Source organism: Chitinophagales bacterium, assembly GCA_041392475.1.
Lineage (GTDB): Bacteria > Bacteroidota > Bacteroidia > Chitinophagales > UBA2359 > JAUHXA01.
Genome location: JAWKLZ010000001.1, coordinates 2,998,918 through 3,460,290, shown reverse-complemented (window position 1 = coordinate 3,460,290; position 461,373 = coordinate 2,998,918). Strand labels below are relative to the sequence as shown.

Annotated in this window: 362 protein-coding genes and 2 CRISPR repeat arrays (1 of these 364 only partly in view); of the genes, 194 read left to right on the top strand and 168 right to left on the bottom strand. The window is 39.4% G+C overall.

All coding sequences use genetic code 11. The annotated features are described in order from the left end of the window. Positions 1-127 precede the first annotated feature (127 nt). From R3E32_12940 to R3E32_12915, 6 genes are all read left to right on the top strand, one after another. On the top strand, positions 128-2,533 hold the full coding sequence (locus R3E32_12940; protein ID MEZ4885632.1) for a TonB family protein: 2,406 nt from the start codon (positions 128-130) through the stop codon (positions 2,531-2,533). Between the two features lie 217 nt (positions 2,534-2,750). Beyond that, a complete protein-coding gene (locus R3E32_12935; protein ID MEZ4885631.1) occupies positions 2,751-4,754 on the top strand; it encodes a YCF48-related protein in 2,004 nt (667 codons plus the stop codon). 65 nt (positions 4,755-4,819) lie between these two features. Beyond that, entirely contained in the window at positions 4,820-5,926 is a 1,107-nt protein-coding gene (locus R3E32_12930; GenBank protein MEZ4885630.1) for a PDDEXK nuclease domain-containing protein, read from the top strand. A 135-nt stretch (positions 5,927-6,061) separates the two neighbouring features. Next, positions 6,062-8,878: a DNA polymerase I gene (gene polA, locus R3E32_12925; GenBank protein MEZ4885629.1), complete on the top strand. Its 2,817-nt coding sequence runs from the start codon at positions 6,062-6,064 to the stop codon at positions 8,876-8,878. 32 nt (positions 8,879-8,910) lie between these two features. Next, on the top strand, positions 8,911-9,759 hold the full coding sequence (locus R3E32_12920; protein MEZ4885628.1) for a 3-hydroxyacyl-CoA dehydrogenase NAD-binding domain-containing protein: 849 nt from the start codon (positions 8,911-8,913) through the stop codon (positions 9,757-9,759). Continuing rightward, entirely contained in the window at positions 9,653-11,353 is a 1,701-nt protein-coding gene (locus R3E32_12915; GenBank protein MEZ4885627.1) for an ATP-binding protein, read from the top strand. Before R3E32_12920 ends, R3E32_12915 begins: the two co-directional genes overlap by 107 nt. 102 nt (positions 11,354-11,455) lie before the next feature. Here the strand turns inward: R3E32_12915 and R3E32_12910 are convergent, their stop codons facing one another. Next, positions 11,456-12,505 (bottom strand): glutamine synthetase beta-grasp domain-containing protein, encoded by a 1,050-nt coding sequence (locus R3E32_12910; protein MEZ4885626.1) that lies wholly within the window; start codon positions 12,503-12,505, stop codon positions 11,456-11,458. 277 nt (positions 12,506-12,782) lie between these two features. Here R3E32_12910 and R3E32_12905 point away from each other — a divergent pair, with 277 nt between their 5' ends. After that, positions 12,783-14,972 (top strand): glutamine synthetase III, encoded by a 2,190-nt coding sequence (locus tag R3E32_12905; protein ID MEZ4885625.1) that lies wholly within the window; start codon positions 12,783-12,785, stop codon positions 14,970-14,972. 266 nt (positions 14,973-15,238) lie between these two features. Here the strand turns inward: R3E32_12905 and R3E32_12900 are convergent, their stop codons facing one another. Beyond that, the gene (locus tag R3E32_12900; protein MEZ4885624.1) at positions 15,239-16,480 is read right to left on the bottom strand and encodes a hypothetical protein; all 1,242 of its coding nucleotides are present in this window, start codon (positions 16,478-16,480) and stop codon (positions 15,239-15,241) included. Positions 16,481-16,618: 138 nt separating this feature from the next. Between R3E32_12900 and R3E32_12895 the strand changes: the two genes are divergently transcribed. The 14 genes from R3E32_12895 (at position 16,619) to R3E32_12830 (ending at position 35,353) form a co-directional block, all read left to right on the top strand. Beyond that, on the top strand, positions 16,619-17,521 hold the full coding sequence (locus tag R3E32_12895; GenBank protein MEZ4885623.1) for an ion transporter: 903 nt from the start codon (positions 16,619-16,621) through the stop codon (positions 17,519-17,521). Between the two features lie 128 nt (positions 17,522-17,649). Next, positions 17,650-18,390: a hypothetical protein gene (locus R3E32_12890; protein ID MEZ4885622.1), complete on the top strand. Its 741-nt coding sequence runs from the start codon at positions 17,650-17,652 to the stop codon at positions 18,388-18,390. A gap of 43 nt (positions 18,391-18,433) precedes the next feature. Next, positions 18,434-20,500 carry a CorA family divalent cation transporter gene (locus R3E32_12885; protein ID MEZ4885621.1) on the top strand — a complete coding sequence of 689 codons (2,067 nt, stop codon included), beginning with the start codon at positions 18,434-18,436 and terminating at the stop codon, positions 20,498-20,500. 18 nt (positions 20,501-20,518) lie between these two features. After that, positions 20,519-21,808, top strand: coding sequence for a hypothetical protein (locus R3E32_12880; protein ID MEZ4885620.1), 1,290 nt, complete (start codon positions 20,519-20,521; stop codon positions 21,806-21,808). Between the two features lie 2 nt (positions 21,809-21,810). Then, complete coding sequence (locus tag R3E32_12875; protein MEZ4885619.1) at positions 21,811-23,733, top strand: type III-B CRISPR-associated protein Cas10/Cmr2; 1,923 nt, start codon at positions 21,811-21,813, stop codon at positions 23,731-23,733. Then, complete coding sequence (locus tag R3E32_12870) at positions 23,726-24,904, top strand: type III-B CRISPR module-associated Cmr3 family protein (GenBank protein MEZ4885618.1); 1,179 nt, start codon at positions 23,726-23,728, stop codon at positions 24,902-24,904. Before R3E32_12875 ends, R3E32_12870 begins: the two co-directional genes overlap by 8 nt. 189 nt (positions 24,905-25,093) lie before the next feature. Then, on the top strand, positions 25,094-25,942 hold the full coding sequence (cmr4, locus tag R3E32_12865) for a type III-B CRISPR module RAMP protein Cmr4 (protein MEZ4885617.1): 849 nt from the start codon (positions 25,094-25,096) through the stop codon (positions 25,940-25,942). A gap of 207 nt (positions 25,943-26,149) precedes the next feature. Next, the gene (locus R3E32_12860; protein MEZ4885616.1) at positions 26,150-26,545 is read left to right on the top strand and encodes a type III-B CRISPR module-associated protein Cmr5; all 396 of its coding nucleotides are present in this window, start codon (positions 26,150-26,152) and stop codon (positions 26,543-26,545) included. A gap of 307 nt (positions 26,546-26,852) precedes the next feature. Next, positions 26,853-27,776 carry a type III-B CRISPR module RAMP protein Cmr6 gene (gene cmr6, locus R3E32_12855; protein MEZ4885615.1) on the top strand — a complete coding sequence of 308 codons (924 nt, stop codon included), beginning with the start codon at positions 26,853-26,855 and terminating at the stop codon, positions 27,774-27,776. Then, positions 27,760-28,461, top strand: coding sequence for a CRISPR-associated endonuclease Cas6 (locus tag R3E32_12850; GenBank protein ID MEZ4885614.1), 702 nt, complete (start codon positions 27,760-27,762; stop codon positions 28,459-28,461). Before cmr6 ends, R3E32_12850 begins: the two co-directional genes overlap by 17 nt. A gap of 664 nt (positions 28,462-29,125) precedes the next feature. Further along, positions 29,126-30,169, top strand: a complete 1,044-nt coding sequence (locus R3E32_12845) for a reverse transcriptase family protein (protein MEZ4885613.1) — start codon at positions 29,126-29,128, stop codon at positions 30,167-30,169. Between the two features lie 20 nt (positions 30,170-30,189). Continuing rightward, complete coding sequence (gene cas1 / locus R3E32_12840) at positions 30,190-31,227, top strand: CRISPR-associated endonuclease Cas1 (GenBank protein MEZ4885612.1); 1,038 nt, start codon at positions 30,190-30,192, stop codon at positions 31,225-31,227. 12 nt (positions 31,228-31,239) lie between these two features. Next, positions 31,240-31,542, top strand: coding sequence for a CRISPR-associated endonuclease Cas2 (gene cas2, locus R3E32_12835; GenBank protein ID MEZ4885611.1), 303 nt, complete (start codon positions 31,240-31,242; stop codon positions 31,540-31,542). Between the two features lie 104 nt (positions 31,543-31,646). Then, a CRISPR array of direct repeats spans positions 31,647-32,768; the repeat unit is 36 nt; unit sequence GTTCGGACTATTATCCATTTTGGTGAGGATTAAAAC. A gap of 287 nt (positions 32,769-33,055) precedes the next feature. Then, positions 33,056-33,889: direct repeats of the CRISPR family, unit length 36 nt; unit sequence GTTCGGACTATTATCCATTTTGGTGAGGATTAAAAC. 690 nt (positions 33,890-34,579) lie between these two features. Further along, positions 34,580-35,353: a transposase gene (locus R3E32_12830; GenBank protein MEZ4885610.1), complete on the top strand. Its 774-nt coding sequence runs from the start codon at positions 34,580-34,582 to the stop codon at positions 35,351-35,353. A 328-nt stretch (positions 35,354-35,681) separates the two neighbouring features. On the opposite strand, the gene R3E32_12825 is transcribed toward R3E32_12830, so the two are convergent. Next, on the bottom strand, positions 35,682-36,479 hold the full coding sequence (locus tag R3E32_12825; protein MEZ4885609.1) for an inositol monophosphatase family protein: 798 nt from the start codon (positions 36,477-36,479) through the stop codon (positions 35,682-35,684). 195 nt (positions 36,480-36,674) lie between these two features. Between R3E32_12825 and R3E32_12820 the strand changes: the two genes are divergently transcribed. Then, positions 36,675-37,298, top strand: coding sequence for a hypothetical protein (locus R3E32_12820; GenBank protein MEZ4885608.1), 624 nt, complete (start codon positions 36,675-36,677; stop codon positions 37,296-37,298). 93 nt (positions 37,299-37,391) lie between these two features. Here R3E32_12820 and R3E32_12815 read toward each other — a convergent pair whose 3' ends face one another. From R3E32_12815 to R3E32_12770, 10 genes are all read right to left on the bottom strand, one after another. Beyond that, on the bottom strand, positions 37,392-38,378 hold the full coding sequence (locus tag R3E32_12815) for an aldo/keto reductase (protein ID MEZ4885607.1): 987 nt from the start codon (positions 38,376-38,378) through the stop codon (positions 37,392-37,394). Between the two features lie 146 nt (positions 38,379-38,524). Next, on the bottom strand, positions 38,525-39,238 hold the full coding sequence (locus R3E32_12810; GenBank protein MEZ4885606.1) for an ABC transporter ATP-binding protein: 714 nt from the start codon (positions 39,236-39,238) through the stop codon (positions 38,525-38,527). 60 nt (positions 39,239-39,298) lie between these two features. Beyond that, the gene (locus R3E32_12805) at positions 39,299-39,991 is read right to left on the bottom strand and encodes a DUF502 domain-containing protein (GenBank protein ID MEZ4885605.1); all 693 of its coding nucleotides are present in this window, start codon (positions 39,989-39,991) and stop codon (positions 39,299-39,301) included. A gap of 123 nt (positions 39,992-40,114) precedes the next feature. Beyond that, the gene (locus tag R3E32_12800) at positions 40,115-41,086 is read right to left on the bottom strand and encodes an NAD(P)-dependent alcohol dehydrogenase (protein MEZ4885604.1); all 972 of its coding nucleotides are present in this window, start codon (positions 41,084-41,086) and stop codon (positions 40,115-40,117) included. Positions 41,087-41,224: 138 nt separating this feature from the next. Then, positions 41,225-43,558 (bottom strand): helix-turn-helix domain-containing protein, encoded by a 2,334-nt coding sequence (locus R3E32_12795; protein ID MEZ4885603.1) that lies wholly within the window; start codon positions 43,556-43,558, stop codon positions 41,225-41,227. A 47-nt stretch (positions 43,559-43,605) separates the two neighbouring features. Then, complete coding sequence (locus R3E32_12790; GenBank protein MEZ4885602.1) at positions 43,606-44,238, bottom strand: DUF2306 domain-containing protein; 633 nt, start codon at positions 44,236-44,238, stop codon at positions 43,606-43,608. A 153-nt stretch (positions 44,239-44,391) separates the two neighbouring features. Next, positions 44,392-46,248 (bottom strand): SusF/SusE family outer membrane protein, encoded by a 1,857-nt coding sequence (locus R3E32_12785; GenBank protein MEZ4885601.1) that lies wholly within the window; start codon positions 46,246-46,248, stop codon positions 44,392-44,394. Between the two features lie 69 nt (positions 46,249-46,317). After that, complete coding sequence (locus R3E32_12780; GenBank protein ID MEZ4885600.1) at positions 46,318-47,898, bottom strand: RagB/SusD family nutrient uptake outer membrane protein; 1,581 nt, start codon at positions 47,896-47,898, stop codon at positions 46,318-46,320. Positions 47,899-48,072: 174 nt separating this feature from the next. Next, positions 48,073-49,794, bottom strand: coding sequence for a SusC/RagA family TonB-linked outer membrane protein (locus tag R3E32_12775; protein ID MEZ4885599.1), 1,722 nt, complete (start codon positions 49,792-49,794; stop codon positions 48,073-48,075). Positions 49,795-49,965: 171 nt separating this feature from the next. Next, the gene (locus tag R3E32_12770) at positions 49,966-51,315 is read right to left on the bottom strand and encodes a SusC/RagA family TonB-linked outer membrane protein (protein ID MEZ4885598.1); all 1,350 of its coding nucleotides are present in this window, start codon (positions 51,313-51,315) and stop codon (positions 49,966-49,968) included. 532 nt (positions 51,316-51,847) lie between these two features. Here R3E32_12770 and R3E32_12765 point away from each other — a divergent pair. The 5 genes from R3E32_12765 to R3E32_12745 all read left to right on the top strand — a co-directional run bounded on the left by R3E32_12765 (position 51,848) and on the right by R3E32_12745 (position 59,866). Continuing rightward, positions 51,848-53,608 (top strand): DUF6377 domain-containing protein, encoded by a 1,761-nt coding sequence (locus R3E32_12765; GenBank protein ID MEZ4885597.1) that lies wholly within the window; start codon positions 51,848-51,850, stop codon positions 53,606-53,608. Between the two features lie 262 nt (positions 53,609-53,870). Next, complete coding sequence (locus R3E32_12760; GenBank protein ID MEZ4885596.1) at positions 53,871-54,254, top strand: PadR family transcriptional regulator; 384 nt, start codon at positions 53,871-53,873, stop codon at positions 54,252-54,254. Then, positions 54,238-56,700: a DUF2807 domain-containing protein gene (locus R3E32_12755; protein MEZ4885595.1), complete on the top strand. Its 2,463-nt coding sequence runs from the start codon at positions 54,238-54,240 to the stop codon at positions 56,698-56,700. The genes R3E32_12760 and R3E32_12755 overlap by 17 nt, the downstream gene beginning before the upstream one ends. Positions 56,701-57,111: 411 nt before the next feature. Beyond that, on the top strand, positions 57,112-58,638 hold the full coding sequence (locus R3E32_12750) for a serine protease (protein MEZ4885594.1): 1,527 nt from the start codon (positions 57,112-57,114) through the stop codon (positions 58,636-58,638). 298 nt (positions 58,639-58,936) lie between these two features. Further along, entirely contained in the window at positions 58,937-59,866 is a 930-nt protein-coding gene (locus tag R3E32_12745) for a hypothetical protein (GenBank protein MEZ4885593.1), read from the top strand. Positions 59,867-59,931: 65 nt separating this feature from the next. Here the strand turns inward: R3E32_12745 and R3E32_12740 are convergent, their stop codons facing one another. After that, positions 59,932-60,735 (bottom strand): hypothetical protein, encoded by an 804-nt coding sequence (locus R3E32_12740; protein MEZ4885592.1) that lies wholly within the window; start codon positions 60,733-60,735, stop codon positions 59,932-59,934. Positions 60,736-60,770: 35 nt separating this feature from the next. Next, entirely contained in the window at positions 60,771-61,376 is a 606-nt protein-coding gene (locus R3E32_12735; GenBank protein MEZ4885591.1) for a sigma-70 family RNA polymerase sigma factor, read from the bottom strand. Positions 61,377-62,098: 722 nt separating this feature from the next. Here R3E32_12735 and R3E32_12730 point away from each other — a divergent pair. From R3E32_12730 to R3E32_12715, 4 genes are all read left to right on the top strand, one after another. Further along, complete coding sequence (locus tag R3E32_12730) at positions 62,099-62,950, top strand: hypothetical protein (GenBank protein ID MEZ4885590.1); 852 nt, start codon at positions 62,099-62,101, stop codon at positions 62,948-62,950. 61 nt (positions 62,951-63,011) lie between these two features. Beyond that, positions 63,012-64,253, top strand: coding sequence for a hypothetical protein (locus R3E32_12725; GenBank protein ID MEZ4885589.1), 1,242 nt, complete (start codon positions 63,012-63,014; stop codon positions 64,251-64,253). A gap of 44 nt (positions 64,254-64,297) precedes the next feature. Beyond that, entirely contained in the window at positions 64,298-64,864 is a 567-nt protein-coding gene (locus R3E32_12720; GenBank protein MEZ4885588.1) for a hypothetical protein, read from the top strand. 76 nt (positions 64,865-64,940) lie between these two features. Then, entirely contained in the window at positions 64,941-67,832 is a 2,892-nt protein-coding gene (locus tag R3E32_12715; GenBank protein MEZ4885587.1) for a CHAT domain-containing protein, read from the top strand. Positions 67,833-67,865: 33 nt separating this feature from the next. On the opposite strand, the gene R3E32_12710 is transcribed toward R3E32_12715, so the two are convergent. From R3E32_12710 to R3E32_12660, 11 genes are all read right to left on the bottom strand, one after another. Then, positions 67,866-68,450, bottom strand: a complete 585-nt coding sequence (locus R3E32_12710) for a GrpB family protein (GenBank protein ID MEZ4885586.1) — start codon at positions 68,448-68,450, stop codon at positions 67,866-67,868. Continuing rightward, complete coding sequence (locus tag R3E32_12705; GenBank protein MEZ4885585.1) at positions 68,447-68,797, bottom strand: TfoX/Sxy family protein; 351 nt, start codon at positions 68,795-68,797, stop codon at positions 68,447-68,449. Before R3E32_12705 ends, R3E32_12710 begins: the two co-directional genes overlap by 4 nt. Before the next feature lie 44 nt (positions 68,798-68,841). Then, entirely contained in the window at positions 68,842-69,027 is a 186-nt protein-coding gene (locus R3E32_12700) for a hypothetical protein (GenBank protein MEZ4885584.1), read from the bottom strand. Between the two features lie 18 nt (positions 69,028-69,045). Beyond that, positions 69,046-69,462 carry an MgtC/SapB family protein gene (locus R3E32_12695; GenBank protein ID MEZ4885583.1) on the bottom strand — a complete coding sequence of 139 codons (417 nt, stop codon included), beginning with the start codon at positions 69,460-69,462 and terminating at the stop codon, positions 69,046-69,048. Next, complete coding sequence (locus R3E32_12690; protein MEZ4885582.1) at positions 69,459-70,160, bottom strand: DUF1003 domain-containing protein; 702 nt, start codon at positions 70,158-70,160, stop codon at positions 69,459-69,461. Before R3E32_12690 ends, R3E32_12695 begins: the two co-directional genes overlap by 4 nt. Before the next feature lie 27 nt (positions 70,161-70,187). After that, positions 70,188-71,069 (bottom strand): mechanosensitive ion channel family protein, encoded by an 882-nt coding sequence (locus R3E32_12685; protein MEZ4885581.1) that lies wholly within the window; start codon positions 71,067-71,069, stop codon positions 70,188-70,190. Between the two features lie 31 nt (positions 71,070-71,100). Then, the gene (locus R3E32_12680; protein ID MEZ4885580.1) at positions 71,101-71,865 is read right to left on the bottom strand and encodes a hypothetical protein; all 765 of its coding nucleotides are present in this window, start codon (positions 71,863-71,865) and stop codon (positions 71,101-71,103) included. A 162-nt stretch (positions 71,866-72,027) separates the two neighbouring features. After that, positions 72,028-73,353 carry a sodium:proton antiporter NhaD gene (gene nhaD / locus R3E32_12675; protein MEZ4885579.1) on the bottom strand — a complete coding sequence of 442 codons (1,326 nt, stop codon included), beginning with the start codon at positions 73,351-73,353 and terminating at the stop codon, positions 72,028-72,030. Between the two features lie 174 nt (positions 73,354-73,527). Beyond that, positions 73,528-74,166: a VTT domain-containing protein gene (locus R3E32_12670; GenBank protein ID MEZ4885578.1), complete on the bottom strand. Its 639-nt coding sequence runs from the start codon at positions 74,164-74,166 to the stop codon at positions 73,528-73,530. A gap of 33 nt (positions 74,167-74,199) precedes the next feature. Next, complete coding sequence (locus R3E32_12665; GenBank protein MEZ4885577.1) at positions 74,200-75,801, bottom strand: serine protease; 1,602 nt, start codon at positions 75,799-75,801, stop codon at positions 74,200-74,202. Positions 75,802-76,095: 294 nt separating this feature from the next. Beyond that, entirely contained in the window at positions 76,096-77,361 is a 1,266-nt protein-coding gene (locus tag R3E32_12660; GenBank protein MEZ4885576.1) for a hypothetical protein, read from the bottom strand. 215 nt (positions 77,362-77,576) lie between these two features. Here R3E32_12660 and R3E32_12655 point away from each other — a divergent pair, with 215 nt between their 5' ends. Further along, positions 77,577-78,755: an acetyl-CoA C-acyltransferase gene (locus R3E32_12655; GenBank protein MEZ4885575.1), complete on the top strand. Its 1,179-nt coding sequence runs from the start codon at positions 77,577-77,579 to the stop codon at positions 78,753-78,755. Between the two features lie 174 nt (positions 78,756-78,929). Here the strand turns inward: R3E32_12655 and R3E32_12650 are convergent, their stop codons facing one another. After that, entirely contained in the window at positions 78,930-79,400 is a 471-nt protein-coding gene (locus R3E32_12650; protein ID MEZ4885574.1) for a hypothetical protein, read from the bottom strand. A gap of 144 nt (positions 79,401-79,544) precedes the next feature. Then, positions 79,545-81,749, bottom strand: a complete 2,205-nt coding sequence (locus tag R3E32_12645) for a gliding motility-associated C-terminal domain-containing protein (GenBank protein MEZ4885573.1) — start codon at positions 81,747-81,749, stop codon at positions 79,545-79,547. Between the two features lie 130 nt (positions 81,750-81,879). On the opposite strand from R3E32_12645, the gene R3E32_12640 reads away from it, so the two are divergent. The 5 genes from R3E32_12640 (at position 81,880) to meaB (ending at position 88,413) form a co-directional block, all read left to right on the top strand. After that, positions 81,880-85,188: a caspase family protein gene (locus tag R3E32_12640; protein MEZ4885572.1), complete on the top strand. Its 3,309-nt coding sequence runs from the start codon at positions 81,880-81,882 to the stop codon at positions 85,186-85,188. Positions 85,189-85,317: 129 nt separating this feature from the next. Beyond that, entirely contained in the window at positions 85,318-86,223 is a 906-nt protein-coding gene (locus tag R3E32_12635) for an OmpA family protein (protein ID MEZ4885571.1), read from the top strand. 69 nt (positions 86,224-86,292) lie between these two features. Next, positions 86,293-86,913: a sigma-70 family RNA polymerase sigma factor gene (locus R3E32_12630; protein ID MEZ4885570.1), complete on the top strand. Its 621-nt coding sequence runs from the start codon at positions 86,293-86,295 to the stop codon at positions 86,911-86,913. 320 nt (positions 86,914-87,233) lie between these two features. Further along, positions 87,234-87,473 (top strand): hypothetical protein, encoded by a 240-nt coding sequence (locus R3E32_12625; GenBank protein ID MEZ4885569.1) that lies wholly within the window; start codon positions 87,234-87,236, stop codon positions 87,471-87,473. 28 nt (positions 87,474-87,501) lie between these two features. Next, positions 87,502-88,413: a methylmalonyl Co-A mutase-associated GTPase MeaB gene (gene meaB / locus R3E32_12620; GenBank protein MEZ4885568.1), complete on the top strand. Its 912-nt coding sequence runs from the start codon at positions 87,502-87,504 to the stop codon at positions 88,411-88,413. Between the two features lie 12 nt (positions 88,414-88,425). On the opposite strand, the gene R3E32_12615 is transcribed toward meaB, so the two are convergent. From R3E32_12615 to R3E32_12600, 4 genes are all read right to left on the bottom strand, one after another. Continuing rightward, entirely contained in the window at positions 88,426-89,055 is a 630-nt protein-coding gene (locus tag R3E32_12615) for a hypothetical protein (protein ID MEZ4885567.1), read from the bottom strand. 81 nt (positions 89,056-89,136) lie between these two features. Continuing rightward, positions 89,137-89,994 carry a sigma-70 family RNA polymerase sigma factor gene (locus R3E32_12610; protein ID MEZ4885566.1) on the bottom strand — a complete coding sequence of 286 codons (858 nt, stop codon included), beginning with the start codon at positions 89,992-89,994 and terminating at the stop codon, positions 89,137-89,139. 89 nt (positions 89,995-90,083) lie between these two features. Further along, positions 90,084-90,770, bottom strand: a complete 687-nt coding sequence (locus R3E32_12605) for a DUF6565 domain-containing protein (protein MEZ4885565.1) — start codon at positions 90,768-90,770, stop codon at positions 90,084-90,086. Between the two features lie 150 nt (positions 90,771-90,920). Next, positions 90,921-93,122 carry a Na+/H+ antiporter NhaC family protein gene (locus tag R3E32_12600; protein MEZ4885564.1) on the bottom strand — a complete coding sequence of 734 codons (2,202 nt, stop codon included), beginning with the start codon at positions 93,120-93,122 and terminating at the stop codon, positions 90,921-90,923. Positions 93,123-93,180: 58 nt separating this feature from the next. Here R3E32_12600 and R3E32_12595 point away from each other — a divergent pair, with 58 nt between their 5' ends. After that, positions 93,181-95,478 (top strand): FG-GAP-like repeat-containing protein, encoded by a 2,298-nt coding sequence (locus R3E32_12595; GenBank protein ID MEZ4885563.1) that lies wholly within the window; start codon positions 93,181-93,183, stop codon positions 95,476-95,478. 6 nt (positions 95,479-95,484) lie between these two features. Here the strand turns inward: R3E32_12595 and R3E32_12590 are convergent, their stop codons facing one another. From R3E32_12590 to R3E32_12575, 4 genes are all read right to left on the bottom strand, one after another. Beyond that, the gene (locus R3E32_12590) at positions 95,485-96,192 is read right to left on the bottom strand and encodes a hypothetical protein (GenBank protein ID MEZ4885562.1); all 708 of its coding nucleotides are present in this window, start codon (positions 96,190-96,192) and stop codon (positions 95,485-95,487) included. 98 nt (positions 96,193-96,290) lie between these two features. Beyond that, positions 96,291-97,346: an FAD-dependent oxidoreductase gene (locus R3E32_12585; protein ID MEZ4885561.1), complete on the bottom strand. Its 1,056-nt coding sequence runs from the start codon at positions 97,344-97,346 to the stop codon at positions 96,291-96,293. Between the two features lie 5 nt (positions 97,347-97,351). Continuing rightward, on the bottom strand, positions 97,352-98,344 hold the full coding sequence (locus R3E32_12580; protein ID MEZ4885560.1) for a Gfo/Idh/MocA family oxidoreductase: 993 nt from the start codon (positions 98,342-98,344) through the stop codon (positions 97,352-97,354). Between the two features lie 4 nt (positions 98,345-98,348). Beyond that, positions 98,349-99,689, bottom strand: coding sequence for a lysophospholipid acyltransferase family protein (locus R3E32_12575; protein ID MEZ4885559.1), 1,341 nt, complete (start codon positions 99,687-99,689; stop codon positions 98,349-98,351). A 51-nt stretch (positions 99,690-99,740) separates the two neighbouring features. Between R3E32_12575 and R3E32_12570 the strand changes: the two genes are divergently transcribed. Continuing rightward, positions 99,741-100,769 carry an aldo/keto reductase gene (locus R3E32_12570; GenBank protein ID MEZ4885558.1) on the top strand — a complete coding sequence of 343 codons (1,029 nt, stop codon included), beginning with the start codon at positions 99,741-99,743 and terminating at the stop codon, positions 100,767-100,769. 1 nt (position 100,770) lies between these two features. Here R3E32_12570 and R3E32_12565 read toward each other — a convergent pair whose 3' ends face one another. The 6 genes from R3E32_12565 to R3E32_12540 all read right to left on the bottom strand — a co-directional run bounded on the left by R3E32_12565 (position 100,771) and on the right by R3E32_12540 (position 106,622). Then, entirely contained in the window at positions 100,771-102,156 is a 1,386-nt protein-coding gene (locus R3E32_12565; GenBank protein ID MEZ4885557.1) for a leucine-rich repeat domain-containing protein, read from the bottom strand. Positions 102,157-102,201: 45 nt separating this feature from the next. Then, positions 102,202-103,285, bottom strand: a protein-coding gene (gene prfB / locus R3E32_12560; GenBank protein ID MEZ4885556.1) for a peptide chain release factor 2 whose coding sequence is annotated in 2 segments (ribosomal slippage) — positions 102,202-103,224 and positions 103,226-103,285 — 1,083 coding nt in all. Because the reading frame shifts where the segments join, the coding sequence is not laid out codon by codon here. A 191-nt stretch (positions 103,286-103,476) separates the two neighbouring features. Continuing rightward, positions 103,477-103,812, bottom strand: a complete 336-nt coding sequence (locus tag R3E32_12555) for a hypothetical protein (GenBank protein MEZ4885555.1) — start codon at positions 103,810-103,812, stop codon at positions 103,477-103,479. Between the two features lie 543 nt (positions 103,813-104,355). After that, positions 104,356-106,005 (bottom strand): ribonuclease Y, encoded by a 1,650-nt coding sequence (gene rny, locus R3E32_12550; GenBank protein ID MEZ4885554.1) that lies wholly within the window; start codon positions 106,003-106,005, stop codon positions 104,356-104,358. A 36-nt stretch (positions 106,006-106,041) separates the two neighbouring features. Next, positions 106,042-106,344 carry a cell division protein ZapA gene (locus R3E32_12545; protein MEZ4885553.1) on the bottom strand — a complete coding sequence of 101 codons (303 nt, stop codon included), beginning with the start codon at positions 106,342-106,344 and terminating at the stop codon, positions 106,042-106,044. Next, positions 106,341-106,622: a hypothetical protein gene (locus tag R3E32_12540; GenBank protein ID MEZ4885552.1), complete on the bottom strand. Its 282-nt coding sequence runs from the start codon at positions 106,620-106,622 to the stop codon at positions 106,341-106,343. The genes R3E32_12545 and R3E32_12540 overlap by 4 nt, the downstream gene beginning before the upstream one ends. Positions 106,623-107,328: 706 nt before the next feature. Between R3E32_12540 and R3E32_12535 the strand changes: the two genes are divergently transcribed. From R3E32_12535 to R3E32_12480, 12 genes are all read left to right on the top strand, one after another. After that, complete coding sequence (locus tag R3E32_12535; protein MEZ4885551.1) at positions 107,329-108,255, top strand: hypothetical protein; 927 nt, start codon at positions 107,329-107,331, stop codon at positions 108,253-108,255. Positions 108,256-108,269: 14 nt separating this feature from the next. Beyond that, entirely contained in the window at positions 108,270-108,461 is a 192-nt protein-coding gene (locus R3E32_12530) for a T9SS type A sorting domain-containing protein (GenBank protein ID MEZ4885550.1), read from the top strand. A 180-nt stretch (positions 108,462-108,641) separates the two neighbouring features. Then, the gene (locus R3E32_12525; protein ID MEZ4885549.1) at positions 108,642-108,869 is read left to right on the top strand and encodes a hypothetical protein; all 228 of its coding nucleotides are present in this window, start codon (positions 108,642-108,644) and stop codon (positions 108,867-108,869) included. A gap of 26 nt (positions 108,870-108,895) precedes the next feature. After that, positions 108,896-109,681 carry a M43 family zinc metalloprotease gene (locus R3E32_12520; protein ID MEZ4885548.1) on the top strand — a complete coding sequence of 262 codons (786 nt, stop codon included), beginning with the start codon at positions 108,896-108,898 and terminating at the stop codon, positions 109,679-109,681. A 67-nt stretch (positions 109,682-109,748) separates the two neighbouring features. Beyond that, positions 109,749-111,215 carry a hypothetical protein gene (locus R3E32_12515; protein MEZ4885547.1) on the top strand — a complete coding sequence of 489 codons (1,467 nt, stop codon included), beginning with the start codon at positions 109,749-109,751 and terminating at the stop codon, positions 111,213-111,215. 287 nt (positions 111,216-111,502) lie between these two features. Further along, complete coding sequence (locus tag R3E32_12510) at positions 111,503-112,063, top strand: T9SS type A sorting domain-containing protein (protein ID MEZ4885546.1); 561 nt, start codon at positions 111,503-111,505, stop codon at positions 112,061-112,063. 99 nt (positions 112,064-112,162) lie between these two features. Then, complete coding sequence (locus R3E32_12505) at positions 112,163-112,414, top strand: hypothetical protein (GenBank protein ID MEZ4885545.1); 252 nt, start codon at positions 112,163-112,165, stop codon at positions 112,412-112,414. Next, entirely contained in the window at positions 112,390-112,692 is a 303-nt protein-coding gene (locus R3E32_12500; protein MEZ4885544.1) for a hypothetical protein, read from the top strand. Before R3E32_12505 ends, R3E32_12500 begins: the two co-directional genes overlap by 25 nt. Further along, a complete protein-coding gene (locus R3E32_12495; protein ID MEZ4885543.1) occupies positions 112,670-113,257 on the top strand; it encodes a hypothetical protein in 588 nt (195 codons plus the stop codon). The genes R3E32_12500 and R3E32_12495 overlap by 23 nt, the downstream gene beginning before the upstream one ends. Further along, a complete protein-coding gene (locus R3E32_12490; protein MEZ4885542.1) occupies positions 113,257-113,502 on the top strand; it encodes a hypothetical protein in 246 nt (81 codons plus the stop codon). The genes R3E32_12495 and R3E32_12490 overlap by 1 nt, the downstream gene beginning before the upstream one ends. Beyond that, positions 113,468-113,641 carry a T9SS type A sorting domain-containing protein gene (locus R3E32_12485; GenBank protein MEZ4885541.1) on the top strand — a complete coding sequence of 58 codons (174 nt, stop codon included), beginning with the start codon at positions 113,468-113,470 and terminating at the stop codon, positions 113,639-113,641. The genes R3E32_12490 and R3E32_12485 overlap by 35 nt, the downstream gene beginning before the upstream one ends. A 658-nt stretch (positions 113,642-114,299) precedes the next feature. Continuing rightward, positions 114,300-115,391, top strand: a complete 1,092-nt coding sequence (locus R3E32_12480; protein MEZ4885540.1) for a T9SS type A sorting domain-containing protein — start codon at positions 114,300-114,302, stop codon at positions 115,389-115,391. Positions 115,392-115,452: 61 nt separating this feature from the next. Here R3E32_12480 and pheT read toward each other — a convergent pair whose 3' ends face one another. Further along, positions 115,453-117,888: a phenylalanine--tRNA ligase subunit beta gene (gene pheT / locus R3E32_12475; protein MEZ4885539.1), complete on the bottom strand. Its 2,436-nt coding sequence runs from the start codon at positions 117,886-117,888 to the stop codon at positions 115,453-115,455. A gap of 757 nt (positions 117,889-118,645) precedes the next feature. Here pheT and R3E32_12470 point away from each other — a divergent pair. The 13 genes from R3E32_12470 to R3E32_12410 all read left to right on the top strand — a co-directional run bounded on the left by R3E32_12470 (position 118,646) and on the right by R3E32_12410 (position 132,023). Continuing rightward, positions 118,646-121,561, top strand: coding sequence for a T9SS type A sorting domain-containing protein (locus R3E32_12470; GenBank protein ID MEZ4885538.1), 2,916 nt, complete (start codon positions 118,646-118,648; stop codon positions 121,559-121,561). A 99-nt stretch (positions 121,562-121,660) separates the two neighbouring features. After that, positions 121,661-123,001, top strand: coding sequence for a hypothetical protein (locus R3E32_12465; GenBank protein ID MEZ4885537.1), 1,341 nt, complete (start codon positions 121,661-121,663; stop codon positions 122,999-123,001). A gap of 13 nt (positions 123,002-123,014) precedes the next feature. Then, positions 123,015-123,140, top strand: a complete 126-nt coding sequence (locus R3E32_12460; protein MEZ4885536.1) for a hypothetical protein — start codon at positions 123,015-123,017, stop codon at positions 123,138-123,140. A 266-nt stretch (positions 123,141-123,406) separates the two neighbouring features. Next, positions 123,407-123,676 carry a hypothetical protein gene (locus R3E32_12455; protein ID MEZ4885535.1) on the top strand — a complete coding sequence of 90 codons (270 nt, stop codon included), beginning with the start codon at positions 123,407-123,409 and terminating at the stop codon, positions 123,674-123,676. Between the two features lie 154 nt (positions 123,677-123,830). Further along, positions 123,831-124,319: a hypothetical protein gene (locus R3E32_12450; protein ID MEZ4885534.1), complete on the top strand. Its 489-nt coding sequence runs from the start codon at positions 123,831-123,833 to the stop codon at positions 124,317-124,319. After that, positions 124,258-124,890, top strand: a complete 633-nt coding sequence (locus tag R3E32_12445) for a T9SS type A sorting domain-containing protein (GenBank protein MEZ4885533.1) — start codon at positions 124,258-124,260, stop codon at positions 124,888-124,890. Before R3E32_12450 ends, R3E32_12445 begins: the two co-directional genes overlap by 62 nt. A gap of 173 nt (positions 124,891-125,063) precedes the next feature. Continuing rightward, entirely contained in the window at positions 125,064-125,228 is a 165-nt protein-coding gene (locus R3E32_12440) for a hypothetical protein (GenBank protein ID MEZ4885532.1), read from the top strand. A 92-nt stretch (positions 125,229-125,320) separates the two neighbouring features. Continuing rightward, on the top strand, positions 125,321-126,841 hold the full coding sequence (locus R3E32_12435; GenBank protein MEZ4885531.1) for a T9SS type A sorting domain-containing protein: 1,521 nt from the start codon (positions 125,321-125,323) through the stop codon (positions 126,839-126,841). Positions 126,842-126,870: 29 nt separating this feature from the next. Further along, positions 126,871-127,083 carry a hypothetical protein gene (locus R3E32_12430; protein ID MEZ4885530.1) on the top strand — a complete coding sequence of 71 codons (213 nt, stop codon included), beginning with the start codon at positions 126,871-126,873 and terminating at the stop codon, positions 127,081-127,083. A gap of 203 nt (positions 127,084-127,286) precedes the next feature. Continuing rightward, positions 127,287-129,458 (top strand): T9SS type A sorting domain-containing protein, encoded by a 2,172-nt coding sequence (locus R3E32_12425; GenBank protein ID MEZ4885529.1) that lies wholly within the window; start codon positions 127,287-127,289, stop codon positions 129,456-129,458. A 265-nt stretch (positions 129,459-129,723) separates the two neighbouring features. Continuing rightward, complete coding sequence (locus R3E32_12420) at positions 129,724-130,632, top strand: hypothetical protein (GenBank protein MEZ4885528.1); 909 nt, start codon at positions 129,724-129,726, stop codon at positions 130,630-130,632. A gap of 21 nt (positions 130,633-130,653) precedes the next feature. Then, on the top strand, positions 130,654-131,205 hold the full coding sequence (locus R3E32_12415; GenBank protein ID MEZ4885527.1) for a T9SS type A sorting domain-containing protein: 552 nt from the start codon (positions 130,654-130,656) through the stop codon (positions 131,203-131,205). A gap of 272 nt (positions 131,206-131,477) precedes the next feature. Continuing rightward, positions 131,478-132,023 carry a hypothetical protein gene (locus R3E32_12410; protein ID MEZ4885526.1) on the top strand — a complete coding sequence of 182 codons (546 nt, stop codon included), beginning with the start codon at positions 131,478-131,480 and terminating at the stop codon, positions 132,021-132,023. A gap of 194 nt (positions 132,024-132,217) precedes the next feature. On the opposite strand, the gene R3E32_12405 is transcribed toward R3E32_12410, so the two are convergent. From R3E32_12405 to R3E32_12385, 5 genes are all read right to left on the bottom strand, one after another. Beyond that, positions 132,218-132,400, bottom strand: a complete 183-nt coding sequence (locus tag R3E32_12405; GenBank protein ID MEZ4885525.1) for a hypothetical protein — start codon at positions 132,398-132,400, stop codon at positions 132,218-132,220. Between the two features lie 17 nt (positions 132,401-132,417). Next, complete coding sequence (locus R3E32_12400; protein ID MEZ4885524.1) at positions 132,418-133,242, bottom strand: hypothetical protein; 825 nt, start codon at positions 133,240-133,242, stop codon at positions 132,418-132,420. Between the two features lie 2 nt (positions 133,243-133,244). After that, positions 133,245-133,523, bottom strand: coding sequence for a hypothetical protein (locus R3E32_12395; GenBank protein MEZ4885523.1), 279 nt, complete (start codon positions 133,521-133,523; stop codon positions 133,245-133,247). Next, positions 133,514-133,720, bottom strand: coding sequence for a hypothetical protein (locus R3E32_12390; GenBank protein MEZ4885522.1), 207 nt, complete (start codon positions 133,718-133,720; stop codon positions 133,514-133,516). The genes R3E32_12395 and R3E32_12390 overlap by 10 nt, the downstream gene beginning before the upstream one ends. Before the next feature lie 1,216 nt (positions 133,721-134,936). Next, on the bottom strand, positions 134,937-136,487 hold the full coding sequence (locus tag R3E32_12385; GenBank protein MEZ4885521.1) for a hypothetical protein: 1,551 nt from the start codon (positions 136,485-136,487) through the stop codon (positions 134,937-134,939). A 488-nt stretch (positions 136,488-136,975) separates the two neighbouring features. Between R3E32_12385 and R3E32_12380 the strand changes: the two genes are divergently transcribed. After that, positions 136,976-137,821: a tail fiber domain-containing protein gene (locus R3E32_12380; GenBank protein MEZ4885520.1), complete on the top strand. Its 846-nt coding sequence runs from the start codon at positions 136,976-136,978 to the stop codon at positions 137,819-137,821. Between the two features lie 179 nt (positions 137,822-138,000). Continuing rightward, entirely contained in the window at positions 138,001-138,558 is a 558-nt protein-coding gene (idi, locus tag R3E32_12375; GenBank protein MEZ4885519.1) for an isopentenyl-diphosphate Delta-isomerase, read from the top strand. Positions 138,559-138,566: 8 nt separating this feature from the next. Here idi and R3E32_12370 read toward each other — a convergent pair whose 3' ends face one another. Further along, entirely contained in the window at positions 138,567-139,346 is a 780-nt protein-coding gene (locus R3E32_12370) for a biotin--[acetyl-CoA-carboxylase] ligase (protein ID MEZ4885518.1), read from the bottom strand. Between the two features lie 93 nt (positions 139,347-139,439). Here R3E32_12370 and rsfS point away from each other — a divergent pair, with 93 nt between their 5' ends. Together rsfS and ftsH are read left to right on the top strand one after the other, a co-directional pair. Beyond that, positions 139,440-139,856, top strand: coding sequence for a ribosome silencing factor (rsfS, locus tag R3E32_12365; GenBank protein ID MEZ4885517.1), 417 nt, complete (start codon positions 139,440-139,442; stop codon positions 139,854-139,856). 15 nt (positions 139,857-139,871) lie between these two features. Continuing rightward, a complete protein-coding gene (gene ftsH / locus R3E32_12360) occupies positions 139,872-141,866 on the top strand; it encodes an ATP-dependent zinc metalloprotease FtsH (protein MEZ4885516.1) in 1,995 nt (664 codons plus the stop codon). Positions 141,867-142,102: 236 nt separating this feature from the next. On the opposite strand, the gene R3E32_12355 is transcribed toward ftsH, so the two are convergent. The 3 genes from R3E32_12355 to R3E32_12345 all read right to left on the bottom strand — a co-directional run bounded on the left by R3E32_12355 (position 142,103) and on the right by R3E32_12345 (position 145,544). Next, the gene (locus R3E32_12355) at positions 142,103-143,131 is read right to left on the bottom strand and encodes a TlpA disulfide reductase family protein (protein ID MEZ4885515.1); all 1,029 of its coding nucleotides are present in this window, start codon (positions 143,129-143,131) and stop codon (positions 142,103-142,105) included. Positions 143,132-143,206: 75 nt separating this feature from the next. Continuing rightward, positions 143,207-144,664: an Asp-tRNA(Asn)/Glu-tRNA(Gln) amidotransferase subunit GatB gene (gatB, locus tag R3E32_12350; GenBank protein ID MEZ4885514.1), complete on the bottom strand. Its 1,458-nt coding sequence runs from the start codon at positions 144,662-144,664 to the stop codon at positions 143,207-143,209. 106 nt (positions 144,665-144,770) lie between these two features. Then, positions 144,771-145,544: a glucose 1-dehydrogenase gene (locus R3E32_12345; GenBank protein ID MEZ4885513.1), complete on the bottom strand. Its 774-nt coding sequence runs from the start codon at positions 145,542-145,544 to the stop codon at positions 144,771-144,773. A gap of 154 nt (positions 145,545-145,698) precedes the next feature. Here R3E32_12345 and R3E32_12340 point away from each other — a divergent pair, with 154 nt between their 5' ends. From R3E32_12340 to R3E32_12320, 5 genes are all read left to right on the top strand, one after another. Next, complete coding sequence (locus tag R3E32_12340) at positions 145,699-146,595, top strand: ATP-binding cassette domain-containing protein (GenBank protein ID MEZ4885512.1); 897 nt, start codon at positions 145,699-145,701, stop codon at positions 146,593-146,595. A 44-nt stretch (positions 146,596-146,639) separates the two neighbouring features. Then, positions 146,640-148,019 carry a sigma-54 dependent transcriptional regulator gene (locus R3E32_12335; GenBank protein MEZ4885511.1) on the top strand — a complete coding sequence of 460 codons (1,380 nt, stop codon included), beginning with the start codon at positions 146,640-146,642 and terminating at the stop codon, positions 148,017-148,019. After that, positions 148,009-149,361, top strand: coding sequence for an ATP-binding protein (locus R3E32_12330; protein MEZ4885510.1), 1,353 nt, complete (start codon positions 148,009-148,011; stop codon positions 149,359-149,361). The genes R3E32_12335 and R3E32_12330 overlap by 11 nt, the downstream gene beginning before the upstream one ends. Before the next feature lie 270 nt (positions 149,362-149,631). Beyond that, entirely contained in the window at positions 149,632-150,321 is a 690-nt protein-coding gene (locus tag R3E32_12325) for a hypothetical protein (protein ID MEZ4885509.1), read from the top strand. A 20-nt stretch (positions 150,322-150,341) separates the two neighbouring features. Further along, complete coding sequence (locus R3E32_12320; GenBank protein MEZ4885508.1) at positions 150,342-151,529, top strand: aspartate aminotransferase family protein; 1,188 nt, start codon at positions 150,342-150,344, stop codon at positions 151,527-151,529. Between the two features lie 43 nt (positions 151,530-151,572). Here the strand turns inward: R3E32_12320 and R3E32_12315 are convergent, their stop codons facing one another. Genes R3E32_12315 through R3E32_12300 form a run of 4 tightly spaced genes read right to left on the bottom strand, consistent with a single transcriptional unit; the run spans position 151,573 to position 153,810 of the window. Continuing rightward, on the bottom strand, positions 151,573-151,965 hold the full coding sequence (locus R3E32_12315) for a hypothetical protein (GenBank protein ID MEZ4885507.1): 393 nt from the start codon (positions 151,963-151,965) through the stop codon (positions 151,573-151,575). 4 nt (positions 151,966-151,969) lie between these two features. Further along, positions 151,970-152,458 (bottom strand): Rab family GTPase, encoded by a 489-nt coding sequence (locus tag R3E32_12310; GenBank protein MEZ4885506.1) that lies wholly within the window; start codon positions 152,456-152,458, stop codon positions 151,970-151,972. Between the two features lie 57 nt (positions 152,459-152,515). Continuing rightward, the gene (locus R3E32_12305) at positions 152,516-153,451 is read right to left on the bottom strand and encodes a hypothetical protein (GenBank protein MEZ4885505.1); all 936 of its coding nucleotides are present in this window, start codon (positions 153,449-153,451) and stop codon (positions 152,516-152,518) included. 26 nt (positions 153,452-153,477) lie between these two features. Further along, positions 153,478-153,810, bottom strand: coding sequence for a hypothetical protein (locus R3E32_12300; protein MEZ4885504.1), 333 nt, complete (start codon positions 153,808-153,810; stop codon positions 153,478-153,480). Positions 153,811-153,994: 184 nt separating this feature from the next. Between R3E32_12300 and pdxH the strand changes: the two genes are divergently transcribed. After that, the gene (gene pdxH, locus R3E32_12295; protein MEZ4885503.1) at positions 153,995-154,651 is read left to right on the top strand and encodes a pyridoxamine 5'-phosphate oxidase; all 657 of its coding nucleotides are present in this window, start codon (positions 153,995-153,997) and stop codon (positions 154,649-154,651) included. A gap of 323 nt (positions 154,652-154,974) precedes the next feature. Then, on the top strand, positions 154,975-156,198 hold the full coding sequence (locus R3E32_12290) for a hypothetical protein (GenBank protein MEZ4885502.1): 1,224 nt from the start codon (positions 154,975-154,977) through the stop codon (positions 156,196-156,198). A gap of 28 nt (positions 156,199-156,226) precedes the next feature. Here R3E32_12290 and R3E32_12285 read toward each other — a convergent pair whose 3' ends face one another. The 3 genes from R3E32_12285 to aroB all read right to left on the bottom strand — a co-directional run bounded on the left by R3E32_12285 (position 156,227) and on the right by aroB (position 161,201). Then, positions 156,227-156,721, bottom strand: coding sequence for a transcriptional repressor (locus tag R3E32_12285; GenBank protein MEZ4885501.1), 495 nt, complete (start codon positions 156,719-156,721; stop codon positions 156,227-156,229). 747 nt (positions 156,722-157,468) lie between these two features. Continuing rightward, positions 157,469-159,994, bottom strand: a complete 2,526-nt coding sequence (locus tag R3E32_12280; protein MEZ4885500.1) for an ATP-dependent Clp protease ATP-binding subunit — start codon at positions 159,992-159,994, stop codon at positions 157,469-157,471. Between the two features lie 148 nt (positions 159,995-160,142). Continuing rightward, entirely contained in the window at positions 160,143-161,201 is a 1,059-nt protein-coding gene (gene aroB / locus R3E32_12275) for a 3-dehydroquinate synthase (GenBank protein MEZ4885499.1), read from the bottom strand. Positions 161,202-162,109: 908 nt separating this feature from the next. Between aroB and R3E32_12270 the strand changes: the two genes are divergently transcribed. From R3E32_12270 to R3E32_12255, 4 genes are all read left to right on the top strand, one after another. Further along, positions 162,110-167,596: a T9SS type A sorting domain-containing protein gene (locus R3E32_12270; GenBank protein MEZ4885498.1), complete on the top strand. Its 5,487-nt coding sequence runs from the start codon at positions 162,110-162,112 to the stop codon at positions 167,594-167,596. A gap of 75 nt (positions 167,597-167,671) precedes the next feature. Further along, positions 167,672-169,213, top strand: a complete 1,542-nt coding sequence (locus tag R3E32_12265; GenBank protein ID MEZ4885497.1) for a T9SS type A sorting domain-containing protein — start codon at positions 167,672-167,674, stop codon at positions 169,211-169,213. A 116-nt stretch (positions 169,214-169,329) separates the two neighbouring features. Beyond that, a complete protein-coding gene (locus R3E32_12260; GenBank protein MEZ4885496.1) occupies positions 169,330-169,869 on the top strand; it encodes a T9SS type A sorting domain-containing protein in 540 nt (179 codons plus the stop codon). A 61-nt stretch (positions 169,870-169,930) separates the two neighbouring features. Continuing rightward, positions 169,931-171,469 (top strand): T9SS type A sorting domain-containing protein, encoded by a 1,539-nt coding sequence (locus tag R3E32_12255; protein ID MEZ4885495.1) that lies wholly within the window; start codon positions 169,931-169,933, stop codon positions 171,467-171,469. Between the two features lie 3 nt (positions 171,470-171,472). On the opposite strand, the gene R3E32_12250 is transcribed toward R3E32_12255, so the two are convergent. Next, the gene (locus R3E32_12250) at positions 171,473-171,760 is read right to left on the bottom strand and encodes an antibiotic biosynthesis monooxygenase family protein (protein ID MEZ4885494.1); all 288 of its coding nucleotides are present in this window, start codon (positions 171,758-171,760) and stop codon (positions 171,473-171,475) included. A 335-nt stretch (positions 171,761-172,095) separates the two neighbouring features. Next, positions 172,096-173,085, bottom strand: coding sequence for a hypothetical protein (locus R3E32_12245; GenBank protein ID MEZ4885493.1), 990 nt, complete (start codon positions 173,083-173,085; stop codon positions 172,096-172,098). A gap of 279 nt (positions 173,086-173,364) precedes the next feature. Here R3E32_12245 and R3E32_12240 point away from each other — a divergent pair, with 279 nt between their 5' ends. Beyond that, the gene (locus R3E32_12240; protein ID MEZ4885492.1) at positions 173,365-173,832 is read left to right on the top strand and encodes a GNAT family N-acetyltransferase; all 468 of its coding nucleotides are present in this window, start codon (positions 173,365-173,367) and stop codon (positions 173,830-173,832) included. A 17-nt stretch (positions 173,833-173,849) separates the two neighbouring features. On the opposite strand, the gene R3E32_12235 is transcribed toward R3E32_12240, so the two are convergent. The 5 genes from R3E32_12235 to R3E32_12215 all read right to left on the bottom strand — a co-directional run bounded on the left by R3E32_12235 (position 173,850) and on the right by R3E32_12215 (position 180,078). Further along, positions 173,850-174,911, bottom strand: a complete 1,062-nt coding sequence (locus R3E32_12235; protein ID MEZ4885491.1) for an ABC transporter permease subunit — start codon at positions 174,909-174,911, stop codon at positions 173,850-173,852. A gap of 252 nt (positions 174,912-175,163) precedes the next feature. Further along, positions 175,164-176,747 carry a phosphate ABC transporter substrate-binding/OmpA family protein gene (locus R3E32_12230; GenBank protein ID MEZ4885490.1) on the bottom strand — a complete coding sequence of 528 codons (1,584 nt, stop codon included), beginning with the start codon at positions 176,745-176,747 and terminating at the stop codon, positions 175,164-175,166. A gap of 194 nt (positions 176,748-176,941) precedes the next feature. After that, entirely contained in the window at positions 176,942-178,057 is a 1,116-nt protein-coding gene (locus R3E32_12225) for an ABC transporter substrate-binding protein (GenBank protein ID MEZ4885489.1), read from the bottom strand. Between the two features lie 88 nt (positions 178,058-178,145). Then, complete coding sequence (locus R3E32_12220; GenBank protein MEZ4885488.1) at positions 178,146-179,171, bottom strand: hypothetical protein; 1,026 nt, start codon at positions 179,169-179,171, stop codon at positions 178,146-178,148. A 178-nt stretch (positions 179,172-179,349) separates the two neighbouring features. Further along, the gene (locus tag R3E32_12215; protein MEZ4885487.1) at positions 179,350-180,078 is read right to left on the bottom strand and encodes a hypothetical protein; all 729 of its coding nucleotides are present in this window, start codon (positions 180,076-180,078) and stop codon (positions 179,350-179,352) included. 158 nt (positions 180,079-180,236) lie between these two features. On the opposite strand from R3E32_12215, the gene R3E32_12210 reads away from it, so the two are divergent. The 6 genes from R3E32_12210 to R3E32_12185 all read left to right on the top strand — a co-directional run bounded on the left by R3E32_12210 (position 180,237) and on the right by R3E32_12185 (position 185,387). Beyond that, entirely contained in the window at positions 180,237-181,367 is a 1,131-nt protein-coding gene (locus R3E32_12210) for a hypothetical protein (protein ID MEZ4885486.1), read from the top strand. Further along, on the top strand, positions 181,345-181,470 hold the full coding sequence (locus tag R3E32_12205) for a hypothetical protein (GenBank protein ID MEZ4885485.1): 126 nt from the start codon (positions 181,345-181,347) through the stop codon (positions 181,468-181,470). The genes R3E32_12210 and R3E32_12205 overlap by 23 nt, the downstream gene beginning before the upstream one ends. Before the next feature lie 21 nt (positions 181,471-181,491). After that, positions 181,492-182,874, top strand: coding sequence for a hypothetical protein (locus R3E32_12200; protein MEZ4885484.1), 1,383 nt, complete (start codon positions 181,492-181,494; stop codon positions 182,872-182,874). 49 nt (positions 182,875-182,923) lie between these two features. Beyond that, positions 182,924-183,304: a 30S ribosome-binding factor RbfA gene (gene rbfA / locus R3E32_12195; GenBank protein ID MEZ4885483.1), complete on the top strand. Its 381-nt coding sequence runs from the start codon at positions 182,924-182,926 to the stop codon at positions 183,302-183,304. 51 nt (positions 183,305-183,355) lie between these two features. Next, positions 183,356-184,588, top strand: a complete 1,233-nt coding sequence (locus R3E32_12190) for an FtsX-like permease family protein (GenBank protein ID MEZ4885482.1) — start codon at positions 183,356-183,358, stop codon at positions 184,586-184,588. Positions 184,589-184,670: 82 nt separating this feature from the next. Continuing rightward, a complete protein-coding gene (locus tag R3E32_12185; protein MEZ4885481.1) occupies positions 184,671-185,387 on the top strand; it encodes a formylglycine-generating enzyme family protein in 717 nt (238 codons plus the stop codon). A gap of 224 nt (positions 185,388-185,611) precedes the next feature. Here the strand turns inward: R3E32_12185 and R3E32_12180 are convergent, their stop codons facing one another. From R3E32_12180 to R3E32_12170, 3 genes are all read right to left on the bottom strand, one after another. Further along, entirely contained in the window at positions 185,612-185,824 is a 213-nt protein-coding gene (locus R3E32_12180; protein MEZ4885480.1) for a hypothetical protein, read from the bottom strand. A 117-nt stretch (positions 185,825-185,941) separates the two neighbouring features. Next, positions 185,942-186,904 (bottom strand): hypothetical protein, encoded by a 963-nt coding sequence (locus R3E32_12175; GenBank protein ID MEZ4885479.1) that lies wholly within the window; start codon positions 186,902-186,904, stop codon positions 185,942-185,944. Positions 186,905-187,052: 148 nt separating this feature from the next. Next, on the bottom strand, positions 187,053-188,330 hold the full coding sequence (locus R3E32_12170; GenBank protein ID MEZ4885478.1) for a WGR domain-containing protein: 1,278 nt from the start codon (positions 188,328-188,330) through the stop codon (positions 187,053-187,055). 261 nt (positions 188,331-188,591) lie between these two features. Here R3E32_12170 and R3E32_12165 point away from each other — a divergent pair, with 261 nt between their 5' ends. Further along, on the top strand, positions 188,592-188,831 hold the full coding sequence (locus R3E32_12165; GenBank protein ID MEZ4885477.1) for a hypothetical protein: 240 nt from the start codon (positions 188,592-188,594) through the stop codon (positions 188,829-188,831). 172 nt (positions 188,832-189,003) lie between these two features. Here the strand turns inward: R3E32_12165 and R3E32_12160 are convergent, their stop codons facing one another. The 3 genes from R3E32_12160 to R3E32_12150 form a co-directional block, all read right to left on the bottom strand. Next, the gene (locus tag R3E32_12160) at positions 189,004-190,653 is read right to left on the bottom strand and encodes an SWIM zinc finger family protein (GenBank protein MEZ4885476.1); all 1,650 of its coding nucleotides are present in this window, start codon (positions 190,651-190,653) and stop codon (positions 189,004-189,006) included. Between the two features lie 258 nt (positions 190,654-190,911). After that, a complete protein-coding gene (locus tag R3E32_12155; GenBank protein MEZ4885475.1) occupies positions 190,912-193,764 on the bottom strand; it encodes a hypothetical protein in 2,853 nt (950 codons plus the stop codon). Positions 193,765-195,459: 1,695 nt separating this feature from the next. Further along, positions 195,460-196,914, bottom strand: a complete 1,455-nt coding sequence (locus R3E32_12150; protein MEZ4885474.1) for a patatin-like phospholipase family protein — start codon at positions 196,912-196,914, stop codon at positions 195,460-195,462. Positions 196,915-197,019: 105 nt separating this feature from the next. Between R3E32_12150 and R3E32_12145 the strand changes: the two genes are divergently transcribed. Further along, entirely contained in the window at positions 197,020-197,871 is an 852-nt protein-coding gene (locus R3E32_12145) for a glycerophosphodiester phosphodiesterase family protein (GenBank protein MEZ4885473.1), read from the top strand. A 2-nt stretch (positions 197,872-197,873) separates the two neighbouring features. On the opposite strand, the gene mutS is transcribed toward R3E32_12145, so the two are convergent. Both mutS and ggt read right to left on the bottom strand, forming a co-directional pair. Further along, positions 197,874-200,522 carry a DNA mismatch repair protein MutS gene (gene mutS, locus R3E32_12140; GenBank protein MEZ4885472.1) on the bottom strand — a complete coding sequence of 883 codons (2,649 nt, stop codon included), beginning with the start codon at positions 200,520-200,522 and terminating at the stop codon, positions 197,874-197,876. Between the two features lie 492 nt (positions 200,523-201,014). Beyond that, on the bottom strand, positions 201,015-202,628 hold the full coding sequence (gene ggt, locus R3E32_12135; GenBank protein ID MEZ4885471.1) for a gamma-glutamyltransferase: 1,614 nt from the start codon (positions 202,626-202,628) through the stop codon (positions 201,015-201,017). A 328-nt stretch (positions 202,629-202,956) separates the two neighbouring features. Here ggt and R3E32_12130 point away from each other — a divergent pair, with 328 nt between their 5' ends. Further along, a complete protein-coding gene (locus tag R3E32_12130) occupies positions 202,957-204,519 on the top strand; it encodes a DUF3696 domain-containing protein (GenBank protein ID MEZ4885470.1) in 1,563 nt (520 codons plus the stop codon). Positions 204,520-204,528: 9 nt separating this feature from the next. Beyond that, positions 204,529-205,614 (top strand): hypothetical protein, encoded by a 1,086-nt coding sequence (locus R3E32_12125; GenBank protein MEZ4885469.1) that lies wholly within the window; start codon positions 204,529-204,531, stop codon positions 205,612-205,614. A gap of 27 nt (positions 205,615-205,641) precedes the next feature. Here R3E32_12125 and R3E32_12120 read toward each other — a convergent pair whose 3' ends face one another. Beyond that, positions 205,642-206,511, bottom strand: a complete 870-nt coding sequence (locus R3E32_12120; GenBank protein MEZ4885468.1) for an EamA family transporter — start codon at positions 206,509-206,511, stop codon at positions 205,642-205,644. A gap of 74 nt (positions 206,512-206,585) precedes the next feature. On the opposite strand from R3E32_12120, the gene yihA reads away from it, so the two are divergent. After that, positions 206,586-207,197: a ribosome biogenesis GTP-binding protein YihA/YsxC gene (gene yihA, locus R3E32_12115; protein ID MEZ4885467.1), complete on the top strand. Its 612-nt coding sequence runs from the start codon at positions 206,586-206,588 to the stop codon at positions 207,195-207,197. Here the strand turns inward: yihA and R3E32_12110 are convergent. Further along, on the bottom strand, positions 207,186-207,815 hold the full coding sequence (locus R3E32_12110) for a TonB family protein (protein ID MEZ4885466.1): 630 nt from the start codon (positions 207,813-207,815) through the stop codon (positions 207,186-207,188). The two genes, yihA and R3E32_12110, sit on opposite strands and share 12 nt — an antisense overlap. A gap of 166 nt (positions 207,816-207,981) precedes the next feature. Continuing rightward, the gene (locus R3E32_12105) at positions 207,982-208,854 is read right to left on the bottom strand and encodes an endonuclease/exonuclease/phosphatase family protein (protein MEZ4885465.1); all 873 of its coding nucleotides are present in this window, start codon (positions 208,852-208,854) and stop codon (positions 207,982-207,984) included. Positions 208,855-209,203: 349 nt separating this feature from the next. Here R3E32_12105 and R3E32_12100 point away from each other — a divergent pair, with 349 nt between their 5' ends. Beyond that, positions 209,204-209,671: a hypothetical protein gene (locus R3E32_12100; protein MEZ4885464.1), complete on the top strand. Its 468-nt coding sequence runs from the start codon at positions 209,204-209,206 to the stop codon at positions 209,669-209,671. Here the strand turns inward: R3E32_12100 and R3E32_12095 are convergent. The 3 genes from R3E32_12095 to R3E32_12085 are packed head-to-tail and all read right to left on the bottom strand — an operon-like array spanning position 209,668 to position 213,142. Continuing rightward, positions 209,668-210,066, bottom strand: a complete 399-nt coding sequence (locus R3E32_12095) for a VOC family protein (GenBank protein ID MEZ4885463.1) — start codon at positions 210,064-210,066, stop codon at positions 209,668-209,670. The genes R3E32_12100 and R3E32_12095 overlap by 4 nt on opposite strands. A 43-nt stretch (positions 210,067-210,109) precedes the next feature. Then, positions 210,110-211,420, bottom strand: coding sequence for a M43 family zinc metalloprotease (locus tag R3E32_12090; GenBank protein MEZ4885462.1), 1,311 nt, complete (start codon positions 211,418-211,420; stop codon positions 210,110-210,112). Between the two features lie 15 nt (positions 211,421-211,435). Next, positions 211,436-213,142, bottom strand: a complete 1,707-nt coding sequence (locus tag R3E32_12085; protein ID MEZ4885461.1) for a hypothetical protein — start codon at positions 213,140-213,142, stop codon at positions 211,436-211,438. 170 nt (positions 213,143-213,312) lie between these two features. On the opposite strand from R3E32_12085, the gene R3E32_12080 reads away from it, so the two are divergent. Next, positions 213,313-214,914, top strand: a complete 1,602-nt coding sequence (locus R3E32_12080; protein MEZ4885460.1) for a peptide chain release factor 3 — start codon at positions 213,313-213,315, stop codon at positions 214,912-214,914. A gap of 112 nt (positions 214,915-215,026) precedes the next feature. On the opposite strand, the gene R3E32_12075 is transcribed toward R3E32_12080, so the two are convergent. The 3 genes from R3E32_12075 to R3E32_12065 all read right to left on the bottom strand — a co-directional run bounded on the left by R3E32_12075 (position 215,027) and on the right by R3E32_12065 (position 217,056). Continuing rightward, a complete protein-coding gene (locus tag R3E32_12075; GenBank protein ID MEZ4885459.1) occupies positions 215,027-215,374 on the bottom strand; it encodes a hypothetical protein in 348 nt (115 codons plus the stop codon). A gap of 256 nt (positions 215,375-215,630) precedes the next feature. Continuing rightward, positions 215,631-216,095 carry a nuclear transport factor 2 family protein gene (locus R3E32_12070; GenBank protein ID MEZ4885458.1) on the bottom strand — a complete coding sequence of 155 codons (465 nt, stop codon included), beginning with the start codon at positions 216,093-216,095 and terminating at the stop codon, positions 215,631-215,633. A gap of 100 nt (positions 216,096-216,195) precedes the next feature. Beyond that, positions 216,196-217,056 (bottom strand): helix-turn-helix domain-containing protein, encoded by an 861-nt coding sequence (locus tag R3E32_12065; protein ID MEZ4885457.1) that lies wholly within the window; start codon positions 217,054-217,056, stop codon positions 216,196-216,198. 323 nt (positions 217,057-217,379) lie between these two features. Between R3E32_12065 and R3E32_12060 the strand changes: the two genes are divergently transcribed. Next, a complete protein-coding gene (locus tag R3E32_12060) occupies positions 217,380-218,597 on the top strand; it encodes a transposase (protein MEZ4885456.1) in 1,218 nt (405 codons plus the stop codon). 98 nt (positions 218,598-218,695) lie between these two features. On the opposite strand, the gene rsmG is transcribed toward R3E32_12060, so the two are convergent. Next, complete coding sequence (rsmG, locus tag R3E32_12055) at positions 218,696-219,325, bottom strand: 16S rRNA (guanine(527)-N(7))-methyltransferase RsmG (protein MEZ4885455.1); 630 nt, start codon at positions 219,323-219,325, stop codon at positions 218,696-218,698. 291 nt (positions 219,326-219,616) lie between these two features. On the opposite strand from rsmG, the gene mraZ reads away from it, so the two are divergent. The 15 genes from mraZ to R3E32_11980 all read left to right on the top strand — a co-directional run bounded on the left by mraZ (position 219,617) and on the right by R3E32_11980 (position 239,028). Beyond that, positions 219,617-220,099: a division/cell wall cluster transcriptional repressor MraZ gene (gene mraZ / locus R3E32_12050; protein MEZ4885454.1), complete on the top strand. Its 483-nt coding sequence runs from the start codon at positions 219,617-219,619 to the stop codon at positions 220,097-220,099. 67 nt (positions 220,100-220,166) lie between these two features. Then, positions 220,167-221,078: a 16S rRNA (cytosine(1402)-N(4))-methyltransferase RsmH gene (gene rsmH, locus R3E32_12045; protein MEZ4885453.1), complete on the top strand. Its 912-nt coding sequence runs from the start codon at positions 220,167-220,169 to the stop codon at positions 221,076-221,078. Between the two features lie 27 nt (positions 221,079-221,105). Then, positions 221,106-221,453: an FtsL-like putative cell division protein gene (locus R3E32_12040; GenBank protein MEZ4885452.1), complete on the top strand. Its 348-nt coding sequence runs from the start codon at positions 221,106-221,108 to the stop codon at positions 221,451-221,453. 131 nt (positions 221,454-221,584) lie between these two features. Next, on the top strand, positions 221,585-223,588 hold the full coding sequence (locus R3E32_12035) for a penicillin-binding protein (protein ID MEZ4885451.1): 2,004 nt from the start codon (positions 221,585-221,587) through the stop codon (positions 223,586-223,588). A 731-nt stretch (positions 223,589-224,319) separates the two neighbouring features. Next, positions 224,320-224,856: a GNAT family N-acetyltransferase gene (locus R3E32_12030; protein ID MEZ4885450.1), complete on the top strand. Its 537-nt coding sequence runs from the start codon at positions 224,320-224,322 to the stop codon at positions 224,854-224,856. A 123-nt stretch (positions 224,857-224,979) separates the two neighbouring features. Continuing rightward, positions 224,980-226,446, top strand: coding sequence for a UDP-N-acetylmuramoyl-L-alanyl-D-glutamate--2,6-diaminopimelate ligase (locus tag R3E32_12025; protein MEZ4885449.1), 1,467 nt, complete (start codon positions 224,980-224,982; stop codon positions 226,444-226,446). Positions 226,447-226,553: 107 nt separating this feature from the next. Then, on the top strand, positions 226,554-227,807 hold the full coding sequence (gene mraY / locus R3E32_12020; GenBank protein ID MEZ4885448.1) for a phospho-N-acetylmuramoyl-pentapeptide-transferase: 1,254 nt from the start codon (positions 226,554-226,556) through the stop codon (positions 227,805-227,807). Between the two features lie 59 nt (positions 227,808-227,866). Then, positions 227,867-229,237, top strand: coding sequence for a UDP-N-acetylmuramoyl-L-alanine--D-glutamate ligase (gene murD / locus R3E32_12015; GenBank protein ID MEZ4885447.1), 1,371 nt, complete (start codon positions 227,867-227,869; stop codon positions 229,235-229,237). A 160-nt stretch (positions 229,238-229,397) separates the two neighbouring features. Beyond that, entirely contained in the window at positions 229,398-230,549 is a 1,152-nt protein-coding gene (locus tag R3E32_12010) for an FtsW/RodA/SpoVE family cell cycle protein (GenBank protein MEZ4885446.1), read from the top strand. 24 nt (positions 230,550-230,573) lie between these two features. Beyond that, complete coding sequence (gene murG, locus R3E32_12005) at positions 230,574-231,698, top strand: undecaprenyldiphospho-muramoylpentapeptide beta-N-acetylglucosaminyltransferase (protein ID MEZ4885445.1); 1,125 nt, start codon at positions 230,574-230,576, stop codon at positions 231,696-231,698. Between the two features lie 137 nt (positions 231,699-231,835). Then, a complete protein-coding gene (gene murC, locus R3E32_12000; GenBank protein MEZ4885444.1) occupies positions 231,836-233,260 on the top strand; it encodes a UDP-N-acetylmuramate--L-alanine ligase in 1,425 nt (474 codons plus the stop codon). A 62-nt stretch (positions 233,261-233,322) separates the two neighbouring features. Beyond that, on the top strand, positions 233,323-234,114 hold the full coding sequence (locus tag R3E32_11995; GenBank protein MEZ4885443.1) for a hypothetical protein: 792 nt from the start codon (positions 233,323-233,325) through the stop codon (positions 234,112-234,114). Positions 234,115-234,126: 12 nt separating this feature from the next. Then, positions 234,127-235,503, top strand: coding sequence for a cell division protein FtsA (gene ftsA / locus R3E32_11990; protein ID MEZ4885442.1), 1,377 nt, complete (start codon positions 234,127-234,129; stop codon positions 235,501-235,503). A 305-nt stretch (positions 235,504-235,808) separates the two neighbouring features. After that, positions 235,809-237,284: a cell division protein FtsZ gene (ftsZ, locus tag R3E32_11985; GenBank protein MEZ4885441.1), complete on the top strand. Its 1,476-nt coding sequence runs from the start codon at positions 235,809-235,811 to the stop codon at positions 237,282-237,284. Positions 237,285-238,434: 1,150 nt separating this feature from the next. Further along, positions 238,435-239,028, top strand: a complete 594-nt coding sequence (locus R3E32_11980; GenBank protein MEZ4885440.1) for a 2OG-Fe(II) oxygenase — start codon at positions 238,435-238,437, stop codon at positions 239,026-239,028. Between the two features lie 150 nt (positions 239,029-239,178). Here R3E32_11980 and R3E32_11975 read toward each other — a convergent pair whose 3' ends face one another. After that, positions 239,179-240,252, bottom strand: a complete 1,074-nt coding sequence (locus tag R3E32_11975) for a site-specific DNA-methyltransferase (GenBank protein MEZ4885439.1) — start codon at positions 240,250-240,252, stop codon at positions 239,179-239,181. A 139-nt stretch (positions 240,253-240,391) separates the two neighbouring features. Here R3E32_11975 and R3E32_11970 point away from each other — a divergent pair, with 139 nt between their 5' ends. Both R3E32_11970 and R3E32_11965 read left to right on the top strand, forming a co-directional pair. Beyond that, positions 240,392-241,387, top strand: coding sequence for an aspartate-semialdehyde dehydrogenase (locus R3E32_11970; protein MEZ4885438.1), 996 nt, complete (start codon positions 240,392-240,394; stop codon positions 241,385-241,387). 170 nt (positions 241,388-241,557) lie between these two features. Beyond that, the gene (locus R3E32_11965) at positions 241,558-242,763 is read left to right on the top strand and encodes an aminotransferase class V-fold PLP-dependent enzyme (GenBank protein ID MEZ4885437.1); all 1,206 of its coding nucleotides are present in this window, start codon (positions 241,558-241,560) and stop codon (positions 242,761-242,763) included. Positions 242,764-242,793: 30 nt separating this feature from the next. Here the strand turns inward: R3E32_11965 and R3E32_11960 are convergent, their stop codons facing one another. Both R3E32_11960 and R3E32_11955 read right to left on the bottom strand, forming a co-directional pair. Continuing rightward, positions 242,794-243,243, bottom strand: a complete 450-nt coding sequence (locus R3E32_11960) for a Uma2 family endonuclease (protein MEZ4885436.1) — start codon at positions 243,241-243,243, stop codon at positions 242,794-242,796. Positions 243,244-243,322: 79 nt separating this feature from the next. Then, positions 243,323-243,502 carry a Uma2 family endonuclease gene (locus R3E32_11955; protein ID MEZ4885435.1) on the bottom strand — a complete coding sequence of 60 codons (180 nt, stop codon included), beginning with the start codon at positions 243,500-243,502 and terminating at the stop codon, positions 243,323-243,325. 688 nt (positions 243,503-244,190) lie between these two features. On the opposite strand from R3E32_11955, the gene R3E32_11950 reads away from it, so the two are divergent. Then, entirely contained in the window at positions 244,191-249,167 is a 4,977-nt protein-coding gene (locus tag R3E32_11950) for a T9SS type A sorting domain-containing protein (GenBank protein ID MEZ4885434.1), read from the top strand. Positions 249,168-249,378: 211 nt separating this feature from the next. On the opposite strand, the gene R3E32_11945 is transcribed toward R3E32_11950, so the two are convergent. From R3E32_11945 to R3E32_11935, 3 genes are all read right to left on the bottom strand, one after another. Further along, positions 249,379-250,323: a PorP/SprF family type IX secretion system membrane protein gene (locus R3E32_11945; GenBank protein ID MEZ4885433.1), complete on the bottom strand. Its 945-nt coding sequence runs from the start codon at positions 250,321-250,323 to the stop codon at positions 249,379-249,381. Next, on the bottom strand, positions 250,320-250,919 hold the full coding sequence (locus R3E32_11940; protein ID MEZ4885432.1) for a TIGR04282 family arsenosugar biosynthesis glycosyltransferase: 600 nt from the start codon (positions 250,917-250,919) through the stop codon (positions 250,320-250,322). The genes R3E32_11945 and R3E32_11940 overlap by 4 nt, the downstream gene beginning before the upstream one ends. Positions 250,920-250,981: 62 nt before the next feature. Next, positions 250,982-251,308, bottom strand: a complete 327-nt coding sequence (locus R3E32_11935; GenBank protein MEZ4885431.1) for an MGMT family protein — start codon at positions 251,306-251,308, stop codon at positions 250,982-250,984. A gap of 149 nt (positions 251,309-251,457) precedes the next feature. On the opposite strand from R3E32_11935, the gene R3E32_11930 reads away from it, so the two are divergent. Continuing rightward, entirely contained in the window at positions 251,458-252,102 is a 645-nt protein-coding gene (locus R3E32_11930) for a hypothetical protein (protein ID MEZ4885430.1), read from the top strand. An 84-nt stretch (positions 252,103-252,186) separates the two neighbouring features. Further along, positions 252,187-253,050, top strand: a complete 864-nt coding sequence (locus R3E32_11925) for a M28 family peptidase (protein ID MEZ4885429.1) — start codon at positions 252,187-252,189, stop codon at positions 253,048-253,050. A gap of 13 nt (positions 253,051-253,063) precedes the next feature. Here the strand turns inward: R3E32_11925 and R3E32_11920 are convergent, their stop codons facing one another. Then, complete coding sequence (locus R3E32_11920) at positions 253,064-254,188, bottom strand: cyclic nucleotide-binding domain-containing protein (GenBank protein MEZ4885428.1); 1,125 nt, start codon at positions 254,186-254,188, stop codon at positions 253,064-253,066. A gap of 156 nt (positions 254,189-254,344) precedes the next feature. Between R3E32_11920 and R3E32_11915 the strand changes: the two genes are divergently transcribed. Together R3E32_11915 and R3E32_11910 are read left to right on the top strand one after the other, a co-directional pair. Then, the gene (locus R3E32_11915; GenBank protein ID MEZ4885427.1) at positions 254,345-254,746 is read left to right on the top strand and encodes a response regulator; all 402 of its coding nucleotides are present in this window, start codon (positions 254,345-254,347) and stop codon (positions 254,744-254,746) included. A gap of 131 nt (positions 254,747-254,877) precedes the next feature. After that, a complete protein-coding gene (locus R3E32_11910) occupies positions 254,878-258,156 on the top strand; it encodes an ATP-binding protein (protein MEZ4885426.1) in 3,279 nt (1,092 codons plus the stop codon). Between the two features lie 50 nt (positions 258,157-258,206). On the opposite strand, the gene R3E32_11905 is transcribed toward R3E32_11910, so the two are convergent. The 3 genes from R3E32_11905 to R3E32_11895 form a co-directional block, all read right to left on the bottom strand. Beyond that, complete coding sequence (locus R3E32_11905; GenBank protein ID MEZ4885425.1) at positions 258,207-259,235, bottom strand: Ig-like domain-containing protein; 1,029 nt, start codon at positions 259,233-259,235, stop codon at positions 258,207-258,209. Between the two features lie 90 nt (positions 259,236-259,325). Then, positions 259,326-261,914, bottom strand: coding sequence for a two-component regulator propeller domain-containing protein (locus R3E32_11900; GenBank protein ID MEZ4885424.1), 2,589 nt, complete (start codon positions 261,912-261,914; stop codon positions 259,326-259,328). A 231-nt stretch (positions 261,915-262,145) separates the two neighbouring features. Then, positions 262,146-262,277: a hypothetical protein gene (locus R3E32_11895; protein ID MEZ4885423.1), complete on the bottom strand. Its 132-nt coding sequence runs from the start codon at positions 262,275-262,277 to the stop codon at positions 262,146-262,148. Between the two features lie 456 nt (positions 262,278-262,733). On the opposite strand from R3E32_11895, the gene R3E32_11890 reads away from it, so the two are divergent. Beyond that, positions 262,734-264,875, top strand: a complete 2,142-nt coding sequence (locus tag R3E32_11890) for a T9SS type A sorting domain-containing protein (protein MEZ4885422.1) — start codon at positions 262,734-262,736, stop codon at positions 264,873-264,875. 9 nt (positions 264,876-264,884) lie between these two features. On the opposite strand, the gene R3E32_11885 is transcribed toward R3E32_11890, so the two are convergent. Continuing rightward, positions 264,885-265,955, bottom strand: coding sequence for a DUF6340 family protein (locus R3E32_11885; GenBank protein ID MEZ4885421.1), 1,071 nt, complete (start codon positions 265,953-265,955; stop codon positions 264,885-264,887). A gap of 494 nt (positions 265,956-266,449) precedes the next feature. On the opposite strand from R3E32_11885, the gene R3E32_11880 reads away from it, so the two are divergent. Beyond that, positions 266,450-267,181, top strand: a complete 732-nt coding sequence (locus R3E32_11880) for a hypothetical protein (GenBank protein MEZ4885420.1) — start codon at positions 266,450-266,452, stop codon at positions 267,179-267,181. Positions 267,182-267,364: 183 nt separating this feature from the next. Here R3E32_11880 and R3E32_11875 read toward each other — a convergent pair whose 3' ends face one another. Beyond that, positions 267,365-268,120, bottom strand: coding sequence for a lysophospholipid acyltransferase family protein (locus tag R3E32_11875; GenBank protein MEZ4885419.1), 756 nt, complete (start codon positions 268,118-268,120; stop codon positions 267,365-267,367). Between the two features lie 225 nt (positions 268,121-268,345). Here R3E32_11875 and R3E32_11870 point away from each other — a divergent pair, with 225 nt between their 5' ends. The 4 genes from R3E32_11870 to R3E32_11855 all read left to right on the top strand — a co-directional run bounded on the left by R3E32_11870 (position 268,346) and on the right by R3E32_11855 (position 274,169). Beyond that, positions 268,346-271,873 carry a leucine-rich repeat domain-containing protein gene (locus R3E32_11870; GenBank protein ID MEZ4885418.1) on the top strand — a complete coding sequence of 1,176 codons (3,528 nt, stop codon included), beginning with the start codon at positions 268,346-268,348 and terminating at the stop codon, positions 271,871-271,873. A 112-nt stretch (positions 271,874-271,985) separates the two neighbouring features. Further along, the gene (locus R3E32_11865) at positions 271,986-272,771 is read left to right on the top strand and encodes a BtpA/SgcQ family protein (protein ID MEZ4885417.1); all 786 of its coding nucleotides are present in this window, start codon (positions 271,986-271,988) and stop codon (positions 272,769-272,771) included. A gap of 19 nt (positions 272,772-272,790) precedes the next feature. After that, positions 272,791-273,738 carry a pyridoxal-phosphate dependent enzyme gene (locus R3E32_11860; GenBank protein MEZ4885416.1) on the top strand — a complete coding sequence of 316 codons (948 nt, stop codon included), beginning with the start codon at positions 272,791-272,793 and terminating at the stop codon, positions 273,736-273,738. Between the two features lie 236 nt (positions 273,739-273,974). Continuing rightward, positions 273,975-274,169 carry a hypothetical protein gene (locus R3E32_11855; protein ID MEZ4885415.1) on the top strand — a complete coding sequence of 65 codons (195 nt, stop codon included), beginning with the start codon at positions 273,975-273,977 and terminating at the stop codon, positions 274,167-274,169. Positions 274,170-274,259: 90 nt separating this feature from the next. On the opposite strand, the gene R3E32_11850 is transcribed toward R3E32_11855, so the two are convergent. Next, positions 274,260-275,657 carry a hypothetical protein gene (locus R3E32_11850; GenBank protein MEZ4885414.1) on the bottom strand — a complete coding sequence of 466 codons (1,398 nt, stop codon included), beginning with the start codon at positions 275,655-275,657 and terminating at the stop codon, positions 274,260-274,262. 411 nt (positions 275,658-276,068) lie between these two features. Between R3E32_11850 and R3E32_11845 the strand changes: the two genes are divergently transcribed. Further along, on the top strand, positions 276,069-277,385 hold the full coding sequence (locus R3E32_11845) for an aminotransferase class I/II-fold pyridoxal phosphate-dependent enzyme (GenBank protein ID MEZ4885413.1): 1,317 nt from the start codon (positions 276,069-276,071) through the stop codon (positions 277,383-277,385). A 255-nt stretch (positions 277,386-277,640) separates the two neighbouring features. Then, a complete protein-coding gene (locus tag R3E32_11840) occupies positions 277,641-278,168 on the top strand; it encodes a hypothetical protein (protein MEZ4885412.1) in 528 nt (175 codons plus the stop codon). A gap of 102 nt (positions 278,169-278,270) precedes the next feature. On the opposite strand, the gene R3E32_11835 is transcribed toward R3E32_11840, so the two are convergent. From R3E32_11835 to panC, 5 genes are all read right to left on the bottom strand, one after another. Then, entirely contained in the window at positions 278,271-279,464 is a 1,194-nt protein-coding gene (locus tag R3E32_11835; GenBank protein ID MEZ4885411.1) for a phosphoglycerate kinase, read from the bottom strand. A gap of 54 nt (positions 279,465-279,518) precedes the next feature. Next, positions 279,519-279,998, bottom strand: a complete 480-nt coding sequence (rfaE2, locus tag R3E32_11830; GenBank protein ID MEZ4885410.1) for a D-glycero-beta-D-manno-heptose 1-phosphate adenylyltransferase — start codon at positions 279,996-279,998, stop codon at positions 279,519-279,521. A 35-nt stretch (positions 279,999-280,033) separates the two neighbouring features. Further along, on the bottom strand, positions 280,034-281,125 hold the full coding sequence (locus tag R3E32_11825; GenBank protein MEZ4885409.1) for a lysylphosphatidylglycerol synthase transmembrane domain-containing protein: 1,092 nt from the start codon (positions 281,123-281,125) through the stop codon (positions 280,034-280,036). After that, positions 281,082-281,462, bottom strand: coding sequence for an aspartate 1-decarboxylase (locus R3E32_11820; GenBank protein ID MEZ4885408.1), 381 nt, complete (start codon positions 281,460-281,462; stop codon positions 281,082-281,084). Before R3E32_11820 ends, R3E32_11825 begins: the two co-directional genes overlap by 44 nt. Positions 281,463-281,693: 231 nt before the next feature. Continuing rightward, on the bottom strand, positions 281,694-282,539 hold the full coding sequence (gene panC / locus R3E32_11815) for a pantoate--beta-alanine ligase (GenBank protein MEZ4885407.1): 846 nt from the start codon (positions 282,537-282,539) through the stop codon (positions 281,694-281,696). A gap of 180 nt (positions 282,540-282,719) precedes the next feature. On the opposite strand from panC, the gene R3E32_11810 reads away from it, so the two are divergent. The 3 genes from R3E32_11810 (at position 282,720) to glmS (ending at position 287,093) form a co-directional block, all read left to right on the top strand. Beyond that, positions 282,720-283,547: a glycogen/starch synthase gene (locus R3E32_11810; GenBank protein ID MEZ4885406.1), complete on the top strand. Its 828-nt coding sequence runs from the start codon at positions 282,720-282,722 to the stop codon at positions 283,545-283,547. A gap of 16 nt (positions 283,548-283,563) precedes the next feature. Then, a complete protein-coding gene (locus R3E32_11805; protein ID MEZ4885405.1) occupies positions 283,564-284,904 on the top strand; it encodes a DUF4270 domain-containing protein in 1,341 nt (446 codons plus the stop codon). Between the two features lie 350 nt (positions 284,905-285,254). After that, positions 285,255-287,093: a glutamine--fructose-6-phosphate transaminase (isomerizing) gene (gene glmS / locus R3E32_11800; GenBank protein ID MEZ4885404.1), complete on the top strand. Its 1,839-nt coding sequence runs from the start codon at positions 285,255-285,257 to the stop codon at positions 287,091-287,093. A 95-nt stretch (positions 287,094-287,188) separates the two neighbouring features. Here glmS and R3E32_11795 read toward each other — a convergent pair whose 3' ends face one another. Further along, entirely contained in the window at positions 287,189-287,581 is a 393-nt protein-coding gene (locus tag R3E32_11795; GenBank protein ID MEZ4885403.1) for a T9SS type A sorting domain-containing protein, read from the bottom strand. Between the two features lie 192 nt (positions 287,582-287,773). On the opposite strand from R3E32_11795, the gene R3E32_11790 reads away from it, so the two are divergent. After that, positions 287,774-288,244, top strand: a complete 471-nt coding sequence (locus tag R3E32_11790) for a hypothetical protein (GenBank protein MEZ4885402.1) — start codon at positions 287,774-287,776, stop codon at positions 288,242-288,244. A gap of 238 nt (positions 288,245-288,482) precedes the next feature. Here R3E32_11790 and R3E32_11785 read toward each other — a convergent pair whose 3' ends face one another. Then, the gene (locus tag R3E32_11785; protein ID MEZ4885401.1) at positions 288,483-289,469 is read right to left on the bottom strand and encodes a lipid A deacylase LpxR family protein; all 987 of its coding nucleotides are present in this window, start codon (positions 289,467-289,469) and stop codon (positions 288,483-288,485) included. Positions 289,470-289,740: 271 nt separating this feature from the next. Between R3E32_11785 and R3E32_11780 the strand changes: the two genes are divergently transcribed. The 3 genes from R3E32_11780 to R3E32_11770 all read left to right on the top strand — a co-directional run bounded on the left by R3E32_11780 (position 289,741) and on the right by R3E32_11770 (position 297,637). Then, positions 289,741-293,133 (top strand): VCBS repeat-containing protein, encoded by a 3,393-nt coding sequence (locus R3E32_11780; GenBank protein ID MEZ4885400.1) that lies wholly within the window; start codon positions 289,741-289,743, stop codon positions 293,131-293,133. A 5-nt stretch (positions 293,134-293,138) separates the two neighbouring features. Next, entirely contained in the window at positions 293,139-296,522 is a 3,384-nt protein-coding gene (locus tag R3E32_11775) for a VCBS repeat-containing protein (GenBank protein ID MEZ4885399.1), read from the top strand. A gap of 899 nt (positions 296,523-297,421) precedes the next feature. Next, on the top strand, positions 297,422-297,637 hold the full coding sequence (locus tag R3E32_11770) for a hypothetical protein (GenBank protein MEZ4885398.1): 216 nt from the start codon (positions 297,422-297,424) through the stop codon (positions 297,635-297,637). A gap of 179 nt (positions 297,638-297,816) precedes the next feature. On the opposite strand, the gene sucC is transcribed toward R3E32_11770, so the two are convergent. Then, positions 297,817-299,019, bottom strand: a complete 1,203-nt coding sequence (gene sucC, locus R3E32_11765; protein MEZ4885397.1) for an ADP-forming succinate--CoA ligase subunit beta — start codon at positions 299,017-299,019, stop codon at positions 297,817-297,819. A 178-nt stretch (positions 299,020-299,197) separates the two neighbouring features. Here sucC and R3E32_11760 point away from each other — a divergent pair, with 178 nt between their 5' ends. Beyond that, positions 299,198-300,976, top strand: coding sequence for a glycosyltransferase family 39 protein (locus R3E32_11760; protein ID MEZ4885396.1), 1,779 nt, complete (start codon positions 299,198-299,200; stop codon positions 300,974-300,976). A 7-nt stretch (positions 300,977-300,983) separates the two neighbouring features. Here R3E32_11760 and R3E32_11755 read toward each other — a convergent pair whose 3' ends face one another. Further along, the gene (locus tag R3E32_11755; GenBank protein ID MEZ4885395.1) at positions 300,984-301,862 is read right to left on the bottom strand and encodes a glycosyltransferase family 2 protein; all 879 of its coding nucleotides are present in this window, start codon (positions 301,860-301,862) and stop codon (positions 300,984-300,986) included. 129 nt (positions 301,863-301,991) lie between these two features. Between R3E32_11755 and R3E32_11750 the strand changes: the two genes are divergently transcribed. The 3 genes from R3E32_11750 (at position 301,992) to R3E32_11740 (ending at position 304,730) form a co-directional block, all read left to right on the top strand. Further along, a complete protein-coding gene (locus tag R3E32_11750) occupies positions 301,992-302,213 on the top strand; it encodes a hypothetical protein (protein MEZ4885394.1) in 222 nt (73 codons plus the stop codon). Between the two features lie 103 nt (positions 302,214-302,316). Continuing rightward, on the top strand, positions 302,317-303,246 hold the full coding sequence (locus R3E32_11745; protein MEZ4885393.1) for a M48 family metallopeptidase: 930 nt from the start codon (positions 302,317-302,319) through the stop codon (positions 303,244-303,246). 182 nt (positions 303,247-303,428) lie between these two features. Then, entirely contained in the window at positions 303,429-304,730 is a 1,302-nt protein-coding gene (locus R3E32_11740) for a transglutaminase domain-containing protein (protein ID MEZ4885392.1), read from the top strand. A gap of 9 nt (positions 304,731-304,739) precedes the next feature. Here the strand turns inward: R3E32_11740 and R3E32_11735 are convergent, their stop codons facing one another. Genes R3E32_11735 through R3E32_11725 form a run of 3 tightly spaced genes read right to left on the bottom strand, consistent with a single transcriptional unit; the run spans position 304,740 to position 306,749 of the window. After that, positions 304,740-305,690: a magnesium transporter CorA family protein gene (locus R3E32_11735; protein ID MEZ4885391.1), complete on the bottom strand. Its 951-nt coding sequence runs from the start codon at positions 305,688-305,690 to the stop codon at positions 304,740-304,742. 22 nt (positions 305,691-305,712) lie between these two features. Continuing rightward, positions 305,713-306,516, bottom strand: coding sequence for a diaminopimelate epimerase (gene dapF / locus R3E32_11730; protein ID MEZ4885390.1), 804 nt, complete (start codon positions 306,514-306,516; stop codon positions 305,713-305,715). Continuing rightward, positions 306,513-306,749 (bottom strand): hypothetical protein, encoded by a 237-nt coding sequence (locus R3E32_11725; GenBank protein MEZ4885389.1) that lies wholly within the window; start codon positions 306,747-306,749, stop codon positions 306,513-306,515. Before R3E32_11725 ends, dapF begins: the two co-directional genes overlap by 4 nt. Positions 306,750-306,970: 221 nt before the next feature. On the opposite strand from R3E32_11725, the gene R3E32_11720 reads away from it, so the two are divergent. The 4 genes from R3E32_11720 to R3E32_11705 all read left to right on the top strand — a co-directional run bounded on the left by R3E32_11720 (position 306,971) and on the right by R3E32_11705 (position 311,430). Next, entirely contained in the window at positions 306,971-308,467 is a 1,497-nt protein-coding gene (locus tag R3E32_11720; GenBank protein ID MEZ4885388.1) for a trypsin-like peptidase domain-containing protein, read from the top strand. Between the two features lie 70 nt (positions 308,468-308,537). Beyond that, positions 308,538-309,416: a hypothetical protein gene (locus R3E32_11715; GenBank protein ID MEZ4885387.1), complete on the top strand. Its 879-nt coding sequence runs from the start codon at positions 308,538-308,540 to the stop codon at positions 309,414-309,416. 79 nt (positions 309,417-309,495) lie between these two features. Next, positions 309,496-310,659 (top strand): aminotransferase class I/II-fold pyridoxal phosphate-dependent enzyme, encoded by a 1,164-nt coding sequence (locus R3E32_11710; protein ID MEZ4885386.1) that lies wholly within the window; start codon positions 309,496-309,498, stop codon positions 310,657-310,659. Positions 310,660-310,719: 60 nt separating this feature from the next. After that, the gene (locus R3E32_11705) at positions 310,720-311,430 is read left to right on the top strand and encodes an OmpA family protein (protein ID MEZ4885385.1); all 711 of its coding nucleotides are present in this window, start codon (positions 310,720-310,722) and stop codon (positions 311,428-311,430) included. Here R3E32_11705 and R3E32_11700 read toward each other — a convergent pair. Then, the gene (locus R3E32_11700; GenBank protein ID MEZ4885384.1) at positions 311,423-311,959 is read right to left on the bottom strand and encodes an N-acetyltransferase; all 537 of its coding nucleotides are present in this window, start codon (positions 311,957-311,959) and stop codon (positions 311,423-311,425) included. The genes R3E32_11705 and R3E32_11700 overlap by 8 nt on opposite strands. 7 nt (positions 311,960-311,966) lie before the next feature. Next, complete coding sequence (locus R3E32_11695; GenBank protein MEZ4885383.1) at positions 311,967-312,434, bottom strand: Lrp/AsnC family transcriptional regulator; 468 nt, start codon at positions 312,432-312,434, stop codon at positions 311,967-311,969. A gap of 171 nt (positions 312,435-312,605) precedes the next feature. Between R3E32_11695 and R3E32_11690 the strand changes: the two genes are divergently transcribed. The 7 genes from R3E32_11690 (at position 312,606) to R3E32_11660 (ending at position 321,307) form a co-directional block, all read left to right on the top strand. Then, positions 312,606-313,898, top strand: coding sequence for a cystathionine gamma-synthase family protein (locus R3E32_11690; GenBank protein MEZ4885382.1), 1,293 nt, complete (start codon positions 312,606-312,608; stop codon positions 313,896-313,898). Positions 313,899-314,044: 146 nt separating this feature from the next. Next, positions 314,045-314,779: a bacillithiol biosynthesis deacetylase BshB1 gene (gene bshB1, locus R3E32_11685; protein MEZ4885381.1), complete on the top strand. Its 735-nt coding sequence runs from the start codon at positions 314,045-314,047 to the stop codon at positions 314,777-314,779. Between the two features lie 225 nt (positions 314,780-315,004). Continuing rightward, entirely contained in the window at positions 315,005-315,961 is a 957-nt protein-coding gene (locus R3E32_11680; protein MEZ4885380.1) for a peptidoglycan-binding domain-containing protein, read from the top strand. 903 nt (positions 315,962-316,864) lie between these two features. Next, the gene (locus R3E32_11675; GenBank protein MEZ4885379.1) at positions 316,865-318,190 is read left to right on the top strand and encodes a glycosyltransferase family 4 protein; all 1,326 of its coding nucleotides are present in this window, start codon (positions 316,865-316,867) and stop codon (positions 318,188-318,190) included. Positions 318,191-318,373: 183 nt separating this feature from the next. Then, entirely contained in the window at positions 318,374-319,513 is a 1,140-nt protein-coding gene (locus R3E32_11670; GenBank protein MEZ4885378.1) for an MraY family glycosyltransferase, read from the top strand. Next, the gene (gene crcB, locus R3E32_11665; GenBank protein MEZ4885377.1) at positions 319,510-319,884 is read left to right on the top strand and encodes a fluoride efflux transporter CrcB; all 375 of its coding nucleotides are present in this window, start codon (positions 319,510-319,512) and stop codon (positions 319,882-319,884) included. The genes R3E32_11670 and crcB overlap by 4 nt, the downstream gene beginning before the upstream one ends. Position 319,885: 1 nt before the next feature. After that, complete coding sequence (locus R3E32_11660) at positions 319,886-321,307, top strand: tetratricopeptide repeat protein (protein ID MEZ4885376.1); 1,422 nt, start codon at positions 319,886-319,888, stop codon at positions 321,305-321,307. 56 nt (positions 321,308-321,363) lie between these two features. On the opposite strand, the gene R3E32_11655 is transcribed toward R3E32_11660, so the two are convergent. Both R3E32_11655 and R3E32_11650 read right to left on the bottom strand, forming a co-directional pair. Then, the gene (locus R3E32_11655; protein ID MEZ4885375.1) at positions 321,364-328,305 is read right to left on the bottom strand and encodes a gliding motility-associated C-terminal domain-containing protein; all 6,942 of its coding nucleotides are present in this window, start codon (positions 328,303-328,305) and stop codon (positions 321,364-321,366) included. A 187-nt stretch (positions 328,306-328,492) separates the two neighbouring features. Beyond that, on the bottom strand, positions 328,493-332,161 hold the full coding sequence (locus R3E32_11650) for a T9SS type A sorting domain-containing protein (GenBank protein ID MEZ4885374.1): 3,669 nt from the start codon (positions 332,159-332,161) through the stop codon (positions 328,493-328,495). Positions 332,162-332,639: 478 nt separating this feature from the next. Here R3E32_11650 and ychF point away from each other — a divergent pair, with 478 nt between their 5' ends. Further along, complete coding sequence (ychF, locus tag R3E32_11645) at positions 332,640-333,737, top strand: redox-regulated ATPase YchF (protein MEZ4885373.1); 1,098 nt, start codon at positions 332,640-332,642, stop codon at positions 333,735-333,737. Positions 333,738-333,859: 122 nt separating this feature from the next. Here the strand turns inward: ychF and R3E32_11640 are convergent, their stop codons facing one another. Beyond that, entirely contained in the window at positions 333,860-334,687 is an 828-nt protein-coding gene (locus R3E32_11640; GenBank protein MEZ4885372.1) for an aspartyl protease family protein, read from the bottom strand. Positions 334,688-334,784: 97 nt separating this feature from the next. Here R3E32_11640 and R3E32_11635 point away from each other — a divergent pair, with 97 nt between their 5' ends. From R3E32_11635 to R3E32_11625, 3 genes are all read left to right on the top strand, one after another. Next, positions 334,785-335,165 carry a hypothetical protein gene (locus R3E32_11635; GenBank protein MEZ4885371.1) on the top strand — a complete coding sequence of 127 codons (381 nt, stop codon included), beginning with the start codon at positions 334,785-334,787 and terminating at the stop codon, positions 335,163-335,165. Positions 335,166-335,279: 114 nt separating this feature from the next. Further along, positions 335,280-335,960 carry a response regulator transcription factor gene (locus R3E32_11630; protein MEZ4885370.1) on the top strand — a complete coding sequence of 227 codons (681 nt, stop codon included), beginning with the start codon at positions 335,280-335,282 and terminating at the stop codon, positions 335,958-335,960. Positions 335,961-335,969: 9 nt separating this feature from the next. Then, positions 335,970-336,779: a UDP-2,3-diacylglucosamine diphosphatase gene (locus R3E32_11625; protein MEZ4885369.1), complete on the top strand. Its 810-nt coding sequence runs from the start codon at positions 335,970-335,972 to the stop codon at positions 336,777-336,779. A 36-nt stretch (positions 336,780-336,815) separates the two neighbouring features. Here the strand turns inward: R3E32_11625 and R3E32_11620 are convergent, their stop codons facing one another. Then, on the bottom strand, positions 336,816-338,240 hold the full coding sequence (locus tag R3E32_11620; GenBank protein MEZ4885368.1) for an RtcB family protein: 1,425 nt from the start codon (positions 338,238-338,240) through the stop codon (positions 336,816-336,818). A gap of 218 nt (positions 338,241-338,458) precedes the next feature. Here R3E32_11620 and R3E32_11615 point away from each other — a divergent pair, with 218 nt between their 5' ends. Both R3E32_11615 and R3E32_11610 read left to right on the top strand, forming a co-directional pair. Beyond that, a complete protein-coding gene (locus R3E32_11615) occupies positions 338,459-339,397 on the top strand; it encodes a hypothetical protein (GenBank protein ID MEZ4885367.1) in 939 nt (312 codons plus the stop codon). A gap of 42 nt (positions 339,398-339,439) precedes the next feature. Further along, complete coding sequence (locus R3E32_11610) at positions 339,440-340,309, top strand: universal stress protein (GenBank protein MEZ4885366.1); 870 nt, start codon at positions 339,440-339,442, stop codon at positions 340,307-340,309. Positions 340,310-340,597: 288 nt separating this feature from the next. On the opposite strand, the gene R3E32_11605 is transcribed toward R3E32_11610, so the two are convergent. The 7 genes from R3E32_11605 to R3E32_11575 form a co-directional block, all read right to left on the bottom strand. Further along, complete coding sequence (locus R3E32_11605) at positions 340,598-341,677, bottom strand: hypothetical protein (protein ID MEZ4885365.1); 1,080 nt, start codon at positions 341,675-341,677, stop codon at positions 340,598-340,600. A 58-nt stretch (positions 341,678-341,735) separates the two neighbouring features. Further along, positions 341,736-342,650 (bottom strand): phytanoyl-CoA dioxygenase family protein, encoded by a 915-nt coding sequence (locus R3E32_11600; protein MEZ4885364.1) that lies wholly within the window; start codon positions 342,648-342,650, stop codon positions 341,736-341,738. 196 nt (positions 342,651-342,846) lie between these two features. Further along, positions 342,847-345,759, bottom strand: a complete 2,913-nt coding sequence (locus R3E32_11595; GenBank protein ID MEZ4885363.1) for a CHAT domain-containing tetratricopeptide repeat protein — start codon at positions 345,757-345,759, stop codon at positions 342,847-342,849. Between the two features lie 570 nt (positions 345,760-346,329). After that, positions 346,330-346,662 (bottom strand): STAS domain-containing protein, encoded by a 333-nt coding sequence (locus tag R3E32_11590; GenBank protein ID MEZ4885362.1) that lies wholly within the window; start codon positions 346,660-346,662, stop codon positions 346,330-346,332. Between the two features lie 157 nt (positions 346,663-346,819). Then, positions 346,820-346,954, bottom strand: a complete 135-nt coding sequence (locus R3E32_11585) for a hypothetical protein (protein MEZ4885361.1) — start codon at positions 346,952-346,954, stop codon at positions 346,820-346,822. Positions 346,955-346,958: 4 nt separating this feature from the next. Beyond that, entirely contained in the window at positions 346,959-347,444 is a 486-nt protein-coding gene (locus R3E32_11580) for an SET domain-containing protein-lysine N-methyltransferase (protein ID MEZ4885360.1), read from the bottom strand. 99 nt (positions 347,445-347,543) lie between these two features. After that, complete coding sequence (locus R3E32_11575) at positions 347,544-350,468, bottom strand: CHAT domain-containing tetratricopeptide repeat protein (GenBank protein ID MEZ4885359.1); 2,925 nt, start codon at positions 350,466-350,468, stop codon at positions 347,544-347,546. Positions 350,469-350,633: 165 nt separating this feature from the next. Here R3E32_11575 and R3E32_11570 point away from each other — a divergent pair, with 165 nt between their 5' ends. Then, positions 350,634-351,251 (top strand): sigma-70 family RNA polymerase sigma factor, encoded by a 618-nt coding sequence (locus R3E32_11570; GenBank protein ID MEZ4885358.1) that lies wholly within the window; start codon positions 350,634-350,636, stop codon positions 351,249-351,251. 182 nt (positions 351,252-351,433) lie between these two features. Beyond that, positions 351,434-352,000, top strand: a complete 567-nt coding sequence (locus R3E32_11565; GenBank protein MEZ4885357.1) for a hypothetical protein — start codon at positions 351,434-351,436, stop codon at positions 351,998-352,000. 20 nt (positions 352,001-352,020) lie between these two features. On the opposite strand, the gene R3E32_11560 is transcribed toward R3E32_11565, so the two are convergent. The 5 genes from R3E32_11560 to R3E32_11540 form a co-directional block, all read right to left on the bottom strand. Continuing rightward, positions 352,021-353,364 carry a glycoside hydrolase family 2 TIM barrel-domain containing protein gene (locus R3E32_11560; protein MEZ4885356.1) on the bottom strand — a complete coding sequence of 448 codons (1,344 nt, stop codon included), beginning with the start codon at positions 353,362-353,364 and terminating at the stop codon, positions 352,021-352,023. An 86-nt stretch (positions 353,365-353,450) separates the two neighbouring features. Next, complete coding sequence (locus tag R3E32_11555; protein MEZ4885355.1) at positions 353,451-354,935, bottom strand: glycosyltransferase family 2 protein; 1,485 nt, start codon at positions 354,933-354,935, stop codon at positions 353,451-353,453. A 42-nt stretch (positions 354,936-354,977) separates the two neighbouring features. Then, positions 354,978-355,667 (bottom strand): glycosyltransferase family 2 protein, encoded by a 690-nt coding sequence (locus R3E32_11550; protein MEZ4885354.1) that lies wholly within the window; start codon positions 355,665-355,667, stop codon positions 354,978-354,980. After that, positions 355,664-357,073 carry a hypothetical protein gene (locus R3E32_11545; GenBank protein ID MEZ4885353.1) on the bottom strand — a complete coding sequence of 470 codons (1,410 nt, stop codon included), beginning with the start codon at positions 357,071-357,073 and terminating at the stop codon, positions 355,664-355,666. Before R3E32_11545 ends, R3E32_11550 begins: the two co-directional genes overlap by 4 nt. 71 nt (positions 357,074-357,144) lie before the next feature. Continuing rightward, positions 357,145-359,106: a tetratricopeptide repeat protein gene (locus R3E32_11540; protein MEZ4885352.1), complete on the bottom strand. Its 1,962-nt coding sequence runs from the start codon at positions 359,104-359,106 to the stop codon at positions 357,145-357,147. Positions 359,107-359,148: 42 nt separating this feature from the next. Here R3E32_11540 and R3E32_11535 point away from each other — a divergent pair, with 42 nt between their 5' ends. From R3E32_11535 to R3E32_11505, 7 genes are all read left to right on the top strand, one after another. After that, positions 359,149-359,802, top strand: coding sequence for an ABC transporter ATP-binding protein (locus tag R3E32_11535; protein ID MEZ4885351.1), 654 nt, complete (start codon positions 359,149-359,151; stop codon positions 359,800-359,802). A 156-nt stretch (positions 359,803-359,958) separates the two neighbouring features. Continuing rightward, positions 359,959-360,576: a hypothetical protein gene (locus tag R3E32_11530; protein ID MEZ4885350.1), complete on the top strand. Its 618-nt coding sequence runs from the start codon at positions 359,959-359,961 to the stop codon at positions 360,574-360,576. Then, positions 360,573-361,439, top strand: a complete 867-nt coding sequence (locus R3E32_11525; protein MEZ4885349.1) for a hypothetical protein — start codon at positions 360,573-360,575, stop codon at positions 361,437-361,439. Before R3E32_11530 ends, R3E32_11525 begins: the two co-directional genes overlap by 4 nt. 192 nt (positions 361,440-361,631) lie before the next feature. After that, positions 361,632-361,901, top strand: a complete 270-nt coding sequence (locus R3E32_11520) for a hypothetical protein (GenBank protein ID MEZ4885348.1) — start codon at positions 361,632-361,634, stop codon at positions 361,899-361,901. An 18-nt stretch (positions 361,902-361,919) separates the two neighbouring features. Beyond that, a complete protein-coding gene (locus R3E32_11515; GenBank protein MEZ4885347.1) occupies positions 361,920-363,116 on the top strand; it encodes an ImmA/IrrE family metallo-endopeptidase in 1,197 nt (398 codons plus the stop codon). A 30-nt stretch (positions 363,117-363,146) separates the two neighbouring features. Next, positions 363,147-363,692: a hypothetical protein gene (locus R3E32_11510; protein ID MEZ4885346.1), complete on the top strand. Its 546-nt coding sequence runs from the start codon at positions 363,147-363,149 to the stop codon at positions 363,690-363,692. A 61-nt stretch (positions 363,693-363,753) separates the two neighbouring features. Continuing rightward, entirely contained in the window at positions 363,754-364,515 is a 762-nt protein-coding gene (locus tag R3E32_11505; protein ID MEZ4885345.1) for a cyclase family protein, read from the top strand. Positions 364,516-364,925: 410 nt separating this feature from the next. Here R3E32_11505 and R3E32_11500 read toward each other — a convergent pair whose 3' ends face one another. After that, a complete protein-coding gene (locus R3E32_11500) occupies positions 364,926-366,518 on the bottom strand; it encodes a T9SS type A sorting domain-containing protein (GenBank protein MEZ4885344.1) in 1,593 nt (530 codons plus the stop codon). A 367-nt stretch (positions 366,519-366,885) separates the two neighbouring features. Further along, positions 366,886-367,224 carry a hypothetical protein gene (locus R3E32_11495; GenBank protein MEZ4885343.1) on the bottom strand — a complete coding sequence of 113 codons (339 nt, stop codon included), beginning with the start codon at positions 367,222-367,224 and terminating at the stop codon, positions 366,886-366,888. 377 nt (positions 367,225-367,601) lie between these two features. On the opposite strand from R3E32_11495, the gene R3E32_11490 reads away from it, so the two are divergent. Continuing rightward, positions 367,602-368,168 carry a sigma-70 family RNA polymerase sigma factor gene (locus tag R3E32_11490; GenBank protein ID MEZ4885342.1) on the top strand — a complete coding sequence of 189 codons (567 nt, stop codon included), beginning with the start codon at positions 367,602-367,604 and terminating at the stop codon, positions 368,166-368,168. 64 nt (positions 368,169-368,232) lie between these two features. Beyond that, a complete protein-coding gene (locus tag R3E32_11485; protein ID MEZ4885341.1) occupies positions 368,233-368,853 on the top strand; it encodes a hypothetical protein in 621 nt (206 codons plus the stop codon). 4 nt (positions 368,854-368,857) lie between these two features. On the opposite strand, the gene R3E32_11480 is transcribed toward R3E32_11485, so the two are convergent. Further along, the gene (locus tag R3E32_11480; protein ID MEZ4885340.1) at positions 368,858-372,100 is read right to left on the bottom strand and encodes a CHAT domain-containing tetratricopeptide repeat protein; all 3,243 of its coding nucleotides are present in this window, start codon (positions 372,098-372,100) and stop codon (positions 368,858-368,860) included. A gap of 289 nt (positions 372,101-372,389) precedes the next feature. On the opposite strand from R3E32_11480, the gene pgsA reads away from it, so the two are divergent. Continuing rightward, positions 372,390-372,983, top strand: a complete 594-nt coding sequence (gene pgsA / locus R3E32_11475) for a CDP-diacylglycerol--glycerol-3-phosphate 3-phosphatidyltransferase (GenBank protein MEZ4885339.1) — start codon at positions 372,390-372,392, stop codon at positions 372,981-372,983. A gap of 285 nt (positions 372,984-373,268) precedes the next feature. Here pgsA and R3E32_11470 read toward each other — a convergent pair whose 3' ends face one another. The 9 genes from R3E32_11470 to R3E32_11430 all read right to left on the bottom strand — a co-directional run bounded on the left by R3E32_11470 (position 373,269) and on the right by R3E32_11430 (position 384,777). Then, on the bottom strand, positions 373,269-373,682 hold the full coding sequence (locus tag R3E32_11470) for a helix-turn-helix transcriptional regulator (protein MEZ4885338.1): 414 nt from the start codon (positions 373,680-373,682) through the stop codon (positions 373,269-373,271). A gap of 113 nt (positions 373,683-373,795) precedes the next feature. Continuing rightward, a complete protein-coding gene (locus R3E32_11465) occupies positions 373,796-376,639 on the bottom strand; it encodes an ATP-binding protein (protein ID MEZ4885337.1) in 2,844 nt (947 codons plus the stop codon). A 110-nt stretch (positions 376,640-376,749) separates the two neighbouring features. Further along, positions 376,750-378,003, bottom strand: a complete 1,254-nt coding sequence (locus R3E32_11460; GenBank protein ID MEZ4885336.1) for a T9SS type A sorting domain-containing protein — start codon at positions 378,001-378,003, stop codon at positions 376,750-376,752. 1,226 nt (positions 378,004-379,229) lie between these two features. Then, entirely contained in the window at positions 379,230-379,529 is a 300-nt protein-coding gene (locus tag R3E32_11455; protein ID MEZ4885335.1) for a hypothetical protein, read from the bottom strand. Beyond that, a complete protein-coding gene (locus R3E32_11450) occupies positions 379,504-379,806 on the bottom strand; it encodes a hypothetical protein (GenBank protein ID MEZ4885334.1) in 303 nt (100 codons plus the stop codon). The genes R3E32_11455 and R3E32_11450 overlap by 26 nt, the downstream gene beginning before the upstream one ends. A 44-nt stretch (positions 379,807-379,850) precedes the next feature. Then, positions 379,851-380,471: a hypothetical protein gene (locus R3E32_11445; protein MEZ4885333.1), complete on the bottom strand. Its 621-nt coding sequence runs from the start codon at positions 380,469-380,471 to the stop codon at positions 379,851-379,853. A gap of 64 nt (positions 380,472-380,535) precedes the next feature. Next, a complete protein-coding gene (locus R3E32_11440; GenBank protein MEZ4885332.1) occupies positions 380,536-380,886 on the bottom strand; it encodes a hypothetical protein in 351 nt (116 codons plus the stop codon). Beyond that, complete coding sequence (locus R3E32_11435; protein MEZ4885331.1) at positions 380,883-381,092, bottom strand: hypothetical protein; 210 nt, start codon at positions 381,090-381,092, stop codon at positions 380,883-380,885. The genes R3E32_11440 and R3E32_11435 overlap by 4 nt, the downstream gene beginning before the upstream one ends. A gap of 64 nt (positions 381,093-381,156) precedes the next feature. After that, positions 381,157-384,777, bottom strand: a complete 3,621-nt coding sequence (locus tag R3E32_11430) for a choice-of-anchor Q domain-containing protein (protein MEZ4885330.1) — start codon at positions 384,775-384,777, stop codon at positions 381,157-381,159. 225 nt (positions 384,778-385,002) lie between these two features. Between R3E32_11430 and R3E32_11425 the strand changes: the two genes are divergently transcribed. From R3E32_11425 to R3E32_11405, 5 genes are all read left to right on the top strand, one after another. Then, a complete protein-coding gene (locus R3E32_11425) occupies positions 385,003-387,966 on the top strand; it encodes a CHAT domain-containing tetratricopeptide repeat protein (GenBank protein ID MEZ4885329.1) in 2,964 nt (987 codons plus the stop codon). A 46-nt stretch (positions 387,967-388,012) separates the two neighbouring features. Continuing rightward, a complete protein-coding gene (locus tag R3E32_11420; protein MEZ4885328.1) occupies positions 388,013-388,606 on the top strand; it encodes a sigma-70 family RNA polymerase sigma factor in 594 nt (197 codons plus the stop codon). 197 nt (positions 388,607-388,803) lie between these two features. Further along, positions 388,804-389,442, top strand: a complete 639-nt coding sequence (locus R3E32_11415) for a hypothetical protein (GenBank protein ID MEZ4885327.1) — start codon at positions 388,804-388,806, stop codon at positions 389,440-389,442. 28 nt (positions 389,443-389,470) lie between these two features. After that, entirely contained in the window at positions 389,471-390,007 is a 537-nt protein-coding gene (locus R3E32_11410; GenBank protein ID MEZ4885326.1) for a Crp/Fnr family transcriptional regulator, read from the top strand. 70 nt (positions 390,008-390,077) lie between these two features. After that, a complete protein-coding gene (locus R3E32_11405) occupies positions 390,078-390,653 on the top strand; it encodes a DinB family protein (protein ID MEZ4885325.1) in 576 nt (191 codons plus the stop codon). A gap of 2 nt (positions 390,654-390,655) precedes the next feature. Here the strand turns inward: R3E32_11405 and R3E32_11400 are convergent, their stop codons facing one another. Continuing rightward, the gene (locus R3E32_11400; protein ID MEZ4885324.1) at positions 390,656-392,236 is read right to left on the bottom strand and encodes a hypothetical protein; all 1,581 of its coding nucleotides are present in this window, start codon (positions 392,234-392,236) and stop codon (positions 390,656-390,658) included. A 105-nt stretch (positions 392,237-392,341) separates the two neighbouring features. Beyond that, positions 392,342-395,164, bottom strand: a complete 2,823-nt coding sequence (locus R3E32_11395; protein MEZ4885323.1) for a CHAT domain-containing tetratricopeptide repeat protein — start codon at positions 395,162-395,164, stop codon at positions 392,342-392,344. A gap of 930 nt (positions 395,165-396,094) precedes the next feature. On the opposite strand from R3E32_11395, the gene R3E32_11390 reads away from it, so the two are divergent. The 3 genes from R3E32_11390 to R3E32_11380 all read left to right on the top strand — a co-directional run bounded on the left by R3E32_11390 (position 396,095) and on the right by R3E32_11380 (position 397,271). Next, positions 396,095-396,574 (top strand): transposase, encoded by a 480-nt coding sequence (locus R3E32_11390; GenBank protein MEZ4885322.1) that lies wholly within the window; start codon positions 396,095-396,097, stop codon positions 396,572-396,574. Beyond that, positions 396,541-397,077: a transposase gene (locus R3E32_11385; GenBank protein ID MEZ4885321.1), complete on the top strand. Its 537-nt coding sequence runs from the start codon at positions 396,541-396,543 to the stop codon at positions 397,075-397,077. The genes R3E32_11390 and R3E32_11385 overlap by 34 nt, the downstream gene beginning before the upstream one ends. 71 nt (positions 397,078-397,148) lie before the next feature. Continuing rightward, positions 397,149-397,271 carry a hypothetical protein gene (locus R3E32_11380; GenBank protein ID MEZ4885320.1) on the top strand — a complete coding sequence of 41 codons (123 nt, stop codon included), beginning with the start codon at positions 397,149-397,151 and terminating at the stop codon, positions 397,269-397,271. Positions 397,272-397,382: 111 nt separating this feature from the next. On the opposite strand, the gene R3E32_11375 is transcribed toward R3E32_11380, so the two are convergent. From R3E32_11375 to R3E32_11345, 7 genes are all read right to left on the bottom strand, one after another. After that, positions 397,383-398,042 carry an IPTL-CTERM sorting domain-containing protein gene (locus tag R3E32_11375; protein ID MEZ4885319.1) on the bottom strand — a complete coding sequence of 220 codons (660 nt, stop codon included), beginning with the start codon at positions 398,040-398,042 and terminating at the stop codon, positions 397,383-397,385. Between the two features lie 191 nt (positions 398,043-398,233). After that, positions 398,234-398,572, bottom strand: coding sequence for a helix-turn-helix transcriptional regulator (locus tag R3E32_11370; protein MEZ4885318.1), 339 nt, complete (start codon positions 398,570-398,572; stop codon positions 398,234-398,236). A 169-nt stretch (positions 398,573-398,741) separates the two neighbouring features. Continuing rightward, positions 398,742-398,885, bottom strand: coding sequence for a hypothetical protein (locus R3E32_11365; protein ID MEZ4885317.1), 144 nt, complete (start codon positions 398,883-398,885; stop codon positions 398,742-398,744). Positions 398,886-399,050: 165 nt separating this feature from the next. Then, complete coding sequence (locus tag R3E32_11360; GenBank protein MEZ4885316.1) at positions 399,051-399,182, bottom strand: hypothetical protein; 132 nt, start codon at positions 399,180-399,182, stop codon at positions 399,051-399,053. A gap of 150 nt (positions 399,183-399,332) precedes the next feature. Beyond that, complete coding sequence (locus R3E32_11355; protein MEZ4885315.1) at positions 399,333-399,494, bottom strand: hypothetical protein; 162 nt, start codon at positions 399,492-399,494, stop codon at positions 399,333-399,335. 148 nt (positions 399,495-399,642) lie between these two features. Continuing rightward, positions 399,643-400,551, bottom strand: a complete 909-nt coding sequence (locus R3E32_11350; protein MEZ4885314.1) for an IPTL-CTERM sorting domain-containing protein — start codon at positions 400,549-400,551, stop codon at positions 399,643-399,645. Positions 400,552-400,693: 142 nt separating this feature from the next. Next, on the bottom strand, positions 400,694-401,053 hold the full coding sequence (locus tag R3E32_11345; GenBank protein ID MEZ4885313.1) for a helix-turn-helix transcriptional regulator: 360 nt from the start codon (positions 401,051-401,053) through the stop codon (positions 400,694-400,696). Between the two features lie 748 nt (positions 401,054-401,801). Between R3E32_11345 and R3E32_11340 the strand changes: the two genes are divergently transcribed. Then, positions 401,802-401,924, top strand: a complete 123-nt coding sequence (locus tag R3E32_11340) for a hypothetical protein (GenBank protein MEZ4885312.1) — start codon at positions 401,802-401,804, stop codon at positions 401,922-401,924. Positions 401,925-402,034: 110 nt separating this feature from the next. Here the strand turns inward: R3E32_11340 and R3E32_11335 are convergent, their stop codons facing one another. Further along, positions 402,035-402,922, bottom strand: a complete 888-nt coding sequence (locus R3E32_11335; GenBank protein MEZ4885311.1) for an IPTL-CTERM sorting domain-containing protein — start codon at positions 402,920-402,922, stop codon at positions 402,035-402,037. A gap of 323 nt (positions 402,923-403,245) precedes the next feature. On the opposite strand from R3E32_11335, the gene R3E32_11330 reads away from it, so the two are divergent. Continuing rightward, positions 403,246-403,581: an STAS domain-containing protein gene (locus R3E32_11330; GenBank protein MEZ4885310.1), complete on the top strand. Its 336-nt coding sequence runs from the start codon at positions 403,246-403,248 to the stop codon at positions 403,579-403,581. 125 nt (positions 403,582-403,706) lie between these two features. Continuing rightward, a complete protein-coding gene (locus R3E32_11325) occupies positions 403,707-404,186 on the top strand; it encodes a tail fiber protein (protein ID MEZ4885309.1) in 480 nt (159 codons plus the stop codon). A 1,024-nt stretch (positions 404,187-405,210) separates the two neighbouring features. On the opposite strand, the gene R3E32_11320 is transcribed toward R3E32_11325, so the two are convergent. The 10 genes from R3E32_11320 to R3E32_11275 all read right to left on the bottom strand — a co-directional run bounded on the left by R3E32_11320 (position 405,211) and on the right by R3E32_11275 (position 415,915). Next, positions 405,211-405,585, bottom strand: a complete 375-nt coding sequence (locus tag R3E32_11320) for an AraC family transcriptional regulator (protein MEZ4885308.1) — start codon at positions 405,583-405,585, stop codon at positions 405,211-405,213. A 138-nt stretch (positions 405,586-405,723) separates the two neighbouring features. Then, positions 405,724-406,638, bottom strand: a complete 915-nt coding sequence (locus tag R3E32_11315; GenBank protein MEZ4885307.1) for a hypothetical protein — start codon at positions 406,636-406,638, stop codon at positions 405,724-405,726. 198 nt (positions 406,639-406,836) lie between these two features. Further along, on the bottom strand, positions 406,837-408,378 hold the full coding sequence (locus R3E32_11310) for a hypothetical protein (GenBank protein MEZ4885306.1): 1,542 nt from the start codon (positions 408,376-408,378) through the stop codon (positions 406,837-406,839). Positions 408,379-408,565: 187 nt separating this feature from the next. After that, positions 408,566-409,501 carry a hypothetical protein gene (locus R3E32_11305; protein ID MEZ4885305.1) on the bottom strand — a complete coding sequence of 312 codons (936 nt, stop codon included), beginning with the start codon at positions 409,499-409,501 and terminating at the stop codon, positions 408,566-408,568. Positions 409,502-409,681: 180 nt separating this feature from the next. Next, positions 409,682-410,110, bottom strand: a complete 429-nt coding sequence (locus R3E32_11300) for a hypothetical protein (protein MEZ4885304.1) — start codon at positions 410,108-410,110, stop codon at positions 409,682-409,684. A 72-nt stretch (positions 410,111-410,182) separates the two neighbouring features. Continuing rightward, the gene (locus tag R3E32_11295; protein ID MEZ4885303.1) at positions 410,183-411,769 is read right to left on the bottom strand and encodes a tryptophan halogenase family protein; all 1,587 of its coding nucleotides are present in this window, start codon (positions 411,767-411,769) and stop codon (positions 410,183-410,185) included. A 41-nt stretch (positions 411,770-411,810) separates the two neighbouring features. Then, a complete protein-coding gene (locus tag R3E32_11290) occupies positions 411,811-414,372 on the bottom strand; it encodes an alkaline phosphatase family protein (protein ID MEZ4885302.1) in 2,562 nt (853 codons plus the stop codon). A gap of 94 nt (positions 414,373-414,466) precedes the next feature. After that, entirely contained in the window at positions 414,467-414,661 is a 195-nt protein-coding gene (locus R3E32_11285; protein ID MEZ4885301.1) for a hypothetical protein, read from the bottom strand. 63 nt (positions 414,662-414,724) lie between these two features. After that, a complete protein-coding gene (locus R3E32_11280) occupies positions 414,725-415,147 on the bottom strand; it encodes an IPTL-CTERM sorting domain-containing protein (protein ID MEZ4885300.1) in 423 nt (140 codons plus the stop codon). A gap of 408 nt (positions 415,148-415,555) precedes the next feature. Then, positions 415,556-415,915, bottom strand: a complete 360-nt coding sequence (locus tag R3E32_11275) for a helix-turn-helix transcriptional regulator (GenBank protein MEZ4885299.1) — start codon at positions 415,913-415,915, stop codon at positions 415,556-415,558. 737 nt (positions 415,916-416,652) lie between these two features. Between R3E32_11275 and R3E32_11270 the strand changes: the two genes are divergently transcribed. The 10 genes from R3E32_11270 (at position 416,653) to R3E32_11225 (ending at position 428,977) form a co-directional block, all read left to right on the top strand. Continuing rightward, positions 416,653-417,321 (top strand): hypothetical protein, encoded by a 669-nt coding sequence (locus R3E32_11270; GenBank protein ID MEZ4885298.1) that lies wholly within the window; start codon positions 416,653-416,655, stop codon positions 417,319-417,321. A 103-nt stretch (positions 417,322-417,424) separates the two neighbouring features. Then, complete coding sequence (locus tag R3E32_11265) at positions 417,425-418,516, top strand: hypothetical protein (protein MEZ4885297.1); 1,092 nt, start codon at positions 417,425-417,427, stop codon at positions 418,514-418,516. Between the two features lie 206 nt (positions 418,517-418,722). Then, positions 418,723-419,463 (top strand): hypothetical protein, encoded by a 741-nt coding sequence (locus R3E32_11260; protein MEZ4885296.1) that lies wholly within the window; start codon positions 418,723-418,725, stop codon positions 419,461-419,463. Between the two features lie 226 nt (positions 419,464-419,689). After that, positions 419,690-420,463, top strand: coding sequence for an ABC transporter ATP-binding protein (locus tag R3E32_11255; GenBank protein ID MEZ4885295.1), 774 nt, complete (start codon positions 419,690-419,692; stop codon positions 420,461-420,463). 93 nt (positions 420,464-420,556) lie between these two features. Then, positions 420,557-420,760 carry a hypothetical protein gene (locus R3E32_11250; protein ID MEZ4885294.1) on the top strand — a complete coding sequence of 68 codons (204 nt, stop codon included), beginning with the start codon at positions 420,557-420,559 and terminating at the stop codon, positions 420,758-420,760. A gap of 39 nt (positions 420,761-420,799) precedes the next feature. Then, positions 420,800-422,053 (top strand): efflux RND transporter periplasmic adaptor subunit, encoded by a 1,254-nt coding sequence (locus R3E32_11245; GenBank protein ID MEZ4885293.1) that lies wholly within the window; start codon positions 420,800-420,802, stop codon positions 422,051-422,053. Positions 422,054-422,406: 353 nt separating this feature from the next. Then, complete coding sequence (locus R3E32_11240) at positions 422,407-424,812, top strand: ABC transporter permease (protein ID MEZ4885292.1); 2,406 nt, start codon at positions 422,407-422,409, stop codon at positions 424,810-424,812. Between the two features lie 122 nt (positions 424,813-424,934). After that, on the top strand, positions 424,935-425,570 hold the full coding sequence (locus R3E32_11235) for an alpha/beta hydrolase (protein MEZ4885291.1): 636 nt from the start codon (positions 424,935-424,937) through the stop codon (positions 425,568-425,570). Between the two features lie 216 nt (positions 425,571-425,786). Next, the gene (locus tag R3E32_11230) at positions 425,787-426,476 is read left to right on the top strand and encodes an ABC transporter ATP-binding protein (GenBank protein ID MEZ4885290.1); all 690 of its coding nucleotides are present in this window, start codon (positions 425,787-425,789) and stop codon (positions 426,474-426,476) included. Positions 426,477-426,553: 77 nt separating this feature from the next. Further along, positions 426,554-428,977: an ABC transporter permease gene (locus R3E32_11225; protein ID MEZ4885289.1), complete on the top strand. Its 2,424-nt coding sequence runs from the start codon at positions 426,554-426,556 to the stop codon at positions 428,975-428,977. A gap of 153 nt (positions 428,978-429,130) precedes the next feature. Here the strand turns inward: R3E32_11225 and R3E32_11220 are convergent, their stop codons facing one another. Further along, complete coding sequence (locus tag R3E32_11220; GenBank protein ID MEZ4885288.1) at positions 429,131-430,657, bottom strand: BCCT family transporter; 1,527 nt, start codon at positions 430,655-430,657, stop codon at positions 429,131-429,133. A 142-nt stretch (positions 430,658-430,799) separates the two neighbouring features. Between R3E32_11220 and R3E32_11215 the strand changes: the two genes are divergently transcribed. Continuing rightward, complete coding sequence (locus R3E32_11215) at positions 430,800-431,702, top strand: rhomboid family intramembrane serine protease (protein ID MEZ4885287.1); 903 nt, start codon at positions 430,800-430,802, stop codon at positions 431,700-431,702. 103 nt (positions 431,703-431,805) lie between these two features. Here R3E32_11215 and R3E32_11210 read toward each other — a convergent pair whose 3' ends face one another. Beyond that, a complete protein-coding gene (locus tag R3E32_11210; GenBank protein ID MEZ4885286.1) occupies positions 431,806-431,958 on the bottom strand; it encodes a hypothetical protein in 153 nt (50 codons plus the stop codon). 12 nt (positions 431,959-431,970) lie between these two features. Between R3E32_11210 and R3E32_11205 the strand changes: the two genes are divergently transcribed. Beyond that, on the top strand, positions 431,971-433,215 hold the full coding sequence (locus R3E32_11205; GenBank protein ID MEZ4885285.1) for an MBOAT family O-acyltransferase: 1,245 nt from the start codon (positions 431,971-431,973) through the stop codon (positions 433,213-433,215). Between the two features lie 180 nt (positions 433,216-433,395). Next, positions 433,396-434,421, top strand: a complete 1,026-nt coding sequence (locus R3E32_11200; GenBank protein MEZ4885284.1) for a hypothetical protein — start codon at positions 433,396-433,398, stop codon at positions 434,419-434,421. Here R3E32_11200 and R3E32_11195 read toward each other — a convergent pair. The 4 genes from R3E32_11195 to R3E32_11180 form a co-directional block, all read right to left on the bottom strand. Beyond that, a complete protein-coding gene (locus tag R3E32_11195) occupies positions 434,366-437,521 on the bottom strand; it encodes an RDD family protein (GenBank protein ID MEZ4885283.1) in 3,156 nt (1,051 codons plus the stop codon). The genes R3E32_11200 and R3E32_11195 overlap by 56 nt on opposite strands. Before the next feature lie 407 nt (positions 437,522-437,928). Further along, positions 437,929-444,516, bottom strand: coding sequence for a PKD domain-containing protein (locus tag R3E32_11190; GenBank protein ID MEZ4885282.1), 6,588 nt, complete (start codon positions 444,514-444,516; stop codon positions 437,929-437,931). A 133-nt stretch (positions 444,517-444,649) separates the two neighbouring features. Then, positions 444,650-446,038 carry a PKD domain-containing protein gene (locus R3E32_11185; GenBank protein ID MEZ4885281.1) on the bottom strand — a complete coding sequence of 463 codons (1,389 nt, stop codon included), beginning with the start codon at positions 446,036-446,038 and terminating at the stop codon, positions 444,650-444,652. A gap of 10 nt (positions 446,039-446,048) precedes the next feature. Then, positions 446,049-447,878: an ABC transporter ATP-binding protein gene (locus tag R3E32_11180; GenBank protein ID MEZ4885280.1), complete on the bottom strand. Its 1,830-nt coding sequence runs from the start codon at positions 447,876-447,878 to the stop codon at positions 446,049-446,051. 143 nt (positions 447,879-448,021) lie between these two features. Between R3E32_11180 and R3E32_11175 the strand changes: the two genes are divergently transcribed. The 3 genes from R3E32_11175 (at position 448,022) to R3E32_11165 (ending at position 453,251) form a co-directional block, all read left to right on the top strand. Further along, on the top strand, positions 448,022-448,804 hold the full coding sequence (locus R3E32_11175) for an alpha/beta fold hydrolase (GenBank protein ID MEZ4885279.1): 783 nt from the start codon (positions 448,022-448,024) through the stop codon (positions 448,802-448,804). An 89-nt stretch (positions 448,805-448,893) separates the two neighbouring features. Continuing rightward, on the top strand, positions 448,894-449,049 hold the full coding sequence (locus R3E32_11170; protein MEZ4885278.1) for a hypothetical protein: 156 nt from the start codon (positions 448,894-448,896) through the stop codon (positions 449,047-449,049). A gap of 356 nt (positions 449,050-449,405) precedes the next feature. Continuing rightward, complete coding sequence (locus R3E32_11165; protein ID MEZ4885277.1) at positions 449,406-453,251, top strand: T9SS type A sorting domain-containing protein; 3,846 nt, start codon at positions 449,406-449,408, stop codon at positions 453,249-453,251. A gap of 139 nt (positions 453,252-453,390) precedes the next feature. On the opposite strand, the gene R3E32_11160 is transcribed toward R3E32_11165, so the two are convergent. Further along, a complete protein-coding gene (locus R3E32_11160; GenBank protein ID MEZ4885276.1) occupies positions 453,391-454,458 on the bottom strand; it encodes a CoA transferase in 1,068 nt (355 codons plus the stop codon). 98 nt (positions 454,459-454,556) lie between these two features. Between R3E32_11160 and R3E32_11155 the strand changes: the two genes are divergently transcribed. Continuing rightward, positions 454,557-456,185, top strand: coding sequence for a TrkA C-terminal domain-containing protein (locus R3E32_11155; GenBank protein ID MEZ4885275.1), 1,629 nt, complete (start codon positions 454,557-454,559; stop codon positions 456,183-456,185). Positions 456,186-456,354: 169 nt separating this feature from the next. Here R3E32_11155 and R3E32_11150 read toward each other — a convergent pair whose 3' ends face one another. Continuing rightward, positions 456,355-456,978, bottom strand: a complete 624-nt coding sequence (locus R3E32_11150; protein MEZ4885274.1) for a hypothetical protein — start codon at positions 456,976-456,978, stop codon at positions 456,355-456,357. 135 nt (positions 456,979-457,113) lie between these two features. Beyond that, positions 457,114-458,208 (bottom strand): hypothetical protein, encoded by a 1,095-nt coding sequence (locus tag R3E32_11145; GenBank protein ID MEZ4885273.1) that lies wholly within the window; start codon positions 458,206-458,208, stop codon positions 457,114-457,116. A gap of 224 nt (positions 458,209-458,432) precedes the next feature. Between R3E32_11145 and R3E32_11140 the strand changes: the two genes are divergently transcribed. Then, positions 458,433-459,377 carry a calcium/sodium antiporter gene (locus R3E32_11140; GenBank protein ID MEZ4885272.1) on the top strand — a complete coding sequence of 315 codons (945 nt, stop codon included), beginning with the start codon at positions 458,433-458,435 and terminating at the stop codon, positions 459,375-459,377. Positions 459,378-459,418: 41 nt separating this feature from the next. After that, positions 459,419-461,373 carry the 5' portion of a DUF4832 domain-containing protein gene (locus R3E32_11135; protein ID MEZ4885271.1) on the top strand. It continues 217 nt past the right edge of the window, so the window shows 1,955 of its 2,172 coding nt (coding positions 1-1,955); the start codon lies at positions 459,419-459,421; its stop codon lies beyond the right edge, outside the window.

Here is a 461,373-nt window from a genome sequence, read left to right as displayed (position 1 = left end):
AATTTTTAGCGAAATAGTTTTTTGATTTTGTAAACGGCAAACTTCCGAAGTCTCAAATCACAGATTTTGTCAAAGAACCAACTTTTGTTTTCTGTGGCATTTCATCACCTCCAAAACATTCCATGCTATGACCTCCAAAAACACCTTATTCCAAACCATCATTACCCTGATTTTTTACTGCAATGCCTTTGCAGTCACCCAACCAAACAACACAGACCAAAGCCTTTCGCCCTATTTCCACATCGAAGGCGAGCGACCCAACACCGAAACTTTCCCGCTTCAATCCACACACGTAGAAGCCAACATTGCAGGAGTCATCGCAGATGTATGTGTGCGACAAACCTATAAAAATGAAGGAGAAACACCCATTGAAGCCATTTACGTTTTTCCCGCATCCACAAGAGCAGCTGTTCATGCGCTGACCATGAAAATAGGCGAGCGCACCATCACCGCCGAGATTCAAGAACGCAACAAAGCCCGCCAAAACTACGAAAAAGCCAAACGAGCAGGCAAACGAGCCACACTTTTGCAGCAAGAACGCCCCAATGTTTTTCAAATGCGAGTAGCCAATATTTTGCCCAACGATGTCATTGAAGTCGAGTTGTCTTATACCGAATTATTAATTCCCGAAGACGGAACGTATGAGTTTATCTATCCTACCGTAGTAGGGCCTCGATACAGTTCAGAACAAGCGGATTTATTGGCAAGTAGTAATCAGAATTGGGTGAGCAATCCACATTTGAAGGAAGGAGCAAAATCCGCTTCAGAGTTGTTCCTTCAAGTAAATCTTTCGACAGGCATCCCCCTTCAAAAAATACAATCAGATACCCACCAAGTCAGCATTGATTTTGAAGCCAAAGACAAAGCGAGTGTGGTGTTGAACGAGAGCGAAAAATTTGGAGGCAATCGGGATTTTGTTCTTCAATACCAACTGAAAGGCAAGCAGATAGAAACAGGTTTGATGCTGTATGAAGGGACAGAAGAAAACTATTTTTTGATGATGATGCAGCCGCCCAAACGCATCGAAGGGCAGCAAATTGCACCGAGAGAATATGTTTTTATTGTGGACGTTTCGGGTTCGATGTATGGTTTTCCATTGGATATTTCCAAAACCTTGATGCGGGATTTGTTGGGAAATTTGCAGCCTCAAGACCGTTTCAATGTTTTGTTATTTGCAGGGCGTTCAGCATTGTTTTCCAAGGAATCGGTTGCTGCCAATGCCAAAAATCTGGATACTGCCATTAAATGGATTGATGGACAACATGGCGGCGGCGGAACAGAGGTTTTGCAGGCTTTGCAGACGGCTTTCGACATTCCCAAAACGCAGGGCTATTCCCGTTCTTTTGTGATAGCTACGGATGGATATGTGAGCGTTGAACCAGAAGCATTTGACCTGATTCGCAGCCGTTTGTCGGATGCCAATGTTTTTCCTTTTGGAATCGGCAGCAGCGTCAATCGGCATTTGATTGAAGGAATGGCATATAGCGGACAGGGCGAACCTTTTGTGATTCAAGAAGCGGACAAAGCGGCTTCGCAAGCATCTAAATTTCGTCAATACATCAGTGAACCGCTTTTGACCAATATCCAATTGAAATTCAATGGTTTTGAAGCCTACGATGTATCCCAAAAAAGTTTTCCCGATTTGATGGCATCCCGTCCGATTGTCGTATTTGGCAAGTACAAAGGGGCGGCAAAAGGCACGATTGAAGTCACTGCAAATCGTGGCAACAAACAGTTTACTTACCAAATTGAAGCAAGTTCCAAAAATGTTCAATCCGAACACAAGGCCTTGCCTTACCTTTGGGCAAGAGACAAAATTCGCTTATTGGAAGACTTCAAAGTGTTCGGGTACAGCGATAAAATCGTGGAAGATGTCACCCAATTAGGTTTGAAATATCACCTTTTGACTCCCTATACTTCCTTTGTAGCGATTGACCAAGAAGTGGTGAACCCTTCAAAGGGTTTGCAGTCCATCCAACAGCCGCAGCCTTTGCCACAAGGCGTTTCGGAAAAGGCAATCGGTAGAAGAAATGACCACAAAAATTTCCCTTCTGCAAAATTAACTGTCCCGCCGCCACCGCCACCTTCTTCAATGCCCGAAGGTTTGGAAATCGTAGAGGATGAAGAAGTGTTGGAAGATGAAACAGAAATATTGGAGGTCGAAATGGAAATATTGAATTATGAAGAAATAGTAACGGAGGAAGAACCTGAAATTTATTCCATTGTGGAAGTGATGCCTGAGTTTGTGGGAGGGCAAAATGCGATGTTTGCTTTTATTGCCAAGCATCTCCAATATCCCAAAACAGCCAAAGGTAAGGGCATTGAAGGAACGGTTTACGTGGGTTTTGACATTGAAGCAGATGGTAGCATCACGAATATTCACATCAAACGTGGGATAGAAAACGGTGAAGATTTGGAGGTAGAAGCCATGAGAGTCATTGGATTGATGCCCAATTGGAAACCTGGGATGCAGCGAGGAAAGGCGGTGAAAGTGGCGTTTACCTTGCCGATTCGGTTTAGCTGCTTGCATTAGTTGCTTGCATTTTGGGATAAGTTTTCAATTTCGTTAATAGACTTCTGAAATTTAGCCTTTAAGAGTAGTTGATTGTATTGACTATCAATTTCTTTTCAAAACAAAAATTTCAGAAGTATTAGCTTATTTCGTAAAACTCTTATTTTATTTGTGGTGTTAAAGATAAAAATATAATTTAGCAAAATAGCTGTTATTCAACACCACAAATTCTTGAAATATGAGAACATTCCTACAATTCCTCGCTTCAACCTGTTTTTTCTTGACTTCAATGTGTGTATCTGCACAAGAGGAGTACGAATTGTTGGATTTTCCGCAGCCTGGGATGGTGCAAGTCGTCATGCGATATAACATAAATGAAGCAAAACCAACCAATCATACTTTTTTTTATGAAAAAGATACGCTATTGTGTGGTAAGACTTATCAGTGTTTTCGAGTAACAAATACTACTTCTTTTTACACAAGATATGAAGCGGGGAAAGTGTATCAAGTTTACACTTTTAATTGCAACCATGAATATTTGCAGTACGATTTTAGCGTAGAAAAAGGAGATAGTATTCCTGAACTCGGAATGTCGGTTGATAGTACAGCTATTATTACAATGTTGTATGGACAAAAAAGAAAATGGATAGAACTAACGAATTACGATTACTTTTTCCCTTATACTGTCTATTGGATTGACGGGATTGGAAATGCCGAACGGGGTTTTTTTGATGTCCATGATGACCAAGAATCCGATAGACTAATTTGCCACAAAGACAGTTCTGGCTTGGTGCATCAGGGTGACTTTCAACTAGATTATGATTGTGACTCATTGACTTGTCCTTACCCTTGGTCTGCCTTTTCTTATGAGGTAGAAGGTAGTGTTGTTAGTTTCACCAACAACTCACGAAACAGCAATCAGTACGAATGGAATTTTTCGGACGGTTCTGAATTACAAACAACCAAACATCCGATTCACGATTTTGAAGAAGGAGATTGTTATGAAGTTTGTTTGACAGTATTTAATGACTGCCCTCGATCAGAAACACATTGCAAATTGATAAGCGTAGATATGCCTGAGATTTGGCAAGCCATAGAGCATGATATAGAAATAGAGGAGCTTAGTTTTGTGGAGGGTCAATTTGTGACGGAAGATATAGGCTGGGTGATTACGTCACATGAGATATACAAAACAATGGATGGGGGGGAAACTTGGATTCAACAGACCTATCCTGAGCATGTTAGTGTATCCATTTTTCTTTCGATAGATTTTTTGAATGAACAGCAAGGAATAATCGGTGCTTTAACCTATCACAATTCGGGAGGTAAGAGTCTTTTGATTACCAAAAACGGGGGCGAAACTTGGGAGGATGCAGATATTACACAAGCACGTTTTCACGCTCTTTGGGTAAATGAACAAGTTGCTTACTCAACAGGAACTTATGGCAATTTATTGAAGTCAGAAAATGGGGGAAATAGTTGGAAAAATCAAAAGGTAGAAGCAAGCGCATTTTCTGGTCATCAAATATTTGCACTCAATGAAGATACTGTTTTCATGGCAGGGCTTCACAATCTTTACCTTACAGGTGAAGTAGTTGCTACCTACAATGGTGGAGAGTTGTGGGAGGTTAAATTGGAATCCCCTGAAATTTTTCGAGCCGTCTTTGCCCGCAAAAATCATATTTGGGCAGCGACAGAATTGGGTTCTATATTTAAAAGCTCAGACATGGCTGCAACATGGGATTCGATTGGCAATGTGGGGGAAGTAGTAATTGAGTTGTATTTTTTAGACGATTTCAATGGTTGGGCAGTAGGCAGTAAAGGGATTATCTATCAAACCAATGATGGAGGTGAAACTTGGCAGGCGGAACGGTGTGTGGGGGAAACCGTAGCAAGCATTAGTTTTCCTTCTAAATCAATAGCCTATGCAGTTACCTCTGACGGACTTATACTCACCAACTCTACCATCACTTCAATAAAAAATCAAACCTTCAACCAACAGTCTATCCATGCTTTTCCCAATCCCTTCACCGACCATACTTCCCTTCAATGGAATACCAGACACTCCAAAATCACTTGCCAAGTGTTTGATGCCTATGGGCGATTGGTCAAAACAATTGAAGGCGAAAATGTGGAATCCTTGAAGGTGGATAGAGCAGGCTTGGCAGATGGACTGTATTTTTACAAAGTATTCGGAGGTAAGGAATTATTGGGGAGTGGGAAGTTGGTGCTTGCTCAGTAATACTCGAAGTAAAAGAAAGCGTTTTAAAATTTGCTGGATATTCCGTATTTTCGTATTTTACAAAGATGCTTCAAACAAATGATATAGAAAGACTCTCCAACCAAATTCGCAAGGCTCTTACGAATACTACTTTTAATACCTTCACTATGTCTGATTTACCCTCTTTAGATAACCTCTATCAAAATATTTATCAAATCATCGAACAAGCCCAAGAAGATGCCTATCAAAGCATCAATGTGGTGATGCTGCAAACGTATTGGAGTATTGGTAAATTGATTGCCGAAGCAGAACAAAAAAACGATAAAGACAAAGAAAACTTCACAAATACATTGATACCGAGCCTATCTATAAAATTGTCTGAAAAATTGGGAAAAGGATTTAGCGAGACTAATTTGAGAGATATGCGACAATTTTATATTGTTTTTCCAAAGTTGGAAGACTTGCACCATCAGCTAACTTGGACACATTATAGGCTACTAATGCGAATTGAAGACGAATCGGCAAGAATATTTTACATCAAAGAAGCAGTAAAAGGGCATTGGAATGTCAAACAACTGAACCGACAAGTTAACTCCATGTATTTTGAGCGTTTGTTGATTAGCAAAGACAGAAAAATGCTCTTAGAATCAGCCCAAATAGAGGACAGTGAATTGACTTTCAAAGACTTTTTCAAAGACCCACACGTAATGGAATTTTTGGAAATAGACCGCAATGCAAACTACAGCGAAAAAGATTTGGAAACTGCTATTACAGATAAAATTCAGGACTTCTTGTTGGAGTTGGGCAGAGGATTTTCTTTTGTCAGTCGACAACAACACATCAAAACCGAAACAAAAGATTTTTTCATTGACTTGGTTTTTTACAACTATATCCTCAAGTGTTTTGTATTGATTGATTTGAAAATAGGAGAATTGAGCCACCAAGATATTGGACAAATGGACATGTATGTGCGCCTATATGAAGACAAAATGCGTCAAGAAAGTGACAACCCCACTATTGGTATTATTCTCTGCAACCGCAAAGACGACACAGTTGTTAAGTATTCCATGCTCAAAGACAGCGAGCATCTTTTTGCTTCTAAGTACCAACTATATATCCCTTCAAAAGAAGAATTGGCACAAGAAATGGAAAGAGAAATTGAGCAGTACGATATACGAAAGCGATTGAAATAATCCTTATCTTTACCTTCCCAAAAATAAACGCATTTCACTAAAAAATGTGTTTTCCTATTCACATACTTTTCAGTATTATTGACTGTAAACTAAAATGAGTTTTTCATTTTAATTTGCATTATAATTTTAATTCCTATGCAAGACAAACGCTTATTCCTACTCGATGCTTTCGCCCTCATTTACAGAGCCTATTTCTCTTTCATTCGCAATCCCTTGACGAATTCCAAAGGACAAGACGTATCCGCCATCACAGGCTATGTCAATATTCTCTACGATTTATTGTCCAATCAAGGAGCAACACACTTAGCAGTCGTATTCGACCCACCAGGCGGTACGTTTCGGGACAAGGAATTTCCGTTTTACAAAGCCAATCGAGAAGAAATGCCCGAGGGAATCCGCAGCGCATTGCCCTACATCAAAGACATCACCAAAGCCTTCAATGTGCCGATGCTCGAAGTGATGGGATTTGAAGCAGATGATGTAATCGGTACGATTGCCAAAAAAGCTGCAAAAGATGGATTCACAGTCTATATGGTCACACCCGACAAAGACTATGGGCAGTTGGTCGAAGAAAACATCAAAATGTACAAACCCGCACACTTAGGGCGACCTACTGCAATCTTAGGCGTTAAAGAAATTTGTGATTTGTGGGGAATTGAACGCACCGAGCAAGTAATTGACATCTTGGGATTAATGGGAGATTCTTCGGATAATATTCCTGGAGTAAAAGGCATTGGAGCAAAAACGGCTGCAAAACTGCTACAAGAATACGATACAATAGAAAACCTAATAGCCAATGTGGACAAATTGAAGGGAGCAAACAAGAAAAAGATTGAAACAGACAAAGAAAATGCACTGATTTCTAAGCGATTGGCAACCATTGTATTGGATGTGCCAATAGATTATCACCCCGACAGCTACAACATTGATCCGCCCAACAAAGAAGCCTTGACGGATTTGTTTGTAGAATTGGAGTTCCGCAATTTGGGAAAGCGCATTTTAGGTGATGATTACCAAGTCAATCAAGCATTATCTTCTTCGAGTAGCCCTGCAAAAGCGACTCCAAAAACAGGACAATTGGATTTGTTCGCCAACGAAATACACCAAGATTTGCTGCCTGATGAAACAGTCGAGGTAGGACAAAATGTAGAAAGCATCAAAAAACACTACCACAGCTGCGAAACACCCAAAAAGCGGGCAGATTTGATGGTAGATTTATTGAAGCAAAAAAAGGTGGCTTTTGATACCGAAACGACAGGCCTGGATGCCAATCAAGCCGAATTGGTAGGGATGTCTTTTTCTTGGAAAGCAGATGAAGGCTACTATGTACCTGTTCCTGCCGACCAAAAAGAGGCACAAGCCATTGTCGAAGAGTTTAGACCCTTCTTTGAAAGCGAAAAAATTGAGAAGATTGGACAAAACATCAAATACGATATGTTGCTATTGAAGTGGTACGATATTGACGTGAAAGGAAAACTGCACGACACCATGTTGGCGCACTACCTCATCGAACCCGATATGCGCCACAACATGACCATTCTCACCGAAACCTACCTCAATTATTCACCTGTTCCGATTGAAGATTTGATTGGCAAAAAAGGCAAAGGGCAGGGAAATATGCGGGATGTAGAATTGGAAAAAATCACACAATACGCTGCCGAAGATGCCGATTTGACTTGGCAATTGAACGAAAAATTTGAACCAACCATAGCTGAAGCGACTTTCAGCAAATTGTATGAAGAAGTAGAAATGCCGCTTGTACCTGTATTGACAGAATTGGAGTACAATGGGGTAAATTTGGATTCAAAGTTCTTGGAGCAGTACTCCAAAGAATTGGGCATTGAAGTGGACGAAATGCAAAAAGACATTTTCAAAGCAGCGGGTGTAGAGTTCAACATTGACTCGCCTACACAATTGGGAAAAATCCTGTTCGACCGCATGAAAATTCCCTACAAAGGCAAAAAAACCAAAACGGGCAAATATTCGACCAACGAACAAACACTCACAGACTTAGAAGGCGATCACCCAATAATCGCAAATATATTGAACTACAGAGAATTGGTAAAGCTGAAAAGCACCTATATTGATGCGCTGCCGCAATTGGTGAACCCCAAAACAGGGCGCATCCACAGCAGCTTCAATCAAGCGGTTGCTGCAACAGGTCGTCTAAGTTCCGCCAATCCCAACCTGCAAAACATCCCGATTCGCACCGAAAGAGGGCGACAAATCAGAAAAGCATTTATTCCTCGAACCGATGATTTTTTGCTGTTAGCAGCCGATTATTCTCAAATCGAACTGCGCTTGATGGCTGCAATGAGTCAAGACAAAGTTATGTTGGAGGCTTTTAAAGAAGGATTGGATATTCACTCAGCAACGGCTGCAAGGGTGTTTGGCGTGAGTTTGGAAGAAGTGGATCAAGAAATGCGACGCAAGGCGAAGATGGTGAATTTTGGTTTGATATACGGCATCAGTATCTTTGGTTTGGGCCAGCGTTTGGGGATTCCTCGAAGCGAAGCCAAGGAGATTTTTGATGAATATTGGAAGCAGTTTGAGGGTATCAAACAGTACATGGAAGATGCGGTGAAAAAAGCACAAGATGCAGGCTATGCCGAAACGATTTTGGGCCGTCGCCGCTACCTCAAAGACATTCACTCCAAAAACCACACCGTCCGCAAATTTGCAGAACGAAACGCCATCAACAGTCCCATTCAAGGTTCGGCTGCCGACCTTATCAAAGTGGCAATGATTGACGTTCATGCCGAAATGAAAAAACGAGAATTGAAGTCCAAGATGATTTTGCAGGTACATGACGAATTGGTCTTTGATGTCTATCATTCGGAAGTCGAGGAATTGACCGCTTTGGTGAAAGACAAAATGATCCATGCCATCAAATTGGATGTGCCTTTGTCGGTAGATGTTGGAATTGGTAAGGATTGGTTGGAGGCGCATTGATGATTGATTTTCTGTAAAAAAAATACAAATCTGTGATAGATACGATTCAAAAAATAGCCATCATTGGCGCAGGCACGATGGGAGCAGGTATTGCACAATTGGCTGCAATGGCAGGATATAAGACTATTTTGTTTGACATCAACGAAGATGCCTTGGTGAAAGGAATACAAACGATTGCCAAAAACATGGACGGTGCCATCAAAAGGGGGAAAATGAGCATTGAAGCAAAGGAAGCAACGCTGCAAAACCTCCACACAAGCACCAATTTTCAAGACTTGAAAGCCGATTTTATCCTTGAAGCCATAGTCGAAAAATTGGAGGTCAAGGTCAAGGTTTTCCAAGATTTGGCAGCCATCAATTCACCCCAAACCATTTTTGCAAGCAATACTTCTTCGATTCCTATTACCCGCATTGCCGCTCAAATTCCACATCCTGAGCGAGTTGTTGGAATGCACTTTTTCAATCCTCCCCACATCATGAAGCTCGTTGAAGTGATTTTAGGTGCAGCAACCCAGCCCGACATTGCAGAAACGGTCAAGGCTTTGGCGGAGAAAATGGGTAAAAAGGCGGTAATCGCCAAAGATGCGCCAGGATTTATTGTCAATCGAGTTGCCCGTTCTTTTTACCTCGAAAGTCTCAAAATTTTGGAGGAACAAGTGGCTGACATCGAAACGATTGACGCACTGTTAGAGTCGTCTGGTTTTCGGATGGGACCTTTTAAGTTGATGGATTTGATTGGAATAGACGTGAATCATGCCGTTTCAGAATCCATGTATGCGTCTTTTTACAACGAACCCCGTTTTCGTCCGAGTCGAATCCAACGGCAGAAAGTGGAGGCGGGGCATCATGGCAAGAAGTCGGGAAAGGGGTTCTACGATTGATGGTGGACGATTGACGAGTGGGCAGAATTATGAGATTTTTCCACGGATAAGGTTGGTATCTTTGGAAAAATCGCACCTTTTAACCCTACATTTTTCCACAGATATTGTATTTATCTTTGGAAAAATCGTATCTTCATTTCCATTAAAAATCCCCAATATGGAAAACTTGTTTATTGGAAGAAAAGAGGAAACAGCTATTTTAGTTGAAGCACTTCAATCTTATGAATCTGAATTGGTAGCAGTTATTGGGCGAAGGCGTGTTGGTAAAACCTATTTGATTGACTCTGTTTACAAAAAAAATATTGCTTTTGAAGTAACAGGCATACAAAATGCCTCGAAAAAAGACCAATTGGAGAATTTTATGCTTCAATTGGCAGCAGCCTATGGAAATGTCCCACCTTTGAAAACTCCTACAAGTTGGCTGCAAGCATTTGCGTTGTTGATTGCCTATTTGAAACAAGTGAAGACAACGGAGAAAAAAGTGGTTTTCTTAGATGAACTTCCGTGGTTGGCGACACATAAATCGGGCTTTCTAAATGGCTTGAGTTATTTCTGGAACAGCTGGGCAGTCAAACAGTCTATTGTAGTAGTTATTTGTGGTTCGGCTGCTTCATGGATGATACAAAAAGTGGTAAATGATAAAGGAGGTTTACACAACCGAATTACCAAACAAATTCACTTGTATCCCTTTACCTTATTGGAAACAGAAGAGTATTTGAAGGCAAGAAAAATTCAACTTGATAGGTATCAAATTGCTCAAATATATATGGCATTGGGTGGGATTCCCCACTATCTAAAAGAAGTCAAGAATGGAAAGAGTGCAGCTCAAAACATCAATCAAATTTGTTTTGTCAAGAATGCTCGGTTGAAGCATGAATTTTTGAGGCTTTACCCCGCTTTGTTTGCCAATGCGGAAAAGCATATCGCTGTGATACGGGCTTTGGCAACCAAATGGCAGGGTTTGAACCGCAAGGAAATCAGTCAATTATCAGGTATTGCAGAAGGAGGAAATTTGTCAAGAGTGTTAGATGAACTAAATCATTCGGGTTTTATTTCGTCTTACCGTCCTTTTGGTAAAAAGAAAAAACAGAAGTCCTACCGATTGACAGATGAATATTCTTTGTTTTATTTGAAATTTATTGAAGGTCAAGAATATGAAGGGCAGCATATTTGGCATCACCTGAGCCAGACGCAGTTGTATAAAATTTGGAGTGGGTATGCTTTTGAAAATGTGTGTCTTAAACATATTCCACAAATCAAAAAATCCTTAGATATTGCAGGCATATACTCCCTTTCTTCATCTTTTCATTACAAAGGAACGGCGGAAGAGAAAGGCACTCAAATAGATTTACTGATTGATAGAAAAGACGAGGTAATCAATCTCATCGAAATCAAATTCTACAATGAGCCTTATGCTATCAGCAAAACGTATGCGGAAAATCTAAGAAACAAACGCCGTATTTTTAAATCTGTTACTAAAACCCACAAGCAACTGTCTATCGTAATGCTCACAACTTTTGGCTTGACTATCAATGAATACAGCATGGAATTGATTGGTCAAGAGTTGAGGTTGGACGATTTGTTTAGGATTTAGAAACCTACCAATACGAATAAAAAAAGGCTGCAAAACATCAAAAGTTAATTACCTTCAATATCTTGCAGCCCATACTATTTTTTAATTAATGCCTAACCAAACTCAAGCAGTTGCTTCTTCCAATACGCCATTTGTTGCGAAAGCACTGTAATCTACGGACTTCAATGTTTCGATGATACGACCGCTTACTTTATAAGGATCAGCGTTTGATGCAGGGCGGCGATCTTCCAAATAACCTTTCCAGTCATTGGCTGGCAATCCCATAGGAATACGGATAGATGCCCCCCTATCACTCACACCGTAGCTAAATTGGTGAATGCTTTGTGTTTCGTGTTTACCGGTTAACCGTTGTTCGTTGCTCGATCCATATACTGCAATGTGTTCTTTGATGACAGGACGGAACGCTTCACAAACTGCTTCAATCATTGCCTTTCCACCTACTGAACGAATGGCTTCATTAGAGAAATTGCAGTGCATACCTGAACCATTCCAATCACCTTTCACAGGTTTTGGATGCAATTCTACGGTCAAACCGTATTCTTCCGAAATTCTATACAGCAAGTACCGAGCGCAAATCACATCATCAGATGCTTTCTTGGCTCCTTTGCCAAAACATTGAAATTCCCATTGCCCCAACAATACCTCAGCATTGATACCTGTGATGCCCAAGCCTGCTTCCAAACAAGCATCCAAATGTTCTTCAACCATCTGACGAGCAGCCACATTGCCATTACCTACGGCACAATAGTAGGGACCTTGTGGGCCAGGATAACCATCTTCTGGAAATCCAACAGGTTTGTTGCCATCCAACAAGACATATTCTTGCTCAAAACCAAACCAGTACTCATCCTCGTCACTCAATGCTGCACGAGCGTTAGAAGGGTGAACAGTGCCATCTGGATTATAAACTTCTGCAATCACCAAATAGGCATTTTTGCGCTGTGGATCTGGATAAACTGCCACAGGTTTTAACAAACAGTCAGAAAAATGTCCTTCTGCTTGTAGTGTAGAACTACCATCAAAACCCCATTCGGGTAGTACATCTACTGAACCATCGTATGAATCAAGGTTCAAAATTTTTGTTTTACTTCTAAGATTTGCTTCTGGCTCGTAACCATCTTGCCAAATGTACTCAAACTTGAAAGCTGTCATGAATTTATTATTATGTTGAAATAAAATTTTTCATTTTTTTTGCCAATAAATCAATAAAAACGTGTTTTGTTGATTTAATTTATCGCAAAATTAAGATAATTTTTGTTTTTCATCAAAAAAATACGCAAATTTTTCTGAAAAATATTTTCTAAAGACTTTTCCTATAGATGGCGAACGACTACAAAGCGATTTTTTATTTTTCATCGTCTTTTTAATTTTCATTCCTATGGATGGTTTACCTTTGTACTTATATTCTACAAACAAACAATATTCTGAAATGCGATTTGAAGCCGTAAAACAAGCATTTAACCGACCTGCAATGAAGGTCGCTTTGCCTTCCGAAAAAATTTCTGATTATTTTGCTAGCAATGTATTCACCATTGAAGTAATGCGAAAGTACTTATCCGCAGCTACTTTTGACCATATTTTAGAATCAGTCGAAGAAGGAGGAAAAATAAGCAGAGAAATTGCAGACCAAGTAGCATTGGCGATGAAAACATGGGCAATCGAGAAGGGATCTACTTCTTATTGTCATTGGTTTCAGCCACTTACAGGCAATACTGCTGAAAAACACGATGCTTTTTTCTCTCCAATTGAAGCCCACCGAGGTATTGAAACCTTTAGCGGCAAGGAATTGGTACAGCAAGGACCTGATGGGGCAAATTTCCCTTCTGGTGGTTTGCGGGCTACTTTTGAAGCAAGAGGATACACCGCTTGGGATCCTTCCTCTCCTGCTTTTATTATGACCGTTGGGAGTGGTAAAACCTTGTGTATTCCAACGATTTTTGTGTCATATACAGGTGAATCATTGGACTACAAAGCTCCTTTATTGAAATCTTTAGCATTTTTGGAGCAAGCAGCGATAGATGTCTGTCATTTATTCAATAAAAGTGTGAAAAAGGTCAGTACTTTTTTGGGTTGGGAGCAGGAGTATTTTTTAGTCGACTCAGATCTTTACAATGCTCGTCCCGATTTGATGGCTACTGGTCGAACACTTTTGGGGCGACGTTCACCGAGAGACAAGGAGCGAAGCAATCATTATTTTGGCGCAATTGCAGATAGAGTATATGCTTACATGATTGATTTTGAAGCTGAGGCGTATAAGGTAGGGATTCCGATTAATACCCGACACAATGAAGCTGCTCCTTCACAGTTTGAGTGTGCCACTAGTTTCACCCACGCCAATGTGGCAGTAGATCACAATCAGCTTTTGATGGATATCATGGCAAGGGTTGCTCGGCGGCATCATTTGCAGGTTTTATTTCATGAAAAACCTTATGAAGATATGAATGGATCGGGTAAACACCTCAACTGGTCTTTGCATACAGATACGGGTTTGAATCTTTTTTCTCCTGCAAAAACGCCCAAAACCAATCTGCAATTTTTAACATTTTTCATCAATGTCATCAAAGTGGTCAATGACTATCCCGACTTGTTGCGGGCTGCAATTGCTACTGCGGGTAATGAAGATCGATTGGGTTTACACGAAGCTCCTCCTGCCATTATCTCTTTGTTTATTGGTGAAACGCTTCAAAAAATATTGGATGATTTTGAAAAGAAAGTGAAAATCGGGGGCTTGGATGAATATGCCAAAGAAGATTTGAAGGTTGAGATTCACAAACAAATTCCCGACTTGTTGATTGACAATACGGATCAAAACCGTACTGCTCCTTTTGCTTATACGGGCAATAAGTTTGAACTGAGGGTGGTGGGTTCTTCTGCCAATTGCGCCCGTCCTACTACGATACTGAATACTTTGCTGGGGTATCAACTCCGAACTTTTTTGAAGGATGTGAATGGCTTGGTGCAAAAAGACAAGGAGAAAAGAGATGGGGCTATTTTACGGGTATTGCGGCGGTATGTGAGTCAATCGAAAAGAATTTTATTTGAAGGGGATACGTATAGTAAAGAATGGGAAATAGAAGCAGCTAAAAGAGGATTGTCTAATGTGAAAAAAACGCCTTATGCTTTTGATTTTTTTAAGACGGAGGATGCACAGAAAGTTCTGGTAGCCAATGGTATTTATACCCAGCGTGAATTGCAAGCACGCTATGAGGTATGGCAGGGGATTTACAAAAACAAACTGTATGTAGAATCTCGTACGATTAGTGAAATGATTCAAAATCAGGTGATTCCTGTGGCAGTGAAATACCAAAATGTATTGCTGCAAAATGTGAAGTTGGGTATGGATGTGGGTCTGCCAAAGGCACATTTTGAAGAGAGCTTGCGGGTTATTGAAGAGATTTCGAAGCACATTGCAGCATTGGCTGCTGCTCAGCAATCACTCGTCAAAAGTTATCAAGAGGCGGATGCCAAAGAGGATATTGCAGAGAGCGCAAAGGTTTATTGTGATGAGGTGAAACCTCATTTTGATACCATGCGAAAGTCTGCTGCAAAATTAGAACTCTTGGTAGCAGATGAATACTGGACGCTTCCTAAGTATCGTGAATTGCTGTTTATGAGGTAGATTTAGACGGTGGACGACTGACGATGGACGGGAGTTTGCTTCTTTCGTGCATAGTTCAATATATTTCAATTGGATTTTGGGAAAAAAAATAATTGTTTGTTTATGAATTAATTTAATTTTAAATATATTTGCAATTAAATTTGGAGATGTCAATCATTTAAAGTCCTTCGTCTTATGTCTTTCATCTTTCATCTAAAATCTAATATTTCAAATACCCTGATTATGAGGATGGTTTTTAATTTTAATTGCTATTTTAATTTTCCTGATTATAACGGATTGCTGTGATTTCGATATCCTCCTAACGAAGCCGCGATTAACAAATTCTGTAACCAGTCATGATGATAGACAAATCCGTTGAGTCTTGCCGCAGGACTGATTAAGACAGCTGATTCATCCCAAGCCTGTAAACAAGAGGGTGAAAAATTATGAAGAAGGGCAAAAGCTCTGAAATTATGAGTAGTGCTAAGTATATCTCCATGAAACATTTGGGAGTTGTTGGCATGTCTATTCATTGCCCTCATGGATCTATCTATCATGTTGGAGGTTTTGTGTGCTTTGGGAAAGTCAAAATGTGCTAACCACTTGTTTTTCTTTTTACAGAGTTTAAGAATATTATCTTTCATGGGGCAGGAAGGCACATTCTTAGCTGTCCATTCCCGAAGCCTTCTTATATGTTGTGCGAATTGTCTTTTTGAAGTAGTTCGATAAGCCTTCCACACCTTATCTGCTGCTGTATTGAAATAGTCTTGAATCTTTTTTGTAGCTCTGTCTCTAATTTTTAGAAAGGCGTGTAAGAAACATTCAATGACTTGAATATTTGGATAGAGTTTTTGCCATGCGTTCTGTGTAGCTGTCCACCCATCTGTATTTACTGTATTAGGTTGGTAGTCAGATGACACATCCTCTGCTTCTTGTTTGAATACACCATAAGCTTCTTCCAAAGAATCCGCATCTGCGCCAGAAGAAACTTCCATACCTAAAAAACAGTTTTGTCCCACAGTTGTAGCCACATAAGCTTTTTTACCTTGTATTTTTACATGGTGTTCATCTGCTAAAATATCGGAAGGTAATTTTTCTGGGTCATGGATGGTTGTGCCTACAATGCTATAATCACTAAAACAATTATAGAGGCGGTACCACCACATCGCATTGTATCCAAAAGCAAATGCCAATGCCCAGAAAGGAACACCGAACCGCTTTAAGAACAAGCCTTTAGAAGCTATATACGTCTTCGCTCTGCAATAAGGCAGAATGAAACTTGGGCGTATTTGATAATTTTGTCCCGCTACTTTTATTTTTCGCATTTGGATATTCATTTTTTTCGACGGCCGAGTTTTGCCGTTAAGCACATAACCTTTAGTCATTTGTGCAGGAAATAACTCGGGGCTTGTTGCCCATATTTCGCTAATTATTTGGCGAGCTATTTTTGGGTCGTTTAAAAATGAATCGTATTTATTTTCCAAAATCGGTAATACAATCGTACAATTTTTGTTAATTTGAGATGCCATTGAATTTGCACTTGTTTGGTTCGTACTTTAAACATAAGCTTTTTCAGTGGCTTTTTTATTATCACAGCAAAACGTTACAATCAGATTTTCATTCCTTAGCTTTACTTCTATTTCTTATTCAAACACCGTCGCACAAACATGTCCAAGATATTTCGATCAAACCATAAAAAACGAGAAGAACTGTACCACATCATCTTTGGGACAGATACTCCTGCGGGTAAGGCCTTTGATGTTGTTTTGTTGGTATTGATTGTGTTGAGTATTATTTTGGTAATGTTAGAAAGTGTGGAGGATCTGAACCAAAAGTATCATCATATTTTTGTGGTGATAGAGTGGTTTTTGACCATTATTTTTACTGTTGAATACTTGGTACGATTGTATGTTGTTCGCCGCCCGCTTCAATACATGACTAGTTTTTTTGGAATTGTGGATTTTATGGCGATTCTGCCGAGTTATTTGAGTTTGATTTTAGTAGGAGCGCATTATTTTTTGGTGGTTCGAGCGTTGCGATTGTTGCGAATATTCAGGGTGTTTAAGTTGGGGCGGTATTTGGGTGAGTCGCAAATATTGATTCGTGCCTTGCAGGCCAGTCGGGTGAAGATTACTGTTTTTTTGATTGCCGTATTGACAGCGGTAACAGTTATTGGGGCCATTATGTACTTGGTAGAAAGTAGGGCAAATAGTGGTTTTGACAGTATTCCGAGAAGCGTTTATTGGGCAATTGTGACGATTACAACAGTGGGATACGGTGATATTGCACCTGCAACTACTTTGGGACAGTTTTTGGCAGCTGTTTTGATGATTTTGGGTTATGCCATCATTGCTGTTCCAACGGGAATTGTATCGGTTGAATTGGCTCAAGCACAAGAAGATGTGAGAACGGAGTTAAAAGATGAAATTCACGAAATTACCCATACACTTGAGGAGCTAACGATTACAAAATCTACCAACCCTAAAAGCGAATTGCGGTGCGGAAATTGTGAACGTTCGGGGCATGATGTAGATGCCGAGTATTGTAAGTATTGTGGAGAGGTGCTTTGATGTTGTGAGTGTGAATATTTTATATGCTTAATAAGATTTTTTAATTTTTTTTGTTTTTCCCCAAAAAATCATTTACTTTAGCCTAAGTAATAAGCATTTTAATGTTTTATATTAAGCTACAAATTTAAGTGAAATCTCCACGAGATTGTTTGTTTTTGATAGGAGGACATGATTTAGAAATGTTGGAAATTATCCAAATTCTGGAAAGAAATGAACTTCCTTACATTGATAAAAAGCTGACGTGGGGGGCTAAATTAAGCGCATACAAAGAGCTTTTTGATTCTTCTAAAATATTGGTGGGCATAGAATTACAGGAAGATATACCCTGTCCAAATAACTACATTTCTATTGATCACCACAATGAGCGAGCCAATGAGTTGGCTTCTATTGAACAGATAGCCGAACTACTCGGCATTCAACTTTCCTATTACCAGCAGTTAGTAGCAGCCAATGACAAGGGCTATATCCCTGCAATGCGGGCATTGGGCGCAAGTGAATCAGATATTATATTTATTCGCCAGAAAGACAGGGCAGCACAAGGTGTCACCGAACAGGATGAACTTTGGGGAAAAGAAGCTGTGTCTAACCTTCAATGGCAGAAAGGTATAGCAATTGCTTATACCCAAAGTGAGCGTTTTTCACCTGTGACAGACCGTTTGGAAGTGGTGAAATTGATTGTTTACAATGACTATAGTTTGACTTATTATGGAGTGAATGTTGATAAATTGATTGCCCACTATTCCCATTTAATCAAAACGGGTAAGGCGTACAATGGTGGTGGAGATGCAGGCTTTTTTGGATTTGCCAACGGAATGTTCGACAAATCAGAATTGAAGAAGAAAATACAGGAAATAAGCGAGTTGGTATAATTCACCTTTTTTTATTGAAAATCTTAAAAACCAAATACTTAGCATGAAAAACATATCTGATAATGACGAAATTATAAATACTGAAAAACAAGAAAATACAGGTGCGAAGAAGAACAACAAACAGTCCGTTCCTCATTCTGATTGGGTAAGCTACCATATTTTTTTGTTTCCCTTCAAATGGGAACTGCTCAAATCTTCCGAAAAAGGAGATTATTTTTCGGTAAAGACGGATGTAGCTGAATTTGATGCTTTATTGAATCAAAATTGGGAACGAAAACCTTATGAGAAGTTTGCAGAAGTTGAAGACTTCAATGAGTTTCATTATTTCTATCCCTTTGTGCAAGATGTATTGTACGACTATGAGGGCAATGAGAATGTTATTCGGCATTTTCAATTCAAAAACTTAGACTTCAAAAATGATACCTTCAATATTAAGGTTCAACTAGATTGGGAAGCAAACAATCAAAAGGAAAATGAGCCAAAAACCTATACCCTTCACATCAAAGAACTCCTACTAAATGTCTATACAACGGGTATTGGCATTTTGTCTTTTCATTTGGTCAATACCGATAAGAATTCTACCAAAGAGGACATTTTGTGTATCAATCAATTTGGGAGAAGACTTTATCCGCCATTTTTGGATGCAAAGAATATTTTGGAAGGTGTTCAAAGAAGTGAATTGGCAGCAGCGATTGAAGTAAACATCAATGGGGAGACTTATTCCGATGAATTTTCAAAACACTATAGAAGTTTAGAAGCTATCAATGAGGCAAATAAGCCTCCTAAAAGCATACAACTACCTGCGTATATTTCCAATATTTTGGCACTTGACCCAGCAAAGATTCACTATAAACCTATCTTGGACGATAGGATGTTTGTGGTCGGATGGTATGGGAATGATACCATGTCAAAAGCATTAAGCGCCTATCCCAAAGATTTCTTCAACCGTACAGAACAAACCTTGCTGAGTAAATTTGGAAAGATTTATCCTATTCCTACAAAAGCATTTGGCTACATCAGTGATAAAGATGCAAGTGATTTTTGGTACAAATATGTTTTTGTGGATGGAAAAGGTAAGGGATTGAGCAATAGGTTGATGCAAGAAGATTTTTTATTGAATCAAACGTATGACAGATGGATTGAAAATTATACTTTATATGGTTTTTCTAGGTACTCTTTGATGTCCTTAACGGGAACTTTGGAGACTCTAAATCATGAACAAAATCAAGCTGCTTTTCTGGTCACACATCTGCGGACGATTTACTACAAAATTGCAGAGTTGTGTTTGGTGCAACGGGTTTCTATTTTGAATTTTTCGGATGAAGCATCACACATCTCCACACTTCCGATTGAAGACAATACAGTAGGGGCAAAAATCAAAGACCTGTACAAAAACTACCTTCAGTTTATCAATAAAATATATTTTCGAGAGATAACTGCTCAAGAACAAGGCATAGAAATGTATGCACATCTGCAAAACATTATGAATGTAGGGCGAGATGCCCAAAATTTAGATCGTGAAATAGCGGAGCTTCACAATTATGCTGATTTGATTGAAAGCCAAAAAAGGCAATCAGAACAAGAAAAACAAAACAAAGCCATCAACCGACTGACCATTTTAGGAGCAGCTTTGTTGTTGCCTACTTTTATTGCAGGCTACTATGGAATGAATATTTTTGATGGGCAAGTCATGGAATTTGACAAATTCCGTTTGTGGGTTGCGACCGCAGCTTTTATCGCAACTCCTATTTTGCTTCTCATTATTTTTGTCATGAATGGAAAAACTCCTTTTAGAGAACGGCTATCCAAAGCCAAAAACTGGTTTGAGGATGTAGAAGGGAATTTTCTATGGGCAAGAATTATCGCTTCTTTATTACTGTTTGTGATTACAATGGCATTTTTGATATACCCTCTTTTGAAGCCAATAACAGCAGACGAGAGAAATCCCGAATCAGATACGGCTAAAGTAGAAGTGGTCAAAGATGTAAATTCGGAAGAAATAAAGCTATTGAAGAACAAACTGCAATCTACTGAATCAGAAGTTGATTCTTTGAAGTCAGCTACAAAAGTATTGAAGTTCCGAGTAGATTCCCTCCAAAACAACAAATAACCAAAAAATCAACATACTATGTCAAATTTCACCAAAACGTTTAAACTCAAACAACACACGCCCCTCATTCACTTTCAACACGAACAAGTCGGGGCGGGAATTCGAGCGACAGAATTGAAACCCAAACTCGACCGCTTTTTAATAAAAGAGGTTTTCAACAATCAGTTTGACCGCTACAAACACCTATTGGTCGGCTTCAATGGTACACAATCCCAAAAGGATTTTGATGGAAAGGAGGCGTTTGATTATAAGGTGAAAATCAATTGCCAATCAAAAAAAGTAGAAGAAATCGAGAAACAATCGACAGATAAATGGGGAAATACTAAGTGGAATCAACATCCTCTATTTTTTGGCAATATGGGTGTAGAAGGAACAGAAGAACGGAAGTGTTTTGTGTGGTGTGAAGGCGTAGAAATTGAGTTTTTTAGTTTGAAAAAAGAATTATTAGAAACGTTGTCCGAACGCTTTGCTTATTTTATTGCAACGCACAATTTTGGAACTCGGCAAACGAAGGGTTTTGGAAGTTTTTATATAGACCCAAAAGACAAAGAAAATCACAAGCCTTTTTTGAATGTGCTTAGAGAAGATACGAATGCTTTTGTATTTTTTCAGAGAGATATGGAAAAACAGCAATCGGTTTATAGTGATATTGATATGATATATAAATTGATGAAAGGCGGAATTAATTTTGATTTTAAAAACTCCTCTAATTTCATCTACCACAAAGGGTTCATATTCAAATATTTTTTGAATAAAAAGATTGGTAACGAAAAACGATTGATTAAAGAAAAGCTTTTCCCTAGAGCACTCAAAGTACCTCAAAATGATAGATTAGAAAAAAAATATGTTCGAGCAGTTTTAGGAATTAACGAATCTGTTGAATTCAAGGATAAAGAAAATAACAGAAACGGTATCGTAAAATACACTCATAAAGAGGTAGAAAGATTCGCTTCTCCCATTTTTTTTAAAATAGTGGGCAAGTACGTAGTGATTATTCCCAAATCGGCAAATGCAATACTAAATATTGATTCAGATTTTAAGTTAAGTGTAGGCAATCTTTCAGAAGATATAAAAACACCTGATGCTACGGATTTTAATACAGAAGATTTCCTTTTTGAATTTGCTACCTATTTTAATGAATTAGCTTCCAAATATTTTGGAGAAGACTCCAATTATAAAGAATATACCATTGAAGATATTGATGAAAATTTGATGGATGATTACGATAGCAATAAACTTAGAGTTACTGTTATGAAACAATTTGTACATTCCCTAGAATGTAGTCTGACAAAATTCAAAAAACAATAAATATGACCAACACAAAAAAATACATAGGCATCACCATTGGGCCCATCATCCGAACCATCAGTATGGCACGCAGTACCAAAGAGTTGTGGGCAGCGAGTTATTTGTTTTCCTATATCATGCGGAGTTTGATAGAAGAAATTGGGGTAGGCGACCACGAAAGATTCATTACCCCCTATATTGGAGCGCAAGAAGCGGCTGATATTCAATCGGGTGCCTTCAATGTTCATTATGGGGCGGGGGTATTTCCCGATAGAATGGTGGTGGATGTTACAGGCACACAATATGAAAAATTTGGAGAAGTGGAGGCGATGATTGAGCGGGTAAAAGAGAAGATTATCCAAGAAATTGTTGCCCATTTCATCCTCATTGTGACTAAAAAATTATTGACGGAGAAGCGGATAAAATTGTATTTGGAGGGTTTTTCGGGTTACGAAGATTTTCTGAAGCGGCACTTCCAAATATATGCGGTTCAGGTGGAGATGGACATTGAACAAGACAGTGCGGTGGCTGCAAAGGTATTCCCGCTATTGGAGGCAATCGAAAACCAAACTTCTATTATCAGCCATGAAAAAACGGTTCGCTTTGATGAAGGTAAAAAAACGCTTCCCAATTTCTTGGAGTATTATCTAAGCAATATCCATATTGGAGCGGATAAGAAGGCAGACGAAAAAAATCCGAAGCACCAGACATTGTACCAAAAGGTTTTTGAAGAAGGAAAAGGAGCGTATGCCCACCTGCAAATTGACCCAAGTTCGACTTGGGATGAATCGAAAGAAGGTTTTCCGAGTATTCGAGACATTGCTACGATAGGACTACGAGAGCAATCTAAAAAGGAATATGAGGCTGCTTTGACGGCTGCAACGGAGGCGGAAAAGAAAGAGGAAAAGGAGGCAAAAAAGAAAAACAAAGGTCGAAAAACCAGTACAAGCGATCACCTCTATTCAGCCCTTCAAAAAACCTTCAATCAAGGCAAAACGGCTAAGGAAAAACAATTGAAACAGCACCACAAATACATTTGCATTGTTCATGCGGATGGCGATAGTGTGGGGGCAGCTATTAGAAAAATTGGAGGAGATTTGGCGAAATACCGCCTGTTTTCCAGTGCCTTGTCTGATTTTTCCAAAAGAGCGGCAGCTATTATCAATGATTTTTCGGGCAAACCGATTTATGTGGGAGGAGATGATTTGTTGTTTTTTGCACCGATTCGAGCCGAAAGAGGGAATATTTTTGAATTGGTGGAGGTTTTGGATGAATGTTTTGATGGGTTTATTCGGGATTTTATGCAGCAAAACCAAATGACCTTTGATGTCACTCCAACGCTTTCTTTTGGAGTGTCGATGACCTACCACAAGTTTCCCCTATTTGAAGCAGAGAAATTGGCGAGGGAAGTTTTGTTGAAGAAATTGGCAAAGGGTTTTGAAGGGAGAAAGGGAAAGAAAAATGCGCTGGCTTTTCGGGTGTCGAAACACAGTACGAGCTATTTTGAAGCGGTACTGTACAAGGACAAAACGAAGGAACGGCAAGATGAAGACAAGCCCAAAACGTCTTATGAGTTTTTCATGCAAATGGTAACGCAAAAACAAATTGAGATTGACCAACTGAGTTCACTCTCTTACAAATTGAGGGACAACAAAGCCTTGCTCTACGAGATTGCAGACAAACCAGAGCGTGTGGATTCTTTTTTCACGAACTTCTTCAATGAGGCGGTACACAAGGCATCGGGTGGGCAATCGTATATCGGGTGGGTGAAGGGTTTGTTGAAGGTTTTGTTTGCCGAAAATCTACCCGTCAAACCCGCTTATGTAAACGAATTGCAGTACGAAAAAGAGTGGACAGACCTTGTAGACTCTTGTATCAAAACCCTTTACGGCATTCTGCGAATGATTCATTTCTTAAACCAAAACGCAAGCAACGAAGATGAATAAACAAAGCTATTTTATACGATTGACTCCGCTGGACAAGTATTTTTTTGGTGGAGAAGTTACTTTTGGAGCAGATGGAGCGGGTAGCAATTATTTGGTACACTCCAATCGCTACCCTCAACAGACAAGCATTTTGGGGGTGTTGCGGAAGGAATTGTTAATTCAAAATGGATTGTTGGAAGACCGATTCAAAAGCCAATTATTAGAAGACCAATTCAAAGATCAGTTATTGACCGATAAACCGACTAAAGCTGACATCACCGCATTGATTGGAGAGAAGGGTTTTCGATTGGAGTCTAAATCCAGAGCGAATTTTGGGGTCATTGAAGCTATTTCTCCTGTTTTTTTACACTCCAAAGAGGGCATTTACCTGCAAATTCCTGCAGACCAAGGTTGGCATTTTTCTTTATTGAAGGGTCATTCTTTGATGAAGGAAAGCAAGGGACAGATTCCTTGTTTGAAGCAAAAAGAAGGAGATAAATGGTTGAATTTTTCGGAAAAGAAGGGATTGAAGGATTTTCTGCAATGTGTGGACAAGGAAATACAGCAAGAACCCAATAAGAAAATGTTTGTCGAAAAATCCCAAATCGGCATCAAAAAGAACCTGTCGGGCAATACGGAAAAAAATGCTTTTTACAAACAGACTTTCTACACTTTGAAGGATTCCTTTGCTTTTGGCTGCTATGTGACCTTGAGCGATGGGGAAAAACTTAAAGATGGTTTGGATACGATTGTGGAAATGGGGGCGGAACGTTCGGGTTTTCGGATGGAGGTAAAGAAGGTGACAGATACAACATTGGCGTTTGACCCAAAAGTTTTGACGGGTGAACTGAGCAATAGCAGTGCGCCTACTACTCAAAGGATTGTGCTGTTGAGTGATGCCTATATTGGTGAGAAGGATATTTTTAAACACTGTCATTTTGCGCTGACCGACACTACGCCTTTTCGGTATATCCAAACTTCGGTCGACAAGACGAGTAAATACTACAATTTACGAGATTGGGATATTGATGAGGAGGAAATTCCACAGTTGAGTGAAAAGTACAATTTGTTGAAGCGAGGGAGTGTGTTGTATGTCGACAAAAGTGAACTGCATGAGGTGGAGAAGGTATTGAAGGGTTTTGAGCAGTTTCGGCAGATTGGGTACAATCAGTATCAGGTGTTGGATGCTTGATTGAACACAGAGGAACGGAGGCACAGAGGTTGAGAGATTTTAGAGTGACATGTGTTTTTGGCAACATCTAACCCTTGCCCAATTTCGGTATGTATAGCCACAAAATTCTTCCAAAATGACAAGAGAGGAGAGTTGAGGTAGATTTTGATTTGATTAAAAAACAATTTAAAACATAAAAAACAAAACGATATGCAATTATCATCAGATTACAAAACAGATACGTATTTGATTACTGCCATTAGCAATTTGCACGCAGGCAGTGGGGACGCTGAATATGGTATCATTGACAAACGGGTGCAAAAGGATGTGGTCAGTAAATTGCCGACCATTAATTCGTCGAGTTTGAAAGGGGCTTTGCGGGAGTTGTTTGGGCATGTTTTGGGCGACAAAAACCACAAGCACATCAACGATATTTTTGGGAGTGACAAAGTAGAGGATGCGGAAGGGAATGAATCGAACAGTGCGGGGCAGTACAATTTCTTTAGTGCTTCTTTATTGGTCTTACCTGTTCGGAGTGATGTAGCACCGTTTTTTAGGGCGACTTCTCCTACTATTTTGAAGCAGTTCTTGGAAGATTTGCAGCGCTATCGGGCGACTGATTTGTATGACAAATACAAGGCGGCGGTGAAGTATCTTGCGGATTATAAGGTGGAGAAGGGCAAACCTGTTTTTTTTGAAGCACATAACGGCAAGGCGGTATTGGAGGATTTGGAGGCGAAAGAGGTACAATACACAGGGGAAGGGTATGATTTAATTCAGGAGTTGTTGGGGGATAATTTGGCTTTGTTTCACTACGATGATTTCAAGGACTTGTGTGAGGATTTACCTGTCATTGCTCGAAACAATTTGGAGAATGGAGTGAGTACCAATTTGTGGTATGAGGAGATTGTGCCGCGTGAGAGCCGCTTTTATTTCTTTTTGTACAAACCTGCTGCACATACGGCTTTTGAGGAAACTTTGGAGAAGAAGGAGGGCTATGCTCAGATTGGGGGAAATGCGAGTGTGGGCTATGGGTATTGTCAGTTGAAGAAGCTTTGAAGGGAATGAAAATTTTCAAAAGGGCGTTAGCCTTGTTCCTATTTGTAGAACAATACAGAAAATTAACCTAACAGGAGCGTAGCTTTGGCACAACTAAATGATTGGAGCCGAGGTTACGCCCCTTGAAAAAGAAGTTGAATTGTATTTCTACAAATAGAGCCGCAGCGATGCTGCTAAATTTATAAAGAAACAAAAAATCATCATACAATGAAAAAAAAATTAGAAAAACTCATTCCGCAGGCGGTGAAAGCGGTGGACGATGTTTTGGAGAAAGACGGCAGTGTGCCTAAGGCTTACAATGGCTACATTTCTTCGATGGGGGCAAGTATTATTCAAATGGGTTTGTTGCCGACTTTGGCTTTTTACAGCTATGGTTCGGACGATAACAAACGCACGAAGGAGAGCCGCCCTAAATTGTTGAAGGCGATTTTGCAGGTGATTGCGCCTACGGTGGCGGCAGAGGGCAAGGTGAAATTGTTGGATTATGCGATAGCGTGGGATGCGGATGTGAATAAGGATTTGAGGCAATTGCAGAAGCAAATCACTCTTGCGGCGATTGCGATTAAATTGGCGATTCGGACTTTTGATTTGAAGGATTTGTAGATTGATTTTCCTCAGATGGTGTAGAGTGTTTTTGCCTGTTCTTTTTTCTTGATAAAAAAGAACCAAAAAATCAAGCCTGAATTTCTTGCTTAACGCTCCAAAAGTGTCAAAATCCTAAACAAAATAAACTCGCTTCGCTCAAACAAAATTTTGTTCTTAACGGATTTTGGCACTTTTTCCACTACAAGAAATAAGGGCAGTTGAAAAGACAAAACCCTCCTACTCTAATAGAATGGAATCGCTTACCGAACCAATATTGCCAAAGATTGATAAATTTCAGTGTTTACTGACTTAAAAAAATAATAGTATGAACAAATACAATTCAAATATAGGTTGGCTGTTTTACAAGGCTTATTACAAGGGCGTTGATTTCAAGGCGGGTGATAAGGACGAAGGGAATGAACGGCACTTTCAGAAAATGAACGAAAAACTGTTTCGGCAGCAATTGCCGACGCAGTCTTTGTATCGGTATGGGAAGGATTTGCAGGTGGTGGAACTGAAAACGACTTACCCCGGTCTGTTGATTGGCAGTGGCTACAATCACGGAACGAACAAATTGGGAGAGGTGAAGATTGGTTTTTACTTTGACCATACGACGGGACTGCCTTTGATTCCTGGGTCGTCGGTGAAGGGGCTGTTGCGGTCGGCTTTTCCTGCTACTTTTTATGCGAAGGTGGAGGAACTGAGAGGGAAGCCGAACCCGAAGGCGGAGGATTTGTTGAAGGCGGCACAGTTTGAGAAGATTGGGGGTGAAAAACTGGCATATATTCAGGAATTGCTGGGTGAAAGGGGGCTGACTTTTGATAAAGAACAGGTGGTACAGTTGGAGTATGCGATTTTTGAAGGGAAGGAGGCAAGGGACAGTGAGGAGGGAAAAGCAGGCTATGCAGAGATTTCGATGGGGAATCGGGATGTGTTTCACGATGCGATTGTGGTGAAAAGTGAACATCCTGCTCGTCCTGACAAAAGGGTTCCTGCGGGCTGTTTGATGGGGGAGGATTTTGTGACTCCGCACAAAAATAGGTCGGGTGATGGGCTGCCTGATGCGCTAAAAAATCCGATTCCGATTTCGTTTATCAAGGTTTTGCCTGAGGTGCATTTTCGGTTTCAGTTTGACCTCAAAGATAGTGGGGGCTTGGACAAAGCAAGTAAATTGGCTTTGTTTGAAAACATCTTGCGGCATTTTGGCGCAGGGTCTAAAACGAATGTGGGTTATGGACAATTCGCTTAAATACATGTCGTTGGGTTTTGATGTGCCTCTGATGCACAAGGAGATAGGGCAGTTTCGGGGGGCGGTGGTGTCGCTGATTGGGAGGGAGTATGAGGAATTTCACAATCACAACAATCAGGAGGACGGCAAGGGGGGATTTTATTACCGCTACCCTGTGATTCAATATCGGGTAAGGCAGGGCAAGGCGAGCATCTATGCGGTGGGTGAAGGGCTGCACTTTCTTCAACCGCTGCTGCTGAATATGGGCAAGGAGGTGCAAATCGGGGATCGAAGGGTGAAGTTGGCGATTGATGACCTGTATGCGAATGAATGGGACTTGAGGCTGACAAAAGAACGGGAAACGTATCGGCTGAATAGGTGGTTGGCACTGAATCAAGAGAATTATCTGCGCTACAAGCGGATGGGTGGCATGGTGGAACGTGCCGAAACGCTGGAACGGGTGCTGGTGAACCACATTGTGAGTTTTGCGAAGTCGGTGGCTTGGCAGTGGGAGGATAGGCTGGAGGTGCGGCTGCGGAAGATTCATGGGGTGCGGAAGGTGGATTACCACCGTTCTCACTTGATGGCTTTTGATGTGGAGTGGGATGGGAATGTGTCGCTGCCGAGTGGTTTGGGGCTGGGCAAATCGGTTAGTCATGGGTTTGGGGTGCTGCATCGGGTGAGGGAGCAGAGAGGGAAAAAATAAGTTTGGGGTATGCCTCCCCCACCTCCTCCACACGGAGGGGAGGTATTATTTGAATTTTTGTTGATTTATTTATTTTGGTGATGGAGTGATTTTTTGTGAATTTACTCTTCCCATGCGTAGCCAACGAATTAATTCGAGGTGTGCCTTTAAAAATAAATACTATTTCTTGTATTGGTGTAGGTACTTTTGCCTGTTCTTTTTCTTGATAAAAAGAACCAAAAATCAAGACCTGACTTGATTGCTTCACGCAAAAAAAGAAAAAAGAGGCTAAACAGATTGAAACTTGATTCCGCTTCGCTCCATCTTCAAACAGCAATCTGTTCTTAACTCCTCTTTCCCCTTTTTTTTACTATAGGTCTTCACATTAAAAAGGAATAAATCGCAACCCACCCCTGCCCCTCCAAGGAGGGGAATACTTGTACCAAGTGGGAAATTCCCCTCTTGGGAGGGGTAAGGGGTGGGTTTAAGTAATATAAACAATCAATGCGGAAACCAATACAATCAAGAAGGGTCAAATCCCTGTTTCATGCTCCAAGAACTTGTCAAAAACTTAAAGGCACAGATAGAATTAATTCGAGGGCTATGTATGGGGTTTATAATCAAGTAATTTATCCATTTCGGTGAGGATGTTTTTTTTCTCGTTAACGCAAAAATTGGATAGACTATGCTGAAATTTTGGAGTAAAAAACAGCTCGCCAAAAGGAGCGAAATTATTCAGGGGCTTCGCACGATGTCGCAGTTGGAAGTATTGTTGGGTGTTGAGGCGCATCAATTGCAGTTGATGGCGGGGCAGCCTGAATACCGTGTATTTACCATCCCCAAAAAAGATGGTTCTGAGCGTTGGATTGAAGACCCTGCACCGCCTCTCAAAGCAGTGCAGCGCACCCTCAATGTTTTTCTACAAGCGGTCTATTACTATGCCAAAACGCCTGCTGCTTATGGTTTTATGGTGAACCAAAAACACGACCCTGCCCCCCGAAACATCATCACAAATGCCGAGCGACACTTGGGACACGACTGTTTGCTGAATGTGGATATGAAGGACTTTTTCCATCATGTCAAGATTGCAGATGTGTATAGGGTGTTTGATCAGCCTCCTTTTCGGTGTGAGGATGCGGTGGTTGAATTGATGGCGCAGTTGTGTACGCATCAGGGGAGATTGCCGATGGGTGCACCGACTTCACCTGTGTTGTCCAATTTTGCGACGGTGGCTTTGGATGGTGAGTTGTGGCAGTTTGCGCTTCGACATAGACTGACCTATACCCGCTATGCGGATGATATGAGTTTTTCGGGCAATGTGCCGATTGTAGAGCAACACCGAAGGGAGATTGACGACATTGTTCGTAGTCATGGGTTTATGCTCAATGAGAACAAGCTGAAACAGTTTGGGCCGAAGGATGTGAAGGAGGTGACGGGATTGAAGTTGGGGCAGAAAGTGGAGGTGCCTGATGAGATGTTGGACAACATAGAGAAGGATTTGGAACGGCTGCAAATCGTGATGGAAAGCCAAAACCGCTTTGCAGAAAGTGGCTCGAAATGGGTGGTTCGTTTTCAACAACAGGTTCAGGGGAAGATTGCTTTTGTGGGTTATGTGTTGGGCGACCGTTCTGAGCGGTTTTTGAAGCTGCGGAACCGCTATGAAAATGCAATCGACCCGCCTGATGTGTATGACAGTTTTAGTTGGAAGGAGTTTCCTTATTTTGCTTGACAAAAAAAAAATGAGAACCTATGCAGTTGGTTTTAGACACTTATGGACTTTTTTTGAAGAAGTCGAGGGGGAGTTTTCAAGTGGTGAGCAAGGACAAAAAAGTGCGGTTTAGTCCGCATCGGGTAAGCAGTATTTTGATTACCCGACCTTGCTCTATTAGTTCGGATGCGCTGTTGCTTTCGGCTGAGTTTCAGATTCCTGTGTTTATTGCAGGGAGTGATGGCAAAATTATGCTGCGAACCCAAAGCCGCTACTTTGAGCAGTCGGCAAGGATTAGGCGACAACAGGTAGTGATGGCTTCTGAAACAATGGGTACACAATGGATTATTGAGCTATTTGGTGCCAAAGCGAAGCACCAAATAGCCAACTTGAAGTATCTATTGGACAGTACACTTTTGGAAGCAGATTTATTGGAGGAGGTGATTGCCTATATTGAAGAAAAAACCGATAAGCTATCGGAATGGAACGGGCATGTTCTTGCTGAATGTCGCTTTCAATTGATGGGGCAGGAAGGGGCTATGGCGCATCAATATTGGCGAATCGTTTCTGCTTGTCTGCCTGAAGAATATCAATTTGCGAAACGAAGCAGAAGACCTGCTTTGGACTACTTCAATTCGGTACTGAACTACCTGTATGGGATGCTCTATACGGTGGTCGAGGGTGCCATTTTTGCAGCGGGTTTGGATGCTCATTTTGGAGTGCTGCACGCTGATGCGATTGGGAAACCGACTTTTGTGTATGACATGATTGAGCCTTTTCGTCCGTGGATTGATGCCTTGTTGATCGAATACTGTCTAAAGAATCCATTGATGAAAACACATTTTGAAGAAAAGGATGGAGGGATTTTTCTGGCTAAGGCTGGAAAGGCGGTATGGATTCCCTTGTTCAACAAAGCGATGAAGAAGAACTTGAAGGACTTCAATGGCAAAGAATTGAGCATCAAAAATCACATTCACCGATTTGCAGGGGAGTTTGCAAAGAGATTATTGGATAAAAGTCAAGAAGGTGGAGAAAATCAAGTGGAGGAGGAAGATTTTTTTGAGGATGAATCAATCTAAAAACATACGGTAATGGCGCATTTGATATGCTATGATATAGAAGAGGATGGTCTGCGAAAAAAAATAGCTGACAAATTAATTGAAAATGGTTTGCTTCGTGTGCAATATTCTGTATTTTTGGGTACGATGCACGAGTATCAAGTACAAACGCTCTTGGAGTGGCTCAATCATAAGGTGAGTACTTCTCAAAATCCCAAAAACCAGATTTTGGTTTTGGAGGTGGGCAAAAAGCAGCTTCAAAAAATGTTGGTTATGGGCGGAAAACCCAATGACAAAGATGCTCTTTTGGGAGAGTTGGATACAGTTATCATTTAATGCGTAAAAGGGGGTAAATTTTGAAGATTGTCAATTTGGGCATTTTTGCGGGAAAAACAAATGACGCAATTAATTGATATTTAATGAGAAACATATAATTGAGGGTTCGGACTATTATCCATTTTGGTGAGGATTAAAACCTTTCTGTAAGAGTGCCCCCCCCGTCATGCTTCAAGTTCGGACTATTATCCATTTTGGTGAGGATTAAAACCCCATCATTAAAGTACAGAGTGACGGTTTCTAGAAGGCGTTCGGACTATTATCCATTTTGGTGAGGATTAAAACTTCTGGGCCGAAACGCCAGCACAGCAGAGAAGCAAAGTTCGGACTATTATCCATTTTGGTGAGGATTAAAACAGTTTTGCCAAACAAGCCCTGTGACTTGTATTTGGCGTTCGGACTATTATCCATTTTGGTGAGGATTAAAACACTGCCTCAAGGCAGCTTATTATTGCCACCATTTCCAGTTCGGACTATTATCCATTTTGGTGAGGATTAAAACAATCCTCCTTAGAAGGAGGCGTATCGGATGTTAGCAGTTCGGACTATTATCCATTTTGGTGAGGATTAAAACATCACAACCCACATTCCAATGCATCCTCCGATGCAGTTCGGACTATTATCCATTTTGGTGAGGATTAAAACCAATACTCATTCCGTAGATCATCGATATTGATGACTGTTCGGACTATTATCCATTTTGGTGAGGATTAAAACTCTGCATAAAAAGGGGAGTTGTCTATTTCCTCTTGAAGTTCGGACTATTATCCATTTTGGTGAGGATTAAAACTGCAAAGTCTTTCACTTTGATAAGTGATTTACTACCTGTTCGGACTATTATCCATTTTGGTGAGGATTAAAACTACCCACTCGTTTCCGGCCCATAAATTGGCGCGGTGTTCGGACTATTATCCATTTTGGTGAGGATTAAAACTAGCGTTTTTTCACTGTAACCATACCTTTTTCGGACAGTTCGGACTATTATCCATTTTGGTGAGGATTAAAACCCTGTAGTAGGCTACGTTGTAGAGTCCGACCGAAGCGGTTCGGACTATTATCCATTTTGGTGAGGATTAAAACCACGTCTCCAGTTGTACCTACTTGTTTAATTAAGCAGTTCGGACTATTATCCATTTTGGTGAGGATATACCTCCCCCACCCTCCAAACGGAGGGGAGATATTATTTGAATTATTGTTGATTTATCCATTTTGGTGAGGATGATTTTTTATGAATTTACTCCTCCCATACGTAGCCCACGAATTAATTCGTGGGCTACGTATGGGGTTTCGGAGGAATTTTCTTACGGAGTTGGTGGGAGTTTGGTGAAGGTGAATGAGGTTTGGAAAATTGGCTTGAATGGGTTATTTTTGAAGCAAGAATATGTGACTTGGATACAATTATCATTTAATGCGTAAAAGAGGGTAAATTTTGAAGATTGTCAATTTGGGCATTTTTGCGGAGAAAACAAATGACGCAATTAATTGATATTTAATGAGAAACATATAATTGAGGGTTCGGACTATTATCCATTTTGGTGAGGATTAAAACTACTCATCGTACACAGCGTATGGGAGTACCAGTACAGTTCGGACTATTATCCATTTTGGTGAGGATTAAAACTGTCACTATTGAATAGCGCAGTTTGAGCGGTGAGGGTGTTCGGACTATTATCCATTTTGGTGAGGATTAAAACCATGGTCGTTTTCTGATCACGGAACCATTGGGTGGTTCGGACTATTATCCATTTTGGTGAGGATTAAAACTACTTCCGCCTCTTCCCCTAGTTCAAGAGAAAAGGCGTTCGGACTATTATCCATTTTGGTGAGGATTAAAACGATAATGGCAGGAGCTGCGGGCTCCGTGTAGGACGGAGTTCGGACTATTATCCATTTTGGTGAGGATTAAAACTGCATGTTGCGCAGAGAGTCCGATAATTGACGATCCGTTCGGACTATTATCCATTTTGGTGAGGATTAAAACGAATTTTTGTGCGCTATAGTAGAAATCACTGTCGCTGTTCGGACTATTATCCATTTTGGTGAGGATTAAAACGATGGATCCTTGTGTCGAAAACTGACGAGCTTGCAAGGTTCGGACTATTATCCATTTTGGTGAGGATTAAAACTTCTTTTTCGCACTACGTTGAGAAAATATTGTGCCTGTTCGGACTATTATCCATTTTGGTGAGGATTAAAACCTCAATCTCCATCGTTAAGACAGAATTTTCGAGAGAAGTTCGGACTATTATCCATTTTGGTGAGGATATACCTCCCCCACCGCCTCCAAACGGAGGGGAGATATTATTTGAATTATTGTTGATTTATCCATTTTGGTGAGGATGATTTTTTATGAATTTACTCCTCCCATACGTAGCCCACGAATTAATTCGTGGGCTACGTATGGGGTTTATAATCAAGTAATTTACCCATTTTGGTGAGGATGCGGCTATGGAAGACGTTTTGGTAAAACGTCTCTACGCTGTTTGTTTGTTGTTAAGATGAGGAGAAAATGTAGGAGAAATTCGCCTATGGAACATTCCAATTTGTCGGAACACCTTTAGGGTTCGGCGACATTTATCCGATGACGCTTCACTTGTTGGGGAATCTGTTAGATGTTGCCGAAATTCTCGCTATTGTTGGCTTGTTTGTTTTGGGGGAATATAAACCAAACCCATCTTCCAACAATATTACAAAGTATTGTTGGAATTTTTAATTTGCCTTAGACTTTTGTAGTTTCATTTAAAAATGTATCAAAAGGAAGAAAATCAACTTTCTATCAACAGAAAACTACAAAAGTCGTACATCGCTCCAAGAGGAAAAAGTACAAAAGTTGTAATAAAAATAATATATTGATTAAAATTAAGAACGAGGGTAAACTGATTCAAAAGTAGTCCTTAGAGACCGTATTAGACGTTAGCCCTCGTTCTTTATATCCCATAAAAATCGGACAGTTCAGTAGGCATAAAGCCTGAGTCACGACGCAGATTTCATAGGATATATTTCATCATTATTAGTTTAACATTCAATTTATTACTTTATGAATTCTCTAATTATCGGTATAGATGTAAGTAACAAGACTTTAGACATTGCTTATCAAGAAGATAACCACTGGGTTGATTATCAAATCGAAAATACAATGAAATCCATAGAGGTATTCTTACAAGGTTTTGATGAACAACATATTACTTTTGTTTTAGAACCTACTGGCACTTACAGTGATAAGTTGCTTCATTCTTTAGACAAATCCAACTGCTCTATTAAATTGATTAATCCACAAAAAAGCAGTGCTTTTATGAAAGTCTTAGGCATTACTGCAAAAGATGATAAGCAAGCAGCAAGAGCTTTAGCAATAGCTGGAAAGACACTTGATTTGCCTGATTTTCAAATGCCTAATGAGGATATTCAAAAGAGAAAAAAAATGCAAATGGCTCTTAATGCCTTTGAAAAGCAGGAACGACAGACTAAAAATCAAATTCATAGCCTTATGCAGTGTCTTTACACACCAGATGTTGTCTTAGAAGCTTTTCAAGACGTATTGAATACGATACAAGACAATATTCGAAAAATCAAACAAGAATTGGATGCCTTGACTGACATTGGTTTCGATAAATTCAAAGAACTTGCCTGTTCTGTTAAGGGTATTGGCGAAAAATCAGCCCAATTACTATACACATATACTAATGGCTTTGAATTATTTACAAATTCTAAACAATTGGTTAAGTTTGTAGGCCTTAGTGCCTTTGACTCATCAATCGGGTTCTTCTGTGTATCGAAAAGGACGCATTTCAAAAGCTGGTCCAGCTCAAATTAGGACAGTTCTTTTCAATGCTACAAGAGCAGCTATACGATTCAATAAAGAATGTAAAGAACTTTTCAATAGACTCCGATCAAAAGGAAAGCCATACAAGGTAGCTAAAGTTGCTGTTATCAACAAGCTGCTTAGGCAAACTTTTGCCGTCGTTAAATCAGGTGTCAAATTTCAAGATGATTATCACAATAAATTCAAAGAACATATTGAATAAAATAACCAATTTAAAAAATAATCCGATTTTTGCTTGCTTTTTAATACAGTTCGTCTTCGTATCGATTTAATATGCGCTCACCCCAACTATTGCCAAAGTTTGCGTTGTGGGTTATCTTTACCCAAGATGTTCCGAAACCGCTGCAAAAAACTCCGCTTCAATTGCCCGACTACTTGCCACGATTTCACGCCCAAACAAGTAGTCTTTTCCGCCTTTGAAGTCCGTCACTACACCACCCGCTTCCTGCACAATCAAACTCCCCGCAGCCACATCCCACGGACTCAAACTGTGTTCCCAAAAACCATCAAATCGCCCACACGCCACATAACACAAATCAACGGCTGCTGCTCCCAAACGTCTGATACCCCGTGTTTCACGGATAAAATATTGCAGCACCTTGAGGTAACTTTCTACAATGCTAAAATCGTAGTAGGGAAAACCTGTGGCGAAAAGTCCGTTTTTCAAAAGAGGATTTTGAGATACCTGAATCGGCTGACCATTGAGGTATGCTCCTCCATTTTTCCAAGCCGAAAAACATTCCATTCGGTTGATTTCCAAGACCACACCCAATACGATTTCTTCCTTGTGCATCAATCCAATGCTGATGGCAAAAGATGGAATGTGGTGCAAAAAATTGGTCGTACCGTCCAAAGGGTCAATGATCCATTGCCATTCTTTGTTGCGGTTTTGGGCCACTGTGTTTTCTTCTGCAATAAAGCCTGATTCGGGGAGAATTTTCTGCAAAGCTGCAATGAGGCGTTTTTCGGAAGTTGTGTCGACATAACTCACCAACTGATTGAGATCTTTTACTTCAATTTGGTCGGTTTGAACCTTGTCGAGTTCTGCCGCAATGAACTGAGCGACTTCTTGGGCGATGTTGCAGGTTTCTTTGCAGAGAATAGAAAGAGGTTTCATAGCTTAAAATTTTATTTTTTTAGAATGACAATGTAGTCAATATTTCATATCGAACTTCCAAAATTTTAGTATTTTAGCAAATAGGATTTGCGTTTTTACCTGCCCAAACTTAATAAAATGTTTACAATAAAAACTTTTTCAAATTTACCTACACCACACAACATATTAATTTTCAACAAATTATTTCTGTTGTTAATGATAGGGATTTTCTTTATTTCTCCCCTGTATTTACAGGCTCAGTGTGTCGTACAACCTACGACTCTCTTAGGTTCTACCTCTTTTGATGGAGATGATTTTATTGGTCAAACTTTTACGAGTTGTGCAAATGGAGAAATTGTGAGGGTTCGTCTTACAGGAGGAGGATTTTCATGTTGTTTGTCACAAGCAGGAACTTACGAACTTTATATTGCCGAAGAACCTGGAGAAGGGAATTCTATTCCGACCAATGCGGTTGCTACTCTCGTTTTTCCTGTTGAACTAACTTCTGGACAACAAATAGAATTTGACTTAAGTATTCCATTTCCTGTAAAAAATGATGGAACGATTTACCGTTTTGTAGTCGACAACTTAGATGGAGATACCAATGCAATGGGAGCTACCTCAAGTTCCCTCTCCAATTATCCAGGAGGCAACTTTGTTTCATCAACACATAGTTACAATTCCAATGGAGATTTAGATTTTACTGTTACAGTCCAACCTTATCCTCCAACAGTACCGACTCTTTCACAATGGGGATTGATTGTTTTGTGTCTGTTTTTTATGATTTGTGGTGTTTTGGCATTGATTCAAAAAGAATCAGTTTTGAAGAAGGAAAACTGATTACATCCAAATTTACTTCTGTTTTTTGATGCAAAAAAAAAACCCCTTTACATTATTTTTGTAAAGAGGGTTGAATATCATTTTAGAGTAGTTTTACCACATTGGCTTTGCAGGTTTATTACCCAAAATATCGTCAATTTTAATCATTACCTCATCGGTCAATTGATTCACATAATCCAGTGTTTTCAGGTTTTCTTCTAGGTGACTTACCTTTGACGCACCCAAAATAACCGTGCTGACATTAGGATTTTTGACGCACCAAGCCAAAGCCAAGTTCGGCATAGAAATTCCCAAAGTGTCGGCATAAGCAGACAAATTTCTAACCTTTTGGAGGTTTTTTTCGACCAATGTACCGTCTTTGAGCCATTCCATGCCTTCCATCGTTAGGCGGGTTTTTTCGTCGGGAATACCCTCATTATATTTTCCAGTCAAAATACCAGAAGCCAATGGAGACCAAATCGTTGTACCCATTCCGAAGTTTTTGTAGAGCTGTCCATATTCTATTTCAAAACGCTCACGGTGCAACATATTGTATTGTGGCTGCTCCATCGTAGGGCCAATCAAACTGTATCGAGCGGCGGCTGCATGGGCTTCGGTGATTTCCTGTGCGCTCCACTCAGATGTTCCCCAATACAAGATTTTACCTTGTTGAATCAGGTGATTCATCGCCCAAACGGTTTCTTCAATCGGCGTATTTTTATCGGGACGGTGGCAGAAAAATAGGTCGAGGTAATCCACCTGCAATCTTTTCAAGGCTGCCTCACAAGCTTCCATGATGTGTTTGCGGCTCAACCCCGTTTGGTTGGGTTTTCGACCGCCATCTCCAAAATAGACTTTGCTCGACACCAAGAAACTGGAACGATCCCATTGCATTTTGTTGAAGATACGCCCCATTACCCGCTCTGCTTCTCCTGCGGCATAGGCCTCTGCATTGTCAAAAAAGTTGATGCCGCCATCATAAGCGGTTTTCATCAAATCTGTGGCTACATCTTCAGCAATTTGTTTGCCAAAGGTGATCCATGCACCAAATGATAATGTACTGACTTGTAAGCCAGATTTTCCGAGTCGTCTGTATTGCATATTTTTTTGTTTTTTATGTGTTAGTGTTTTGATGTGTTAAAGTCTTAATTTTTTGGTGTGTTAATGTTTTGATGTTGTTTTTTTGTAAATTTAGTAATTCAACCATTCAACCATTCAACCATTCAACCATTCAACCATTCAACCATTTATACCATTTCCACTGCTGTTGCCCTATCTTCAATCACCCTTCCTCCCTTCAATTGAATAATCCGTTGCGTTTTGCCAGCCAATTCGAGGTCGTGTGTGACAATAATCAAAGTTGTACCAGCCTCTTTGTTGAGGTCAAAAAGCAATTCTTCGACTTTCTCACTCGTTTCTTCATCGAGATTGCCTGTAGGTTCATCTGCAAAAAGAATTTCTGGTCGGTTGGAGAAGGCACGGGCCAAGGCGACTCTTTGCTGTTCACCACCCGAAAGTTGAGAAGGATAATGGTGGTGTCGATCTGCGAGTCCCACACGTTCCAAGAGTTCCATTGACTGTTTATAGATATTTTTTTCGCCTCTCAACTCTAAAGGAACCATCACATTTTCGAGAGCAGTAAGGGTTGGGAGTAGCTGAAAATTTTGGAAGATAAAGCCAATATGTTTGTTGCGGATAGCCGCTCTTTCGTCCTCCGAAAGTTGGTCAATGCGTTGACCTTTGATTTCGACACTGCCAGAAGTTGCTCGGTCTAAACCTGCACACAAGCCGAGTAGGGTTGTTTTTCCACTTCCCGAAGGGCCTACAATCGCTACGGCATCGCCTTTGTAAATACTAAAACTGACATCTTCTAATACGGTCAAAACTTTGCCACCACTGCGAAAGGATTTGGTGAGTTGGTGGACTTTGAGCATTTCATTCATACGGTTGTTTCGATTCATTTATCGCTTCAATAACCGAAAAGCCTTGTAATTGGTTTAGAAAAAAAACGTTAAATGTCGTTATTCTACTTTTGCATCCGAAACCTCTCCTTCAATCGTCAATTCAATCTTATCACTTTCATCGACATTCACTTCAATCTGAACTGATTCATCTACATTGATTTGCGCCACACCACCCGAAATAATCAGCTTCATGGCTTGGGAAGATGTGAGATTTTTGATAGGAATGATGTTTTCACGAGGAACGATGAATAGATTGCCCGAAAAATTATAAGAGTGTGGAAAATAGACTGCTACCTCTCCATTCAAGCCCAAACTACTCATATCGTCATTGGTCACAAAACCCAATCGTTTGATATTGGATTCTCGGTTGACAATCACAAAAACAGGACTTTCCAGCTTTCGTTCTTCACTCAAAAAAGCAACAAACAAGTCCTTGACCGATGAAAAAATGATTTTGACCAAAGGCATTTTTGCCATAAAATTCTCCAATTCTCTCAATACAGGTTTGACCAAATAATTTCTGCTCAGGTATCCTACAAAGGTGATGATGCTGATGAGAAGGAACAAACCCAAGCCTGGGATACTAACGGGGATGATGTCATCTAAAAAAGATAAGAGCCAGTAAATCAAATAGATGGTGATGGCGATTGGTGCGACAATCAGCAATCCTTGGAAGAAATTACTGGCAAACATTTTCCATAGAATTTTTTCGGGATCAGGTGAAGAATTTTGTGAAAGTTTATTTGGCATTTTATGGGTTGTGTTTAAGTTTATGTAGGAAAGAATGTAGCAGATTGAAGACAAGTTTCTACCCATTATTGAACAATTTGTTTCAACTAAAGTTGACCTGTTCATTTGTTGCCTCAGTGAATGTCAACAAATCGCTACTACATTTCCCTTCTTCCGCCCTGTATCAATGTATTTATGTGCTTCAGCAACTTGCTCCAAATTGTACTTTTTATCTATCAGCATTGATAATTTATTTGCTTCAAGTAGCTCTTTTAGTTTTCGAAGCATGATGCTGAGTTCAGGGATAGGTAACAAACCCGTAGCCGAAAATAGAGCTTTTTTGCGGCTCATCTTTGAAGTCCACAACATTTGAAAGAGAAGCGATATACTTAAAACAGGTGAAATGTATAACCCATTTTCGCTCAATGATTTTTTGCAGTAGGAGAATGAACTTTTACCTATGGTATCGAAAACCACATCGTAGGTTTTTCCATTTTTTGTAAAATCTGTTTTTGTATGATCAATTACCTCATCTGCTCCCAATGCTTTCACCATCTCCACATTAGAACTACTACACACTCCTGTTACTATTACCCCAAATTGTTTGGCGAGTTGTACTGCGGATGTTCCCAAACTTCCAGATGCGCCATTGATTAATATAGATTGTCCACGCTGAATTTTGGCAATATTTTGAAGAAAATTTAAAGAAGTCAAAGCACCGTCACAAACAGTAGCTGCTTCTTCAAAGGTAATGTTTGAAGGCTTTTTAGTAAGCAATCCATCTTCTGCAATGCAGACATACTCAGCATTTGTGCCAAACCCCAAAGTTGTTTCTCCAAAAACTTCATCTCCTTCTTTGAACAATGTGACTGCTTTTCCCACGGATTCTATTACACCCGCAAAACCTGTTCCTGTAATCGGGTGTTTGGGTTTGGTTAATCCAATAAATAACCTGCCATACAAAGGTGTTCCTCTTCGCATCATGGTATCTGCTGTTGTAATAGAGGAAGCAGATATTTTTATCAAAATTTCATTTTCTTTTGGAGTTGGTTTATCTACTTCTTGTACTTGTAAAACATCTGTTGAGCCGTATTGCGTACATACTATGGCTTTCATTTTATTGGAATTCATTTACTAAGAGTTAAGTTAAAAAAAATACATGAAATAGTATCTTCTACTTTTCATACTGCAAAGGTAAATGAAGCCTCTGTGTAAATAGTTCTGATTTAGAAACCCGAACCAATTTACCATCATTTATCTCACAACTTCCTTCCAATAGGCACTTGGTGTTTTACCTATCATTTTTTTGAAGAAAGTATTGAAGACTGTCTTTGAATTGAAGCCACTTTCAAAAGCCAGACCAAGGATAGTTAAGTGTTGATAAGAAGGGTCTGCAGCTTTGAGTTTGAAGTCCTCCACTCGGTAGGTATTGATATATTCTGAGAAATTCTTGTTCATTTCTTCGTTCATTAATTGAGATAGTTGATTGGGAGGCATATTCATCATTTGAGCAAGGCTACGAAGGCTTAGATGAGGGTCGAGAAAAGGTTTTTCTTCCTTCATTAGTTTGTCCAATCTTTGTTTGTACTCCGCCATTAATTCTTGGTCTATCAATGACTTTTTATATTTACTTGTGGACACATCAAAACTGCTTCCTTCACCCAACACCTGATACATCAAAGATTGAAAATGAGGAAGTGAGCGAAGTGGTTTGAGCGTTGGCTCAACGTTCATATACACCACCATTGGTAAACGGTACTCTATTCCTTGACTGACCAATTGAAGTGCCTCAGTAAGATTTCCCAAAAAAGTATGACAAGTGATAAGAAAATTGATGGCCCTTTCCATAAACTCTGATTGAAGAGCCATCTCCAATTTTGCAATTCCTTTTTTTGCCTTTGTTTTATCTCCCAATGCAGCATAGGCAAGTGTCGTACCTCCAAGCTTCATCACATCTCTGGATTCATCTGAAGGAAGACTCTGAAAGAACGACAATCCTTCTTCCAGACGATTCATCAACAAAAGCGATTGACCCCAATATAAATTTGAAATGACAAAGTTGGTTTTCAATTCTACACTCTTTTGAAACCATTCAATGGCTTGGTCATATTTTTCTTGGGTATAGAAAATAAACCCCTTCAAGTGGTAATTGATGGCGGAAAAAGGATCGAGTTGTAAAGCGGTGTCTATATAATGAAAAGCGGCCGCAGTTTTTCCCTCGGCAACCAATAAGGAAGCCATACTTTGGTAATACTCAACCGTTGGACGAATTGTAAACGCTTTCTGCAAATGTTTATAAGCGGATGTCAAATCCCATTTTTGAAGGAAATAAATGTAGGAAAGTTGAAGTTGACATTCATGTAAATTCTCATCTATCTCAATGGCTTTGTCTAAATAAATTTGCCCTTCTCCAAAAGCATCTTTAGCAGGCATCAAACCAATTGTACCCAATAGGGTATATCCTAAATGTATTCCCAAATAAGCAAGTGCAAATTTGGGTTGTTCTTTGATGATGGCTTCTAAAATTTGCATGCCTTTTTCAAGGTCAGGCTTGGTCATTTTCAATAAATAATACCTGCTTTTCAAGTAGCGCTTGTAAACGTCAACATTTACCTCCGGCGCATCTACCAAGTGATCTTCAATGTCGAAATGTCCTAAATGTTCTCTGAGTTTATCTGCAATCAATAGACTGATTTCATCCTGTACTTCAAAAATATCTTCCAGCGAACGGTCAAAAGTTTCAGACCAAAAATGAAAATCATCAGTCACATCAATCAACTGTGCAGTGATTCGCACCTTATTTTTTGCCAAACGAATACTTCCTTCTAAAATGATTGCCACATTCAGTTCCTCCCCGATTTGTCGAATAGGTATCTTTTTGTTTTTAAAGAAAAAAGACGAAGTACGAGAGGTTACTTTTAAGCTATTTATTTTTGATAAGGCATTGATGATTTCTTCTGTCACCCCATCACTGAAATATTCGTTTTCTTTATCAGAACTCATATTCACAAAAGGAAGAACAGCAATGGTTTTAAGTATCTTTTTTTGTTTCCCTTTTAATTCAAATCTTGCAGGAACGTTAATACCTTCATTGGTCACAGAAAAAACCTCAACCGGCTTTTTTATATTCTTCAATTCAAAATAGCCCAAAGACGAAGTTGAAATTTGGGGATGATTTTTGAGATCATCGTTTAGTTTTCCAGATAGCAATATTCCACCTCCAATCCCCATGCCCTCTATTCGAGAAGCCAAATTGACCCCATCACCATATACTTCTGTTCCATCAAAAACAATATCTCCCACATGCAAGCCAATACGAAGTGGAATTGCAATTTCTTGATTCAAAGATTTTTGTAATGAAATAGCGCATTCTACTGCTTCAACGCAACTCTGAAAAACACTCAATGTGCCATCACCAAAGTACTGCAATATTTCACCATTGTAGAGTTGGTGACAACGTTCAAACTCTTTTCTATGGATCATTCTTACCTTTGCAGCAGTACCTTCGTCCTGTTGCATCAACGCAGTGTAACCCACAATGTCGGTAAACATGATGGCAGCAAGTCGGCGAGTTTTATTTTGTTTCATGGAATCAAAAAATCATTGAAAAACTAAAAATAAAAATTTTTGACCATTTAATCAAACTTTTTGCCATATTCCAGAAGCTCGTCCTTCCTCACTAACCACTCCGCAAACAACAAGTTGGGAATCCAAGCCAACCAAGCAACGATTAAATAAGCATTGATAAAGGTCATTCCCAAAACCCCTTGCAGGAAAGGTAGCCAAATTCTAAGTGTGACTGCTCCGAATGTCAAGGCATAACTCCGAATCATCCATTGTTGGTGAGCAGTTATTTGTTTTTGTTGTATAGCAGTATATGCTTTGAAGGTTGTGAAAAGCCACAATACGGCAAGGGTAGCAAAGCCGAGAATTGTAATGATTCCACCTGTTGCATACAAAGCGATGTAAAGTCCTGCAATGCCACTCAACAAAACTGAAATGACATAGATTTTGCCCAGATTACGGTGTAAATTCAATCTTTTCTTCCGCAATTTTTCACTGAATTGAGACCAACCTGTGAGCAAGGCAATTCCTCCCAAAGCGATGTGGGTATAGAATAAAAAATGCCAGAGGTGATTTTGAAAAAGTTGGGGTGGTTTTCCACCAAGTAAACCTTCATTTGACATGTCGACTACAAAATAGAGTAGGGGATAAATGCCTATCATTGAAGCGAGAAGGGCGAGGAGGAAGAAGTGTAGTTTTTTCAAGGGTTTGGGATTTCAATTGGAAGAATCAGGGTTTGGAAACCATTTTTAAAGCTAAAGGTAAATAAAAAAAGGCTGTCTTACTCCAAAAGTAAAACAGCCTTTTTCATTTATTGCAGCCAAACGACCTTGTTTTGTAAAAAACGTCAGTCGTATTTACTCAAAAGAATATTCTCCCGTATTCACATTGAAAGTAACATTGTAAGTACCAGCCGAAACAGGAATATTTGAACCATCAAGCGTACCTACACCAGAAGGGAAATCACCTGCACCCCAGTTGATGGGCCAGTCATTGTTGGCTCTAAATTTGGCTTCACCATCCACCAAGTCAAACGTACCTCTCAAGATAGCAGGATTGTCTGCATCAACCGTCATATCGGTATCTTCGCCCCATCCACCAGGAGTTGCGTCACCAATAATACCCACTGTTGCAGGGCCAAAGCTGTAATCACCCGTTAAGGCGTTGATACTGATCATGTAAAGCCCTTTGCTGACAGGAATATTTGAACCGTCTTGTGTACCCAAACCAACAGGAAAATCGCCAGAACCCCAGTTGATAGGCCAGTCATTGTTCCCTCTAAATTTGGCTTCGCCATCATTCAGACCAAGCACCATTCGATAGATCCCGCCGCCAACGTGCTTCATCCTGGTTTCTGCATCCCATCCACCAGGGGTTGCTGAGCCAATCACACCTAAAGTAGCCACTTCAAAACTGTACTCTAACGTATTGGAATTGAAGGTGATGTTGTAAAAACCAGGTTCCACAACGATGTTGCCACCTCCTTGAACACCTACACCACTTGGAAAGTCGGCACCTCCCCAATCAAGACCAGCCCATTCGTTATTGGCTCTAAACTTAATTTCCCCCTCCATCAGAGCAGCCGTAAGTGTATAGATACCATCCCCATCCTCATCGCTCATATCAGTATCGGGGTCATTCCAACCATTTGGAGTAGCCGAGCCGATGATTGCCAGTGTTTCGATTTTTGGCACATCTCGCACATATTCAAAACTGTATGCCAAAGTTTTGTCATTGAAAGTCACTTTGTAGTAGGCTTCATCCATGCCAAAAACGATGTTTGGACCAAATTCTGCTGCAATACCATCCTCTTCAGAAGCTCCATAGAGTTTACCCATAGAAAAAGGCTGTTCCGAAAAACGGAAACGGTCGCCAGGAACCAATGCGATTTCGTTCAAAACCCAAGTATTGTCTTCAGTTTGGTTGAAAGTATATTGATTGCCTTCAAAATCATTGAAATTGCCATGTAGATACAAACTTTGAAGGTTTCCTTCAAGGCTGACAGTAGGAGTGAGTGTATAAGCCAAAGTTGCATCATTGAAGCGGAAATTGACTTCGCCTGTATATCCACAATTTGTGTCAGGACCGCCACCAGTTGTCAATTCAACAACTCCGTTGCAGTCGCTATCTCCCCAATCGTCCATACACCAACTGACACAGTTTTTCAATTTCCATGCACCTCCTTCTAAGTTCACTCCTTTCAGCTCCCATGTATTGTCAGCTACCAATTCAAAAGCATCTGCTCCCCATCCATTGTAGCCACCTGCCAAGTATAGTTCGTCTAATACGGCTGCATATAAAGAAGCAGTAATTTCAAAATTGATAGTACGATCCAATGATTGACCTTTTGAATCGGTCACATTGACGGTGATTTGATAGGAACCTACCTCCAAAGAATCTGCATTGAAGCTATCACCTGCAATGACCAATGAATCAGCAGTACCAGATAGAGATTTTGTGGCGGAAGTCAACTCCGTACCCGCAGCATCCGAAAGTTTAACAGTTGCACTCGCCAAAGGAGAAACAGAGCCATCTACAAAATGGACTACTATATCGAAGCCTCCCAAAACCACTTTCGATGCATCCGCTGGACTAACGCTCAATATGCCAGGGGGGAAATCAGTGAGTGCTGCTCGGTCAATTTCGTCTTTTTCACAACCGAAAAAGACCAACACTCCGATGAAAAGTGTTAAAATTAATTTGATATTTTTCATTTTATAATTTGATTGTTTGAATTAAAAATTGAAGTATCGGATACCTTCAAGGTATCCGATACTTATAAATTAATATCCCGTATTTTGACTCAATTTTTTATTTGCCAACAATTCAGCAAAAGGAATCGGTAAAACATTTCGGAAGCTTTCAGTAGTTCTTCCTTCTGCAACACCGCCTTTCCAAGGCCATACGCCGTTCTCTGTAAACAAATTGAAGCGAATCAAGTCTGTTCGGCGGTGCGCTTCCCAGTACATTTCTCTACCTCTTTCGTCCAAGATGAAATCCAAAGTCATATCACCTGCTGCAATATTGCCACTGTTGTCATTATAGGCACGTTCTCTCAATTGGTTGATGTAGCCAACAGCAGTTGCCATATCTCCACCAGAACCATTTCTCAAAACCGCTTCTGCATACATCAAGTAAACATCTGCTAAGCGGAACATAGGATAATCTATATCAATGTGGGTCAAATCAGAACCCAATTCTCCTTCCGAAGTCACATTCACATATTTAGGGATTGCATAGCCATCGTTGAAGCTACCAATATCATTGATTTCTTTGTTCTGCCCATCTGTATAGAAAATAGCTCTTTCGTCTATATCACCTGTTTCATCTGGGAACAAATTAACCAATGCACTGGTCGTTCTAAGACCACCCCATCCACCATTCACACCAAATTGCTCAGGATTGTCGTCCATGCTACCACCAATAGGTGCATGGGTGAGGTAGGTCATACCGCCCCAAGTTTGGGTTTTAAGACCATCAAAAGGAATGGCAAAAATGATTTCATTTGATTTGTTGTTGTCTGCCATGAAAAGCTCATGATAGGTTTCATCAAGACTATATACACCACTATCAATGATTTTCTTACAGGCTGTTATACAGTCGGTATTGCGGTCAGTTCCTGTATAGACACCTGCATTCAAGTACAATTTAGCCTGCAAAGCCCACAATGCAGCACGGTCTGCTCTGCCATATTCTTGTGCGCCAGCTGGTACCATATCGGCTTCAATGGCACTCAATTCACTATCGATAAAGTTGAAAACTGTTGTGCGGTCTGCTTGTGCAGGAGCATCCGAACCAATACTTGATTCTTCGGTATAGAAAGGAATCGCACCAAATAGGTCAATTCCATGCCAAAGACTCAATGCACGTAGGAATCGAGCTTCTGCACGGTATTCTTTTACATCTGCTTGTACGGCAGCACTTACGTCTCTGCTGCTTAGTTTGGCATCTGTACTTTCTCTCAAAAACTCGTTTGCCATAGACACTTGAAAAAAGATACGGTAATACATCGCTCTTACAAATTGATTCGCAGAAGTCCAAGTGTGATTGTGCAAATCGGGCAGACCTTCGTCTCCCCATCCAATGACAGCTTCTTCAGTAGTCAATTCTTGTAACTGCCAGTATTGGCGAAGGTAATTGGAGAAACCTTCATCTAAACTTGAAATGTCTGCTTCACCAGCAGGCCCATCTTGCCCTGTTACTGCAAGTCCTGCATATACTTTGGCAATGAAAGCACGGTAAGCACTTTCGTCTTCAAAAAAGACATCGGGAGTTGTACTATCAGTTGGTACTAAATCCAGATCAGTACAAGATGCCAACATAATAAATAGGGACATCAAGGAGTAAATAAATATTTTTTTCATCTTTTTATATATTGTTTATTTTCTTTAGGAAATACTATCTACAAAATAACAAAATTGACGGTGATTTGTAAATAGTTGTTGTGTCATAGCCCTTACGAAAAGTTAATTTTGAAGGGATAAGACCTATATATACCTCATAGGTTTTTAAAACCTATGAGGTATATTAAAATAGACTTACAATCCTAAGTTCAAACCAAAAATAAAGGTTCTGGCTCTTGGATAAGGATTGTTGTCAATACCTGGATCTGAAATACCTCCTGAACTAACTTCTGGGTCTGTACCTGTGTATTCGGTTAGCGTAAACAAGTTTTGACCAGTCGCATAGAGTCTCAAGTTGATGCCATTTGGCAAGTTAGGAATAGTGTATCCCAATGTCAAGTTTTCCATGCGAAGGAAAGAAGCGTCTTGAATATAGTAGTCTGAGAAATATTGTGGTCTATTGAAGTTGGTAACTAAGACCGATTCATGGACATTGTTTACGATATCATTGCCTAGTTCATTAATTCTGTCAAGATATCCTCTATTTGACGCATTGTTGTTGTAAACAAAGTTTCCAACATTGGCACGTAGCGTAAAACCTAAGTCTATGCCTTTGTAATTAACGCTGGAAGTTAAACCAAAAATCCAATCAGGAGCAGGTTTTTCATAAATGCGTTTGTCCAAATCGTTTACCATACCGTCGTTGTTCAAATCTTCGTAGATGTCAGCATTGTTGGCAATTCCGTCTTCGTTGTGGTCCACACCGTCTCTAAGAGGGTTACCACTTGCGTCCAGTTTGTGTTGGAATACATAGAACGAACGAACAGGTGAGCCTACTTGGTTGATTTGGATATTGTTACCCACACCACCAGAAATATTACCTGTCAAAAGACCTTGACCATCCACACGGTCAATCGCCAATACTTCATTGGAATTTCTTGCAGCATTCACGCCTACGTTCCAAGACAAATCAGCTGTATTGATGACATAAGCATCCAAAGCCACTTCAATTCCTCTGTTTTCGACTTTACCGATGTTGGTCAATACTCGGTCAGTAAGGTTGGTACCTGCGGGTACAGTTACAGTGAATAGTAAGTCGTCTGTTGTTTTTTTGTAGTATTCAATTGAACCACTGATTCGACCATTCGCAACTCCAAAATCTACACCTACATTGAGGGTTGTAGTTTCTTCCCATTTCAAACCAGGATCGTAACCGTCAGGTCGAGCAGTAGAGATAAAATCATCTCCAAATTGATAGGTCGCATCTGACTGACTCAAGCGGTATTTGGCCAAGTATGCAAAGTTTGGAATTTCTTGATTACCAATTGTTCCATATCCTACTCTCAATTTCAAATCAGAAAAAGTATTGGCCAATCCTGATGCAAAATCTTCCTGCATAATGCGCCAAGCGAAGGCATAAGAAGGGAAATTACCCCATCTGTTGTCTGGTCCAAATCGGGTAGAACCGTCTCGGCGGAAGTTTACGGTGAACAAGTAACGATCCATAACCGTGTAGTTCAAGCGTCCGAAGAAAGAAATCAATTTGTTCTCTAAGTTGGTGTCACCCACATCCAAAAATCGGGTAGCTGCTCTCGCATTCTTGATGCCAAAGACATCAGTGGTCAAATCTACACCTCTAAAGAAAGCATACTCCTCAGCCCATTCTTGGTAAGAGTATCCTCCTGTCAAATCAATGGTGTGATTATCTCCCAAATTGGTTTTGTAGTTGAGGTAAGTTTCCAATAAACCACTGGTTCGAGTGGCATTTTCAGAACGGAACTCTCCATCTATATCTGAAACACTTTGGTTTACATAAGTCGTAGGTTGGAATTTTTTTCTTTCAATATTTGCGATGTCGTAAGCCAAATTTAATTTGGCACTCAGGCCGTTGATTAAATCGTCAAATTTATAGTTCAATAGACTTGTTCGGCTCGATAATCAGTGAATAATAAATTATTGAAAATATTTAATGATTTATTATTTTATGCTTAAAACACTCATAAACAAATGTTTTGAAAAAGAGTCCTATATTTTGATTATAACAAATGTTTTTCAAGAGGAAAATAATTGCACACAACAAATCACTTTTCACATAACTCTATCATAATCAAATCCGTACAAGTCTAATGCCAAACTACCAATATTTCTGAAAGTTTTACCAGAAGTTTTCACCTGCTCGATTCCAGATATAGGATTTCTTGGCGCATTGATGTTGCCATACTCAAAATATCCACCAAATTCAGTATTTGTTGGATCTAAAACAGGTTGAGTGGGATCAAAACTCAAAGCACTTCCCACTACTCCAACATCGTATAGATCTTTGGTAAAAGAACCCTTCAAACTGGTATTTACATCCAATTTATTGTTGAACAATGATTGGTTAATGTTGGCAGAATAACTGGTTCTTTGTGTTTCAGAACCTCTCACGATTCCTTCAATATTTTGATAACTTCCTGATAAGCGGTAACCCAGATTTTCTGCTCCTCCTGTGAAACTCAAAGAATGATTTTGTCCTTTGCCATCTTGAAGCGTTTGACTATACCAATCAGTATTGCTGCTTCCAAGAGCTTCAAGTGCTTGTGGTTTGGCAAATGTTACTACATTGCGAAATTCATCAGCAGTGAGCATACCTGTTTTGTCATTCGATAATTTAGAAGTGCTAACATAAGCGTGGTAATCTACTTTACCTTTCTGACCTGCTTTGCCTTTTTTGGTCGTAATCATGATGACACCATTTGCCCCTCTCGAACCATAAATGGCAGCAGCAGAAGCGTCTTTCAACACGGTGAAGGTTTCGATATCGTCTGGATTCAAGAAGTTCAAGGGGTTTCTACCTTTAGCAAAACCTCCTGGATCGTGTGCTTTGTTGTCTATCGGAATACCATCAATCACAATCAAAGGTTCATTGCCTGCATTGATAGAAGTACCTCCTCTAATTCGAATTGCTGTCTGTCCACCAGGTTCTCCATTGTTGCCAATAATCTGAACACCAGCAATCTTACCTGTCAATAATTGTTCGGGCGAAACAATGGCTCCCGAATTGAAGTCTTCGCTCGAAACCGTGCTAACGACACCTGTTACGTCTTCTTTCTTAACAGAACCATAACCCACGACCACGACTTCTGCCAGATCTTTACCAGGCCTTAAGGTAATGTCAATAGAATTTTTTCCTTCAATGTCAATGATTTGAGATTGGTAGCCAATGAAAGAAAACTGTAATTGGCTTGTACCTTCTGGTACAGTGAGTGAATACTGTCCGTCAAGATCTGTAATCGTACCTGTGGTGGTAGTAGGTATCACAATGTTGGCACCAATTAAGGGTTCATTGGTATCGCCGTCCGTTACCGTGCCACTGATGGTACTTTGTGCATAGGCAAACTGGCCAAAAACCAGCAATATCAGCACTAGTAATAAGTTTGTAAGTAATTTAAGCTTCATAATTTCTACTCTGTATTTAGTAAAGTTTATAAAAATGTTTATTTTATTTGTTTGCTATGCATTGCGTATGCTACTGCAACCGAGGTTGGGCATAGGCACTCATTTTTTTGACAACTAGAATTTATATGGTCGTTTTAGGTAGGAGTTTAGAGCAACCAAAAAATGGAAAATAGACGCTTTATTCCAAGAATGAAAAAAATGGATAAGGGTTGTATCGCTACCTAACAAAGTTATCAATAAAAAATTAACTTTTCAGATGCAAGTTGCTAGTCTGCAAATTTAACAAGCATTGAAGCGAAATGAAACTTTATTAAAAGTAGGGTAGAAAAAAGTGGATGTTTATTTGTTAGAAAAATAGTTATGCTACTGATTTATAGCTCACTAAAGGATTAGTGGGATAAATATAAAAGTGGATGCGCAAAAAGTGAAAAGGAGAGATTTTAGTAGCGTTATTTCATAAAATTCACTATTTTGGCTTAAAACTGAAATAAATGCCGTTTGATAAATACGGTAAGATACAAATGAGTCGATTATGCTAAAAAAGCTTACCATATTGTGTGTATTTCTTTACTTCAATAACCTCTATCTTTGGAGTCAAACCAACATTGATTCACTACTGATTAAACTCGACCAAACCATTCAACAACGAGATACTTATATTGCAGCCAAACAACTACGAATCAATGGGCTGAAAAAACAACTGGAAAACCCGCAGAATTCATCTATCGAAATCTACCAATTGAATGACGAGTTGTATGAAGAATACAAAAAATACAACTTCGATTCTGCCTTGCATTATATCTATGCCAATCTGAATTTAGCCCCTTCCTTCAATGGTGTAGAACGGATGATTGAAGCAAAGTTAGATTTGTCCGCTATCCTTACCACAACAGGGATGCCACATGAATCTATTGAAACTATGCAAACGATTCAGAAAAATCAATTAAAAGAGGATTGGTTATACTATTATTATTACACATATAAACAAGCCTATCAAAAACTGTATGAATATACACTGAATGAAAAATATGCTCCTGATTATCATACCAAAACAAAACTTTACCAAGATTCGCTGCTGCAATCCGTTCCATTCGATTCGGATTCTTACTTATTGGAGGCAGGTTTCTTGGCATTTGAAGAGGGCAGGCTTCAAGAAGCAGAGCGGATATACGTGGATTTGTGTGAACACCGATTGACCTTTGGAACAGCTTTTTATGCGAGGGCTGCGGGTACGTTGGCAAGTATTTATGAGCGCAAAGGTGAATCCTCTTTTCAAAAGAAATACTTAATTTTATCTGCCATCTCGGATATACAAGCAGTTGTGAAAGAAAACGCCTCCTTGACCAGTCTCGCCATTTTGTTGTACCAAGAAGGGCAAATCAATCGTGCCAACAAATACATAGAATATGCCTTAGAGGATGCCAATTTTTACAATGCTCGACTGCGTAAAATTGAAATATCGAAGGTCTATCCCATTATCAAAAATGCATATGAACTGCAAATTAAAAAGCAAAAGAATGAATTGAGTTTTGCGCTTGCTGTCATTACTGCCATTTCTATCTTACTCATTATTGCTTTGGCATACATTTATCTGCAAATGAGAAAACTGGCCTATGCACGTAAAAACCTGTATTCACTCAACCAAGAACTCGAACAAGCAAATGGGCAATTGAGTGAGCTGAATCATGCGCTGCAATTGACCAATCACCAATTGAATGAATCCAATCAACAACTCAACGAATCGAATAGGCGATCCAATGAACTGAACCAAGAATTGCAGCAATCGAATGTTCGCCTAAATGAAGTCAATAATCAGCTCCAAGAAGCCAATTATATCAAGGAAGAATACATTGGGCATTTTTTGAATCAATGTGCTGCCTATATTGACAAGTTGGAAAATTACCGCAAAATAGTTCGCAACAAGATGCTGACCAAACAATACAGCGATTTGGTGAAACTGACTGAACCAAATGCATTTATAAAGTCAGAATTGAGGGATTTTTACACCAATTTTGACAATGCTTTTCTGCGTTTGTATCCAGATTTTGTGGAAAAGTTCAATGCGCTTTTGGAAGAAGATAAAAAGATTCCACTTAAAAAAGGAGAACTACTCAACACAGAATTGCGGATATTTGCACTAATTCGCTTGGGAATCAGTGACAGCAATAAGATTGCAAACTTTCTGCGTTATTCAGTCAATACGATTTACAACTACCGAGCAAAAATCAAAAACAAATCGGCTGTGGAACGAGAACGCTTTGAAGAGTATGTGATGGAGATTGGGGCTTTGTGATTTTGTTTTGGGGTTTTGTAGAGTTGAATAAATAATTTTGCTTGCCATTCAAAAATTGAAGATTGAAGGGGAACTTTTGGAGTGGCAATAGATGTTAGTAGGCTAAAGCAGCTACTATAATGCCACATAGTACCTTAAAAAAAGTTAATTTTTTGAAAAAAGATGCTTTTCCGTGGAACTTTTTGAATGAACTATTGGTTCTACAAAATAAATACAGTACCTTGTATTGCATAGTACCTTGAAATCATTATAAACAAATGACATGAATCAAAAAATCATAGAAAAACTGGATCATGCAAAGGCACAAATGCGAAGGGGAATCCTGGAGTTTTGTATTTTATCCTTATTGAGCGAGAAAGAAATGTACGCAAAAACGATCATTGACGCATTGGAAGAAAATGATATGATTGTTGTACATGGTACACTGTATCCGCTTCTTACTCGTTTAAAAAAGATAGGTTTGATTACTTATCGTTGGGTAGAATCTGGCGAAGGTCCTCCGCGCAAATATTATAGCCTAACCCAAGATGGCACAGCCTTTAAAAATGAACTAAAGATTACTTGGAATCAGCTGGTTAGCACCGTTCATTCAACAACAACAATCATAACTACTCAAAATATTCCAAATCATGAACAAAACAGTTAGCATCAATTTAGGCGGTATATTTTTCCACATAGAAGAAGATGCTTTCACCAGATTGGAAGGCTATCTTAACTCTATTAACCGACATTTCTCCAATGAGGAAGGAGCAGACGAAATTCTCGAAGACATTGAAGCCCGTGTTGCGGAGATGTTTCAAGAGGCACTCTCGACAAGTAGGCGGCAGGTAATATTGCCTTCTGATGTAGCACACGTTATCAACATTATGGGCTTACCAGATCAGTTTGATGAGCCAGAGGCGGGTCATGCACAGGCACATGTCTATGAAACTGCGGGTGTCGATGGCGATGGTAGCAATTCGACAACAGATGTGCCAAAGGGCGAACGGGCAAATAACCGCAAAAAAAGTCGCCGCTTGTACCGAAATCCTGATGAAGCCTTTATGGGGGGTGTGTGTGCAGGTTTGAGCGATTATTTTGGCATTGAAGATCCGATATGGATTCGCATTGCATTTGCTGTTTCTTTCTTTACAGGTGGTTGGGGTGTTTTACCTTACATTCTGTTGTGGGCGATAGTGCCAGAAGCCAAAACGCCTGCTCAAAAACTTGCTATGCGTGGCGAACCCATCAATGTTTCTAATATCGAAAAGACGGTGAAAGAGGGATTGGACAATCTCAAAAACACGCTCGAAGATTTTAGCAAAAGCGAGAACGGACAAAAAACGAAGTTTTTTTTTAAACAGGCGACAAAAGAAGTAAAAACAGCCGCCCCAAAGGTGTTTAAAGCGGGCGGCTCTGTATTGAAGGCATTTCTGATTTTTCTCGGTGTCATCATGCTCATTTCTTTGGGTACTGCGCTGATAGCTATTATTGGTAGCCTATTCGCCTTTTCTAAGTTTTTTGTCACATTTGTATTTTCTTCTTCTCTACCGCTAACCCTCGTATCTATTAGTACGGCCTTTTTAATCGGTATTCCCATACTTTTTATCAGCTATGCAGTTTTGCGTCGTTCCTTCAATGTGCGTTTGCAGTCAGCAAGTTGGGCAAGAGGATTGGGGTTTTTGTGGGTGTTGAGTTTGGTGAGTCTAATTGCAGTTGGCGGTACTACTTACGACAACAATTTTTCTTCTCGAAGTCAAATAGTTATTCCTGCTGAACCTTTGGATGTTCATGCTCAAGTTTTACATTTGAATGTATTGGAAGATGGCTATTATACCAACTTGAAAAATGAGGAAAATGCTCATGGACATCAACACGGGGGAACACCTTTGGAGCTTGATTTGCCGGATATGCGTTTTGGAGATGTGATTTTCGACAGTGGTTCAGGAGCTATTTATGTAGAAAAAGTCCAACTCGATGTTGAAAAGAGTGAAACAGATAATTTTGAAATTGTCAAAAAAGTTTCTGCAAGAGGAGGAAGCACTTCAACAGCACAAAAAATTGCAGAGAACATTGTCCATCAAACAGAGTTGGATGGCGAAACACTGTATGTCAGTCCTTACTACAAAATTGATAAATCCGATAAATGGCGTTTTCAAAGGTATCACATCACCCTAAAAGTACCTGTTGGCAAAGCGGTTTACTTCGATGAATCCATGTATGGAGATAGGTATGAGGTGATTTACGATGTGAAAAATGTAACTGATACCTATGATGGTGATATGGTCGGCAAAACATGGCTAATGACCGAAGAAGGGTTGAAGGAGTGGAAAGCGGACAGCATAGACGATTACGAATTTGAAGCAGATGAAACACAAGAAAATACTGCAATGAATTATCCAAGTGTATCGGCTAAATCGTTAGGTGATGATGCTTTTTTGATTCCAAATATTTCAGCAAGTGACCATACCAAAACCTATGATTTTGCTGATTTTACTGAATTGGACATTTCTGGTAGCTTCAATGTGTATGTACAGCAAGGCGAAAATTTTGAGGTTACTTTGGTGAGCCATGAAAGCGACGAAAATTTGGAAAAAGTAAACATAGATAAAGGTGGAAAAACCCTAGAGGTGTCTATGAATAGCAAATGGTCGTTTTTCTCCAAGTCGCATAATAACGGCAAATTAGACCTACACTTGACAATGCCTAACCTGTCTGAATTAGAATTGACTGGCACAAGTCACGCCATAGTTAAAGATTTCAGTGCAGAAACGCTTTCCTTCGATATTTCGGGCGCAAGTGACTGCAATGCTTCGGTAAATTCGGAGAAATTGGTGGTCGATATGTCTGGCGCAAGTAGTTTGAATTTGGTGGGTAGTAGCCAAAAAATGTTTTTGGAGCTTTCTGGTGCATCTACCATGAATGCCTACGATTTTGAAGCAACGGATGTGGAGGCAGAATTGTCGGGCGCAAGCAATGCACATCTAAGAGTAGAGAATAGTTTGGATGCAGACTTATCGGGTGCAAGCCAAATGCTGTATGTAGGTTCACCTAGCGAAGTTCGCAGCGAAACCAATGGTGCAGCACACCTTACAAAGGTAAATATTGAATAGTTGAGTAATTATTTTTGTTCATGTTTGGAACAACAAAGCCTTGGCCGATAGGATGCTATCAGTCAAGGCTTTGTTGGTTTTATGAGGCATCCTATTGTCTTAAAAATGAGTCTGTTCATATCTTATGTTTTTTTGTAACCCAATTTTAGTTTTGATTATCAATCATTTATGTAACGAAATGTCAATCAAGAATAAGAAAGGAATGAGCAAGTTTTTGTAATACTAATGTAATTTTTTGTGTAAGATTTTTTTGGAGTAAAGTATTGACTTTCAGTGTAAAACGTCTAATATTGGCATTTCTCATATGGCTTTGGGTGAATATTCCAAAGAATTTTGGTAAGTTTTTTGTCTTTAATATTACCAACAGAATTAACCCCACCTTTTATTTTTGGACTCTAAAAGCCCCAGCTCATGAAAAATGTTTACTTTTTACTTTTCTGTTTAATCCACACTTTATTCATCAATGCCCAAGAAATTAAGGTAGAGAATTCTAATCCTAATTTAGCTATCCATGATTTTTTGAGTGGCGTAAATGTTGCCATCTTAGAACTTTCGGATGAGCTTCAGCAAAAAGTAGATGAAGGTAATAATGCCATTGTAGCCCAGTTGGTGTATTATATTCAACAATTGGGTATCAAGAGTGTGGCAATTACTTCTTCTCAAAGAGAGCAGGTATTCAACTCCGTAGCCTCTTTCTGCGATATTGTACGGGTAAAAGTTGAAATGCAACCTACCGAACAATCCTTTACCAATCATTCTCTTCGTTTCACTTCTTGCTTGGGAGATACTTTCACATTCCATGCGCCTGCTGCAATAGTTTCTAAAGGAAGTACAAGCCTACAAGAATTTTATAGTCTATGGACTAAAATGTACAGTCAACCTGTCACGTATCAAGAATACCAGAGCTTGAGATTGCCAAAAGCAAGCATGACTCCTTACAATGAGGCTGGTTTGGGACACCGATTTGAAAACACAACCGACCCAGTAGAAGGGAAATACGAAAAAAAGTTGGGCAAACATGCCAATAAAAGTGCATATAGGATTGGTGTAGTCAAAAATAAGATGGGTAGTTATGATGTAGTCTATCTAAGTGGTGCTACGAACTACAAAGATTGGGAAGAGGGTGAACTAATGGGACAAATAAATCCTAAGGGCGAGAATGCTTATCATACGGCAAGCTGGAGATTACCCCATAAAGTAATCAATACCAATGCGTTTGTGAGTATAGACAAAAACAAGATGTTGATTTTGAGCTTTAAGGACAATAACAATACTTACGAATATTTTAGAGTACGAAGCAATGAAGTCCGCACAAGTGATTTGATATCTGCTTCTGGTACTGCCTTTGCCGTATCACGTTCGGGATACTTGCTTACTAGCCATCACCTCATCAAAGAATCAACAAGAGTAGAGGCGGAGCTAAATGGCAATGTTTACAATGCTGTTGTGGTCAAGGAGGATGCTGCAAATGATTTAGCGATTATTAAAATTGAAGATCCGTATTTTCACGGATTGGAAGAAATTCCTTATTTTTTGAAAACAGAAACATCAGAAGTAGGAGAATTTGTCTTTACATTGGGATATCCCCTAAGCAGTACGATGGGGAAGGAAGTTAAATTAGCGGATGGCATTATCAGCTCGTTGAGTGGCTATAAAGGCAATTTGGCAACCTATCAAATAGGAATGTCTATCTACGGTGGCAACAGTGGTGGACCTTTATTTGACAAAGATGGCGCATTGATTGGTATTATCAAAGCACGTCACAACGATACTGAAAGTGCTTCTTATGCTATCAAGGTACGCAATGCCATGAATTTGATCGACATATTGGGAACACAATCCAACTTATCCAAGACAAATCGGTTGGCGAGCTTGCCGCTTACTGAACAAGCCAAAATTATTAAAAAGTTTGTTTTTCAAGTAAATGTGTATAAATAAGAAAAGGTATCTTTCTGTTTTTCTTTTCTTTGTGTGAAAGGCCTTGGTTAGCAGTCTGCTAATCAAGGCTTTTTTGTTTTGCAAATGGGATGAACTTTTCAAAATTGGAGAAAACGGAATAGTAGCTGTTCCGTTAACAAGGAAAGGTAGTATAGGAAATTCACCCGATTTTCGTTGGGCAAAGATTTAGATTTATTGAAGACCTTAGTGGAATGAGACTTTTGGAGTTTATTCTTGAAGACGTGAATTATTTGAAAATCAGTATACTACCAACAACTAACCCAACAAAAAAGGTAAGATGAAAAAATATGTTTCAATCATTCTGACACTACTAATTGTAACATTTTCTTGTAAAGAGAAAATGGAAAGCAAGAAAAACAATGTGGTCTCAGCAGAAGATTTGAAGGGAACTGTACAAAAATTGAATCAATCATTGATTGAAGCTGCGAAAGACAAAGATTTTAGTAAAATTATTGATTTATATATGGATGAAGCCATTGTATTGGCCGAATACAATCCTCTAATTGATGGGAAAAAACAGATAGAAAATTACTATACAGAGGTTTTTAAAAAACAGAATATAGAAGCATATCAAAAAGAGACGGAAGAATTATTTGATTTTGGTGAAACGGTACTTGAAATTGGGAATTTTAAGAAAAAGTTTAGCGATAAAAAATACTATGAAGGCAAATATTTTAATGTTTGGAAGTACAAAAATGATGGAAATCTACTTCTGAAAGCAGAGGCTTTTGGCTATTATCACCCAATAGATACGCCTGCAAACTTAAGGGTACTTTCGATTGAAGAAGAATCACTTGGATTAATGCCAAGAAAGGGAAAGAAAATTCCTTTGGAATTGGATGCCTATGATGCCTTGAATGAAAATTGTGTAAGAGACAGAGATACCAAAAAGCTGATTGAAACATATACTGAGGATGCTACTTATTATCCTTTTGCAAATACAAAAAAAGATGGAATTGAAAACTTAAAGAAGCATTTTATAGATTATCATAAAAATCCTGTCAAAATAGATTCGATTCAAGTTTGGACTTACGATTATGAAAAGGTGAGCGATGGAATTATTCAATATTCGAAGTTCTATGTTCAGTGGACGGTTCCTGGTTTTACGGGTAACACTCAAGGAACGGGGCTAATTTTTTATAAAAGACGAGAGGACAATTCTTTAAAAATTCACAGACAGATTGGGTTGCATATATATAATGAATGAAAAACATGGCAACTGGTTAGTGATCAATTAATTTTGTCTTTCAAATAAATAAGCAAAATCTAAATTTATGGAGTCATGTCGTTTAGTTTTTGCAGCAATTCACCTGCCTTTTTAGCATAATCTCCTTCTGGTTCATTGGATATTTCCTTCAATATTTTTTTGCTTTCTAGCGTATTTCCATTTTTGTAGTAGGCCAATGCCAAAAACCAACTAGCTTTTTGGTGAAAATCGTTGTCCGTTTCTAAGACTTGTTGCAGGTGGGCAATGGCGGGTGAAAAATCAGTTTGATTGGGTAGATATAGATGAGACAATCCTAAGTAGAGGTGGTCGAGAAAAGTTGGGTTGGGGGTGTTGACAAGTTGGGTAAACAGGTGGATACTTTCTGCAAATTCTTTTGAATTGTAGTGTTTTTGTGCAACTGTCCTGAGGGAGTCAGTGGAGGATGTAGCTGTTCTGGAATCGGACGATATGGTGGCGGGTTCTGAAAGATACTGTGCAACCAGTGTTTCGGTGGAAGGAGTATGGGTATTGGTGACAAAGTACAAATATCCGATTGACAGTGAGATGAGTATCATCGCTGCTGCTAGATAAAGGTATTTTTTGGAGGCCAAAGGAACAATCTTGTTAGAAGCGTTTGTTTCTTGTGCTATTGAAATGGGTTCACCTATTTGCGCCCACCAAGTATTTATTTCCTGCTTCAATTTCACTTTTTCCGAGGCACGTAAGGCTGCAATGGCATCCAATTGTAAATTTAATTCTGTCGTAAATGTTTCATCTGTTTGTAATTGTTCTTCAAACAATTGTCTGTCTTCTGGGGTAAGTAGATTGTCTATATATTCTTCTACCCATTCTCTAGGTGTTCTTTCCATTTTTCCATTTTATTGAAGGTTAGTCAGGTGAATCGTCAGCTCGTTTGTTGTTGGTCTATGGCATTGAGCCATTTTAAATAACACCGTCGTTTGGCGGTTTTGGCAACATTGGCATTGCTTAGTCCTACCAATTCAGCAATTTTGGTCATACTAAGGTGCTGGACATAAAATAGTTTTATAATTTTCTGGCATTTTTGGTCGATTGATTTCAGTGCGGTCAGTATTTGCTTCAATCGTTGTTGTTTTTTTTCTTGCAGTTCTTCCTTCATTTCTTGGTCAATCAAATGGTCGAATGTTTCCTTATTAGCATTGCGTTCTTCATAAAAATACACCTGTAAGTCCGATTGGTTTTCCTTTTCTCTTTTTCGGTTGTGGTAATTTTTTCTCCACTGATTGACAGAGGTAGAGGCCAAGTAGCCCTTTACATTGGTCAGTTCAGTGATTTTGCCTTTCAATAGATTGTCTCTCAATATCAATAAGGCTTCCATAAAAACGTCTTTGGCATCAGTGGTATCACAATTTGTTTTTGACCTTACTTGCTTGACACAGTACATAGCGTGTGCTTCAAAAAACTGTTTAAGTGGTGAGTTATCACCATCTTGTAGTGCTTGAATGATTTTTTGGAGTTCGTCGTTGCTCATGCTTTCGTAGAGTTATACTTTTGAAGTCATAAAGGTAAACAATTGAAGGGAAATGAAATATAGGATATTGAAGCCAGTGAAAAAAAAATAATTTTATTTTATAAATTTGATTATCAGTGAATTGGAAAATAATTTTAAGCACTAATTCTTTTTTTATGTTTACCTTTTTAAAATAAAAAGTATAGAAGGTTGAAAGGCAATTATTCAACTATTTATTCACACATCATATGCGAACCAACCGACTCAAATTTAATAATAACCAAGATACAGTGTTTTTAAGTGACAATAGATTCGCCCAGAATCCACCATAATTGCTCTTCAAACCTAAAGCCACCTTAATACGGGGACATGTTCATACTTCTTCCCCAAAGTGCGAACTTAGTTCCCGTATTACATTTCACTTTAATCTAATTAACATACACACACATTTATTTTTCACACTAATCAATTGACCACCCAAATCACAGGTTTTTATTCTACGGGATTGTTTATCAATGCTTAATGATTGGTAAACAAATTCCGTAGAAAAGCCTGCTTGGGCAGTTATTTATAGTTTATTCATGTATTTGTTTTGTTTTTTATAAAGAACCTTGACTATTTAAAAAGAAAATGCTATATTTAATTGTTTTATAGCACATTCTAATAAAACTTTTTGAGAGAACCCTATTGCATAATTTTTTAGCCTAACCACTTATTTATTTAACCATAATATGCAATCTGTTATGAATTTAGTCCAGAAGATGTTTTTTGTTGGTGTTTTGTTGTGTGTTTTCTTAGTTGAAGGGTTTGGACAAGAAGATCCTACAAGAGGAGAATTATTATTTTATCCCATACCACCAGTAGGGAACTCCTCTAACTCTTTTGGAGTCCAGTTTCAACCTAAAGTGAAATATTTCTATGAAAGTAGTCCCCCACAAATAAAAGATTTTAGCGATGAAGTTGAGTTACTTTGGTTATTTAGCGATGGTAATTACATTACTGAAATGAGTAATAATAATCAATTTATGCGTAGTATTAATGATATTTATATATCTTTACATTCTAATGCTCGCTATAAACCTACTGACCCTATCAGATATAACATTTTACCTATTCATGATTCGGGTAGCGCACTTAGAGTTTTGGACAGTGGACATGACATCAATATTATTAAAAGCTGGGATCCCGTTAGTGATGACACAGATACGGAAGATTATGTTTACTATATAATTACAATAGAGAATGGAAATTTCCAATGCGAGGGTAGTCCAATAAATGGCATAGTAAGGATTGATTATCCACCAGAAGCAGTTACAATTACTAACGAAAATGTTATTATTCATGAAAGTGAATTTGAATTTCTTGAAATAGGAGAAAGATATATATCGTATATGTTTTATAATCTTAATTCTGAAAGACAAGAGCAACGAAATTTAGTAATTAAAGCATTAGTTAAAGATAATCTTCCACAGAATAATATGCCTTTCTTAGTAGAAGCAACTATGACGGCAGGTATTGGTATGAAACCCAATGAATTTAAACCAGAAGGTGAAAATAGTACTATTAATTGTTCTGATTGTAACGTTTTGCTGTGATAATAAAAAAGCCACTGAAAAAGCTTATGTTTAAAGTACGAACCAAACAAGTGCAAATTCAATGGCATCTCAAATTAACAAAAATTGTACGATTGTATTACCGATTTTGGAAAATAAATACGATTCATTTTTAAACGACCCAAAAATAGCTCGCCAAATAATTAGCGAAATATGGGCAACAAGCCCCGAGTTATTTCCTGCACAAATGACTAAAGGTTATGTGCTTAACGGCAAAACTCGGCCGTCGAAAAAAATGAATATCCAAATGCGAAAAATAAAAGTAGCGGGACAAAATTATCAAATACGCCCAAGTTTCATTCTGCCTTATTGCAGAGCGAAGACGTATATAGCTTCTAAAGGCTTGTTCTTAAAGCGGTTCGGTGTTCCTTTCTGGGCATTGGCATTTGCTTTTGGATACAATGCGATGTGGTGGTACCGCCTCTATAATTGTTTTAGTGATTATAGCATTGTAGGCACAACCATCCATGACCCAGAAAAATTACCTTCCGATATTTTAGCAGATGAACACCATGTAAAAATACAAGGTAAAAAAGCTTATGTGGCTACAACTGTGGGACAAAACTGTTTTTTAGGTATGGAAGTTTCTTCTGGCGCAGATGCGGATTCTTTGGAAGAAGCTTATGGTGTATTCAAACAAGAAGCAGAGGATGTGTCATCTGACTACCAACCTAATACAGTAAATACAGATGGGTGGACAGCTACACAGAACGCATGGCAAAAACTCTATCCAAATATTCAAGTCATTGAATGTTTCTTACACGCCTTTCTAAAAATTAGAGACAGAGCTACAAAAAAGATTCAAGACTATTTCAATACAGCAGCAGATAAGGTGTGGAAGGCTTATCGAACTACTTCAAAAAGACAATTCGCACAACATATAAGAAGGCTTCGGGAATGGACAGCTAAGAATGTGCCTTCCTGCCCCATGAAAGATAATATTCTTAAACTCTGTAAAAAGAAAAACAAGTGGTTAGCACATTTTGACTTTCCCAAAGCACACAAAACCTCCAACATGATAGATAGATCCATGAGGGCAATGAATAGACATGCCAACAACTCCCAAATGTTTCATGGAGATATACTTAGCACTACTCATAATTTCAGAGCTTTTGCCCTTCTTCATAATTTTTCACCCTCTTGTTTACAGGCTTGGGATGAATCAGCTGTCTTAATCAGTCCTGCGGCAAGACTCAACGGATTTGTCTATCATCATGACTGGTTACAGAATTTGTTAATCGCGGCTTCGTTAGGAGGATATCGAAATCACAGCAATCCGTTATAATCAGTAATTGTTTATATACAGACACTGATTATATTCGTAATGAAGTGAAAAAGCCCCCTAAAGATCCTAATTATAAAACAGTTTCACATGATATAGTTTATATTGACGAAGAAAGGCATGATTTAATTTATTATATTGATTTTCAGAATATTGAAGGGGATGATGTAAGTAATATTATTATTGAAGATTTTTTTGATTTTGAGTACTTAGAAAAAAATAATGTTAAAATTATTTCATCTTCACATCCGTGTGAAAAAAAATGGGTAGAAGATAAATTATTATTCATATTTGATGACATTAAACTCCCCTCTGCAAAAACTTTAGAAGGTAATTCTAATGTTGACGAGAGCAAAGGTTTTGTAACGTATAGTGCCTCTATAAAGGAACCATATATAGCTGAGACTATTATAAGTAACAAGGCAAATATTAAATTTTATCATCACCTTAAAGGAGATATACCAATTGAAGTTATTCCTACTAATAAAGTGACAACAAAGATAAAATATTATAAATGTATATATAGTGAAAAAATAATTAATAAAATTACTTTAATTTTATCCGTCATAATATTGTTATTAATTATTTGTATAATTAAATTAAGAATGACCTAATATTTTATTTTTTAATGTTTCGAAATTGATTTTCTCCAAATCCAAATTTTATAGGAATTTACTACTTGTATTGTTGATGTTCATTATTGACAATACGATAATTTATGCTGTTAATTTATCTGATAGCACTGCAAAAAAATATATAGCTAAGGCAGATTTTTTTTATGGACTACAAGACCCTCAATACGACTCTTGTTATTATCATGCTAAAAAAGCAAAACCATTTTTCCTTCAATCTTGTAATTGGGAAAAATGGTATGAATCCAATTGGCTTATTGTGCTTTCTCTTGCCAAACAACAAAAACTACTTCAAGCATTTGAAGAACTAAGGGAGGCACTGGATACATCCTTATCAGCCAATATGGACTCTCGTACCATTGGTAAACTCTATAACCTCTTTGGATACTTGTATTTCACAGACGGTCAGTTCGATAAAGCTTTTCATGCCTACTTACTTAGCCTCCAATGGATAGAAAAGAGTAGAGATTTAAAAGGAGTAGAATCTATATACAACAATATCGGTTGGATTTCAATAGTACGTGGTGAAAATGAACAGGCACTGAACTATCTAAAACAAGCACTTTCAATTTACCTAAAAAAGGAATCTCACTATATGTCAGGAGGGGTTTCATACAATATCGGAGCAGCTTTTACTGCAACGGGTAATCTCGATAGTGCATTGGTTTATTACAATAAGGCTTTGGACTTCTATGGTTATCAAGATGTCTTAAGTTATCTCCGTATTTCTGAAACCCAGTTAGCGAAACAAAATATTGATGAAGCGAAAAAATGGGCGTATAAAGCGATTGAAGTTGCCGAAGTAGAAGAAGACTCTTCTTCAATAGTTTTTGGATATTATCAAATAGGACAAACTTTTTCGGAGGAAGGCAGACTTCAACTTGCTATGAAAAATTATGAAGTTGCGAAAAAATACAGTTTGGAGGTATATGGCTTTCATCACCGAGAAACTGCCAAAATTTTAGTAAGTATAGGTGATTTATATCAAAAACAAGAAAAATCTCATTTGGCATATGAGCAGTATGAACAAGCCTTAGAAGCATTATTGCCGCCTAATTTTTGTTTAGTAGAAAACCAGCCATTCATTCACTTCTTCCAAACCAATGCGATACAGCCAGATACTTGGGTGACAATAGCATTAGAACGAATGGGGGACGCACTCACCGCACAAAAAAACTCTCAATCTGACCTAACTCAACTAAAAAAAATCCTCCATCACTACGAAGATGCCTTAGATATTCTCAGCAATATTAGAACCGCTTACATAGACCAATCCGATAAATTATTCTGGGGTAGTGATCTAAAAACTATATACGAAAAAGCCATCTACACCGCCCACCAACTAAGCCAAAACTCCCCCTCCCACACCTCCCAAGCATTCTCTCTCATCGAACGCAGCAAAGCCGCCGTTCTACTCGAATCCATACAAGAACAAGAAGCCCTGCAATTTACAGAGATTCCTGATTCCCTTTCACAGCACCTTGCAACTCTAAAAAATACAATTGCAAGTTTGGCGTACCAAAAAAGCCACAGCACTGGAAAAACCTATCAAAACCTTCAAGATTCTATTTTCAATACCAAACGAGCACTCGAACGCACACTGAAAAAAACGGCTGAGACATATCCCAACTACAAAGACTACCAACAAGACCTCGAACCCATTTTGTTAGCTGAAGTACAGCAAGATTTGGTTGCGCCCAATGCTTTATTGTTGGAGTTTTTTATGGGGGAAGAGAAAGGTTATGTGGCGAGTGTGAGGAAGGGGAGGAGTCGGATAATTGAAATAGCGGATATGGGCTTGGTGCAATTACATATTGAAGCTTTGCATCGTTCGCTGTCTGACAAAAAAGCGGTGGTGGAAACGCCTCAACAGGCATATCGACAGTTTGCAGAAAGTGCTTCTTGGCTGTATGAAAATTTATTGGCGGAGTCGCTGCAAGGGTTTGAAGGAGAAGAGTTGGTGGTGATTCCCGATGGGCTTTTGGGGTATGTGCCTTTTGAAGTTTTGCTGACCGCCATGCCCGATACGACCAAGCGACAGTACAAACAATTGCCTTATTTGCTGAAAAAATACCGAGTGAGTTATGCCTATTCTGCCACGCTTTTGAAGAAAAGCCAAGAGAAAAAACTGGCTTCAAAGGAGTTTTCAATCACCGCTTTTGCGCCTTTTGCAGTGGGAGAAAATGCTTTGGCGGAGCGAGGCATTGCAGATAGTATTTTGCAAAACCTACCTGCCTTGATCCACTCCAAATTTGAACTCGATGTGCTTTCCCAAATGTTTGAAGGGCATTTTTATTATGGATCTGATGCCAACGAAAGTGCTGTAAAACAGGCGTGTAGCAAGGCTTCCATTTTGCACTTTTCAACCCATACGCTGATTGACGATGCAGACCCGATGTACTCGGTCATGTTGTTTGCGAATACGGAGGAACAGGATAATGAAGGACGTTTGTATGCCTATGAGTTGTACAATAGGAAGATTGATGCAGAAATGGCTGTGTTGAGTGCTTGCGAAACGGGCTATGGGAAGCTGAGTCGGGGAGAGGGAATTTTGAGTTTGAGTCGGGCATTTGTCCATTCGGGTTGTCCAAGTACGGTCATGTCGCTTTGGCAAATAGACGATGCGGCAAGTGCAAAGGTGATGCTGCATTTTTACCAACACCTCCAAAATGGCTCGACCAAAGACGAGGCACTTCGACAAGCCAAAATTGATTATCTACAAGAAACAGAATCGGCGTATGCACATCCTTATTATTGGGCGGCATTAGTGAGCCAGGGCAATCAACGACCCTTGGATTTTGGGTGGACTTATACGGGGCTATTGGGTTGGAGTGTTTTAGGAGGATTGGTCTTAGTATGCTTCTCAGGGGGATTGTTTTTGAAGGTAAGCCAGTACAACAAAAATCAAATAAGTGGCGACTTAATTTTTACACAAAAAATTGATAATTAATAGTTTTGAAAACTAATAACCAGTCACTATTTTCTAATCACTTTTATTCCGATTCTGCTCTTCAATATCTTTGGCAACCCTCTCGCTAAATCCCTGTTTTTGAAGAATATCTACAATAAACGCCGTTTTCCCTTCAATGTAAGAATCAATGCCGTAGGGATACTTTGTAGCCAATTGTTTTTTCAGTTCACCATATTCGATGACCGATTCGGGATGTGTTCGCAGATAATCTCGGAGGAGGAGGTGATTTTGAAGACTTGGAATTCCTTTTTTGCAGACATACAGATGGTGGTCTTGCCACGTTTGGTTGAAATTGCAGAACGGAACGCTGTCGGATTGCCGCTTAAAAGCGTGTCTTCCTTCAATGCCCAAATCCCCTCGATGTATATAACCCATTTCTGCCAACTTACCAATCATCTGCTGTAATACTTCGCCTTCTTCTGCAATGATGATGTCCATGTCAATAATGGGCTTTGCCGCCAAACCTTCAACGGAAGTGCTGCCAACGTGTTCAATAGCAAGGAACAAACCTTTCATCGGTCTTGCGATGCAGGCTTTTAGAGCTTCAAATTGCAGCTTCCAATCGGGGTTGTATTCTTCAATGGTTATTTTTTTCATTTTTTAGTTTTTCGTTTGGAAGATTGCGCCAATGGATTGAAGTCCAAGCACAATTGTATCCAATATTCCAAATCTTCATCCATATCTGTTGCCTCATCTTCGAGAAATACGTAACCTTTCATACTTCTACCTGTGAAGGTCATCTCTTTGCAGCCTTCTTTGGCGAGGGCTTCTTCGTAGGCATCAGAGCCAATTCTTGCCATGAGTTCGTTTCTGACGATGCCGCACAACATTTTGTCGTCCACCATAAAACACAAGCCTCCCATCATTTTTTTGGTGATGTAGGTAATATCTTTGTCGTCTAAAATTTGTTTGATTCGGTCTGCAAAAAGTTCGCTGTATGCCATAGGTTTGTCTGGTTTGTTATGTTGATTTGATGCTTGTTGGCAAGTCATTTAAAATATAATTTTGTGAAAATTCCAGATACTATTCCTGCGACCAACCACATGTTTAAAAAAGAAATCATCTCAAGGTTTCCTGATAGGTAGGTTTTTAGAACTTCATATCCCCACATAAAAAAGCAGAATATTGCAAAATTCAGTGCATACTTCTGTTTGAAAGGTTCTGTTTCGTTCATCTGTCTGATATTTTTAATTTACTTCCGATTCCTCAACCACTTATCCAAAGGTTCAAAAATGGAATTGACCAAAACCACAATTACCGTAGTGACAAGTGTTTCTACATAAAATCCTGCTCCTGCCAAGCAGCCAATAGCAGAACTGCACCAAATCGTGGCTGCAGAGGTCAACCCATGCACGCTGATTCCTTCTCGAAAGATGATACCTGCTCCCAAAAAACCAACGCCTGTCACGACTTGCCCAATAATTCGGGTCACATCCCCACTTTTTTCGGTCAAAGCAAAGGACAACAACACATAAATGCACGCACCAATCGAAACCAAAGTATTGGTTCTCAGTCCCGTTTCTTTGTGATGCCATTGCCGTTCAAAGCCAATCAAAATACCTGCAATGGCGGCAATGAGTACTCGTATGCCAAATTCTGCTAAAGTCATTTTTTCTCGGTCAATTCGTTCATCATTTCGACTTGCATTTGTTGTATTTCCAACATTCGTTCCCATTGCTGCAATAGGAGGTGATCGAGTTTTTCATGCAAAGCCCTGATTTCCAATTCTGCTTTTAGGTTGATGCGGTAATCTTGCTCGGCTCTTAGGCGGTCTTTGGTTTCTTGTCGGTTTTGACTCATCATAATGACGGGGGCCTGAATCGCCGCCAAACAAGATAACACCAAATTGAGCAAAATAAAAGGAAATGGGTCAAAAGGTTTGGTTAGCAAATAGGCATTGACCAGAATCCAACAAAACAACACCGCTCCAAAAGACAAAATGAATCGCCAACTCCCTCCAAATTTGGCTATGTTGTCGGCTATTCGATTGCCGAAAGTGATGTGTTCGTCGAAGTGTTCGTTGAGGTTTGTGGCGGCGAGTTCTTGGTTTTTGATGCTTTGAACTACTTGTTGGTCAAGGACTGAGAGTTCTCCTTTTTCTTCTTGCAGTACTTGTTCGATCAGCAAAGCTCGGTAATGATTGAGGTCTGTTTGACAGATATAACCCTGTTCTTTCCAGTTAGGAAAGTCTTTTTGAATCAATTCAGCAACGGATAGACGCACCAAATTTGCAGGAACGAAAGCAGTAGCTGGCTTTTGTTTTTGACAAATGGGGCAGGTTTTGGAGGAATGATGGTGTTGGGTCATGTTTTAGTATTCAAAATTTTATATAATTCAGTTCTTGGTCATCTGACTTGCTTTCAATTCTAAGTTGTTGTAATTCTTCAATTCCACTACTTCTCCTGGCAGATAGAAACCTGCCTTGTCGAGAGCAGTCAAGCACTGTTTGATAGAGTTGGTGCGGATGTCAAGGGCAGAAAATTGAGAATCAAATGTATCTCGCCAATACTGAACCGTGATGTCGAGTGTGCTGGTGTTGAGGTCTTTGATGAAAACACTTGGTGCTCTGCTTTCAGTCAAAACACCTTCTATTCTCACGATTGTATTTCTAAGAATGTCAATAGCTTTGTCGAAGTCCGAACCATAATCTAAACCGATGGTAAACTCGTCTCGAATGAATCCATCAATAGTGTAATTGACCACAGGGTTTTTGATGACATTCGCATTGGGAATATAAATATCCTTGCCATCAAAGGATTTGATTTGGGTATTTCGCATATTGAGGGAGACCACTTTACCTTTCATGTTGTTCAACTCAACGATGTCGCCTACTCTAAAAGGACGATTGAAAGCCAATATGATTCCAGCCAGAAAATTTTCGCCTATGTCTTTGAAGGCAAAACCTATGATAATGGCACTCACACTTGCACCCGTAAAAAATCCCGCTGCAATGCCGCCCAAGCCAATGATATTGAGCACCACCATAACAGCGAACAAGATGAGTGAAATTTTTACGACACGAGCCAAAAATTGCGCCAATAGTGGGTCGTCCATTCGGCGGGTGAGATTGCTTCTAACCAATCCAGAACTGCGATTGGCAAGAAAAAAGAGTATCGAAAAGGCGAAAGTAGCCATGATTAATTTGGGAAATACAGCCACAAAACCATCATAATATTCTTGAAGTTGTATCCATAAGTCGCTGATAAACTGATTCATTTTTTAAGTTTTTGCTAAATGTATTTTAAATTTAAAGTTTCGCATGGTGTTTGTTTTCTTCCATAACCGCATAAATCACCAATGTCAACAATATTATAAACAGCACTGCCGAAGAACCAATCGTCCCCAAGTTCAGGCCACCTTTTTCGAGAGGCTTGGTCAGCAAATCTCCAAAGGTAGCTCCAAAAGGTCGGGTCAATACAAAGGCTATCCAAAACAAGGCAATGTTGGAGATTTTGGTGAAATACCTTGCCAAAACGACCAAGAAAATCAAGCTACCTATCAACAATGCTCCTCCTCCAAAACCAAGCCCCGAATCGTCTGCCAAATAATCGCCCAATGCTGTGCCAAGTGTATTGGAAATCAGAATGGTTATCCAATAAAATAGCTCAGGTCGGAACGATTTGATGTCTGAAACAGACAGTGATTTTTCGCTTTTCCACCAAATCAGCAACATCGAAACCAACAAAAATACCAAAATCATGGAACCTTTTGCATAACCCAAACCGAGTGTTCTGTCCATATAGTCGGACATCGTAGTACCTGCTGTACTTGTGGAAAGAATGACCGACCAATACAAAATAGGATGGTAGCGTTTTGCCATCAACTGAGCTATCAGCGAAACCACAAAAAAGCCAATCAATATGACCGAACTCAGGCCGTAGCCAATATTGAAGGTCATCGAAAGCATATCGCCCGCCGTTTCACCAAGCGTAGTAGCACATATTTTCATAATCCAGAAAACAAGCGTTATTTCGGCAACTTTTCTTAAATGTCCATTGACTTCTTCTTTCATTCAATTGAAATTTGTGGTTGGTATGGAGTGAAAGGCTTTTGAAGTTTAGTGCTAAAAAACTGAAAAAGAGTGAAATAAGTTCTTGTTTTTAGAAAAAAACTTCAAAAGTCTACAGCCAGCCTTTTTAAAGATAACCAAATTTGTATGGTGAAAATATGTGTATTATCCTCTTGCCAGATACAAAAATGCAATGCCCGAAAAATATCCAATTAGTGCCAACCAACTGATGTTCTTCAAATACCACATAAAATCAATTCTCAGCAAGCCCATAATCGCTACTCCTGCTGCCGAACCAATAATTAAGGCACTTCCACCTGTTCCAGCACAATAGGCTAATAGTTCCCAAAAAGTATTGTCAGGAGCATAGGTTTCCAACGAATACATTCCCATTGCCCCTGCTACCAAAGGCACATTGTCTACTACGGCAGATAGCAATCCTATGAAGGTATTGATGATATAAATACTTGAAAATTGGTTGCTTAATATAGTTGCTAAATCCCGCAAATGACCTGCTGTTTGAAGGCTCGCTACTGCCAATAAGATGCCCAAAAAGAACAAAATACTGGGAGTATCAATGCGCCGAATAACACCTGAAACGGACAAACCTTTTTTGGACTCGTTTGCTTTGTGGCGGTGAATAAGTTCAGTCAATACCCACAAGGCACCCAAACTCAACAACATGCCCATAAAAGGGGGAAGGTGGGTTACACTTTTGAAAACAGGTACAAACAACAATCCGCCTACGCCAAACCAAAACACAAATTTCTGTTCAAAATTTGATACATCTTGTTCCACATGACCAGATGAATGTTTTGACAATTTAGGACGTTCTATATTTCCTTTCACTCTTGCTGTCACTACCAATAAAGGCAATAACAAACACAATACACTGGGTATGAAAAGAGTAATAATAATGTTCATTGCTGTAATTTGTCCTCCAATCCACAGCATGATTGTAGTCACATCTCCAATCGGCGACCATGCACCTCCTGCATTGGCTGCAATGACCACCATTCCTCCAAAAAACCACAAGTCTTCTTTTTTGTGAATCAGTTTTTTGAGTAGTGCTGCCATTACAATTGCAGTCGTCAAGTTGTCAAGCACAGCAGAGAAGAAAAAGGTAAGCGTGCAAATAATCCAAAGTAGTTTAATGCGACTTGTTGTAGTGATTTTGTCAGTTACTACTTGAAAACCTTTGTGGGCATCAATCATCTCAACTATGGTCATAGCAGCCAACAGAAAAAACAAGATTTCGGCAATCTCACCTACGTGTTCGAGCAGTGCTTCGTCTATAAAATGAGTAGTTTCCTCTAAATGGCCGGCTAATTCGGGATGCGCTCCCAATAAACTGCCGCTACCAAAAACTAAAATTGTCCAACACAATACGCCTGTCAAAATAGCAGACGCTGCTTTGTCTACGTGAATGGAATGTTCGAGGGCAATAAACAAATAACCCAATACGAAAACCAATATTAGGAACCAGTACATAAAACATGTTTTAGGATATAATTAAATTTTTCTTCCTTGGTCGATTGCAGTAAAAACATTGCTGCAATGGCTAATTGAAGGGTAATTTAATTCTTTTTATAGGAAAAGAAAGAAAATGATTTCATGTGAACACAAAAAAATGATGAGAGGTTGTTCTTTAATTGATAGAGGGAACTACAATTGTTTATTTTTGAAGTGAGAACGAAAAACAGCTAGCAATAAGGTGATAAAACCCACAACTGCTATTCCAATAACAATTGTTATAAATTTTTGCTGAATAAAAGGGATATGCCCCAAATAGTAGGTTACCAAAGTAAGACTTAGTACCCAAAAAATCATGCTCAGCACATTACCCTTCATAAAATCGCTGTAATTCATCTGAGCAATTCCTGCTACAAAAGGCATCAAAACCCGCACCATTGGCACAAATCTGGAAAGCACAAAAGCTATACTGCCATGTTGTTCGTAAAATTGATGGGCTTCATCGTAGTGTTTTTGATTGAGCCAAGAAATGCGCCCAAAAATAGACGGCCCGAAATATTGTCCCAATCTGTACGCCATCATATTGCCGAGTATGCCACCCAATATCAATGCAGGGATAGCCAATTGAAGGTTGACGATTCCTCTGGCAGCCAATGCTCCAACTACTATCAACAATCCATGCCCTGGGAGGATAGGAGTGAGAGGAATGAAAGCCGTTTCGAAGAAGACGATTGCGAAAAATAAAAAGTAAGATAAGAAAGGATAGAGATTCACTATCTGATATAGAAAGCTGTCCAGATGGAAGAGAAAATCATGGATGGTTGTTATCATTTGATTTTAAATCACTGATTTATTGGTTAATCCTCAATAACTGTAAATATAATAAACAAATGGCTGCAATCTTTTAATTTGTTCAGTAAGTGGCTGATTCTCTATAATATTTGAAGTATTTGTTAAATTGGTGATGTCGAATAAGTTGGTTTCCTTCAAAAATTGAAGGATAGAAGATGATTTGAGGGAATAAGAAACTTTGACCGCATCGACATGTTTGGTTTTTATTATTCCTATGAGCCTGCCATGATAGTCAAACAAAGGGCTGCCACTATTTCCTGCATACACTTGTACGGTGGTTTGGTAAGTAGATATAGTATTTTGAGAACTATTCACTGAACTGATCGATCCAGTTGCCAACTTAGGGTGCATACCCATAGAAGCGACCAAAGGATACCCCAAGGCAAACACTTTTTCACCTATATCACATTCTTGATGATGAAGCGAATAAGGGATTGGAGGACAAAATGGAATATTTTCGTCACTGATTTTCAACAAGGCTAAATCAAGATAAGGATTTGAAGCTATCAGTTTTGCCGACCATATGTCTTGCGTTTCTTCATCTGTTTTGGGAAGAACAACGTTGATTGTTTTGGCATTTTCTACCACATTGTAACTGGTGATTATATAACCTTCTTTATCTACCAAAATACCGCTTCCTGATACACCTTTACCCTCAAGGGTCACGGTATTGGTAATGGAAGTAGTATTTCCCAATCTTTGGTAGGTATAGGTATCATAGTGGTTTTTGAATTGCAGTGAAAAGGTATTTTTGTCTTGTAAAGAAATAAAGCTATTGATTTGGAGTATTTTATCAGGAGTTGTCCACTTCACTTCTTCAAATTTGCCTTCCTTTGAAGTAGGTGTGATTTCTCCCATCCATTCGCCTTCTTGCCAATCCAAATAATTGCTGGCACCTTGTAAGTAAATAATATCGTAATTGCCTTTTGTATTTTTGATAATTGCAACGGTATGTTTTTTCTTGTAAAAATCATAGTAAGGAATTTTCTCAAATATACCTTCAACGTTATCTATTGAAAGAGCATTTTCTTTGAGGTAAGTTAAGGCGGCTTCTTTGGTGGTGACAATAGGATTTGAAGATAACTTCAAACGGTTTTGAGGATTATATGGAATTTGTTTGTTATAAAAAAGTAAAAAAATGGCATACAGGTTTTGCAAGAAATTTTCATTCTGATAAAATTTTTCTTTGTAAGTGAATGTAACATAATCATTTCGACATGTTTGAAGCCTTAATTGAATGTTTTCATAATAATCTTCCTTTGGGGTCATATTGAAACGCACCCGAATCAAATCACAGAAAGTGGGTACGCTCAACAACAGCCTTGTTTTATCATTCGTTTTGTAGGCTATTTCTTTGAATCCCATTTCTTGAAAATACGCAGCTAATTGGTCAATAATTGGATACTCATCCATATCTGCTTTTTGCTGTTCCTGAGTAGTCAAGTCTATTATTACGTATTTGATACCTGACAATAGATGGATGATGGAATCTTTGTTGGTATCTGTAACCACATGGTTAGGAAAGGTATAAGTAGAAGGTTGTTCCACTTGATTATTCAATAATATCGGTGATAGGTGATTTTGAAGTGCATCTACTTGCGTCCATAAAAGCATATTGCTTATCATTAAGCCAAATACTAAATAGCATACTGGTTTAAATAAGTACATAAAGCGATTTATATATTTTTTTCACAAAACACAATATGGGCGGGTGGTAAAAGGATTAATGTATTGTGTTATAATAGAAAAGGATTATGAAATTATGAAAAAAACTATTGCATAGGTTGTTGTATTTATTGAGATAAAATAGTTTGTAACATCAATTTGTTGAAATTATTCAATCTTCAAAATCTCTCGGTTTTGTTCCATCACTCCTTTTAAACAGGAAAGGAGCTCATTATCAATAAATTACTCTTTGGAATTATTTTTTTTAGGAACATCTTTTTCCTTTCCTTTTTTCATTTTATCCAAATCTACATCATTTTCAAAAGTAGGAAGTTGGTCTTGAGTTAAGATTTGCTTTTCTTCGTCTATCATTTTCTTTGGCTCAGTTAATTCATTTTGCATGGATTTATCGTTATTCATACTATTTTGATGTTCAACTCCTTTTGTTTCTTCTTTGACCATTGGTTTACCTGCTGGCATTTGTTCTTCTACATTTTCCTGCTGCGCCTCCATTTCTTCATTCAGTATTGACTCCTCTTTGACCATTGGCTTATCTGCTGGCATTTGTTCTTCTATATTTTCCTGCTTTTCTTCCATTTCTTCATCCAACATTAGCTCATCAATAGGCTTTTGCCCCCCTTCCTTTACTTGCTCTAAGTCCATTTCTTCATCTAAGATTATAGCATTATCTTTAATCATTGGCCTATCAATAGATTTTTCCTTATCGTCCATCTTTTCTTCCTCCTTCATCATTGATTGTTCAATCAATGATGTATCAATCACACCTTCAATAATTTTGCTATGGTCTATTATTTCTCCAGTTTTTTCAACCAAAGTTTTCTCCGTTTTGACATGCGCTTTCAGTTTTTTATGTATACTTTCTTTTTCTTCAACGATTGATAAGTCTAATTCAGTGCTATCTATTTCTACATCTTCTGGTGTATTAAAGTTATTGACCTTTAATACATTTCCTTCATCTTCTATTATCTGTTTATCTTTGACAACAACCTGACCACAAGGTGGACACTCCATATAAATAGCCATATCTTCTTCAAAGTCATGTATGGTCATTGCTGCAGTACAATTTTGCATAGGAAAAACAACGATTTCCTCCGATTTGCGAAAACGGGTGATGAAATAACCCATTTCCTGCAATTCTGCTATACACTCTTTGAAGGGAAATTCCTCTATATTTTCTCTTCTTTCCACAAAAACTTTCACGGTTTTATCAATGTGCTTAGATTGACAAGCAAGTACCTCATTTTTTCCCAAGAAGTAATCCACAATCAACTGTGCGTCCTGACTGGTAAAATCAAGAATACGCCAATTCTTCATTTTTCTGAACATAAAATCTCCCTTAGTAATGTACTTTACTACACCCAATTTACTGTTATCAACTGCAGAAGTTTTAATTTTTACATCACAGTGAACTTCATTTTGGGCTTGACAAAGAACACTAAAGAATAAACTGAATAATACCAAAATTGGACTTATGAGACGTATGGTCATTTGTATTGTATTTGAAATAGGAAAAGAGGTGGAGTATAGCAGCATAAAAATACATCATTTGATTCAAAAAAGAGAATGTTTTTCATTTTTTAAATAAATACATACTATTTTTTTATCAATCAATCTATTTCAAAGTAACAAATTCTTTCCCAAGCCATAAATCCATTTTACCTATTTTTGTGTTTAAGTAAAAAAATTAACAACCATTATTTAATATGAAAGAAGTTTTTATTGTCTCAATGGCGAGAACGCCTCTTGGGAGTTTCGGAGGTGCATTGAGTTCCTTATCTGTTGTAGAAATTGGCGCACACGTAATCAAGTCCGCAATTGAACGAGCTGGTATTGAAGCAAATACAGTGGGAGAAGTATATATGGGAAATGTCTTGCAGGCCAATGTTGGGCAAGCTCCTGCACGTCAAGCTGCATTGAAAGCAGGACTCCCCAATTCTGTTCCTTGCACTACTGTCAATAAGGTTTGTGCTTCGGGTATGAAAGCGGTTATGTTTGCTACCCAAGCCATTAGACTGGGCGATCAAGACATTGTAGTAGCGGGCGGTATGGAAAGTATGTCGAATACGCCTTACTATACCACCAATGGCAGATGGGGTTCTAAATACGGAAACCAAACGCTTGTAGATGGTATCGTAAGAGATGGATTGCAAGACCCTTATGACGGCTCGATGATGGGGACTTGTGGAGATGTTTGTGCAGACGGCTACAACTTTAGTCGTGAAGACCAAGATAACTACGCCATTGCTTCTTACAAACGAGCTGCCGAAGCTACTGAAAAGGGTTATTTTGTAGACGAAATCGCCCCTGTTCACATCCCTCAACGAAGAGGCGAACCTGTCGTGGTTTCGGAAGACGAGGATTTCAGAAAAGTGGACTACGCCAAAATTCCCACCCTTCGTCCTGCCTTCAATAAGGATGGTACTGTCACCGCTGCCAATGCTTCCAACCTCAATGACGGTGCAGCAGCTTTGGTGCTGATGAGTGGCGAAAAAATGAAGGAATTGGGATTGAAGCCCTTGGCAAAAGTGTTGAGTTATGCCGATGCTGCCCAAGAGCCTGTTTGGTTTACTACAAGTCCTTCAAAGGCACTTCCAAAAGCAATCAAAAAGGCAAATTTGGAGTTAACGGATGTCGACTATTTTGAAATCAACGAAGCATTTTCAGTTGTAGCACTTGCCAATATGAAGGAGATGAATCTGTCGCATGACCAAGTAAATGTTTTTGGAGGAGGAGTTTCTATTGGTCATCCCATTGGTTGTTCGGGAGCCAGAATTTTGTGTACCTTGATTTCGGTATTGACCCACAAAGAAGGCAAAATCGGCGCAGCAGGTATTTGCAATGGTGGTGGAGGTGCTTCGGCGATGGTGATTGAAAAAATATAAGAACCATAATCGGTTGGTTAATAAATGCTGGCGGTGTTGCTCTTGGGTGGCACCGCTTTTTTTTATTTCCTTCAATAATTGAAGTATTTTGAGAGTTCTTAAGAAAAAAAGCACCTATTTAGCTTGCTGTAAGCTGAATAGGTGCTGTAAAATAATTTATGAGATTGGATTTATTTAGTTCAAATCAACCAATATTCCTGCTCCAAACAGCAACTGAGAAGCATCCCCTATCGAAAACTTCAACTCTGCAATACCTGATATCTTATCAGAAATACCTACCTGGCCACCTGCCCCAACGTTCAGCCCAGGTTCAGTATTGGATATGGTTTCTCCTAAAAAAGTAAACGAAGCTCCAAAAAGATTAAGTCCAGCCAACGCATACAATTTCGCTTGATCAGTAGAGGTTAGAAAGTAGTGTGCATTGACATTGAATTCCCATATAGAAAAATCCTTAACGCCATCTAAATAATACACAAAATCTGCCCCTCCTCCCCAAGTATCATTAAACTGATGCACACCTCGAAGTTGAATACCCAATTCTGAAACGTCAAAACCATATGCAATACCTCCGCCTAATTTGGTTTGAGCTTGAAGTGAAAAAGAAGTTGCTACAACAAAAAGTAAGGTTAATAAGATTTTTTTCATAATAAAAAATTTGAATTTAAGATTGAAAATAATATAAATACACTATTTATTGGAGTGTATAAAGAATGTCTCTATAACGACATTCCGAAATAAATAGTTCCACAAAAACGCTTATTATTTCTTCAATTTACCTCACTTTTATCTTTATCGAATCAAAGTAACAAATCCTTGATTGACAATCACCTCATCTCTACACATCGCTTCAATATAATACGGATAGATTCCATTGGGTTGTGGCTCAAAATCCACCATACCGTCCCATTTTTGGGTAGAATCGGAGGTTCTAAATACAGGCTTTCCCCAGCGGTTATAAATCGTAAAATCTACTAAATCTTCAACAGGAATCGCAATCCCAAATTCATCATTGATTGAATCTCCATTGGGGGAAAAAGCAGAAGGCATGTGGATGTCACCACAGTTGAAAATCAGCAAAATAGATTGAGTTGTGCTACACCCATTTGCACTATATGCCGTTGCTTCAATCGTAGCCAAAGCCTCCACCAGCACTTCAATAGATGTACTCGTTTCACCCGTTTCCCATTCCACAGAATCAAAATCTCCTATTGCAGTAACCGTCACCAAACTGCCATTAGGCGTTAAAGTTGGACTGTTGGTCATCAGCGTCAAAGTAGGTTCATTTTCAACGGTTATCATTATTTCATCCCCCGTTTCACAGCCATTTTCACACGTAGCCATTGCAGTATAAATCGTTGTTTCAGTAGGCGATACAGTAGGACATTCTTCGCAGGTTTCGGTTGAAGTAGAAGAGGCTCGTTGCTTCAAAAACACCACTTCACAATCCACACTTGCATCCGAAAAAAACAAATCCAACTCCGCTGTTTCGCCTTCGCATATCACCAAATCGTTGCTCACAAAATGTACTTTAAAATCGGTGATATATTCAATCTGCAACTGTTCGCTGTCTCCCTCTGCATTGCTGATGGTATAAGTGTCAAAATCAAGATTTGGAACAATCCCTGTAATTTTCCCGTCTTCTTCAATGATTTCGGTGGGCATAGGTTCAAAACTAAACGGTCCACAGCCCTCCAAATCAATCGCTAAAACTCCCAAAGGGTCAGTCGCACAGTAGCTGTAGATCGTAGTATTCAGTGAAATATTCTGCGTCACATGTATTTGATACGTTTGGGTAAGTTGTGAATAAGTAGGGCAAGCATCGTCTTCAATGTAGAAAAGAATATTGTGGAATCCCAAATCTGCTACCGTTGGAGTCCATTCAAAAGTAGCCGTTAGTGGGCTACTTCCCGTAGTATTCGTCAGCGTTGCACCTGAAAATTGGTTGAGCATTGTAGTACTGATTTCCAGCAAATCATCGGCATCTTCATCCAAAATCACAATATCAAAACGTGCTGTTTCATTCGGACACACTTCAATACTTTTATCCGCACCTTCCTCCACTTTCACCTGACGATTGGAGCAGTCAATTACTATAAATTGCAGTTCACGCATCACCGACCCGATGCTCAAACCCGTTATCAAATCTCGTTCTTCAATGACCACACTAATGACCGCATTTTGAGGCTCATCTGCAGTAAAAATGATTTGCCCTGTTCCCAACGCAAAATCAAAATCGGTATTAGCCATCGGATTGCCTTGACTCAAGCCAGTCACATAAGGAATGGGAACACCACCAGTACCCATAGGTTGCACCAACCGAAATGCTAAACCGTTGCCATCGGGTTCGAGAATACCTTGGTCAAAAACCGCCTCCAAACCAATACAGTAATAAGGTACAGATAAGGGCGAAGTTACGGGAATCATGTAAGGAACAGATTGTGGCCCAAAAGCGGGAGAATTATTACAACGTCCGCCCTGATTGTTGACGGTAGCTTCAATATAAAGCGAATGGTCTTCGGGGTTTTGGAGGTTGGTAATTGTTTCGTTTCGAGCTACATTTGTTAAACTAATTGTCCAATCACTTGCTTCACAGGGCAGAGTCAAAAAGCCAACAGAACTTTCGATATTGGTATATTGAAACTGCACGACTCCAGGAAAACGGTTATTGTGGCAAGTGCTACTGTCCGTCCATGCTTCACAAAGTGGTGTTACTTCAATGCCACCCAAGTTCTTGAGAGGCAATGGAAATGTAAAACTTTCGCCGCACATATTGGATTCCACCGACAATTGCAGTTCTACCCCAGGGGTGGGAGGATCTTCTGGTTTGCAGATATAGTACAGATTGACAATAAATTCATATTGGCTATTGTTGTTCACATCCTTTCCCACACAGTTATAGCTTATATCTGCACCCATCGTTGACACATTGGCGTGAATAGACAAGGTGAATAATAAGCACAGAATGAAGAAAAAAGAGTTTGTATGTTGTTTCATATTGCGTATAATTGAAGGTGTAAAGAAACAGCAAAAAATAAATTATTTTCGTATAATCGCAAAACAATTGAAGTAATACATCAATTTAACAATAAAGCAACCAAACCATTTAAAAATAACCTATTCAATCATGACAAAACAACTCTACGCTCTCTTAGTTGGTATCAATGACTACAATCACCCCAAAGTTTCCAACCTCAAAGGATGTGTCAATGATGTCGAGAATGTAAAAAATTATTTAGAAAATCGTTTTGACCATGCAAATATCGAAATGCTGCTAAACGATAAGGCGACTTACCAAAATATTATCCAAACCTTTAGAAGTCACCTCACTGCAAATGCTTCAAAAGACGATGTAGTACTATTTCACTACAGCGGACATGGTGCAAGAGAAGTTGCAGCAAGCGAATTTAAACCCTTTTTTCCAGAAGGCAAGGAAGAAACCTTGGTTTGTTGGGACAGCCGCCGAGAAGGAGGGCATGATTTGGCAGACAAAGAGTTAGCGGTATTGATTGAAGAAGTGGCAAAAACAGGAGCGCATGTTGTTGTTTTGTTGGATTGTTGTCATTCTGGTTCAGGAACCCGCCAATCAGATGATTTTCATTTGGGAGCAACTCGAAAAACGTACGACCGCCGAGACAAGCGACCTTTGGAGACCTATTTGGAAGGCTATTACCAACAACAACTGGACAAAACAGGTGGGGTAAGCATTCCCAAATCCAAACACATCTTGCTCGCTGCTTGCGACCGCACCCAATATGCAAGAGAAACCAAAATGCACACAGGCGTATTCACCACGACCTTGTTGAATACTCTTGCCAAAGAAGGCAACGACATCAGCTATGCCGATTTGTATTTGAAGTGTAGAATCGAAATACTCAGAGATTCAGACACACAAATGCCTCAATTTGAAACTTCCAATCGCTTCAATGCCTACGGTAAGTTTTTGGACGGGCGAGATATGGCAGATTTGGATAGGAGGGAGGTTTATCGAGAAGATGGCGAATGGGTCATCAACTATGGCGCAATTAACGGTTTGGAAACAGGTGGAGATTGCACCCCTCAATTTGAGCTATACTCCAAACAAGACGAAACACAGTTTTTGGGCTTTGCAGAAGTAGGCGCAGTTTTTCCCGAACGAGCCTATTTGAATTTGGAGTTTACCACCCGTAATATGTCGGGGTATTATGCCAAACCCATCAGCCTGCCAGCCCCCAAAACGCTGGTGTATGTGCATGGAGATGCAGAAAGCGTTCAACGCTTCAAAGACAAAGAAAAAGACTTCCTCAATGTGGCGTTTACCGATTCCCTCAGAGGCACGAAATACAACATTGAAGTCAAAGAAACGGGCATTTACACCTACTTCAACCACACCAATCAACTGATTCAAGGCTACGAAAACGACAACTTCGACCAAAATGTGAAATTCACGATAGAACTGCTCTCGAAAATTGCCCGATGGGAAAATGGCATCGAACTGCAAAATCGAAACAGCAAATTATCAGAAGACGATATAAGTTTTGTATTGACGGATGGTAAAGGTAATACGTTAGAAACCGATGCGGAAGCTGCAAAGGAGTATAAAAACGAATTGAAGGCAGAAGGAAAGGAAGTACCTCATTCGCAAGACGAGGTAATCAATCCTGCAAATGAAGACTTTATCACACTGTATTCGGATAAGAATGTCAATGGAGGAAGGGTCAAAATCGTATTGAAAGCGCAAAACAATGCACGACAAAAACTACATTTTGCCTTGCTTTATTTTTCGGAAGAATTTGGAATTGAGGTATATCGCAATGAACCCATTGACAAAGGAGGAAATGAAATCACGCTTTGGGGAGATGGCGCAGACTATTTTTTGTTTTTGGAAGACGAAGAAGAATATCACGATGTATTCAAATTGATTGTAAGCACCGAACCCATCAAAGATTTTTTGCTACAACAAATGCCTGTGGATTTGGGAAGGATTCAAAAAAATCCTCGAAAATCAAGCAGTACGCACAGTTACAGACTGATTACCAACGATTGGCTCACCAAAACGATTCACGTTCGACTATTGCAACGCAAACACGAAGTGACTGAAAAACCCGTTGAAGTAGGCAATAAAAACCAACTCGTAATTGGAGGACATTCTAGCTTCAAAGCCAAAGTAGGTTTGTCCGCAGCCCAAACAAACAGCCGAAGCGTAGATGATTTTGAAACCCTTGCAGCTGTGTTTTCCCGTCAAGAAGGAGAATTGTTGTCTTTTGGTGCGGAGCATGGAAATGCTGGAAATGTGCTGACTTTGAACGAGATTGAAGGCGATGCGGCACTCAAAGAAAATCCTTTGAAGATTGAAGTGAAAGTGCCGACCTCAGAGGAGGAAGTCATCTTGTCTTTCACCTACGACAACGGTATGATTGTGCCTGTGGGTGAAGCGATTGCAGCAGCAGACGGAAGCAGTACGGAGATTGTGATTGATGAAATTCCAAATGTCAGCTATCCCGACCAACAAAAAAGGAGCTTTGGCAAGGCATTGAAGTTGTTGTTTTTTAAGTTCATGAAACGAGAGGACAAAACTCAGCAATTGCGAAGGGTAGAATATCCTGCTGGTGAAACGGCGAAGCGTATGAGGGAAGGAGTGAAAGAGGCGGTGCAAAAAGCCAATTCTATTATGCTGTTGGTACATGGAATCATTGGTGATACGGAGCAGATGGCGGAAGCGTTTAGGGTGGCAGTAGATACAAAAAAATACGATTTGGTGCTGACCTTTGATTACGAAAATCTAAATACACCGATTATAGAAACGGCTGATTTACTATACAATAAGCTGACGAAAGAGGTTGATTTGCTGCAATATCCCGACAAAAAACTGGACATCGTGGCGCATTCAATGGGCGGTTTGGTGTCACGCTATATGATTGAAAAATTGGGAGGCGACAAGATGGTGCGGCACTTGTATATGTGTGGAACGCCCAACAATGGCTCGGCGATTTCGGAAGTACCTGCTTACCGCAACATCTTGATTACCATGCTCACATTTGCCATAAATGTTGGTGTGACGGTTCCTGTGGTGGCGAGCATTGTGGGCGCATTGGACCGAACCAAAAAGCTGACGGTGACATTGGAGGAGATGCGAACAGAAGGAACTTTTATTCCAAAATTGGCGGCAACTCAACAACCTTCAACGACTTACAGCATCATTGCAGGGAATTTGGAGGAGTACCGTGAAAAATCGGATGATTATACAAAGGGTATTGCGAACAAGTTATTGAAGTCAGTGAGTAAGGTTTTTTATGGCGATGATCCTAATGATATTGCAGTGAGTGTAAAAAGCATACAGGGCATCACTCATTTTGATCAACCCGAACCCCATAAATTGTCGGCAGCTTGTCACCACATGAATTATTTCACAGAAGAAGGTGGTTTTGAAGTGGTTAGGAAAGAGATAGGTTGTTGAAACCTGACACTCATTTGACATGAAGATTTTAAATATACTAAAAAAAAGGACAAAAATTTCGGAAATAAGGAAAGACTTACGAAGTTTAAGTGTTCATTCACTTTTAATTATTACAAAACCTAAATCATAATGAGGCATTATATTTTACTGTTTGGTATTTTATTGTTGACATTGAGTTCCTGTTCTAAAAAGAAAATGGCGGCACTGCAATCAGAACTCAATACCTATAAAGCAGATTGTATCAACAAGGTGAACAAACTGGAGGAAGAAAAAAAGGCATTGCGTGACAATATTCAAATCGTTCAGAGGGACTTAGACCTGTGTAGAGAAGGACTGAAAAACGAACAGAGCAAAAACAAGGGTTTGGGAGAGCAGTTGGAATACATGAAAACCACCAATGCGAATCTCTTAGATAGGATGTCGGATTTGTCCATTATCAGCAAAACAGGTGCAGAGAGCATCAAGAAATCACTGGAAGCGATTGACCAGCAAAGTGAATATATCAAAGATCTCAACAAAAACATTAACCGTAAGGATTCAACCAATTTGGCTTTGGTGATGAACCTCAAACGTTCGCTTGGTGGCATCAATGATGAGGATGTGACCATTGAAGTGAAAAAAGGAGTGGTGTATGTCTCTTTGTCTGACAAAATGCTCTTCAATTCAGGGAGTTCCAATGTGTTGCCTAGAGCACACGAGGTATTGTCAAAAATTGCAAAAGTGGTGAACGATCACCGTCAATTGGACATTTTGGTGGAAGGTCACACCGACAATGTGCCTATTTCCAATAGCTGTGTGACGGATAACTGGGATTTGAGTGTGAAACGTGCTACGGCAGTGGTGCGAATCCTTCAAAACCAATACAATGTTGCTCCAAGTAGAATGACGGCAGGCGGTCGCTCCGAATATTCTCCCAAAACCAGCAATGATTCGGCTTCGAGTCGTTCAATCAATCGCCGAACCGAAATCATTATCTTGCCAAAGTTGGATGAATTTTTTGAGTTGAATACTTTACCAGAAGGAGGAGGTAGGTAAGTCAAGAATGAAAAATCAAGAAATACACTTTTTTTTTATCTTTGTACGTTCAACACTACAAATTTATTCATGGAGCAAACAGAAGACAAACAATTGGCAGAAACACCCCCAAAACGCAGCTTAGCAGAGCGTAATCGTATCTTTCAACAAGAGTTTATGCTTCATGCAGAAGCACTCTACAACTTTGGTTATCACCTCACTTATAATGAAGATGATGCAAAAGATTTGGTTCAGGAAACTTTTTTGAAAGCATATCGGTTTATAGATTCGTACATTGAAGGCACAAATGCGAAAGCATGGCTTTTCAAAATCATGAAAAACGCCTTTATCAATGATTACCGCAAAAAATCGAAGCAACCAACAAAGGTGGATTATGAAGAAGTAGTCACCTATCAAAATTCTGATAGCGGTAGTTATGTGCAGTACATTGACTTACGACACGAAATTTTTCAAGGCATGTTGGGAGATGAAGTAGCTCATGCACTCAATACATTGCCCGTTGATTTCAAAACAGTCGTTTTGCTTTGTGATATTGAAGGGTTTACCTACGAAGAAATGTCTAAAATTATTGACATTCCGATAGGAACTGTCCGTTCTCGTTTGCACAGAGCCAGAAACATGCTCAAAGATGCACTGAAAGAATATGCCAAGCAAATGGGCTACAAAGAGGAATTAGATGATGAAAATTAAAAAATAACTTTCTTTGACAAGTATTGTGAAATTTTGAAAAGATTAGATAGGCATTTTATTGAAGATTAATTTTTTAAGAAACTACCGAAGTCTTTATAGAATCCACAAAAGTTGTCAAAGACCCAAAAATAACTTTTTACCTCTTTCTTTTGTTGTATTTAATAGTAAAAGCAATGGAATTGAAATATTCCATATAAAATGTTACCTTCCATTGCTTTTATAGTCAAAAGAGAAAAGCTGAAAAATAGAAGTTACAACTGCTTCAAACAGTTTTAACTTCAAAATCAAAATTTGTTAATTACCAAAAAAAACAGTGTAACATGAACAATCGAACACATAAAAACAGCCTCGGCAAAGCAGACAACAATAACTTCCCAAATAGCAAAATGCCCCATCAACAAAACGGCAACCGCTTTTTCAAAGAGGTCAGGGATGAAAGCGATAACTCCAAAAATCAGATAACCTTGAGTTCTTTCTTACACAACAAACTCCCCCGTAAACCTATTTCAGCAGACCTCCTAAGTTCTATCCAAAACATCATCAAGACTGCCGAAGAATAAGCAAAATTCATAAAACTTTCTCATTGTAATGAATAAGGCTGCAACCCAATTATTGTCCAAGCTCTCCTCCAACAATTACCGAGCTTTGGCAAGAGCCATTTCTATTGTCGAAAATGAAGCCGAGGGCTATCAAGATATACTCACTGCCTTGCGGTTCGACAAACAAGTGCCGGTTGTAGGTATCACAGGCCCTCCAGGTGCAGGAAAAAGCACTTTGGTCAATGCCTTAATCCATCATTACCTTCAAAAAAACTTCAAAATTGCCATTATTGCGGTAGATCCCACTTCGCCCTTCAATTATGGTGCATTGTTAGGGGATCGAATAAGGCTAAATACGCACTACAATAATTCAGATGTGTACATTCGCTCATTGGCTTCAAGAGGCTCATTGGGTGGACTTTCGCACAAAATCATAGAAATTGTGGATGTGGTGAAAGCGGCCAATTTTGACATCATTTTTGTAGAAACAGTAGGAGTAGGACAGTCTGAAGTAGAGATTGCAGGTTTGGCAGATACAACCGTAGTGACACTCGTACCAGAAGCGGGCGACGAAATTCAGACCATGAAAGCAGGTCTAATGGAAATTGCCGATATTTTTGTGGTCAACAAAGCAGACCGACCCCAAGCAAATCAGTTCTCCAAAAACCTTCAAAAACTTGTCCATAACAAACCTCAAAGTGAGTGGCAAACTCCCATCATCAAAACCATTGCCACCAAAGAGGAAGGTATTGAAGAACTGGCTGAACAAATCAATGCCCACCACCAAATCAACTACACCAACACTAAAAAGGCTTTCCTTCTTACCCAAAAAGCCCTTCAAATCATACAGCATAGACGTATGAAAGATATTGACCAAAGGGTACTTCATCAACAGATTGTGGCTGCAATAGCTGAAAACCCGAACTTCAATTTGTATGCTTTTTTGCAGGATGTGATGTAGCAAAGTACATTTTTAAGGATATAACTCCATATAAGCTGACGGCAATTCAAATTCATGCAATACTCCACTGAAAGCCAATAAAATAACAATCGAACAAATTGTGCCTACTATAATTGCAGCATAAACAAATCGATACGCCATCTTCAATCCCTTGTTTTTTACCAGGTACTTGCTCAATCCACAAGCGATGTGTGTAAAAAAAGAGGTGATAGCCAGAAAATAATAAGGCAAAAAGAAAAAGACATAAGGTACACGCTTCAATGTTACAGCTCCAAAGTAAAAATTGGTGTCAATCTGAAAGAACCAATTGCCGCCAATCGTTGCAGTCGTATGTGCTAACAGGAAAAAAGCCAGATACAAACCTGAATAAGCCTGCAATTTGCTGATGCGAGAATGGAGATATTTGTAGTTTTTACGAAAAAGAAAAATGCCTGTAAAAGCCTGAACAATAACGGATATTATCAACAATACTTCAATGAAGGGTTGGTAATAGACCAAGCGCAAAGCGTTCATTACTTCAATGTGTAAGGCAATACTTTTTGTGGCTAACAGGTGATTGAAAATGTGTGCGGTGATGAAAATACCTAAGCCAATTGCACTGACTCGGTGAATTTTTTGAAGAGTTGTTTTGTTGTTTTGCATTTTGTGTCGGTTTTGGGCATAAGACAAATGCCGATGGGATTTTGTGACAAAATGCTGGAAAAAATGTATTTTTTTATTGAATTATTTGACTATCAAAAGTTTATCGGGATTGCGAAGTACATACATATTTTGGATGAAAGCATCTTCCCACTCAAAAACAAACACCGAAATCACCTCATCTGTAACAGCATCTCGAATGATTCCGCCCACTGACTGGTTAATGAGGACAGGTTCGATAGAATAATCCTCTCCAAATTTTTGGATGATACCCACCAAAAATTTGGCGACAATATTTTTCCCAAATAAAGGCTTGGTTGCAGCAGGTACTTTACCTCCACCATCACTGTAAAATCCAATATCATCTTTCAAAAATTGAAGTAAACCGTCGAAATCACCTTCTTGAGCAGCTTTGGCAAACAATTGTAGCAAATGCTGTTGTTGCTGAGGATTCACTGCAAAGCGTTTTTTGTCTGATTGAAGTTTTTGTTGTGCTCGGTGATACAGTTGGCGGCAATGGTCTGGGCGTTTGTCAAACATTTCGGATAGTTCTGAATAGTCAAAATCAAAACTTTCTTTGCAGAGGTAAATAGCCCGTTCCAATGGATTCAGGGTTTCTAAAAGCCGCATAATTCCATAAGAAATATCTATGTTTTGGTCGAGATGTTGTAGGCTGGGATGTGCTATCAGAGGCTCAGGTAGCCAAGTTCCTTTGTAGCTTTCTCTGTGTCTTTTTTGTTGGTTGAGGTAATTGATACAGCGATTGCTGACCGATTTGCAAAGATAGGCCTTGGGGTTTGTGATTTGAGGTGAATCAAGTTGGAGCCATTTCTCAAAAACATCTTGAAGTATGTCTTCACTATCCGCTACATTTCCTGTCATTCGGTAAGCGATAGAGAAAAGTAGAGGGCGAAATTCATTGAAGGCAATGGCAAAGGACATAAGTAGCAATGAAAACAAAAATGGTAATTAAAAGGGAAATGTATTGATAAACAAATGATTGAAAAAATCGTTGAATTTGATTTTTTTCACTAAAACCCCTCTTTGGAAGGTGTTCCCAATCCAGCAGGTTGATTGTCTGCATCAGAGGGAAGATAATCGCCATGTGCTTTGAAATCGTCTAAAATATTTCGGATGCGTTGGTCATAACTGCCATCATAAATCTCAGCAGTATTGCTAATAATATCTTGCAGGTGATTTCTCAACTCCCTAGTATTCTCAACAACCGAACCCGCTACTTCTCGCTCGATGGTACTTTTGTACTTGAAAATATGGTACATGATAGGTAGTTTTCCTACTTCCATTTTTTCAGAGAGTGACATTTCAGGGTAGTATTCTTTGTAGAGTTTTGCCGAGAATTTTTGAAAATCTTTATCTGCCTCTGTCCATGCGTCTACACTATAGGTCAAATAGTTTTTAGAAACATTGTTTACAAAAGCCTCATAAGCATGAATATAGTCTTTTTTGGTGCTGGTATCGGAAGTTAAAAACTGGTAGCCTCCAAAGTAGAGCATGGAAGCTAGTAGCACGACTACGACTGTCAAGCCTACTACCAAAACGATAGGAGATTTTCCTTTAGAAGATTTTCCTTCTGGATCTACTCCTCCAAACATGGCGTTGTTGCCTTTGTTTCCTCCTCCTCCAAAGCGACTTGCGCCGCTATTACCGCTACTTTTACCTCCGAGCTTACTACCGCCCAGTTTATCAAAAAGACCCATTGTTTTCTAAAATTGATGAATCAAAAGTTAGTGAATAACTTATAAAAGAAAAAACAAAATTAGCAAAAAAGCTAACCTATTTTACATAGGTAAACGCAATTTTAATAGTTTAAGTTTTGTATTTAACATCTCTTATCATAGCCTCTTTTTTTACATTTCTGTTTTCTCCTGATTATCTGCTGCTTGCTGCAAAGTTGCCCATTCGGGTACAGACTTTCCAAACAACAAAACAATGAGCAATAAAATTCCTGAACCTGCGCCGAAACCGACTAGGGTAGGTAGCTGCATATACATACTCAAAGTAATCATTAGTGCGCTGACCGTTCCTACAACAAAGGCGTAAGGCATCTGCGTACGAACGTGGTCAATGTGGTTGCACTGAGAAGCCAATGAACTCAATATAGTTGTGTCAGATATAGGCGAGCAGTGATCGCCCAATACAGAACCTGCTAAAACGCTGGATGTAACAGCATAAAATATTTGCATTGTTAAATCCGTCGGATTACCTGCTGCTTGACTCACCGCCCAAGTTAGGGGCAAAGCAATCGGATATAAAATAGCCATAGTACTCCAACTCGAACCTGTTGAAAAAGCAATCAGTCCTGCTAACAAGAATATCAACACAGGTAAAAATATTGGATTCAAATTTCCTACCAACATATCACTAAGAAAGTCTGCAGTATGCAGATCTTTGGTTACTTGTGCCAAAGACCAAGCCAAAATCAAAACAATAATGGCTCCCATCATGGCTTTGATGCCTACCATCATGGTTTCCATTGTGGCCCGAAGACTCATAATTCCTTGAAATAGGGTCAATAATACGGCAGTTGTGACTGCTAAAGTGGAACTCCAAATCAGGGCAGCATAAGAATTGGAGTTACCGATAATGATGGGGAGTTTTGCCAGTAAAGTAAGGTCTTCTGGCCCTTTTGCATTCAATTGAAGTTTGGCTATTTCCGAAGCCCAATTGGTTGCTGCCAAGCCTGTGTACCAAAGTCCTACCAAAGTTCCGACAATAATCACCAATACAGGAAGAATAGCGTTCATGGCTCGATATGGTGCATTTTTTATGGGATTCAAATCTTCTATTTCGATGTCTTCTCCGTCACCTAAACCCATGTCAAATACTTTTCCTGTGGTTCTTGCCCGCATTTCGGCGGTGTACATCGGGCCAAAATCACGGTTGGTGAGGGCAATGAACAGAACAAAAATCAAGGTGAAAAGTGGGTAAAAAGAATATTGCAGTGAATTGACGAAAATGCTGTACGGACTTTCTGCAATTCCCAAAGTGCCAGTCACATCTCCAATATAACTCAATTCTGCGCCTATCCAAGTGGTAATCAATGCAATTGCAGCAACAGGTGCAGCAGTACTGTCCACAATGTAGGCCAGTTTTTCCCTCGACACACGATATTTGTCTGTCAGCGAACGCATGGTATTTCCAACGACCAAAGTATTGGCATAATCATCAAAAAAGATGGCAATACCCATCAACCATGTCACCAACTGCGAACTGCGTGCAGAACTTGACAACTTGGACAAACCATTGACCACGCCTGCCATCCCTCCGTTTCGTGAAATAATTGCGACCATGCCGCCAATCAAGAGTGAAAATACGATAATTGCAATGTGGTCACTATCCCTGAAGGTTGCAAGAATGTATTCATCAACAGTATGTAAAAAACTCCAAAAGAAGGCACTGACATCAAAACCATACAACATCCACACACCAATCCAAATTCCGATGAACAGCGAGGTAATGACCTCTTTGAAGACCAAAGCCAATAAAATCGCAATTAAAGGCGGCAAAACGGATACCCATGTAGGAATTTCCCATTTACTGACTGTCCCATTTTTTTCTTTCTTGAATTGAAGAAAACGCACCAAATCATGGTCGCTACCTTCGGGTCTGTGTTTTAGATAGATGCTATTGGGCATTTCATCTAAAGTAGTGCTGGCTTTTCCAGCAGTGAAGTTGAGGCTTTTGTCTTCTCCGTCAATGGTGAAATTGTAAATACCTGTCACCGATTCATTTACCAGTTGGTATTTGGTGTCCAAGGCACTTACTTCCAACAAGTAGGCATCTCCTTGTGCTTCAATATTTGCATCAAAAAGCGCAATTTGGTGTTTAACAGGAATCACTACATCTGTCGTTAATCCCAAACTATCTCCCGAAATTGTCATTACGCTGTCCAACTCGGCAGCACTCAGTTTTGTTGGGTTTGTTGTATCTTGGGCGGTAAGTTGTAGGCAACAGAATAAGCACAATAGGCTGATTGTGAAAAGCTCAAAAGCACTATTCAAACGATTTCTGATGGGCGAATACGTATTTTTAGGTTTATATTGGTTCATGGAAGTTTTGTTTTTACTATCTCAAAATAATCCAAAATAAAATAGAATGTTAAAAGGTATGAAAAAAAATGGAATCTACTTTACTTCAAAGATAAATTATGTTTTTCACTTGTTTATTTTTTTGTTAGCCTCTATGATTTTGCTGCAAAATGTAGCGGCACAAACGCTTGATTTTTTTCGCCAGAATGACGTGTCTGTTGAAGTAGCAGGCAAAACATTGCAGTATCCGTGGATTGGAGGACTCAACAATCCACAATTTTCGGAGGTAGATTTGAACAATGACGGTATTTTGGATTTGTTCGTTTTTGATAGAGCAGCAGACATACCAATGACTTTTATTCATACAGGTTTGGGCGGCAAAGATGGTTATGAATACGCACCTGAATTGGAGGAAAACTTCCCTACAATGAAAAACTGGGCTTTGATGGTGGACTACAATTGTGACAATATTGCGGATATTTTTACCTCCAATCAAAACGGCATCCGCATTTACAAAGGCTATTACAATGACGACTCCAAAATTGGGTTTCAATTTGTGGTGGACAAACTCACATACAATGTGGTAAATGAAATATTTGTATCAGAGTTCGATATTCCCGCCATTACAGATGTAAACAACGATGGCGACATAGACATTTTGACCTTCAATGTGTCGGGTGGATTCATCGAATACTTTGAAAATCTATCGGTTGAAAACAACTTTGCCTGTGGCGACCTCAGCGACTACCGAATATTGTCCGATTGTTGGGGGAGTTTTTATGAGGATTTTTTTGACCCCATTTTGATTTTAGATACTTGCGGGATAGGTAAAATTTCAGCAGACAAATCAGGCGGAAAGCATCCAGGTTCTACACTCTTGGCAGTTGATTTGGATGGAGATACGGACAAAGAAATTATTTTAGGCGATATTTCCTTCAATAGCATGATTATGGCAACGAATGGAGGAACACCCAATTTTGCGAACATGACAAGCCAAGATACCCATTTCCCTTCCAATTCTACCCCCATTGATATGACCACTTTCCCCGCTGCCTTTTCAATCGACGTAAATAGAGATGGCATAAAAGACTTATTGGTTTCTCCCAATGCCGATGCACAATCCAATCATTTTGAGTGTGTATGGTATTATCGAAATACTGGAACGAATGTCACCCCCAATTTTACTCTTCAAACAGATACTCTGATGGTCGAAAATACCATAGATGTAAGTGCCTTTTCTCGTCCCACTTTTTTTGATCACAATGGCGATGGTTTGCTGGATTTGGTTGTTGGCAATGAGGGCTATGAAATTCGAGTCAATGAATTTTCGAGCTATCTAAAACCCGCTTTGGCTCTTTACGAAAACATTGGAACTGCCCATCAGCCTGCCTTCCAATTGGTGAGCCGAGACTATATGCAGATTGGTAAACAATTGTTTACCACCCAATTCGACCCAGCTGTAGAGAGTGCCGTGTTGTACCATCCGACCTTTGGCGATTTGGACAATGATGGAGATGAAGACATGTTGATTGGTGATGGAATGGGCTATGTTCATTATTTTGAGAACAAACCAACCATGGAAGGCATAGCCAAATTTGTGAAAAAAGCAGAACGCATGAACGATGATACAGGGGCGGCTCTGGATGTCAAAAAACGTGCTGCTCCTCAATTGGTGGATGTGAATGGTGACGATTTGCTGGATTTGATTGTGGGAAACAATGACGGGAAGGTTTACTACTACCAAAACATCGGTTCTTTAGAAAGTCCCCTTTTCAAGCTGCAAAATACGCAATGGGGAGCCGTTTCGGTGCGGGAAACGACCATTGCAGCAGGTAATGCGATTCCATATATGTTCAAACTAAACGATGGTAGTTTTCGTTTGGTGGTCGGTAATGATATTGGACACATTTACCTGTTCACCGACATTGAATCACATATCAATGGAGGACCTTTCACCCTTGTCACCCAGCAAATCGTTTCCCCCGCAGGTCTTACAGAAGCGAGTCCGACAACAGCAGATGTGGACAATGATGGACGGTTGGACATGTTGGTGGGTAATCTTAGAGGTGGAATCGTCTGGTATGAAACGGAATCTATCGTTGATATTGAAGAGAATATACTTCAAAATAATCCTTTCACCTTCTATCCCAATCCTGCAAAAAACACGCTTTATTTTGATTGGAAAAATAGTGCAACTTCCTTCAATGCACCCATTGAAGTACAGATTTACAATACTTTAGGGCAGTTGGTCTTGACTTCAATGGTGGAACACAAACAACCTGAATTGTCCATTGAAGGTTTGGCAAGTGGCTTGTATTTGGTGGAAATGCGTGTAGATGGAGTAAGGATTGGAGGAGAGAAGTTGGTGATGGAATGATGAAAATTACCCCAGTTCCCCACTGACTTTTCTATCCACCAACCCCAAAAACTTCTCTACTTCTTGCTCTATATACAACGCTTGCTGAGGCGTGTCCAAGCCCTTTAGGACTTTTACTTCCTGACTATCTTTGGTAATGAGGTAAACAGCATAGGCATAAACAGGTACATTGTTTTGAGTAGCAGCCACATATTCTTTACAGTAAAGTTGGTCTATTTCAGAAACTTCTACATCTTTTGCCCCATAAAACGGAACAGGGAAAGGTCGGTGTTCGGTAGTAAGATAACGGCGGGTCACTCGAAAGGTGGTTTTGTTGAAGTATTTGCAGAGGAGGTAATAAGCAAGTCCTACTCCAATAGAAAGGTGAATACTGATAGCTGCAAGCATGACCCATTGACCTGTCAATAAGCCAACTATCACGAAAATCCCAACAATCGAATTCCAAAATAGCGTAAAAAAGATGAGAAAATAAGGTTTTTTGCTATTGCTCCACCAATCGAAGGTAATGTCTAATTCGTTTTGAAGACGCAGCATTTCCACATTGTCGGGCATGGTGACTTCTCTGCGATTTTTAGGAGCATTGTCCATCTGTTTTTTGAAGTCAAAAACAGTGTGGCAGTTGTGACATTTGGCAATGTAGTGATCCAGATTGATATCTTCTGCATGGATAGCAGTATTGCACTCTATACAGTTGATTTGCAAAGATTTTGACATAATACTATGTTTTTGAGTTTGAAGCGATAAGGCTAAAATACAAAAAAGCATCAAAATTTAGATGAATGATGACATAATATAGTTAAATACGCCATTCATTAAGATTGGTAGTACCTGCGAATATCAACAACCATTTCTAAGTCTGCTCCTTCTTCAAGATGGGCTGCAAAATGATGTGCAAAATAAGGACTCAATGAAACACCTTTTGTGCCTAATCCATTGAATATGCCTATATTGGGATATTCAGGATGCAAGCCAATAAAAGGTCGGCGGTCTTTGGCAGAAGGACGGATACCTGCTTGATGTGCAGTAATTTTGTAAGAGGATTTAAGAGTGTTTCCTAATTGGTCAATGAGGCTTTCTCGGTGTTTTTGCGTGGGAATTTCGTCTATTACATCCCAAGAATAAGTCGAACCTACCCAATATCGATTATCCCCCAAAGGAACGATGGTAATGTTGTTTTTGGCGATTTGATTTTTGGCTTCTAAGTCCAAGCCATCGGCTTCAATCAGTAGAAACTCCCCCTTTGCAGGAACAAATGGCAGCCAATTGAAGTAGGGGTTGAAGCGGGTTTGATGCCCTTCACAGAAAATAATTTTTTGTGCTTCAATGTCTTTCCATTTTACACTTTTTTCGCTGACAATTAAATCATTGTAATCAAATTTCGCTTCAATTAGGAAATCGTTTATTTGAAGAAATTGGCGATAAGCGTCAATAAAATGGGCCGTGTTCACAAACAAAACACCACTGATTTCGCCAAAACCATTCTCGTTTTTGAAGGCAGGGTGAAAGGCTTGATTTTGAATATTTTTGAAGTATTTTTCATACCCCACTTCACCACTTTTCGCCCAAAAATTGTTGAGTTCTTGTGGATTTGACAGTAACCATACCATTGTTCGGTCATAGCAAAAACGGCTTTGCAGCAGTTCCTCCAATTGGCAGTAATGTGTTCGAGCAAAAGGAAATAGTGTTTCTGCCATCCAACTTTTGACCAATTTTCTACCTGTGATGGGGTTCATCAAACCCGAAGAAACCCGTGAAGCTGCCCAGGGGTGGGCATCGTCTATGAACATCATCGTTTTGTTTTTTTGCAGCAGAAAATGACTGAGCCAAGTACCTGCCAATCCTTGCCCTATTATGAGGTAATCTATCATGGTTCTTATGTTTTATCTATCGGATAGACCACCCCACATTGCGATCTGATGGCATCCATTGTTTGAATCAAACGTTTACTAAATTCAAGAGGCAACAAATCGCTTTCTGTTTTGTCAGCCTCCAAATAGTTCATCACCGCTTTGGCTTCAAAAGTGTAGCCATTGCCGGGCGTATGCTGAAAATGAAAATCTTGGGGTTCTTCATTGTGAAGTTGCAAGCTAAAATGTGTGGCTTGATGGAAATGAGGACTGATGCGAATAATCCCTTTTGTACCGTGAATTTCGGCAATGTTTTGGGTATTTGCTTGAATCGACGAAAACAAACTGGCAATCTGTCCTTTTTCATACTTCAATTGCATGGCACAATGTTGGTCAATCTGTGTTTCACTCATTTGTGCTATGGCTTGAATCGTGGTCGGAAAACCCAAAAGTAGGCTTGCTAAAAAAAGTGGGTAAATACCTATATCTAAGAGTGATCCGCCTGCTAATTCGGGATTAAAAAGGCGAGAGTCAGGATCGAAGGGGCGGTAAAATCCAAAATCAGCACGTACGAGGTGAATGTCACCAATGACATCCGCTTCAATGAGTTCCATCATTTTTTGACAAAAAGGTAAGTAACGTGTCCAAATAGCTTCCATCAAAAAAGTTTGTTGTTCGTGTGCTTTTTGTATCATTTGAGCTGCCTCTACAGCATTGATCGCCAATGGTTTTTCGCACAATACTGCCTTTTTCGCATCCAAACACAGCAATGTATTGGTGCAATGCAGGTTGTGAGGAGTAGCGATATATACTACATCTACATCCGGGTCGCTTGCCAATGCTTCGTAGGTATTGTAAGCCTTTGTTGCTCCGTATTGTTGGGCAAATTCATCAGCCTTGTCTTGACTGCGAGAGGCAACGGCATAGAGTTTTGCATTGGAAAGTACAGACAAGCCTTGTGCGAATTGATGGGCGATTCTTCCCAAACCAATGATGCCCCAATTGTAGGTTTTTGACATGGTTTTATTGTTTTATAAGTGATTCAATTTGATTGCGTAGAGTTTCTAACTGCTTCCATTCTAATGGTTTGTTTTTCTGGACAGCATTTGTCTTCCATTGAAGTCTCCATTTTTCCAAAGGTTCTTGTATCCACAATGCTATGTTTCCACTGATAATCAAACTAATCAAATACAATCCTGCACTTGCAGCACTTTGGGTGAAAATACCGATTAAAAGTATTTGCAGAAAATAGAAAATTAGGATGAAAAGCAATCCAAATCCCAATTTCATCGAAGCATAAAAGCTGGGATCTTTGAACATTTTGTAGGTCAAATATTGGGTGATTTTGCAGGGAAGAAAATGGTTGATATAGCCATAGATGCCAATTGGAGCAAGTAGGGTTGTTTTTACTTTTTCTGCAAAAGTTGGTTCGGTATTTTCGGCAAAGGTTTCGGGTTTTAATTGGAGTTGTTGCAAAAGTTGGCGGTAGGAAGTCACTTTTTCTGCCAATATCTGCATTTCATTGGTTCGCTGTTCGGCAAAGTTTGTGAGTTGTTGAAGTGCATTTTTTTGAAGTAGGAAAAGTTTTGCGAGTGAGGTATTTTCGTTTGTGATAGAGTCTTGTTTCTCAAGAGTATTTGTAGCGAAAGAATCGGCAAAATGGGTGCTGATAAATTCGAAGGTATCGTAAAAAGTAATGTTGTTGATGTGAACAACCTCTTGTTCCAGATGTTCTTGTAGTTGTTTACGGAGTTGGGTCATGGCTTGTTGTGGCTGTTCTCTATAGATTTCTTTCAAATCTTTGATTGTCAATGGTGTACCATATCGGAGGTACAAATCGCCTCGAAATTGGGTGACTTGACTGTAATTGATGCCCACGGGAATGATTTGCAGCCCTAAGTCAAAGTCTTTGCTTTCTTCGGCTCTGAAAACAATGCGGCTGAATCCTTTGCTCAAAGGGCGGACTCTTTTGACAACGTTCTGACTACCTTCTGGAAAAATCAGTACGGTTTGTTGGTGCTGCAAGAGTTCAACACAATGGTCGAAAGTCGCTTCATTTTTAGCGAGATTCTGAATACCGTTGCGGATGCGATAAATGGGCATCATGTTGAGTTTTTGGAGTAGCCATGCCACAGAAGGTGACTGAAATACACCCGCTCTGGTCACAGAATGAACAGGTTGCGAGATGGTGCAGGCTACTACAATGGCATCCATAAAAGCACTTTGGTGGTTGGGAGTGAAGAGTATAGGCGTATTTTGAGGGACGTTTTCCAAGCCATCTACTTCTATGCGGCGAAAGAAAATCCTTAAGCACAAATGGATGAAGGGCTTCAAAATACGGTAAAGTGAGGAGGAATATTTCATTATCTTTGATTGAAACTTTATCTTAAACAAATATACAAATCCTATCGAACTATGAAATACAATCTTTTGGGGAAAACAGGTTTATTGGTTTCCGAACTTTGCTTCGGTACTATGAGTTTTGGTGGACAGGGTTTTTGGGAAGTGGTTGGTAAACAGTCACAAACAGAAGCCAATGAACTAATAAAAACCTCTTTTGATGCGGGAATCAATTTTTTTGACACTGCTAATGTGTACTCTTTTGGGATGTCGGAACAAATGCTGGGTGAAGCCATTCGCAATTTGGGCTTGAATCGTCAGGAATTGGTCGTGGCTACCAAAGTACGGGGCAGAATGGCACAGGGAGTGAATCAAGTGGGACTGTCTCGCTACCATATTATGAATGCTGCGGAAGATAGTTTGCGCCGACTCGGAACGGATTACATTGATTTGTACTACATTCATGGGGTGGACAAACATACACCGATGGACGAAACTCTTAGGGCTTTGGAGGACTTGGTGCGAAGTGGGAAAGTGCGTTATTTGGGGGTGAGTAACCATGCTGCTTGGCAGATTATGAAGGCTTTGGCGATTTCAGACAAAAATGGTTGGTCACGTTTTGAAGCAAGCCAAAGTTATTATTCGATTGGCGGTAGGTATATTGAGCGCGAAATTATTCCAGTATTGCAGGATCAACAGATGGCTCTGATTCCTTGGAGTCCTTTGGCGGGCGGTTTTTTATCGGGCAAATACACACGGGAAAAGGACAAGGTGGAAGGTAGCCGTCGAGATAGTTTTGATTTTCCTCCTATCAACAAAGAAAAGGCTTTTGACATCATTGATGTGATGTTGGAAGTGGGTGAAAATCACGGTGTTTCGGCTGCAAGAGTTGCTTTGGCTTGGATGTTGAGCAAAAAAGCAGTGACGAGTATTATCATTGGTGCCAAACGTATTTCTCAATTGAAGGACAACCTTGCAGCGACTGAACTGCAATTGAGTGTGGAAGATTTGGAACGTTTGGATGAGGTAAGTGCGCTTTCACCAGAATATCCCGCTTGGATGATAGAGATGCAAAATCAAGGAAGATTGCCAGAGTTGAAGTAAATTACTTTGCTGCTCCTGGAGTTGCTTCGTCTATATTGGGGCGAGCTTGGTCAGATTGCGGCACAAGGTGTTTATAAATTTTATGGAGATGTTGAAAAAAATCCTTCTCTTCAATTTTTGCATAGAGGAGGTTTTTTCTCAAAAATCGGAACTGATTGCGAATCAAAAGAATGATGTCTCTTTTTTCCTTCTCCGTTTGATTGTCCGAAAAGAGGATTTCGTCGTGTGCATTGTTTTTCTGAATCAAATCCAAGTATTTACTTAGACTTTGTTGTGTTTCGTCCAGTTCCATGCCGCCATTGTGAATGAGTTCCAAACACAAGCCTTCAGGAGAGTTATAGACTTCAAACTGAGGCGATTGCTTTTTGACCAAACGCATGTACTCACCAAAATAAACCAGATATTGCTTCAATGGCAAACGGTAATGTTCGGGCAGCGATAAGGATATATTGAAGATACGCTGTTCAGGTACTACGATTCCCTTCAAAAAATACAACATAATGGCATAAATCCCTTTTTGAGTGAGTTCCAACAATGGTTCTTCTAAGGGATTTTCGTCTAATTCCAAATCCTTCAAATGATACAGCAATACGATTTCAGAAGGAAGTGTTTTTAACTGATTATTAGCAATGTCAATGTTTGTGATGGCAGTAAGTTGTCCAATTTCTTTGGGCAGTTTTTCGATTTTGTTTTCCCGCAAGTAAAAAGAAGTCAGGTTGGTCAATAAACCAATTTGCTCGGGTAGGTGGGTGATTTCATTGTTGGATAAATCAAATTGAAGGAGTTGTTCTAAGCGACACAAGGCAAGCGGAAATTTTTGCAGACTATTGTAACTCACATTGATGTGCCGCAACATAGAAAGGTTGGCAATGGAAGAGGGTAAGGTTTCCAGATCATTGTCGTACAAATTGAGATCGGTCAGTTTTTTCAGATTTCCGATATTCGGGCTTAGTTGGGTAAGCTTGTTTTCGGATAAATCTAAATAGTGAAGGTGTTGAAGTTGGCGTATTTCATCTGCAATGACATTGATTTCGTTTGCTCTAAGGATTAATTTTCTAAGATTTTTCAGTTCTCCAATTGAAGCAGGAATGTATGTCAATTTATTCTTACTGAGGTCTAAATCCTTCAATTCTACCAACTCTTCGATATGGAGTGGAAACTCAGTAAAAGCATTGTAATCTAAATGTAAGATTTTTAGGTTTTTCAGTTGTGCTATTTCAGGAGGAAGAACAGACAATTTGTTTTCAGATAAATCAAGTTCCTCTAAGTCGGTCAATAGTCCTATTTCGGACGGAACTTCCTCAATGCCTCTATTGTATAGGGATAGATGGGTAAGTTTTTTATCCTTTGTTTCCTGAATTAACTCTACTAATTCCTGCTGTGTCATAACTTACAATTTAGAATTTGAGATACAATATTCTAATTGGAGGAACTATTCTTCATTGTGCAATAACATGGCTTTAATGAATGCATCTAAATCACCATCCATTACTGCCTGAACGTTGCCCGTTTCTAAATTTGTGCGAAGATCCTTCACCAGTTTATAGGGGTGCATCACATAGTTTCTGACTTGCGAACCCCATTCAATTTTTTGTTTACCACCTTCAATTTTTGCCCTTTCTTCATTCTGTTTTTCAAGTTCGGCTTGGTAGAGGCGGGATTTGAGCATTTGCATTGCCTTCTCACGATTTTTTTGCTGAGATCGTTGTTCTTGACACTCAACTACAATACCCGAAGGAAGGTGTCGCAAACGAACTGCTGATTCAACCTTGTTTACATGCTGCCCGCCTGCTCCACTCGACCGAAAGGTATCCCACTCAATGTCAGCAGGATTCACTTCAATTTCGATGGTATCATCCACCATTGGATACACAAAAACGGAGGCGAAAGAAGTGTGTCGGCGACCGCTCGAATCGAAGGGGGAGATACGCACCAGACGATGCACACCATTTTCACCTTTCATCAATCCATAGGCAAATTCTCCATTAAATTCTATTTCAACAGATTTCACTCCAGCCACATCTCCGTCTTTAATGTCCAGTATGTGTGGATTGAAGCCCTTTTTGTCACCCCACATCTGATACATTCTCATCAACATTGATACCCAATCACAGCTTTCGGTTCCACCTGCTCCCGCATTGATGGTCATGACTGCTCCGAGTTGGTCTTCGGGGGAATTGAGCGTAGATTTGAATTCTACATCATCAATCATTTCCAATGTTTTGTCAAACTGTTTCTCAACATCAGCATCGGTTCCTTCACCCATTTCTGCAAACTCTTGAAGCACTTCAAAATCCTCAAAAGCATTGACAGAGTTTTGGTAAAGATTTACCCAATATTTGTTGGAATTTATTTTTTTGAGAAGTTTAGCGGCACTTTGTGGGTCGTTCCAAAAATCAGGTGCAAGTGTTTGCCCTTGATCCTCTTCAATTTCGGAGATTCGTCTATCTACGTCAAAGATACCTCCTTAAGGCGTGGAGGCGACGCTTGGTTTGTTCTATTTGTTCATTTGTTATCATGAACACAAAGGTAAGAAATCCGATGAAATGTGGGGTAAAAAAATCGTGTAAAGGCAAGTCTTGGTAATGTCAATAAAATGATATTCTGACCTTCTATCACCCTTTTGGAAGGGAGTGGAGAAGGTCAGCAGACAAATCGAGAAGTTATTTTATTGGCAATCCTTATTGCTGTTCAGTCAATGTGTTTTTCAATAATCCAAAACCAAGTGCATAATTCCTGATTCCTCTTTGCCAAAAGTAGATATTTTTTTGGTATTCACGATATTGTTCGCATGGTCTATAAGTTGCACCAAATATTCCTTGTCTATTTCTAAGGGGAATTGAAAAAAACCATCGGTTAGCGTTGTAACACAAATATGTTCGGATGAAGCAATTACTTCAATACAAACATCCATATTTTCAAGTGGGTGGAAGTTTTCTTTTTGCACTACAATTCCCATAAGCATCCATTTTATATCTGCTTTTATATTGGAAGTATTAATAAGTAGGAACAGACTCATTAGTAAACGAAGAGTTAATCGCATGGTAGATTTTATTTCATTTAGAGGTTGAATATTGGCTTAAGGTTGGGTTTATGGTTTAGAATGAAGTGAATCAAAGAAAAAAGAGGTATCAAGAAAATAATTAGTGGTTGTAGTGACTAAGGAACATTACTAAATTAACTTCTTCAAATTCATCCAATGAAAAGGAAAAAATCAACTTGTAGACTCATTTTTGAGGTGTTCCGAAAGATCAAACTTAATTACTTTTACTACAATTGTTCCGATTTGTTTCGCTAGTCTTATTATTTTTAATAACTACAATCAAATATTTGACATTGGTTTATACAATGGTTTTTTGCGTATGTTTTTTTATGTAGTTATGGGGAGTAGACTTTGTATAGTTCAATTCTAAGGAATAAAAAATAGCTAATTAATATCATTGAAAAAAAATACTCATTGTAGTAAGCCCTTTACATCGATATTAGAACTAGGTGACAATTAAAATAAAAAAAAAGGAACTTCAATAGACAAATATTCTATAATTTGTCTATTGAAGTTCCTTTTATCAAAGTAATTGAAGGCTTTCTAACGAGCAAAAGTCACTGCCCTTGTTTCTCGAATAACGGTCACTTTTATTTGACCAGGATATTGCATCTCATCTTGAATCTTTTTAGAAATTTTGAAGGAAATCTCCTCCGCTACTTCATCAGGCACTTTTTCACTTTCTACAATAACTCGAAGTTCACGACCCGCTTGAATTGCATAGGCTTTTTCAACACCATCAAAGTCCATCGCCAAGTTTTCGAGGTCTTTGATGCGTTTGAGGTAAGACTCCAAAATCTCTCGTCTTGCGCCAGGTCTTGCGCCCGAAATCGCATCACACGCCTGTACAATCGGCGAAATGATGTATTGCATTTCAATTTCATCGTGGTGAGCACCTACCGCATTGCAGACTGCGGCGTGTTCTTTGTACTTATGCGTCCATTCCATCCCAAGCAGCGCATGAGAAAGTTCACTTTCCTCTTGTGGCACTTTTCCAATGTCGTGAAGCAGTCCCGCACGTTTGGCAAGTTTGATAGTATTAGACCCCAAACCCAACTCCGCAGCCATAACCGCACACAAACGAGCCGTTTCAATCGAGTGTTCAAGCAGGTTTTGACCGTAAGAAGAACGAAAGCGCATACGCCCCACAATTTTAATCAATTGAGGGTGCATACCATGAATATTGAGGTCAATAATTGTTCGCTCTCCAATCTCATTGATTTGTTGTTCGAGCTGTTTGCGGGTTTTCGCCACTACTTCTTCAATCCTTGCGGGGTGAATCCGTCCGTCCGTTACCAAACGTTGCAGCGAAAGGCGGGCAATTTCTCGGCGAACAGGGTCGTAGCCCGAAATCACAATCGCCTCAGGCGTATCGTCCACAATGATTTCGATACCCGTTGCAGCCTCCAATGCCCGAATATTGCGACCTTCACGACCAATGATTTGCCCTTTGATGTCGTCGCTTTCGAGGTTGAACACCGAAACCGTATTTTCGATAGTGTGTTCAGCAGCAGTACGTTGGATCGTTTGGATGATAATTTTTTTGGCTTCTCGATTCGCCTTCAATTTGGCTTCATCCATGATGTCCTTCACATACGCCATTGCCTCAGATTTTGCTTCCTCAATTGTACTTTGAATCAATTGTTGTTTGGCCTCTTCAACCGTCAGATTTGCCACTTTTTCTAATTCTCTCTGATACTCATGATTCAATTTCTCCTTCTGCTTTTCGACCTCTCTAATCCGTTTTTTCAAATTTTGGCGGGTTTCTGTAAGCTCCTCCTTTTTTTGGCGTGTAGCTTCCAACTCTTCCTCCAAAGCTGTCCGATTGGCCTTCAAATCTCGCTCCCTCTGTTCCAAATTGTCTGACTTCTGCTTGAGTACATTGGTTTCCTGCTTCAACTGATTCTCCTTCTTCCAATGTTCTCGCTTGTCGGTATCCAATTTTTTGTACTGCTGCTTCACCTTCACATCAGCAGCCGCAATCGTCTTCTGTGCAGCTTTTTCAGCCTGCAGCTCTTTATCTTTAATTGCTACCTCACCCTTCTGTTCGGCTTCAGCAATCAATCTTTTAGCCTCATTATCAGCATTCTCTATTTTAGTTGCAGCCAATTTATCTGTAATAAACTTACCTACAAAAAATCCTAACACAATGCCGATAAATAAGCCCATTATGGTAAAAAGTCCTATATCCATACCGGGAATTTATACTTTTGTGATGAAAAATATGGCTTATTCTTTTTCTTTTAAAAAATCGGACAAAATAGTGTCCAATTGAAGTAGTTTTTCTTCCAACTGTTTATTTTCCAGAGTTTGCTGTTTTTCCTGCTTCAACAAATCTACACAAATCAACAGGCAAACCATTGCCAAATAATCTTGCTTTTCACTTGATAAGTATTCTCCTTTTAGTTCCTTCATCTTCTGCTTGATGGAGTGAGCGGCTTTGCGTACAAATGCCTCATCTTCAGGAGTTACTTGAAGTCGATAAAGCTTATCTGCAATTTCTACTTTTATATTTAATGATTGTTTACTCATTCATTATTCAACATGGATAAACATTTGTCTATCTGACCAATAAAATCATTCAATAAAACTTTGACCTCCTCACTATCTCCTTTGGTCAAATTCGTCCCTTTCACCAACTTCAATAGTTGTGACTGTTCCCTTAGCAATTCTATATCAGCTTTTTGCTCTATTAGTTGCCGCTTCAATATATTCCTTTCTTCTACAACTTGCAAGTATTGTTGTTCTAATTCGATATAATCACCCAAAATAGTATTCATCTTGGTGATAATGCTGTCCAACTGTTTCATTTTTCCTTAAAAATTAGCATAAGACACAAAAGTACGTAAAAATGTGGATTGTGGGGATGTGTATGTAAGGGTTTATTGAAGGGAGGAATAATTCCAGTTCAATCGAAATATTTCCATTGTACCTAAAAAAGTATTATCTTATCTTTGCTATATACAACTTATTATTTTTTTAATTGTATTGATAATTTTTAATATTTTGTTTTATGTTGATAAGAAAATATTTTTTACTTTTTTGGTTTTTTGTTTGTTTTTATTCTTTTGAAAACATCTCTGCTCAAAAAAACTATGTTGAAGTTCTTCTGACAACTTCTAATGGGACATTGTTGGAAGGATGGGTAGATTATCGAAACTGGCAAGAGAATCCGCAAGAAATTCAATTCAGAGAAACCCCAAATAGCAAAACAACTACTTTTACTCCCAAAGATATAATAGAAATTAGGCTTTCAGAAGCACGGTATAGAAGTGCGACAGTTGAAATTGAACAAAGTTCTCGAAATCTTGATTATAGGTCTTCACATTAAAAAGGAATAAATCGCAACCCACCCCTGCCCCTCCAAGGAGGGGAATACTTGTACCAAGTGGGAAATTCCCCTCTTGGGAGGGGTAAGGGGTGGGTTTAAGTAATATAAACAATCAATGCGGAAACCAATATATAGACAGTAAAAAAGAGTTAAACACAGTACGCAGAAATGTTTTTCTGGAAATCTTGATTGACGGGGAAGCTAAATTGTATATGTATGATGACAATAAAGTTGCTCCAAATTTTTATATCAACCAAAATGGAGAATATGTATTACTTCAATACAAAAAATATGTAGGAGCAAAGGATACAGGAGTAAAAGAATTCAACGGTTATGTCTATCAATTACTTAACTACTTAGGGGCTTGTCCTGAAATTCAAACCAAACTAAAAGATATTCATTATCAAAAAGGAAGCTTGAAAAAACTATTTAAAAAATACTACCAATGTGTTGATAGTGAAATAGTTTTTGAAAAGGAGAATACTAAAATACCTATTTCTATTGGAATTTTAGGTGGAAGCAGTAGAACTGATATGGATTTGCAGACTCCAAAAGTAAAGTACAAAGCCTTAGATACTCTTGAATTTTCCCCGTCTTATAACATAACTTTTGGACTTTTCTTCGAAGCTTTTTTACCTATGAATCGTGGAAAATGGTCTTTTTACACTGACTTGGTTTTGTCAAATTATTCATTTGGAGGCACTTATGAAGACAAGACTAAAAATGAATACCAACCTCTTTTCCATAGAGTAGGAGAAGTAAGTGTCGCACAGAGTCAATTACGAATTAACAATTTATTAAAATACAGAATTGGAAATACTCCAGTTTTTATTGGTGTAGGAATGGTTAATGCACTGACAATTAAAACATCTGAGGATAAATATTTGGTACAAGACATAGTATATAACCCTCCTGCAATACTGCGTGATACAGATTTTTTACGCAATGCGAACAAGCGTGAGACAGGTTATATTTTTTCGTTGGGCATATCAGGTTTGAAGCGTTTTGGCTTGGAGGTAAGATATGAAAGAAGTGATGGTGTTTCTAACTTTCTTGGTGCAAGGACTCCCACCAAACGTTTTTACTTTCTTGGCAAGTTTGTCTTCAATTAAATGATTTAGTACTCATTTTTATCTTTTACACCTCCAAACCCCTTCAAATCCAACTCACCAACATCGAAGGGCGAGTAGTTTTGAAGGAATGGATAGAAGATGGAACACGCTTGGACATTGCAGACTTGGCAGCAGGGATTTACATCGCTACTTGGCTGCAAAATGGACAGGCGTTGAAGCGGGAGAAGGTGGTGGTTTTGGAGTAGAGTTTTTGAACAGGAACTGATAGATGGAAAGGAACATTCATTATTGTTAAATATTGAGATTATCTACCAATTTTATTTGTTTTTTTGAAGTAAATAGCTTAAACTTGTAGTAGATATAATTTTTGTTTTTACACCTTAATTGACTTTTCTGCTATTTTATTCATTTTTATATAAAAATATTTGAATGAATATTTTTACTTATTTTATTTTTTAACCACTAAATTTTTATTCAAAATGAGAAATTTTAAACAAATTCCCGCATCCCGCATCCCGCATCCCGCATCCCGCATCCCGCATCCCGCATCCCGCATCCCGCATCCCGCATCCCGCATCCCGCATCCCGCATCCCGCATCCGCATCCCGCATCCCGCATCCCGCATCCCGCATCCCGCATCCCGCATCACCTAAATAAGGTAATAATTATTTTACTTTTATTGGCTTCATCGCTTACAGTATATCCTCAATATGATTTTTGTCTCACTAAAAATGAACCTGATTATATTCAATATTTGGAAAATAGTGGAGTAGCTGTTACTAAATCTCAATCAATTGATTATATTAGAATATACTTTCACGTAATTAGAAAAAGTGATGGTACAGGAGGACGTACAATTGAAGATGTATACCAAATGTTAGAAATTCTTCGCCAAGATTTTGCGCCTCATAATATAGCATTTCAACTAGAATGTATGGATTATATAGATAATGATATTTTTTATTCTTTTGAAAATGTTAATAAATTTGGCGCACAAGTTTTTAGCATTATTGGCACAAATTACCATCAAGATGGGATTGATATATATGTTTATTCTGGTGAAGATAGTGTAAACGATGAAACTTATGAAGGAGGGCTTGCAGATACACCAAGTGAATACAATGATGGCAATCCTAGGGAAGCCCCTTTCTTTTCATTTATTGCAATAGGAGGCATTAGTGATAATTGTGATTTTGACACCAATTGTAAACCGTATTGGCCTCCAGGTATTGATATAGCATTGAGTGGTGCATTAACGCATGAGATGGGTCACTGTTTAGGCTTACACCATACTTTCAGAGGAGCATGTGGATATGACCCTTATTCCTGTCAGAATTGGTTGATGGAAGTAATGCTGCATATTGTGGAGACTTTGTATCAGATACTCCTGCCGATCCAGGTATATCTTTTTATACTGATTTCCAAACCTGTGTTTGGGATGGAGGAACAAGCCTTAATACACTGATTCTGGATGAGAATGGACAACCTGCTACCCAAATTGCGGAAATCCACAAGATTTATGTACATTCTCGATGAGTTTAAAAAAGAAGAAACCTTGTTTTGAGAACTATGCTGACCCAGTAAATGAACTATTTCCATTGGATGCAAATGGAAATCAGTTTACTCCTCCAACAAACAACTATATGGGCTATACTATTCCCAGTTGTATGTCTGAATTTACCAATGGGCAGGCAGATAAGATGAAAAAGACGATAAAAATGCACGGTGGATTAGCACTTATGAAAGTACAAAATCCAGTTGCCCCAGTAAACTGGTTTGACGATATACAAATTCCAATAGGCACTACTACATGGAATGAAAACCGTCATGTATTTGGAACTGTAACAGTTCCCGCTAATGCTACTCTCTCGAAATTACAGGAACTTCTACAAGATGTTATTATTTCATTTGTAGGTCATGATGCAGGAATCATAGTGGAAGAAGGAGGTCGATTGATTATCAACAATGCTCTTTTGAACAACAGTTGTTTGGAAGATGATTACTGGTGGGGCATAAAAGTTGAAGGAGATGCCACCAAAGACCATCCATCTGATTTTACTAACAACGGAAGTTCGTATCATGGTGTGGTTACAATAGCCAATAGCCAAATAGAAAGTTCACACAACGGTATTCATGCTATTGGAGGAATAATAGCGACACTCGGAGATAACCGTTTTATCAACAATAGAATAAGCATTAGTTTAACATATCAATTTGGCACTCAATTAAGTTATATTCAAGATAGTCATTTTGTTATTAATAGACCTGTACCCCACCCTCTTTATAATGATTATCGGCAAGTCGTAGGGTATCAATGTGGAAATCTAACCGTATCTAATAATAACTTCATTGTAGATGATAGTAGTGGAGAAGATTTAGGAATCACAAAGGCTATTTTAGTAATGAATACGCCCGCTTACATTGGCTTTACAGGCGTACCCAATACTTTTACCAATTTTTCTTCTGGTATCGAAATCTTCAATTTCTTGGTCACACTCCCAACTTTTATACAAAGCAATACCTTCACGGATGTCCAACACGGAATCGTATTAAATACGACTGCTATGCCAAGTGTTATTGATAATGTTTTTAATATACCCAATGGAACGGCAACAAGTGATGCCTATGGTCTTTTGACCTATTTTTCAGATGGTATTAATGTTAGAGACAATACATTTAATACCTCTTTTAGCAATGAAACAAAGGGAGCAGTATTTGTACAAAATGAATTTTTAGAAGGAACAACAGATGCAAGCGGCTGGGTATCTGATAATGATTTTGATGGTCCTTTTGCAGCAGCAACTGAGTTTGAAAGAAATAATTGGGGGTTGATTTTGCAATGCAATGATTATGTAGGAGCTTCCATTGACTGGTATTTAGCCAATACTCCATCTATTGATAGATTGAGGCAGCAAGGCACTTGTATTTCTGACATAGTTATTGAATTCCCAATGAAAAATATGGTTTTTGGGGAACATGGAGTACTGGAGCAAATGTAGTTGACAACATTATTAATGATTCTGATGAGGCGTTTTTTTACATAGAGTACGATCCTATTGGCTATACTCTTGCTCAAGCAGACGCTGCAACTGTTAAGCAGTTTTCATGTGATGAAAATGATTCTAATAGCGAATCGGGATGTAACAAAACTGGAGGTAAAAGCTCTGGAAGTGTAAAACCCATTGACCCAATTATTACAGATATACAATCTTCCTTAGCAAACAATGATTTACATGGAGCGAATACAAAATTAGAGGCAGTCAATGAGGTTTGGGCAGACAAATTATTGGTAGGCAATTATTGGTATTTGCAAGATTTGACGAATGCGACTCAAAAACTTCAACAAATTCCAATTACAACTGTTGCCAATCTCGCTTTTGTGGATGTTTATACCATTGTCCTGAATACTCCTATTGGACAACAACCTACAACTACAGAAGAACAAACAATTCGCAATTACGCTGCACACAGTGATGTCGCTATAGCTACAATGGCAGAAAGCGTACTCGCATATTATTATGATGACGAGTATATTCGTTATTCTACGCCAATTCCTTCCAGTCATACCTCCAAACGAGCAATAGAAGAATTGTCAGCCATCTTCCAGATAATCCCCAATCCAAGTGACAATTACGTAAAGATTGTATTGCAAACAGATTTCTTTATTACTAAAGCGAGTAAACAAGTGGTGCTAATGGATATTACAGGCCAAGTAATCATTGAAAAAAACATACAAGAAGCGTCTATCCAATTGGATGTCCGCAATTTAGAAGAAGGCATGTATTTGGTCGCAGTAAAAGAAAATAATGCGATAACGTACATTGATAAATTGATGATTACGAAGTAAATCTATTTTATAGTTTTTTCAAGAATCATAGATGAAAGGCATTTACTCTTCATCTATGATTTTTTGTCTTTTTATAAGCAAACACAAAAGTATCTTTCCATGAAAAAAATATATTTATTCTTTGTTTATTTATTTTTCATTTCCCATTTCTCCATCGCCCAAGAAGTACATTATTTCAACAAAGCCATAACAGACCCCAACAGCTTTAATTTTTCCTTGACGAGTTTTGAGGTAGATGATGGTTTTGTGGTTTTGAACTATGAGGACTTACTTTTTGGAGGTATAAATTTGAATTTATTAAAACTAGATGAATTGGGTAATCAAGAATGGCAAAAGAAATTAGGGAGGTAGCCTTTTTACCACCTGTCAATACGATGATTCAAGATAAGCAAAATCCTAATCACTTTTTGGCTACTTACATGGAAAAAACAGATACAAGTGAAAACTCTGTGATTTCTCTACTAAAATTTACAAAGGAGGGAAATATCTTGTGGAAAAAAGGTTATGCAAGTACATCAGTGAAGATTTTTTCTTCTCGTTTAATTCAAACCAGTAACGATGGTTATTTGATAGCTGGTCGAGACGGCTATGTAAATACAGGTCTTAATGTTGGCAATCAAGGTAGATAATCGAGGTAATCAAGAATGGTTTCATACTTATCCCATGCACAACGTCTCGCAAGCTTATTTTGTCAGTCAAACTTTGGATGGAGGCTATATATTATCAGGACGAGCGAGTACCTCTACCAATGCGGACATCTATTTGGTGAAAATTCATGAAGATGGTGCGATACAATGGCAAAAAACAATAGATATTTATGATGGAGACTCAAGTCCACAAGCAGTACAACTGTCCAATGGGAATTATTTAGTATTTGCTGTTACTAATCATGGTTTAGAAGCCATTAATTATACTGCTATTCTGGATGCAGAAGGGGCAATACTTCAAGAAAATAGTCAAATCATTCCTTGTTTGCATACGATTCAAACTCCTTTATTGCCTTTGGGAAATGATGAGTTTTTAGGAGGAGCTATGCTTTGCAATCCCGAAATACACAACTTTTTCACTCCTTATTTGATGCACTTTAACAGCGAGGGAGATACACTTTGGACCAAACAGTTTACACCAAGCAATATCATTGCCGACAATGTCTATCCTCGGGGCTCAAAAAAACAAGTGATGGAGGCTATTTGATGACAGGGCATGCTGATTTTCGCATAGGAGAGAATGCAATTCCCTACGGTTGGATTGTCAAAATGGACTCTTTGGGGAATACTTGTTGGGAGTTGGGTTGTGATTCAACGGTGATTATATCCAATATTGAGGAAATAAAAGTTGTTGAAGGTTTGCAGTTGAGTCCGAATCCTGCTAAAGATTTTTTGAAATTCCAGATTCCTTCAACTCTTGCTTCTCCTCCAATTCCAACTCACCAACATTGAAGGTCGAGTCGTTTTGAAAGAGTGGGTTGAAGATGGAACTCAGGTTGATATTGCAGACTTGGCAGCAGGGATTTACATCGCTACATGGCTTCAAGAGGGACAGGCATTGAAGCGAGAGAAGGTGGTGGTTTTGGAGTAGCAGTTTTTTTGAACAGGAACTGGTAGATAGGAAAGGAACTTTTATTACTGGACTTTTCTCATGCACGAAAAAAAGTATCGACTCATTTAGATGTTCGCAATTTAAGTATAGGCATTTATTTAGTCGCTATCAAGGAAAATGATGCGGTGAAGCACACTCAGAAGCTGATAATCACCAAATAATTGTTTACTTTTTTTATGACAAAATCTTAGATGGAAAGAAATTATCTTTTCGTCTAAGATTTTTTAGTACCTAAAAATATATGCATATGAAAAATGTCATCTTAATAATATTTTTATTTTTTCTATCATCCTTCTCTTTTGCTCAAGAAATTCACTACTTCAATAAACCTATTATTAATACAAATAGCTTTAATTATTCTCTTTCGGGTTTTGAAGTCGATGATGGATTTATTGTATTAAACTATAATCATATTCCAAATGGGGAGGTATTTATTTGAATTTATTGAAGTTAGATGAAGTGGGGATATTCAATGGGAGAAGAAACTGGGAGATGTTGCTTTTCTGCCGCCTGTAAATACAATGATTCAAAGTAAACAAAATACCAAACATTATTTAGTTTCTTATTTAGAAGAAATCGATACAAGTGAACATTATGCCATTTCTCTACTGAAGTTTACGGAAGATGGAGAAGTATTATGGAAAAAAGTTACATTAGTACAGAGATAATAGTGTTCTCTTCTCGTTTAATTCAAACCAATGATGGCGGTTATTTGATAGTTGGTCGTGATGGCTATCCTAGTACAGGTTCTATGTTGGCAATTAAGGTCGATAGTATAGGTGATCAAGAATGGTTTCATACTTATCCCATGCACAGTGTATCCCATGCCTATTTTACAAGTCAAACCTTAGATGGAGGATATATTCTCTCTGGACGGGCGAGTACTTCTACGAATGCGGATATTTATGTAGTAAAAATAACTAAAGATGGTGATATACAATGGCAAAAAACAATTGATGTATATAATGGAGATTCAAGTCCACAAGCAATACAGTTATCCAATGGCAATTTCTTAGTATTTGCTGTCACTAATCATGGTTTAGAAGCTATCAACTATACTGCTATTTTGAACACAGAGGGAGAAATTATTGAAGATAATGAACTTATTATCCCTTGCTTGCATAGCATTCAAACTCCTTTATTGCCTTTGGGAAATGATGAATTTTTGGCAGGGGCAATGCGATGTGACTCTAATATAGACAACTATTTTAGCCCCTATTTGATGCGTTTCAATAGCATGGGAGATACACTTTGGACCAAACAATTGACCCCAAGCAATATCATTGCCGACAATGTATATCCACGAGACATCAAAAAAACAAGTGATGGAGGTTATTTGATGACAGGACATGCAGACCATAATATCGGTCCTAATGCTATTCCTTATGGCTGGATTGTGAAAATGGACTCTTTGGGGAATACCTGTTGGGAATTGGGTTGTGATTCAACGGTGATTATATCCAATATTGAGGAAATAAAAGTTGTTGAAGGTTTGCAGTTGAGTCCCAACCCCACCAAATCCCACCTTCAAATCCAAATCCCCACTCACTTCACCTCCAAACCTCTTCAACTCCAACTGACCAACATCGAAGGTCGAGTCGTTTTGAAAGAGTGGGTTGAAGATGGAACTCAGGTTGATATTGCAGACTTGGCAGCAGGGATTTACATCGCTACTTGGCTGCAAGATGGACAGGCATTGAAGCGGGAGAAGGTAGTGGTTTTGGAGTGAGCAATGGAAGAAAACCGAAATTTCTAAAATTTCGGTTTTCTATATTACCCATTTCCAACCCCTACCTCAAACTTGCCCCCAATTGACGCTCATACTGTTGAATCAACTTTTGCATGATTTTTTCAACATCCTTGTCCGTTAACGTCTTTTGTTCATCTTGAAACACAAAGCTCACCGCATACGATTTTTTGCCTACACCCAATTTGGCTTCATCCGCATAGATGTCGAACAAACCGACAGAACTCAATAGGTTCTTACCTGTTTTCAAGGCAATCTGCTCAATTTGACCAAATTGCACCTCTTTGTCAATCAACAAAGCCAAATCACGGCGACTGCTCGGATATTTTGGTAGGTTTTTGATGTAGAGTTTATTTCCTTTCAGGGCTTCAAAAACGTTGTTCCAATTGAAGTCCGCATAAAACACTTCTCCTTTCACCCCTAGTTTCTTAGCAGTCTTAGGATGCACCATTCCAAAATCCACCAAGTCCCGTTTGCCCTGTTTGTATTGAAGTCCATACCCCATAGAGTCCGACTCAATGTATTGTGTTTGGAAACGGGTAATGCCCAATCGAGCCAAAAGATTGTTGACCAATCCTTTTAAATCGAAAAAAGAGCTTTTTGTTTTGGCCGTTCGCCAATTTTCTTCAATCGTTTCACCCGTGATGAAAATCGTCAAATGGTCTCCTTCAAGGTAGTGATTCTGGTCGTCTCTTGAATAGGTACAATAGGTTTTTCCGAACTCAAACAATCGGAGGTGTTCGTTTTGATAGTTTTGGTTGTTGCGAATGGCTTCTAAGCCCGAAAACAACATATTTTTTCGCATCACATCCATGCTCGCATTGAGGCTGTTCATCAAGCGCACCATGCCCTTCTCTTCCGAATCGTAATAGTTGGAATCGGTAATCGAAGTCCCCATCATTTCATTGAAGCCCGCACTCGCCAAATAATCCGACACTAAATTGCGGATTTCATCAGGTCTAATCCCTTCACTGAATATCAAACTGTAATTCAAAGTCGCAGGAATCGGCACATTGTTGAAGCCATAAATGCGTAATACTTCTTCAATAACATCCGCTTCCCGCAAAACATCTGCTCGATTTGTTCCCACTTTCACAGTCAAGGCTTCGTCCGTTTCTGCAACCACTTCAATCTCCAATGCCGCCAATATCTGCTTCACCGTAGGTCGGGGAATTTCCATGCCCACCAATCGGTTCAAATTGCGGTAGGTCAACACAATTTCCGCAAGTTTCACTTTTGTAGGGTAAATATCCACAATTTCAGAAGCAATTTCGCCCCCTGCCAATTCCTTGATTAACAATGCCGCTCGCTTTAAAGCATAGACCGTATTGTTGGGATCCACGCCTTTCTCAAAACGCTGTGCGGCATCTGTCCGCAAATTGTGACGAGTTGCTGTTCGGCGGGTGCGAATCGGATGAAAGCAAGCACTTTCCAAGAAAATATTGGTCGTTTTGTCGCTTACGCCTGAGTGAATTCCTCCAAAAACCCCTGCAATACACATTCCCTCAGAATTAGCGTTACAAATCATCAAATCCTCTTCATGCAGCTTGCGTTCCTGCTCATCCAAGCTCACAAAAAGGCTGTCTTGCGGCAAGGTTTTGACCACCACTTTTCCGCCTTTGATTTCATCCGCATCAAAAGCGTGTAGAGGTTGCCCCAATTCGTGCAAGACAAAATTGGTAATGTCGACAATATTGCTAATCGGACGCAATCCAATGGCTTTCAGTCGGTTTTGCAGCCATTCGGGAGACTCTTTGATGGTCACACCTTTGATACTCACACCCGAATAGCGAGGACAAGCTTCTGTGTCTTCAACCGTCACTGGAATTTGCAAATCGTGGTTATCAACCGAAAAAGCACTCACATCTGGAACGCTTACTTCTCCTTCAAAACCGTGATGCACCTTCAATGCTGCCGCTAAATCTTTGGCTACTCCAACATGACTAATCGCATCTGAACGGTTGGGAGTCAAGCCGATTTCAATCATATAATCGTCCTCCATGTCATAGACTTCCTTGACCGCTTTGCCGATAGGTGTATCTTCCGCTAAAACCACAATGCCATCATGGTCTGTTCCAATACCGATTTCGTCTTCCGCACAAATCATCCCCATAGACACCTCCCCCCGAATCTTACCTTTTTTGATGGTAAAAGGTTCGCCATTGGTTGGGTACAAGGTAGTTCCAACAGTCGCCACAATCACTTTTTGTCCTGCTGCTACGTTCGGCGCACCACAAACGATATGCAATTCTTCGCCATTGCCTATATCTACCCTTGTAACTTTGAGCTTGTCCGCATCGGGATGCTTTTCAGCAGTTTTGACCAAACCTACGACCAATCCTTCCAATCCACCTTCAATGGATTGTATTTTTTCGATTCCTTCGACCTCTAAGCCTGTGTCTGTCAATATTTCGCCCACTTTTTCAACGGGCATATCTATATCTAAATAATCCTTTATCCAGTTGTAAGAGACTTTCATTTCTGTTCTTCTACTTTGTTGATTCTATACAGAAAATGCCATAGTGAATGGCATAAGACGCAAAATTAAACAAAAATGTGGATTATGGGAATGTATGTGAAAAGGCTGTTGTTGGTAGGGGTGAATTATTCCTTGGTGAATAAGAAAGGAAGGATTCGTATTAAAATGGGCTTCAAGGGTATAATAAAAATAATGTCATGAAATAGTAATCAATGTTTTCTTATTGTTAAATATAATGATGAATTTTCAATCTTATTTGTTTTTTTGAAGTAAATAGCTTAAACTTGTAGTAGGTATAAATATATTTCGTGTTTTTTAATTAAAAACTGAACTAACAAATATTTTTTTAGCACAAAATATTCTTGATAATAGTGCTATTTATTTTATTTTCTAACCACTAATTTTTTACTGTAATAAGAAATTTTAAACAAGTTCACGCATCACGCATCACGCATCACGCATCACGCATCACCTAAATAAGGTAATAATTATTTTACTTTTATTGGCTTCATCGCTTACAGTATATCCTCAATATGATTTTTGTCTCACTAAAAATGAACCTGATTATATTCAATATTTGGAAAATAGTGGAGTAGCTGTTACTAAATCTCAATCAATTGATTATATTAGAATATACTTTCACGTAATTAGAAAAAGTGATGGTACAGGAGGACGTACAATTGAAGATGTATACCAAATGTTAGAAATTCTTCGCCAAGATTTTGCGCCTCATAATATAGCATTTCAACTAGAATGTATGGATTATATAGATAATGATATTTTTTATTCTTTTGAAAATGTTAATAAATTTGGCGCACAAGTTTTTAGCATTATTGGCACAAATTACCATCAAGATGGGATTGATATATATGTTTATTCTGGTGAAGATAGTGTAAACGATGAAACTTATGAAGGAGGGCTTGCAGATACACCAAGTGAATACAATGATGGCAATCCTGGGGAAGCCCCTTTCTTTTCATTTATTGCAATAGGAGGCATTAGTGATAATTGTGATTTTGACACCAATTGTAAACCGTATTGGCCTCCAGGTATTGATATAGCATTGAGTGGTGCATTAACGCATGAGATGGGTCACTGTTTAGGCTTACACCATACTTTCAGAGGAGCATGTGGATATGACCCTTATTCCTGTCCAGAATTGGTTGATGGAAGTAATGCTGCATATTGTGGAGACTTTGTATCAGATACTCCTGCCGATCCAGGTATATCTTTTTATACTGATTTCCAAACCTGTGTTTGGGATGGAGGAACAAGCCTTAATACACTGATTCTGGATGAGAATGGACAACCTAGCTACCCAAATTGCGGAAATCCACAAGATTTATGTACATTCTCGATGAGTTTAAAAAAGAAGAAACCTTGTTTTGAGAACTATGCTGACCCAGTAAATGAACTATTTCCATTGGATGCAAATGGAAATCAGTTTACTCCTCCAACAAACAACTATATGGGCTATACTATTCCCAGTTGTATGTCTGAATTTACCAATGGGCAGGCAGATAAGATGAAAAAGACGATAAAAATGCACGGTGGATTAGCACTTATGAAAGTACAAAATCCAGTTGCCCCAGTAAACTGGTTTGACGATATACAAATTCCAATAGGCACTACTACATGGAATGAAAACCGTCATGTATTTGGAACTGTAACAGTTCCCGCTAATGCTACTCTCGAAATTACAGGAACTTCTACAGAAGATGTTATTATTTCATTTGTAGGTCATGATGCAGGAATCATAGTGGAAGAAGGAGGTCGATTGATTATCAACAATGCTCTTTTGAACAACAGTTGTTTGGAAGATGATTACTGGTGGGGCATAAAAGTTGAAGGAGATGCCACCAAAGACCATCCATCTGATTTTACTAACAACGGAAGTTCGTATCATGGTGTGGTTACAATAGCCAATAGCCAAATAGAAAGTTCACACAACGGTATTCATGCTATTGGAGGAATAATAGCGACACTCGGAGATAACCGTTTTATCAACAATAGAATAAGCATTAGTTTAACATATCAATTTGGCACTCAATTAAGTTATATTCAAGATAGTCATTTTGTTATTAATAGACCTGTACCCCACCCTCTTTATAATGATTATCGGCAAGTCGTAGGGTATCAATGTGGAAATCTAACCGTATCTAATAATAACTTCATTGTAGATGATAGTAGTGGAGAAGATTTAGGAATCACAAAGGCTATTTTAGTAATGAATACGCCCGCTTACATTGGCTTTACAGGCGTACCCAATACTTTTACCAATTTTTCTTCTGGTATCGAAATCTTCAATTTCTTGGTCACACTCCCAACTTTTATACAAAGCAATACCTTCACGGATGTCCAACACGGAATCGTATTAAATACGACTGCTATGCCAAGTGTTATTGATAATGTTTTTAATATACCCAATGGAACGGCAACAAGTGATGCCTATGGTCTTTTGACCTATTTTTCAGATGGTATTAATGTTAGAGACAATACATTTAATACCTCTTTTAGCAATGAAACAAAGGGAGCAGTATTTGTACAAAATGAATTTTTAGAAGGAACAACAGATGCAAGCGGCTGGGTATCTGATAATGATTTTGATGGTCCTTTTGCAGCAGCAACTGAGTTTGAAAGAAATAATTGGGGGTTGATTTTGCAATGCAATGATTATGTAGGAGCTTCCATTGACTGGTATTTAGCCAATACTCCATCTATTGATAGATTGAGGCAGCAAGGCACTTGTATTTCTGACATAGTTATTGGAATTCCCAATGAAAAATATGGTTTTTGGGGAACATGGAGTACTGGAGCAAATGTAGTTGACAACATTATTAATGATTCTGATGAGGCGTTTTTTTACATAGAGTACGATCCTATTGGCTATACTCTTGCTCAAGCAGACGCTGCAGCTGTTAAGCAGTTTTCATGTGATGAAAATGATTCTAATAGCGAATCGGGATGTAACAAAACTGGAGGTAAAAGCTCTGGAAGTGTAAAACCCATTGACCCAATTATTACAGATATACAATCTTCCTTAGCAAACAATGATTTACATGGAGCGAATACAAAATTAGAGGCAGTCAATGAGGTTTGGGCAGACAAATTATTGGTAGGCAATTATTGGTATTTGCAAGATTTGACGAATGCGACTCAAAAACTTCAACAAATTCCAATTACAACTGTTGCCAATCTCGCTTTTGTGGATGTTTATACCATTGTCCTGAATACTCCTATTGGACAACAACCTACAACTACAGAAGAACAAACAATTCGCAATTACGCTGCACACAGTGATGTCGCTATAGCTACAATGGCAGAAAGCGTACTCGCATATTATTATGATGACGAGTATATTCGTTATTCTACGCCAATTCCTTCCAGTCATACCTCCAAACGAGCAATAGAAGAATTGTCAGCCATCTTCCAGATAATCCCCAATCCAAGTGACAATTACGTAAAGATTGTATTGCAAACAGATTTCTTTATTACTAAAGCGAGTAAACAAGTGGTGCTAATGGATATTACAGGCCAAGTAATCATTGAAAAAAACATACAAGAAGCGTCTATCCAATTGGATGTCCGCAATTTAGAAGAAGGCATGTATTTGGTCGCAGTAAAAGAAAATAATGCGATAACGTACATTGATAAATTGATGATTACGAAGTAAATCTATTTTATAGTTTTTTCAAGAATCATAGATGAAAGGCATTTACTCTTCATCTATGATTTTTTGTCTTTTTATAAGCAAACACAAAAGTATCTTTCCATGAAAAAAATATATTTATTCTTTGTTTATTTATTTTTCATTTCCCATTTCTCCATCGCCCAAGAAGTACATTATTTCAACAAAGCCATAACAGACCCCAACAGCTTTAATTTTTCCTTGACGAGTTTTGAGGTAGATGATGGTTTTGTGGTTTTGAACTATGAGGACTTACTTTTTGGAGGTATAAATTTGAATTTATTAAAACTAGATGAATTGGGTAATCAAGAATGGCAAAAGAAATTAGGGGAGGTAGCCTTTTTACCACCTGTCAATACGATGATTCAAGATAAGCAAAATCCTAATCACTTTTTGGCTACTTACATGGAAAAAACAGATACAAGTGAAAACTCTGTGATTTCTCTACTAAAATTTACAAAGGAGGGAAATATCTTGTGGAAAAAAGGTTATGCAAGTACATCAGTGAAGATTTTTTCTTCTCGTTTAATTCAAACCAGTAACGATGGTTATTTGATAGCTGGTCGAGACGGCTATGTAAATACAGGTGCCATGTTGGCAATCAAGGTAGATAATCGAGGTAATCAAGAATGGTTTCATACTTATCCCATGCACAACGTCTCGCAAGCTTATTTTGTCAGTCAAACTTTGGATGGAGGCTATATATTATCAGGACGAGCGAGTACCTCTACCAATGCGGACATCTATTTGGTGAAAATTCATGAAGATGGTGCGATACAATGGCAAAAAACAATAGATATTTATGATGGAGACTCAAGTCCACAAGCAGTACAACTGTCCAATGGGAATTATTTAGTATTTGCTGTTACTAATCATGGTTTAGAAGCCATTAATTATACTGCTATTCTGGATGCAGAAGGGGCAATACTTCAAGAAAATAGTCAAATCATTCCTTGTTTGCATACGATTCAAACTCCTTTATTGCCTTTGGGAAATGATGAGTTTTTAGGAGGAGCTATGCTTTGCAATCCCGAAATACACAACTTTTTCACTCCTTATTTGATGCACTTTAACAGCGAGGGAGATACACTTTGGACCAAACAGTTTACACCAAGCAATATCATTGCCGACAATGTCTATCCTCGGGACCTCAAAAAAACAAGTGATGGAGGCTATTTGATGACAGGGCATGCTGATTTTCGCATAGGAGAGAATGCAATTCCCTACGGTTGGATTGTCAAAATGGACTCTTTGGGGAATACTTGTTGGGAGTTGGGTTGTGATTCAACGGTGATTATATCCAATATTGAGGAAATAAAAGTTGTTGAAGGTTTGCAGTTGAGTCCGAATCCTGCTAAAATTTTTTCAAATTCCAATTCCTTCAACTCTTGCTTCTCCTCTTCAATTCCAACTCACCAACATTGAAGGTCGAGTCGTTTTGAAAGAGTGGGTTGAAGATGGAACTCAGGTTGATATTGCAGACTTGGCAGCAGGGATTTACATCGCTACATGGCTTCAAAATGGGCAGGCATTGAAGCGAGAGAAGGTGGTGGTTTTGGAGTAGCAGTTTTTTTGAACAGGAACTGGTAGATAGGAAAGGAACTTTTATTACTGGACTTTTCTCATGCACGAAAAAAGTATCGACTCATTTAGATGTTCGCAATTTAAGTATAGGCATTTATTTAGTCGCTATCAAGGAAAATGATGCGGTGAAGCACACTCAGAAGCTGATAATCACCAAATAATTGTTTACTTTTTTTATGACAAAATCTTAGATGGAAAGAAATTATCTTTTCGTCTAAGATTTTTTATTTTCTAAAAAATATCTATATGAAAACTACTACCTTAGCAATATTTTTATTTTTTCTATCATCCTTCTCTTTTGCTCAAGAAATTCACTACTTCAATAAACCTATTATTAATACAAATAGCTTTAATTATTCTCTTTCGGGTTTTGAAGTCGATGATGGATTTATTGTATTAAACTATAATCATATTCCAAATGGGGGAGGTATTTATTTGAATTTATTGAAGTTAGATGAAGTGGGGATATTCAATGGGAGAAGAAACTGGGAGATGTTGCTTTTCTGCCGCCTGTAAATACAATGATTCAAAGTAAACAAAATACCAAACATTATTTAGTTTCTTATTTAGAAGAAATCGATACAAGTGAACATTATGCCATTTCTCTACTGAAGTTTACGGAAGATGGAGAAGTATTATGGAAAAAAGTTACATTAGTACAGAGATAATAGTGTTCTCTTCTCGTTTAATTCAAACCAATGATGGCGGTTATTTGATAGTTGGTCGGGATGGCTATCCTAGTACAGGTTCTATGTTGGCAATTAAGGTCGATAGTATAGGTGATCAAGAATGGTTTCATACTTATCCCATGCACAGTGTATCCCATGCCTATTTTACAAGTCAAACCTTAGATGGAGGATATATTCTCTCTGGACGGGCGAGTACTTCTACGAATGCGGATATTTATGTAGTAAAAATAACTAAAGATGGTGATATACAATGGCAAAAAACAATTGATGTATATAATGGAGATTCAAGTCCACAAGCAATACAGTTATCCAATGGCAATTTCTTAGTATTTGCTGTCACTAATCATGGTTTAGAAGCTATCAACTATACTGCTATTTTGAACACAGAGGGAGAAATTATTGAAGATAATGAACTTATTATCCCTTGCTTGCATAGCATTCAAACTCCATTTATTGCCTTTGGGAAATGATGAATTTTTGGCAGGGGCAATGCGATGTGACTCTAATATAGACAACTATTTTAGCCCCTATTTGATGCGTTTCAATAGCATGGGAGATACACTTTGGAGCAAACAATTGACCCCAAGCAATATCATTGCCGACAATGTATATCCACGAGACATCAAAAAAACAAGTGATGGAGGATATTTGATGACAGGACATGCAGACCATAATATCGGTCCTAATGCTATTCCTTATGGCTGGATTGTGAAAATGGACTCTTTGGGGAATACCTGTTGGGAATTGGGTTGTGATTCAACGGTGATTATATCCAATATTGAGGAAATAAAAGTTGTTGAAGGTTTGCAGTTGAGTCCCAACCCCACCAAATCCCACCTTCAAATCCAAATCCCCACTCACTTCACCTCCAAACCTCTTCAACTCCAACTGACCAACATCGAAGGTCGAGTCGTTTTGAAAGAGTGGGTTGAAGATGGAACTCAGGTTGATATTGCAGACTTGGCAGCAGGGATTTACATCGCTACTTGGCTGCAAGATGGACAGGCATTGAAGCGGGAGAAGGTAGTGGTTTTGGAGTGACGGAATAAGAGGGGATAATGTGAGTTGAAAAAATAGATTTATTTCTTCAATATTAACAGTTTTGTTAAATATTTGATTCAAGTTTCAATTTTATTTGTTTTTTTGAAGTAAATAGCTTAAACTTGTAGTAGGTATAAATATAGTTCATATCTATTGAAGATGGTACGTTATTGATGACCGATATTTATGGAACTGTTGTCCGAGAAATATCTTTACAGAAAACGAGTGATTACCTTGTGATTGCTACCCATGACCTACTCAATGGCACTTATGTCATTACCTTATATGACCAAAATAAGCGAGTAATAGATACAAAAAAGACCATTATACTAAAATAATTTTTTACCAAAGAATGGCAATAAAATAGCATCTACTAAATGTACTTATATTTAGTAGATGTTCTATTGGTTCATTTTAACAAAAAATATAAATGAAGTATTTTACAGTATTTCTATTCTTATCAATACAAATTTTTGCACAAGAAACTTTCAATAAAGCGATTCATTTTCAATCCATTGATACTTGTGAAACCCCAACTGTTAGTAGCGAAATTGGCAAGTCTGTATTGGCAGTAGAAGACGGCTATATCATTTCTGGTGGAGGGTGGGCAGATGAGTTTTGCGGATGGTCATCAATCAAATTGTGGAAAACGGATTTATTGGGGAATGTAGTGTGGCAAAAGGTCTATGGGAAAGAATATTATTTACATGTAGATGGCTTGTATGGACACTTAATTGAAACTCATGATGGAAATTATGCTATATGTGGAGGGATTGCAGATTCAACGAATTTAGCAAATCCTTTCTTAATAAAATTTGATGACAATGGAGATACACTTTGGTTGAAAGAATATGGAGGCGAACATTGGGACACCTTTTACAGAGGTATTGCTACACCCGACAATGGATTTATTTTGGTGGGCATAACAGAAAGCTTTGGGAATGGAAATCCTGCTACGAATAGTCATGATGTGTATGTGGTGCGTACTGACTCTATGGGCAATGAGTTGTGGCATGAAACGTATTTGAATGGTTTTGACGATTTCGGAGCTTCTATTGCTTTGCGAAAAGAAGGTGGTTACGCTATAGGAGGAAGTAGGATTTCTAGTGGTGTTTACAGAACTTTTTTTTTGAGTATTGACAGTGTGGGCAATACTGAAAAACTCAAAATGTATGGAAGCCCAATAAGAGACAATTGTTGGGCAAATATCACTGCTGCTAAGGACGGAGGTTTTATTATGAACTCCTGTACAGGACGTGACCACAATATTCCCAACTACGATGAATTTGCACCACCTTATGTTGCCAAACTGGATGCCGAAGGAAATTTGGAGTGGAGATATTATGTGTCTTTGGATTATCAATTGAATATAGTCGGTTCCAGAGAATTAGAAGACGGAAGTATTTTGGCAGTTGGTTGGTGGGCAGAGCAGCCCTTCGCTTTTCCCTATGGCTTGATTCTTAAATTGTCAGCAGATGGAAAATTGATATGGAAAAAATACATTCAGTATGAGCCTAATGGGGTCAATTATTTTTATGATTTTCAAGAAACTTCTGACAAGGGTTTTATCCTAACAGGGGCAACTACAAATTGGGATAATGGAACTGCTGATGTATGGTTGGTCAAACTGAATGAATATGGATGTTTTTCAGAAGGAGTATGTGACAGTTTAACAACTAATATTGAAGTTCTTGATGCTTCCGAAATGCCTTTGATTCACCTTTTTCCCAATCCTGTAAAAGATTATCTACAATTTCGATGGAGTCCTTCAATTGCTTCAAAACCCATCCAACTACAGATGACAAATATAGAAGGGCGATTAGTGAAAGAAGAATGGCTTAGAGGTGGAGACGGTTTGAATGTATCAGACTTAGAGGTAGGTATTTATTTTGTGACTTGCCTACAAGAAGGACAGGTTTTGAAAAGAGAAAAAGTAATAATTGGATATTGATTTATTTTTTAACGCAAAAAAGTAAGATAATGAAAAGATTTTTTAAAATTTTTATGGTAGTATTGGTGTTTTTATATGTTGTGCCAATAAAAGGACAGCAGGCAAATGAGGTAAAATGCGGAACTGTTTTTACATCACAAGAGATTCAAGAGATGAATCAAACTATTTCAACTTATGCTAAATCAACCACATCTATAAAAATTCCTATAGCCGTCCATGTCTTTTGTAAATATATATTATGATAATCATTTGTACGAACCAAACCCATTGACAGAACTTGTAGGGGAATTTAAAAATAGTAGGAGTATAATTTTTATTGATGGAAACTCATTGATTACTCCTAATACATCTTTGGCTCATGAAATAGGGCATTACTTAGGATTAAGGGGCGTAACAGCTCTTTTTATGCCCCTTATTGTTGTATAAACTTCAAAAAAGAAATAAAATGAAACCATTATATACAATGTTGTTATTTTTTATCTGCCACCAAGCTATAGCACAATATGGAGGTTGTTGGGAAAGCCTTCAATATATAAATGTAAAAAATATAGAAGAAGATGGAAATGTTTTGTGGATGGGAACAAACTATGGTTTGGGTAAACTGGATAAAACGACCCATGAAATTACCTATTACAATAGCTTTAATTCGCCTTTACCCATCAATGAAATTAAATCTTTGGGAATTGATAGCAAAGGTAATAAATGGGGTGGTTTAAAAAAAGGCGGATTAATACAATTTAATGAAGAAGAATGGGTGTGGTTTAACCAAACTAATTCTCCATTAGTCTATACAGGAACGAGTATATTAATGAGTCTTGATAATATAGTAGTTGATAAAGAAGATAATATTTGGATGAGTGTATTTGGAGAAGGGATATATGTTTTTGATGGGAGGGATTGGATTCACTACAATCGTTTTGATGGCACTTTAATCTCCAATGAAATCAGTTATATGTCAATGGACAAAGAGGGCAGAGTTTGGGCTTCTACAGGCACCACATCTGAAGGAACAGGAGGTAGCATCATTCGATTTGACAACATAAATAATTGGGAGGCACTTCACCATAAAAACACTCCTATGCCTGACAGCAGATATCTGCGGTTTTTATTTGATAGTGAAGGGAATTCATGGTTTGCTACTCATGGAAAGGGTTTGGTCAAGTATGATGGCACGAATTGGCAAGTATTCAATACCGACAATAGCAATATTCTGAGTAATTCTATTCAAAATATCATTCAAACCGATGATGGAGTAATACATATTACTTATGGTAATACCCCCACTGTATCTTATATGCAGGATGGTAGTTTTTATTACGATTCGGAATTGAGTAATTTAGCTCTTCGAGCTATAGATATAGTTAAAGATACCCAAGGAATTAATTGGTATGCAGAAGGGCATAGAATATTGAAGGAAACTAATGGAATCTATGAATCCATTCCTGTCAATCACTTAGAGGTTTCCCTGGTAGGTATAAATATTACCCACGATTCTTTTAGAGATAGCAAATGGATTGGAGGAATCTATGGGCGATTATATGAGTACAAAGATGGCGAGTGGCTTGTTGATTCCTTTTTTGAAAACCCCAATTTTGCAAACTTTCAAGTGCAGAGTGTTTTGCCATTGGCAGCCAATCGAATGATGGTAGGAGTCAACAAACACGATGGGTTTGAGATTGGAGAACGTTTGGACGGAGAATGGACGATTTTGAAGGAAGGAGTAACCCATACTTTTTATCCCCATCACATCACACAAATGTTAACGGATGCAGAACAAAATATATGGATTTTGACCAATCAAGGTTTGATTCAATATACCAATGAAATCTTCACTGATTTCGATACAGAGAATACTGCTTTGCCAAGCAACTATCTAAAAAGTGGGGCTTTTGACAGTCAAGGAATTTTGTGGATAAGCAGTGAAGAAGGTTTGATTAGGTGGGAAAATTCGGAAACTGTGACTACTTATACAACAGAGAATAGCGACATTCCCACCAACTTCTTGCGTAACTTGGTGGTTGACCAAAATGATTTTGTTTGGATGGTGACAGGCAACAACGAATTGGTGCGTTTTGACAGAAACCAACAGTGGGATGTTTATACACACGAGGAGTTTATTGTCTATGGAGATTACCAAATTGAAGTCGACCAAAACAACGGTATTTGGACAGGCAACCTGACAGGGGCGGCACATTTTGACGGAGAAAATTGGACTTTTTTCGACCGCTATAATTCTCCTCTAACAATTGAGGGAGACATGGACATTCACATATCACCTAATGGAGAGATTTGGTTTGGAGGAAATAACATTATTTTAATGCTTGAAGAAACGTGTTTGCCTACGGATATTGAATACAACTATTTGAATAAAATGGATGTACTTTACCTTTTCCCCAACCCCACCAAATCCCACCTCCAAATCCAAATCCCCGCTCACTTCACCTCCAAACCTCTTCAACTCCAACTCACCAACATCGAAGGTCGAGTAGTTTTGAAGGAATGGATAGAAGATGGAACTCAGGTTGATATTGCAGACTTGGCAGCAGGGATTTACATCGCTACATGGCTGCAAGACGGGCAGGCATTGAAGCGGGAGAAGGTGGTGGTTTTGGAGTAGAGTTTTTGAACAGGAACTGGTAGATAGGAAAGGAACTTTTATTACTGGACTTTTCTCATGCACGAAAAAAAGTATCGACTCATTTAGATGTTCGCAATTTAAGTGTGGGTATTTATTTAGTCACTATCAAGGAAAATGATACGGTGAAGCACACTCAGAAGTTGATAATCACCAAATAATTGTTTTCTTTTTTTATGACAAAATCTTAGATGGAAAGAAATTATCTTTTCGTCTAAGATTTTTTAGAACCTAAAAATATATGCATATGAAAAATGTCATCTTAATAATATTTTTATTTTTTCTATCATCCTTCTCTTTTGCTCAAGAAATTCACTACTTCAATAAACCTATTATCAATACAAATAGCTTTAATTATTGCCTTTCGGGTTTTGAAGTCGATGATGGATTTATTGTATTAAACTATAATCATATTCCAAATGGGGGAGGTATTTATTTGAATTTGTTGAGGTTAGATGAAGTGGGGGATATTCAATGGGAGAAGAAACTGGGAGATGTTGCTTTTCTGCCGCCTGTAAATACAATGATTCAAAGTAAACAAAATACCAAACATTATTTAGTTTCTTATTTAGAAGAAATTGATACAAGTGAACATTATGCCATTTCTCTACTGAAGTTTAAGGAAGATGGAGAAGTATTATGGAAAAAAAGTTACATTAGTACAGAGATAATAGTGTTATCTTCTCGTTTAATTCAAACCAATGATGGCGGTTATTTGATAGTTGGTCGGGATGGCTATCCTAGTACAGGTTCTATGTTGGCAATTAAGGTCGATAGTATAGGTAATCAAGAATGGTTTCATACTTATCCTATGCACAGTGTATCCCATGCCTATTTTACAAGTCAAACCTTAGATGGAGGATATATTCTCTCTGGGCGGGCGAGTACTTCTACGAATGCGGATATTTATGTAGTAAAAATAACTAAAGATGGTGATATACAATGGCAAAAAACAATTGATGTATATAATGGAGATTCAAGTCCACAAGCAGTTCCGCTTTCTAATGGGAATTTCCTAGTAACTGCTACAACAAATATCGGTTGGGAAACAGAACATTATACCGCTATTTTGGATGCAGACGGAGAGTTCATTCGAGAAAGAGCAAATCATTCCTTGTTTGCATACGATTCAAACGCCTTTGCTGCCTATGGGTAATGATGAATTTTTAGCAGGAGCATGCGATGTGACTCTAATATAGACAACTATTTTAGCCCCTATTTGATGCGTTTCAATAGCATGGGAGATACACTTTGGAGCAAACAATTGACCCCAAGCAATATCATTGCCGACAATGTCTATCCCCGAGATCTCAAAAAAACAAGCGATGGAGGATATTTGATGACAGGACATGCAGACCACACCATAGGCCCTGGTGCAATTCCCTACGGTTGGATTGTCAAAATGGACTCTTTGGGGAATACCTGTTGGGAATTGGGTTGTGATTCAACGGTGATTATATCCAATATTGAGGAAATAAAAGTTGTTGAAGGTTTGCAGTTGAGTCCCAACCCCACCAAATCCCACCTTCAAATCCAAATCCCCACTCACTTCACCTCCAAACCTCTTCAACTCCAACTGACCAACATCGAAGGTCGAGTCGTTTTGAAAGAGTGGGTTGAAGATGGAACTCAGGTTGATATTGCAGACTTGGCAGCAGGGATTTACATCGCTACTTGGCTGCAAAATGGACAGGCGTTGAAGCGGGAGAAGGTGGTGGTTTTGGAGTAGAGTTTTTGAACAGGAACTGGTAGATAGGAAAGGAACTTTTATTACTGGACTTTTCTCATGCACGAAAAAAGTATCGACTCATTTAGATGTTCGCAATTTAAGTATAGGCATTTATTTAGTCGCTATCAAGGAAAATGATGCGGTGAAGCACACTCAGAAGCTGATAATCACCAAATAATTGTTTCCTTTTTTATGACAAAATCTTAGGTGAAAAGACATTTTTTTTCATCTAAGATTTTCTTTTTGTTTAATTGATAAAAACCCCATAGTCTATGAAATTCTTTACAATAATCTTCTGCCTAATATTTCTATCAAATTTTTCATTCGCCCAAGAAGTACATTACTTCAACAAAGCAGTTATCAATCAAGAGAGTTTTAATTTTTGTCTTTCAAGTTTTGAAGTTACTGATGGTTTTCTTGTGTTGAATTATGAACAAATGCTACAAGGAGGCGCAATTTATCTAAATTTGTTAAAACTAGATGAATTCGGAAATATTCAATGGAAGAAAAGATTGGGTGAGGTAGCTTTTTTCCCACCAGTTAATACCATGATTCGAGATAAAAAAAATCCTAATCATTTTTTGGTATCATACGTAGAGGCTAATGGTATAAATAATTTCCCCTATATAGTTTTGTTAAAATGTACAGAGGAAGGGAATGTTTTGTGGAAGAAGCAGTATCCAAATCCTGACCATATCACACGACCACACAGGCTAATTCATACAAACGATAACGGGTACTTAATTATTGGACGAGAAGGATATATAGATACAGGCTCTATGTTGGCAATTAAAGTTGATAGTATAGGTAGTGCCTGAACGAAAACAGGCTTTTTTATTAAAAACAGATTAAAAAAAAACATCTATGAGAATGTTTTTTTGAGTTTTGAGCAATTTCTTTCTAAATTACTGATATACATTGCATTGCGCTCATTTCGGAGCAGACAATCCCCTATGAAATACGTTAAAATCTTATTTATCAACAATTTATAAAGAAAAGCCTATTTTGAAACTCAAGAGGCTTTTTTGAGCTTTCGTTTTTTCGCTTTTTGCAGTTTCTTGGCTTTCGCTTTTTGCTGCTCCATGCACAATCTGCCCAATCGCTTTAAATTGTAAGCCAATACTCCCCATGCCACATATTTCTTGAAGCCATCCAAGCCCTTATCCGCTACTTTATCCAAACCACCCTGTTCCAATTCATTAATATTTGATTCTACTGCACTATGTTTACGCTTATAAGTTTTGTAGTTATCTGCTTATGGTACGCCTCTTTCTCAGCAATAGTTGGTTTTCCTTTTTTAGGCATCACAACTATATCGAATATTTTTTCCATCGCTTCCTTATTTGATTTCAGCCAGAAACCTTTATCAAAACTAATACTATACAATTTGCACTTTTCTTTGAAGCGTTCCTGTAATTCCTTCCCTAATGGAATCACTAAATCCTTATCTTGTTCTTTTACAGCTACTTTGTGATAAACAATAAAGTGAAATTGGTCAGTTACAATCAACACATTATGCCCCAATTCTACATTTGGGTCGCCCTTGCCCTTCTTCAACCACTCCGTTTCAGGTTCAAAAATGGAAAATACCTTTTCCGAATGAGGAATTTGTTCGCCTTGTAGAATACGTCTATCCACCAAATCGATATGTTTTTTTAACATATCTCGATAATATTTCAAGCTTTCTAACTTTGTTGCTAAGTGAGGTTTTGAATCAATTATTTCACTCAAAGCTTCTACTAAATCATTCACTTTCTTTAATAAAGGATAGGTTGCTGCCAAATACTCCTCTGTCGAATCTTGAAGGCGTTTTATATAATTATTACCTTTTCGTTTATGTATTCTTGCTGTAAGCGTATATAATCTTTTTATTTTTTTACGTATTGATTTATAATTACGTAATCCTGATATGTCTACTACGCTTTTTAATAGCTTTATAAAACCAATACATTTATGTACACAATCCCACAATAAACGGATATCGGTTGGAAAATGAATATGACGTTCTACTACAAACGAATCTGCTTTGAGATTCAACTCTAAAATTTTACCTTCCTTTTTTTTTTTAATTGATGACCTTCATTAACTATTATTTTATTGATTTCATTAAGGTTATCTTCAGTAAGTAAACCAACATTATCTTTAATTGTTTGCAAACAATAATGTTTTACATTCGGTAGATAACCTCTCGTTGCTACACCTAATATCCCTCGAAGTGAATGGTGATTATTCGATAAATCATGTAGATTATCATAATCTATATTTAAATTTAGACGGCAACAACCCAAAACAAATAATTCCCATAAACTCATTCCCAAACGACCCGTCGCTTTTTTTCTGACAAAATAGCCTCAGATAAAACTTTCAGAACGGCTGTTCGAAGTGCTTCATTCGTGAAAATATGCTGTAATCCTGCTAATAGTTGAGGTAGCTCATGACGGCTTCGCATATCTATTTCTACCTCTCCAATAGGAATCGAATCCAATTGTAATTGTGCTTCAAATTCTTTACGCATCAGATAGTAATACTTTTTTACACGAATCTCATAGACAGACAAATCATCATTTGATTCGTAATTAACATTATACAAATATTGCAATTGCTAAGATAATAATTTCTACTATAAAATTCAAGCAAAAAAGCTCTTTATTTTAATCAATATCAAATATTTGTGCCTTATCGTTCAAGCACTATTTAGGAAAGGAAAACAGTTAACAAGAATTAGCGACCAAGACGGGCATATAACAGAAGCAGATGCATATGACAAACTTGATGATGAAGATGAATTATTAAGTAAGTTTAAAGTATAAAAAAAGAAGCCGAACCGCTAATCGAGGTTCTGTATTAAAATCCAAATAAAAAAATTTCGCATTTCTGTTATTATTATAGTTTTCAAATAATTGAGTGTAGCAATGTCATCACCTTTAACCGTTTGAGATTCATAGTCCCACCATTAAATCTTAGAGAATAAGACCCCTCCATTCCTTACCGACTCCAAGCATAAACTATTTCTTATCCAGTTGACACGCCTGCCTGTAAGCCCGTCCCGATTTACCGTGGAGACCTTCATCCTCTTGACATTTTGCTTTCTCACAAAATAAAGCGACTCTTTAGGTAATAATCCAACTTTTTGCTATATTTACCATTCGAGATACACATAAAAGCGTTTTTATGTTCAGCCTAAATGCTGTATAGAAAAGCGTACTTCTGGTTGGTTCGAGCATTGCAGGAGATTGGGTAAGGATTATGAGTTGAATCCAGAGACTAGTACAGCATAAACCAAATAAGTAGCAACTTGTTTTTCACACAAAAAACTGATAGATAATAGTTTTGAAAACTAATCACCAGTCACTAATTTACTAATCACTGTAATAGCAGAACAATAATCCAAATGACAATGATTAGAAAGAGTTGCTTAGGCTTTGAAATATAAGAAAATACAATGTAACAAATCAAAACAACCTCTAAATGTTGCAAATATCTATTGAAAAAAATGTCTTATATTTTGCTTTTAAGGTATATTTACTCAAAAAAAGCTACCTCATGCCCAATGGCTCTTCGTTCTACATTCTTTTCTACCCTCAATCCTTTATCTCACTACTATTTATTAAGTGAAGAATGTAAGTGAATTTACCACCAATTCTATTAATGAGAGTAAAGGAATTTCATCATTAGATATTGAATTATTTTATAAAATGAGTCTCTGAAACCAACTACTTCAGGGGCTTTTTTTATTGGGTGATTCCAGTAGCCTTTCTAAAAACCTCTCCCATCGTTGTCTCTTGCAGCTTACTCACTACCCAAATAATCGTTTCCTGCGCACCCAATATATGTATATAATCGGGTTTTGCTTGCATCGTACTGATGGCTTCCCCAAATTCATTGTAACATTCATTCAGCACTTTTTTCTCAAAAGGATTGATAACCAAAAGCTTTCGAATATAGTTCAGCACCAATTGCTCAAATTCATGCAGTTGTTCCTCTTTCTTTAGACTTCGATAGACCGACCGATAGAGATTCTCCAATATCTCTTCATTGTCCAACTCATAATGTATGATGAATTGCAGTATTTTGGCAAACTGCTGAATATCTTTTCGGACATCAGTTCGAGGATGCGACAATATCTCATTGAGCCACAATAAAGTATTGGTAAAATCTTCAGAAAAAAAGTAAATAATAGAAATATTGTAGTAAATAGATAAAAGCTCAGAAGTTGGAAGTTGCTGCTCCAAAGTCCTCAATTCCGCTTCAATTTTTTTGACCACCTTCGTACCTTCTTCAAATTTACCTGTATTCAAATAATACAACAATTCGTGGTGAACCGTCAATTGAAACGTTTTAATCTGCGTTTCTAAATTGCCTTTCGGAAGCGATTTTATTTTTTTCAAGATAAAAGGGAACATACCCATTTTATCCTGTCCCATCGCATGACACACATTCAGGTAGTTACCCAAACTCTGACGGTAGAGCATATTGTCTTGAGCAGCAGATTTCGCATCACTTTCCCAAAGGTCGACCAATTGCTCATAGTGTGTATAAGCCTTTTGAAGATCTCCCATTTTCCAATGATACAAACCCAAAGTATCATGATAGTAGGTTTTAGACATGAAAGTAGTAGCCTGTGCTTCAGACTGCAAAAGCGGATGCTGCACCAATGCCTTCAATTCTTGCAGTTCCTTCTTTTTTTTGTCGCTTACCTTTGTCCTCAAAGAAGTCAAAATTTGCTTACTCAAATTGTAATAGATCATTTGATTTCTCAGCAATTGCATCACCTCCTCTTCTTCTTCAATCACTGCCTTCAATTTTTGCTCGGTTTTTTTAGTAGATTGTTCAATCACATATTTTTTTTCCCAAGCCAACAATCGAAGCAATATCAAAAACTCCTCCACACGGTAAGCTATCTTTTTGCTTCTTTTCAACTCCTTCTTGAACTGATCCAACAATTCTTTTTGATACAAAATATCCAAGTCATGCAATAAATCCCTGAGTTCAGATTCCTCCGACCTATTTTTACTCCCTTCCTGAAAAGACCGCAAAGCCTTCATAATCTTATGCGTCAGCGTATTTTTTGTAAAGGTGAGCTGTCGAATAAATTTTTCCCTCCTGAATTTTCGCTTAATCGCCGCTTCATCGTATTCGGTCTGTTTCGCAATCATATCAAACAACTGCATATAGTTGTTCTTTTTACCAATAATGTGCTGCTCAGCATAAATCTTGAAGTAGCGTTTTTCAGAAGCACTTAGCGATTGTATGAGTTTGAAAAGGTTATCCGATGGACGCATGGGATTAGAAGATAAAAAGTGATAAAATAAAAAAATGAGCAGCAGATTCCTATGAATCACACCACCAATTCTGCTTTAAATACCTAACAATAAACGTTTTCTTCTATAAATAGTTTCCTTCAAAGCAAATCTGATTCCTATTTTTAGAAAAAAAATGGTTTTCCATAATTCCTTAAAATATCGTATTTTTGTATGGCAACAACTACTTCAAGGTAAATATTCATCTCCTCTCACTCTCTGATAATTAGATTTATTTTTTGGGACTATCCCAAACCATCATTTTTCCTAACATTACACCATTATTAGACTTTGAACGAAATATTAAAGATATAAGACAAAAAGTTTTAAATCATTGACAGTAAAGGAATTAAGAAAAATTGAATTAAAAATGCAATTAACTCATAACCAAACATTTACTTCTTTTGTCTTTCTACTTAGGTCTTTCGTCTAAAGTCCAACACCATTATAAACCTATTAAATTAAATCAGATGAAAAAGAGTAATTTCTTAATCCAAATTTTTGCTACACTTTGCCTAATGATAGCCAGTGCAGGCTTATCTGCACAAACGATCTACCGCCCCCCTACTAAGCAATTAGAAATCAAGGCTTCCGAAACCTGCAACTGCTCACTTGGATACAGCCAGATGAGTGATTACTGCAAAGAAAAATGCAATGCTACCTTTACCGAAATTGTCATACATGGAAACATCACCGTAGGTACAGGCAATCCTCACGGGCATGAAAACCCTTGGTTGATGAGAATCGGAAATGGCAAATTGCCTTTCTTTGAAGTAGGTCAACAAGGAGGAATCGGAGTAGGTACGACCTTATTCCCAATAGAAGGAGGTGAATTTGATTTGGGTACGAACAAAAAACCTTTCCGCCAAATTTCCGCCCTTAAATTTGCAGAAATTTCTGACCGACGTGAAAAAGAAAACATTGTCGACCTTCCTTATGGATTGAAGGATGTACTTCAATTGAAGCCCGTCAGTTTTACATGGAAAAACAAAGCCATTGAAGGTACACAAGTGGGTTTGATTGCCCAAGAAGTTCAGGAAGTCATTCCCGAAATAGTTATCCGTCAAGACTATATCATTCCCGAAACAGGTGAAGCAAGTGACCGCTTGAGTGTGGCCTATTCTGAATTGATCCCAGTATTGATCCATGCTATTCAAGAACAACAGACCATCATTGAATCCCAAAAACAACAACTCAACCAACAGACTTCAACCATTAGCAACATGGAAACTACTGTTTCACAACTGATTGAAGCACTTCAAGCGCAGGGAATACAAACCCAAAAAGCAAAGACAGACGGTAAAGATGCTAAGTAAAAAACCATGAATAAGCTCTAAATCAAATAAATGAACAAAAAAGAGTCAATCGATTGTACTAAAAGTTGGCTCTTTTTCATTTTAGGGAAAGGAAACTTTTTTAAAGCCGATTTGTTTGAAGTTGGCTTTCCTCATTATAATACATCACCGCAGACCTTCAAACTGCAAACCTCAAACTTATGACAACAGAAGAATACGTAGTATTGGTAGATAAGAAAGGAAACGTATTGGGAACAGAAGAAAAAATGGCTGCCCATCAGAAAGGATTGTTACACACTGCTTTCAGTATTTTTATCTTCAATCAAAAAGGTCAAATGTTGCTACAACAACGTGCTTTCACCAAATACCATTTTGGCGGAATGTGGAGCAACAGTTGCTGCAGTCACCCAAGATTGAATGAACCTACCATCGATGCTGCTCATAGAAGATTACAAGAAGAACTGGGCTTTGACACCGAACTGAAAGAAGTATTCTCATTTATATATCGAGCCGAGGACGAAAAAACCCAACTTATCGAACACGAACTTGACACTGTGTTTATAGGTATTTACAACGAGCCTATTCACAACCTCAACTTCGATGAAGTCCATGCTATCAAATGGATAGAAATCTACCAACTCTTTTTAGACCTCGACACGTATCCCGATCAATTTACTTATTGGTTCAAAACAGCCCTTTTAGAACTACGTGACAAAAATTTGCTCTCAGCCACCGCTATCCGCAAATTATTTAGCTAAAAAGCAATTCAAATAAACCGTACTTCCTTCAAATCAAACACCCGCCGTTTGTTCTCAGCGTTGGCAACCTTCTGTTTTACCTCTACCACCAATTTCCCATCCTTTTGCACCGCCACTATTTTACCGACAAAAAGCTGATTTGTAAGTACATCTTCAAAAGAATGCCATTCTTCAAAACGGTACAATTTGGTCAAATAATCATGGCGAATCTCATCAAAACGCATTGCCCTCAATTGCAGGTAACGGGCTTCAATGTGCTGCGCCAATTGTTGAATCAGTTGGAGGAGGTCGTAGTGTCTGCCTGTGATTTGGTGAAATGACGTTGCAGATTGAAGGGAAGAAGGGAAATGAATTTGATTGACGTTGATGCCAATCCCTACAATCGAAGAAGCGATATTTTTTCCTGACAAGGAATTTTCAATTAAAATGCCTGTTATTTTACGGTCACGGTAATAAATATCATTGGGCCATTTGACACAAACACCTTCCCCCAAAATTTCGGTAGCGAAAGACTGAACGCCGAGCGCAACACTTTGACTGAGTAAAAACTGCTGGTATGCCATCAAAAAATTCGGGTACAAAACAATGCTAAGTGTAATGTTTTGTCCCTCGTCACTAAGCCATGTATTTCCACGCTGTCCTTTGCCTTCGAGTTGGTAGGCTGTTGAGATAATTGTACCCTCTCTAACCTGCTCATTTTTCAGCAGTTGAGTCGCATATTTGTTGGTAGAATCTATCTTATCCAAATGGATAAGAACCTTTCCAATGAAAAGAGTGTTATAAACCAAAATATAATTTGTACCTTTGAAATTTAAGGGTTTAACCTAAATAATTTTTTTTTATTGAAGGCGAAAATAGCAAAAAAAAGAAAAACATTGGCTGTGACAGAGCAACTCGTTGATATTGTTGCCGACAGCATTTTGGACAAAAAAGGTGAGAAAGTCATCAGTATGAATCTTTCCAATTTGGAAGATGCGATGACTGATTCTTTCGTGATATGTGAAGCGAATTCAACCCGACAAGTAGGAGCGATTGCAGACAACATTATTGAACAAACGAAAGAACTATTGAATGAATCGCCTGTTTACGTAGAAGGAAAGAATACTTCCGAATGGGTTTTATTGGATTACATCAATGTGGTAGTACATGTTTTCCTTCGACCCAAGCGATATATTTATCAACTGGAAGAACTTTGGGGCGATGCCGCAATTACCACCGAACACTTTCCTGATGGTACGCAAAGACAAATTGATTATCGTACTACCTCTCTCTCATCATCAAACACCGAAATAGAATAAGTAGTAAATAAAAGTATGGCTAACACAGGAGATAACAACGAACAGAATAACAATGCCAAGAAGCCAAAATTTAATCTGTATTGGATTTATGGTGTAGTGTTGTTGGGCATTATTGCGCTGAATATTATTCCGATGAGCAATAATGTGAAGGAGATTTCAGAAGCCGTTTTTTTTCAGCAATACCTTCCCACGCATGATGTAGATAAATTGCTGGTATTCAACGATAGGCAAGTGGAGGTCTTTATCAAAAAAGACCGCTTAGACAACGAGAAATACAAAGATGTAAGGGATGCCCAGTTTGGAGGCGAAAATCCAGGTCCACACTATTCATTCACCGTTTCTTCTGCCGAGACCTTTGCAGGAAAATTGGAACAAGTGCAGAATGAGTGGAAAGCCCAAAATCCCAAAGACTATGATGTGATTCCTGTTCAATACAGAGAAAGAACAGATTGGAGAACGAGCTTCGGTTGGTTGCTTCCTTTACTGATTATCGTAGTGGTTTGGATCATCATCATGCGCCGAGTCAGTGGCGGAATGGGAGGCGCAGGCGGACAAATCTTCAATATTGGTAAGTCGAAAGCGACTCTTTTTGATGGAGATGCTACTGTACATGTGACCTTCAATGATGTAGCAGGATTAGACGAAGCAAAACAAGAAGTTTTGGAAGTCGTTGATTTCTTGAAACATCCTGATAAATACACTTCTTTGGGAGGTAAAATACCTAAAGGTGTATTATTGATAGGCCCTCCTGGTACTGGTAAAACACTCTTGGCAAAAGCAGTAGCAGGGGAAGCAAAAGTTCCTTTCTTTACCCTCTCTGGCTCCGACTTTGTAGAATTGTTTGTGGGAGTAGGTGCTTCAAGGGTAAGAGACCTGTTCAAACAGGCCCGTGAAAAAGCTCCTTGTATTATCTTTATTGATGAGATTGATGCAATCGGACGAGCAAGAGGTCGAAACATGATGCAAGGCAACGACGAAAGAGAAAATACGCTGAATGCCCTCTTGGTAGAAATGGACGGATTTAGCAGTGATAAAGGGGTGATTATCATGGCGGCAACCAATCGTCCTGATGTATTAGACGATGCTTTGTTGCGACCCGGTCGTTTTGATAGGCAGATTTCTATTGACCGCCCAGACATCAAAGGAAGAGAACAAATCTTCAAAGTACACCTTCATCCCATCAAAGTAGATCCTACTATTGATGTGCAAAAATTGGCTTCTCAAACGCCTGGTTTTGCAGGTGCTGAGATTGCGAATGTCTGCAATGAGGCTGCTTTGATTGCTGCTCGAAAAGGCAAACATCAAGTGGAAATGGATGATTTTCAAGATGCAGTGGATCGTATGATTGGTGGTTTGGAAAAGAAGAACAAGATTATTGCTCCACACGAAAAGAAAATCATTGCCTACCACGAAGCAGGTCACGCCATTGCAGGTTGGTTTTTAGAACATGCACATCCTTTGTTGAAAGTAACCATCGTTCCTCGTGGTATTGCAGCTTTGGGTTATGCACAATATATTCCTAAAGAACAATATCTCTATACCACCGAGCAGCTTTTTGACGAGATGTGTATGACATTGGGCGGACGAGTAGCAGAAGATATTATCTTTGGTAAGATTTCCACAGGTGCACAAAACGATCTTCAACGCATCACCAAAATGGCCTATGCCATGGTGCAGATTTATGGTATGAGTTCCAAAGTAGGAAATGTATCTTTCCATGATCCTCAAAATGACTATGGTTTTCAAAAACCTTATTCTGATGAAACTGCCAATTTGATTGATGGAGAAGTACGTGATTTGATTGACAAAGCTTATCAACATACCAAAAATTTGTTGGTTTCAAAGCGTGAACAATTAGAAACCATTGCTCAAAACCTGTTGAAGAAAGAGATTCTCTTCAAAGACGATTTGGAGCGACTGATTGGCAAACGACCTTTTGTTGAAGAACCTGTTATTGCAGATATTGATACTTTAGACGCACAAAGCAATGGACATCTGAAAGTGGATTAAACGACTGTATTTCACTTCAATTCCTATCATAAAAATGCCCCTTCAAAATCTAATTTGAAGGGGCATTTTCTGTTTTGTCACTTGAATATAGTGCAGACAGCTCCATTCAAAAAAAAGTGCCAGAGATTCAAAAATCCCTGACACTTCTGCAATTGTGTATAATAATGGTAAAATATTAGGAAACGAAATAGATTATCAGTCTAATTACCAGTCACTAATCAACCAATCACTGCTAACTATGCTCCAAAAAGCTCCTCCAATTTTTTCTCCAATCGATCGCCACGAAGATTTTTGGCAATGATTTTACCCTCTGCATCCAAGAGGAAAGTTTGAGGGATAGACTTGACGCTGTAAAGCGCAGCAGCCGAAGATTTCCAACCACCCAAATCGCTCACATGACCAGGCCAAATCAAGTTATCTTGTTTGATAGCTTCCACCCATTTGTCTTTCGCACGATCCAAAGAAACGCTATACACTTCAAAGCCTTTGTCTTTGTATTTTTCATAAATTCGTACAACATTTGGATTTTCACGACGACAAGGACGACACCAACTTGCCCAGAAATCTACCAATACCACTTTTCCCTTCAAGGAAGATAAGTTGATATTCGCACCATCAGGAGAAGGTAGTTCGATATCGGGAGCAGCTTGACCAACGGCTGTATTCAAAACCGACTCCAAAGATTGAAGGTAGGTAGTGAATTCTTTGTAAGCCCTTGAATTAGGCATTTCTTTCCCCAAGCGTTCTTTCACTTTATCAAAAGACGGTTTGTGTGTTTCGATGTTGAGCGATCCCACTGCAATACGTGCCAAAATTGGACTTTTTACTGTATCAATAAAATTTGCCAAATATTGTTCATTGACCTTTCGGCTACGAATGTCTCTGATAAGTTGTTGCAACTGAGAATTTTCTGGAGAACCTTTAAACGTTGCTTCACCTAAGTTTTTGTAGTCTGCATTGACCTCTATGGTTTGGTTGTCCAATACCATCATTAACTGATTTTGACCAGGTCCAAATCGAAGCATACCCATACCTTTTTCGGATACCTTTCCTTTCATCTCGAAAGAGCCATCTTCAGCAACGACCGCTGTGTCAATCACAGAAAATTGATTGTTAGCAACTTCACCTAAAAACACTTTGGCTTTAGGCATAAAATTAGCTACGTTACCTTTGATAAGGTAGCCATCATGACTGGAACCCGAGTCTTTTGTGCAGCCTACAAAAGCTGTAGTCAGTACAAATAATGTGACCAATATCTTCTTCATTTTTTACGCTATTTTTTTGATTTTGGAATTTTATAAATTGTTATGGATTGCCGAGTAATTACAGTTATTTTTCACTCAAACGGTTAAGCTCTTCAACCTATCCTCCAGTAATTTGGTGGCTAATTTGGGATCTGCCTTACCCTTCGACAGCTGCATGATTTGCCCCATAAAAAAGCCAGTCATACCTTTGCGTCCATTTTGGTACGCCTTCACTTTATCAGGAAACCGTTCCAGTACTTTCTCAATCACTTCTTCAATAAAGCGGTCATCTGACTGCATCAATAAGTTCATTCTTTTTGCCAATTGCAGAGGATCTGCATTAGGTTGTTCGACCCATTCAGGTAATAACTTTTGAGCCGCAATAGAAAAACTCAACTTATCTTCCTTTATCAAATGAATTAGTACAACCAATTGTTTTGCAGACAAAGCAAAGTTACCAATATCTACATTATTTTTATTGAGGTATTCTTTGACAGGTCCAATCAACCAATTTGCAACTGCCTTGTAATCCTCTGTATGTTTGATAGCTTCGCAAAAATATGCCGCCATTTCTTTTTCATCTGTCAAAACACCTGCATCATAGGCAGAAAGTTCCAGTTTTTCGGTAAAATAGTGCTGCAATTCGTGGGGCATTTCGGGCATTTCGGCCTTGATAGCCGCAATAAATTCCTCGCTGACCACCATGGGCTGCAAATCGGGTTCGGGAAAATAGCGGTAATCGTGTGCCAACTCCTTGTCACGAAGCGAAAAAGTTGTGCCATTTGACGCATCAAAACTCCGAGTCTGACGCTCCACCTGTTTGCCTTTCTCCAACAATTTCACTTGTCGTTTGGCTTCAAACTCAATCGCCCGTTTTACATTTCGTAGCGAGTTGATGTTTTTCACTTCCACCCTTTCGCCATACTCTTCCGCTCCCCTCAGCCGCATCGAAATGTTCACATCACAGCGTAAATTCCCTTTTTCCATATCTGCATCGCTGATACCCAAATACCGCACAATTCTACGCATATCAGACACGTATTGATAGGCTTCATCGGCAGAACGAATATCGGGTTCCGACACAATTTCGACCAAAGGCGTACCTGCTCGGTTGAGATCAATCAGTGAATAATCAGGGTCTTGATCGTGTGTACTTTTTCCCGCATCTTCCTCCAAATGAATTCGGGTAATGCCAATTTTCCGCACTTCTCCATTTACTTCAATCGGCAAAAAACCATCGTAGCAAATAGGGGTGAGGTTTTGGGTAATTTGATAGCCTTTGGGTAAGTCAGCATAAAAGTAGTTCTTGCGTGCAAAACGGTTGTAGCGTTCAATTTTGCAGTGGGTCGCCAAACCAATTTTCACCGCATACTCCATAATTCGCTCATTCGCAAAAGGAAGTGTGCCAGGATGCCCCAAGGTAATATAGCTGATATTGGTGTTGGGTTCTGCTCCAAAACCATTGGTGTCTGGCGCAAAAATTTTGCTTTCAGTCTGCAATTGAACATGGATTTCCAATCCAATGACCGTTTCGTATTTAGTAGAAATGTCCAAAATTCGCTTTTTGAAGGTTTAAATACAGGTTTTTTACAAAGATACAATTGTTTTTGAAGTGTGGAGAAATGGCCATTATTGATTTTGCAATCAGATAATTCTGCCATCACTCAGGAGTCACATAAGCCGCCCGAATTCCGCCATCCACCAAAAATTCCGTTCCAGTGGTGTAAGAAGATTCATCCGAAGCCAAATACAAGACCGCCTTAGCCATTTCCTCCGCTTCTCCAAATCTTCCCATTGGTACATGTACCAAACGGCGTTGTTTCTTTTCTTCGGTGTTCAAAAAATCCATCAACAACTTGGTTCTCAAAGGGCCAGGGCAAAGTGCATTCACCCGAATATTTTCCCGTGCATGAATAATCGCCAATTCTCGTGTCATAGACAAAACCGCTCCTTTGCTTGCCGTATAAGCAATTTGAGGCGTTGCAGCACCGAGCAAAGCCACAAAAGAAGCCGTATTGATGACCGACCCTCCGCCCGCTCTTTGCAGGGCAGGAATACCGTATTTGCAGCCAAAGAAAACGCCTTTCACATTGATGTTCATGGTCAAATCCCACACTTTTTCATCCGTCGACATCGCATTTCCATCATCGGAGTGCATGATTCCCGCATTGTTGAAAAGCACATTCAGTTTGCCATAGGTTTTTTCGGCAAAGGCAATCATCTGCTCACAGTCGCTTGCTTTGGACACATCTGCGTGAATGTAAACCGCTTCATTGCCTTGTGTTGCAATGTCTTGGCGTGTTTTTTCGCCTTCTTCGTCATTGACATCCACCAACACTACTTTTGCGCCTTCTTGAGCAAATAAGATAGCAGTAGCTCGTCCAATGCCACTACTTGCTCCAGTGATGAGAGCTACTTTATTTTTTAATCGCATGATTGTTGTTAATTAGTAAAGAGAGTTATGCAAGATAGGGAATAAATAAAAATGAATGAGAGGAATAGTAAAAAAACGATTTTTGAGGGAACTTTCATTTGCTTTTTTTACTTACTTTTAAGGAGTATTTAACGATTTACAACAAACTTACTCAATGAATAATATTCTTTCTATTCGAGATATTACCAAAATTTACGAAAAAACAACCGCAGTCAATCATGTCAGTTTGGACATACCAGAAAACACCATTTTTGGACTACTCGGCCCCAATGGTGCAGGGAAAACTACCTTGATTCGGATGATTACCCAAATCCTTGTGCAAGATTCGGGAACGATTGTCCTTAAAGACATTCCTAATAAAGAGCGAAATATGTATATTGGTTATATGCCCGAAGAGCGTGGACTCTATAAAAAAATGAAGGTGGGAGAACAATTAATGTATTTGGCACAATTGAAAAACCTGAGTAAACAACAAGCAAAAACCGAAATTGATTATTGGCTACAAAAGTTTGGCATTGAAGATTGGTGGAACAAAGTAGTGGACGAACTCTCAAAAGGGATGCAGCAAAAAATTCAATTCATTGCTACCATTGTCCACAATCCAACGTTGATTATTTTGGACGAGCCTTTTTCGGGTCTTGACCCCATCAATACCAACCTTATCAAGGACGAAATTTTTGAATTGAAGCAAAAGGGCAAAAGTGTGATTTTTTCGACGCATAGAATGGAGCAAGTCGAAGAAATTTGTGAAAACATTGCGCTGATCAACAAAGGCCAAATCATCTTAGAAGGCGAGGTGAAAAACCTCAAACACCGCTTCAAAAAAAATAAATTCAGTTTGCATTATGTGGGAGAACCGCCAGAATTGCAAACACCTATCTTCAATGTGCTTCAACAATTCGACCACCAACTGGAAATCAGCCTCAATGAGGGTTTTCACTCCAATGATGTGCTGCGCTATTTCATCGAAAACGAAACCAAAATTGATGCTTTCAATGAAATTTTGCCTTCGCTGAATGAGATATTTATTGCAGAGGTGAACAAGAATTGAAAAAATTAAACTCAAAAAATCAACACATCAAAATACCAAAACTCTTGAACACACCAAAAAAAGGCAACATCCTCATCATTGACGACGACCCAGATATTTTATTGACCGCCAGAATGTTGTTGAAGCGGCATTTCGAAAATGTACAGACGACAACGAGTCCGCATCGGATTCAAGCACTGTTTGAAAAAGACCATTATGATGTCGTTTTGTTGGACATGAACTTTGCGAGGGGTCGAGAGACGGGTTCAGAAGGGATTCGGTGGCTGAAGTACATCCGTCAGCAGTTGCCGCAAACAAATGTGGTAATGATTACCGCACATGGCGAAGTTGAATTGGCGGTCAAGGCAATGAAAGAAGGTGCGAGCGATTTTGTGGTGAAACCCTGGGACAATCAAAAACTGCTGGAAGCGGTGCAAAATGCCTACGATAACAAAAATGAAAATGAGCATGAAAATGTAAGTATTAGGGAAACGAACGTAAAACCTTCAAAAGCTGATTTCAGTGCAATTATTGGCGAATCTTTGGCGATGAAAAAAGTGTTTGCGCTGATAGACAAGGTAGCAAGGACGGATGTGAATGTGTTGATTTTGGGTGAAAATGGAACGGGTAAAGATTTGGTGGCGAGTGCTTTGCACCATCATTCTGGACGTAGAGAAAAAGAGTTTGTGAAAGTAGATTTGGGAGCGATTCCCGAAAGTTTGTTTGAATCAGAATTGTTTGGCCACAAAAAAGGAGCGTTTACCGATGCCAAAACCGATAGAGCAGGGCGTTTTGAAGTGGCTTCAAATGGCACTCTTTTTTTAGATGAAATTGGCAATGTTTCTTTGCCACTTCAAGCAAAATTATTGACTACGCTTCAAAGCAAACACATCATTCGAGTCGGTACGAACCGTCCGATTGACATTGACGTGCGTTTGGTGTGTGCAACCAATATGCCGCTTTACGAAATGGTGCGCCAAAAAGAATTTCGCCAAGACCTCTTGTATCGCATCAATACCGTTGAAATTCAACTGCCTCCGCTGCGAGAACGCTCAGAAGACATTCCGCTGCTGGCACATCATTTTTTGAAGTTGTATAGCCAAAAATACCAAAAGCAAGGCATGGACATCGCCCCTGCTACGCTTCAAAAATTGCAGGAATATCCCTGGCATGGAAATGTGCGGGAACTACAACACGCACTGGAACGGGCAATCATCATGGCGGATAGAAGTGTATTGCAGCCCGATGATTTTTTATTGCACAGTCATTCGCCTTCAAATCTTAACACAAACACCGTAGATGATATTTTGAATTTGGAAGAGATAGAGAAATTAGCGATTAAAAATGCTATCTTAAAGCATGACGGCAATCTAAGCAAAGCGGCAAAAGAACTGGGCTTGGGGCGCACTACTTTGTATCGCAAAATGACAAAATATGGTTTATAGACGGTTTAGTATCAATGTGATTGTTCGAGTCAGCATCATCAGTTTGTTGGTTTTTGGGGTGGTCTATGGCTTGACACAAACCGAATGGCTGATTACCAATGTGGTGATGGTTATGGTCATTGTAGGACTGATTGCTGAAATGATTTATTACGTAGAACGCACCAACCGTGATCTCAAGAATTTTTTGCTTGCCATCAAATACCGTGATTTTGCCAATACGTTTACCCTCACCAATTTGAGTCCTTCGCACAACGAATTGAAGGAAGCCTTCAACATCATTACGACTGAATTTCAGAACCTTAGAGCCGAAAAAGAGTCGAATCACCAATACCTTCAAAATGTGATTGAACATGTGGGAATTGCGCTGATTTGCTTCGATGAAAACGGCAACATTCAATTGATGAACAATGCTGCTCAACGGATGTTGCACAAACCTTATTTGAAAAACATTGAAGCTTTGCAGCATGTTGATTCGGACTTGCTTTATACGCTGCAAAAATTGAAGTCGGGCGAAAGGGAATTGGTGAAATTGGTGATTCAGGAGGAATTGTTGAATTTAGCCGTTGAAGCCACAGAGTTTAAGCTGCAAAACGAATACTACAAACTGATTTCGCTGCAAAACATTCGCCCTGAATTGGACGAGAAGGAATTGGAGGCTTGGCAAAAGTTGATTCGGGTGACAACGCACGAAATAATGAACTCGGTTACACCCATTATTTCATTGACGGAACTCATCAATACCTTGATTGAAGACGAAGCGGGCAATCAAAAACCTTTAGAAGAGATTCATCCTGAAGACATTGAAGATATTCGGCAAGGACTTCACACCATCGAAAACCGCAGCAAGGGTTTGTTGAGATTTGTGAATGCCTACCGAAGCATTTACAAACAGCCCAAACCAAACTTTCAAAAAGTGGTGGTACAAGACTTGCTGCAACGTTTGGCGGTGCTTTTCAAAAGCGAGTGGCAGCAGCGAAACATACAGTTTGAAATGACTTTGCCTCCCTATGAATTGGTGATGATGGCCGACCCCGAATTGTTGGAGCAAGTGTTGATTAACCTTCTCAAAAATGCGATGCAAGCAGTTGAAGGTCAATCGGACGCACACATATTGTTGACAGCTTTTCGAACTGCCGAAAACCGTACGATTGTTCAAGTGCAAGACAATGGAATCGGTATTCCAGAAGATTTTAAAGAACAAGTGTTTATTCCATTTTTTACAACCAAAGAAAAAGGATCAGGTGTGGGTTTGAGTCTTTCACGTCAAATCATGCGTTTGCACAAAGGGCGGATTTGGTTCAACGAATTGCAGAGAGGGGTGGTCTTTAATGTGGAGATTTAGTCAGTAACCACTGAGGTCTTGCGTTATGTTTCATTGACAAAACTCTAAAATAATGCAAGAAATCAAACATCGTCTATCGTAATTCATCAATCTAACAGTTGTGAGCAAGTAAAGTGAGGTGCGGCAAGCACACTTTAGGTGGATTTAAGATGCAGGATTACATGATTTGTGATGTAAGATTGAGGTAGTTGCTTTTTCTGCAATTTTTACGGTTTCTCCAAAAAACACTTATTTTGCGGTAGCGTTCTATTCAATAAACAACCAAAAAAAATGGACAATAGATTTGACAATGAGGTAGAACTTCCTCAAGGCATAGATATGTTTGAATTGCGGACGTATTTGGAAATCAATTATGATGGACAAAAACGGAAAAGAGCGCAAAATAGGAGCTTTGGAGACATATTCGGACGCTTTTTTATTGCGATTTGGAGTATGCTTTGGGTTGGAATGCCCTTGATAAACATGGGATTTGTAAGCTTGATGTTTACTTTTATTCCATTGATGTTTGTGTTGTCTTCGTTTTTTAAGGATAAAAAGATACGGGATAGAACCCGCATCAAATCGGCTACTATTCGGGTGAATCCTTACCGCATCAATATCGAAAAAAAGTATGTGAGAGGTATTTCGAGATTGAAGAAAGAGGAAATTGATGTGTTGGATATTGAAGAATTTTTTGTAGAGCGAAAAAAGGGGCAATTAATCAGACGGGCTTCTTTCACCCCTTCATTTAGTCTGAAAGCCAAACTATGCAATGGAAATGTGATAGATATTTTAGATGATATTGATACTTTGGCGCAAGCCAACTTTATCAAAGATCGCATCATTGCTTTTATGAAAAAGGATGTTGACTTATGGTTGGATGACCTCGATAACGAGACACCCAATTCACCTTCAATTGATTTGGATTTGGATAAAGACATTGACAAAAAAGGAGAATGGAAAGGGGGAATGGAGGACTAAGCAATGAACAAAAAAATTAAATGACACAAAGACAACTTTTTTTACAACACGTAGCGCAGACAAGTGATGCGCCGCTGATGTTGGAAATGAATCGAGCAGAGGGTATCTATATCTATGATGTAGAAGGTAGGGCGTATATAGATTTGATTTCGGGAATCAATGTCAGTATTTTAGGGCATTGTCATCCAAATGTAGTCAAAGCTATTCAAGAACAAGCTGCAAAGTATATGCACTTGATGGTATATGGTGAGTTTGTTTACACACCACAAGTACAACTGGCAAAATTGCTAATAAATCAGTTACCTGAATCACTTGATAGTGTGTATTTTGTCAATTCTGGAACAGAGGCAATCGAAGGAGCATTGAAGCTTGCCAAACGATATACAGGGCGTACGGAAATGATTGGCTTCAAAAATGCGTATCACGGAAGTACACATGGCGCAATGAGTGTGATGGGAGGTGAGTTTTTTCTGCGAAATTATCGGCCATTGCTACCTGATGTTCGGCATTTGACCTTCAATTGTTGGGAAGGTTTGGAGCAAATAAGCGAAAGGACGGCTTGTGTATTGGTCGAACCTATTCAGGGTGAAGCGGGTATATTGTTGCCCAAAGATGGGTTCCTTCAATACTTGCGTAATAGATGTACGGAAGTAGGAGCCATGTTGATTTTTGATGAGATACAGACAGGGTATGGTCGTACAGGAACTATGTTTGCTTTTGAGCAGTACCAAATTGTCCCTGATATTTTGGTGTTGGCAAAAGGCATGGGAGGCGGCATTCCGATTGGTGCGTTTGTGGCATCCAAAGAAATGATGGATTGTTTTACAAATCGCCCTGTATTGGGGCATATCACTACCTTTGGCGGCAATCCTGTTTGCTGCGCTGCTGGTTTGGCGGTTTTGCAGACTTTACTAAACACAAATTTGATTCAACAAGTACCTGAAAAAGAACGACTTTTTAGGGAATTACTGGTGCATCCTGCTATCAAAGAAGTTAGGGGCAAAGGCTTGATGCTGACCTTGGATTTTGGAGATACCGAAACGGGGCAAGCGGTAATTAGTGCTTGTATCAAGCAGGGCATCATTACTGACTGGTTTTTGTTTGCCGATGAATGTTTGCGAATTACTCCTCCATTGATTATTGAAGAAGCAGAAATCAGGGAAGCTTGTTCTTTGGTTTTGGAGGCAATAGAGAGTGTAATGATATAATTGAGGATTTTACAAGACTGCAATATTCGCCATTCTCTGGTCTTCAAATTGTCCTTTCTTCTTTTGCAATTGCTTCATTGCGTTCTTGCTGAACGATGCGAAGGTATTCGTAGTGTTTGGTAAAATCTTGAAGTATCCATACAAGCATATTGCTTTTTTTTGGATGTCGATAAAAAATAAAGTCAAAAAGCCAATTTTTGTCATTAAAAAGAAGTTCTACTCTCGGAAAGTACATTTCCCCATCTTCGATTCTTAATATACTCAACACGCTTTCAATGCTTTCGAGCATTGGAAAAGTATCCCAAAGACTTTTATTCTTTAGTGAGAGGATGTTTAAAAGGGTATTGCAAGTATCTATTAAAATTCCTTCATTGGAAAACAATACAACTTGTACCTTATCAGATAAATAGGCGGTTTTTTGAATAAGTAATGACATTTATCTAAATAATTTGTTGAGCGAGTTCTAAAAACATATTTTCGACATTTTCACCATGCAATGCACTGGTGAAAAAATCGGCTTGAATGGGTAAAATATTTTTGATTTGTTGGAGGGTATGTTGATCGAGTAGGTCGGCTTTGTTTCCTACAATGATGATAGGTACACTAGGGAGTTTTCGTCGAATGTACTCAATGTTTTCTGCCATGTTTAGAAAACTTGCAGGACGTGAAAGGTCGAAGACATAGATTGCCCCGCTGCTGCCCAGATAATAAGAATCAGGAATGCGAATTTGGGATTGTTCGCCACCGATGTCCCAAATAATCATATTGATTTTGACATCTTCCAGTTCTACTACTTTCTTATCAATTCTTACCCCGAGTGTAGTTTTGTAGCTTTCAGGAAACTTTCGATAGACAAATTGGCTGACTAAAGAGGTTTTTCCTACTGCAAAACTGCCTGTTAATATGACTTTTTTACTGACTGATCTCATTCTGGAAATTTGTAATTGAGTTCCGTTTAAAATGCGGAACAAGTTTTGAGTCTTTATTTACTTTGCAGGCAACTCATTCATTTTGGATAAAGAATAAGGCTTGTTCTTTTCAAATCCTTCAAAAGATTTTTTCAATTTTTTAGAGACTTGTTTAAACAATACATCATCTACTTCTACAATTAGTTTTGGCATTTGGTTTTCATCAAAGCTGTTTAGCGTGGTTTCTAATTTTTGTAGAAATGAAGGAGTAGAAGTACCATCTATGACCGTTGCTGAATAATATTTGTAATAATCGTAAATAATAACTTTGAAATTTTCGTACTCAATTGTACGCAATTCCTCAGTCTGTTTGGTAAAAATAAACTCTGCCGAAGATCTAATGGCAGAAAACATACCCGCTACCATATCCATATCCGTGATGTTGTTGGCAGAAAAACTGCCAAGGAGTAAGCCCGAATCTTTTTGAATCAGATATACTTCTTCAACAGTTGGGGACAATAATTCCTCGATGATATCTGCTTCATCTCCCTTTCCAAACCATCTTTTGAAGCGATATCTCCAGCGTTTCCATGAAAAAGCGTTTTTACGCTGTTCTTCCATCGCTTCAATGAACAGTTCAAACTGATAATTGACATACCGCCTCACCAACTTACCAATTATGGGATATACGGCTTCGATAAATTCATCTTGTGAATTTCGGATTTCAGTATTCACTGTCACCTTTACTTCTTCTCCAAATAGAGTATAAAAATTGGTTTTGAGTTCTTTGATTTTATCATTGATGATAGGATTGACTTTTTCCTGTATTCTCTTTGGATTGTGCATTTCTTCTTCAACCAGCGTCATTTGCTGCTCCTGATTTTGCAGTGCTGCCTCCAATTGATCCAATTCATTGCGAAGAATCTTTAGCTCTTTTCTTAACTGTTGGGTAGCTTCTTGTTCTTCCTTGAATAGGAGGTATTTTAACTGATTTATTTGAGTCGTGCTGTCCATTGTCAATCACTTGGCGTGGTTATTTTTTAGGCAGATATTTTGTTGCCAATTTCTACTAATAGCGTACCTAATTCTCTGCGATTGAGTTTTTTGTCTTCTAATTTTTCTGATTCATGTATCAATTTGTCATGTAGCTGCTGCAATTGAGAGCTCAAACGATTTTCCATTTGGCGCATTTCTTCGAGTAGGTAATTTTTTGTTTGCTCTATGTATTCCTCTATTTCTTGCCTATTTTGTTTTAAAAGATCATTGGATTCTCTAAACCGCTGCTCATAATCCTGCATATTCTGCCCAAAAATGATGTTCCTAATGGCATCAATCTGTGGCTGGGTATTGAGGTTATTATTTGTTTCGCTCATGGTAGTGTTATTTTGTGAAACTATATTAAAATTAAGCATTTAGCTACGAAAGTGATAAAAATAATTTGGAAAACGAAAAAAAAAATTCATTAAAATCATTTTTCAATTATAAAGGTAACAATCAATTTTCAAAGAAACTCCATAATTTTTTAAACTTTTGAAGGCTGAATGAATTATTAAGGGTATGGACAAAAACCAACTTTCAATAAACGAAATGCGGCAAAATTACCGCTTCGATACGCTTTCAGAATCAGAAGCCAAAACCAATCCTTTTGAACAGTTCAACCTATGGTTTGATGAAGTATTAAATAGTGATATCCGAGAACCCAATGCCATGACTATTGCCACTGTTTCCTCTGAGGGACGACCTTCAGCAAGAACGGTTCTTTTGAAAGGATACAATGAGGAAGGCTTCATATTTTATACCAATTATGAAAGTCGAAAGGGAAAAGAATTGGCAAAAAATCCATCTATTGCCATATTGTTTTTTTGGGATGTACTCGAACGTCAAATTCGCATTGAAGGAAAAGTAGAACTTCTTTCGGCAGAAGACTCTGACAACTACTTCAATAGCCGTCCCAAAGGCAGTAAAATTGGAGCAATCGCTTCCCCTCAAAGTCAGGTTATTCCCGATAGAAATATCATTGAGAAGAATGTAGAATATTTGACAGAAAAATATCAAGATACCGAATTTATTCCAAGACCTGAACATTGGGGAGGATATAAGGTCGTTCCTTCTATCTTTGAATTTTGGCAGGGACGGCAAAGCCGACTTCACGATAGACTACAGTACCTCCTCTTAGCAGATGGAAAATGGAAAATGGAAAGGCTGGCTCCATAAGAAAGGTTACGAAAGCATTGACGTTAAAATTGAAGTACAAAAAATTGATAGTGATAGTATTGAAAAATTGCTGTCAACTAAAACTGGAGTAGTCTTGTTCTTTTCAGCGAAATATATTAATTTTAGGAATATTTTTAGTCCACCCATGATAAGTTTACGTCACTTCTTTAAACTATCAACCGACAAAATCATCACAAGAATATACTTACTTCGCCCACAGATTTTTTATAAGAATATCTAAGGATTTTTCTGTCTTGGTTCACAGTGTGTTGCGTAAGCATCTTTTATTTTGACAACTAATTTTTATAAATATTCCTTTAGCAATGTTGAAATATTGTTATGTATTATTTGTGATGGGTTTGATTACACTTTCAACCTCCACAAAAGCAAAAGGCTGGACTTCCTGCTATGAATTTACTCCAATTGATACCCTAATCACACAGGATACAACTGCAATTTCTGAACACATCTTAGTGGTGAGACAGATCATTCATTTCAATGAAGTAATTTTAGAAGATACAGTAAAAGTGGGGAATACACTTCAAATCAAAAAAATCATTGTAGAACATACAGCGATTTCCCCCATTGATACCCTATATTTGGGAAACAAGCAGCGGATTGAAAATGAATTGGTTGAATCTCAGATTGTCGCTGCTTTAGAAACTGCACCCTTGTCCGTGGAAAAAACTACAAAACAACTACAACCCGATAACAAAAAGGAATCTATTGTCGAACCTGCAATAGCTACAAGCCCTTATTCGTCTAACTCTTACTTTGACAGTTTGCGTGCCTTAGAAGCAGCAGAAGCAGAAGCGAAGCGTAAACCGACGAAACCAACAAAGGAAACGGACAATAAAAAATTTGAAGCTACACCTATCAGTCGGGCAGGGCTGCCAGGGGCTAAGGTATTGGAAAGAAGGTCTATCACCCCTAAGGAAGCTTATAATTTAACGTTGGCGGAAATCGAAAAAAAACGGCAATATTATGCCCGTGAACTTCAAAAGGCGACAAACGAATCACAAAGACAGATAGTTATAAAAAGAGCCTCTGAGTATTTGGAGGAAATGATTGCAGTCGACGTAGTGCATTATTGGTACGGAACGACCTTTGATAAGGAAGGAATGGCTAAAAATCCGAATGAAGGCAAAATTGCTTGTAGCTATTTCATTACCACTATTTTAGAAGATGCAGGATTGAAGGTAAATCGGGTGAAGTTGGCCCAACAAAGCGCAGAAAACATTACCAAAACGCTCTGTAGTAGCGACAAAATGCAACGGTTTACAGCACCGATTGAAGTAAAAAACTACGTTGAAGAAAAAGGGAAAGGATTGTATATCATTGGTTTCTCTTTTCACGTTGGATTTTTATACAATGATGGACTTGAAACCTATCTCATTCATGCATCCCCTTTACCGCCTGGTACTGTGGCTCGCTTGCCGATAGTAGGCGCACGGTCTTTTGATTATTCCAATTTTTATGATATTGGCAAATTGTCTGACAATACCGATTTGATGCTGAAATGGATGAAAGGAGAAAAAATTTATTAAAATGAAAATACGGAGCTTTACTTTTGCTTCAATCTTCAATATCTTCTTCTACATCTGGGCGGTGTTCACAAGCTTCATTGGTACAGACACCATACAAGTTGAGTGAATGATGCGTTACTTCAAACTGAAGCAAATCGCCGACCATGCTTTTGATTTGTTGGATGCGAGGGTCACAAAACTCCATCACTTTTTTGCAGTCCACACAGATTAAGTGATCGTGCTGTTTGTAGCCATAAGCCTTTTCATATTGTGTTACATTCTTGCCAAATTGATGTTTTGTTACCAAATCACAAGCTACCAAAAGCTCCAACGTATTGTAAACCGTGGCACGACTAATATTGTGGTGGTTGTTTTTCATTTGGATGTATAAGGTTTCTGCATCAAAATGATCATCACGGGCATAGATTTCTTCCAATACAGCATACCTTTCAGGCGTTTTGCGCTGACCATTTTTTTCTAAAAAACCAATAAATATGTTTCGGACCTCTTGAAGTTGTCTTTTGTTTTTTGATATCGTAGGCATTGGTTAATAAAAGTTAATGAGAGTTAAAATAATATATAGATTTTCAAACTTGCACAGTATTGTTTACTTTCGCTGCTGTAAGACCGTTACACTTACCATCATCACCTTGTTACTAAATGCCGTTTGTTTGTGCATTTAATCTTACCATCAATTTAAGAACACTTCCATCAAAAAAAGTTCACTCACAAACTGACTATGTGATGTGATATATTTTGCAATGTAAATGACATTTTATGTATGCACATTAGATGAAGTGTGTCGATTCACAAGCTAGCTATACAAAGATGAAAGTAGTTTGAAACAAAAAACATTGCGTGTAAAAATAGTAGGGCAATGAAGGAAGAAGACTGCTCAAATATTTGAGGTCTAAAATTCATTCTAACAACCATAAAGAAAACCCGAAAGCGATGCCTCTGACAAAGAAAATTCATACTTCCTTTTTTGCCATTGGCTATGGCGATGATTGTCTTTGGCATTTCGCCTTCGGGAAAAAAAGAAACAAATGTAAACATCTAATGGCAGAAAGTCAACTTAAATCACTGCCTGCACTAAGATATTGATGGAACGTTTATTGATGGTAAACGTGTAACTGAGGGACTGTCGAGAGATAGTCCCTTTTTTTATTCAACAAAAAAAGCTGTACTACTTTCGCAATACAGCTTCTTGATAAATCAATTTTTTCGCACTAGCTAAAATCAAATTTACAAATATAAAATGACATTTCGCTATTTTAGGCACATTTTAATGTCAGACACTCTCTGTTGCTTTTTGAGGGGCAATCACGATTTTTTGGTCATCATCCAAGTCAATCAACAAAATATCTCCTTTCTCCAATTTTGCACCCAGAATTTCTTCTGCCAATGGATCTTCAATGTAGCGTTGAATCGCTCGGTGAAGAGGACGTGCGCCAAACTGAGGGTCGTAGCCTTTCTCTGCTAAGAAATCTTTGGCTTTGTCGCTCAATTTCATGGTATAGCCCAACAACTCAATGCGGCGATACAAATCTTGAAGGGCAATGTCAATGATTTGGAAAATTTCTTCTTTTCCAAGTGAATTGAAAATTACCACATCATCAATACGGTTCAAAAACTCTGGTGAGAAAGTGCGCTTCAATGCCTTGCCAATGGTGTTTTTGGTGAGGCTGTCCGACTGATCTTGTTTGGCAGAAGTGTTGAAACCTACACCCGAACCAAAATCCTTCAATTGACGCACTCCAATATTGGAGGTCATGATAATCAAGGAGTTTTTGAAGTCAATCTTTCTACCCAATCCATCCGTCAACTGTCCATCGTCCAATACTTGTAGCAAGATATTGTACACATCAGGATGTGCCTTTTCGATTTCATCGAGCAGAATCACCGAATAAGGTTTGCGTCTGACTTTCTCGGTCAATTGTCCACCTTCCTCATAACCTACGTAGCCTGGAGGCGCACCAATCAAGCGAGAGATAGAGAATTTTTCCATGTACTCACTCATGTCAATGCGAATCAGAGCATCTTCTGTGTCAAACAAGTAGCGAGCCAAAGCCTTTGCCAATTCCGTTTTTCCGACACCCGTAGGGCCCAAGAAAATGAAAGAACCAATTGGTTTTTTGGGGTCTTTGAGTCCCACACGGTTTCTTTGGATGGCTTTGGTGACTTTCATCACCGCTTCGTCTTGACCGATGATTTGCTTCTTGAGGTCTTCCTTCATGTGCAGCAAACGATTGCTTTCGCTCTGTGCCACACGTTTCACAGGAATACCTGTCATCATCGCTACTACTTCTGCAATGTCTTCTTCACCAACAGGATAACGCATGGTTTTTGCATCATCTTCCCAGCGTTGTTTGGCACGTTTCAGTTCGTCCAACATCTTTTTCTCGCTGTCCCTCAATCGAGCAGCCTCCTCATATCGCTGGCTTTTCACCACACGATTTTTCTCCAATTTGATATTTTCGATTTCTTCCTCCAACTTCACGATGTCCTCTGGAACATGGATATTTTTGAGGTGAACCCTTGCGCCTACTTCGTCCAACACGTCAATCGCCTTGTCTGGAAGAAAACGGTCGGTAATGTATCGGGTACTCAATGTCACACAGGCTTTGATGGCCTCATCATCGTAGTTCACATTGTGGTAATCTTCGTATTTTTCTTTGATGTTTTCCAAGATGTGAATCGAATCTTCAATGGAAGGAGGATCCACAATTACCTTTTGAAAACGTCGGTCCAATGCACCGTCTTTTTCGATGTACTGACGGTACTCATCCAAAGTAGATGCGCCAATACATTGCAGTTCGCCACGAGCCAAGGCAGGTTTGAAAATGTTGGAAGCATCCAACGAACCTGTTGCCCCACCTGCACCTACAATCGTGTGGATTTCATCAATGAACAAAATCACATCTCTGTTCTTTTCGAGTTCATTCATGATGGCTTTCATGCGTTCTTCAAACTGACCACGGTACTTCGTTCCAGCCACCAAAGCAGCCAAATCGAGCATCACAATGCGTTTGTCAAACAATACACGCGAAACCTTTCGCTGAATGATTCGCAGTGCCAAACCTTCAACGATGGCAGTCTTACCCACGCCAGGTTCCCCAATCAATATTGGGTTGTTTTTCTTACGGCGGCTGAGAATTTGCGAAACACGCTCGATTTCGACTTCTCGCCCAACAATAGGGTCGAGCTTGTCTTCTTCGGCAAGTTTGGTAATATCTCGCCCGAAATTGTCCAATACTGGTGTACGAGATTTTGCACTGGATTTTCCACGATTAGAAAAAGTGCCTCCACCACCACCGCCTCTTTGACGTTCTTCGTCAAATTCGTCGTCGGATTCATTGGAGTATTCTCCTTTCGTTTCGTGTTTCACATAATCCAGTTCGGTTTTGAACGCCTCGTAATCAGCGTCAAACTGGTGTAATATTCTCGTAGCTATGTTTTCTTTGTTCTTCAAAATTGATAGCATTAAGTGTTCTGTGTCAATTACTTCGCTCTTGAGCATTTTTGCTTCAAGCACGGTTACCTTTAGTACTTTTTCCACCTGTTTGGTCAGGGGAATGTCATTGGCGTTTACTACACGCCCCGAATTGTTGCCTTTTACAGCATCTTCGATAGCTCTTCTGAGTATGGTCAAATCAATCTCTAGCGATCTCAACACCTTGACAGCCATGCTGCCTCCTTCTCTCAAAATGCCCAATAGCAAATGTTCTATCCCCAAATAATCGTGACTCAATCTCAAGGCTTCCTCTCTGCTGAGAGAAATCACCTCTTTAACCTTTTGTGAAAATTTTGCTTCCATATTATGCTATAAATGTCAAAAACTATTCCTAGTCGTCAAAAATGGATGTTCTGGCATGAATACCTGTAATTTAGTCATGTTTTGCCGAAAAACCAATAAAACATTCGGCAAATTAGTCACTTTGCATAGTTTACAACAACCAATTGCTTCAAAAAGATTTTACAATATCTTCTTTTTTTAGGTATTGATTGATAATTGGTTTTCCGATTGCCTCCAATAGGGTAAAGTTAAGCTGTTTTGCGTCGTGTTTTTTGTCGTTTTGAAGGTATGCCATCACCGAGTCAAAATTGGCTGCTGCAAGCTCATAGGGGTCGTACAATTGCTGCATAAAATGTCGTATTTGCTCATATTCATTTGCAGGAAAATCAGTTTTTTGTATGGACAACTTCAATTCTGCCATCATGCCCAAGTGAATCGCTTCGCCATGTAGCAAAGGGTCAGCATCATGCTCCAAAGAAAAACTTTCTACGGCGTGTCCGACCGTATGCCCAAAGTTCAATATTTTTCGCCAACCTTTTTCAAAAGGATCGGCTTCAACCACCGATTTTTTGATCTGCAATGAACGCATGATGATGTCGGACCAATTGACTGTTTCAATATTGTCCCGATTGATGGTCAACAAATCCTGAAAGTAACCCGCATCTGCAATGAGGGCGTGTTTGATGATTTCGGCAAAACCATTGCGTATCTGACGAGCGGGGAGGGTCTGCAAAAAAATGGGGTCAATCAATACCGCTTGTGGGTTTTGGAAAAAACCAATCACATTCTTCAAATTGTCAAAGTCTATCCCCAATTTTCCTCCAATTGAAGCGTCGACTTGAGCGAGTAAGGTAGTCGGTATTTGAATGAAACGAATGCCCCGCTTGTAGGCTGCGGCTGCAAAACCACCCATGTCACCTATCACCCCACCTCCCAAATTGAGCAAGAGGGCGTTTCTATCTGCTTGTGCTGCTAACAATTGTGACCAAATAGACTGACAGGTTTGGATGTTTTTGTGGATTTCTCCGCTTTGTATCTGAATCACCATCGCCTCCTGTAATACGGGAAGTTTTTCCAACAAAATGGGCAAACAATGGGCTTTGGTGTTTTCATCTACCAACACAAATACTTGCGAATAGTTGCCTTCTGCCAACAATGCTGCAAGTGTGTTTTGGAAGTCGCCTAGGGTGATGGTGTAATCTGAGAGAGATACCGTTTTTGTGTTCATGGTTTTAAACTTTTAAGACGAAAGACGAAAGATATAAGATGTTAATGTAGGAATGATGGTAAATAGATTTCTATGAGGGGCATGGCCTCGACACCACACGTAGTCAATTATTTAGTCGTGCCGAAGCTACGCTCCTAATCGCTTGAATTCTATCTGTTTTTCTACAAATAGGGTCAGGGCTACGCCCTTGTAAATGTCTTGTCAAATGACTTTCTTGACAGTGTAATGACAGTCAATATGTGCCTCTTTTGTCTTTGTACTTGTGTCTTGTGTAGTTGGTTGAGGCAAATATAGGAGGAATTTATGGTTTGAGGGTTTTGTTTGCCTATAAGTTGGAGAATTGAAGCTGAAAATGTTTTTTGGTTCATCGAAAATTTTAGTGGAAGGAGACTTTTGTAGTTTATCCTTGAAGATATGGAGTGTTTGGAAATCAGTATGCTCTGAAAAGTAAACTACAAAAGTCTTTAACTCCTCCACTAAAAATACCCATGAGTCTGTTTTTTTTCTACAAGAATCAACGCTATGTAAGTCTTGTCTGCAAAGGCTTCCGCTTTGTTTTGGTGTTCATAGCATAACAAAAACTTTTCCTCCTTACTCTAATTTATTTGAAAATTTGTTTTTTATGTCTTAACTTAGTAACTCATGAACAAATGCTTGTTTTGAAAAAGTCTATACAACGTGTTTGGATAGATGCTTAAAATAAGTCATTCAAAACTTTCCCACTAAGCCCATTGGAAAAAAATGCTTTTTTCAATCCTTTAAATTTTGTTTTTTATGAAGCGTTTTTGTGTATTTTCTTTTTTGAGAGAGGTTTATGTATTGCCCCCCCCATGATATGTTTGAAGTTTGGTAATTTAGAGCGAAGTAAATTTCTTCAAATTATTCCCTTATTATTTGTTTTAATGGGAATGAATTTTTCTATTTTGGCTCAAAGTTCTGCTATGATGGATGCCAATCTTGAAGTGATTGCAGAAAGCGAACCTACCCCTGGATGGCTGGTATTCAAAGAGAATCTGAATACAACTGATACCACAATTTTTGAAGACTACAAAAGTAACTTTAGTTTGGGAAGTAAGGACGAAATGGTGCTGCTAAGTAGTGTTGCAGATAAATATGGCTTTACCCACAATTACTACCAACAAACCTATCAAGAAATTCCTGTGGAAAGCGGACATTTTAGAATACAATCCAATCTGCAAAACAATACTGTATGGAAGGGCAATGGTAGAATTGTAAAAGGTATAAACGCAAATCCAATTCCAAATCTAAACAATGCTAAAGCGGTGGTAACTGCTATTGAATACATAGATGCAGAAGTGTATGCTTGGGAAGTGGATGAGTCTTATACTTATCCAACAGCGGAACTTCTTATTATTCAATCAGGAGAAGATAATATTTTGGCTTATAAAGTAGATGTTTATACAAGTGTTCCTTTTGGGGGGCAAGCGATTTATGTAAATGCACAAAATGGAAATATTGAAAAGACTGTTTCCTTGTACAATGGTCTTTGTGTAGAGACTGAAGAACTTTCTAACTGTACAGCAAGCGTTAATCAAGATGTCAATAATTGGTTTTTTGACTTTGATGTTTGTATAAAAACGACAGAAGAAGATGGAGTTTTCAAACTGAAAGATCTGTGTAGAGAGTTATATCAAAGTGAGACCAAACAGTCACAAATAGAGACAAGGCTAAGTAATTCCTTTGACCCCACAGGATTACCCGTTGATGATTCTTTTGTATTCTATATTGATGAAAATAACCCTCCCTCAAATAATGATATTGTAAAAGATGCTTTTAGTATGCATTTTGCAGTTGAGAGAGCCTATGACTACTTTAAGAATTTGGGAGCTATGTTTTTAGACCATGACGATAGAAATTTGATTGCGAGAGTAAGAGGAAGTAATATTGCTTCACAGACAAGCATAGGTGTGAATGAAAGTGGAGTTCAAAATATAGATCCTATAGTTCATGAATTTACTCATTTTATCGCAAGGAATAAAATGAATCCTTTATCTCATGGAGTTCCAAGTGTAAGTTTAGGCATAGAAGAGTCTTTTTGCGATATTTTAGGGGTAATGACAGATTATACTGTGAGAACTTCTTTTGGAGAAACTACACTGCCTGATTATCATGTGGCCACAGCAGGTAGAGACTTTAGCAAGTATCAATCATTGGTTTATAATAACGATGGTTCTGTAAACACACAGTTATCAAATTACAATTATTATACTATTAACTATTATGCTATAGGAGGAGTACATTCTCATTGGTTTTATTTACTCTCAGAAGGAGGCAAAGGATTGAGAATTGACAATTCGACACCAATATCTGGAGGGATGCCTATTGGTGGAAGTTATAACATTTGTCCTATTGGTTTTGAATTAGCCACGGATATAGTTTTTAATAACTACTATTTTGAACAAGGGCAAATGGAACTCAATTTTGATAATGTGAGACAAGGTTCTTTATCAGTATTAGAGAATATGGAGGACGCTGGATATTTTACTACAGAAGAAGAATACCTAAATGCCGTTAGACAAGTAACCAATGCATGGTATGCTGTGAATGTGGGAGAACCTTACAATGGTGAAACTGAAAATAATGTTGAAATCACAGGCGACTTAGGGATTTGTCATGGTGAAAGCACAACTTTAACTGCAAGTGCGGGTTATGCTTCTTATAGTTGGTCAACAGGAGAAACTACCCAAGTAATTACTGTAAATGAAGAAGGAACTTATATAGTAGAGTTGGGAAGTGAAGACAATGAAGGCAATGCTTATTGTGATGCAATGGTTTCCGTTGATGTGTTTTTTACTCCTTTTGTAGATTTAAGAGGAGACGAAAATGGAGAGGCAACATTTTGTTTGGGTAAAGAATTGAATGCTGGTGAAGGAAATGGTTTGTCTTATCAGTGGTCAACGGGAGAAACAACCCAAAAAATAGCTCCTCAATCTATAGGTGTTTATACTGTTACAGTCACTGAGGGAAACTGTAGCAATACGGATGAAATTAACATAACTCATTTGTGGCAAGCAACTATAGATGCGAGTAATGCTGCTACTTTTATACAAGGCTCGGAATATTTTTATTGTGACTTTGATAGCAGTCCTTTGGTTCTTAGCTTAAATGGTGATTTTGAGGAGTTGAGAGACTTAACTTGGTATGATGTTATCGAAGATAAAGAAATAGGAAAAGATATACTTAGTATAAGTATCACAGAACCTGGAAGATATCGAGTGGATTTTTCTGAGTTAAATAGTAGCAGCGATGGACTTTGTACTGTATCGGATGAAATCACTATATTGGGAGAAATTATTGAACATAATACTACAGTTCCTAACTCCTTGAATATCTGCTCGGAAGACAATTTTGGCATTGATATTAATGATTACTTCACAGGAGCACAAGAATATACCATTTATCCTCCTAATCAAGGTACACCAGTCCATGTAGATGAAGAAGGCTTAAAAGATTATTCTGTTACAAAACCTGGAGAATACAAAATTACAGGAAAAGAAAGTTATTGTGGTTCGGAATTCAGCCACACTTTTAATGTAAACCTAACTGATTTAACTGTAACGATTGATATAGAGGGGGATGAGCCTTACTGCGGTAGGGCAACCTTAACCGCTAACAGTAGTTCTGAAGATGTGACCTATCAGTGGTTTCCATCAAGCATAAACACAGGTGAGAAAAGTATCACCGTAGAAAATACAGCAAACTATAGGGTTCGTGTAACCAGTCAAGGAAATCAGAACTGTACTGTCATGTCTGATCCTCTCCCAGTTACCATTCGTCCTGTTCCTGCTCAGCCCTCTTTTACTTCGGAAGATTTGATTGGTGAATGTGGAAAAAAACTTGAGCTTGTCTCGATTTCTATTTTTGACAGAGGAACTTGGTTTTTAGATGGAGAAGTTGTTGGACAGGGACAAAGTTTAACCGTGAAAACGCCAGGAACTTATACTGCACAAGTCACTACTTCCCACGGTTGCGTAAGCCCTTTAAGCACTCCTACCACAATAACAATGAATGACTTAATGCCAGAAGTTGATTTTGTACAAGCAGAAACAGATACCGACACTTGGAACGATACCTTTGAAGGGGCTTCAACTACTACTACCATGACCTCTTTTACATGGAATGTCAATACTGGTCCTGACCAGATTTTAGGTACTTTGGTTGTTCCAGAAGGAGTAGAACTCAATATCTCCAACAAAACCATCACCTTTTTAGATGAATATTCGGGTATATCGGTCAAGGAAGGAGGAAGACTTCGCTTAAACAAAGCTACTCTACAAGCTCATGAGTGTTCGGGAATGAATTGGAAGGGGATTCAGGTAAAAGGAAAGCGAAGTGAACCACATGAAACTTGGTATAGCAATCCCAATTCGAGTCAATTACACCCTGACCATGGCATTGTTATCGTAAATAATCAGAGCATTATTCGAGATGCCATGATTGGCATTCATGCTTATGCGGTGACAGATGTGGTGGTAGATCCAATATCTGGAGCTATTTCGGACATAGGGGGGGGCTTCGTTCATATAGAGAAGGGAAACTCTCCACTTGCAAAACGCAACCAATTTGTTAACAACAAAGTAGGAATTCAAATCGAACAACACGATGCAGTTCAGAGGAGCTTAATAACAGATACTGATTTCATAAATGATGCCCCTTTTCCCAATGCTTCGGTTAATGCTTGGGCAGGGGAATACAAGCACATTATCCTGAATAGGGCGAGTAGAAATATAGACGGACAGGTAGATGGAGGTTTGCATATTTATGGGAATGACTTTAGTACAGATGACGACAGTGATTTGAACGGAGTAGCAAGGGGAATTGGGATTGTGGCAATTCAAACCAATATTACGATTGGTAGTGAAGAAAACAACTCATTTGAACCGAATGAGTTTACCAATCTTGATAAGGGCATAGATATTTACAGCACGGCTTCTTTGATGAATGTCACAAATGTAATAAACAATCAATTCTACAACAATCACCATGCGATTACCCTTAATACCACTCCTACTGCTATAGTCAGTGCAAATTACATCGAACTGCCCACAGTAGCTACTGAAAACTATCCCGCACATGGCATTTTCATCAAACAGTCTTTTGCCCTTAAAATGGAAGGCAACCGTTTGGTTTCCAAAGATGATATGCTCAGTTCCAATCCTTCTATCAATCAAGTCAAAGGGATTGTTTTTCAAGATTGTTTTAAAGATGGAGAATTAGATAGTCATATAGAAGAAAACCGTTTTGAGGGAGCGATTGGGGCAGGCACACAATTTGAAGGAAATAGCCAAGGTATTCAACTTTTTTGCAATAAATATTTAGAGGACGGTGATACAGGGGAAGTGCCTTTGAATGATTGGTATTTGCCTAAAGAATCGGAGAGTGGAACGGCAATGGGAGCAAATACCATTATAAATGCTCAAGGAGATTGTAATGGACTTAATGGGGTGTTTGATATGTTTTGGCAAGATTGGCATACTACCAACAACTTTCAAAACAGAAGGCATATCTATAATTTGGCAGCCCATACAGTTGAATTGAATTATGGTGGAATAGAATCTAAACCCACCGAAATAGATGGTGCTGATGACGGTGTAGATGATGCGGATTTGGATGAATGTACTGGCGGAAGTCCTCTAAATAAAACTATATGTGATGAAGTATTTATTGCTCCTCCTAATGACGATGGAATTGTTTATACGACTCCTATCTATCCTCCTAATCCTCCACATCCGCCTCGCCCTACGGGTCAATGTGAATTGACAACCAAGGATATTCAATATTTATTGGCGATCCATCAAGTCAATGAGGTTTTGATGGATTTGGCTTGTCTCAATGAAATATGGAGCAATAAACTACTGGTCAACACCTATGCTGCAAACGACGATGAACAAACTGCTCGTTTCTATCTGAATCGTATTCCACAAAGTACGGCTGAAAATGTGGAATTTCATCAACTATACGAAGCTGTTTGGGGTGGACAGATACATCAAGTAGAGAGTATTTCAAATAACATAGTTTCCTCCAATGCGGCTTTGGCACAAGCACATTTGGTAGTATTGAGGGGAGATATTTATTCAAGGAAATCCACTCCTTTGGAGGAAAATCATAATAGTAGTAAACGAAACTCAAACATACTTGAAAGCCAACAAGGTTTTACTATTTATCCAAATCCTGGAAACACTCTTATTCATGTAAATTGGAAAGGAACAGGAAATGCTTTATTCCACATTTATGATATGAATGGTCAGTTAATCTTTTCTAAACCTATCACTCAAAATGAGAACAGTGTGGATATAGAAGACCTTCAAGCAGGCATTTATTACTGCCGAATGCAGGATATAGAGGAAGTAGAAAAATTGGTAATTATACGATGATGTTATTTTCTGCCACTATGGTTCTCAATAGAATTGTAGTGGCAGATTTTTTTGGAATATTAAAATATGGAGGATATGCGATTTATTTTATTTCTATGGCTACTTGCTTTTCAAATAGGATATAGCCAAAACCAAGATTTTAGCTACTTCAATAAAGTCTATGGTGCTGACACGATGAATATTTTATCTATGGTTTGTAAGCCTTTGCCTAATGGAGATTATTTTGTATTGGGAGGCTATACAAGTATTAATCAGTCTCATATCCTATATTTAAGAAAAATAGATTCATTAGGTAAGTCTATTTGGCTAAAGTCTATAGACAGTGGAGAGAATGCAGCAGTAATAGAAAATGGACAAGAGGCATTGATTAGCAAAGACAATCATCTTGTACTAACTTTTTATAAACAAAATTCCTTGAATACAGATGATTTCTCTATTCATTTATTGAAGCTGGATACAGAAGGAAATATAGTATGGAAACAAGTTTACCACAATGGTATAATCAATACCGTTAACCACCTCATAGAAACACATGACAATGGTTTTGTTATTATTGGAACAGAAGGCACTTCATCGTCAGAAGATGGATTCTGTTATGTTTTGAGAACCGATAATTTGGGAAATACAATATGGAAACAAACCTATCAATTGGATGGACATACGCTTGGATTGAGTATAGAGCAAACCCACGATAATGGTTTTATTTTTAGCGGTACAGGCGAGACGACAGGAATGGATTATGATATGTTTGTCATTAAAACGGACTCATTGGGCAATGAAGAATGGCGGAATACCTATGGAGGAGAAGAACAGGAGGGGTATTCTTATGTCAAACTATTGACTTCCAAAAGCGAATATGAGCAGGCAGGTAAAATGGAATATTTATTGATTGGAGAAGATAAACCTATACAGTCAGATGATGATTTGTATATTGCAAAGTTGGATGATAGAGGAACGGTTATTTGGGAAAAAAGATACGATGATTTTGATGATATAAAACATCCTTATCCTTATTTTCAGACCATGCCTGTTTTAGAATCTGATAAGGGTTTTAAAATTATGGCTAATTATCGCGGTGTAAATGAACAGGGTGTGATTGTTAGAATACCCGTATTGATGGATTTTGATAGCAATGGAAATGTCAATTGGCAGAAAGTAATGAGTATGGATATTGAATCAAAAGTTCATGTTAGAGATTTACAAGCTACTCCCGATGGTGGCTACATCATGGCAGGTTTTAAATCTTCTCCTGCTCCTCAACAGAGTTGGATTGTCAAGGTGGACGCAGATGGGAATACTTGTTGGGTTGCCGATTGTGACAGTACCGTTTTGATTACCAACATAGAAGAACCTTCTATTTCTCCAAGCTCTTTTTCTCTTTCCTTATTTCCCAACCCCGCTTCCGAACAGGTGGAGGTGGTATATCAATTGCCGAATAATCAAAGTGGCATCTTGAAGGTGTATGATTACCAAGGGAGATTGATAGATAATAGGGTATTGGATAATGGATATTCGAGTTTGATATTGGATTTGGAGGGTTTTACAGCAGGGGTATATTTGTATAGTTTGGAGGTGGAAGGAGAGAGATTGGAGAGTGGGAAATTGGTAGTAGAATAACCACTTCAACTGTTGGCAAAATTGGAAATTGTTGCCAAAGTTTCCGTTCTTGTAGCAAGACCTTGCCAACAGTTGTAAACTTTGGCAACGGTTGAAGTGGATGTAAAATAAGCGATATGATTTGGACAGATAAATTATTGGTAGGCACTTATACGGCACAAGGTAATACAGCTATGGCACAGCAAATATTGGCGAGAATTCCCCAAAATACAGCTGAAAACTTGGAATTTCATCAATTGTATGAAGCGGTTTGGAATGGACAGGTACATCAAGTAGAGAACATTGCAACTAATTTCGTTTCTTCCAATGCGGCTTTGGCACAGGCACACTTAGCAGTATTGAGAGGTGATATTTATCAGCGTAAATCCATGCCTCTATTAGAGGTGCATAACGGTAGCAAAAGAAATTTGGATGAATTTGCTGAACAACAGAGCTTTGGTATTTATCCAAATCCAAGCAATACAAGTATTTCTGTAAATTGGGAGGGAATAGACAAGGTACTTTTCCATATTTATACTTTAAATGGGGAAAAAGTAATTTCTAAACAATTGTCTAAAAATGAAAATATAGTAAATATTCAAAATCTCTCTGTTGGTATTTATTATTGCCGAATTGAGAATAACAATATCGTTCAAAAACTAGTGATTATTCAATAACTTCTAATCTAATGCCGGAAATGGTTAAAGCCATTTTCGGCATTTTAAATATAAACCCATCATGTATTTTTACAAAAAACAATACATATTTTGCATTATTTTTTTCATTAGTAGTTTATCATTAGTAGCACAAGAATTTATTTATTTTAATAAAACTTATTGGGGAGATACTCTGAATATTCATTCACGAGCATTGGAACAAGTAGATGATGGCTATTTGATATTTGGAAGTTATGCGAGTATCAACGAAAATGTACTTTTATATGTTAGAAAAATAGATAGAGAGGGAAATCATCTGTTTCTCAAAAAGCTCATTCTTGAAAACAATGGTATAGGAGGGCTATTTTCAGGTTCGTACAGTATTGTAACAAATGATAGAAATATTTTATTATGTATTGCTTTTCCCGAGCATGCCGATAGCCTTTCAGACATTCATTTTATGAAAATTAATTCAGAAGGAAATATTCTTTGGCATAAGATACATAAAAATAATTTTATCAATGGTGTATATGAAATTATTCAAACAGAGGATAAAGGATTTGCTGTTGTTGGTATTCAACGAACTTCTATGCAGGAACCCGGAGTGGGCTATTTTTTAAAAACAGATAGTTTGGCAAATATCGAATGGGAAAAAACATATTATCTTGACGGACATACGGGAATTACTAGTATTGAACAAGTACATGATAGTGGTTTTATAATTAGTGGGGCAGGTTATCAATTAGGTACAGAATTCGATATGTTTGTGCTTAAAACAGACTCATTGGGCAATGAAGAATGGCGTAGAACTTATGGCGGTGAGGAAGATGAGGGATATTCTTACATTAAACTATTGACATCCAAAAACCAATATGAACAAACAGGCAAAATGGAATATTTATTGATTGGAGAAGATGAACCTATACAGTCAGATGATGATTTATATATTGCGAAATTAGATGATAGAGGAATTGTATTATGGGAAAATAGATACGATGATTTTGCTGGGTTGAACTATCCTTATCCATTTTTTGAAACCATGCCTATTATCAAAAATGGTGGTTTTAAAATTGTTGCAAACTATCGCAGTATCAAAGATACACGAGTGCCTGTATTAATGGACTTCAATCGCTATGGACAAGTAAACTGGCAGAAAACAATGAGTATAGATACTTCTGCCAATGTTTATATCAAAGATTTGCAAGCTACTCCCGATGGTGGCTATATCATGGCAGGTTTTAAGTTTTCTCCTGCTCCTCAACAGAGTTGGATTGTCAAGGTAGATGCAGATGGGAATACTTGTTGGATTGCCGATTGTGACAGTACTGTTGTTTTTACTGATATTGAAGAACCCTCTGTTTCTTCCAATTCCATTTCTCTTTCCTTGTTTCCCAATCCTGCTTCGGAACAGGTGGAGGTGGTGTATCAATTGCCAAAGAACCAAGAGGGTATATTGAAGGTGTATGATTATCAAGGGAAATTAGTGGTTAATTATCAATTGTTAATGGTCAATGGTGGATTAACATTGGAGGTGGGGGACTGGGTGAGTGGGGTGTATTTGTATAGTTTGGAAATTGAAGGGGAGAGATTGGAGAGTGGGAAATTGATTGTGGAAAAGTAGTTTCTACCCAATCCTATCCACCGACCATGCCTTTGGCTTTCCACCAAACAGTTTTTTGGTCTTGGACCAAGTATCCGCAAAAAAATCCGACTGACGGTAGTTTTCCAAGTTTTCGGGCGTTTGCCAATGACTGTGGGTGAAGACAATTGCAGGATTGTTTTGGTCTTGCCATAGTTCCAAATGTATGCAGCCTTCAAATTGCCGAATTTTGGGACTGACTTCTTCAAACAAGGTTTTGAAGTCGGGAATCAAGGCTTCTTGAAATTCCATTTTGACGATACGAATGAGCATGGTATTTTATTTTTTAGAAAAAGTAGTTTCACATTTTAGCAGCATCGCTGCGGCTCTTTTTGTAGAACTACCATTAAGATTTTTTCAAGGGGCATAGCCTCGACACCACATATAAACAGTCATTTAGTCGTGCCAAAGCTACGCTCCTAATATCTTTAATTCTATCTGTTTCCCTACAAATAGGGTCAGGGCTACGCCCTTGTAGTTGTCTTGTCAGATAATTTTCGTGAAAGTGTATTAAGAACGAGACTTTGGAAGTTTGTTCTCAAAGATATGGAATACTTGAAAATCAGCATTCTCTGAAAAGGAAACTTCCAAAACCTAATTGCAAGTTTTTACTCTTGCTCCGCAAACAAAGAGCCAATTCCCGCCGAAGTATTCACAAAATTGGATTTGGAAGTGAAGCGAAAGTCTTTTTCCTCGTCATTCGTGGTCAGACATTCACATTCGCCGCCCATAGTAAAGCTACCCGCATCTCCACAATTGGTTCGACAGACCTCCAAAGTAGAAGAAGGAGTGATGTAGAGTTCACCTTTGCCGTTGAGAGACAGTTCGATGCGGGCATAGTCAATGTAAGAACCATCCTTCCCTTTTGCCAACAAAAAATATTTGCCTGCATTGCCCGACACAATGAAACTCTCCGTAATTTTTGTAGGAGTCACCAACTCTTCTTCAATGGCTTTGTGGAGGCGATTTTGGTCGAAGGTCAAGACCTTGCCATCTATACTGCCGATAATGGTTTGAATGGGAACCAGACTACCAGGAGTCACTGTTTTGGAGCTGGATTCGCTGAGGCGTTTGGCGGTAATCAATCCACCGATGCCTTTTTTGGTCAAGAAAAAACCATCTTGGGCTTGGTAGCTCGACATCCCAAATTCGGTGGGTTCATTGCAGATACAGGTTCGACCTGCAAAGTCTTGGTCTTCACACCTGACGGCATAACAAGATTCCAGTTTGGATTTGGTGGTCAAATACAATTGGGTTTGGGTTTCGGCATCTTTCTCTAAACTCAAACGCACAATTTTTGCATTGCCGTTGGAAACCAATCCTTCTGCAAAAATGTAAAAATTGCCATCTTTTTCTAAAAGTTCCACTCCATTGAGTTTTGTGCCATCGTAGTATTCCTCTTCAATGGCTTTTAGGAGTGTGGCATCACTTTCAACGAGCGACCATGCGCCATTTTCATTTTGAGCAATCAATACTTTGGTGTCAAAAGGATTGGAGGTGATGGTGTAGGTATGGTCTTGTGCTTTGAGCGAACTACCTGACATGATAAAAAGTACAAATGCCACTAAGGCATTGAAACAATGGGCTTGTTTGAACATGGTGAACAGTATTTTTTTTGTGTGGTATTAAAGAAATAGAACGAAAGAAGGGGTAAATATGTTTGGTTAATGGCATTTTTTTTTAATGTCAATAAAATTTACGGGTCTTTGACAAAATCTGTGATTTGAGACTTCGGAAGTTTGCCGCTTACAAAATCAAAAAACTATTTCGCTAAAAATTAACCTCTTATAAAATGAAACTTCCGAAGTCTTTATTACTTACACAAAAATTGTCACAGAACCAAATTTACTTCAATCACTCATATCTATAAAAAAAACATGCAACACTTCCATATCCGACCTGCAATAGAAAAGGACTTCAACGCCGTTCTGGATTTGATCAAAGGTTTGGCGGTATTTCAAGGTAAGCCCGAAAAAATGCTGAATACGCTGGAATTGATGAAAGCGGAACAGCAATATTTTGGGTGTTTTATTGCAGAGAATGAAGCAAAAGAAATCGTTGGGATGACGGTTTATTCCTTTGTGTACCATACTTGGGTCGGCAAATCTATTTACCTCGATGACCTCTATGTGAAGGAAGCCTATCGGGGGCAGAAAATTGGCTCAGACTTGTTGAAAGCAGTTTTTGCAGTCGCCCAAAAAGAGAACTGTAAAAAGGTGCGTTGGTTGGTTTCTAACTGGAATATACCCGCTATTGAGTTCTATAAAACCTTTGGCGTGAAGTTTTTTAAGGAAGAATGGATTTGTGATTTTGACGGGGAGGCGATTTTGAATTTTAGTGTGTAAGCAACAACTACAAAAGTCTAAATCACCCCCTTATTCTTCAACAGCCAATACCCTTTATACACCAATGCCAAAAAGACATAAAAATGAATAACCCTAACTGTTTCGCCAAACAAATAACTCAGGATAGGCTCACCCTCATTGCCCAATACGAGCGTTTGAGTGAATTGATTGATGAAAAGTAAAATGTAAATTCCTAAACCTGCATATACCAATACATTGGAGGCAAAAGACCATATTGCAGTAGAAACACTGGCATCGGGAGCATCTTTTTTGTAGCCATCTTTGGTTTGGTATTTATAGGGAAAAAACTGACGATCGAGGTAGGTAAAATATTTGTCTTGCAGGAAACCAATAATGACAATGATGACCAACAAAGCAAATACTTTGTCGACCCGCCCTTGCCGCTGTCCAACCCGCCAAATCAATGCGCCAATGCCTCCTTCGTTGCCCAAACTTTCGGCAATGATGATATAAGTCCACGAAATAGCAGTCAATACCCGAATATCATCGGAGAGTTTGGAGATTGTTGCAGGAATGTAAACGGATTTAATGGTCTGCCAATTGGTTGCACCCAAAGTATAGACGGTCTTGGTGTAAACGTCTTCTACATCATCAATGCGCTGAACAACAACGGGGAGGAGGTAAATCAAGATACCAAATGCCAGGAAATGGACTTTCATGGAAGTGCCTAATCCAAACCAAATAATGAACAATCCCGTCACCGCTGTCAATGGCACAAATCGGAAGGCATCTACTTGTTTTTGAAGTGTACCCCTAAACAAAGGAAACAAGCCAATCAAAAAACCCAAAGGAACAGCAATAGCAAGAGACTCGGTGTAACCTGCTAAGTTCAAACCTAAAGAGCGACAAAGGTTTTTGAACAAATCGTTGTCAAAATAAAGCTCACTGTAAGAGGTAAGCACTGCCCACGGTCTCGGCAAAATTCCTGAACGCACGATAGGGTCTTCTCCCATTGTAATGAGATACCAAACGAGTATCAACAACAAAATGCCGATGATTTCAAGTATCAAACGTGTGCGTCCGTCAAGTGTGCCTCGGAGGTTGAACAAGCGGTTCATGGTTGAATTGTTTTACTGTTGGAAGGGAATCATGATTGAATGGCTATATGGCTGAATTGTTGGAAACTAAGACTTTTGGACTGTGGACGAAAGAAGTGAGAAGCGAGATATGAGCATTTGATAATCAATTATTTATCTGTTCTTGCTATTTTTTCGTAAATTGCTCACTATCAATTGATTAATGTCCAACTTCTCGCATCTCTGCTCCCTTGTCCAAAGTCTCATTCCACTAAAATTTTTGATGAATCCCCACTATTCTGCCACAAGTTGAAACTCCGTTCTTCTATTTTTGGAGCGACAAGCTTCTGTATCGTTTTTCTCACAACCAGCCACAGGTTTGTCAGGGCCATTTCCTACGATGATGAAACGGTTAACATCCATGTTGTAAGCCGTTTCGAGATATTTAGCCACAGATTGAGCACGTTTTTCGGAGAGTTGTTTGTTCATTGTCGCTGACCCCACATTGTCGGTGTTTCCTTCGATGCGGATACGTGCATTGGAGAAAGCTTTGGCAACATCACTAAATTGAAGGTCAATGATGGTTTTGGCATTTTCACCCAAATCGTATTTACCCGTTGGAAAGCTGATACTGATGGGTTTTGAAGCGATTGCAGGAGCAGTTTTTTCTTTTTCAGTAGGAGCTTTGAAGGTTTTGCCTTCTTCTGAGAGGTGTGTATCTCCAGTCAAATTGGCACTGCTGATAGCTCCAGGATAGGCGATTGTTCTCCAATTGGGCCATCCTTTTTTGGCAAATCCCAATTTTTCGTAGGTCTGTCCCATTTTGGTGTAGAGTTTTTCACCTGTTACACCTTTGTAGTCAGGATTTCTACCAAAAAAATTGAGGTTGTCACCATGAGTAGTTAGGCGTACATTGTTGATTCCTCCAAGCGCATCTTGTTCCGAAATACCTGTACCATCTGCCATGATTTTTGCTGCTTTTTTCTTAGCTGCTTCTGAGGCATTGATTTCCGCTGCCCCAATCATAAAACCCTCATAGAGTTTGTTGACCTTGTCTCGGTTGGCATCAACCCACGATTTTTTGGCGATATATACATCCGCTACAATGTGAGAGGCATCTCGCGTGCTTTGGAGCACAGTTGCTCCTGGCACTTCCCTCACAATGATTTCGTCGTCAGGACTCCAAACCACTGCCGCATCCAATCGTTCGCTTTTGAAGGCAGTCGCTGCGTCAATGGCAGAGGGGACTTCTTTCACTTTGATGTCATCGAGTGTCATCCCCGCTGCTTCCAACATCCAAATCAAGAAAGTTTGGGAAGGTGTTGAAGGGGTAACGGCTACGGTTTTGCCTTTTAGGTCGTTGATGCTGTTGATTCCTCGACGAGCCACAATGGCGTCTCCTCCTCTCGACCAATCCACTTGAAATAAAATTTGTGGATCGTATTCCTTCAATCCTTCCATTTCGGTCGAAAGTGCATCTGCAGTTGTTCCCAACAGGTGTACTTCATCGGCTTTCCACGCGCTTCGAGAAGCATCAAAGTCGTCAATCAATACAAAGTCCACGTCTAAGCCGTAGTCTTTGGTGAAACGTGATTTGGCGGAATGTTTGAATCCTTCATTGAAGTATTCACCTCCCGCATAACCACCCCAAGTGAAGGCTTGTACTTTGATAACATCACCATTTGAAGTGGAGGTTTTATCTGTCTCTGTTTTGATGTCTTCTTTTTTTTCTTGTTCTTTTTTGCTGTCTGCCAATTCCTTACCCAGTTCGGTATTGTTTGCCAAATAATACAAACCTCCACCAATGCCACCTACAATGAGTAGGGTGATGATGAATTTTGAAAAGCCAGTTAGACGAGTTTTTTGTTCTGGAGCCATATTATTTTGATGTTTTGGGGTTTTTGATTGTTTTTGAGATTTTTTGACAAAAAGTTGGAGTTAAAAAGATTTCTCAAGGATTTTTGGTGAAATAAAAACTTTTGAAGTTTTTCTTATTAGAAGTATTGATTTTCAATTACTGCAATACATTATAAGGATAAACTTCAAAAGTCTTGTCTTGTAATACCGAAATCTTATTCTGCAAGGTGTTGATCACCTGTCAAATTTGCGGTTGTCACTGCACCAGGATAATAGATTTGCTGCCAAGGAAGCCAGCCTTCTTTTGCAAAACCCAATTTTTGATAGGTTTCTCCCATTTTGGTATAGAGTTCTTCACCTGTCATGCCTTTGTAATCGGGATTTTTGCCAAAAAAATTGAGGTTATCGCCATGTGTTGCTAAGCGAACATTGTTGATACCTGCCATTGCGTCTTCCTGCGAAATGCCTGTACCGTCCGCCATGATTTTTGCCGCTTTTTGTTTGGCTTCCTCCGAAGCATTGACCTCAGCCGCACCCATCATAAAACCCTTGTAAAGTTTGTTCACTTTATCTCTATTGGCATCAATCCAAGATTTTTTGGCAATATACACATCTGCAATGACTTGACCTGCCTCACGGGTGCTTTTCAAAACAGTAGAGCCTTCCATTTCTCTCGCAATGATTTCATCATCGGGACTCCAAACCACTGCAGCATCCAATCGTCCGCTTTTGAAGGCAGTCGCTGCGTCAATGGCAGAAGGAACTTCTTGAATGGTGATGTCGGCTGATGTCATACCCGCTTCTTCCAATGCCCAAATCAAAAAGGTTTGGGAGGGAGTCGAAGGCGTGACGGCAACGGTTTTTCCCTTCAAATCTTTGATGCTTTTGATTCCTTTGCGGCCCACAATGGCATCTCCTCCTCTTGACCAATCCACTTGAAAGACGATTTGTGGATTGTACTGCTTCAATCCTTCCATTTCGGTCGGCAGTGCATCGGCGGTTGTTCCCAACAAGTGAACTTCATCGGCTTTCCACGCACTTCGAGAAGCGTCAAAATCATCTATCAATACAAAGTCTACATTCAAGCCGTATTCCTTGGTAAAACGGGATTCTGCAGAATGTTTGAATCCTTCATTAAAGTATTCACCTCCTGCATAGCCGCCCCAAGTGAAGGCTTGTACTTTGATGATGTCGTCTTTGTTAACTTTGGTTGTTTCTTCTTTTGGCGTATCGGTGGTTGGCTTATCTTTTGGCTGACAGCCTGTTGTGAGGATGATGGATAGAGCAAATAGAAGGGTGAAGAATTTGGAAAAAATGGTTGATGATGGCATGTTTTGATGTTTTGTTGGGGTTAATGGAAACACAAAAGCCAGATTAAATCTGCTTCAATCTGACTTTTATGCCTTGATAATTATTTGTTTAGAAATCGAATAAATCGTTGTACTGACCCTTTTGTCCTTGCTCACGCTCTTTTTTGGGTTGAACAGGTGCATCCAAATCAATGGTGATGTTGTCGTGTTCAACTTCTTTGATGATATTCTTTTTCTCATCACCCAATAGGAAAGAAGTACCTTCTTTTTCCCATTTTTCGAGCATTTCCAATCCCTTTTCTTCAAAGACACCGTTTTGAAGGTCAATGGATTCCATGAAGTTGTCAGAAATTTCCATGAAACGCTCCATTTCTCCAACTTTTCGTCCGACATCGTCTGCAATGGCTTCCATTGCTTGGTCAAACATCATTCGCTTGTCTTTATCTCCTGCAATGATGTTCATGGCGGATTTCATGGCAGAATGACTTGTGCGGATGGCTTCACGCTCTCGTTTTTTCAGTTCAACTTCATCTTGTACGTCTTCCAATAGGATTTCAGAAGTTTCATACATTTTGGTCAAGACTCGATACATGACTTCCATTTTTTTGTAGAGGTCATTGAGTTTGAAGTTAGAATCACGCAAACGGCCTGCTTTTCTGGACTTCAAGACCATGATGTTGTCCATGCCTTTGTCTTTAGCCCGACTCGCCAAAGCAAGGTTTTGTTCCATCATCGTGCGGTTTTTGTCCATCATGGTTTTGAGTTTTCGCATTTCCCCTCTCAGATTGGAGATTTGTTTCCCCATTTTTCGGAGGTTGTTGCGAAGGTCTTCCATATAGGATTCGATGATTCCTATGGGATCAATCTGCACAAAAATTCCTGTAATGAAACGCATAATGCTCTTGTAACCATACCAAAGTAGGTTGCGAAATCTTGGGTCAACGACCACATAGACCATAACGGCTAATACACCAATCAATAAAGCTGCTGTAATGGTATTTTGCAGCAAGGCGATGATGGCTGGTAAGAATAAATACAAACCATAAGCACCTGCTCCAAGTATTGCTGCACCAAACAACGCTCCTGTTTTTCCCTCTGGTCTTTTCCAGAAAGACTTTGCTTTTATCTCTTGCATAAAAATGTCGGTTTATGAGTGTTTATTTTATATTTTTCGGTTTATTAAAAATCGGTAATGGCAAATGGATATGCTGATAGATTACCGAACAAGAATCATTTTAACTATAATCCATTTTTGTATAAAATTAGTTTCCTGTTTTCAAAATTTTAACAATAAAAAACAGGGTTTGGATTTTTTAGTCCAAATATTTATTGATGTTTTCAACATCTTTGTCCATTTGAGCAAATAAATGGTCGTAAGTGCCTACAAAACTATCTCTTTCTTCTTGTACTTTTTCTTTCAATTCTTCAATTTGTTGGCGTGTTTTGTCCAACTCTGCTTGATTTTGGCTGATTTCTTGGGTCAATTTTTTGATTTGCTCCGACTTTTGCTGAATCATTTGTGCCAAATCTGTTGTACGTGCTTCGTTTTTGTGTAATCTTTCGCCAATGTGCTTTTGAAGTTCATTCCTAAAACTGTCTTTCTCTTTCTCCAATACTTTTTTATAGAAATCAGCAGATTCCACCAATTTTTGTTTGGTCAATCCCATTGTGGAAGCCGTTGCAAAAGCTGTTTGAAACTTGGTAGGTTCATCTATGGGAATGTTTTTCAAGGCAGTAAGTGAATGTTTGAACTCCAAATAATCGAAACCTTCCAGATTGTTCATTTCAATCGCCTTCATCAACATGGTGTAGTATTTCTCGCTGACAACGGGCTTTTTGGGCGTTGGAGGTGGAGGCATATCAGACACTTTTTGTTTATTATTTTGAGGCGAAGTTTTTGAATCCTCTTCAGGTTTTTTAGTCGTTTCTTGATTGACTTCCTGCTTTGGCTCGTCTTTTTTCTCTTCAACGGGAGTTTTAGATCCTTGCCCTTCCTCGTCTTCTACAATAAAAAGCGATTTTAAATTCTTTAGATTTATCATTTCTGTTAGAGATACTTATTTGTTTGATTGCAATATAAGAAAAACCGCTTAAAATTAGAAAAACTTATGCAATTTGAGGAATGGACTTGCATTTTCCAAAAAGAAAGTAGATATTGAAAACGTAATTAACTGTTATTCATAATCAAATACTATTCCAAATGGACAATAAGTATTCGCTTCAATTGCTACTTTTTATTTTATTTTCATTGTTGTGGCTTGACACTTCAATGAGTGCTCAAAATATTGCCACTTTTGTGGATAAACATGGACGGTTTAAGGTGTTTGACAATGGCAAAATACAGGATTTAGAACACGAGGAAATATCAGAAGTTCACATTGGAGGTGACTATGTGGTGTATAAAGACAATATCAAACAAACCAAACGGTATGCGGCTGGTGAAATAGAGCATATTACGGACGATCAAAAGATTAAATTTTACCCTACGCAGTATTTTATGGGTGTGGTGGAAGGATTGAAGGGAGAAATATTGAAGGTCAGGTATGGGGATGAGGAGGAATTATTGACCATTGATTTACAAAGAGATGGTTTTGCAGTGGGGGATAGTGTACTGGTTTTTATAGATATTGACAAATATTTGAGTGTTTATTACAAAGGTGATACAGAGGAATTGACGGGGCGTTTTCCCAATGCTGACAATTTTAAGGTAGGCTGCAATTCGGTGGCATACATTGATCCTTCGGGCAGTTTTTTGATATTTCATGAGGGAGCAATTGAAGAGGTTTCGCATCGAGAACCTGCTTTCAAAGATGATGAATATCAGTACCATGTGGGCGATAATTTTGTGGTGTTTGTCAATGAAATGGATAAGTTGATGGCCTATGATGAGGGCGAACTGACAACACTTACCGAATTTGTGCCTAAGGACTACATTGCAGGGGATAAAATAGCGGCTTTTGTGGATGATGGGGGCAAATATCAGGTGTACTGGAAGGGAAGTGTGAAAGAATTGTGTCCCAGACCGCCTAAATTTCAAGCAATTGAAGACAATACCTTGGCGTATGTGGACGATAGAGGATACTTGAATGTATTTGACAAAGGCAAAAATCAAGTGTTGGAAACCTATCAACCGAAAAAAATTGAAGTTTTTAATGGAATTGTGGCTTATTTGGATTTAGACGGGCGTTTGCAGGCCTATTATGAGGGCAAAAAATTGAAGGTGTCGTCTGAAATTGTCAAGGATTTTCGATTGGTTGGAAGGGTGATTTTATACACGATTGGCAATGACGAAACGAAGATTTTCCACGATGGGAATCACTATTCGGGGTAAAATTGCAGATTTTTTGGATTGCGCTGATTTCGCAGATGGCACAAGTAGAGCTGATTTTTTAGATGGTGGCTCTGATTGTAGCAGATGGAAAAGCGTTTCATAAAAAAAGAAAATGAAAGAGAAAATGAAAAATAGAATCGTCCTTCAATTCGGCTTTTTTTGTATTACAATGGTAGTTTTCACCGCTTCAATGGATGCTCAAAACATTGCTCCTTATGTAGATAGCCAGGGACGGTTTAAGGTTTTTGACAATGGAAAGATTCATGATTTGGAGCATGAGGAGGTGAGTGAGGTGCAGGTTGGAGGGGACTATGTGTTGTATAAAGACAATATTGGTCAAAGGAAAAAATATTCATACCAAGAAACACAAGTTTTGAGTAATGCTGAAAATATTTGGTACTATCCTACTCAATATTTGATGGCAGTAGTAGAAGGTGAAGAAGGGGGAATATTGAAGGTAATCTATGGAGAGGAAGAAGAATTGCTTTCGCTTGATATAGACAACGGAAGTTTTGCAGTGCAAGATAGCATATTGATTTTTAAGGATAATAGTGGAGATGTGAATGTTTTTTATAAGGGAGAAATACATGAATTACCAGAGGCGGTAAAGTGTATAGTGAGTTCAAATTCAGTGAGTTTCAAGGATTCCAGCGATGTGATACACATTTTTCATGAAGGTGAGATCGTTGAAGTTTACAATCAGCCTACTAAAACCCATTTTGAAAATGTATTTGCACCGAAAATGGAATTGGGAGAGCGTGATGGTTTTGTCAATTCTGCAAAATCAAAAAATGCAAAGTTGTTTAAAGAACCTAAGTCAACAGGGCTAATGCTTTCAAGAGTTTTTAGTGCTAAAGATGCGCTGCTTACAGACGATGGCATGCGATTTCGCTCAAAATTTCTGGATTATAGGAATTACCTTCTAACTGACCCCAATGAATTTTTAGGGAAAACCAAAAGAAACGATAAACTAAAAATATTTTGTTTGTATTCTTTTGAATATCATACAGGAGATAATTTTGTGGTATTTGTGGATGAAACGGGAAAATTGATGTGTAATGATAACGGAGGGTTGAAGGAGATAGTCGATTTCCATCCCAGAGTTTATCGTGTAGGAGCTAAAATGGTCATTTTCGTAGATGAATTTGATGCACTCATGGTGTATTGGAAGGGGAAAGTTCAGAAGTTAACTTCCAGTTTTCCAAGGTTTCAAGCTTTGAAGAACAATACATTAACCTATGTGGACGATTTGGGTTACTTTTATGTGTTTGACGAGGGAAAAAAAGTCTCAATGGAGGCATATCAACCTGAATATGTAGCTATTGATGATGGGATTGTCGTTTATATTGATTCGGATGGACGTTTGCAGGCCTATTATGAGGGCAAAAAATTGAAGGTGTCGTCTGAAATTGTCAAGGATTTTCGATTGGTTGGAAGGGTGATTTTATACACGATTGGCAATGATGAGACGAAGATTTTCCACGATGGCAAACATTATTGGGGCTGAAAGCGTTTTTTGCCTACTTTTGTATCACCAAACTTAATCCCAAAAAACCATGAGTGCGATAAGACAACAACAAGTAGCAAGTTTAATCAAGCGGGCTTTGAGTGACATTTTCATCAAAGAAGGACGCAATATTTACAGCAATGCTTTTGTAACGATTACACAAGTGCGCCTCACACCCGATTTGTCCGTAGCTCGAATTTATTTGAGCGTTTACAACATACAAGACAAAGAGGATGTGGTGACGATGATTACCGAAAATGAACATGGTCTTCGCCGATTGTTGGGTAATCAAATCCGCAACAAAGTGCGCCATATTCCCACTTTGGAGTTTTACCTCGACGATACGCTCGACGAAGTTTACAAAATGGACCAACTTCTTGACAGTCTGGACATACAGCCAGAAAGAGAAGATAGCGATGAAGAGGAATAATCCTTGTGCCATCTGCGAAATCTGCGTCATCCAAAAAATCTGCAATCAACGATGAATTTAGCCTTTCACATAGCCAAACGCTATTTAATCTCCAAAAAATCAACGAATGCCATCAACGTCATTTCGTCGGTATCGGTCATGGGTATGATTGTAGGCACAATGGCTTTGATATTGGTTTTATCGGTCTTCAATGGTTTTGAAGATTTGGTGACATCGCTCTACAACACCTTCAATCCGCACATCAAAATAACCCCACAAGAAGGAAAAGTTTTTGTGCCAGACAGTTCCAAAGTGCTGCAAATCGAAGCATTGCCGCAAGTCGCTGCCGTTTCGATGGTATTGGAGGAAAATGCCCTATTGCAGTACCGAGAAGAAAACAATTTCATTGCCCGATTGAAGGGAGTAGATGACCATTTCACCCAAGTTTCGCAAGTCGACACTTCATTGATTGACGGTAGTTTTATCTTAGAAGACGGAACGATTGATTATGCCGTTTTGGGCTTGGGCGTGCAGAATATTTTGGGAGTTAATATCCACAATGAGTTCACTCCCATCAAAGTGTATATGCCCAAGCGAGATGTGAAGGTGAGCCAAATGCGTCCCGAAACAGCCTTCAAACAAGAAATCATTTACCCTTCCGCCGTTTTTGCGATTCAGCAAGACTTCGATTCCCGCTATGCCATTGTGCCAATGCGTTTTATGCGCTCGCTGCTCAACTACGACAAGGAGGTAAGTGCCATCGAAATTGCGCTGAAAGATGAGGCACAAGCCGCCCATGTCAAAAAACAAATAGTCGCGATTTTGGGTGAAGGTTTTGATGTGAAAGACCGCTACGAACAAGATGAAACGCTCTACAAAATCATGACCGCCGAAAAATGGGTCGTCTATCTCATCCTTTCCTTCATCCTGATTGTGGCTTCATTCAATATCATTGGTTCGCTGTCTATGTTGGTCATCGAAAAGAAACACGACATCGGCATTTTGAAGGCAATGGGGGCGACCAAAAACTTTGTGCGGCAGGTGTTTTTTATGGAAGGGGTAATGCTCTCCCTGAGCGGTGCCATCATTGGCGGCACATTGGCAACGGTGATTTGTTTGATACAACAACATTTTGAAGTCATCAAACTGCAAGGGGCTTCTTTTTTGATTGACGCTTATCCTGTCAGTATGCGAATCGGTGATTTTGTGTTGGTGTTTGTGACCGTGATGGTGATTTCGGTCTTGGCTTCCATCGTGCCTGCTCAAAGGGCTGCCGAAACGAGTCAGTTGATGAAAGAAGAGTAGAGACGTTTTATTAAAACGTCTAACAAAACATCATCAAGCAAATCGCAGAAAAATTGTACCTCTACGCCTAAAATACAAATAAATGACACTCCCAAAAACACAAACCCTCTCCCTCCAAAAACCCACTGGCGAAACCTTCGACATCGAACTCATTGAAGTGATAGGCAGCACATTCAGGATGGGCAGCAATGAAGGGCGTGACAATGAAAAACCAGTACACGAGGTAAGTGTTCCTACCTTTTGGATAGGCAAATTTCCTGTGACCCAAGCCCTCTACGAGTGGACGATGGGGAAAAATCCTTCTTGGTTCAAAGGCAAAAACAGACCTGTGGAGATGGTAAGTTGGAAGGACTGCCAAGTTTTTATTCAAAAGCTGAATGACATAAGCGGCAAAAACTTCCGATTGCCGACCGAAGCAGAATGGGAATATGCAGCTCGTGGAGGAATTTATTGGGAAAAGGACTATCTGTATGCAGGAGGGAATGAATTGAATAAATTTGCTTGGTATGGCGAAAACAGTCATCTAGAAACAAAACCTGTTGGATTGAAGCAGCCGAATCAATTGGGGATTTATGATATGAGTGGCAATGTTAGGGAGTATTGCGAAGACCGTTGGCATAATAACTATGAGGGTGCACCAGAGGATGGAAGTGCTTGGATAGATGGAACTACAAGTCGTCGTGTGGTTCGTGGCGGTTCGTGGCGCTACGATCCCTACGGTTGCCGTGTCGCTTTTCGCTACTTCAATCTGTACGATTACTTCAATCTCGGCTTGCGTCTTGCGTTGCCACAGTTCTAAAGGCAGCCCTTCTTGGCTTCTTCTAATTTTTTGAGCTGCCCATTTTTGAGCGTTGCTTGCAAGCGTTGGCAAGCGCTAGCAGCCAACAGCGAGCAAAGCATAAGCATCAGAAATGGTCTTTGTCGAGTGCGGAAAGAATCGAGCGAAGCGAGATTTTTTTTTTTTCAAATCTTGTTGTGGAGGGTTTTGAATTGTGTATTGTCGAATTCATTCAGGCTGTGCCATTAAAAAATAAATACTATTTCTTGTATTGGTGTAGGTACTTTTGCCTGTTCTTTTTCTTGATAAAAAGAACCAAAAATCAAGACCTGACTTGATTGCTTCACGCAAAAAAAGAAAAAAGAGGCTAAACAGCTTGAAACTTGATTCTGCTTCGCTCCATCTTCAAACAGCAATCTGTTCTTAACGCCTCTTTTCCCTTTTTTTACTACAATCAAGAAGGGTCAAATCCCTCTTTCATGCTCCAAGAACTTGTCAAAAACTTAAAGGCACAGGTCGAATTCATTTAAAAATACAAATATACTTTCATTTTAAGACGTTTTGATAAAACGTCTCTACAGGAATCTATTCACCAAAGGCAACATTTCCCCCTCCAAATCCATCTGAAATTTACTCAACACCGCCCGTTCGCCCCCTTCAAAAAAACACTCAATTTGGTACAAATGTTGGTTGTCCACCAAAATCGCCTGCGTCTCCATTGCAGTCTGTTTCGCCAATATTTTGTATGTTCCATCCTTCAATTCAGTTCCTTCCGAATCAAAAACTTTCGCATCTTTTACCTTCTCCCCCAACAACTTCGCCTCCTCAAAACCCAATTGCAGCGCATCCCATTTCTTTGCCTTCAAAACCTGCTTCACTACCTCCAAATCCTTCGGCAAGCTCCAATTGAAGCTATAACCCGCACTTTTGGTCAGCAGCAAATACCCTTCAATTTGCTGTCCACCGACTTCAAAAGTAGCCTTTTGTTTGACCAACTTTTCCGCTTCAAAAAAGCCCATTTTGCAGCCCGTCATTTTCTGATGGAAGTAAGGCGCAAACTGTTGGCGAACCTTCAAAGGCAACCTCGAATCCTTTGCCTCCACAAAACCTTTTTGCTCTTGAACTTCGAGCAAAGACTCTGCGACAAAGGCCATTTTTCGATTCGTATCGTAGTTTTTTTCTTCAAAAACACCTGTTTCGCCCACCTTTCCTACTTCAATGGTGAAAGATTTGTCCTTTGCAGCTATCGCCCAAAAATCATCCCCTTTTTCGAGATAGGCATGAATGGATTTGTTGGTATCGCTTGTGAGGTAATACAACTTGTATGCACCCAATTGTTTGAATGCCCATGTGTTTTTATTGGCAGTCCAAATATCGTTCATGCCTTGCGATACTTCTGATTGTGAGGCAGAAAAACCTTTGCTACGAAGGTGGTTCTTGACCTCCAAAGTGCTCGTTTCGTTGTTGAGGGTCATGAGGTATTCGGCAGCTTCTTTGATTGCCGATTCAGTGAGGAGTTTTAAGGTTGTTGGGTTCATAGTAGAATGACGTATTTAAAAATATTCAATTAATTGGCTATCAATATATTGATTGTTGGGGCGGATTCACAGCAATGCAAATGGAACAAAGGAATTAAGTCAAAATGAGCACATTAATACCTTAACACACAAAAACATTAACACAATCCTAAATCACCTCCACCAAATACCGCACCGTACACTGTTTTTCGTTGTAAACAATGTACTCATTGTTCACCAAATCTGCACCGCCTTCCGCAAAAAGAGAATCGTATTGTGCGCCCTTTTTCTTCAAATTGATTTCATTCAATTCATAGCACCAAGGCTCATGTTTTTGGAGGTGAAACTGATTGCCCGTATGCACATCAAACAAAGCCAAAAAACCTTTTGACTGCGTGCCTTTCGCCCAGTACGAACCTCGCAAAGAAGTGTAATTCAGTGATTTTTGGAATTTGTCGGCAAAGTAAGTGCCATAACCAAACATCTTACCCGTCACCACCGCATTTGCAGGACGAAGTACCAAACCCGTTTCCAGAATCGACAGCCAATTCTCATTGCGGCTACCATGCCAAAACAGCTTCTTTTGTTGGTTGTTTTTCGTTCCGAGCCAATCGTCAAAAGCCCTTTGTGTTTTGAGATTTTTGACCGCAAAAGCTTTGGAGAACTGCCCAACATTGGATCCCATTTTGTTCTTAATCAAATCAATTGTAACCACATCCGTCACTGATTCAATCTGCAATCCCATTGCCTCCAACAAGTTCAGTTCTTTCTTCTCCACTTTGTTTTCCGCCTCCAAACTGCTCATTTTCACCTGTCCACGCATAACATCCAAAGTCGCTTGTTCTTCTACCAACTTTTCTTTGACCACATCCAAATCCGCATAGCTCGAAGGTCGCACAATCAAATGTTCACCCACTTTGGTCATTTTTCGAGGAATCACCTGATACAATTCCAACAAAACACTGTTGAATCGCTGCGTATTGCGTTCAGTTTGGCTTGCATCCTTCAGCATAAACAAACCCGTTTTCAACTGCGCCACCAAACTATCCAGCAAAGTTTGTGCTTCCTCCACTTGTCGCTGCGTCACCTGTTCGGCAGACACCATATAGTTGTGACGAATAGATTTGGTCGCATACGCCATCAATTCGGTAATCAACCTCTGCACCATTTCATCATCCACATCCACCAACTCCAATTTCGGCTCACCCGTTCCAGCCACTGCAAACAGATGCGTTTGGTCTTTGTAGCCCTTTCGTACTTTTTCGTTGTACCGACGATTCCATTGAGTAGATGGATAGCGCTGAACCGTGCCACGACTACCGACTCGGCCATAGGTGACGGTAAAAGTTCCATCGCCATTTTCCTGCATTTCGTAAAACTTATTGTTGTTGCTCGGAGTCACCATGATGAGTTTGGCGGTGCGATTTTGTGTTGATGTGTCTTTCATGTTGTATGATGGAATTTGGTTGTTTGTTTAAATGTGTTTTTTGATTGAACGCTTTTTGGGCTTCCAGGTGTTGCTTTTTGTAAAAACTTTTGATAACGTTTTTATTGCTGCAAAAAAAACTCGCAAATCTGTCATTCTGCAAGAATCTCATTTGAATTTGCTACTGCAATAAATTGATTTATACATGTTTTTGCAGTAACTTAGTAATCATTTGTGAATAAAATCAATAAGAATCAAATTTCAATATCAAAAAAATATACAATGGATGCAAAAAAGGAAGACCAAATTGCAGTTATAGCCTATCTTTTAAGGTGTATAGATTTAACAGAACAAATGGTTGAAAAACATGGAATTGAAGATTCAATGGGCAAACAGTATGCCTACAGAAAAATGAAACTCACTAAAAAACTCGAAAAACGACTCAATGAATTTGGCTTAAAAACAACCATTCTTACCGATTTAAAAAAGCCTGAAAAAAAGGACTTTAATAAAAACGTATGAAAGGGCAAGAACAGTTTTATTGTTCAACTATTGTCAAGGTCTGCGACCGTTGACAAAGTTTCACTTAAAAACCACCCATTTTTGACACACTCCCCCTATATCAAGGAAGGTAAATTCGCCCTTTCATACGTCTATAAATTGAATTTGTATTTGAGATTTTAATTTGATTTGTTCAACTCCTCGCCCCCTTCAAAGTAGCCGCCATGATATGAGCGCAAGGCCCTTGACGCAGTTTGTTACGGCGAAAAAATCCACAAGTACACTCCGCATATTTCACCCGTCCATCCGCATCGACACGCACCACAGGTTTGAAGACTTTGTCCGCTTTATCGCTGACAACCTCAGCTTTATACTCCGTCACCTTTTTATCATCCGTTATTTTTTCCACGATAGTCACCTTATCCTCCTTCATCAAACTGATGGCAAAATTCAATCGTTTGTCCTCCTCAGGCTCTTCCACCACAATCTCTTTCGGGAGTAGTTTTCGCCAACGATAGGTTTCGGTGAGGTGATCATACATCGCTTGACCATTCTTACAAAGCTCTTGCAGGGCAGCAGCAGCCGTTTGTTGCGGAAGTGAAACCCAAGCCGCAAATTCGGTAGGTGTTCCCGCCAATTTTTGAACCAAAGCCTTTTCAATGTTTTTCACATCCACTTCTTTCGGCTTAGAAGTAGCAGCCAAAAGGTCGAAATTGCCTTTTTGCGACCAGTCATTTGAAGTCCAGCCCGACAAGCCCACATCAAAACGGTGTCCGTCAATCGTTACCGACCAATAATGCGGCATTCCCGTTCCCAACAATTTCACTTGAACACTGTCAGAATATGCCAAAAGCGACTTCAAAACCATCAAACGCCTGCGTCCCCAAATTCGCACTTCGCCTTCCATATCGCCCTTGTAGGTAAATTCATGTTCTTGAATCTCAATACCCCACGGGTCAATTATAATTTTTGGTTTTTCCCCTTTTTTCAGCACAAAACGAATCGAACGAGGACTTTCTTTTTCCTTTTTTTGCTCCAAAACCGACAAGATTTCATTCATCGTAGCCGACGAAATGCTCAAATCCGTGCCAGGCATCGTTGAAGCCGATTGAACTTGCAGAAAACCCCGCACCCAAGATTCGGGTAGGTCAATTTTCTTTTCCACACGACTGCCCGCACTAGTCGACAATTGTACCTGATCATAAGCCACTTTGAGCCAAGCCGCTCGGTAAGAACGCACTCGGTAAATTTCATCCGCCAATCCCTGACTAAAATCAATGTTGGTTGTGCCGTATTTCACCTCCCCATACATCTCCAAATTTTCGACAGGCACGCTTACTCGCCCATAACTCGACTCGTCCAGCGAAAAGGCTTCAAAAATCACACAATCGGGATGTACACTGATAACAGGGTCATACGCATACCATTTTTCTTTGTCGTATTTGCGGAGATAATCGTAGTATTTATACCTCACTTCCTGCATTGCCTTGCGAATAGGCTGCAAAACCTTGTTCACTTCGTCTATTTTCCCCTTCAAAATATTCTTCTCACCCAACAATTGCACCTTTTCGGCTTCAATGTGTCCGTAGTGATTCGGTACTTCTTTGAGGTATTCTTGATAGACCCATTCTTGGTATTGGGTGTAATCTTTGATTTTGGAACGCCAATCGCCTGTCACAATTTCACGCAATGCCAACATGATTTTTCCATAAGCCAAACTGTTGTGAATCATTGCATGAAGCGATACGGGCGGTCTCGACAATTCGGGCGACAAATTGAAGTGCATGCCTTGCTTGTCAGAAGTTGCCGTACTTGGTTTTGCGTAAGATTGTGTTATTTGCATTTTTTATATTGATTTATTGCTGAATTGTTACTTTGGATTTTTAATTTTTCAAGTCCGTATGACTTCAATATTTGTAGAAAACGTAGAAAGCAATGACAGAACTCCGTTAGGAGTTCAACCCAAAAGCAATTAGCCAATGTAGTTTGGATTCAACTCCTATGGAGTTGATCATTTCCTCGGATTACATTTCTACAAATATTGTACTCTCCGAGTAATCGGAGCAGGCTCTAACGGAGTTTTGAAGTTGATAATTGAATTTTAAGAAACCCCAAACCCCTCGACTTCTTCCCCTGCCAAAGCCAACTTCGTCAATTGTTCAATCGCCCATTCTCTATCCTGTGTGTTTCGGCTTCGAGCCAATTCCATGAGTGTTTTTTTATCCAAATTTTTAGAATCCACCTCTTGTAGGCGAGATTTGACCAACTCCTTGACCTTACGCCCTTTGTTGCGGCTTCTCAACACCGAATTGTCGAAATATTGGACAAATTCTTCTTTTGCATCTTTCTTGTCTGCCAAAGTTTGCGCTACAAATTCTTGAATCCTTACATCCGTATGTTCTGCAAGCGAAGCCACTGCAATGTCGTTTTTCTTCAAATTTTCTTTGCGGGCTTCAAAGTATTCAATTCCATATCCACGAACCACACCTTGCGGACTGTCGCACAAAGCCAATACATATTCTACTTCATCTTTATCCCCCATCGGCACATTTTCAAAATACTGTTTGCCTTTGTGGAACGTTTCGGGAAGCCCAGCTTCCATCATTCGGAGCGCAAACGGAATCGTGATACCTACCTTATCGGCTTGTTCAAAACCCCATTTTCTGATTTTTGGGTCTTTGTGAATGACCGTTTTGAAGAGTGCATCCGAATTTGAAGTGAACAAATCCAAGTGTTGTTGAATCCATTCGTACAGCATTTTGGCAAATATTGGTTGGTGGTAATCCAACACGTCTATGTTGTTGGTTTTGAAGAACAATTGAAGCATTTCACTGTCTTCAATCGTGCGGTTTTGAAGCGTTGTCGTTGTTTCGTTGGGAATTGCAGCCAAAATTTGCGACCATATTGAAGGGTTTTTCTCCACGAATTTTACCAAATGAGAACGGATTGAAGTCCATTCCGTTGCTGCAACGGTTTTGATTAAATCCAATGCTGTATTTTGATTCAGCAAGTCAACTACATATTCAAAAATTGGTATCAAACGATTGATTAATTCGGGTTTGCCTTCAATAATTGTAGGCAATATATCAAAGAAAAGGTTTTTTACTTTTTCATTATCTGTATTCATCATCAATTCAATGAACTTCTTAGATGTATCTATATCAACGTTTTGAAGATTGACGGTAAGGAGTTCGGTGAATTTGGTTTCGTTGAGGCATTTGTTGACTAAAAATTTCCATGAAATATTTTTAACCCATTCATTGTCAGTTACCAAAGAATAAATGAAACTATAAGCAGATAGGTGGTTTTCTTGTACCCCGTTTTGAAGATTTAGAATTATCTGCTCCCTTTCGTTTTCCAATTCTGCAATGAATGGTAGCCAAGCCAAAAAATTGTGTCCTCTTGCATTTTCATAAAAAAGTGGTTTGAAAGCTTCTTTGAGTTTGGAAGGCGCATTTTTATAAATGAAAATAAAGGTTGGCTTGTACCAAAGTACCCAATTCAACTGATTTTTGGAGTGTTTCAACAACAAATCTACGCCGTATTGCGACTGTATGAAATGCTTCAAAGGGAGCGTGTTTTGGGAATTGTAGTAGTTTCGCCCCCAAAATCGCTGCGTGAAACGGGCTTGTTGATTCCATTTGCTCACCAAATGCCATCCAAAATCTGCAATGGAAAACAATTCGCTGTGTATGAAACCTTCTATCTCTGTCCACGTCAAGTTGTTGATGTTCATTTTGTGGATGAAAATGTCTTGCAAACGCTGACTAATACCCGTTTTTTCGGAAGGAATAGCGGTTAGCCAAACCAAAATATTGCCGCCTGTTACCTGGTCTGCGACTTCAAAAGCCAATTCGTGCAAACGTTCGTCTTCTGCTTCAAAAATGGCTTTGATGTGTTTGTTGATGATGGTAAATGACACATATTCTTTGAGTTGAAGCGTCAAATCCATCATATCCTTCAATCGGCGTTTGGAAACAGTTGTCTCCATTTTGCTAAAGAAAATATGAGCTATGTTTGCTGTAAAAGTTTGGTACCAATTGTGGGTGTCTTTGGGTTTCGATGATTGAGGTGATTGGTTGATTCCCAATGCAGAACGCACCAATTTTCCAAACCAAGAATTATTTGCAGCAGGGGTGTCGGTGTTGGATTGGCCTTCTATCATTTGTTTGATTTCTCCAAAAAATGTTTGTCGAATATTGGCGGGAGAATAAAAGTAGGTATTGGCTAAGAGTTGAGGGTCTTGCAGTTGCCCGTTTTTGAATTGTTGGTAGGCTTGTTTTGCAGCAATGACTTGAAGCCAAATCGAATCGGATTCAAAAAAGGTTTTTAGTTGGGTTTGACTCAAATCAGGAATTTCTACTCGATTTGCAGAAAGTGTTTTTGCAGCGAAGGCATAAACAACTGAATGCAAGTCTTTTTGCTGCAATAACTCCACTAAAAAATCTGGATTATCCGCCCAAATTTGAGGTGCGCCACTTTCGATTCTTGCAGTACTTTTTTTGTCTTCCAAAAATACGAAAGCTCCTCTGCCGTGGCGTTTTTGCTCGAATTGTTTGGATGTTCCAAAGAGAATTTTCATCATGACCCATTGATTAACAAGGTCAATTTCTTCTTTCTGGTTTTCGAGAAGGTGACTGCAAATGTCAAAATACAACTGTGAATTGTTCTTTGCAGCCGTTCGCAGAAACCGATTGACTCGGCGTTTCATATAGCCCAGAGTTGCTTTTGTAGGATATTTGTCCTTCAATTCTGAAAATTTAGCCTTGTCCAACTTGTTGATTAACAAGGTGAGCAATTCCACATTGGGATTGGCTTCTAATTGTTTGTAAAACCCCTTGATGACCTGCCAATGATTTTCGGCAAGCGGTGCGGCTTCCAAATAGGTCGCTGCTGCTTGGACTTCTTGGGTGGTTTTGGGAAATGTATGTAAAAGTTCTGTGTTTGCTTGCATGAGAACGATTTTTGATGTTTTTTATAAAAGCTCGCAAGCCAACCACTTGCGAGCCTGAAAAACCTAAAAATATAAAACGGTTATTTGCCACTAACCTGTTGAAATTATTGAATTGTTATATGACTGAATTGTGAAAAACAGTTTAACCATATAGCCATTCAGCCATAAAATTTCTGTTACTAAACTTGCTGAGGACTGACAGCAATACTGTAGGCGGCTGTAGCATTGGTAGGCCTTGGTTTACATAATTGGCGTGAGCCACGCTTATTCAGCGTAGAAAGTTGCAAACCAAGGCCTACCAATGTGGAAGACGCTGATTGTCGTTGGTGTTCAGTGAAGTATGTTGAACTTTACTGCTGCTAAGGCGAATCGCCTTAGGCGTTTTATTGATGCTAACAGAAACCATTTTATTGTGAAGTAAGATGTAAGAAACAAGAAGTAGGATTTTTCCTGCCTCTTACATCCTGCTTCTTGCTTCAATAAAAAGAAAGGTTTTGATTACTAAACTGGCTGAGGACTGGAGCCAATACTGTAGGCGGCTATCAGGTACTACGTACCTATTCGCAAGTGATGAAGTGGGCAACGTCTATTCAGCGTGTAAGAGGTTCTAATAGGTACGTAGTACCTTATAGACGCTGATTGTCGTTGGCTTTCGGTGAAGTATGGAAAGCTTTACTGTGACTGCGACGAATCATCGCAGTTTGTGATGCTAACAAAAACCTTCTTTACCTTAATAAAAATTAAAAATTTCGTTACTAACTTGCTGAGGACTGACAGCAATACTGTAGGCGGCTGGCACTATGGGGGCCGTATTTCTATTCTACCATAGTGGGCAACAGCCTATTCAGCGTGGAGGGGTGTCGAAATACGGCCCCCATAGTAGAAGACGCTGATTGTCGTTGGTGTTCAGTGAAGTATGTCAAACTTTACTGCTTACTACGGCGAAACACCGCAGCTTTTACAATGCTAACGAAATTATTTTTTGATTGATAAACAATCGGTTTATTCTAAAATCAAAGAACGAAACAAATTTACACTAAAAAATTAACTTTCAAAATTTCATTACTAAACTTGCTTAGGACTGACAGCAATGCTGTAGGCATCTGTAACACGGCTGCCTAAAATTTTAGGCTGAATTTTGTGTGCTATGTCATTCTCAGCGAACAACAGCCTAAAATTTAAGGCAGCCGAAGCGGAAGATGCTGATTGTCGTTGGTGTGTGGTGAAGTATGTCGAACTTTACCGTTTGCTGCGGTGAAACACCGAAGTTGATATGTTGCTAATGAAACTTAATACATGGGAAACTTTTGAAATTTCAAATTTAACCTACAAATTCAAGTTGAAAAATGTATGAATTTGCAGTGGGATTGTAATTTACTTCAATAGTGTAGGATGTAATATTTGCTAAAATTAATGGCATTTTTCATTGAAGTAAAGGAGGATGTTTTGAGTTGTGTATTTGTTGTGTCATTTTATTTGTTTTTTGTTGATTGATAGATGTTTAATTGTTGTTTGTAGTACCTTGCGGCTTTCATATAGTACAACCTTTTGAAGGGCTGATTAGTTCCATTTCAACTATTTTTTTTAGTATTTTTTTATTCTTTTTTAGCAATGACACATAAAAACATGGTTCTGTGAAGTTTACTATTGAAGCAAATGAAAAAGTTTTTTCTCACACCATCGAAGCATCCACTATTATTCCTCCTCCTCTTTATCTTCTGATTCTTTGCCCTTCAAAACGCCCAATATATTGTCCTTTTGCATCAACACAATTTTTTGACCTGCCAACAACAACAAATCCTGTTCATCTTGGGTAATTGTATATTTTGTGCCAACATTTGTCAGGAGTTCGTAGAGAATCTGCAAATCCTTTTTGGAAATGTTGTTCATGTTGGTTGTCAGTTGATAAATAAGGCGTTTTTGTTCTTTTTTTACGTCAATTTTTTCGGGAGGAAGCACTTCATTGTTGTCTAACAGCACATTGAAGCTAAGAAAAATGGGTTCAACTTCTACGACACTGCTTTCTGCAAAAACTTCGGGCTTCAAAGTAGCCGTTTTTGCACTCAAGCCACTGTAGGGTAATGTGGCAAAGACTTTGAACATATTTGTACCACTTTGCACTTTAGAAAAAGTTTTGGTCATGCCGTCATTGTTGGCATCAATGATGAGCATCACCTTTTTTTGAGCCACTTTGTCTTGCTTCAATATGTCCAATGCGGTTTGGTAGCCATAATTGTCTGCCAAACCGCCATCTACAATATGCAGGTACTTAAATTTGGGATTGTAGCGGCTAATCAAAGTAGTGTTTGAAATCAGCACAGGAAAGCTACCACTAGCCTTGATTCCTACCGATAACGGTACATCATAAGGGTCAATTGGATGAATTTTCTTCAATCGGTGGGTAACGCCATTGATTTGGTAGGTGTGTAAAATGTCGGGTGAAAAAGGAAAAATCGCCATTTTTCCCATAATTGCACCATTGGCAAACATCATCGGAAACAGGACCTTGTGGCTCGTATCGGTTTTGGCCACAAACAAATCGCCCAATGTAATGCTTCGCTGTGGCATTTCGCGCAAATTGGCATTTGTTTTATGCCTCTTGTAGCCTAATACCGTATTGTCAATCGTTCTTTCGAGAATGTCGCCATCATCTGCAAAGGTGAACCAGATTTTGGGGTTGAGGTAGTTCTTCAAAACTGAACCCATAAAAGAATGCTCCAAATCTTCTTTTATTCGTTGGTTTACATATTGATTCAATTCGTATTTTTTGTCATTTTTCGTGTAGTAATGTTCAAAAAGAGAATTGATGTATGCTCCTCCTGCAAATCCGCCACCTGACACAGTGGATAGGTAGTCTATTTCCTGCAAAACATTGTTGCCATTTTCCTGAATGATTTGCTCTAAACCCAACATGACTCCAATTCCAAAATTGGAGGCCCTCGAACCACCACCTGATATGGCCAAAGCTACTGCCAAATTGGGGTTTTGATTGGGGCGTTCTTGCACCGATTTGTATTTGTGTAATTTTATGGTCGGTGCTGTTTCTCCGTCTTTTATGAATATATCACGGTCGGGAACAATTTGTGAGCTGCAAGCGCTAAAAAGATAGATGTTTACAATAAGGGAAATTATTTGATAATATTTTTTCATGGTACATTGATTTATTTGAACAAAAATAACACTTTTAAATTACCATATTAATTATCAATTTTGCTCCATGATTAAGAACTTCAAAAAAATAAAAGCAAAACATATATGAATCAATTCACCTTTCAAAGTCATCGAGGGGCAAGGGGTTTGATGCCTGAAAATACGGTTCCTGCCTTTTTGAAGTCGTTGGAATATGGTGTAACCACCTTTGAGCTCGATGTTGTCATCAGCAATGATCAGCAAGTTGTTGTGTCACACGAAGGATGGTTTTCACACCTATATTGTTCTAAGCCGAATGGTGAACCTGTTTTGGAAACAGAAGAAAAGAGCCTCCGATTGTATGATATGACCTACAATCGGATTCGACAATACGACTGTGGACGGCGACAAAATCCAAAATTTCCGCAGCAGCAAACCTTCCCTGCTTACAAACCTTTGTTGAAGGAAGTCATTGAAGTATGTGACCAATATGTAGCACAACACCAACTGCCTAAAGTGTTTTACAACATTGAAGTGAAAACAGAAGGAGAAGAAGGAGATTTCATTTTTCAACCACCTCCTGCCGAATTTGCCCAATTGGTGTATGATTTAATCATTGCCACAAATATTGCAGGAAGAGTTTTGGTGCAGTCTTTTGATGTGCGAATCGTGCAAGCCTTCAAGCAAATCAATCCGAGTTTGCCACTTTCACTTTTGGTGGACAATGACAAAAGTTTGGAATGGAATCTACAGGAACTTGGTTTTTTACCCAATGTATATGCACCTTATTACAAAAAAATTACGCCTGAATTGTTGAAAAAAGTCCATCAAAAAGGTATTTTGTTGATTACATGGACGGTCAATGAATTGGCGGATATTCAGCGGTTGTTGGAAATGGGAGTGGATGCAGTGATTACCGATTATCCCAATTTGAAGCTGGAATTGGAGAAGGAAATGAAAGAATTAGGTAAAAAATAAAATCAATCTTCTTGCTCCAATGCTTGCTTCAACTCGTTCAACTTCAACAATGCTTCAATTGGTGTAAGCGTATTCACATCAATTTTTGACAACAAAGCCTCCACCTTTTGCATTTTGGGATTGTTTACCTCAAAAATGCTCAATTGATAGGGCGATGCTTCGGGCATTTGCTTCAATTGTGTACTGATTTGGTCAGAAGCCAAACCCTTGTCTTCCAATTGTGCCAGAATCTCGTTTGCCCGCTTCAAAATCTGCTTGGGCATTCCCGCCATTTGGGCAACGTGAATACCAAAACTCCGCAATGCGCCACCAGGCACCAACTTCCGCAAGAAAATCACCTTGTTGCCAATCTCTTTGGTCGAAATGTGGAAATTTTTGATGCGCTCGAATTTGTTGGAGAGTTCGGTCAGTTCGTGGTAGTGGGTTGCAAAAAGCGTTTTGGGTTGTGCTTTGGGATGGTTGTGAAGGTATTCTGCCAATGCCCAAGCAATTGAAATGCCATCGTAAGTGCTTGTTCCTCTTCCAATTTCGTCCAGCAAAATCAAGCTGCGTTCCGAAATGTTGTTCATAATGCTTGCCGTTTCGTTCATCTCTACCATGAAGGTCGACTCACCCGAACTGATATTGTCCGAAGCACCTACTCTTGTGAAAACTTTGTCGGTAATCCCCAATTTGGCAACCGCTGCGGGAACAAAACTGCCCATTTGCGCCATGATTACTATCAGCGCCGCCTGCCGCAACAAAGCCGATTTTCCCGCCATATTCGGCCCCGTAACGATGAGTAATTGATGACTATCGCTGTCCAAATAAATGTCGTTGGGTACGTATTCTTCTCCAATTTTCATTTGCTGCTCAATCACAGGATGCCGTCCTGCTTTGATGTCGAGGATGAGACTGTCGTTGATTTGGGGTTTGAAGTAGTTGTTTCGGATTGCAGCACGAGCGAAAGAAAGCAAACAATCCAATTGAGCAATCAAAGCAGCATTGAGTTGAATCGGGCGAATATAAGTGTTGAGGCTTGCCACCAATGCTTCAAACAATTGGCTTTCAATTTCCAATATTTTTTCTTCTGCCCCCAATATTTTTTCCTCGTATTCCTTCAATTCTTGGGTGATGTAGCGTTCAGAACTGACCAGCGTTTGCTTGCGAATCCATTCTTTTGGAACTTGGCTTTTGAAGCGGTTTCGGACTTCGAGGTAGTAGCCAAATACATTGTTGAAGCTGATTTTGAGTGAAGTAATGCCCGTATTTTCAATTTCCCGCTGTTGGATTTCCAATAGAAAATCTTTGCTGGTTTTGGTCAATCGCCTCAATTCGTCCAATTCTTCTGAAACGCCTTCTCGAATCACACTGCCTTTGTTGAGTGCCACAGGAGGTTCTTCAATGAGTTCCTTTTCGATTTTGCTGCGGATGATTTTGCAGGGATTGAGTTGTTCACCCATTCGGTTCAGAATCTCATTGGAGGCTTCCTCACACATTTTTTGAATCGGCTCAATCGCAAAGAGGGCCTTCTTCAATTGGGCAACTTGGCGAGGGGTGATTTTGCCCATCGGCACTTTGGCTATCAAGCGTTCGATGTCACCAATTTGCTGAATCTGCTGAATCATTTTATCCTTAAATTCCTCTTGCTGCATGAAATACTCGACCATGCTGTGCCGATTGCCGATGGCTCGTATGTCCTTCAATGGCAGTACAATCCACTTGCGGAGGAGGCGTGAACCCATTGGAGAAATGGTTTGGTCGAGCACTTTTATGAGAGGTGTACCACTATCATGAGGGTTTTCAAGTAGTTCGAGATTGCGGATGGTGAAACGGTCGAGCCACACGTATTTGTCTTGCTTCAATCGCCCCAATGCGGTGAAATGCTGCAAGTTGGCGTGTTCGGTCGTGCCGAGATAATGGATGATCGAACCTGCTGCCACATTGCCGATGTCCAATCCTTCTACGCCAAAACCTTTGAGGGTTTGGGTCTGAAAATGCCGCAGGAGCAATTCACGGGTAAAATCGGGCGCAAATACCCAATCTTCAAGTGGATAGGTGTAAAATTTATCACCGAAATATTCTTTGAAGTCCTCCAAATGGTTTTTGGAATAGATGACTTCGGAGGGTTGAAAACTTTGCAGTAGTTTGTCAATGTAATCTGCATTGCCCTGTGTCACCAAAAATTCGCCTGTCGATATGTCCGCAAAGGATAGTCCGATGGTGCGTTTGGAGAAGTGAACGGCTGCCAAGTAGTTGTTGGTCTTGTGGTTCAGTATTTTATCGCTGAGGGCTACGCCTGGTGTAACCAATTCAGTTACGCCTCTTTTCACCAAAGTTTTGGTCATTTTGGGGTCTTCCAACTGTTCACAGATGGCTGCTCGATAACCTGCTCTGACCAGCTTGGGGAGGTAGGTGTCGAGTGCGTGGTGCGGAAAACCTGCAAGTTCTATTTCGGAGGCAGCCCCGTTGTGGCGTTTGGTGAGGGTGATGCCGAGTACGGCTGCCGTAGTGACGGCATCGGGACCGAAGGTTTCATAAAAATCGCCGACTCGAAACAGCAATATCGCATCAGGGTATTTTTTCTTGATGGTATTGTATTGTTTCATCAAGGGCGTTTCTTTTGCGCCCGCTTTTTTTTTGCCGCTTGTTGTGTTTTTTGGTCTTGCCACAGGGGAATGAAAATTAAAATCTAAATGAAATAGAGGGGTAAAATTAGCCAAATAAGGGTATTTTATTAGGGTAATTCTTGTTTTTTAGTCAGTAAACACTGACACCTTGTGTTTTTTTTCCGATAAATCGGAATGTTCCATTGGCAAGACTTTGATTTTTAAACCACAAAAGCATCAAAAGGACACAAAAGACTTTTATGATTCCTTTTGTGTCCTTTGTGCCTTTTGTGGTTCAATTCCTGTAGGGTACTGACTGGGCCAGATTAGGGATAATAAACGCAGAATAAATCGTTCTAAAAAATTTGCAGCAAAATGTCTTGAATTGCAGTCAATAGGAGTGTAGCTTCGATAAGACCAACTTTGGTGACGAGGCTACGCCCCTTGAAAATAACTTCTTAGCTATCCTTTTTACAAATAGAGCTGCAGCGATGCTGCTGATTTTCGGTATTATTATTTTTATTGGTACAACAATTCAATCTATCTAAAGTTCCTTCAAAACCCCATAGCCGAATCATCCCCTCTTGTATAATCGGCCGCTCCCTCCAAAGTGCCGTCAGGTAAAACCAAAACGGCTTCCATTCGGCCCAAAGCAGGGCGGTACTCTATCTCATGCCCCAACTTCTTCAATCCTTCTACAACGGCATCATCCACTGCATTTTCCTCCAAAAGAACTACATCAGGAAGCCATTGAGAGTGTGTTTTTTTAGCATTCACAGCTTCTTGAATGTTCATGCCGTGGGCAATTACATTCATAATCGTTTGATAGACACAAGTGATAATCGTAGCACCGCCAGGCGTACCGACCACCATAAACAATTCACCATTCTTTTCGACAATAGTTGGGGTCATGCTGCTCAACATCCGTTTTTCGGGTTCGATTTTGTTCGCCTCCGCACCTATCAAACCAAACATATTTGGCTCACCAGGCTTTGCGCTGAAATCATCCATTTCGTTGTTCAAGAAAAAACCCGCCCCTTTCACCATCACCTTCGAGCCGTAATTGTCGTTGAGGGTTGTGGTAATAGATGCCGCATTGCCGTCTTTGTCGACAATCGAAAAATGCGTTGTTTCTACACTTTCAATCTTTCCGACTTTGCCTTCCTTGATGTCTTGAGAATCCGTTTTTTTGTCCATTTTGATGTCTGCAAAACGCTCTTTCAAATAGTCAGGGTTCAACAACTGCTGCATCGGAACTTTGTAGAAATCCATGTCACCCAGATACATAGATCGATCAGCATAAACCCGACGCTCCAATTCGGTCATAACATGAATGCTTTCGACTGTATTGTGTCCCATTGCAGTAAAGTCAAACATTTCGGAGCCTTCCAACAACTGCACCAAAGCGATTCCGCCACTTGAAGGAGGAGGCATAGAGATGATGCGGTAATCATCTTGGTAATTTTCCACCAAAGCATCCCGCCAAACTGCTTGATAGGCTTCCAAGTCTTCGTGTGTAATGATGCCATTGCCTGCTTTTATTTCTTCCACGAACAAATCCGCCGTTTCACCTTTGTAGAAACCATCCCGTCCACTGTTGCGAATACGGGCCAAAGTTGCCGCCAATTCGGGATGTTTCAAACTGTCCCCTTCTTGCCAACCGCCTTCCTTCCACGCATTGATTTGGAAGTGATTCAATTCTTTAAAATCCTCTTGGTATTGATTGAATTTGTCTGCTTCGTTTTTGCTCAATTTCACCCCATTGTGCGCCAATTCCACACTCGGATTCACCAAATCTGCAAAAGGCAATGAGCCCAGTTTTTCGTGCATTGCAACCATACCCGCTACTGTGCCAGGCACTCCAACCGCCAAATGACCTCGTTTGCTCAGGTCAGATATGTAATTGCCGAGTGAATCCAAATACATATTTGTTGTTGCAGCTTTTGGGGCTTTCTCCCGAAAATCCAAACTACCGACTGTTCCATCTGCTTTTCGATACACCAAAAAACCGCCTCCTCCAATGTTGCCCGCTCTCGGATAACAAACAGCCAAGGCAAACTGTACGGCTATTGCCGCATCAAAAGCATTGCCGCCTTTTTTTAATATTTCCAAGCCAATTGCAGAAGCATAGGGATTGGCGGTGACGACCATGCCGTTTTTGGCTAACACTCCTCTATTCGGTTTTTTTTCAACTATTGGAGTGGATTGACGACAAGCATTGGTGAAGAACAAAAATAGAATTAAACAGAAAAAGCAAAAAAATGAAGTTCGAAATGGAAGGTTTTTCATAAGGTGTAAAAATGTATTTGCATGATTGAACTATTCCTCAATTTTACAAAAAAGTAGCGAGAGTTTATAAAAACAATGGCAATTGAACTAATTTGACATCAATTGTTGTTGTAAGGGAAAGTAGTAAAAGTAGTGTTTGTTTGTGAGAAAAAATTGATAAACAAATGTTTTTTCCTAAATTTGTTTTTCTTCAATAACTTATTCCTTTATGGCTTATATAACAGGTATCACCCTTAAAAATTTTAGAGTTTTCAAAGATGCAACAGAGTTTGAATTTGCCCCTTTGACGATTTTGACAGGAGCGAATAATTCGGGTAAAAGTACCGTATTGAAGGCATTGTTGTTGTTGGCTGACAGCATGAAAAAGAATGGATTGGAGGAATTGGATTTTACAGGTGAGCATCATCATCTTGGAGGTTTGGAGTCGGTTTTGAATGAGAAAGAGGAGGATATAGTTTCGATTGTTAAGTTTATGCCTGAATATGAAAATTCGTTAGATTCATATACTGAAAAAATAACACAATTCATTATACACGATTTAAAACAAGAATACCCAGCAATTGACAACTATATGCACAGTAGATATGGTCTAACTGATTTGGACTATGCAAATTATGATAATGTGATTAATGCAATCGGTAATCAATACCTTTTATTTTCTTCTTTTCAATATAAGGATGGCAAAGTATTAGATTATTTTTTATACAATTTGCAAGATAATTTAGTTTTTAATGAAAATAAATTTAGTAGTGATTTAGGCATTTCATTAAAACGCACTCCATATCAAATAGAGGATTTGGAAAAGGCAATAAAAACTATTGAGCCAAAAAAGGTAAGACTTTTAAAGATTTTAAACGCAACAGAACAGTCTAAAAATCAAGGAATTAATAAATTAATTGGCGAAATATTCGCTTTAGTATTTAGTAGTATTGATATTAAAAATAGCAGCCCGTATCCTTGGGACATTGCCCACCATGAAATAGATATAGATACTGTAAAACTAAGAGGACAAAGTTATGACCATAGAATTATAGACTGGATAGAAAAAATCTTTAAAATCATCCTACAATCAGCCTTCCAATTAGAATACCTCCCTCCAATAAAAGCCAACACCCAAAGACTTTACACCTATCAATCACAAGGTACACTCTTCAATGACCTATTGGTACAATACACCAAAAATGGTGCATCAAAAGATGAAAAAAAAACAACTTTTATCTATAAATGGCTTGGAGAAGAAGGTTTTGGAATCGCTGATAAGGTGGAGTTTGTTCCTATAGGAACGTATGGAAATGCGGTTAAAATTTGGAAAAATGGAAAGGAATTGGAGTTGGCGGATTTGGGTTTTGGGATTACTGCTTTGTTGCCTTTACTGATGAAAATAGTGTTGTGCAAAACAAAACTATTGATGATTGAAGAACCCGAAAACAGCTTGCACCCCAATTTCCAAACCAAACTGGCAGACTTATTTATAGATGCACAGGAAACTTTTGGACTTCGATTTATCATTGAGACACACAGCGAATATCTCATCCGACGACTGCAAATACTGACCGCAGAAAAGAAAATCACACCAGACAATACTTCAATTTATTATTTCTACAATCCTGATGATGTTCCAAAAGGGAAAAAACAAGTTGAACGAATCAATATTGAAGAAGATGGGAGTTTGGACAATGATTTTGGAGAAGGATTCTTTGATATGGCTACTCAGATGCGGTTTGAATTGTTGAAATTGAAGAAAGAACTAAACGCTGTCAAAGCGAATTAATCCTAACTCATGGAACTCATTATCACCAAAGCTTTTTTAGAAAATTATTTTTTGGAGTATGATGCTAAAAGCGAGTACCATATTGATTGGGAAAGATTCTTGAAGCGTTTCAAATCCTTTGTATTGGTGACAGATATGGAAGAATTGGAGAACTTCGATGCCCTTTCACCTATAGAACTTGAAGATTTTATTTCAAGCACTCCCTTTTTAAGTTTGTTTTTTGACAATATTCACAACATTGTTTTTCAAAAAGAGCTATCAAGCCAACTTCAAACCAATGAGTTTTACCAAAAAGGCTCAATTTTCAAATTGTTTTTCACGACTATTGAATCCAATCAATGCCAAGAATTAAGCGAAAAATTTGGGTATATCTACCTCAATCCGAACAATTTAGTGTATGAATGGAAACTTTTTTACAATGCCAAAGAAGACACGCCTATTCCGATTACTTTAGACCCCAAAGCCAATCCCAAATTTGATTCTTGGGAAAAAATAAAGTTGTTTCAACATCCTATCAGGTCAATGCTCATTTTTGATAAATATTTGTTATCAGATAAAAGCACTGGACCGATTGACAAAAACCTGTTTCCTCTGCTCTTGAATTTACTTCAAGATTTCCCTCTTTTTGAAGAACTTGATTTAACCATTTTATGTGAGCTAAAATTCAACAAGGAATCTGAACGAGCCGAAAAAACGAAAACTTTAAACAAACGAATCCAACGCTTTTTTAGAAAAAACTTTGTTCATTTAAACGTAAACGTCACGCTTATTCATTATGATGAAGGGATTCGCAGTAGATATTCTGAAAAAGAACACGATAGAGGCTTATATACCAATTACTTTTTCATCAAAGTCGGAGCAGGGTTTAATGTTTTTGACAAATACAATAAAATACTCAATGCCAGTGATATGGATGTCTTGTTTCTCTTTTCTAAAACTGGTAGAAATGTAGGTTTTAGAGGTTTGAGGAATTTCAAGCAATACATCAACAAGTTGGAATCTCTTGTGACTGATAACCCAAGTAAAGCAGAGTATATACATCCTAAAGATGCGAAGGAAAACAAGTTGTTAAACGATTACAGCTTAGATATTTGAGTCTTTATTACAGACTTTACCATTATCTCAAAAAGCAATCAATAAAATCGCCACCACCGCACAAACTACCCCCAATATATTCATTTTTGTCAATTTTTCACGAAACAAAACAAAAGCCGTCAAACTTGCCAAAAGAACAATCCCGATATTGTTCAACGGAAACACCCTCGAACTCTCCATGCCTGTACTGTGCAAAGCCATGATTAGGAAGTAAATACTGCCATAATTGGGAATCCCCAAAACGATTCCTCCGAGAATGTTTCGCCCAACGAGTTTTTTTTGTTGAGTAAATCGCTGAATAACAATAAAAAATAAACCAATCGCTGCTGCTGTGGTAAAGATAAACATCGAAAAAGCGTTGGCACTGTTTTCCTGCAAATAATGCACTTGCACGTAGTTGATGACTGTTTCGATGAATCCACCCGCCAAAAACACAGACAAAGGCAGAAGAACATAGGCATAGTTATTACGTGCTTTGGATTTCAGCGTGTTCGCATCATTTGAAGGGATGATGCCCTCCAATGAAAATTCTTGTTTATCTTTGTGTGCTGTTAGAAAAATGGCAGCAATTGCCAACAGGATTCCTACAATTTTGGGAAGTGTGACCACATCACCGTACATGAAAAAAGCTACTGTCATGGGAATTACCATCGTTGTTTTGTTGGCAATCGTAGCCACGGTCACGCCATTTTGCTGAGTCGTTAGGGCAATCAATTGGAAAGTGCTGATGAACACAAAACCCAGCATGACGGCAAAAGGAAACCACGGTTGTTGCCAAAAACTACTGCCGAGAATATTGCTTTCTACGGTCAGCAATCCAACTGCAAAACAGGTAAGATAGTTGAAGACGATTGCTTGAAAGTTGTCGATGCGATAGACTTCAAATACCTTGAACATCAGCATGACAATGGTGGAACAGCAAATAGATAGCAACAAAAATATCATATAAGAAATTCAAATTAAAACGAAAAATGCTCATTAAATCAGCGGAATACCTAGCAAGTTCTGTCAGTGTGTCCAAATGTCCTGAACCTACCTTGCCAGAATATGCTTTTATTGGTCGCTCCAATGTCGGTAAATCTTCGTTAATAAACATGCTTACGGAGCGAAATAAGTTGGCGAAAGTATCGAATACTCCCGGCAAAACCCAAACTATCAATCATTTTATCATCAATGATGAATGGTATTTGGTGGATTTACCCGGCTATGGTTATGCCAAAATATCCAAAGTACAGCGAAAAAAATGGGAGCAATTTATTCGGAATTACCTTCAAAAACGTATGAACCTTCAATGTGTATTTTTGCTGATAGACAGCCGCATTCCTCCACAACCCATTGACCTTGAATTTGCCAATTGGTTGGGGGAGATGATGATTCCATTTGTGATTGTGTTCACCAAAACGGATGATCGAAAGTACAAACCAGAAAATGTGGAGGTATTTAGAGCGCAATTTTTGGAAACATGGGAGGAAATGCCGCAACATTTTTTGACTTCCGCCAGAAAAAAAACAGGCAGGGAAGACGTTTTGGGTTTTATTGAGGAGGTGAATGGGAGGTTTGAAGCAGAGAAGTTATTGAAGTGAGAAGCGTATTGTGTACGGCAATAATTCAGATTCTTTGATGCATTTATTGGGAAAGTATTTAGCAATCAATTGTATAGTTTTTTTGGCGCAGTCAATGGCCGATTTATCAAAGTCATCGCCAGGTGATTTAAAGATTTTAATATCTTGCAGAATACAATTATCATCAAAGATGAAATCAAGTTCTACAACTCCTTCAATTCCGTTTTCTCTTGCTATTGGAGGATATGCACAAGGTACATATATCAATGGATCTAAGGCTTTATTATTTTCATAATCAAACTTTTTAATAACCTGACCTCTTTCTATGTATTTTTTCCATATACCTGTTTTTTGACCAGATTTGTAAAATTGAACCTCCTCCAACCTTCCTGTTGAGTCATATACAAGCCACTCTCCCTCTTTTTGATTGTTCGAGTACAGTCCTTCTTCTTTTTGTTTTCCGCTGAGATAGTAAGATTTATATTCGCCATGTTTTATTTCTTTACTTTTTTTCAAAACATAGTATTCTGCCTTGATACTTTTTGTTTTTCCAAAATAGATTTGTGTTAATTTTGTAGTCTGAGAGAATGAACTATTTGACAAACAAAATATTAGGGCAAATAGAGTAAATTTATACATAGCAAAATGATTTTGGTTTGGTAGTTCAAAAGTATAAAATCTATCCCCAAATTTGAAGGTTGTTTACTAAGTGTGTAGGTAATTGTAGTAAGTGAGGTTGTTTTAAGAATAACTGTATGGAATGTAAGTATAATCGTGTTAAAGAAACTGATAACCAATCACAAATTCACTTCCACTCCATCGTCGCCATCACAGGAAAATGGTCAGAAGGAAATTTACCTTCCCAATCGTCTATGATTACCGTGTGTTTGAGTACACGCATAGTTTGGTCATCTGAAAGAAAAATGTAGTCAATCGTACGGTATTGATCCATTACTTCACTTCCAAAATTGTGAAACGTAAAAATAGAACCCCTTTGAAGATCTATGGAAAGATGGTGCGTATCTTTCAAGTTGGTAGCCAGTTTTTTGTAGGGTTTGGTATGAGGTAAGGCGTTGAAGTCACCAAGAACAATCGCAAAAGTACCTTGGGTGATATTTGACATATATTTAAGCAACAAATCGGCACTTTTTCGACGGGCTTTTTTACTAAAATGGTCAAAATGTGTATTGAAAACAAAAAAGGTTTTCCCGTTTTGTTTGTCCTTCAATTTCGCCCATGTCACCATTCTGCGAAGTGCCCTCCAAGATTTACTACCCACTTTCTCTGGCGTTTTGGAGAGCCAAAAATTATTATAATCCAAAAGATCAAATTGCTCTTTCTTATATAAAATAGGTACATACTCTCCTTGTATTTTACCATCATCTCTCCCCACACCAACCCAATCATATTGCGGCAATCGTTCTGCAATATACGTTAATTGGTGATGCAATGCTTCCTGTAAACCAACAATATCTGCATCGTATTTGTCCAATAATTCTCCAGTCCAACCCTTACGAACTTCCCAAGGATTGAGTGTATCCATTGTATTGTCGTAGCGAATATTGAAGGTCATTGCCTTCATCGGTATCTGAGCATACAAATTCTCCGTCATGTGATGTTCATTCAGAAAAATGGAAAAAGCAAATAATAACAAAAAGGTTTTTTTAGGTAGTTTCATATGTGTTTGTATTAGACACTAAGGTTAGACTATCAAAAACACAAAATGTTCATAATGTTTTCGGTAAGCAGCTGTTTTTGAATATTTCTTGATTCGGGAAGTACCAAAAAAATAAAGATTAGAAATATTAGGCACTAAAACCAACAAATCTATGCAATCTGCGTACCATTACTATGAATAAAGAGTTTGAATAGAGGTGCTTTATTGCCACTTTTTTCGTAATTTTGGCTTCATATTTGATTCTACTTATTCAATCAAACAACACTATTCATTCATAAGCCCCAAACAAATTATTATCGACAAAATAATTACTTTTTTCTATTTACAATCAATCTTTTAGACATACATTATGTTTGGTGACGTAATTCCTATTGTAATTGTGCTTCTTTGGTCAAGCACCAAATTTGTAATCGCTTATTGCTTTGTTTTTTACTACAATTTTCCTTTCCTAACCTCCATATTACTTACTATAAGTGGAGGAATGATAGGCGTTTGGATGTTCAGTGTTTTGTACAAAACATTTTCGACATGGAGGCAAAGGACTTTTCCTCCTAAGAATAAAAAGAAAGCCTTCACCATGAACCGCAAAAATCGCTTATTGGTCCGCATCAAAAACAGTTACGGTTTGGCAGGCATCGCTTTCCTTACTCCTGTCTTTTTGACAGTTCCCGTAGGTACAATGGTCGCCAATGCATTCTACAAAAACACCAGCAAAGTATATGCATATATGTTTGTTGCTTTCTCCTTTTGGTCGGTTTTGTTTGCAGGCACATACCACTACTTAGGCATAGACTTCAGCCAATTGCTTCCTTTTTAATATTCCCAAATCCCAGGCATCGCTATTTCCACAGCATGATTGTCGGGATCTCTAAAGTAAAAAGATTTCACCCCTTGTCGCCAAACTACCTCTTGTTCGATAACAATACCCAAACCTGCAATTTTCTCTTTCCACGCCTCATACTGTTCTGCCACTACTTCAAAAGCAAAATGTAAATTGCCAGAACCATAATGAGGAGGCAATGCTGTTTTCTGACGGGCATCATCAGGATTGAAGCACAACAAAACAGAACTGCCTGCTCTGAAAAAGACGTGTCTATCAGGTACGAAGCTAATCAAGGGCAAACCCAGTTTTTCGTGGTAAAAAACCTTCGTTTGCTCCAAATTTGCCACATAAAGGCAAGTTTCTTTTATACTCGAAATCGTTAGTAGCATAAGCAAGAAATGAAAATTAATGCAATAATCAGATTAACAATGGTCAAAAAATAAATCCCCTTTTTAGACTTTTTTCCACCTTTGAAGGGGACAATACTTCAACAATTCCTCTTATTTTTCCTTGTTTTTCTACTTCAATTCCTTGCCATTTTTCTCCACAACGGTTGGTAATCGTTGCGCCATCCAATAGCAACTTACCGCCAATTTTTACCGATATTTTGGCACATTGTGGAAGGGATAGCAAACATTGAAGGGTCAAGCTCGCATCCTTTTCAACCACAATATCCCCCTCCAAATCTTTGGCACTTTTCCAAATTATATGCTCACCCGTTTGGATACGAATCGTAGCTTCGGGTTTGTAAGTACACCAAGTCTGCACCAACATTTTACGTTGAATCGCATTTTCATCCGAGAGCTTGTAATGCACCTTTCCGATTTGACAAGGAGTAATTGCAGACCGCCAAGCATTGTAGTCCATCATGTTGTTCGACACCTTGTTCATATCATCACAAAGCGTTTTATTGCGGTCAATGTTCCAGCAATTGGCATTGAGGGGTGTATCATCACAGCCATCATTCGTTTGCCACGTATGCGCCAAACCCAAAGAATGACCAATCTCATGGTTGAAAACACCCGAAAAATTATCAGCAACTGCCCTAATCGACATCTTTGGATTGTCATGATGCACCATGTATGCACCAATCACTTTCACCCAAGTTGGGAAACCTATCCCATCTCCAGAAGCCTTGTAGGTAGGTGATTTGATGCTATCAGGATGGTGTTCTAAGAAAAAAATATTGATAACCTCTTCTTTCCGAATTCCAAATTGTTTGTATTGTTCTTTTGAATAATTGCTATGTTTTCCTCCTTTTTTGTTGGACTCAAACAGTTCATCATCTTGGTGAAAATAAATACCATCGTCCGTTTCATCCCCTTCAATTCCCGATAAAATGTACTGATATTGAGCAGGTAATATAGGCGTATTGTTGTCAATAGGTAGGTTCATTTTTGCGTTTTTGAGTAGTTTTTCATTGGAAATCTCCACAATGTCTTTGGCAAATTGTCGCCCCTCGTCTTCCGAAAAGTTGACGTTTCCTGCCAAGTTGTTCACAAAATGGATGTTGATGCGTATCCATCGCATCGGTGTATGGTTGAGGTGCCCCAAATCAGGGGCATAATTCAAATATTCATTGCAGATTTTCCTTTTTGGACTTGTGGGCAGAGTATTTTCTCCAACTTTGCTGCCTACTATCACCTCTTTTCCTGTAATAAACACATTTGATATTTTTTTTGAAGAAGAACAGGCATAAAGGCTGATGATAAGTAGCAAAGAAATAGAAATAGATTTATACATATTTTTATTCTTGTTTTAATTTTGATTCGCCATAATTGCATAAGGTACTTCATACAAAACCACCCCATTTTCTTCAAAAACTTTTTTGAAAGAATCGGGAATCTGTTGAATATAAGGAGGTAAATCTTCCCATTTCACACCACTTTGATAGCGTGTCAAACCATTTGTCAGTACAAAAATATTTGCAGTAGAATCAATATCAGAAGGTTGAAAATCTTTGTAGTTCACAAATCGGGTGTTGGCATTTTCCTCAAATTGCAGGTAATAATTGCCGTAGTTGCTCTGGACGGTGTTGGTGATGACCAAATTCTTGTCCGAAGTATCTTTAAAACGCTTGTAAATCAATTCTTTTTGGGTTTCATAATCGACTTCCCCAGCATATTGTATTGACTGTATGGGCTGCAAAAAGAGCATTGCGATGAAAGCAATTGTCAAAAAACGACCGATTTGGGCAGAAGAAATAATGGGTAAAAAGTAGCGAATCAACACCAATATGGCAAAAGGCAAATAAGTATAGTAGTAGTTTTCATACACTCCATAATAAGTCAAAAAGGCAAAAGAAAGGGTCAGGATAAGTACCCAATGGCGTTTTTTTCGCTCTTCAAAATATTGATACACAATAGGCGCAGCTACAATGGCAAACAAAGGCGAAAGGTATAAAAAATGGCGAAAATCTGGACACATTGGCACATAAGAAGTCGGTGAAGTAGTCATAAAATAGGAGGACAAAAACGCCAAAAGTGATACACTGCAAAAAAAGGAATAAGCATCAGGCGTATGCAGTAGTTTTTTGAATGGGGTAGAGAATATAGCTACCATAAAAAACAGGATGGAGACACTGCTAAAGCGTATCAAAACAAACAACAACTCATAAGTGATGCGCTTGAAAAGAACCTCAAAAGGCAATTGGTCGTAGCTGCAAGGATTGAAGTAACTATTGGCGGCAATGGCTTCAAAACGATGCAAAAAACTATGGGTTTGTAGGTAAACCAAACCAAAATAAAGTACCAAAATTCCGAAACCTATTGCAGCACTGTATATCCAAAACTGTACGTTTTTTCGCTGCCAAATATCCAATAAAAAAAGCACTCCAAATACGGGTAAAAAGAAAATGATGGTTTCTTTGGCGAGAAAACCAATGAACAACATCACTGCAAAAAGCAAGGAATGTCGAAAAGAAGCCGTTGAAGGACTGATGTATTTTTGGTGAAAAAGTATAACTATGGCTGCAAAGGCTGCAAAAGCAACGTAAATATCTGTCATGATTTTGTCGGCATAAAACAATGTGCCGTAACTCAATATGTACAACGCTGTAGCAAGAATGGATAGAAGCGTAATCGTTTGCCGAGAGATATTTGCGCCCAGTTTCCCATCCCAAATTTTCGGAAATTGGCAGATATACCACATCAATCCCATCGTGAAAAAAGTACACAGCCAAGCGGGAATCGCAGAACTTATGTCATTCACCCCAAATAGTTTGTAGCTAATGGCAGTCGGCACCAACAATGCCCAACGATAGCTAAAATGGTCGCCATTCTGCAAACTGAACCTACCATCTGCCATTTGTTTGGCCAACTCAGCATAGCGCATATCATCGTAGCCATAATGACCAAAATAACCTACTGCATGGTAAACCAACACATATGCCATCATCGCCAGCACAAACCAAAACGAAGGTGTATGGAAGTAAGTAGGCGGTCGTTTTATTGAAGGAAAGGTCATGTAAGCAGCTTGAATTTGGATTGGCAAAATACAATTCTTTGAAAAACTTTGAAGCCTGCAATAGGCATAAATTGTTGATTGTTCTCAAAAAGGTATTTTCAAAGGGTAAAATAAAAGGCTACCTTTGCAGCCGTTTTTTAATATCCAATATCAATATCGAGTATTCAAACATGAGTTTAAAAGCTGAAATCAACAAACGCCGAACCTTTGCCATCATTAGTCACCCAGATGCTGGAAAGACGACCTTGACCGAAAAATTGCTGCTTTTTGGGGGGGCGATACAAGTCGCTGGGGCTGTGAAATCGAACAAAATCAAAAAAAGTGCGACTTCTGACTTTATGGAAATCGAACGCCAAAGGGGAATTTCGGTGGCGACTTCGGTGATGGCCTTTGAATACGAAGACAAGTTAATCAACATCTTGGATACGCCTGGTCACAAAGACTTTGCGGAGGATACTTACCGCACATTGACGGCTGTGGACAGTGTTATTTTGGTGATTGACTGTGTGAAAGGTGTTGAGCAACAAACCGAAAGGTTGATGGAGGTATGTAGAATGAGGAAAACACCCGTCATTGTTTTTATCAATAAAATGGATAGGGTAGGTAAAGACCCGTATGATTTACTGGATGAATTGGAGGATAAACTCAGTATTCATGTGCATCCCATGAGTTGGCCCATCAATATGGGAACGGACTTCAAAGGGGTTTATAAACTGGATGACAAGAGTTTGCGTTTGTTTCGGGGCGGCACACAAAAATTGGTGGAGGAAGAGGATACTGTGGCTATTGAAGATTTGAACGATGCCATTTTGGAGAAAATAGTCGGTACTCGGGATGCCGAACAGTTGCGAGAAGATGTAGAATTGATTGAAGGGGTATATGGAGATTTGGATATTGAGGCCTACCGAAAAGCAGACGTTGCCCCTGTGTTTTTTGGAAGTGCAGTGAATAATTTTGGAGTGAAAGAGTTGTTAAATACCTTTATACGCATTGCGCCATCTCCTCAACCGAGACCAACGACGGTGAGAGAAGTGAAGGCTTCTGAAAAGAAATTCAGTGGATTTGTGTTTAAGATCCACGCCAATATTGACCCCCGACACCGTGATCGCATTGCGTTTTTGCGGGTATGTTCAGGCATTTTTGAGCGCAATACTTTTTACAAAAACGTGCGCTTGGACAAAAAAATGCGCTTTAGCAATCCGACGAGTTTTATGGCGCAGAAAAAAAGCACGATTGACGAGGCTTATCCAGGGGATGTAGTGGGTTTGTACGATTCGGGCAACTTCAAAATTGGGGACACTTTGACCGAAGGCGAGGAGTTTATGTTCAAAGGGATTCCGAGCTTTTCACCCGAAATTTTTAAGGAGTTGGTCAACATGAATCCTATGAAAACGAAACAGTTGTATAAAGGTGTTAAGCAATTGACCGAGGAGGGCGTAGCACAGTTGTTTAAAACCGTGACAACGAATCGGCGGGTCATTGGTACGGTAGGAGAGCTGCAATTTGATGTGATTAAATACCGCCTCGAACATGAATACGGTGCATCTTGTGATTTTCACCCCATTACACTCTACAAAGCTTGTTGGGTTACTTCAAAAGACAAAGATAAACTGGCAGAATTTGCCAAACGAAAGGAAAACTACATGGCTGTGGACAAAGACAAAAATTTGGTCTATTTGGCTCAATCTCAATGGATGCTCGAAACCGAACAAAAGAACTACCCCGATATTAGTTTTCATTTTACATCGGAGTTTAAGACGGAGGAGGTTTAGTAGTGTTGTGTCAACATTGAATTGATAGATTGCCTGTTCAAGCATAGAGACTTGAAGGTGCGAAATTTACCTATCAATTCAAATTTGACTGAACAGTAATTTTTTATTTGTCTTATTCAGTTAACGAATTGAGCAAACGTTCGACATGAAGATAAATATTTTCGTCTGAATAAGGATAATCTATCCCCGGTTGTGTAATCAATATATTGTTGGCAGATGATAGAATCCGTTCTCTTTGCTCATTCGTATATCTACCTCCAATCAAAATAAGGTCAAAGGAATTATTTTCCTTTCTTTGTAACACGTCAAGTCCCTCTTCTTCACTAAACACACCCGTAATATTAAGATTTTCTATTTGTGATAAATAAGTTTTGACATTGTACATTCGTGAAGGATTTCCTCCGAAAATTAACATATTTCGAGGCTTTGAAGACTGTTCTGAATTTTGCATATTTTTCATGTTTCCTGAATTTTGGAATTTACTGCTCAACCACTTTCCTTACAATAAAATTTACTATTGGAATTACAACGATGACAGTAGGTATTACTATTATCCAAGTTGAAAAAAATCGGGTGAGCCAAATTGACAAGAAATCAGAAGATAATCCTTGCGTTCTAATCGTCATAATTGCAGACAAGAATAATCCCATGAATAAAGTCATCAGGAATACAAAGACTATCATCTGATATTTTTTAGAAATTTTTCTCATGGATAATTAATGTTTTACGTCAACTCCTTGTCCTTTCCACTGCTCCATGAGTTTAAAAAATCCACTATCTACATCTAAGTTTCGGGACTTAAACTTCCATCCATTGTCAGTTTTAACAACTAAACTTTTGTTATATCTTCCAGATGCAATGACAGCAGGGATTTCGGCAACTTCCAAAACTATTAGATCATGTGTAACGTGGACTTCTGTTTCTGAAACAGGTTCGATTATTAGATTCGTGACTTGGTGACGCTTTCCGTTAGCCATTCCCCCATCTCCAACATGGTGTGTCTCAAAGTTCCTTAGCTCTTGCCATGTTTTCATACTTCCGAAAGGCCCGCTCTCGTAGCCTCCGAATTCTTCGGGGGATACCCAACAGTTCATGAATCCATCTACATCAGCATTGTCGGTGGTGATTGCATATCGAGCAGCTAAATTTTGAATCTCGAAATAATCTTTTTGTGAAATCATCCTTTTTATTTTTTAAGTAATTAACACCACAAATTTACTATAGTCTATTGTACGTTTACAGGTCAGATTTTCTTAAAAAATTGTCCAGATTACGGATATCTTAATTTCTGTAGCTTTTTGGAGTAAGCCCAGTATGTCGCTTAAAAAATTTATTAAAAGCACTGGAATCATTAAAGTTTAAATGAAAGGCGATTTCTTCAATGGTAAGAGTTGTTTCATTAAGCATTACTTTTGCTTCTAACAGGAGATATTCACCTAAAATTTGAGAAGCTGTTTTGTTTAGTTCTGACTTTATTGTTTCGGACAGATGCTTTTTAGAAAGTCCAATTTGTTGGCTATAAAAGTCCAAGTTACGTTCATTGATGACATATTTGCTGGCCAATTTGATGAAATCATTGGTAATCTGTTTTGAACGACTCGTTTTATAGGATTGCTCTTGATTAACCGTTAATTCGGCGGTAGAATAGAGCATTATGGCTAAATAATGTGCAAGTTGTTGATTTTGAAACTTGCTAAAAGTTGCATATAGTTTACCAAATTGTTCAAATTGGGTTTTGAGTTTTTTTTGTTGTGTCTGAGTGAGACTAACGACAATTCCTTTGTTGAAAAAATCAAAGTCTTGCTCGAATACCTGATTACCTACAGCGTTCAGAATCGCTTCTTTTTCAAATAATATGGTATAGGTTTCATAATCTTCACTTCTATGAAACCATTGCTTTATATCGTTATTCTTCACAAAAATTAGTGATCCTTTGACTATCTTGAATTCTTGAAGATTTACCTGAAAGGTAGCATGTCCTCGAATACACAAAGCAAAGGCATAATAAGAACTGCGGTAGGGTGTAAAAGGTGTTACCCAACTTTCTTTATTCTCCTTAGATTGATGTGTGTATAATAATTTATGACTGACTAAATCATTATTTGATAATTCTTGCAGGCTTATGAGTTTAATTGGATTCATTTTTCCACTTTTTACTGCTAATGTCCGTGCAGGTGCATTTTGTTTTATACACTATTATATATTCTGTGTACGCCCCGAATGGTAAATATAGCGAAAGAATGGATTGTTGCCCATAGAGTCGTTTTATTATGTGAAGTATAGTATATTGAATTGCTACTGAAAAAGCAAGGAAGGTCACTGGAAATTATCAATAACACATGCGGAGATAAGGAAGATTTGATGCAGGATTTGGTCAGTATCATCACCTCTTTTGTTGCTCGCCTCTATGGTCAAAGAAGAAGCAAAAGAAAAACAGAGTTAATCATAAAGGAACTACAAAGAGATTGAATTTAGCAGAAAGACATATTGTAAAATCAAATGACAAGCTGTTCAAATCGTTTGATAGAGAGGCATTTTTATCAAAGAATCTGCACAATACGACTACTTATGAGCTTCGCCAAGCCTTTTTTGATAAAGACAAAAAAATGCCTTCCTATAAGGATTTAGCAGGTCTTTTTGCAGCATCAAACAACCCAGATTTTAGAGCTTTGCCCGCTAAGGTAAGTCAGTGGACAATGAAAAGGGTCTTTCAGTCCTTTAAGGATTTCTTTGCAGCAAGTAAAGAATACAAGAAAAATCCTAATAGGTTTACGGGCAAACCCAAACTTCCCAACTACAAGCATAAGACCAAAGGCAGAGCTTTGCTGACTTACACCATACAAGCTATCTCAAAAACCAAATTGAGACAAGGAATCATTAAGTTGTCAGGCTGTGATATTGAGTTCAAAACCAAATGTATTCCCAGTTCCATCAAACAGGTTCGCATTGTTCCAGAATATGGACACTATGCAATTGAGGTGATTTACGAAAAACAGGAAAAACCCAAGAAAAAGCTACATCCCCAAAAAATAGCCTCCATTGATATAGGCTTGAATAACTTAGGTGCGCTAACATTTAGCCACCAACAAGCACCGATATTGATTAATGGCAGACCATTGAAGTCCATCAATCAATATTTCAACAAGAAGAAAGCCAAACTCATGTCCTTTATTGGAGGCAAAGGCACTTCCAGAAAAATCAAGAAATTAACCTTAAAGCGCAATAACAAGGCAAAAGATTATCTTCACAAAGCCAGTAGATATATTGTGAATCAATTAGTTTCCAAAGGAACAACGCTTCTTGTGATTGGCAAGAACGATAGTTGGAAACAAGACATAAATATCGGCAAGAAGAATAATCAAAGCTTTGTTTCCATACCTCATGCGATTTTTATCAAGATGCTCTCCTATAAGTGTTCATTGGAGGGGATAAACATTAAATTGCAGGAAGAATCTTACACTTCAAAATGCAGTTTTTTAGATTTAGAGTCCATCAAAAAGCACTTGATTTACAAAGGCAGGAGGATTGAAAGGGGGATGTTTAAATCCAAGAAATACGGCACTATAAATGCTGATATTAATGGAAGTTTAAATATTATGCGAAAAGCAGTTCCAAAGCTATTTAGCAATGGAATAGAGGACGTTGTAGTTCGTCCATATAGCAAAGTGAAAACTTTTCTATAAAATCAATAACTATTAGAACCAGAAATAGTTTTGCTTAGAGTGGGGAAACTATTTCTTCAAAAAATCATATTTACATTAAAAAAAAATCTATTTTTAAATCAAACAGATATATGCAACACATATTTTTCTGCAAAATACTCCATATCGTAAAAATCCTTGATTCCAAAAACTTTTACTCTGCGTTTAATAGTTGCAATTTCTTCTTCCAGATTTCCTCCCTTCAATACAATCAAACCATTCTTTAGACTATTGTAGTGGTCTTTCGTTACCAATTTCTTCGTCCAATCCAGCAATTCGGGTAATTTGGTTACGCCTCGGCTGACCACAAAATCATAAGACTTACCATGCACTTGCTGCACCCGTTTGTGTTCTGCCTTCACATTGCTCAGACCAAGCTCCTCCACCAAAGTTTCTACAACCTTGATTTTCTTTTGTATAGAATCAATCAGGTGAAAACGAGATTGAGGAAATAAAATCGCCAAAGGAATACCAGGAAAACCTCCACCCGTTCCAATATCCAATATGTGCGTGAAAGACTGAAACTGAATTACCTTGGCAATACTCAAAGAATGAAGAATATGATTTTCATATAGATTATCAATATCTTTTCGAGAAATGAGGTTGATTTTCTCATTCCATTCTCGGTAAAACTCACCTAAGTAATCAAACCGTTCTATCTGCAAAGTGGATAATTGTGGAAAATGTTGTCTAATAATTTGAGGATTCATTCGAAAAAATGGATTGGTTGCAATAAATTAAAAATAGAATCAATGGTTGTTTTTTATTATTTCAATAACATTAGTAAGAAGTAAAGGGTTTTAGAACTTAAAAAAACTATAATAATTAGTTTTTTTGCTAAGAATTATAGTGTTTTTTCTAATATTTGTATCTGCAAATATTAGAGGTGGAAATATGTGATTCAAAGAAGAACTTTTTAGGGTAAAAAGTGGTATTAAGTGGAGAAAAGTGGAGATTTTGATTTATCTTTGTCATAGCACCTAAATAAACGTGTCATACCTATGTCTGGTTTTCTCGGCGAAGCCGAATGTAAAATAGATACAAAAGGTAGGTTATTGATGCCTGCAAAATTTCTGAAGCAAATGCCACAGGAAAATGGGGAAAGTCTAATCATTAATCGAGGAATCGAAAAATGTTTGACCCTTTACACCATTTCAGAGTGGAATGAAGTGTCAGAAACCATCAGACAACTTAACCCTTTCGACCCTAAAGTTAGACTTTTTCGTCGACTTCATTTTAGTGGAGTAGATGAATTAAAAATTGATAGCAACAACCGCATCTTATTGCCAAAACGTTTGCTGACGTATGCAGGTATTTCCAAAGACCTTGTGATGGTAGGATCCTTCAATCAAATCGAAATTTGGGATATGGACACCTACTACAAAATGTTGGACGATGTTGATCCTGAGGAGTATGCAGAATTGGCGAGAGAAGTGATGAGTGAAGGAACTATTAATGGCGGCGGAGTACCGAGTAGGGTGTAGCAAATAAGTAGCAGTGTAGTTCTACTTCAATTTAGCCATACAACAATGTGACAATATAACTATAAAAATGAGTGTTTACCACGAAACGGTATTATTGACAGAAGCAGTAGATGGATTGGCGGTAAAACCCGATGGCATCTATGTAGATGTGACTTTTGGAAGCGGTGGACATTCAAAAGCAATTGTAGAAAAACTGGAAAAAGGCAAAGGCAAACTTTTTGCTTTTGACCAAGACCAAGATGCAAAAACAAATCTATTTGAGGATGAGCGAATTGTGTTCATTCCTCAAAATTTCAAATACTTGAAGCAATATTTACGCCTCAACGGTGTGCGAAAAGTAGATGGCATTTTGGGTGATTTAGGCGTTTCTTGGCACCAATTTGATACCGAAGATAGAGGTTTTTCTTTTAGATTTGGTGACAGCGAATTGGATATGCGAATGGATGCAAACACCGAAATCACTGCTCAAACGGTACTAAATACGTATCAGAAACAAGCATTGATTGACACCTTCAAATTATACGGTGAACTACCCAATGCGTTTCACTTAGCAGAAGCAATCGTATCAGCTAGACAATTGAGCAAGATCAAAACAGTATCTCAACTGCTCACATTAGCAGGGCCTTGTGTGCGTGGGAAAAGAAATAAATTTTTTGCCCAATTGTTTCAAGCACTGCGAATCGAAGTAAACGGAGAAATGGATGCCTTGAAGAGCCTTTTGGAGCAAAGCAAAGAAGTATTGAAAAATGAGGGACGGTTGGTAGTCATTGCTTACCATTCTCTCGAGGATAGGTTGGTGAAAAACTACATCAAGTGCGGCAATTTTGAAGGTATTGAAGAAAAAGACATTTATGGACACAGCGAAAAACCATTCAAAGCAATCAATAGAAAAGTAATTATTCCAAGCCCTAAAGAAATTAAAGAAAACCCTAAATCAAGAAGTGCTAAAATGAGAATTGCACAAAGAGTAGTCATTTGATTATCAACTCTTAAACGCAATAAAGCCATGGCAAAAAAAGTAGATAATATCGTATTTCGTTTCTTAAAAAAGATACTTACGCTTGTAGGAAAAACGGACTTCAATGATCGTATTTTCCTCGTGTCCAATCTTAGGTACGTCTTATTCGTATCTGCTATAGCCCTCTTTTATATTGCAAATACGCATTATGCCGAGCGCAATTTGCGTCAAATCAACACCCTTCAAAAAGAACTTCGAGAATTAGAATCACAATACATGACTTCCAAATCGGAGTTGATGTACAAAAGCAAACTAACTGAAGTGGCGAAGTTGGTCAGGCCTTATGGACTGCAAGAACTAACCAAGCCGCCACAGAAAATAGTGATTGGCGATTAGTAATAAAAACAACACATTAACACCTCAAAACACCAATACAAAAAATATTGAGCATAAAAAGAGACATATTGTGGCGTATCAATCTAGTGTTTTTGATTTTATCACTGGTTGGCTTTGTAATACTGATGCAAGTGTTTCGCATACAAGTGTTTGAAGGTGAGCAATGGAGAGAAATGGGACGCAATTCTACTCGGATTGACACCATTGAAGGGCGAAGAGGCAATATTTATTCAGAAGATGGGCGATTGATAGCCACTTCACTACCTTTCTACGAGATTAGAATGGATGTGAACACTACGGGCTTGACCGACAGTATTTTCAACAACAATATTGACTCCCTGTCTAAAAACTTGGCTAATTACTTTCAGGATAGATCCTATGATGAATACCGTCAAGGATTGATGGATGCAAGGGCATCGGGAGAGCGTTATTTTTTGATTCAGCGAAAGGTGAATTACAACGATTTGAAGGAATTGAAAACTTGGCCTATCTTCAATTTGGGACAATACAATGGTGGTTTGATTTTCCACCAACAAAATCGAAGGGTCAATCCTTTTAGTCTTTTGGCAAGGCGAACCGTTGGATATGCACGAGACAATTCTCAATCCGTTGGTTTAGAAGGGAGTTTTGATGAATATTTGAGAGGCACACAAGTGCCACAATCTATGCACCGAGTTTCGGGTGGTACCTGGGTTCCGATTCACGATGATTTCGAATTGGAGGCACAAAACGGCAAAGACATCTTTACCACATTGGATGTAAACCTGCAAGATGTGGTAGAAAGTGTGTTGCTCAAAAACATGAAACACCATTGGGCAGACCATGGTAGTGCTATTGTAATGGAGGTCAAAACGGGTAAGATTAAAGCAATTGCCAATTTGGGAATGGGAACAGACAGCACCTATTGGGAAAAATACAATTATGCAATCGGTGAGAAAACCGACCCAGGCTCCACCTTCAAAGCAGTGAGTTTGACGGCTTTGTTGGACGATGGAATGGTGACAGATACCACGATTGTCGACATCGAAGGAGGACACAAAGACTACCATGAGGAAGTCATGAAAGACGACCTTTGGTATCCCTACAATGAAATTACGGTTGCCAAAGCCATCGAAATTTCCTCCAATGTAGGTGTTTCCAAACTGGTGGTCGAACATTATGGAGCCGATCCACAGAAGTTCATTGACAAATTGAAAAGTATGTTGCTCGATCAGCCAACTGGTATTGAGATCATCGGCGAACCCCGTCCAACTATCAAAACGCCTGATGCAGAAGATTGGAGTGGAATCACACTTCCTTGGATGTCGGTGGGTTATGAATTGGACATTACCCCATTGCAGTTGTTGACCTTCTTCAATGCAATTGCAAATGATGGACGAATGATGCGACCTTATTTAGTGAGTGGAGTGAAGGAACTCAATTCGAGTGTTGAAGATTTTGAGCCGCATTTTGTGAAGCAAATTTGCAAAAAGGAAACGGCGCAAACGGTAAAGCGAATTTTGCAGGGAGTAATAGAAAATGGAACAGCGAAGAAAATCGCTTCCGAAAATTTCACCATTGCAGGGAAAACAGGTACGGCAAATATTGCGAAAGACCGCAAGCGCAAAAAGGAATACCAAGCGAGTTTTGCAGGTTTTTTTCCTGCCGAAAATCCGATTTACTCTTGCATTGTGGTCATCAACAAACCTTCAATGGGTGATTATTACGGAGGTTCGGTAGCAGGGCCTATCTTCAAGGAGATTGCAGAGAAGTGCTACTCAACTAGCACCAAAACGCATCAACCTTTGGTGAACACTGACAACCGAATTGCGGGCAGTTTGCCTGTTTCCAAAAGAGGGTATCAAGCGGATATGGAATTGGTGTACAACAATTTGGGTATTTCTCATGCTCCGAATCCGAACACCGATTGGGTGGCCGCTAAAACGAAAGATCGTTCTATTGAACTGCAAACTATAGAGATGCGGGAAAATTTGATTCCGAATGTGTATGGAATGGGCTTGCGGGATGCGATGTATGTGTTGGAGAATCGGGGAATGAAGGTGCGTTTTTCGGGTAAAGGGAAGGTTGTGGGTCAGAGTCCGAGGTATGGACAGCGGTATTATAAGGGAACGGTGGTGAATTTGGAGTTGAGGTGAGATGAGTGAGAGCTTTATACCTAAAACGAAGAAATGGTTCTGTAAATTATTATTAGGAATTTTAGTTCCATTAATAGCTATCGCACTATCAGCCCCATTTAAATATAAACTAATCAATGTTCTGAAAGGATGGTTGTTTACAGTATTATTTTGTTTTATATTCTCTTTATTTTTAGCAACTATTGAAATATTGTTTCGTAAATATGAATCGAATAAGTTATCAAGAGTTAAAGAAGAATTTGGTAGTCATATAGTAACAAAAGATTCTATAATATTTGAGATTAAAAGTATTAGAATATTGTGTCAGTTAGTCCGAACATCAAATAAAAGGAATATAAGTTATTTAGAGTTTTATATTTCAAAAACAGGATTAAGGAAAAGAGACATAAGAAGGTTAGGCTTCGTTAAAACATTGAATCCTAAACATAAAAATTACTATTATTTTCATAAAAGTCATGGAATCCTAATTAAGAAGCTGAAAAGAGAGTTAAATCATAAAGTAAGTCAAATCATTAAAAGTTCTTTGGAATAGTGCAAGATTGTTTTTTTAGAAAAAATGCTCAAAAATGAAAGGTTAATCCTCTCCAAAAAAAGGAAACGAAAGCTCTATCAATTTCCTTGTTAGGCAATGGAATCAACTGTTTTTATCTTGATATTAATGATTGTGGCTTAAGGTTTAGCCATCATTTCGAGGACATCCTCGAAATGATACAAAAAAATATGCAAACCCAATGATACGCTTCAGAGAATTATCAGAAAATGAAATCCATAAAATAAGAGAAATTGACAGAGAAGAAGAAATTTTTGAATTTTATGAATACGACAAAGGTTCTTTGAAATTGGAGTCAAGAAGAATAACAGTCCTGCAATTTGACCCTTTGGAATTGGGTAAAATGATTCAAAATCAAATAAGACTAAAAAGCAAAGGAGGAAAAATTACAGGTGCTTTTGATAAGGAGCAATTGATTGGAGTGGCATCAGTCGAACGAAAAAAAAGAGGTAGTCAATTGAACTACTGCAAGATGTACATTCTCTATGTGAGCAAAGATTACAGAGGAATGAGAATAGGGCAAAAACTGCTTGAAGAAAGTAAGAAAACGGGGAAAGAGTTTGGAGCTGACAAACTATATATTTCGGCAACTCCGACCAAAAACACGATTGATTTTTATTTGAGCAATGGAGCGATTTTGACAACAGAATTAGACAAGGAATTATACGACCTTGAACCAGAAGACATTCATTTGGAGTTGGATGTTGAAAAACAATAATAAATGCAACCTTATAGCAAAATTCAATAGTCATGCCGTTGAGCGAAATGGTTTCTATTGGAAGCAATGCAAAGGAAATCAAAAAAGCTCCTAAAAAAACGAATACAACGATATTAAAAAAGAATGAAACTCAGTGACATACTGTATAAAGTCAGCCTACAGCAAGTTGCAGGTTCGACCGACAAAAACATAAACGTCCTTCAATTGGACTCCCGAAAAGTAGTTGCAGGTGATTTGTTTGCAGCATTGAAAGGGACTAAAGTAGATGGGCATCAGTTCATTGACACAGCGGTTAAGAAAGGCGCAACAGCCATTTTGTGTGAGGAGTTGCCAGCCGAATTGCAAGAAGGAATCACCTATTTGCAAGTGCCAAATGCGGCGGCAGCATTGAGTATTTGTGCAGAAAATTTTTACGGCAATCCTTCTTCCAAATTGAAGTTGGTCGGGGTGACAGGTACCAACGGCAAGACAAGTACGGTAACGCTTTTGTTTCGATTATTTAGAGGATTGAAATTCAATGTAGGACTGCTTTCTACGATTCAATACCAAATCAACAACGAAATCATTCCTGCACCCCTGACAACCCCTGACTCCATCACCATCAGCCGATTGTTGGCAAAAATGGTGGACGAAGGTTGTGAGTTTTGCTTTATGGAAGTGAGTTCACACAGCGTGAGTCAGCACCGAGTCGACTCTTTAGAATTTGCAGGAGGTGTGTTTTCGAATATGTCTCGAGACCATTTGGACTATCACGGTGACTTCAAATCCTATATTGAAGCCAAAAAAGGCTTTTTTGATATGTTACCGAAATCAGCCTTCGCACTGGTCAATGTGGACGACAAACGTGGTCGCATTATGCTGCAAAACACCAAAGCACACCAATATACTTACGCATTGAAGTCTATGGCAGATTTTAAGGCAAAGGTTTTAGAAAACAGCTTTACAGGCTTGATGCTCAACATGGATGGAGAGGAAGTTCACAGTTTATTAATTGGAGAATTCAGTGCCTACAATTTGTTGGCAGTTTATAGCACAGCCGTTTTGTTGGGCGAGGAAAAGATTGAAGTGTTGACCGAATTGAGCAAATTGCGAACGGCAGAAGGTCGATTTGACCCAATGACCAATAGCAGCAAAACGGTGGTCGGCATTGTGGACTACGCTCATACGCCCGATGCTTTAGAAAAGGTTTTGGAAACCATCAATGTGATTCGGACCCAAAATGAAACCTTGATTACGGTGGTCGGTTGTGCGGGAGATCGAGATAAAGGCAAACGCCCGATGATGGCGGCGATTGCGTGTAAATACAGTGATAAAATCATTTTGACTTCGGACAATCCGAGAACGGAAGACCCCGATGCCATTTTAGAAGATATGAAGCAGGGCGTTAGCCCAAGTGCGATGAATAAAACCTTGTTTATCACCAACCGAAAGGAGGCGATTCGGACAGCGTGTATGTTGGCGAAAAAAGGAGATATTATTTTATTGGCGGGAAAAGGACACGAACCCTATCAAGAAATTCATGGGGTGAAGCATCCTTTTAGCGATAAGGAGGAATTGCAGAAGGGATTAGAAGAATGGTTGGATAGTTAAATTGTTATATGGCTATATTGTTATATTGCTCGATGGTTGAATTGTAGCAATATGTCAATACATCACCTCAACAGTACAGCAATTCAACAATTAAAACAATACATCAAATGCTCTATTACTTATTTGAATGGCTCAATCAGTGGGATGTACCGGGTGCAGGACTTTTTCAATTTATCAGTTTTCGAGCAGCGGTTGCAATCATGCTTTCACTTTTGCTCTGTTTGGTATTTGGTGAAAAATGGATAGCACGTTTGCAGCGAATGCAAGTCAAAGAAACCGTTCGAGACTTGGGTTTGGCAGGTGAGAAAGCAAAGCATGGAACGCCTACAATGGGAGGAGTTATCATTATTGGAGCAGTATTGATTCCGACTTTGTTGGTCGCCAAATTCAACAATGTGTATATTTGGTTGATGCTTTTGGCAACGGTTTGGATGGGAGCAATTGGCTTTACAGATGATTATATCAAGGTCTTCAAAAAAGACAAAAAAGGATTGCGAGGTAGGTTTAAAATCCTGGGGCAAGTCGGTTTTGGCTTGATTATCGGTTTGACCATGTATTTAAGCAATGATGTGTATGTGCAGAAAGACATCACCAACAGCCAACAAGAAACCTACTATGGTGAGTTGGAGCGTTTTCAGACAGAAGACGGCAAAACGATGGTGAAATTCAAAGCACCTATTACGGATATGCCATTTTTGAAAACCTATTACTTCAACTATGGAAGCGTGTTGTCATGGTTGGGAAAAAACTACGAATGGTGGGCGTGGATTATTTACATTCCTGCAATCATTTTCATCGTCACCGCCGTTTCTAATGCGGCAAATTTGACTGACGGAATTGACGGATTGGCAGCAGGATTGTCTGCAATTGCAGGGGTTTGTCTCGGATTGTTCGCCTATTTTTCGGGCAATACTATCGTATCAGAATACTTGAATATCATGTACTTGCCCAATACTTCGGAGTTGGTCGTTTTTTCGGCGGCTTTTGTGGGAGCGTGTATTGGCTTTTTGTGGTTCAACACTTATCCCGCACAAGTTTTTATGGGCGACACAGGAAGTTTGACCTTGGGAGGCATCATTGCAGCCTTGGCGATTGCAGTGAGAAAGGAGTTGTTGATACCGATTTTGTGTGGCATCTTTTTGCTCGAAAACCTATCGGTTGTGCTGCAAGTAGCAGTTTTTAAATATCGAAAGAAAAAACATGGACTGCAATACGCCCAAGAAAATAGATTGTTTTTGATGTCACCTTTGCACCATCACTACCAAAAAAAAGGGATTCCCGAGGCGAAAATCGTGACCCGATTTTGGATTGTGGGAATCATGTTGGCAGTCATGACTTTTATTACATTGAAGGTTAGGTAGTGACTGGTTAAATGAAAAAAAACCAAATCACTAATCACTAATCACTAATCAACTACAAGGTGAAAAAACTGGTTATTCTTGGTGGGGGCGAAAGCGGAGTTGGAGCTGCAATTCTTGGCAAGCAGCAAGGTTTCCATGTATTTGTATCGGATAGTGGGGCAATCAAAGACCATTACAAAAAAGAACTGGAAGACAACGAAATAGAGTACGAAGAAAAAAATCATAATCGAGAGCACATTTTTAAAACTGATTTGGTAATTAAAAGTCCAGGCATACCCGATAAAGTGGCTTTGGTGAAGGAGTTGAGGGAAGTGAATATACCCATTATCTCGGAAATAGAATTTGCATCGAGATATACAGACGCTTTCATCATAGCCATTACGGGCAGCAACGGAAAGACAACAACGACAACGATGACCTACGAAATATTGAAGGAAGCTGACTTCAATGTCGGAGTGGGGGGAAACATCGGCGATAGTTTTGCGAAACAAGTGGCGGTTGGAGAAAAGCGTGATTATTATGTATTGGAAGTAAGCAGTTTTCAGCTAGATGATATTGTGGATTTTAAGCCAGATATTGCGGTTATTACCAACATTACGCCCGATCATTTAGACCGATACGATTATGATTTTGGTAAATATGCGGATGCTAAGTTTCGGATAAGCATGAATCAGGACGAAAAAAAACACCTGATTGTTGGAGCAGATGATAAAACGAGTAGAGAATGGTTGACTGCAAATGGTGTGAACGCCAAGGTACATTCTTTTACTGCAAAAACGCCTGAGAACGAGCAAGGTGCTTACACCAAAAATGGGTGGATGTACTTCAATGAAACGGCAATTATGCCAACGGAGGAGCTGAGTTTGAGGGGCGAACACAATTTGTTGAATGCAATGTCGGCAGGTTTTGCAGCGTATTTGGCAGGTGTGAAAGTAGCGGTGATTAGAAAAACCTTGAGTCAAGTCGCTGCAATTGAACACCGAATGGAGTTTGTGGCAAATATCAAAGGTATTGAGTTTATCAACGACTCAAAAGCAACCAATGTGGATTCTGTTTGGTACGCCTTGGATGCGATGACCAAGCCAATTGTGTGGGTTGTAGGAGGACAAGACAAAGGAAATGATTACAGTTCTTTAATAGATTTGGTGAAAGAAAAAGTGAAAGCGATTGTGTGTTTGGGGGCTGATAACCGAAAAATACGTGAAGTGTTTGGGGGGATGATTCCCGTTTTTGAAGAAACAGACACGGCTGCAATAGCGGTAAACACTGCCTTCAATTTGGCAACGGATGGGGATGTAGTTTTGCTTTCGCCTGCATGTACGAGCTTCGATTTGTTCGACAATTATGCACAAAGAGGCAGGTTTTTTAAGGAGGCGGTCACTGAATTAGCGAAAACTTTGTCAACAGTCGAAGACTTTGACAACAGTTGAAGCGGGTAATGGATGGAAACAAGAATTTGAGATATTAGATTACAACATAATCGTGTCATTCCATAGGAATCTTGTTGAAAGGAATCAAAACCTGGAGAATGAGCAACGAAATGCTTACAGCATGACATATAAAAGATAAAATCAATAAAGTAAAAATACTTTGCAAGGAATATTCAACAAATTACAAGGAGACCGAACAATCTGGTTCATAGTGATGATGTTATCCATCTTTTCGCTATTGGCAGTATATAGTTCTACGGGAACGCTTGCTTTTCGGCAGCAAGGAGGCGATACAGAATATTATCTGTTTCGGCACTTCTTTTTGTTGGCAGGAGGTGTGTTGCTGATGTATTTGGCACACTTGATAAACTTCAACTACTATTCACGAATAGCGCAGTTGATGTTGTACATTTCGATTCCTTTGCTATTGATAACCTTAGCCTTTGGAACAGACATTCACGATGCAAGGCGTTGGCTGACAGTACCGATTATAGATATTTCGTTTCAAACATCGGATTTGGCAAAGTTGGCACTCATCATGTACGTTGCAAGGATTTTGTCGAGAAAGCAGCACATTATTGACGATTTTGATCAAGGCTTTTTGCCTGTCATCATTCCCGTATTGCTGGTGTGCGTGTTGATTATGCCTGCGGATTTATCGTCGGCTTTGTTGTTGTTTTTCACCTGTTTGATTGTGATGTTCATTGGGCGGGTGCGATTGAAGCACATGGGACTGGCGATTTGGATGGGAATTACCGTCTTTATGCTGGTGATAGCGATTTCCTCTTTTACTTCTTATGAAGGTCGTTTGGGAACGTGGAAAAATCGGATTGCCAACTTTATGGATGATTCAGAGGGCGAATCCTATCAAGTCGTACAGTCCAAAATTGCGATTGCGAATGGCGGTTTGGTGCGATTGGCTCCTGGCAAAAGCGTACAGCGAAATTTTTTACCACATCCTTATTCTGATTTTATCTATGCGATTATCATTGAGGAATATGGATTATTGGGCGGTTTGATGGTGATGGTTTTGTATTTGTGGCTGTTGCAGCGAGCGATTCGGATTTTTGTGAAAAGTCCTGGAGCATTTGGGGCATTGTTGGCGGTTGGATTGGCGATTAGTTTGGTGATCCAAGCCATGATGAATATGGCGGTGACGGTTAATTTGTTGCCTGTGACGGGATTGACTTTGCCGTTGGTGAGCATGGGGGGAACATCGCTTTTGTTTACCTCTGTTTCCATTGGTATCATATTGAGTGTCAGTCGTTATATTGAACAGCAAGCGGAAGATGTGTCATTGGTAAGTGCTTAGGTTGGTAATTGTATTTGAAATAAAATGAATAAAAAAATAATCATTAGCGGTGGCGGTACAGGAGGGCATGTTTTCCCTGCAATTGCTATCGCCAATGCCTTGAAAAAAATAGATGATTCCATTGACCTCTTATTTGTAGGTGCTGAAGGACGGATTGAAATGGAAAAAGTTCCGAAGGCGGGTTACAAAATTGAAGGTTTGTGGATCAGTGGTTTTGAGAGACGATTGACCTTCAATAATTTGAGCTTTCCCTTCAAACTTGTTTCGAGTTTGTGGAAATCTCGGAAGATTCTCAAACGGTTTCGGCCACAAGTGGTAGTAGGCGTAGGTGGTTATGCAAGTGGACCTTTGCTGAAAATGGCAACGATGATGGGGATTCCTGCTTTGATTCAGGAGCAAAATTCTTTCCCTGGTATCACGAACCGCCTTCTGGCAAAACAAGTGAAAAAGGTTTGTGTGGCCTATGATGGTTTGGAAAGGTTCTTTGACAAAAATACAATTGTGATGACAGGCAATCCTGTTCGTAAAGACATCATCGAATTGCGTTCGGATATGCATACAGTTGCTGAAATTGAAGCAAAAAAGAAGGCTGCAATAGCACATTTTGACTTGAATCCCGACAAAAAAGTGTTGTTTGTGACGGCAGGAAGTGGTGGTGCAAGGGGTGTGAGAGATGGAATTGCAGCGCACTTGCAGGATTTAGTGGAGAAAGACGTGCAGTTGATTTGGCAGGCAGGCAAATATTATGAGGAAGATACCGCAGTCATGGCTTCACCTTTCAAAGACATGGTGAAAGTAATGGCATTTGTGGATAGAATGGATTTGGCTTTTATCGCAGCAGATGCGATTGTGGCAAGGGCTGGAGCCACTACGATTGCGGAATTGTGCATTGTCGGTAAGCCCGTGGTTTTGATGCCTTCGCCTTATGTGACCGAAGATCACCAAACGGCTAATGCAAAGGCTTTGGTGGAGAAAGGGGCGGCTTTGATGGTGAGGGATAAGGATGCGGCAGAGGAATTAGGTAAGGCAATGGATGCGGTTTTGTTTGATAAACTGCAAAGAGCGAGTTTGAGCGAAAATCTGCAAAAATTGGCGGTTACGGATGCGGCGGAGAGAATAGCAAAGGAGGTTTTGAAGTTGTGTTTGTAGAGACATTTTAATAAAACTTCTGTGCTTTATTTAGTTGTGTTTGGGTTGATAACCTAACAGACTTTACAAGAAGTTATAAACATAAAAGACTTCATTAGGGGGCAAATACTTGTAGAAGATAGAACTATAAAAAATAGATGCTAAATATCAACGACATATCATCTGCCTATTTTATAGGTATTGGCGGCATTGGAATGAGTGCTTTGGCTCGCTACTTTCACCGCAGAGGGGTGGAGGTATCTGGTTATGACAAGACGAGTACACCTTTGACTGATCAATTGCAATTAGAAGGTATGATGATTCGTTTTGAAGAGGATGTTGAGTTGATTCCGAAAGATGTAGATGTGGTAGTTTATACACCTGCAATCCCAAAGGATCATAAAGAGTTGATTTTTTATCAAAAGAGTGACATTCCTGTTTTGAAGCGGTCGGAAATATTGGCTTTGGTAACGAAGGATACGTTTACGATTGCAGTTGCGGGGTCGCATGGTAAGACAACGGTGACGAGTATGATTGCTCATATTTTGGAGCAGGCAGGTTATGGTTGTACGGCTTTTGTGGGAGGAATCATGGTGAACTATGATTCCAATTACCTATCAGGGCGGACGGATGTGATTGTGGTGGAGGCAGATGAATATGATCGTTCGTTTTTAAGATTGCACCCGAATGTAGCAGTAATTACGGCAGTAGATACAGATCATTTGGACATTTATGGTACGAAGGAAGGAGTAGAGGAAGCGTTTAGTTTGTTTGTCGGGCAACTGAAGGAAAATGGTTTGCTGGTGGCAAAAGAGAGTATTTCGATTTTGTCACATTTAGAGGTGAATGGACGGATTGCGACCTATGACCTTGAATCGAAAACGGCTGATTTTCATACCCGACAAATGAGTATTTTGGGTGGGTCATATATTTTTGAATTGGAGTCACCTGAAAAAAGATATGCACAACTGGCCTTGAATATTGGCGGTTTGCACAATGTAGAAAATTCGATTGCTGCAATTGCAGTGGCAGAAAATTTGGGTATTGAAGCACAAGCGATTGCAGAGGCTTTGGCTACCTTCAAAGGAATTAAAAGACGGTTTGAATACATCATTCAACCAAAACCGAAACGTGTAGCGATTTCTTTGGCTGGAGAATTAGAGGTAGCGGAAGAAGAGGAAAAGGGTGTGGTGATGATTGATGATTATGCACATCATCCAGAGGAATTGAGAGCTTTGCTGAGTTCGGTAAGGGACTTGTACCCTGATAAAAAAATTACAGCGATTTTTCAGCCGCATTTGTTCAGTCGGACGAAAGATTTAGCAGTTGGTTTTGGAAGGAGTTTGAGTTTGGCGGATGAAGTGATTTTGTTGGATATTTATCCTGCAAGGGAGAAACCGATGGAGGGAGTTACTTCAAAGTTGATTTTTGATGAGGTGACAATTGAAGAAAAAGTGATGTGCGCTAAGTCGGAATTGCTAGGATTGATTGAAGGAAGGAAGTTTGAGGTGTTGCTGACGGTGGGTGCTGGTGATATTAGTGATTTGGTAGAGCCGATTAAGGAGGCGTTGGAGTGTTTGTAGAAACGTTTTACTAAAACGTTTCTACGTTGGACAATAATTATTTTTAATTTTCATTTTTGCAAATGCGTAAATGGTTTAAGACATATAATCACGTTCTTTTTGCCTTGGCTTGGTTCATGGTGGGGATTTTGTTTATGGTGGCGATTGGGGCTTCGAGTAGCAAGCAGGAGAATACCATGTGTTCGGGTGTGGAGGTGATGATTGATCACGAAACTGGGAATCAGTTTGTGGATGAGGAAGATGTGAAGCAATTGATGGCGGTACAATTACCGAACAAGGATTTTGATTTGCCGATTAAGTTCATTCCATTGCAGGAATTGGAGGATACATTGGAGCGGAATCCTTATATCGAAAATGCGGAGTTGTATATTGACATTAATGGCAAATTGTGGGCAGAGGTTTGGCAGAAATACCCATTGGTTCGGGTGATTAACAGCGAGAATCAAGCATATTATATCAGTCGGGAAGGGGAGAAAATGCCGATTTCTCTGGATTTTACGGCACGGGTGCCTGTGGCTTCAGGAAGTATTTTTGATAATGGCAGAATAGATGGAATGATTCAAGCTCCGATTACACAAAGTTTGTATTTGCTATCGCAATACATTGACCAACATGATTTTTGGAAATCGCAGGTGGAACAGATTTATGTGGAGGACAATGGAGATATTCTCATTATTCCAAAGGTGGGAGACCATGAGATTGTTTTTGGACGATTGGAAAGTTTACAAGATATTGAAAGGAAGTTTGACTTGTTGATGGCATTTTACAAAGATGGCTTGGCAAGTGTGGGGTGGGATACCTATAAAGAGATTAACCTTAAGTATAAGAATCAGATTGTTTGCACGAAAAAATAAATTTAACCAACTATGGGAAACACGAACACAATAGTTGCGGCACTGGACATTGGTACTACCAAAATTTGCGCAATTGTAGCCCGTCTTACGGACTATGGTAGGATCGAAGTTTTAGGTGTTGGCAAAGCGGCCTCCGAAGGCGTACGGAGAGGCGTTATTTCTAATATTGACAAAACTGTTAGTGCCATACAAGAAGCTGTGGAAGAGGCTAAACGCCGATCGGGAATTGATTTTACCAATGTTTATGTGGGGATTGCTGGACAGCACATTAAAAGTCAAAAACACAGAGGCTATTTGATGCGTAACCACGATGAGCAAGAGATTGATATGCACGATATCGAGCGTTTGGTGACGGATATGCACAAATTGCGGTTGAATCCTGGTGAACAGATTATTCACGTTTTGCCGCAGGAGTTTACAATTGACGGACAAGCAAACATCAAAGATCCTATTGGGATGTCGGGTGTACGATTGGAAGCTGATTTTCACGTGATTACTGGTCAAACGGCTGCTATCAACAACATCAATCGGTGTGTGGAGAAGGCTGGATTGCGAGTGGCTGGTTTGATTTTGGAGCCTTTGGCTTCGGCTTCGGCTGTGTTGAATGAAGAAGAATTGGAGGCGGGTGTTGCTCTGGTAGATATTGGCGGTGGCACTACGGATATTGCGATTTTTCAAGAAGGTATTATCCGACATACAGCCGTTATTCCTTTGGGTGGAAACATCGTGACAGAGGACATCAAAGAGGGCTGCATGGTAATGGAAGACCAAGCTGAAAAATTGAAGGTAAAATTTGGCTGTGCTTTGGTGTCGGAGTCGCAGGAGAATGCGGTGGTGTCGATTCCTGGTATTCGGGGTCGCTCAACGAAAGAGATTTCTGTTCGCAATCTTTCGCACATTATTCAGGCCCGAATGGAGGAGATTTTGGAGCATGTGTATTTTGAGATTCGTCGGTCTGGTTTTGAGAATAAATTGATTGGCGGTATTGTGGCGACTGGTGGCGGTGCGAGGTTGAAGTTTTTGGACTTTTTGACCCAGTTTGTCAGTGGCATGGATGCGCGTGTGGGTTTGCCGAGCGAACATTTGGTGAATCCCAATTACCGAGATTTGAACGACCCGATGTATGCTACGGCGGTGGGTTTGATTATCATGGCAATGGAAGATGCAGAACCCGTGGGTGCTGTGGATGTGGTGCAAGAGCCTGTGGTGGAAGAGGAAGATGTGACAGAAGTGGTATCAACACAAACTCCAATGGAACGTCCAAAAGATGATTTTCAGGATATTTACCACGAGGAATCCAATGCTTCTAAATCTTCTGGCTCTTGGTGGGACAATTTGGTTCGCAAGAGCAAAGAATGGTTGGAAGGAGATATGAATGATTATGATTAATGGCTTTATTGCTAAATGGTTGAATTGTTAAATGGTTAGATGGCTTTATTGATTTGTGACTTTATCAATAACGCTTTGAACAAGAATAGTTTACAAAAAAAAATATGCGGATTTAGCAATGAGTACACCAAGTACAGAAAATTATTTTCCGTAGTTAATTCTTGTTCAAAGTCATACAACAATTCAACCATAGAACCATAGAACCATAGAACCATAGAACCATAGAACCATACAACCATATAGCAATTCCACTCAAAATTATTTAAACCTAAAAAAATAAATTGTAAACGAAAAAATAATAAACTATGTCTATACAATTTGATTTACCAAAAGAAGAAAACTCCATCATCAAGGTAATCGGTGTAGGTGGAGGCGGAAGCAATGCTGTGACGCACATGTTCAAGCAAGGTATTGTAGGTGTGAACTTTATGATCTGCAATACGGATGAACAAGCATTGGAGCAGAACCAAATTCCCAACAAAATTCAACTGGGACCTGGTCTTACCGAAGGTCGTGGCGCAGGTTCGCAACCCGAAGTAGGACGCAATGCAACTTTGGAGTCTATGGACGATATCAAACAGGCATTGGGTAAGGATACGAAAATGATTTTTATTACCGCTGGTATGGGCGGTGGTACGGGTACTGGAGGTGCGCCTGTGGTAGCTCGTGCGGCTCGCGAGTTGGGCATTTTGACCGTGGGTATTGTGACGACTCCTTTCTTTTTTGAAGGAGGTAAACGTATCCGTCAGGCAGACAAAGGAATTGAAGAATTGAAGGAGAATGTGGATGCTTTGATTGTGATTTCTAATGACAAGATGCGGGAGCTTTACGGCAATTTGTCTCTTTCTGAGGCTTTTGCGAAAGCGGACGATGTCTTGGCAACGGCTGCAAGGGGTATTGCAGAAATTATCACCGTTCCTGGTTATGTGAACGTGGATTTTGAAGATGTTAGCACGGTGATGCGTAATAGCGGTGTGGCGATTATGGGTTCTGGAATGGCGGTTGGTGATGACCGTGCATTGAAGGCAGTGAAGCAGGCTTTGGCTTCTCCATTGTTGAGCGAAAACGATATTCGTGGTGCACAGCATATTTTGTTGAACATTACTTCTGGTACAAAAGAGGTATTGATGGACGAAGTAAGCGAGATCACGAGCTATATTCAAGAGGCTGCGGGCTATACGTCAGAGGTTATCTGGGGTAATTGCTCGGATGAATCTTTGGAGGATCGCATCAGCGTGACGGTAATCGCTACGGGTTTTGAAACAAAGGAGGCCCGCAAGGCTAGCAAACCTGAGCGTGTGGTGATTAGCTTGGATGACGAACAACCTGTGACTCCAAAAACAGTGGTTTCGAGAGAGCCTGTATTGAAGGAGCCGCAAAGGGAAGAGCCTGAGGAGGATTTTAGCTTCAATCCGCAACGCTACAAACGTATTGCGCCTAAGCAGGAAATGACTCCAATGGAGGAGGATGAAAAAACGGGTAATCCGCATTTTGATTCAAAGCGGTTTGGAAAGACGTATAGCACGGAGGAGGAACGAATGAAGGTATTTATGGAGCGTAGAAAACGTTTGCGTGGTTTGAGTATGAAATTGCAGTCACCTTCCAATGCCAATTTGAAGGAGTTGGAGAATGAGCCAGCTTACAAACGCCGCAATGTGCAGTTGGAGGATACGCCTCATTCTTCGGAGTCGAATATTTCTAAGTACTCATTGACGGAGGACGAAAAGGATAAATTGGAGTTTAAGAAACGCAATCCTTTTTTGCATGACAATGTGGATTAAGTAAGGGGTTGTGGTATTAAGATACTGGATATTGGGAAATTATTTTAAAAATACCTCAATATCCAGTATCAAATATCCAAAACAAAACATAGTTTATTCGTTTATAATGAGTTGGAGGAAAACTGCTATGTTGGAAGGAATAATTTTGATTCCTTGACAACTTTTGTGAATTCTCATTTCATAGATTTTGTTATTAGACGTGGAAATAATTTTTTTTTGTGAACAATCTGCCGTCTGCTACTTATGTGGTAGGCGGTTTTTTTATAATGAAATAAAAGGAAACGAAAATAAGATCTGACATTACATCTGGACTAACAGTCTCGCATCAGCATACCTTACCGATTAACTACCAATATCCTATGTCATCGTGGATTTACAAAACTCTGGGAGTCGTTGTGGTGCAACCTCTCCTCTTTTAAGCTTTCCTCCTAATTTGTATTTCCCACAAATTGCATTTATGATTTGAATGTAAATTCCATTCCCCCCAAAAAATAAACCCCCAACAACCGAAGCCATCGAAGGTTTGTTTTTGAGAAGCACTTTAAATATTGGACTTTGGACGAAAGATGCAGGAAGCAAGATAAGGACAGTAGGCAAATCGGGAAGTTATTTTATTGGCAATCCTAACCTGACGTAGTCAGTACTAATAGGAAAAGTGGATTAGATTTTACTCTAAGCAGAGTTTATGTTTTTTGAATATTCTTTTGCCCTCGATTGATTCGGGATTTCACATTCGCTCAACTTGACGTAAAAGAACTAAAAAGTCAAACCTGAAACCCCATAAATCCCCCAAAAGGGGACGTTCTTGCTTAACGCTCCAAAAGTACAAGTAGGACATCCCAACAAGTCGGGGGAATAAGGGCAATCGAAAGAACTACATTACTTCATATTTCAAATATTTGCAACACTTTTTTTAACAAGTCTTGCCAAAAAAACGCAACACTTGATAACTTGCTAACTAAAGGAAGTATAGCTAGTTTTATGTGAACTTGACAGTAAACATTTTTCGTAAGCAGGAGATATTTTCACCTGCTTACTTCTCTTTTACTTCAAAATTTCAAAGAGGTATTTTTATCTACGGTTTTAATTGGATTTAATGCGTAACTTGCCAAGTTGTCGGTTGTATGCCGCATGACTTTAATGGTACGAATTGAATACAACATTCGATTATTTGATCAACAGTTTCATAGAAAACAAAGTTGGCCTTGCCGAAAACTTCTTATCGGAAGCTTTGGCTGCTAACCTGAGAGCGAACCTTTTAGCTCTTCATTCAAGCGAACAAATGAAAGCGGCAGGCATTGGAAACAATGCCAAATTCACTGAGAATAAACTGGTGAGAAGTGATGTGATTTATTGGTTGGATCGCCAACACAATGATACTCACGAAAATAGCTTTTTTGACTTGATGGACGAATTTGTGACCTTTCTCAACCGCACTTGTTATGCGGGGATTACGGGCTACGAGTTTCACTATGCCCTGTACGAAAAAGGCAGTTTTTACAAGCGACATTTGGATCAGTTCAAGGACAACAACAGTCGGGCATTTTCGATGATTATGTACTTAAATGTGGACTGGAAAGAGGGTGATGGGGGTGAATTGTGCATTTACAATGGTGCGGATAACCAAAAAATTAGCCCTTTGAATAGCAAGTGTGTTTTCTTCAAAAGCAGTGAATTGGAACATGAAGTCTTGGTAAGCCATCAGCAGAGAATGAGCGTGACGGGTTGGTTGAAGTGTGGTTGAAATACTTACAAACCTTTCAAATAATGGTTCATAGAAGGTTTTAGTGGAAATCCATAAATTCGACTAAAATTCGTCTCCTAAACCTAGAAGGTGGTGGTTTTGGAGTAGGGTTTTTGAACAGGAACTGGTAGCTGTTCCTGTTCAAAAAACCTACTCCCCATATTCCGCTTCAAAACTCCCCCCTCCAATACTTTTAACTCCCTTCAGTTCTTCAAATCGAATCTTCACCTCCTGCCTCGTAATCACCCGAAAACCATAATTCACACTCTCATATTTAAACGCATTTGCGCCCTTCAATAATTGGCGTTGATGCACAAATTCGAGGTGTCGAGCGATGCGTTTTTGAAGAAAATCGATGGAAGCGGCAGGCAAATTGGCGTCGAGAATTTGTTCGGTGATAGTGTCCTCCAATTCTGGGTCAATTTCGTAGCCAATGCTGTTTCGTTTGGAGGCAATTGCGGCAAGTGTAGTCGTAGCTGTTCCCAAAAAGGGGTCTAAAACAGTGTCCCCTTTCACCGAAAACATATTGACCAAACGGTACGCCAACTCAAAAGGGTAAGCCGCACTTCTATCCCTCGATTTTTGGCTACTCAGTTTTTGTTTTACCCCCTTCAAATCCCAAATATCCGAAAACCAAACATTGCGCTCCTCCCAAAAATAAGCACTTTCGCTGCGGTTCAGTTTTTCGGCTGCGGTTTTGAAGTTTCGTTTGTTGCCCTTGCGGAGAATCAAAATGTATTCGTGTTCGAGGGTTACATAAGCTCCTGGCGGCAACATTCCCGAACCCATAAATTTGTTGGGTGCATTGGTTTGTTTTCGCCAAAGAATGGTGGGTAAATTGCTGAATCCAAGCAAAATGCAGTATTGAAGGATGCGGGCATGATTGGAGTAGAGCCGAAAATGTTTGTCAATCGTTCGAGTCGCATCACCAATATTGATACAAGCTATTCCACCAACTTTCAAAACCCGATACACTTCCGCCCAAACTTTGTCGAGAATTTGGTGCATGGCTTCAAAGCTTGCAGGTCCATCTCCTTGCTTCAATGCTTCTTTGACCGATGTTTCTTGTGCTGCAAAAATTTCGTCCCACATTTCAATCATGGGATAAGGTGGTGATGTCACCACCAAATCAACGCTTTCGGCTTCAATAGCCTGCATGTTGGCGGCATTTCCCCAGTGGATTTGATGGTGTGTGGTAGTCTTGTTTTCGTTTGAAGTGATCATGAAAGTTGGAGTATTAAAATGAAAATCAAAGTTAAAATGATATCGCTAAGTTTTGAAGTTTTTGCTTTACCTTTGTTGGCTTAATAATTGTGTGTAATATAACCTTTTTTAGCAATCAGTAAAATAAATCAATCACAATATGAAAGTTGCAGTTGTTGGCGCGACAGGCATGGTCGGAAAAGTCATGTTAGAGGTATTGCAGGAACGAAACTTACCCGTTTCTCAAATTTTTCCAGTTGCGTCTGAGAGTTCTGTTGGAAAAACCATCTTATTCAAAGGACAAAAAGAACAAATTGTGAGCATGGAGGTGGCTTTGTACAACAAGCCAGATATCGCTATTTTTTCGGCAGGCGCAGGGCCTTCTTTGAAGTGGGCACCACAATTTGAAGAAATGGGTACAACGGTGATAGACAATTCATCTGCTTGGCGGATGCACGAGACGGTTCCTTTGGTTGTTCCCGAAATCAATGCCGATATTTTGACCAAAAACGATAAAATTATTGCGAATCCCAATTGTTCGACCATTCAGATGGTGATGGCTTTGGCTCCTCTACACAAGCAATACAAGATGAAACGCTTGGTGATTTCTACTTATCAATCGGTGACGGGAACAGGTAAAGAGGCTGTTGCTCAACTTCGAAATGAGCGCAGTCGTTTGGAAGGTGATATGGTCTATCCTTACCACATTGACCTCAATTGTTTGCCGCATTGTGATGTGTTTTTGGACAACGACTATACCAAAGAGGAAATGAAATTGGTGCATGAAACCCGCAAAATTTTGAACGACTCAACGATTGGCGTGACAGCTACGGCTGTTCGTGTGCCGGTGATTGGCGGTCATTCAGAAACGGTAAATGTGGAATTTGAACATGAATACGAAATGGAAGAAGTTCGCCGATTGTTGACCGAAATGCCTGGCGTGGTTTTGATGGACAATGTTCAAAACAACATTTATCCGATGCCTTTCTATCAGCAAGGCAAAGATGAGGTATTTGTAGGCCGCCTTCGCCGTGATGAATCGCAACCAAAAACGCTCAATATGTGGATTGTTTCGGACAATTTGCGTAAAGGTGCGGCAACCAATGCGGTGCAAATTGCAGAATATTTGATAGCGAATGGTTTGGTGGAACTTTAATTGTATCAATTGTCTGCTCCGTTGTCAATAGCACAGCACTTTTTGGTAAAGCATGATTATGTATTTTAGAAATTCAGATGAGGACTTGTTGTTTTACTGAAATTTTCAAAGAACAAAAAATTTTAGTAAATTTGTTCTCGCCTTAAAAAAATACATAATACAATATATATATGCCTAAAAATAAACATTTGCCTTACCTTAATAGTGTTGTGACACCTCTATTTCGTACGGCTACTTACTACTTTGAAGATACTGATGATGTTGTCAATTATCATGAAGGAAATACTTTAAAAAAAGGACGCTATGGGCGATATCATAACCCAAACTGGGAAGAAGTAGAAGAAAGATTAGCTAAATTAGACAATTGTGAATCGGCTTTGCTATTTCCATCGGGTATGGCAGCTATTACAACAACATTTTTAGCTTTTTTGAAAAAGGGAGATAGTATTATTTTTACTGAAAATGGGTACAGGAAAATTCGCAGTTTTTGCCTAACAATATTAAATAGTTTAGGTGTTAATATCTATCCCGCTTCACATAAAGAACTGATGGATTACGCTAGCTTTATCAACAAGCACAATATTGAACGAGTTCGCATTGTGTTTGTAGAAATGCCGTCTAATCCTCATCTTCATTTAGTTGATATTGAAAGAATTGCTAAAGTAAAGTCGCCAGAAACGCTTCTTGTAATTGATAGTTCCTTTGCAAGTCCTATGAACTTTAAACCACAGATATTTGGAGCAGACTTAGTTCTACATAGTTGTACCAAGTATCTTAGTGGTCAAGGTGATATTCTAGCAGGAAGTGTAGCAGGTTCTCAATCAAATATAGGAAAAATCCGAGTGTTGAGAGATATGATGGGAAGTATTAGTGATGCAAATACTGCTTTTTTGTTGAATCGAAGCCTTCATACACTTTCCATGAGGATGGACCATTATAACAAAAATGGTTTTAAGTTGGCTCGCTATCTGCAAAATCATCCAATGGTCAAAAAAGTATATTATACAGGCTTAGATGATTTTGAATTTTCTGACTTAGCATATAAGTACTTAGCAGGACATGGGGGAGTTGTTAGCTTTGAACTAGATGCCAACGAAATACAAACAACTTGTTTTGTTGAAAATTTACAAATACCTTACATAGGCAGTAATTTTGGAGCAGTGTTCAGCCTTGTTGAGCAATGTGGTATTTTTACCTATTTTAAGTTAAGTGACCAAGAACGAAAAAAATTGAATATTTCTGATAGTTTTATTCGGTATAGCATTGGATTTGAGCCTGTGGAAATTATAATAGAGGATTTTGAACAGGCGTTTAGAGAAACATTCGATTATGAAGAAGAAATTCACCAAATAAATGATATTGAAATACACAGATGAAGTAGTACAACATCTGAATAAAAGCAGTTTTTACAAATCCAATTCCATCTGCACATCCTCCAAATCCTCAATCAGATAGTAGATATCCGCCAAAGAGATTTGACAACCAATGGAATGTAGCCGAACCTTTGCTTCCAAACCAATCACGTTGGAAATGCGCCAAAGGTTCGGTTCTTCTCTGTACCATACCTCTATTTTGGGCTTGTCTTGCGAAACAAGTACATATTCTTGAAGGGATTCCAAACTTCTATAGCGATTGAATTTTGTGCCTCTATCAAAGTCCGCAGTAGAAGGCGGCAATACTTCAATAACCAAAATGGGGTTCTTGACAATGTCCGTTCGATTTTCTGCAAATGCTACCTCTCCGCATAAAACCATCACATCAGGATAGTAAAAACAATTGTGTTTTTCTATTTGCACTTTCAAATCGCTACTCGATATTCGGCATTTACTTTTTTTAGCACGTAAGTACCTAACCAGATTTAAAAGGATATTAAAATCTTCACAAAAAGTTAATAATAAACATTTTGTGATTTTTGAAATGTACCAATAATTTTGATTAGGTACTTAGCTCATTGTGTAGCGCATAATTCACGTTGGAACTAATGGTAGCATGATTCAATGTCCCCCTTGACATCGCCCAGATAATTCCATTGTAAAATTCACTTTTGGCATCGGGTTTTTCCTCCAAAGCCAAATATTCTTCAACCGTGTAAAGTTTTTCTTCTGTTTTTAACACTGCTACTATTTTGCAAAATTTGGTTTGATTGCCTACAAAAATAACGAATTTTCAGCTATTTCCTTTCCGTTCAAGGTAATTTCCTTCTCACTCCAAAGATTTAGAAGGTCTTATTTCACAGATATAGCCAAAGAACTCATTTTTTTAGCAATTCAAGCAATGCAAGTTGGCTTTATAAACTGATAGTTGTACTCCACATAAAGCTCACCACCCATCCAATCTTTTTGTTTTTAAATATAAAATTAATTAACACTTCCTTAATATTTAATTAACAGGCATTAAGAAATTCAATTTGAGGAAATAAATATATAAAACAAATCATTTAATTTTCATTGCTTTATGAAAAAAAAGAAATATAATATCTGATAGTCAAATTGTTTTACAAAAAGAATAGTTATATTCGTAAGGGTTACATAAATTCTCATATTCCCAAAAATAATGACCCAACTAAGGCTGATCTTGATACCATACTGAATCTATACAATACATCCAACTTATTTGGTTCAAACGACCATCGTCATTGACCGCCCAATTTTATTGAAAGGAGCAGGTGTACAGGAACGAAGTGGAATTTTCAAACCAATGTAGCAGCCTTTTCTTTTTATACCTTAACCAAACTATCCTCTTTTTTGTATTTTTACCCAATGTTATGTAAAAGTAACGCCATCCATTTCCAAAACAAGCCATCATGTTCCAAAATCTTTACCTCCGTTCTTCCTTCCTCAGCCTTGTTCATACTTGTCTATTCCTTGCGGCAAACATTTCACTTTCAGCACAATGCCCTGCCAATCAAACCCAAATAACCGTTAGCATTACCACTGACAACTATCCCGACGAAACCACTTGGGAACTCAAAAATTGGACAACAGGCACAGTCTATGCAAGCGGCGGCCCCTATACAACGGCCAACAACACTTATACCCAAAACGTCTGTATTCCCAACAATGCCACCATCGGATTCATTATCAACGATGTCTATGGCGATGGAATCTGTTGCAGTTTCGGCAATGGCAGTTACAGCGTTGGTGCAGGAAACACGACTTATGCTTCGGGCGGTGATTTTGATGCCTCCGAAACCAGTTTGTTCATCATCGAACCCTATGCAAAAGACTTGGCAATAGTAAACCTAACCATGCCCAATCTACTGCTCGCCAATACCGAACACAACATCACAGGCCGCATCATGAACCTCGGCACAACCTTCGTCAATTCCTTCACCCTCAATTGGCAAGCCAACAACGGAATGGTTCACTCCCAAAACCTCAGCTTTCCATTTCCCTCCAATGCCATTACAAACTTTACCCACACCCTTCCATGGACTCCAATGGCAGGAGAACACACATTGAAGGTATGGGCCAGCAATATCAATGGCACAGCAGACGACAATCCCGAAAACGATGTATTGGAAACAACCTTCAATGTGTTGATGCAAGTACCCATACGCACCGTTTTAGCCGAACATTTTACCAACGCCTCCTGTGGGCCATGTGCCGCCTATAATCCCGCTTTCGATGCCCTCATGAACAGCAACATTGACCACGTTGCGCCCATCAAATACCACACCTCATGGCCTGGTTTTGACCCGATGTATCAAGAAAACTCAGCCGATGCCAATTCAAGAGTCAGTTACTATGGAGTTGGTGGCGTGCCGACAGCAGTTTTGGATGGCGGACAGTATGCAGGTTCTCCCGCCAATGTCAATCAATCGATTATCAACTCTCTTGCCAGTATCAGCAGCGGCATCATCATCACCGTAGATGAAACCCAAACAGGGAACACAGTCAACATTGAAGCCACAATTGAAGCACTGCTTCCGATTAACTCCAATAATTTGCGGGTGCATATTGTAGCCGTAGAAAAGGAAAAAAACTATACTTCTGCCCCTGGGAGTAATGGTGAAAAAAAGTTTCCTTATGTGATGCGAAAAATGCTGCCGAACTTCAATGGTACGAGCATTGCAGCAATGTCCGCCAACAGCTCTACAACCGTCAATACTTCCTATACGTTGCCCAACTTTGTGACTGCCAATCAAATGCGAACCATCGTGTTTGTCCAAGACCAAAGCAATGGCTATGTATATCAAAGTTTCCTCGCCCCGAAAATCATGGGACAAAACAACAACGAACAATCCCCTACAATTGACGCACCCGAAATTGTGGGCTGTGCTCTCGGTTTAGACATTACCCAACAAAATGCAACCTGTGGCTTGAGTAACGGCTCTGCAACTGCAAGTATTTTTGGAGGCACTGAACCACTTACTTTTCAGTGGAGCAATGGCGAAAATAGTGCTTCTATTGTCAACCTTACAGCAGGGCAATATGAAGTTCTTGTGACGGATGCAAATGACTGTTCGACTACCGAAACCATCACGATTACCAATACCCAATTACCGACTCTACAAGCCATTACCATACAACCGACTTGCGGCGAAGACAATGGAGTTATCAACATTGTAGCCAACAATGGCACTCCTCCCTTCAACTACCAATGGAACACACAAGAGATTGGCAATACTCCCAACCCAAATAATTTGTCAGCAGGTACTTATACCGTTCTTGTAACCGATGATGTGGGTTGTACGGCCTTGCAAAACATCAACTTGGTCAATGCAGGAACACCCAATGTGGATTTATCAGGAGTCGAACCCTCTTGTAATGAAGCGGGGCAAATCAGCGCAAATATTTCGGGCGGCACTCCTCCTTATTCCCTTCAATGGAGTATAGGAGAAACAAGCCCAAACATCAATATATCAGAATCAGGCACTTATTCACTATTTGTAACCGATGCCAATGATTGTGTTAGTACACAAAGTATTGTGATAAACTCCGACATAAATTTACCGATTTTTGAAGTCAATGCCCAGACAGTTTGTGTAGGGGAGGAAGGGAGTGCCACTGTAGTCATTACAGGTGGTGTTGCTCCTTATCAAATCGCATGGAGTAATGGGCAAATTGGAGAAACGGCAGATAATTTGGTTGTCAATGTATTGTATCAAATTGAAGTAACAGATGCCAATGGTTGCAGCACGGTTAGCGATTTTAGGATTGAGGCTTTTGCGGGGATAGAAGCGCTTGTTTTTGAAGGAATAAATGCAAGCTGCAATGACAGCAATGGTAGCCTCACTGCAATCGTAGCAGGCGGAACAGCTCCTTTTTCCTACGACTGGAATACCAACGCCAACGAAATAGGCAATCAAATCGAAAATCTAACAGAAGGCACGTATAGTGTTTTGGTAACGGATGCGAATGGGTGTACGACAAATGGTTCATACGAAATCCAAAATTTAGGTACACCTCATTTGGAATTGTCTGCCATCGCTCCCAACTGCAATAGTGATGGTACGATTACTGCCAATATTTCGGGCGGCATCGCTCCTTACACACTTCAATGGAACACAGGTGAAACTAGCGAATCTATCCAAATCAATGAGGGTGGTAATTACCAACTTGAAGTTACCGATGCTTCGGGCTGTATGACTTCACAAAATATTGAAATCGAAGCCAATATTGATTTTCCTACCATCGCTCTTACTATTTCACAACCTTGTGGTAATGGATTGGGCAGTGCTACGGTAAGCATTGAAGGGGGGACTGAGCCATACAATATTGAATGGGGGAATGGCCAAATAGGATTTTTTGCCGATGATTTGACAACCAGCGTTTTTTACAATGTTTTAGTGACAGATGCAAATGGCTGTTCTGCCTCCAAAACCTTTGTTGTAGAAGCGTTGTCAGGGATTGAAGCAATTGAAGTCATAACCACTGAAGCTACCTGCAATAGGGAAAACGGAAGTATTTCGCTGCAAATTGTGGGTGGAACAGTTCCTTTTTCCTACGATTGGAATACGGGCGATATGGGTGAAAATCTCGAAAACATAACAGCAGGAACTTACAGCGTGTTGGTAACAGATGCGAATGGATGCTCTGTAAATCAAGAAATTGAAGTGAAAGCTATTGACAGTCCTGTGATTGGCATTGAAGTGGAAAATGCCAACTGCAATGAAGCAAATGGGCGAGTAGTTGCAACGGTTTCGGGAGGCACTGCACCTTATACCTTCCATTGGGAGAGTGGGCAAACGGGTTCAACAATTGAAGATTTGGTGGCGGGGACTTATGTTTTAACGATTATGGATGCGAATGATTGTGAAGTGATGCAAACAGTTGAAGTGAAGGATGAAGGTTCGCCCAATGCCAGTTTTTTTGTGCCTTTTGAGTTTTGTATAGCAGATGGTGATTTGTTTTTGGTTCCCCTACAAACTTTGGGAGGTACTTTTGCAGTAGATGGTGAACCGATTGAAGGGAGTTTTTGGACTCCTGAAACGGTAGGGGAAGTGACTATTAGCTATACGGTGACAGAAAATGGCTGTTTTAGTAGTGAGGAGCAAACAATTATGCTGGTTGATGAATTTGATTCTACATGGACGACTGAGGGAGACAGATTTGAGGTATGTGAAAGTGATTTGCCTTTGACTATTTTATCGAACAATACAAGCGGGCATTGGCTGACGGATGTTGGTGCAAACGTTGTGGTTGATGTGGACAATGAAGGCAATAAGGTGATTACTTTTATGGCAAATATAGGAGATAATGCGAATAGTCAAACTTTTGAGGTGATTCACGAAGGCGGTGGCGCAAATTGTGGAACAGCTTATACAGAATACATTACAGTTTTCGCAACTCCCAAGACTCCCGAAGTGTTGACGAGTGCTTTTGAAAGTTGCGGTTTGGAGGATGCGCCAACGATTATCTTGACGGGTTTTCCCGAATTTTGCAGTTGCCCTACGACCTTCAATATATACGATGAAGCAGGCAATTTGTTGAAGGAAGGCGAAACATTTAACAATGATGAATTTGATACTGCGTCTTTTATCAATGAGTTGGGCATTTACACTTTTGAAGTGGCAAGCGTTCACCAAACCTGCGAGAGTCAAAGGGTGTCTGTAACGATTGAGGTTTTTGAGGATGTGACAGCGAATTTGACTACAACATCAAGCTGTGACAATGAATCGGGTGAAGCGGTTGCTACGGTTTTGAGTGGAACTGCACCTTATAGTTTTGAGTGGAACAATGGAGCGATAACGGGAATTCTGACCGACCTTTCTCCAGCAGTTTATCAGGTTTTGGTCACGGATATCAATGGCTGTACGGTGGAAGCGGAGGCGACTTTGGAGGAATTGATGACTCCGATGTTGGATTTAGGTGAAGATATTGTTCAGAATGAGGGTGAAGCGGTAGTTTTGGAAATGGAGGTTTTGGAGGATGTGGTTTATCTGTGGTCAAATGGGGAATCGAGTTCAAGTATTGTGGTGACGGAATCGGGTACTTATGGTTTGACGGTCATCACGGCTGATGGTTGTGAAGCTACGGACGAAATCGAAGTGACCTTTGTGACGGATATTGCAGCGATTGAAGGTTTGAATGATTGGCTTTTGTATCCAAATCCCGCCAATGATTTTGTTTCACTTCAATTTGATTTACAAAGAAATATAGCCGCTACGATTGAGGTTTTGGATGTAGCAGGTCGTCAGTGGTTTTCACAAGGATTTCAATTGTCGAAGGTAAATAAACGGTTTTTGATTGCTACTGAAGGATTCCCGATTGGAGTGTATTTGGTGGTGGTGAAAAGTGGTAATGGGTTGGTGATGAAAAAGCTCTTGGTGGAGTAGTGAGAATGTAAACTCAAAATATAAAGTAAAAGGCATTGCAGTTTAGGACTGTAATGCCTTTTTTAATTTGAAAATATTTGCCCGTATAAGTTTCCTAACTTGTACGAAATGAAACACCAAGTCTACTAGCATGAAGGTAAATAGCGAAGATGGTAGATACTATGAACAAAACCTTAAAGGTACGGGTCGGATTTATTTGGGTACACTATGTTTATTCTGGAGCTTCTTCCTCTTTCACCAAAAAATAATTGAATGTTACTCCTACACGGCTTCGATTGAGGTAGTTAGCAGACTGCTTGAGGTGATAGGTTGCGGCAACCTGGTATTTTTCAGCGAGTTTGACACCTGCGGTTAAGGCAATTTTATAAGGCGGTTGATTCATTTTGTAGCTGATTCCAGCCAAGTATTTGTCATGGAATTTTGCCAATAAACTTAGGTCAATATAACCTTGATTGTTGAAAGAACCTGAGAACTGATTGAGGCTAAAATTCAACATTGCAGCAGGGTGTAGCGTAATGTTTTCGTTCACCCCAATCTGCGTTCCCATGCTGAGGTATGCCTCCTTTTGAAAGCGGTTGTTGCCGCCTATATTGTAAAACTCAAAGTTGGGTTCATTGGTATGAAAAATCGTTGCGCCCATATAAAAATCACCATTTAGGTACAAAACACTGCCGTCCAAATTAAACTTAAAAAAGCTTTCGTTGGTTTTGACCACATCTACACTGCCCGAATTCGGTACAAAATTGGAATTGTAGTGCAACAAAGATGAATTTAAACCCAACTTGAACCGCCCTTTTTCACCCGCCTGAATGGTGTAACTGTACAACAATCCGACTTTCATTTGCCGCCGTTTGTAAATATCCCCAAAACTGTGATAGTTGACCATTAATCCTACTCCACTTTTGATGGCTTCAATTTGTCCATGTATAAACCCCTGAAAAGAATACGGTTCAGAGACACCATTTTTGAGGTTTCTTCCCGAAACACCTATCATCGGATGGCTTTCTTCTCCTGCAAAAGCGGGGTTGTAAAAAATTGGATTGAGGTGGTAATCCGTAAAATAGTCAATACGAAGCCCTGTTGTTTGAGCTTCAAGGTTATTGAAGTACAAGAAAAAAAAGAATGTAAGAAAAATAAGAAGTATTGTTTTTTTCATATTTTTAAATCTGCTTTATGTTTTTGCCAGTCTTTTAGGTAATCAATATCACTGAGTTGAGGTAGTAGAAAATAGCTTTTTTGCGCCGATTGAAGGGCTGCAATTGTATCAGGAAAAACGGATTCGGTACTCCAATTTTTGTCGGTAAAAACGGAAGGTAAAAGCGATCTCATGCCAATCAAATAATAACCTCCATCAAATGTAGGCCCTACAACAAAATCATGGGTATCCAATTGATGAAAAGCCTCCTGCAAAATTTCGCTATTTAATGCAATACAATCACTACCAATGATTACCACTTTTTGGTAGTCCGCCTCAAAAGTTTCCTGAAAAGCCGCTGCCATTTTCTCACCCAAATCTCCTTCTATTTGAACGTTTTTTTGGTAAGTATCATTTGCCCATTCATCACCTACTTCAATGTTTTTACTGTAATACAGGCGTTTATCACAATCCAAAGATACGGTAATTTGTCGTGTATGCGCCAAAAGCGTTTGGTAAATTTCGAGAGCCTTGTCGTTACCAACGTCTTGCGCCAATCTGGTTTTGACCGTGCCTTTGATGGGATTTTTGATGAAAATGATAATCGCTGAATTCATTTTGAAATTATGTTTTGGTTTTAGAGTTTTTAGGGTGTTTTGGCGTTTAGTGTATTATGCGGTTAAAGTTCTAATTCAATACTTGGATCCCAAAATACTTCTTTGAAATTCTGAATTTTATCTTCTTTTACTACAATGCCTTCATTTTCCAGTAATTGCTGCATCGTATTTGCCTCTCCAAAATGATGTTTTCCCGTCAATACTCCATTTCGATTCACAACCCTATGAGCAGGCACATTTTCGGGTTGAATGTGGGAATTGTTCATCGCCCAACCGACCATTCGGGCAGAGCGAGCAGCCCCCAAATACCGAGCAATCGCTCCATAAGAGGTGACTCGACCGTGAGGGATGAGCATAGCCACTTGAAAGACTTTTTCATAGAAGGTCATGGAAGTACATTTTGGCTTTTTGAAAAATTGGTTTTTACGACTTCAAAGTTAGTGTTTGGTTAGCAATGATTTGGTGAAGTTCTGTTAAAAAATCGAATTTGCATTGATAAATTTTACCTTTGCAGCCGAAAAAAAAGTCAAATTTCTCGATGGAATTAATTACCAAAATAAAAGCAAGTGGCATCAACAATCTTTCCGATGCCCGTTATTTTTCTACATTTGCCGAGTGGATCGGCTTCAATTTTAGCCCAGAATCGCCCAACTATGTAACTTTAGAGAGGGAGCAGGAAATTGTAGGTTGGTTGGCGGGACCTCGCATTGTAGGTGAATTTGAAAAGCAAGATATTGAATACATCAATGCTGTTTGTAATGCACTCAAAATAGACACTATTCAGACTGATTTGGATTTGAATTTTGGTCAATTGACTTCAATGGTTTCTACGGTGATGAAACGGATTGTCGTAGATAATTATTTAGACGATAGCCGATTAGAAAGTATTTTGATGGCGGATAGCGGAAAGATTGCTTATTTTGTATTGGATTTTACCCAAGAGCCTCTTACTTGGCAGAAACTTCAATACCATGCCTATTTTTCGCCCGATAAGCTGAAAGATTGGTGCGAAAACTACCCCATTATTTTGCACTTACCTTTTACTCCCGACAATGTTTTAGAAATCGTGGAGCAGATTCGACCCTTTGCCCTCAATATGGCAGGTGGAACGGAGGATAAGGTCGGACTTCGTGCTTTTGATGATATTGACCCAATTATAGAACGCTTGGAAGAAATGTATTAAATGAAAATGAATCATCAGCTTATTCCAAAATTGTTGATTTTCTTTAATCACTAATCACTAATCACTAATCACTAATCACCAATTATGACTCCCAATATAGACCGATTGAAAAAAGACCTTACCTTCATCTGCGAAGTACAACCTGCTCGAAATTACCGCAATGTGACTTCCCTCAATACGGTTGCAGCGTATATATATTCAGAATTTGAAGCGGCAGGAGGCCGAGTAGAAATGCAAGAATTTGAAGTAGATAGACGAATCTATAAAAATGTGATTGCTTCTTTTGGTAGAGAAGAAGCGGAACGAATCGTCGTTGGTGCACATTACGATGCCTACGAAGATACGGCAGGAGCAGACGGCAATGCGAGTGGGGTAGTCGGTATTTTGGAAATGGCTCGTTTGCTGGGGCAGGTAAAGAGCGAATTGAAGTATCGGGTAGATTTTGTGGCGTATAGTTTGAAAGAAGCTCCTTACTACGAAACTGAAAACATGGGAAGTGCCATTCACGCTAAGTTTTTATTTGAAGAAAAGGCAAAGGTGAAGGCAATGATTTGCTGCGAAATGATTGGTTATTTTTCTGATGCTGCTGATTCTCAATATTTTCCTGATACAGTATTGGAGTCTATTTATCCCAACAAAGGGAATTTTGTGATGGTAGTTGGTTTGGAAGAACAATATGATTTTCTGCAAAGTGTCTATCGAGCAGTAGATAAAAGCAGTCCGAATTTAGAAGTGGAATTTATCTTTTTTCCGAGTGATGCAAGTTTTGGGGGAATGTCTGACCACCGTAATTATTGGAAACACGGTTATGATGCGGTGATGATTACCGACACTGCTTTTTTTCGCAATCCTCATTACCACAAAGTTACGGATACGATGAATACCTTGAATTTTGGAAAAATGGCAGAAGTATTGAAGGGCATTTTAGGTTATTTGTTGTCGCTTTAGATAACTCAGGCACTCAATGAAAACCTAAAAAGGAACTATACACGCCAATCAAAATATGTGAAAAACCAACTCCAACCAGTGTTTTTTGACGGTCATACATATAGCCCCAAAATATACCAGGAATGAAAGTCACAATCGCAAAGTAAAGATTGAACACAAGGTGAAAGGAACTGAATAGCAAATTTGACAGTACAATGGCATTGAAGGTAGCATACTTGCCACTAAAAAGTTTTTGAAGGCCAGTTTGGTAAACTCCTCTGGTGATAAATTCTTGAATGGGCGAAAAAATTATGTAGAGTCCATAAAAAAGCAGCACCCAATGCAGCTCAAATCGGAAAATGCGGTCTATATCAATGATTGCTTTGTCTTGATAACCATTCATATATTGTATTTGAAGCCATTTCACGATTGTGAGCAATAGCAAAAATAGGATAGTCCAAATCAAACTTTCTTTGAGGTGGGCTTTCCAGTTTTCGGTGGATACTCCAAAGAAACTAAGTGGGTAGCCACTGTTTTTGACATATCTATAACAAGCAATCCCTAAAGTAGCAATTATCAGAGGAACAGCACATGACAAATAAAATTGTGTGTGTATGTGTTCTTTCCATTCTAAAAATACTCCGAGTAAAAACATGTAGGAAATCAGAATGGTAAGCGTAAATAAGAAGAAATTGCTAAATGAAATGTTCTTTTTGGCTTCTTCTAGCTTCTCTTTGGTTTCTTTGATGGTTGCTATGTTCATAGTCCGTAGAGCAGCTTGCTGATTGGTGACATGGTTCAGCATAATTTTGAAGAAAATAGATTCTTCAGCTTTTCCAGAAAGTGTTTTAATGGCATCAGTATCAATGCTTTTTAATTGAGTTGCCTTAGTTGCTTTGACATTGGCAGAACGTTTGGTTTCATCCAAAAGTGCCATGACACCAAAATGTTCTCCCGCCTCTTGATAGGCAAGTGTGATGCCATCCTTGTAAATTTCTACTTCCCCACTTTCAATCATATACAGTCTATCTCCTTCTTCTCCTTCTCGTATAATCACTTGATTTTCTTTATAGTGATGTGTTTGGAGATAGGGGGTGATTTCTTTCAACTGAGTTTGGGTAACATTTTGCAGTAGCTGATTATTATACCATTCAATCATATCGTTTTCAAAAGTATTTTTTTAAAGTTTTCTTAAGTATCGGGTTTAAGTCCATCCAAATTTAAAAATAGCATTTTTTTCTTCACATCTGTCAACAATTTGTGCTATCTTTCCATTTCATTTACTCATTAACATCACTAAAAACCAAATATCAATATGGACGGAAAGCAGCAAAAGCTCATTTTTGTGGTAGATGATGATCCAATGTTCCAAAGTATGCTCAAAGACCACCTTGCAGACAACAATCCACACTTCAATGTGATGGGTTTCTTGTCGGGTGAAGATTGCTTGGAGCATCTAAGTCAAAAACCCGATGCAGTTATTCTCGATTATTTTTTAGACAATGTGGAAGAAGATGCCGCCAATGGCTTAGAAATATTGAAGCAAATAAAAGACCAATATCCAGAAATGCCTGTTGTTATGCTTTCTGCTCAACACAGATATGGAGTAGCTGCTCAAACTCTTATTGAAGGAGCTTACTATTATATTATCAAAGACGATGATGCCTTCGAAAAGGTCAATGAGATGATCAATGAATTGCTTGAAGAAGCAGTTTGAAAAATGAATGATTAAAAGTTTATCAACATGAAATAAATAAAATAATTATTTTATTTATTTCATGTCCCTATTTTTTCTACTTCAATTACTCCAGAAACAATCTCCAATTGCTGGATGGTTAAATTGCTGCAATGAAGTATTTTGTATTCTTCCTTTTGTTAGTTATCCATTATTTTTATCCTACTCAGGCACAAACCATTCAGGATAGGGAATACGGTATGCCGTATATCACCTACTTTAGTCCCAAAACATACGATGCACATCCCCAAAACTGGGCGATCACACAAGGCGCTCGGGGTTTTATGTACTTTGGTAATACCAACGGTATTTTGGAATATGATGGCACTTCTTGGCGATTGATTCCAACACCCAAAAGTTCGATTGTGCGCTCTTTGGATGTGAATGATTCAGGACAAATTTTTGTTGGCGCACAAGGAGAAATTGGCTATCTCAGCCCTGATACTACTGGTTTGCTGCAATATGTATCGCTAAATGAATATATATTAGCAGAAGACAATGATTTTGGAGATGTATGGAAAACCTACTGTACAACTAAGGGTACTTTTTTTCTTACTCGTGAAAAGGTTTTTCAATGGGATGGACAGACAATCAAGACAAGAAACTACGACCCACCTTTAAATCAACAGTATGGTTTTTACGTAAACGAAGAATTGTACTTGACCCAAAAAGAAAAAGGTTTGGCTATTTTGGAAGGTGATGAATTGAAGCCTGTACCAGGAGGGCGTGCTTTTGCAGATGATTATTTATATGCAATGATTGCTACACCTTACAATCAAATCTTGATGGGAACCCGTCAAAAAGGTCTGTTTGTTTGTGAAGATGACCGATGTTTTCCACTTTATACACAAGCCGACGATTTTCTGCGTGAAAACCAATTGTATCATGGTTGTGCTTTGGACAACGGACAATATGCGTTGGCAACGCTGCAAGCAGGTATTGTGATTATTGACCAAGAAGGATATTTACAACAAATCATCAATCAAGAAGATGGACTGCCCAATCACCAAGCCTACTACGTTTACAATGACCACCAAAATGGTTTGTGGGTAGCACTCGACAACGGTTTGGCGAGAATCGAAACGGCTTCTACTTTGTCAACCTATCGAGGCAGTGAATCTATTGGTAACATCAATGCCATTACCCGCCACCAAGAAAACCTCTATTTAGCGACTTCGCAAGGAATCTACCACCTAGAGCCCAGCGATACAGTCTATTCATTTTTATCTGACAAACCCAACCAACCCCAACTGGAAAATATTCCTGTATTCCGCACAGAATGTTGGGATTTGTACTCCAAAGAAAACAAACTATTGGTAGCTACAAGTGGAGGAATATACAGTTTGAAGAACTTACAACCCAAACTTATTGAAGGTTTGGCTGCCTATTGCTTTCACCCTTCTCCACTTGACGAAAACCTGCTGTATGTAGGAATGCAAAATGGTTTAGGGATTTTGAGGTGGGAAGAAGACAATTGGAAGTTTTTAGGGAAAGTACCCAATATAAGTGAGTCCATTCGAAGTATTGCTACTACTAAAGACGGCAAAATGTGGCTGGCAACAGACTTTCGAGGTATCTTGCAAACAACATTGCCTATTGACGAACAACAGATTAAGCGGTTTGACGAACAAGATGGTCTGCCTTCTACTCGCAACAACGATGTCTTTAGCCTCAGTCAAGGAATTGTATTTACCACCGAAAACGGATTGATGTATTTTGATGAGACAGAGCAAGAATTTAGATACGAACTGAAATATGGTGTTCAGTTTACAGAAGGAAATTATCGAGTCAATACACTCAATGAAGATTATGATGGCAATATTTGGATACATGCCAAACAAATCAACGGGGTTTTGACCCTTCAAAAAGACAAAAAATACGTTTGGCAAGAAGCACCTTTGAATCGCTTACCCAAATCAGATATTCGTGTAATCTATTCAGAAGACAATGGAATGATCTGGTTTGGCGGTATCAATGGATTGGTTCGCCATGACAACAGCACTAAAAAAATCTATAAAACCAGCTTCAATACTGTTATCAGAAGTGTTTCGATAGCAGACTCCATCATTTTTAGAGGTGCGTACACCAATCTTCAAAAAGGGGCATCATTGGAACAACTGGATTCTCAGAAACCCGAGTTGGCTTATGACAATAATAGCTTGAGATTTACATATACTTCAACAAGTTATGACAATCCATCCGAAAATCAATACCAGTATTTACTCGAAAATTTTGACCCAGACTGGTCGCCTTGGAAATATGAAAACCGCAAGGACTATACCAACCTTCCGCCAGGTAATTATCAATTTCGGGTGCGTTCCAAAAATGTCTATGGGGTCATTAGTGCCGAAGCAGTCTATGAGTTCAATATTCTCACGCCTTGGTACAAAACTTGGTGGGCTTATTTACTCTATGCTATTGGTTTTCTTGGAGCGGTGCTACTTATTTTTAGCTTACGTGTTCGCAATTTTATAAGACAACAACAACTGCTTCAAACAATGGTGGATGAAAGAACCCAAAAATTGAATAGTTCGCTCAAAGAATTGAAGGAAACACAAAATCAGTTGGTCGTACAAGAAAAACTAGCATCATTGGGGCAATTGACCGCTGGGATTGCCCACGAAATACAAAATCCCTTGAATTTCATCAACAATTTTGCCCAACTTTCGGAAGAACTCTTGGAGGAATTGAAAGAAGATGTAGCCGAGCAGAAAACCCACATTGAAGTGGAAAAAATGGAGAACATTACCGAGATGATTTCAGAATTGCAGGAAAACGTGCAGACGATTGACAAACATGGAAAACGCATTGATAGCATTATAAAAAACATGCTGCGACATTCGAGAGCAGATGGAGGGGGCAAAACTTTGGTGGATATCAATGCACTGATTAAACAATATTTACAGCTTTCTTACCACGGTTTTAGAGCCAAGCACAAAACCTTTACGGCCAACCTCCAATTGGATTTAGATGATAATATAAAAGGGATTCGCTTGATTCAACAAGACATCGGGCGTGCATTGCTCAATATCATCAACAACGGACTCTATGCCCTTCAAAAAAAGGGAGGGCATTTGAAACAACAAGGTATCAATGATTATTTGCCGACTATTTGGATAAGTTCGTTCATGGAAGGGGATAAGGTGATTATCAAAATCAGAGACAATGGCATGGGAATCCCGCAGGACATCCGTGAGCAAATTTTCAATCCTTTTTTCACCACCAAACCTGCTGGTATAGGCACGGGCTTGGGACTGTCGCTGACTTACGATATTGTGGTGCAAATACATCAGGGTAAACTATCTGTAAATTCCAAAGAAGGAGAATTTACAGAGTTTGTGATAGAATTGCCGTTTAGCAATGAAGTGCAAGATGCAAGACGCAAAGCATAAGACAAGTTATTGTGCTTTATGTCTTATGCTTGTAGTCGTCCACTCGTCCGCTATTTTTTCCTTTTTTTCTTCTTTTTGCCCTCCTTTTTAGGGGTCTCTCCACCTTCATCATTTCCTGTATCTTTGTTGGAAGCTTTGTAATCAGCAGGAGCTTTGGGGTCTTTTACTTGGATAATGATTTTACCTTCCACACAAGATTTATTGTAGTCACAAATCTCATAAGTGATTTCCTCTGTACCATAGAAACCGTGATTGGGAATATAAGTAATCGAAGTACTCGTTCGCCGTAGTTTGCCATTTTCGGCTTTGCTAATCGAACAAATACGATTTTCTAAAGTATTTTCGGGGTCATAGTCGTTCTCCAATGCGTCAATGCGGACAATGTTTCCAAATGTTTCTACTTCATCGGTAACTGCTACTGGCGGCTGGTTTTTTTCGTTGGAAGGAAGAATATAAACGATATTATTGACTCCTTCAAAGTAGCGCAAACCGCAAAGTCCTTGATCTTCATATACCGTAAAATTGAATTTTTCTTCCCCATTGAAGCCAATTTTTGGATGGTAAATCGCTGTACTACTATCTGCTGACATTTCAATCCGTCCATGTTCTGGAGCTTTGGAGATGCGGATTTTTTTGTCTGGAAAACCAAACGGCAAAATGTCTCCTTCTTGTATAAATATTTTTTCTACTCTCGGAAAATCTGCATTTGAAGGCGGACACTTCACAATATACACAGTGGCTCGGTCACATTTACCTGCTTCATCACATATTTCATATACAAACTGATCGGGTTCGTCCCCCAAATAGTTGGCATGATACAATACCAAATCTACACCTTTGTGTCGCTCTACTCGAATGATTCCTTTTGGTTCTTCTACAATGGTTAGTTTATTGATTTTGTAGTCGTAAGATTCATAATCGTTTACTAACAAATTGAACAATTCGGGCGCAGTACGCTGAATCACCAAAGTATCATTGACAGCATTGGGTTCAAAAATATTTGCATCTTTTTGTTGGGCAATGGCAAATGTAGCAAGACTGAGTAAAAAGGTAGTAATTAGGATGTAAGATAGCTTCATGACAAGGTTTTTTTGGTTTTACATTAACACGAATTGAAAGCACTATATCTATCATAAGACATTCACAAGATACCAAAAGTTTAGTTTTCTTCAATGCAATTCCAAAGCCTCCAAATGCCCATACTTCAATTTACGCCGCCTTAACCACCACTTCGTCACTGCCCAAAAAGTCCATACAAAAAGAAAAATAATAGAAACAGATGTCAAGATAAACTTAGGATGATACCAAATCGGTGACAAAATGGTGAACTTGAATTGAAGGTGATGTTGATAATCTTGCTCATTGAAGGTTTGATTTCTGACATGAAGGGTATAGTCACCTGCGGATAAATTCTTGTAAGTCACCATTGCATCTCCATCATCCAACTGCCATTCTTCCTCCAAGCCTTCTAAGAAATACTCATAACGAATGGTTTTTGGACGACTAAAATCAATGGCATTGAAGGAAAAAGTCAAGGTATTTTCATTGTGCTTCAATTGAAGGTCTTTGGGTAAATAGGTTTTTGCATCAATTTGATTGGTGTAAGCTATCCAATCGACGTTTTCATAGTTGAGTTTGATGTCTTCAATACGCACAAACGGTTTGCCATTTCTATGTTCATGCAAATCAGGGTAATATTTGGTAATCCCTCTGCGTGTCCCCAACCAAACACTGTTGTTTTGAGTGGAATGATAGCGCAAAGGCGTACATTCCAAAGGCAAGAAACCCTTGTCTTTACCAATGTTTTCAAAGTGAATTTTTTTGGTTGCATTGAAGGCCGACACATCCAAACGGTCAATGCCATTGACCGTTCCCAGCCATGCAATGCCATCTTGTATTTGTATAGAACTCACATTGTTATTTACCAAACCATCCGTTTCGTCAAATTGAATCATGTATTTGCCATCAAATCGCAGTAATCCTCCATTCGCTTTCACCATCCAAATATTGCCCGCCGCATCTTCATCCATATCCACAATCAAATCAAAATAATGGTCACTACCCACCAATTTAAAACCCTCCTTTGGACCATCCAGACGATACACCCCATCGTCAATCGCCACCCAAACCCGATTCTCATGGTCGACCAACAGTTCCTGCAAATTGTAACGGGGAAAACCCGTTGTAAACGACAATTCATTGAAGCCTTCCTCATTGGTCTTGATAGGAAATTCTTGAAACTTTTTACCGTCGTAGCGATACACCAAACCATAGCGAGAAGCCAACCATATATTTCCCTTTTCATCCTCCTCCAGCTTCAATATCGGCTCAAAATCGACCTCCTTGCGAATCTGCAATGGGCGAAATTTACCGTCTTTGTAGCGATAAACTCCCTTGACCGTTGCTATCCAAACCGTACCATCCTTTGCCTCCAATAAGTCAAAAACCATATCCGTTCCCAAATTGCTTTCCTTCGAAAAATGCTCACATTCTCCTTGTTCGCAGATACTCAGCCCTTTGTTGCGGTAAGCAAACCAAGTCCGTCCTGCTCGATCTTCGAGTACACTTGTCACATAGCTGCTCTTCAATAGGTTTTCAACATGGTAATGCTCAAACGCAAAAGTCTGGAATCGAGAAATCCCATTGAGTGAATTGAACCAAATATTGCCTTCATGATCCTCCAATATTTCTCGGTAGCGCATTCGATAGCCATCTCTCCACAAGTCCATTTCTCCGTTTTCTTCTATCTTCTGAAAACAACTGCCATCAAACACACCCAAACCTTCCTTGATGCTCAACCACAATCGTTCTTTGGAGTCCAAAAATGCCCAATCTATGCGGTTGCTCGGCAGACCATCATCGGTCGTGTAGTGCTGAAACGATTCACCGTCAAACTGATACAACCCACGAATGGTTGCAAACCAAAGATTGCCGCTTTTGTCCTTTCGCATGGAGTGCGTGATGTTTTTTTGCAGGGCAAGCGGAATGTTTTTGTAGTCAAAATTTTTGCCATCGAAGTGCATGATACCTTCGTCGGTATGCAGCCAATATTGACCATACAGACTGTCTATCTGAAAAACTTGTGTGGTGCGGTTTACGGCTTTCGTCAAATTGGTGTACGTACTGTCTTTGTACTCCACCAAACCCAACAAAGTCGCTAGATAATAGTGATTTTCAGCAATTTTATAGACATTGTAGATATGGTTGTGTTTCAAGGATTCATATCCATTTTTCAACAACAAATCACCTGCACTGTGCAGCATCAAAAGGTCTTTTTCGCCGCTTCTTAGCCAAAGCGGTTCTGCACCATCTTTGTAGAAAAAAATACGCCCTTGTCCAAAAGGCTGCAAACTATCACCCTCCAATGGCCGAAATTTATGGCCGTCAAAATAAGCCGCCTTACTCCGCTTTCCATCTCCATTCGACCGAAACCATACATTTCCCCCTGCATCTTCGTGTATGCTTTGCACGCTTTCTGCAATGAGTCCATCACGGCTGGTGAAATTTTTGAATTCTCGACCATCAAAACGACTCACACCTGCCGATGTACTGACCCACAAATAACCTTTGGTGTCTTGGTAAATCGCATACACCGTAGAAGAACCCAAACCGTCCTGAATGCCATAGCGAGCAATGCTGTATTCTTGTGCGGTGGCTTCAATGAACAATAAACAGCTTATTGTGCAGACAAATAGTTTCCACTTTCGTTTTTGAAGTGAAGTAAAAATTGCTAAAAAAAAGAGTAAAAGGGAACGCATAGTTTCTTGGCTTTGTTTATCTTGACGTATTTTTAGCTTCAATTGTTGTGAGGAGATGCGATATTAACATTTTTTGTAGAAAAAACCAACTATTTTTTTAGTTGAAAATAGGTACCACCTTCTATTTTTAAACAACTAATCTAAAGCACTCAAACGATTTTAAAATGAGGTTTCAAATGGAGTTTCTATTTTGCAAAAAATAAACTTCGATTTTTTTTTTTTTGTATGAAATTATAACGAACTATTGATAGATATGAGAGATAGCTGGTGTTGTAGGGCTACATCTGTTTTCGCTCTGCAATAAGGCAGAATGAAACTTGGGCGTATTTGATAATTTTGTTCCTCTACTTCTATTTTTCGCATTTGGATGTCCATTTTTTTGGACGGCCGAGTTTTGCCGTTAAGCACATAACTTTTAGTCATTTGTGCAGGAAATAACTCAGGGCTTGTTGCCCATATTTCACTAATTATTTGGTGAGCTATTTTTGAATCTTTTAAAAATGAATCATATTTATTTTCCGAAATGGGCAATACCAATCGTACAATTTTTCTTAATTTTAGATGCCACTGAGTTTGCTATTGTTTGGTTTGTCCTTTAAACATAAGCATTTTCAGTGGCTTTTTTTTATCACAGCAAAACGTTATAATCAGGAAATTTCAAATACAGAACTTATTTTTTGAGTGTTGCTAAGGACAATTATGCCGTTTGGATTTAATTGTAATTGTTTTGCAACCGCCAAACTGTCTGATAGTGTACGATTGTAAAGAGTGAATTTGCCTAATTTTGAAGTCTGTAACCAAAAAAACAGCAAGCAAGGCATGAAACATCCCCTACCTTTTTTACTTCTAAATTTGTTGTCCCTCTCCTATCTTCAAGCTACTCATTGCAATGAGCAAGAAATCCCCATTATAGTGACCGTCATTACCGCAGATTTTGGCAGCGATACTTTTTGGGAACTCACCAACGACAATTCAGGTGAGCAATACGGAACAAGTGGGTTCTTTTTGCAGGACAATAAAACCTATATAGACACTGTTTGTGTGCCAAACAACAGTCACCTCACCTTTCGAGTCACCTGTTGTATCAACAATATGGGTTCTTATAAAGTCGAAATGTTGGGCGTGACCATTGCAGAACAAGGAAACTTTCAGTTCAACAATGAAATCCATTTTATCGCCGCAGCCTTGCCCGAATTGGATGCAGAACTTTCTTCAGTAGATTTACCCAATCATCTGCTGCAAGGACCACAAGTCATTGCAGGGAAAATCACCAATCTTGGAAGTACGGTTATTGAAGCTTTTGACCTCAACTGGGAAGTGGACGACCAAATCTTTACCCAACACATTGAAGGTCTTCAATTGCAGCCTTTTGAAACCTATCTATTTGAGCATGAACAAAAATGGCAGGCGAGCAAAGGCTTAAATCAAGTGACCGTTTTTTTGACCCATATCAATGGCAGAGAAGATGATAACCTTCTCAACAACAATCTTCTCCGAAACGTAAACGTAGTAGCCACCCTTTCTGAGCGAACAGTTTTGTACGAAAGTTTCAGTAATGCATCTTGCTCTATCTGTGCTGTGGCTGACCCCATTTTTGTCAGTACAGTGTTGAACAATCCAGGTATTGCAGCCATTAGCTACCATGTCAATTACCCAGGTTTCGACCCCATGTATGAAGAAAATCCAACGGATGTCGATACTCGGCTTCAATACCATGAAGTATTCGGAGTGCCGTATTCGGTTATTGAAGGAGGTTTGCTGGAAGATGCAACGCAGTTTATTCTCTCTGCCCATGTCAATGCTTTTCGGGCGAATGATGCATTGATTAACTTGGCAATTATCGAAAGAATGGTGGAAGGAATTGAAGGTGAATTAGATAAAATAGTCTTGGATGTTTATGTCACTCCTACTGTCGATATTGCTTCAACAAATCTACGGCTGCAAACAGTGATTGTAGAGCGTGAGGTTTTGTATGAGTTTGCACCAGGCTCCAATGGCTTGACGGATTTTTATTATGTAATGCGAAAAATGCTGCCAAACGAAAATGGTACGCCACTCTCTAATCTGCAAATCAATGAAACCCAACATTTTTCGTTTGAATATGAGGTAGCAGACTACATCAAAAACAGGGAAACGCTGCGAAGTGTGGTTTTTGTGGAAGATACCGATTCCAAAACCATTCTGCAAACGCTCCGAAGTGCTAATATGTTGGGAGAAAACAAGGCTGCCAATCTGCAAAAACTGGGCGCAAACTTTGGCTATCTTACCGCTGCCCTTCAACACAATCGCTGCGCTACGGATGCTCAAGGACGAATTGACATTCAGCTATTTGGCGAAACGGAAAACGTCACCCTTCTGTGGTCGAATGGCGAAACGGGAACAACCGTCAGCAACTTGGAAACGGGAGTGTATGAACTGCAAATAATAGCTGCAAATGGTTCAATCAACGAATATGAATTTGAAATATTTGCACCCGAAGGTTTCGAGATTGAAGTGAATACGACACCAGAAGTTGATGCACAAACCAATGGCAGTGCAGGCATTGAGTTAATGGGAGGTCAAGTTCCTTTTGTTTTTGAGTGGAATACTGGCGAAACGACTCCCTACATTGAAGGCAAAACAGCTGGCGTTTATACAGTCAATGTTACCGATGCTTTTGGCTGTCAACAAACGGTTGAAATCGTAGTAGATGCGGTGACTGCCATTGAAGATTTGCAAAAATTTGATTTTAGGATGTTTCCAAATCCTGCTATTGAACAACTACAAACGGTGTATGACTTATCTGCCGATGGATTACTGCAATGGTATGATTTACAGGGAAAAGAAGTGGGAAGATGGCTATTGAAGAAAGAGAATCAATACTTGAGATTGGATATAGCGCATTTTCCGAAAGGCATGTATTTGTACCGCTTGTCAAGTGAAGGGGAATTGATGGAGAATGGGAAATGGATTTTTGAGTAATGTTATTTCTCACCTCAAATTCATTTGCTGATTCACCTGCTCCTGCTCATAGATGCGCTGACGCAAGGTTTGGATATAGGATTTGGCTTTTTTGTTGCCAAATTGGGTGTAAGACATTTCTGCCCATTCGAGCGCAGAGGAAAGTTTGCCCTCTACTTCATTGGCAACAGCCATATTGTAAGCAGCCTTACCTGCCAGTTCTTTATCGGTTGAATTGACGAGGATTTGCCATTGTGAGGCGGCAGATTTCCAATTACCCACTTTCGCAAACCGATTGGCATTTTCCATTTGAGGTGTTTTTTTGTGGTCTTTGAAGTAGGTGCGTTCTACAGTGATCCAAATAGGGGCAATTCGCATCCCATACGCCCCACCTGCAGCTGCACTTGTTTCGTTTACAGTAAATTGACGATTGGGAAGGCGATTGATTGCACCATCATGCGTATCTCCACTTTCTTTCCAGTCCAAACCTTCTGCTACCGTAAATTCGTCAATGATTTGTTGGTTTTTGGGATCATACATGCGCCATGCGAGTTTCACATCTGTACTGAGGCGGGCATCGTAGCGGGTTTCGATTTTGGTATTGCCTTCCTTGTCTTTGCTCTTGATTTCACGAGGGTCACAGTTTTGCAGAATATCCGTATCATAAGCTTCTAAGGCAACCAAAGCATCGGCATTGTATTGTTGACACAATCTATTCACTTCGCTCCACGGCAAAGGAACAGGCAAACTGAAACTGCCACTTCCTTCCATTTCGAGCCCCGACTGCTTGACCGCAAACCTCGGCGTTCGGGTTAGTGCATCGGTCAATGCCCCCAACGCATAACGTGCGCCTTCTTTGTCTTGTCCAATGTTCTCGCCTGTAATCAAACCTTCAACAGCATTCCAAAATTTCTTGGGCGGAATACTGCGGTTGATGGTGACAACGGTTTCGATGTGGTCGGGGATAGTAAATGCAGCAGGTTGAAGGACTTGAATCTGTGTGGTCGGGTTGCAACTCGTAGCGAGCAGTAACAACAATACTGCTAAGAAACAAATCCACAAGTAAGTACGGTTGAAATACCGCTGTTGGTATGTATTCATGACCACTGAGTTTTGTGTGAGAATGGTATATGGTTTAATGATTTTTGGGGAAAGATGGTAACAAATATATCGAAAAAAAATCATGTTGAGAAGAAAAAGGGCAATTTTTGTAAAATTATTTAAAATCATCGAAGATGTTAATGGAATGAAACTTTTGAAGTTTTGCTTCAAAGATTCCCCATTCCAGTGAAAATCAATATCCTTCAAAGAGTACACTTCAAAAGTCTTCACCTCAAATGTGATAAAGTTATTTTGTCGGGAATCCTTATCATAAAAAATCACCACCCCAACCCTCTTCAAAAAAATCCCCATTTCCCAAAAACCGAAGCATTTTCCCCAATCACCGAAACCTACCCTCCAACCATCGAAAGTACAAGAATCCTTCACACATTTCTCCTTTTCTTTGCAGCAGAATTCAAACAAACACTCTTTCATAGAGTTCTTTACATTCGGAACATAACATTATTATTTAAAAATAAATAAAATTCAAACTCATGAAAACTTTAGTAAAAATTTCAACATTCGCAATCCTTTTCACTCTCTCTTTCTCCAACTTTTCCTTTGCTCAAATCAGCGGAAACACATACGGCGCAGGAGATGGTAACTTAGGCGATTTAGATGAATTAGAAAAAAACATCTCTGTTTCTATCAACTTAGAAACCATCCTTCAATTGCACGGCCCCGAAGACCCAAGCGTAAGTTTCATCTTTGACGAAATGGAAGAATTCAAACAAGGCATCAAAGCCGAAGACCCTACCAACGGCGGTACTTTTGTAAGCGAAGGTGTCAAAAACGGTATTCACAGCTTTGGAGTTGATGCAACAGTCAATTGGAAATTAGATTGGAGAGCAGACGTGGACGGTAACTTTGTAAAGGGAGCGAATAGTAACGGAAATCGTGAACAAAAATTGGCCATCAACAATATCGGAGCCAAATTCAACACCTCCAATGCCACCAACAAAATTGAAGCCACAGACGAAGGAGCAATTGCCTTGTTGAGCGATGATTTTACGGTCATCAAACGTGAACAAAACAAAAGCAACATTGGTGATTCAAAAGCCAACCAATTCAGCCTCGCCTGGAGAGTCGGCACACAAGAATCTCCAGCCAAATCTTCTACCCCTTCCATGAACAGCAAAAGCCTTTTGGAGCAACAAATAGGTTCTGAAGCATTTACATTCGATGTCCTTTTCACCCTTTCACAAGACGATCCTTGGATTCAATAAACGTTTTTTTTCAAGCCAAAAAACTATCGAAAGCCGAGCATTCTTGCTCGGCTTTTTTTGGTTTATCAAATTTACACTTTTGAAGTTTATCCTCAAAGGTGTAAAATTCTAAAAATCAGCTAAGTGTATGATTTAGGAAATTTGATTTTGAAAACACGACAAGGAATAAAAGTCATTTTTGAGTTACCACTTTATTCCTTTTTGTTGTATCATCTGCTCCATTTCCTTCAAAGAATGGTCTATCCAACTCTTAGCTGTTTGCATGAGCCATTGAGCATCACCTGACTGCAATGGTTCACCATAAGAAAATCGAATTGGAATCTTTCGGCGACGAAAACACTTCAAAAAATGCCCTAAAAATTCATCATCGTCCACAAAAGCCGCTTCCTTCAAATATTCGTAATCCACTGCCACAGGTACAACAGGAAAACCCTCTGCTGCGGCCACTTCAAACGAACCTATCTTAAAATCAATTGTTTGTGCTTCAATATGGCTTGTTCCTTCGGGGTAAATAATAACATGATGCCCTTCCTTCAATGTTTGAGCAATGGCATCCCTTGTGGCTTTTCGGCTGTTTTTATTGCCTCTATCCACAAAAATCGCCCCCGTCATTTTTCCCGCCAAACCAATCACTGGCCACTTGCTCACCTCTGCCTTACCGACAGGGATGGCTTCAATGTGTTGAAAAGCAGCAAACAAGTCTATGTATGACCGATGGTTATAGACCAACAAACTGGGTTCTGTCGGTAAATTTCCCTTCACTTCAATTTGTATCCCCAAAAACCACGTCGCCATCTTCGCCCAGTTTTTTCGGATGGGCAAAATGCGCTTCAAATTCATGCCAAACAAAGGAGCAGTCAGCACATAATAGCCCAAAACCAAGAAAATAAGTAGAGGAAAGAGGACTAAGCGATAGATGGCTCGTAGTGTACCGAACATAGTTTGAAGGTATTTTCTCCATTCTTAGCCCACGAATTAATTCGTGGCTAAGAACGGGGTATTCAAAATCGGATTCTTAAAAAAACGAAACTTACAAACTAATTTCTGAAATGCCTATCTTTCGATTTACCTTTTTTGGAAAAACCGTTATTACTATTATCCGCTCACTAACGGTGGGTTTAAAACCCTCCGTTAGTGAGCAATCACATCAAAAACCTTACACTTATGAAACCATTTTTCTACTTTTTATTTATCGCAGCCTTTTTTAGCCTTGACAATCAACTGCAAGCGCAATGCAATGGTGTGTCGGAATCGGATTCTTTGGAGTTGGTGAAATTTTATGAGGCTTTGGGAGGGGATGATTGGACGAATAATAGTGGATGGTTGGTAGAGCCTGTTAAGGAGTGGTTTGGGGTAACGGTGAGTGAAGATGGGTGTTGGGTGGAGCGAATATTTTTATCTAATAAAAAACTACGTGGAAATATTCCTAACCTTAACTTACCAAAGTTAACATATCTAAATTTAGTTATAAATAATTTAGAAGGTGCAATCCCTAACTTCTCCAATATACCAAATCTAAAGCATTTAAGTTTAAGCCAGAACAATTTAACTGGAAGTATTCCAAACTTTTCAAATTTGCCAAATTTAGTAGAAGTATATTTACACGAAAATAATTTAAGCGGAAATATTCCAAATTTTTCCAATCTTCCCAAGTTGGTATATTTATATCTATCAAGGAATCAACTAAATGGTAGTATTCCCAATTTTAATTATACACCAAAATTATCCTACGTATATTTATTTGTAAATAAATTAAGTGGAGATATTCCTGACTTTTCCAATCTTCCAAAATTGAAAGTATTATATTTAGGTTCTAATCAGCTTAGTGGTACAATTCCAAATTTTTCAAAATTACTAGAATTAGAAACTTTAGGTTTAGGAGGAAATAAGTTAAATGGTATAATTCCAAATTTTTCTAATCTACCAAATTTAAAGGGGCTAAACCTATCAGACAACGAACTGAGTGATACAATTCCAGATTTTTCTAACCTACCGAACTTAAAAGGTCTAAACTTATCAAGTAATCAACTGAGTGGTACAATTCCAGATTTTTCTAATATTTCTATGCTAAATAGACTAGTATTAGAAGAAAACCTTTTGAGTGGTATTATTCCTAATTTCACAAATCTGGGTAATTTAGAAGAATTGATTTTAAGTTTTAATGAGTTAGTTGGTACTATTCCTGAATATAGCCTACCTAATTTAGAGGTTTTAGAAATAGAAGGAAATAAGCTAAGTGGGACTATACCAGATTTATTAAGTTTTCCTAAATTGGAAAAATTGAATCTTATAGACAATCATTTTACTGGTATAATTCCAGATTTTTCTAAATTGCCTGATTTGAAAATTCTGCTATTAAGTGACAATGAACTAGAGGGAAATATTCCAGATTTCTCAAATTTGCTTAGTTTGGAAATATTAGAATTACAACGAAATCAATTAAATGGTTTTATTCCAAACTTTAATAATACTCCCAACTTACTAAGCATAGATTTTTCCGAAAATCATTTAACTGGTGTAATTCCAAACTTTAGCAATACACCTAATCTATCTTGGATTATTTTGAGAACGAATAAATTAACAGGTTATATTCCTAATTTTTCAAAATTACCCAATTTACATACTCTATACGTTTGCCCTAATGATTTGATTGGAACTCTTCCAGCATTAAACCTACACAACTATTATTTTCCTTGCCTTCAAACCCCAATCCTCACAGGCACAGCCTTCCACGACCAAAACCAAAACTGCCTACAAGACGAAGGAGAAGAACCACTAAAAAACACCAAAATCACCACCAATGACAACCAATTTTCCACCTTCACCGATGAAAACGGATTCTACACCCTCCAATTAGACACAGGCACATACCAAATCACCGCCATTCCTCCCAACTTCCTTTGGAGCGAAAACTGCCCCGAATCCTACACCGTCACTTTCGAGAATTACACCGACATCATTCCCAACCAAAACTTTGGATTCACGATAGAAGACGAATGTACCTTGCTGACCATTGATGTCGCAAGCCCTTTGCAGAGAAGGTGTTTCAAAAATACCTACACCGTTTCCTACTGCAATGAAGGCACCCGAACAGCCGACAATCCTTTCATTGAACTGACCTTTCCCGATGAACTCATTCCTTTGGATGCTTCGATTCCATATAGTCAAGACGGCAATGTATTCACCTTTGATTTGGAGGCTTTGGCGATTGGCGGATGTGGCTCGTTTGTGGTGACGGATTCGGTGAGTTGTGAAGCGGTTTTGGGAAGTGCGGCTTGTGTTGAAGGGCGGATTTACCCCGCTTTTTTGTGTCGGGATGTGGATTCACTTTGGGATGGTTCGGATATTGTGGTTGAAGGAGAATGTATTGAAAGTGAGTACATTCAGTTTACCCTCCACAATGAAGGTGAAGACATGCAGGACAGCGTGGAATACCGAATTTACGAAAACGATGTTTTGACTTCCAAACACAATTTGCAGTTGATGGAAGGCGAAAGCACCGAATTGAGCTTTGCAGCCACAGGAGCGACCTACCGTTTGAAGGCAGAACAAACGGATTTTCACCCATCCGAAAGTCAGCCGCAAGTCGTGGTCGAATTGTGTGGAGATGCGCCCTATGCTTTGGGTTTTGTCACTTCGCAGCCCAATTCCGATTTGGAGCATTTCATCGACATAGATTGTCAAGAAATCATCGGTTCTTTTGACCCCAACGACAAAAGTGTGCATCCCACAGGCATTGCCGCCCAAAACTACATCGAAGAAGGCACAGAATTGACCTACAAAATCCGCTTCCAAAATACAGGCAATGACACCGCTTTCAGAGTCACCATCATCGACACCTTGCAAAGCGAATTTCTCGACCTCCGCAGCTTCAAAATCCTCAGTGCAAGCCATTCCTACGATGCCCGAATCACCGACCAAAATGTGCTAATCGTCGAATTCAACAACATATTGCTGCCCGATAGCACAACGAACGAACTGGAAAGTCATGGTTTTGTGCAGTATCGAATCACCCCATTCCAAGACGCACCCAAAAAATCCATTATCACCAACCTCGGCGATATTTACTTCGACTACAACCAACCCATCACGACCAACACCGTTTTCAACACCATCGGCATACCTGAACTGGACGTAACTCTACCCATCGAACTCCTCCAATTTGATGCCTATCTCGACAAAAACCAAAACGCACAACTCACTTGGATAACCGCCTCCGAAATCAACAATTCCCACTTTGAAGTCCAACGCAGCAGCAAGGGCAAAAACTTTGAAGCCATCGGAAAAATGGCGGGAAAAGGCACAACAAGCAGCCTTCAATCCTATCAATTTGAAGACGGTGATTTGCCTTCTTCTACTCCAATTGTGTATTACCGCTTGAAGCAAACCGACTTCAATGGTCAATTCACTTTCTCCAAAGTTATTGCGCTTTCCCTTCAAAATGAACATACTGCAAAGGTTTGGTACAATAACTCACAAAACCGTCTTGAAGTCATTGCAGCGAGTTCACTTCAATTGCAGATTTTTGATGCTGTTGGGCGGTTGGTGAAAAGTGCGAAAATCATTGAAGGTCGCCAAACGGTTGATTTGCAGGGATTAGAGAGTGGGGTGTATGCGTATCGGTTGCTGCAAGGTGAAGGATTGCAGATGGAAGTTGGCCAGAATGGGAAAATTTTGGTGGTGGGGAATTGAGGTTTATGCAAAAGAAGAAAACCAAATTTCCCTTCCAAAAAACCATCTCCAATCAAAAAATCTGTACTAATTTGCAGCATCAGTCCATTTACTTCAAAAACCTTCAACATACATGACCTTTCACCATCTTTTCCCCAACCCAAAACCGATTATTGGAGTCATTCACCTGCAAGCACTCCCAGGCGCACCGCTCTACAAAGGCAACTTACAAGCCATTTACGATCAAGCGATTGCAGAAGCCGAAATCTTCAATCAATACACCGATGGCATCATCATCGAAAACTTCAAAGATGCGCCATTTTTCCCCCATCAAGTGCCTGCCGAAACGATTGCGGCCATGTCTGCCATCAGTCGGGAAGTGGTCAATCGGGTGAATGTTCCTGTGGGTATCAATGTATTGCGAAATGATGCAAGTGCTGCAATGGCAATTGCTACGGCAGTTGGAGCGCAGTTTATTCGGGTGAACGTGCATATCAATGCAGTCGTGGCAGACCAAGGAATCATTGAAGGAAAAGCCTATGAAACTTTGCGGCTTCGAGCTGCCCTTCAATCGAATGTGCTGATTTTTGCAGATATTGGAGTCAAACACGCCCAACCTTTGGCAGGTAGGAGTTTGGATTTAGAAACCAAGGATTTGACCGAGCGTGGATTGGTCGATGCGGTAATCGTGTCAGGCACTCGAACAGGTGAAACAACGAGTGTAGAAGATTTGCAGATGGTGAAGACCCATTCCAAAGTGCCTGTTTTGATTGGCAGTGGCACAACTCCTGATAGCTTGCCAATTTTGCAGCCCTATGCGGATGGATTTATTGTGGGGAGTTATTTTAAGAAAGATGGAAAGGCGGATAATGAGGTGGAAGTCGAACGGGTTCTACAACTTACAACAAACAATAGATAACTGGGTTAATCTTTTCAAAATGAACAATTTTCCTTCAAAAGAAACCATTGAAGCTGCTCCTCAACGCATTGCAGTTTTCATTCACCGAACCCCTGTTTTGACTTCAATGAGTCTCAACCAGATCGTGGGCTGCGACCTCTACTTCAAGTGTGAAAACTTCCAAAAAATGGGAGCTTTCAAAATGCGAGGGGCGGCGTATGCGGTGGATTGTTTGAGTGAGGAAGCCAAACAGAAAGGCGTGGCAACTCATTCATCGGGCAATTTTGCACAGGCTTTGGCTTTGTCGGCAAAAATTCACGGAATCAAGGCATACATCGTGATGCCCGAAAATTCCCCAAAGGTCAAAAAAACGGCTGTCTTAGGATATGGCGCAGAAGTCACGGACTGTGCCTCTAATTTGGCGGCAAGGGAAAGCACCTTGAAGGAAGTGGTTACACGAACTGGAGCAACTTTTGTGCATCCCTTCAATGATTGGGATGTGATGGTGGGTAATTCGACTTGTGCCAATGAACTTTTGCAGCAAGTGTCGAACTTGGATTACATCGTTTCGCCCGTTGGTGGCGGTGGATTGATTGGCGGAACGGCTTTGGCGGTACATTACCTTTCTCCGAAAACAAAGGTGATTGGGGGTGAACCGATGAAAGCGGATGATGCTTTTCGGTCTTTGGAAGCGGGTCATATTGTACCTGTCGAAAATCCCAATACGATTGCAGATGGTTTGCGTACTTCATTGGGAGATAAGACTTTTGCAGTTATTAGCGAGTTAGTGGAGGAAATTATTTGTGTATCAGAGGAAGAAATCATTGCAGCGATGCGTTTGGTTTGGGAACGTATGAAAATCATTATTGAGCCTTCGAGTGCGGTGTCCTTGGCGGCGATTATCAAGGGGCAGCCAAAATTTGAAGGGAAAAAAGTTGGGGTGATTTTTTCGGGTGGAAATGTGGATGTGGAAAATTTACCTTTTTGATTGAAATACAGAGAGGTGATTCTCAAATTTGGGTTTGATTTAATGTTGGTGGTAATAAGATAACATAGATAAATTCATTTTCAAGCCTTTAGATTTTTGAGGCTTGAATACACAAACGATTCGCAGTGAGCAAGTTTTCAATAATATTATTTGTTTCTTTTAGAGTGGAATCATTTTTGTAAAGTAATGGATATTAAGAACAATCTTAAATTTTTACAACCCAAATCTATAAAGCAATGAAGAAAGCAACTTTATCAGAATTAATGGATTTCGGTGCTGTTCAACTATTGAACTGCACTAGGCAGCAAACTTTGAAAGGAGGATGTGGTGATGATAAATATCCTAAGTATTGTAAATACGACGAGGATAAAGAGGATGACGGACAAACCTCTGGTGGACCTAACGATTTTATCCCACCTCCAGGCACTTGATCCAATATAGGTCTAAAAACCCAAAAAGCCCATTGCAGAACTTCTACTGCAATGGGCTTTTTGCTTTTGGGAATTTTAGCTCATTCATCATTAATTACAACTAAAATCTATTTCTTTTGTAATGTCAAAGGATTGAGCGAAGATGTCTATGCCCAAAGATTTGTTTTCTTTGTAGCGATTGAATTCTTTTTGGTAGAAAAACTGCTCTTTGCCAAATGCAGGTCGCAACTCGTTGAGCCAAATTGCGGCTTCATCGTAGGCTGCAAAAAATGGGCGGTGCACCCAATCAGCCTTTCTTCCTTGCACAAACCTCAGTAAAATTACTTTTTCTCCATTTATTTCAGATACACCCAAAATCTGTACTTTGCCAGGAGCAGCAGACATACTTGGCCCTCTGACAGTTCTGGCGAGACCACTTACTTGTTGATAGGCTTTTTGGAATATCTGCCAAGCTCTTACGATTGGTACAGAAAAGTATTCCTGTGCTCCAGTATCTCTTGCCAAAAACATATAATAAGGAATACAGCCCAATCGAACTTGCTCTCTCCACATATCACGCCACACACTGGGGTTATCATTGATATTTTTCATAATCGGCGACTGTGTGCGAATTTGCGTACCCGTTGCCCTGATTTTTTGAATCGCCTGCTTCACTGCCTTTGTTTTCAGTTCTGTGGGATGATTGAAGTGTGCCATGAAAGCCAAATGCTTACCCGCTTCATTTACTTTTCTGAACAATTGAAGAACATCTTCCGCATCTTTGTCTGTCAAAAAACGATAGGGCCAATACCCTAATGCCTTTGATCCAATTCTAATAGTTTGTAAATTGGGAAGATCTGCTTCAAGTAAGGGCAAAATATAATTACTCAATCTTTTGGCACTCATAATCATGGGATCTCCACCTGTGAAAAGCACATCTGTTATTTCGGGATGTTCTTTTAGGTATTTTACCATCAATTCGGTTTCTTTCATTGCAAACTTCAATTCATCCATTCCTACAAATTGAGGCCATCGAAAGCAAAAAGTACAATAGGCGTGACAGGTTTGCCCTTGTCCTGGGAAAAACAACATGGTTTCGTTGTACTTGTGTTGAACTCCTGTCAATTTTATGCCTTCAATACTTGGAACATTGTAGTTCAATTGACCAGCTGGATGAGGATTTAACTCCAATCGAATTTTGTGAGCTATAAGCTTTATCTCTGCTTTTGAAGCACCTGCCTTGAGTGCATCTGCCATTTCATCGAAATGTGCAGGGGTAAGCATATCTTTTTGTGGAAAAGTCAATACATAAATAGGATCATTGGGGACATTATTCCAATTAATCAGCTCATTGACAACATAATTGTTGACTTTGAAAGGCAATACATTTCCAACTACTTCAATGGCAAACTTATCTTTTTCGCTTAAATAGGCTTCTACTTGAGGTATTTTTCTAAAATTCCTGATTGAATATGCTTTGTATTTGTAAACTTTTGGAATAACTATCATAGATATATATTTTAAGGTAACCAAACTCAACTTATGAATAAGTACACAATAAGGTTTTATTGAAATGAATAAAAAAATCACATTAAATATTGTATTGCTATATTTTGCGCTATTAGACTGATGAAGCTATAATACGATTTTTTTGCATTAAATTCAAACTTTTGGTGATAAAAAAATACCATTTTACTCAGCCAGAGGAAAAAAATATCCTCTAAGACCAAACCTTACTTTAATTACTTGCTAATCAACACTTTTTTTTCTATATTTGATTCCTCATCTTCAATCTTTATTGAAAGAATCTGTGATGAATTCTGAAGTTTTGTCAAGTATTCTCAAATAACTGCTTTTGGTTTTTACGAGAATGTTTTTCCTAAAACTAACTTCTCAAATCAACTAAAGCAATGTGTTATTATGGCAAGTCAAAAATCAATCTCTTTCAAACAAAAATACCAACCTTTCATTCATTTGAATCTAAATATCAGAGGTTTACAGCCATCTGCAACGCTTGCAGTGAACGAATTGAGCAATTCACTCTTGGCACAAGGGAAAAAGGTATATAAGTTTGGATTGGGTCAATCTCCATTTCCCGTTCCCGAAAATGTGGTCAAAGCATTGCAAGACAATGCCTTCCAAAAGGATTATTTGGCAGTCAAAGGACTTTATGAACTGAGAGAAGCCATTGCAAATAAGTATCTGAAAGGTCATGGCATAGAGAGAGAAGCAGAGGACATTATTGTAGGCCCTGGCTCCAAAGAGTTACTTTTTTTACTGCAATTGGTGTATTATGGAGAGTTGGTGATTCCTTCGCCGAGTTGGGTATCTTATTCTCCACAGGCCAAAATTGTGGGCAGAAATGTTCAATGGCTTACCACCAAAGAAGAGGATGATTGGCGTTTGAGACCCGAAGATTTGACAGCCCTTTGTGAGCAAGACCCTGAACGTCCTAGAATTGTGATTCTGAACTATCCCAACAATCCAACGGGGGCAACCTATACCCTAGAATGGGTGAAAGCAATTGCTCAGGTAGCCAGAAAGTACCGATTGATTTTGCTGTCCGACGAAATTTATGGTGACCTCAATCATTTGGGGCAGCACGTTTCCATTGCTCGATTTTATCCCGAAGGAACAATTGTCAGCACTGGACTGAGTAAATGGTGTGGTGCTGGTGGCTGGCGTTTGGGTTTGTTTGCATTTCCGCCTTCTCTAAGGTGGTTGTTGGACGCAATGGCATCTGTGGCAAGTGAAACTTTTACGGCTACAAGTGCGCCTATTCAATATGCAGCGATTCGAGCATTTGAAGGTGGGGAAGACATTGAAGCCTATCTGAAAGATTCTCGCCGAATCTTGAAAGTCATCGGCAATGCGCTTTACAAAAAATTGATAAAGAACCATGTATCCCTCCCTTCTCCCAAAGGCGGTTTCTATTTGTTCCCCAATTTTTCGCATTACACCGAGAAATTACACGCTAAAGGCATACACAGCAGTAGGGATTTTTGTCGCCAATTATTGGAAGAAACGGGAGTAGCGATTTTACCTGCAAGTGATTTCGGAATTCCTGCCAATGAATTGATTGCACGCATGGCTTATGTCAATTTTGACGGTACGGAGGCATTGAAGGTTGCCCAAACGGAATATGCCAATCGAAGTTTGGATGTTGCTTTTTTGGAAAAATGTTGTGCGGAAACGATGGAAGGAGTGGATGTTTTGGTAGAGTGGCTGAAGAAATGAGTTGAGACTGTTAGATTTACTTTTTAAAAGAATGCACAAAGACTATCATTGCAACTGCTATTAACACAAATCACGGACTCGTATGGGGCTATCTTTGTTGCATCTAATTGAAAAACACAAAACAACGATGAAAAAAGAGAGAATAATTTTTTCATAAAATTAAGTAATGAATATGTAAAAAGATAGCTATTTATTGAAATATTGTTATATTTGCAAATCTAATCAAATTTATTACCTCTAAATTTTAAAAAATAAATGAATAGAGATTTACAAAAATTATTGATACCTATTTTGTGTATCTTTCTGCTATCTTCTTCTTGCGCTTACAAACGCATTGGTGACTTGACCCAAATATCTTCTCGCAATATTGACAGCGCACAGGATTATCAATTGATTCAACGATACGTAAAAGGTGTATCCAAAGTATCCAACGGCAATCCACTTGAACAGGCCGTGGAAGTGGCTGTAAAAAGTATTGAAGGAGGCGAGTATCTTCAAAATGTAAAGGTATTTGTGAAAGGAAATGGAAAGAAAGTGAAGGTAGAAGGTGATGTGTGGGGTATCCCTACTGCAGCAATGGTCGAAAAAGCTGTGACGCAAAGTGTGAAGGCTGATATCACTTTTGAAGTCGGCGACAAGGTGGCATTTAAACGTCAAATTAAGGTGGTGACTGGCAAGATTGTAGGTATTGGAGTGGATAAAGCTACGGTAAGCATTTCAAACGGAAAGGGAAAAGAGGTCAATTACCAGGTTTTATATGAGAAATTGACGAAATTGGAATGAATGTAATCCTTGTTATGAAGCTACCTTAAATCAGAATAGATAACCGAAATTTCAAAAATTTCGGTTATCTGTATTCATTTTTTGACTTTTTAAAAAGAAAATCTATCTCATCGCCTCAATCCCAGGCAGTTCCTTCCCTTCCAACAATTCCAACATTGCGCCACCGCCAGTTGACACGTAACTCACCTCATCGTCAAAACCAAACTGACGAATTGCAGCCGCCGAATCACCGCCGCCAATCAAAGAATAAGCTCCATTTTGGGTAGCCTTCACCACTGCCTCTGCAACAGTTCTTGTACCCGTTTCAAAATTGGACATTTCAAAAACCCCCATCGGTCCATTCCAAAGTAAGGTTTTGGATTGTTCGATGACTGCTGCAAAATGTTGACAGGCATTCGTGCCAATATCCAAACCCATCCAACCATCGGGAATACTTTGGCTCGCAGCCATTTCGATATGGGCATCGTTGGAGAAAGCATCTGCAATCACCGAATCGTAGGGAATCAACAATTCAACACCCATCTCTTTTGCTTTCTGCAGGAGTTCTTTTGCCAAGTCCAATTTGTCGTCCTCACACAGCGAACTCCCAATTCTGCCACCTTGCGCCTTGTGGAAAGTGTAGGCCATGCCACCGCCAATGATGAGTTTGTCCACCTTGTCGAGCATATTTTCGATCAACATGATTTTGTCAGAAACCTTCGCTCCTCCGAGGATTGCAGTGAAAGGGCGAGCAGGGTTGTGCATTACTTTTTGGGCATTTTCCAACTCTGCTGCCATCAATAAGCCAAACATCCGCTTTTCGGTATCGAAAAATTGGGCTACCGTATAGGTCGAAGCGTGCGCTCGGTGTGCTGTTCCGAAAGCATCGTTTACATACACATCGCAGCCCAAATCAGCCAATTGTTTGGCAAAACCTTCATCCCCTTTTTCCTCTTCCGCATAAAACCGTAAATTTTCTAATAACAATACTTCACCGTATTGCAGTCCTTCAACGGCTTTTTGGGCTTCTTCACCCACACAATCCGCCACAAATTTCACTTCCTGTCCGAGCAGTTTTGAAGTTTCTGCCACTACGCTTTTCAGCGAGTATTTTTCAGCAGGCTTTCCTTTGGGTCGTCCCAAATGTGACATCAATACGACTGCTCCACCGTCTTTCAATATTTTTTGAATACTCGGCAACGCACCTTGAATACGGTTGTTGTCGGTTACTTCTAAATCCGCATTGAGTGGCACATTGAAGTCCACACGAATCAATGCTTTTTGGTCTTTGAAATTGTAATCGTTTATGGTACGCATTTATTTGGTTTTGAGTTTGTTTTAGGTTTGTAATGTTGCAAAGTTCGCCAATTTTCAGCCTTTCTGCAATATATTGGTCGTAGAATGACCTTCTAAATAAGGAATTAAAACCACTTCGCCCCCCTTTGCTTCAACAATTTCTGCGCCAACGACTTCGTGTTTTTGGTAATCTCCTCCTTTCACCAACACATCAGGCTGAATGAGTTGAATCAACTGCGAGGGTGTATCTTCTTCAAAAATAACTACTGCATCAACGAAAACCATGGAAGCCAAAATTAATGCTCTGTCGGCTTCTGACTGAATCGGACGACTTTCTCCCTTCAATCTTTTGACCGATGCATCGCTGTTCAAACCGAGGATCAATAGACTTCCCAATGCTTTGGCACTAACAAGGGTGTGAATGTGTCCTTTGTGAATGAGGTCGAAACAGCCGTTGGTAAAAACGATTTTACGCTCCAAAAAACGCCATTTGTTCAGTTTGGTTTGCAGTTGGGGAAGGGTAAGTATTTTTTGTTGAAGGTATGGAAGGGACATTTTTGATTTTTTATGTGATTTTTTGAAGTATTCCCTTATTTCTTTTCCATTGCCAGCTCTCCATTTTCCATTCCTAGCTCTTGTTTATTGGCTTCGCCTACTGGCTTGAAAAGCGGTAACAAACCGATTGCCACAAGTCCTGCAACCAATATCAAAAGGGTCTGGGCCATCCATGCGAGCCAACCGAAGGCGTAAGCAGGATTGTATGTAATGCCATACAATGCAAGAGTTCCTGCAATGGCGAGAGGATAGGCTCCAATGCCTCCTTGTGTGGTGATAAATCCAAATGTGCCAAATACCAAACAAGCCAATGCTGCACTGATTCCTAAATGTTCTGTAGCGGATAAGGCAAAGAAGCAGACATAAATCATGAAGAAATACATGACCCATATAAACAAGGAATACAGGAGAAACAGGGGCATGTTTTTGACACTTTTGACGGAAATAACTCCTTCCCAAACGCCTTTTACCAAATCTACTGCTTTTTGGTAAACCAATGTTTTTTTGAAGTTTCGGGCAACATACCACAGCAAAGCGGCACTCAATAAGGCTACTACAATCACTGCAATTTTGGGCAGCAGATTTTCGGTAGCCAAAATGTAACCGAATTTTGTGAGTAAAGGTGTCCAGATTTTTTCAATAAAATAGTTGCCTAAAAGATTGAATTGAAGGATAATGACAACGAATGTAAGCGTAAAAAGTAGAAATATGTCAATGATACGGTCAGTTACGACAGTGCCAAACACTTTGTCAAGAGGCACATCCTCATACTTACTCATGATACCACATTTGGTTACTTCTCCCAAACGAGGAAAAGCCAAGTTGGCAATATAACCTATCATCAAAGATAAGGTAGCAATAGCAAAACGGGGTTTGTGTGCAAAAGCAGCAATCATCATTTGCCAGCGCAGTGCCCGTGCAAAATGACTCATTATTGCAAAAAAACAGGATAGGAATAGCCATCCATATTTAGCTTTGCTCAAAGAGGTTTTCATTTCTTCGATATCTTCAGCAGAGAAGTCTTTGACTGCCAACCACACGAGAAAAAACCCTAAACCCAAAAAGATAGCAAGCTTAACAATGTCAAGCAAATACTTCCGCCAATTGCTGTTGTTTGATGATTTCATTCTTTTCGTTCACAAAAACGGTTGTTCCGCCTTCGTAATTTTTAGCCTCCTCAAAATCCATAAGACCATAACCGATGATAATGACAATATCACCAACGGCTACTTTGCGGGCGGCAGCACCATTGAGGCAAATTACACCTGAGTGCCGTTCACCCTTAATGATGTAAGTTTCAAGACGTTCACCATTGTTGCAGTTTACGATTTGAACCTTTTCACCTGCTATCAAATTAGCGGCTTCGAGCAGTGCTTCATCAATGGTAATACTACCAATATAATTGAGGTCTGCTTGAGTGACCGATGCTCTATGAATTTTAGATTTGAATACTTGAATAAACATAATACAGCAAAATTACAAAATTAAAATAATAAGCCCCTTACTCTTCCAATTCAAAACAGAATTGTTCGCACATTGGTAAATGAAATACCATGTCAATTGGTTCTTTTTTGAAAAAAGAATGGTAAAAAACTACACCGATTTAGACCAGTGAAAGGAATGAGAGATTAAAGGTTGGTAATTGAGGGGAATGGAGAATAAACTATTCTACATTAATCAAAATCTTTGCCAATTTTAGATAAGCATGTTGTCTATCAAACGAACTTTTCCAAGTCTTACCGCCGTACAAACTATGGCTTCTTCGGTATCTGTCCAATGAGTTATTTCCTGCAAAGTTTTAGCATCTACAATCTTCAAATAATCAACATCAAAGCCTTCGATTTGATTTAGTTTTTGAATGGCTGCGACTTCAATTTCTTCTGGGGTATTCACTCCATGTTGATTTTTTACCCATTGAAGTATCTTGGAAATCCATACTGCTTTTTGACGTTCTTCGGGGGTGAGTCGGGCATTGCGAGAACTCATAGCCAAACCACCTTCTTCCCTTACGATGGCACATTGAATCAATTTTACAGGACTTTGAGTCAGTTCTAAAAGTTTTCCAACTATTTTAAATTGTTGGAAGTCTTTTTGTCCCATAAACAATTCATCGGGCTGTACAATCTCTAATAAACGGTTAATCACTTGCGCTACTCCTTTGAAGTGTCCTTTTCGATGTGCTCCCTCCATGGGTTGATCCAAATAACCAAAATCGTAGTTTGCTTCTATTCGTTGATTGGGAGGATATATTTCTGATACTGAGGGGAGAAACAAAACATCACAATTCTGCGCTTCCAATAAAGTAATATCCTTTTCCGTAGTTCTCGGATATTTTTCGAGGTCACTCTGCTCGTCAAATTGAGTAGGATTAACAAAGATGCTACATACAGTAAGGTCAGTAGCATGTTTGGATTGAGCTATCAACGATAAATGTCCTTCATGCAGAGCCCCCATTGTTGGGACAAAGCCAATTTGTTTATTTTCAGCTTTTTTATCTCTCAAAAAATGCTGTAAATCAATTACTTTTTCAAAAATCAGCACGTTGGAAGGGTAAGATTTATTAGATAAAACTGCGAATATAGGAATATCTCGACAATACAATAGCGAGAATGCTATGAATTTTTATATTTTTTTAGTAATTTTGCACCTCAAAAATTAAGCCCTTCTAAAACATTGCCGATAAAAACTCCGCATAAATAATTAAAATATATAACTTAGAATATGAGTAATAAAAAGAAAGTATTGATTGTAACCCAAGAAATGCTTCCCTACCTTCCTGAGAGTTCTATTGCAAAAGCATCTCGCACCCTCCCCGAGTATTTGAAGACCAAAGGAAAGATGGAACTTCGTATATTGACACCTCGTTTTGGAACTGTTAATGAACGCAGGCATCGTTTACACGAAGTTGTACGTTTATCTGGTATCAATATTATTATTGATGAGGATGATTATCCACTCATTATTAAAGTAGCATCTCTGCCTCAAGCAAGAATGCAAGTATATTTTTTGGACAACGAAGATTTTTTCAAAAGAAAATTCGTTTTTAACGACAAAAATGGCAAATTCTACAAAGACAATGTTGAACGAATGGTTTTTTTCTGCAAAGGTGTCATAGAAACGGTCAAAAAATTTGGTTGGGCACCTGATGTGATTCACTGTCACGGATGGATGACCAGTTTGATACCGCTTTATATCCGAACTGCTTACAAAAATGATGCGCTGTTCACCAATTCTAAGATTGTCTATACTGCTTACGAAAACTCATTTACAGAGTCTTTTGGAGATATATTCAAGCAGAAAGCAATGATTAAAAAAGTATCTGACAAAGACATTGCCCCTTATATGGACCTAAACAACAATGGTTTGCACAAAGGAGCTATTTATTATTCAGATGGAGTGGTGAAAGGAGATGCAGTATTGGACGAAGAAATCGAAAAAGTCCTGCAAAATGGCGTTGCCGAAAATAAACATATTCTAGATTACTCTGAGGATGAAGAATTCAAAGAAGCTCACAAAAAGTTTTACGCACAATTGCTCGAAGAAGAGTAATCAACGACCTTTCTATATGAAACAAAAATATTTAATGATATGGTGTACGGTGTTATTTATCAGCATCTGCACCATTTCTTGCAATGACACGACTCCCATTGGTTTGGATATCATTGACGATGAAGACCTTCTGACTACTTCAGTCGTTGATACTTTTACCATTGAAGTAGCTACTGTTCAAACTGACTCCACCAATTCCTCCGATAGAACCCGTCCTTACTTATTTGGAGTCGTTAATGACCCCACTTTCGGCAAATCAAGGGCCAGCATTTACACCGAATTTTTACTGCGGGCCAGCAATCCCAATCTTGGAGACCACCCCGTTTTTGATTCTTTGGTCATTACTTTGGCCTATGACAACTTTCTTATTTATGGCAATTCGGTGTCTAGCAATTCCCTGACAGTACACGAGTTAGAGCAGGAACTAAATGCCAGTCAAACCTATTACTCCAATGAAACCATCGCCTACAATCCAAGGGTAATTGGCGAAAAAAGGAATTTTCAGTATGAACCAGCGGATAGCAATTTGATTGTCACAGAAATTGACACTTCGGGAATTCCCCTCCGCAACAGAGTTACCCCTCATCTACGCATACGGTTAAGCGATGAGTTGGGTAATCGTTTGCTCAATCAGATTGGAGATGTTGCTTTTCAAAACGACGAAAATTTTCAACAGTTTTTCAAAGGACTCTACATCTTACCTGCAAGTTCCAACAATGCACTTACCTATTTTGATATACTCAGCGAACAAACCAAAATGACGCTATATTACACAGACGATGATGAAGACTTAGGTACACTTGATTTTATGATGAATCTAAGCACAGCAGTCATCAACCATTTTGAACACGATTACAACAATACCCCTATTGAAGCAGTCATCAATCAAACTCCGAATTCTGAAACAACCACTGCTTACGTTCAGGCTATGACAGGATTGGATATTGATTTAGAGATTCCTACTCTGAGCAAAAATGTCCTCGGCAATATTTCAATCAATAAGGCAGAATTGGAAGTTTATCAGGTAGAAGTAGATGGTGATGCCTTGTTTTCTGCACCTCTTGCCCTGGGTTTGATTGCAGAGAACACAGAAGATAACACCATTGTGGTGATGTCTTCTACTGCTAGTGGATTGAGAGGAGATACGCTCACAGTTAATGGAGAAATCGGCATAAAATACAAGGTCGATATTGATCTTCAACGTTTGCAAGGTTTCTTAGATAATTCTGAAAATCAAAAATTTTCATTGCTGCCCAGCAATCCTCTTACCAGTCCCAATAGAATGGCAGTTGGTGGTCCAAAACACCCTAATTTTCCTATGAAACTTCGACTGATTTATACTGCTATTGTAGAATAAATTTGGACTTTGGATGAAACACATAAGTAGAAAGACAAAAGAAGTAAATGTTTGGTTATGAGTAAATTGCATTTTCAATGCAATTTCACTTAATTTCTTTGTTGTCAATGATTTAAAACTTTTTGTCTTTTGTCTTTAATCTTTCGTCCAAAGTCTAAATCTTTTTAGCAAAGTAAATTTCGGAAGTCATTGCTTCAAATCGGTATCAAAATATTCTCTCTCAAAAGCTAATACAACTATATCAACTATTTTGATGTTAAACAATTGTTAAATGAACCTTTAGTTAAACCAAGTGTACTATCAAACATCTCAAACCACAAACATTATTCATTCAATAAACCCATTTAGATATGTGCGGAATAGTTGGATACGTAGGACATAAACCCGTTTTTCCTATTTTAATCAAAGGCCTACTAAGACTGGAATATAGAGGCTATGACAGTACAGGCGTTGCCATTTTGAATGGCGACCTTAAAATCTACAAACAAAAAGGAAAGGTAAAACAATTAGAAAAGTTTGTAGCAGACCAAGACCTTGAAGGGACAACAGGCATGGGGCATACCCGATGGGCGACACATGGAGCCCCCAACGACATCAATGCCCATCCACATATATCAGGTGATGGAAGGTTGGCAATCATACACAACGGCATTATTGAAAACTATGCTGTTTTGAAAAAAGAATTGGAGGGACGTGGGCATGTTTTTCAAACAGAAACAGACACTGAAGTATTGGTACATCTCATTGAAGAAATTCAATCTTTGATCAAATCACCTCTAGAACAGGCTGTCCGCATGGCTCTTCAAGGAGTTGTTGGGGCGTATGCCATTGTTGTAGCTTCAAAAGACGAACCAGGCAGACTGGTCGCTGCTCGAAAAAGTAGCCCTCTAGTAGTAGGCATTGGCGAAGGAGAATTTTTTCTTGCCTCTGATGCGACACCTATTATTGAGCATACCCGTAAGGTAGTGTATTTGAAGGACGAAGAAATGGCGGTTTTGGACATCAAAGATGGGCTGACCATTAAAACCATTGATAATCAAATTCAAACACCCGTAGTAGAGGAATTGATGTGGAATTTGGAGATGCTCGAAAAAGGGGGTTACGAACATTTCATGTTAAAAGAAATCAACGAACAGTCCAAGTCTATTCACGACAGTATGCGTGGTCGCCTCAATCTTGACAAAAACATCATCATGCTCGGAGGCATCAAAGATTATGAGCAGAAGATGGTGAATGCCAAGCGCATCATCATTGTGGCTTGTGGAACTTCTTGGCACGCTGGATTGGTGGGCGAATATTTATTTGAAGACTTGGCGAGAATTCCCGTTGAAGTAGAATATGCTTCTGAGTTTCGCTATCGAAATCCAATTATCACCGAAGACGATGTAGTTATTGCCATTTCTCAATCGGGCGAAACGGCAGACACGCTTGCAGCCCTTGAATTGGCAAAATCGAAAGGGGCAACCATTTTGGGAATCTGCAATGTGGTTGGTTCGTCTATTTCACGATTGACCGATGCGGGAACTTATACACACGCAGGGCCTGAGATTGGCGTAGCTTCAACCAAAGCCTTCACCGCACAACTCACTGTATTGACACTCATGGCACTCCGATTGGCGCAGCAAAAAGGAATGTTGACCGAAGCTCGCTACCACTATTTGTTGACCGAGTTGGAGCAAATTCCGACAAAGGTAGAGGAGACATTGAAGGTGGAGGAGCAGGTTAAGTTCATTGCAGGTGAGTTCAAAGATGTGAGCCACTTTTTATATTTGGGGCGTGGCTACAATTTCCCTGTTGCCTTGGAGGGTGCGCTCAAATTGAAGGAGATTTCTTACATTCATGCCGAGGGTTATCCTGCTGCCGAAATGAAACATGGCCCGATTGCCTTGATTGACGAAAAAATGCCTGTGGTCGTGATGGCTACCAATGAGAGTGCTTACGAAAAGATTGTGAGCAATATTCAAGAGGTGAAAGCAAGAGGCGGACGCATCATTGCGATTACCCATGAAAAAGATACCATCATTGAAGGTTTGGCAGAATTTGTGGTGAAAATTCCTGAAACGGCGGAGCCTTTGACTCCAATTTTATCGGTTATTCCCCTTCAATTGCTGGCGTATCACATTGCGCTGATGCGGGGCTGCAATGTGGACCAACCTCGAAACTTGGCGAAGTCGGTGACGGTGGAGTAAAGTTAGGAAAGCTTCAAAATAGACAAGAGAAAAGGGGCAATACCAGTGGTATTGCCCCTTTTCTCTTGTGTTTCAGATGCTGAAATGGCTTGTACTTACTGCGTTTTCACCAACTTCAAATACTCTCGCTGTTCTTGTCCTGTTTCGTCTTTGTATTTCAATTGACAGATGTAAACACCTGCGGGGAGTTGGTCATTGCTTATTTTTAATGTATGCAAACCTTTATTCAAAGGTTTCTGCTCATATAAACGCAATATTTCTTTGCCCGTGATGTCAAAAACATGCAAATTGGTAAGAAAGTTAGCCGAAAGTCGCAACTCAATCGTAAAACTGCTATTGGAAGGATTTGGATAAACCGTCCACGACACGGTGTTATTCAAATCTTCGAGTTGTTTGCCATGTTGTCCGTTGAAGCATCCTCCTGTAGTAGTCATTTGTACCGCAAAATCTTCATTTTCAGGAGAATTGAAAAGACCTGGTGTTCCCAAACCGCTACCTACTTCGTGCTTGAACGATAAGGCACAAATATTTGATATTGATTAAAATAAAGAGCTTTTTTTGCTTGAATTTTATAGTAGAAATTATTATCTTAGCAATTGCAATATTTGTATAATGTTAATTACGAATCAAATGATGATTTGTCTGTCTATGAGATTCGTGTAAAAAAGTATTACTATCTGATGCGTAAAGAATTTGAAGCACAATTACAATTGGATTCGATTCCTATTGGAGAGGTAGAAATAGATATGCGAAGCCGTCATGAGCTACCTCAACTATTAGCAGGATTACAGCATATTTTCACGAATGAAGCACTTCGAACAGCCGTTCTGAAAGTTTTATCTGAGGCTATTTTGTCAGAAAAAAAAGCGACGGGTCGTTTGGGAATGAGTTTATGGGAATTATTTGTTTTGGGTTGTTGCCGTCTAAATTTAAATATAGATTATGATAATCTACATGATTTATCGAATAATCACCATTCACTTCGAGGGATATTAGGTGTAGCAACGAGAGGTTATCTACCGAATGTAAAACATTATTGTTTGCAAACAATTAATCTGTTTTTAATAAAAAAGCCTGTTTTCGTTCAGGCACTATTTAAGTTGGTATTTTTAAAAATGCCGCAACGATTTGAAAAAAAGACGATGCCATAGAAGTTAGTTGTAAACTACTGTAGAAAGTGGAGGAGTTACTGAGTACAGCATCAAAGGAGTTTGATTTTGCACAGCTTCAATTGTATTTAAGTGTAGGTAATAGGCTCAATGACACTAGGTTAATTAAAAAATGCGAAGAACTATCTATTCATTTCATTTGTGTACCCAAAAAGTCACATATTCTTTATTTGGGTAAAAAGAAATTCACTGTCAAGCAGAATTTTACTGTACAGTAAAATTATCTTCTCCAAACCTTCAAACTCATTCTAAAGTGTTGTTTCCCTCCAATAAATTCAGCACCGACATGACTGAGTATAAAGCGAAAAGCAAGTCTGGAATAAGAATATTGAAAGCCAAACTGTTGGGAAAACAACCATTTTTTTGCTTCTACGGTAAATGGACTCGGATTGTCAAACAAACTTCCTTCAATGAAAATATTATGCAAGACGTAGCTATAACCCAAACCTAAAAAAGCATAATCTTCAATGGAAGTCATTTCACTACTTTTACCCAATCTCGAACCTGCAAAAGAAGTATGCCGAATAGGAGAAAATTTGCCTATTCTAATGAGCCAATTTTTTTCAATAAAAGTTTGCATCGTTCCTACTGCAATTTGACTTTCACTAATAATGGTAGTCGCTTGACCAAAAGGCTTTTCCCGCCAATACTTGTAATGAAGATTGACACCCCATTCATTGCTAATTTGGTTTTCCCAGCCAAAAGGAAGCGGAGTATTGACGGCTCGGTGAAAGGCACGTTGAAGCTTATCCATTCCTGTACGTTCGCCAACAGTTCCGAGTAGTAAACCAAACTCATGTCCCATATCAGCTTTAGGAAAATAAGAAATTTGGCCATTTACATATTGCAGCCCTGCAAACGGACGGTCTTGATTTCCAGACAAATAGGCATCCTCACTAATATCAAAAGGGGTAAACATTTTGAAGCCATAGCGATAAGCAACCGTTAATTTAGCATCGGGGTTCTGGAAAATAGACCTCAGCCAGTTTTCATTTTTTACCAAACGCCTGTATTCCAAATCAATACCCGCAGTATAATAGGCATCCGTGGCGAGAAAGGCATCATTGTCCATTTGTAGTAGGATTGAATGGCGATAAGTCGTGTCTATGGAGGAAGTGGTTTGTGCTTTTGAAGGAAGCACTACGAAGCAAATACTTAAAAGTAGAAAAACAATATTTTTTTGTGATTTTAGGAGTGAAAAATTCATTTTTTTTTTGATTTAAAAACTATCATTTAAGAAGAAGTCAAGATTCCGTATATTTGAGCAAAGATAAAACGGACTTTTAGAGTAGCACTGCTTATTGGTTTTCGTTCATTAGTTCGTTGTTGTGTGAAGTCTGTTAGGAGTAATTTGGCTTTAACACCACAACCTACCCCGATGAAATAAATCGGGAAATTAAATTCTAAAAAACAACTATCAGTGCTACCTGTATCATCTATCCAATTTGTGATACAAACTATCTACAATTTACAATATTATGAACATCAAACAAACACCTATTTTTACTATAATTTTTTTGTTCATGTTGTTCTTCGGTGCTTGTACGCCCGATTCTACAAGTACCGAAAATCAGCTAGCTAACAACTCTCAAAATCAAGCCAATCCGCTTTTTGAAGAAATTTCTCCAAAGAAATCAGGCCTTGACTTTACCAATACCATCGAAAACACCGAAAAATTCAATATTTTCTCCTACCGTAATTTTTACAATGGCGGAGGTGTAGCAATTGGAGATGTTAACAACGATGGTTTGGCGGATGTGTATATGACGGGAAACATGGTCAAAAACAAGCTCTTTTTGAACAAAGGAAATTTTGAATTTGAAGACATCACCCAAAAGGCAGGAGTAGGTGGAGAGAGAGGTTGGAGTACAGGAGTTGTGATGGTGGACATCAACAATGATAAACTCTTAGATATTTATGTCTGCAATGCGGGCTATGTGGAAGGAGATGACCAAAAGAACGAATTGTTTATCAACAATGGAGATTTGACTTTCACCGAACAATCCGCAGACTTCAATTTGGACGAGGGAGGTTATACAACTCATGCCGCTTTTTTTGACTATGATTTGGATGGCGATTTGGATGTTTATTTACTCAACAACAGTTTTATTCCCGTCAATACTTTGAATTACAGCAACAAGCGAGATTTGAAAGCAGAAGATTGGCCCGTCAAGGATTTTTTGAAGGGAGGCGGAGATAAATTATTGAAGAATGAGGGCGGCAAATTTACAGATGTAACCGAGGAAGCAGGAATTTACAGCAGTTTGATTGGCTTTGGATTAGGTATTACAGTAGGCGACATCAATGGAGACATGTTACCAGATATGTATGTATCCAATGATTTTTTTGAGCGGGATTACCTATATATCAATGATGGGAAATTGGATGAAACGAGTACAACCGTTACTTTCACTGAGGATATCAAAGGTTGGATGGGGCATTTGAGCTTGGCTTCAATGGGGGCAGATATGGCCGATATCAACAACGATGGTTATCCCGAAATATTTGTCACAGAAATGCTTCCCAAAGAAGATTCACGACGAAAAACCACCTCTTCTTTTGAAAACTACAATGTCTATCTGCTCAAACAGCAGCGAGATTTTTACCACCAATACATGCACAATACCCTGCAATACAACAACAAAGACCAATCCTTTAGCGAAATAGCATGGTACAGTGGAGTCGCCGCATCAGATTGGAGTTGGGGAGCATTGTTGTTTGATGCCGACAACGATGGCTATCGAGATATTTATGTGTGCAATGGAATTTACCAAGATGTGACCGACCAAGATTTCATTGATTTCTTTTCCAACGAAGTATTTCAAAAAATGGCAGTTTCGGGCGAAAAAACAAAATTGCAGGAAATACTCAAGGAAATGCCTTCGAGACCTCAATTGAATCAATTGTTTCACAACAACGGCGATTTGACCTTTGCCGATAAAGGACTGGAATTTGGATTCGATGAACCCAGCTTCTCAAATGGAGCAGCCTATGGCGATTTAGACAACGATGGCGATTTGGATTTGGTCGTTAATAACCTAAACCAAGAATCCTTCTTGTTTAAAAACAACAGCAGTGAACAACTTCAAAACCACTATGTGTCCGTTCAGTTGAAAGGAACTGCAAAAAATACATTCGCTATTGGCTCAAAGGTTGCTGCATTTGCAGGAGGCGAACAGTACAACTTTCAGATGATTCCTACGAGGGGCTTTCAATCTTCAATAGACTACAAAATGGTGTTTGGTTTGGGCAAAAAAGACAAGGTGGATTCTTTGGTTGTTACTTGGATGGACAAAACCCAAACCATTCTCCAAAACCCGCCTATCGACACACTTTTGGTTGTTGATTATCAAGAATCAGAGAAAAGTCCTTTGAAGTTTACAGTTCCACAAAAAAACACTTCTGTCCTATTTTCAGAAGTAAGCAATAGTTTTGAAGCCCACAAAGAAGACCGATTCATTGACTTTTTTCAAGAAGGATTGACCATGCGGATGTTGTCGAGAGAAGGCCCAAAAGCTGCCATTGGCGATGTGAATGGCGATGGTTTAGACGATGTTTTTGTAGGTGGAGCAGCAGATTTTCATGGGCTGCTGTATTTGCAGAAACGAAATGGTCAATTTGCAGAACCCAATAGAGGAATGTTTGAAGCAGAAGTGGGTTTTGAAGATACAGCAGCAGCTTTTTTTGATGCAGATGGAGATGGTGATTTGGATTTGATGGTCGGTTCGGGAGGAAATCACCAAATGGCAGGAACTCGTTTCATGCAAGACCGATTGTACTTCAATGACGGAAAAGGAAACTTTACATTAAATCAACAAGCATTCAGTTCCAATGGTTTGAATACGTCAGTCATTGTTCCGTTTGACATGGATGAGGACGGAGATTTAGATGTTTTTGTAGGAAGCCGAAGCATACCCAACCAATATGGTGTGCCTGCTCGCAGCTATTTGTACGAAAACGATGGAAAGGGCAACTTCAAAGACGTGGCTAAAGACAAATTCAAGGTTTTGACCCAACTCGGTATGGTGACGGATGCCACATTGGTGGACATCAATCAGGATAAAAAGTCTGAATTGGTGGTAGTTGGTGAATGGATGTCCCCCAAAGTCTTTAGTTTTGCAGGTGGGAATTGGGAGGAACTCAACACCAGTTTGTCCACACTTTCGGGTTGGTGGTATGCTATTGAAGCCGAAGATGTGGATGGCGATGGCGACCAAGATTTGATTTTGGGCAATCGAGGCGAGAATTTTTATTTTTCGGGAAATCCCGAAGCACCTGCTAAATTATGGCTATCAGATTTTGATGGCAATGGTACGATAGAAAAAATTATGACCCAAACCATTGAAGGACGAGATGTGCCTGTTCACTTGAAAAAAGAACTAACTGGACAATTGGCAAAGTTGAAAAAGAAGAATTTGAAACACAGCGATTACGCTTCCAAGTCTATTCAAGAATTGTTTTCTGAAGACGACTTGAATAAAGCATACCAATTAGAAGCGACTTACTTCAAATCTGCCGTAGCCATCAACAATGGAAATGGACAGTTTGAGATAAAAGCCCTACCCAAAGAAGTACAGTTTTCGTGTGTATGCGACATTTACTGTACCGACCTCAATGGCGATAACCAAAAAGACCTAATTTTGGCGGGCAATGACAGTGGCTTTACACCTCAATTCTCAAAGTTGGACGGTAGTTTTGGACATGTGTTGATAAACAAAGGAGACGGCAGTTTTGAGCGAATCGAAAACAAAGATTCAGGTTTGTTCATTCGTGGAGATGTCAAACAATTGGCTGAACTAAAAATCGGAGGAAGCCGCTATATTTTGGGTTTGGTAAACAATGAAAAAAGTAAACTATTTAAAATCAATTAATTAAAATGTCTAAATTCAAATTATTAGCGACTACATTAGCCATTTTAATATTGGGAGTCACTTCTTGTGTCGATAACAAAGAAAACAATGTTTCTTCTAATCAAAATGGCACAAATCCGCCCATTGAAACTCAATTTGAATTGTTGCGAAAGAACAAAACAGGCTTAGATTTTGAAAATGTCTTGATACAAACTTTGGACTTCAATGTGTTTGGATATATGTATTTCTTCAATGGAGGAGGAATCGCTTGCGGAGACTTCAATCAAGATGGCTTGGAAGATTTGTATTTCACCAGCAATATGGGCCCAAACAAACTGTTCTTGAATGAAGGCAATCTGAAATTTCGAGATGTAACCAAAGCTGCTGGTATGGAAGGCATGGAAGGTTGGACATCAGGAACATCGACAGTCGACTTCAATAATGATGGACTACTAGATATTTATGTATCTCAAGTAGGTAAACATGATAATATCACAGGACGCAATCAACTATATATCTGCAAAGGGATAGAAGATGGAATACCTATATTTGAAGATCAAGCTTCTCAATATGGTTTGGATTTTCAAGTTTATGGCACACAGGCTGCTTTTTTTGACTACGATTTGGACGGAGATTTGGATATGTTCCAACTCAATCACTCTGTTCATGACAACGGTACTTTTGGAGAGAAAAAAGGCTTCGTGGGCAAAGAACATCCTTTATCGGGCGACAAATTGATGCGAAACGACAACGGCACCTATGTCAATGTGAGTGCACAAGCAAACATCAACAGCACCGTCATTGGTTATGGACTGGGAATTGCGATAAGCGATATGAACTTAGACGGTTATCCAGACATTTACATTGCCAATGACTTCCACGAAAACGACTACTTCTACATCAACCAAAAGGATGGCACTTTCAAAGAGGTCATGCCCGAACAAATGATGCACACAAGCCGCTTCTCAATGGGAACTGACATCAGTGACTTCAACAACGATGGATGGAACGATATTTTCACCTTAGACATGGCTCCCTACGATCCCTATATTTTGAAAAGTTCATTGGGAGAAGATGACTATAATATTTTTGACTTCAAACTGAAATACGGTTATCACTATCAATACGCTCGCAACAATCTGCAGCTGAACAATCAAGATGGCACATTTTCTGAAATTGGGATGTTTGCAGATGTAGAAGCTACTGATTGGTCTTGGGCAGCTCTATTCCTTGATTTTGACCACGATGGACTCAAAGATTTGTTCATCTCCAATGGAATTCCTCGCCGAATGAACGATATAGACTACATCAACTTCCGAACGGGTGACGAAGACATTCGCTTCAAAACCAATGCTAATTACCTGAACGAAGGCGAATTAGATTTAGTCAATAAAATGCCTCAAATCAAGCTCCCCAACAAGTTTATGCGAAACACAGGAAACCTGCGATTTGAAGACATGGAAGCAGCCATTGAAGGCAATGCTACGAGCTTTTCCAATGGAGCAGTCTATGTAGATTTAGATAACGATGGCGACCTAGATATAGTAACGAATAACATTGAAGATGAGCCTTTTGTATATAAAAATTTAACGATTGAACACAAAAAAGACCGCCAAAATTATTTGAAGTTAAAGCTTGAAGGTTCTCCTAAAAATAGAAATGCAATTGGTGCAAAAGTCATAGCCTTCAAAGGAAATGAAAGAATATCTGCCGAACAATTTCCAGTAAGGGGCTATCAATCAAGTATGCCGATGGGCTTGCACATTGGAGTGGGAGATACTTCAAAAGTGGACTCCATTTTGTTGATTTGGCCAGACCGAACGTATCAAAAATTGGAGGGTGTCGACTTCAATCAAACGCTAAATGTAAAATGGAAAGAAGGGCTTCCCAACTTCAATTTTGAAGTCTTGAAAAACAAACAAAAAAAGTCCAATCCTTTCTCCTTCAAGGACATTACCGCCCAAACTAAGTTGGATTTTGTACACCACGAAAACCCTTTTATAGAGTTTGACCGAGAAACTTTGATTCCGTGGATGGTGTCGGCAGAAGGCCCTGCTTTGGCAGTGGGTGATGTGAATGGCGACGGTTTGGAGGATGTATTTTTGGGTTCATCCAAACGCCGAAGAAGTACGCTTTATCACCAAAACAAAAATGGCACATTTACCAATGCTACACCAGAAATTTTGGTACAAGACAGTCTTTTTGAAGATGTAGATGCAGTATTTGTCGACATCGAAAACGATGGCGACTTGGATTTGGTCATTGCAGCAGGCGGCAACGAGTACCAAGGTACCGACGAGGCGATGCGACAGCGTTTGTATGTGAATGATGGAAAAGGCAACTTTAGCAATAAAATTTATTTTGAAGGAGCGTATTCGGTGGCTTCCTGCGTGTTGGCGCAGGACTTCAATGGCGATGGCCTGACCGATTTCTTCTTTGGCGCACGCTCCAAACCATGGGGCTATGGCAGAGTTGGAGATTCTTATTTGTTTGTCAACAAAGGCGATGGCAAGTTTGAAGATGTGACCGATACATACCACAAAAATCTGCGGCAGGTAGGTTTGGTCAAAAACGGCACTTGGGCAGATATTGACCAAGATGGCGACCCCGATTTGGTATTAGCGATGGAATGGGATGCGATTCAAATCTTTGTGAATCAAGATGGAAAATTTGAGCAGAAAACGGTCGGCGACTACAAAGGTTGGTGGAATTTTGTTGTAGCTGAAGATTTTGATGGCGATGGCGATTTGGATATTTTGGCAGGTAATATGGGGAGAAACTCCAAACTCAAACCGACTCCCGAACAACCTGTAAGACTGTATGTTGAGGATTTTGACAACAACGAACAGGTAGAATCGGTAATGACCTACTATGTCGGAGGGCGAGAAATTCCATTTGCCAACTATGCCGAATTGACTAAACGAATGGTCAAATTGAAGAAACGTTATCTTTATTCTAAAGACTTGGCGAAAGCGAGTATTGAAGAGATTTTTGGAGCGGATAAATTGAAGTCTGCCATAAAGTGGGAAGCAAATACAGGAGTCAGCGCCTATTTTGAAAATGCAGGCGTAGAAGGCTTCAAATTTCATCCGCTTCCCAACGAGCTGCAATTTTCAAGTCTCAAAGCGGCTGCTATAATGGATGCTGAAAAGAAGAACAGACAGAAAACGGAAGTGATTTTGGGCGGAAATTTCTACGAAAACAATGTGGAATTGGGACGCTACGATGCCAATTTTGGCAATGTTTTGTCTATTGACGACAATGGCAATATCCAACTGCAAAGTTATCCGATTGGGAATCTGTCTATTGAAGGTCAGGTTAGGAATATTGCTCGGATTCACATTGCAGGGAAAAGCTGCTTTATTCTAGCGAAAAATGATGCGGCATTGCAGGTGATTGAAGCGAAATAAATTAGACTTGCTGTAAATTATCTAACAGCAATTTATTCTTGAAAAAATTACACAAATAGAACTAATAGGAAAGATGAATAGTTAGTGCTTGAACGGAAATACTCAATCATTTGACTATCAAAACATAACTAATTGTTTAAACAAACGAACTTTTTGCCTATATTTCATGAAGATTCTATATTCTTGTAATAACTTGTTCCTAATTCATAAGGAATTTATTGAAGGTGTTGGTATTCTTGAAAATCCAAAAAAAGTTCAAATGATTTTTTACCTCCAATGTTTTGATTGTGAGCCTCTTGCAAAATTCCGTTCAGATATTAGTTAGAAGAAATCGTTGTAAATCCAATATTCACGTCAATGATATTGTAGTAATATGTGCTGTTCTTTGGAACTTTTCTATTACTACATAAGTAATTAAAAGTCAATTTACAGCAAGTCTAATATATTCAAACCAATATTGCTCAGAGATTGAGGGCAATATTTATACGAATGATACAGTGTTTAGTGCAAAAATTAGATTGTGATATAGAACAACTTTTGCATTTGATGATTTACGATGCTTAATTTAGGGGATTATTTGAAGGGGCAGTTATCCTTAAAATACAGAATGAATAAAAGATAAGCTTTTGTTAAGTCTTAATTTGGAAATAAGTCGTTATCTAATTGATAAACAAATAATTAGTGCTTTAAAATGAATATAAATAAAAGTTCTTTTATTGCTTCAATTTGTTAATAACCAATATTATAGTGACAAATAGTAAGGTGCGAAACTTAATAACTAAGATACGGCATTAATTGGAAATGTAATATTTTTGGTAAAATTTCTGAACCACAAAAGGCACAAAGAACACAAAAGATTTTCACCTAAGATTTTTTTTCTTTTGTGGTTCAATTCATGTATGGTACTAGCGGCTGAAATCAACAACTTATCGCCCACACAATTGGCTGCTGCTAAGGAGGTTGAGGTGAGAAAAATCATTATGGCAATGGTGGAGAATAAAGCGATAAGAGAAACTGAAGAAAAAGTCAGAAAAGAAACAGAAGAACGAATCAAGAACTTGTTGAAACTTGGAAAACTCACCAAAGAAGAAATTGTAGCTATTTTTGGTATTTAGATGGAATACGTGCTCCAAATAGAAAAAACAATGTAATCAGTAAATAAAAAAGGCATTGAAAACCAATTGTTTCAATGCCTTTTCCTCGATTTAGGCTTTTGAAGTTTTAGCTCAAAATTTGTTATTGTGAAGAAAATCAACACTCTATAAAGAAAAAACTTCAAAGTCTTTGTATCAAACTAAGATAAAAGTTCCTTCACCTTATCTGCTGCTTCCTTCAATAAGATAGCAGAGTGAACCTGCAAGCCTGATTCGTCAATGATTTTCTTGGCAATATCTGCATTCGTACCCTGCAAACGCACAATGATAGGCACATGAATCTCGCCAATATTTTTGTAAGCCTGCACCACGCCATTTGCCACACGGTCGCAGCGAACAATACCGCCAAAAATGTTCACCAAAATAGCCTTCACATTTGGGTCTTGAAGGATGATTCGGAAACCCGCTTCAACGGTTTCAGCATTCGCCTTGCCGCCCACATCCAAGAAGTTTGCAGGAGCACCGCCCGCCAATTTGATGATGTCCATAGTCGCCATTGCCAAACCCGCACCGTTGACCATACAGCCCACATTGCCATCGAGTTTGATAAAGTTCAAGCCATGTTTACCCGCTTCAACTTCGGTTGGATCTTCTTCCGATTCATCCCTCATTGCAGCAATATCAGGATGGCGAAACAAGGTAGAATCGTCAATCGAAACTTTGGAATCCACTGCAATGATTTCGTCATTGGCATTTTTCATCAAAGGATTGATTTCAATCAACGAAGCATCCATGCCCAAATACGCATTGTAGAGTTTGGGTACAAATTGGGTCATTTCTTTGAAGGCTTTGCCCTCCAATCCCAAATTGAAGGCAATCTTACGCAATTGAAAAGCTTGAATGCCAATTCCTGCGTCAATCCATTCTTTGTGAACCAAATGTGGCGTTTCTTCTGCCACTGCTTCAATATCCATTCCTCCTTCAGTGGAGTAAATAATCACGTTTTTACCCGTGCTTCTATCCATCAAAATGCTCATGTAGTATTCTTCACAAGCATCAAAATCAGGAGCATAAGCATCTTCTGCAATCAATACCTTGCTGACCAATTTGCCTTCACCTTCCATACCGCCAGGCGTTTGAGGTGTCTTCAACATCATGCCAATGATATTGCCAGCATGTTCTTTCAATTGATCCATGTTTTTGGCGAGTTTCACTCCTCCACCTTTGCCTCTACCTCCAGCATGAATTTGGGCTTTCACAACCCATACCTTCGTTCCTGTTTCTTCGGTCAATTGTTCGGCGGCGGCTACTGCCTCTTCCACATTATTGGCTACTTTGCCCCGCTGAATTTTTACGCCGTAACTTTCTAAAAGTCCTTTTGCTTGATACTCGTGTAAATTCATATCAAAAGTATTGTTGTTTTGTGACAGTTTGAATATTTGCTGCGAAAATACGAATTATCAAGGCGAAAAGCGAAAACCCCTTCAACAATTCAAAAAACAAATTGAAGCCCGATATCAAATCTTTTATATGCTTCAATGACTATTTCCTACTTTTGTACTTCAAAACGTATTCCTGCAAATGACCGAAACCCCAGAGCAAACAATAACAAAAGTGAATCGCCAACAAAGACGCTGGACGATTTTGGTGATTGTATTGGTTTCTCTTTTGTTTCGGGGCATCTATTTTCTGCAATTGAGTGACAGTCAGGCTTTGTTGTACATGCACAAGTGGGAGCAGTCTGATATGCACTACTATTATGAGTGGGCAGAAAATATTGAAGCAGGAGATATTTTGACCAATCGCCCGTTTTATCCCTACAATTTTTGGCAGCAACAATTGGCAAATTATGCCTTTAATCACTATCCCAAAGAGGCCCGTAAGTTGATAGGAAAAGTGCCTGTAAAATTGGATGAGGAAGCCCGCAACCGTTTGCTGTGGGAAAAATGGGTAGGCGGAAAAGTGTTTTATGCCGATCCCTTTTATCCCTATTGGTTGGCCTTCAATTTTAAGGTTTTCGGCTCAGATGTTCGTTGGATATTTGTTTGGCAGCTGTTGTTGGGAGTTTGCTGCAATGTGTTGATTTATTTTATTGCAGCCCGTTATTTTGTTGAGCGTGTGGGCATTGTTGCAGCAGCAATGGCGATTCTGTGTGGTCCTTTGATGTACAATGATATGATTTTGATTCGGGCATCTTGGATGACCTTTACTGGCTTGTTGTTGGTCTATTTGTTGGACAAACTGTTGCTGCAAAAAAAATGGAAATGGTGGCTGTTGTACGGTGTTTTGATAGGTGTGTGTATGCTTTTGAAGTCGGTGTATTCGTTGTGGTTGTTGTATGTCTTGGCTTTGGTGGTGCTGACTTATTGGCGAACACCTAAAGAAGTTGTAAAGTTGGGTTTGTTGTTGATTATGGGGATGTATATTGGACGTGCGCCGTTGATAGCGAGGAATTTGGCGGTAGGTTTACCAGCGAGTGCATCAAGTGGTTATGGGGCGATTAATTTTATCATCACCAACCACGAAGGGTACAAAGCGAAAACAAATGGGGTGAATATTGACAAATCGGTTGGTTTGATGATGGAATCCAAACTGAACATGACTGCTGCAATTGTAAAAACACTGCAAACTTATGACTCACCATTAGGGTATTTCTCGATGTTGTGGCAGAAATTCGGAACGGTTTGGAATGGTTATGAAGCGGCTGACAACGCCAATTTTTACTATTACCGCCTTCACGCTCCGATATTGAAGTACCTGTTTTTCAGCTTTTATTGGATAGCTCCTTTGGGAATTGTGGGTTTCTTTTTGGCACTGTTTGACTACAAACAATTTTGGCGACCCATTTATGCTTTTGTGGTCATGCAAGTCGCTTTATTGACTGTCTTTTTTGTGTTGTCTCGTTTGCGAATTCCTTTGTTGGCGATGATGGTTCCTTTTGCAGCTTATGCAGTGGTTTCCATTTTTGAAAATAGAAATTGGAGAAGTGTCGCTGCTGTTTTTAGCATCCTTGTTTTGGCTTATTGGGTGCATTTGCCAATGACTTCTTCAAAAATCAGACATGCTGATTATGTTGCGCCTTATCAGGTGTATTACCAACCTTTGATTCAAAAAGCTGTAAATTCAAAAAAATGGAATGAAGCCATTGCAGTGATGGAGGATTTTCTGCAATATGAACCTTCCAATATTGCTGCATTGCAGGTACAGGATGGCGCAAGTAAACCTAAAATCAATCAACAAGATGCTGATTTTTACGGCAATGTTTATACTCAATATGCTGATTTTTATAGAGAAATAGAGGATTTTGTAACGGCAGAAACTTTGAACGCTAAAGCGGAATTATTGAAGTCGAAAAAGTAGTGGAGGTTTATTTTTTACCCACAATCTTGCGAATATTGCTCAACTGTTCGGCCAACAATCCCATCAAAAAAAACAGGATTCCACTCAAAATGAAAAACAATGCGCCTACACTCAAACCTCTTTTATCCAATAAAATAGGCAACCCCCAAATGAACCCAATCAAGATGGAGATGGCTGCAATGGGTAAAAATATTTTGAGTGGATTGAAGAGCATTGTGATGTTGAGTATTTCCAAAATTGTTTGAAAAGCAGTTCGGGTGGAAATAGTGCTTTCTCCTGCAATGCGTTGGTGAATTTGGATGGGATGTTCCAGTACCAAATGTCGGTAACTAATGAATACTAGGGTGATAATGTCGCTGTATGCCATAGAGTCGGGACACAAATCGAGGTACTGTTGTGCCAGTTTGGTATCGTAGATTTTCATGCCCGAATTGATGTCGTGAATATTGATTGGGAGTAGGATATTGGCAATTTTTCGGATAAGGCATTTGCCCAATCTTCGATAAACGCTCGAACTGCTGTCTGGTCGCTTGCCTACTACCATGTCTGCATTTTCGGACAATAGGTATTCATACAGTTTGCGGACATCTTCGATGCTGTGTTGTCCGTCTGCATCTATCGTTATGACCAAATCAGTTATAGCTTCTCGAATCCCTTGTTTAATCGCACCTCCATATCCTTTGTTGACTTTGTGGTGAATGATTTTGAAGTCATGGTCTTGTTGGAGGTTTTGTAATATTTTGAGAGAGTTGTCTTTAGAGCCATCGTTCACAAAGATTACTTGCCAATTTTGTTTTTTTGCAGCTTGCATCAAAGGGGGAATGAGTAGCGGTAGATTTGCTGCTTCATTGTAGCTTGGAATGATGATGGATAAACTTTTGGACATCTGTTTAAATAGGTAAAAATAAGTCAATTTTGGAAGTTTGCATAATACTTTGATTGAAGGTAGCGTGAAAATCAAGTATTTTTTTGTTCTTATTGAGTTTTGTATTATTTTTATTTCAAAATTAACCTGATGGAAGATAAACGAAACGTCCTCAAAGAGGATCAGCCTTTTTCATGGAAATTATTGAAGAATGGAAAAGCATTGATTTATTGGAACCAGAAGATGGTAAAGACCATCAAAGGTAAAGAATGTGACCAGTTGAAGAAGTTGGTGGAGTCAGGCGATGTGTATGATATTCAATTGTATTTGGCTAGAATAACAGGTAATTTTAAGCATGGAAATGAAAGGTAAATAAACCATTTCGTGTTTCGTGTTTCTAATCAACAGAACCAATCTATCAACAAGACGTTCTATTTACAGACAAACTTCAATTTTATACAATAAACCAATTGACATGAAAAAATGGATTTCACTTGCCCTATTGATGGGTATAATATTTACCACTTCTTGTTCTACCAATCCTATTACTGGTCGAAAACAATTGACCTTGGTACCTGAATCAACGGTATCACAACTGAGCTTAGATCAATACAAACAAGTATTGAGCGAGAGTAAGGTGGAGCGTGGTACGGCTGATGCTCAAATGATTAATACTGTTGGACAAAACATCGCAACGGCTGTAGAACAATGGATGATACAAAATAAATATTCAGATAGAATCAAAGAATTCAACTGGGAATTTAACTTGATTGACGAAAATGTGGTGAACGCATGGTGTATGCCAGGAGGTAAGGTTGCCTTTTACACAGGTATTTTGCCTTATACTCAGAACGATAAAGGTGTAGCGGTGGTGATGGGACATGAGGTTGCTCACGCTGTGGCTCGACATGGTAATGAGCGCATTAGCCAAGGTTTAATACAGACACTTGGTGGAGTAGGACTGCAGATTGCATTGAGGGACAAGCCTGCACAGACACAAAATTTGTTTATGGGAGCTTATGGTTTGGGTTCACAAGTGGCGGTAATGTTGCCTTTCTCCAGAAGCCATGAAACAGAAGCTGATCAAATGGGCGTGATTTTTATGGCAATGGCGGGCTACGATCCTTACGAAGCTCCAAAATTTTGGGAGCGAATGCAAACAAGTGGAGGAGGTGGTGTTCCTGAATTTTTAAGCACACACCCAAGCCATGAAACCCGTATCAAAAACCTCAATGAAAAATTCGTTCCGCAAGCATTGGCTTACTACAAAGGAACACCCAATCCTAATCCATCGACTACTACAAACAACAAGAAAGCAGTCAATGTGAAACCTACTCAAGGAAGTACCAATAAACAACCTACTTCAAAAACTCCTGTCAAAACCCGCACGAAAACAGGAAATTAGTTTTCTATTTGGGTCTGGTGTGAAGCAATAACAATTCAATACAAAAAGGCATTTATCAGTAAACAGACTGGTAAATGCTTTTTTTTTGTGGTAGATGTCTGATAGACGCAAAAATTCATGGTTTTTTCTTCAAAAAATGGCTTAATTTAGGACGAAGAATAACTATTTGTAGATGTGTATATATGAAACAGACCTACTTATCAAAGATTTTTGTGCTATTGTTAATCCATTACTCTGTTTTTGCCCAGCAGTTAGATCAGAACATCAGCACAGTTTCGGTTGAGATTTACTACAATTATCAGATTGATGGAGAAGTAAACCGAATACTTTCAACTTTTTTTCTTCCCCAAAATTTGCCCAATAAACAGCGAGTCATCAATATTGAATGTTCATTGCCGCCACACAAAATTTTTGAATCTGGAGGAAATCAGTACATAGAATTTGTATTTGACAAGCCCAAAGAAAGTTTTGTATTGAAGATTGAAATGGATATAGAGTTGTATCGCTACGACTTGAGAGTTGCGGCACATAACCAAATGATAGACAATACTATTACGATAGATAAATACCTTCGGAATGAACTTTTTTTGAAGCGGAAAAACAAAAATATTAGAGAAGTAGCTGCAAATATTTCTGGTGATAGTCAATTAGAAACGGTTCAAAATATTTATAGTTTTGTGGTCAGTCATTTGGAGTATGATAACAGTATTCGTGAAAATTTGGGTGCTATCAAGGCCCTAAAGAAAGGTCATGGAGATTGTACCGAATATGCGGATTTATTCGTGACCTTGTGCCGTGCCAAAGATATTCCTGCAAGAGTAGTAGCGGGTTGTGTGGCTGAATTGAGTGCCAATCCCAATCACCATTGGACAGAGGTTTACTTAGAAGATATGGGTTGGGTCCCTTTTGACCCTACATATGGTGATAGTCAGTCGGCTACTTTTGAGGAAATGCCGAACCAATATATTTACTATTCCAACAATCGGACAGACAAGGTATTGTTTAGTGGCAATGGTCGTCACAAATGGTGGATAGAAAACCGATTTGCTGGCGATGTTTCAGTGAGCTCTTTCTATGATGTGCAATATCCTTTTGAGCGTAAGTTTGGGGCTGCAAAATCGGAGTATTTGCACCAAAACTATGCTGAGGCGAATGAATTGATAGATGACTTGCTGACCTCAGATAGTAAAAACAGCCGTTATCATGCCTTCAAAAGTTTGATTCTTGCACAACAAGATGATTTTATGGGTGCTTGCAAATCCGTACAAGGTGCTTTGATATTGGGAAAGAATAACAACCTATTGAAGCAAAATGCTTATTATACTTTGTCCAATATTTGTGCTTTGCAGGGACAAAAAAAATTGGCTTTGTCTTTTTTGAAGCAGGTAGTAGAAATGGGTGTGGAAGATTTATCTCAAATTAGAGAGAATGAAGATTTTGCAGTGCTGAGAGGGGAGGAAGATTTTGAGATTTTGCTGAAATGAGAAATACTCCTAAAAAAGCCTTTGCCGTCTAAAAAACCATGTGAGCACAAAACTCATCAAAATGGACATAATGATAATGAGTGGAAAAGAAATAGGATTTTCTTGCCCCCAAACTGGTACGTTCATTCCATAAAAACTTGCGATTAGAGTAGGAACCATCAAAATGAGGGTAATCGAAGTGAGTCGTTTCATGACCGTATTCAGGTTATTAGAAATAATTGAAGCAAGGGCATCCATTGTTCCGTTGAGGATGTCGGAGTAGATTTGTGCCATATCTTGTGCCTGACTCGTATCAATAATAATGTCTTCTAAAAAATCATCCAATTCTTCATCTTGGCGAACCTTCAAAAAATCAATTCGTTTGATTCGCATGAGCAATAATTCATTGTCCCTCAGCGTGGTCATAAAGTAAACAAGACTTTTTTGAATATCTAATAAGTTCGACAATTCTCGATTGCGACTAGAGTTGTAGAGTTCTTTTTCGTAAACATTGCGCTGGCGATTTAGACTTTTTAGGTATTGAAGAAAATAGTGATTGGTGCGGTCAAAAAGTAGTAAAACAAAGTGATTGTGTATGCTTATATCAAAATTTTTCACCTTATTCTCTAAAAAATAATCAATCACAGGGTTTTTGAAGCCACTGATAGTCAGTATATAATCATCTACTTCCATGATACCCACAGGAACGGTGATGTAGTGTGCTTGGTTTGCTGCTTCGGTTTCGTTGCGTATAGGAATGTTCCACATAATGAGCTGAACGCCATCCTCTTGTTCATATCTCGAACGTTCGTCCATATCCAAAGAGTCGATAAAAAAGTCCAAAGGTATGTCCAGTGATTCACTCAATTGCCGCAATTCTTCATTGTTGTAGGGAGGATAAATGTTTATCCAACAACCTTTTTGAGCCTCTGGAATTTCTTGGATTGGACTGTTTGCTTTTTTTAAGTAGAACTTAATCATCGTTCTTTGTTATTTTGGGAATTTACTTCAAATAAGGGAATTGACCCTCAAAAACATGCACCGCAGAGCCTTTTAGCCAAACATTGCAGAAGTGGCCCTCCTTTGTGTGCTCAAAAGAAACAGTCAATTTACCTCCTTTTGTTTGAATATCAACTGAATAATTTCCTGTTGCATATTCATTTTGAGAAATCGTAGCAATACTTGCAGCAACAACGCCCGTGCCACACGAGAAAGTCTCATCTTCCACACCTCTTTCGTAGGTAGCCACGTGAATTCCATTTGCTAATTGTTGCACGAAATTAACATTTATCCCCGCCTTTCGGAAGCTTTCTTGATTCCGAATCGCCCTCCCCTCAGAGAAAATATCTATATTCCAAACATTATCAACAAATTGTACATAATGGGGTGAGCCTGTATCCAATACCCAATCACCATTGAAGTTTTGTAGGTTGGTCACATCATTCATTTGTAGCGAAACAAGTCCTTTTTTATCAATTGAGCCTTTGTGAATTCCGTCAATGGCGAGAAAATTATACAATCCTTCTTCCTTTGCTTCAACGCCTAACTGATGGGCAAAAGCTGTAATGCATCTGCCTCCATTACCACACATAGAAGTCGGACGACCATCTGCATTTAGGTAAATCATCTCAAAATCGTAGTTGGGATGGTTTTGGAGAAAGATAACTCCATCAGCTCCAATCCCAAAACGCCTGTGACAAAGGTTTTCATAAAAAGCAGGTGAATCGGTTTGTAACTTTAAGGAACGATTGTCTATCATTACAAAATCATTGCCTGTTCCATGGTACTTGCTAAATGAGATGTTCATTGCGGATTTATTTGGTTTTGTTCTAAAATAAGTATGCTGTCAAGTTGCTCTACTTCAATGCTATCTGCAATATTGTGAGGGGTTTGACCTTGTAGGTTTTTCTTATAGTTTTCCGAAATAATGACTGCAATCAAGGTGACTAAAATTATCCCAAGTGAAATAAAAGAAAATCGCCAGCCAAATATATTACCGCTTTGATAAGCAGAATCTTCTAATGAATCTGAGTTTCTCATGTTTAAGACAATTTGTTAATAAGTAAATTCTAAAAAACGCTATTATGGCATACATTTTGACATAAAAATGCGTGAAGCAAAACATTCAACCTAATTTAAAGGTTTGTTGTCATATCCTCCTATTTTTCTGACTTTTGACTCAAAACTATCCCATTACATTTTTTCCCCAAGCCACATTTTTTCCCAATGTTATTGATAAGACCATGTTAAAGACTTTTGCCATGAACAGACTCATACTCACTATGATAGTATCAGTAATCACTTCTTTATTAACCATTTTTGTATGTTTTCACTGGATAGGATTCCAAACAGAATACCATTCTTATGCTGCCCTTCAATCAGGTTTGGTACAAAAAACCAATTATAACAGTTCTGAAAATGTGCATCGTGTTTATGAAAATACCTACTCCACCGATTTTATCAGAGCTTCAAAAATAGCTAGCCCTACAGTTGTTTCCATCACAAAGGTAAAAAATAATAGTAGCCAACACCATGAAGGTTTTCCTGGATATTTAGATAATAAAAATAATGGTCGAACTTGGAATGAGTCGGAAATATCATCAGGTTCGGGAGTGATTGTATCCAGTGATGGGTACATTGTCACCAATTACCATGTAGTAGAAGGAAGTGATGAAATAAAAGTAAATCTTTATAACAAAGAATCTTATACTGCCACAATAATTGGCATAGATCCTAGCACAGATGTTGCTCTCATAAAAATAAATGCGTTTAACCTGCCAGCCATTAAATATGGTGATTCAGATAGGGTAGAAGTGGGTGAATGGGTCTTGGCAGTCGGCAATCCTTTCAATCTTACTTCAACTGTAACTGCAGGTATTATCAGTGCAAAGGCACGGAATATCAACATATTGGAAGAAGAATACGCCATTGAATCGTTTATTCAGACAGATGCCGTTATCAATTCTGGCAATAGTGGGGGGGCTTTAGTTAATACCAGGGGAGAATTGGTGGCACTCAATACTGCAATAGCTACACCTTATCAATCAGGAACTTATGCGGGCTACTCTTTTGCTATTCCCGTCAATATTGTGCGGAAAGTGGTCGATGATTTGCGAACCCACGGCATGGTTCAACGGGCTTATTTGGGAGTCAATATCAAAAACATTGACAGTGAATTGGCAAAGGAAATGAACTTGCAAAGCATGAACGGTGTGTATGTAGAGCAGGTAATCAAAGGAAGTGCAGCTCACGATGCAGGATTGAAGAAAGGTGACATCATCATTGAAGTACATGGACGAAAGGTAAATTCTTCTCCTGAATTGGATGAACGTTTGGCACGTTACCGCCCTGGTAATCCGATTTCCATTACTTACCTGCGAAATGGCATAGAAGAATACGTACAGGTGACTTTGAAAAGTATCAACCATCAAACAGACATCGTTAAAGATATTCATTCAAAAGATAATATTAAGCAAAGCTTCGGTGCTGAATTTGAACAGTTGGCAGTTGTAGAACTTAAAAGAATGGGCTTGAAAAATGGAATCCGAGTCACAAGATTAATGGACAACGGGGTATTGAAAAACAATACAGAAATGCAGCCCGATTTTATCATCCTCAAATTTAATGATATAGATATTTACGATGACAAACAGCTACATGAAGTCTATCAAGAAATGGAAAAAGGAGATAGGATTCAAATTGAAGGTATCTACTCTGGAAGTAAGCGCAAAACAGTATATGCTTTCAGTATTCGTTAATATTGGGGTGAAATCATTTTTTTTTCCTAATATTGGCGAATTTTAAATTATAGACCCATTTATTATTTTTATGAAAGAACTAAGTGTTAGTGATTTAATAGTAACCTGTGCGAAAGTACCCTCTTTCAGCACTTTCGAAGAGCGAATACATCCATTGATTGAAGAACTTTGTAGTGATGTAGCTCAAGTTGAGATATCCTATGTACCTGCAAATAATATGGTGATTTATGTGCCCGGCAATCGCACAGCACCGCCTGTCGCTATTACCGCACACATTGATAAAATCAACCATTTCGCAAAAGGCCATACCGATTCCCTTCCTGCAAATGTGGAAAATGGCAGAATTGAAGGTATGATGGACGATGCGGCAGGTGTTGGAATGTGTTTGGCAATGGTGCGTAAAAGCCAAGAACACAACTTCCCTCCCTTGTACATTTTGCTCTCCGAAGTAGAAGAAGGAACAGATATTATGGAACGCAGTGATTGGCTAAAGAACGGCGGGGAAGGTATTTATTCGGGAATTGGAGCAATGCGTATTTCTAAATATTTAATCGAAAACAATATATTTCCTGCTGCTATCATTACCCTTGATACTACGCCTATCTTCAAAGGTGAGCCAGGCATTGCTCTCTACAATAAGTTTTGGCACATGGAGAAAACCTATATTCCTACTCAAAAATTGTTGGACAAAACACAGCGTATTGAGTCATTCTTTACCGAAATCAATCCCGAAATACTGGTTAGTAATGCCAACAATGATTACCGAGGATATGGCAAAATGTTCAATTTAATCGAACAAACGGATACCCCGAGTATTGCGATAGAACCGGCGATTTATCCCTATCACAAAGCAGATGAAGGGGTATTTGTAAAAGATGTAGAGAAAATTGTGGAAATGCTCACGCAATTTTTGGAAGAGTTTGATTTTTCCAGCTATCTTGCTTCATAAATCGTACATCCAGCCGCAAAGGATGTACGATTACATGAATTTTGATTTTGGATTCTAAAACCAACCACCAACTAAAAAAATGGATCAATCTTACATTCTGAATCAATTGGGGGAAGAGCGTGAAAATTATTATCAAGCTGTTTCTCCGCCCATCATGCAAACCAGTAATTTTACTTTCAAAGACGTATCTGTGATGCGAGATTCTCTGAAGGACGAACTGAATACACCGTTTTATACACGGGGCTGCAATCCCACAGTTGCAATTCTTCGCAAAAAAGTGGCAGCATTGGAAAAAGCAGAAGATGCACTGATTTTTGGGAGCGGAAGTGCGGCAACTTCGGCAGCGGTTATTTCCTTTGTGAGTGCAGGTGATCACGTTATTTGCATTGACAAACCGTATAGTTGGACCAACAAATTACTCACCAATTTATTGGCTCGCTTCAATGTGGAGACAACCTTTGTGGATGGTACTGATGCGGCAAACTACGAAAAAGCAATTCGCCCCAATACCAAACTCCTCTTTTTGGAAACGCCCAATTCGATGACCTTTGAATTGCAGGACATTGAAGCAGTGGTGAAAATTGCGAAAAAGCATAACTTGGTGACTATTTTGGACAACAGTTATGCTTCACCCATTTTTCAAAATCCGATTGAAATGGGTATTGACATGGTGACACATTCTGCAACGAAATACATGTGTGGGCATAGCGATGTGGTGGCAGGCGTAGTATGCGGGAGTTACGAGCATATTCGTCAAATCTTTGCTTCTGAATACATGACTTTGGGAGCGATTATTTCTCCCAATGATGCGTGGTTGATGATGCGTGGTTTGCGGACATTGCCGATTCGGATGAAATACATTGCAGAAAGCACCTTCAAAATTGCAACTTGGCTCGAATCTCACCCCCAAATCGAAAAAATCTATTACCCTTTTTCTCCAAATTTTCCGCAATATGAGTTGGCAAAAAAGCAGATGAAAAATGCCAGTGGATTGTTTTCTATCCAATTGAAGGCGAACAATATTGAAGAAGTGGAGCGTTTTTGCAATCATCTTCAACATTTTCTGCTGGCTTGCTCATGGGGTGGACATGAATCCCTTATTTTTCCGATTTGTGTGCTTTATACTTCCGAAAATTATGGTAGTTCGACTTTGCCGTGGAATTTGATTCGCATCAATATTGGATTGGAGGAAACGGAGGTGTTGATAGAGGATTTGGAAGATGCTTTTGCAGCGATTCTATGAAGTGGTTGCTAATTTATTTCTTCAATAAAACAAGCCCAATGGACAAAAAAAACTTATTCAATGCGTGTTTACAAATTATTTATTTTAGGATGGATTGTAGTGAATCTTGCATCATGTGGTGGTAGTGCAACCCAAAAGTTGTACCAACTGAATCACGATATGTCAGATTTGCAGAAAGAACTGGGCGAAGTTCGACAGCAAAACGCAGCTTTTTTTAGCCGACTTTCAGAATGTGAGGAAGAGGCTGCTCGTTTGCTGAACGAAAACGATAGAATGGGCGCAATTCTGGAGGAAATGCCTTATATTTCTACGACTTATACGGAAGATACCCGTCACTTGATTTTGGCATTGGAGCAGGTCATGAAGGGATATGATCATGGTGAAATCAAGCTAGACATTGCCGATAATAGTGTAAATGTTATTATTGCCAACCATCTTTTGTATCCTATTGGAGATGCACGAATTGACAAAAAAGGGAAGGCTACTTTATCTGACATCAACGATGTATTATTGGAATACCCAAACTACAAAATTCTTGTAGAGGGGCATACCGATAACCTCCCCATCAAAAACCGAAACTATCAAGACAATTGGGAATTGAGCGTTACCCGTGCAGCAAATGTGGTGCGTTATTTAGAAGAGGAAGGTATTGACCCCAAACGATTGGTTGCAAAGGGGTATGGTGAATACCATCCTGTTGCCACCAATGCTACGAAAGAAGGTCAACAGTTGAATAGGAGAACAGAAGTTGTGATTGTTGCGCCTAAGTAGTTTCAAAAAATGCCTTATCGTAAACCACCATCCCATTTACTCCCTTCAATCCATCTTCAACCAATTCCATCACCATGCAATTTTGTTGGGGCGCATTGAAGGGCAACTCAATACCGTATTTACTTATCCACTCATAGCCAAATCTGGGATAGTAATTCTCATGCCCCAATAGCACTATAGATTTGAATCCCAAGTTTTTAGCCCTTTGGTGAGCTTCTCGAATTAATTGTCCCCCAATACCTTTGTTCTGAAAATTTGGCACTACCGAAACAGGCGCAAGTGCCAAAGAATCAAAACTTTCTACCTCATTTGTAATTTTTATTTTGGTCAGTAAAATATGTCCTACAATTTCACCATCCAATTCTGCAACGATGGACAATTCGGGAACAAAGGCATCCGATTTTCTCAATCTTTCTACTAAAAACTGCTCAGTTTGGTCACTAATTACCTCGTTTCTAAAGGCTGCTTCTACTACTTCAAAAACTGCTTGGTAATCTGCTGGATTTTCTTGACGTATAAGGATATTCATATTGCATTTATAATAAAGGGAGTGTTGTGTTATTTTTTATTTCAGTCATCACAAAAGAACTTTGAACACGACCGATGTTGGGCAAAGCGGCTAATTTTTGGGTGATGAAATGTTGGTAATCAATCATGTCCTTTGAGTAAATCTTCAAAAGGTAATCAAACATACCTGCAATGTGATAACATTCAATGACTTCGGGTATATCTTGAATGTCTTCGACAAATTGGGTCAGATATTCCTTGTGGTGTTTTTCTAGAGTGACAGAACAAAAAGCAACTAATTTGAAGCCCAATTTTTCTTTGGCGAGAATGGTGGAATATCCTTCAATGTAGCCTTCTTTTTCTAAGCGTTTGATTCGGTCAAATATGGGGGTGTTGGTCATTTTGAGGGCATGTGCAATTTCTTTGATTTTTATTTTACCGTTTTTTTGCAGCAATTCAAGGATTCTTTTGTCGGTTGGATCTATTTGGTAACTCATGTTGCAGATTATTTTTCTTTTACTTCAATGTAATATTTATAAAAAAGATTTTTTTACTTCAAAAAATGATTTAATATTTGATTTATTCTTGTTTGAGTTATTAATATAGGAATAAAATCTTTGAATAGGTAATTTTGCAGGATATTTTTCAACAAACAATTGCTTTATTCGATGAACAAACACCAATATTTTCCTGAGAGTTTGATGATGACTCATGGCTACAAACCCGAGCTTTCGGAAGGTTCTCTAAAACCACCTGTATTTCAAACTTCTACATTTGTATTCAAAACAGCAGAAGAAGGTAAAGCCTTTTTTGAGTTGGCGTATGGATTGCGTCAAAAAGAACAAAACGAAGAATTGGGCTTGATTTACAGCCGAATCAACAATCCTAATTTGGAGATATTAGAGAACCGTTTGTGTCTTTGGGACAAGGCGGATGATTGTGCCGTTTTTGAAAGTGGGATGTCTGCTATCAGTACGGTTTTATTGGAGTTTTTGAAGCCAGGAGATTTGCTGTTGTTTAGTTCACCTGTTTATGGAGGTACCGATCATTTTATCCATCACTTCCTTCCGAAGATTGGTGTAGAAAGTATTTGTTTCAAACCGACACAAAGCAATGCGGAAATCATTGAAATGATTGAGCAAACTGGCAAGGCAGACCAATTGGCTTTGATATACATCGAAACTCCTGCAAATCCTACAAATGCGCTGATTGACATAGAGATGTGTAGAGAAATTGGTGACTATTTTGGATCAGAGAATAAGAAGGTGAAAGTAGCCGTAGACAATACATATATGGGGCCATTGTGGTCGCATCCATTGCAGCATGGGGCAGATATAGTGATTTATTCTGCAACGAAATACATTGGTGGACATAGCGATTTGATTGCAGGTGCTGTGCTTGGAAATGCAGAAACCATGTTGCGTGTTAAAACCTTACGGACTTTTTTAGGGAATATGGCGAGTCCGCATACATGTTGGCTTTTGCTGCGAAGTTTGGAGACATTGAAGGTTAGGATGGAACAGCAAATGCGGAATGCTGAAAAAGTAGCGCATTTTTTAGTACATCATCCCAAAGTTGAAAAGGTGTATTATTTGGGCTTATTGAAAGAAGGTAGTGAGGCTTATAAAGTTTATCAAAGACAATATACTGCTGCTGGGGCGATGATTTCATTTGATATTTGTGGAGGTGAAAAAGAGGCATTCCAGTTTTTGAATAGCCTCAAAATGTTTAAATTGGCGGTTAGTTTGGGCAGTACAGAGGGTTTGGCACAGCATCCTGCCACGATGACACATGTAGGAGTAGACTCTGAAAGTAGAAAGCAAATGGGCGTGACCGAAAAATTGATTCGATTGTCTATTGGAATTGAACACTGGGAAGATATTGTTTGGGATATCGAACAAGCATTGGAAATGGTGGTAGTGGCAGAGGTTTTACATGAAGAGTTTGAATATATCCAATAGTCATACAAATAAATTTGTATGACTATTAAAATAATTGAATGTAAAAAAAACACGTTTTTTTTGATTTGAACAATGAATTAGTTGTATTATTGTGAACAAGGGCATCTTGTTCTTATTCCTTTATTTAGTTTTTAAACAAATCAACTATGCATCTATTAGATATATTGGCTTTTGGTGCACATCCAGATGATGTGGAACTTTGCTGTGGAGGAACCGTAATCAGTCATGTTCAACAAGGGAAAAAAGTGGGGGTGATAGATTTTACCAGAGGAGAACTAGGAACGCGAGGAAATCCTGGTATTCGGTATCAAGAAGCTGCAAAGGCTTCTGAGATTATGGGATTGGTGGTGAGAGAAAATATGGGTTTTGCAGATGGTTTTTTCTCCAATGACAGCGTACATAAAATTGCGGTAATCAAAAAAATCCGTCAATATCGCCCTGAAATCGTTCTTGCACCATCAGTTTATGATAGACATCCCGACCATGGAAGAGCTGCTGAGTTGGTAGCTGAAGCGTGTTTTTTGGCGGGCTTGAGGAAAATTGAGACGTTAGATGAGAAAGGAAAATTGCAGGAAGCATGGCGGCCAAGAGCTGTTTACCACTATTTGCAGGACACTTTTCTTATGCCCAATTTTGTAGTAGATATATCAGCGAGTATGGAAAAGAAAATTGAAGCCATCAAAGCATACTCTTCTCAAATTCATGATGAAAACTACAAAGCAGATTCAAATGAGCCTGAGACATATATATCTAATGCTGATTATTTAGAAAGAATATATGCTAGGAATAGAGAAGTAGGAAAACAAGCGGGCTGTCAATTCGCAGAGGGCTTTGTTGTTAAAAGGGTAGTAGGGGTCAAAAATTTGTTTGAATTAATGTAAAATTAATGTCTATTAATTCAAATTTTGTTAAATTTGCATAAATTTCAACACCTCTTCATTGTAGTAATTCTAAAAAACTTCAATAGTCACTATTCTTACTTCAAATAATTTGTAATAATCCGAGTGACTTTTCGCTACTTAAAATGTCCTAAATCCATGTTTATTGGATAGATAGAACTAACAAAAAGACATTTATTTTTTATAACTTAAATTAAACATATAGCTATGTTCAAATCAAGACTCTTCAATGCTTTATTAGTCTTACTTTGTGTCAGTACTGTTGCTATGGCGCAAAACGCATTTGATGACATGCCTCCAGTTCCTACAAACTATGGTACTTGTTATGCAAAATGTAAAATTGCAGATCAATACGAAACGGTTAGCCGTCAAGTATTAGTGAAAGAAGCTTCAAGCAAGAAAATTTCTTCCCCTGCTGTTTATGAAACAGTAGAAGAAAGAATTTTGGTGAAAGATGCTTCTAAGAAATTAATTCCTGTAGCCGCTGTTTACGAGACAGTTACAGAAAGAGTAATGATCAAAGAAGCTTCTACTAAAGTCGTAGATTCAGCTCCACGTTACACTACCACTACTGAGAGAGTATTAATTCAGCCTGCTGTTGGTCAATGGGTAAAAAAGAAAAAAACTCCTAACTGCTTTTCTGCTAACCCAGAAGATTGTTATGTAATGTGCTGGGAAGAAATTCCTGCTCAATACAAAACTGTATCCAAACAAGTATTAGCAGATTCAGGTAACTCAAGTGTAGTAGAAATTCCTGCTGAATACAAAACTATCACTAAGCGTGTGTTGGTAACACCTGCTACTGTAAGAGAAGTAGAAGTTCCTGCTGAATACACTACTATCAAAAAACGTATATTGGCTTCTCCTGCAAGATCAGAAGAAGTATTGATTCCTGCTGAATACAAAACAGTTGATGAAAAACAATTGGTTCGTGCAGGTGGATTTACTCAATGGGTAGAAATCCTTTGTGCTGCAGATACCACTCCTGGTGTGATTCGTCGAGTTCAGCAAGCATTGACTGACCAAGGTTACAACCCAGGTCCTGTTGATGGTGTTATGGGGGCTCAAACAAGAGCTGCATTGACTAAATACCAACAAGCTAAAGGTTTGCCAATGGGCAACTTAAACAAAGAAACTTTGTCTTCTTTGGGCTTAGGTTACTAAAATCAATTCAATTACTCATAGGTTAAGAATAACCCTAAAAAGTTAATCTTCAATTTATGATAATAGTATGGGCAGGTAGTTTAATGATAACTACCTGCCCATTTTTTGTATTACAGAAAGAGAACACCTTGATTATCTCTTAAAATATAATTTTCTAAATGTTTTATGCTTTCAATATCTGCAATTAAAAAGTAAAATAAAAATAAATTGCTGTTTGTCGAACCTCTCATAGAGTCAATGAATTTGAAAGAAAGCACGAAAATCGTTAATCTCAACAATTTCTCAGAAGTTCAAAGGGTATGTAATAGAGGACACCTCTTTTTGAATCCTTCCAAAAGCAATCAGTTAAGCCAAACACAGTTTGTCAAGAAAGTACTTGGTCAAAGGCATGCCTGTAATCTGTTTTGACAGTTATTGGAGTAAAAAACTCATCACTGATGATTGTGGGTTTAGGGTTTCCTACAACCATCTATCCTACTGTAAAAACATTGATGCTTATACCACACCCCTATATTCAGTATTCATTAATTCTTGCCTACTTCAAAAACTATCAAAAGGAGCAAAAAACGTTACATGGAACTTAGTTTGGAAGGACGATAATGTTAAATCCACAAAGTTCCAAAAAAAGTTTAGTAGTCAAAGGAACAAATAACAACTGTGAAAAATAAACGCATTTATCGAATGTTGCTGCAAATCAATACTTTAAAATAAAGGAATACTAAATAAACCTTCTGTATCCTTCAAAAAAAATCAGAAGTCTAAGGATATTTTTTTCTAAAAAAATGCAGCAAAATGGTAGTTTTTCGTACATTTGTTTTCATTCAATATGCGGATTAGGATTTTTCTCAAAAAAAGTCCTAATCCAACAATGAATCAATTCATTATTGACTAAACAAGCGATAGATGCCCAAAATATTACGCATTATCAACCGTTTGAACTTAGGTGGTCCAACTTTCAATGTAGCTTTATTATCGAAGTATTTGAAACCTGAATTCGAAACGCAGATTGTGGCAGGAATGAAAGATGAGACGGAAGCGAGTTCGGAGTTTATCCTTGATAAGATGGGATTGAAGCCCCGATACATACCCAACATGTATCGTTCGATTCACCCTACCAAAGACTTCGCAGCCTACCAAGACATCAAAAAAATCATTCAAGAATACAAGCCAGATATCGTTCATACCCATGCTGCAAAATCAGGCACTTTGGGGAGATTGGCGGCAAAAGAATGTGGCGTACCTGTGATTGTACATACTTTTCATGGACATGTATTCCACTCTTATTTTGGCCCACTCAAAACACGCTTGTACTTAGAAATCGAACGTTACCTAGCCAAGTTCAGCAGCAAAATTGTAGCCATCAGTCCTGAACAAAAGAAAGAATTAAGTGAAGATTACCAAGTCTGTAATCCCAACCATATTGAAGTCGTGCCTTTGGGTTTCGATCTTTCCAAATTTCAAGAGAATCAAATAGACAAACGCATTGATTTTCGTCAAAAATACCAAATTGCAGACAATGAAGTAGCCATTGCTATTGTTGGTCGCCTCGTTCCCATCAAAAATCACTCCTTGTTCCTCAATGCTTTAAAAGAATTGTTGAACAAAAGCACCCAAAAAATTCGGGCATTTATTGTAGGTGATGGTGAAGAACGCACGAATATGGAAAACTTGGCCACAGAACTGAATATCCCTTTTGCCACTCCCGAAAATTTTCACAAAGCACCTCTTACTTTTACTTCTTGGATTACCGATGTTGATGAAGTCTATGCTGGTGCAGATGTGGTAGCCTTGAGTTCGCTCAATGAAGGAACGCCTGTAAGTCTTATCGAGGCTCAAGCGGCAAACAAACCCATTGTGACTACCAATGTAGGTGGTGTGAAAGATGTAGTTATCCCCAATCAAACGGCTTTGCTTTCTCCTTCAAAATGTGTAGAAAGTTTTGCCCACAATTTGCAGCAATTGGTAGAAGATAGTACTTTGCGAAGTCAAATGGGGCAAGATGGCTATGAGTATGTTGCACAAAAATATAGCTATCAGCGATTGACAGACGATATGGCGCAATTGTACGACAAATTACTTTGGGAACATTCTCCCGCTCACAGAAAAATATATTCAGTATCGGCTGCTCCCTCTTCAATGACAATGGCAAAAAATAATACTATGACTCCTTCATTGGCATTAGAAACGCTTACAGTGTCTGCTAAACGAGGAGGTGATTTCAGACGTTAGTGCTGTGTTGAACAAAATACTTAGACAAACTTACATATTAAACTGGGCATAATGAAAAATCAACTTTCTTATTTGCAAGTTATTGGTTGAATATCAATTAATATAGAAAATAAGTTTTGTATTTGATTTTTTATTTGCTTCATAAAAAACTTTACCCAACCTTCAAAGGAAGACAGCAGCAGCATGAATCTAAGTGACTTTGATACAACGAGTATTTCCTTTCAACTGACTACTTACTTTGTCTTTTTTATAGTAGCTGTATTTTTTACCACTATATTAAGTTTCCTCTTCCTCAAATTCCTCAAAAACATTGGCACTCGCCAACACAATAACGGACAGGAAAACTTGGTGAGATGGGCTTCTCAAACCAAACCCAAAATCGGCGGATTCTGTTTTTTCATGCTCTTTCTATTGTCCGTCTGTTCCTATTTCTTGCTACCCTTTCATTCCGAATCCTTTTTCAACCGAGAACTATTAGCCCTTTTAGGAAGCGCAAGCTTGGGCTTTATCGTTGGTTTGGTTGACGATTCCTACAATACACCTCCCCGCTTCAAATTTTTGGGTCAGTTAGCATGTGCAGCAGTGATGATAGTGATGGGCGTAATCATCCCGATTTCCAATATTTGGCTGATAGATGTACTGTTCACCACTTTTTGGGTGGTAGGAGTGATGAATTCTATCAATATGCTAGACAACATGGACGGTATCACCGCAAGTGTTTCTGCCTTTATTTTGGTAGCTGCTTTGGCAGTTTTGTATTTGCAAGGTGCGCTTGCAGGGTTCTATGTCATTGTGATTGTAGGTGTTTTGGCTGCTTTGGTCAGTTATTTGTACTTCAATTGGCATCCATCCAAAATGTACATGGGCGATTCAGGTAGCCAGTTTCTGGGTGCTTTTTTGTCGGTTATCAGCATCTTGTATATGTGGCAGTTTCGGGGTAAAATGACCGATGAAGTAGGGCTTTCTCTTCAACAGTTTGTACTCCCCATTTTGGTATTCATGTTGCCAATTATAGACACGACAACCGTTTTTGTGCGCCGTATCCGTCGTGGACAATCGCCATTTGTGGGCGGACGAGACCATACTACACACCATCTTGCTTATTGTGGTCTGAAAGACAATCAGGTAGCATGGGTTTTTGTAGCTTTGGCAACTGTATCGGTTATTTTTACCTACTTCATTGTGCGGCATTTTCTTACCCATACTTGGAATACAAGCTTGTCCATTTTGGCTTTGGGCTATGTGTTAGCTATTTTTGTAGGAATGCAGTATTTTTACGAAATAGGGAAACGAAAAAAGTTGATAAACCATAACCAGTCATGATTCATTACCTCGCCATATTTCTCGGAGGCGGTTTTGGTAGTTTGTGTCGTTTCGCTATGTCGAGATGGAACGGACACCCCGCCACGCTTTTACCCATTGGTACTATTGCTGCCAACTTTCTGAGTTGCATTGTGTTGGGCTTTGTGGCAGGATTATTAATAGAAAAAGGGGATGATCTTCACCAAGTCTTCAAACCCTTTTTTGCTGTCGGTTTTTGTGGAGGGTTCAGCACCTTCTCCACCTTCAGCCTCGAAACCTTTGCCCTTCTTCAAAGCGGTAATACGATTCATGCCTTCATCAATGTCGCATTGAGTTTAATCGTCTGTTTGTTAGCCTTGTGGGTTGGCTTTTGGCTTCAAAAAACACTCTAAAATGAATGCTGCCGAAAAACTACATCAAGCCTATCGTCTGGTCACTCAAGACCACTATGATGAAAGAGGTGAAACTTTTTATAAAGAAGTCGAACCAAACCAACTAAAGACGGCTATAGATTTGCAAATCTATGGTTATTTAGCGTTGGAATTTGGCGACCTCCACAATGCGGTCAAGGCTCTTCAACAATCCAATCAAAAAAGGGGCAAAGACGCACAAACTTTGTTGCTACTCGGCATAGCACACCGCCGATTGAAGGAATACTCCAAAGCTATTGCAGCTTTTCGCCAGTCTTTGAAAGTCAATCCAAAAGCCACTGACATTGTTTACAATTTGGGCATCACACTCGATGATGCTCAACAGTATGAGTCTGCAATTGACATACTCGAAGCAGGTTTAGACCTCGCCCCAAAAGATACCGACCTCCTCAATGCTATTGCAGGAGCATCTGCCTCTGCCGCTTATACCGAAGATGCCATTGATTACTACCGACAAGCCATTGCTCTCGAACCCGATTTTGCACCTTTTCAATACAATTTGTCACAGGTACTTTTGCAAGTAGGAGAGTGGAAAGAAGGTTGGAAATTGTTTGACAGTCGCTTGGCTTTCAGGAATCAATCTTTAAATCCCGATACTGAAGCACCTTTTTGGAAAGGGGAAAATTTGGAGGAAAAAAGTATTTTGGTTTGGAACGAACAGGGTTTTGGTGATACTCTTCAATTTGTACGATATGTACCGATCTTGCAGCAAAAAGGAGCAAAAGTTTATTTGCGTGTACAGCCCACATTGCAGAGGTTGATACAAGCAAATTTTGAAGATATACAAGTCTTTACTTCAAAAGAAACCACTCCCCAAGCGGATTTTCAAATCCCAATTATGAGCCTGCCCCAGTTTTTCGGTAATTCTCCTCACCCTCTACAACACCCATTATTCACTACCCAATTGTCCACAGTCGCTCCCCGTCCATCGTCCACCGCAGCTAAAATAGGCATCGTTTGGTCAGGTAATCCCCACCATCCCGATGATCAAAAACGTTCAATACCAGCCCGTTTTTTTACCCGTTTATTGAAGCTCAAAAAGATAGAATGGTATTCGCTGCAAGTTGGCAAAGCTTCCAAAGATTTACAAGACTCCAAACTTATCGATTTAGCTTCTTCCATTGAAAATTTTGTAGATACCACAACACACATTGACACACTGGATTTAATTATTTCTGTGGATACAGCAGTCGCACATTTGGCTGGTTCAATGCACAAAAAGATTTGGTTATTATTGGATTATGCACCCGATTGGCGCTGGGGTTTGGAGGATGCAGATACAGTTTGGTATCCGACTATGCGGATTTTTAGACAATCCAAAGCGGGTGACTGGAATGGAGTTATGAATGAGGTTTTGAAGGCTTTGAAAATAGAAATTGGATAATAGAGATTAGATATTGAATGATTTCTGACTCAATATCTAATCTCCTAATATCCAAATTATCTCACCAAACTCACATTTCCTTTCCTTAAAATCTGTTTAGTGAAACCATCCTCATCGTATTCAGCCAACACATAATATACATATACTCCAATCGGCTGAATTTCACCATCTACAGACCCATCCCAGGCCTCATTTGCATCCATTGAAGTAAAAACCAATTTGCCCCAACGGTTGTAAATTCTGGTTTCAACCGATAACAAAGGCATATTCGAGAAAATAGAAAATTGGTCGTTGTTACCATCTCCGTTTGGAGAAAAAGCAGTCGGAACCACCATCTGAAAACCAGGATCTTCTTCACAAACCTCAACCCTTACCTCCACATTATCAGAAGCTACGGCACAAGCAGGATTTTCGCTGAACACCTGCAAAGTATAAATGCCCGATTCCGTCACCTCCAAAGTAGGGGTAGTCGCACCAATTTCCAGCCATTGAAACGAAAATACATCTGATACAATGCCTTCCAAAACAACACTTTCCCCTTCACAAATCGCAATATCCGCACCTAAGTCCACCGTCGGTACAACCGCATACGTCACATCAATGCTGCCTGTCAAAAGGCAATCCTCCGACTGCGTTTCAACCGAATAAGTGCCAGCTTCCGTCACTTCAAAAGCAGCATTTGTAGAGCCATCTTGCCACAAATACGAATCTGCCAAAGGTGCAGTCAACAACAAAGTTTGACCCGTACAAAGTACCGTATCCATTCCCAAATCAATCGTAGGATTTTCCTCCAAAGTCACCTCCACCGAATCACTCACACTGCAATCGCCAACCGTTACTGTTACCGAGTACGTACCCGATGTATTCAGTTCAAACGTAGGATTCGTAGAGCCATCCTGCCATTCATAGGTCGTATTTGCAGCAGTTTGTGTGGCATCCAATACTACAGCCAAACCCCCACAAAGCAAAATCGTGCCGCCTAAATCCACCGTAGGAAGTGCATCCAAAGACACCGAAATTTCATCCGTATTGCTGCAAATACCATTGGTTACTGTCACTGTGTAAATGCCTGATTGTAAAACGTCAATACTACCATTTGTATCGCCAGTACTCCAAATATACGCATCCGCTATTGGTGCAACCAAAGGGAAATTCTCCACTCCACAAAGTGAAACATCCTCACCCAAATCCACCGTAGGAACCGCCGAAGCCATTGCAGTCAATTCATCCGTTGCCACACAATTTCCCACCGTTACCGTTACCGCATATATACCTGAAGCTGTTACTTCAAAAGTCGGATTGATTGAACCATCTTGCCATTCGTAAGTTGCCCCAGCAAAAGTTGCATCCAATGTAGTCGTTTCTCCTTCGCAAAATGCCAAATCTGCGCCCAAATCCACTGAAGGTTGCGGTACATAATCCACTTCAATGCTGCCCACCAATTCACACGCTCCAATGCTGACGGTCACTGAATAAATCCCCGAAGCCGTCACTTCAAAAGTAGGATTCACCGAGCCATCTTGCCATTCATACGCTGCATTTGCTGTAGTCGCATCCAAGACCAAGGTTTCCCCCTCGCAAAGTGTAGCATCAGCTCCTAAATCGACTGTTCCCGCATCGTCAAAATTGATAACTACCTCATCCGAACTACTACAACCGTTTGTAGTCACTATCACAGAGTACGTTCCCGCCAAGGTCACTTCAAAAGTTGGATTGGTAGAACCATCTTGCCATTCGTAAGTTGCCCCTTCAAAAGTCGCATCCAAAGTCACCGTTTCTCCACTACAAATATTCAAATCCGCTCCCAAATTGACCACAGGAAGTGCATTGAAAACCACTGCAATTTCGTCCGAACTGCTGCAACCATCAGTCGAAGCCGTCACTGTATAAATACCCGATTGCGCCACTTCAATGCTTGAAGTCGTTTCGTTATTGTTCCAAAGATAAGTGTCTGCATTAGCAGCAGTCAGGGTAGCCGTGTCACCTTCGCAAAGTTCCAAATCTGCGCCCAAATCTACGATAGGTAAAGATGTTACATTTGCAGTGACTCCATCACTCGCACTGCAATTTCCAACCGAAACAACCACCTCATATACACCCGAGGCTGTCACTTCAAATGTTGGATTCGTAGAGCCATCCTGCCATTCATAAGTTGCCCCTCCAATAGTTGCATCCAAAATTCTGCTTTCACCTTCACAAAATACCAAATCTGCGCCCAAATCCACCGTAGGTTGTGGCGAATATGCCACATCAATACTGCCTAACAAAATGCAACCGCCTGCAATCGTAACCGTTACCGAATATGTACCTGCTTGATTCACATTGAAGGTCGGATTGGTCGAGCCATCTTGCCATTCATAAGTCGCATTGGGCGTTGTAGCATTCAATTGAAGTGTTTCACCCTCGCAAAGTGTAGCATCCGCACCCAAATTTACCGTTCCAGCATTGTCAAAATTAATCACAATCTCATCTGAACTGCTGCAATCGCCCACCGAAACAATCACCGAATATGTGCCCGCTTCGCTTACATTGAAGGTCGGATTGGTCGAACCATCTTGCCATTCATACGTTGCCCCCGCAAAAGTAGCGTCTAAGGTAAAATTTTCACCTTCACAAAGCGTCACATCTCCACCTAAATTTACTGCAGGAGCTGGGTTCACAAAAACCTCAATTTCATCCGAACTGCTACAATTGTTGGTCGTTGCTGTCACGCTGTAAATACCTGCTTGATTGACCACAATGCTGCGAGTCGTCATATTATTGTTCCAAAGGTAGCTGTCTGCAATCGGAGCAGTAAGCGTTGTAGTTTCACCTTCGCAAACGGTGACATCTGCGCCTAAATCAATTATAGGCAATGGATTGACAATTACTTCAATGTCATCACTGACCAAGCAGTTATTGACCGAAACAATAACAGAATAAGTACCCGATTGTGTCACTTCAAAAGTCGGATTGGTCGAACCATCTTGCCATTCGTAGGTCGCATTGGGAATTGTAGCGTTGAGTGTAAGGGTTTCGCCTTCGCACAAGGTTTGATTTACGCCCAAGTCAATTGCAGGTTGTGGTGAATAGGTGACATCAATACTGCCCAACAACAAACAACCATCTGTATTCACAGTCACCGAATAGCTACCTGCCTGTATTACTTCAAACGTAGGATTGGTCGAACCGTCCTGCCATTCGTAGGTTGCATTGGGTGTTGTGGCATCCAAGGTAAAAGTTTCGCCTTCGCACAATGTCAAATCTGTTCCCAAATCTATGATGCCTGCTGCATCCACTGTTACCACAATTTCATCACTACTTACGCAGTTATCCGCTGTAACAATCACTGTATAAGTACCTGATTGTGTTGATTCAAAAGTAGGATTGGTCGAGCCATCTTGCCATTCGTAGGTGATGTTATTGAAGGAAGCCGCATTGTCAGGAGTAGCATCCAGTGTAGTCGTTTGGCCTTCACAAAGGGTAATATCTGCCCCTAAATTGAAGATAGGCAATGGAGTAACGGAGATACTCACAATATCCGTTGAAGTACATCCATTTGCAGTAACCATCACCTCAAAATCACCTGTTTCGCTGACTTCAAAAGTAGGATTGGTCGAACCATCCTGCCATTCATAAGTTGCATTTGCAGTCGTTGCATCCAAAGTAAGTGTTTCTCCTTCACAAATCGTTTGGTCTGCGCCCAAGTCAAAAATGGGAAGAGCTTGGTAATCAATGATAATACTGCCTTCTAAAATGCAAGAATTTAGTGTAACGACAACCGAATAAGTGCCTGCTTCGCTCACTTCAAAAGTAGGATTGGTTGAGCCATCTTGCCATTCATATATACCTCCTACCAAAGTAGCGTTCAATATCAGCGTTTCCCCTTCACAAAGTGTTTGATCTTCGCCCAAATCAATGGAAGGAAGCGTATCGAAATTGATGGTAACATTGTCTGTACTTTGGCAACCGTTAGAGGTAACTGTTACCGAAAAAGTACCGCTTTCGCCTACTGCAAAAGTTGGGTTGGTTGAACCGTCTTGCCACTCATAAGTAATTGTGCCTAAGTCGGCCGAATTGTCGGGAGTAGCATCCAAAGTAGTGCTTTCTCCTTCACAAAGGGTTAGATTTTCACCCAAACTGATGTCGGGTAAAAGATTGTAAAAAGCTTCAATTTGGTCTGAACTGCTGCAATTGTTGGTCGTAATCGTGACACTGTATATACCTGCTTGGCTCACTTGAAAAGTAGGATTGGTCGAACCATCTTGCCACTCGTAACTATCAGCCGTTGGAGCAGCCAAAGTGGTGGTTTGGCCTTCACAAAGGGTTACATCTTCACCTAAGTCAATGCTTGGCAAAGTATTGTAAACTACTTCAATTTGGTCTGAACTACTGCAATTGTTGCTTGTAATCATAAGGCTATAAATACCCGCTTCACTTACTTCAATACTTGAAGTGGTAGAAATGATGGTCGCACCATTTTGCCATTGGTAAGTATCTGCAATTGGAGCAGTTAGTGTGGTAGTTTCACCTTCACAAAGTGTGATGTCTGCGCCCAAATCGAGTACAGGCAGCGAAGTATAATTTACCGTGATTTCATCTGAATTGCTACAACCATTTGCAGTAGCAATCACGCTATAAGTGCCTGCTTGCGTCACTGTAAAAGTAGAATTGACTGAACCATCTTGCCATTGATAACTTGCTCCTGCGGGTGCTGCAAGGGTCAGTGTTTCACCTTCACAAAGGGTCACATCTGGACCTAAATTGACATTGGGAAGGGGAGTGACATTGACCATAATATCATCGGTATTGCTGCAATCGCCAATAGTTATTTCTACGGTGTACAGTCCAGTTTGAGTAGCCGTAAAGGTTGAATTGGTCGAGCCATCTTGCCATTCATAGGAATCAGAAAAGGGAGCATTGATGGTATAACTTTGATCTTGACAAATTGTTACATCAGGACCTAAGTCAATGGGGGGAATAGGAGCATAATCAATGTTGATTTCATCAGAAGCCTGACAGCCATTGACAGTAACGGTAACAGAATAGGTGCCTCCTGGAAATTCGACAGTATAAGAAGGATTTGTTGAACCATCCTGCCAAACAAAAGAGTCGGCACTCAAAGGATTCAATACTACAGTTGAGGTACCACAAACTGTGAAATCGGGGCCAAAGTTAAGTCCTGGATTGGCATTGAAGGTAATTTCTACTTGGTCTGTTGAAACACAACCTTGGTCGGTAACAGTGACAGCATACGTTCCTGCCACACTTACATCGAAGGTAGGATTGGTTGAACCGTCTTGCCATTCGTAGGTTGGTGCAACTGCATTGGAGGGAACAGCTGATAATGTTTCGACATTGCCAATACAAAATGTTTGGTCACCTCCTAAATCCACATTGGGTAATTGGTTGTAAGTGACAGTAATCTGGTCGGTTTTGCTACAACCCAAATCCGTGACTGTGACAGTGTAAGTGCCTGCTGTTGTTACTGTAAACGTTGCATTTGTGGATGCGTCTTGCCAAAGGTAGGTTGGTGCAGTGCCGCCTGTTGGAGTAGCATTGAGTGTGGCGGTTTCACTAGGGCATAGCGTTAGATTTGCACCTAAATCGAAATTGGGTAGAGGATTGTATAGTATCGTAATTGCATCGGTCAAAACACATGATCCATTGGTTACATTGACGGTATAGGTGCCTTGTGTGCTAACTACTAAAGTGGGATCGGTCGAGCTATCTGACCATAAATAAGTGGGGGCAGCTACATCTGTTCCCGTTGGAGTAGCGTCTAAAGTAATGGTTTCGTTTTGACAAAGTGTTTGATTCAGTCCCAAATCCATAGAAATGTCGGGCATCGTAACTGTAACGGCTTGGGTGTTGGTGCATCCACCTGCATCGCTAACTGTTACAGTGTAAACTCCTACACTCGTGGCATTTATACTGGGGGTGACGGCGTTTGTTGACCATACATAAGAACCTCCTGCAATTGTTGCATCCAAAGTGACGAACGATTCACTGGGGCATAAAATGGCTTGATTGCTTAGAGTGATGACTGGTTTAGGGGTAACAGTTACGGTCACATCGTCTGTACGTACATTTCCACAGTCATCTGTAATGTTGAGGATATAATTGGTGGTGGTAGTTGGAGAGGCCATTGGATTGGAGATGGCGGCATTGTCTAAGCCTGTAGTGGGTGTCCAACTGTATGTATAGGTGGGAATATCATCTAACCCTATGGCAATGGTTTCGCCATCACAGATTATTTGGTCTTCTAATGGATCGAAAAAATTAGTGGATATAATACAAACTTCGTGTCGGTTGTTTTGTCCTCCTGTGCTGGCGGTAAATCCCCAATAAACATTACCACTGCCTCCAAAAATATTGGTTACAATGTCATTCGTGTAGTTGATGACTTCCACACAATCGAGATAAACGAGCAGGTTGGTGGAAGCGGCATTCCAAATGATTCTTACATCATGGTAGGTAAGATCTTCGATATTGCCTACGGTGGTATAGTTTGTACCAGTATGTATGGGAGATCCATTGGTCAAAACGGCAACGTGGTCTTGTACGGGATCGTTGTTGAGTCCTTCTCCTGCACTGTTGTTTTGGTAGGTATCAAATTCTACAATGACAGAAGGAGTGATGGTTTCATAACCTATTCCTCCTCCTCCAAGACCTAAAGCGGTGTTTCCTTGCGACTGCAATAAGAAGGTCATTCCATCTGCTCCATCTTTGACTCCAAAGAGCATTTCGGTTTGAATTTCAAAGGATTGATTGAGGTCAATCTGGTTAGTACTAAACAGGGAACTCAGTTCCCAATTGAAGGTATCGGTCAAACGGTAACAATCTCCACCTAAGCTGGTTGTGTTTCCGTTGAGTTGAAATTGAGCTGAAATTGGGAGAGTATTGAAGAAAATAAGAAAGGTGGCTGCTTTCGTAAAATCCCACAATGGATGTATCTTTTTTGCTTTGTTTTTTATAAAAAGGAAAAACGACAATGCTTCGAGTATGTATTTTTTCATGATGATTCTATTTGCAGTCACTATGTTTGAATATGGCTAAATATGTTAAAAATAAGTACAATAAATCTTTTTATAAAAAACCCTTCTCTCAAATGGAAAGAAGGGTTTTTAGGTCAATTTAAGTATAAAATCAAAGATTCAAACTCAAGTTCATATATGATATAGAGCCTGAGTTTGAATTGGATTTTTAGTGGGTCAATACCAATTTGATGTGTCTCACATCACCAGAAGCGGCTGTCAAAGCTGCAATATATGTTCCGACAGGTAAATTTTTACCGAATTGGAATTGGTAGTTTTGTTCTGCTTCTACACTGCCGTTGAAGAGTGTGGCTATGTTTCTGCCTGCAATGTCATATACGTTCAAACTTACCTCTCCTTCAATGGCGACATTGAAGCTAATCAATGTTTCTTGGGTAAATGGGTTTGGAGTAACATTGAAAATAGCATCTGAAACGATGGATGCTTTTCTACCTCTTCCTGTTGGGCGTGTGGTTACAGGAACAGTTACCGAAGCTGTATTGCCATTACAACCTGTTGCAGTGAGGGTATAATCTCCTGCTACTGTGATACCTGTTGCATCTTCAGTAGAAGCAGTGTAACCACCAGGACCAGTCCATGAATAAGTCAAGTTGCAGTCTGGCGAACCTGCTGTTACGGTTACAAAGATAGAACCTGTTCCTAAAGCATTGTATGGAGAAATGCCTATCACTTGGTTCACAACGATGCTTGTACAAGCAATACAATTTGGGTTAGTGCCACCACAATCAATACCTGTTTCATCTCCATTTTGAATACCATCGTAACAAGTTTCACAACTGCTTGTATAAGTAGTTCCAAAGTCGAAGAAAATGACAACCTTATCATAGATGTTATTGGTGTTGAGTGCAGGTGCGCCGTTACTGAAATCAAATTCCAATGTTTCCCATGCCTTCGCTACAGTGGTAACTGCGATAACTTCTGAGCTGATACCGCCATTGGCTGAATTTTCTACCTTCAAAAGCACTGGAATTCCTACGGATGGAGACCAAACACGAACAGTCATTTTGGTGCTATTTGCTGTAAATGGAATAGGAGTAGCCAGTCCATTTGCACCAGCAATAGTTCCTGCAAAAGATAGAGCAGGAGCAACTTTTGACGTTTCTACAACCATGTTGGTAGGGTTGGTAGGATCTACAACAATTTGGGATATAGCTCCTGCAAAATCAAGAAGGTTGTAATTAATATTGGAATCGTCAAAGGTTAGGGGAAGATCCAATGGGATAGGGCCTGCTGAGGAGCAATCTGCATCAAAAGGAACAGTGATATCTCCTACGCCTAATTGCCAGTTTCCTCCAAATGAAACCTTGCTCCACAATAGGTTTAGCGAAACATTAGCTGGGGGCGTACCCCAAGTCAATGTTCTTCTTATTTGACCAGGAACAGAGAAATCTTCTGCAGAGATGGTTGCGCCACTTCCTCCATTCACTATTAAGAGATCAACAGGATCTGCGTCAGCTGATTCAATGATAACTTCCATTGTCGATGCATCAACATTAGAAATGGTTAAACGAATCCTAGAAGGCGGGTCACCTGCAAAATGTGTTACTTCTGTATTACAGTAATCAGGTGTAGCTGTTCCAGAACCACCAGGTGAACAACTTGCGGCAAAAGGAACCATGATATCTCCTTGACTCAATTGCCAGTTTCCTCCAAATGAAACCTTGCTCCACAATACGTTTAGCGAAACATTAGTGGGAGGCGGCGTACCCCATGTCAATGTTCTTCTTATTTGACCAGGTACAGAGAAATCTTCCGCAGAGACAGTTGCTCCACTTCCTGCGTTTACTATTAAGAGATCAACAGGATCTGCATCAGCTGACTCAATAATCACCTCCATTGTAGTCGCATCAACATTAGTAATGGTTAAATGAATCAGAGAACCTGGGTCACCTCCAAAATGTGTTACGTCTGTCTCACAATAATTGGATGTAGTTGTTTCAGAATCAACAGAAGAGCAATCTATTCCAAAAGGAATAGTGATATCTCCTGGGCTTAGCTGCCAGTTTCCTCCAAATGAAGCCTTACTCCACAATATGTTTAAAGTTATATTAGCAGGTGGTGTACCCCATGTCAATGTTCTTCTTATTTGACCAGGTACAGAGAAATCTTCAGGAGAAATAGTTGCGCCACTTCCTCCATTCACCAATAAGAAATCAACAGGATCTGCATTAGCTGATTCAATAATCACTTCCATTGTGGTTGCATTCACCGTATTGACGGTTAAGTTAATTGCAGATGCTGTTTCAGCAGCGATACCCAAGTGTTTTACTTCTGTATCACAATAGGGAGAAGATAAATCTGTAAATTTCACATCATCCCAATAAAAAGTATTGGCATCATCTACTTGTATTTCTGCTCTGGGGTTGAAATTGTGAGCAGTTGGATCCATACAACCTATTCTTGGGCAAACATCACAAGTGTTGTAACATACAGCAGGGAGCGATATCGCACTAACACCAGCAGAAACTGTCACACCACGGTTTTGGAAACCACTTCCCAATACAACATTGCAGGCATCGGGAACAGATTCTTGACAGCAAAAACCTGGGCCGTTGATAAATTTGTATTCGTAAGCGCCAGGAGCCAAAGGTATGGTAACATACCAAATATCGCTATTATTCAACTGGGTCATTGCAATATTTCCACTCCATCCATCGAGGTTTGAACCCATGAAAACGCCTGCAGGGTTGGTGTCTTCCAATGCCATATTGACTCTGAAAGTGACATCTACCGTTTCAGGGCATGTTTGAGAACAGAAATTAAAGCAAACGGGAGGAATGACTACATCTCCATTGAAAACAGTTACGCCACGGTTTTGGAAACCACTTCCCAATACAACATTGCAGGCATCGGGAACGGATTCTTGGCAGCAAAAACCTGGGCCATTGATAAATTTGTATTCGTAAAAACCATTGGATAACCCGTCAATAGTAACGCTGTAAATACCGTCCATATCGGGATCGGTCATTTGAATATTTCCTGTCCATCCGTCAATGCTCGTACCCATAAAAACGCCCGCAGGGTTTGCGCCTTCTTTGGTCATATCAACTTGGAAGGTTGCAGAATAGGTAGTGGGACAAGTGCCATCCGTTGAGCAGAATCCAAAGCAAGTGTTAATTGTCATATCACCTGCCCCTACTGTGATGTCTCTGTCATTGAAGTGACCAGGATTTGCACAAAGCTGTCCACCGACTTGCTCTTTACAACTGTAATCTGGGCAAAGACCATTGGTGAAGGTATAATAATCTCTAAAATCTGTTGGAAGGCTTAGAGTTGTAGAGTAAATGCCGTCTGCATCTGGGTCTAATAATGGAATATCGCCAGGCTGTCCAAAGGCTGCTCCTCCAGTAACGTAAACTCCACTTGCAGCTACAGTTTCGCCTGTCATGTTGACATTGAAGGTTACATCTACCATCGGGCAACTTGTGGTGGTGGAACATACACCAAAACAAGTATTGATAACCATATCAGTTGTACCTGCTTGAAATGAACGGTCATTGAAGTTGCCGGGGTCGCTACAAGCTTGTCCTTCAATGATTTCTTTACAGGCATAATCACCACAGTTGCCATTGGTGAAAATATAGTAAACAAAGGCATTATCTGGAACGACTACCGAGCCACTGTAAATACCGTCCATATCGGGGTCAGTCAATTGATTGGCTCCTGGACCTCCAATAGTTCCGCCTGCTACAAATACACCACTAGGACTGACAATGGTGTGATTCATGTTTACATTGAAAGTGACAGTCACATCTGCTTGTGCTATTTGGAAGCAGGTGAGCAATGTCAAGCAAAAAAAAGTAAGAATTCTGGTCATAATGTTTGTATTGTTAATAATATGTGAATTTTGTTTGGATTCGAGCTTTGAATTTATACTGTAAAAGTTTGTACGACAAGATATTTATTATTTAATTTCTACACAAATGTTATGCAAGGTATTTGGTGAAATTTTATCATTGTAACAACGACTAAAATTAGGCTTAATAGAAATAACCTAATAAAAATGTGGTTTCAAACAATCTGCAATGATAAGTAAATTGGGTTTTTTTATTGCATTTAGGGCTACATCAAGACTACATCAAAGCGGTTATTGATGCCTATATACCTACATCAAGACTACATTCATACTGTATGTTGATTTGATAGACGAACATGTCAATATAATAGTGATTAGAGTATTGAAATGTGCTACAAAAATGATTGAGTTTTTAATTTTCGTTTTCATTTCCATTTTGATTCCATAAACAATACCTTTGCAGCCGCAAAAAAATTAAAAATAATACGAGTAATTAATTATGGCTTTAAAATGTGGTATTGTCGGCTTGCCGAATGTCGGAAAATCAACCTTGTTCAACTGTTTGTCTAATGCAGAGGCATTGGCTGCAAATTATCCTTTCGCAACCATCGAACCCAACATAGGTGTGGTGAATGTACCCGATGAGCGAATGACAAAATTGGAGGAACTGGTAAACCCGCAGCGAGTAGTGCCAACAACAGTAGAGATTGTCGACATTGCAGGTTTGGTAGCAGGCGCAAGCAAAGGAGAAGGTTTGGGCAATCAGTTTTTGGGGAATATCCGAGATACAGATGCCATTGTGCATGTTATTCGCTGTTTTGATGACGACAATGTGGTGCATGTAAGTGGCAGCATTGACCCTATTCGTGACAAAGAGATCATTGACATTGAACTGCAATTGAAGGATTTAGAATCGGTTGAAAAACGTATCGAAAAATTACAGAAAAGATTGAAAACCAATGATAAAGATGTGCAAAAAGGTATTGATATTTTACAGGTCTATAAAGCGCACCTCGAAACAGGACAATCTGCAAGAACTGCTCCTTTGGAGCCAGAAGCTCGTGCTTTTTTCAATGATTTACACTTGCTGACCAACAAGCCGATTTTGTATGTCTGCAATGTAGATGAAGATTCGGCAGTAGAGGGCAATCAATATACCAAAGCACTTGAAGAAGCGGTGAAAGATGAAGGAGCAGAGGTATTGTATATTTCGGCTGGTATGGAATCAGAAATCATGCAGTTGGAAACCTATGAGGAACGCATGGAATTTTTGCAGGAAATGGGCTTGACTGAACCTGGTATCAACAAATTGATTCAGTCTTGTTACCGTTTATTGAATCTCATCACTTATTTCACGGCAGGAGTGAAAGAAGTGCGTGCATGGACGATTACAAAAGGAACAAAAGCACCACAGGCAGCGGCTGTAATTCACACCGATTTTGAAAAAGGATTTATTCGAGCAGAGGTGATTGGCTATGAACATTATGTAACATACGGCTCGGAGTCAGCGGTCAAAGAAGCGGGTAAATTTAGAGTGGAAGGGAAGGAATATGTGGTGGCTGATGGAGATGTGATGCACTTTAGGTTCAATGTGTAGTTTTTAAAAATGGTGGGATTGTTGGATAATAAAATCGTAAAATGGTTGGCACGTATAACAAAACATGATTCTATCCCGATAAAAAATCGGGATTTGGCTGTGACTCAACAATCCCACAATATTTACAGTGTTCTTAGATACAGCATTTTATCTTTGCAGTCAATAATAGCTTCATACTTCAATAACACATCTGCGCCGATAATAGCATCAACTTCCTTCGTGCCAATTTCTGCAAATGCTTCATTGACATGGGCAAGATCAATAATGGTCATATTGTATTCAAAAATATCGAAATTGCCGAAACGTACTTTAGGAATCATTGCAGAAGAAATAGGCATACTTGTGCTGCCGATACCCGTAGCTTTATCTTCTAATTCCTTTAAGGTCAAACCCCATCTTTCTGCTTTTTCAATATCAATACACGTTTGACCAGCTCCTGTATCTACGATGAAAAGCGATTTTTCGTTGTTGTTATTTAGCTCCACTTCTACCACCGCATGATTGCTTCTAATACATTCAAAACCTATTTTATTTCCTTCAATCCTCAAATGCATTTGTTGGTAGTCCATCACCACATCGTTTTCCAGCAAGATATCTGCTCCAATGATACCATCGACTGCTGTTGCGCCAATACCTACAAGAGCTTGATTCATAGCAGATAAATCCAGTCCTGCTGCTGCGAAATCTGTGGTTGTCCAATCTCCAATTGACAATTTGGGTACAACTACTTCAAAACGATTCATATAACCCTCTCCCACACCTGAAGCAGTATGCCCACTTTCTGCCACTACCAAATCAAGTTCGGTAGCTTTGCTGAGACTTAAACAACACTTTCCTGCTCCAGAATCTAAAATGTATCGTGTAAAAATGTCATTCAATTGTCCATCAATCAGAAAGTGATTGGTAGGAGAAATTGTGAAGGGGATAGCTATGTGTTGTTCAATATTCATGCGTGATGAAATTTAATTTTTTTTGGGCTTGTTTATAAGGTCAAAAGTATTCATTTTTACCCATATTTCTCAAATCAATAAAAAATAGATTTCAAACATGGGTAATGTAAACAAAAATAGGCTCTACGATGCCTTTGGAGAATTGATTTATGCGGTAGCAAAAGCAGATGGACTTGTACAAACCAAAGAATTAGACGCATTACACACCATTTTGAGTGGACATCCGTGGGCAAAAGAAATTCAATGGTCTTTCGATTATGAAAACAAGAAAAATCATTCGGTAGAAGAAGCCTATAAAAAAGCAGTGGACATCTGCAAAGAAAATGGGCCCGACCCTGATTATGAATTTTTGTTTGAGGTATTGGAGGAAGTAAGCAAAGCGAGCGGTAAAGTAGAAATGTCAGAAACCGATGTTATTGAAGGTTTTACCTCCGAATTGAAGGAAAGATTTATTAGAGATATTGAAGAAGCAGAGTAGTAACAAACGATTTCTGTTAAACTTAACGAAAACTTCATTTTTCTTTAACGCCTAAGGAACACCAGATAGGTAATTTGTGCGCCATATCCCTGACACCCTAAAATGAATTGTGATATGGACCATTCAATGATAAAAGTATTGATAGTTGACGATGAAAAAGATGTCTTAGAGTTCGTTGGCTACAATTTGCGGAAAGAAAACTTCAAGGTATTTACGGCTAAAAATGGACAAGAAGGCATTGACATGGCAAAAGAAATGCGTCCAAATTTAATTTTACTCGATGTAATGATGCCTGTATTAGATGGTATCCAGACTTGTCAAGAATTGCGGACACAGAGTGATTTCAATCATACCATGATTTGTTTTTTAACCGCTATGCGTGAAGAATTTACACATCTAATGGCATTGGATGCAGGAGCTGATGACTACATTCTCAAACCCATTCAACCTCGCTTATTGATTACTAAAGTTAAATCTTTGGTACGCAGAATGGTAGTGGAAGAAAAAACATCTACAATTGTCGTTTTAGACCTCAAGATCAACAATGAAACATTTGAAGTAACCCAAAATGGAGAATTGATTGAATTTGTGCGAAAAGAGTTTTTTCTACTCCATCTACTGGCTTCAAAACCTGGACGTGTGTTTACACGCAATGAAATTCTTGAAAGAGTATGGGGAAATGATGTGATCGTAAATGATAGAACCATAGATGTTCACATCCGCAAAATCAGGGAAAAACTGGGCGATAACTATATCAAAACGGTGAAAGGGGTAGGGTATAAATTTGACGCATAAACAAGAAAAATGACCAGAAGAGATGTAGAAATTGTGGTGGTATCTGATATACACTTAGGCACTTATGGATGTCATGCCACAGAACTAATCAAGTATCTAAAAAGCATCAAGCCCAAAACATTGATTTTGAATGGTGACATTATTGATATTTGGCAGTTTAGCAAACGTTATTTTCCAAGCGAGCATATCTCGGTTATCCAACAACTAGTGAAAATGCTGGCGAAAGGCACAACAATTCATTATCTCACAGGCAATCACGATGAACTACTTCGCAAATTTTCTGACTTTTCGGCGGGTAATTTTCACCTTCAAGACAAGCTGCTACTGGATATTGACGGCAAAAAAGCGTGGATATTTCATGGAGATGTTTTTGATGCCTCCATCACACATGCCCGATGGATTGCAAAGTTAGGAGGTTGGGGCTATGACCTATTGATTCGCCTCAATCGCTTTATCAATCATCTACTGAAGAAAATGGGGAAACCCAAAATGTCTTTATCTAAAAAGGTGAAAGACAATGTGAAAGAAGCAGTAAAATATGTTGGCAATTTTGAAGATACAGCCATTGATTTGGCAATGGATCAGTCTTATGACTATGTTATTTGTGGACATATTCACAAACCAGAAATCAGAAAAGTTGACAACCAAAAAGGAAGTACAACATACCTCAATTCGGGTGATTGGATTGAAAACCTTACCGCTTTGGAATACAATAAAGGAAAATGGACAGTATTTCAATACGAAAATGAAGAACATTTACCTGCAATCGTTTCCGAAAAAACAATGGAAGTAAATGTTCTCACTGCAATTGAAGGCTGAGTTTTGAGATTGAAGTTTGAGCATTGCACATTTCCCTTAGTCCTCTGCCATTCGCACAATCTTAGGATGGAAAGTGCCAAGTACTTCCACTAAATCTTGCTGTGCTTGCATCACTTCATGGATATCCTTGTAAGCCATTGGAGCTTCATCTATTCCGCCTCCAATAAGCGTCACGCCTTGCTGCTTCAAGTATTTTCGCACATCGCTATTGGTCAAAGAATCTTTGGCTTTTCGGCGAGACATCTGGCGGCCTGCACCATGTGAAGCAGAATTGAGAGAATCAAATTCACCCTTTCCACGCACAATAAACCCAGGGGCAGTCATAGAGCCAGGTATAATCCCTAAAACTCCCTTACCAGCAGGAGTTGCGCCTTTTCGATGCACAATCACGTCTGTACCATCCGACAGTTTTTCTTTCCATGCAAAATTGTGATGATTTTCCACGATTGCCACAGGTTTTTCGCCAATCGCTTTGGCAAGCCGCTTGTGGATTTGGTGGTGACAAGCCGAAGCGTATTCTCCTGCCAAATTCATGGCCATCCAATATTCTTGCCCCAATTCGGTATCCAAATCCAACCAAGCCAAATGTTGTGCTTCTTTGGGAAGTGGACATACTTGACGGGCTAATTTGGTGTAATGTCCAGCGATTTTTGCACCCAAACCTCTTGATCCAGAGTGTGATAAAATGGCAACGTATTTTCCAATCGGCAAATTCCAGTCGTTTTCGGTCGTCAAAATTTCGACCATTCCAAATTCGACAAAATGATTGCCGCCTCCTGATGTACCGATTTGTTTGTAAGCAGTTTGCTTCAATTTTTTCACAAAGTCAATCTCTTGAAACACCTTGCTCTCCAATACTTCATCATCCATCGGAGTATCAAACTCGCACCCCATTCCAAAGCGGGTATTGTCTCCCAAATGTTGCTTCAAATTGGTATGGTATCGTTTGATGAAATTATCTGGTAAGTCGTACATAGTCAAGCACATACGGCAACCAATGTCAACGCCCACACCATAAGGAATTACCGCATTGTGTGTTGCCAAAACGCCACCAATAGGCAACCCATATCCTTGATGGGCATCGGGCATCAAAGCTCCTGCAATCGCAACAGGCAGTTTCATGGCAGTGTACATTTGCTGAATCGCACCTTTCTCGATGTTTTCTTTGCCGTAAATTTGGAAATCTATGGATTTGTTGCGAAGCGGAATTTCTCCCAATTCGGTGATGATACCTGCGTCCACATTGGCCTGTTGTATCAGTTCTTTCGCAATAAGTCCAAATGCTTCGTCTTCTTCATAGTTTTTAGGGTTGGCTAACAATCGTGAAGCCATTTGTAGCTTTTCCTCTTTGCTGGAATGTTTGAAGTTTTTTTGCATCACATTCAGCAAAATCCCTATGGCACGGCTTTGTTTGAAGCCCAGAGCCATTAAATCTTTTCCTTTTAACTTTGACTTTCCCATGAGTTTTTTTTTGAAAAAAAAATGTATATTGGTGGTGCTTGCTTTGCCGAAAACTACAATGATTTCCTTCAATTAGTTTCATTGAAGGAAAAAAAAACTAAATATTCCACATAAAACCCCATAGAAATACTATTTTTGACTAATAACTTTTTTTTTGCCTAAAAATCAATGTCATGGAATTTCAATGGATAATTATCATAATATTAGGTCTAATTGGTATGTTAGCTGGATTTGGATATGGACTAAGTAGCAATGCATTAATATTGCCGTACAAAAGTGGACCACATCAATACAATCCTGGGTGTTTGGCAGATTGCTTGTTTGGATTTCTTGGTACGGCTGTCATTTTCAGTGTATTACCTCTGGGGCTTGAAAACTTAGAGAGCCATCCTACTGAAATCTATTTTTACATTCGCTTGTTTGGATTTGCAGTATTAGGTGGATGGGGCGGTAAAGCACTTATTGACAGTGTATTGTCAACCACTGTGCGTCAATTGCAGCAAAAAATAGAACAAAAAGAGCAGCAAGAAATTCAGGATGCGAAAACGTTGGAAATGACCAATGAATACCTTAATTCTTCAACGGATGTCGGAGTTCCAAACAAATCTTTGTTGGATGCCATCGAAAATGCTTCTCCTAAAACCAAAGTAGAGATACTGAACGATGCAAAAGAGGTGAGAAGTGAAACATGGAAAGATGATAAAGGAACGATGGAAAAAACGATTCCGATATTTGAGTCACTTGCCAAAGCTACCCAAGAAATTGATTCTCATAGAGTATATGGTCAATTGGGTTTTGCACTCAAAGATCAATCAAATCCTGATTATGAAGGAGCGATTAAGAATTTGGATAAAGCCATTGAAGTGCGGGATAGAAACAAGGTGACAGGTTTCTCATGGTATGAGTTTAACCGAGCAATGAGCAAAATCTATTCTGATATTGGCTATCGCAAGGGTTTGCCTTCTGACAAAAGTTTGCAAAAGTCAATAATTGCTGACCTCAAAGTAGCTTTCTCTGATACTTTGGTAAGTGAACGATTGCAAAAAAGTGCTACAACTAATCAGGATAAAGATTTAAATGCTTTATCGGATTGGATGATTTACAATGCGGTTGAGCCTATTACCATCAATGCAGGTTGGTTGACACAGGCAGCATAAGCAAACTTCAAATTTAATGTACAACTACAAATTCAATAAACAATGAACAATATTTTAGTCCCTACGGATTTTTCGGAAAATGCGGTGAATGCTTTCAGGTATGCACTACACATTGCAGCCAAACAAAATGCGAGTATCACCACACTGCATATTTACAGTCTAAATATTTCCAGTTTGGAAATAGGCACGCCTCCTGAGTTGATGCAGTCTATTTTGGAGAATCAAGAGGAGAGAGAAGGAGAGCATTACAAAGAATTTGCAGAGAAACTGCACCTTGAAGCGACTGCCGAAAACTTGGCGCATGTGCCTGTTGTGCATAAGCTCACAGAGGGTTTGGTGGTGGATGAAATCGTACAGGAATCTATGGATGAAGACCCAGATTTGATCGTATTGGGAACGGACGGGGTGGACAATTTGGCAGATAGATTGTTTGGAACGACTACTTCCAATGTAATTGAAAATGTGGATTGTGCAGTGCTTACTGTTCCTGCGGGTGCAGAATATAATGGACTTCACCGAATTGCGTATGCTTCTGATTTCAACAAAGATGATGTGGGAGCTTTGAAAGAAATGCTGGAGTTGGCAGGGCTTTTTGGAGCAACGATTCATGTGGTACATGTGAGTGAGGAGGGGGCTCCAACTGACGAAGATCAACGTAGAATGGAGGAATTGGAGGAAAATTTTATTGCGACCGAAGAAGCAGGTAAGATAGTATTTGACTTGATTAGTGCAGAGAATGTAGTAGTTGGTTTGGAGCAATATTTGGAGAAGGAGGCCATTGATATGTTGGTGATGTTCAAAGAGAAAGAAAGTTTTTGGGAGCGTTTGTTTAGCCCCAGTTTGACCAAAAAAATCGCTTTACATGGCAAAAAACCTTTGTTGGTATTGAAGCGGAAGTTGGAGATTGATTGATGGAATAGCAGGTAAGAGGTGAATCAACTAAGTGATTATGTGACAGCTAATAATATTTTCTTAATTAGATGTCAAATGATTTAAAAATTAATTTTTGGTTTCTGTTTGGAACGAAAACCTAAATTGTAGCATAAAAAATTGTCTCCTTGCCAGCCTGTTTGCGCTTGCGTTTTCGCCGTAAAAATCTGTAAAAAATCCGCTCCATTGAAGTAAATATTGGGGTATTAACGCTCAATAGAGCTTTTGTTCCAAATTTTGCAATCTTCAAAGCTAAACTTAGCCGAGCCTTCACTTGACTGCCGCCGTCTGTTCGACAGTAATTATTGTTTTGCTTTCCAAGTTGAATAGATTTTGTTCTTGGATAATGGATGGAATAGACATATTGTATCTCCATAGATTATCTCCAACGATGGTATGGATTAAATTTTTGAATAGATATTCCTGGCTGTCTTGTGGAAAATGAGCAAAGCATTGTTTTACCAAAGCAGAAACAGGAAAGTTCAAACCTGGCAAACCGTTGATGTCAAAGAAATTCATTACTCCTTGCTTATTGAGTCTGCCATCAACACGAGTAGTAGTTTGAATCCCAAATAATTCTACAATGGCAGGTAAATAAGTTTCCAACTGTTTCAATATAGAGGGATCTTCAATGTATACCTGTTTTTCATGATGTGAAGAAAGCGTATAATGGTATTCACTAAAAATCTCTGTTTTACAATCCATACCTTTTACTACATTGTAGCTGGGTAATATCATTTCTTTAGTCCCCATCCGAAGGTATCCACAGGTAATGTCATCTGCGGCTAAAAACTCTTCAATAATAAGATGACTATTGGGAAATTGAGTTAAAATTTCTTCTGCCGCAAAAATAGCTTCCTCCAAAGTATATACCAAAGTAATCCCCTGAGAACGAGATTCTTTGGTTGGCTTCAAGACCAAAGGATACTCCAATTCACATTCAATTATTTTACCTGCTATTCTACCTTTATCTTGTTGATGAAGTATGAGGTTAGCAGGCGTAGGAATACCTGCTGCTTTTAATTTTAATTGGCAAATGTCTTTTTCCAGTAGCCGCAGAAGTGTTTCTAAATCTGAGCCGATTAAAGGCAATTGATATCTTTCAATGGCTTGAATAAGTCCATATAGTTGTCCATTGTCAGCATTTACCCAATAAGCATTTGCCCAAACTAAGGTATTGGAGGAAACACTTGCCAACGCTCGTTGTAATTGTTTGGGATTAGATACTTCAATAGTTTCTACTTCAAATCCTGATTTTTGAAGGATTTCGACTACAATTCGTTGACTTGAAGTTTGTGTCATCCACCCATTTAGCCAATGTCCTTGGCTATTAATGATGAGAATTTTCATGATTTTTCTTTAGATAAATAATAAATGTAGAAAATTAAAAACTAAAGTGATTTTGTAATCAGAAAGATATTCCTGAATTGATTGCATCTCTAATAGAATCACCATCTTTAAAAGCACCCAAACGATGTCCAAATGATTTAGGAGGAACATTCCCTTCTAATTTCATGCGTTCAATTGTTTTTTCAAAAAGAGTACGGTGGATCTTTGCATCCAAACTCACCAATCTAAAAATAATGGTGGTTCGTTTTGTAAGCGGTCCATTTGGTAAGAGTTCTTGGCTTTTGTGCCAAGTATTTCTATTAAACAGCAGTGCATCCCCTAGTTTCAAGCTACATTCTTGTTGCAAATCATCTAGCATGACCTTATCATAAGGACCTGCCCAATTGTCGTTATAATATTGTTCGTATTTGGATTTGGAATAATGTCCATTGGGCATTATTTTGAGTTCTTTGTCGGCTAATTGGTAATGTGTCCACTGCTTCAAGCGACCTTTGCCACTGAAATCATCCTGATGTACCCATACCATACCACCTCTTTGTTTATTGACATCTATCGGATTTAAGGGAACCCACAAGGTATGTCCAGGTGAGTTGATATCTATAAAACTGAAGCTGTATTCATCAAAATGCCAATCAAACCCCTTGCCTTTCCCTACTTCCAATTCTAAAATGGCAATTTGAGTTACCACCAACTCATCATTGGTTAATTTGTTGAGAGGTGCTAAAATATCTTGAGCCAATACTTTGAAAAATTCATCTCTATTGGCAAATTCATTGGAAAATCTGTCAAATTCCCGAATGACCCCATCAGGCTGATCATCAGATTTGAAGTTTGCTTCTGCGGATGCTTGTAAATGGCGTACTGTATTAAACGGAAGCATATCTTCAATATGTATGACACCTTTATTTTGATATTCAAGTTTATCTTGGTTTGTAAAAGATGGAGAGTTGACAAGTTGTTTTTCAGTTACCATGGTAAAGTGTTTTATAAATTGTAAAGTTTTATTTTTTGTCTTCAATATTTCCCAGCTAGCAGTGTTGTTCTAATACCTACATTCAAGCTATAAATTCGCTTGTCTCAACTTCTTTATTATTAGTGTGACCTTCACAGGAAAAAATGTGACCTGTTTTTGAAAAAAAATAAATAAAATATTGCAGAAAAGACAAAATTCAATCCCCCAACAACAAAAACCCTCCCCAATACCTCGGCGGTAAACCTTCTGCAATCAACTGCAATTTGGCGTATTGTAGGGCTTTGGAGTAGTTATCCTCCTTGTTGAGTAAATAATCGTAGAAATGATGGGCAAAAATGGCAGTCGTTTGGTCGTAGATTTTGAAGAGGGTAAAAACGATGTTGGAAACGCCTGCATACAATAGACCTCGATTGAGGGACAAAATACCTTCTCCTGCTGCAATTTTTCCTACTCCACTTTCGCAACAACTCAGAAAGACCAAATCACTTTTGAGCTTCAATTGGTAGAGTTCATGGGCATACAAAATGCCATTGGAGGACGGTATAGCCGTTTGTTGTCGAATTGAAGTACTTTCAATATTTGAAGTAGTTGCAGAAGCAGCAATTTGTAGGGAGTTTTTGTCGGGAGAAAACAAGATTCCCAGTACGTTTTTCTTTTGATTGGAAACCCCATGTGCTGCAATGTGGATAAATTTGGCGGGCATTTCTGCTACTTGCTTTTTGAAGTCGGGCAAATTGGCTTTCGCCCGCAAATAGGTCTGTGCTTCCCATCCTTTTTTTTGGAAACTGGCTTGAATATCACTTACCTCTTTTTCAGAATACAATAGAGCCTTGTAGTTTCTGCCTCGAATAGACACATCTCTCGTTGCTTCAACGGGTAATGCGTCCGTTTCTTGGGTGGAAAAGTGAGCATCATCGTAAACGGGTGCAAAGCCCAAAAAACGGGGCGGTAATTCCTTGCGCTGAGTTTTTCGGCTTTGTTGATAGGCTCGCAAGGTAGCAGAGTAATGGTAACGAATATCGTATTGCTTCAACAAATAAGGTATGTCACCATAAGCAGTTCTGAAAGAAGTTTTTTGGGTAAGCAAAACTTCAAAAGGCAATTCCAAAAGCTGATTGTCGGGAAAAATCAACAGCGACTGAATGGCGTTTTTTTCTAAATATTTCTCAACGGGTGCGATGAGATATTGATACAGTTGATGGGACTTTTGGACATATTCCTTCCGATTCATACCCAAAATTCCTTCGTCTATAAAACTGTCTATCAATAGAATATCCTCCTCTGTCCATCTTATTTGTTGAAGGAATACCTCCTCCGAAAGAACACATAAGATATACAGGTTTTTTTGTGTCAATGTATAAACAATTGCGGCAGTTTGAGCAGCTACTTGACTTTGTAGCTCTTTTAGTGTAGTTTCATGAGTTTGATGTTTTAGGTGGAGGTATTCGGGATGATTTTGTTCGATGGAGGCCATCAATTGATGGTATTCTACTTGGAGGTTGACCAATTCTTCTGCATATTGGTCAAATACTATTTCTTCTGCTTGACTTTGTTGGAGTAAGGTTTGATACTCAGAGATGGCGGATTGAAGTTGTTGCAATTGTTGCAATTCTTTTTCGGGAATGGCGGTCATTTGCAGGGCTTCCGTATTTTGGATGGTGGACAAGAGACTATGTACCTTGTTTTTTTCGGAAATGACAAATATTTCTTCTAAATAAGATGGATTGTTTTCGATTAGATATAGTTCATATAGTATGTCCGTAGCATTTTGATAAAAATTGGCTGCTGTTTGATTGACATTCAGCTGGTCTAGTGTTTCATGGACAGTAGAACGGGTATTTTCAATTAAGGTATATACTTTTGGGAAAAGCTGTATTGCAGAAATCAAATAGTCTTTTGAATGGTATTTTGTAAAAAGCCGCCTTAAAACCTCTAACTGCCTTTTGTATAAATCAAACTGTATAGAGAGGTTCTCAACTTTTTGAATTGAAATTATTTCTTTTACGCATTTATTGGCTTCATCAAGATATTCTACGACAAGCATAAGTTCGTTTTCGAGCAGTGCGATATCTGCTTCCAGTAAATACACATAAGCAAGTTCAATATCTGCATTATTAGGTAGGATATCTTTTGCTTTTTTTGCCAATAATTTTCCTTCGTCTAAACGCTCATTCTCTATGTGAAGTCTTGCATACCTATAATAGAGTTTAACAAACCAATTATAATTGTTTTCATTGATACTCTTTTGAATCCGAATAGCCCTTTCAAAATATTGCCGTGCTTTCTGCCAATTGCCTTTATGAATATGAATTTCTCCCATCACAGAAAAAGCAGTTGATAGTTCGCCATCTTCTATGTTGTATTTTTGTTTGAAATCTATGACTTTTGTAAAAGCCTTCAATCCCTCATCATAGTCTCCTTCTTCTACCTCGATTCCACCTAACATCATAACAAAATTGGCAATAAGAAGGTAGTCGCTTCCAAATTGTTTCTCACACATCGAAATCCCTCTCTCTAAATAGACCCTAGCCAAGTAGAATTGTTTCAGATGGAAATAGATGTGTCCCATTGTCTGATACAGGTGAATGTTCTCAATTTTGTGAGACAAGAACTTAGTATAAGGGAGTGCTTTGAAAAGAAAAACCAAACCCATTATATGCTTACTCCTTTGGACATAAGTACTTGCAATAGCATTATAGGCTTTGACTATAAGCGCAGTAAGCTGCAATTCTTGAGCTATTTCTAAGGTTTGTTGGGCCTGTTCCTCAGCTTTCACATAACTATGTTGATAAAAATTGCAGTAGAATAGCCTGTAATGAAATTCGGCCTTCAATTCATGTGGTCCGCTTAGTTTTTGATAGCATAATTTTAATCCTTTTTCTCCTATTTGATTCGCCTCTTGTATGCGGTTTCTTACACTCAACCAAATACTTATCCTATATTGACACCACAGGTATCGTTCCCAATTTTCGACTTTCAAGTACAGTTGAGAGGCTTTTTCAAACAAGGCATAAAAATCACTGGTATTATTTTGTTGAAATAATTGCTCTCCTTCTGCAAATAAGGCATCTGCCCGATTGATTGTTTGAGTCAAGGTATCCCCTTTCATACTGTGACAAAAATAGTTTTGATTACTAAAATCACAAATTTAAAAAAAAGAGTAATACCAAAGTTGTTAATGACAAAAGCCACAAGCAGCTTTTTAGCTACTTGTGGTAAAACAATAGTGAAAGAATTAGTTATTGCAGAAAACGGACAAAATTCAATCCCCCAACTTTGAAACCGTACACTTTTCAGGAAATGGAAAAGAGAACGGTGCGCTGCACCTTACCGAGTTCTCGGAACAAGTGATGAATTTTAAAATTGGGTAGCTCTCGCAATATCTTCTTCATAATTCAACTGTGGCTATAAAAATCACAATAGATTGATTATCAAAATTTAGCCACTAAAAATATTTTCTTTTAACAGCAAGAAAATATGATTTATTAATTGATAGAGCTAGGTGCAGCGCACCGTAACTAACGAAATAGGTACGGTTTCAAATCCCCAACAACAAAAACCTCCACAAACAATGATTTTGTTTGTGGAGGTTTTTTAGTTATCCGCTTTTAGGCTTTGTGTTTTTACGTCAATCATTACTTCCCGCTTCTTTTATCCAAAGTCCAATTTAGCTTAGTTTCTAAAAAGAATCAACAGCTTCTTGTTCTCCATCATAAATGTCAAACAGGCGAATAGTGCCCGTTATATGTAATAAATTTTCTATATTTGAATTAACTTCGCAAATAGCCAATTTTCCGTTTTCATTTGAAATCATCGTATGTACAGACAGCAAACTACTCAGTCCTATAGTGTCTAAAAACTTAACATTCTTGAAATTTAATACAAAATTTCGATGGTTGTCGTCCAATAACTCTATGATTTTATTTCGCAAAGCAGTATCTTGACCCAATACGAGATTTCCATTCAAGTTTAGTACTTGTATGTTTTGTGTTTGATTTACAGTAATTGTCATGATAATAAAAAATTAAATAAAAATGATAAAATATGATTTGATTAAATAAATTGAAAGCAATTTAAGATTTGATGCTCACTATAAGCGTGACCTTGACAAGAAGAAATGTGACCTGTTTTTGAAGAAAAAATTAATTATTGCAGAAAAAAGACAAAATTCAATCCCCCAACAACAAAAAACCTCCCCAATACCTCGGCGGCAAACCGTCTGTAATCAACTGCAATTTGGCGTATTGCAGGGCTTTGGAGTAGTTGTCTTCTTGGTTGAGCAAGTAATCGTAGAAATCAACCACTTACTTATGAAAGAATTGTTGTCCTCTCCAATAATTTCGTTTGGATGTGTGGAGACAAACGATGTCGTTCAAGTAATTTTTCCTCCAAAAATGCTGCTCCTTGGATACGCTTCAAACAGTGTTTATTTCCACACAAACAATCAAAAGCCTCTGTCATTGCCCATTCAGTAGAAGGGTAGAAAAATGCCACTTCATCGCCTTTTTTGAGAGGGCGTAAAGTTCGCAAAGGCATCGTTTCCAAGTCAAAAAAGACATTAGGATGGCAACTGTGATTGATGTATTGCAAATATTCGGGGTCGAGGTGAATGTGTCGATTCATGCTTGTCTGTACTGAATAGCGGGTAGGTTGAGGCAAAATTTCTTTGTACCCAAATTCCATCAAAACTGCATCGGCAGCAATGTCTTGGGTAGCAAACATGGATTTATAATTTGATTCTTTGAAGTGTCGGACTTCAAAAAAAGAAGTAACTTGTTTGTTTTCAATTTTCATGATCATACTCTTAATTTATAATAGCGTGACCTAAGCCAAAAAAAATGTGACCTATTTTTGAATAAAAAATGAAATATTGGATAAGAAGCATAATAAAAATCAATCCCCCAACAACAAAAAACCTCCCCAATACCTCGGCGGCAAATCTTCTGCAATCAACTGCAATTTGGCGTATTGTAGGGCTTTGGAGTAGTTATCCTCCTTGTTGAGTAGGTAATCGTAGAAATGATGGGCAAAAATGGCAGTCGTTTGGTCGTAGATTTTGAAGAGGGTAAAAACGATATTGGAAACGCCTGCATACAATAGACCTCGATTGAGGGACAAAATACCTTCTCCTATTGCAATTTTTCCTACTCCGCTCTCACAACAACTCAAAAAGACCAAATCACTTTGCAACTTCAATTGGTACACCTCGTGGGCATACAAAATGTTGTTTTTATCCTTTGCCATATTTTGTTGGCGGACATTGAAGGGAAACGAATTTTCAAGGCTTTCGTTTCCTAAAACCTTGTTGTTACCTATATTGGGTGAAAACAAAATTCCCAAAATATTTTTCTTTTGATTGGATACTCCATGGGCGGCAATGTGGATAAATTTGGTAGGTATTCGATGTACTTTTTCTTTGAACTGTTCGAGGTTCGCATTCGAACGCAGAAAGCCTTCTGCTTCCCATCCTTTTTTGTGAAAACTTTCCTGAATGTCTTTTACCTCTTTTTCGGAATACAAAAGGGCTTTGTAGTTTCTTCCTTGAATAGACACATCTCTGGTGGCTTCAACTGGAAGTTCTCCCGAAGCTTGAGCAGGGAACTGCTGTTCGTCATATACAGGTGCGAAACCCAAAAAACGATTGGGGAGTTCTTTGAGATGCGGATTTCGATGTTGTTGGTAGTGTCGCAAGGTTGCGGAATAATGGTAGTGAATGTTGCAGTCATTCACTAAATAAGTCATCTTTGAATAAGCAGTTTTGAAAGGTGTTTTTTGGGTCAACAATACTTCAAAAGGCAACTCCAATAGGCGGTTGTCGGGGATAATAAGCAGAGAATCAATGTTATTTTTGTCTAATTTTTTTTTGATGGGCGCAATCAATATTTGGTGTAATTGGTGGGCTTTTTGGACATAGACCTTACGGTTCATGCCGAGTATTCCTTCGTCTATGAAAGTGTCTATCTGGGAGTGAATGTCGGTGGGTAGAGCAATGCGCTCCAAGTAAATTTGCTGTGAAGTAATACAGAAAATATAGACAAATTCATTGGTAAGTGTGTATTCGATTAGGGCAGTGGAAGTAGGTAGTTGTGATTGAACATCCTCTAAGTCCACTAAGGGCATTTGATGCTTCAAAGTTAAATATTCGGGATGGTTCTGTTCTATTTCTTGGGTAAGTTGGTGGTATTTTATTTGAAGATGCACCAATTCTTCAGCATATTTATCCAAATCTACCTTTGTTTCATTCAGCCCATCTTCTTGCAGTTGTGTTTGACAATGACTCATTTCTGATTGAATTTGTTGCAGTTTTCTCAACTCTTCTTTAGGAATGTTTGCCAATTGAAGGGCTTCTACATTTTTGATGGTGGACAGAAGGCTGTGAACCTTATTTTTTTCGGAAAATAGGAAAATTTCTTTCAAGGTTTTCTCCGTCTGTTGGAGTAAATACTGCTCATATAACAAGTCCGTGGCAAGTTGGTAAAAGTCTGTTATATCCTCGTTAAAGTTGATTTGATCTGCTTCTTGAAAAACATTTGCCCGAATATCTTCAATCAAGCGTATAATATTGGGAATGGTTTGAAGTCCTATTTGTAGATAATCAATAGATTGTGTGTTTTGGAAAAGCCTAAAATAGATTCTGATTCGTTGGGTTTCCAGGTTTAAAAACACCTGTTCGCTAGAAGCTCCTTGTTGGGAAGAGGCTATTTTTTGATGGTGCACTGCTTTTTCAATGAAAGAAAGAGCTTGCTCCAGTTTATTCTGTTTTTGAAGAACATAGGCACAATCTGAATAATTTTTTGCTTTAAACATATCTTGATTGAAAGTCAACTCCTCATTTGCACTTAAAGATTTTTGGAGATATGCTTCTGCAATGCTCCACTTTTCATGGCTTATATAGAGATGCGCCAAGATATTGTAGGAGAGAGAGAACCATTCGTAGTCATCGGGGCTGTGTTTTTGCTGAAAATCAATGGCTTTTTCAAAATAATCTTCAGCCTGTTTCCAGTTATTTTGAGCAGCAAAAATTTTTCCCATATGAATGAAAATAATAGCTGTCAAACTATTGATTAGCTCCTTTTTTTGTAAAATATCCAAGGCATCTTGATACAGAGATTTTGCCAATTCATACTGCTTATCCAGTGCCGCTATTTCCCCCAAACTTATTTGGATATTTGCTGTAATGACGAAGTATTGCTCAAAGTTTTTATTAAAAATAAACAGTGCTTTTTGATAGTAGGTTTGTGACAAATACAAGTGTTCCAACTGACGGTAAGCAACCGCCATATTGTAGTATATATATCCCGACTCGTTAAAGCCATGTGTTTTAATGATTTTCAAGGCTTTGTAATATTCCTGCAATGCCTCTCGGTGTCTAAATGTATGATTGTAAACGTTACCAATACCAATATGGGCAGAGCAAATTCCTTTGTAATGATTGAGGTGCGTGTAGATGGTCAAACACAAGTCAGATGCCTCCAATGATTCTTGGTATTTCCATTGGTCAAAATAAATCACGGATAGGAGATCATACAAATCTCCTTTTAGCTGCGTATCTTTTCCTATTTTACTCTGGTACAAGTTCAGAATTTCTTCAACAGATTTTTTAGATTCATCTAATCGATTCTTTTTCATCTTCCAATACGCCATTTTATACCGACATTGAAGGTATTTTTCCCAATCTTGAAATTGCAAATATATTTTAGCAGCCCTCTCAAATATATCATAATACTCATTGAAGGTACTTGCACCAAAGAGTGCTTGCCCTTCTGCAAATAAGGCATCGGCTTTTTGAAGAAACTTGTAATCAGGAGTAGTATTCATATATTGTCAAAAATTAATTTAATTTCCTTGTGTTAAATGTATTTTTTGTTTTTTCAAAAAAAATAATACCAAAGACAAATATACCTTTTTTGAAAAAAAATCAGAAAACACGTCACATTTCTACACCCAATAGACACGTTCTATTTAAATATACAGCTCTAAAACATGAACCCAAAAAACATTATTGAAGGCTTTGTCACTAATGATAAGGAAGTTATTTTACATTATTACAAAAAACTATTTGCCCAAATAAAGGGAATTGTTATGAAAAATGGAGGAGACGAAGACGATGTACGGGATACCATCTGGAAAGCTTTTCATGCCTTCAAAGTACAATGTCAAAAAAAATCAACTCCTCCCAATAATATCGAGGCGTATATTGTACAAATAGCTCGGTTTTTGTGGTATAAAGAACTAAAAAAGAAAAAGAATGAGCAAATGATTCACCAATACTATAATGAGCTTGAAGAAAATCAACAATTTGAGGAAAGTATTGAAATTACTTTAGTAGAAACTGATAGGCAAGAGGTTGCATTGCAATTTCAGCAACATTTGAATAATTTGTCTATTTACTGCCAACAAATTATTCGATTGCGGTATCAATACGAACTGCCTCATACAGACATTGCTGCCCGATTTGGCATCTCAGAAGTTGTCTCTCGAAAGCGTTTGTCTCGATGTCTAAAAGATCTCGCTAGGTTTATTGAATCAAAAGGATTGACAGAACATATTGCCAATCATTTTCCATCTGTATATAAATACATTAAAAAACACATTATATAATATGTTTAGACTTTGGACGAAAGATTAAAGGTATAAAGCGAAAAAAAATAAATCGCTGATAGCGAAGGAATTAAGAGCTATTATTTACTTCTTTTGTCTTTCTACTTATGTCTTTAGTCTAAAGTTCAAAATATATTTTTTGTGTAAAAATCAAATTTAAAATATACCCAAAATCTTAACAGATGAACGAACTTTTTGATAAATTTTTAAATGAAAAATTAAACGAGGCTGACCGAAAAGAATTTGAAACCTTACTCAAAAATCCTGAATTCTTAGAGACCACCTACTTCAATCTATTATTGAAGCAATCTTTTTTGGAAGATGATAGCCTTCATTTTTTGAAAATACTCAAAGAGGTAGAGCAACTTTATTATTATCAAGAAACCTATACTTTAGAGGAATTGATAGCTTATTTTGCCCCAATTCAGGAATACGAACAAAATTTATCTGCTATTAGTAGGTCAAGTGACGTACAAATAATACGCCCAGAAAATTTTATCAACTGCGTAAAGGATCTTCAATTTGAGTGGAAAACACCAAGCACCATTCCGCTTTTACTGATTATCGAAAACAATGAGTATGATGTATTACTCAGAAAAGAGATTCCACCTCAAACACTTTCTTTTGGCATACAGCTATCCGCCCAAAAAGGCTTCAAGCCTGGACGCTACTATTGGAAGTTGGCCTCCAAGCGGCATCAGGTTTCTGCACTTGGCGTATTTTTTATTGGGAAAGATTTGATGAAATAGGGCATTAAATCATTTAAGATTCACTTCAAGCCCTCCATTTGCTCTGCAAATTCTCTACAAAGCTCCAATGAACTGCTATCCGTATCATACACCGAATACCAACCTTGATGCTCAAAAGGTGGGTCGCCCGTAAAGTCATCTCCCTTTTTCCAAACCGCTTTTGGATGTCGAGGACGGCCTTCACCCGACCAAGCCCAAAAATTGCAGCCCGCAATGGCTCGACCTTGTTCTGCCCATTCATGTACAAGTGTGAAAAGTTCTCGAAAATAACGGTCACGCCATTGTGTGGAAGACGTTGAAGCATAACTTCCTTCGTCTCTCGCCAATCCAAACTCCTCCAATACCAAAGGCTTGTTCATTTTTTCTGCCATTTTGAGGTGAGAGGAGAAGTATTTTTTGGCTTTCTCCAATGCCTTCTCAAAGTCTTTTTCGGGCTGAGTCGGGTCGTACCAAGTCCAGTTTTGCGCCCAAATGTGAGCAGTGGTATAATCTATTTCTTTGAAGGAATGTTCTTTTTTGAATTTACGACTAAAAGGTACAACGGCATTTCCCTCACTCCCTACAGATACCAAGTGATTGGAGTCCAGTTTCTTGATAAACCTTGCAGTGTTCTTGACCCAACGGTAATAGGCATTGCCGACCAATACGCCACGGGGTTCGTTTGCCAACTGCCAAGAAAAAATAGTTGGGTCGTCCTTGTAGGGCGAACCTGTATAGTTATTTCGGCGAGAAATGAGCATTTCTATGTATTGATGATAGGCATCAATGGCTTTTTTGTTTTTGAAGAATTGGGAAGAAAAACACATATATTTCAACCAATTACCCCCTTTTGCTGGTGGTGGGTAGGGAATTTGCTTTTCATCACTAAACCAAGCATTGTATTGTGCCATTCCTCCCGTCCACGGCCAGTAATTGTTGAGGCACAAAACAGCATACATTCCCCGTTTGCCCATTTCGGAAAGCACAAAATCTAATCCATCCAACAATTTTTCTTCATAAACTCCTGCGGCAGGCTGAACAGCAGGTACAGCTCGCCACGGTTCGGTGTTAGGTCCTTCGCTTGCTGCCATGATTCGCAGGTTTCGGATGCCCAATGATTGCAGGTGATCGAGTTCACGAATAAGGCGTTCTCGGTCGCCTCCTTCTCCTTTTGAAGCCAAGTTCATGGCAGCCCAGAAATTTGCTCCCAAAAAATAGTAGGGTTTTCCGCTCACTTCAAAACGACCATTTTTGACTGAAACAAAATGAACTGGAGGCACTGGGTAGGTAATGGATTTTTCGTTGAAGTTCATGAGATGGTAGGATAGTTCTTCGTATGACACATAAATGATTATTGTAGGGATTAGGAGGAGGAGAAATTTCATTTTTAGTGATTTTTTCATTTTTCTTTTGTGTTCTTTTGATGCTTTTGTGGTTCAAAAAAAGCACAAGTCATGATGACTTAAATCAATTACTTCAAATTCAAATGGCGTAAGGTGAAAAAGAAAATCGCTCCATAACCAACCATCAGCAAGAGGTGAAAAGCTAAAAACATGGTGTTTTGGAAATACACTCCTGCAATGGACGCTGCCAAAAAATAGAGTGCCAAAAAGCCTTCTAAAAAAGTAGTCATAGGGATTTTGGTCGCCAAATACTTGCGTTTCTGAACCGTATCTGCCAAACCTTTGATGTTGAATTTTGGGGTGCGTACAAACGGAGATTTTTTGCCGATAAATCCTTGCAGCACTGCAAAAGTGTTGTGTAGGGACAAGCCCATAGACAATGCCAAGAAAAGTGGAAAAAGCACGATGAATTTCAAGAGCATTTTGAAGTAGGGTTCTTTCTTCAATTCCGCTTGCACATTGGCTACATAGTAAATGGAAATAATGGAGATCCAACCGATTAGAAAACCAGTGAAAATATGCTTGCTGATTCCTAATTCGGGTACTATGTGAATCAAAGGCACGCTGAATATGCCCAAAATGAACACAAAGACAAAAACCGAACTAGCCAACAAGTGCATGGTGGCATGTATTTTTTTCATCAATGGAAGTTCAGACCTCCAGACCGTAGGTAGCATTTTGCGAGCCGTTTCTGCGCCTCCTTTCATCCATCGAAATTGCTGTGATTTCAAACCATTCATTTCTACGGGAAGTTCGGCAGGCGAGCCTACTTTTTCAAGATACACGATTTCCCATCCTTTCAATTGGGCACGGATGCTGAGGTCGAGGTCTTCGGTCAGCGTATCTGCTTCCCATCCTCCTGCGTCTTCAATGGTTTTTCTGCGCCATACCCCTGCCGTACCGTTGAATTGCAACATACAGTTTCCCGCTTTTCTGCCCTGTTGTTCAACGGTAAAGTGGACATTCAATTGAAGTGCTTGAAGGCGAGTGATGAGGGAATAGTTTTGATTGATGTGTTGCCATCGGGTTTGTACGACTCCTACTTTTTCGTTTTTGAAATAGGGAATGGTGCGGCGTAGGAAATCGGCATTGGGTAGAAAATCGGCATCAAAAATGGCGAGAAATTCTCCTTTGGCGTGAACAGTTCCTTCCTTTAATGCGCCTGCTTTGAAGCCTTTGCGGATGGGGCGGATAATTTGTTCGATTTGAAAACCTTTGGCTTTGTATTCTTGCACTTTTCGACGGGTTATTTCGAGTGTTTCATCCGTTGAATCATCAAGTATATGGATTTCAAAGCGGTCTTTTGGGTAGTCGAATTTGGTGATGTTGTCTATCAAACGTTCTACAACATACATCTCATTGAAGATGGGGAGTTGGATAGTGACAAAAGGTAGCTCTTTGTCTGTGAAGGATTCGGGAAGAACTCCATTTTTGTTTTTCCAATAATACCGCTTGTAATTGAATAGGAGGTGGAATTGGAACAGGCAGTAAATGGTGATGTATATGAGGGCTAGTGTGTAAATGCTTAGTATGAAATAATAAAGTATTGACATTTTTTTTCAGTTTATTTCATTTTGTTTGTCAGAGAGCAAAAGCTATAAAAGTTTGAATATTGTCCACAAAATTTTGTGTCCTGCCAAAATCGTTCCTTTGATTGTTCCCGATATTTTGGAAACTCCTATGCGTTTTCGATAAGAAACGGGAACTTCTGTGCAGCGAAATTTCATTTTTGCGGCTTTGACCTGCATTTCGACTGTCCATCCAAAATCTGGGTCTTCCATGTCCAATTCAATGAGTTTGTCATATTTGATGGCTCGAAAAGGACCCAAGTCGGTGAAGTGGTATTTGTAAAATAGGCGTATCAAGTTCGTTGCGAGCCAATTGCCGAAAATTTGCTGGGAGGTCATCGAACCTTCCTCCATGTCTCCCAATGCACGAGAACCAATCACCAAGTCCATATCCTCTTCCAAAATCGGGCGAATCAACTCCGCTAATTCTTCGGGATGGTCGGAGTAGTCGGCATCCAAAAACACGACAATATCGGGTTTAATGGCTTTGTTTTGAAGGTGTTCTATTCCCTTCAAACAAGCACTTCCATATCCTTTTTGGGTTTGAAGCACCACTGTTGCACCCGCTTTATGGGCTACTTCTGCCGTTGTGTCTTTGCTTGCATTGTTACAGACAACGACTTCTCGCACCAAATCGGAGGGCATATCACCCAATACGAGAGGGATGGATTTTTCCTCGTTGTATGCGGGGATGATAACATCAATTATTTTGTTCATTCAGTTATGTGTTCTTTTCTCAAAAATTTAGTCAGTGCTACTTGCAAGTTATCTTTTGGAGGAACCTGAATGTGTAAGGCAAAAGATTCTTCCTTCAAATAGTATTCATGGTCGGTGAGTTTCCAGTATAAGATGCCTTGCAAATTCGTAGCATAAGCCTCTGTCACCTTCCTGAGTGCCTCTACTGCCCAGTAGCGTTCTTCGCCGCATATTTGTTGCTCTTCCCAAATCACCAATTTTTCATTTAATCCCCAACCCAGTAGGGTAAAGCCCTGCCCTGACCAGCTTTCTACTGTGGCATTTAGATAATTGGTATAACCCAATTCGGTAAATAACAAAGGCTTGTCGCTAAGGTGTTGCTTTTTTTTGAAGGTATTGATCTCTTTAAAGACATTTCGCCATTTTTCCTCAAAATTTTCCAATAGTTCGGCACTTGCAGGGAGTTCATTGGTTGGGTTTCGGAGAGGGAAATAAGCATTGATGCCAATAAAATCGAGATGTTCCCAAAAGTCGACTTCTTGGTAGTTGTCGTAATTGGCAGCATAGGTGAGTTTACCTTGATAGACTGTTCTTACTTTTTGAATCAAATTTATCCAAGACTGTTTGATCAATGTCCTTCTTTTGTTCATCTCCTTCAAAGGCTGTTTTTGGTCAGCAAAAGTCACCTGTTTTCCCCAGTGTTTGAAAGCGGTAATTCTACCATCTACATAATTTTCGAGCCAATATTTCCCATTTTTGTCAAGGTTGAAGCCCTGTACCCAAAGCTTTTTATCTTGCAAGGTTTTTTTGTATTTCAGAATTCGTCTTTCATTGAAGGACATCCTAAACCAACTGTTGTAATATCCATACAGCCAAGGCATTGAAGTAATGGGTACGGTGGAAGCAAGAGCATTCATTTCGCTTCCAATCACCAGAACATCTACACCTTCCTGTTCACATATTTTTGCCCATTTGAGGCTGTATTCGTTGTATTTTTCAAACCAAGAAAGCAGCAAGGAATCGTTTTTGGGCATAATCATTCCGTGCCATAGAAAGTGATTTTTTTCTACCCAATGCTGCAATTGTGTCCTCAAAACCACCACTACTTTCAGTCCTTTTTTCTTTGCGGCTCTTATTTCCATGATTTGCCCCTCAGTGTCTTTGTCTTCGTCAAAGGTCAAACTATCTGTATCCCAATACCATTGTTTGCCATAGACAGTCACTTCTACAGTGTTCATCCCTACTTCCTTCAAAGTATTCAGCCAATTGTCCATATCATAGACATTGACATGAATCCCGCCAAGGTAAAAGTTTTCTATAGATGGGTTTATAGTTGATTTTTTTTCGAGGAGTGAGATGGCATTATGAGAACGACATCCCGATAGGATTAGACAAATTACAGCAATAAAAAGGATGGGTCGGGTCATATAGTGCCTAATAATAAGGAATGAAAAACGCTTAGTTAACCGCACCCGCCCTATTGAAAGACGGGTATATTCTACTTCAAACTCTCTAAATACTCCTCATTTACCTTCATTCCTAACTGTCTCGCTTTCAATGCATCCTGCAATGCAGCTTGTTTATTGCCCATTTTTTGGTAGGTCAATGAACGGTGAAACAAATTACCTGCATCGTTGGGCTTCAATTGAAGGGAGGTATTGAAGTCTTGAAGAGCCGCTTCTAACTGTCCAATTTCTCGTTTAGAAATTCCTCGCCAACCTATTGCTTGGGCATGATCGGGACGGTATTTTAAGAAAAAATTGAAATCTTCAACGGCTTTTTGGTGCTGACCAATAGTAGCATATAGCACCGCCCGATTGAGGTAGGCATCGGTGTATAAAGCATCAAGTTGAATGGCGGCATTGTAGTCTTTTGCAGCCTCATCGTATTGACCTTTTCGGTAATAAACAGAACCTCGGTTGTTGAGGGCTTTTTCGTTGCCAGGATTCAGTTCCAAGGTTTTGATATAGTCCGCTAGTGCTAAGTCGTTTTGGTTTTGACCAAAATAGACATTGCCCCGATTGTTGTAGGCCAAGTCATAATTGGGGCGCACTTCAAGGGCTTTGGAATATTCGGCTAAGGCTTTGTCTTGCTGCCCTTTGTCTCGGTAATAATTTCCTCGATTGTTGTACGCCACAGCGACTCTGGGGTAGTGATCCACTACATTTGTCCACAATGTTTCGCTGTTTTGCCAGGTTTTACTTTGTTGAAAAGTCATTCCCAAAAGCCCGACCAAATAAAGCCCTAATATGCCCATTGTTGCTTGTTTGACAGCAGATTTTTCCTTCAATAAATAATCTATGCCTTCTGCCAACACAAAGAACAAACCAATGTAGGCGATATAGGTGAATCGGTCGGCAAGATAGGCTTCTCCTGCGCTCACGACTTGCAGCAAAAACATGATATTGACCAAGAAAAAGAAAGTTCCAAAAGCAACGACTCGTGTATGTTGCGTGCTTTTCCAGATACCCCAAAGCATTGCCGCTAAAATAAAAGGACTGATATAATAAGCCATTGGCAACAAACCGTTTACTTTGTCGGGATAGGGATAATACGTCGCCAAAGGGTAGGGAACAAATACCTTATAGACATACATCAACAGTCCATGTGGTGCGAACAGCAATTTGTCGAATAGGGTAAAATCGCCTGTTGTTGCATTGATGCTGCCTTTGCTGCCCAAAATGAACACGCCAATCAAACCGAAGGTCAAAGAAATCAAAAACATCGGTATTTTTTCGACAATTAGGTTAAATTTGAGGGGGCGTTTGAAGTAGTAGTCTATGGCGAGCAGAGACAATGGCAGCGAAACGGCTTGTATTTTGGAGAAAGCAGAGAGGATAAAAAGAACGTACAAACTGATTAAGTATTTGGTTTTGTTCACCTTTTGACTGCGGTAATAAATGTAGCTAATCATCGCTCCAATGTAAAAAACGGCAAACAATACGTCTTTGCGCTCGGTTATCCAAGCAACGGATTCGACCCGCATAGGGTGAAAACCAAATAGGGCGGTGACCATGAGCGTGATCATGAGGTTGGCTCGTAGTAAGAGCATGAACCAAAAAACAAGTGCTGTTGCCAATAAATGCAGCCATAAATTGTTGAAGTGGTACCAAAATGCTTCCAAACCAAACAAGGAACGTTCTATGAGGTGCGTGAAAATCGGCAATGGATTGTAGTTTCCACTGGTTTGGTGGGTGAAAATATTGACCACATTCTCCATCGAAAATTTGACCAAATAGGGGTTTTCGGTGACATATAGGTTGTCGTCCCAGTTGGTGAATTCGGCTGAAAGGACTGGCAAAAAGGCAATGAAGCTGATAATGAGTATTGCTGCCAAACCTATTTTGGTGCGATTGTTTGACCATGTATGTTTGGCGTAAACAATCGGATGATTGAGGTTGGGTTTCTTGCGTTCTGGAGTTGGCAAATTTGACTGTTTTGCCTTATTTTTTTTTGCCATTTATCGGATACATTTTTTTTAATTTCAATTTTCTTGAAGTCTATGGTTAAGGGAACAAATATAAGAAAAGCATACGGCAATTTGCAGGTATTGAAGGGGGTGGACATCGAAATCCAAAAAGGGGAGGTTGTGTCTATTGTAGGGGCTTCTGGTGCAGGTAAAAGTACGCTGTTGCACATTTTGGGAACTTTGGATCGTCCTGATACGGGAGAAGTGACGATTGATGGTCAGGTGATTAACCAATTGTCAGATAGGAATTTGGCAAAGTTTAGAAACCAAAAAATAGGTTTTGTCTTTCAGTTTCACCACCTACTGCCCGAATTTACGGCCCTCGAAAATGTCTGTATTCCCGCCTATTTGATGGGGAAAAGTGAAAAGGAAGCGGTCAAAGAAGCGCATCGTTTGTTGGAGTTTTTGGGCTTGAGTGACCGTATTACCCACAAACCGAATGAGCTTTCGGGAGGTGAACAGCAGCGAGTAGCCGTGGCTCGTGCCTTAATCAACCGCCCTTCTGTGTTGTTGGCGGATGAGCCTTCGGGCAATTTGGACTCGGACAATTCTACGGATTTGCACCAATTGTTTTTCAAATTGCGGGATGAATTTGAACAGACTTTTATCATCGTGACCCACAACGAACAGTTGGCGAATATGGCGGATCGGAAGTTGGTGATGCGGGATGGGGGGCTGGTGTTGTGAGAAGGTGAATGGTCAAGATTATTGATTAATATCAAAAATTTGCATAGGTAGATATTTTCTTATTTTCTGACATGTCAGAAAATAAGAAAAAAATATTTGCACATGTCACATTATTGATTTAGCTTTGCATTAGTTAATAATTTAAAAAAGGTTGTTATGCCAGACGGAGACATCATACATTCAAAATTATCTGGACGATATCAAAAGCCTTATAAGCTATTATGTGAGGATAAACTGGACAATGAAATTTGTGCAGATGCTATAATAATGGCATTAAAAAAAGATATTCAAAAGATAGGAAATACGCCAATTGACTCTTTGAAAAAAATGGCTTTATTAATTGAGGCTAAACAAAATATGATTCACAATAGACAAATCCATCCTTTAACAAAGGAGTTAGAAACAATATTAAAAGGATATACTCTTTCAACAAAAATTAGAGAGATACTAATGTCCGTATCTCATTCAATCATACATGAATGTAAATATGGATTTACAGGAGATGTTAATGATATACAAAAAAAAATAGTTGAAAAATATATGACTGAAATATACGAAACTTCATTTAAATCAATATTAGAAACTACTTCAAGTCATTATGAAGATGCGGATAATACAATGATACAAAGAAAGATTCAAGAAATTACACCATTAATTAAGGATACAATAATCGTGTGGGCACACAAATCAAATTCTACAAATAGCGTAGAAAAGCTCAGGAAATTGAGTAGAAAAAAGGTTTCTATTGATTTAAAAGAAGATCTACTACAATGAATAGATTCAACTTAAACTTTAAACCTATATCAGACATATATACTGAAGTTAATTTTGAACATAAAAATATTAAAAATGACAAAATTAGACTTAGAGTAGGAGATTCTCAATTAGAAAGCATTAGAAATTATTCTCCCATAGCAGCCGATATTTTAGATTTAGCTACTGCAATTTACACTGCAGATAGAATTTGTAAGGATAAACTGAAGTGCATATCAAGGGAAATTCATATTAATTTACCTTTAAGATTACCACAAATTTTCCAAGATTCAGTAATAATTAATTTACTTGATGAATTATTAACTTGGAATACTGGTAGTTATTGGGTTTTCTCTTTTTCAAAACGTAAAACTCAGTTACGTAAAGCAGAGCAAATATTATCAGGTATTGATTTTTTTGATGAGAACTCAGAGGTTGCTTTATGGAGTGGAGGGTTAGACGCTTTGGCTGGCTTGTATGGAAGAAGGAGAGAGTTTCCTAATAAACATTTTTATTTAGTTGGTACAGGCTCTAATAAGCCTACTATAGGTAAACAGAAAAAAGTTCGAAATTTTTTATCTAAAGATTTGAAAGACAAGACATCATTATTTCAAATTCCAATACTGATAGAAGGGATTAAAAGTTTAAAGAAAAACTTTTACATGAGGTCTAGGGGTGTTGTATTTGCTTTAATAGGATCAGTAGTGGCTTTTTTGCAAAAAAAGAATGAGTTGTTTATTTATGAAAATGGTATAGGCGCATTCAATTTGCCATATACAAAAGCAGGTGTTGGTTTATACCATTCAAGATCAGTACATCCTATTACATTACATATAACATCCATCTTATTATCTCATTTGTTTGAAAAGAGATTCAAAGTATGAAATCCTTTTATTTTTACTACAAAGGCAGAAATGCTAAAATCGTTGTTAGGTAGAACAGATTTAATTAGCAAAACAACATCTTGTGATAGACCTCACCGAAAGATTCTTAACCAATGTGGTTATTGTTCCTCTTGTATATTAAGGAGGCAGTCTATTAATGCAGCAAGTTTTATAGATAAGACTATATATCTAATGCCTGATATTAACTTATTAGAAATTGATGAGAAAAAATATTTTACTCATATGAGTTATCAGGTAAAAAATATAGATGACATATTCACTAATTATGATACATTATATGAAAGATGGAGGGAATTTACTTATTTATATCCAAGTATGGATAATGTTGTTGAATTATTTAATACTTATGATGGAATTAAAAACAACGATTGTCAAAGTAGGATACTAAAACTGTATAGAAATTATTCAAAAGAATGGGAATATTTTGAAGTGTCGTTATAATCATCAATCAATAAAAATATGCCTAGTAATATAATTAAAGACCTTGATGCAAGTAAAATCGGTCCACGACTGCGTATAGCTCGTGAACGTAGAAACATGAGTCAGGTACAAGTAGCAGAAATACTCAATGTTTCAAGAACAACAATAGTTGCTATTGAACAAGGAAAACGAAAAATCAAATCAAAAGAACTAATATTATTAGCTCAAACTTTTGGTATTTCGGTAAGTGACATTTTAAATCCAAGAATTACATCATCTTCATTTAATGTTCAATATCGAGCTGCTAATTTTAGAACTAAAGACGAAAATGAAGAGGTAGGGCCAGTAATAGAAGAATGGGAAAGATTATGTCAAGATTATTACTTCTTGGAGGAAATTTTAAATACCCCTTTGTCGAAAAGGTATCCAGAAGAGTATACACTATTTGATATGCCTATTGAAATTATTGCACAGAATATTGCTACAAAAGAAAGAAATAGATTAGGAATAGGAGATGGCCCTGTTAGAGGGCTTCGTGAAATTTTAGAGGAAGAAGTAGGCTTACGCATATTTTATATTAAAATGCCTAATAAATTTTCAGAGATTTATGCTTTCGATGATAATTTAGGAGGATGTTTAGCTATAAACATCAATCATCCTGAGGAGAGACAAAGATGGTCTCTTGCTCATGGGTATCTTCATTTTCTTGTCCATCGGAAAAATACAGTCTATCATTATGATAATCAATATAGTCGTATGCCTTTGCCTGAACAACTTGCAGAATCTTATGCTAAACATTTTTTAATGCCAACCTATAGTGTTTCAAAACATTTTGCAAGACATAAAGAAAAAGGAAGATTTGAGGTTGAAGATTTATTATCCTTAGCAGATTTTTTTGGTGTGGGAGTCGAAACAATAACTATTCGACTAGAAGATTTAAAACTTCTACCAACAGGGACATGGGAGTATAAAATTAAAGGTAGAAATTTAAAAATAAGAGAGGCTCAAGATAAATTAGGACTAAGAAAAATCAGTAAAGAAAGAGGAGGGAAATATCCATTAAATTATATGAATATGGCAATAAAAGCTCTTGACAGAGGTCTTATTACGGAAGGGAAATTTGCCAAGCTTTTAGATGTAAACCGTTTAGAAGCTCGAAGTATTGCTATAGCTTTAAGGGAGAATGCAGTAAATAAAGATGTAAATTTTAATGATATTGATTTAAGTATTAAATAAGAACCGCACAAATAAATATTTTGCCGTAAAATGATTCTTGAAAAACCTATTATTTTAGATGCTTGTTGCATAATAAATATCCTTGCTTCCGGGAGAATAGAAGATATAATAAGCAATCTTCCTGTGGATATTTTTATCTCTGAGACAGTGAAAAGGGATGAAATATTAAATATTGAACATTTGGAGGAACTCAATCCTCCAAATAAAAAATTTATGGATGTATTGGGAAATAACACTCTAAAAGTAGTGAATTTTAAGAATGATATAGAAATGGGAAGATTTATATTTTATGTTATGGAGATTGGAGATGATGGAGAAGCAGCATCTTTAGCTATTGCAGAAGAACGCAATTTCATATTAGCTACGGATGATAAAAATGCAATTAAAATCGCAAATAGATATGCTAAGAATGTTCCGATAATATCTACACTTGAATTGATAAAAACTTGGTCTGAGATTCAGAGGCCTACTAAAAATTGTTTGCAGAATATGTTAAAAAATATAAAAGAATATGGGAAGTACTTTCCTGGAGATAAACACCCATTAAAACAATGGTGGGATTTTTATATATTATAATGCATGATATTCTCTATGAGCTAATCAAAATGGTCAAACCAATCCTTAACATCTTCAATCCATGCAAACGACGATTCAATACCAAAACGAAACCTACCAAATTCGCTTAGACCAAGCAATGGATATTTCGATTCCGCTTCAAGAAGGGCTGCAAACGGTCAATGCCTTTTATGCGCCGCCATTGCAGATAGAACCTGTGAGAGCGGGTGATTTTGTGGGAGATGTGCGGCAGGGAGGAGTAGTGAATTTCAAAAACGTTTTGCTCAATCCACATGGCAATGGCACTCATACCGAGTGTGTAGGACATATTTCTCCCAATGGTGAAACCATCAATCGGGCATTGAAGCAGTTTTTCTTTTTGGCAGAACTGATTTCGGTCTATCCACAGAAAATGGAGAATGGTGACCGAGTTGTATTGAAGGAACAAATCGTAACGGCTTTGGCAGGTAAAAAAATGCCGCAAGCTTTGGTCATTCGCACCCTTCCCAATGACGATTTCAAACTTCGCACCCACTATTCAGGCGCAAATCCTCCTTACCTACACCATGAAGCTACTCAATACATTGTCGAAAATGGCGTTGAACATCTGCTGCTCGATCTTCCATCGGTTGATAGAGAGGAAGATGGAGGTGAGTTGTTGTCGCACAAAGTTTTTTGGCAATATCCCCACGATGCCCGACTCAATGCCACGATTACCGAAATGATTTATGTGCCAAATGGGGTAAAAGACGGCAAGTATTTCCTCAATCTGCAAATTACGAGTTTGGAAATGGATGCAAGTCCAAGCAAGCCTGTTTTGTTCAAAGTCTTCGATGGCGTGTAGTCTGCATTGAAGGAAAAGGAATAATCAAAAAATCATTCATTCAAAATTCAAAACTGTTATTAAAAAAACGCATCTTTGATTTTTTTAGATTACCAACACATAGCCATCAAGTTTAGTAATTAACATAAGCATTAGGCCTTGAACAAGAATGAATAATAGAAAGGAAGCTTTCTTATAGTTCGTGTGTATAATGTGCTTCTTTTTTATTAAAACTTCCTGTTCAAAGCTATATGAGAAACAACAAAACCTTAGCTTGACGGCTATGATTACCAACATTGCATTCTTTTTACATGAATATACGGCTCAATACTGCCGACCATCTCAGTTTATCAAGAATATACTTTTTGGAGGTTGGTATAGACTACAAAAGCATTGACGACTTTTGTGGTTTCGTACATATCGTATAGCCTTTACTTCAATACCACTAACTGTAGATACTGCTTCAAACCCGATTCTGTTTGCAATTCCAAAATATAAACTCCACCTTGCAGCTCTTCTACTGCAAAACCATATCGTTGTAAGCCACTTCCTTCAATCGCTTCACCCTCCAATATTTTCGCTACTTTTTTCCCTTCAATGGTATAGACCGAAAGCCAAACCTTTGAAGGTTCTGGAAGTGCAAACTCTATCAAAGTTTGTTGAGAGAAAGGATTCGGATAGGCAGTCAAGTTGATAACATCGTTGATATCATCACCCCCAGCCGTTTTGCAGCCTCCACTTCTTCCACGACCTCTACCGCCACCGCCACCGCCACTATTGGCACGACTTACATAGATGTTTTGTTTAGTAGTCGTTCCTGCACAGTCTGTAACTCTTACATCATAAGAGCCCGATGCCAAATCAGTGAAAGCTATGCTTGTTGCGCTGCCTGTTGAAGTTTGGTTGAATCCTGCAGGACCAGTACAAGTGTAGGTATAAATTTCACAAGCACTGTCACCGCCCTCTACCTCAATAGCGAAAGCTCCATTCTCCTCACCAGGGCAGGTTTCGGGTGTGACTGTGTAACTCGGAATATTGGGAAATTTTAAGCTATTAATTATCAGTGAAGTACATTCGTTAATGTCTATAACAGTCAGCGTCCAGTCTGTGGAATTGGTATATACGACTTGGTATTGGATACAGCCTGCATTTTCGGAGGGGAACTCATTGATACTAGCAAAACCGCCTGATGAAACAAAATTTGAGCTTATTCCTCCACAAACTTCGGCAATGTAGATTTTCTGTCCAGCACTGTTGGTCGTTGGTAGTTCCTCCCTTTTCAAAACCAATATGGGAATTTCATACTGATAGACCTGAGTGCTTGTTCCATTGTATCCGCTCCATGTGACGATGCCATTCTTTATTCGGGGAGAATTATTGTTGGTTGAACTTGCTGATATTTTAGTGATGTGAGTGCCATTGTAGAGGTAGATGTGGTTGGTAAATCCATCATTTCCCCTCCAAACGATGTTGTTGCCATCTATCTGAGCCAAAACATTTTGGGTAGAGGTATTTCCATCCAATGATGATATTTCGGTGACATGGATGCCATCGTAGAGGTAAATGTGATCTTGTCCTTCACTACCTTCTGGAGGTACACCTGCCCAGACTACATTGTTGCCATCTATTTGAGGATCATAGTTGAATTTAGTGTTATTGCTATCTTGACTTGATATCTCTTTTACTGTTGTTCCATCATATAAGTAAATATGAGCCTTTCCTGCTTTTAAGGCATGCCATACGATGTTGTTGCCGTCTATTTGATGGTTTTCGTTGGAGGTTAAGAAACTGGAAAATAGTGCTGATATATTGGTGACATGGTTGCCATTGTATTGATAGATATGACTGGTGGTTTCGTTACTTCCTTGCCAAATAATGTTTTCATTGGATATTTGAGGCTTAATATTATTTGTGGAAGTATTGCCATCCTTAGAAGATATTTCAATATCGCAAAGAGTAGATTGACCAAGTAGTTTTGAGTTGTTGAATAGAAAACAAGCACTCATTAAAAAAAATAAAAGCATGATTGGTGAAAATTTTTTTTGCATGATAATCTGTGTTTTTGTAATTTTAGTTCTTTTGTTTGGGTATTTACCTTTTAGGAAGGTCTACTAAATTTGGACTTTGGACGAAAGACAAAAGAGGTAAATATTTTTTTATAACCAAATATTTATCTCGGTTTTAATTAATTTGTTTGTTGCTAATGGTTTAAGATGTTTTGCCTTTGCCTTTAATCTTTCGTATAGAGTCTAAATTAAATGAAATCTTGAAATAGACTTCTGAAATATTATCCTTTAAAGAGGGGCGATTTTATTCACTATCAACTTCTTTTCAAAACAAAAATTTCAGAAGCCTCTGCTCCGAATAGGAAAGCTATTTTATTGGAAGTCTTTAGTCAAGCGTCTCAGGTGCGCCATCCAATAAGATGAAACTCCCAATGCTATTTTGCCAAGACCCAAGCGAACCTCTCTGATGCTGGTCAAGGTGCGGTACATTTGAGTTTGGACCAAAAGTGATGCTGTTTCCAGTCAAATTGAGTCCATCAAATGCGATGAGATAACCAGTGGGACCAGTTTTTAAAGAGTTGTAAGAATGATATTCGTCTTTTGAAGAACCGTCATAATGTTCATCTTTAAGATTGTTTACTCTTTGTTCATTATTGTAAGTATCAGTCCTACCATCATAGGAGTCATTTTCCCAAAATTGTACCCAGCAGTTAGAATTTGCCATGATTTTAATTTTTTGTTTTGCAGAAGAAAGCTTTTTGAATCGCATTTAATTTCTGCAGCAACTAAATGCAATTACCAAAAGAAGTTCCTTGCCGCAAAGAGTGATAAAATAAGTTTGATAGATAGAATTGAAAAACCATCGTTCTTGCCTATCCATTCATCTTTTAGTATCACTTTTTTGAAGTTAGTGAACAGGAGATGAGATTTTTTTTAAAAAAAAATCTTAATTTCGCTGGATTGAAAAATAAAAATAGGTGTAAAAATGTTGGTAAAAACTTTATCTTCAATCATTAATAAAGGAAATTAAGTGTTAAGGTTTTCTTAAAAAAAGATTTTTTCTCATTAGGTGTTCACATTTGCTCTAAAAATGGTACTAGTATGTTAGAAGACTTTAATGATTGGCTGCAAGACTTCAAAGCTGGTAAAAGAGAGGCGGTCAATGTATTGTATGATGAATTTAGGTCTTCTTTTGTGCATTGGATATTGAAAAAGCACAATTGCAGTGAAGAAGATGCGGTAGATATTTTTCAAGATGCCATTATTGCTTTGTATAAAAATGCAAAGGCTGGAAAATTGGAGAATTTAACAAGTCAGTTGAAAACCTATCTTTTTGCGATAGGTAAAAACATTTTTTTGTCGCAGCTGCGCCAACGAAAAGAGACTACTTCTGATGCTCCTTTGGAATTTACGGAATCTTCTGAAATAAGGGCGCAGGATATGCTGCAATCTATGGATAGAAAAAAGATGATTGCTCGCTTGTTGAAACAAATGCAGCATCCCTGCCAGCGTATTTTATACCTTTTTTTCTATCGTCAATACTCGATTGAGGCGATTCAAAAAGACTTGAACTATAAGAGTCAAGATGTTGTAAAGACACAAAAGAGAAGGTGTATCAAAGCACTGCAAGCGCAGATGGCTAAGGAATTTAAACGAGATGATATTTAAGAGGAAAGAAACGAGATTGTATATTATTTGTAAGATTTGCTGACTAACGATTAATCATCCAATGATGACAGAAAATGAAAAAACAAAATTGGTAGAGGGCTATGTTATAGGAACATTGTCAGACAAAGACCTTCAATCATTCACTCAACTTCGTAAAGATGAGCCTGCTATCGAAAACCAAATTGCTTTTTATGAGGATTTGTATGGCGGAGTAACTTTGTTTGGAGACGAACGCTTCAAAATGGAATTGCAGCAGATGGAAACGCATTGGCAATTGAAGCAGAAAAAGTTAAACCATACTTCTTTAAAGGAAAAATGGCAGTCTTTGACCGATAAGGTGAATGAGACGATTGATGGCTTGAGCCAATTTTTTCTGCCTGTTCCGAATTATGAGGCGGTTTTGTGGCAAGCGAGTAGGAGCACTACTTTTGGATTGATTGCGCCTAAGAATGGCTTGGATGTGGAAGCAGAGTTGGTCATTCAATTTGAAAAACCTTTGGCCAATAACCAAAGTTTTGTGATTGAGAACAATCAACAGGAACTTGTGGAGGAACGGGGTGTGGAGAAAGGGGTGAAGGGGTTTGTAGTAGATGTATCGGATTTTGTGCCTGGTCGCTATTATTGGAAATTGACGGGCGAGCGAGAAACAGTGATGGGGATGTTTTTTGTAGGGCGTAGTGCATAGAGGCTTATGCCCCCAATAACACAAAACCTGACCATGATTTAGGATCAATATCGGTTCGTTGAATTAGGGTTAACTTCGCCAATCGCAATGCCTCTGCATACGATTTTCCCTCCAAAATTCCTTCAAACAAAGCTTCACACAATTCGCTGCTTGGTTTGTCAAGCACTTTGAAGAGGGTGTAAATCACATTCTTTGCACCCGCATATAAAAACCCCCGATTCATTGCCATCATTCCCTCCCCCTTAGCCAACTTGCCAACCCCACTTTCGCAACTGCTCAAGACCACCAAATCTGCTCGCAATTGAAGTTGGTACATTTCGCCCATTGACAAAACGCTGTCGTGAATTTCAGTAGCTTCTTTGGCAGGGTGAAATACAATGCCCGATAATTTGGGGTATTCATCGTTGGTCAGTCCATGAGCTGCAATGTGTAGGTATTTGGCATTAGCGGCAATGGCTTTGAAGTGGTCTTTGGTAGCGGCATCGTAGAGGTAGCTTTGTCCCTTCAATCCTTTTTCAGCAAACATTCCTTCAATATTTTGTACCTCTTTTTCCGAAAAAGGAAGTGGGGCTAGTGTGCCATCTTGTAGGGCATTGGAGCGAGTCGCCCAATGACCATAATTTTCAGCAAGTCCTTTCAAGACTTCTTGGGTGGCTGCTTTGTCACTGGTATAAATGGGCGCAAAACCTAGGAAGTCAATGGAATTTGATTTTTCTATTGAAGATAAAATAGATTTTTTTTGTACTTTTTTCTTCAATGATTGGTGGTATAAGGTAGGAGAATAGTGGTATTGAATTTGGCAGTGTTGGAGGAGATAATCCAATTGGTGAAAAGCAGGCTGAGCAGTATAGGGAATTTCACGAATAAGGGTTTCGAAGGGTAAATAACTAAGGGCAGCACTTGGAATGATAACCAAATTTTTGGGCTTACCTACAAATGGGTCAAAAATCAAATAGCTGATGGGTTCAATGAGTAAGAAGTACAAATTGTAGGACATCGGAATGAAATCGCTTATGCTCTGGGCGTGAATGCTGCTCAAATAGTTTTCGATTTGTTGGTCGAAATCTTTAGGTATTTCAAAGGGAACAATTTCATATTCGTCCGAAGTGACTGCAAAAATATAGCCCTTTTCTATTCCAATGAAATAGCTAATCATGACTGTATCTTCGGTTAAGTCTTTTTGGAGGGTTGCAACAGAAACCGTTTGGAGGTTGTACTTGAACTGGTAATATTCGGGGTACTCCTTTTCAAATTGTTCAATGAGTGCCTGGTGTTTGAGCAGTTCATGGAAATGACTTTGTTTCCATTCTTTGAGCTTATTCATATCTTTTTGAAGCCCTTTTGCTTCTTCTTTTTGTATTTTTTGAAGATAGACTTCAATTTGATTTCTTAAATCTCTTTCTTGCTTCAATAAATCGGAATCAATAGAAGTACTCATTTTTGCATCGCTTTCTTGCATAGAAGAACGCAATAAGAGTGCATTTGCCAGTTCGTGAAAGGTGAATGCTTGTTCCAAAATAGAATCTGCGGCTAAACGATTGGCTAAGAGTAAAATAGTTTTTACAGCTTGCTGATAAATAGGCGGCATCACCTCTCCCAAAATCAATTTGGAGTCTTCTACTTTAAGTGTTTTGTGTAGTTGTTGTAGATAATCTGCAGCCAATTGACAGGTATTCAAACTGGCTTTTAAGGCTTTGGTGGCTTTGGAGAAGTTCTTTTTTTCTAAATGTAGAGCATAGTCAAAAAGTGCGTTTGCTTTTCCTGCTAATACTTTCAAGAAATAATATCCTGATAGGAAAATACATTGTCTTACATCGGGGAGGTGGTAAAAATTGGTTTCTTGGTAATCGGGTACATCAGCCGTCAAAGCCAATTGATAGTGTTTTAAGGCTTTTTTTAGTTTTCTTTGTTGGTGAAAATTGTCTGCAATCTGAGCATTTGTATCTGCAATATTTTCATGTGTATGTCCGAACTTATTTTTATACTTTTTTAGGGCTTTATAGAGGTACTTCAAGCCTTTTGAATATCGCCTATTTTTTGTCCAATATGCCCCTAAATCACTATAACTATTAATTGTGAGCGTGTTATTTTTTCCTAATATTTGTATGTCTATAGCCAATGCTTTTTCATAATAAATCAATGATTTATTCATTTCATTGACATTCATATAAGCTTTGGCAAGGTTTCTATAAATTGCTGAAGAATAAGCATTTTTATTCTCTGTCGTGTTTTGATGTCTTTCTAGAGCTTTCTCACAGTATTCAATTTGCTTGGCATAGTTATTTTGTTTACCATAGATATAAGCAATATCAATGAGGCATAAATTTATTAATGAATTAGTACCTTCGCCAGTTTGCTCATAAAATAGGATTGCTCTTTCAAAATAATGAAGTGCTTGTGTGAAGTCCCCTAAGCTCATTAGAGCTCGTCCCATGTAGGAAAATACCTGAGCTAATTCTCTTTTTACCTTATTGTTGAACCCATCTTTAGATTGAATATTATAATATTCAATTAATTCTAAATATATTTTGATCGAATCTTGTCTGTTGCCTAAGATTTGATGTATGGTTGCGATACGAAAATAAAGATAGGACTTTTTTTCAAAGTTATTACGAATACATACCTCAAGACTTTTGTCATACAATTGTTTGGATAGCAAATAATTAGATTGATAAAATTCTAAACTTGCTTGGACACCATAAAAATACATTAAAAGCCGTTCATTCTGATGTGTATTCAATAATTTTGCAGCATCATCTAATAATTGATAAGCTTGTGCATAATTACGCATCAATATATGGTAATCAGCCTGTTCGATTAGGTTGTCAATTAAAAACAACTCGCTCAGTTGTCTTTGTTCGATTATCTCTTTTGCCTTAAGCAAATAAGGAATACTCTCACTAAATTTTGCTTGTAAAGCTAGTATTTTTGATTTTCTATTATATAAATGGTAGCTCCATTCAATGAGATGCGAACATTTTTTCTGATATATTTTGAGCGCATACTCTACAATTTGCATGGCATCAGAAAGGCTTGAGCGTTCTAAATAAACCAAAGCCAACTCATTAGAAGTTTCCATAAATTCCTCCCATGCTTCATGCACTTCAAAAACTGTGACCACTTTAGTCAATAGTTCTATGGCTTTATCATCATCTTTTTCTGTTGAGGCAGTTTTAGCTTCGCAGAGAAGAACTTTGGCTTGGTGTAAACTCAGTTGCGAGGGTATTGTGTTAATATCTTTAGACATTTCGCATTTTGCAGTTGAAGTTGAAGGCTTGAATGACGAAAGGGTAAAAATAATATATTTTGATATATTTTTTAATGGAATTTTTAGACTTCTTGCATTTCACAGTTCTAAACATAAAAATTTGATAAACAAACAAATATGTGTTCATTCTTCAATGTTTCAACTATCTAAAAAATTGTTTATCAGTGAAATCTGAAATATCTGCAAAATCTGTGTTCAAAATTCAAAACTGTTATTAAAAAAACGCATCTTTGGATTTTTTAGATTACCAACACCGCATCCTTTTTACATGAATATACGGCTCAATACTGCTGACCACCTCAGCTTATCAAGAATATACGTAGCTCCCTTTTTTCTATTGCTTGAAGGGAATTGGGAATACAACTATTTGTTCTTGATGATAGTAGTTTGTTGGGCAATGCTCAGTGATTATTTGGATGGTTATTGGGCTCGCAAGAAAAAATTGGTCTCGAACCTTGGAGCATTTTTGGATTTTACCGCCGACAAAGTGTTCGTAGCCACAGTGTTGGTCATGCTTTCACTCAAAGGCTGGATTCCTGCTTGGATGACTTTGTTGATTATTGGAAGGGAATTTTTGGTGATGGGATTACGCATTTTTGCCGCCATTGAAGGTTTGGCTGTCCCTGCCTATTTTTGGGGTAAGGTCAAAACTACCTTCACCTTTGCAGCGATTATGGGCGTATTGCTTTGCGGACAACTCTCTATCTTGAATTGGGATTGGGTTCCTTATGATTTGCTGTGGGGCATCACCTATATTTTACTGCTCATTGCTACCTTTTTGACCATTAGTTCTGGTTTTGACTACATTCGTAAGGTGTTGGAATATGTGACAAAAAAACGAGAACAAGCGGATTCTCAATAAAAGATCAAACAAATATCCATAAAAAATGCCCAAGTATTCAAATCATACTTGGGCTGTTTTTTTACCAATATCAAGTCCCCCCAGACCTGATTTTTTTTTTGTTGTATGCAAGATTGGAGATACTGTACTTCCATGTCTTTCATTTCTTTTTGAAAAAATGGAACTCGCAGTTCCTTAAAAGGATGGGCAGGCAATTTTGTACCTTCACAATTGTTTTTGTATCCACACACACTATAAAATTGCCTGCTACCATACCTTTCACTAAGTACGCTTACTTTCCTACAATCAGTAGTTTTTGTTTGCTCTGAAAAAATGTTTATTTTGTTGATTGTGAAACTCATAAAATTCTATGGGTGTTTTCCCAAATTCTTCTTTGAAGGACTTGGAGAAATAAGAGAGGTTGTAGATACCCACTTTGTAGGCTATTTGGCTGATGGAGTTGATGGGTTTGGTAAGCAGTTTAGAAGCAATTTTTAGGCGGAATCTACGAACATAATTAGAAGCGGATAGGCGGGTAAATTTCTTCAAGTTGCGGTGTAGTTGGCTTCGGCTTATAGCCATTTTTTGTGCCAATAGTTCTATGTTTAGGTCTTCGCTTTTGATGTTTTTTAGGACGATTTGGTTGAGTTTTTTCAAAAAAACTTCTTTGCAAGACGAGATATCTAATTTTTTCTGGGCAGTAGCAGATTGTTGCAGCATAATTTTGGGGGTTTAGTGTGTAGGATGAATCACATTGACAACCACAAAATTAAGGCTAATAAAAAGGAAGGTCTTGCACGTATGTTGCGTGTTTTTTCACTGGTGTTACATTTTTACCCAACCCACTTACTCGGCGATACCCCAAACTGCTTTACAAATGCTCTGCTGAAATAAGAAGGCGAACTGAAACCCACTTCATAAGCGATTTCAGTGATGTTGTGTTGTTTGCTCTCCAGTAGGGTTTTGGCTTTTTTGAGGCGAAGAAGGCGGATAAATTCGGAAGTCGAATAGTTGGTAAGTGCGTGTAGTTTGCGGTGGATTTGTTGGCGGCTCATAAACATATATTGACTCAACTGCTCCACACTTAGTTCAAAGTCATTGAGATGTGATTCGATAGTTTCGATAAGCCTTTGAAGGAAAGGATCAGTGATAGAAACTGGAACTTCTTCTTTTTTTGTAGTTTCTAAAATTTGGGTGTATTTTTCTTGGAGTTGTTGGCGTACTTTGATTTGATTTTCGATGTTGAGCAGCAGTTCTTCAGGGCTGAATGGTTTGGAAAGATACACATCTGCGCCTTGCTGCAAACCTTCGAGACGGCTGTTGAGGGCAGCTTTGGCGGTTAGGAGAATGATGGGAATGTGGTTGGTTTTTTCATTGGATTTGAGTTCTTTGCAGAGGGTATAACCATCTTTTTGGGGCATCATCACATCACTTACAATGAGGTCGGGAATTTGCTCCAACGCCATTTCTACGCCATCTTCTCCATTCATTGCCTGTAAAACTTCGTATTGAGGCGACAAAATACTTTCGATATAGGTCTGCATATCGGCATTGTCTTCTACCACTAAAACTATGTTTTTAGACACATTTTTAGGTGTTTTCGCAGCTACCGTTGAAGTTTTGGATGGAGTAACAATCGTTGGGCTTTGAAGTGTAGGTGCAAAAGTGTGAGCAGTTGGCAGATTTTGTTGGGGTAAAGCGGCAATGTTGGATGCCAATTCTAAGGGCAGTTGGAAGGTAAAAGTTGTTCCTTCACCTATTTTGGACTGTACTTCAATGCTTCCGCCCTGCAATTCGAGCAGTTCTTTGACCAAGGATAAACCGACTCCTGAACCTTCTGCTTGCCGAATGTTGCTATTGTCTGCTTGGTAAAAGCGGTCAAAAATGTAGGGAAGTTGAGAGGCTGCAATGCCTTTGCCTGTATCTAGCAGGGTGATTTGCAGCGATGTATGGGTGGTACTAGTGTGTAGGTTTTGCAGTTGAAGGGTGATTTTTCCTTTTGAAGGCGTAAATTTCAAAGCATTGGAAAGCAGGTTGTAGAGGATTTTTTCGAGTTTGTCCACATCAAAATGAGCGCTCAATTGAGGTAAGGATGTCTCAAAATGAAGGTGAATATTTTGCTGCTGGGCAAGTGATTGAAAGTTGGTAACAACGTCATTCACAAAATCGACCACATCACCATGTTTCGTTTGAATGGTCATTTTGCCCGATTCCAATTTGGAGAGGTCGAGCAGTTGATTGACCAAGTTCATCAAGCGTTGTCCGTTTCGCTCTACCAAAGTCAATCGGTTTTGAAGTTGTGTCGGGCTGATGTTTTGGGTATTTTGAAGTAACTGTTGAATTGGCCCCAAAATGAGGGTCAATGGAGTGCGAAATTCGTGGGTGATTTGTGAAAAAAAGCGACCTTTCATTTCCTCCAATTCCCGCAGTTGTTGGGCCTCTTGCTCTCTCTTCTCGGTTTCGTAGCGAGTTTGCATTTCGACCATATTTTTCTGTTTTTCGTTGGTAAACAGTTTGTCTTTCAAGCCAATGTATTTTTGTAGATAGTCGAATACTTCATCCGTATTGCCGAGTGCTTTGTGGATAGATGCCATGAGTTGGTAAATGGTCAAGGACTTATCGGGGCTTTGGAGAGTTTGGGCTAAATCCAAAGCCTGTTGTGCATAATCCATCGCCTGTTGCAAGTGTTGTTTATTGTGCCAATAACTTGCCAAGTTAATGTAACAAGCAAGAGCCATTGACTGATTGTTTAGTTTCAAAGACAAGTCTAAGGCAGATGTATAATGAATCAATGCAGTATCTAATTCGTTTTTCAACTTGTGAATATTGGCTATATCCATGCTGCAATACAGTAGAATGTAAGGATTATTGAACGTTTTGGCGAGTTGGAGGGCAGAGTGAAAATGCTGCAATGCCGTATCATAGTTTTTTCTATCCATCTCTATTCGCCCCAATTGTACCGAAATCTCGGTTAAAAGTTGTGGGTGTTCAATTTCGGTAGCGATTTTTTTGGCTTTCTCTAAATAATGGATGACATCAGCCAAGTCTGTTGTTTCTTTATCAAAGGCATCATTTTGATGGAGGTAAAGCGTGGCTATATTGATCAACAAAATGCCCATCATTTTTTTGTGGCTCAGCTGCTTATCGACTACACTTTCTATCAATTTCAGTGCTTTGAACTGATTTTGAAGTGCTTGGTCAAAATTACCTGTCATTTGCTGAACACCTCCCAACAATTGGTAAGCATGGACTTTCATCATCAAATCCTCTTCAGTCGCCAATATTAATAACTGTTCAAGGTGCTTTTGGGCATCATCAAACTGTCTCTGTTTTTGGTAAATATCTCCCTTCAATTGGTGAAAAATCAGCCAAGTTTTTCGGTCTTGCACCTTTTCGTTGAGGAGTCTGACCTCGTTGAGATAGGCATGTGTTTTGTCAAATGCTTGTTTGGTACATTCCATTTTGGCAAAAGCCAACAGACCTTCTATCTTCAATTGGTCATTTTGATGTTTTTCGCCGAGGTGCAAAAGCTTTTCTGCACATTCTATAGATTTGTCATAGGCTCCATTCGAGCCGTAGAGTCGATACAACTCTATCAATAGGGGCGCACTCGACAATCCTTCGGTTTGGGCGAGTTGTTGTTCTAACTCTTGAATGACTTGGGGGATGGAATTCATAAACACTTAGTTTATAATTGTTTTCTTGAAAAACGAAGATAAAACATAAAAATAAAAAGCCCAAGCATTTTCAAACGCTTGGGCTTTTGTCATTCAAAAAATACATACCATTACTTCACCACTATCAACTGCTGCTGTTGGCGTAAACCCGACTCGGTCTTCAGTTCCAACAGATACAACCCACTTTGCAGCCCTTTCGCATCAAATCCCATTCGCTGTGTAGTATTTCCTTCAATCGCTTCACCCATCAATATTTCCGCCACTTTTCGACCATCTATAGAGTAAACCGACAACCAAACCTTTGAAGTTTGTGGAAGGCTGAATTCTATGGCTGTGTAGTCTGCAAAAGGATTTGGAAAAACCTTTAGGTTTTCATTCCCATTGAAGTTTTCGCCATCCTTACCCGATGTTTTGCAGCCGCCTCGTCCACGTCCTCTGCCTGTTTTTCGCCCCACAAAGATGTCTTCAGTAGCAGTCGTTCCCACACAATCGGTCACGATGACATTGTAAAAACCCAATGCCAAACCTGTTATTTCATTTCCTGTTGAAAGGTTTGAAATAGAAGTATTGAAGCCATTGGGTCCCGACCAATTATAGGTATATTCACCACAACTATCCTCTCCGCCAGCCACTTCAATGCTAATAAATCCATCGGCATCGCCTACACAAGTTTCCAAACCCACTTCAAAACCCACAATTTGAGGCAATGGATTGGAAGGCAATCCGTCATTTGTGAAAAGCACAGATTCATTGCTGCAATTGTTGGCATCCGTCACCGTAAGCGTCCACTCAACACCATTGCCATACACAATTTGGTAGTTCAGACAACCCGCATTTTCGGAAGGATAATCATTGACCGTTGCAAAACCGCCCGACAACACAAAGTCAATATCGAAAGGAGCTGTACCGCCGCATACTTCTGCAATGAAAATATTCTGACCAACATTGTTCGTGCCTGTCACCTGTCCAGAACCTGCAATATTTGGTTCAAAGGTTTCGGGAATGTTAATCGTTGTACATTCTATGTCAAAACAACCGTCTTGAATCGTGCCTGTTTGGTAGATGTCATTGAGGTTGGTAGTAATAGGAGACGGATTAGGAGTACAATCCGCACACTCATTGTAGCTACACACCAAATAATCCCCCGCTACAAAGCCACTAAATACGCCATTTACAGAGCTGGCAGCAAAAGTAGTGTTGTTGAGATTGTCTTGTGAGTAGAGGAAATAGTATTGAAGATAGCTGCTCTCAGTTTGATTACCTGTTGCACCCACTTCAATGTTTCCACCCGCACAAATCGTTTCGGCATTTGTGGTCAATGTTCCTGCTTCTGCCAAACAAGGAGTTGCGATGACCTCTGCCATTGCTGTTCCTGTACAACCTTTTTGATTGGTGACGGTGACGGTGTAAATGCCAGTTGCAGTAGTGGAGAAACTTTGGACTGTTTCGCCATTCGACCATTGGTAGCTTGTCCAAGTTCCCGCATCCAAAGTTGCTTCTCGCCCTCTGCAATACTCGAAGGTTCCTATAATGACAGGTTCTGCATTGGCATTTTCAATGACAGTCACTTCATCTGTACCTGTGCAATCATTGGAGTTGGTAACGGTGACGGTGTACGTGCCTTCACTTGCTTCAATGACTTGCGATGTTTCGCCATTTGACCATTGGTAGCTGGACCAAGTGCCAGCATCCAAAGTAGTCGTATTGTCGGAGGCGCAATATTCCAATTCGCCCGAAATTATAGGTTCTGCATTGGCATTTTCAATGACAGTCACTTCATCTGTACCTGTGCAATCATTGGAGTTGGTAACGGTGACGGTGTAAGTACCTTCACTTGCTTCAATGACTTGCGAGGTTTCACCATTTGACCATTGGTAGCTGGACCAAGTGCCAGCGTCCAAAGTGGTGAAATTGTCGGAGGCGCAATATTCCAATTCGCCCGAAATTATAGGTTCTGCATTGGCATTTTCGATGACAGTAACTTCATTTGTTCCTGTGCAATCATTGGCATTGGTGACGGTGACGGTGTACGTGCCTTCACTTGCTTCAATGACTTGCGATGTTTGACCATTTGACCATTTGTAGCTTGACCAAGTTCCAGCGTCCAAAGTAGTTGTATTGTCGGAAGCGCAATACTCCAATTCACCACTTACGGAAGGCTCTGCATTGGCATTTTCGATGACAGTAACTTCATCTGTACCTGTGCAATCATTGGCATTGGTGACGGTGACGGTGTACGTGCCTTCACTTGCTTCAATGACTTGCGAGGTTTCACCATTTGACCATTGGTAGCTGGACCAAGTGCCAGCGTCCAAAGTGGTGAAATTGTCGGAAGCGCAATATTCCAATGCTCCTGCAATGACAGGCTCTGCATTGGCATTTTCAATGACAGTCACTTCATCTGTGCCTGTGCAGTCACTGGAGTTGGTGACGGTAACGGTGTACGTGCCTTCACTTGCTTCAATGACTTGCGATGTTTCGCCATTTGACCATTTGTAGCTGGACCAAGTGCCAGCGTCCAAAGTAAATTGTCGGAAGCGAATATTCTTGCCGCTTATGGAAGGTTCTGCATTGGCATTTTCAATGACAGTCACTTCATCTGTGCCTGTGCAGTCACTGGAGTTGGTGACGGTAACGGTGTACGTGCCTTCACTTGCTTCAATGACTTGCGAGGTTTCGCCATTTGACCATTTGTAGCTGGACCAAGTGCCAGCATCCAAAGAGTCGTGTTGTCGGAGGCGCAATATTGTAATTCGCCGCTTATGGAAGGTTCTGCATTGGTATTTTCAATGACAGTCACTTCATCTGTGCCTGTGCAATCATTGGAGTTGGTAACGGTGACGGTGTAAGTGCCTTCACTTGCTTCAATGACTTGTGAGGTTTTCGCCATTTGACCATTTGTAGCTGGACCAAGTGCCAGCGTCCAAAGTGGTCGTGTTGTCGGAGGCGCAATATTCCAATTCGCCCGAAATTATAGGTTCTGCATTGGCATTTTCAATGACTGTTACCTCATCTGTGCCTGTGCAATCATTGGAGTTGGTAACGGTGACGGTGTAAGTACCTTCACTTGCTTCAATGACTTGTGAGGTTTCGCCATTTGACCAATTGTAGCTGGACCAAGTGCCAGCGTCCAAAGTGGTCGTGTTGTCGGAGGCGCAATATTCCAATTCTCCCGAAATTATAGGTTCTGCATTGGCATTTTCAATGACTGTTACCTCATCTGTGCCTGTGCAATTATTGGAGTTGGTGACGGTGACGGTGTACGTGCCTTCACTTGTTTCAATGACTTGTGAGGTTTCGCCATTTGACCATTTGTAGCTGGACCAGTGCCAGCGTCCAAAGTAGTGAAATTGTCGGAAGCGCAATATTCCAATTCGCCGCTTATGGAAGGTTCTGCATTGGCATTTTCAATGACAGTCACTTCATCTGTGCCTGTGCAGTCACTGGAGTTGGTGACGGTAACGGTGTACGTGCCTTCACTTGCTTCAATGACTTGCGAGGTTTCGCCATTCGACCAATTGTAGCTGGACCAAGTGCCAGCGTCCAAAGAGGTGAAATTGTCGGAAGCGCAATATTCCAATTCGCCGCTTATGGAAGGTTCTGCATTTTCATTTTCGCTAACCGTGACCTCGTCTGTGCCTGTGCAATCATTGGAGTTGGTAACGGTGACGGTGTAAGTGCCTTCACTTGCTTCAATGACTTGTGAGGTTTCGCCATTTGACCATTTGTAGCTGGAAGTGCCAGCGTCCAAAGTAGTGAAATTGTCGGAAGCGCAATATTCCAATTCGCCGCTTATGGAAGGTTCTGCATTGGCATTTTCAATGACAGTCACTTCATCTGTGCCTGTGCAATCATTGGAGTTGGTAACGGTGACGGTGTAAGTGCCTTCACTTGCTTCAATGACTTGCGAGGTTTCGCCATTCGACCAATTGTAGCTGGACCCGAGTGCCAGCGTCCAAAGTGGTCGTGTTGTTGGAGGCGCAATATTCCAATTCTCCCGAAATTATAGGTTCTGCATTGTCATTTTCAATGACAGTCACCTCATCTGTGCCTGTGCAGTCACTGGAGTTGGTGACGGTAACGGTGTACGTGCCTTCACTTGCTTCAATGACTTGTGAGGTTTCGCCATTTGACCATTGGTAGCTGGACCAAGTGCCAGCGTCCAAAGAGGTGAAATTGTCGGAAGCGCAATATTCCAATTCGCCGCTTATGGAAGGTTCTGCATTGGCATTTTCAATGACAGTCACTTCATCTGTGCCTGTGCAATCATTGGAGTTGGTAACGGTGACGGTGTAAGTACCTCACTTGCTTCAATGACTTGTGAGGTTTCGCCATTTGACCATTTGTAGCTGGACCAAGTGCCAGCGTCCAAAGTGGTCGTGTTGTCGGAGGCGCAATATTCCAATTCGCCGCTTATGGAAGGTTCTGCATTGGCATTTTCAATGACAGTCACTTCATCTGTGCCTGTGCAATCATTGGAGTTGGTAACGGTGACGGTGTAAGTACCTTCACTTGCTTCAATGACTTGTGAGGTTTCGCCATTTGACCATTTGTAGCTGGACCAAAATGCCAGCGTCCAAAGTGGTTGTGTTGTCGGAAGCGCAATAGATTAAACTGCCCGTGATGTTGGGAGTGGATAGAGGATTTACAGTTAAGGTGACTTCTGCTGTTTGACTGCAATGGTTGCCATCTGTAATGGTGACGGTATATTTAGCATTGTTTACAGGGTTGCTTACGGTGACATTGGCACTGTTATTTCCTGAAGTACCTGAACTCCAAACATAGCTAGGATTACTGGCATTGGTAGTGACAGTCAAGTTGGCGGGGCTGCCATTGTTGCAAATAGGCGTTGTGGAAGCGGAAGCAATGGGGGTATATACCTCAATCGTGGCAGTAGCACTGCCTATGCAGCCATTGGTATCGGAATAGGTATAGGTTACGGTATGTTTTCCGATTCCTGCCGCAGTTGGGTTGAAGTCAAAGGTCTCTCCATCACCTTTGTCGAGTACGCCGAGGCCGCTGCCACTGTAAGTGCCTCCTGTGGGTATTCCGCCACTAAGGGTCTGCACGCCAGCATTGAGGCATATATCAGCTGTAGTAGTGAAGCTGACGGTCGGTAGAATGTTTGCACTGACTTGACCAATGGATGAACAGCCATTTCCATCACTGACAGTCACGAAGTAATTCCCTGACATACTTGCAGAAACATTGGTTAAGACAGGTGCTGCGTCCATGCTGTTGAAATTGTCGGGGCCTGACCATTGATAATTTAATTGACTACTGGCCACAGGGGTCAATTGAAGGTCTTCACCCACACAGAGAGGACTGTTGCTTTCCAAAATCAAATTGCCAGAGGCTTCATAGGCTCCCATATCCACTATTGCGTTTACTATTCGGGCATTGCCCGTCAAATCAAAAGGTAGATCCGCTATCGTCTGCGTGCCACTTTTCGATCCATCCAAGTCTGCTGTATTGTCTCCCGCATCGATGGCTGGCGAACAGGCCGAAATGCGTAGGTCACCATTGTCCGCATCAATGAATAAGGGGTCTTGATTGAGGTTGTTTGCCCCTGCACCTGTCCATCCCCCTTCTACGATGCTGCTATGGACGGTGGTAGTTGCTTGATCATCAACAATTCCCGCTCCACCGCCATTGTCCCAAAGGATGCAGTTGGTGAATAAAGAGTTACTTTGAAAGTTATACACCACCCCAGTTCCACCACCTGCTGCGTTTTTGGAAAAACTACAATTGGTTAAAACAGGGGTACTGTAAGCATTATATATTCCGCCGGCAACATTTGCCGAATTATTGTAAAATTTGGACTGTGAGATGTTGGGATTGCTATTGTCATTATACATTCCGCCACCGGTACCAGCCGAATTATTGTAAAAGGTGGATTGTGAGATGTTGGGGCTACCAATATAAATGGACATTCCGCCGGCAAAAGTTGCCGAATTATTGTAAAAGGTAGATTGTGAGATGTTGGGGCTACCAATAAAAATGGACATTCCGCCGCCTCGATAATTTGCCGAATTGTTGTAAAATTTGGACTGTGAGATTCTGGGATTGCCATTGGTATTATACATTCCGCCGCCAGATGAACCGTCTTCGCTGTTAAATGATATAGTTGCATTTCCGTTGCGAATGTCGAAGCCCGACAGGATACAGGCAGCAGTTCTATTGGAGGAAAAAACCACTGTATAGGCATTGTCTTGGCGAGTAAGATCGTTTACTAAGTCCGTTCCCGATAAATTTGGGGCATCATCTCCATTTAAGTCTCCGTCCAAAATAGTGGGATGTGCATCGGGATTTCGGTCGTTCATGGTGGGGTTGCCCGAGTTGGGAAAACCGCCATATATTTCGAGGTCTTGGTTGATGTGGAAGGTTTTGTAACGGTTGTTGGAAGGATTGGCATTGCCATCCTCGTCTTTGGTGGGGTAGTAGGTGCCTTCGGCTACCCAGATTATATCGTTGTCAACGGCTACATCTAAGGCATCTTGAAGGTGGTCAAAAGCCGTTGCCCAGCTTGTGCCATTGCAGCCTGTGGTGCAGGGGGTGTTGGCATTGACGTGGTAAATAAATTTTTCGTAGGCTCCCATGTCCACCGTAGCTGTATTGTCTTTATCAAAATCAACAATGCGTGTATTGCCCGCCAAATCAAAAGGTACATCCGCAATCGTCTGTGTGCCACTTCCATTTCCGTCTAAGTCTGCTGTATTGTCTCCCGCATCAATGGCAGGAGAAGTGGACAAAATGCGTAGATTGCCATTGTCCGCATCAATGAATAGGGGGTCTTGGTTGAGGTTGTTTGCCCCTGCACCTGTCCATCCCCCTTCTACGATGCTGCTATGGACGGTGGTAGTCGCTTGATCATCAACAATTCCCGCTCCACCGCCATTGTCCCAAAGGATGCAGTTGGTGAATAAAGGATTACTATTTTGAAAGTTATACACTACCCCACTTACACCTGCTGCGTTTTTGGAAAAACTACAATTGGTTAAAACAGGGCTAGCATAATAATTAAACATTCCGCCACCCTGACTATTTGCCGAATTATTGTAAAGGGTGCATTGTGAGATGTTGTAGCTACCAAAAAAATTAAATATTCCGCCGCCTTGACCTGCCGAATTGTTGTAAAAGGTGGACTGTGAGATGTTGTGGTTACCCGAATAATTGTACATTCCGCCACCCTGATTTGCCGCATTATTGTAAAAGGCGCACTGTGAGATGTTGGGGTTAATACTATCATTATACATTCCGCCGCCTTGAACTGCCGTATTATTGTGAAAAGTGGACTGTGAGATGGTGGCGCTACCAATATAATTGTACATTCCGCCGCCTTGACCTGCCGAATTGTTGTAAAAGGTGGACTGTGAGATGCTGGGATAGCCAAGATTATTATACATTCCGCCGCCTTCATTATTTGCCGAATTGTTGTAAAAGGTGGACTGTGAGATGTTGGGGCTACCAGAACGATTGTACATTCCGCCACCTTCATTATTTGCCGAATTGTTGTAAAATTTGGACTGTGAGATGCTGGGACTGCCATTGGTAATATACATTCCGCCGCCAGATGAAATTTCGCCGTTGCTAGGTGATACATTTGCATTCCCGTTACGAATGTCGAAGCCCGACAGGATACAGGCAGCAGTTCTATTGTAGGAAAAAACCACTGTATAGGCATTGTCTTGGCGGGTAAGATCGTTTACTAAGTCCGTTTCCGATAAATTTGGGGCATCATCTCCATTTAAGTCTCCGTCCAAAATAGTGGGATGTGCATCGGGATTTCGGTCGTTCATGGTGGGGTTGCCCGAGTTGGGAAAACCACCATATATTTCGAGGTCTTGGTTGATATTGAAGGTTTTGTCACGGTTGTTGGAGATATTGGAATTGCCGTTTTTGTCTTTGGTGGGGTAGTAGGTGCCTTCGGCTACCCAGATTTCGTCATATGTAGCAGCTACATCTAAGGCATCTTGAAGGTGGTCGAAAGCCGTTGCCCAGCTTGTGCCATTGCAGCCTGTGGTGCAGGGGGTGTTGGCATTGATGTGGTAGGTGGTTTGGGCTTGGGCTGATGGGTAGTATCCCAAAAAGGAAAGAAGCAATAGGGCGGAGAGGATGACGGATTGGTTTGTGTTCATGTTTACTGGTTTCTATTTTGAATTTTGAAAAAAAACAAACAAGTGGTGAATAGGGGTTTCATCTATATAGTCACCCAAAAGGCGAAAATCTTAGCAGCTTTTTTTATTTTTTTTGTGAAACTAGACTATTATGTGTCATGCGAATGTTTTGTGGAAGAATGGTTGTGCTTGATTTTACCCGTGTAAATTTTTTATCTTTGTTGACTAAAGAAATACTTGTTATTGATGAAAAACAAACAAACTGTTTTGGAAGAAGCAGTTCAATACTTGGCAAAAGCTGAGGAATGGAATGTGAAAGGTAATAGAACAGAAACGTTGCGCTTGTCAAAACAAGCAGTTGAAGTGTCTGAAATGGCTGAAGATTGGTCTATTTATGGAAGGGCGATGAATTTGGTTGTTGAGGGTTATCTTTCTCAGGGTAGGGAGGAGGATGCTATAGAATGGATAGGGAGATTAGAGCATGTATTTTCCGATTTGGAGGAAATGAACGGGAATTATGCTTATCTCTACGCCAGTCGTGCTAAACTCATGAAATTTAGAGGTGATACGGATGCCATTCTCGACAGCTATCATAAAATAGTCAGACTTCTTTCGGCCGTTCTTCACCCCGATCTATTTTTGTTGTCTGAGGCATATACTCAGATAGGAAGCTTTTATCTAGAACAGAATGACACCCAACAGGCGCTGCTCTATTTACAAAAATCTCTTTCGATTGTTCTTCCTGAAGATGACTCCAGAAGTATTCACCATTTTTTGGCTTATGCTCATTTGGCACGTTATTATGGGGTTCAAGGGGCTTATAATAAGGCGATTGATTATCAAGAAAAAACATTGCATTTTGTGTTGAAGCACTATCCTGAAGGGCATAAAATGATATTGGTAAGTTACATTAGGATAGGGGCTATTTATATCCTTCAATCATCTACAACCAAAGCAGAAGGAGATTATCAAAAAGCTATTTATTATTTCAATAGGGTGTTGGAATCTCATGACCCCCAATTAGAGCCTGTTGCTTTGGCTGCTGCGTATCAAAATTTGGGCTACGTGTATTTAATGCAGAAAAAGTATTGGGAGGCAATGCCTTATTTAACCAAAGCACTTGAAATGTATGGTTCTTTTTTTGGTGCAAAACATCCATATATGGGTCAGATGCACAACAATATTGGCAATGTGTATTTAGGACAAAAAGAATATGAATCGGCTAAACAGTCATTTCAAAATGCTTTGGATAGCTTGTACCCAGATATTCATATTCGTCAGGATTGTTTTTTGCAGCCACCCCTTGGTCGTTCCACCAATTTATTCCAAGCCATTAAAGCACTAAAAGGAAAAGGAGAGACATTTTTCAGCTCATTTGTTTCATCTGCAGGCACCCTAAAGGAGTTGGAATTTTCTATTGAAACGTATTCTTTGGCTTGTTTGCTATTCGATCAGGCTCGTACAAGTTACGATTTTGATGAAAGTAAATTTTCTTTGGGGCAAATGATTGAGAGTATCTACTTGTTTGAAGGAGGTTTGGAAACAGCATTGAAGGCAGAGGAAGAATTTTTGACAATAAGTGGAAAAGGAGGAGGTGAATGGGCATTTTATTTTTGTGAAAAGGCAAAAGCGAATGTACTGATGAATGCCTTACAGGATAACTGGGCAAAAGCGTTGGTAAATATTTCTGCTGATTTACTGCAAAAAGAAAAAGAACTCAAAACAAGCTTGACCCAATTGGATAAAAATATACAAAAGTTGAGCTTGAAACAGGAGAAAACTCCATTTTCGGAATCAGAACTATTACAACTGCAATCTTGGCAAGCCCAGTTTTTTGAGACTCATCATAGATACGTTCAACTAAAAGACGAATTGGAGCAGGACTATCCTGACTATTTCCAATTGAAGTACGATACCCAAACAGTGGAAATTGCTGCATTGCAGAAGGTTTTGGCGGAGAATCAAGTTTTGTTGAATTACTTTATTGCCAGAGATTACATTTATATTTTTGTGATCACCCCAGATGATTTTGAAATAGTGCAAGAGATTAAACCAGATGACTTTGAAGGTTTGGTGACGCAGTTTTTGGCTGCCATAAGAAACCATGAATCTGCTCAATATGTCTCGACTGCTGCTGAGTTGTACCGTTTGTTGCTGCAATCGGTGGAAGATTATTTTGTCAATCCCTTTGATGTAGAAGAAGATACGCTGAAACATTTGGTGATTGTACCCAATGATGTGTTGTGTTATATCCCTTTTGAAGCCTTGTTGAAGGCGGATTCACACTACTCAAAGCGTGTCGGACTTTCTTTTGAAGAACAAGAGAAAGAGGTGAGTTTAGACTATGCTTCATTGGACTACTTATTGAAGTATGTAGCGGTTTCTTATCACTATTCAGCTAGCTTATTCTATTTTCAACACCAACAACAAGCAAGAAGATCTAGAAAAAGGTATGTAGGGCATTTTGCTGGTTTTGCACCTGTTTATCAACCGAAAGATAGGGCTGCAATTGTTACAAATGGCACTTCGAATGCAACTTTTCCTTCTTTTTCTGTTGTAGAAAAAACAGTACCTCCCAATATGGCTTGGGCAATTCCATCAGAGGCATTCTCCAGCGATGGCAACTTTGCCCCTCTTCCATATTCAGAGCTAGAGGTAAAGAATATTGCGGCTTTGTTTGCTGCAAAAGGATTTATTTCGGAAACGTATTTGCACAAGGCAGCAACGAAGGAACAGTTTGAAAGGGTGTCGAATGGGTTTAAATATCTTTTGGTGGCGGCGCATGGTTTGGTGAATGACGAGCAAACTTCCTTGTCGGGTTTGGTATTTCATCCGAACTTGACTCTGTCTGGTGATACAAATTTTTCTGTTTCTGACAGAATCCTTTCAATGGAAGAAATATACCATCTTGATCTACAGGCAGATTTGGTGGTTTTGAGTAGTTGTGACAGTGGCATCGGAAAGTTGGTGAAAGGAGAAGGTATGATAGCAGTCAATCGGGGTTTTTTATATTCAGGAGCTAACCATATCATCTCGACTTTGTTTAAGGTGTACGACAAGCCAAGTAGTATATTGACCCAATACTTGTTTGAAGAAATATTGAAGGGAGCAAACTACACCCTCGCCATTCGAATGGCAAAATTACGTTTGTTGGAAATGAAGGAGGTAGATGTAAAAAGTTGGTGTGGTTTTGTGTTAATTGGAGGGTGATTTTTATAGAAAAGGGATACATTCGTTGTTAAATTTAGCAATCTATATGAATAGTGCATCTGAATTGGAGAGGGGTAAGAATGAGTGGTTGGCTGAAGTTCTACGAGGCAACTCCAAAGTGGTGGAAATCTTATACCGAGTATATAGAGATGAATTTGTACAATGGTTGAAATTTCAGACCAACTGTACAGAGAATGAAGCGCTCGATATTTTTCAGGACAGTGTATTGGCATTGTACAAGAATATCCTATCTCGTAAATTAACTCATTTTGAGCACACCATCAAATGGTATTTATTCGGCATTGGTAAAAAAATGTATTTGAGAAATAGTCGTAATCAAAAACTACAAATTTTTACCATGGAAAATGTTCCTGATATTGGCGAACTGATTTCTATACCAAGCCTAAGAGACGATGCAAGAGATCAACAAGAGGCATTTATTTTGGAAGTACTTCAAAGAACCAAAGAACCTTGTTTTACCATTTTGTATCTTTTTTACTACGAAAAACAAAAAATCAGTGCGATTGCTCAAAAACTTGGCTACAAAAATGCCAATATTGCCAGTATTCAAAAAATACGCTGCTTGAAAGCCCTTCAAAAAGTGGTTTTGAAAAAGTTTGGGAAAAAAGGAAGTGATTGAATATGGATGCCTGAAAAATTAAAATGCTATTTTTCAAAAAAATATGCATAAAATATTTATTTATTAGTCATTAAATTGTTTTTTTGAGAATTTTGTGCTAATATTTTGACTGTTTCTGTAACTAATGTAGTGGACGAAGGCAGTTAAATAGTATTTGACTCTAATGATAGAATCTACATAATAATACGCTAAAAATAATGTTGGAAGACAAACAAAGAATACAACTGATAGAATCTCACTTTGAAGAGAAACTGACGAAAGAAGAACAATTGCTTTTTGAAAAACTGATGCAAGAAGATGCTCAATTCGGGATAGAGTATGCGTTTCACCAAAAATTCATGAACAGTATGGACAGACTGGGAGATGAACTGTTTCTCACCAATCTGCAAAATTTAGAACGGCAAATCCAAATAGAAAAGACTGCAAAAAAAGCTCCAATAGATTCATTGAAAGGATTGGTAGGGACGGCATTGCAGAAAGGCGGCCAACTTTTAGATGACTTAGCAGCCGCATTTTTACCTATTCCGCAATACGAAACTGTTTTAGCCGCTGCCAGTAGAAGCACTGCTTTTGAAGTGGTTCTACCAGAGAATGGTTTGGATTGTAAAGGTGGTATTTTGGTGTTTGAACTGAAGAAAGGCATTGACAAAACCCTTCAATTGAGCATTGAAAACAATCAAAAGACAGTATTGATTGAGGAAGTAATTGAGGCACAAACAACTTATTTTGAGGCATCCGTAAGAAATTTGGAGGCTGGTCTTTATTATTGGAAGTTGAAGACGGAGAATGATTTGGTGATGGGTTCGTTTTTTATACGGAAAGATTTGAATGGATAAACCCAAACGATAAGTGTATTTTGGGGAAATGAATCCTATCGAACAAATAAAGCATAAAATGGATGCGGCTGGCTTATGGCACAAGGAAGTGGAATTGGGGAGGGGCGAATACCTCAAAGTTGGCGGCAGCACAGATACCCATTTGTACTATGTGTTGAGCGGCAGCTTGCGAATTTATTTTGAAGATGAATTTGAAGAACAGACCATTCGATTGGCGTATCGAGGTAATTTTATTGCAGCTTTGGATTCCTTCATTTCTGGTCAGCCTTCCGATTTCTACATACAAGCATTGAAAAAAACGAAGCTCAAGGTGCTAACCAAAACGGCTTATTTGGAATGGATTCACCAGGATGAGGCCAATCTGCAATTGTGGCACCAAAGTATGCTGCAACTGATTTACGAACAGTTGGAACGAGAAAAAGACATTCTCACTTTTTCGCCCCTCAAAAGATATCAAAGAGTCTTGAAACGTAGTCCTCAATTGTTTCAAGAGATTCCACACAAATACATTGCTTCCTACCTCCGAATGACTCCCGAAACCTTGTCGAGAATCAAAAAATCTTGATTTCAATCAATATTTGACAAATAGAAAAGAGGGAACTTTGCGGCATTGAATCAACAAAAAATACCAGCAAATGAAATTGTCAAACGAAGTTCTCATTGAAGATTTGATGGACAGAACCAAAGAGGTAATGAATCAAGCAACCCTTTTTCTGCAAATGAAAATATCGGATTTGAACTGGAAAGCATCCGAAACAGAATGGAGTATTTTGGAGTGCATAGAGCATCTAAACCGCTATGGAGATTTTTACATCCCCGAAATCACGCAGCGCATAGCGGCAACAACCAAACGAACCAGCAATTTGGTCTTCAAAAGTGGACTTTTGGGTAATTACTTCGCCAACAGTCTTTTGCCCAAAGAAAAACTCAACAAAATGAAAACCTTCAAGGAAATGAACCCCGTAGGAAGTCACTTAGACAAATCTACTTTGGAGAAATTCATCGCCCAACAAAAACAACTCCTCGATCTCCTTCATCAAGCCAGAAACATTGACCTAAACAAAACAAAAACATCCATCAGCATTTCTAAACTGATTCGATTGAAATTGGGTGATACTTTTAGAGTTGTTATATACCATAATCAAAGGCACATCGTTCAGGCGAATAGAAACCAAAAATTACTGGATAAAGGAAAACGAGAAATAGCATAAGTTTAATCTTGCTTTATTACAATTCCTTTCGATTGTCCAAAATGCTTCAAAACCGCTTCCATCTGTTCGGGATTTTCGTACCGCCAGATGTTGCGTTTGGCATAATAGACCAACTGAAAATTGATTTCGATGTCACCTTCTACAAAGACCATTTCGTCCGCTTTTGCAGTCTGTCGGATTTTTGCACCCAAACGTTCAAACTGATCATAGCGATGTCCTCGCCACGAATAGTCTCCTACTCGATTGATGTAAAAATATTGCAGCAAGCAGGTCACGAAAACGATGGGTAAAGCAAACTTCACCCATTTCGTTTTCAAAGAATTATCTGTGTGGATTTGCTGATACAAAAAAGCGACTGCCATGCTCAAAGGCAGTACCATTTTGACTACTGCATATTCGTGGATAGCGGTGTAATTGATGAATAAAAAATGGTGCAATAGGATAGGAGGGAGGGCAATCCACAAAAAATAAGACCACAATGTTTGTTGTTCAGCAATCCCTGAAAATGCTGTTCGGCTGGATTTTTTGAAATAGGTAAACGACATCACCAAAAACAACAACAAGATTGGCAGGTAAGCACTTGCATAATGTTGAATCAGTTGTTTGGTGTAGAAAAAAGCAGTATTCAACATTCCGCCACTGTCCAACTGACCTGTTCGGGTCAAAAAACGTTGTTTCAAATACTGCAAAAAAGCTTCTGTACCCAAAATGTCGCTGTATGTCCAAAAAGTGATGCCCATTCCTGCAATGGCAACCAAAGCAGCGAATCCCATTTGCAGCAAATGGTAGTGTTTGGCTGTGGGGTTCTTTTGTTTGAAAAAATGCCAAAGGGAATAAACACCCACACTTGCGACCAAAAAATAACCAATCCATTCGGTCAGCATAGTCGCCAAAACCAAACTATTGAAAACCAATAATTGGGCATAAATTTTTAGTAGCAAACGTTTTGAAGGATTTGAAGAGCCTTGAAGCAATTGGGCAAAACTTTTTTTAGACTTCAATCCTGCCCATACAGTGATGACAAACAATTGATTGACGAAAATATCCGAAAAATACACATTGCAGCCATACCACAATAGAGCAGGGCTAAAAAGGAAAATACCTACTGCAATGAGAGAAGGAGAAACGGCGTATTTATTTGAATGAAAATGTGGATTGGAGACTGATTCTTGTGTTTTAGCAAGCAGCATTTCTGCAATGAAAAACACGCATATCGCCGCCAATAGGTGAAACAAAAGGTTGAACAACTGTAAATTGCGGTTGCTGTGTGCCAAACCCAAAAATTTGAAGGTGTAGTAGGGCATCCAAAAACCAAGCGGTGGATGGGAAAGGTAGTAGTGCGTTCCGTCTTTCACAAAAGGCACTGTACCATTGTTGATAGATAAATCGGGAGGGTTTTGGTAGTTGGTGACGGGGCTGTAATGAAAGTGGGCTGCTCCTTTTTTGTTCCAAATATCGAAGGTGACAAGGGTAAGCGCAGTGCAAAATTCGTGGTGCTTGGAGATGGGGCGGTCGAGATTGGGTAGGCGCACCGCAATGGAGAATAACAACAGAAAAAATAGCAATAAGTAATTGTTTTTCAATATAATAATTGTTGGAATAAAAAAGTAAATGAATAGTTCTTGCTATCAAGTTTTTTTCAAAGAAAAAATTTCGGAGGCTTTTGCTCTAAATCGGCAAACTATTTGTTATATACCAATCAACGCAAAGCCCGCCCAATCCATAGGTTCTATCGCCTCATTTTCTATCAATTCCAATTTCGCCTTGCGGAGCGCAGTTGCATAAGCATCTCCCGCCAAAACATGACCAAACAAACTCTGCACCAACTGACTTGTAGAATCTTGAGGTACTTTGAAGAGTGAATACACAATATTGCGAACACCCGCATACAAAAATGCCCGATGCAGTGCCATCATCCCTTCTCCTTGCTGCAATTTGCCGACCCCACTTTCGCAGCTACTCAACACCACCAATTCGGCAGAGAGTTGGAGGTTCATGATGTCGGAAATATAGAGTTTGTCTTCGTCCGAAGCTGCCTTGTCCGCAGAATCATTCGTGTATAAATTCAGACCCGACAAAGCCGAATGTTCGCTATTGGAGAAACCATGCGTAGAAAGTAAGACATATTTGTACTGTTCGATGTGCTGCAAAAGGTTTTCTTTGGAAGCCATCTCATAAAAAAGGGCAATGGCTTCTTGCTCCTGTTCCTCAAAAAGCTCATAGACTGTTTTGACCTCAGTTTCGGTTTCTGCCAAATCCTGTAAAACCTCCTGTTCATTCTCCCCAGACTTCAAAATCAACTTTCTACCTTTTTTGCCCTTTACATCACTTTTGAGGATATATCCAGCGTTTGCCGTTTCCGTTTGACCAAATCTTATGGGAGCCAAGCCCAAGAAATTTTCCTTCAAATCCACCAATCCTTGTGGTTTTCGCTCATGGAAGTACCACAGCAAGGTAGCCGAATAATGGTATTGAATATCAAAGGATTTGAGTAGATATGGTAGTTGTGTAAAGCCTTCTATGGAAGTTTCTAATGGTGGAATCAAGGCATCAAAAGACAAACGCTGTAAAATGCCATCGGTAACAATCAACAATTTGTGTTTGCCCTTCAGTGTAGCTTCAATCGGTGTCAACAATGCTGCATACAACTGCCCTGCCAATCTGCAATATTCCTCTTGGTCACCCAAAAATATGGTTTTTTCAAAAGCTTCCATCGTCTTTTCCAAACCTTCGGGACGACCTATTTTTTTGAAGGAAATGCTGTGTTTGTCAATCGCAAAAATAAATAGTGTTTCCTCATATAAACTGTATTGTATCAGCAATTCACCCAATTGCAGCAGTTCTTGAACCTGAACAATAGAAACGGTTTGGTTTTGGTATTTGAGTTGGTAGTAATCAGGGAAGTCTGCTTCCAATTGATCCATCAATTGAAGGTAGCTTTTCTGGTATGTTAAGTATTCAACTTGCAGTGCGCGTATTTCCGTTTCTTTACCAAGCTCTTCCTTTTGTGCTTCTTTCTGTTGAAGTGCCTGTTCGATTTGGCTCAATTGGGTTCTCAGTGCTTTCTCCTTTTGCAGTAGATCAGCAGGAATAAGAGATGTAGCTTTTGCCATTCCTTCCTGCATTGAAGCCAACAACAGGGCAGCCTTGGCTTTTTCTGCAAAACCAAAGGCTTGTTCGAGCATCTCTTTTTGGTGTGTTTGCTCCCAAGCCGTATGCGTGACCGTCATTCCGATTCCATAGCTACCGTGGTGCCTTTTGGGTAAAACCAATTTGCTGTCATCCGAACGGTAGCTATTCCGCAATTGCTCCAATAAATCAATAGACAGTTGGGCATTTTCTAAGGCTGCTTTCAGGTTTTTGGGGTCGCTCTCTGCTAAAAAAAGTGCGTGAAAAGCCTTGGCTTTGTAAGACAACAACTTAATTCCCAAAGTATGTCGCAGTTTTTCTAAAGGGGGATAATCGTAAATATCTTCCTGACTGCAATTTGCGGCAAGCACATACAAGGCTTTCTGTGCATATTGAAGGGATTTTATATAATCTTTATTTTTATACTTTAGATAAATCAAAGGAACATAGTTGTCTGCCAAGTAAGAACCTTGAGCCCCCATACCCTCTAATCGAATAGCCAATGCTTTTTGTAGGTATTCTTCAGCTTGTTCAAACTCTTTTAGCGAAATGTAGGCTTCCCCCAAACCTTTGTAGCTAAAGGCGGCACCATCGGATCTTTCTCCATACAATGTTGTTTGGATATGGAGTGCTTTTTTGAAGTGAACGATGGCCTCTTCATATTGCCCTAACTTGGTATATTCCTCTCCTAAGTGGTAATAGGGGCCTGCTGTACGTTCGCTGTACTCCCTACCTTGTGCAAGGTTGTAATCAATGACCTTTTGAAAGGTCTCAATTGCCTTGTTCCCTTCTGTAGTTCGACAATAACAGATTCCCAGCCAGTTATAGGATGTGCTGATACTATCCCCTTCAAGTCCTAAGTGTTCGGCAATTTGTAGTGCTTTTTGAAAATAGGGAATCGCACGTCCAAAATCTCCCATACGTGCATACAAAACGCCTAAATTGATGTGCAAATAATTCCCTTGTGGTGAGGGAACATCTATCAATGTGGGTTGGAGTTCGATGACTTTGTCAAAGTAGCTCAATGCCTGTTCGTACTGATCGATAGTCGCATACATGCTCGCCAAATCTATAGCTGTGGTGAGTGTTGCTTCATCCTGTGGATCCAGTACTTCCATTTGAATAGCAAAGGCTTCTTCCTCATAAGAAATCGCCGATTTGTAATCTCCTTTGAAGTAATAGCCCACACCTATTAAATGAAGCGTTTTTGCCAATTGTGGGTCTTTGGTTTGTTCCAATTGCAGATAAATGTCTTTTGCTTTTTCCAAGACTTCCAATGAGGCATCGTATTGCTCTTGTTCGTGTAGCATTTCCCCTTCTTCGAGGTATTTTTCAGCAAGTTCTAAGGATGTAGAAGCTGTTTTTTGGGGAGGCAAAGACATAAAAGTTAATTGATTGTTATGAAAATCAAGGATAATCCACAAATATAACATCTTTCGCTTCTTAAAGTAAATAATCAACCGTTGAAATCATTTGGACTTTGGACGAAAGAAGTGAGAAGCGGGAAGCAAGATGTAAAGATTTGGTAATCAATGATTTGCTTGTTTTTGTCGTTTAATCGTAAGTTATTCATTATCAATTGATTAATGTCCCACTTCTCGCATCTCTGCTCCCTCGTCCAAAGTCTAAAAATCATTGAAGGTTGTTTATTGAGAATGGTGATTCAGACTTTGGAAGTTTAGCCTGAAAGCATAGGGAATGTTTGAAAATCAACTGGTTCTCAAAAGGAAACATCCAAAGTCGTACATTGCAGCTACCTTCAAAAGTCTCCGATTCCTATAGATATGCTACAAAAAAAACCTCCAAAAGCCGAAACGATTGAAGGTTTTTTGTCTTCTAAAAAAGGGCACAATGTAGGATTTGAGAGCACTTTATTTCTTTTTGAATGGTATCAATCCCGATTCGTAGCCCATGAATTAATTCATGGGCTACGAATGCTACGAATGGATTTGAAATCAAGCAGTTGTGATTTTATGAAAAATGGTGTTTTGCCAACCAAGAATGTTTGAAAATCAGTATGCTCTCAAAAGGAAACATCCAAAGTCGTACATTGCAGCTACCTTCAAAAGTCGTACATTGGCCCAAGAGGAAAAAGTACAAAAGTTGTAATAAAAAATAATATATTGATTAAAATTAAGAACGAGGGTAAACTGATTCAAAAGTAGTCCTTAGAGACCGTATTAGACGTTAGCCCCTCGTTCTTTATATCCCATAAAAATCGGACAGTTCAGTAGGCATAAAGCCTGAGTCACGACGCAGATTTCATAGGATATATTTCATCATTATTAGTTTAACATTCAATTTATTACTTTATGAATTCTCTAATTATCGGTATAGATGTAAGTAACAAGACTTTAGACATTGCTTATCAAGAAGATAACCACTGGGTTGATTATCAAATCGAAAATACAATGAAATCCATAGAGGTATTCTTACAAGGTTTTGATGAACAACATATTACTTTTGTTTTAGAACCTACTGGCACTTACAGTGATAAGTTGCTTCATTCTTTAGACAAATCCAACTGCTCTATTAAATTGATTAATCCACAAAAAAGCAGTGCTTTTATGAAAGTCTTAGGCATTACTGCAAAAGATGATAAGCAAGCAGCAAGAGCTTTAGCAATAGCTGGAAAGACACTTGATTTGCCTGATTTTCAAATGCCTAATGAGGATATTCAAAAGAGAAAAAAATGCAAATGGCTCTTAATGCCTTTGAAAAGCAGGAACGACAGACTAAAAATCAAATTCATAGCCTTATGCAGTGTCTTTACACACCAGATGTTGTCTTAGAAGCTTTTCAAGACGTATTGAATACGATACAAGACAATATTCGAAAAATCAAACAAGAATTGGATGCCTTGACTGACATTGGTTTCGATAAATTCAAAGAACTTGCCTGTTCTGTTAAGGGTATTGGCGAAAAATCAGCCCAATTACTATACACATATACTAATGGCTTTGAATTATTTACAAATTCTAAACAATTGGTTAAGTTTGTAGACATAGTGCCTTTGACTCATCAATCGGGTTCTTCTGTGTATCGAAAAGGACGCATTTCAAAAGCTGGTCCAGCTCAAATTAGGACAGTTCTTTTCAATGCTACAAGAGCAGCTATACGATTCAATAAAGAATGTAAAGAACTTTTCAATAGACTCCGATCAAAAGGAAAGCCATACAAGGTAGCTAAAGTTGCTGTTATCAACAAGCTGCTTAGGCAAACTTTTGCCGTCGTTAAATCAGGTGTCAAATTTCAAGATGATTATCACAATAAATTCAAAGAACATATTGAATAAAATAACCAATTTAAAAAATAATCCGATTTTTGCTTGCTTTTTAATACAGTTCGTCTCCGATTCCTATAGATATGCTACAAAAAAAACCTCCAAAAGCCGAAACGATTGAAGGTTTTTTGTCTCCTAAAAAAGAGCGCAATGTGGGGTTTAAGAGCACTTTATTTCTTTTGAATGGTATCAATCCCCATTCGTAGCCCATGAATTAATTCATGGGCTACGAATGCTACGAATGGATTTGAAATCAAGCAGTTGTGATTTTATGAAAAATGGTGTTTTGCCAACCAAGAATGGAACAATATCCTCCATTATCTCCCTAATTTTTCTTCCACATTGGGCTGCACCAAATACAAAGTCCCTGCCGTCATCAACAACAAAGCCAAGATAATCAAGCCCCATTGAGAGAGAGTGGGAATTGCTGCTGCTGGCCCTGCTGCTGCACTTATCGCTACTCCAAAATCTAAATCGTGACTTGTAAATTGGGCAAATGATCCAAAAATTACGTATGCTATGCCACTTGGCTCATCACTGGGAAGTTGTTGGGCAGTTATAGATAAGTCTCCGCCAGGTGTTATATCAAAAGCATAATCATTGCCTGCTGTGACAGGAAAAGGCGTGTTTAAGGTAATGGTCACTGTCTCGTCACTAGTACCACCTGCTGTGTCAAAGGTTTGATAAACTGGATCACCTATCACGGCAATAGGAGGAGCAGTAATGGCCGCTATTCTCAATTCATGAGTACCACTGGGAGAGGGGAAGATAGGATTTCCTTCATTAACAATAGTAATACTCGTAATCTCCCCTGATTGGCATGCTTGGAACGATTGACCCAAAACCTCACCCACAACTAAGCCAAAGCTAGTGTTTCCCCCATCAACTCCATGTACGGTACATTGAGCATTTAGGTCAGAAGAACAGAACAGCGCAGAGCAAAAAAGAACAATGGTGAAAATGTATTTGTTTGTCATGAGAATGGAATTTAAAAAAATAAAGAAAAAATGAAATTTCCGAAGTTTGTTTGTGCTGCTTCCATAAAAATTGTATAGGCAAGCCAAACAACTCACAAAGGTAAAACATCGCTTTTTTTTATGCAAAAAAAGCATACCCTCCGTTTCTGCCAAATACCCCCACATATCTGCCATTTTGAGTAAGTTCCTTGTTATTTAATGCCCTTTTCCTGCAATACTTCAAATTTGAATAAGTGGGTGAAATACTCCGCTTTTTGAAATCCCACTTTGGCGGCTACTTCTTTTACGATGCGGTATTCTCCCGATTGAAGGAATTGATAGGCTTTTTGCAGTCGAATGTGGCGCACATAGAGGTTGGGCGACATTCCTGTGAGGTTTTTCACCATTCGGTAGAATTGTCTTTCGCTGACAGATAGTTTCTCGGCTAATAGGGCATTGTTCAAATTGGAGTCGGATAGGTGCTTCAAAGTCAATAAATTTATCTCTTTCAACCACCATTGCCTGTTAGGGGTCGTTTTGTTTGCTTTCATTGGATGTTGTATTTCTTTCATCGAATCTTTTTACCAATAGACGTTTTGGCGTGTGTGAATTGAAGATTTTTTGGAAAAAAAATTTTGTCAAATGGAAACTTCAAAGTCTAATAAAACCTCGATTCAGACTTTGGAAGCTTAGGCTGAAAGTATAGGGAATGTTTGAAAATCAGTTGGTTCTCAAAAGGAAACTTCCAAAGTCGTACATTGCAGCTACCTTCAAAAGTATCCGATTCCCGTAGCTATTCTTCAAAAAACAACCTCCAAAAGCCGAAACGATTGAAGGTTGTTTGTCTCCTAAAAAAGAGCGCAATGTGGGGTTTGAGGCGCTTTATTTCTTTTTGAATGGTATCAATCCCGATTCGTAGCCCATGAATTAATTCATGGGCTACGAATGCTACGAATGGATTTGAAATCAAGCAGTTGTGATTTTATGAAAAATGGTGTTTTGCCAACCAAAATGGAACAATATCCTCCATTATCTCCCTAATTTTTCTTTCAAATTGGAGTCGGATAGGTGCTTCAAAGTCAATAAATTTATCTCTTTCAACCACCATTGCCTGTTAGGGGTCGTTTTGTTTGCTTTCATTGGATGTTGTATTTCTTTCATCGAATCTTTTTTACCAATAGACGTTTTGGCGTGTGTGAATTGAAGATTTTTTGGAAAAAAAATTTTGTCAAATGGAAACTTCCAAAGTCTAATAAAACCTCGATTCAGACTTTGGAAGCTTAGGCTGAAAGTATAGGGAATGTTTGAAAATCAGTTGGTTCTCAAAAGGAAACTTCCAAAGTCGTACATTGCAGCTACCTTCAAAAGTATCCGATTCCCGTAGCTATTCTTCAAAAAACAACCTCCAAAAGCCGAAACGATTGAAGGTTGTTTGTCTCCTAAAAAAGAGCGCAATGTGGGGTTTGAGAGCACTTTATTTCTTTTTGAATGGTATCAATCCCGATTCGTAGCCCATGAATTAATTCATGGGCTACGAATGCTACGAATGGATTTGAAATCAAGCAGTTGTGATTTTATGAAAAATGGTGTTTTGCCAACCAAAATGGAACAATATCCTCCATTATCTCCCTAATTTTTCTTCCACATTGGGCTGCACCAAATACAAAGTCCCTGCCGTCATCAACAACAATGCCAAGATAATCAGGCCCCATTGAGAGAGAGTGGGAATTGCTGGTGAAGCATCCGGAAGATCTGGATAACCACAACTAGCACCTGCACAAACCCAATTAGAGGTACAGTTATCTAAAGCAAAGTTATTAAGCGTGCCATCATAGTTTCCTGTTAAATCGGTCAATGTCGTTTCTCCCGCATTGTCTTCGGCACAAGTTCCGTGGTTAAAATTGTAATACGCTACCAAATTCGCTTCACTCCCAGTAAGTGCTACATTCATGTTCTCTAATATCTCAGCCTCAGTCCTTGCCACATCCCAAATACGCACTTCATCAATTAGTCCATTATATCGCCCTGATGCACTACTCCCAATACCCCCAATAGTTAGGGTGTTATTAATATCTGTAGAAGAACTAGAACTACCCAAAAATTGAGTGGCGGGTACTCCATTTATATATACTCGTTGTGCATTATTAGAACCACCCCAAGTAACAGCAATATGAACCCATTGATTCAGAGGTACGAGCTCATTAGTTATATAAGTTTTTATGAACTGCGGACCATTTCCTGTCTTCACATAATAAGCAACTTTTCCAAGATTAATTGCCATATTTACATGAAGATAAGATTGAGATGATTGTGCATAAACAACGCTCTTGAAATTACCATTTGTAACATAGACATACGCCTCAATGGTATGAGGTGTTGAGCCAATCGCATCAAAAACAGTTGGTAGCGGTGCAGTAACATAGTCATCAGAACCATCAAAATGCAGGAAGTTGTTCTGTGCACTTTGATTCTGAAAGGAAAAGAAAAGAAAAGAAAAGAAAAGAACCAATCGAAATAAATTTGTTGTCATGATTATAATTTATTTTATGAACAATTTTTTAAAAAGAAATTATTCTCAAAGGTAAAATGTCGCTTTTTATTAGTCAAAAAAATGACCCCCTCCATTTCTGCCAAATACCCCCACATATCTGCCATATTGAGCAAGTTTTTTGTTATTTAATGCCCTTTTCCTGCAATACTTCAAAAGGAGTTTGTCCAAAGGTCGATTTGAATAAGTGGGTGAAATACTCCGCTTTTTGAAATCCCACTTTGGCGGCTACTTCTTTTACGATGCGGTATTCTCCCGATTGAAGGAATTGATAGGCTTTTTGCAGTCGAATGTGGCGCACATAGAGGTTGGGCGACATTCCTGTGAGGTTTTTCACCATTCGGTAGAATTGTCTTTCGCTGACAGATAGTTTCTCGGCTAATAGGGCATTGGTCAAATTGGAGTCGGATAGATGCTTCAAAATCAAGCAGGTTATCTCTTTCAACCACCATTGCCTGTTAGAGGTCGTATTCTTTGTTTTCATTGGTATAGTTGTGTTTCTTTCATAGAACCTTTTTACCAATAGACGTTTTGGCGTGTGTGAATTGAAGGATTTTTTGAAAAAAAATACTTTTTTTTGAGAAAAGACTGATTGTCAAATATTTGAGATTTTCTTTTGAGAGCATACTGATTTTAGACTTTGGACGAAAGAAGTAGGAAGTAAGATGCAAGATATAAAAAGTTGATAATCAAAATTTTAACTCATTGACGTGATTGGGTGCAAATAATTGGTTATTAATCAATTAAGTTCTTACTTCTTGCATCTTTGCTCCTTCGTCCAAAGTCCAAACTGATTGTCAAATATTCCCTATTTTTAATAGCGCACAACGATAGTTTTTTGATATCCACAAGGGCGTAGCCCAGACCCTATTCCGATTTCATAGGAATCCCAGATGTGTAGAAAAATTAGGTAGGTTAGAAGCCATTAGGAGCGTAGCTTCGGCACGACTAAATGTGTGATTGTGTGTGGTGTCGGGGCTAGGCTCCTTGCAGGAAATTCCTTTGGCATTGTTGCTACAAATAGAGCGGCAGCGATGCTGCTGAAATATCAAGCCAGTGAATTAATTCATGGGCTACGAATGGGAATAATTTTTGGTTCATCGAAGATTTCAGTGGAATGAGACGTTTTGGTGTGCTTGAATTGAAGATTTTTTGGAAAAAAATTTTGTCAAAAGGAAACTTCCAAAGTCGTACATTGCAGCTACCTTCAAAAGTCTCCGATTCCTATAGATATGCTACAAAAAAAACCTCCAAAAGCCGTAGCCATTGAAGGTTTTTTGTCTCCTAAAAAAAGAAGAATATATGATTTGAGAGTACTTTATTTCTTTTTGAATGGTATCAATCCCGATTCGTAGCCCATGAATTAATTCATGGGCTACGAATGCTACGAATGAATTTGAAATCAAGCAGTTGTGATTTTATGAAAAATGGTGTTTTTCCAACCAGAATGGAACAATATCATCCATTATCTCCCTAATTTTTCTTCCACATTGGGCTGCACCAAATACAAAGTGCCAAAAGTCATGAATAGCAATGCCAAGATGATCAAGCCCCATTCGGAGAGGGTAGGAATACTGTTCGAAACGGGACCACTGCCAGATGAAACGGCATTTATTTTTGCTGCTACTTGCATAGAAGTGTTTACTCCTGTTGTACCATACGCAATAGTCCAATCCATATCCACAGCACTACCTGGGGAAGGTTCTTCACTCAAAGCAATGGTGCTGACAAGTCCTCCTGCGGACTGTTGATTGGTTTGTTCTCCAATTTTGGTTTGTCCTGCCCCTTCTGTAAGTGTAGGGGTAGTGCTGTCATTGCTTCGTGCCACAATAAAATCCACAATTAAGTCATTGGCATCACTGCTGTTTACAGATATTGAGCTGCTTGTACCACCCCCAAAAGCGTTCTGTGCAAATTCAGACATAGGTGTGCTTTGGTCTGCATTTTGATAAGAGACAGCATGAATGGTATGGGTCGCTACAACATAATTTCCATAAGTTGCGACAATGTCGCCTACTGAAGGGCTTGCCAGGTCTCCCAAAGCCAAATACCAAATAGACAAGCTGACACCTCCAGTAGAATTTTGTAACAAGGTAAGAGGAGTGCCATCAAAAGTAACATTTGTGGCCAAAGCCAAAAAACCACAAGAATAAACCACCAATACAGAATTACTTCCCGCAGGGACGGAAAAGCCGCTCATCGTTACGGTTGTACTTGCTGCGGATTGGAATTGCACATTTCCGTCAGAGGTGACTTGGGCTTCAATTTGTAAAGACAGGAAAAACATACTGACTGAGAGTAAAATAACTTTGCAGTATGTACCCAATTGATTTTTTGAGTAAAAATTGTTCATGAATATATTATATTTTTTTTAGTGGAAATTAGATTTTCCGAAAATCAAAGTTAAATCTTGTCTAAATCACACTCCCCCCCATATCTGCCAAAAATAATGGAAGTGAACTTGAAAAATTTTTTACAGAAAAAAACAAACAACGCACACGAATTATGGCAGATATAGGGGATTCATGTTTTATGGAGCAATCTATATTTGAGGCATAGTTTAATTTTAGAAAAGAATAAAAAATAAAATTTGGAGGTATCTGAAAATCCATTCAAAAAGTAAGACGCAAAGCCAAAAGCGATAGGGTAGGCATTCTGTTTTTAATAAAAAAAATCATGATTATTAATGTAAATTACATTCAAAATGTGGCCATAATGTCGCCAATTGGTAAGATTACAATTGGTGTCGGTGATGTTGCTTTGAGGAATAAAATAAGCGAACTTTTAGATGGAGGGCATAAAAATATAGTTGCCAACTTGAGTCAAGTCAGTATCATAGATTCTTCTGGAATTGGAGAATTAGTGAATGTTTACACTACGGTGTCAAATCAAGGCGGACAATTTAAACTTTGTGCTTTACCATCCAAAATACATAATCTTTTGGTGTTAACTCAATTAATTACTGTTTTTGAAGTATTTGATACGGAAGAGGAAGCTATTTTTTCTTTCTAAGGTTACACCTCGTTATCTAAAGAAATGTCTGAAATAGTCTATTGACCTATAAAAAACTTTAATAATTTTTTAATCCGCTTGTCCATAAAAACAAAACAAACAGACAGGCACAAATCAAATAAATTATGGGTGCGATGGCCACCAACAAAGGTGATAACGCTATTAAGCAGGGTCTCAAGTCCATTATGTGTGTGGAGGGTAATTTTCCCTCTAGAGGGTATCCCTTTGGTATTGTAGGGATGATTAAAATGTTTGCGGGAAATGACCATAGTGTTCCAGAAACTTGGTTAAAATGCAATGGAGCTTTATTGCCCATAGCAAAATACCCAGATTTATTTGCTGCCATTGGCAATAAATACGGCGGAGATGGCACTACGAATTTTGCGCTTCCAAAACTTAATCCAAAGGAAATGCAAGCCGAAAATTATGGAAACAGACCTTTGTTCTTGATTGCAACCAGAACGCTTGAGGAGAATGGCGAAAATAGCTACTTTACAGCGGAGGTAGTTTTATTTGGCGGAGAAACCCCTCCAACAGGCTGGATGTTCTGTGATGGACAGGATCTTCAAGTTAATGAACAGGATTCAGCCTTTATAGTCTTCTAGGAAATTACTATGGGGGGCATCTAGGACACTATTATACATTACCTAATATGAGTGCATCTGCAATAAGCGAGGGGGATGCAGCACCTAAATGGATCATTTGTGTAAAAGGACTATTTCCTTCACGCTCTTATTAAAGCGCACTCATTTTTTGGGGTAAGATTTTGTAGAAATAGATAGAGAAACCTTCCAATGGGAACGTAAGTAATAAGGCAAAAATAATTTTTTTTCACAATTTGAAGGTTTTTCTTCAAAAAATCTTCAAATCACTTCACTTATTTCGTCTATTGAAACATCGCTGCTTAAATTAAAGCAAAGTGGCTAATTTTTATAATTTCATTTTTGGTAAGAAAATAGATAAGACTTGTTTGAGTTTGTTGGTTGCCTAATTCAAACTCGAACAAGTCTATTCAAAACGCAAAATTTTTATTTAATCACTTTTAAAATACAATAGAATATGTCAGTATAAGATGAAGTAAAATCATTATTAGCAGATGAGTTGGGAAAAGATGAGTCTGAAATAAGTTCTGGATCCTTTATTATTGATGACCTCGGGATAACTTCCATAGAGGTTGTGGAGTTGGTCATGAGATTTGAAGAAAGATTTGAAATAGAAATTTCAGATAAAGATTTGGCAAAAATCAATACCGTTCAAGATGTGATAAAGTATATAGAAAATCACACGTAGTAGTATTAATATTTTGTTTTATTCCCAAAATATACTCAACCAATATCTTGATGCGCTCTTTTCTGACTAAAAGAGGCGCATCAAAAAATTACCTAAGAAACACGAATTAAATTTTCTTTTTATACTTCATACAATACAGCAGCAGCGCTGCGACACCGTTTGTAGAGACCAAATATATTGATATAGTCATAAGGGGCATAGCCCCGACACCACAGAAAATCAAGAACTTAATTGTGCCGAAGCTACGCTCCTATGATGGTCTTTTCAAACTATTTTTCTACAAATCGGTTCTGGGCTACGTCCCTGCTAAATGTAAAATTATTTACGTTACAGCATTTCTTATTTGTTTTGCTTCAAAATCTCCATTGGATGTACCCCAAATTCTGCTGTAAACAAACGTGTGAAATATTCGATTTTTTGATAACCCACCAATAACGCTAGCTCTCTGATGGTATGAAATTGACCTGTTTGGAGAAATTTATAGGCTTCCTGCAGTCGAATCTGGCGGATATAGAGATTGGGAGAAAGTCCAGTAAGTTCTTTCACTATTCGGTACAATTGCCTTTCACTGATAGAGAGTTCTTCTGCTAATGTAGAGTTGGTGAAATCGAATTCTGATAGGTTTTCCAAAATCAAGCGGTATATTCGTTTCAACCACCATTGTCTGTTAGAGGTTGTATTGTTTGCTTTCATTGGATGTTGTATTTCTTTCATCGAATCTTTTTTCCCAATAGACGTTTTGGCGTGCGTGAATTGAAGGTTTTTTGGAAAAAAAAATCAAAAAAACCGCCAAATCCAATCTTAGACCCAGCGGTTGACATAATTGAGAGCAATGTTCATCCATTGATTTTCCTATTCCTCCTCTCTCCTCGCTACCTTCCGCAAACTGAAATTCGGCTGAATCAAATAAATCGTGCCGAAGGTCATCAACAGCAAAGCAAGGTTGAGCAAGCCCCATTCTGAGAGGGTTGGGATGCTAGCTGGCGGAGATGCTGTTGCTCCTTCTCCTGCCAAAATCTTTTCCCCAGGCGTATCATTGTAAGCATAATCCAAAATGGTGACACAAGCCTTCGAATAAATATCCTGCCCTGCTTGCATATCTACTTGAAAATCTGCCTTTATCCGTACCCAAGCATAGTGGTCTTGTCCTCCAATCGGAAACTCCACCCCTATATATCCTGTTACCCCCTGAACATTTGGAAAACCAACCAACCAACTGGGTTCTCCTCCCTTGAACCAAGTAGTCGTATAAGTAGTACTATTATTAGTCTCTTCTTCAAACCCAAAACCAATGTAGTTATCATTTGTAGCACGGGTCACTGCAGAGCTAATTGTTGCGCCATAAGGCATGTTTCTGACTCTGTAGTAGGTGGAAGACTCAAGAGTATTGTAAGTAGAAACCCCCATAATTTTTGAGGCAGTACCATCATATCCCCAAGCAGAAAAAAAAGCTTGTCCTTGGTCATCTGTGCCATCCTCCTCTGCCGAAGCAGCTATAGTGAAATACATATCTTGCCCTGATAGGCTGCTAGTCTCTACCTGTTGTCCATCAAAGTCTATATAGAGATATCGGGTATTTTCTGAGGAACTATAACTACCATCTCTGACTTCAGTAGCTTCTACACATACTTCAAAGTCGGGAATGTCCACATATACGATGTCTGCCTCCGCCTGTTGAGGGGCGAGCGCCAAAAAAGCCGTCCCCAATGCGGAGTAGGCTTGTAGCTGCTTATGAAAATCTGTCTTTTTGTTTTTTTGTTGTTTCATAGAACGGTGTTCTTTTTGAAATGAAAAAATAAATTACTTAGCAAAAACGAAAAAATAACTTCCTCAATTGATACAAAGACGTTTTGGCGTGCGTGAATTGAAGGTTTTTTGGAAAAAAAATTCAAAAAAACCGCCAAATCCAATCTTGGACCCAGCGGTTGAAATAATTGAGAGCAAAGTTCATCCATTGAAGTATTCCTATTCCTCCTCTCTCCTCGCTGCTTTCCGCAAACTGAAATCGGGATTAATAAGGTAAATCGTGCCGAAGGTCATCAACAGCAAAGCAAGGTTGAGTAATCCCCATTCAGAAAGAGTAGGAACACTTGGAGTGCCACTGCCACTGCCACCGAAGCGCTGGGCATAGACTCCAACGTCACTTCCATCCTGTCCTTGGCTCGCCCAAGCAATGACGAAATCTCCATCGCTACTCATTCCTATAGCGGGCCTCCTCTGATCAAGAGGCGTGTATGTATTCACTTTGAATTCACTGCCTTGTGGAGTTCCACTGCTATCGAAGTGCTGGGCATAGATTGCATCTAAACTTCCATCAAAACCACCTTCTTGATAAGCACTTTCCCAAGTAATGGTAAAATCCCCATCACTGTCCATTCCTATGTCGGGATCATTCTGATCTTCATACGTGTTTGTATTCACCAAAACTTCACTTCCTTGTGGTACTCCACTGCTATTGTAGCGTTGCATAAAAACTCCATCGCCATCTCCATCAGTACCCTTCCAAGTAATGACAAAATCCCCATCGCTATCCATCCCTATCTTAGGGTGAGTCTGAAAACCTATTGTGGATGTATTCACCAAGAATTCGCTGCCTTGTGGGGTTCCACTGCTATTGTAGCGCTGGGCATAAACTCCGTAGCCATATCCATCCTGACCGTTACTCTGCCAAGCAATGACAAAATCTCCATCGCTATCCATCCCTACATTGGGAGTAGTCTGGTTGTTACTAGTGTATGTATTCACTTTGAATTCGCTGCCTTGTGGGGCTCCACTGCTATTGTAGCGCTGGGCATATATTCCCCTACTAGCTCCATCCTGACCATCACTCGTCCATGCAATGACGAAATCTCCATCGCTGTCCATTCCTATACTGGAAAAGACCTGATCATTAGTCGTGTATGTGTTTACCAAGAATTCGCTGCCTTGTGGGACTCCACTGCTATTGTAGCGTTGGGCATAGACTCCCTCGTCACTTCCATCTTGAGACTCACTCACCCAAGTAATGACAAAATCCCCATCGCTGTCCATTCCTACACTAGGTACATTCTGAGAATTATTCGTAAATGTATTCACTTTGAATTCGCTGCCTTGTGGAGTTCCGCTACTATTGTAGCGCTGGGCATAGATTCCAAAGTCACTTCCATCCTGACCATCGCTCCCCCAAGCAATGACGAAATCCCCATCGTCATCCACCCCTACACTGACATATTCCTGACTGTCAGTCGTGTATGTATTCACCAAGAATTCGCTGCCATTGGGAGCAGATACTTGGGCTTGTAGAATAGAGGGACCGCTGGTGAGTAGAGCGAAGGAGAAGGTGGTGGCGATGCCCCATTTTTGTAGTTGGGCTTCGTAGCGATGTAGCCGTTGTAGGCACATCTGGCGTTGTCCTTGGTTGAGGGATAGCCATGTGCCTTGTTGCCATTTTTTTTGAAGTCGGTGGCAATACTTGTGGTATTTTTCCAGTTTCCGTCTAATAATGCAAGGTAACGTTCTTACTGTCATGGTATTAAATATAATTTTAATAAAATAAAAAGAAAGTGCTTTAAAATGAGTTGAGTGATTTAAAGATTTTTGAAGTATATATAGCTTTCAAAAAAAGCAGATATCAGATACCTTTTAGGCATCCGATATCTAAAAAATTTGGTGCTTACATTTCTCGTCAAATATTTTCTAATCAAAACACTTCGAACTATTTGTCCTCCTCTCTCCTCGCTACCTTCCGCAAACTGAAATTCGGCTGAATCAAATAAATCGTGCCGAAGGTCATCAACAGCAAAGCAAGGTTGAGTAATCCCCATTCAGAGAGGGTTGGGATAGAAGCGGGACCAGAATCGCAAGTAATCGCTCCTCCTGATGTATGCCCTGCAAGAATCGGTTCGTTTGGACAGCTTTCATAAGCATAATCCAAAATGGTGATACAGGTTTTGGCAAACAAATCTTGCCCTGATTCCATTATGACTTCATTTTCCACTGTTACCTGTATCCAAGCATAATGATTGGAGCCACTGATTGGAAACTCCAATCCCAAATAGCCTGTCGTTTGTATATCAGTAAAGTCAGATCCCAACCAAGCAGGGTCACCTGCTTTATTGGCAGTTGATGTACCGTTTCCAGTTGAATAAAACCCTATTGATGCAATAACAGTACTGCTAGCACGGGTCACGGCAGAACTGATAGTAGCGCCATAAGGCATATTGCGAGGTTGAATAGAATTCGAAAAAGTAGTCTGAATTCCCATCAGTCTGCTGTCAGTACCGTAGTATCCCTCTACCCCAATCGCTCCACCAACAGATTGAATCTGAAAATTTTGAGAATTATATGTTCCACTATATACTCCAGCAGAAGCACTTACTGTAAAATACATATCTTGTCCAGAGAAAGCACTACTGCTCGAATCCTGCCCGTCTAAGTCTAAATATACATACCTTGTGCTTTGAGCAGAAGTATTAGGACCATTTCTGTCTATTGGACCAGCTTGTACACAAATTTGGGTATCAGGAACATCCACATACACAATATCCGCCTCCGCCTGCTGAGGGGCAAGTGCCAAAAAAGCAGTCCCCAATGCGGAGTAGGCTTGTAGCTGCTTATGAAAATCTGTCTTGTTGTTTTTTTGTTGTTTCATAGAACGTTGTTCTTTTTGAAATGAAAAAATAAATTACTTAGCAAAAACGAAAAAATAACTTCCTCAATTGATTCGAAGACTTTTGTAGTTTTCTGTTTGATAGGAAGTTGATTTTCTTCCCTCTAGCCGATTTTTAAATGAAACTACAAAAGTCTAAATTGAGAACTTATTTTATTGGATTTACTTAGTAGCAGCAGCCCTTTTCGCTTTGCTTTCTGCCTGTTTTGCCATTCGCTGGGCAGTCAACTCGTCCATTTTTTGGCGTTGTGTGGGTGTAAGCATTGCTCGAATCGCTTGTGTGCGGTCTTGCTTTGCTTGTTTCATCGCTGCTTTTTTGGCCTGTGGCGTTTTGTAGCTCGTTTGACGGGCTTCTCTCAAGTCCTTGTTCGTTCCCAAATAAATGTCAATGACCTTTTGGCTTTGAGCAGGGGTTAGTTGGTATTGTTTGGTCATTTGTGCCGCTTTTCGCTCGGCTCGCTCTTTGGGGGTCAATACTTGTATGTTGGGGTTGGCAGTCGCAGGAGCGGCTTTTTGCGCCCATACACCTGTTACATTCACCAACAATCCCATTACAAGTAGGAATAATGCTTTGGAAATAAAATGTTTCATCATGATGATAATTGATTAAAAATTATTAAATTGCTCATTTAGAGCGTGTTATTTTTCATTCATTCTTATATCTTACCAAGCCTTGTTTTTTTGAAAATTGGCGATACGTATCAATTGTTGAAAATATTCGGCTTGTGTAGGTAGTTTTTTTGCCATCTGTTCGCTTTGGTGTGCTACTTGCTTGAAGAAATTCTCTGCTTCTCGGTGCAAAGAGTGTTGCAGAATCGGCAGTGCCTTGGAGGGCAAATAATCCATTCCTGCCAAAACAGATACATAGTTGAAGCTCCCAAACAAGTCGTATTTGTGGTCAAATCCATCGGGCAAGAAGTGCTTCCATTCCTCCAATTTTTGCTGCAAAACACTCGGAATCTCGGTTTCCTGTTTCACTGCCTTCCAAAAAGGGGTGTCCGCTCGTTGGGTCAAGCAGTAGTGCAGCACCACAAAATCCTGCACATTTGCGTAGAGTTGGTTCATCGCCTTATTGTAGGTATCCTGCAATCGGCTGTCCATCGTTTGATCGGGAAAAGAGTACAGCAAATAGCGCAAAGCCAACTGAATCAATGCCAAATCGGTCGCTTCCAATGCTTCAATTTGTCCACCAGAAGCACCAATCGCCACACAGTTTTTGACCCACAAGTTTTGTTTTTTGCCTTGTTGAAGGTTTTGGTGGAGGGCAGTTTCCTGTTCGCTTCGGTCGCCAATGTGTTGGCGCAGTTCCATTTCGGCAGCCTCTTTCGATGCAAATTGGCTGCTGTAAGTATAGGTATAGGTTTCGCAGATTTGTATCGGAATATGAGCAAGCCAACCTGCCGAAAGTGCTGTTGCAGTGGTGTAGGGCTTCAAACCGCCTGCCGATTGGTTGTAGCGGTTGTTTTCTCCATAGGGCAAGGTGATGCTTACTTTTGCATCACAGCGCAAGTGATTGGAGTAGGAATCCTCTTTTTCTTGTAGTGTTTGACCCAATAGCATTGAAGTCTCGCCTGTACAATCTACGTACAAATCAGCGGTCAATGCACCATGTTCTTCGGTTTGCACTTGTCGAATTGCGCCCGATTCATCCACATCTATTGCAGCAACATCGCCTACCAAATGATTCACTCCTCTGTTGGTCGCATACTTTTTGAGTAGCTGAACCATCAATTGAACATCCAAATGATGGGCATAGGGCAAGGCTCTCGACCGACCTTCCGAAATCGCTACTTTGGGCGTTTTCATGGCTTTACAAACCGCTACGGCTTCTTGTAGCGATTCGGCAAACGAAGTTTCCTCGCCCTGATGGTGTTTGTGCAGCCAATGTTCGGTCAGTGCAAGTCGCTCGGCTTGATGGTTTGCCACATTGCCGAGTGTGTGCCAATAAGAATCCGCTTCGCTGCCGTCTTTCCATCCTTCAAAGAGGGTTGCCATTTTGAAAGAAGCATGACAGGCTCCCATCCAAGTTTGCTCGTGAATGCCCAAATAATTGAAAAAACCCCTCAAAAAGGGCAGACAACCAACTGCTTGTGGGGCAGAGTTGTCTCCATTTTCATTTGCGGCTTCAATGAGGCTAATGTTCATCGTGGGTTCGGTGGCATTGAAGGTTTGGTTCAAATAGGCAGCCGTCATCCAGCCTGCTGTTCCACCTCCTACGATGAGTATGTTTTGTATTTTTTGATGTTTCATTTATGGTTGTTTATTTTTTTTATTTGTTATCCCTTAGTCCACTATTCGCTCACCACCTCCGATTTTTCCCGATACAAACTCGCATCTACCACCATTGCCATTTTTTCCAAATCCAAGGGTTTTTCCAAAAACTCCTGCACTTGTTTGGCAACGGTTTGTGGAAATTCGATGACCTCTCGGTGTGGCACGAATAGAAATTCTACATTTGGGCGGTTTTGGTAGGTGTCTTTCACCTTTTTGAGCGTTTCTTCAAACTGTATTCCGAGGCGGTAAGAAAAAGTGCCTTTTTTGAGTTTGCCATCTCGCTGCAACATTTTGTGCTGGGATTGAAGCACTTCGTCAATATCTCGCTCCATAAAGATGATTTTGTAGCGATAAATCCTCGGCAAATGGAACAGCAAATGTGCCACAACTTTGACGAACTTATCGCCTACTTCTGCCAAGAAATCCGTGTTGCGACCCATTTTTTTGACCGCTTCGTGTTCGTAGTAGCCCTTTTGGTTGCTATCATCTGCGCTGCGTTTTCCATCCGTAAAGGCTTCCATCCCACCAGCTTCGAGCATTTGCATCATCATGGAAGTGCCTGAGCGGGGCAAACCTGACACGATGACCATTTCGGGCAGCGTATAGTCGGGCAGTTGCGCCTTGTAATAGGCTGCTCGTTCGGGTCGTGGCAGTTGGTTTTCGTAGAGTTCTACGAGTTGTTGTTTGGGGTATTTGAAGCGGGGATAGAGGTGAATGGCTACTTCATACGCTTTTGCAGCATGTCCGTATTGCTTCAAAGCCAATAGACTATCGCCTAAATCTCGGTGGGCATTGGGCGAAAAATAGCGCAAACCGATGGTCTTCAAAAAGTGGGTAACGGCTTCTTCTTGTTGCCCCATTTTGGCGAGTACCAAGCCTTTTCCATGCCATGCGTGGTTGTCTTCTGGATTGTTTTGAAGTGCCAAATTGTAGCAGTTCATTGCAGCCTCCCATTCTTTCAAATGGCGGTAGCAGTTTCCAATTTGAAGTTGCAGCCCAGGATAGTCTTTTTCTTGTTTTTCTGCCTGTTTGAGGTATTCCAAAGCCTGCTCTGTGTTGCCTTCTTGGGTCACGATTCGGGCTTGATAGATTAGGAGTGTGACGGTAGGTTTTTGCTGCCGAGCACGCAGGTGTTGGATGGTTTTTCGGGCTTTGGCGGTTTGTTTGGTTTGCAGATAGCAGTTCGCCAATCGAATGGAGTAGTGCGATTGGGTGGGATTTTTTTCTTGCAGGTCTTCCAAAATCGGAATGGCTTCGCTGTATTTTCCTCCGTCAATGTAGGCACGGGAGAGGTAAAACTGACGGTCGTTGATGGTGCGTTGGATGTTTTTTTCTTCATCGGGCCCTGGTGCTTCAATGTAGCCCAACTCAACAAGTTGGTCTAAGGCAGCTTTGGAGGCTTCGGGGTCTTCGAGTTTGTCTTTGGGGTGCATCCCACATTCGCCCTCCACTTTTTCCCAACTTTCGATGGTTTTGATTTTTTTGGGCTGGGCAAAGGCTGTACTCAATACCTTACCGTCCATGTCTAAGCCTATCGGTAAGTCCATGAGATGCAGCAAAGTGGGTGTTACATCTATCAGACTTGCGCCATAAATGCGCTCGTCTTTTTTGATGCCAGGCCCTTTCATCACCACAATACCGTAGGGGCTGTGTTCCCATGCAGGGCCCGCCGATTCTCGTGGCAAGTTTTTGGGGCGCAGGTGGTCGGGGTGAAAACCGTGGTCGGACACCAACATAACGGTGGTGTCTTTGCCTGCCAATTCGAGCAGTCTGCCGAGCATGAGGTCGTGGTATTGATAGCCTGCCGTGACAACATTGTGGTAGGCATCAAAATCTTTTTGAGAGATGTGATCTTGTTTGGGCGGATGAAACTTCATAAATCCATGCCCAAAGTGGTCAATGGCATCGTAGTAAACAGCGACAAAATCCCATTCTTCTTGGTCCAAAATGTAGGTAACTGCTGAATGAATGGTAGTGCAGTCTGCAATGATTTTTCGGAGGCTGTTGATTCTGCCCTGGACTTTTTTATCGCTTTGATCCATTTTGTGGCCATTGGGCAAAAAGGGTAGTAAGTGGGCGTGTGTAAGCTCGTGTGGATGCAGCCTCAAAGCGGCAAATAAGTCGGCTTTTTCGGCTGGGTGAACGGTTTCGGCAAGCAGCGGCCAAGGTTCGGTGATGGGGGCACTGGCTCGTTGGTAGAAGTTGGACACATACACACCGTTGATGGGCTCGGCGGGATGCGAGGGCCACCAACCGACTTGATGGGTTTTGTAGCCTTCTTGGGTGAGCATGTTCCAGATGGCTTTGACCTTTCGGGAGGTGATGTGAACGGGGCGAACGCTTGTGCCTGAGGGGTCGGGTTCGGTGAAGCCGATGATTCCGTGTTTGTAGGGGCGTTTGCCTGTGGAAATGGATGTCCATAAAGTTGGAGATAGAGGTGGGTCGAGGGTCGCTAAATTGCCCATCACTCCTTCTTCTACCATTTTCTGCAAATTGGGCATCATGCCTGCATCCATTAGTGGGTTGATGGCTTTCCAGTCGGCTGCATCCCAGCCTATTAAGAGTACTTTTGGTTTCATAGGATTCAGTGATTGATGTTTTGTTTACATCCAAGTAGGAAATACTCCAAATGGATTGAGTTGTCATTTTTACCTGACAAGCAGTTTTTTATTATTACCCAAAGGTAGAATATCGCTTTTTATTAGTCAAAAAAAACACCCCCCTCATTTCTGCCAAATACCCCCACATATCTGCCATTTTGAGTAAGTTCCTTGTTATTTGATGCCCTTTTTCTGCAAAACCTCCAAAGGAGTTTGTCCAAAGGCTGATTTCCGATTCCTGTAGATATTCTTCAAAAAAAACCTCCAAAAGCCTTAGCTATTGAAGGTTGTATAGGTGAGAAGCACTTTAAATTGTATAGAAGGAACAAACTTATCTTCCTATCCTTTCTTCCACATTGGGCTGTACCAAATACAAAGTACCAAGGGTCATCAACAACAAAGCCAAGATGATTAAACCCCATTGAGAGAGAGTGGGAATACTTGCTGCTGCTGGCTCCGCCGCTGCACTGATCGCTACTTCAAAATCTAAATCTTGACTTGTATATGAGGTAAATGATCCAAAAAAAACTTCGTAAAAAATTCCACTTGGCTCATCGTCAAGTGCAGCAGCGTAAATAAAATTAAAATTTGTACCTGCTGTAATGTCAAAAGCATAATCGTTGCCTCCTGTTACAGGGAAAGGAGTGTTTAAAGTAACAGTCACTGTTTCAAATCCTCCTGCTGTGTTAAAGGTTTGATAAACAGGACCACCAATAACGGCACTAGGAGGGGCAGTAATTGCAGCTATCCTCAAGTCGTGAGTACCTGCACCATCCGAATCAACATTAAAAGTAATGCTCGTAATATTTCCCGATTGACAAGGCTGAAACGATTGACCAAAGACCCCACCTGTATTATTGTTAAAGCTAGTATTTCCATAATCAACTCCATGTACGGTACATTGAGCATTTAGGTCAGAAGAACAGAACAGAACAGAACAGAAAAATAATGAAAAAGTATTTGTTTGTCATGAGAATGGAATTTAAAAAAATAAAGAAAAAATGAAATTTCCGAAGTTTGTTTGTGCTGCTTCCATAAAAATTGTATAGGCAAGCCAAACAACTCACAAAGGTAAAATGTCGCTTTTCATTACTCAAAAAAAACACCCCCTTCATTTCTGCCAAATACCCCCACATATCTGCCATTTTGAAGAAGTTATTTGTTATTTGATGCCCTTTTTCTGCAACACTTCAAAAGGAATTTGTCCAAAGGTCGATTTGAATAAGTGGGTGAAATACTCTGCGTTTTGAAATCCCACTTTAGCTGCCACTTCTTTTACGGTGCGGTATTCTCCCGATTGAAGGAATTGATAGGCTTTTTGCAGTCGAATGTGGCGCACATAGAGGTTGGGCGACATTCCTGTGAGGTTTTTCACCATTCGGTACAATTGTCTTTCACTAACAGATAGTTTCTCCGCTAACAGGGTATTGGTCAAATTGTAATCGGATAAGTGATTCAAAATCAATCGGTTTATTTCTTTCAACCACCATTGCCTGTTAGAGGTCGTATGAATTGCTTTCATTGGGTATTGTATTTCTTTCATCGAACTTTTTTACCAATAGACGTTTTGGTGTGCTTGGATTGAAGATTTTTTGGAAAAAAAATTTGTGTTTTTGAAATTTTCTTTTGGCTATGCTTTGCAGGTGAAAGAATCTTCGGTAATCTATGGGGATAGTGGTTTGAGGTAGCTTTGATACCTGTAGATATTCTTCAAAAAAAAACTCCAAAAGTTGATACCAATGCAGGTTGTATATTGAGAGTGCTGATTTAGACTTTAGAAGTTTGGTCTGAAAGCATAGGGAGTGTTTGAAAATCAGTAGACTATAAAAAAATCTCTCGAAGTCTTTATGCCAATTGTATAGAAAGACCGAACTTATTTTCCTAATTTTTCTTGCATATTGGGCTGTACCAAAAACATAGCTCCTGCGGTCATCAACAACAAAGTCAAGATAGTTAAGCTTCATGGATAAAGAGTGGGACAGCTTGTACTGGACTTGACGTTCCACTTATCGGTACTCCAAAATCCATATCTAAAGTTGTCAGTGGGGAAAAATTACTGGTGTGTCAATTGTACAAAAAAAAAGCTACTTTTTTCTTCAAAATAACCTACTCAAAACGTCTATTAGGAAAAATGGAGTTACACTCTTTCATTCTATTTTGGAAAACCTATTCCAAAACAACCGAGAGAGCGAAGAAGGAGAAAGCCCAAAAAATAGAATTTATTTTTCATCACTACTTAAATTTTCAAACTCACTATACATGAAACAACTCAAAAAAATATTTGAAAAAATGGAAAACCTGAACATGGAAAACCGCATTCTATATGCTTATGCTATGCACCTTTCAAGAGTAGATGAACTACCTTCTGCACTGGTAGAACACTTTTGGAATAATAACAAAAGCAGACAACAAATCATCGAATTGTATCAACTGTACGATACTGCGATGATTGCAGCGCATCCTCACCCTTTTTTTTCAAGCGATTCAAAAGAGCGATACACTACACCCATTGACTGGGAAAACTTAGATGAGGTTTTGGAAGTCATTCTTAGAACTGCCTTGTCAGAACAGACGAAACCCAACCGAGCGATGGAACGCAAAATGGCGGTAAGTTTTAAAACAACATCTTCCGCTCTCCATGTTACTGCGCCTAAGAAGGATGCTGTATGTATTGGAGTTATTCATTTTGTTTTCCAACAGGCGATTCCTCAAGACGCTGCACTTCACTTCAAGAACAATCAAGGCGAAACAAGCGGACGATATGAAGTAGCAAAAGGTAGTACTCAATTCCGCATCTCAATTGTTGCCACCAATCTATTCCCTAGTGGTTTGTATTATTGGACGCTATTAGTTGGCAATATTCAGATGACCAATAACTTGTACATCTGCACGGAAGAAGATGCAAAAAGGTTATTGGAAAAGGCATAATGGACATTGGGTAGTACCTTTGTGCTTTGGCTAAAATTTGAATAGAAAATAATTTTTCACTTCAATTACTTAGATTTGCTGCTCATTTATAAAAGCAATAAGCATGAAATTACACTTTAATCTATCCTATTTCCTATTCTTCTGCAACATCTTATTTTTACTACCCAGCTGCAAAAACCTACAAAAAGCCCAACAAACTTCAACCACCATTCTCCCCACCTCCAATATCCAACAATTGAAGGACGGCAAAACGGTGGAATACATGACCAAAGAAACGGGGCAAAAAATCATCTTGAAGGATGAATTAGAGCCATTTTTTGAAGAATTGGGAGATTTAGAGTTAGAAATCAGATTGATGAAAAATTTAGAAGAAAGTGCCAGATCTTCAAATATTCAAGCGTTCAAAGACCGAATGGCAGCGAGTGTACAAGAATGGAAAACGGACGAATTGACGTTTGTAAAAGAGATTTTTGAAGAAGCTTATTCGCTTTGCAGTCAAATCACCTTATCTCTTTTTCCCGATAACCTGCAATTGATTCTCACCGATGGCAGTGAAGAAAACGGAGCTTTTTATACCCGTGATGCCGCCATCATCATTCCCCGTCCGACGATGCAGCGAATGAACAACGAAAAAGGAAGAGAACGTTTTTTGCAGACCATGATCCATGAAGTATTCCATGTCTATTCTCGCCTACATCCTGATAAAAAACGTCAACTCTATGAAACCATCGGCTATGAAAAAATCGAAAATCTCAACATCGGTTCTATGTTGCAAAAACGCAAACTTACCAATCCCGATGGCGTGGACTACCGATACAAAATTAATGTGGTGAAACCTGATGGAGAGGCTGTTCCAGTGATTTTGATGATTTATTCCAAGCACCCTGAATTCACTTCCGAAAACGGCAATTTCTTCCAATATCTCGCCTACGATTTGTTTGAGATTAAGCAGGTTAAAGGCGGATGGCAAGTAGTCGATGGCGATGAACCTACTCCTTTGGGGATTCAAAAAGTGAGTGGTTTTCGGGAGCAAATCGGCAACAATACCGACTATATTATTCATCCTGATGAAGTATTGGCGGACAATGTGGCGATTATGGTGATGACTCAGAAAACAGGTAAACTGCCGAGTCGAGTCGATGAAGATGGGAAGAAGCTGTTGGAAAGGATTGAAGGGATATTGAAGGAAAAATAATTACATAACTACAAAATGCCATAAATTTTTCACTATTAAATAATTGCAAAAAAATCTCTGCAAAATGCTCGCAAGCACTTGTTAAAAACCTGTTAAACGCAACCCAAAGTAACTTCATTCGATAACTAATAATCTATCTTAGTAACAAGACAGATTCTTCGTCTTTTAATTTTGGACTACAGTATAATTTTATAAAAATATCTAAAATGAAAAATAGCATTATCATCTTGTTTTTACTTCATCTCACGATGTGTAGTTTTTCTCAAAACTATATGAAATACAATGAATTAAATTGTGAAGTGCATGGTATCTACTCACCTCTTTCGATTACAAAAGAAAAGTTGAATGAAGCCCACACTTTAATTGATCTTAATAGACATTATCCATCGTCATGGATAAGGGAATATATTTCCGTTGAGATTTTGGTAAGCTATAAAGGTGTGATAAAGAAAGCTGTAAGTAAAAATGATATTCTCACCCAAGAACAAAAGGACATCATGGACAGGGCAGACGTAGGTACACAGATTGAAGTAACTGTCCAATACATACCAGATAACACATTGATTCAAAATGAGATTAAGGAAATTAATTTTAAATTTATGGTCAATCCTGAAAACGAAGCCCAATACGTTGGCGGACAGCAACAATTGAAACAATACTTAAAGGACAATGCTATGAATAAAATCCCTGATGGTATTTTTGTGGGATACGATTTGGCTATCGTAAAATTTACGATTAGCAAAGAAGGGGAAATTATTGATGTTCATGTATTAGAGACTTCTAAAGATGAAAAAATAGACAAATTGTTATTGGACACCATCTGCAATATGTCAAATTGGAAGCCCGCAGAATATGCTAATGGCACTAAAACAAAACAGCAATTTGCATTAATGATCGGAAACATGGAAAACTGCATGGTTCACACTTTAAATACCCACCAAGATTGATTATCAAAGAATGAGAATATAGATGAATTCTATAAACCATTTACTTGCTCCCAAAAATATTGTTCCACTCTGAAACACAAAACTGTTCCACTCTGAAACAGTTGCTTTGCTGCAATATTGTTTATTGTTGCCTATCTATTTGATTGTTAGATTTTTACTTCAATGGCACAGCCTTTGCCTATAATAGAGTGTACACAGTTTCAACCGTTGCCAAAATTGGAAATTGTTGGCAAGGTTTACACTTACGAAACTTTGGCAACGGCTTCAAGCCTTGCCAACAGTTGAAGTTACCAAAAGCATCAATAGAATGATACAACTTACAGGCATCGAAAAATACCACCGTTCAGGATTGAAGAAACACTACATCCTCAAAAACATCAACTTAACCATTGAAGAAGGCGAATTTGTAACCATCATGGGCCCAAGCGGTGCAGGAAAATCCACATTGCTACACATTTTGGGTCTTTTGGAAGAATCTACCGCAGGAACGTATCGGTTTTTCGACTACGAAATCTCCAAAATGAGTGAGCGTAAGAAAAACGAACTCCACAAACAATACATGGGTTTCGTCTTTCAAGCCTATCACCTCATTGACGAACTTACTGTCTATGAGAATATTGAAACGCCCTTGATTTACAGAGGCATCAAAAGTGGTGAAAGAAAAAGTTTGGTTGCCGATGTACTTGACCGCTTCAATATGGTCGCTAAAAAAGATCTGTTTCCGCACCAACTTTCAGGCGGACAACAACAATTGGTTGGTATCGCAAGGGCGATTATCACCAAACCCAAAATCATTTTGGCGGATGAACCCACAGGCAATCTGCACACATCGCAAGGTGAGGAAATTATGGAATTGTTCCAGCAATTGAATAAAAAAGATGGTGTAACGATTGTACAAGTTACTCATTCCGAAAGCAATGCGGCTTACGGCAATCGAATTGTCAATTTGTTGGATGGTTGGGTGAAAAACGAAGAAACCCTTAAATCAATTGCTCATTAGCGGTGGGTTTTGAAACCCACTGCTAATGAGCAATCAAAACATAAATCCAACTATTAACTCAAACAAAAAATCAACCTAAAAACACGACCAAAAATGAACCCATTACATCCCATTTTCAATTTTTTCCTTTCTATCTTCAAACTTATTGGTTATTTGTTGCTCACTGTCATCATTTACACAACTATTGACGGTTTGTATAACGAGCATGAAACCAATACATTGAAGCAGATAGAAGTAAAAGAAGTACATCACAGCAACGACGATAACCTCGAAAGCGAGGCAGTTCAATTGTTGTAAACGGTATTTTTAATTCTCATTTTAATTTTCATTCCACAGATGGACAAAGTTATCAAAAAGAAAAAATGGACGCTCGGCAAAATTGTTTTATACACCAGTTTGTTGGTAGTCGTAGTGCTGCTATCGGCTTGGTACATGAAAAATTCGGGCGTAAAAAAATACAGAGTTGAGAAAAATCGAGTGACCGTAGCAACGGTAACAAAAGGAAATTTCAAAGAATTTATTCCTGTGACAGGCAATGTATTGCCCATCAAAACGGTGTTTTTGGATGCTGTTGAAGGAGGACAAGTGAAGGAAATATATGTGGAAGATGGTGAGATGGTTCGCAAGGGACAAAAGTTGATTAAGCTCTCCAATGCCAGTTTGCAGTTGAGTTATATGAACCTTGAAACGCAACTTTTGGAACAAATCAACGACCTTCAAAACACACAGATTGTGATGGAACAGAATGGTTTAAACCTTGAAGAACAGTTGGTCAACGTGGACTACCAAATCACCGACCTTCAACGTCGCATCAACCGCAACAAAACCCTTGCAGAAGAAGGCACTATTTCCAAAGAAGAATTTGACCAGATGAAAGAAGAATTGAGCTACAACATCAAAAAACGCTCAGTTATCCAACGCAAAATCGCTCAAGACCAACAACTTTCAGAGCAGCAAAAAGGGCAAATTGGTTCGTCTTTGGATTTGATGAAACGAAATCTTGGTGTAATTGACCAAAGCCTTGACAATCTTGTTGTTAAATCTCCTATTGACGGCCAATTGTCTTCCCTCAAAGTGGAACTGGGTGAGTCGGTCAATGGAGGTGAAAACCTAGGGCAGATTGACGTTTTGGACAACTTCAAAGTGCGTGCAAGCGTGGACGAACATTATGTAGCAAGGATTTATACAGGTCAGCAGGGTGAATTTACCTTTGCAGGCACGAGCTATCCTTTGACTATCCAAAAGATTTTTCCCGAAATCAGCAACGGGACTTTTGAAGTCGATATGTTTTTTCCCGACAAAGCTCCTGAAGGCATCAAACGGGGGCAAAGTCTGCAAATCAAATTGTCGCTAAGTGATGAAAGTGAAGCACTTTTGATTCCTCGTGGCGGCTTTTACCAAGAAACTGGCGGCGCATGGATTTATGTTTTAGATGCCAACTCCAATACCGCCCGAAAACAGTCTATCAGCATCGGTCGCCAAAACCCAAAAAACTACGAAGTCACCGAAGGATTGAAGGAAGGGGATAGAGTAATTACTTCTTCTTATGATACGTATGGAGAAGTGGATGAATTGATTCTTTCGGAGTGATGGATGAATTGTTATATTGCTTTATTGTTGAATGGTTATATTGTTGAATGGTTTGTCATTTTAGAAAAATCTTGTTGAAAAAAACATAAAAATTATTGATAACCAATAAGATTGAAAAAAGAAATAAAATCAGTTCAATAAACAAACAAGATGCTTTCAGCATGACAATACAAGAAACCATATTCAAAAACCAAAAAAATCTCAGTGTCTCTCCGTCTCAGCGTTCATTTTCTAAATCAAGTGAGTAAAAATTCTCTGTGCCTTTGTGTCTCTGTGTTCAATCCCCACTTCAACTGTTGCCAAAATTGGAAATTGTTGGTAAAGTTTTGCTAAATATTCAAAAAATAACTAAAATGCTTACAAACTATATAAAAACCGCTTACCGCAACCTTATCCGCAACAAAGGATATGCCCTCATCAACATCTTAGGTTTGACCTTGGGAATCGCCTGTTGCCTACTCATATTCTTGGTAGTCAATCATGAAACAAGTTACGATTTTTTTCATGCCAAAGCCGACAAAATTTACCGAGTCGTAAGCGAACGCCTCAACCGAGACGAAGAAAGCTTCAATGGATACAGTCAATATCCTGTTGGACAAGCCATTCGCAACGATTTCCCAGAGTTAGAAAACGTCACTCAAATCCACAATCACCAAGAAACAATGGTCAGTGTTGGGGAGGAACTCTTCAAAGTAGAAAGTTCGATATTTGCAGATTCACATTTCTTTGAAGTGTTTGACTATCAGTGGATAGAAGGTAATCCTTCCACTGCCTTAGCCGAACCCAATTCCATCGTTTTGACCCGAAGTTTAGCCAAAAAACTGTTTCCACTGGAGGCATCGGTTTTGGGAAAAACCATCACTTTCGACCAAAAATTTGATGTGAAAGTGACAGGTTTGATGGAAGACATATCCGACAACAGCAACTTGGATTTTGAGATGGTCATCAGTTTTGCGAACTTGAAAGCCTATGCCAAAGAAGTGGGAGATATAGACAATTGGAACTGGACTTGGGCGGGAAGCACCTACGTTGTATTGGGTGACAATCAAACACCTGAAAGCATTAATTCTCGATTTGAAGCTTTCGAGCAAAAATACCTAAGTGAAGGACGGGCAGCAGAACGCAACTATTTTTTGCAGCCTTTGACCGAAATGCACTTCGATACCCGTTTTGAAGGTTCGACTGACCGCCCAACGATTAGCAAAACCTATTTGTGGATTTTTGGCTTGATTGGTTTGTTTTTGGTCTTGATAGCCTGCATCAATTTCATCAACATCGCAACGGCGCAAGCAGTGAAAAGGTCGAGGGAAGTTGGAGTGCGTAAAGTGTTGGGAGCGAATCGAAAACAGTTGGTCAAGCAGTTTTTGGGAGAAACCTTGATGCTGACGACCATTGCAGTTGTGTTCGCTTTGACCCTTGCGGAATTAGCCCTTCCGTACCTCAACAATTTTTTGGGGCAAAATCTTCAATTGCACATTTTTAGCCCAAACATTCTGTTGTTCACCGTTTCAAGTGTTTTGATTACCAGCTTTTTAGCGGGTTTTTATCCTGCAATGGTTTTGTCGGGCTACCAAGCTGCCGTTGCCCTCAAAAACACCTTGACAACCAACAAAAAAAGTTCGCTTTTGATGCGTCGGGGTTTGGTGGTCTTTCAGTTCATCATTTCGCAGGTGCTGATTGTTGGAACTTTGGTGATGACTTACCAAATGAACTACTTGAAAAACAAAGATTTGGGTTTCAACAAAGAAGCGATTGTGATGTTGGATTTGCCCAATGACGATGATTCAAAATTGCAGCGCATGAAAACGGAATTGCTGCAAAATCCTTCCATTGAAGCCGTAAGTTATGCGATGGGTGCGCCAATTGCACAAAGTTCGTGGACTTCCAATATCGAAATGGGCGATAAAGGCAAAAAGGGAGATAAAATCTATTCGGAAATCAAAACGGTGGACGTGGATTTTGTGCACACTTATGGACTGCAATTGGCTGCTGGTGAATGGTATCCGCAGCAAGCTGCAAAAGATTCGGTTTATGACAAAGGCGTGGTGGTAAATGAGGAATTGGTGAAAAAAATGGGTTTTGAAAGCAATGAAGCAATTTTGGGTGAAGAACTTTTCTTCAATGGCTTCAAAATGCCAATTATTGGTGTGCTTCAAAATTTTCACAACCGTTCGCTGCAAATGGAAATCATTCCTGCGGTCTTCTTCAAAGGCAATATTTTCATTGGCACGGCTGGAGTGAAAATGAAAACCCGCAACCCTCAACAAACCATTGCAGACATCAAAAATACCTATACAAGCATGTTTCCCAATCAGTTGTTTGAATACCAATTTTTGGACGAACGCTTGGGGCAGGCGTATGAGTCGGAGGCAAAATTGCAGCAGTTGTTCCGAATTTTTGCTTTTATCGCCATTTTTATCGCTTGTTTGGGTTTGGTTGGTTTGGTTTCTTTTATGGCTGCTCAAAAAACGAAGGAGATTGGTGTCCGCAAGGTTTTGGGCGCAACGGTCGGCAACATCGTCTTGCTTTTCTCCAAAGAATTTACCAAACTCGTATTGATTGCTTTCGTGATTGCTTCGCCGCTTGCCTATTATGCGATGGGTCAATGGCTGCAAAACTTTGCCTATTCGATTGACATGGGTATTTCTATCTTTTTGATTGCCATTGCGTTTTCGTTGGCGGTGGCTTGGTTGTCGGTGGGGTATCAGGCGATTGCAGCGGCGGTGGCGAATCCAGTGAAGGCGTTGAGGGCGGAGTGAGGATATCTTTGTAAAGAGGTTTTTTGCTCACTTGATTTAGAGGATAAACGCTGAGACGGAGAGGTGAAGATATTTTTTAGTGTTCGTAGCGAAACTTTCAACAATTTACTAATCACTGAACTATGCTGTATTTGATAAGCGGTTTGGGGGCAGATGAAAGGATTTTTGGTCGTTTGTCGTTTTTGGAAAAGCAAGAACACAAACACCTTCAATGGGTTCCTCCAAATGGAAACAACTTGAAGGAATATGCTTTGCGGTTATCCGAACAAATTGACAGAGACGAAGAAGTCATCTTGATGGGCGTTTCTTTTGGTGGAATGGTCGCTGTTGAAATAAGTAAAATTCTGCCTTGTAAAAAGGTGATTCTGATTTCAAGTGCTGCTACAAAACAAGAAATTCCATCGTTCTACCGATTTTTTGGTAAATTGAAGCTACACATATTGCTGCCAAGCCAATTATTGAAGTGGGCCAATCCTGTTACTTATTTCTTGTTTGGAATGTATCAACCGAATGATAAAACACTCCTAAAGAATATATTGCAAGATACGGATGCTCCATTTTTGAAGTGGGCTATCAATGCCATACTGCAATGGAACAACAAAGAAATTCCTGCAAACCTGCTGCAAATTCACGGCATGAAGGACTGGGTTTTGCCGTGTCCAAAAACCAAAAATATCATAAAAATTCAGAAAGGAGGGTATTTGATGGTTTGGACAGAGGCAAGGCAAATTGATGACGCTCTTAAATTGCTGATTTAAAGAAAGTTTGAACCTGTTCCACAATGAAACACCTCACTGTTCCACTCTGAAACAAAACTCATTACTTTAATCTTTAAAATACGATTCAATTATCACATAATCAACTATTTAACTCAATGGCACATCCTTTGCCTCTACAATAGTATGTGCATCAACATAAACACGTAGAGACGTTTTAGTAAAACGTCTCTACCCAACCTAAACACAAAAATAAAAATGATACGAACAGTCAATTTAACCAAAGTCTATCGGACAGACGAAATAGAAACCACTGCTTTGAATGGTGTGAACTTCAATATCGCAACAGGTGAATTTGTGGCAGTGATGGGTCCTTCGGGTTGCGGGAAATCCACTTTGTTGAACATCATTGGGATGATAGACAATCCAAGTTCAGGTGAATACAATTTCCTCGACCAAGAAATATCAAAATATTCGGAACGACAAAGGGCGGATTTGCGGAAAGCGAATTTGGGCTTTATTTTTCAGAGTTTCAATTTGATTGACGAACTCACCGTTTTTGAAAACGTAGAATTACCCTTGATCTACAACAACATCAAGACTGCGGAGCGTAAAAAAATGGTGGAAGCTGTTTTGGAGCGCATGAACATGATGCATCGACGCAATCACTTCCCACAGCAACTTTCGGGTGGTCAGCAGCAACGTGTGGCGGTTTCGAGGGCGATTGTTCACAAACCCAAATTGATTTTGGCGGATGAACCCACAGGTAATCTGGATAGCGAAAATGGCGGTGAGGTGATGCAGTTGCTAACCCAATTGAATGAAGAAGGCACAACGATTATCATGGTGACGCACTCATCAAGAGATGCAGAATATGCTCATCGAATTGTTCGATTGTTGGATGGTCAGATTGTGGCGGAAAATCAATTGAAGGGGTTTGCTGTTTGATTGAACACAGAGAAACAGAGGCACAGAGTTTTTTGATTTAGGAATTGAATACACTAACACTTTAACACAACAAAATCATGTTTAGAAATTACTTCAAAGTAGCGATGCGAAATTTGCTACGCAATAAAACATACTCGCTTATCAACATACTTGGTTTAGCAATTGGCATAGCGTGTTGCGTGTTGATTCTGTTGTTTGTAACCGACGAATTGAGTTACGACCGATTCCACAAAAATGCGGACAATATTTACCGCACAGCCATTGATGCCGAAATGATGGGACAGCAATTGCAAGCCCCTGTGTCGCCCAATCCACTTGGCAAGGCAATTTTGGATGAATTTCCAGAAGTTATCAATACTACCCGCATCAACCCTTATCGGGCAGAGGCTTTGGTGAGTTGGGAGGAAAAGAAATTTTACGAAAAACGGACATGGGCGTGGGTAGATTCTACTTTCTTCGATATTTTCAGTTTTGAACTCATTGAAGGAGATGCCAAAACTGCCTTGAACAAACCCAATCAGGTAATTATTAGCGAGTCTGCTGCTGCAAAATATTTCGGAAAGGAAAAAGCCGTAGGGCAAACATTGAAGTTGGACAATGACCGGGATTATTTGGTGGTCGCTTTGATGCGAGATATACCGAGCAACTCCCACTTTCATTATGATTTTTTGGCTTCCATTGTCTCTTTGGACAACTTCAATTCTGATAATTGGCTGTCTTCCAATGTTTACACATATATTCTACTACATGATGGGGCAACTCAAGAACAAGTAGAAGCAAAGTTTCCAACTTTCTACAAAAACAATATGGCTCCACAGTTGAAGCAAATGGCAGGAATGGATGTAGAGGAGTTTTTGGCTTCTGGAAATCGCTTCGATGCTTACCTTCAACCGCTTATGGGTATTCATTTGGGCGGCAACTTGGATTGGGAATTGCAGGCAAACAGTGATCGGAAGTTCATTTATATTTTTAGTATCATTGCTATTTTGGTTTTGTTGATTGCAGGTATCAATTTTATGAATTTGGCAACAGCTCGCTCTTCAAAAAGGGCAAAGGAAGTGGGAGTCAGAAAAGTGATAGGTGCGCCTCGAAGTGCATTGATTGGTCAATTTTTGGGAGAAGCTTTGCTGCAAAGTCTGATTGCGATGTGTTTGGCAGTCGTATTTATAGAATTGATTTTACCTTACTTCAACAATATTGTCGACAAAAATATCAGCTTGTTTGGCGGTAAGTCCTTTTTATTCTATGTTTTTCTTGGCAGTATTTTCATCTTTGTAGGTTTATTTGCAGGCAGTTATCCTGCTTTTTACCTATCAAGTTTTCGCCCTGCAACGGTTTTGAAAGGAACACTATTGAAGGGCAGCGGCGGAGCAAAGTTTCGCAAAGCATTGGTGGTGACACAGTTTGCTATTTCAGTGGCTTTGATTATTGGTGTTTTGTTTGTGTCCCAGCAATTGAGTTATTTACACAATGCCAGCTTGGGGTTTGACAAAGAGCAGTTGGTGATGATTGAAGTGAACAAAAGTGAAACCGTGAAACAGATGGAAACGGTGAAAACGGAAATCTTGAAAAATCCGAATATCATCAGTATGACCGCAGCGAGTTTTTTGCCAAGTAATGGTGATCCAAATCAGAATATGTTCAGTGCTGAAAAAGATGGTGTTCAGCAGCATTATCCTTTGTGGAATATGGAAACCGATTTTGATTTTATCGAAACAATGGGTCTGCAAATCATTCAAGGGCGGGCTTTTGACCGCAATCTTTCAACGGATAGCATTACGGCTTACATCCTCAATGAATCGGCGGTAAAGAATTTTGGGTGGGACAATCCTATTGGTAAAGAAGTGACAGAAATGGGTACGAATGTAGTATCGGGCAAAGTGATTGGAGTGGTAAAAGATTTTCATACTGAGGGTTTCACCAAACAAATCAAACCCATGATTTTGAGTGTGAATCCACAATATACCTACAATGTGGCGATTCGTCTTAGCCCAAACAATATGGCCGAAAGTCTGTCTTTTATTGAAGATACTTGGACTCGTTTTGAGCCTGAATATCCTTTTCAATACGATTTTCTCGACCAAAAATTCGCCATGCTTTATACTGCCGAAGAACGATTGGGGAAAGTGTTTTTGTATTTCACCCTATTGGCCATTTTCATTGCTTGTTTGGGGCTTTTTGGCTTGGCTTCCTACACTGCCGAGCAGCGCACCAAAGAAATTGGTATCCGAAAAGTGCTGGGGGCTTCAATTGGCAACATTACCCTACTACTCACTAAGGAGTTCATTCTCTTGGTCTTGATATCCAACATCATTGCTTGGCCGATTGCCTACTTCATGATGCAGAAATGGACAGAAACTTTTGCCTATCCAACTGATATTACCTTTTGGACTTTCGGTTTGGCGAGTATTTTGGGATTGGTCATCGCTATTTTGACGGTGAGTTTTCAGGCGGTAAAGGCTGCAATTGGAAATCCTATTCGGGCGTTGAGGTACGAGTAGAGACGTTTTAGTCTCTACGTGTTTTGTGTTGGTAATTGTGCTTGGGTATGCTTGTATTGGCTTGACTTTGAACGCAGAGACGCTGAGGGGGAGAGATTTTTGAATAGATATTTAGTGACAATTGAAGCGGATGCTAAACGATTGAATACAAAATCAAGGTTTCCTCAAATCTTTGAGAAAGGCATAGACCATCACCAATGAAACAAACGAAAAGGGTAAGGCTGTTATAATCAGTAAATTGCTGGTCGACCGCAAAAAATTATCACCGCCCAACCAAACAGCCGTGCAAGCAATCAGAGGCAGCATAATGCCCCAAAAAACTTTGTAGAATTTCGTAGGGTCTGACTTGCCTTTATCGGTCATCATGCTGATAACAAAAATGGCGGAATCCATTGAAGTAATCAAATAGGTGAACATCAAGCAGATGGTCACAATATTTAGAAGATTGCTCATTGGATACAATTCGAAAAATTGGAAAGTGGCAGTAAATAGATTGTCAAACTGCCCTTCGTAACCATTGGGCAAGGTATCAACTATTTCAAAAGCAATCGTTCCAAAAACGGAGAACCACAAAAAAGTACCGAAAGAGGGAATGATCAACACTCCTCCAATGAAAGAACGAATGGTTCGACCACGAGAAATGCGGGCAATAAACATCCCTGTGAAAGGAGCCCAAGCCAACCAAAATGCCCAATAAAAAATCGTCCAATCAGCCGTAAATTTTGGGTTGTGTCCATGTTTTCCGATTGCCAAACTCATTTCAAAAAATTCTTTGCCGTAAGCCCACAAGCTATTGCCCATCTGCTGCACCAAATGGAAGAAATTGTTTTGGAAGAAAAAGAAAGCCAACAGCAATAAAGTTCCTCCAATGTTGATATTGGAAATCAACTTTATGCCTTTGTCCAAACCACTGATGGCGGACATACACGATAAAACACTGACAATGAGAATAGCCCAAATTGCATAATGCGGCGGAAACTCTTGGGACAATAGATGATTGGTTCCTCCAACAATCATTCCCGAACCAAAACCTACGGAGGCAATGACCCCAAAAATCGTGGCAATAACCGCCAACAAATCTATCGGTATAGCCAATTTGGGAGAAGGTAAAATCGTCTTCAAAGTGTCGCTTATCAAGGCTTTTTGATGGCGTTTGTAGTGAAACCAAGCCATGATGAGTCCAATAACCGCATAAAACGCCCATGCAGAAAATCCCCAATGAAAATAGGCATATTGCAGTGCCAGAGTTTGGGCTGCTTCTCCACTCATTCCTTCAATGGGTGGGTTTTGGTAATAGGCCACTGGTTCTTGCACTGCCCTGATTATCAAACCTGAACCCATTCCCGTACTGTACAACATCGCAATCCATGACCATACAGAATATTCTGGTTCGTCATCAGAATAACCCAATTTGATTTTGCCGTAGGGAGAAACTGCAATACCAATACAAAACAGAAAGAAAAAAAGTCCTAATATTAGATAAAAACCATCAAAAATAGTGAGTAACTTCAACGTCAATGAGTTTGTCCATTCAAAAACTTCTGTTGGGAAAAGCAGGGACGGAATTACAAAAATAATTCCGCATAAAAGACTAAGAATAAGTAGTTTGTTTTTTCGGAGATGGTCAAGTAAGCGGTGCATGGGTGACAGGGTTGGTGAATGGTGTTGTTGTTGAATCATCAAGAGCCAAAATGTTTTGTAAAGATATTTCATTTGAAGTAGGAAACTAAAAAACCAATTATTTTTGTTAACCTACGCTCTACAAACGAACAATATCCACAAAAACAACATTAACACTCCAAAACCCCAACACAAAAAAAATATGGAATCTGCAATCTTACTGTTTGTCATCATCATCTGTGTAGTTAGCTACCAAGCCTTCAAAAACCTGCAATTTTATGAGCAGTATCTATTTGAAGTAGATGCCATTTTGGTGCGGAAAGAATACATCCGTATGGTTAGTTCGGGATTTCTACACGCCAATTTAATGCACTTGGGCTTCAACATGATAGCCTTGTATTCCTTTGGAATATCCGTAGGTTCGGCATTTGGACTGCCCAAGTTTTTCTTCATCTATTTTGTGAGCCTCTTGGCGGGCAATGCTTTGGCACTCTACATCCATCGAAATCATGGAGGTTATCGAGCAGTTGGGGCATCGGGAGCAATCAGTGGAGTCGTTTATGCGAGTATTGCACTGTTTCCACAAAGCAAAATTGGCTTGATACTGCTTCCACCGTTCATTCCCGCATGGTTGTTTGGAATTTTGTTTTTGATGGTTTCGATGTACGGCATCAAGTCGCAGCGAGACAACATCGGACACGAAGCACACTTAGGCGGTGCATTGGCGGGAATGCTGTTGGCAATTGCGATAGAACCGAGTGTTTTGGTGGCGCATAGTTTTTTCATTTTTATCATGCTCATTCCAACGCTATTTTTTCTGTACATGGTGGTTCGCCGTCCCGAAATGCTGCATGTCGACAACTTCTTCAAGACCGAAATCGAACATTTTCGTAACCGTCAAGGCAAACAAAGAAGTTCCAACCGTCCACGACAACGTTCTCACACTTACACACATAGAGAATCTCCTACTATACCGCCTGGTTCTACCAATCAAACCGAACAAGCAGAACTGGATAGTCTGTTGGATAAGGTGACCCGAAAGGGTTTGGATAGCCTGACGGAGGAGGAGAAAAAGAGATTGGAGGATTTGTCGAGGAAATTGTGAGGCAACACTTATGAAATCACCAATTATATTCTTTACTTCGCAATGTGAAAACAACCCTGCTTCATAACGATGGGTCTCTATAGACAGATGTCAGAAAACTTTATTATCCGTCCACATTGTTGATATGATCTTTACAAGTGTCACCTTCATCGTTTTTCTGTTTATCCAACTGATGTTCTTTGTGTTCGTCAGTAAACGGCAATGGCACAACCTCATCTTGTTGGTTTCGGGTTACATTTTTTATGGGTGGGTCCATCCGTGGTTTTGTTTGTTGATTTTGACCTCGACTGTGGTGGATTACTATTGTGGTTTGCAGATTGAATCAAATCCAGAGCAGAAAAAATGGTATTTGAGGCTCAGTATTCTCACCAACTTGGGGCTTTTGGGTTTCTTCAAATATTTCAATTTTTTTATTGACAATGTGAACGACCTGTTTTTGATGGCAGGTGTCGAAAATGCCTTGCCAGCTTTGAATATCTTCTTGCCTGTTGGTATCTCGTTTTACACTTTTCAGACCTTGAGTTATACGGTAGATGTCTATAAAGGACGAATCCCTCCCTGTAAAAATTTCATTGACTTCGCTTTGTACGTGTCCTTTTTTCCGCAATTGGTGGCAGGGCCTATTGAGCGAGCCGAGCGATTGTTGCCGCAAATCCAAAGAAAGCGAAAACTGCGCTTGAAGAAACTGTACAGTGGCACAGGTTTGGTAGTTTGGGGAATGTTCAAAAAAATGGTTATTGCAGACAATGTGGCGATGTATGTCAATCAGATTTACCTCCTTCAAAGCCCTTCTATCCTTCTACTCACCATCGGCACGATTGGTTTTGCGATACAGATTTATACCGATTTTTCGGCCTATACCGACATTGCCCGTGGCACTTCCCGAATGTTGGGCTTTGAACTCATCGAAAACTTCAACAATCCCTATATTGCCATTTCACCCTCCGATTTTTGGCGGCGTTGGCACATTTCTTTTTCGACTTGGATACGAGATTATTTGTACATTCCTTTGGGCGGTTCGAGGGTTTCGACACAGTGGCAGTTCTTTTGGGTGGTGGTAGCGACAATGGGAATCAGTGGTTTGTGGCATGGTGCGGCGTGGAATTTCATCGCTTGGGGAGTGTATCATGGGGTGATTTTGTTTGTGTATCACCGCTTGGGTTTGGGTGGCAAGTGGTCGCCTCAAACGAATGGACAGTGGATTTTGAGTTGGTCGGTCATGATTTGTATTACCTTGTTTGGTTGGGCATTGTTCCGTACTTCGAGTATGACTTGGCTGATAGACAATCTTTTGCACTCTCCACTCTACAAAAACTTCAATGACTTAATGATTGCGCTGTATATTGGTTTGTTGATGGGTTTTTACTGTTTGTTTTTTGGAGTGAAATACCTTTTGCAGCCTTTCGCTCAGCGCAATGTGTATATTGGAGCGTTTTTGTTGGGTTTGTGCATTGCAGCAACGATTGTGATGGGCGTTGAAGGAGGACAGGCATTTATCTATTTTCAGTTTTAGATTGCAGATTTCGCAGATGTTAGTCCCTTTTTGGTGATAAAACACTATTTTTAAAAGCAGAATAACCGCTTGATTATAAATCCTATTCGTAGCGAAATATCGTCATAAAAGGAATAGACTACAAAAGTTTTGAAAACTTTTGTAGTCTTGGATGTTCTTGAAATAGTGAATTATTGAAGGATGAAAAAATTACCTATTTTATTGATTTTGATGCTTTTGCCGATTGTGCTTCTTTCGGTGTGGATGAACACATTGAAGGAAGAGGTCATTCCATTGGAGCAAAGAGGAACGCTTTCTCTTGACGACCCTGCAAGCATGAAAGCGGCTCAAATAGAAGAACTCAATTTGGAACAACCGTCTATCGTGTTGTTGGGCAATTCGATGTTGGGAAGAGGAGTCAATCACATGCTACTTCAACAGTTAATGAAACGCAGGATTTCAAAATTTGCGATTGGAGGAACTTCTTCGACGTGGTGGTATTTGGTGACCAAAAATGTGGTGGTGAAGGCAAATCCAAAACCCAAAGTACTGGTGCTTTTTTTTAGGGATCACTTTCTCACCGACCCCAATTACCTACTTACTTCTGCCACCCGCTTGTTGAACGAATACTACTTTGAGGGCGAAGAACCTTTGGTACAGGAATTGAATTACAATGCAGGATCGGTTGTGTATCAACAGCTTCCGATTTATGTAAAAAAACACTTGGTCAACAAAAAGATAACAGAAACTCTGAAAAAAACGACTTCAAAACTCACCCATTCCAAATCCAAACGTTTGGAGGATGCACTCGACAAGTCTTTTGATGAAACGCAAATGATTGAAGAAATCATCACCGCCCAACAATTGGAAGCCGCAAAAGCAAGGAAACAAGAACTTTTCGACTTCAATGATCAAGTAAACCGTTCTTACCTTCCCCACATCATTCAATTGACCCAAGAAAATGGAATTCAACTGATTTTGGTGAGAACGAAAAGGCGCAGGGATGTATTGGGTCAAGCTCAACCTCCTGAACTGCTGCAATACATCGAAGACCTTCGGGCATATTTGAAGAAAAACAAAATCCCACTATTGGACTACACCAACGACAATCGACTGACTTTGAAGATGTACGCCGAAGGCGATCACCTTAGCGAATCGGGCATGAATGAATTTACAAAAAATAGTTTTGCGGTGGATTTGGAAAATTTATTGAAGGATTTGAATTGATAAACTGGTTTTGCATTTCCTGCCCCATTTCTCCACGTTTCTCTGTTATTTCTTGATTTTCAGCTACTTCATAGTTTTTTGCTTCAAAATCTGCCAAATCCACTACCTGTGTTCCCAACACATAATCTCCCAATCGGCGACCTTGACCGATGTAAACCAGCAAAACATTTGCAGTAAATACCAGAAGTACAAAGTATAGAAATATGGAAAAAGTAAAACCCAAAAATGAAAGAAATGCTGCCCCTAAAAACAGCATCAAAAAGTCTATACTTCTTCTGAGAATCTTTTGCCGCCAAGTAGCTTGTTGATTGGTATTCAGGTCAATAACCACCAAATTTGTCGTTTTACCCAAGCCTGTTCCCTTGTTCCAATTGTCCAAATTCGCACAAAAACCAAGTCCACTCAATAGAATGACAAAAAGCCATAAACCTGCCCATCCGGATGTCAATATTTCTGTGTAAAGAGGTGCCCCAAATAAAATCATCCCAATCATAATAGCAATCATCATACATACATCTACTCCCGCAGCTTTCATTCGGTGCTGTGTATTTGCTCGTGCATACACGTAGTTCTCACCATTTTTGGGCATCTCTTTACCTGCCGTTTTCTGAGTCGCCTGCTGTTTTTTAGAAAAAGACGACACCACTTCAAAATTTCCACTTTGGTAGTCCTCTTCTCTTACTACTTGTGTGTGTGCCAACAAATCGGTGAATTTTCTGCTATCTGGCTGGATAGCAACAAAAGCTACATAAACAAAAAATAGACCGTAAAAAAGCAAAGGAGTCATCATGAGTTCTTCTTCCATATCAAAAAAAGAAAATTCCCCTGCTACAAATAAAACTCCCACAAATACAGGCAAAAAAGAACGCCTCACCGCAGACTGCCAAAAACTACAAGGTTTGTTCGTCCGCACATCAATGACCCGATACAGCGAATACTTCCCAAAACCCGTACCTTCTGACCAACTATCCATACCGAGGTAAGCCCATAAGGTGAACAGACCTGCTAAAAATATTCCAGTAATCATACCATTATCCAAAAAGACTCCCAAACAAATACCCACACAAGCTGCCATAAAGAAGATAAAAATACTAAAAATCACATCCACAAAAGCCGATGCCAAACGCCCCAACAAAGGTGCAGCAGGGTAAACGTAGGTGATTTTCTCCTTTTTTTTGCTGGTGATAATGCCCTCTACTTCAATTTCTTTTCTTTGAAATTTTTGCTGAAACTGTTTACCTAACTTCAATGCACCACTTTCCTCTTTCTGCTCTCGCAAATAGCGCAATACCACTTGTTGATAACGGCTTTCTGCAAACTGTGTTTGCTCGGTTAAGTGCTGCAAAGTCGATAATTTGTAGGTATCTTCGGGATGCAATTGAGCATCTTCTAAGGCAATATGTAGCTGATAATCAAAAAACTCCTCGCTGTATTCTTCGCCCACCAATGGGTTCAATTGCAGCAAATGCAAGAGCGCATCTTTGACCAAAAAAGTGCTGTGTTTGTCCAATTGCGCCCTCAGTGCCATCCGCAATCCATCGGGCATTGCGCCTTTCCGAAACCACGGTAAATCCACCAAAGGCAGCACATTTTCCTCCTTCACCAATTCCCTTTCGTCAAACAACACTTGACCAATATACACCGTCAAATCCCAATTCATTTCGGGATAAAGTGTTGTTGCACACAACCATCGAAAGCTCGCCTTATTGAGCCTCCGCTTCAATTCCTTCACCGTTTCCACAATGCTCAAAGCCTCCCAATCACTCGCTGCTCGTTTTGCAGCCTCCAAAGAAGGGGCATATCCTTGCCCTTCAAAAACGTCGTTGAGTTGGGTCAAACTTTCCAAATTTGCAGCAAACAACAAGAAGTCGTTTTTAGCTGCCAAGTCTTGCATTTCCTTTGAAGGACTGTTTGTATTCAACAAAGCTTTTGAAGTCCAATCCTCCCAAAAACCCATTGCAGTAGCCGCATCCTTTTCATTCCATTTATTCAAATTTGCAAAAACCAACAAACGACAAGCTCCAAATTTGGCATATACTTCTTTGATATGTAAGGCATTTCCAGTTTCATCCAAACACCATTCGGGTTTGTTCGGATGGTAGAAAAAACGATGCACAAACACCTCCTGCTCCTTCAATGCCTCATACCAAACCTCCAACAATTGCAGCTTTTGGTCTTTGATTTTGCTTTGCGGCAAAAGCATCAAATATTCGGGCAGTTCACTTTGTTGCAGGTAGTGAAATTGTGGATAGCCTGCCGAGGCAACTGTTGCGGTGAGCGTTTTGGGGATGTCCATTTTTGAAGTCGGTACTTTTCGCCTATGCTGTAATTGTTGGCTTACCTGTTTGAAAACCGAAGAACGGCTAAACTTCAAATCCGATTTTGGCACTCGAATGTTCCAATAATGCGGCGGTTTGAGTTGGTCTTTTACGTCCAAATAAAAATCTTCCTCCTCCGCTTTGTAGGTGCGGTACAATACAAATGCACCTCCTGCAAATAGTGCCACCCACCACAGCCATCCATATTCAAAAGGCTGTTCTTCAAAAGGTCTATTTGCGCCATAAGGCGATTTTTTGGGTATTTCTGTTGGTTCGGGATTTGTATGTATCAAAGGTTTGGAGGTCTGTTTGAAAGTAGAAGTCGCACCCAAGCCTACAAAAAACAGCACTGCCATCACCACCAAAAAAGCAATGATCCACGTCAAACGGCTGGTAATAAAACCCCAAAAAGTAAACACCGTTTTGTCGCCATATTTTTGAAAATGAGCCTCTTCCGACCACTCTTCTTGTTCTCCTTCAATCGCTTCACCTGACTTAGATTCCAGTGTTTCAAAGGGAGAAGTGCTTCTATTGGGTGGAGTTTCTTGATGCAAAGCGATGTTGGCAAAATAGCGGTCAAAGGCTTGGTAGAAAAACGTTTGTTCCTCTTGATTGCTTGCCACTAATGGACACAACAACCGTTTCAATCGCTCAGGTGAACAGTCTTCTGGCAATCGGTTTAGCAATGCTTGTACCTGCAAAAAATCATCTACGCCCAATGCAAATCCTTGCTGTTGGAGATAGGTAAAGAAATCCTCGAAGGGCAATAAGTAGGGATTCATGTTTTTTTGTGTTGAAGTGTTGGGATTCCGTTTTGGTCTTATACTGTAAACAGAATTAGAAGGCATTATAGTTCACACAACACAAAAAGTTTTATTGATTTTCGCATTGATTCGCCTTTATTAAGTGACAGGTATAGGTAAGCACTCGTTACAAACGAGCGCAAGTTCGAATTCTTTTTAAACGTCAAATAACTTTCATTAAACGGCACTAACTATGGCTCAAAAAAAACCTCCAATAATCGAAACTATTGGAGGTTATATATTGAGAAGTACTTAAAATTTTATTGCAGTTCTGTAATTGTCTTTTTCATTTTCTACAAATATTCAAGTTCTATTTGATTTTTGCACAAGAAATTGATAATTAATGGTTTTAGAAACTAATAACCAATCACTGTACTATAAACCATCTAACGAATAACCGTCACATTACCCGTCAGCAATCTTGAATCCCCATTAGAAAAATCTACAATCATCCAATAGACATACACTCCAACAGGAACTACCTCATCTTTGTATGTTCCATCCCAATACGCATTTCTATCGCTGCTTTCAAACACCATTTCTCCCCAACGGTTGTAGATTTGTATCGTGATTCCTGTTGTCATTTCATCAAAGATAGGGCGGAACACATCGTTCATGCCATCACCATTTGGAGAAAACGCATTGGACACTGTCAATTGCGGTACAGGTTCAGGAATGATGACATTGACCACTACGCTTTGTGTTGCATCACAACCATCCTCATCTACCACGTTGAGCGTATAAGTGGTGGTAATTTCTGGTGTTGCCACAGGATTGAAACAGTCGCTACAACTCAATGTTTCGATGTTGTCCCAAATATACGTTGGCAAATCAGATGTTGAAGAATTCGCCAATGCCACAATCTGTATACTGTCGCCTTGATTGATGGTCAAAGTAGTAGGCATGTCAATGCTCACCTCCGTGATTTCAATAATTTGTTCGATACTTGCCGTACAGCCATTATCGGTCGTCACTTGTAGGTTAATCGTTTTTGTACCTGTACCTGCCCAACTAAGTTCGTAAGGGCCAGAACCCAAGCCAGATAAAATATTTGCACCGTTGAAGTTGCCCCAATTGAAGCCGCTATCTGAAGTGTTTGGAGCAAGCCCTGTAAAATCCAGCGTAATGCTTTCATTTGGACAAGCCTGCAATGCCAAATCAAAATCAGCAGTTGGCAACTCAAACACGTTCACTTCAAGTGAATCGACATACGGACAGCCTGTATCTGGGTTGGTGTAGTTGTAGTAAATCGTATGTGTGCCTACGCCCGTCAATGCAGGATTGAAGTCGCCAACAGGTGTCGGGTCGTTGTTGATTGTAAACGAACCCCCTTCAGGGGTCGCACTCAGCAAACTGCCCTGTTCATCCAAACAAAACTCAGTATTGTCTATCACAATGTTCAAAGCCAAATCAGGGCAATCTGCTGCAATACAAGATGTCGCACCTGCAATGCCATTGCCACAAGGCGCACCCCCCAAAGGCTCAACCACAATACTGACCTCATCTCCAGGCACTAAGCCCGATGCCGTATAGGTTTCGCCCACAAAAGCAGGGTCGTCAAAAGTAGGAATCGAATTGACAATCACACTCACATTGTAGCTTGCTGCCACATTGTCCCATCCAAAGGTGATTAGGTTCTGGGTGACTTCCGTACAGGTCACCGTAGGAGTCACCAAAGGTTCGATAACTTCCAATGTGATACTGGTATTATCTTGACAACCATTCAATTCTACGGTCACGCTGATGGTTTTTGTACCAGCACCATCCCATGCTACTTGCCAAGGACCTTCCCCTGTTTGAGTAGGAGGAATCGCTCCAACGCCGAAGTCCCAAGTATAATTTGCACCCGCAGGGGCAGTTCCACTATACGTCACATCGACCTGTTCACTGATACAAGCATCTGCAAGGGCTGCAATGTCGGCTTGAGGTAGTTCGTCAATGGTGACAATTGCAGAGGTAGAACCCGAACAAGAACCCTGTGTGTAGGTATAATTGATGGTGTAATTTCCAGGAGATTGATTGGTGTCAAACTCAGTGATAACCACATTGTTTAGTGTAAATTCGCCTGTACCCGTTCCATTGCCGCCCGTATTCGTTGCCGTCAATGGAATAATGCCCGCATCTTGACAGTAAGCAGCGTTTAGGTTGTCAATAGTAGGAGTCAAAGTAGGGCAGTTTTCCGCAAAACACGTTTGTTCATTGGTTGGACTATCACCACAAGGAGGATTACCGATGGCATAGACCACGATCCGCACTTCATCGCCAGGTGTCAAACCTGCTCGGTCGTAAATCGTTCCAAAGGTGCTTTGAGCACTGAGATCTAAATTTCCATTGAGATACACATCATAGACAAATTCACCCGTTCCGCCTACATCATTCCAACCAAAGCCCACGCTGTTTTCGGTACTTCCCGTACAACTGATTGTAGGTGCTACCAATGGAGCAGATACTTCAACAGTAGTCGTTGCAGCTGTTGCTGTACAGTTGTTTTCATCCAAATTCAAGGTGATTGTTTTTGTGCCACCCGTTGTCCAAGAAATACTGTGAGGACCAACAGTATTGGCAGTTGCAGGAGTAGCACCTGCACCAAAATTCCAATTATAGTTGGCAGTTGCGCCAGCAGTTCCCGTAAAACTCACATCAACAGCGTCTCCTATGCAGGCTTCAATGGCTGATACCGCCAAATCTGCCGTAGGTCGAGTATTGACGGTCACTTGTTGAGAAGGAGCATTGTAAGTACATGCACCTTGAATGTATTCGTAATCAATCGTAAAAGTGCCTGACAAACCACATGGATCGAAGGTCGTTGCAGGGCTTCCGTTGATGGTAAATGTTCCACCTGCGGGGGTTGCCGTCAAGGTAATTGCATTGCCGCAATCATCACAATATTCGCTGTTCAAGCCTGTGATTTGTGGATTCACCGTTGGACAATCTTGCGCTACACAAGTGTGTGTATCGGCTTGACTGTTGCCGCAAGGATCGTTTCCTAAAGCGATGACGGTAATAGCTACGGATTGACCGGGAGTTAGTGGTGAAACGGTGTAAGTCGTTGTACCTGCTGTAAGGTTGTCGGTAATCGCTGGTCCACTATCAATCGAATAACTAATCGAATATCCTGTACTTCCTGCAATGTCTCCCCAGCCAAAGGTAACAGATGTTTGGTCGGTATTGTCGCAAATCACAGTAGGCGTTGCCAAAGGTGCTACAATGGTTATGTCCTGATTTACATTGTCAATACATCCATTGTCGTTTACTTGCAAAGTGATGGTTTTGGTGCCAGCCGAGTTGTATGATACAGCAGGTGGATTGGCACTGACAGATGTAGAAGGAGATGCACCTGTACCAAAGTTCCAATTGTAGCTGTCTATGCCAGCACTACCATTAAAGGTAAAACTAACAGGTTGACCTACGCAAAATGTGGTTGTACCACCTGCAATATTGAAGGAGGCAGTTGGCACTCCAAATACTTGTATTTGAGCCGTTTCATTGTAAGGTGGGCAGTTGGTATCTGGATCGGTATAGTCCAAACTAATCGTGTGTATGCCTACACCTGCTGTTGCAGGGTTGAAACTTGCAGTGCTTCCACTGTTTTGGGTTACCCCATTTCCACTGATAGTTGCACCAACTGGAGCTACAAAATTGAAGTTAACTACTGCGCCATCGGCACAAATAGTATTGGGTAAACCGTTGATAGTGAGTGTTTCATTGCAATCAATTGCATTGCAAATGAAAGCAGGGGCAGCAGCAGAGTTGGTACATGGGGTGAAGGCAATGGCCCGCAATCCGTTGATGCGAACTTCTGTACCTGGCTCCAAGTCACAAACCGTATAACTATTGGTCGCACTGGACAAACCTGTTTGAATCATAGTGCTGCCACCTGGAGGGGTAATGGCAAGGCTAAAGGTATATCCATCGTCACCAGGAGAAGTCGTCCATTCAAAGGTAACACAATCTTCGGTGGATGGCCCACAAGAAATAACGGGTACTTGGGGTTGGGGTATTATGTCTAAATCAGCACTGAATATTTCGGAAGGACATCCATTTGCAGTGACAATCAAGGTGATGGTTTTCGTTCCTGAAGTACCCCATACCAAAGGATGAGGACCTGGGCCACTTGGTGGAATGGTTATCAAATCTTCGCCAAAGTCCCATTCATAATTTTCTACTCCTGTTGTTCCATCATATGTAATCGTTGCACCACCGCCTTCGCAAATTGGGTTGGGATTGATGGTAAATGAAGCAGTTGGTATGTCGTAAATGGTTGTTGTAAAGGTAGTATCGCTTAGACAACCTATTTCGTCCTCCCATACATAGGTGATGGTGTGTTCGCCTACGCCTGCATCTGCAATGGTGAAAGTGCTGCCATTCAAACCAGCAGAAGGAGAACTGAGTGTACCTCCTGTTGGTTCAGTAGTAATTTCAATTACTTGATCGCCCAAGCAATAGGACTCATCTAAGCCTAAGATGCTCAAAGTTGTTTCTTGACAAGTGCTGACAATACATTCTATGGTTACCGTTTCGGTACTGCCACAGAAATTTTGTCCATTGATTTCTGCATACACATTGACCAAAAGGGTATCTCCGTCTTCTAAACCACATTGGCTGAAATTTCCTCCACTTATAGGAGAAGATACAGGTATGGAACTACTGTTGACAAACGCTTCTATGAAGTAGGAATGTCCAGCTTCTGCTGTCCAACTCACACTTGCACAACCCAAGTCGGCTTCATCGCAGCTTAGAACTGGGGCAGTAGGCGTTTGAATAACAGTGACAAATTCAGGAATAGGAACACCTGAATCACAGCCATTGGCAGAAACAAAGAGGGTGATGGGGTAAAAACCAGGGCCGTTCCATGTCACTTCAATGGGCCCAGGGCCGCTTGTTGTAGAAGCTGTTCCTCCTCCAAATGTCCAACTATAATCGGCATCTGCACCTGCATTGCCTGTGTATTGTATGGTTGCAAATCCATCTGTACAGATAGAGTCCGTTACTGCAAAGTCACCCGTGATAGCAGCTAAAACGGAAACGGTATCTTCTGCGATGTAAATACAACCCAGTACATCGTCCACAAGAGTGTATTGTATGATATATTCACCTTCTCCTTGTGCGGGATCAAAGGTGGTAACTTCATCATCTCCTATCGTGAAAGTACCTCCTGGCGGATTGGCTGCTAATGTTACTGCAGGATTCTCTACACAGTAAGCATCGCTAAGCCCCAAGATTCCAAAATCAGCAGGCAACTCACAGCCTAAGATGGTACAGGTGACAGAGCCTGCTACTCCATCACAATATCCATTTCCATGATTGGCAATTACAATGATTTCTACTTCTTCTCCCTGAGCTCCCAATACGGTGTATTTTGCATTTGAAGTATTGAATTGATTGACTTGCACTCCATTCACTAATACTGTTACAGTATAGCTAATCGCTCCAGTGACGGGTGTCCATGTAAAAGTAGAATCACTCGGTATAGTCGGACACATCACCGTAGGTGTGCCGATAATTGGCAATACTTTTGTTTGAAAAGGAAAGCTAATGGCGGGGCAGTCACCCTGTTCGATAAATGCTGTAACGAATTTATTGCCAGGTGTATCCCAACTCAATTGAAGAGGGCCTGTGGTAGTTAAATCTCCTCCTGAGATATTGGCATTTCCAAGATTCCAAGTGATTGTCGAGTTTGAGCCGAAAGTACCCAAAAGTTCTACATCTGTCACTTCTCCTGGGCAAAGTTCTGGATCAATGGAGATGCCATCGTATTGAAAATCAGATTGTACATCAATAGTAACAGACCCTTCTCTTTCACAATTATTGACTTGTGTATCAATGACCAATAAATCAACTACCACTTCTCCACTAAATCCCAGAGGAAGGGTAACTGTAACCGGATTTTCACCTGTGAAATTGACAGGATCATCACTTGACCAAACATAGCTAAAAAAGCCAGAGCCTTTGAAAATGCTAATTGGTAACTGAAATGATTCTCCCTGACAAACCGAAAAGTCGTCTGGCATAATGGCTGCAAAGTCACACACCGAGCAGTCTAACAAGTTGTTGTCTGAAACGGCATCACCCCAAAATAAGTCGAAGCCCACATTGTTGGTCGAAAAGTTGTTGACCATAATGTAGTAGGTTTCACCTGGGTTAACAACGATGGGTTGAACAAATCCATTCGCATTGCCTCCATTACTATCCACAGTAGGAGATTCCGAAACGTCTGTTTCTCCAGCCCTCAATCCTGTAAGCAATGTACCTGCAAATGTTTCTTCAGCATAGGTACAACGGATTGGGAAACCAAGATTTTCGCAATCATCTACGGGGCCATATACTGCAAAATCATAGTCTTCTCCACCCGATTTGGGTGAAAGAGTAAATTCTAATGGTACATTGAAGGGAGCAAACTGATTGATATTGATGACAAACCAAGCAGATTGTGTTTCTCCACTACTGATACAACCGTTGATACCTTGACTGATTAATTCCTCGACTCCTGGGCCATTACTGTTGTAGTTCAGCGTTTCTTCGTCACACACCAAAATAGCTGTTTCGCAATCGACTGGTGGATCAAGTGTCGAACGTGTGATACAAGTGCTAGTGAAAGAAGTCCATTCTGCTGCCCATCCTACGGTGGAGAAACCACCATTTTCGTCAAAAACAAAGGTCATACAGCCACTTCCTGCAAACACTTGCCCGAAGGCATTTTCGCTACTCAACAAAGATCCTGAATAAGCTCCAATTACATCAGAACTTGTATCGGGACCATCATAAATATACAATACATCCCCAGGTCCCAAATTGGAGCTGTTTTCGGTAATGAAGGATGAAAAATCCATGATGACACAACCTGCATTGGGAGGACAGATGGTAAATTGTTGGGGAGGCTGACCTAATTGATTGGAATAGAAGCCTGGGAAAATGCTTCCTCCATCATCATTGAAAAAGCCCGTAGCATCAGTTGTGCTGGGCGTATCTCCCATATTGTAGGTATTTTGTGCTTGAATGGATAGTGAGCTAAAAAATAAAGCTGTGAGACAAATAATAGCATGTAAATTACGTAAGTAAAGTCCCCTCATTGTCAATCGTGTTTATAGTGTTAAAATAGTCATAAAATTAGTGCTGAACAACAAAACGGTCTCCAAAGATGGTTCCTTCGTTTTTGCTGGTAAGTGCATAGAAATAAACTCCTTCTTTCCAATTGGATACATCTAACTGCACCACATCACTAAGACTGCTTATTGCGTGTGTTTGCTGCCCCAAGGAATTGAAAACAAGAATTTGTTCAATGTGATTGAGCGCATCTGCTTCAAAGGCAAAGTGTAAGACTTCCCTTACTGGATTGGGAAAAACCCTATGACTTATCATTGGTAGATCAAATGCCTCTACATCCGTACACCCTACTTCAACTACTTTGGTCAAACTCAATTGTTGGCCATTCGCATTTGTGATTTCTAGTAATACTGTGTATGTGCCTGCTTCTTCATAGTTATGCACTACATCCTTCAAATTGCTGGTAGTTCCATCGCCAAAATCCCAAAGACTCTCTAATAAAGCACCATTGGTTTCGTCACTTGTGTTGGTGAAAACCACATTCAAACAATTCACTTCATAACTAAAGCCAATTGGATCGGGTGCAGCCTGTGCCAAATATTCAACTGAGGCGACAAATGAACCCGTTTCGTCTTCTCCAAGATTGATACTTGCCACTGGATAACCTTTGTCCTTGGTGTAGAAACGGTAAGCAGGCACTTGGAAACTGGTATCTATAATTGGGAAAATAGGAATGCCAAAAAGTAGGACTCCTATAAATAAATTTACATCCGTTGTTTCGTTGTAACGCAATACATCATAGTTCGTATTTCTGAATTGCATCTCCCCAAAAGCATCAATTTCGGTATGTCTATCTGTATTTATTTGAACAGTAATGGGAACAGGTGCAGGAAAAGTATCTAACTGCACATCGAAGGTATATCTATAAGTACCCAAATGGTCAAACGAATCGCCATATTCTCCCACCGTATAAAATGCATCCGCAGGATTGCCGACGAGGTTAATTGCGTCTATTCCAAGAGAGTCAATGTTGATTCCCAAATTCAGGTGAACGCCATTTATCAACACATTCCCTTTGGCATTTTGCGAATAATAGCTGGTTGCTCCGCCCAAGTCAATCGGAAAAACATCACTTCCGCCGCCAAACAAAGAAAGTAAATTACTCTTCATCGTTGCGTTCGGGAAATTTTCACTTGCAATTAAATCATCTTCGCTTACTTCTTCAAAAACAACGGTTTGAGTAGCATTTACATCCAATTTGGTGTAGTTCCAAATTTGCGATTGATTGCTTGCTTTTCCGACTGTGACGGGGGGAAGTGTTGCAACAGTGGTAAGTACTTCCAAACCAGGGTAAGGCAAATCTTCTGCCGTGATGCTTATTTGTGCTTCAATTGCAGTGAGTTGACATTGCAGTAAGACAACAAATAAAAGTAAAGTAAATTTTGTTTTCATTCTTCTAAAGTTAAAAAGCCTGTAATTTAACCAATTGTTCGTAAGTTCCTCCTTTTTTCAATAACTGTTGATGTGTTCCTTGCTCTACAATTTCGCCCCTTTTCATCACCAATATTTCATCGGCAAATTGAATGGTCGACAATCGGTGAGCAATCACAATAGAAGTCCTGTTTTGCATCAATTTGAAGAGTGCATCCTGTACCAATTTTTCAGAAGCCGCATCTAATGAAGATGTTGCCTCGTCTAAAATCAATATCGGTGGATTCTTCAACACTGCTCTGGCAATGGTCAGCCGTTGCCGCTCTCCTCCACTGAGTTTACTGCCTCGGTCACCAACTAAGGTATCATATCCATTGCTAAGTTGCACAATAAAATCGTGAGCATTAGCCACCTTTGCAGCATGGATGACCTCTTTTAGCTCGACTTCACGTTCTATCCCAAAGGCTATGTTATTGAAAACCGTATCGTTGAAGAGGATGGCTTCTTGTGATACAATTCCCATCAATTTTCGCAAATCTTCCAAGCGGTATTGCCGAATATCTACTCCATCCAACAGAATTTCACCTTCATTTACATCGTAAAAACGTGGAATTAAATCCGCAATCGTAGATTTTCCTGCCCCAGATGCCCCTACCAAAGCCAATATTTTGCCTTTTGGCAAGACAAAACTAATGTTTTTTAGCACCGATTGCTCTTCATAAGCGAATCCCACTTTATTGAACGCAATTGAATGGTCAAAATTATTGAGTGCAGTAGGAATTGTCGTCTCCTCAATGTCATTGTGGGCATCTAATATTTTGTTGACCCGTTCTACCGAGGCCATGCCTTTCTGAATGTTGAAAAATGCCGTAGCAAAAGACCTTGCAGGAGGAATGATTTGTGAGAAAATGACCATGAACACAATGAATCCTTGTGGCTGCAAATCGCTTTCGCCTCCCAATACCATCCGTCCGCCAACATATAAGACCACACAAACCACCAAAATGCTCAAAAATTCGGCAAGCGGTGAGGATAAATCTTTGCGGCGCAAAACCCTGTTCATCAGGTCGAAATGTGCTTGGTTTTCACGTTGAAACTTGCGATTTTGAGAGGGAATGGCATTGAAGCCTTTGACAATCCTCAAACCCGAAATGGTTTCGTCAATGATGGACATCAATAGACTCAATTTCGACTGGGCATCGTGTGAGCTTTTCTTCAAACTTTTGGCAACTCGTGCGATGATAATGCCTGTGAGGGGTAAAATGGTGAACACAAAAAGCGTCAATACAGGACTAATCATCAGCATAGCGGATAGATAGGCTGCAAAGGCTACGGGTTCTCGAAAGGTGGCTTCCAAAACACTCAAAATACTCCACTCGATTTCCTGCACATCGGAGGTAACACGGGTGAGTATGTCGCCTTTTTTCTCTTCACTAAAATAGCCCAAGGGCAAAGAGGTTATTTTTGCAAACAACTGATTGCGAACATCCCTAATCACACCATTGCGGATAGGGGCCATGAAATACAAGCCCAAAAAGCGAAACAGGTTTTTGAGGAAAATGAACGTAGCGACCAAAATGCAAATGAAAAGCAGTGCATCCAATTTGCCATATTGGTCAATGATGCTTTGCAGTTGGTAGTAGAAAAAGTCTATGAGCGAATCTTTGAGGTTGGAAAAATTCACCACAGGTTTTTCTGCAATGTTTACATCTTTGGTCTCAAATAGAATTTCCAAAAAAGGCCCTACCATCACCAAAGAAAACAACGAAAAAAATACTGCCAATATATTGGAGAAAATATTTAGCAGTGCATATCCTTTGAAGGGCAGGATATAGCGAATTACTCTTATAAAGTCACTCATGGCGTAAAATTATTAATTAGTTTTGTGGTTTACTAATTTTAGAATTTGGACGAAAGACACAAGTAGAAAGACGAAAGAAATAATTGTTTGATAATAAGCAAATTGCGTTTATTTAGTTTTTGTTGCATTCACTTATAAACACTATGAAACTACATTTTAAATCTTTTGGTGATGACAATGCTCCGCCCTTACTTATATTACATGGCTTATTCGGTATGCTCGACAATTGGCAGACCTTGGGACGAAAGTTTGCGGAAACTTACCGAGTGTATCTGATTGACCAACGCAATCACGGAAAATCTCCGCATAGTTTGGAGTTCGATTATTATTTGATGGCAGACGATTTATTGGAGTTTATGGACGAACACGATATCGAAAAAGCGCATTTAATCGGTCATTCGATGGGCGGCAAAACGGTGATGCAGTTTGCAGTCGAAAACCCGAATCGTGTGAATAAACTCGTGGTTGTGGATATTTCGCCTGAAGATTATCCTGCTGGACACGATGATATTTTCAAGGCTCTTTTTGACGTGAACATAGATTTGCTGCAATCTCGTAGTGAGGCAGATGAGGCTTTGAAGTCTTTGGTAGAGGAGAAAGGTGTACGCCAATTTTTATTGAAAAACTTGACTCGAAATAAGTCGGGTGGCTATCAGTGGAAATTCAATTTGCAGGCGATTCACTTCAATTATGCGAATATTCTCGCCAATTCGCTGACCGATTTTGATGTGTTTGAAGGAGATACTTTGTTTGTGAAAGGAGGTAAATCAGAGCGGTATATGCAGGCGGGAAAGGCAGATGAATTGATTGTTGCTCATTTTCCAAAGGCAAAAATTGAAGTAGTAGAAGATGCAGGGCATTGGGTTCATGCCGAACAGCCAGACGCATTTTTTGAAGTGGTAAGTGTGTTTTTGGGTTGGAATTGAGGTTTTTAGAAACAAAGTTTTGATGGTTACGAATAAAGATAATCTTATGTCATGCTACGATGTATGGCTATTTTGCAAAATTTTCTGAATTGGGCGAAAAGGAATTTGAGCGGTTTTTTAAGCACAAGGACAATGTCACCTTCAACATTTTTGAAGAAGTGGTTTTTACCCCCGATGGGGGCTATTTGTTGACAGGTTCTACCAATGTATTGAGTCAGACTTTCATTCAAGATAATCTTTACTGATATCAATCGCCCAAGTGCTTTTTTTTAGACACTTGGGCGATTTTTTATGGACATTTTCTCCTTTTGGTGAGGTTGAACAAAATAATTTAATAGGCAAGCTTTTGTGGATGGTCAAAATCAGTATTTTCCATTCTTTTGATTGGCAAAAACAATGCGTTTTTAATTGTAAAATAATTTTTTGTGGAAAATTAATAAATTGTATTTAAAAAAAGTGTGATGCAACATGAGTGTTAAAGATTGCAACATGAGTGTTAAAGGCTTTGTCAAAATGAGGGACTTAGGAGAAAGACTGGCAATGAAATTGTGACGGTTTTACTGTCTATTTCATTCTTTGTCATTTCAAAAAACAAACTTTTATGTCTCTTAAAGCAATAACACAGATTCAAATCCACCTTGCTCTATTGATCCTCCTACTTTTTTTAGCCATCCCGATCCACAGTTACGCCCAAACCACCTACCACGTCAATGCCGCAACCCCTTGCACAACAGGTTGCGATGGGACAACTTGGGCAAAAGCCTTCGACAAGCTGCAACCTGCAATAGATGCAGCCATAGAAGGAGATGAAATATGGGTTGCCGAAGGTACTTATTATCCTTCCAAAGATGCAACAGGCAATGCAGCTCCTGCCGACAACCGAGACAAAACTTTCTACCTCAACAAAGACCTCACAATCTACGGAGGTTTTCCCAATACAGGTAGCCCTATGATGGGAGATAGGGATTGGGAAGTACATAAAAGTACATTAAATGGCGACCTCAGTATGGATGATGCAGATGGGTTGGTAGGTGAAGACTTACAAACTCATGCTACTCGACAAGACAATGCCTATACGGTGGTAGCGACTAAAAATTTAAGTGAGGCTGCAATAATAAATGGTTTTGATGTTCAGAATGGGAATGCCAATGGTGAATATTCCTTTGAATACAGACAACGAAACTCAGGCGGAGGAATGTACAACGAACTTAGTAACATTACTTTGACCCATTGCCTTTTTTACAGCAATTCTACCGCAGAATCAGGTGGCGGTATGTACAGTGGATTAAGCAATGCAGTTATCATGGAGTGTAATTTTTCTAACAATTTCGCTTTAGTTGGAGGAGGAGTGGTAAGTCGAAGTGGTACCACTACCTTAACCAAATGTACTTTCTCCAATAATATTTCAGCCTTTAATGGCGGTGGAATAGATATTGACACTGGGATAATAGAAAGTTGTGTATTTACCGATAATTCAGCAGGGAAAGATGGCGGTGGTATATCCAGTGTAGGAGGTTCAAACAACATTTTGGTAAAAAAATGTACTTTTTCTGATAATTCTGCTGCCAATTGGGGAGGAGCCATTTATTTTTTCGGTGGTTTCGATACCCAATATCATGAGATTGATAATTGTAGTTTCTTACGTAATTCTGCAGAAAGTGGCGGAGGTATCAATGTCAATTTTAACACCGAATCATCCATAAATGCTTGTATTTTTTCTAACAATTCAGCAACTTATAGCGGTGGTGGAATCAACAACATGAGTGACAGCAAATCTTATGTGACCAATAGTGTTTTTTCTAACAATTCAGCGGTTAATGGTGGTGGAATAAACAATTCAAGTGATTGTTCTTCTTATGTCACCAATTGCAGTTTTGCCAACAATTCAGCAGGTACTCATGGTGGAGGTGGAATCTATAACCAGCGTGATGGTTTTTCAGATGTAGCAAATTGTATTTTTTGGGGCAATGGCACTCAGATTTTTAATGGACCAGATGGCGAAGCTGCTGTCAGTAATAGTATTGTAGAGGGAGGTTATTCAGAAGGAACCATTATCATAGATGAAGACCCCTTATTCATAGACCCTACTAACAATGACCTCCGCATTTCGTTTTGTTCACCAGCCATAGATATGGGCAACAATGCAGCAGATTTGGATGGCGCAGAAAGTGGAACAGAAACCATTGCGGATATTTCTACTGATTTGGAAGGGAATTCCAGAATTGTGAACGAAACAGTAGATATGGGAGCTTATGAAAGTGGGGCTGTTATTGAAGGCAATTTAAAATATTGTGCTTCCGACAATTCCACCAATTTAGATGCAGGAAATTGGACAAGTTACCTTTGGTCGAATGATTCCACAACTCCTACTATTGAAGCAAATGGAGGCATCTACACTGTCACGATTACGGATAGCCATGATTGTACTGCAACAGCCGAAGTAACTGTGACAGAATTAGCCGACCAACCTTCCATAACAGGCAATTTACAATATTGTGTTTCTGAACCTTTTACCACTTTAGATTCTGGCAATTGGACAAGCTACAAATGGTCAACCGATGAAACAAGCCGAACCATTGAAGTAAGTGAAGGCACTTACACCGTCACCATCACCAACTCCAATGGCTGCACAGGTACAGACGAAGTAACCGTTATTGAAAATGAAAATCCCAAACCCGCCTTCAACAACAATACACTGAACGAAAACTGGATAGTGTGTTCAGAAGCCTCTGAGTTGAAATATGTATTGAAGAATGAAGAACTCGGTTCAGGCGGCAATTACAGCAATGGTTTTGACAATTATGCCACCTACACTTGGGCGATTCAGAACGGTAGTTTTTCTGAAAATCCTGAAAATAAAAACACCTCAAAGGTCTATTGGAACGCAGGCCCAGAAACAGGAAAAATTTTGGTGACAGTCACCGATGCCAATGGATGTCAAGGCAATACCATGCTTTCCATTGAAGTCTTAGCCCCATTGCAGCCCATCATCACAGGCACCTTTGACTATTGCAGAGGGAGAGAAGCGACCTTGGACGCAGGGGTATATGATTTGGCTCCACAAACCTACCTTTGGTCGAATGGCGAAACATCTCAAAGTTTTTCGACAGCAGAAATAGGCGTTTATACCGTCACTGTCACCAATCAAGAAGGATGTACAGGCACGGCAATGGCGGAGGTAATTGCGACACCTTGTTTGGCAGAATCAGGTATTTTGACCACCAATGCAGCCACGATTTGTGCAGGCGGCAATGTGGAAGTCAGTACGACCAATGAACAAATAAATAACAACTACCTTCAATATTTTTTCCTCTACACTCAAGATAATCTGGGCAATACTTTATTGCAAGAATACACGGGATCAAATTATGAATCAGGAGAAGCAAGCGCAAGTTTTGGAGGTTTGGCGGCAGGCAATTATTTGGTGTGTGTGTACAACGAATGTCAAGATTGCCTGCCCAATCCTTCCCCTATTACAACAAACTTAGACGACATTTACCTAACAGGCTATATTCAAGATGGTTGTTTTGACATCGAGTGTGCCACCATCACGGTTCCCGAAGCCTTTGAGCCGAGCATGGAAGGTTCTGGACAGGTGACAGGAACGAATAGTTCGGGACAAAACATTTTCATTGCAGAAATCTGTGGTGGCACGACTCCATACAGCATAGACTTCAATAGCTCAGGCGGTTTTGCTGCCATCAATGATTATCCTTCCTCCAATGCGGGCTGTGCGAACTATCAAATCGTGTATGCCAATGGTGCTGAATGGACGCTTACCGCAACGGATGCCAACAACTGCACCAATGAAACAGTAGTATTGAGCAGCGCAGGTTTGCCCTCCAATCCGCTGCCGCAAATCATGACGGTGGAAGTAGGTTTAGAAACCTGTGTGGGTGATGCGGACGGTTCTATTACCATTGAAGTAGAAGGAGGTGATGGTGCTTGTGGAAATTATACATACACTTGGTCGGGCTTCAATGACTTCAATGTTTCTGTTTCGGACTTGACAACAGGCAATGAGGTGACAGGTTTGACATCGGGATTTTACCATGTCACCATCACGGATTGTGCAGGAACTACTGCTACAGACGACATCTTTGTAGGACGAAAAACGGGAAGAGGTCGAGGAAGAGGCGGCTGTAAAACATCGGGTGGTGAAAACCACAACTTCAATGAAAATGAAATATTAACAGTTTATCCAAATCCCTTTGGTCAAGAAACCACCATCGAATTGAGTATGGCTCAAACCTCCAAAATCTCCTTGTCGGTCTATGCGATGGATGGGCGAAAGGTGGCTGCTATATGGAAGGGAGAACCGATTGAAGGAGAAACCTTGTATCGGGTGACTTTTGAAGCAGACAAACTCCCCAATGGTTTGTATATCTTGGAATTGGAGACTGAATTGGGGGAACGGTTTTATGAAAAATTGATGGTAGAAAAGTAGTTTTTAGCCGTTAGACATCGGAAGTCTCGAAGACTTCCGATGTTTTTGAGGAAAAATAAACAACAGAAACATATCAGGTCTGGGGGATTTGATATTGGTAAAAATCGCCTAAGTGTCTTGTGATGCTTGGGCATTTTTTTTACTCATTTTTCACTTCAAAACAAACTGTTTTCACCCGCTTAGTCACCTGTCCATTTTCGGTAGTTTCCTTCAAAATCATTTTTTGAGCAATCGGCAATTCAAAAACCTCCTGCATGTTTCGGATAGCACCTGCAGGAACTTCTTGGGCTTCAAGTTGCTGCAATAAATCCTCTCGAAGATGCTGAAAAATAAGCGGTTGAAGCAAATCTTGTAGGGCTTGACGGTGAACCACTCTTTGGGCATTTGTTTCAAAGCGAGGGTCTTTGGAAAAACCTTCTATCTGCAATACCCGACACAAAGCTGCAAATTGTTTGTCATTGCCGACTGCCAACACGATGTATTTTTGGTCTTTGGTGGTGAACATTTCTCCATAAGGCGCAATGTTGGGGTGAAGGGTGCCCATTCTTTGCGGTATGTGGTGCGCCATGAGCCAATTGGTGGCTTGATTGGCGAGGGCTGCAATGGCGGATTCCATCAAAGATGCTGTCACCAAAGCTCCTTTTTGGGTGCGTTCTCTTTGCAGCAAAGCTACTAAAATGCCTTCCTTCAATTGATGGGCTGCCAAGAGGTCTATCAATGCAACAGGCATTTTGACGGGCGCACTTTCTGGGCTACCATTCATATACATAAATCCCGATTCTGCCTGCAAGACCACATCAAATGCAGTGCGTTTGCTTTCTGTGCCAAATGCAGTGAGTTGTGCGTAAATGAGTTGTGGATTGAAGGATTTTAGGGTATCGTAGTCCATGCCCAGTTTTTGGTCTGCTCCCTGTTTGAAATTGGCAATGACCACATCTGTTGTTTTGACCAATTCATAGATTTTTTGGCGATCTTTGGCTTTGGTAAAGTCTGCAAACAGTATTTGTTTGTTCCAATTGACGCTGCAATAGTAGGCGGAAAGTTGGTCATTACTTGGGGCTTCGGTAGGGAGTTTCCAACTGCGGGTCACGTCGCCACCTGTTCGACTGTTTTCGACTTTGATGACGGTTGCGCCCAATTCGGCAAAGAACATTCCAACGGAGGGCCCTGCCAATACGCTGGCGAGTTCGAGGATTTGAAGGTTCATGTTTTTTTTATTTGTGTTGGGCTTGTTTTTCATTTTTATTCTCATTTTAATTTTCATTTACTCCATAGTGTATCTTTGCGGTCTAAATATTGAATCGCATGATAGAAATTTTCAGCGAATATCCGCTTTTATTGCTTTTTGTGGTGGCTTCTTTGGGTTATTTATTGGGGACAATAAAGGTGAAAGGAAGTAGTTTGGGGGTTGCAGCGGTGTTGTTCACAGGTTTGGCATTTGGAGCGATTGATCCTCGTTTGCAGATTCCCGAAATCATTTTTTTGTTGGGTTTGACACTGTTTGTATATTCGATTGGGTTGAGTTCAGGGCCTGCATTCTTTTCGTCTTACCAAAAAAATGGTATCCGAGATTTTCTTTTCATTCTCATGATGTTGGTGTTTTCGGGGGTAATTGCCTCGGGTTTGTGGCTGTTGTTTGGATTTTCGGCAGCTACGATTACAGGGATTTATACGGGCAGCACCACGAATACGGCAGCTTTGGCGGGTGTGTTGGATTACATTCATAGTTCGATAGATAAGGAAACGGCTGCGACGTTGATTCAAGAGGCGGTGGTGGGTTATTCGTTTTCTTATCCGATGGGAGTTTTTGGGAGCATCATAGCGATTGTGTTGATGGAGAAGGTATTGAAGGTGGACTATGTGGAGGAACAGAATCAATTGAAGAAGATTTACCCGATTGCAGAGAAGATGGTAACGGTTTCTATTGAAGTGACCAACGAAGCGGTTTGCCATATTCAATTGCGGGACTTATTGAAGGAATATGAATGGGAGGTATCTTTTGGAAGAATTTTTCACGAAGGGCATCAAGCCTTGATTAATTGGGATACGGTTTTTGAAATAGGAGATATAATCGTAGTGATTGGTAGCGAGGAGGATGTGGCAACTGTTGCGCAGGCTTTTGGTAAATTTAGCGATGCTTTGTATCAGTATGATAGGAGTCAGTTTGATTCACGGCGTATTTTTGTTTCTAATACGATGATTGCAGGACGCACTATTGCTTCTTTGAATATTCAAGAAAAATTCCATACAGTGATTACCCGAATCAGACGGGGTGATATGGATATGTTGGCAAAGGCGGATACGGTTTTGGAGATGGGAGATAGGGTGCGCTTTATTGCGAGGCGAGAGGATTTGGATAAATTGTCTGATTATTTTGGAGATTCTTATACCGAATCGAGTAAGGTAAATTTGTTTTCGTTTGGTTTGGGGATTGGTTTGGGTCTGGTGTTGGGAAGTATTGAGTTTTCGTTTGGGCCCAATTTTAGCTTTAAGTTGGGGTATGCGGGGGGACCATTGATTGTTGGGTTACTTTTGGGGGCATTGCGGCGAACGGGGCCTGTGGTGTGGTCGCTGCCGTATAGTGCGAATGTGACGCTCCAACAAATTGGTTTGATTTTGTTGCTGACGAGTATTGGCGTGCGGTCGGGCAATGCGTTTATGCAGAGTTTTTCTATTGCAGGTTTGTGGGCATTTGTGGCGGGTGGTTTGATTAGTATGTTGACCGCTTTTGCTACGCTGGCGGTGGGTTTTAAAGTATTGAAAATGCCCTTTAGTTTGTTGACGGGTATGGTGGCGAATCAACCCGCTATTTTGGATTTTGCAAGTTCTCGCAGCAACAACAAAGTTCCGATGTTTGGGTATGCCATGATGTTTCCGATTGCGCTGATTTCTAAGATTTTGATAGCGCAGATATTGTTTTTGATATTGTATTGATTTTTTGTGTTGAAGTTTTGAGGTTGCTTGTGGTTTTTTGGGTTATTGTGTTGCAGTATTGCTTGGGGAGGTTTTGTTTTTGTGTAGAAAGTGTTAATGTTGTGTGTGCTTGTGTTTAGGGCAAAAAAAAACACCAACACATCAATACCCTAATACCCCAAAACAAAGTTCAATAGATGTATATTTTTCCAACAAGTGGTTTCTTTCCCTTCAATACCAATTTCCAATAATACAATCCTGTGGGGAAATCAGATTTTGGTTGGAAATCTACATGAATATGAGTGGTTTCGGCTTCAAATTTTTCTCTGAAAATCCGCTTTTGATGGCTTTCGATGGTGAGGGTAATTGGGAGTTTTTGGGAGGTGGTGAAATGGAAATCTACGCCTTCTTTACACAATTGATTGTCCGTTGGTTGTTGTAGAGAAATGCCAATGGCATCTTCGTTTCGGTAAGCCATTTGTGTTTCCATGAGCTTTTCATAAGCAGGAATTTGTATGGCTTCAGCCATGAGTTGTTGAAGTATATCGTCCAAATTATCACTATTTTCGGAAAGACTCAGGCTCGATTTTTCTGATTTATCCAAAATAGGATGGGATTCAAGCGGATAATCTAAATCGGCTATCAAGCTATACAATACTCGCACTTGCTTATTGCAGTAATCACAGTCAAATACATGCTCAGGTAGTTCAGTAGGTAACTGATTGACTTTCTGTACCTTCATTGCGTCTGCATACAACATTTGCCCTAATTGGTTCAAATGTCCTTTTTCGTTTATGTAAGTTGTTGGATTCATTGTTTCATTACATTTACTGGTTCATCATTGACGGTTCTTGGTTTGTTTTACTGTCCTACTCCAACGAAAACTTTCCTATGTTTGGGAAACTTTTTTTTCAAATTTTTGGTTGTTCACGGTTATTTTCTTCAAATCTTACTCACAGTAGGCGACTACAATTTCTCGAAACCATTGATAAGCAGCTTTTCCAACCATTCTATCACTGTTGATTTTTTGAAAAAGCATTTCCAAAAATTCGCCATCCGATGCGTCCTCATTGTAGTCCGCCAAACTTTCGGACATCAGACGTGCCAATATTTTGTTGCGGTAGCGGGTAAACCATTTTCGGAGATTTTCCGCAGATGTTTCTTTTCCTTCAAAAACGACGATGTACGGATTCAATACTTCCCATACTTCTTTGCTGTTGACGTGCTGATAGGAAATGCCAAAAAAGCGTAAGAACTCCTTGATTTGTTGAGCAGACAATTGAAGCCGTTGGGCATCTGTCTGCAAGAGGATGAGGTAATAGTTGGTTTTGAGGCAAGTTTCAAACTTTGTGCGGTTCGTTTCGGTGAAAGTACGCAATAGGACGGTCAATTGTTTTACCTGCATTTCTCGGTCAAAAGCCCCTGAAATGTCGTCAAATAGATGGTAACTCATGCCCGCTTGACTTTCGACCAATTCAGGTTTCAGTTCGCTTGCTTGTTGGCGTTTTTGACTTTCATACAATACCCGATGGATGTCAATAAATTGGTTTTCAATCGTTCTTTTGAAGTAAGTGCTGAACAATGCATTGTCTTCGGCTCGGTAATTTTGGAGTTTGCCACCTCGAATTTTTTGTAATATTTTTTGAAGCGTCATCTGCTGTACGTCTTCTTCGTCTTCGACTCTAAAGTATTGTGTATTGACCAAACTGATGACCCGCATTTTGATAAAATCTTGGTATCTAAGCAGCAATTGTGGTGATTTTTGCTGCATCAAGGCGGCATCCAAAATGTCTTCACAAATGATTTGGATGGATTTGGCGAGGATGGTGATGAAATAAACTTCCTCTTTTACCTTTTTGCAGACTTTGGCGAGGCGGTTAGGGAGTCTTTTTTTTACTTGCACAAAAAGGTCTGCTTGCTGCAATGACTTGGCAAGTGTTTGTTCACAAAATTTATCCACGACCTTGAAGACGATTCCTTCAAATTGAGCATAAAATTGCGGAGGATTTGTTTCTAATAATTGTATGGCTTTTTGACAATTCATGGGATATTTGCTATATCGTATTTTTTTATAAAAGTAACAAAAAAATCTTTCTCAGATATTCAAATGTTAAATATTCTTACCTTTGCAACTTTTTGAAGGGATTTCTTTGTTATAGTCTGGCAACTTCTTACTGTCATCTTTATAAATGTGATTTTATCCAACTAACCATTAAATTTCTTCTGATTGCACATTTTACATTTTTCTAATAAATTAATTGTATTTCCATGCCCGAAGCTTTGTTGTGGCTGATAGTGTTCGTATTCAGTTTGGTAGTATTGCTCAAAGCATCCGATTTTTTTATTGATGCCGCCGAAAAAATAAGCCTTTTTTTGGGTGTTCCTCCCTTCATTATTGGTGTGACGATTGTGGCAATGGGTACTTCACTTCCTGAATTGGTGTCGAGTATCATTGCGGTGATGAACGATGCATCCGAAATTGTGGTGAGCAATGTGGTAGGGTCTAATATTGCGAATACACTTCTTGTGATGGGAACGATTGCAGTGATTGGGCGTAAAATGGTGCTGAATATGAATTTGGCACGGATAGACATTATCATGTTTTTAGGTTCTGTGGCTTTGTTGGGAATCACGATTTGGGATGGTGTATTTACCTTCAAAGAAGGACTTTTGTGTGTAGCTGGTGTCATTGCTTATTTGTTTGCAACTTTTCAGAGTGGACGGAAAATAAGAAATATACAAAGAGCAGATGTCAATTATATCGCTCCAAAACTTCAATGGCAAGTTGTTCCTGTATTGGTTATCAGTGGTTTTTTCATTTACCTTGCCGCCAAATACAACATCGAATCCATCATTCAACTTTCTACTTTGTTGAACATCGGTAAAGACGTAATCGCTCAAAGTGCCGTAGCTGTTGGTACTTCACTCCCCGAACTTTTGGTCAGTATCAGCGCCGTCAAAAAGAACAATGCAGAAATGGCAGTGGGTAATATCGTGGGTTCCAATATCTTCAATATTTTTGCTGTGATGGGAATTCCTGCACTAATAGGTCCTCTGATGATTCCTGCCGAAATCATCACCTTTAGTTTTCCGATTATGGTAGTTGCTACTGTCTTGTATTTTTTCCTTATCAACGATAAGCGGGTATATTGGTGGCAAGGGGCGTTCTTGTTGACATTTTATTTATTTTTTATTGTGAAGATTTTCTTATAAAAATATTGCTGCAATCCGTGTACTTATTAATTTCGTTAGCCATGAATCTTCCAAAATATCTTCTGACGTTTTTACTGCTGTCTCCTTTCATTCTACTATTTCCTCAAAATCAGACCGTCACCTACAACGAATCCTTTGACGACATCTTGAACCCAGACAGAGGATTTTACCATCCAATTGACTGCCACACAAGCAATTTTCAGCCTTTGTTATTGAGCGATTTGCAGAGCAAAAGAACAACCGCTTTCACTCCGTGGCAGGGTAATTACAGCATCCGAATCAGTGTCATTTTGCGGCATTATATTTTGGATTCCTTTGTGAATACTGACAACCTATCCACCACTTTTTTGAACCATTTGCAGTCAGATTTCGACATTGCCCGACAAGCAGGTGTGCGGCTCGTTTTGCGATTTTCCTATACGATTACCCCCAGCCAAAGTTGTGGTGATACCGCTTGTCCGCCTTATGGAGATGCGCCCAAAGCTAGGGTTTTGGCGCATATTTCACAGTTAGCCCCTTATTTACAGGCAAACGAAGACGTGATTTTGGTGGTACAAAATGGATTTATTGGAATTTGGGGTGAGCAGTATTACACCGATTATTTTGGAGATGCTTCTGGGCAAGGGGCGGGTAAATTGACCAACCAAAACTGGCAAGACCGAATAGAGGTGTTGTCTGCGCTTTTGGATGCTGTTCCCGAAAGCAGAATGGTACAAGTACGCTATCCACAAATGAAACAAAAATATGTGTATGGGGGTGCGGCCTCAGTCACTTCTGCTGCAATGACTTCTGAACAAGCGCACAACGCAAGCGATATTGCACGAATTGGATTTCACAACGATTGCTTTTTGGCATCCTCAGATGATTATGGAACGTATTGGGATTATGGTTCGGACACTACTTTCCCGTCCAATCAAACTGCTATTTTGAAGCCTTATGCTGCTGATGATAGTCAATTTGTTTGCGTCGGTGGCGAAACTTGCGATGATGCCTTTAGTCCGCAAAACAACTGTTCAGGACAGGCCGTTTCAGATATGGCTGCTCTCCACTATACTTTCCTCAATTCGGACTACAACAATGAAGTTAACAATGATTGGCAAACCGACAATTGTATGGACGAAATCAAGCGAAGATTGGGTTATCGTTTGGTGATGAAAAGCGGAACATATCCACTTACTGCATCTGCTGGAGAAACTTTCAGTTTTACTTTAGGTGTTGAAAATGTAGGTTTTGCAGCTCCTGTCAATGAACGCTTTTTGCAGATAGTCCTTAGGAATACGGCAGATGATAGCGAATACAAAGCACTCATTTCTGGCACAAATACAGATACAAGATTTTGGCTTCCAGCTACAACGACTACTTTAAATGGCACGGTCACGCTTCCTGCAAATATGCCTGTGGGCAACTATGCTCTTTTCTTGCAGGTTTTTGATACCTCCAATGACAACGAAATTGCCACCCGTCCAGAATACAGCCTTCAATTTGCGAATACCAATACATGGGAATCTTTGACGGGTTACAACGATTTGAAGCACATCCTCAGCGTCAATGCTGCAGTTCGCTTTCAAGCGAAAGTTTGGCTACAAGGTGCGTATCAAACCAACTCTAACAATATGAGCAATAGCTTACAAAACAACAACTTACTCTCCTCCATTTCTCCTTACAATGCTGCTCCATGGAATGAAGTCAATGGGAATATCCTGACTTCTTTTCCTGCAAATGCGGTGGATTGGATGATGGTCGAACTGTTGGACAGCGACTACAACAGCGTTGAAAAACAGATGGCTTTTGTGGATACAAACGGCAATTTGATGGATGTTTCGGGTAGCGAAGGTGTGCCTTTCTTCAATGTGAATGGAAGTACGTCTTATTTTGTGGTTCTCCGACACCGCAATCATCTGGATATCATGAGTGCTACTATTTTGAATCTCAATGCTGCAAATCCACACAATTTTACCTCTCCTTCAATGGCGATGGGAGGCAGCAATCAGTTGGC

Bases quoted from the DNA above. Each gene is read 5' to 3' on its own strand.
- R3E32_12940 (MEZ4885632.1), top strand. From the start codon at position 128: ATGACCTCCAAAAACACCTTATTCCAAACCATCATTACCCTGATTTTT.
- R3E32_12935 (MEZ4885631.1), top strand. From the start codon at position 2,751: ATGAGAACATTCCTACAATTCCTCGCTTCAACCTGTTTTTTCTTGACT.
- R3E32_12930 (MEZ4885630.1), top strand. From the start codon at position 4,820: ATGCTTCAAACAAATGATATAGAAAGACTCTCCAACCAAATTCGCAAG.
- polA (MEZ4885629.1), top strand. From the start codon at position 6,062: ATGCAAGACAAACGCTTATTCCTACTCGATGCTTTCGCCCTCATTTAC.
- R3E32_12915 (MEZ4885627.1), top strand. From the start codon at position 9,653: ATGCGTCTTTTTACAACGAACCCCGTTTTCGTCCGAGTCGAATCCAAC.
- R3E32_12910 (MEZ4885626.1), bottom strand. From the start codon at position 12,505: ATGACAGCTTTCAAGTTTGAGTACATTTGGCAAGATGGTTACGAGCCA.
- R3E32_12905 (MEZ4885625.1), top strand. From the start codon at position 12,783: ATGCGATTTGAAGCCGTAAAACAAGCATTTAACCGACCTGCAATGAAG.
- R3E32_12900 (MEZ4885624.1), bottom strand. From the start codon at position 16,480: ATGGCATCTCAAATTAACAAAAATTGTACGATTGTATTACCGATTTTG.
- R3E32_12895 (MEZ4885623.1), top strand. From the start codon at position 16,619: ATGTCCAAGATATTTCGATCAAACCATAAAAAACGAGAAGAACTGTAC.
- R3E32_12885 (MEZ4885621.1), top strand. From the start codon at position 18,434: ATGAAAAACATATCTGATAATGACGAAATTATAAATACTGAAAAACAA.
- R3E32_12880 (MEZ4885620.1), top strand. From the start codon at position 20,519: ATGTCAAATTTCACCAAAACGTTTAAACTCAAACAACACACGCCCCTC.
- R3E32_12875 (MEZ4885619.1), top strand. From the start codon at position 21,811: ATGACCAACACAAAAAAATACATAGGCATCACCATTGGGCCCATCATC.
- R3E32_12870 (MEZ4885618.1), top strand. From the start codon at position 23,726: ATGAATAAACAAAGCTATTTTATACGATTGACTCCGCTGGACAAGTAT.
- cmr4 (MEZ4885617.1), top strand. From the start codon at position 25,094: ATGCAATTATCATCAGATTACAAAACAGATACGTATTTGATTACTGCC.
- R3E32_12860 (MEZ4885616.1), top strand. From the start codon at position 26,150: ATGAAAAAAAAATTAGAAAAACTCATTCCGCAGGCGGTGAAAGCGGTG.
- cmr6 (MEZ4885615.1), top strand. From the start codon at position 26,853: ATGAACAAATACAATTCAAATATAGGTTGGCTGTTTTACAAGGCTTAT.
- R3E32_12850 (MEZ4885614.1), top strand. From the start codon at position 27,760: ATGGACAATTCGCTTAAATACATGTCGTTGGGTTTTGATGTGCCTCTG.
- R3E32_12845 (MEZ4885613.1), top strand. From the start codon at position 29,126: ATGCTGAAATTTTGGAGTAAAAAACAGCTCGCCAAAAGGAGCGAAATT.
- cas1 (MEZ4885612.1), top strand. From the start codon at position 30,190: ATGCAGTTGGTTTTAGACACTTATGGACTTTTTTTGAAGAAGTCGAGG.
- cas2 (MEZ4885611.1), top strand. From the start codon at position 31,240: ATGGCGCATTTGATATGCTATGATATAGAAGAGGATGGTCTGCGAAAA.
- R3E32_12830 (MEZ4885610.1), top strand. From the start codon at position 34,580: ATGAATTCTCTAATTATCGGTATAGATGTAAGTAACAAGACTTTAGAC.
- R3E32_12825 (MEZ4885609.1), bottom strand. From the start codon at position 36,479: ATGAAACCTCTTTCTATTCTCTGCAAAGAAACCTGCAACATCGCCCAA.
- R3E32_12820 (MEZ4885608.1), top strand. From the start codon at position 36,675: ATGATAGGGATTTTCTTTATTTCTCCCCTGTATTTACAGGCTCAGTGT.
- R3E32_12815 (MEZ4885607.1), bottom strand. From the start codon at position 38,378: ATGCAATACAGACGACTCGGAAAATCTGGCTTACAAGTCAGTACATTA.
- R3E32_12810 (MEZ4885606.1), bottom strand. From the start codon at position 39,238: ATGAATCGAAACAACCGTATGAATGAAATGCTCAAAGTCCACCAACTC.
- R3E32_12805 (MEZ4885605.1), bottom strand. From the start codon at position 39,991: ATGCCAAATAAACTTTCACAAAATTCTTCACCTGATCCCGAAAAAATT.
- R3E32_12800 (MEZ4885604.1), bottom strand. From the start codon at position 41,086: ATGAAAGCCATAGTATGTACGCAATACGGCTCAACAGATGTTTTACAA.
- R3E32_12795 (MEZ4885603.1), bottom strand. From the start codon at position 43,558: ATGAAACAAAATAAAACTCGCCGACTTGCTGCCATCATGTTTACCGAC.
- R3E32_12785 (MEZ4885601.1), bottom strand. From the start codon at position 46,248: ATGAAAAATATCAAATTAATTTTAACACTTTTCATCGGAGTGTTGGTC.
- R3E32_12780 (MEZ4885600.1), bottom strand. From the start codon at position 47,898: ATGAAAAAAATATTTATTTACTCCTTGATGTCCCTATTTATTATGTTG.
- R3E32_12770 (MEZ4885598.1), bottom strand. From the start codon at position 51,315: ATGAAGCTTAAATTACTTACAAACTTATTACTAGTGCTGATATTGCTG.
- R3E32_12765 (MEZ4885597.1), top strand. From the start codon at position 51,848: ATGCTAAAAAAGCTTACCATATTGTGTGTATTTCTTTACTTCAATAAC.
- R3E32_12760 (MEZ4885596.1), top strand. From the start codon at position 53,871: ATGAATCAAAAAATCATAGAAAAACTGGATCATGCAAAGGCACAAATG.
- R3E32_12755 (MEZ4885595.1), top strand. From the start codon at position 54,238: ATGAACAAAACAGTTAGCATCAATTTAGGCGGTATATTTTTCCACATA.
- R3E32_12750 (MEZ4885594.1), top strand. From the start codon at position 57,112: ATGAAAAATGTTTACTTTTTACTTTTCTGTTTAATCCACACTTTATTC.
- R3E32_12745 (MEZ4885593.1), top strand. From the start codon at position 58,937: ATGAAAAAATATGTTTCAATCATTCTGACACTACTAATTGTAACATTT.
- R3E32_12740 (MEZ4885592.1), bottom strand. From the start codon at position 60,735: ATGGAAAGAACACCTAGAGAATGGGTAGAAGAATATATAGACAATCTA.
- R3E32_12735 (MEZ4885591.1), bottom strand. From the start codon at position 61,376: ATGAGCAACGACGAACTCCAAAAAATCATTCAAGCACTACAAGATGGT.
- R3E32_12730 (MEZ4885590.1), top strand. From the start codon at position 62,099: ATGAATTTAGTCCAGAAGATGTTTTTTGTTGGTGTTTTGTTGTGTGTT.
- R3E32_12725 (MEZ4885589.1), top strand. From the start codon at position 63,012: ATGGCATCTCAAATTAACAAAAATTGTACGATTGTATTACCGATTTTG.
- R3E32_12715 (MEZ4885587.1), top strand. From the start codon at position 64,941: ATGTTCATTATTGACAATACGATAATTTATGCTGTTAATTTATCTGAT.
- R3E32_12710 (MEZ4885586.1), bottom strand. From the start codon at position 68,450: ATGAAAAAAATAACCATTGAAGAATACAACCCCGATTGGAAGCTGCAA.
- R3E32_12705 (MEZ4885585.1), bottom strand. From the start codon at position 68,797: ATGGCATACAGCGAACTTTTTGCAGACCGAATCAAACAAATTTTAGAC.
- R3E32_12700 (MEZ4885584.1), bottom strand. From the start codon at position 69,027: ATGAACGAAACAGAACCTTTCAAACAGAAGTATGCACTGAATTTTGCA.
- R3E32_12695 (MEZ4885583.1), bottom strand. From the start codon at position 69,462: ATGACTTTAGCAGAATTTGGCATACGAGTACTCATTGCCGCCATTGCA.
- R3E32_12690 (MEZ4885582.1), bottom strand. From the start codon at position 70,160: ATGACCCAACACCATCATTCCTCCAAAACCTGCCCCATTTGTCAAAAA.
- R3E32_12685 (MEZ4885581.1), bottom strand. From the start codon at position 71,069: ATGAATCAGTTTATCAGCGACTTATGGATACAACTTCAAGAATATTAT.
- R3E32_12680 (MEZ4885580.1), bottom strand. From the start codon at position 71,865: ATGAAAGAAGAAGTCAATGGACATTTAAGAAAAGTTGCCGAAATAACG.
- nhaD (MEZ4885579.1), bottom strand. From the start codon at position 73,353: ATGTACTGGTTCCTAATATTGGTTTTCGTATTGGGTTATTTGTTTATT.
- R3E32_12670 (MEZ4885578.1), bottom strand. From the start codon at position 74,166: ATGATAACAACCATCCATGATTTTCTCTTCCATCTGGACAGCTTTCTA.
- R3E32_12665 (MEZ4885577.1), bottom strand. From the start codon at position 75,801: ATGCTTTTATGGACGCAAGTAGATGCACTTCAAAATCACCTATCACCG.
- R3E32_12660 (MEZ4885576.1), bottom strand. From the start codon at position 77,361: ATGACCATACGTCTCATAAGTCCAATTTTGGTATTATTCAGTTTATTC.
- R3E32_12655 (MEZ4885575.1), top strand. From the start codon at position 77,577: ATGAAAGAAGTTTTTATTGTCTCAATGGCGAGAACGCCTCTTGGGAGT.
- R3E32_12650 (MEZ4885574.1), bottom strand. From the start codon at position 79,400: ATGAAAAAAATCTTATTAACCTTACTTTTTGTTGTAGCAACTTCTTTT.
- R3E32_12645 (MEZ4885573.1), bottom strand. From the start codon at position 81,749: ATGAAACAACATACAAACTCTTTTTTCTTCATTCTGTGCTTATTATTC.
- R3E32_12640 (MEZ4885572.1), top strand. From the start codon at position 81,880: ATGACAAAACAACTCTACGCTCTCTTAGTTGGTATCAATGACTACAAT.
- R3E32_12635 (MEZ4885571.1), top strand. From the start codon at position 85,318: ATGAGGCATTATATTTTACTGTTTGGTATTTTATTGTTGACATTGAGT.
- R3E32_12630 (MEZ4885570.1), top strand. From the start codon at position 86,293: ATGGAGCAAACAGAAGACAAACAATTGGCAGAAACACCCCCAAAACGC.
- R3E32_12625 (MEZ4885569.1), top strand. From the start codon at position 87,234: ATGAACAATCGAACACATAAAAACAGCCTCGGCAAAGCAGACAACAAT.
- meaB (MEZ4885568.1), top strand. From the start codon at position 87,502: ATGAATAAGGCTGCAACCCAATTATTGTCCAAGCTCTCCTCCAACAAT.
- R3E32_12615 (MEZ4885567.1), bottom strand. From the start codon at position 89,055: ATGCAAAACAACAAAACAACTCTTCAAAAAATTCACCGAGTCAGTGCA.
- R3E32_12610 (MEZ4885566.1), bottom strand. From the start codon at position 89,994: ATGTCCTTTGCCATTGCCTTCAATGAATTTCGCCCTCTACTTTTCTCT.
- R3E32_12605 (MEZ4885565.1), bottom strand. From the start codon at position 90,770: ATGGGTCTTTTTGATAAACTGGGCGGTAGTAAGCTCGGAGGTAAAAGT.
- R3E32_12600 (MEZ4885564.1), bottom strand. From the start codon at position 93,122: ATGAACCAATATAAACCTAAAAATACGTATTCGCCCATCAGAAATCGT.
- R3E32_12595 (MEZ4885563.1), top strand. From the start codon at position 93,181: ATGAAAAAAAATGGAATCTACTTTACTTCAAAGATAAATTATGTTTTT.
- R3E32_12590 (MEZ4885562.1), bottom strand. From the start codon at position 96,192: ATGTCAAAATCTTTGCAAATCAACTGTATAGAGTGCAATACTGCTATC.
- R3E32_12585 (MEZ4885561.1), bottom strand. From the start codon at position 97,346: ATGATAGATTACCTCATAATAGGGCAAGGATTGGCAGGTACTTGGCTC.
- R3E32_12580 (MEZ4885560.1), bottom strand. From the start codon at position 98,344: ATGTCAAAAACCTACAATTGGGGCATCATTGGTTTGGGAAGAATCGCC.
- R3E32_12575 (MEZ4885559.1), bottom strand. From the start codon at position 99,689: ATGAAATATTCCTCCTCACTTTACCGTATTTTGAAGCCCTTCATCCAT.
- R3E32_12570 (MEZ4885558.1), top strand. From the start codon at position 99,741: ATGAAATACAATCTTTTGGGGAAAACAGGTTTATTGGTTTCCGAACTT.
- R3E32_12565 (MEZ4885557.1), bottom strand. From the start codon at position 102,156: ATGACACAGCAGGAATTAGTAGAGTTAATTCAGGAAACAAAGGATAAA.
- R3E32_12555 (MEZ4885555.1), bottom strand. From the start codon at position 103,812: ATGCGATTAACTCTTCGTTTACTAATGAGTCTGTTCCTACTTATTAAT.
- rny (MEZ4885554.1), bottom strand. From the start codon at position 106,005: ATGGATATAGGACTTTTTACCATAATGGGCTTATTTATCGGCATTGTG.
- R3E32_12545 (MEZ4885553.1), bottom strand. From the start codon at position 106,344: ATGAGTAAACAATCATTAAATATAAAAGTAGAAATTGCAGATAAGCTT.
- R3E32_12540 (MEZ4885552.1), bottom strand. From the start codon at position 106,622: ATGAAACAGTTGGACAGCATTATCACCAAGATGAATACTATTTTGGGT.
- R3E32_12515 (MEZ4885547.1), top strand. From the start codon at position 109,749: ATGAGTTTAAAAAAGAAGAAACCTTGTTTTGAGAACTATGCTGACCCA.
- R3E32_12505 (MEZ4885545.1), top strand. From the start codon at position 112,163: ATGAAAAAAATATATTTATTCTTTGTTTATTTATTTTTCATTTCCCAT.
- R3E32_12500 (MEZ4885544.1), top strand. From the start codon at position 112,390: ATGGCAAAAGAAATTAGGGAGGTAGCCTTTTTACCACCTGTCAATACG.
- R3E32_12495 (MEZ4885543.1), top strand. From the start codon at position 112,670: ATGTTGGCAATCAAGGTAGATAATCGAGGTAATCAAGAATGGTTTCAT.
- R3E32_12490 (MEZ4885542.1), top strand. From the start codon at position 113,257: ATGACAGGGCATGCTGATTTTCGCATAGGAGAGAATGCAATTCCCTAC.
- R3E32_12480 (MEZ4885540.1), top strand. From the start codon at position 114,300: ATGGAAAAAAGTTACATTAGTACAGAGATAATAGTGTTCTCTTCTCGT.
- pheT (MEZ4885539.1), bottom strand. From the start codon at position 117,888: ATGAAAGTCTCTTACAACTGGATAAAGGATTATTTAGATATAGATATG.
- R3E32_12470 (MEZ4885538.1), top strand. From the start codon at position 118,646: ATGGATTATATAGATAATGATATTTTTTATTCTTTTGAAAATGTTAAT.
- R3E32_12465 (MEZ4885537.1), top strand. From the start codon at position 121,661: ATGAAAAAAATATATTTATTCTTTGTTTATTTATTTTTCATTTCCCAT.
- R3E32_12455 (MEZ4885535.1), top strand. From the start codon at position 123,407: ATGAAAACTACTACCTTAGCAATATTTTTATTTTTTCTATCATCCTTC.
- R3E32_12445 (MEZ4885533.1), top strand. From the start codon at position 124,258: ATGAACTTATTATCCCTTGCTTGCATAGCATTCAAACTCCATTTATTG.
- R3E32_12440 (MEZ4885532.1), top strand. From the start codon at position 125,064: ATGACCGATATTTATGGAACTGTTGTCCGAGAAATATCTTTACAGAAA.
- R3E32_12435 (MEZ4885531.1), top strand. From the start codon at position 125,321: ATGAAGTATTTTACAGTATTTCTATTCTTATCAATACAAATTTTTGCA.
- R3E32_12430 (MEZ4885530.1), top strand. From the start codon at position 126,871: ATGAAAAGATTTTTTAAAATTTTTATGGTAGTATTGGTGTTTTTATAT.
- R3E32_12425 (MEZ4885529.1), top strand. From the start codon at position 127,287: ATGAAACCATTATATACAATGTTGTTATTTTTTATCTGCCACCAAGCT.
- R3E32_12420 (MEZ4885528.1), top strand. From the start codon at position 129,724: ATGAAAAATGTCATCTTAATAATATTTTTATTTTTTCTATCATCCTTC.
- R3E32_12415 (MEZ4885527.1), top strand. From the start codon at position 130,654: ATGCGATGTGACTCTAATATAGACAACTATTTTAGCCCCTATTTGATG.
- R3E32_12410 (MEZ4885526.1), top strand. From the start codon at position 131,478: ATGAAATTCTTTACAATAATCTTCTGCCTAATATTTCTATCAAATTTT.
- R3E32_12390 (MEZ4885522.1), bottom strand. From the start codon at position 133,720: ATGCGTAAAGAATTTGAAGCACAATTACAATTGGATTCGATTCCTATT.
- R3E32_12385 (MEZ4885521.1), bottom strand. From the start codon at position 136,487: ATGCGTCCATCGGATAACCTTTTCAAACTCATACAATCGCTAAGTGCT.
- R3E32_12380 (MEZ4885520.1), top strand. From the start codon at position 136,976: ATGAAAAAGAGTAATTTCTTAATCCAAATTTTTGCTACACTTTGCCTA.
- idi (MEZ4885519.1), top strand. From the start codon at position 138,001: ATGACAACAGAAGAATACGTAGTATTGGTAGATAAGAAAGGAAACGTA.
- ftsH (MEZ4885516.1), top strand. From the start codon at position 139,872: ATGGCTAACACAGGAGATAACAACGAACAGAATAACAATGCCAAGAAG.
- R3E32_12355 (MEZ4885515.1), bottom strand. From the start codon at position 143,131: ATGAAGAAGATATTGGTCACATTATTTGTACTGACTACAGCTTTTGTA.
- R3E32_12345 (MEZ4885513.1), bottom strand. From the start codon at position 145,544: ATGCGATTAAAAAATAAAGTAGCTCTCATCACTGGAGCAAGTAGTGGC.
- R3E32_12340 (MEZ4885512.1), top strand. From the start codon at position 145,699: ATGAATAATATTCTTTCTATTCGAGATATTACCAAAATTTACGAAAAA.
- R3E32_12330 (MEZ4885510.1), top strand. From the start codon at position 148,009: ATGGTTTATAGACGGTTTAGTATCAATGTGATTGTTCGAGTCAGCATC.
- R3E32_12325 (MEZ4885509.1), top strand. From the start codon at position 149,632: ATGGACAATAGATTTGACAATGAGGTAGAACTTCCTCAAGGCATAGAT.
- R3E32_12320 (MEZ4885508.1), top strand. From the start codon at position 150,342: ATGACACAAAGACAACTTTTTTTACAACACGTAGCGCAGACAAGTGAT.
- R3E32_12315 (MEZ4885507.1), bottom strand. From the start codon at position 151,965: ATGTCATTACTTATTCAAAAAACCGCCTATTTATCTGATAAGGTACAA.
- R3E32_12310 (MEZ4885506.1), bottom strand. From the start codon at position 152,458: ATGAGATCAGTCAGTAAAAAAGTCATATTAACAGGCAGTTTTGCAGTA.
- R3E32_12305 (MEZ4885505.1), bottom strand. From the start codon at position 153,451: ATGGACAGCACGACTCAAATAAATCAGTTAAAATACCTCCTATTCAAG.
- R3E32_12300 (MEZ4885504.1), bottom strand. From the start codon at position 153,810: ATGAGCGAAACAAATAATAACCTCAATACCCAGCCACAGATTGATGCC.
- pdxH (MEZ4885503.1), top strand. From the start codon at position 153,995: ATGGACAAAAACCAACTTTCAATAAACGAAATGCGGCAAAATTACCGC.
- R3E32_12290 (MEZ4885502.1), top strand. From the start codon at position 154,975: ATGTTGAAATATTGTTATGTATTATTTGTGATGGGTTTGATTACACTT.
- R3E32_12285 (MEZ4885501.1), bottom strand. From the start codon at position 156,721: ATGCCTACGATATCAAAAAACAAAAGACAACTTCAAGAGGTCCGAAAC.
- R3E32_12280 (MEZ4885500.1), bottom strand. From the start codon at position 159,994: ATGGAAGCAAAATTTTCACAAAAGGTTAAAGAGGTGATTTCTCTCAGC.
- aroB (MEZ4885499.1), bottom strand. From the start codon at position 161,201: ATGAACACAAAAACGGTATCTCTCTCAGATTACACCATCACCCTAGGC.
- R3E32_12270 (MEZ4885498.1), top strand. From the start codon at position 162,110: ATGAATTTTTCTATTTTGGCTCAAAGTTCTGCTATGATGGATGCCAAT.
- R3E32_12265 (MEZ4885497.1), top strand. From the start codon at position 167,672: ATGCGATTTATTTTATTTCTATGGCTACTTGCTTTTCAAATAGGATAT.
- R3E32_12260 (MEZ4885496.1), top strand. From the start codon at position 169,330: ATGATTTGGACAGATAAATTATTGGTAGGCACTTATACGGCACAAGGT.
- R3E32_12255 (MEZ4885495.1), top strand. From the start codon at position 169,931: ATGTATTTTTACAAAAAACAATACATATTTTGCATTATTTTTTTCATT.
- R3E32_12250 (MEZ4885494.1), bottom strand. From the start codon at position 171,760: ATGCTCATTCGTATCGTCAAAATGGAATTTCAAGAAGCCTTGATTCCC.
- R3E32_12245 (MEZ4885493.1), bottom strand. From the start codon at position 173,085: ATGTTCAAACAAGCCCATTGTTTCAATGCCTTAGTGGCATTTGTACTT.
- R3E32_12240 (MEZ4885492.1), top strand. From the start codon at position 173,365: ATGCAACACTTCCATATCCGACCTGCAATAGAAAAGGACTTCAACGCC.
- R3E32_12235 (MEZ4885491.1), bottom strand. From the start codon at position 174,911: ATGAACCGCTTGTTCAACCTCCGAGGCACACTTGACGGACGCACACGT.
- R3E32_12230 (MEZ4885490.1), bottom strand. From the start codon at position 176,747: ATGGCTCCAGAACAAAAAACTCGTCTAACTGGCTTTTCAAAATTCATC.
- R3E32_12225 (MEZ4885489.1), bottom strand. From the start codon at position 178,057: ATGCCATCATCAACCATTTTTTCCAAATTCTTCACCCTTCTATTTGCT.
- R3E32_12220 (MEZ4885488.1), bottom strand. From the start codon at position 179,171: ATGCAAGAGATAAAAGCAAAGTCTTTCTGGAAAAGACCAGAGGGAAAA.
- R3E32_12215 (MEZ4885487.1), bottom strand. From the start codon at position 180,078: ATGATAAATCTAAAGAATTTAAAATCGCTTTTTATTGTAGAAGACGAG.
- R3E32_12210 (MEZ4885486.1), top strand. From the start codon at position 180,237: ATGGACAATAAGTATTCGCTTCAATTGCTACTTTTTATTTTATTTTCA.
- R3E32_12205 (MEZ4885485.1), top strand. From the start codon at position 181,345: ATGGGAATCACTATTCGGGGTAAAATTGCAGATTTTTTGGATTGCGCT.
- R3E32_12200 (MEZ4885484.1), top strand. From the start codon at position 181,492: ATGAAAAATAGAATCGTCCTTCAATTCGGCTTTTTTTGTATTACAATG.
- rbfA (MEZ4885483.1), top strand. From the start codon at position 182,924: ATGAGTGCGATAAGACAACAACAAGTAGCAAGTTTAATCAAGCGGGCT.
- R3E32_12190 (MEZ4885482.1), top strand. From the start codon at position 183,356: ATGAATTTAGCCTTTCACATAGCCAAACGCTATTTAATCTCCAAAAAA.
- R3E32_12185 (MEZ4885481.1), top strand. From the start codon at position 184,671: ATGACACTCCCAAAAACACAAACCCTCTCCCTCCAAAAACCCACTGGC.
- R3E32_12175 (MEZ4885479.1), bottom strand. From the start codon at position 186,904: ATGAACCCAACAACCTTAAAACTCCTCACTGAATCGGCAATCAAAGAA.
- R3E32_12170 (MEZ4885478.1), bottom strand. From the start codon at position 188,330: ATGAAAGACACATCAACACAAAATCGCACCGCCAAACTCATCATGGTG.
- R3E32_12165 (MEZ4885477.1), top strand. From the start codon at position 188,592: ATGGATGCAAAAAAGGAAGACCAAATTGCAGTTATAGCCTATCTTTTA.
- R3E32_12160 (MEZ4885476.1), bottom strand. From the start codon at position 190,653: ATGCAAATAACACAATCTTACGCAAAACCAAGTACGGCAACTTCTGAC.
- R3E32_12155 (MEZ4885475.1), bottom strand. From the start codon at position 193,764: ATGCAAGCAAACACAGAACTTTTACATACATTTCCCAAAACCACCCAA.
- R3E32_12150 (MEZ4885474.1), bottom strand. From the start codon at position 196,914: ATGAAAAAATATTATCAAATAATTTCCCTTATTGTAAACATCTATCTT.
- R3E32_12145 (MEZ4885473.1), top strand. From the start codon at position 197,020: ATGAATCAATTCACCTTTCAAAGTCATCGAGGGGCAAGGGGTTTGATG.
- R3E32_12130 (MEZ4885470.1), top strand. From the start codon at position 202,957: ATGGCTTATATAACAGGTATCACCCTTAAAAATTTTAGAGTTTTCAAA.
- R3E32_12125 (MEZ4885469.1), top strand. From the start codon at position 204,529: ATGGAACTCATTATCACCAAAGCTTTTTTAGAAAATTATTTTTTGGAG.
- R3E32_12120 (MEZ4885468.1), bottom strand. From the start codon at position 206,511: ATGTTCAAGGTATTTGAAGTCTATCGCATCGACAACTTTCAAGCAATC.
- yihA (MEZ4885467.1), top strand. From the start codon at position 206,586: ATGCTCATTAAATCAGCGGAATACCTAGCAAGTTCTGTCAGTGTGTCC.
- R3E32_12110 (MEZ4885466.1), bottom strand. From the start codon at position 207,815: ATGTATAAATTTACTCTATTTGCCCTAATATTTTGTTTGTCAAATAGT.
- R3E32_12105 (MEZ4885465.1), bottom strand. From the start codon at position 208,854: ATGAAACTACCTAAAAAAACCTTTTTGTTATTATTTGCTTTTTCCATT.
- R3E32_12100 (MEZ4885464.1), top strand. From the start codon at position 209,204: ATGTTTGGTGACGTAATTCCTATTGTAATTGTGCTTCTTTGGTCAAGC.
- R3E32_12095 (MEZ4885463.1), bottom strand. From the start codon at position 210,066: ATGCTACTAACGATTTCGAGTATAAAAGAAACTTGCCTTTATGTGGCA.
- R3E32_12090 (MEZ4885462.1), bottom strand. From the start codon at position 211,420: ATGTATAAATCTATTTCTATTTCTTTGCTACTTATCATCAGCCTTTAT.
- R3E32_12085 (MEZ4885461.1), bottom strand. From the start codon at position 213,142: ATGACCTTTCCTTCAATAAAACGACCGCCTACTTACTTCCATACACCT.
- R3E32_12080 (MEZ4885460.1), top strand. From the start codon at position 213,313: ATGAGTTTAAAAGCTGAAATCAACAAACGCCGAACCTTTGCCATCATT.
- R3E32_12075 (MEZ4885459.1), bottom strand. From the start codon at position 215,374: ATGAAAAATATGCAAAATTCAGAACAGTCTTCAAAGCCTCGAAATATG.
- R3E32_12070 (MEZ4885458.1), bottom strand. From the start codon at position 216,095: ATGATTTCACAAAAAGATTATTTCGAGATTCAAAATTTAGCTGCTCGA.
- R3E32_12065 (MEZ4885457.1), bottom strand. From the start codon at position 217,056: ATGAATCCAATTAAACTCATAAGCCTGCAAGAATTATCAAATAATGAT.
- rsmG (MEZ4885455.1), bottom strand. From the start codon at position 219,325: ATGAATCCTCAAATTATTAGACAACATTTTCCACAATTATCCACTTTG.
- mraZ (MEZ4885454.1), top strand. From the start codon at position 219,617: ATGTCTGGTTTTCTCGGCGAAGCCGAATGTAAAATAGATACAAAAGGT.
- rsmH (MEZ4885453.1), top strand. From the start codon at position 220,167: ATGAGTGTTTACCACGAAACGGTATTATTGACAGAAGCAGTAGATGGA.
- R3E32_12040 (MEZ4885452.1), top strand. From the start codon at position 221,106: ATGGCAAAAAAAGTAGATAATATCGTATTTCGTTTCTTAAAAAAGATA.
- R3E32_12030 (MEZ4885450.1), top strand. From the start codon at position 224,320: ATGATACGCTTCAGAGAATTATCAGAAAATGAAATCCATAAAATAAGA.
- R3E32_12025 (MEZ4885449.1), top strand. From the start codon at position 224,980: ATGAAACTCAGTGACATACTGTATAAAGTCAGCCTACAGCAAGTTGCA.
- mraY (MEZ4885448.1), top strand. From the start codon at position 226,554: ATGCTCTATTACTTATTTGAATGGCTCAATCAGTGGGATGTACCGGGT.
- murG (MEZ4885445.1), top strand. From the start codon at position 230,574: ATGAATAAAAAAATAATCATTAGCGGTGGCGGTACAGGAGGGCATGTT.
- murC (MEZ4885444.1), top strand. From the start codon at position 231,836: ATGCTAAATATCAACGACATATCATCTGCCTATTTTATAGGTATTGGC.
- R3E32_11995 (MEZ4885443.1), top strand. From the start codon at position 233,323: ATGCGTAAATGGTTTAAGACATATAATCACGTTCTTTTTGCCTTGGCT.
- ftsA (MEZ4885442.1), top strand. From the start codon at position 234,127: ATGGGAAACACGAACACAATAGTTGCGGCACTGGACATTGGTACTACC.
- ftsZ (MEZ4885441.1), top strand. From the start codon at position 235,809: ATGTCTATACAATTTGATTTACCAAAAGAAGAAAACTCCATCATCAAG.
- R3E32_11975 (MEZ4885439.1), bottom strand. From the start codon at position 240,252: ATGATCACTTCAAACGAAAACAAGACTACCACACACCATCAAATCCAC.
- R3E32_11970 (MEZ4885438.1), top strand. From the start codon at position 240,392: ATGAAAGTTGCAGTTGTTGGCGCGACAGGCATGGTCGGAAAAGTCATG.
- R3E32_11965 (MEZ4885437.1), top strand. From the start codon at position 241,558: ATGCCTAAAAATAAACATTTGCCTTACCTTAATAGTGTTGTGACACCT.
- R3E32_11950 (MEZ4885434.1), top strand. From the start codon at position 244,191: ATGTTCCAAAATCTTTACCTCCGTTCTTCCTTCCTCAGCCTTGTTCAT.
- R3E32_11945 (MEZ4885433.1), bottom strand. From the start codon at position 250,323: ATGAAAAAAACAATACTTCTTATTTTTCTTACATTCTTTTTTTTCTTG.
- R3E32_11940 (MEZ4885432.1), bottom strand. From the start codon at position 250,919: ATGAATTCAGCGATTATCATTTTCATCAAAAATCCCATCAAAGGCACG.
- R3E32_11935 (MEZ4885431.1), bottom strand. From the start codon at position 251,308: ATGACCTTCTATGAAAAAGTCTTTCAAGTGGCTATGCTCATCCCTCAC.
- R3E32_11930 (MEZ4885430.1), top strand. From the start codon at position 251,458: ATGGAATTAATTACCAAAATAAAAGCAAGTGGCATCAACAATCTTTCC.
- R3E32_11925 (MEZ4885429.1), top strand. From the start codon at position 252,187: ATGACTCCCAATATAGACCGATTGAAAAAAGACCTTACCTTCATCTGC.
- R3E32_11920 (MEZ4885428.1), bottom strand. From the start codon at position 254,188: ATGATTGAATGGTATAATAATCAGCTACTGCAAAATGTTACCCAAACT.
- R3E32_11915 (MEZ4885427.1), top strand. From the start codon at position 254,345: ATGGACGGAAAGCAGCAAAAGCTCATTTTTGTGGTAGATGATGATCCA.
- R3E32_11910 (MEZ4885426.1), top strand. From the start codon at position 254,878: ATGAAGTATTTTGTATTCTTCCTTTTGTTAGTTATCCATTATTTTTAT.
- R3E32_11905 (MEZ4885425.1), bottom strand. From the start codon at position 259,235: ATGAAGCTATCTTACATCCTAATTACTACCTTTTTACTCAGTCTTGCT.
- R3E32_11900 (MEZ4885424.1), bottom strand. From the start codon at position 261,914: ATGCGTTCCCTTTTACTCTTTTTTTTAGCAATTTTTACTTCACTTCAA.
- R3E32_11895 (MEZ4885423.1), bottom strand. From the start codon at position 262,277: ATGCGAAAAATAGAAGTAGAGGAACAAAATTATCAAATACGCCCAAGT.
- R3E32_11890 (MEZ4885422.1), top strand. From the start codon at position 262,734: ATGAAACATCCCCTACCTTTTTTACTTCTAAATTTGTTGTCCCTCTCC.
- R3E32_11885 (MEZ4885421.1), bottom strand. From the start codon at position 265,955: ATGAATACATACCAACAGCGGTATTTCAACCGTACTTACTTGTGGATT.
- R3E32_11880 (MEZ4885420.1), top strand. From the start codon at position 266,450: ATGAAAACTTTAGTAAAAATTTCAACATTCGCAATCCTTTTCACTCTC.
- R3E32_11875 (MEZ4885419.1), bottom strand. From the start codon at position 268,120: ATGTTCGGTACACTACGAGCCATCTATCGCTTAGTCCTCTTTCCTCTA.
- R3E32_11870 (MEZ4885418.1), top strand. From the start codon at position 268,346: ATGAAACCATTTTTCTACTTTTTATTTATCGCAGCCTTTTTTAGCCTT.
- R3E32_11865 (MEZ4885417.1), top strand. From the start codon at position 271,986: ATGACCTTTCACCATCTTTTCCCCAACCCAAAACCGATTATTGGAGTC.
- R3E32_11860 (MEZ4885416.1), top strand. From the start codon at position 272,791: ATGAACAATTTTCCTTCAAAAGAAACCATTGAAGCTGCTCCTCAACGC.
- R3E32_11855 (MEZ4885415.1), top strand. From the start codon at position 273,975: ATGAAGAAAGCAACTTTATCAGAATTAATGGATTTCGGTGCTGTTCAA.
- R3E32_11850 (MEZ4885414.1), bottom strand. From the start codon at position 275,657: ATGATAGTTATTCCAAAAGTTTACAAATACAAAGCATATTCAATCAGG.
- R3E32_11845 (MEZ4885413.1), top strand. From the start codon at position 276,069: ATGGCAAGTCAAAAATCAATCTCTTTCAAACAAAAATACCAACCTTTC.
- R3E32_11840 (MEZ4885412.1), top strand. From the start codon at position 277,641: ATGAATAGAGATTTACAAAAATTATTGATACCTATTTTGTGTATCTTT.
- R3E32_11835 (MEZ4885411.1), bottom strand. From the start codon at position 279,464: ATGCGTACCATAAACGATTACAATTTCAAAGACCAAAAAGCATTGATT.
- rfaE2 (MEZ4885410.1), bottom strand. From the start codon at position 279,998: ATGTCCCTTCCATACCTTCAACAAAAAATACTTACCCTTCCCCAACTG.
- R3E32_11825 (MEZ4885409.1), bottom strand. From the start codon at position 281,125: ATGAAATCATCAAACAACAGCAATTGGCGGAAGTATTTGCTTGACATT.
- R3E32_11820 (MEZ4885408.1), bottom strand. From the start codon at position 281,462: ATGTTTATTCAAGTATTCAAATCTAAAATTCATAGAGCATCGGTCACT.
- R3E32_11810 (MEZ4885406.1), top strand. From the start codon at position 282,720: ATGAGTAATAAAAAGAAAGTATTGATTGTAACCCAAGAAATGCTTCCC.
- R3E32_11805 (MEZ4885405.1), top strand. From the start codon at position 283,564: ATGAAACAAAAATATTTAATGATATGGTGTACGGTGTTATTTATCAGC.
- glmS (MEZ4885404.1), top strand. From the start codon at position 285,255: ATGTGCGGAATAGTTGGATACGTAGGACATAAACCCGTTTTTCCTATT.
- R3E32_11790 (MEZ4885402.1), top strand. From the start codon at position 287,774: ATGCGTAAAGAATTTGAAGCACAATTACAATTGGATTCGATTCCTATT.
- R3E32_11785 (MEZ4885401.1), bottom strand. From the start codon at position 289,469: ATGAATTTTTCACTCCTAAAATCACAAAAAAATATTGTTTTTCTACTT.
- R3E32_11780 (MEZ4885400.1), top strand. From the start codon at position 289,741: ATGAACATCAAACAAACACCTATTTTTACTATAATTTTTTTGTTCATG.
- R3E32_11775 (MEZ4885399.1), top strand. From the start codon at position 293,139: ATGTCTAAATTCAAATTATTAGCGACTACATTAGCCATTTTAATATTG.
- R3E32_11770 (MEZ4885398.1), top strand. From the start codon at position 297,422: ATGGTACTAGCGGCTGAAATCAACAACTTATCGCCCACACAATTGGCT.
- sucC (MEZ4885397.1), bottom strand. From the start codon at position 299,019: ATGAATTTACACGAGTATCAAGCAAAAGGACTTTTAGAAAGTTACGGC.
- R3E32_11760 (MEZ4885396.1), top strand. From the start codon at position 299,198: ATGACCGAAACCCCAGAGCAAACAATAACAAAAGTGAATCGCCAACAA.
- R3E32_11755 (MEZ4885395.1), bottom strand. From the start codon at position 301,862: ATGTCCAAAAGTTTATCCATCATCATTCCAAGCTACAATGAAGCAGCA.
- R3E32_11750 (MEZ4885394.1), top strand. From the start codon at position 301,992: ATGGAAGATAAACGAAACGTCCTCAAAGAGGATCAGCCTTTTTCATGG.
- R3E32_11745 (MEZ4885393.1), top strand. From the start codon at position 302,317: ATGAAAAAATGGATTTCACTTGCCCTATTGATGGGTATAATATTTACC.
- R3E32_11740 (MEZ4885392.1), top strand. From the start codon at position 303,429: ATGAAACAGACCTACTTATCAAAGATTTTTGTGCTATTGTTAATCCAT.
- R3E32_11735 (MEZ4885391.1), bottom strand. From the start codon at position 305,690: ATGATTAAGTTCTACTTAAAAAAAGCAAACAGTCCAATCCAAGAAATT.
- dapF (MEZ4885390.1), bottom strand. From the start codon at position 306,516: ATGAACATCTCATTTAGCAAGTACCATGGAACAGGCAATGATTTTGTA.
- R3E32_11725 (MEZ4885389.1), bottom strand. From the start codon at position 306,749: ATGAGAAACTCAGATTCATTAGAAGATTCTGCTTATCAAAGCGGTAAT.
- R3E32_11720 (MEZ4885388.1), top strand. From the start codon at position 306,971: ATGAACAGACTCATACTCACTATGATAGTATCAGTAATCACTTCTTTA.
- R3E32_11715 (MEZ4885387.1), top strand. From the start codon at position 308,538: ATGAAAGAACTAAGTGTTAGTGATTTAATAGTAACCTGTGCGAAAGTA.
- R3E32_11710 (MEZ4885386.1), top strand. From the start codon at position 309,496: ATGGATCAATCTTACATTCTGAATCAATTGGGGGAAGAGCGTGAAAAT.
- R3E32_11705 (MEZ4885385.1), top strand. From the start codon at position 310,720: ATGCGTGTTTACAAATTATTTATTTTAGGATGGATTGTAGTGAATCTT.
- R3E32_11700 (MEZ4885384.1), bottom strand. From the start codon at position 311,959: ATGAATATCCTTATACGTCAAGAAAATCCAGCAGATTACCAAGCAGTT.
- R3E32_11695 (MEZ4885383.1), bottom strand. From the start codon at position 312,434: ATGAGTTACCAAATAGATCCAACCGACAAAAGAATCCTTGAATTGCTG.
- R3E32_11690 (MEZ4885382.1), top strand. From the start codon at position 312,606: ATGAACAAACACCAATATTTTCCTGAGAGTTTGATGATGACTCATGGC.
- bshB1 (MEZ4885381.1), top strand. From the start codon at position 314,045: ATGCATCTATTAGATATATTGGCTTTTGGTGCACATCCAGATGATGTG.
- R3E32_11680 (MEZ4885380.1), top strand. From the start codon at position 315,005: ATGTTCAAATCAAGACTCTTCAATGCTTTATTAGTCTTACTTTGTGTC.
- R3E32_11675 (MEZ4885379.1), top strand. From the start codon at position 316,865: ATGCCCAAAATATTACGCATTATCAACCGTTTGAACTTAGGTGGTCCA.
- R3E32_11670 (MEZ4885378.1), top strand. From the start codon at position 318,374: ATGAATCTAAGTGACTTTGATACAACGAGTATTTCCTTTCAACTGACT.
- crcB (MEZ4885377.1), top strand. From the start codon at position 319,510: ATGATTCATTACCTCGCCATATTTCTCGGAGGCGGTTTTGGTAGTTTG.
- R3E32_11660 (MEZ4885376.1), top strand. From the start codon at position 319,886: ATGAATGCTGCCGAAAAACTACATCAAGCCTATCGTCTGGTCACTCAA.
- R3E32_11655 (MEZ4885375.1), bottom strand. From the start codon at position 328,305: ATGAAAAAATACATACTCGAAGCATTGTCGTTTTTCCTTTTTATAAAA.
- R3E32_11650 (MEZ4885374.1), bottom strand. From the start codon at position 332,161: ATGACCAGAATTCTTACTTTTTTTTGCTTGACATTGCTCACCTGCTTC.
- ychF (MEZ4885373.1), top strand. From the start codon at position 332,640: ATGGCTTTAAAATGTGGTATTGTCGGCTTGCCGAATGTCGGAAAATCA.
- R3E32_11640 (MEZ4885372.1), bottom strand. From the start codon at position 334,687: ATGAATATTGAACAACACATAGCTATCCCCTTCACAATTTCTCCTACC.
- R3E32_11635 (MEZ4885371.1), top strand. From the start codon at position 334,785: ATGGGTAATGTAAACAAAAATAGGCTCTACGATGCCTTTGGAGAATTG.
- R3E32_11630 (MEZ4885370.1), top strand. From the start codon at position 335,280: ATGGACCATTCAATGATAAAAGTATTGATAGTTGACGATGAAAAAGAT.
- R3E32_11625 (MEZ4885369.1), top strand. From the start codon at position 335,970: ATGACCAGAAGAGATGTAGAAATTGTGGTGGTATCTGATATACACTTA.
- R3E32_11620 (MEZ4885368.1), bottom strand. From the start codon at position 338,240: ATGGGAAAGTCAAAGTTAAAAGGAAAAGATTTAATGGCTCTGGGCTTC.
- R3E32_11615 (MEZ4885367.1), top strand. From the start codon at position 338,459: ATGTTAGCTGGATTTGGATATGGACTAAGTAGCAATGCATTAATATTG.
- R3E32_11610 (MEZ4885366.1), top strand. From the start codon at position 339,440: ATGAACAATATTTTAGTCCCTACGGATTTTTCGGAAAATGCGGTGAAT.
- R3E32_11605 (MEZ4885365.1), bottom strand. From the start codon at position 341,677: ATGAAAATTCTCATCATTAATAGCCAAGGACATTGGCTAAATGGGTGG.
- R3E32_11600 (MEZ4885364.1), bottom strand. From the start codon at position 342,650: ATGGTAACTGAAAAACAACTTGTCAACTCTCCATCTTTTACAAACCAA.
- R3E32_11595 (MEZ4885363.1), bottom strand. From the start codon at position 345,759: ATGAAAGGGGATACCTTGACTCAAACAATCAATCGGGCAGATGCCTTA.
- R3E32_11590 (MEZ4885362.1), bottom strand. From the start codon at position 346,662: ATGACAATTACTGTAAATCAAACACAAAACATACAAGTACTAAACTTG.
- R3E32_11580 (MEZ4885360.1), bottom strand. From the start codon at position 347,444: ATGAAAATTGAAAACAAACAAGTTACTTCTTTTTTTGAAGTCCGACAC.
- R3E32_11575 (MEZ4885359.1), bottom strand. From the start codon at position 350,468: ATGAATACTACTCCTGATTACAAGTTTCTTCAAAAAGCCGATGCCTTA.
- R3E32_11570 (MEZ4885358.1), top strand. From the start codon at position 350,634: ATGAACCCAAAAAACATTATTGAAGGCTTTGTCACTAATGATAAGGAA.
- R3E32_11565 (MEZ4885357.1), top strand. From the start codon at position 351,434: ATGAACGAACTTTTTGATAAATTTTTAAATGAAAAATTAAACGAGGCT.
- R3E32_11560 (MEZ4885356.1), bottom strand. From the start codon at position 353,364: ATGAAATTTCTCCTCCTCCTAATCCCTACAATAATCATTTATGTGTCA.
- R3E32_11555 (MEZ4885355.1), bottom strand. From the start codon at position 354,935: ATGTCAATACTTTATTATTTCATACTAAGCATTTACACACTAGCCCTC.
- R3E32_11550 (MEZ4885354.1), bottom strand. From the start codon at position 355,667: ATGAACAAAATAATTGATGTTATCATCCCCGCATACAACGAGGAAAAA.
- R3E32_11545 (MEZ4885353.1), bottom strand. From the start codon at position 357,073: ATGACCCGACCCATCCTTTTTATTGCTGTAATTTGTCTAATCCTATCG.
- R3E32_11540 (MEZ4885352.1), bottom strand. From the start codon at position 359,106: ATGGCAAAAAAAAATAAGGCAAAACAGTCAAATTTGCCAACTCCAGAA.
- R3E32_11535 (MEZ4885351.1), top strand. From the start codon at position 359,149: ATGGTTAAGGGAACAAATATAAGAAAAGCATACGGCAATTTGCAGGTA.
- R3E32_11530 (MEZ4885350.1), top strand. From the start codon at position 359,959: ATGCCAGACGGAGACATCATACATTCAAAATTATCTGGACGATATCAA.
- R3E32_11525 (MEZ4885349.1), top strand. From the start codon at position 360,573: ATGAATAGATTCAACTTAAACTTTAAACCTATATCAGACATATATACT.
- R3E32_11520 (MEZ4885348.1), top strand. From the start codon at position 361,632: ATGCCTGATATTAACTTATTAGAAATTGATGAGAAAAAATATTTTACT.
- R3E32_11515 (MEZ4885347.1), top strand. From the start codon at position 361,920: ATGCCTAGTAATATAATTAAAGACCTTGATGCAAGTAAAATCGGTCCA.
- R3E32_11510 (MEZ4885346.1), top strand. From the start codon at position 363,147: ATGATTCTTGAAAAACCTATTATTTTAGATGCTTGTTGCATAATAAAT.
- R3E32_11505 (MEZ4885345.1), top strand. From the start codon at position 363,754: ATGCAAACGACGATTCAATACCAAAACGAAACCTACCAAATTCGCTTA.
- R3E32_11500 (MEZ4885344.1), bottom strand. From the start codon at position 366,518: ATGCTTTTATTTTTTTTAATGAGTGCTTGTTTTCTATTCAACAACTCA.
- R3E32_11495 (MEZ4885343.1), bottom strand. From the start codon at position 367,224: ATGGCAAATTCTAACTGCTGGGTACAATTTTGGGAAAATGACTCCTAT.
- R3E32_11490 (MEZ4885342.1), top strand. From the start codon at position 367,602: ATGTTAGAAGACTTTAATGATTGGCTGCAAGACTTCAAAGCTGGTAAA.
- R3E32_11485 (MEZ4885341.1), top strand. From the start codon at position 368,233: ATGACAGAAAATGAAAAAACAAAATTGGTAGAGGGCTATGTTATAGGA.
- R3E32_11480 (MEZ4885340.1), bottom strand. From the start codon at position 372,100: ATGTCTAAAGATATTAACACAATACCCTCGCAACTGAGTTTACACCAA.
- pgsA (MEZ4885339.1), top strand. From the start codon at position 372,390: ATGAATATACGGCTCAATACTGCTGACCACCTCAGCTTATCAAGAATA.
- R3E32_11470 (MEZ4885338.1), bottom strand. From the start codon at position 373,682: ATGCTGCAACAATCTGCTACTGCCCAGAAAAAATTAGATATCTCGTCT.
- R3E32_11465 (MEZ4885337.1), bottom strand. From the start codon at position 376,639: ATGAATTCCATCCCCCAAGTCATTCAAGAGTTAGAACAACAACTCGCC.
- R3E32_11460 (MEZ4885336.1), bottom strand. From the start codon at position 378,003: ATGGCAGAGGTCATCGCAACTCCTTGTTTGGCAGAAGCAGGAACATTG.
- R3E32_11455 (MEZ4885335.1), bottom strand. From the start codon at position 379,529: ATGGCGAAAACCTCACAAGTCATTGAAGCAAGTGAAGGCACTTACACC.
- R3E32_11430 (MEZ4885330.1), bottom strand. From the start codon at position 384,777: ATGAACACAAACCAATCCGTCATCCTCTCCGCCCTATTGCTTCTTTCC.
- R3E32_11425 (MEZ4885329.1), top strand. From the start codon at position 385,003: ATGAAAAACAAACAAACTGTTTTGGAAGAAGCAGTTCAATACTTGGCA.
- R3E32_11420 (MEZ4885328.1), top strand. From the start codon at position 388,013: ATGAATAGTGCATCTGAATTGGAGAGGGGTAAGAATGAGTGGTTGGCT.
- R3E32_11415 (MEZ4885327.1), top strand. From the start codon at position 388,804: ATGTTGGAAGACAAACAAAGAATACAACTGATAGAATCTCACTTTGAA.
- R3E32_11410 (MEZ4885326.1), top strand. From the start codon at position 389,471: ATGAATCCTATCGAACAAATAAAGCATAAAATGGATGCGGCTGGCTTA.
- R3E32_11405 (MEZ4885325.1), top strand. From the start codon at position 390,078: ATGAAATTGTCAAACGAAGTTCTCATTGAAGATTTGATGGACAGAACC.
- R3E32_11395 (MEZ4885323.1), bottom strand. From the start codon at position 395,164: ATGTCTTTGCCTCCCCAAAAAACAGCTTCTACATCCTTAGAACTTGCT.
- R3E32_11390 (MEZ4885322.1), top strand. From the start codon at position 396,095: ATGAATTCTCTAATTATCGGTATAGATGTAAGTAACAAGACTTTAGAC.
- R3E32_11385 (MEZ4885321.1), top strand. From the start codon at position 396,541: ATGCAGTGTCTTTACACACCAGATGTTGTCTTAGAAGCTTTTCAAGAC.
- R3E32_11380 (MEZ4885320.1), top strand. From the start codon at position 397,149: ATGCTACAAAAAAAACCTCCAAAAGCCGAAACGATTGAAGGTTTTTTG.
- R3E32_11375 (MEZ4885319.1), bottom strand. From the start codon at position 398,042: ATGACAAACAAATACATTTTCACCATTGTTCTTTTTTGCTCTGCGCTG.
- R3E32_11370 (MEZ4885318.1), bottom strand. From the start codon at position 398,572: ATGAAAGCAAACAAAACGACCCCTAACAGGCAATGGTGGTTGAAAGAG.
- R3E32_11360 (MEZ4885316.1), bottom strand. From the start codon at position 399,182: ATGAAAGAAATACAACATCCAATGAAAGCAAACAAAACGACCCCTAAC.
- R3E32_11350 (MEZ4885314.1), bottom strand. From the start codon at position 400,551: ATGACAACAAATTTATTTCGATTGGTTCTTTTCTTTTCTTTTCTTTTC.
- R3E32_11345 (MEZ4885313.1), bottom strand. From the start codon at position 401,053: ATGAAAACAAAGAATACGACCTCTAACAGGCAATGGTGGTTGAAAGAG.
- R3E32_11340 (MEZ4885312.1), top strand. From the start codon at position 401,802: ATGCTACAAAAAAAACCTCCAAAAGCCGTAGCCATTGAAGGTTTTTTG.
- R3E32_11335 (MEZ4885311.1), bottom strand. From the start codon at position 402,922: ATGAACAATTTTTACTCAAAAAATCAATTGGGTACATACTGCAAAGTT.
- R3E32_11330 (MEZ4885310.1), top strand. From the start codon at position 403,246: ATGATTATTAATGTAAATTACATTCAAAATGTGGCCATAATGTCGCCA.
- R3E32_11325 (MEZ4885309.1), top strand. From the start codon at position 403,707: ATGGGTGCGATGGCCACCAACAAAGGTGATAACGCTATTAAGCAGGGT.
- R3E32_11320 (MEZ4885308.1), bottom strand. From the start codon at position 405,585: ATGAAAGAAATACAACATCCAATGAAAGCAAACAATACAACCTCTAAC.
- R3E32_11315 (MEZ4885307.1), bottom strand. From the start codon at position 406,638: ATGAAACAACAAAAAAACAAAAAGACAGATTTTCATAAGCAGCTACAA.
- R3E32_11310 (MEZ4885306.1), bottom strand. From the start codon at position 408,378: ATGACAGTAAGAACGTTACCTTGCATTATTAGACGGAAACTGGAAAAA.
- R3E32_11305 (MEZ4885305.1), bottom strand. From the start codon at position 409,501: ATGAAACAACAAAAAAACAACAAGACAGATTTTCATAAGCAGCTACAA.
- R3E32_11300 (MEZ4885304.1), bottom strand. From the start codon at position 410,110: ATGAAACATTTTATTTCCAAAGCATTATTCCTACTTGTAATGGGATTG.
- R3E32_11295 (MEZ4885303.1), bottom strand. From the start codon at position 411,769: ATGAAACATCAAAAAATACAAAACATACTCATCGTAGGAGGTGGAACA.
- R3E32_11290 (MEZ4885302.1), bottom strand. From the start codon at position 414,372: ATGAAACCAAAAGTACTCTTAATAGGCTGGGATGCAGCCGACTGGAAA.
- R3E32_11275 (MEZ4885299.1), bottom strand. From the start codon at position 415,915: ATGAAAGCAATTCATACGACCTCTAACAGGCAATGGTGGTTGAAAGAA.
- R3E32_11270 (MEZ4885298.1), top strand. From the start codon at position 416,653: ATGAAACAACTCAAAAAAATATTTGAAAAAATGGAAAACCTGAACATG.
- R3E32_11265 (MEZ4885297.1), top strand. From the start codon at position 417,425: ATGAAATTACACTTTAATCTATCCTATTTCCTATTCTTCTGCAACATC.
- R3E32_11260 (MEZ4885296.1), top strand. From the start codon at position 418,723: ATGAAAAATAGCATTATCATCTTGTTTTTACTTCATCTCACGATGTGT.
- R3E32_11250 (MEZ4885294.1), top strand. From the start codon at position 420,557: ATGAACCCATTACATCCCATTTTCAATTTTTTCCTTTCTATCTTCAAA.
- R3E32_11245 (MEZ4885293.1), top strand. From the start codon at position 420,800: ATGGACAAAGTTATCAAAAAGAAAAAATGGACGCTCGGCAAAATTGTT.
- R3E32_11240 (MEZ4885292.1), top strand. From the start codon at position 422,407: ATGCTTACAAACTATATAAAAACCGCTTACCGCAACCTTATCCGCAAC.
- R3E32_11235 (MEZ4885291.1), top strand. From the start codon at position 424,935: ATGCTGTATTTGATAAGCGGTTTGGGGGCAGATGAAAGGATTTTTGGT.
- R3E32_11230 (MEZ4885290.1), top strand. From the start codon at position 425,787: ATGATACGAACAGTCAATTTAACCAAAGTCTATCGGACAGACGAAATA.
- R3E32_11225 (MEZ4885289.1), top strand. From the start codon at position 426,554: ATGTTTAGAAATTACTTCAAAGTAGCGATGCGAAATTTGCTACGCAAT.
- R3E32_11220 (MEZ4885288.1), bottom strand. From the start codon at position 430,657: ATGATTCAACAACAACACCATTCACCAACCCTGTCACCCATGCACCGC.
- R3E32_11215 (MEZ4885287.1), top strand. From the start codon at position 430,800: ATGGAATCTGCAATCTTACTGTTTGTCATCATCATCTGTGTAGTTAGC.
- R3E32_11210 (MEZ4885286.1), bottom strand. From the start codon at position 431,958: ATGGACCCACCCATAAAAAATGTAACCCGAAACCAACAAGATGAGGTT.
- R3E32_11200 (MEZ4885284.1), top strand. From the start codon at position 433,396: ATGAAAAAATTACCTATTTTATTGATTTTGATGCTTTTGCCGATTGTG.
- R3E32_11195 (MEZ4885283.1), bottom strand. From the start codon at position 437,521: ATGAATCCCTACTTATTGCCCTTCGAGGATTTCTTTACCTATCTCCAA.
- R3E32_11190 (MEZ4885282.1), bottom strand. From the start codon at position 444,516: ATGGGAGATACGCCCAGCACAACTGATGCTACGGGCTTTTTCAATGAT.
- R3E32_11185 (MEZ4885281.1), bottom strand. From the start codon at position 446,038: ATGAAAACAAAATTTACTTTACTTTTATTTGTTGTCTTACTGCAATGT.
- R3E32_11180 (MEZ4885280.1), bottom strand. From the start codon at position 447,878: ATGAGTGACTTTATAAGAGTAATTCGCTATATCCTGCCCTTCAAAGGA.
- R3E32_11175 (MEZ4885279.1), top strand. From the start codon at position 448,022: ATGAAACTACATTTTAAATCTTTTGGTGATGACAATGCTCCGCCCTTA.
- R3E32_11165 (MEZ4885277.1), top strand. From the start codon at position 449,406: ATGTCTCTTAAAGCAATAACACAGATTCAAATCCACCTTGCTCTATTG.
- R3E32_11160 (MEZ4885276.1), bottom strand. From the start codon at position 454,458: ATGAACCTTCAAATCCTCGAACTCGCCAGCGTATTGGCAGGGCCCTCC.
- R3E32_11155 (MEZ4885275.1), top strand. From the start codon at position 454,557: ATGATAGAAATTTTCAGCGAATATCCGCTTTTATTGCTTTTTGTGGTG.
- R3E32_11150 (MEZ4885274.1), bottom strand. From the start codon at position 456,978: ATGAATCCAACAACTTACATAAACGAAAAAGGACATTTGAACCAATTA.
- R3E32_11145 (MEZ4885273.1), bottom strand. From the start codon at position 458,208: ATGAATTGTCAAAAAGCCATACAATTATTAGAAACAAATCCTCCGCAA.
- R3E32_11140 (MEZ4885272.1), top strand. From the start codon at position 458,433: ATGCCCGAAGCTTTGTTGTGGCTGATAGTGTTCGTATTCAGTTTGGTA.